The organism is Kosakonia sp. CCTCC M2018092, assembly GCF_003864115.1.
GTDB classification, from domain to species: Bacteria; Pseudomonadota; Gammaproteobacteria; order Enterobacterales; family Enterobacteriaceae; genus Kosakonia; species Kosakonia cowanii.
Genome location: NZ_CP034225.1, coordinates 2,859,243 through 3,320,615 on the forward strand (window position 1 = coordinate 2,859,243; position 461,373 = coordinate 3,320,615).

Consider the following 461,373-nt stretch of genomic DNA (forward strand, 5'->3'; position numbering starts at 1 on the left):
GCCTCTTCCAGGAGATGGAGAAACGCTTCCCGCCGAGCGAGAAGAGCCTGCTCAATGTCGTCGGCTCCAATACGCTGGCGATCTACACCACCCACCGCATTCTGGTCGAGGGGTTCAGCCTGGCGCTGATCAAACCGCTTAACGCTGGTGTCTGGCCGCCTGCGGTCGAGCTGGCGGTGCTGATTGCCTATCCGGCGGCGGTGCTGCTGATCTGTACGCTGGTCGGGCTGATGGTGCGCAAACTCTCCTCCGCGCTGTTTGGCGATCTCTTTTTTACCCCGCCAACAAAGCACCTTTCGGCGGCGACAGCACGCTGACAGGGCGATTTCTTGGCTAAACTCACCTAATCACACATAATCCTCGTATTGCGTATCAAGGATATGCCCCCATAACGGGGGTATATCCATAATGAGATCTTCATATCCCCATGCCTGAACAATACCGTTATTCCCTGCCGTCAAAAGCGGGTGACCAGCGCCAGTTTGGCGAGCTTACCGGCGCGGCCTGCGCCACCGAAGTGGCAGAAATCATTGAACGACACGCCGGTCCGGTTGTGCTTATCGCCCCGGATATGCAGAACGCGCTGCGTTTACATGATGAGATTAGCCAGTTTACCGACAACCTGGTGATGAACCTCGCGGACTGGGAAACGCTGCCCTACGACAGCTTTTCGCCGCACCAGGAGATTGTCTCCTCCCGTCTCTCCACCCTTTACCAGCTGCCTGCGATGCAGCGCGGCGTGCTGATTGTCTCAGTCAATACGCTGATGCAGCGCGTCTGCCCGCACAGCTATCTGCACGGTCACGCGCTGGTGATGAAAAAGGGGCAACGTCTGTCACGGGATCAGCTGCGTACGCAGCTTGATAGCGCCGGTTACCGCCATGTCGATCAGGTGATGGAGCACGGCGAATATGCCACTCGCGGCGCGCTGCTCGACCTCTTCCCGATGGGCAGCAGCCAGCCTTACCGCCTCGACTTTTTCGATGATGAGATCGACAGCCTGCGTCTGTTTGATGCCGATACCCAGCGCACGCTCGAAGAGGTGGAGGCGATTAACCTGCTTCCGGCCCATGAGTTTCCGACCGATAAGACCGCCATCGAGCTTTTCCGCAGCCAGTGGCGCGATAAGTTCGAGGTGAAGCGTGACGCGGAGCATATCTATCAGCAGGTGAGCAAAGGCACCCTGCCCGCCGGGATCGAATACTGGCAGCCGCTCTTTTTCAGCGAACCGCTGCCGCCGCTGTTCAGCTACTTCCCGGCGAATACGCTGCTGGTGAATACCGGCGATCTGGAAGCCAGCGCCGAGCGTTTCCAGCAAGATGCGCAGGCACGCTATGAGAACCGCGGCGTTGATCCGATGCGCCCGCTGCTGCCGCCCGAGGCGCTGTGGCTGCGGGTTGATGCGCTGTTCAGCGAACTGAAAAAATGGCCGCGCATTCAACTCAAAACCGAGCAGGTGGCGGATAAAGCGGGCCAGATTAACCTCGGTTACCAGAGCCTGCCGGATCTCTCAGTACAGGCGCAGCAGAAATCGCCGCTGGATAACCTGCGCAAATTCCTTGAGTCCTTCAGCGGCCCGGTGGTCTTTTCCGTCGAGAGCGAGGGGCGTCGCGAAGCGCTGCTCGAACTGCTGGCGCGCATCAAAGTTGCGCCAAAGCGCGCTCTGCGTCTGGATGATGCCAGCGCGCCGGGCGCGTGGCTGATGATCGGTGCCGCCGAGCGCGGGTTTATTGATACGCTGCGTAACCGGGCGCTGATTTGCGAAGGCGATCTGCTGGGCGAGCGCGTTGCGCGCCGCCGCCAGGATACGCGCCGCACCATCAACCCGGATACGCTGATCCGCAACCTGGCGGAGCTGCATGACGGCCAGCCGGTGGTGCACTTTGAGCACGGCGTTGGTCGCTATGCCGGGATGACGACGCTGGAAGCGGGCGGCATCACCGCAGAGTACCTGATGCTGACCTATGCCAACGACGCCAAACTCTATGTCCCGGTCTCGTCGCTCCATCTCATCAGCCGCTATGCCGGTGGCGCGGAGGATAACGCCCCGCTGCATAAACTGGGCAGCGATGCCTGGACGCGCGCGCGGCAAAAAGCGGCGGAGAAGGTGCGCGACGTGGCGGCGGAACTGCTGGATATTTACGCCCAGCGCGCGGCGAAGTCGGGCTTCGCGTTTAAACACGATCGCGAACAATACCAGCTCTTTTGCGACGGTTTCCCCTTCGAAACCACCCCGGATCAGGCCCAGGCCATTAATGCCGTGCTGAGCGATATGTGCCAGCCATTAGCGATGGATCGGCTGGTGTGCGGCGATGTTGGCTTCGGTAAAACCGAAGTGGCGATGCGCGCCGCCTTCCTTGCTATCGAGAACAATAAGCAGGTGGCAGTGCTGGTGCCGACCACCCTGCTCGCCCAGCAGCACTTCGATAATTTCCGCGACCGCTTTGCCAACTGGCCGGTGCGCATCGAGATGCTGTCGCGTTTTCGCAGCGCCAAAGAGCAGGCGCAGATCCTTGAGCAGGCCGCCGAAGGGAAGATCGATATTCTGATCGGCACGCATAAACTGCTGCAAAGCGATGTGAAAATGAAGGATTTGGGGCTGCTGATCGTCGATGAGGAGCACCGTTTCGGCGTGCGGCATAAAGAGCGCATTAAAGCGATGCGCGCCGATGTTGATATCCTGACGCTCACCGCAACGCCGATCCCGCGCACGCTGAATATGGCGATGAGCGGCATGCGCGATCTGTCGATTATTGCGACACCTCCCGCGCGCCGTCTGGCGGTGAAAACCTTTGTTCGCGAATATGACAACCTGGTGGTGCGCGAGGCGATCCTGCGTGAGGTGCTGCGCGGCGGCCAGGTTTACTACCTCTATAACGATGTAGAGAACATCCAGAAAGCGGCCGACCGGCTGGCGGAGCTGGTGCCGGAAGCGCGTATCGCCATTGGTCACGGCCAGATGCGCGAGCGCGAGCTGGAGCGGGTGATGAATGATTTCCACCATCAACGGTTTAACGTGCTGGTTTGCACCACCATTATCGAAACCGGGATCGATATTCCGACCGCCAATACCATCATCATTGAGCGCGCCGACCACTTTGGCCTTGCACAGTTGCACCAGCTGCGCGGTCGCGTTGGACGTTCGCATCACCAGGCCTATGCCTGGCTGCTGACGCCACATCCGAAGGCGATGACTACCGATGCGCAAAAACGTCTCGAAGCGATTGCGTCGCTGGAGGATCTGGGCGCTGGCTTTGCGCTGGCGACTCACGATCTGGAGATCCGTGGCGCGGGCGAACTGCTCGGTGAGGATCAGAGCGGGCAGATGGAGACCATCGGTTTCTCGCTCTATATGGAGCTGCTGGAGAATGCCGTCGATGCCCTGAAAGAGGGTCGCGAGCCGTCGCTGGAGGATCTGACCAGCCAGCAAACGGAGGTGGAGCTGCGCATGCCTGCCCTGCTGCCGGATGATTTCATTCCTGATGTGAATACGCGCCTGTCGTTCTATAAGCGCATCGCCAGCGCGAAAGATGAAAATGCGCTGGAGGAGATCAAGGTGGAGCTGATTGACCGCTTTGGCCTGTTGCCTGACGCGGCGCGTAATCTGCTTGATATCGCCATGTTGCGCCAGCAGGCGCAGAAACTGGGGATCCGCAAACTGGAGGGGAATGATAAAGGCGGCTTGATTGAGTTTAACGAGAAGAACCACGTTAACCCGGCGTGGTTGATTGGCTTGTTGCAGAAGCAGCCGCAGCATTTCCGCCTCGATGGCCCGACGCGGCTGAAGTTTTTCCAGGAGTTGAGCGAGCGTAAAACCCGCATGGAGTGGGTGCGCAACTTTATGCAGCAGCTGGCGGAGAACGCCGTCGCCTGACGGCGGGTTAGCGCCTCTGCGCGCTTTTTGCCGGATGGCGGCGCTGCCTTATCCGGCCTACGGGGTCGTGCCCTTTTGTAGGTCTGATAAGTATGGTTTTGTAGGCCTGATAAGCGTAGCGCCATCAGGCATGTTTTTGGGAGCAAGAGTCGAACACCCCGCCCGCTTTTTGCCGGATGGCGGCGTTGCCTTATCCGGCCTACGGGGTCGTGCCCTTTTGTAGGCCTGATAAGCGTAGCGCCATCAGGCATGTTTCCGCGAGCCAGCGTTAAACATCCTGCCCGCTTTTTGCCGGATGGCGGCGTACCGCCTTATCCGGCCTACGAACACGATGTTTCCCCCCTCATCCGCGTCTTTTTTTGTAATATTTACAAATGCTTTGCAATAACCAGGGTTTCCCGACGAACCCGATGAGCATAATCCTATTGAGTAGTCTTATAGAAATAACCTTATGATTTACATGGATTATGATCATGTGCAAAATGTCGCGCTTCGCTCACTGGATGACGCTGTTCGCCGTCGCCGCTACGCTTATCTTTACCCTTCCCGCCCGGGCGAATACCTGGCCGCTGCCGCCTGCGGGCAGTAAGCTGGTGGGCGAAAACCGTTTCCATATCGTTGAGAACGATGGCGGTTCGCTGGAAGCAATCGCCAAAAAGTATGACGTTGGCTTCCTCGCGCTGTTACAGGCTAACCCCGGTATCGACCCCTTCGTGCCGCGCGCAGGCAGCGTTGTCACCATCCCGCTGCAAACGCTGCTGCCTGATGTCCCGCGCAGAGGGATTGTGATTAACCTTGCCGAGCTACGTCTCTACTACTATCCCCCCGGAAAAAACGAGGTCACCATCTACCCGATTGGCATTGGTCAACTGGGCGGCGATACGCTAACGCCGACGATGGTCACCACCGTTTCTGATAAACGGGCTAACCCGACCTGGACGCCGACCGCCAATATCCGTGCCCGCTACAAAGCCCGCGGGATTGATCTGCCGTCGGTGATGCCAGCCGGGCCGGATAACCCGATGGGCCATCATGCGATTCGCCTCGCCGCTTTTGGCGGCGTTTACCTGCTGCACGGCACCAATGCTGATTTTGGCATCGGGATGCGCGTCAGCTCCGGCTGTATTCGCCTGCGGGATAGCGATATTGCTGCGCTGTTTGCTGCAATCAGCCCCGGCACGCCGGTGAATATCATCAATACGCCGATCAAAGCCTCCGTCGAGCCAGATGGCACGCGGCTGGTGGAGGTGCATCAGCCGCTCTCCGAATCGATCGATGACGATCCGAAAACACTGCCGATCCCGCTCAATGCGGCGATGAAGACGTTTCAGGCTGAAAGCGATGCGGCGGTGATGGCGCAGGCCATTGAGCTGCGTTCGGGTATGCCGGTGGACGTGACCCAGCATGCGCAAGAGAGTATGCAGGCGATGTAACGCCCGCGCATAAACAAAAGGCCCTGCACAGTGTGCAGGGCCTTTTTTATTGCAGTGGCGCAGCTCGAGGGTGGTGAACTTATTTGTAAAGCACTGCGGTACCGTGCAGGCGATCGGAGCCGGTCACGGAGGTGATGCGGTAAGAGGACGCGCCCAGCTGTTCGGCTTTCTCAGCCACTTTTTTCTCAACGGATGCGAGGTTAGTGCTGCCGGTCACGCCAATGGCGGTCAGCTCCTGCTGCCCGGCTGGTGCAGACTGCACCTCAACGGCGGCAAAGCTGGCAAATGAGAGAGTACTTAAAACAGCGGCGGTAAACAGCGTGTTGATGGTTTTCATAATGATTGTCCTGATGCAGGTGAACGGAGGTCGTTAGCATTAAGTTAACGATCGATAGGGAAATCATAAGTGTGATCTATATCACCCGTCAATATTTTTTTATAACGCTCATTAACTAATTTAAATAGTTCTTAATTTTCATAAGCATATGATTTATTAATATGTGCGGTTTTGCGGCTGGTCATTCACCAGGATTATTTTTATAATGGGTATTCAACAAACCAACAAAGAAGCGGCGATATGACCAGTGAAGTCAGCAGTTGTACGAAAAAAAGCCGTGGCCGACCGAAAGTGTTCGACAGGGAAGCGGCGCTCGATAAAGCCATGACGCTATTCTGGCAGCATGGCTATGAAGCCACATCACTCTCCGATCTGGTAGAAGCAACCGGGGCGAAAGCGCCGACGCTCTACGCAGAGTTCACCAATAAAGAGGGACTGTTTCGCGCGGTCCTCGATCGCTATATCGCCCGTTTTGCCAGGCAGCATGAAGCATTGCTGGAGTGCCAGGAGAAGCCGGTGGAACAAGCGTTGCTGGACTATTTCTCTGCCATCGCCCGATGTTTTACCAGCACCGATACGCCCGCGGGCTGCTTTATGATTAACACCTCCGCGACGCTTGCCGCCTCGTCGCAGGAGATTGCGAAAACGATTAAAACGCGTCATGCCCGCCAGGAGGAGACATTGCAGCACTTCCTCGCGCAGCGGCAGGCGAAAGGCGAGATCCCGGCAGGTGTTGATATCACCTCCCTTGCGCAGTTTCTTGGCTGCATCTTGCAGGGCATGTCCATCAGCGCCCGCGAAGGCGCAAGCCTTGAAAAGTTACTGCAAATTACCCGCACCACCCTGCGCCTGTGGCCAGATTTGATCAAAGCGTAATAAAAAAATGAGACGGATTTCCGTCTCATTTCCTCTCTGTGATAGTGATTACACAATTCAACAATAGGTAAAATCTATCAGCCATTTCCCTGCCTTTGCTATGCTTAATTGTGATTATTGCGTCGCTAATCATTGTCGGCGGCAATATAAAACAATAAGTATCTTATTACAGACGTAACTATTTCCCTTGCTCTCACTCTACGCGTAGTACCGATCGTTTTTTTATGAGGATAAAGGGTCTTTTACTGACTAATCACATGCAGAAGGAAATGGAAATGATTTTGCTATTACCATTCATCAAAGTGTTAATAGTAATTACATTGTTATTTGGTCTGTGGGTCTTGCTGGGTGGCTCCGTACTGTTTGCATTTGTCTCTGTCCTCATTACCGGATTGCTGGTTGTTCGCCAACAAGACTTTATTTAATAACGAAAAAGCCTCGCATCGCGCGAGGCTTTTTTATGGCAAAAAAAGGCTCCTCAGCCTGAGCGATGAGGAGCCAATATGCAGAGTACTGCTTTTTTATGCTTTGTTATTCAGGATCAGCTGACCGTTGTTATCCAGCGGGATCTGCGTGCCAGGATCTTTATCCATGCGGATTTTCCCCTGCTGGTCGCCGATTTTATAGGTCACGTCATAACCGAGCATTTTTTCCGATTTGTCATAGACGGTGCTGCAACGCTGCTGAGTGGTCGTGTAGGTGTCCCTCTCCTGCATCCCGCCCTGAATCTGGTTGCCGGCATAGCCGCCGCCTAACGCGCCGACTACGGTCGCCACATCGCGTCCGCGCCCGCCGCCAAACTGATGGCCAAGCACACCGCCCGCTACCGCACCCAATACGGAACCGGTAATACGGTTCTCATCCTGCACCGGACGACGATGCGTTACCGTGACATTGCGACACGCCTCGCGCGGCGTTTTCACCGTCTCTTTGATCGGCGTGGCTGAAACCACCTGCGCATATTGCGGCCCGCGATCGAAAACATTGAGGCTGGCGACTGCGGCAACGCCCAGTGCAGCGGCCACGCCAATACCGATACCCGCTAACATTGATTTATTCACAGGATTCTCTCCCTGGTTGGCTATTGGTAACAATTTTGCAATGGTGCAAGAGGGCAGCCAATCAGAAATCGCGCAAAAATAGGGGTTCGGCAGGTGAAAGCGGAGTTATTCAGAGTTGTCCGAGCGCTAAAGGCACATCAGGCAGAGGGATATGCTGCTCCCGCGCCAAATGGCGGAGAGCAGCAGAAGGATCAGTGGAGCTTAAGGCGCGGGCGGATTACGCGGTTGATACTGCCCACCACCATCATTAGCCCGGTTTTAAAGTAACCGTGCAGCGCCACCTGGTGCATACGGTAGAGCGAGATATAGACGAAGCGCGCAATACGCCCCTCTACCATCATCGAGCCGCGCATCAGGTTACCCATCAGGCTACCGACCGTGGAGAAGTTAGAAAGCGACACCAGCGAGCCGTGATCTTTATAGACGTAATTCTTCAGGGGCTTGCCTTTGATCTGCGCGAGGATGTTATGCAGCGCAAGGTTTGCCATCTGGTGCGCAGCCTGGGCGCGCGGCGGCACAAAACCACCCTCCGGACGCGCGCAGGAGGCGCAGTCGCCAATCGCGTAGATATCCGGGTCGCGCGTGGTTTGCAGCGTCTGCTCCACCACCAGCTGGTTGATGCGGTTAGTCTCCAGGCCGCCAATCTCTTTCATAAAGTCCGGCGCTTTGATGCCTGCGGCCCACACCATCAGATCGGCCTGAATATACTCACCCTCTTTGGTGTGCAGCCCGCCCTCATCGGCGCTGGTGACCATTGTCTGCGTGAGAACACGCACGCCCATTTTGGTCAGCTCATTGTGCGCAGCGCCCGAAATACGCGGCGGCAGCGCAGGCAGAATACGCTCGCCGGCTTCCACCAGCGTTACGTTCAGCGCCTCGTTAGTCAGCCCTTTATAACCGTAGCTGTGCAGCTGTTTAACCGCGTTATGCAGTTCAGCTGACAGCTCGACGCCCGTTGCCCCGCCGCCGACAATAGCGATATTCACTTTGCCATTTGCGCCAAGGTTAGCGGAATATTTCAGGAACAGGTTGAGCATCTCCTGATGGAAACGACGCGCCTGGTGCGGGTTGTCGAGGAAGATGCAGTGCTCTTTCACGCCCGGGGTGTTGAAGTCGTTAGAGGTGCTGCCCAGCGCCATTACCAGCGTGTCATACGCCAGCTTGCGCTCCGGCACCAGCAGATCGCCCTTCTCGTCACGCAGTTCAGCCAGCGTCAGGGTTTTGCTTTCGCGGTTGATGTCGATAACGGAACCAAGCTGGAACTGGAAATGGTGATTACGCGCGTGCGCCAGATAGCTCAGGGCATCGACGCCTTCATCGAGGGAGCCGGTCGCCACTTCATGCAGCAGGGGTTTCCATAAATGGCTGTGATTGCGATCCACCAGGGTGATTTTCGCTTTTTTACCGCGCCCCAGCTTCTTTCCTAACTGCGTTGCCAGCTCAAGCCCGCCAGCACCACCGCCTACAATCACGATTTTTTTCAATGGTGTAGTCAAAGTGACCCCCTAAAATATTAACCAATTGTTAACTAAAAGTTATAAAAATAGCCCTTAATTAACAACGGTTTACGCGCTGGCAACCATGCATTGACCACGAGAATATCACGAACGGTTCAATGGTCATACCAAAATTGATGTACATCAAGTTTTGCTGCCGCAAAGATGAGCAAGTGTAGACGTAGCGGCGCAAATTACGCGCTAAAAAGGCGGAAAAAGGGTGCTGCGGCAGGGGGAAACCTGCCGCTAAGAGAGGGATTAACCGAGGGTTTTGAAGGCTTTAATGCGCTGCAGATGCGGTGAGATGTTTTTGAATTTATGGGACTGCTCTTCGTCCCAGACAATCTCGTAATAGTGGTGCAGCTCATTTGAAGTGCGCTGGCTGTCGAGCGCTTCATCCTGACGCGAGAGGATCACCAGGCAGCGGTCGCGGTTCTTTTCACGAAAGTTGGCGACGCACTTGGTGGCAATATCCCGGTACTCTTCCGGCCGGTCGATCTTTCCTTCCATATTTTCATAAGGAAAGAGATTGGGGTTGAAGATCACCTGGCGGATATCGCAGAGAAAACCGATGCGCTCCGCCCAGTAACCGCCCAGACCGACACCGCAAATCAGCGGGCGTTCATCGACGTTGAGCTGCAGCATTTTATCCACCTCTTTGAGCAGATGCTGCATATCATGTTTCGGATGCCGCGTGCTGTAGCTAATCAGCCGGACATCGGGGTCGATAAACTGCAGTTGCAGCACCTTTTCGTGGTTGCCGGGGCTGTTCGAGTCAAAACCGTGTAAATAGATAATCATGGTATCCTCACCACTTCGACGGTTTGTCCGCAGGGTTAATGCGCAGCTTTATGCGCCTGCCAGCGTTCGTGCAGCTGTTCCAGCTCGTTATGAGCCGTCTTCCAGCGCGCTGAACTCATCAACTCCTGACGAGAAAATGAACCTTTATGATACAAATGTGTAACACGCTCTGCATTGATCGGTGACAGGTTATCCAGTACCTCAACGGCACCTTTACGATTATTACAGACCAGGATCATATCGCAACCGGCATCCAGCGATGCCTGCCCGCGTTCAGCGTAGCTGCCCATGATCGCCGCCCCCTCCATCGAGAGATCGTCGGAAAAAATTACGCCGTCGTAACTCAGCTCACCGCGCAGCACGGTTTTCAGCCACCAGGGTGAACCGCTGGCCGGGCGCGGATCGGCATCGGTATAGATCACATGCGCTGGCATAATGGCGTCCAGTTTATTCTGCTCAATCAGCGACTTAAAAATGGACATATCTTTTGCGCGGATCTCCGCCAGCGGGCGCGGATCGAACGGCGTCTCTTTGTGCGAGTCTGCGGTTACCGCGCCGTGGCCCGGGAAGTGTTTGCCGGTGCTTTTCATGCCTGCGCTGTGCATGCCATCAATCACGCGGGTGGCGAGCGTTAACGCTTTCTGCACATCCGCATGGTAAGAGCGCTCACCGATTGCCGCGCTGATGTGCCCAACGTCCAGCACCGGCGCAAAGCTGATATCGATATCCATGGCGATCATTTCGCTCGCCATTAGCCAGCCCGCCTCCTGCGCCAGCCGACCGCCCTCTTCCATACCAAGCAGCGCAGCGAAAGATTGCGCCGCCGGCAGGCGGGTGAAACCGTCGCGAAAACGCTGCACGCGCCCGCCCTCCTGATCGACCGCTACCACCAGCCGGTGGCGGGAAGCGGCACGGATTTGGCGCACCAGCTCGCGCAGCTGCTCGGGATCGTGGTAATTCCGGGTAAAGAGGATCAAGCCGCCAACCAGCGGATGCGCCAGAATCTCGCGCTCCTCCGCATCCAGTTCGTACCCTTCAACATCCAACATCACTGGACCCACACTTACCTCTCTTATCCTTCAGACTGAAGCTGACGCCATATTTCATTCGCCAGCATAATAAATTGTTGATCGCCGGTCTGCTGCCAGCGGCGTTCATACCAGCCGACCATCAGCATCAACACCCATGGCCGCCAGCGCTTAACTTGCCGCCAGAGCCGAGGCGGATCGATATTTGCCTGACTGGCATAGTGCGCGGCAATTTCAGCGCGCTGCGCCTCGTTTTCGCACCAGATACCGGCCAGCTCAAGCGCCACATCGCCATCGCCAGCATATTCCCAGTCGATAAGCCGTAGCCCCTTCTCACCGTGCACAATATTCCCGGCGTGAACATCCATATGCAGCGGCGCAAGGCGCAGCGGCAGTGGTTCACGCTGACGCCGCAGCCGTTTTAGCTGCCGCAGCCAGAAGGGCGTGCGCCGTGCGGGCGCGCTGCATTGCCAGTCGCGCTCCAGCAGCGGCAGCAGCGTAATGCGCCAGCCGAAGCATTTTTGCCGGTGCAGATCATACAGCAATGTCGCCAGCGCGTCGGCCTGCGGCAGCGCGGTGTCGATCGTGCCGGGAATAAAGTCGATTGCCATCCAGCCCGCCGCGAAAAAAAGGGGCTGCGGCGCAATAGTGGCAGGAAGATGGCGCAACAGACGATACTGGCGCAGAAAGAACGCTGGCGCGGCCTGATGCTGCTGGCGAAGCACCAGCGTCTGCTGCCCGTCGCTTATCAGACAGCTCCCGCCGCTCAGCCCAACTTGCTGGCTGGCGACGGGAGCGTAGTGCGGAAAGTAGCGTGACAGGATGGCGTCACGCGTCAGATTACTGCTGTTGAACGGCACCTTTACCTGACCAGATAATCTCGCCGGTCTGCACCAGCATTAACTGCATTTGCAGCGAAGGCGCATTGGCATTGCCGGTTGCGTTGGAATAGAGCACATACTGTGCGCCGACGTTGCGCGCAATGCCCATCGCTTTGCTGCGCGTGCCGAGGCTGTCCTGCGGCGACAGGCCGAGCTGCTGCTTGGCGACCGCCAGCTGCTGGGCGGTGATCAGGGTAAATTTACCGTTATTTGCCAGCGCATTGCGCACCACTTCTGTTGCTTCACCGGTGTTAATCGAGCCGTTAGTGCGGTTGTTTACGCTATCCACCAGCAGAACGCTGCCGGCATTTGCGCCGCTGGCCTGCAACATTTTGCCCACCATCGGCTGTACCGCGCCGTTCCAGTCGTAATGACGCTCGCGCGGCGTTGGCTGCCCGTTCTGATCCGGATGTTCAATCGGGCCTGGTTGCTGCGGCAGCGTTGGCACGGAAGGCACGCCCGGAATCGGCTGCTGCGGCTGCTGAGGTTGCGCGGGTTGCGTCGCGCCGCCGCCTGCCTGCTCAACCGGAGCCGGTTGCTGGTCGGTGATACAGCCTGCAAGCAGCATGGCAAGGGTAGTCAGTAACGCGTAGCGTCCAATGGTCTTAATCAAGTGTCACCTCTTAGAGATAGAGATAGAGTCTGACGCTGTGCGCGCCGAGATAGTTAGCGCTGCCGTAGAGAGTCATGTTGGCATTACCGGGAACCGTTACGCTGCGCGGCGCTTCCAGCGGGTGCATCTCCAGACCTCTGGCGTCATACCAGTAAAAGCGATAGTGCAGCGTGACGGGCTGCTGGCGTTCGTTATAGATCTTTGATGAGGCGGAAGGCTGAAGCGCCTCCCGGCTCATGGTCGGCGGCTGCGCGATGATGCCTGCGGCGAGGATGGAGGACTCCATCACCAGCGTTTGATCGCTGGCGACCGGGATTGCGGGCCGGGAGCCGCAGCCGACAAGCGCTAACGCCGTCAGCAGTAACGCAACACGCGCGACGCTCATCTTAAAGACCTTTATGAGCCAGCATCGGCCCCAGCATGCGCCCGCCCAGCAGGTGCATATGAATATGGTAAACCTCCTGCCCACCGTGACGATTACAGTTCATGATCAGGCGATAGCCATCTTCGGCGATCCCTTCATCACGGGCGATTTTCGCGGCAACGGTCATCATGCGCCCCAGCGCCTGCTCGTGGGCCTGAGTCACATCGTTGACGGTTGGGATAAGCAGGTTCGGCACGATCAGCACATGTGTCGGTGCTTGCGGAGAGATATCGCGAAAGGCGGTAACCAGTTCGTCCTGGTAAACGATGTCCGCCGGAATTTCGCGACGAATGATTTTGCTGAAAATGGTCTCTTCGGCCATGACGTTTTCCTTTTCTGAGTGCGGGCCGGGCCCGCCGTCGTCGTCAATTATGTGCCCTAGAGTATGATCGAGATTCTCTTGTTCTTTCAACTATAACGCTGTTTTTCTTTCCCCTTTTACGCCTGGCCTGATTGTGGCTGTCGCAGACGCCGCCCGACGCAGATGAAATCGCATTTCATAATCGATAATTACATCTGTTTACACCGCTTAAGTGAATGCGTATATTTCGCATTTGCATTTCCATGCGCGCCTCGCGCTGACGCATTTACTTCCCGCAGCCAGCAACGTATTGGCTGCGGGTTCTGCTCACACACCATTAAGGGTTCATCATGTCTTTCCCGCAGAATGGCCGCTTCGGCGCACGCGCCTGTACGGCCGCCCCTTCCCTGCTGGCTGTTGCCATTGCTTTTGCGCTCTCCCCGGCCACCGCGTTTGCCGCCAGCAGTGAAGAGACGGTGGTAGTTGAAGGAACCAGTGCTGCCGACACCCGTGCCCTGACCGAACAGGATTACAATACGCAGACCACTGCGGCAGGCACCAAAATGACGCTGGTACAGCGCGATATTCCTCAATCCATCAGCATTACTACCCAACAGCGGATGAAGGATCAGCAGCTGGAAACGCTCGGCGACGTATTGAAGAACACCACGGGTGTGTTCGAGAGCGCGGCAGACTCCGATCGCAGCACCTACTATTCGCGCGGATTCCTGATTGATAACTATATGGTCGATGGCATCCCGACAATTTTTGAAACCCGCTGGAACCTGGGCGATGCCCTTTCCGATACCGCGATGTATGAGCGCATCGAAGTGGTACGCGGCGCAACCGGGCTGATGACCGGGGCGGGCAACCCCTCCGCCTCGGTAAATATGGTGCGCAAGCACGCCGACAGCCGCGAATTTACCTCAAACGTTTCGGCCGAATATGGCAGCTGGAATAAACAGCGTTATGTGGCGGACGTCTCCACGCCGCTGACGGAAGATGGCAGGATCCGTGGCCGTGCGGTGGCCGGCTACCAGCATAATGACAGCTGGCTTGACCGCTACAGCCAGGAGAAGAAGTTCTTCTATGGCGTACTGGATGTCGATCTGACTGCGTCGACCGCTTTCTCCGTTGGCTATGACTACCAGGAGACCGACGTTGATAGCCCAACGTGGGGCGGCTTGCCGCGCTGGTATACCGACGGCACAAAAACCCACCCGAGCCGCAGTGACAGCACCGCGCCGGATTGGGCCTACAACAATAAAGTCTCTAAACGCACCTTCGCCACCCTGAAACAGGGTCTCGGCAGCGACTGGCTGCTGACGGTGAACGGCACCCATACCGAGACGCAGCTCGACAGTAAAGCGCTCTATGTCGACGGCACGGTCGATAAATCCACCGGATTGATGGTTAGCCCTTATGGTGCGTCTTATCCCTATGTCGGCGGCACCGGATATAACACCGGCATGCGCAAAGTCGATGCGCTGGATACCTTTGCTAATGGCTCGTATGAGCTGTTTGGCCGCCAGCATGAGCTGATGGTCGGCGGCAATCTGAGCAAGCAAAATAACCGCTACTTTAGCTCGTGGGAGAATATCCTTGATACCTCGCTCGGCAACTACAGCAACTTCAACGGCAACTACCCGGAAACTCAATGGGCACCGCTGAGCCTGGCGCAGGAAGATACGATCCGTCAGCAGTCAGCCTACCTCGCGACGCGTATCTCCCTTGCGGATCCGCTGCACCTGATTGCGGGCGCGCGTTATACCAAATATAAGCTTGAGACGCTGACGCAGGATCTGGAGAAGAACAACCTCTCACCCTATGCGGGCCTGATCTTTGACATCAACGATACCTGGTCAACCTATGCCAGCTACACCTCCATCTTTAAACCGCAGGAGTATCGCGACGCGCAGGGGAAATATCTCTCGCCGGTCACCGGGAAAAACTACGAGCTGGGCGTGAAATCTGACTGGATGAACAGCCGTTTAACCGCTTCCCTTGCCGTGTTCCGTATCGAGCAGGATAACCTGGGTCAGACAACCGGCGGCGTGGTGCCGGGCACCAGCGGCGAAAGCGCGTATGAAGCGGTTGATGGCGCAGTGAGTAAAGGCGTTGAACTTGAAATTAACGGCGCGCTGACGGACAACTGGCAGATGACTTTCGGCGCCACGCGTTATGTCGCCGATGATAAAGATGGCAACGCGGTGAATCCGAACCTGCCGCGTACGTCGATCAAAACCTTCACCAGCTATCGCCTGCCGATGTTGCAGGAGTTAACCGTCGGCGGCGGCGTTAACTGGCAGAACAGCACCTGGGCGAATGTCAGCACCGCCAACGGCAACTTCCGCTCTGAACAGGGCAGCTATGCACTGGTCGATCTGTTTGCCCGTTATCAGGTCACTAAGCAGCTGTCGGTGCAGGCGAATATCGATAACCTGTTCGATAAGAAATATGACACCAACGTCGACAGCCGCTCCTATGTATTCGGCGAGCCGCGTAACTTCTCGGTAAGCGCCAATTACCGCTTCTGATAGCGCATCAATGAACGGAAGGAGCCTGCGGGCTCCTTTTTTTATGGACCACCTGTAGGCCGGATAAGCGTTAGCGCCATCCGGCATTGCGGTTTTGCCGGATGGCGGCGTTGCCTTATCCGGCCTACAAAGGCAAATGCAGACAATAAAAAAGGGAGCCATCAGGCTCCCTCAGTCTCCCCAGACTATGGCTTAGCTGTTGCGGATGTACTCATCCATCTCGGTTTTCAGGTTATCGGATTTAGTACCGAAAATCGCCTGAACGCCGGAACCGGCAACAACCACACCCGCAGCGCCCAGTTTCTTCAGGCCAGCCTGATCCACTTTCGCTACGTCAGCCACGCTGACACGCAGACGCGTGATACACGCATCGAGGTTGGTGATGTTCTCTTTGCCGCCAAACGCGGAAACCAGAGCCGGAGCCATTTCGCTGGTCGCGCCAGCTTTGCTCTCTTCGGTAGTCTCTTCACGACCCGGGGTCTTCAGATCCAGCGCTTTAATCAGCACACGGAAGACGGTGTAGTAAACCACCGCGTAGCAGATACCGATGATCGGGAACAGCCACAGTTTGCTGCTGTTGCCGCTCAGTACGATGAAGTCGATCAGACCGTGGGAGAACGACGTACCGTCACGCATACCCAGCAGGATACAGATCGGGAAGGCCAGGCCTGCCAGAATCGCATGGATAACGTACAGAATCGGCGCCACGAACATAAAGGAGAACTCGATCGGCTCGGTGATACCGGTCAGGAACGAGGTCAGCGCGGCGGAGATCATGATACCGCCCACTTTGGCGCGGTTTTCCGGTTTCGCAGAGTGCCAGATAGCAATCGCGGCAGCTGGCAGACCGTACATTTTGAACAGGAAGCCACCGGAGAGTTTACCTGCGGTCGGGTCACCTGCCATATAACGCGGGATATCACCGTGGAATACCTGCCCTGCGGCGTTGGTGAATTCACCAATCTGCATCTGGAAAGGTACGTTCCAGATGTGGTGCAGACCAAACGGCACCAGGCAGCGCTCGATGAAGCCATAGATACCGAACGCGACAACCGGGTTCTGGTAAGCAGCCCACTGAGAGAAGGTCTGGATAGCAGTACCGATCGGCGGCCAAATAAAGGAGAGGATCACGCCGGTGAAGATTGCTGCCAGACCAGAGATGATCGGCACAAAGCGTTTACCCGCGAAGAAGCCCAGATACTCAGGCAGCTTGATACGGTAGAAGCGGTTAAACATATACGCTGCGATCGCACCAGAGATGATACCGCCGAGCACACCGGTGTCTGCCAGGTGTTTCGCCGCGATCTCTTCAGCAGGTAAATGCAGAACCAGCGGCGCAACTACCGCCATGGTTTTAACCATAATGCCGTAGGCGACAACGGCGGCAAGCGCTGAAACGCCGTCGTTATTGGTGAAGCCAAGGGCCACACCGATCGCGAAGATCAGCGGCATGTTGGCGAAAACGGAACCGCCCGCTTCGGCCATAACATGGGAAACCACTTCTGGCAGCCAGCTGAAGTTTGCAGAACCGACGCCCAGCAGGATACCTGCGATAGGCAGTACAGATACTGGCAGCATCAGCGATTTACCGACCTTCTGCAGGTTAGCAAATGCATTCTTAAACATAATTGAGAGTGCTCCTGAGTATTAGTGCTTTTTTCTACGCTTTCGCGCATTGGCACGGGGGGAGAACCGCGCCGTGGGAAGGGCATCTAAGCGCCCTTTATTTATTACACAGAGTAAAATAAATCGTTTCAGGTTTGTTTGACCGCTATCACGTTTCAGCCAGCGCTAATAAGAAAAGTCACATTGGCTTACATTTACCGCTCTGTTTAGGTCAAATTGTAACCGTCACCGCCCATTTTATGGCGGTGAACTTTACTCTTATCGGGTATTAATTACGAGTACTAAAATAAGCTGCTTTTTATGCTATGTGCAGACGCGACGGGGCGATATGGAACAGGCGGGCAAAGTTTTGCGTCGTCTGTTGGGCAAGCTCTTCAATGGAGACGCCCTTCAGCACCGCCATATACTCTGCAACATCGCGCGTCATGGCAGGCTGGTTCTCTTTCCCGCGGTGCGGCACCGGTGCCAGATAAGGCGAATCGGTCTCCACTAGCAGGCGATCTAGCGGCACATAGCGCGCGGCGTCGCGTAACTGCTCGGCGTTACGGAAAGTGACGATGCCGGAAAAAGAGATATAAAAGCCCATATCCAGCAGCTTACCGGCCGTTTCACGATCTTCGGTAAAGCAGTGTAGTACGCCGCCGCAATCCTGCACCTTCTCTTCTTGTAAAATCGCCAGCGTATCGGCGCGCGCGTCACGCGTATGCACAATCACCGGTTTATTCAGCTCGCGTCCAATGCGGATATGGTTGCGGAAGGACTCCTGCTGACGCGGCTTGGTTTCCGGGGTATAGAAGTAGTCGAGGCCGGTTTCACCCATAGCCACTACACCCTCTTCTGCCGCCAGCTGGCGCAGGGTCTCCACCTCGTACTCTTCATCCTGGTTGAGCGGATGTACGCCGCAGGAGAAGACCACATTCTCACGCTCGCCGACTAATTCACGCATTGACCGGTAGCCGGGCAGCGTCGTGGCGACCGCGAGGCAGAACTTCACATCGCGCGCGGCGGCTTTCGCCAGCACATCGTCCACATCTGTATGCAGCGTTTCATAGTTAAGGCCATCAAGATGGCAGTGCGAGTCGACTAAAAACATAATGTCTCTCTTATAGATGGGATACAGGAAGCGTCACGCCGGAGTGCAGGTAACGCTCCACATTTAACAGTAAATCGGTCAGCAGCAGTTCACGGTTGACGCCAACTACGCTCAGCAGTTGCTCACGGCAGGTAAACAGCGCATGCAAAAGCGCATGCAGCGTGTCGCTGCGCCACTGGCGGGCGAAACCCTGCACCAGCGCCGGAGCATCAACGTTGGTGACGAGTGTTGCGCCTTGCTGCAGCTTCAGCGCGTCGAGGATCAGTGAAGCGAGCCACTGCAGGCGCTCCGGGGCATTGTCATGATTAAGCGCAGTCAGCACTGCCAGCCAGTCACCGCCAGTCAGCGCGGTGTTTGCCGCCTCACACAACGCCTGGCGCTGCTTCCACTTATCATCCTGCAACAATACCTGGGCAGCACCCGGCGAACCGGCCGACAGGCGCAGCGCGGTAAGAATCGCTTCTTGTGACATTGTCACTTCACGCGAAAGCCACGTCGCGGCGTAATGCTCTTCGGGCGGCGCTAAGTGATGCATACGACAGCGGCTACGCAGAGTGGGCAGCAGCCGCACGGGTTCGCGGCAGGCGAGGAAAAACCATGTCTGCGTCGGCGGCTCTTCCAGCGTTTTGAGCAACGCGTTGGCGGCGGCATCGCTGAGCTGTGCGGCATCCGGCAGACAGACGACTTTTGCGCCGCCGAGCCGGGCGTGCTCGTACAGCTTTTCATTCACTTCACGCACCGCATCAATACCCAGCGTCGACTTCCCTTTCTCCGGCGCAAGCACGTAATAATCGGGGTGGGTACCCGCCTGCATTAATTCGCAGCCGCGGCAGTGGCCGCAGCTTTTATTTCCTTGCGGCGTCTGGCAGAGCAGCAGGCGGTTGATGGCGTAGATCAGCGCATCGTCGCCCATCCCATCCAGGGCGTAGATCAGTAACGCGTGGTGCCCGCGCCCGCTCTGATAACTGGCGACCAGTTGTTCAAAGTCCGGCCGTAGCCACGGATACCATTTCATGCGCCCTGCTCCTCCACCCATGCGCTGACGGTGCGGCGAATATCGGCTACAACCTCTTCCAGCGACTGGGTGGCATCAATGGTACGAATACTCGGATCCTGTTCCGCCAGTTCCAGATAGCGGGCACGTGTGCGGTTAAAGAAATCGAGTGACTCCTGCTCAATGCGGTCAAGCTCGCCGCGCGCACGGGCGCGCTTAAGGCCCACTTCCGGCGTTACATCAAGATAGAGGGTTAAATCGGGGCGGAAATCGCCGAGCACCGCGTCGCGCAGCGTGGTGAGCAGAGTTTGGTCAATACCGCGTCCGCCGCCCTGGTAGGCTTGGGTGGAGAGATCGTGGCGATCGCCAATGACCCAGCTTCCGCGCGCCAGCGCAGGTTTGATAACCGTCGCCACCAGCTGAACCCGGGCGGCGTAAAACATCAGCACTTCGGCTTTATCGGTGATCACTTCATCCCCGACGGATCGGATATCCAGCACCAGGCTGCGCAGTTTTTCCGCCAGCAGCGTGCCGCCCGGCTCGCGGGTAAACACCATGTCGCGAACGCCGAGCGTCTTCAGCGTGTCGACAATGACATCCCGCGCGGTGGTTTTGCCCGCGCCTTCCAGCCCTTCAATGACGATGTATTTACTGCCCATTTTTTTCCTTAAGTACTTTCAGGTACTCCTGCACCGATCGGTTATGACTGGCGAGATTGGTGTTAAACGTATGACCGCCTTTGCCGTCGGCAACAAAATAGAGATATGGCGTTTTTGCCGGATGCGCCGCGGCTTTCAGAGAGGCTTCACCCGGCGTGGCAATCGGCCCCGGCGGCAGGCCGTTAATCACATAAGTGTTGTAATCCGTCGGTGCCTCCAGATCGGCGCGCGACAGCTTACCACTATATCGCGCCCCCATCCCGTAGATTACCGTCGGATCGGTCTGCAGACGCATCCCGATGCGCAGCCGGTTAATAAACACCGAGGCTACCCGGTCGCGCTCACCGGCGACGGCGGTCTCTTTCTCAATAATCGAGGCCATGGTCACCAGCTGATTTTCATCTTTATAAGGCAGCCCCTCGGCGCGCCCTTCCCAGGCACGGGCAACGGCCTGCACCATTTTTTGATGCGCACGTTTCAACAGCGCAACATCGGTCGTATTGGCGGTGTACATCCACGTGTCAGGCCAGAACCACCCTTCGACCCACTCCGGGTGCGCCATTTTTATCGCTTGCGCTACGGTGGCGTAGTCATCATCTTTCAGCGTGTGTTTGATGTATGGCGCGTCGCGCAGCTGTTTCAGGTAATCGCTTAACCGCATCCCCTCAACGAAACGCAGCGGGAATTGCGCCTCTTTGCCGCTCTCCAGCAGTTGCATCATTTCACGCACGGTCATATTGGGCGTGAAGCGGTAGGTCCCGGCTTTGAAGTGTGAAAGATCGGGCTCGAGGCGCAGTAACCACTGGAACACGCGCGGGCGATTGATCACCTTTTCGCGGTAGAGCAGCTCGCCGAGCGTTGTGCGCCCGGTGCCTGCCGGCAAGGTGAAGATGGTTTCATCTTTGATCAAAATTTTGCTGTCCGCCAGTTGCCGCACCTTCCAGGCACCAGCGCCTGCGGCAATAACCAGTACTGCGAGCAGAATGAGTACAACGCCAAAGAGTTTTTTCATAATGGATTTATGCGCTCACAAAGAGGGGCTAAAAAATGGTACAGATCGCGCGCCTGCCACTGCCTGTCCGCCCACTGGCGAACCGGCACAACCGGCATCAGCGCGTTACAAATAATGGCTTCGTCTGCCACTGCCAGCGCATCCAGCCCGGCGTTCACTTCGACAACGTTAAACGCAGAAGATGCCAGCTGGCGCAGGCAGTATTGCCGCATAATGCCATTCACGCCCGCCTGATCGATCCTGGGGGTGAACACCGTTTTACCCTGCCGCCAGAAGATATTTCCCGCACTGCACTCGGTGATCCAGCCGCCGCTGTCGAGCACCAGTGCGTCATCGGCGTCGGTTTGTTCAAGCCCGAGACGAATAAGCACCTGCTCCAGCCGGTTAAGGTGTTTGATACCGGCAAGCGCAGGATTGCGCCCCAGACGGATCTCACTGAGCGTAAGGGAGACCCCCTCCTGCTGCCAGCGCGCATAGTGCGCGGGCCTCGGTGCAAAGGAGACAATGCGCGTCGGCGCAGAACAGTTGGCCGGGCTGTAGCCACGCCCGCCCACGCCGCGCGTGATCACCGCTTTGATGACGCCTTGATCGTGTTCTTTCGCCAGCATGGCCATCTCCTGCTCAAGTGCAGACCATTCAGCAAAAGGGATCGCTAAGCGCTCGCACCCCTGACGCAGGCGCTGCTGGTGAGCGGCGGCAAACTGGATCTGCCCGTCGATAATGCGTGCTGTGGTAAAACAGCCATCGCCAAACTGCGTCGCCCGGTCATTGGCCGCAAGCGAGGCCTGCTCTGTGCCATTAATCAAGAACATAGCGACTCCTTGTATGCATAGTCAGACAGTTTGGCAGGATGAAAAGCCGAGGACAAGGGGGATAAATCAGAATAGAAAAGGCCCGCAAGCGGGCCTTTATACGGCAGGTTGATCACACTTTTTTGAAGATCAGCGAGCCGTTGGTACCACCGAAGCCGAAGGAGTTACACAGGGTGTACTCCAGACCGCTGACCTGACGCGCCTCGTGCGGCACGAAATCAAGGTCGCAACCCTCATCCGGGTTATCGAGGTTGATGGTTGGCGGTACAGCCTGGTCGCGCAGTGCAAGGATGGAGTAGATAGATTCTACTGCACCCGCCGCACCGAGCAGGTGGCCGGTCATGGATTTGGTCGAGCTGACCATCACGCTGTAAGCTGCGTCGCCGAATACGGACTTCACTGCCTGCGCTTCGGCTTTATCGCCCGCAGGTGTTGAAGTGCCGTGTGCGTTTACGTAGCCAATCTGAGACGGCTCAATGCCCGCATCGCGGAGCGCATGAATCATCGCTTTCGCCGCACCCGCGCCGTTTTCCGGCGGAGAAGTCATGTGGTAAGCATCGCTGCTCATGCCAAAACCGATGATTTCAGCATAAATTTTCGCACCGCGCTTCTTCGCGTGTTCGTACTCTTCCAGCATGATGATGCCTGCGCCATCGCCGAGGACAAAACCATCACGGTCTTTATCCCACGGGCGGCTTGCGGCCTGTGGATTGTCGTTACGCGTGGAGAGCGCGCGCGCTGCGCCAAAACCACCGACGCCAAGCGGCGTACTCGCTTTTTCCGCACCACCTGCCAGCATCGCATCGGCATCGCCATAGGCAATGATACGCGCCGCGTGACCAATGTTGTGCACGCCTGAGGTACAGGCAGTCGCAATTGAAATGCTGGGGCCTTGCAGACCAAACATAATGGTCAAATGGCCAGCCACCATATTCACAATGGTCGATGGAACGAAGAACGGGCTGATTTTACGCGGCCCACCCTTGACGAGGGAGCTGTGGTTTTCTTCGATCAGGCCGAGACCACCAATGCCAGAACCAATCGCCGCGCCAATACGCGAGGCGTTTTCTTCTGTTACTTCCAGGCCGGAATCCTGCATGGCCTGAATACCAGCGACAATTCCATATTGAATGAAGTCGTCCATTTTGCGCTGTTCTTTGCGCGAAATGTACTCTTCACAATTAAAATCCTTTACTAAGCCAGCAAATTTGGTTGCATAGGCGCTAGTATCGAAATGGTCGATCAGGCTGATGCCACTCTGACCGGCAAGGAGAGCTTTCCAGGTAGACTCTACGGTATTGCCGACAGGAGACAACATGCCAAGTCCGGTCACAACTACACGACGCTTAGACACGTTTGTCCTCCAGGGAGGGATAAAAAAAGAGATTCGTGAGATTGCTTAGATAAAACTCAGGCGGTCGAATGACCGCCTGGAGATGTTCACTTACGCCTGGTGGCCGTTGATGTAATCAATGGCAGCCTGAACGGTAGTGATCTTCTCAGCTTCTTCGTCCGGAATCTCAGTATCAAACTCTTCTTCCAGAGCCATTACCAGCTCAACGGTGTCAAGAGAATCAGCGCCCAGGTCCTCAACGAAGGAAGCATTGTTGGTAACTTCTTCCTGCTTAACGCCCAGCTGCTCGCCGATAATTTTCTTAACGCGTTCTTCGATAGTGCTCATACTCTTAAATTTCCTATCAAAACTCGCTTTCGCGATGGTTTTCGTAGTGTATAAAATGTTGAAAAATTTGCAACTAAATCCCGGCAGTTCGTACCACGATTTTACGCTATTTTGAGGCCTTTCACCCCAATAACGCAAATAAATTTCATCGTGGTCAAACCATATACATTCCGCCGTTGACGTGCAGGGTTTCACCAGTGATGTAACCCGCCTCGTCAGAGGCTAAAAATGCAACCGCGCTGGCGATTTCCTGCGCACCGCCGAGACGGCCTGCAGGCACTTGCGCCAGAATACCCGCACGCTGATCGTCAGATAGCGCACGCGTCATGTCCGTTTCAATAAAACCCGGAGCAACAACGTTTACTGTAATACCGCGGGACGCAACTTCACGCGCCAGCGATTTACTAAAACCGATAAGACCCGCTTTCGCCGCAGCGTAGTTGGCCTGACCGGCATTTCCCATGGTACCAACCACAGAACCGATAGTGATAATACGCCCATGACGCTTTTTCATCATAGCTCGCATTACCGCTTTTGACAGACGGAAAACAGATGAAAGATTGGTCTCGATAATATCGTTCCACTCATCATCTTTCATACGCATCAGCAGATTGTCACGGGTGATCCCGGCGTTATTCACCAGAATATCGACCTCGCCAAACTCAGCGCGAATGTTTTCCAGCACAGATTCAATAGATGCAGGGTCGGTCACATTTAACTGCAGACCTTTACCGTTCGCACCCAGATAATCGCTGATTGCCTGCGCGCCACTTTCGCTGGTCGCAGTACCAATCACCTTCGCGCCGCGGGCAACGAGGGTTTCGGCGATTGCGCGGCCAATACCGCGGCTTGCACCGGTAACCAGCGCGATTTTTCCTTCAAAACTCATGGTCTTCCTCTTTTATTGCGCAAGTGCCTCTGACATGGCCGCCGGCTCGTTCAACGCCGAGGCTGTCAGGGTGTCAACAATACGTTTAGTCAGGCCGGTGAGGACTTTACCCGGGCCCACTTCATACAGGTGCTCAATACCCTGCGACGCCATAAACTCAACGCTTTTGGTCCACTGAACCGGGCTGTAGAGCTGGCGCACTAGCGCATCGCGAATCGCTTCCGGTGTCGTTTCACACGCTACGTCGACGTTATTCACGACCGGGATCTGCGGCGCATTAAAAGTAATATTGCCGAGCTCAGCAGCCAGTTTCTCCGCCGCAGGTTTCATCAACGCGCAGTGGGAAGGCACACTTACCGGCAGCGGCAGCGCACGTTTTGCACCAGCGGCTTTACAGGCAGCTCCCGCGCGCTCAACGGCTTCTTTATGACCCGCAATCACCACCTGACCCGGTGAGTTATAGTTTACCGGCGAGACGACCTGCCCTTCGGCAGCGGCTTCACACGCCTCTGCAATTGCGGCGTCATCAAGACCGATAATTGCGGACATCGCACCGGTACCCGCCGGAACGGCATCCTGCATAAACTTACCGCGCAGTTCAACCAGACGAACCGCATCAGCAAACGCGATCACGCCCGCGCAAACCAGTGCAGAGTATTCGCCAAGGCTGTGACCCGCCATCAGCGCAGGTGCTTTACCGCCCTGCTGCTGCCATACGCGCCACAGCGCGACGGAGGCCGTCAACAGCGCAGGCTGCGTCTGCCAGGTTTTATTCAGCTCTTCCGCCGGGCCTTGTTGAACCAGCGCCCAGAGATCGTAGCCCAGCACCGCTGAAGCTTCCTGGAAAGTCTCTTCGATAACCGGCCAGGTGGCTGCCGTGTCGGCCAGCATGCCGACAGTCTGGGAGCCCTGTCCCGGAAACACAAATGCGAATTGCGTCATTTTTTTGTCCTTATACTCAGAAACGTACCAGCGCAGAGCCCCAGGTGAACCCGCCGCCAAAGGCTTCAAGCAGGATCAGCTGGCCAGCTTTGATGCGCCCGTCACGCACCGCTTCATCCAGTGCGCAAGGCACGGAGGCGGCAGACGTATTGCCATGACGATCGAGTGTAACCACTACATTGTCCATCGACATGCCGAGTTTTTTCGCCGTCGCGCTGATAATACGCAGGTTCGCCTGATGCGGCACCAGCCAGTCCAGCTCGCTGCGCTCAAGGTTGTTGGCAGCCAACGTTTCGTCAACAATATGCGCCAGTTCGGTGACGGCAACTTTAAAGACTTCGTTACCCGCCATCGTTAAATAGGTCGGATTTTCCGGGTTTACGCGATCGAGGTTCGGCAGCGTCAGCAGTTCGCCATAGCTTCCGTCAGCGTGCATATGCGTGGAGATAATGCCCGGCTCTTCTGAAGCGCCCAGCACGGCAGCGCCTGCGGCGTCACCGAAGAGGATAATCGTACCGCGATCTTCCGGATCGAGCGTGCGCGCCAGCGCATCGGAGCCGATCACCAGCGCATGTTTTACCGCGCCGGATTTGATGTACTGATCGGCAATGCTCAGGGCATAGGTAAAGCCAGCGCAGGCCGCGGCAACGTCAAACGCCGGGCAGCCTTTAATCCCCAGCATATTCTGGATCTGGCAGGCAGCGCTTGGGAAAGCGTGGGTCGCTGAAGTGGTTGCGACAATGATTAAGCCAATCTGATCGTTATCGATGCCGGCCATCTCGAGCGCGCGTTTAGCGGCCTCAAAGCCCATAGTCGATACAGTCTCGTTTGCCGCAGCAATACGACGCTCACGGATACCCGTACGCGTGACAATCCACTCGTCGGAGGTATCGACCATTTTTTCTAAATCGGCGTTTGTTCGAACCTGTTCTGGCAGATAGCTGCCGGTACCAATAATCTTTGTATACATGTGCGCTCAGTCACTCTTGGATAATATACATACGTTCTTGCTTTCGTCGCCCAGTGCAGACGAAGCCGACGCGATGTACACAGATTCCAGGCGAGCGGCAATCCGCTGTGGGACTTGCCGCTGCACCGCCTGCACTGCCTGCTCAATCGCGACGCAAAACGCGCGCTGATTGGCTGCGCCGTGACTTTTAATCACTGTGCCGCGCAATCCTAACAGACAGGCACCATTATACTGGTCGGGGTTGAGGTGGCTGAATCGACTTATCAGACTTTTTTGTAACCAACGTTTGAGTAAGATGAGCCACCACGCCCTTTTTTTCCCTTCGCCCTGCGATTTCAGCAGCGAAAGAAACATTCTGACAACCCCTTCCATGGTTTTTAGCGTGACGTTTCCCGTGAAACCGTCACACACCAGCACATCCGTCTTGCCGGTTAATAATTCGTTCGCTTCCAGGTAACCAATGTAGTTGATGGATGGCGCTTCGCGTAACAACGCGGCAGCTTCGCGGATATTGTCATGGCCTTTGCTCTCCTCTTCACCAATATTGAGCAGAGCGACCCGCGGGTTGGCGATCTCCAGGATCTCCTCCGCCATCACGGCACCCATTACGGCGAATTGTGCCAGCATCGTGCTGTCGCAATCGACATTCGCACCCAGATCGAGCACCACAGTTCTGCCCTTTTGCTGATGCGGCAATACCGTCACCAGCGCCGGACGCTCAATACCGTCGAGGGGTTTAAGCAGCAGTTTCGCCAGCCCCATCAACGCCCCGGTATTACCTGCGCTGACGCAGGCCTGGGCGCGCCCCTCTTTCACCAGCTCCAGCGCGATACGCATTGACGTACCACGACTATTACGGATCGCCTGCGCCGCGCGCGCATCACTGGCAACAACTGACTGTGCAGGAACAACAAGCAGGCGAGAGCGCTGCTCGAAATCAGCTTTGGCAAGTAATGGCGTGATTGCGTCGGGATCGCCGACTAACAGGAGAGTGAGTTGCGAATTAGAATTCAGTGCCTGCAAAGCTGCAGGCACTGTCACGGAGGGGCCAAAATCGCCCCCCATGACATCTAACGCCAGGGTTAGACGTGTCAAGGTATCGTCAGAGCCTGGTTCGGTTTATCCCCGCCTGAGCGGGGAAAGCCTCACTAAGCTTCATCACGCTTGCGCGTGATTACTTAGTGATAACCTTGCGACCGCGGTAGAAACCGTCAGCGGTCATGTGGTGACGCAGGTGGGTTTCACCAGAAGTTTTGTCTACAGACAGGCTGGTGACTGCGGTCAGCGCGTCATGGGAACGACGCATGCCACGTTTGGAACGGGTTGGTTTATTCTGTTGTACGGCCATGGACCTTACTCCTCAATTACTTACGCTTTAAGCTGGCTAATACGGCAAATGGATTGGGTTTTTGCGCTTCATCAGGCAATTCCCCAAAGACCATGTCCGCCTCGGACACTTCACAGTGTTCAGAATCATGCACCGGAACTACAGGCAAGGCGAGAATGATTTCATCCTCAACCAACGCCCGCAGATCGATTTCGCCGAATTCGTTAACCTCAATCGGCTCATACGCTTCCGGCAGTGCTTCAGCCTGTTCGTCTGAACGCACAGGACTAAAACAATACGTTGTGTAGACGTGATGGGTGAACGGTTTCCCGCAGCGCTGGCACTCGAGAGCTACCGTAACCTTCGCATCGCCGGTTAACACCGCCAGACGCTGATTATCGATAGCAAACGACATGGAGCACTCCACATCAGTTTCTACGCTGACAACAGAATCGGCGACGCGCTCGACCTGATCGAGAGTGTAGACACCCTCATAATCAAGGCGTTTTTGAGCGGTACGAACCGGATCAAGAGTCAGGGGTAATTTTACCTTTTGCATAGGGCGCGCATATTAACTTTGTAACGTCATAGAGTCAAAGAAAAAGGCAGCCTGCGGTTGCCTTTTGCCAATTATTCGCACACATTGCGGCCTACAGTTTAATTTGCCTCTCATCGTTAAGCCATATTTGGTGGAAAAAATATGTCTCCTCTTATTCTTGCTTCAACTTCACCCTATCGTCGCGCGCTGCTGGAAAAACTCGGCCTCCCCTTTGAGTGTGCAGCGCCGCAAACCGATGAAACACCGCATCCCGGTGAAACACCCCGCCACCTCGTGCTGCGCCTTGCTCAGCAAAAAGCGCAGTCGCTGGCGGAAAAATATCCGCATCACCTGATAATTGGCTCCGATCAGGTGTGCGTATTAAATGGCGAAATTAACGGCAAACCGCATACGGAAGAGAATGCACGCCAGCAATTGCTGAAAGCGAGCGGAAATATTGTCACCTTCTATACGGGACTTGCGCTCTATAATTCGGCGACCGGACATCTGCAAACGGAGTGCGAACCCTTCGACGTCCATTTCCGTCATTTAAATGAGCAGGAGATTGAAGACTACGTGCGCAAAGAGCGCCCGCTTAATTGTGCCGGCAGTTTTAAAAGCGAAGGGCTGGGCATCGCCCTGTTCGAACGGCTTGAGGGGCGCGATCCGAATACGCTGGTCGGGCTACCGCTGATTGCACTGTGCCAGATGCTGCGCCGTGAGGAGCGCAACCCGTTGTTAAGCTAATGCTTAGGCGATCACAGATTGTTTAGTACACGACCTGTAGAGTCACTCTCAATATTAAAACGGCGTTTTAATTTGAGGGCAAGTGATGAAGATGTCGTGCAAAGGGGCGCTGGCCGCCGCGTTATTGATTTCCGCTACGGCCAGCGCCCAAGAGACGTGGCAAACCGAGGGCGTCGTCGAAGGTAATCTCCCGGCGAGCTGGCCCGCGCTGAAAGCACAAATGCTCTACCCCGACTCATGGCTCTCCGGCCACTACTCTGATTTTAATCAATGGCAAACAGAGGGCCGTCAACGCTTTCGCGCCGCCCTGCTCACCCCCGATGCCAGCAAAATCTTCGCGCCGGAAACAATAAGCAAAGAGGATCGCGGCAGCTACACCGCCGAAAAGCTGGCGCTGAACATTACTGACGACAACCGCATTTCAGCCCTGCTGCTGATGCCGAAAACGCCCGGCCCGCATCCGGCGGTGGTGCTTCTGCACGATCACGGTTCGAAGTTTGATATTGGCAAAGAGAAATTAATCCGACCGTGGAATGACGCCAAAAAGCTCGCCAGCGCACAGGCATGGGCGGATAAGTTCTTCAGCGGAAAATTTATTGGCGACGAGCTGGCGCAGCGCGGTTATGCGGTTATCGCTATCGACAGTCCCGGCTGGGGCGAGCGCGGGCCGATGGTCTATGAACAACAGCAGGCGCTGGCCAGCAACTACTTCAATCTGGGCCGTTCTCTTGCGGGCGAAGTGGCATATGAAGATATGCGCACCGTCGATTTTATCGCCGCGCATGCAGGGGTCGATAGCAAACGCGTCGGCGTGCTGGGCTTCTCCATGGGCGGGTTCCGCGCCTGGCAACTGGCTGCCCTGAGTGACAAGGTGGCCGCAACGGCGGTGATTTCGTGGTTCGGCACTTACAACGGCCTGATGCAGCCCGGGAATAATGTGCTTCGCGGGCAGTCAGCCTTTTATATGCTGCACCCCGGTATGCCGGCGCTGATGGATATTCCCGATATCGCCAGTCTCGCGGCACCAAAGCCGATGCTAATCTTCAGCGGCGGCAAAGATAAGCTCTTCCCGCCGCAAGCAGTCGAAGAGGCCTTTGAGAAAGTGCACCGCGTCTGGGCGTCGCAGAATGCCGATGAGAAACTGGTGACTAAAAGCTGGCCCGAGCTGGGCCATGTCTTTTATCAACAGCAGCAGGATGAGGTCTTTCCGTGGCTGGACAGGTGGCTTAAGCCGTAAGCGATCCCCTCCGCAACGGAGGGGAGAGAGCCTATTTTGCGTTACGTAGCGTCGTCAGGCAGTGCTTAAGGGCGTTGTCGAGGGGCGCTTCGATGCGCAGCGTCTCGCCAGTTGCCGGGTGGGTAAACTTCAGCGCCGCCGCATGCAGGAAGAGGCGTGATAAGCCCGTTGAGGCAAGCTGCTTATCAAACTCGCGGTCGCCGTAGCGATCGTCAAAGGCAATCGGATGCCCGGCATGCTGGGTATGGACGCGGATCTGATGCGTACGCCCCGTCACCGGGCTGCAACGTACCAGCGTGGCGAAAGCGTAGCGCTCTTCCACTTTGAAGCGCGTTTCCGACGGTTTGCCTTCGCTGTTCACCCGCACGATGCGCTCGCCGCTCTGCAGAATATTTTTCAGGAGCGGTGCCTGCACGGTTTTTACGTGGGATTGCCACTGCCCACGCACCAGCGCCAGGTAATCTTTCTGCATCTCTTTACCGCGCAGCTGCTCATGGAGCGAACGCAGCGCCGAGCGTTTTTTCGCCACCAGCAGCACACCAGAGGTGTCGCGATCGAGGCGATGGACCAGTTCGAGGAAGCGCGCTTCCGGGCGCAACGCACGCAGCCCTTCGATGACGCCGAAACTGAGGCCGCTGCCGCCGTGTACCGCGGTGCCAGAGGGTTTATTCAGCACCAGAATATGATCATCTTCGTAGAGAATGACGTCATTAAGCTGGGCGACCTTTTGCAGGTGCGGCGAAACCGCCTCTTCTTCTTTTTCGGCTACGCGTACCGGCGGGATACGAATTTCATCGCCATCTTCCAGTTTATATTCTGGTTTTACGCGCTTTTTATTCACACGTACTTCGCCTTTACGCAAAATACGGTAGATCATGCTCTTCGGTACGCCCTTCAACTGCGTACGCAAAAAGTTATCAATGCGTTGCCCCGCTTCGTCTGCGGTGATAGCAACAAATTTTACGGCTAATGTCTCAGTTTTCATGGGAGGCGATTCTAAATAGCCACGCTGAATAGCGCCACTCATTTTTATATGCTTATATTGACTATTACATTCGGTAAACAGCGTTTCATACAGTTGATTCGGTGGTTATTAAACCAATCTCCGGGCAAAGGTGAAGAAACTGTGAGTAACCGGGTGATAAATGGTAAAAGTCAGCTTGCTATAACAGGGTTCGCAAGGAATAATGTTGCCGTTTTCCGTGTTGAATTTTGCTAAAACAAGTAAATGAGCGGAATGACCAGTTTTGCCTGTCCGATCATACACGCAGCAATGGCGTAAGACGTATTGATCTTTCAGGCAGTTAGCGGGCTGCGGGTTGCAGTCCTTACCGGTAGATGGAATCTTCTCTGGAGAGTTTTTCCCAGGCTGTTCCCCTGATAATTGCGCTGTATTTTCCACAGGAAATGCAGGCAACCGACACACTGCGCCTCTTAAGCGAGCGACAACCGTGAGGTTGGCGACGCGTAATAGACTCGAGGCCATCGGTTCTCCCCGGAAAGGCAAAATCTTGCCCGCAGCTTAGTCGTCAATGTAAGAATAATGAGTAAGTTACGATGAAAAGAATGTTAATCAACGCAACTCAGCAAGAAGAGTTGCGTGTCGCACTTGTTGATGGGCAACGTCTGTACGACCTGGATATCGAAAGCCCCGGGCATGAACAGAAAAAAGCCAATATCTACAAAGGTAAAATCACCCGCATTGAACCGAGCCTTGAAGCTGCCTTCGTTGACTACGGCGCTGAACGTCACGGTTTCCTCCCCCTCAAAGAGATCGCTCGCGAATACTTCCCCGCCAACTACAACGCGCATGGCCGTCCGAACATCAAAGATGTCCTGCGTGAAGGCCAGGAAGTTATCGTCCAGATCGACAAAGAAGAGCGCGGCAACAAAGGCGCGGCGCTGACCACCTTTATCAGCCTCGCCGGTAGCTACCTCGTTCTGATGCCGAACAACCCGCGCGCGGGCGGCATCTCTCGCCGTATCGAAGGCGACGACCGTACCGAGCTGAAAGAGGCGCTGTCGAGCCTCGAACTGCCGGACGGCATGGGTCTTATCGTACGTACCGCAGGCGTTGGCAAATCTGCCGAAGCGTTGCAGTGGGATCTCAGCTTCCGCCTGAAACACTGGGAAGCGATCCAGAAAGCCGCAGAGAGCCGCCCGGCTCCGTTCCTGATTCACCAGGAGAGCAACGTTATCGTTCGCGCTTTCCGCGACTATCTGCGCCAGGACATTGGCGAAATCCTGATTGATAACCCGAAAGTGCTGGAGCTGGCTCGCCAGCATATCGCCGCGCTGGGTCGTCCGGATTTCAGCAGCAAAATTAAGCTCTACACCGGTGAAATCCCGCTGTTCAGCCACTATCAGATTGAGTCGCAAATCGAATCCGCCTTCCAGCGTGAAGTGCGTCTGCCATCCGGCGGCTCGATTGTTATCGACAGCACCGAAGCGCTGACCGCCATCGACATCAACTCCGCTCGCGCAACCCGCGGCGGCGACATTGAAGAGACGGCGTTCAACACTAACCTCGAAGCGGCAGATGAGATTGCCCGTCAGCTGCGTCTGCGCGACCTCGGCGGCCTGATCGTTATCGACTTTATCGACATGACCCCGGTACGCCACCAGCGCGCGGTTGAAAACCGTCTGCGTGAAGCAGTTCGCCAGGATCGTGCGCGTATCCAGATTAGCCATATCTCCCGCTTCGGCCTGCTGGAGATGTCCCGCCAGCGTCTGAGCCCGTCGCTGGGTGAGTCGAGCCACCACGTCTGCCCGCGCTGTAGCGGTACGGGTACCATTCGTGACAACGAATCCCTGTCGCTCTCCATTCTGCGTCTGATTGAAGAAGAAGCGCTGAAAGAGAACACCCAGGAAGTGCATGCGATTGTGCCGGTGCCGGTTGCCTCTTACCTGCTGAACGAAAAACGTGCCGCTGTAAGCGCTATCGAAGCCCGTCAGGGCGGCGTGCGCTGCGTCATCGTGCCGAACGATCAGATGGAAACGCCGCACTACTCGGTGCTGCGCGTACGTAAAGGCGAAGAGACGCCAACCCTCAGCTACCTGCTGCCGAAGCTGCATGAAGAGGAGATGGCGCTGCCGTCTGAAGAGGAGTATGCCGAGCGTAAACTGCCTGAGCAGCCTGCCCTCGCCACCTTTGTGATGCCAGACGTGCCGCCTGCGCCGCAAGCCCAGGAGCCAGCACCCGTTGCGCAGACTCAGCCTGCCGCCGCATCTGGCACGGCACCGGGTCTGTTTGGCCGTATCGTCTCTGCCCTGAAAAACCTGTTTGCTGGCGAAGAAGCGCCAGCACCGGTTGAAGTGAAGGAAGAGAAGAAAGAGGCAAAACCTGAGCGTTCGCAGGAGCGTCGTAAACCGCGTCAAAGCAACCGTCGCGACCGTAACGATCGCCGTGATTCACGTGATTCCCGTAGCGAAGGCAACGAGGGGCGTGAAGGACGTGACAACCGCGACAATCGTGACAACCGCGAAGGTCGTGAGAGCCGCGAAGGTCGCGAAGATAACCGCCGCAACCGTCGCGAAAAACCGCAGCAGAACGCGGAAAATCGCGAGCCGCGCCAGAACACCGTTACAGACGAGTCGGATAAAGCGAAAACCCGCGACGAGCAGCAGCCGTCACGCCGTGAACGCAACCGTCGCCGCGGCGATGACAAGCGTCAGGCGCAGCAGGAAGTTAAAGAGCTGAACCGTGAAGAGCCGATCCGCGAAGAGCTGCCAGCTCAGGAAACGGAACAGGAAGAGCGTGTTCAGGTAATGCCGCGCCGCAAACAGCGCCAGCTGAGCCAGAAAGTGCGCATCGATGATAACCGTGCTGAAACCGTTATTGACGAAACCGTTGCAGAGACCGCGCCAGAGGAGCAGCACACTCAGGTCGCGAAAGTCGATCTGCCGGCTGTGGTTGAAAACGCCCCGGTGCTGGAGCAGGAAGAGAACGGTGAAGCCCGTGAAAACACCATGCCGCGCCGCTCACGCCGCTCCCCGCGTCACCTGCGCGTCAGCGGCCAACGCCGCCGTCGCTACCGTGACGAGCGCTACCCGGTACAGTCCGCCATGCCGCTGACCATCGCCTGCGCCTCGCCGGAGATGGCTTCCGGTAAAGTGTGGGTTCGCTATCCGGTGCCGCGTGCGCAGGAAGAGCAGCAGGAGATCCAGCACAACAGCGCGCTGGAAACCGAGCAGCAGCATGCACCAGAGCAGGAAGTGGCACCAGCCGTAGCGGAAGCGCAACTGGTCACTACCAGCCAGGCTGACGTTGTTGAGCCGCAGGCTCCGGTTGAAGCCGCACCTGTCAGCGAGCAGCCAGAAGTGGTTGAACCGCAGGCAGCGGTTGCAGAGCCAGCTCCGGTCGAGGTTGAAACGACGCATCCGGAAGCGATCTCTGCCCCGGTAGACGAACAGCCGCAGCTGATTGCTGAGGAAGATCGCGCTGTCGCAGAGCAGGTTGCTGAAAACGCAGAGCCGGTGAAAGAAGAGGCTGCGCCTGCACCGGTTGTTGAAGAAGTTGCTCCGGCGCAAGTTGAAGCACCGGCTCCCGCTAAAGTTGAAGCTCCAGTGCAAGCTGAAGCTCCTGCTGTGGTGAAAGCGGAAGCCCCTGCGCCGGTGAAAGCCGACGCACCGGCGGTCGTTCACAGCCATGCAACCGCGCCGATGACCAAAGCGCCTGCCCCTGCATATGTGCAGGAAGCACCGCGCCACAGCGACTGGGTTCGCCCGGCGTTCAACTTCGACGGTAAAGGTTCTGCGGGCGGTCACAGCGCCACGCATACCGCCACCGCGCCGGCGACCAAACCGCCAGCGGTTGAGTAAGTAAAACGCTGCAACAAGCCGACCTCCGGGTCGGCTTTTTTTATGCCCGCATTTCCGGCTGGCGCATCCCGCTCAGCCCCGGCATCACTTCCCGCATCAGCTGCAAAAATTTACGCAGCCGCGCTGGATAGTAACGCGCCCATGGATAGACAAGATGGACCGGCAACGGTGCGGCCTGCCATTGCGGTAACAGCGTCACCAGCTTGCCGCTGCGGATATCCTCTTCTACCGCCCAGCTGGAGATTAACGTCACCCCCAGCCCGGCGAGTGCCGTATTACGCGCGGCGTAAAGGCTGTCGGTAAACAAGCGTGGCGAGATGGCCACCTGCACCGCCTGGTCATCATCCTGCGCATAGAGCGCGATTTGATGCTGATAGAAGGTACTCAGCGCCACCCACGGTAAGTTGCTCAGCTGCTGCGGCGTCTCAATGGCAGGAAAGCGTTCCAGCAGCGCAGGTGACGCCACCAGGCTGCGCGGCACTTCGGCCAGCAGCACCGATACGGTAGCCGGATCGACTTCTGCCCCGACGCGAATGGCGCAATCGATATTGGCGCTAAGAAAATCAACGGTTTTATCATTCAGCATCCACTCCACTGTCAGCTGTGGATGACGCTCAAGAAATTGTGTTAGCGGCACCAGCAGTTGCTGCTGACCAAAAGCATGCGGGGCGCGCACCCGCAGCATGCCGACCGGTTCGTCGTCGGACTGGCTGAGATCGTCCTCCAGCGCCACCCAGGCATCCGCCACCCGCTTTGCATGCTGATAACAGCGCTCGCCGTCATCAGTGAGCTTCATAGCATGGGTGGTGCGCAGCAGCAGTTTGACGCCAAGCAGCGTCTCCAGCGATTGCAAACGACGGCTGACGGTTGCCTGTGTGGTCTCCAGCTGGCGGGCCGCCGCTGATAGCGAGCCTGCTTCCACAATGCGGATAAAGGTCCGCATTAAGTCCACCCGATCTATACGCTCTTGTCGCCTCATAATCTTTATGCCTATACGTTTCACGTATAACCGTTTTACCACTGCGCTGACTACCGCGCCACCGTGCCATGGGTAAAAATGCGCTCACACCGTAGCCTGACTACGCATTCACAGCTTTATCTCTTCGGGGACACTATATGAACCATCAATCGCTCTCTGCCCGTATGGCAAACGGCATCTTTTTTGCGCTGGCGCTTGGCGCAGGATTCAGCGTCGCGGCCATCTACTACTCGCAGCCGCTGCTCCCGCTGATGGGCAGCGATCTGCATCTGACCATCAATGGCATGGGGCTGGTACCGACGCTCACCCAGGCCGGTTACGCGCTCGGCATTCTCTTTCTGCTGCCGCTGGGCGACCGTCACGATCGTCGTCGCCTGATTATGGTGAAAAGCGCAGCGCTGGCGGTGTTACTGCTGGCCTGTAGCCTGACCAGCCACCTGCCCTCGCTGCTTATTGTCAGCCTGTTAATTGGTATGGCGGCGACCATGGCGCAGGATATTGTACCGGCCGCGGCGATCCTCGCCCCGGCGGGGAAACAGGGGAAAATGGTCGGCACGGTGATGACCGGTCTGCTGCTCGGTATTTTGCTCTCGCGGACGGTCAGCGGCTTTGTCGGTGCGGCGTTTGGCTGGCGTGTGATGTATCAGCTCGCGGCGGTCAGCATCGCCCTGATTGGCGTCTTGATGTGGTCAGTATTACCGCGTTTCGCTACCCACTCCACGCTGAGCTACCCGGCACTGATGCGCTCAATGGCGCACCTGTGGCAGCGCTACCCGACGTTGCGCCGCGCGGCGATGGCGCAGGGCTTTTTGTCCATCGCCTTTAGCGCCTTCTGGTCGACGCTGGCGCTGATGCTGCTCGAGCACTATCAGCTGGGCAGCGCCGTTGCCGGGACCTTCGGTATTGCCGGTGCCGCAGGGGCGTTAGCCGCGCCGCTGGCGGGAGGCCTTGCGGATAAAGTGGGTGCAGAGCGCGTAACGCAGCTTGGTGCCGGTCTGGTAACGATCTCCTTCGCCCTGATGTTCCTGCTGCCTGCCCTGCCGCCCCATGGTCAGCTGGCGCTGATTGCCCTCTCGGCGGTCGGGTTTGATCTTGGCCTGCAATCAAGCCTCGTCGCGCATCAAAATCTGGTTTATAGCCTTGAGCCGCAGGCGCGGGGACGTCTCAATGCGCTGCTCTTTACGGGGGTGTTTATCGGTATGGCGCTGGGTTCCGCGCTGGGGAGCAAGCTTTACGCTATCGCTTCATGGCAGGGCGTGGTGGTACTGGCGAGCGTGGCGGGGCTTATCGCACTGCTGATCCGTCTCTTCGACGCCCGTAAGCTTGAGCAGGCGAAGCAAAACGCATAGATAAAAAAAGGCCCGCTCTGGAGAGACAGAGCGGGCATAGCAGACATACTCCAGTTTCAGGATATGCCCAAAGTAAAAAGGTTATTAACGATTCATCTGGAACAGTGACATACCCTGCATATCGGTGAAGGCTTTATAAGAAGCCTGCAACGCCGCTTGCTGCATGGTGTAAGAGGAGATCACCGAGCTCCAGTCAGCATCGATCAGGTCGCTCTTCTGCTGCTTTAACGACAGTGCACGATCGTCGCCAAGCGCATCAAGTGTATCCAGTTCGTTAAGCTGAGTACCGAGTTCAGCACGCACGCTCAGCACGTTGTTCAGGGAGTTGCCCAGACCACGGCTGGTTTTATCCACCGCGGCCTGCGCCGTGGCTTTCGCCGTATCGTCGCCTGCTACCGGTGTCTTCAGCGCTGCAATTGCCGTGTCGAGCATTTTGAACAGATCCGTTTCCGGCGCAGGCGCAACGCCCGTAGCCGGATCGACAGGCTCTTTGGTCGCATTACTGGTGACGGCGTTGAATACCTGGTCACCGGTATGGGCGATCACCATGGTACGCGCCGCATCAACCTGCTGGGTAATGGCGTCGGTACCGCCGCTGTAGTTGCCTGTGGCATCGTACGGCTTGTTTTCAGTGCGGTAACCACCAAAAATGTAGCGGCCGTTACCGTCGGTGCTGTTCGCGAGGTTCAATAATTGATCGCGAAAGCCCTGCAACTCGGCGGCTACTGAAGCGCGGTCATCATCACTCAACGAGCCATTGCCCGCTTTCACAATGCTGCTCTGTGCGCCTATGACGGCAGTAGTGACCTGCTGCAACACGCTCTCTTCGAGAGAAACTTTCTGTTTAGCGAAGGTGCGCGCCGTATCGTACTGCGTGTTTTGCGCCTGCGCCTGGGAGATCACCACCGCCTGCGAGGCGGCGATCGGATCATCAGACGGGCGGTTAACGCGCTGACCGGTTGTCATCTGCTCGCCATATCCTAACCATTTGCCCTGAGCATTGGTTACGCCGCGCAGATTTTGTTCGTACATCATTTGCGTGCTAATACGCATGACTCACCTCTTACTTAACGAATGGCCAGCAGGGCATCAAACAACGAGCTTGCGGTTTTCAGCACCTGGGCGTTAGCCAGGTAGTACTGCTGAAAACGCTGCAGGTTGCCGTACTCTTCATCGAGGTTTACCCCGGAGATAGATTGCTGCTGGTTACTCAACTGGGTCACGACGTTAGTCTGTGTCGCGCTGCTGGTTTTCAGCGTCGAGGTTTTGTTCCCGACATCGCTCACCAGCGTGGCATACGAATCGTTAAAGGTTTTGTTCCCGCCGACCACTTTCGCGCTCTGCAGCTTTAACAAATCCTGACCGTTGCGGTTGTCGCTCGCGCCGTTGCCGGCCGCGCCCGCCATGGCGATTTTCGACTCATCGGTCACCGCCACGCTCATATTCACAATCGCGTTGCTCACCGGACGGATGGTGAAGCTGTCATCTTTTTTCGCGCCGGTAGAGCCGTTATTGATGGAGACTTTCAGGCCATCAAAATTGAGCGTGCCGTCGGTTGTATCCGGCGTTACCGCGATGGTGGTGTTATTGGACAGACGCGTGACGTTCCACTGGGTGCCGTCAAAAGCGACTTTATAGTCGGTCGCCTGTACCGCAGAGCTGTTGCTTACGGTTGCGGTCAGCGTGGCGTCGCCGCTGTTTTTGCTGTTCGACGTGGCAGAAGGCCCGCCAATATTGAAGAACTTCTCACCCGCATCGCCATCTGCGTCAAACCCTTTAACATGCTGCTGGTTAAAGGAGTCTGCGAAAGAGAGCGCCAGCTGGCCCAGCGTATTACGCGCCTGGTCCAGATCCTGCGTGCGGAATGAGAGCAGGCCGCCGAGTGAACCGGTGGTCACCTGCTTTTCCGGGATCTCGACATTGCCAGCGATCTTATCGACATACGCCAGCGTGGTACGTGCCGGATCGGCGCTGGAAGGCACCGCTGCAAGCTGACGCGCCTCTTTACCCTGCACCAGAGTAATGCCGTTACCCATGCTGACGTTATAGCTGCCGTCCTGGGTGCTGACTTCCACTCCCACGACTTTGTTCAGTTCGCTGACCAGCTGGTCGCGCTGATCGAGCAGGTCGTTTGGCGATGAGCCTGCGCCTACCGCAGTCAGTTTAGAGATCTGCTGGTTGAGGTTGGCGATCTGCTTCGAGTAGTTGTTGATCTGATCAACGCTGGTGGCGATAGATAAGTTGACCTGTTTATCCTGGTCACGCAGATACTGATCGGCCACTTTAAACTGGTTTACCAGACCGTCGGCTTTGCCGAGCAGTGCCTGGCGCGACGACGGATCGGAGGCGTTACTCACCAGTGTCTGCATGCTGGAGAAGAAGCTCTGCAGGCTGCTCGACAGGGAGTTGGTGGTATCCGACAGCACATCGTCAATTTTTGACATCTGCTCGTAACGCGTGGTCAACCCGCTGTTCTGGTTTTGCGCCGCGCGCAGCTGGTTGGTAATAAAGGCGTCATACTCACGCTGAACGCCAGTCACGGTGACACCATTGCCCACGTAGCCGCTACCGGTCAGCGTGCTGTTCGAACTGGTCAACACCGTCGTCTGACGGGTATAGCCCGCGACGTTATAACTCGCAATGTTATTACTGGCGGTATTGAGCGCGGCCTGGGCTGCGCTAAGCCCGCTCATTGCGCTGTTAATCAAACTGGACATGGAGGTTCCTTATACACTTTCAGACATGAGTCCTGTTGAAGATTATCGGCAACCCTGAGTGAAACTTGAGGCGTTTTAGAACAGATTTTGTGTATCTGTGCTGTAAGCCTTGCTCACTTTTTCACCCATCGATTTAAGCTGCTGGATCATTGACGTCAGCTTACGGGCATAGTGCGGATCGGTGGCGTAACCGGCGCTCTGCAACGCCTGCGCGCCCTGCTCCGCCGTTGCCGCGGTGGTTACCGCCGCGTAACGTTTGTTGCGCGTCAACATGCCGACATAGTCGGAGAGCGCTTCAAGATAAGAGCTATAGACACGGAATTTGGCTTTCACCTTCACTGCCTCACCGTTTTCATACTCGGTGGTGGTGATTTCAGTGGTCGGCCCTTTCCAGCTTGAGGTCGCTTTCACGCCGAAGATGTTGTAGCTCGGCTCGCCGTTCTCACGCGGGATCTGCCGCTGGCCCCAGCCCGATTCCAGCGCAGCCTGCGCGAGGATCAGGTGGTGCGGCACGCCGCTCTGCTGGCTCGCCAGCCGCGCCGGAAGCGAAAGCTGGGCGAGGAAGTCTTTGCTGTCGCCGGAGAGTGCCTGCCCGCTACCCGCTTCGGAAACTTCATCGGCGTCCGGCACTTTGGGTATCGCTTTGCGCACCAGCTGCGTCAGCGCCTGGTTTTGATAGGTGTTGACGGTCTCCAGCGGGAACTTCATCGGCACCTGCTGCATCTGGTCAGCCGGATCGACCGGCGCTTGATCGCCGGTCATCTGTTTCACCATCATATCGGCAAGACCAAGACCTTTACCGGCGGTCATCTGCTGGGCGATCTGCTGGTCATACATGCTGGTATACAGCCGCGTTGAATCACTGCTGAAAATCCCGTCTTTCGGTAACGCTTCGCGCATGCTTTTCAGCATCATCTGCACGAACATCCCCTCTACCTGGCGCGCCACCGGGCGCAGGTTGGCAGCCGGATCCTGTCCGGCTTTTGACTTCAGTTCATTCAGTGATTGCGCGTCCCATGCCGCGCTGGTCAACATTCGGCTGTCGGTCAACATTAGATGATCTCCAGTTTCGCACGCAGGCAACCGGCGCTCTGCATTGCCTGCAGAATCGACATCAGCTCCATTGGCGAGGCACCAAGGGCGTTAAGGGCACGCACAACGCTATTGAGGTTGGCGCTGGAGCGCACGCTTTGCAGCGAGCCGCCGCTCTGGCGCAGGTCAATCTGCGTTTGCGGTGTTACCACGGTCTGGCCGCCGCCAAATGGCGTATTCGGCTGGCTAACATTGTTCTGCTGGTTAACGGTGACCGAGAGGTTACCCTGCGCAATAGCACAGCTATCCAGCGACACTTCGCGGTTCATGACCACCGAGCCGGTACGCGAGTTAACAATCACTTTCGCATCCTGCTGCGTGGTGCCGACTTCCATATTCTGGATATCCGCCAGGGCACGAACCTGAGAGCTACCGCCGGAGGAGACGCGCACCTGAACGGTACGGCCATCCAGCGCGGTGGCGCTGCCATAACCGCGTGCGCGGTTGATGGTGTCAGCAATCTGCTGCGCCATGGTGAAGTCTTCCTGGTTCAGTTGCAGGTTGATGCTGTTAGTCGCCCCGAACTGGTTCGGCAACTCACGCTCAATCACCGCGCCGCCGGTAATGCGACCGCCGTTAAGCTGGTTAACCTGCACGCTGCTGCCGCCGGCTGATGCCCCCGCGCCGCCAACAAGGATGTTGCCCTGCGCCAGCGCATAGACCTGGCTGTCGACGCCCTTCAGCGGGGTCATCAGCAGCGTACCGCCGCGCAGGCTTTTGGCGTTACCCATTGAGGAGACCACCACGTCGATGGTCTGACCCTGGCGACCAAAGGCCGGGAGCTGCGCCGTGACCATGACTGCCGCCACGTTTTTCAGCTGCATGTTGGTGCCCTGCGGGACGGTAATGCCCATCTGCGACAGCATGTTGTTCAGCGTCTGGGTGGTAAACGGCGTCTGGGTGGTCTGGTCGCCCGTACCATCCAGGCCAACCACCAGCCCGTAGCCAATTAAGGAGTTTTCACGTACGCCCTGTACACTGGTGAGATCCCGGATACGGTCAGCCTGGGCGAAGGTCGCCATCAGCACTAACACCATACCAGTCAAATATTTAAACATTGGTCACCCCGGTTACATCGGCGATAAGTTAAGGAAGAAACGCTGCAGCCAGCCCATATTCTGCGCTTCGTTGATGTAGCCGTTGCCGACGTACTCGATGCGCGCGTCCGCCACCTGGGTGGAAGGAACGCTGTTGCTGCCGCTGATGGTGCGTGGGTTCACGACACCGGAGAAGCGGATGAACTCAGTGCCCTGGTTGATGGCGATCTGTTTTTCACCCACAACATGTAAATTGCCATTGATCAGCACCTGATCGACGGTCACGGTCAACGTGCCGCTAAAGGTGTTACTGGCGTTGGCGCCGCCTTTACCCCCGAAGGAGTTGCTGCCCGAGGCACCCAGATCGGCACGTGCATTGCCAAACAGACCTTCGAGATAACGCGGTGTGGTGTCTACGCCAAAACTGGCTTTACCATCACGACTGGCGTTGGCCGACGAGCTCTTACTGGCGCTCACGTTTTCCTGCAGTACGATAGTCAGCGTATCGCCAATGTTGCGCGGACGACGATCTTCAAACAGCGGCTGATAGCCGTAGTTAATCGGCTGCGCGGTCTGATAAATCGAGCCATTGACGACCGGAATGGGACCGGGCATCGGTTGAGCTGTCGTTGCCCCCTGCACCAGCGGTGTAGAAGGAACCCAGGCACACCCGGTCAGGGTTATTGCCACTAAAGCCATTATCGGGTAGCTGCGGACGGCGTATTTTTGCATTGCATTCATCTTCGAGATCAGGGTTCCGGTGCGGCGGTTACCGCACCGGATAACGCCTTAGAGTTGCGTCAGTTTTTGCAGCATCTGATCGGTGGTCGATACTGCTTTACTGTTAATTTCGTAAGCGCGCTGAACCTGGATCATGTTCACCAGCTCTTCCGCGACGTTTACGTTTGAAGTTTCCACAAATCCCTGGTAGAGCAAACCTGCACCGTTCAGGCCAGGCGTGGTGCCGTTTGGCGCGCCGGAAGACTGGGTTTCGGTGTAGAGGTTTTCACCAATGCTCTCAAGCCCGGTGTCGTTCATAAAGGTGGTGAGGTTTAACTGACCAACCTGCACCGGTGCTGCCGCGCCCTGCTGCGTCACGCTGACCACACCATCGCGACCGATGGTGATGCCCAGGCTGTTCGCCGGAATGGTGATAGCCGGTTGCACCTGGAAGCCGCCAGCCGTTACCAGCTGACCGTTCTGATCCACCTGGAAAGAGCCGTCGCGGGTGTAAGCAGAGGTGCCGTCCGGCAGCAGAACTTCGAAGAAGCCCTGGCCTTTAATGGCGACATCTTTGCTGTTGTTGGTCTGAGACAGGTTGCCCTGGCTGTGCAGACGCTCGGTGGCGACCGGACGCACACCGGTACCGATCTGCAGACCGGAAGGCAGCGTTGTCTGTTCAGATGATTGCGCGCCTGGCTGGCGGATCGTCTGGTACATCAAATCTTCAAATACCGCACGCTGACGCTTAAAACCATTGGTGCTGACGTTCGCCAGGTTGTTGGCGATGACATCCATATTGGTTTGTTGGGCGTCGAGGCCGGTTTTCGCGATCCATAATGAACTGATCATATGTAGTCCTGTTTATTAGCTCATTGACAGCAATTGGTTGGCACGCTGCTCGTTTTCATCGACGCTGCTGATGATCTTCATCTGCATTTCGAAACGGCGCGCGCTGGCGATCATATCGGTCATCGACTCGACTGGTTTCACGTTACTGCCTTCCAGTACGCCAGACTGCACGCGGATGGAGGGGTCAGGCTGCAACGTTGCGCCACGGGTCGCCTGTGCGCTCTGGCTCAGACGGAAAAGACCGTCATCACCGCGCACTACTTCACGCGGCTCTGCTTTTACCAGCTTCAGCTTGCCGACAGGCGCGATGGTATTCGCCGCGTCGCCGGGGTTGAGCGCTGAAATCGTACCGTCAGCGGCGATAGTGACCTGCGCCCCTTCCGGTACAGCGATCGGACCGCCTTCGCCAATCACTGGATGGCCCTGAATCGTCAACTGACCGGTCGGGCTCACCTGGATATTGCCGTTACGGGTGTAACCTTCCGAGCCGTCCGCCGTTTGCACTGCCAGCCAACCATCCTGCTGCAACGCCACATCAAGCGGGCGTGAGGTGTAGTCCAGTTGACCCGGCGTCATATCGGCGCCAGGCGTGGAGGCCACCACCAGCGTGCGGGTAGGAAGGGAAAGCCCTTCTACCGGCACCGCGCGCAGCGCGTTGAGCTGGGCACGAAAGCCCGGTGTGGAAGCATTCGCGAGGTTGCTGGCGGTGACAGCCTGCTGATTCAGCGTCTGGCTGGCTGCGCCCATCGCGGTATATATTGCGTGATCCATTAAGCCGTCCCGTCAGTCGATTAACGCAGGTTAACCAGCGTGTTAAGGATCTGATCCTGGGTTTTGATGGTCTGCGCGTTCGACTGATAGTTACGCTGCGCGACGATCATGTTGACCAGTTCTTTACTCAGATCCACGTTTGAGGCTTCCAGCGCGCCGTTGGTCAGCTTGCCGAAGTTACCGGTGCCGGCGGTGCCGAGCAGCGCAACACCAGAGGAGTTGGTAGCAGACCAAACGTTGTCACCCTGAGACTGCAGGCCTTCGTTGTTGGCGAAGTTCGCCAGCACGATCTGACCCAGCAGCTGTGACTGTTCGTTGGAGTAGCTACCGACCACGGTGCCGTCATCGTTAATGGCGTAGCTAACCAGTGAACCCGGCGCGTAACCGTTCTGGTTGATAGCCACCACACCGCTGGTGCCGGTGTTCTGCTGCATTGAGTTCAGGAAGCTCAGGCTGAAAGTGCCCGGCGCAGAACCGTTCAGGCTGGCCAGATTGATATCGATCTGCGGCTGAGTGTTCGCCGTAGCGTTCATGGTCCAGGTGCGCGGGTTGGTCGCAGGCAGCACTTCGGCATAGTTGTTGACCGCAGAGAGCGTACCGTTGCTGGTAAAGGTCATCTGCGCGGCTTTCTGGTAAGAAGAGCCCGCTACGCTGGAGTCCTGGGTGTAGACATCCCATTTGTTGGCGCTGTTTTTAACGTAGTAAACGTCAACGGCATGGGAGTTACCCAGGCTGTCATAGGTGGTGACAGTGCCTTTTTTGTTGTAAGAGTCTGAGTTCGTCGGATCGAACGGCGTAACCGTCGGGGTGGAGTCCGTTGAGTTCAGGTTCATCTGCATCGCCGCTGTGGTGGTAGCTTTCGCCGCCATCAGGGTGTTCGGGATGGTGATGGCAGACGGGTTCGCGCCGCTCTGTACCGCAGGCGGGGTGCCGGCTACCGGGAAACCGGTCACCTTCATACCCTGCATGTTAACCAGGTTGCGGTTTTCGTCGAGTTTGAACTGACCGTTACGGCTGTAGTAAACAGAACCGTTGCTGTCGGCTACACGGAAGAAACCGTTGCCGCTCAGCGCGACGTCGAGGCCACGACCAGTGTTGGTGGTGGTGCCGTCAGCGAAGTCCTGGGTAATACCAGCCACTTTAACGCCGAGACCCACTTTAGAACCGGCAAACATATCGGCGAAGGACGCAGATCCGGATTTAAAGCCATAGGTGGCGGAGTTGGCAATGTTGTTACCAATGACATCGAGGTTGGTGGCCGCAGCATTCAGGCCGCTGACCGCTTGTGAAAAGGCCATGACTTACTCCTGATAAGTATGAAGGCTTTAAATAATCTGTCGTACTTCGTCGAGTGTGGTACTTCCGTAAGTACCTAAATCCAGTGTGCTTCCCTTGTCGCCGCGGGTCACACCCTGTACCAGCGCAAACTGCAGCGGCTGTGCCACCAGCTGCGTTGCGCCGGAGCTGGCCGCGATAGACACCGTATATGAGTTATCCGGTGCTACGCTGCCATCTGTCATTTTGCCGTCCCAACTGAAGGTGTGGACGCCAGCTTTCAGACCGCCGAGTTCAATAGTTCGCACCGGCGTACCGCTCTTATCGCTCACGATGGCGGTCACTTTGTCGGCAGTCTGCGTCAGTTCTACGCCAAACGGCGTGGATGTTCCTTTGCCCACCAGCACGGTCTGTCCCGGGATCATTACGCCGTGACCAATCAGGGTGCTCGCCTGCAGCGACTGATTGTTATCAAGCTGTCCGGAGATAGAGCCGAGGGTGGTATTCAGTTTCTCAATCCCGCTTACGGTGCTGATCTGCGCCAGCTGCGTGGTCAGTTCGTTGTTCTGCAGCGGGTTGGTTGGATCCTGGTTCTTTAACTGCGCAACCAGCAGCGTCAAAAAGCTGCCCTGAAGGTCGGATGCACTGTTAGTGCCGGTAGCTGTGGTACCGGACGTTTTACTGGTCGTCGAGACGCCGTTGTTAATCGGGTCGTTAATATTCACGCTGATAGACATACGGGGCCCCTTTACTGACCGAGAGTGAGCGTTTTGAGCATCATGCTCTTCACGGTGTTCAGCACTTCAACGTTCGCCTGGTAGCTGCGCGACGCGGACATGCTGTTGACCATTTCGCCCACGACATCGACGTTAGGCATTTTTACGTAGCCGCTTGCATCAGCCAGCGGGTTACCGGGTTCATACACCAGCTTGTCCGGTGCCTGGCTTTCAATCACATCCGCCACTTTTACGCCGCCCGTGGCCTGGCCCGGTGCTGCATCGACCTGAAAGACAACCTGTTTAGCGCGATACGGCTGACCATCGGGTCCGGTTACGCTGTCGGCGTTCGCCAGGTTACTGGCGGCAACGTTCATACGTTTGGACTGTGCGGTCAGCGCGGAGCCTGCGACATCAAAGATATTCAGTAATGCCATTTAATTAGTTCCCCTGTTGCAGAACACTCATCATGCTTTTGATCTGCCCGCCCAGTACGGTCAACCCGGTCTGGTATTTGACGCTGTTGTCGGCGAACTGGGTACGTTCACGATCCATATCGACGGTGTTGCCATCCAGCGATGGTTGATCGGGAATGCGATAAAGCAGATCGGTAGACGGGCCGGTCATCGCCTGCGCCGGAATGTGGCGCGAAGAGGTGAGAGCCAGCGAGACACCGCTGCCTTCAGCCCGACCGCGCTCCATCACTTTTTTTAATTCACTGGAAAAATCCATATCGCGCGCCTGAAACCCTGGGGTGTCGGCGTTAGCAATATTTGCTGCCAGAATCTCCTGGCGCTGGGCGCTCAGGTTTAGCGCTTCCTGTTGAAAGCGCAGTGCGGCATCAAGTTTATCGAGCATGGCTCCCTCACTGATGACAATTATTTAGCCAACAGCTTAAATCGCCCCTTGCAAACTTATCGTTGGAATAAGGGCAAAATGCGTCGCTATTTTTTGCGTTGATAGATTTGCAAAGCGGTTAAAATCTCCTCATCTGGTTCAACAGGCATGTTTTGCGATGAAGACGTTGAAAGGCGGTGTAGCCGCAATCTTATTGTTATTAAGCCCCTTTTCTCAGGCAGCGGATCTGCAGGCGCAACTGACGTCGCTTTTCGCCCAGCGTCTGGCTGGCTTTAGCGATGAGGTGGTGGTAAACATTCGCACCCCGCAAAGCCAGTTACCGGCGTGCGACCAGCCCACCCTGAGCGTGGTAGGTGGCGCGAAGCTGTGGGGCAATATGAATGTGATGGCGAACTGCGCGGGCACGAAACGCTTTGTGCAGGTCGAAGTCCAGGCGACGGGCAATTATGTTGTGGCGGTGCAGCCTGTTGCGCGCGGTGCGACATTGCAGGCCGGGAGCGTGGCGTTACAGCGCGGCCGCCTCGATCAGCTGCCGCCGAGAACCATGCTCGATATTAATATGGCGCAGGACGCGGTAAGTCTGCGCGATCTGGCACCAGGCCAGGCAATTCAGCTCTCAATGGTGCGTCAGGCATGGCGGATTAAAGCCGGCCAGCGCGTCCAGGTTGTGGCGTCCGGAGATGGCTTTAGTGTGAACAGCGAAGGTCAGGCGATGAACAATGCGGCAGTGGCGCAAAATGCGCGGGTTCGCATGGCTTCAGGGCAGATAGTGAGTGGTACGGTTAACTCTGATGGGAATATTCTTATTAACCTATAAATTACTTAAAGAACTAATGCTATCTGCCGATAAGTTAGTAAGACTGAAGAAATCTGGCCCGAAACGCCGCGAACCTCAATGAGGAAACACTATGAGCATCGATCGTACCTCTTCCCTGAAGCCGGTTAACACCGTTCAACAGCGTGAGACTAACGAAACCCAGACGCAGAAAACGCGCCAGGAAACTGCCGCGACGGCAAACAGCACCAACGTCACGCTCAGCGGTTCGCAAACCAAGCTGATGCAGGCGGGCGCTAACGACATCAATATGGAACGCGTGGAGAAACTGAAAACCGCGATTCGTAATGGTGAACTCAAAATGGACACCGGCAAAATTGCTGATGCCCTGATTAACGAAGCGAAGAGTTACTTACAGAGTAAATAACCGTATGAATCGACTGTCAGATATTCTTGATCAAATGACAGTTATCCTGAGCGCTCTGAAAGACGTGATGGATACTGAGCAAAAACAGCTTTCCGTTGGCCATCTCAATGGCAGCGCGCTACAGCGCATTACGGAGGAGAAAAGCTCCTTGCTCGCGACGCTGGACTACCTTGAGCAGCAGCGTCGTGCCGAACAGAAAACGCAACAAAACGCCAGTGGCGATGTTGCTAATCGCTGGCAGATCATCACGCAGAAAACGCAGCATTTACGCGACCTCAACCAGCACAACGGCTGGTTGCTGGAGGGGCAGATCGCGCGTAACCAGCAGGCGCTGGAAGTCCTGAAACCGCATCAGGAACCGAGCCTCTACGGTGCGAATGGCTATGCCTCATCCGCCAACCGCGGCGGCAAGAAGATTGCGATTTAGTTCGACGATAGCGTGACTATGCCGTCGTGAATATGCCAGGGGTCTCCCCCTGGCTTTTTGCGTTGCTTTTTTTATACCGTGCGGCGGGCGAACTCTTTCACTTTAAACCCGAGCAGCGCAAGGGTAACAAAGTAAGCAACAATACCTGCCCCCACCACCAGCATCAGGCGCAGCAAGCGGTACGGCATTGTTCCTGTCGCCCAGTCCGGCATCACATACAGCATCCCCACCAGCGCAGCAGCCATCACCACCACGGCGATCACCAGACGCAGCAGAAAACGGCTCCAGCCCGGCTGCGGGGTAAAGATCTTCTGCTTGCGCAGCTGCCAGTAGAGCAGGCTGGCATTGAGACAGGCCGCCAGACCAATCGACAGCGACAGCCCGGCGTGCTTCAGCGGGCCGATAAACGCCAGGTTCATCACCTGGGTCATCAGCAGCGTCACAATGGCGATTTTGACCGGCGTTTTAATGTCCTGGCGTGAATAGAAGCCCGGTGCCAGCACCTTCACCACGATCAAGCCCATCAATCCAACCGAGTAGGCGATCAGCGCCCGCTGGGTCATAGCCGCATCAAAAGCGGTAAATTTGCCGTACTGGAACAGCGAAACGGTCAACGGCTTGGCGAGAATACCAAGTGCTACGGCACTGGGCAGCGCCAGCAGGAAACAGAGACGCAGGCCCCAGTCCATCAGGCGGCAATACTCCTCCTGATTGCCGCTGGAGAAGCTTTTCGACAGCGATGGCAGCAGGATCGTCCCGAGCGCCACACCCAGCACGCCGGAGGGGAACTCCATTAAGCGGTCGGCGTAATACATCCACGACACGGAGCCGGAGACGAGGAACGAGGCGAAAATGGTGTTGATGATAAGTGAGATTTGGCTGACGGAGACCCCGAGGATCGCCGGCCCCATCTGCTTCACCACCCGCATCGCCCCCGCATCGCTCAGGTTGATGCGCGGCAGCACCAGCATGCCAATCTTCTTTAGATGCGGCAGTTGATAGACCAGTTGCAGCACGCCGCCGACGGTAACCGCCCAGGCCAGCGCCAGCACCGGCGGATGGAGGTAAGGCGCGGCAAACAGCGCAAAGCCAATCATGCTGACATTGAGAAAGGTGGGCGCAAACGCCGGTACCGAGAAGCGGTTCCAGGTGTTGAGGATCGCCCCCGCCAGCGACGCCAGCGAGATCAGCAGAATGTAAGGAAAGGTGATGCGCAGCAGTTGCGAGGTGAGGTTAAATTTATCCGCCGTATCGGCAAACCCTGGCGCAGTAACGAGGATCACCCACGGGGCCGCGAGCATCCCGGCAACGGTGACTATCGCCAGCGCAATCGTCAGCAAGCCGGAAACATAGGCGACAAAGACGCGGGTGGCATCTTCGCCCTGCTTGCTTTTGTACTCGGCGAGGATCGGCACAAAGGCCTGGGAAAACGCGCCCTCGGCAAAGATACGCCGTAACAGATTGGGCAGTTTAAACGCAACGAAGAAGGCGTCCGTCGCCATCCCTGCGCCAAACACCCGTGCCACAATGGCATCGCGCGCAAAGCCCAGCACGCGGGAAAACATTGTCATGGAGCTGACTGCCGCCAGCGATTTGAGTAGGTTCATTCTGGTTTCCATAAGACACAACGCCTGCAATGCAGGCGTTGGGATACAGCGAAGCGCTTAGTCTACAGGGAAAAAAGCGAATTACTATCGCCTGCGTTGCCCCGTCTTATTCACTCATCGCCTCGCGCCAGAGCTTCTCCACCACGCGCTGCGCAAGGATCGCCTGCTCGCCCGCCGTTTCCGGAACCGTCTGATTTTGCACACACTCGATAAAGTGGCGCGCGCAACCGGCAAAACCGCGCTGCTCCAGCACGCTCTGCCAGCCGGGAATCGGCCGCGCGATAACCCCCTGCCCGCGCTCTTCGCGCCACTCGCGCATATCGGTAATATCTACCAGCCCGCCGTCGGTCACCGCCTGCACCCACTCGCGCTGGCTGCCCGCCCGCCGGTGCATACTGGTGGTGATTTGCAGCGTGTCGGCGCTGAAGTGGTGCTCGGCATAGAGCATTGCGCCGTCGTCGGTGGTTTGCAGCGTGCCGCTCTGGATCTGCACGCGGCCGCCCGCCAGCCATAGCGCGGTGTCGACCACATGCAGGTAGTCATCAAGCAGCGTAAAGCGCAGGTCGTGCGGCCCGACGCTATCGGCGCGGTGTTTATCCATACGCAGCGAAGCCGCCTGCGGCATCTGCTGTTTTAACTCGCGGTAGAGCGGCGAGAAGCGGCGGTTAAAGCCGACCATCAGCGTCAATTTTTTACGCGCCGCCAGCTCGACTAAGCGCTCGGCATCTTTCAGGTTTTCCGCCAGCGGCTTATCGACGCAGACGTGCACGCCAAGGTTGAGCAGCTCGCTCACCACCGCATAGTGCGAGGCGGTTGAGGTGTGAACGAAGACCGCATCGCACTGCGCCGCCAGCGACGCCAGTGAATCCGCATAAGGGATACGCCAGGTTTCACATACCCGCAGGGCTTTGTCCCGCGTCGGCGACCAGGCCGCCGCCAGCGTCCAGTCCGTTGCCGCGCCGAGCACCGGCAACCAGGCTTTCTGCGCGATACCGCCCAGCCCTACTACACCAATCCGTAATGTCGTCACGCTTAATCCCCTAAATGTGCCAGCAACGAATCGAGACGCTGCTTCAGTTCCGCGACTTCAGTCTCCAGCGCCTCAACGCGCGCCTCGAGGCTCTGCTCAGTCGGCGCGACGGCTTCGACCACATTGATCAGCGTCTGCATATCACCACTGAAGAGATGCATGTAGCGGCTTTCGCGCTTGCCCGGCTCGCGCGGCAGACGCACGACATAAGGCCCATCTTCGCGGCTGGCCAGCTGCTCAAGGGCGTTTTCCACCTCGGCTATATCGGCAAAACGATGCATCCGCTCCGCACGTCCACGCAGTTCGCCCGGCGTTTGCGGCCCGCGCAGCAACAGCGTGGCGATAAGCGCCACCTCCGCCGGGCTTAACTTCAGATCGCCAAATTCAGAGTTGCAGAAGCGCTGCTCATATTTGGTCACCCGGTTGCCAAAACCGCTGACGGTGCGCAGGTAGTGGCGCTTTACCAGCTCATCAAGCACATCCTGAACCTCGTGCTCGCTCAGGTTCATCACCGGCTCGCGGTTGGTTTTCTGATTACAGGCCGTCACTACGCCGTTGATGGAGAGCGGATACTGCTCCGGCGTAGTGACCTGCTTCTCCAGCAGGCAGCCGATAACCCGCGCCTCGATGGCGGTGAGTTGATACTTCATCTCTGCTCCTTAGCGTCCCGGAGTCCACTCCTGGGCGGTTAATGCGGTGAGGACGTGGTCGCGCCACTGCCCATCGATCAATAAATAGGATTTGGCATAGCCCTCTTTTTCGAACCCGAGCCTCGCCAGTAAATCGCCGCTGCGTTTATTGTGCGGCATATAGTTGGCCATTATGCGGTGCATATGTTGCGTGCGCTGCATATAGCGAATGGCGGATGTCAGGGCTTCAAACATCAACCCTTGCCCCTGCCACTTCTGGCCGATGGAGTAACCGAGATAACAGGCGTGAAACGAGCCACGCACCACGTTGGAGAAATTGGCGACGCCGACGATCTCTTTCTCTTCAGGATCGAGCAGGGCGAAGTAAAAAGCAGAGCCCTGTTTATGGAACTCATTGATCATCCCCAGACGTGCCTGCCAGCCGGAAGGGTAACAGTGGCTCTCATCGCGAACGGGCTCCCAGGGTTTTAAAAACTGGCGATTTTCCGCGTAATAATCCGCAAGCCGCCACGCATCGCGCTCGTGAACCAGGCGCACCACTAATCTGTCTGTTACCAAGCGTACTTTCGGCACATTACTGCGATAGCCAAACATGTTTACCACTCCTTCGTTTCGCGGCTTTTTTTACCCCTTCTCTTTACTATACCTTTGCTCTGCGACTCTGTGAAAACAGCAACATGGCATTTTCTGCGCCGCGCCCCCTTTTCGATGAAAAGTCTCAATCAAACGCCCGCCTTGATAAAAAAATATTGTCGCTGTGAATGTGTGAAAACGGTTGCCGAAGCCGCAGAATAGAGGCGTCACCTTTTCTGATTTCCCGGAGGGGAAATGGCGCGCATCTCGCAGGCAAGGAGCCTGGGTAAATATTTCCTGCTGGTCGATAATTTTTTGGTGGTGCTCGGTTTTTTTGTTGTCTTCCCCCTGATTTCCATTCGTTTTGTTGATCAACTTGGCTGGGCCGCGCTGATGGTCGGGATCGCGCTCGGCCTGCGTCAGTTTATTCAGCAGGGGTTAGGCATGTTTGGCGGCGCGATCGCCGACCGCTTTGGCGCAAAACCGCTGATTGTCACCGGCATGCTGATGCGCGCGGCAGGGTTCGCGGCGATGGGGATGGCGCATGAACCGTGGGTGCTGTGGCTCTCCTGTATTCTTTCCGGGCTTGGCGGCACGCTGTTCGACCCACCGCGTTCGGCGCTGGTGGTCAAACTGGTACGCCCGCGCCAGCGCGGTCGCTTCTTCTCGCTGCTGATGATGCAGGATAGCGCCGGGGCGGTTATCGGCGCGCTGCTCGGCAGTTGGCTGCTGCAATATGATTTCCGTCTGGTGTGCGCCGCCGGGGCGCTGATGTTTATCCTCTGCGCGGGCTTTAACGCCTGGCTGCTGCCAGCGTGGAAGCTGTCGACGGTGAAAACGCCGGTGCGCGAAGGCTTAGCCCGCGTGCTGCGTGACAAGAAGTTCGTCACTTATGTGTTAACCCTCAGCGGCTACTACATGCTGGCGGTGCAGGTGATGCTGATGTTGCCGATTATGGTCAACGACGTTGCCGGATCGCCGACGTCGGTCAAATGGATGTATGCCATTGAGGCCTGCCTGTCGCTGACGCTGCTCTACCCGATTGCCCGCTGGAGCGAAAAGCGCTTTCGCCTTGAGCAGCGCCTGATGTTCGGCCTGGTGGTAATGTCCTTCAGCCTCTTTCCGATGGGTATGGTCGGCTCCCTGCAACAGCTTTTTACACTTATCTGCACCTTCTATATCGGCTCCATTATCGCCGAACCAGCGCGGGAAACCCTGAGCGCTCAGCTGGCCGATGCGCGGGCGCGCGGCAGCTATATGGGCTTTAGCCGCTTAGGTCTGGCCTTTGGCGGCGCGCTTGGCTACGCCGGCGGCGGCTGGCTGTTTGACGCCGGGAAAGCCTTTCGCCAGCCGGAGTTACCGTGGATGATGCTCGGCGTGATTGGGTTAATCACCTCCCTTGCGCTGCTGTGGCAGTTTGCCCCCCGCCGCGTGCAGCCGCCGATGCTCGAACCCGGCGCCTGATTTGCGCCGCGTCGGCCTCTCTTCCATACTGATTAGTGATGGATAAACCAGTATGGAGGAGAAACGTGAAACTCTACATTTACGATCACTGCCCTTTCTGTGTAAAAGCCCGCATGATTTTCGGCCTTAAGAATCTCCCGGTTGAACTCCATGTCCTGCAAAGCGATGACGAAGCGACGCCGACCCGCATGATTGGTCAAAAGATGGCGCCGATCCTGCAAAAAGATGACAGTCGCTACCTGCCCGAAAGCCTCGATATTGTTCACTACGTTGATAAGCTCGACGGTCAACCGCTGCTGACCGGCTCGCGCAATCCGAAGATCGAGGAGTGGCTGCGTAAGGTGAATGGCTACGTCAATAAGCTGCTGATCCCACGCTTCGCGCAGGCCCCCTTTGACGAATTTTCTACCCCGCAGGCACGCGCCTACTTCACCGCCAAAAAAGAGGCGGCGATTGGCGATTTCGCCGATCACCTCTCCCACTCTGCCGGGCTGGTGAAGAATATCAGCGACGATCTGCGCGCGCTGGAGAAGCACATCGTGCAGCCGAATGCCGTCAACGGCGAGCTGTCGGAAGATGATATTCATCTCTTCCCGCTGCTGCGAAACCTGACGATCGTCAGCGGTATTACCTGGCCGACCCGCGTCGCCGATTACCGCGACAACATGGCGAAACAGACTCAGGTTAACCTCCTCTCTTCCATGGCTATCTAAGCCGTTCATGGCGGAAGCGACCGGCTTCCGCCCCTTCTTTAAGTATTTTCTGCTGGCCTTTGCGCCGGGCGTCGCGCATGCTACACCTCGATCGAGGCATCAGGACCACGTTGAGGAATTCATGAAGAAGATGATTTTGGCCGCAGCACTCATGCTGAGCGGCGTGCTGGTGGGGTGCAATCAACTGACCCAATACACAATCAGCGAGCAGGAGATTAACCAGGCCCTGGAGAAACGGAATAACTTCGCCAAAGATATTGGCGTGCCGGGCGTGGCTGATGCGCATATTGTTCTCAACAATCTTGCCAGCGCGATTGGCCGCGAAGAGCCGAATAAAATCACCTTAACCGGCGATGCTAATCTGGATATGACCTCGCTGTTCGGCAATCAAAAAGCGGTGATCAAGCTGAAGCTGAAAGCGCTGCCGACCTTTGATAAAGATCAGGGTGCAATCTATCTGCATGAGATGGAAGTGGTGGACGCGACGGTCACACCGGAAAAGATGCAGAGCGTGCTGCAAACCTTGATGCCCTACCTGAACCAGTCTCTGCGCAACTACTTTAACCAGCGCCCGGCCTATGTGCTGAAAGAAGACAGCACCAAAGGCGAAGCGCTGGCGAAGAAATATGCCAAAGGCATTGAGGTGAAACCGGGCGAGATTGTCATCCCCCTTACCGACTGAATCACTGGGCGCCTGGCGCCCTTTTTTTCAGGAAAAGGATGCAAACGAAAACGTTTCCCCTTATGCTTGGTCTCCGGCAAAAACAGCCCTTTCTCACTTAGCCGGAGCCCTCCAATGACACAACCCCAGGTTTTGAAAATCCGCCGTCCTGACGACTGGCATCTCCATCTGCGCGACGGCGATATGCTGAAAACCGTGGTGCCGTGGACCAGCGAAACCTACGCCCGCGCCATTGTGATGCCGAACCTGGCTCCGCCTGTGACCACCGTTGAGGCCGCTATCGCCTATCGCCAGCGCATCCTTGACGCAGTGCCTGCCGGTCAGCACTTCGAACCGCTGATGACCTGCTACCTGACCGACAGCCTCGATCCTGATGAGATCGAACGCGGCTTTGCGGAAAAGGTGTTTACGGCGGCGAAGCTCTACCCGGCAAATGCCACCACTAACTCCAGCCACGGCGTCACCAGCATTGATGCCATCATGCCGGTGCTTGAGCGGATGGCGAAGCTCGGCATGCCGCTGCTGGTGCATGGGGAAGTGACTCACGCGGAGATCGATATTTTCGATCGCGAAGCGCGCTTCATTGAGACGGTGATGGAGCCACTACGCAAGCGTCTGCCGGAGCTGAAAGTGGTATTCGAACACATCACCACCAAAGATGCCGCTGACTATGTGCGCGACGGCAATGAGCGGCTGGCCGCCACCATCACCCCACAACATTTGCTGTTTAACCGCAACCATATGCTGGTGGGCGGCGTGCGTCCGCATCTCTACTGCTTACCGATCCTTAAGCGTAATATCCATCAGCAGGCGCTGCGTGAACTGGTCGCCAGCGGGTTCGATCGCGTCTTCCTCGGCACCGACTCAGCTCCGCATGCCCGCCATCGCAAAGAGGCGAGCTGCGGCTGTGCAGGCTGTTTCAATGCGCCAACGGCGCTGGCCAGCTACGCCACGGTATTTGAAGAGATGAACGCGCTGCAGCACTTCGAAGCTTTCTGCTCCCTCAACGGGCCGCGCTTCTATGGCCTGCCGGTGAATGAAGAGTTTATTGAACTGGTGCGGGAAGAGTGCGTGGTGCCGGAGTCGATTGCGCTGGCGGACGATACGCTGGTGCCTTTCCTCGCCGGTGAAACCGTGCGCTGGCAAGTAAAACGCTAAATATTCTTATGCCCCCTGTTGTAATGTGTTTCGATTAACTGTATAAACATACAGTATCTTACACAGGGGGCTGTTATGCGCATTGAAGTGACGATTGCCAGAACCACATCTTTACCCGCGGGCGCTATCGATGCGCTGGCAGGTGAGTTATCCCGCCGTCTGAATGACCACTATCCCGATCGCGAAAATAAAATTTCTGTCCGTTATGCGGCAGCAAATAATCTCTCCGTCCTTGGCGGCGCGAAAGAAGATAAAGACCGCGTTACCGAAATCCTGCAAGAGACCTGGGAAAGCGCTGACGATTGGTTTATCACCGATTAATTTCCCTCTGAAGTTGAAGTTATTGCCGGGTCGCCCCGGCTTTTTTTGCTTCATTTTCAAGCAAAACCGTAACATCTGTTTTTCTCAGTGAAATGAGTCGCTTATCTTTTCGCCACTCCCTTAAGAAAAATCTATGACTACAAAAAAGATGTTGCAGAGTGTTTATTTTCCCGATCATGAGGTCGGGTTGTTGATATACTGAAAAGGCTTCAAATTAAAACACGCATTGAACCTCGAACGTCGTTGTCTAATTAAAACACGCCAAACAGGGGGTTATGATGGTAAAGAATAATGAAGTCATCCAGACCCATCCACTGGTCGGATGGGACATCAGCACCGTAGATAGCTATGACGCACTGATGCTTCGGTTGCACTACCAGACCCCGAACAGAGCCGCTCAGGAAGGGACTGAAATCGGTCAGACGTTATGGTTAACAACCGATGTTGCCCGCCAGTTTATTTCGATTCTGGAAGCTGGCATTGCCAAGATTGAATCAGGCGATTACGAAAAAGACGAGTATAAAAGACATTAACACCATCTGCGCATACTCAACATCAGGCACCCTCGCGGTGCCTTTCTTTTTTCTGCCCTTGTATAAGCCCCCCAGGTTATTTACCCTCCTGAACACGCATTTGCCTGGAGAGAACCATGACATACGACCTGATTATTATCGGCAGCGGATCCGTTGGCGCAGCCGCGGGCTACTACGCCACGCGCGCCGGGCTTAAGGTGCTGATGACCGATGCGCATATGCCGCCGCACAATGAAGGCAGCCATCACGGCAATACGCGCCTGATCCGCCACGCCTACGGCGAAGGCGAGAAATATGTTCCGCTGGTGCTGCGCGCCCAGCAGTTATGGGATGAACTGAACACGCTCACTGGCGAAACGGTGTTTGAGCGCACTGGCGTCGTCAATTTTGGCCCGGCTGATTCTTCCTTCCTCGCCAACGTCGCCGACAGCGCCGCGCAGTGGAAGCTGGCGCTGGAAAAGCTTGATGCCGCTTCGTTAATGGCGCGCTGGCCGGAAATCCGCGTTCCTGATGATTACATCGCGCTCTATGAAGCTGACTCCGGCGTGCTGCACAGCGAACTGGCGATTAAAAGCTGGATCCAGCTGGCTGAGCAGGCAGGCTGTGCGCAGCTCTTCAACTGCCCGGTCAGCGCCCTGCACCATCATCAGGATGGCGTCACCATCGATACCCCGGAAGGGAGTTTCTCCGGCAAAAAAGCGCTGGTGAGCGCTGGCACCTGGGCGAAGACGCTGCTGCCAAACCTGCCGATCCAGCCAGTGCGCAAAGTGTTTGCCTGGTTCCAGGCCGATGGCCGTTACAGTGTGAAAAATAATTTCCCGGCGTTTACCGGCGAGATGCCAAACGGCGAGCACTACTACGGCTTCCCGGCGGTTGAGAATGAGTTAAAGATTGGTCGCCACAACGGCGGACAGGTGATTAACGCGGCCGACGAGCGCACGCCGTTTGGCGCAGAAGCCGGCGACGGCTCGGAGTGCTTCTCCTTTTTACGCCAGCATCTGCCGGGTATTGGCGGCTGCCTGTATGGCGCTTCCTGCACCTATGACAACTCGCCTGATGAAGACTTTATTATCGATACCCTGCCAGACGCGCCGAACACGCTGGTGGTAACCGGCCTGAGCGGTCACGGCTTCAAATTTGCCCCGGTGCTCGGTGAAATTGCCAGCGCCTTCGCCCAGCAAAAAACGCTGGAGTTCGATTTACGGCCCTTCTCCCTTGCCCGCTTTACGCGTTGAGTTTATGTCGGCCCTATTTTAGGGCCGTTGCTCTTTGTACCGAATAAAGTAATCACCTGCGTGAAAATGTGGCGGCATATATTCTCAGCCGTTGGCTTTTTATTAATTCTGCTTGTGGTTATCCGCGCTAAAATGCTTACAAAAGCTGACACTTAGCGATTTTTTCGTCTTTTACAGACAATATTTTTGAATACTTCAGGAGTATGACAACAGGCTTAACCTACTGCTAATCCTGCCTTAAACGTTTCAACTTTCTAATAGCCTGAATGTAAACCGGCAAACTTATTCAAAATTTATGTTATAGAAAAAATAACAATCCAATTCGTTATTTTTGAGTTGCAATATTTTCTCACTGACGCCATTTTAAATTAACTTTTGTTTAACAGTGATGACCCGTTATGCAATTTCGCAACTCTCCGGCGCGCTACGGTTTTATTTCCGTGACGCTTCACTGGCTGGTCGCCATCGTGGTGTATGGCATGTTCGCCTTAGGGTTATGGATGGTCACCCTCAGCTATTACGATGGCTGGTATCATCAGGCTCCCGAGATCCATAAAAGTATCGGTATTCTGCTGATGTTTGGCCTGGTGATCCGCCTGCTGTGGCGCTTTATCTCCCCGCCGCCACCGCCGTTGAAAAGCTACTCCACCGCCACGCGCATCGCCGCGGTTGTGGCCCATATCGTTCTCTACCTGCTGCTGTTTGGCATCGTCTTTAGCGGCTATCTGATCTCCACCGCCGATGGCAAACCAATCAACGTTTTCGGCCTGTTTGAGATCCCTGCCACGCTTGCTGATGCCGGCTCGCAGGCGGATCTCGCCGGAACCATCCACCTGTGGCTGGCCTGGAGCGTAGTGGTTCTCTCCGTGCTGCACGGCCTTGCTGCCTTTAAACACCATTTCATTGATAAAGACGCCACTCTCAAGCGGATGCTGGGAAAATCGTCACCTGACTCTGGAGCATAAGTATGAAGAAGATCCTGCCGGGACTCGCTCTCGCCTCGCTGCTGTTCACCACCGGTTCTGCCGTAGCGGCAGACTACAAGATCGATAAAGAGGGCCAGCACGCCTTCGTTAACTTCCGTATCCAGCACCTCGGTTACAGCTGGTTATACGGTACGTTTAAGGACTTCGACGGTAGCTTTACCTTTGATGAGGCCAACCCGGCGGCCGACAAGGTGAATGTCACCATCAATACCAACAGTGTTGATACCAACCACGCCGAGCGTGATAAACACCTGCGCAGCGCAGAGTTCCTCAACGTGGCGAAGTTCCCGAAAGCGACCTTCACCTCAACGTCGGTGAAAAAGGATGGTGATGAGCTGGATATTACCGGCAACCTGACCCTGAACGGCGTCACCAAACCGGTTGAGCTGGAAGCGAAGCTGCTGGGCCAGGGCAATGACCCGTGGGGCGGCGTGCGCGCAGGCTTTGAAGCCTCTGGCAAGATCAAGCTGAAAGACTTTAACATCACTACCGATCTCGGTCCGGCATCGCAGGATGTTGAGCTGATTATTTCGGTTGAAGGTGTGCGTCAGAAGTAAGCAGGCGTAAAAAAGGAGAGGGGTTCCCCTCTCCTTCTGCGTTATTCCGGGTCCGGAATGCCCAGTTTGGTGTTCAGGCGACCACGCGATTTATTGAAAATCTTATTGCCATTCTCGCGTCCGGCGCGGCGTTTACGCTGCTCCTCTTCCGGCAGCGCGCGCTCCTCTTTGCATAACTCGCTGCAGCAGCCGTCGAACTTCTCAGCACAACTCGGGCACTGAATAAACAGCAGGTGGCAGCCATCGTTCAGGCAGTTGGTGTGGGCATCGCACGGCGTGCCGCACTGGTGGCAGTGCGCAATCACATCATCAGAGATGCGCTCGCCCATACGCTCGTCAAAGACAAAGTTTTTACCGATAAAGCGCACCGGCAGACCCTGCTCACGGGCGCGGCGGGCGTACTCAATAATACCGCCTTCGATATGCCACACTTTGTTGAAGCCGTTATGCTTCATCCAGGCACTCGCTTTTTCGCAGCGAATCCCGCCGGTGCAGTACATCACAATCTTTTTGTCTTTATGATCCTGCATCATCTCAACCGCTTTCGGCAGTTGCTCGCGGAAGGTGTCGGCGGGAATTTCCATCGCGCCATCGAAGTGGCCCACTTCATATTCGTAGTGGTTGCGCATATCGATAAACACCGCGTCCGGATCGTCGAGCATGGCGTTCACTTCCGCCGCTTTCAGGTAATCCCCAACGTTGCTGGCATCAAAAGTCTCATCCTCAATGCCATCCGCCACGATGCGGTCACGCACCTTCATGCGCAGCACCCAGAAGGATTTACCGTCATCATCAATGGCGATATTCAGACGCAGCCCATCCAGCGCCGGATCGAAGGTGTAGAGCGCTTGGCGAAACGCCTCGAACTTACTTTGTGGCACGCTGATCTGCGCGTTGATCCCTTCATGGGCGAGGTAGATGCGCCCAAAGACGCTCAGCTGCGACAGGGTCTGGTAGAGCGCATCGCGCGTCGCCTGCGGGTTAACAATGGTGAAGTATTTGTAAAACGAGACGGTGACGCGCGGCTCGGTTTCGGCGAGCATGCGGGCTTTCAGTTCATCATTGGAGATGCGGTTGTGTAACACTGGCATGGTGTACGTATCCTGCAGAGTGGAGAGTGAAAAACGGGCGGCATCATAAAGCAAATAGTGTTAATTTACATCCCCACATTTTGCGCTACATTTCAACCCATTCATTTCACACTGTAATGCGCGTTGCGCTTATGGAACGCGGCTCTACCCCCTGGTTTTTGCGAATTACAAAAAAAGTGCGAGAATACAGGCCATTGTAGCTATACACAGGACAGTCATGACGCATTTACCCAAATTTTCGGCATCGCTGCTGCACCCCCGCTACTGGGCAACCTGGTTCGGAATCGGCGTGCTGTGGTTGGTGGTTCAACTTCCCTATCCGCTTCTTTACCGCTTAGGCTGCGCGCTCGGCCACCTTGCACAGCGCGTAATGAAACGCCGCGCGCACATTGCGCACCGCAACCTGACGCTCTGCTTCCCGCAGATGAGCGAGGAGGAGCGGCAGAAAATGGTGGCGAAGAATTTTGAATCCGTCGGCATGGGGCTAATTGAAACCGGCATGGCCTGGTTCTGGTCCGATCGCCGCATGCGCCGCTGGATGGATGTCTCCCATTTCGAACATGTGCGTAACGTACAGGCGCAGGGCCGCGGCATTCTGCTCATTGGCGTGCACTTCCTGACGCTGGAGATTGGCGCGCGGATGTTTGGTCTGAATGAGCCGGGCATCGGCGTCTACCGCCCGAACGACAACCCGGTTATCGATCTGCTGCAAACCTGGGGGCGCATGCGCTCCAATAAGAGCATGATTGACCGTAAAGATCTGAAAGGGATGATCCGCGCACTGAAAGCGGGTCAAGTGGTGTGGTACGCGCCAGATCACGACTATGGCCCGCGCGCCAGCGTCTTTGTCCCCTTCTTCGCCGTCGAGCAGGCCGCGTCCACTTCCGGAACCTGGATGCTGGCGCGCATGTCGCAAGCCTGCGTGGTGCCGTTTGTGCCGCGCCGCAAACCCGGCGGTAAAGGGTATGAGCTGATTATGCTTGAGCCGGAGTGCTCACCGCCGCTGGACGATGCCGAAACCACCGCCGCGTGGATGAACAAAGTGGTGGAGCGCTGCATTATGATGGCGCCCGAGCAATATATGTGGCTGCATCGCCGCTTCAAAACCCGCCCGCAGGGCGTGCCTTCCCGCTATTAAGCGCCCCGCTCCGCCTGTAAACCACGGGCGGAGCCGCCTCTGTTACGGCTTCTCTTCACCCTTTTCGTTCTCGTTACGGTAACCGCCGCCCAGCGCTTTAATCAGTGTGATATCGGTGCTGAGCTGCTGCGCCTGCATATCGAGCAGCAGAAGCTGTTGCGCCAGCGCTAAGCGGCGCGCCTCCTGCGCCCTGAAGCGGCTCAGCAGACCGCGCTGGTAATGGGCCGCCGCGCTGTTGGTTGCGGTCATCGCCGCGCGCACCTTCTCCTGCTGCATCGCCACCATCTGGTTGAGATCGTTAAGCTGGCTGGAGGTGATCGCCACATCGCGTACCGCGTCCAGCACCGCCTGGTTATACTGTTTGATCAGGATGTTGCTGGCGGTACGTACTGATTTCAGGTGCGCATTTAACCGCCCGCCGTCAAACAGCGGCAAGGTGAGCGCAGGCAGGATATTGAGCTGCTGGAAGGAGTAGCGGAAGAGATCGCCGACATCAAAGGCGTTGTAGCCCCAGAAAGCTTTGATATCAAAGTGCGGGTAAAACGCCGCCTTCGCTGAGTCCACCTGGCTCATGGTGGCAGTGACATACCCGCGCAGCGCCTGCAGATCGGGGCGGCGCGCCAGCAGTTCGAAGGAGAGTGTTGCAGGCAGCGTTTGTTGAAGTTGCGGCAGCGCCACCGCATGAATCTCAGGCATGCTCTGCGCGTCCGCGCCAATCAGCGCCCGCAGGGTCTCGCGATAGCGGGTTAACGCGCCGTTTGCTTCCACCAGTTGCTGCTGCGCCGCCAGCCGTTCAGCCTGCGCACCGGCGAGATCAACACTATCTTCCAGCCCGCGCGCCGCGCGCTGCTGGTGCGCCTGCTCGGAGAAGCGGGCAATCTCTTGCTGCTCATTAAGCAATGCAATGCGCGCAAAGGTCGCCTGCATCGCAAAGTAGAGCTGAGCGACGCTGCTGGCGATATCCAGCTCTATCGCCGCAGTCTCAGCCAGCCTCGCATTCTGCTCACCAATCGCGGCCGCCACGCGCGCACGATCCGATCCCCAGAGATCGATATTGAGCGACGCGCCAACGCCCACCGTGTTCAGCGTGTACCACGGCCCCTGCTTATCGACGGGCAGTGAGTAGGCGTAGGGCCAGGTCGCTTTCGCATCCCTGTCTGATACGCGCATGTAGTTTTGCGCCGCAACGGCACCTGCCTGCACGCCCATTGCCGACTGCGCCAGCGCCACCGTTGACTGCGACTGGCCGACGCGCAGCCGCGCGGCCTGCATAGTGGGTGAGTTTTGCAACGCGCGGTTAACCAGCATCGTTAGCTGGCGATCGTGATAGTTTTCCCACCAACGCGCTGCGGGCCAGCCGCTGTTTGCCAGGTGGATCGCCTGCGCCAGCTGCGCCTTCTGCGGGTTGACGATGGTCACCTGCCCCGGATCGTCCTGCACCAGCGCGCAGCCGGATAACAGCAGCAGGCCAAATGCGGCCAGCGTGCCGCAGCGAAAACGCGAAGAGATCATTTTTGCGCGCATACCTTACTCTGCCTGTCGCGAACTGAGTGAAAAGGGAGATGGCCACGCAGGCAGGCTGGAGAGCGCCTGCATCAGCGGCGGACCATAGGGGTTTGCTGCATCGGCGCTAACTGACTTCAGCTCCGGCTTCGGTTGCGCCTGGTCGATCGCCGTAGCGTAGGCCGCAACATACTCCGCGCAGCGGGGCAAAAAGGGATCGTCCGCTGCGGCATAGAGCCGATAGCCTTCGCTCAGGCGCACCAGCTCCTGCGCGCTGGCAAAGGTCTCGCCGCGCGGCCAGGCTTTCGCTTCTGCATGGGGATGCGCCCAGGTGTTGAGCGGCTCGGCGGAAACGCGATTGAGCAGCGCATCGCTCTCGGTCAGGCTGGCAAACAGCGCCGGGGTAGTGGACTCGCGATCTTTCGCCCGCAGCAGGTCAGCAATACGCCGGTAGAGGCGCGCGAGGCTGGCTTTGAGCTGCGGCGCTTCGCTGTCCGGCCATAAATAGAGGTGGATCAGCGACGAGACCAGCACGCCGAGCAGAATACCGATCACCCGGTCGCGCAACTCGGTCAGGTTGGTGAGCGGGCCAAACCAGCTTAAAAAGGCCAGCGCAAAGGTAAAACCAAGCTGGATCCCGGCGTAGGCAATGCGCTCTGAACCACCCGCCAGCCAGGCGGCCAGCGCCATTACCGGCAGCGCCATCCCCAGCAGGCCGACCAGCGACTCCGTCCACGGTTGAATAAAGAGAATCAGCAGCAGCGCCAGCAGGGTTGCCAGCAGCGCGCCGCCAATGCGCAGCGCGATCTTCTGCATCGTCGCGCCAAGCCCCGGCTGCGCCACAATCACGCAGCTCAGCATAATGGTGTGAATGCCCTGCCAGTCCGTCGCGGTATAGAAGACGTAGCAAAGCAGCGTGGCCAGCACGGTTTTTAAAGTGAAGTGCAGATAGGCCGGGTTACGCCACGCATCCGGCGGCATTAAGGCGATTTTATCTCCCTCGCCGGGCGGCAAGGCAACGGTTTCTCCGCGCTGAAGCGAGGCCAGCAGCGCGGCAATCTCGCGCACAATCACATCATGCTGACTATCAACGGAAATGGAGACCTCCTGCACAGGCGGCAGTTTGCCCTCCTCCACCTGCTGCGCCAGCGCAAGCAGCGCATCAGCAAGCTGACGCCTCGCCGCATCGGACGCACCGGGTTGCAACAGCGCAACCAGTTGATAGCTGCGCAGGGTAAACGCCATCACGCTCTGCCACTTCTGCTGATTATCAGCCATTTCTGCGCTGGAGAGCCGCGCCAGCTTAAACAGCGTGTGCAGCTGCGCAACCTGGCGGGCAATGGCGCTAAAGGTGGGTCGGGCATTTTCGAGGGAGGCGGCATCGGTTTGTGTCAGGCAGGTCGCCGTCTGGCGCAGCATCGCGGCGAGCGCGCTTTTGAACTGCCAGCCAGGAAACGCCTGCGCAAAACAGGCATTGACCAGCAGCGTCACCACAATGGCGCTATTGATCGCCACCCACAGCCACAGCAGCAGGCGCACGAGGATCTCGCTCTGCCCGGTCATGGAGGGAAAAGTTTGCGCATAGATCACCGCCAGCGCCACGACAAAAAAGGCCAGCCCCAGCTTGCCCATAATGCGCATCAGATAGACGGCAAGCGAGAAGAGCAGCACCGAGGCAACAAGGCGCACCAGCGGATAGTCATAGGTCCATTTGATAATCAGCAGCACGCCGCCCAGCACCAGCGTTACCACCAGCATAAAGGCGACGCTGACCAGCGAGATCATCACTACGTTGGGCTGGCTGACATAAAAAACGACGATCAGGGCTATCGCCAGAAAGGGGATCTGCAGGCTCATAAACAGCGCAATGAGGATCGCGCAGCTGATTGTCATACGCAGGGTGTAGTTGCCTCGCCCCGGAGTGGCACGTAGCTCTTTTTGCAGATAACCCCAGGCGCGCTCCATCGCGATACTCACTGCGGTTTGAGGGTAACGCTTGCGGAAGCGCCCATGCGGAACAGCGCCGGATCGGGGTGCTCAACGGCGATTTTCACCGGGAAGCGCTGCGAAACATGCACCCAGTTAATGCTCTTCGGCACAATCGGTAAGCCACCAATCACCGTTCCGCCTTCCGGCAGCACGCCAAACCCGACCGACTCGACACGGCCGCTAAAGCGCTGGCTGTGGTCGGTCATCACGGTGATCTCCGCCGGTGTGCCGGCGCGAATGCCTTGCAGATCGGTCTCGCGGAAATTGGCCACCACATACCAGCGGTCGTCATCCATCAGCGTGAAGACCGGTTTTAACGCCGAGGCGTACTGGCCGACCGTGGTTTTCAGTGCCACCACCACACCGTTAAAGGGCGCGCGCACCTCGGTAAACTCCAGATGTAGCTCCGCCAGCGCAATCTGCGCCAGCGCCCCTTCCCGCTGGGCCACCATCGCATCGACACCGAGCACGGCTGAAGCTGCCTGGCTGGCCTGAAGCTGAATTGCGGCCAGCTCTGAGCGGGCGGCTTTCTCCGCCGTACGTGCCTGATCCAGCTCCTCCTGCGAAGCGAACCCTTGCGGCACCAGCGGCTCCAGGCGGCTGCGCGTTGAGCGGGTCTGATCGACCAGCGCCTGCGAGCGCGCCACCGCGGCGGCAACAGACTGCGCGTTATACTCCTGCGCTTTGATGGTGCGCCCGGTCAGGGTAATTTGCGCGTCGAGCGCCGCCAGCCGCGATTTTGCATCCGCCAGCATCGCTTGATAGGGGCGCGGATCGATGCGGAACAGCAAATCGCCTTTTTTCACGCGCTGGTTGTCGCGCACAGGCATCTCGACAATGCGCCCCGTCACTTCCGGCACGACATCGATCGTATCGGTGTAGACATAGGCATCGTTGGTTTGCGGAGAAGTCTGCAGGTGCCAGATCACCGCAATCAGCGCCACGATCGCGCCAATCACAATGAGCAGCAGCGGCCACTTTTTCCGTAACAGCGTTGGGCTGGAATCAGTCATAGGCCTTCATATCTAAAAAAGTAAAAACCAGAAGAGCGCGGCAAAGAGAAACAGCAGAGCCAGATAGCTTATAACCAGCGGCGAGAAACGCGCCTGCCAGCCTTTACGCACAATCAGCAGATGACACGGGATGAGCAGCAGCGCCGCGGCGAGGAAACAGAAGAACCAGGCGGGGAATGACGCGCCCAGCACAGGAATCGCGGGCGGCAAGCCGCAGCCGGAGAGTAAACAGCAGAGTAGTAGCGCGGCTCCGCGCAGAGGTATTGCGATCCCTTTCACAGCCTTGCTCCTGCGCGCGAAATCATCGTCACTGACACCTTTTCTCCATCCCTTAGATAAATAATGCGCTATCGACGCCTGCGGCACACCCTACTCAGATTAGGGACAACCTTTGCAAAGGGTGATTATAAACCGCTGCGCCAGAAAATATAACGCTGGCGTTACATTTCCGTTTTTTTGCATAACCCTCAGGCAAATCTCAAAAGCAAAAAGTCCATTAACGCAGAATCTTCTGCCTGACGGCGGAATAGACCCTGCACGCTTAGCAATAACCAAACCACTCTTTTAAGCTGCCAACAATCAGCGACCGTAGCGCCGCGTCATCCTCGTTTTCGCGCCAGAATAACATCAGCGAGTGCAGGTTATTAAATTCATCATTATTGACATCAAGGGCGACAGCCCGCTTCGCCAACAGCTCCGGCCGCGCAATATGATCCGGTACGCAGGCGATGCCAAGCCCCTTTTTTGCCAGCATTGCGCTCAAGGTGTAATCCGTCACCAGCATCGCCTCTGCCGACGCGTGCAGTGGATAGCGATGGTCATTATTTTCATCCGGAAAAGCGGGATAGATAAGCGTTTCGCCATCCAGCTGAAAGGCGTCGATATGGCTCTGCTGTGCCAGCCAGTGCTGTGGATGGGCAATAAGCATGGTTTGCAGATCGCCCACCACGCAGCCTTGCAGCCCGCAAGGCATGACCGGCAAATGCAGCCCAAGCACGTAGTCGACGCGCTTAGCACGCAGGCTCGCCTCGGTGTCATATAGATCGGTATGGATAACGTGGAGCAGCATCTGCGGATAAGCCGCCTTCACAGTGAGCAAAATATCGGCCACCACTTCTGACGGGATCAATTCATTAAAGGCCAGCCTGACGATTTCCGGTTCGCGGCGTGTTTGTAATGATAAGGAGAAGGCCTCCAGCCGCTGCCAGCTATTTACCATTGATTTTGCTTTTGGCAGCAGCCGCTTGCCGTTGCTGTTAATTTTAACCACCGATCCATTACCGCGCGTGTGAAATAAGGTGTAGCCGAGAATATCTTCCAGCTCTTTTATCCAGCGGCTTATCGTTGATTTCGAGCGATTCATCCGTTGCCCCGCCTGCAAAAAACTTCCTGTTTCTGCGGCGGCGACAAAGGCGCAGAGTGCTTTATTTTCAATAACCAGATCGCTTTTTTTCATGCTGTTTGCGTCCTTACCTCTTCTCATTATTGTGATGAGCCTGACGTCAGCGCGTCTACTGCTCATCCCGCAGGTTCAGGTTTAAGCACTTTCTTATTACAACACATTGATGTGGGTCACTTTTAACCGGCTCTTGTAGAGGGTTAATAAGGCGCTATTAACATGCCAATAAAGATAATTACAAAATGAAAAGCAAATAACTAAATAGCGTCAAATGGCGTTGTTAATTGTCAATAAACCGCATCCTGTAAGCTTTAACTGATAAGTAAACAAATAACACTTTAAGAAAGCGCTTATGATTTATCTTCAAATAAATGTCACCTGTTGCATAATCAGAACTTTTTACCAGCAGGAAAGTTTTATTATTGCCACAAGAGCCTATTACTGCGGTTATTTTGCGTGTAGCGCATTTGTATCGTTATTCGCTTCTGCTTATTATCGCGGCGAACGTTATTATTCCCGCCATTTAAATGGAGAACGCGATATGGGTTTATTTAAACCTACGGGTACACTACAGAAAATTATCAAAGTGAGTCTGTTATCAGCATTAATTAGCACCTCACTTAACGCTACAGCGGCAAAGGATGTGCCTAACGATCCCAATGACCGACCAACCCCTGCCGATATCATTATTATGAATGCCGATATCCGCACCTCCGATGCCGCCAAACCGCGCGCGCAGGCGCTGGCGATTAAAGATGGCAAATTTATCGCGGTGGGCAGCCCGCACTATATCAAGCTGCTGCAAAGCGATAAGACGAAAATGATCGACGCTAAGGGTAAAACGGTGATCCCGGGGCTGATTGATGCCCACACGCACCTGATTGCCGGGATCGATCTCATTAATGGGGTCGACCTGTTTGGCATCAGCAGCAAACAGACGTGGCTGAAGATGATCAAGGAAAAAGTGGATGCGCAGCCGAAAGGCAGCTGGATCTTCGGCGGCCGCTGGGACGCCACCTTAACCGCAGAGAAGACGCTACCCACGGCAGCCGAGCTCGACAAAGTCGCACCTGATAACCCGGTCGCGCTGGTGGACGTCGATTACCACACCATGTGGCTGAACAGCAAAGCGCTGGCAGAGCTTGAGATCACCGATAAGACACCCGATCCGGTCGGCGGGACGATCCAGCGGGATAAAAACGGTAAAGCGACCGGTATCCTGCTGGAGAACGCCCTTGATCTCTACAACCGCTCACCAAAAGTGATTGCCGCGCAGGGGGATAAAAGCGAGGGCTTGCGCAAAGTGATGGCGCACTTCAATAGCCTCGGCGTCACCAGTGCTCACGATATGTGGACCAACTCGGGCGACATCTACACCGATATGCTGAAAAAAGGCGGCTTCCCGATGCGCATCTGGTATGGCTACATGGTCGATACCAGCGAGAAAAACAGCGGTGAAGAGGCGTGGAAAGCGCAAGCCGATAAGCAAAAAGAGATGAATGCTTTTGCCGCCGACAAAGAGCAAGCGATCGGTAAAGGGCCGCAGTTCCGCTACGGCTACCATAAATATTTTATGGACGGCACCCTGATGAACCACACCGCCGCCCTGCATGAGCACTACTCCGATCGCCACGATCACTACTTCGGCACCCCGCTCTATACCCAGGAGAAGATGAACGAGATGGTGCAGCGCTCACATCAGTATGGCTTCCCGGTTGCCGTTCATGCCATCGGCGATAATGCTGTGACGATGGCGCTGGAAGCGTTTCGCAACAGCCCGCAGGGCAAGGATAAAATCAACCGTATCGAACATATTGAACTGACGAAGTACGCCAATATCGAGAAGTTTGCGCAGAACGGCATTGTGCCGTCGATGCAGCCCGATCATGCCATTGCGCCTAACTTCCTTGAGACGCGTCTGGGGAATGAGCGCCTGAAGCGCAGTTACGCCTGGCAATCGCTGCTGACGGCGGGTGGAAACCTGGTGTTCGGTAGCGACTGGCCGACGGCAAAAGAGAGCCCGATGACGCAGTTGGGTGATGCCGTGCTACGCCTGAAAGATGGCAAAGTGTGGTATGGCGAAAACGCCCTTACCTTTGACGAAGCGCTGTATGCCTACACCATGGCACCGGCCAAAATCAGCGGCTGGGATAAAGAGATTGGCTCGATTACCGTCGGTAAGTGGGCGGATTTCGCCATTGTTGACGGCAAAATCAAGGATCCAGTGCCGCAGGATATTCGTGACTGGAAAATTGCCGAAACCTGGTTCGCCGGGGAGAAGGTCTACGATAGCGCGCAGAAAAAATCATAACCCCCCTTTTCCCACGCGGAGCAGGCTCCGCGTGGGAAGCTAAATACAACAGGCCAGATTAAGAGTTTTCAAGTCGGGGCAAGAAGTTGCCTGGCAACATCACCGCCGCTCTGCTTGTTTTTAGCCCGTGGCCTGAAAAAAATAGTGGGTGAGCACTCCCCTACCGGAACCCCCTCTTCCAGGATGGAAAGTCATGCATATTCTTCTGCTTTGCAGCGCCTTTAATGGCCTGTCACAACGTTTTTTTGTCGAACTGACCGATGCCGGTCATCAGGTCACCGTTGAGGTCTTTACCGGTGATGAGGCGCTTGAACAGCGGCTTCCGGCGAACCCGCCTGACATTATTATCGCGCCGTTTCTGAAACGGGCCATACCTGACCGCGTCTGGCAACGTTACCGATGCTTCATTCTGCACCCGGGTATTGTCGGCGACCGCGGCCCCAGCTCCCTTGACTGGGCGATCCTCGAAGGGTGGCACGAATGGGGGGTGACCCTGCTGGAAGCCAACGCGGTGATGGATGCAGGCGACATCTGGGCGACCCGTACTTTCCCCCTTCCACCGATGGCGAAAAGCCGGATTTACCGCCATCTGGTTACTGATGCTGCCGTCGTCTGTTTGTGGGAGTTGATCGCGAAGTTGCAGCAGGGTCAGCAGCATGGCGATCCCCTTGATTATGACCGCGCCACGACGCGCGGCCGTGAGAGAGCAGCACTGCCGATGAGCGCGCGCACTCTTGACTGGCAGTGCGATCCCACCGACCTGCTGCTGCGTAAAATCCGCGCCAGCGACAGCCTGCCCGGTGCGCCGACGCAGTTAGCAGGCGTGACGGTGCGGGTTTTCAACGCCTGGCAGGCTGAGGAAAATGTCGCCAGCCGACGTGGGCACGTCGGGGAGATTTTCGCCCGCGACGGCGATGCGCTCTGTGTGGCAACCCTCGATGGCGCGCTGTGGATCGGTCACCTGCGCCGCAGTGACAAGCACGCCTGTGCGCAGGTCAAACTTCCCGCCGCCGTCGCGCTACGGGACGAACTCGCGGCGCGCGCTTCACTGCCGGTACTCGATGCGCAGCACCCCAACAAGCCCTGGCTCGAGACGCGCGGGCGCGTCGCCATTCTTCATTTCCCGCTGCTCAACGGCGCGTTTACCGTCAATGATTCGCAGATCCTCACCACGCTCTTTACGCGCGCAGCCGGAGATTGCAGCGTGGATGCTATCGTGCTGGCCGGGGGAGATGATTTCTGGTCAAACGGCATTGAGCTTAATTCCATTCATGTGGCGGATAACCCTGCTGAAGAGGGGTGGGCATCGATCAACGCCATCGATGACTTTGCCGATGCGATCCTCACCTGCCGCGACAAGCTGGTAATAAGCGCAGTCAATGCCAATGCCGGCGCAGGCGGCGCGATGCTGATGCTGGCGGCCGATCGCGTCTTTATGCGCGCAGGTGTGGTGATTAATCCGCATTACAAAACCATGGGGCTGCACGGGTCGGAGTTCTGGACCTTAACGCTACCGTGGCGCGCGGATGCTGAAGCGGCGGTGGCGCTGAGTGAAAATTGTCTGCCGATTAGCGCCAGGCAGGCGGCGGCGCTCGGCCTCGTCGACTCGGTGCTCGAGGTCTCGCGCGAAGCGTTTCTTGAAACCGTTGTCAGCCATGCCAGCGCGCTTATTGCGCCTGCCGCCCTGCCCGATTCGCTCAAGGCAAAAGCGCGTGCTCAGGAAGCGATGCGCCGTGGGCGTCCCCTGGATGCGTATCGCCGGGAGGAGCTTAGCAGGATGAGAGGCAACTTCTTTGCGGACGATCTTCACTTCTCTGCTCGCCGTACGGCGTTTGTGATGAAGCAGCCGCCTTGTCAGACACCAGAACATTTGCAGCGGTACAACGCCGCCGTGGCAGCGAGCCTCGGGCAAGATAAAAGTAGGGAGGAAGTTTGACGCTGGCATCACCAGCGACTATAGATTTCTGCATGTCTACTATCGTTATCAAGGAGCGTTTTACATGGCTGATTCTGAACTGAACTATTACACAACTCTGGCCGAAGCCATTGACGCGGCGCGCGAAGCCTTTATCGCTAACAACCCCGACGTCGATGAAGATGACCTCAATGTGCAACAGTTCAATGTCCAGAAGTACGTGCTGCAGGATGGCGATATCGTCTGGCAGGCAGAATTTTTTGCCGACGAAGAGCAGCCGGGCGAGTGCCTGCCGATGTACAGCGGCGAAGCAGCACAAAGCGTCTTTGATGGCGACTTTGACGAGATCGAGATCCGTCAGGAGTGGCTGGAAGAGAACACCCTGCACGAGTGGGATGAGGGCGAATTCCAGCTCGAGCCGCCGCTGGACACCGAAGAGGGTCAGGCTGCGGCAGACGAGTGGGATGAGCGTTAATCACTCATAGGGGCCGTGCTGGGCGTCTATCGGCAGCAGCAGGGTGTCAAACACCAGCGAGAGCGGCAGATCCAGCACGGTCAGGAAGCGCCATGAGGAGTCACGTACATCCCACTGCACGCCGGGGTAGTACTGATTCCCGTGGCCCTGGCCTGGGATCGTCCGGCTGACAATGCTGCCGCAGCCGCTTAATACGCACACCATGACCATCACCAGCATCACTCTCACCGCGTTCCCCTTCTGATTATGCAGATAAAAAAATACCGGCTAATGCCGGTATTTTCTTAATGATGGCTTATTTCGCCTTCAGCGCCAGTGGATTAAGCGACAACGTTTCGTAATGCTTCACCCAGGACAAATAGCGCTCTGGTGATTCCCAGACGCGATAGTGCAGGCGTGAGAGCGTTACCGGGTCGCTTAACAGCACCAGACGACGATCGCGATTGAGCTTCTCTGGCGTTTCATTCAGCGCCTGCTCAACGTGACGGTCGCGGGCAATCTCCAGCACGTTACTGGCACGGTGACGAGCCGTGGCCATCGCCGTCGCCAGCGCGTTGAAGGAGGGGTTAAATACGGCATGCATAAACCCATCTTCCAGCGAGCGTGAGCGGTTCAGCTCCAGATAGCGATCGGTATCGACCAGCACCTGCGGCGGAGAGTACTCTTCCGGGATCAGGAACAGCTTCCAGCGTTTGGTGCGCAGACCGACCGTTGAGCGGCTCGAGATCACCGACACGAACGGCGAGAGGATCAGCGAGAAGACGATCGGTGCCAGCCAGAACAGGAAGCGCAGATCCAGCCACGCCATCCCCACTGCCCACACCAGGCCCAGCAGCAGCTGCGAGCCGTGACGCATAAAGGCTTCACCCCACGGCGTGGAGTCATCATCACGCTGCGGCGAGTTCCATACCACTTCCCAGCCGAGGAACGCGCTGACCACGAACACTGTGTGGAACAGCATACGTACCGGTGCCAGCAGCACGGAGAAGAGCACCTCCAGCAGCAGCGACAGCGTGACGCGGAAGAAACCACCGTACTCTTTCGGCCCTTTGCACCAGACAAGGATGATACTCAGCAACTTCGGCAGGAAGAGCAGCACCATGGTCGAGGCAAACAGCGCGATAGCCAGTTCCGGACGCCACTGCGGCCAGACCGGGAAGAGCTGGCGCGGTTGCAGGAAGTACTGCGGTTCCGTCAGCGCATGCACCACCTGCAGCGCCGTTGAGAGCGCGAGGAACATAAACCACAGCGGTGCCGAGAGATAGGACATTACGCCGGTGAGGAACACCGCGCGGTGAACCGGGTGCATCCCTTTGACCAGGAACAGACGGAAGTTCATCAGGTTCCCGTGACACCAGCGGCGGTCGCGTTTCAGCTCATCAAGCAGGTTCGGCGGCAGCTCTTCATAAGAACCAGGCAGATCGTAGGCAATCCACACACCCCAACCGGCGCGGCGCATCAGCGCAGCTTCCACAAAGTCATGGGAGAGGATGGAGCCTGCAAACGAGCCTTCGCCCGGCAGCGGTGCCAGCGCACAGTGCTCGATAAACGGCTGCACGCGGATAATCGCGTTGTGGCCCCAGTAGTGGGATTCCCCCAACTGCCAGAAGTGCAGACCGGCGGTAAAGAGCGGGCCGTAGACGCGGGTAGCAAACTGCTGGCAGCGCGCATAGAGCGTGTCCATACCGGACGCGCGCGGCGAAGACTGGATAATACCGGCGTTCGGGTTGGCTTCCATCAGGCGCACCAGCCCGGTCAGGCAGTCACCGGTCATCACCGAGTCCGCATCCAGCACCACCATGTAGCTGTACTGGCTGCCCCAGCGACGGCAGAAATCATCGATGTTGCCGCTCTTACGTTTCACGCGACGGCGACGACGGCGGTAGAAGATCTGCCCTTCGCCCTGCACTTCAGCAATCAGCTCCATCCAGGCTTTTTGCTCCGCGACGCAGATATCCGGATTGTAGCTATCGCTCAGGATATAGACGTCGAAGTGCTTCTGCTGCCCGGTGGCTTTCACCGACTCCCAGGTGGCGCGCAGACCCGCGAAGACGCGATCGACGTCTTCGTTACAGATAGGCATGATCAGCGCAGTGCGATGTTCCGGGTTCAGCGGTTCATCGCCCACCGTCGAGGCGGAAATACTGTATTTATCGCGCCCAATCAGCAGTTGCAGGAAGCCCATCAACGCCGTCCAGAAGCCGGCGGAGACCCAGCAGAAGAGGACGGCGAAGAGGATCAGGATCCCGGTCTGCAGCACATAAGGCAGGAGCTGCATAAAGGAGACCCACAGATCCTGCCCTGCCATATCGGCAGGGTTGATCAGCGCCCAGCCCTGATAAGGCAGGATGGTTTTCATGTACCAGGTCGCAACGACAGTCTGCGCAATCGTCAGCACAAGCAGGATATAGCGACGGATAGAGCCAACGGTACGCCACTTCTCCTCGCGAACCTGCTCCTCTTTGGTCAGACGCGACATGTAGCGCGGCAGAACCTCACGACCGCGCAGGCGATCCCAGAAGCGACCAAGGGGGTTGGTGCGCCAGGGATCCGGGAACATCGAGGAGCGTTTGGCTTTCGGCATCGCCTGCAGCTGCGCGCGTCCCTCGTCGTCCTTCGCCAGTTGACCTTGCGCCAGCGAATCCGGCCAGCTGTTTTCCAGCCGCGCGGTCACCGAACCCAGCGGCGTGTCATCTTCACGCTTCCAGTCCGTGTGCTCCGCGTCCAGCGCTTCATGCACGCCGCGAATCGAATCCGTCGGCAGCGCTGCTTTCTGCTCCGCAGGGAGCGGCAGCGCGTCGATATACTCAGTTATCTTATTCATTGGCAGGTAGCTGATAGCTCCAGGTTTCACTCAGGGGCTGATCGGCGTTGACCAGCGCCGCGCGCATATCCGTGGTTTTCTTCGGATCTTTGACCTTCACGCGCAGCGTCAAACGCCAACCTTGGGTCACTGGATTATAGCGAACGGCGTTTTCAACGATCTCACCGTTATCGCCAATGCTCGCCTGCGCCGTTACCGGCGTATCCTGCGGCAGTTTTTTCATATCCTGGCCGGTAAAGTCGATCACGAACGCGATGGTACCGTCCGGCTGGCGGATAAGGTTGGACTGCTTCACATCACCCGTTGAACGACGAGTCTGCTTAACCCAGGCATTATCCGGCGCATGCAGTTTATCTTCGTCACGGCTAAAGGTGATGGTGTACTTGAAGTTCATCTCTTTGCCCGGCTCCGGCAGCTGATCCGGTGTCCAGTAGGCAACGATGTTGTCGTTGGTTTCGTCATTGGTCGGAATTTCCACCAGCTCGACTTTCCCTTTGCCCCAGTCGCCTTTCGGCGTGACCCACGCGCTCGGGCGCTGGTCGTAGCGGTCATCGATATCTTCGAAACGGGAGAACTCACGGCCACGCTGCAGCAGACCGAAGCCCTGCGGGTTTTCCATCGCGTAGCTGCTGACGGCCAGGTGTTTCGGGTTGTTCAGCGGACGCCAGATCCACTCGCCGTTGCCGGCCAGCATCGACAGACCGTTGGAGTCATGCAGCTCAGGACGGTAGTTGATCGCCGGAGAGGGCTGAGACGGCCCGAACAGGAACATACTGGTCAGCGGCGCAACGCCCAGTTTGCCCACTTTGTCACGCAGGTAAACTTTGGACTGGACATCAACTACGCTGTCGCGGCCCGGAATAATGACAAAACGGTAGGCGCCGGTAGCACGCGGGGAGTCGAGCAGCGCATAGATGGTCAGACGCTTGTCGGTCGGCTTCGGACGCTCGATCCAGAACTCCTTAAAGCGCGGGAACTCTTCGCCGGAAGGCAGCGCCGTATCGATCGCCAGCCCGCGCGCGGAGAGACCATAAACCTGGCCCGCGCCAATCACGCGGAAGTAGCTCGCGCCCAGCATGCTGACGATTTCGTCGTTTTTATCTTTGCTATTGATGGGGTAAAGCACTTTGAAACCGGCAAAGCCGAGATCCTTAACGGTATCTTTATCGTGCTGAATGTTGCCGAAGTTGAAGTAGTCCGGGCTGTACTTAATCTGATGCACGGCGGTCGCGGTCACTTCATTGATCGTTACCGGCGTGTCGAAGTACATCCCCTGATGATAGAACTCAAGCTTGAACGGTGTGTTGGTCTTGTTCCAGTAAGCTTTATCATGGTTGAACTGGATTTGTTGATAGTCCGCATACTTCATGTCGCGGAACAGTGAGGGCAGATTGCTTTTGGGTGCTTCATAGCTCTTGCCAGCCAGGGATTGCGCCTGTTTTGCGACATCGTCGATAGAAAAGGCCCAGCCTGATGACGTATAAAGTGACAACAGTACTGCTGCCCCTACCCAATGCATTTTCATCATTCGTAATTTAGGTTTCATAATAACTAAGCACTTCCCCCTTTGTGTGCTTAAATCGATCCGATCCATTTTAATGGAAACTCTGGCAATCCGACAACCGAATCCCTGCTTTGTTCTCAGGTACCGTTCATTGATTAAACAAATGCATCCGGCCACCCATTTCCTTTTGCAGTCTTATCCTGGAGACAGGTTATCTGACATAGTGTAGGGTTGGTTTGGAATGTAATCATTATTTGTCTTATGGATAAGGCGAAAAGTCTGAGAATGCACGGAGATATATGTCTAAATCCCCCGTACAACGTGAATATTTCCTTGATTCCATCCGCGCGTGGTTAATGCTGCTTGGGATCCCGTTCCACATTTCCCTCATTTACTCGAGCCATATGTGGCATGTCAACAGCACCTACCCTTCATGGTGGCTGACGCTGTTTAACGACTTCATTCACGCCTTTCGCATGCAGGTCTTTTTCGTCATTTCGGGTTACTTCTCCTATATGCTCTACCTGCGCTACCCACTTAAACGCTGGTGGAAAGTGCGCGTTGAACGCGTAGGTATTCCCATGTTGACGGCTATTCCACTGCTGACGTTGCCGCAATTTATTATGTTGCAACATGTAAAGGAGAACACCGCTAACTGGCACACCCTGTCGACTTATGACAAATTCAACACGCTGTCATGGGAATTGATCTCCCATTTATGGTTCCTGCTGGTGCTCGTTATATTAACGACGATCAGCTTGTGGTTATTCCGCGCCATCAAAAACAACGCCGATCGCCTGCTTAACGACATTTCTCTCGGCAAGCTTTCTGTCTGGTTTCTGCTATTGGGCATCGCCTGGGCGGCATTTCGTCGCGGTGTGTTCCTCTTCTATCCGGAAATATTGCGCGACGCGCTGTTTAATTTCACCGTTATGCAGACGCTGTTTTATATCCCCTTCTTCCTGCTTGGCGCGCTGACCTTTATCAGCCCGCGCCTGAAGAACCTTTTTGTCACGCCATCGCCCTGGTGCATGGTGGGGTCAGCGCTGGCGTTTGTCGCCTATCTGCTCAATCAGCGCTACGGCAGCGGTGAAGGGTGGATGTATGAAACAGAAGCGGTAATTACCATGCTGATGGGCTTCTGGATGGTGAATGTGGTCTTCTCACTTGGCCACCGTCTGCTCAATTTCCAGTCCGCGCGCGTCAGCTACTTTGTTAACGCCTCGCTCTTTATCTACCTGGTGCATCACCCGCTGACGCTGCTTTTCGGCGCATGGATTACGCCGCATATTCAGTCGAACGTGGTGGGCTTTTTCACCGGGCTGGTGTTTGTGGTTGGCATTGCCATTGTGCTGTATGAGATCCACCTGCGCATTCCGCTGCTGCGCTTCCTCTTCTCCGGCAAGCCGCAGGAGAAGACGTCGAAATCACCGGTGCAGGCCGGGTAAAACCCTCGGCTGCTCTGCTCTCAGAGCAGCCACTCTACCGGCAGCCAGTAGACCAGGCGCACCAGAATGCGCTGCCACAAACGGGTTTGCGGCTCCTTTTTCAGCACAATCTCCTCGCCATCCTGCTGTTCAATCCAGTTGATACGACCAAAGCGGTCAAGGCGTAGTTGCCAGGTGATATCTTTCTGGCTGCGCAGAAAACGGTGATGGATCTGCTTTGCCAGCGTTTCGCTGTCGATAACAAAGCCCATCTCGGTATTCAGCACCGCCGATCGCGGGTCGAAGTTAAACGAGCCGATAAAGACCTTTTCACCGTCAATACTGAAGGTTTTCGCATGCAGGCTGGAGCCGGAGTTACCGGTTAAACCACGGTCATGCACCGGGTGAATGGGCGCTTCCCCGCGCGTCGGTTTCAGCTCATAAAGCTCAATGCCATGGCGCAGCAGCTTTTTGCGCCAGCGCGCATAGCCTGCGTGCACCACCGTGACATCGTTCGCGGCAAGGGAGTTGGTCAGAATGGCAATCTTCACCCCTTTGCGCGCCAGCTGTAGCAGCAGCGCAACGCCCGCGCGCCCCGGCACAAAATAGGCCGAGATGATATCAATCTGCCGGTCCGGTTTACCCATCACATTCAGCAGTCGCTGCGGCAATAATGTGTGCTCGCGCGCTTTGCCCTCCCCTTTTCGCGGGTCATCGCTCAGCAGACGCGTTTTTGCCCACATCAGCGGCAGCGTGCCGTTTTCAAGGTGCGCGGCGAAATGCGTAGAAGCAAGTCTCTCCTGGTAGCGCACCGCGGTGATATCTTCCCGCCAGCTCTCCGGCAGGCGAATGCGCTCGGCAATCTCTTCCGGCGACAGGGAGAGCACGCTGCTCAGCGATGAGACCGAGGCCGAGTTCCAGTAGCGCACAAAATCCCGCTCCACCTCTTTCACCACCGGGCCGATCGCCATCACATCGAGATCGGTAAACAGCGGCTCTTCGCCAATGCCAAAATAGGCATCGCCAACATTGCGCCCGCCAACCAGCGTCACTACGCCATCAACGGTGAAACTTTTATTGTGCATCCGCCGGTTAAGGCGCGCGAAATCCGTTAAATAGCCGAGCGCACGCAGGGAGCGAAAGGAGAAAGGGTTAAACAGCCGCACCTCGATATTGGGGTGGTTATCGAGCTGGCGCAGTACGCCATCCATGCCGAGGGTGTTGTTATCATCCAGCAGCAGACGCACCTGCACGCCGCGATCGGCGGCGGCAAGCAGTGCCAGCATCAACAAGCGGCCGGAGGTATCATCTTCCCAGATGTAGTACTGCACATCGAGCGTACGCTCCGCCAGCTCCGCTAACCGGTAGCGGGCGACAAAGGCGTCCATACTGTCGTCAAGAATGTGCAGACCGCAAAGGCCGGGGTGCGCCTCACAAACGGGTGCAACGGCGCGCACAAGCCGGGAATCAGCGTGCAGGGTCGGCACCGTGTTGGGTGAGTAGGCGTTGATAGAGTCGCAGAGTTTCATCGTCATAGCAGACAAAGTATATCTGCCGTAACAGAGAATAGCGGGTTAGATAATCCGAAACGGTGTTGATGGCGATCTCCGCCGCGGCCGCTTTCGGGTAACCGTACACGCCGGTGCTGATAGCAGGAAATGCAATAGAGGCGTAGCCGTTGGCATCCGCCAGTTTCAGGCTGTTGCGATAAGCATCTTCCAGCAGATGGGCTTCGTTATCATTTCCGCCGCGCCAGACTGGCCCGACTGCGTGGATCACTGCTTTCGCCTTAAGATTGCCAGCGGCGGTGATCACCGCATGGCCCGGCGGACACTCGCCCTGCTGCTGGCGAACCTGTTTGCACGCCTCAAGCAGCGCCGGACCGGCTGCGCGATGGATCGCGCCATCAACCCCGCCGCCGCCAAGTAAAGAGGCGTTGGCGGCGTTGACAATAACATCCACTTCAAGGGTTGTAATATCCCCCTGAATAACCTGCATACGTGATTCCATTATGGCTCCCTTGTCGGTGCGATACCGAGAACATGCACTAAGTGTATCCTGGCGCAACGGAAATGGTGGCGCCGCAAGCCAGCCGGCAGGAAATATTGTCAGGAAGAGAGAGAAAGCAAATGTCGAGTTACGCTTTTTTCGCTGCCGCCGCGCGGGTTGTTGTCCCCCGGGAAGCGAGCCACAGGCCGCTGTTTTTCATGGCATAGCCAAACAGCAATCCTACCGCCAGCGAAGGCACTACTGCTCTCCAGTCGCCCTGCCCGGCAAAGGTGGCACAGGCGCCAATAAAGGTGCCGGGAACAAAGGAGAGCAGCAGGTTTTTGGCCTGCAGACACATCAGAAAAGCAACGATGCCGGTCATCATGTAGCCCACAATCTCAAGATGGGGAGCCAGTGCGCTACCGTACATAATCACCAGCGCCCATACCACGCCGCTCATCACTGTGCAGGCAGAGATCATAAGCCCCTTCAGCCCACCCTGCGGACAGGCAAAATAGGCCGTACAGCCGAGAAAACCGGCCCAGCTTAAAAGTCCTGAAGCGACGGCAACCCAGCCCCAAAGTCCGGAGAGAATACCTGTCGTCAATGCGAGTGCGAAGAGTCTGTTCATGGCGCGCATCATAGCAGAAGCGCGCCGCTGCAAAGTGACATTCACCACATAAATTTAAACAACGAACTCATCGTTGCAAATTATTTGTGATCAATATCACTCTTCGTTCTCTGACCCTTCCTGAAGTTCTTCCCACATAGCGGCAATCGCATCGCGGGAGAGTTCGGCCAGCGTGCGCCAGAACGGCGTCGTAGCGTGTGCTTCCACTTTGCCAAAGAAGGTGCCGCACCACGGCAGCAGGAACTCTGCGAAGAGGGTTTCCAGCGCTTCGCTCTCATCTTCCGCGGAGTGATCCTCCAGCCATGAAGCTGCCAGCAGCAACGTACCAATATGATCGGCCGGTGCGGCGCTCAGCGGCATACCACGGCTGGATAAAAACTCGCGCACTTCCGCTTCGCTCGCCCCTTCAACCCATGCACTGCGCAGCGGCGAAACGCGACACTCATCGCCGACAAACAGCGCGTTGTAATCGGCGGCCAGCGTCTGGGCATCGCAGCTTTTTTGCAGACGCTCCAGCAGCGCATCCTGCTCAAGCGGCCAGCTCTCTGCCAGCTTTCCTTCGCGGATCATCGTGTAGAGCGGCACCAGCAGCGGATCCTGCGGCTGGCGGTAAAAGAGCGAGCCCAACACGCGGCAGAGAATAGAAAATTCGTTCATTCAGTTGTTCCAGTCAGTATTAAAGTTCAGCAAATTCATCAATCGGCGCCATGCCGCGTGATTCAAGGAAACTCAGCATGCGGCGCGGTGATACGTTCAGTATGCGATCTTCCGGGAAGCCGACCTCATCCAGCACTTTGCGGCACTCCGCAAAGTCGCCCAGCGTAAAGGCGGTGTGCGAGTCGGATCCGAGCGCCACCCAGCCGCCCGCGTCGCGCACGGCAGCGGCAATAGCGCGGCAGTTCGCTTCACTGCCCTTGCGCGAGTGGATAAAGGAGGAGTTGTTAATCTCCAGCGCGACATCATATTTCGCCGCGGCGGCGGCCACCGCCGGGATATCAATCTCAAATTTCGGGTTACCAGGATGGCTAATGATATGCACATTACCGCTAGCAATGGTGGCGATCATCGCCTCGGTATGGCTCGCTTTATCCTGCGGCGGGAACACCGGCTCATGAAAACCCGCCACGATCAGATCGAGCGAGTCGAGCATCGGCCCGGTGCAGTCGATTTCGCCCGCGCGGTTTTTAATATTGGCTTCAATACCGCGCAGAATGCCGATGCCGTCGACCAGCCGCGGCCAGATACGCATATTGATAAAGTGCCAGTGGTGAGGGGCATCGGCCATGTCCGGGCCATGATCGGTAATAGCGAAGAGCTTAATGCCTTTGCGTTTCGCCTCGGCAATATAGTCATGCAGCGTACTGTAAGCATGGGTGCTGGCGACGGTGTGCATATGCAGGTCAACGGGGTACATGGCTCACTCCTGTAGTCAATTGCGCAAGAATAGCAGCTATTGTTATGCAGTTTAATGAAAACCCGGCGCGACCGGGCTTATCTCAATACCCGCGCGACCGGTCAACGAGACCCCTTACCGCCTCACCCTGCTCAAGCTGGCGAATAGTGTGGCAGATATAGTCAATCGCTTCCTGCGGGCGGGTCACTGCGGCGATGTGCGGCGTAATGGCGACACGCGGGTGCGCCCACAGTGGGTTATTCACAGGAAGTGGCTCTTCACGGAAGACATCCAGCATCGCCCCCTTCATCTTGCCACTCTCAAGCGCCTGCAACAGATCGGCCTCTTCCACATGCACACCGCGCGCGAGGTTGAGCAGATAACTCCCCTCTTCCAACTGCGCGAGCAAGGAGTGATTGATGATGCCTGCGGTCTCCGGCGTGTTGGGCAGCAGGTTGATTAACACCCGCGTGCCATGCAGAAATTCCCCCAACTCTTGCACACCGGCAAAACTGGTGACGCCCGGCAGATCTTTTCGGCTGCGGCTCCAGCAGCGCAGCGGGAATCCCCACGGACGGAGCGCTTCGGCGACTTTTGCACCCAGCACGCCTGCGCCAAGAATGCCAACGGTGAAATCCTCATGCGCATACTCCTCAAGCGGTTGCCACTTCGCCTCACCTTTTAGCGCCTGGTAATCATCGAAACGGCGGAACCAGTGCAGCACCTGGCTTACGGCATACTCCTGCATCTGCTGCGCCATGCCGGTGTCTTCAAGACGAAACAGCGGCACCGAGGCGTCGAGCATCTGCGGATGCGCCTTCAGTTGCCCGAGGATTGCATCGACACCTGCGCCGAGGGCAAACACCGCCTTCAGTTTCCGTCCTTCAAGCATCTCCACGGGCGGATGCCAGACCAGCGCGTAATCGGCGGGAGCGTTATCGCCCGGCGTCCAGACGCGGATGTTGGCTTCCGGCAGCGCTTCGTGCAGGGCATTCACCCAAAAGGCGTTATCAAATGAGGGGTGATAAAAGAGGATATCCATCGGCACTCCGGTCTTGTTGTGGGTGAGGCATTTTTATGCGGCTGATAAGCATAACAAATATCCTCTCCAGCGCGTGGCTTAAGTGCCAAGGCGAGAAAAAAAGCGTTTTCAGAACGTTTAAGAAGCAGGTTGTTTGAAGTTTGTCTAAACGCACTAATTTATTGCAAAAGAAGATTGACGCGGTTACGGGTTTTCCCTACATTAGCGCCCGTCCCGACGACATCGGGACAACAATGTGGTGAGGTGTCCGAGTGGCTGAAGGAGCACGCCTGGAAAGTGTGTATACGGCAACGTATCGGGGGTTCGAATCCCCCCCTCACCGCCATTATTTAAGATGAGAGCCTGTACGAAAGTACGGGCTTTTTTCTTTTATATTCCCCGAACAAGGGGGGATGAGAACCTCCGACCGGGGTTCGACAACGGGTGACAGCCCGTTGGACAGACCACGAGCGTAGCGAGTGGGCTGCCCGAAGGGCGAGCGAAGCGAGTCAATCCCCCCCTCACCGCCATTATTCAAGATGAGAGCCTGTACGAAAGTACGGGCTTTTTTCTTTTATATTCCCCGAACAAGGGGGGATGAGAATCCCCGACCGGGGTTCGACAACGGGCGACAGCCCGTTGGACAGACCGCGAGCGCAGCGAGTGGGCTGCCCGAAGGGCGAGCGAAGCGAGTCAATCCCCCCCGGTGCACGCGTCGGCAAGGAGCCAGTGCCTGATGGCGGCTACGCCTTATCAGGCCTACGCGCAGATCTCCCCCCTTGCATCACCAAACATTTCACAATGCCAACTTTCGTGCCGTGTCCAAATGCCTGATGGCGGCTACGCCTTATCAGGCCTACGTAATTCTGCCTTCCCAACCATCAAACCAGCTCCGTTCCGTAGGCCGGATAAGCGTGAGCGCCATCCGGCATTTTTATCCCTGCAAATCCCGGCATTTCCACCATCAATCCACGCCGTTGCTCACACCTTAAGCGAACAATCATCACGGCTGAAAATCTGCTTGACCGCTTCAGCGCAACTCCCTATAGTAGCGCCCCGTTGCCCTCCTGTATGGCGGGTGACAATACAATGTGGTGAGGTGTCCGAGTGGCTGAAGGAGCACGCCTGGAAAGTGTGTATACGGCAACGTATCGGGGGTTCGAATCCCCCCCTCACCGCCATTATTCAAGATGAGAGCCTGTACGAAAGTACGGGCTTTTTTCTTTTATATTCCCCGAACAAGGGGGGATGAGAATCCCCGACCGGGGTTCGACAACGGGCGACAGCCCGTTGGACAGACCGCGAACGCAGTGAGTGGGCTGCCCGAAGGGCGAGCGAAGCGAGTCAATCCCCCCGGTGCACGCGTCGGCAGCGGAGCCAGTGCCTGATGGCGGCTGCGCCTTATCAGGCGTACGCGCCTGGGCCAACACCGTGCCACCTCCAAATGCCTGATGGCGGCTGCGCCTTATCAGGCCTACGCGCCTGGGCCAACACCGTGCCACTTCCAAATGCCTGATGGCGGCTACGCCTTATCAGGCCTACGCGCCTGGGCCAACACCGTGCCACTTCCAAATGCCTGATGGCGGCTTCGCCTTATCAGGCCTACACGCTGCGCCTTATGAGTCGTACGTGGTTACGCCTTCCCTGCCCCACAAAAAATAAAACCCGGTTTCCCGGGTTTTAACGCTAACTGTATCTTGCGCACCGCTTAATCGTAGGCTTTCAACGTGCGCTGGCAGAGGGCGGAGCGTACGCAGTCGTCTTTATTAAAGCGCACCACACCAATCATCTCGTCCTCTTCAAAACGTGCCAGTGCATCGCTCAGCCCCGATTTAACTCCGGAGGGCAGATCGCACTGGGTGATATCGCCGTTGACAATCACGGTCACGTTTTCCCCGAGGCGCGTCAAAAACATCTTCATTTGCGCAGCGGTGACGTTCTGGGCCTCGTCAAGAATGACCACCGCATTTTCAAACGTACGTCCGCGCATATAGGCGAACGGCGCGATCTCTACCTTGCCAATTTCCGGGCGCAGGCAGTATTGCATAAAGGACGCACCAAGACGTTTCAACAGCACGTCATAGACGGGCCGGAAATAGGGTGCGAACTTCTCCGAGATATCGCCGGGTAAGAAGCCGAGATCTTCATCAGCTTGCAGGACCGGCCGGGTCACGATAATCCGCTCCACATCCTTATGGATCAGAGCCTCTGCAGCTTTCGCCGCGCTAATCCACGTTTTCCCACAACCCGCTTCGCCAGTGGCGAAAATCAACTGCTTAGTCTCAATCGCATGTAAATAATGCGCCTGAGCCTCATTGCGGGCAGCAATCGGAGAGTTATCACGGCAATCCCGCGCCATGCCAATTGCTTCTACACCACTCATCTGCACAAGCGAGGTGACCGACTCTTCTTCACGCTGTTTATGGCTACGTGAATCACGTCTCAGCACGCGTTTCGCTTCACGACGAGCTTTGATCACTGCTTTCTGTCTTCCCATGGATAGCACCTTGAGTTGTTGGTTTACATCACACGCATCGAAATCGACGCGATTATGCGCACGAACGTCTGAGGGTTGGCTTCCTTGTAAGCCATGGCTTGCCTTTGAAAATGACATGGCGCAACGAACAGCAAAACCGTCTGCCACATCGTCAGAAGGAGTTAAAAAACAGGAGGAGGAGAAATCAGGGGTGAAAAAGTCGTTGCCGGAGGTGTGCTCCCCGGGCCGGGTTTTGCGAGGTCGTTTTGTCTGTCCACTACAGCACTTTACCATCCGCGATCTCCAGAAGACTTCATCACCGCAGGGATAACCGAATGAACTGCTCATCTAAAGCGTAGCATCAATGCAACAATGTTTTTACCAAACATTAACAGCTACGCACTCTGCGTCGTTCCACAGAGTCTCTTCGATGAATATTACAGAAATATAACAGATACTTTCTAATACATTAAAATTATGCGTGGATGGCAGAAAAAGTATGTCAAATTGCTACAGATAACAGAATATCCTGCCCGGACGGGCAGGATAGGATCTTCACGCTTCGAGAAGAGACTGGGCAAGATAGCCCTGCGTTGACTTCACGCCGGGTAAGGCGAAGAAGAAACCGCCGCCGATGGGCCGGATATATTCCTCCAGCGCTTCGCCATTGAGCCTTTTTTGCACGGTCAGGAAGCCTTTCTCCAGATCGTGCTGGTAACAGACAAACAGCAGGCCCATATCCAGCTGGCCAGAGTTGGTGACGCCGAGGGAGTAGCTGTAGCCCCGGCGCATCATCAGGTTCGCCTGCGTCTCTTTCGTCCGCGGGTTCGCCAGGCGGATATGGCTGTCGAGGGCGATAACCTTGCCCTCGGGATCGCTGGCGTAATCGGGCACATCGTGCTCATGCTGCATGCCGAGCGGCGCACCGCTCTGTTTATCGCGCCCGAAAATGGTCTGCTGCTCTTTCAGCGGCGTGCGATCCCAGAACTCAACGTGGAACTGGATAATGCGCACCGCCTGATAGCTGCCGCCTACCGCCCATGCTGGCTCGCCCTGATCATTGGTTACCCAGACGATCTCATCCATCAGCGGCGCATTGCTGCTGTCGGGGTTCGCGGTGCCATCTTTAAAGCCGAGCAGGTTTACCGGCGTCTCTTTCCCGCGGCTGCGCGCGGCGTGGTCGGAGATAAACCCTTCCCGTTTCCAGCGCACGCTGAGCAGATCCGGCGTGTGCTTGATCACATCGCGCAGCGCGTGGATCACCGTGTCCTGGGTGTTAGCGCAGATTTGCAGCAGCAGATCGCCATGACAGAGCGCGGCATCAAGCGAGTCGTTAGGAAAACGCATCATCTTTTGCAACTTCTTCGGTTTCTGCGCCGAGAGACCAAAGCGATTATCAAACAGCGCAGATCCGACAGAGACCGTCATCGTCAGGTTATCCGGGGCGATAAACGGCCCGAGAATGCCGGAATCCATCGGCGGCAGACGCGGGTTTGGTGTCTCCGGTGCCGGGCCGCCCGCCGTCAGGAAGGCAATGCGATCGGTGAGCAGGCGAAACAGGCGGATAAGATCGGCTTTATCCGCTGCAAGCACATCAAATGCCACCAGCATCATCGAGGCCTGCTGCGGCGTTAAGATGCCGGCCTGGTGATCGCCGTAAAACGGCTGCTTCTCCATACGGGAATCGGGCGACAATGTGCCCGGCGCACTTTGCGGTTTTGCCGCATGGGCGACCGGACAACCGCCGGCGAGAGCAAGCGCGCCCCCCAGCGCGCCCATCCCTTTTAACAACCGACGCCGCGAAGGTTCGCTGACGTCGTTTTCATCATGCTGCTTCATTATTAATCCAGTCCAAGTACGCCGCGCAGCTGCGCCAGATCTTCCGCCAGGGTAGTGATTGGCCCCTTCAGCGCATTACGATCGGCATCGGTCAGCTTATCATAGGTCTCAAAGCCCGTTTTGGTGCGGTACTTCGCTAAAATGGTATTCACTTTCTTGAAGTTGGCGTCCACTTTCGCAAGCAAAGCACTGTTCTCTTTTTGCAGCTGCGGACGCAGCAGGTCGACAATCTTCTGCGCGCCTTCGATATTGGCCTGGAAATCCCACAGATCGGTATGGCTGTAGCGATCCTCTTCCCCGCTGATTTTGCTCGCTGCCACCTCTTCAATCAGCCCGGCTGCGCCGCCCACCACTTTTGACGGCGGGAATGCCAGCTCGTTGATGCGGGTTTGCAGTTCAAGCACATCGTGATTGAGCTTATCGGCATAGCTCTCCATGCCTTTGACGCTGTTGTCGCCAAAAAGCGCCTTCTCAAGGCGGTGGAAACCGGTGAATTTCGGGTCGGCGGCCTTCTGCTCGTAATCATCTTCACGAGCATCGATGCTGCCATCAAGATCAGAGAAGAGCTCAGCAATCGGCTCAATGCGCTCGTAGTGCTGGCGCGTCGGGGCGTAGAGCGCTTTCGCTTTTTCGATATCGCCCGCTTTCACCGCATCAGTAAAGGCTTTGGTACCGGAAACCAGCTGCGTGGTTTCGCCAACGACATAGGCTTTATAGGCGGTGATCGCCTCGCCAAGGCTCAGCAGTGCATCGCCTTTCGCTGCGTCAGCCGTCGCTTCACCTTTGACCACTAATTTCCCTTTCGGGTTGGTTAACAGGCCGCAGGTCATCTCATACTCGCCCGGCTGGAGGTTGGCAGTAAGCTTCTGGCTGAAGCCCGGCGCGATGTTTTCGCGCTCTTCAACCACCATCACGCCTTTAAGGATCTCCCACTCCAGCGCTTTCTGGCTGTGGTTGAGGATCACAAACTGCGTTTTACCGGCATTGACCGTCAGGTTCATCGGTTCGCACTGCTTATCCGTCACCGTCACTTTTACCTGCGGCACATCAGCGGCCTGGGTCCCAAACGCGCACGCCATCAGCGCGGCGACCCCGATTTGTACTGCGCTACGTCGAAAAAGAATTGCCATGACCCTTCCCTTTAATAAGTGTGTTGTAACTAAGAATCGTTATAGAGGCTTACGGCGCAGCGCGGGAGGGCTGCGCACCGGCACGCGGCGGCATGACAAACAGCACCAGCGCCGGGATTAAATAGAGGAAGTAAACTGCCACTTCGCTGACGCTCGGCGTCTCCTGGTAACCAAAAATGCCCTCCAGCAGCGTGCCGGTCAGCGAATGGGTGGTCAGTACGTTACTTAAATCAAAGGCCACATCCTGGAAATGGTTCCACAAGCCCGCTTCATGGAAAGCGCGGATTGCACCGGCGGCAAGACCCGCGGCGACAAAAAGAATAAACAGGCTGGTCCATTTGAAAAACGCGCCGAGATTGAGACGAACGCCGCCCCAGTAGAGCAGAAAACCGAGCACCACGGCGGTGGCAAGACCCAGCACGGCGCCAAGCGGCGGCCAGATGCCGACATCTTGTTGAAACGCCGCCAGCAGGAAGAAGACAGACTCCAGCCCTTCACGGGCGACGGCGAAAAAGACCATCAGGATCAGCGCCCAGCCGTGGTTATTACTGCGTGCCAGCGCGGTATCGACGGCCTGCTCCAGCTGCACTTTGACGTTGCGCGACACGCGGCGCATCCAGAACACCATCCATGTGAGGATCACTACCGCAATCGCCGCGACAATACCCTCAAATAGCTCCTGCTCTCTTTGCGGGAACTCGCCGGTGGTTTCATTAATGGCGATGCCAAGCCCCAGACAGAGCGCAGCGGCGAGAAACACGCCGACCCACATTACGCTAATCCAGCGTCCACGTTGGGTGCGTTTCAGATAACTGGCAATCAGGCTTACAATCAGCGCCGCTTCCAGGCCTTCACGCAACATAATAAGGAATGGGACAAACATAGAACCGCCTTTGTGTTATGCACCGTCAATGGTTGCAAAGAAAGGTAAATTGCATTGATAGTGATTATCATTACGCCAAGAAGAAACTCAAGCGAAAAATATGTTGAGAATGATAACCGGATGTAACCAGCTAGCAGGCTAACGACTCCCCCCATAACCTTATGCAGAAACCGTTGAAAAGCAGCAAAAAGTTAGCTAACGAAGCATTATCTTTCTGTTTACCGCCCCGCACGCCTGTGGCTAAATAAACGCCCGTTTCGTTTACCTGGCTACGCCCAAACTATGCTCAATTTTTTACATTTTCTGCTGGCGCTGGTGGTGATCCTCGCGCTGGCCTGGCTGGTGAGTTTTGACCGCAAGCGCATTCCGTTTCGTTTCATCCTGCAACTGATTGTGATCGAACTGGCGCTGGCCTGGTTCTTTTTGCATGCCCAGAGCGGGTTAACGCTGATTAAATATGTCTCCGGCTTCTTTGAGGTGCTGCTGAAATTTGCCGCAGAAGGGACCGGTTTTGTCTTTGGCGGCATGAGCGAAAAAGGACTGGCGTTTATCTTCCTCGGCGTCCTCTGCCCTATCGTCTTTATCTCCGCGTTGATTGGCATTTTGCAGCACTGGCGTATTCTGCCGATCTTTATTCGCCTGATTGGAACACTGCTCTCAAAGCTTAACGGCATGGGCAAGCTGGAGTCCTTCAACGCCGTCAGTTCGCTGATCCTCGGCCAGTCGGAGAACTTTATTGCTTATAAAGGCATTCTGGCGGATCTCTCTTCACGCCGGATGTTCACCATGGCGGCGACGGCGATGTCGACGGTATCGCTGTCGATTGTCGGTGCCTATATGACGATGCTCGACGCGAAATATGTGGTCGCGGCGCTGCTGCTCAATATGTTCAGCACCTTTATCATCCTGTCGGTGATCAACCCGTCGCGCGGGCAGGAGGAAGCGGAGATCAAGCTGGAAAAGCTGCATGAATCGCAAAGCTTCTTCGAAATGCTCGGTGAATACATTCTTGCCGGTTTCAAAGTGGCGATGATTATTCTGGCGATGCTGATTGGCTTTATTGCGCTGATCAGCGCCGTTAACGCCCTCTTCTCGGCGCTGTTTGGTATCAGCTTCCAGCAGCTGCTCGGCTACGTCTTCTACCCGCTGGCGTGGCTGATTGGCATCCCGCTAAGCGATGCGCTGCCGGCTGGCAGCATTATGGCAACCAAGCTGGTGGCGAATGAGTTTGTGGCGATGATTGAACTGCAAAAAGTTGCCGCGCAGATGAGCCCGCGCGGGCTGGGCATTCTCTCGGTCTTCCTGGTCTCCTTCGCCAACTTTGCCTCTATCGGCATCGTCGCGGGTGCGATCAAGGGGCTGAACGAGCAGCAGGGTAATGCGGTTTCGCGTTTCGGCCTGCGGCTGGTGTATGGCGCGACGCTGGTGAGCCTGCTCTCCGCGGCGTTTGCCGGGGTGGTGCTGTAAAGGTGTGATTCCCCTCTCCCGTTCGGGAGAGGGACTCTGTCAGAACTGTACGCAGACCGCCTGATCGACCCGCATCACCGACTCCTGGGCAAAACGCGATTTATAGACTCCGCGCAGCTCATCAATTTTTTTATCGCTTTGCGCATCCTTAGCGTGGATCAGCATCAGCGCTTTGCTCGGCTCCCGCGCCACTTTGCCATCGTTACCAAGCCACTGGCCGCGCGCATCAAACACCGTTAACCCTTCGCGAAAACGCGGCGTCACATCGCCATCGACAAACTGCTGCCACTCCTCGGCGGTAATCGCTTTACCTGCCGGGCGATTGAGGCCGAAATAGAGCGTCGTTTGCTCCATTCGATCTGCCGGTGCGCACTGCTGCGGCATTGCTTGCGGCTTTTGCGCCGGTGCATTACAGCCCGCCAGCAGACCTGCCACCATCAATGCCATCGCCACTTTTATTGTTTTCATTCCCCTGCCCTCACGGTTAATTGTCGGGAGATATCAGCGTAATCCTCATGATTTAGCAACAAAAAAACCCGCCGCAGCGGGTTTTATTAACAAGGGTACTTACTTCGCCTGCGCGCGAACCGGCGGCGCAGAGTGGTAATGGGCATCCGCCTCGGCGAAGCGCTGCTGCATAGCGGCAGACGGCGCTTTGCCGATCAGGCTGAAGACCACAATCCCGAGGCTGCCGAAGATGAAGCCAGGGATGATTTCATACAGGCCCAGCCAGCCGAAGTGTTTCCAGACGATAACGGTGACCGCACCGATAATCATCCCCGCCAGCGCGCCGTTACGCGTCATGCGTGACCACATCACCGAGAGCAGCACCACCGGGCCAAACGCCGCACCGAAACCGGCCCACGCGTAGCTTACCAGGCCAAGCACGCGGTTTTCCGGGTTTGCCGCCAGCGCAATCGCCACCAGCGCGACCACCAGCACCATCGCACGGCCAACCCACACCAGCTCTTTCTGGCTGGCACCTTTACGCAGGAACGCTTTGTAGAAATCTTCCGTAATCGCGCTGGAGCAGACCAGCAGCTGGCAGCTCAGGGTCGACATCACCGCTGCGAGGATCGCAGAGAGCAGGATACCGGCAATCCACGGGTTAAACAGCACCTGCGCTAGCTCAATAAAGACGCGCTCGGCGTTCTGGTTTACCGCGCCCGCCAGCGACGGGTTGGTATCAAAGTAGGCGATGCCGAAGAAACCGACCGCCACTGCGCCCGCAAGGCAGAGGATCATCCAGGTCATACTGATGCGACGCGCATGCACGATGGTGTGGTGGGAATCGGCCGCCATAAAGCGCGCCAGAATATGCGGCTGACCGAAGTAGCCCAGCCCCCAGCCCATCAGCGAGACGATGGCGACAAAGTTGAGGCCTTTGAGCATATCGACGTTTTCAATGCTCTTCTGCTTGATCACTTCCAGCGAATCACCAAAACCGCCGACGGAGATAATCACAATCACCGGGGTGAGGATCAGGGCAAAAATCATCAGGCTGGCCTGCACGGTGTCAGTCCAGCTAATCGCAAGGAAGCCGCCAATAAAGGTATAGAGAATGGTTGCCGCCGCACCGGCCCACAGCGCCGTTTCGTAGCTCATGCCGAAGGTGCTTTCGAACAGACGCGCACCCGCCACAATGCCGGAAGCACAGTAGATGGTGAAGAAGACCAGAATTACCACCGCCGAGATAATGCGCAACAGACGGCTGTTATCTTCAAACCGCCCGGTGAAGTAATCCGGCAGCGTCAGGGCGTTATTGTTCGCTTCGGTGTGAACGCGCAGACGCCCCGCCACCAGTTTCCAGTTGACCCAGGCACCGACGGTCAGGCCAATGGCAATCCAGCTTTCAGAGATGCCGGAGATAAAGATCGCTCCCGGCAGCCCCATCAGCAGCCAGCCGCTCATATCAGAGGCACCGGCCGATAACGCCGTCACCAATGGCCCGAGGCTGCGGCCACCGAGAATATAGTCATCAAAGTTTTTTGTTGATCGCCAGGCAATAAAACCGATCAGGATCATGCCAAAGATATAAATAAGAAAGGTCACCATCATCGGTGTGCTTATTGCCATCAAAATAGTCTCCAGGATCTTCGTCGACAAAGTCACTTTGCCGCTTTTATCCATCGCCGGAACGTAGCGACGGTGCGTATGTATTATTAGAAGCGCCCGTATCCTGCCGGAAGCCTCCGTTATTCACAATTGATTTAACACACCATTTACATCGAAGATATCCCACAGGGAATAGGATTTTGTTATAGGTTGCACTCCATCACATTTTTAAAGGTTGCACCTTTGAAAAGTGTTAGCAACCGCATAAATCCTGGCTTTGCAGCAGATTTCACCGTTCCTGTTACCCCTTTCGTTAATTAACAATTCATTCATTTCTCACCTTGCCAGCCAGCTCACAATTAACAAGGTTGCACAAAGTTGCAACATGGTGGATATTTCAGCCTATTGTGCAAAACACCATATAAACAGGAGCAACGCATGGGCACCACCACCATGGGGGTCAAGCTTGACGACGCCACGCGCGAAAGGATTAAAGCTGCCGCAGCGACTATTGACCGCACGCCGCACTGGTTAATTAAACAAGCTATTTTTAATTTCCTTGAAAAGCTGGAGAGCAGCGAAGGATTACCTGAACTGGCGGGCGCCCAGGCGCACAGCGTGCAGGAAGATGAGGCCAGCGCGGTGATTGACGAAAGCCCGCAGCCGTTCCTCGACTTTGCCGAGCAGATCCTGCCGCAGTCGGTCTCCCGCGCGGCAATCACCAGCGCCTGGCGCTGGGCGGAAACCGATGCCGTGCCGATGCTGCTTGAGCAGGCGCGCCTGTCGCAGCCGGTAGCCGAGAGTGCCCATAAGCTGGCGTACCAGCTGGCAGAAAAGCTGCGTAATCAAAAAACCGCGACCGGCCGCGCAGGCATGGTGCAGAGCCTGTTGCAGGAGTTTTCCCTCTCCTCGCAGGAGGGCGTGGCGCTGATGTGCCTCGCCGAAGCGCTGCTGCGTATTCCTGATAAAGCGACGCGCGATGCGCTGATCCGCGACAAAATCAGTAACGGTAACTGGCAATCCCATATTGGCCGCAGCGCCTCGCTGTTTGTGAATGCCGCCACCTGGGGTCTGCTGTTTACCGGCCGCCTGGTCTCTACCCATAACGAAGCCAATCTCTCCAGCTCGCTGAATCGCATTATCGGTAAGAGCGGCGAGCCGCTGATCCGCAAAGGGGTCGATATGGCGATGCGGCTGATGGGCGAGCAGTTTGTCACCGGCGAGACCATCGCTGAAGCGCTGGCCAACGCCCGTAAGCTGGAAGAGAAAGGGTTCCGTTACTCCTACGATATGCTCGGCGAAGCGGCGCTGACCGCCGCCGATGCGCAGGCCTATATGGTCTCTTACCAGCAGGCGATCCACGCCATCGGTAAAGCCTCAAACGGGCGCGGCATCTATGAAGGACCGGGCATCTCCATCAAGCTCTCCGCCCTGCATCCGCGCTACAGCCGCGCGCAGTATGACCGCGTGATGGACGAGCTCTATCCGCGCCTGAAATCCTTAACCCTGCTGGCGCGTCAGTACGATATCGGAATCAACATCGATGCCGAAGAGGCCGACCGGCTGGAGATCTCCCTCGACCTGCTGGAAAAACTCTGCTTCGAGCCAGAGCTGGCGGGCTGGAACGGCATTGGCTTTGTGATTCAGGCTTATCAGAAGCGCTGCCCGTTTGTCATTGATTACCTGATTGAGCTGGCGACCCGCAGCCGTCGCCGCCTGATGATCCGCCTGGTGAAAGGCGCCTACTGGGACAGCGAAATTAAGCGTGCGCAGATGGAAGGTCTCGAGGGCTATCCGGTCTATACCCGCAAGGTCTACACCGATGTTTCCTATCTTGCCTGCGCGAAAAAACTGCTGGCGGTGCCGAACCTGATCTATCCGCAGTTCGCTACCCACAACGCCCACACGCTGGCGGCGATCTACCAGCTGGCCGGGCAGAACTACTATCCGGGCCAGTATGAGTTCCAGTGTCTGCACGGCATGGGTGAACCGCTCTATGAGCAGGTAGTCGGCAAAGTCGCCGATGGCAAGCTTAACCGTCCGTGCCGTATTTACGCCCCGGTCGGCACCCATGAAACCCTGCTGGCGTACCTGGTGCGCCGTCTGCTGGAAAACGGCGCTAACACCTCGTTCGTTAACCGCATTGCGGATAACACCCTGCCGCTCGATGCGCTGGTCGCCGATCCGGTTACGGAAGTGGAAAAACTCGCCGCCCAGGAGGGCCAGGTGGGGCTGCCGCATCCGAAAATTGCCCTGCCGCGCGCGCTCTATGGCGAAGGCCGCATTAACTCGGCCGGTCTCGATCTGGCGAACGAACACCGTCTGGCTTCCCTCTCCTCTGCCCTGCTCAACAGCGCGGCGCAGAAGTGGTATGCCCATCCGATGCTCGAAGAGGCGGTAATGGAGGGTGAAGCAATTGCGGTGCTCAACCCGGCAGAGCCGAAAGATGTTGTCGGTTATGTGGTGGAAGCGAGTGAAGCGCAGGTGAACCAGGCGCTGGAGAACGCGGTGAACCATGCGCCGATCTGGTTTGCTACGCCTCCGCAGGAGCGCGGTGCCATCCTGCAGCGCGCCGCAGTGCTGATGGAAGACAACCTGCAAACGCTGATTGGTATTCTGGTGCGTGAAGCGGGCAAAACCTTCAGCAACGCCATTGCGGAAGTACGTGAAGCGGTCGATTTCCTGCACTACTACGCCGGCCAGGTCAGCAGCGATTTCGATAATGAGACCCATCGCCCGCTTGGGCCGGTGGTCTGTATCAGCCCGTGGAACTTCCCGCTGGCAATCTTTACCGGGCAGATTGCCGCCGCGCTGGCGGCCGGTAACAGCGTGCTGGCAAAACCGGCGGAGCAAACCCCGCTGATTGCCGCCCAGGGCGTGAAGATCCTGCTCGAAGCGGGCGTACCGGCGGGCGTGCTGCAACTGCTGCCAGGCCGCGGTGAAACGGTTGGCGCACAGCTGACCGGCGATGCCCGCGTGCGCGGCGTGATGTTTACCGGCTCGACCGATGTCGCCACGCTCTTGCAACGTAACATCGCCACCCGCCTCGATGCCCAGGGTCGTCCGACGCCGCTTATCGCCGAAACTGGCGGTATGAATGCAATGATTGTCGACTCTTCGGCGCTGACGGAACAGGTAGTGATTGATGTGGTCGCTTCCGCGTTTGACAGTGCGGGCCAGCGCTGCTCGGCGCTGCGCGTGCTCTGTCTGCAGGAGGATATCGCCGACCATACGCTGACCATGCTGCGCGGCGCGATGGCCGAGTGCCGGATGGGTAATCCGGGACGTCTCTCCACCGATATTGGGCCGGTGATTGATGCCGAAGCTAAAGCCAATATTGAAAAACATATTCAGGCGATGCAGGCGAAAGGCCGCACCGTCTACCAGGCGGTACGTGAAAATAGCGAAGATGCCCGCGAATGGCGTACCGGCACCTTTGTGCCGCCAACGCTGATTGAACTGGAAAGCTTCGACGAGCTGAAAAAAGAGATCTTCGGTCCGGTGCTGCACGTGGTGCGTTATTCACGTAACCAGCTCGATCAACTGCTGGAGCAGATTAACGCCTCCGGCTACGGTCTGACGCTGGGTGTCCACACGCGTATTGATGAAACCATCGCGCAGGTCACCGGCAATGCTCACGTGGGTAACCTCTACGTGAACCGCAATATGGTCGGCGCCGTGGTGGGCGTGCAGCCGTTTGGCGGCGAAGGGTTGTCGGGCACCGGGCCAAAAGCCGGTGGGCCGCTCTATCTCTATCGCCTGCTGAGCAGCCGCCCGGAGAATGCGGTGCTGAAAACGCTTAACCGTCACGATGCCGAGCGCCCGCTGGATGCGCAGGTGAAAACCGTGCTGATCCAGCCGCTGGCGGCGCTGACCGCCTGGGCCGCCACGCAGCGCCCGGAATTACACAAGGTGTGCGAGCAGTTCAGCGAACTGGCGCAGGCCGGTACGCAGCGCCTGCTGCCTGGCCCAACCGGAGAGCGTAACAGCTGGACGCTGGCACCGCGCGATCGCGTATTGTGCGTGGCCGATAACGAGCAGGATGCGCTGGTGCAGCTTGCCGCCGTTCTGGCATCTGGAAGCCAGGCGCTGTGGCAGGACGACACGCTGCATCGCGATCTGGTGAAACAGTTACCGCAAACCGTCAGCCAGCGGATTAAATTCGCCAAAGCGGAGAGCCTGATGGCGCAGCCGTTCGACGCGGTGATCTTCCACGGCGACTCCGATCAGCTGGTGCATCTGTGCGAAAACGTTGCAGCACGCGATGGCGCGATCGTCTCCGTTCAGGGCTTTGCGCGGGGTGAAACCAATATCCTGCTCGAACGCCTGTGGCTGGAGCGCTCGCTCAGCGTTAACACCGCAGCAGCCGGTGGTAATGCCAGCCTGATGACGATTGGTTAAGTCGGTGAAATGCCCGATGGCGCTGCGCTTATCGGGCCTACGGTGTAGATTTGAACCGCATTTGTAGGCCGGATAAGGCCTCAGCCGCCATCCGGCAATGCGCCGATGGCGCTGCGCTTATCGGGCCTACGGTGTGGAGTTTGAACCGTATTTGTAGGCCGGATAAGGCGTTAGCCGCCATCCGGCAGCGTGTCGGGAGTGAAAGAATCGTTGTAATAAAAAAGCGCCTTACGGCGCTTTTTTTCGTAGTGTTAAACCGACGTCGCCGCCGGGGTGCACAGCGAGCAATGTCTCTTTTGAGTACCCGCTTTCGCTCATCAGGCAGGCGCAGGCGGCATCAAAAATCGCCAGCACCAGCACGATGGAGGTGGTAGCCAGCATATTGAGCGGATCGATCTCGCGCTGCACGCCGGTGGAGATCACTAGCCTTGATGCCAGCGCAATCGCCGAAGAGGGGTTTTCCGTCACGCAGAGGATAGGCGTATCTTTTATCGCTAACCCAGGCAGCAACCGCGTTAACTCCTCCGAGTTGCCGCCGCGCGAGAGCATAATCACCAGATCGTCTGGCCCGACAAAACCGAGATCGCCGTGCGCGGCATCGGTGGCGTTCAGGTAGATAGCCGGGCGCTCGACGCAGGCCAGCATATGGGCGATTTTACGCGCCGCAATGCCGGAGGTGCCGACGCCGGTAACGACAATCTTTCCTTTGCAGCCGCGCAGTTCAGCCATCAGTGCCGCCCAGGTCGCGGGATCAAGATGGCGGCTCAGCGCGGCCATCTCTTCGCTGTAGATACGCCAGGCATTGCACGCTTGTTGCCAGCTTTCGCTCATGCCTCCTCCTGCATCAACGCGCGGTACTTCATATGATCCGCGTACATCTCATGGAAGACGGTGTATTTACGATCGTAGTAAAGCTTGATGCGATTAGTCTGCGGCGTCACGGTTTTACCAATGCGGCTCATCGCCGACATCGCTTCCGGGAAGCTGTCGAACACACCGGCCGCAATGGTGCCCATCATCGCCCCGCCAAGCAGCATCGCCTCGCTCTCCTCCGGCAGCAGCATCGCGCAGCCGGTAGCATTAGCGTGCTCCTGCACAAAGATCGGGTTTTTGGTGCCGCCGCCGCTCGCCATTACCGTATCAATGCTGTAACCGCTTTGATTCATGGTTTCGATAATATGACGCGTGCCGAGGGCAATAGCCTGAATGGTCGCCAGATAGTGCAGCGCCATATCTTCCGGCGTGCGCGACAGCTTCAGCCCGCTAATCACGCCCGTGAGCGTCGGGTTAGCGCGCGGGGAGCGGTTGCCATGGAAGTACGGCAGGATATGAATATCGCGGGTCAGAAAGGCGATATTCTCCGGCTCGCCCGCCATTTTGCGCAGCAACGCATTGAGCACTTCATAAATGGTCTGCCCCTGGGTTTTAGCCTGCGCGAGCAGCGTTTCGTAACAGGGGTGAGACTGAATGACGTGATCGATCAGCGCCCCGGTTGCCGACTGTCCGCCCTCGTTCAGCCAGTAGCCCGGCAGCACCGCCGAGTAGTAAGGCCCCCAGACACCGCCGATAAAGCGTGCCTGCGGCGAAATCGCCATATGGCCGGTGGAGGTGCCGCCAATCAGCGCAACGCGGCGGTCAAAATCGGCCATCTCACCCGACGGCCCGCTGGCACCAAGCGTGCCCAGCGTCCCGGCGTGAGCGTCGATAATCGATACGCTGACCGCCGTGCCCGGCATCAGCCCCATCTCGCTGGCCGCGCGCTGCGACAGCCCGCGGCCAAGCGGTTCGCCCATCGTTTTCACGTAGCGACCAATCTTCTCTGCATCATGTTCGAGCAGATCTTCGAGGCCAATCTGGCGGAAATAGCTGGTATCCCACTTGTCTTCATGGCCCATATAGGTCCATTTACACACCGTTGAGCAGAGCGAACGGGTGTCGTCACCGGTGGCACGCCAGGTGAGAAAATCGGGCAGATCGAAGAAGAAGCCAGCGTTCGCCCAGGTGTTCGGCATATGCTGTTTCAGCCACAGCAGTTTTGGCGTCTGCATCTCCGGCGAGATAATGCCGCCGACATAATCCAACGCCCGGTGATGGGTAGCGTTGATGCGATCCGCCTGCGCAATGGCACGGTGATCCATCCACACGATGATGTTCTGTTCGCTGCGCCCGGAGGGGCTGATAGTCAGCGGGTTGCCCTGTTTATCCAGCACCACCAGCGAGCAGGTGGCGTCGAAGCCCAGCCCTTTGACCTGAATCGGGTTGATATCGGCCTGATTGATGGCATCGCGCACGGCGTTACAGACCGCCTGCCAGATGTTGTCGGAGGATTGCTCGACGAAATCGGCCTGCGGGCGATAGATCTCAATGCTCCTGCTGGCCTGGCTGACCATCCGGCCCGTCAGGTCAAAAATGCCCGCGCGGGCGCTGCCGGTCCCTACATCCACACCAATAAAGTAGCTCGCCATTTTTTTTCTCCCGAAATCAGGCTTTACGATTCTGTAATGCGATAAAGAGGATCAGCACCGCGCCCCAGAGCGCCATCGTCAGATAGCTGCTGATACCTAATAAATTAAAGCCACTTTCCAGCATCTGCAGCACCACCAGCGCCAGCACCAGCCCGAGCACGCGGCCAAAGCCGCCGTCCGGGTTAATGCCGCCGAGCACCGAGGCCAGAATGGTTACCAGAAGATAGGATTCGCCATACCCCGCTTTCGCGGAGTTAAATTTCGCCATCATCAGAATGGCGGCAACCCAACCGAGCAGCGCGGAGATAACATACACCGCAATCTGCACGCGCACGGTGTTAACACCGCTGTAGCGCGTTGCCTGTTCGTTGGAGCCCACCAGGTAGAGGCTGCGCCCGAGCGTAGTGTGCTCCAGCAGCACCCACAGCAGTAACGCCACCACTAAAAAGAGCAGCAGTGCCACCGGAATACCAACAATCGTGGCATTCCCGAGGTACTGGATCGCCGCCGGGAAGCCGGAGATCACCGTGCCGTTAGAGAGCAGAATATTGAGCCCGGAGATAAGCGTCATGGTGCCGAGGGTAGCGAGGATCGGCGAGACGCCTACCCAGGCGACCAGGGTGCCATTCAGCACGCCAATCGCCACCGCCGTCAGCAGCCCGGCAAACAGGGCTAACGCCAGAAAGAGTGGATTATCCGGGTGCATCACAATTACCGCCGCCATCACCAGCGAACAGGCGTTAGCCCCGGCGATAATGGAGAGGTTGATGCCGCCGGTGAGCATGGTTATCCCCATGCCGAGCGCCAGCATGCCGAGGATCGGCAGCTGCGATCCGATGGACTGGAAGTTAGCGACGCTGAAAAAGCGCCCGCCGAGCAGGAAAAAGAAGATCAGCGCGACGACGACAATAATCACGCACTGCAAGCGGATGATGGCATCACCGGGCAGGATTCGGACGATGGATTTCATCTTATAGCTCCCTTGCGAGTTTGCGTTTTTCATGCCACGCGGTGGCGCTGATACTGACCAGAATGATCGCGCCGCTAAAGACCGTGTGCCAGTAAGAGGAGACGCCAAGCAGTGTTAAGCCGTTTTGCAGGAAGGCGAGCAGGATCACACCGAGCAGCGTACCGATTAAGGTGCCGCGCCCGCCGGACATGCTGGTTCCGCCCAGCACCACTGCCGCCAGCACCGTCAGCTCATAACCAAACAGCGAGTTGGGTGCCACCGACTGGGTGATCTGCGCCTGTACCACCGCCGCAACACCCGCCAGGATGCCCATATAGCCATAAACATAGAAGTGCAGCTTCAGCAGGTTCAGCCCAAGACGCGACGCCGCATCGCGGTTGCCGCCCATGGCGTAGATTTGCCGCCCCAGACGGGTGTAGTTCATCAGCACGGCGGTAAAAATAATCGTCGCGCCAAGGCAGATCAGCGGCAGGGTCAGGCCGTAGTCATAGCCGTCCGCACCGGTAAAGGTGAACCAGCTAATGCCGTTCATAAACCAGTCCGGGAAGCCATACAGCCAGGTGCCTTTGGTGGCGTAGACCAGCAGACCGTAAAAGAGGTTCAGGGTGGCAATGGTAATGATGATGGCCGGTACGCGCAGCCAGTAGACCAGAAAGCCGTTGATCAAGCCGAGCAGTAACCCAACAGCCATCGCTAACGCCAGCGCAACCACAAAGTTGCCGCCGTGGGCAATCACCCAACTGGCCATCGCGTATTGCGCAATCGCCGTCATCGCCGGGAAGGAGATGTCGATCCCGCCGGAGATCAGCACCACAAACAGCCCACAGGCCAGAATGCCGAGGATCGCATAACTGGTGGCGACATCCGTTAAATTGCCGAGGGTGAAAAACTCATCGGTGCGGATCGTCAGACCGACCGCCAGCGCAACCACCAGCACGCCAAGCCAGAACTCATGTTGCCCAATCAAGCGGGCGAGCGAGTTACGCATTGACCACCTCCGCGATCTCCTCTTCGCTACAGCGGTGCGGATTGAACTCCGCCACCAGTTCACCCCGGCGCATCACCAACACGCGGTGGCTGTTGTAATAGGCTTCCGGGATTTCATCACAAATCATCAATACTGCCATTCCCTGCTCTGCCAACTGGCGGGCAATCTGATAGATGCCCTCTTTGTTGGCGATATCGACGCCAACGGTCGGCGAATCGAGGATCAAAATCCGCGGCTGCGTGGCGACCCATTTTGCGATAGCAATACGCTGGGCATTGCCGCCGGAGAGGGTTTTCACCGGCAGTTGCGGGTCGGAGACTTTGATATTCAGGTTACTGATAAGATCCTTTACCAGCTGTCCAGCTTTGGCGTGATCGAGCAAGCCGCTGCGGGTATGGAGTTTGTCGAAAACCGTGACAATGGTGTTGTCATAGATCGACTGCTCCATAATCAGCCCCTGGGTTAAACGATCTTCCGAAACATAGCCGATACCGTGGCGAATGGCGTCATGGTTATTACGCATTTTTACCGGCTTATCATTAATGCGGATTTCGCCATCTTCAGGCTTCGTCATGCCAAACAAGCTCATGCAAAGTTCGGTGCGCCCGGAGCCCAGCAGCCCGACAATCGAGACAATCTCGCCGCTGCGCAACGACAGATTGATATCGCGGTATTTTCCTTTACGGCTTAAGTGGCGCAGCTCCAGCATCGGCGGCTGGTCAACCGGAGGTTTTTCCGGCAGCGGGCTGTAGTGGAAACGCTGCCCGGTCATCAGATAGGCCAGTTCGTGGCTATCGAGCTCGCTGGCGGGCCAGGTGCCGACCAGCTTGCCGTCGCGCATCACGCTGATGCGATCCGCTACTTCCATCACCTCATCGAGGCGGTGGCTGACAAACACGACGCAGATACCGGCGGCTTTTAGTTCATTAACCACGCGCAGCAGCCCATTCACTTCCTGACGGGTTAACGATGCGGTCGGCTCATCCATGATCACCAGCCGGGCTTCGGCGGCAATCGCGCGGCAGATCGCCACCAGCTGGCGGTCGGCGATGGAGAGTTTTTCGACCTTTTTATCCGGATCGAGGCGCACGCCGATGCGTGCCATCGCGGCCAGTGCCTGCTTGCGCATCGCGCCGCGGCGCACCCAGATGTCGCCGCCGGGCAGATAGCGATGCAGGGCGATATTTTCCGCCACGCTGAAATTGGGAAACAGGGAGAGATCCTGGTAGATCACCTGAATGCCGTAATGGGCGGAGAGCTGCGGCGTCAGTTGATGAAAGAGCTTGCCATCAAGCTCAATGATGCCGCCTTTTTCCGGGTGATAGACACCGGAAATCACTTTGATGATGGTGCTTTTCCCGCAGCCGTTTTGCCCTGCCAGGCAGTGAACTTCGCCTTTTTTGAGGGTTAAATTCACCTTATCCAGCGCCAGCACGCCCGGGAATTGCTTGCTGATATTCTCAAGAGTGATAAATGCGGTGGGGTCGGTCATCGACAATACCTCTGCCAGCGCCCGTGAAGGACGCGAGGATGAAATCTGCGGCGGAAGAGCCGGCCTGAAAGGCCGGCGTTCCGGTTCCCTGGTGTGGCCAGTAAGGCTCAGAAACCGAGTGTTTTAGCGTTTTCTTTTGTCACTTCGAGGATCTTATTAAAGCGGATCACTTTCTTATTCATATCAACATCGGCTTTGCCCAGCCCCTCGATAGAGAGATCGGACGTCACTTCTTTTCCTTGCAGCAACTGGTCGGCGACGGTCACCAGTGCGTAACCGGCATCACGCGGGTCCCACAGCAGTGCTTTTTTGATGTCGCCGCGCATCAGATAAGGCGCAGCCTGCGCCGGCATCGCGATGCCAACAACCGCCAGTTTATCCTTCGCGCGTTTCTTCTGAACGGCCTGCCCTGCGCCAATCGGCCCAAGCGATCCGAAACCAATTACCCCTTTCAGGTCCGGGTAGGTTTTCATCAGGTCAAGGGTGGTGGCATAGGATTTATCAATGCTCTCTGCCACCGGCAAACGCGAGGTGACTTCAAACATATCCGGGTACTTCTCTTTCTGGTATTTGATGGCGTAATCAGCCCAGGCGTTGTGCAGCGGCACGGTCAGCGAGCCGACGTAAATGGCGTAACCGCCCTTACCGCCCATATCTTTTGCCAGCTCATCGACGTTAGCCTGCGCATACTTTTCGCTGTCGATGGTTTCAATATCCCACTGGCCGATCTGCTGGTCCGGGGATTCGTGGGTCAGCACCACAATGCCTTTGTCGCGCGCTTTTTTCAGCACCGGCTCCAGCACCTTCGCGTCGTTTGGCACCACGATAATAGCGTTAACGTTTTTCGCGATCAGATCTTCGATCACTTTCACCTGCTGCGCCGGATCGGGTGTGGATGGCCCGGTCTGGTAAGCGTTGACATCCAGTTTTTTTGCCGCTTCGTTGACGCCGGTCTCCATGCGGTTAAACCACGGGATCCCGGTCACTTTCGCAACAACGGCAATCTCATACTTCTGGGCGGCAAAAGCCTGCCCCGAGAGCATGCTGGCAGAAATCATCGCTGCGCTAATCAGGGCGAGTTTGAATTTCATGGTTGTACCTTTCTTAAGGGAAAGTCGCGGTGAGAGATTAACAACGAAGGGAAGAGGCAAAACAGCGAAAATGCCATAAATGTGATGCATGCCCAAAATTGTTATTTTTAAGATAATTTTTGGTTAAATTAAAGTTAAAAGAAGAAATGTCTGCCCCTGATTGCGCGTATATTTTGTTAAATAAAGCACCTATTGAAACTTATTATTAACATTTAATTAACTAAAATCTCTTTAAGAGGTTTTTATGCGCCCGATTCTGCGGTGTCTTGCCCGCAGAAAAATATCAATTTTGTGAGCTGAAACGAATAGAGCAATCCATTCATCAGGATGGCTGATGGCAAAGTGACATTTTTTAAAGGCTGTGTTAATAAATTTGCTGAATGAATTTGATAAGGAAGGGAAGACAATGAAACGATGCTTGTTGATGCTGAGCGCGCTGCTGCTCAGCCAACCGCTCTATGCTGATGAGTGTGATAACGCCTCAACGCAGGGGGAACTCAATAGTTGCACCGCTGCGCAATATCAGACCGCGGACAAAAAGCTTAACCAGACTTATCAGGAGGCGCTGAAGCGTTCGTCGCCGCAGCAGGCTGAACTACTGAAAAAAGCGCAGAAAAGCTGGATAGCCGTACGCGACAACGACTGCGCGTTTGTCAGTTCCGGCTCGGAGGGCGGCAGTGTTCAACCGATGGTGCAAAACCAGTGCCTGGCGGATAAAACCAGTGAACGCGAAGCGTGGCTCGCCTCGCTGTTGCAGTGCGAAGAGGGCGATATGAGCTGCCCGCTTCCGCCCGCTCATTAACGCACGCGGATGCCTTCAATAATCATGCGCTGAACGTTGTCGACGGTGCGCTGAAAAAAGGCTTCGTCCTGCAGGGTCGCGCCGGTGACCGCTTCCACCTGGGTGGCGAAATCGGCATAGTGCTGCGTGGCCGCCCAGATCATAAAGATCAGATGGTGCGGATCGACGGCAGTGAGTTTGCCGCTGGCGATCCAGCCGGCAATGATTGCTGACTTCTCCTCCACCAGCGTTTTCAAATCACCAGTCAGCTCCGCTTTCAGCAGCGGCGCGCCCTGCAACATTTCATGGCAGAAAAGGCGGGAGGCCTGCGGATGATCGCGCGAGATCTCCAGCTTCAGGCGAATGTACTCTTTGATCGCCGCAAGCGGCTGTAAATCGGAACGAAACGCTCTGAGCGGTGCCAGCCAGACATCCAGCAGTTGACGCAGCACGGCGACGTAGAGCGCCTCTTTTGACGGGAAATAGTAGAGGAGATTGGTTTTAGAGACACCAGCCTGATCGGCCACCTGCTCTACGCGCGCGCCGTGAAAGCCGAGACGGGAGAAAACCTCCAGCGCCGCGCTGAGAATAGCCTGCCTTTTTTTGCTGACTGCCCGCGTACGTTTACCCATTTCCATTGCCATACCTACTCCATCACCCTAACCTGGCTGCAGCATAGCAAAGGTCGCCGTCTGGCTCGACCCTCTGAGCAGCTTTATCCGGTGGAAGATTGAAGATGGCGTGGGCGAGCGGAGGCGAAAAAAAACCGCCGGGTCTCCCCGGCGGCGGGCATTTCCGATAACCTCCAGGGTTACCGACAGGTCGCGCTAGCTGTTGCCGTTATTGCTCCGGCTACCGTGACTGTTTTTGCCCCCTTTTTTACCTGCTTCTGAGGCGCGCTGAGGATCGTTTTTAAAGTTCCCCCCGCTCTGCTGGCCGCCTTTGCGACCTGCTGCTGATGCTCTTTCACGGTCTTCAGCGAAGTTACCTGAACCACCACGATGATTTGCCATCTCTCACCTCCAGTCGGTGTTAGTGAAATATCAGACATCTTTCTGCATTCAGTAAAAGAGGACTCTTTCACCTCACGACGTTAAAGCTAACCCTTTAACTGCGCCGCGTGAGAATAAGCTTAGTGGAGCGCGGCCCATCGGCGAATGTTCATTAACATTTTGCAACAGCTTCGGGGCCGAGCGGCAGAAGTGACTTAAGCGAAACCAATAAATAATTCTTATGTATAGGGAAATTAGCAGGGTTAAAAATGTGTCAAAACGTAACCATAAAATCCTGTGGGGAAATAGTCTTAATTATCAGCAATGACGCGTGTCGGTTTGCACTCTCGCTATCACGTCATACCCTTAATAGGGGACGCAGCTTATCGCTGCGCAGTGAACGTTTCATGAGGAACAGCCAATAGCGGCACTGGCGCAGTCAGGAACATACAATTTCCTAATCCTGAACTACGCTTGCTCATCATGGGATGATGATTGTTCCCATCGGCTACGCAGCGAAAGAGCTGTCTGATATTTCGCATCTTGCGGCAGCACGCCTTATGGCGCGACAACGATTGCCGGCATGGCAGTCAAACTGAACGGCTAACTTTAACAGGAGGCGCTTATGCCAACTCAGGAAGCAAAAGCTCATCGCGTGGGTGAATGGGCCAGTCTGCGTAATACATCGCCAGAAATCGCCGAGGCGATCTTCGAACTGGCTGATTACGACGAGGTTCTCGCCGAGAAGATTTGGGAAGAAGGCAGCGATGAAGTGTTGATGCGCGCCTTTGAAAAGACTGACAAAGACTCCCTCTTCTGGGGTGAACAGACCATAGAGCGCCAGAACGTCTAGCGCTTCGGCTCCCCCATTTTTGGGGGAGCGTATCTGCTTTTACTGTGCAACTTTGCGCATCACTTCACTGAATTTTGCCATCGGACAGAATCCGTTACTGTCGGTCGGGCAGCCCGTTAATTCCAGCGTGTAACGTTGCACCGGCGAATCAAATCCCATTTTTGCTACGTTACGCATCTGCTCGGCGGTGAAGTAGAGATACTCAATCTTCATCAGATCGCGGTTGCTCTTCCCGTCATGCCAGCGCTGGAACACCACTTTGCCGCTGATGGGCGTCTGCTCGAACTGTCCGGGCAGTTGCCACGGTTTGGCATCCAGCGCCGCCAGCAGCGAGGCGATATTGGAGTCATGACCAACCAGCAACGTCACTTTCGGCGCAGCGGCGGGCTTCTCCACCAGCTGTTGATCGAGGTAATTGAGCAGCGGTTTTGCCACATTGCGCGCCACCTCTGGCGTGGTAAAAAGAATGGACTGATAGCTGTTTTTCAGCTTCTCCAGCAGTTGCCACTGCTTGTCGCTTTTAATTCCGCCAAAGGCGACTTCATCCTGCGGGAAGCCTTCGTAATATTGCAGGGTAAATGCATCCACCAGCGCATTTGCCGTTTTTAGCGGCCCGCTCACGGAGGGCTCCAGTCGGTAATCGGCGCGGAAGGTATCCTTTCCATCACTGAGGGTGCAGGGTTTGTCGCTTTTCGCTTTGCAAGCCGGCGAAGCCGGATAATCGACAATCTGCTCCAGCAGCTTATAGCTCTCAGTCAGATCGACACGCTGGCGGCTAGCCTCCATTGCTTCGACCGCTTTCTGGCGAAAATCGTCGCTATCTTCGGTGATAACCGGGTTAAACAGCGGGTCCATTTCACCCATTTTGCGCTGATGGAAGATCGGCACATCGCAGGCAATAAAGACGTTACTGACAAAGAATTGTGCGGTGTCGTGGGTGCGCGGCAGGCTGTTTGCCCAGGCGAAAAACTGTTTCTTTGTCGGGCACTGTTCGGTAGAGAGCACTTTTTCGTGGGTCATCCACTTACGCATCTGGTGGGCAAAAAAGATCTCCACCAGCGCACCGCGATCCGTTAACTCCCCGCCTGCCACTTTCCAGGTTGGCCACGGTTTGGCGGTGGCCTGCGCCAGCGCACTGCCGTTATTTGCCAGCGGTGCGCGAATACCGTGACGGCTGACAATCACCACCTGTTGCAGGCTGTAGCCCTCCGGTGTCGTTTGTTGCGCCATCGCGCTGGGTAATGCCACGGCCGCGGCGATGGCGGCTGACCAGAATAAACGTTTCATCCCTTGTCCTTGTATCTCAACACGATGAGGCAAGTGTGACACAACCGCACAGCGGGTGGATGCAGGCAACCGCGCTTTAATCACATCAGCCGTCCTGGATCACAAAAAAAGGAGCCGCGAACGGCTCCTTGTAACGGCGCAGATCTCAGTAAGGGCTTTGGGTATGGCGCACAATGATCTCGCTGACATCGACGCTGTCCGGCTGATCAATGGACCACGCAATGGCATCCGCAATCGCCTCCGCGGGTAACGCGATACGGCGAAAGCCCTCCATCGACGCTTTCGCGCTGGGATCGGTAATATGATCGGCCAGTTCAGAAGCGACCACCCCCGGGCTGACTACCGTGACGCGGATGCAGTCGCTCTCCTGGCGCAGCCCGTCGGAAATGGCGCGAACGGCAAACTTGCTGGCGCAATAAACGGCAGAGAGCGGAAAGACCGCATGCGCGCCAATAGAAGCCACGTTGATGATCTGCCCTGCCCGCTGCTGCTGCATGGTCGGCAGCACCGCCGCGATGCCGTTCAGCACACCGTGAACGTTGACGTCGATAGTCTGACGCCACTCCTCCATTTTCAACGCCGCCAGCGGTGAGAGCGGCATTACGCCAGCGTTATTGATCAGGACATCGATGCGGCCATATTGCTGGAGCGCAAATTGCGCCATCTGTGCCAGATCTTCCGCCTGGGTTACGTCAATGGCTAAACAGTCGATACTACCCAGTTCATCACGCAGAGCCTGCAAACGCTCAATGCGGCGCGCGCCAATAACCAGCTGATGACCCGCCTGCACCAGGCGACGTGCGGTGGCTTCACCGATCCCACTGCTTGCGCCAGTGAGCAAAATAATTTTGCGATTACTCATCTCTCTTCTCCTGTATTAAGTGACGCAAGCAGGTTAACCAGCGCGCGACTCGCAAAACAGGCGCATTCTTATCCCATGATTGCCTGTTTCTCTTCACGTTGTTCACTTGTTGCGCGTGAATCGGCACAATGCTTGCTCAAATATCAATACTTGTGAGGAACAATGATGGAGGAGATGGTGGCGCTGCTGCGGGCGCTTGCACCGCACGAAGGCTGTACACGCTCGGCGCTGGAGAGCGTCTGCTTTATGCGCTCAGACCGCCCGCTGGCGCGCACGCCGGTGGTTTATAAACCCTCCATTGTGATCGTCTGCCAGGGGCAGAAGCGCGGTTATCTGGCGAATCGCGTTTATCACTACGATAAACAGCACTACCTGGTGTTATCGGTGCCGCTCCCCTTCTCGACGGAAACGGACGCCAGCCCTGAGAAGCCGCTGCTGGCGTTAACGGTGGATCTTGATATGACGGTGCTCTCTGAATTGATGCTGTCGCTGGATCTTCCGCCCGGTCGCGCAGAGGCGGCGCCGGAAGGCATTATGTCAACGCCGCTCGAAGCGGATCTTGCCGATACGGCAGTGCGATTACTGAAAGCGCTCTCGTCAAAGCAGGAGGCGCAGGTGCTGGGGCCGCAGTTAGTGCGGGAGTTGTATTACCGTGTACTGATGGGCGAACGTGGCGATGCGCTGCGTGCGGCGCTGGTTAATCAGGGGCAGTTTGCAGCGATTGCTAAAGCGTTGCAGCGTATCCATACACACTTTACCGAGCCGCTGCATATTCCGACGCTGGCAAAGGATGCAGGCCTTAGCGTGCCCGCGTTTCATAAACATTTTAAATCCGTCACCAGCACCTCACCGCTGCAGTACATCAAGTCTGTGCGGCTTAATCAGGCGCGCTTGTTAATGATTCGCGATAACGCAACCGCTGCGGGTGCGGCTTTTCACGTCGGTTATGAGAGCCCTTCACAGTTTAACCGCGAGTTTCGCCGCCTGTTTGGCCGCAGCCCGCGGGAAGAGGCCAATGAAATGCGCGCCTCCTTCGCGCTCTTTCCTCCCGTTTAATTTACTTACTCTGCGCCTTGCCAGATATGGACACAGTTGCGGCCGCGCTCTTTGGCAATATAGAGCGCTTCATCAGCCCGCTGGATAAAGCGCTCGTAATCGGGGTGTCCATCGAACATGGCAGCTCCAATAGAGAGGGAAATCGGTACCCGCTCACCCTCAGGCGTTTTAATGATGGTCTTTTCGACACGAGAACGGATACGTTCGGCAATTCGATGGGTATCAAACTCGGTCGCTTCAGTTAACAGGATGACAAATTCATCGCCGCCATAACGAAATACATAATCACTGCTGCGCACGTTGTCATAAAACGCACTGGAGACTTTACGCAGGATCTCATCTCCCATCGGATGTCCCCAGCTATCATTTATTTGTTTAAATTTATCGACATCAATGATTAATACTGACAGCGGTGTAGAGGCTCTTTGCGCATGGGAAATTTCGCGCTTGAAAATGGTTGGCATAAATCGACGGTTAAGTAGCTTCGTTAAAACATCCATACCTACTTCGTGACGGGAAACCTCTTCAAAGAGCTCCCGCAATAATGTGATTATTTGCACCACATTTTTTCTTACGGAAATAAGAAAGCTGACGCGCAGCGCGCGGTTGCTTAATGAGCGGGGTGTCGCCCGGGTAGAGCGAAATATTTCATCAAGCTCTTGCAGAAGGCGGGAAATATGGCCAACCTCCGCAATCCCACTAAAATAGTGGCGTCCTTTGTGGTTAAACCATAAACCGAAATCGGACTGGCTGACGGAAAGCGTATTACCTAAGTCGGCATCCATAATAATTTTATAAATCAGATCTATCTCCCAGCTGAGTAGCGCCGCGGTTTGCCGCTCTTTCTCCTCTTCTGCATTCTCCATCAGCGAGAAGATACGGTAATTTTCATCCTCTTTTGCTGAGTTATGCTCGCTGAAAGAGAAGGCTCGTGACATCACTTCCATTGCCAGATCGATGCTGTTAATCGCATGGTGATAGACCTGCAATTTCTCTTCTGCGGTAAACTCACTTTCAATAATCACCGGATAGAAGAGCTTCTTAAGCACGCGAAAGCCCATCTCGACCAGCTCAACGGAGATTCCTATACGCGCATGCACTTCGGCAACCGTATGCTGCTGCTGAATCAGGTGCTCGATATCATCCGGTGTGCAGGCTAATACCTCTTTTATCCAGCGCTCCAGCGCGGATTTAAGATGTATTTCAACCTGGGCATTAGAGAGAAATTCACGGGCATGGGGATCGGTTAGTACGATGCGGTAGAAGGTTTCACTGAGATCGTGGGCGTGGGTGTAAGCCACCTCAGCGGTGAGACGGCGAATATGCTGATCGGTCTTTTCTAATAGCGTGAGCCATTCGCCCTTCATCGATTTAAGATAAGTTTCCATCATTCAGACCCTTACGGTAGTTAACACATCTTACGTTCAGGATGTTGCAAACAAACGTCCATCGACGCAGATCGACAGGGCCAGAATTACCGTGGCACCGCCCATATATTCCCTCTGTTAGCGTCCGGGCGGTCCTCGCTCACGATTTACAAATCACATGGTAAAACAGCGTGTTAGAGTTCATTTTAACCATGTAAGAAGGCAATAGTAGAAACGTACCGAAATAGAGTATAGCCCGTTCAATTGCTATCACAACCTGGAATAATAACCTGGGCTGAGCGTTAAGATCTTATTTAAGACTATTTAATTACGGCTTCTCGCAGCAGCAATTTACAATCAGAAACACTCTCCCAGGCATTATTCTATATGGTAATTAATCATATGAAGATCTATACAATAAGCGACGATGTATATTTTCAGAACGGAATGATTTCATTGGCTAATGCAAGAGGCTGGACAATAGAAGCGCAACAATTCAACCCGCAATTACTCACCGAACTTACTCTGGACGACGTTGTTATTCTCCACCTCGATAAAAAGAACATGGCTTATGCTAAAGCTATTTCCCCGCTCAATAAAGTGTGCAAGCTGCTCGTTATTTCTGGCACAACGCGAAATATTTTGATCGACGAAGCCGATATAGTGCTTAAAGCCCAGGACTCGCTAAATGAGATTAGCCACGCGATTAAAAAACTCGCCAAACTCAGGAAAGAGGCCACGCATAAAGAAAACGTCCTCAGCGATATTGAAAGGATCGTGTTGAATGAATCGCTAAAGGGGAAAAATATTCACCTTATTGCCAAGCTGCTCTCTATTTCACCAAAACGGGTCTATGCCTATCGAAATAAAGCATGCAAAAAGATGGGCGGAAAAAAGATCAGCGATCTTCTGCTGATCAAAGATAATTTGCTGGAGCATGCTCACCTTTCATCCCCTACTCTCTCTCCTTAAACTGGCAATGTCCGTCTGCAGTGTGTAACCACTACAGACGGACATGCACTACCAGAGCTGCGACTGCTTGTTGATCTCGTCCCAGCGAAAACACATATCACACGCCATCAGAAAATCGTTGTGCCACAGCCTGTAAATATGCAGGAAGATAAACGCGAGGCACGGCAACAAACACAGCAGAAAATAGGCTTCGAAGAGGATAGCCAGGCCCGAGAAATCGAGTAATAAGCTGGTCAGGGCGATCCAGAACACTTCAATCAACAGTAAGCCCAGAATCCGCAGCCAGAAAGGTGTACCCGTATTGATGAACCGCGGTAACGGGCTGGCGAAATAGAAGTCAATTTCGCGCATAAAGAGGCGTCCGAGAAAGATATAGCGCCTCGATAGCCGTACAAAAAGCAGATTCATCGCCAGCACAATCCCGCAGAGCACCAGCATCGCGACCATGAGCGGCGCAAAGAACAGCCCCTGTTCGAGGGAGAATTCAGGCTGCTTTTTAAGCGGCACAATGGTTAACAGGCTTACGCCCAGGCTAATCATCAGGTAGCGGGCAACATAACGGTGAAGATGCTTAAATCGCAGCGTTTCATTCACCTCTTGCCCGATCAGCTTGATATAAGTGCTGCGGATAAAACGAAACACAACATAGAGAAAGAGCGGCGATAGCGCAGCCAGCAGAGGCAACACCTGCTCTGGCGTAAAAAACAAAAGCGCCGCCTGCGTGATAAGCCAAAAGAGCGCTCCGCTCAGCAGGCTGGCGATCGCCGGTCGCGACAGCGCCCTTTCCAGTCGCCCCGCTTTTTTGCCAATGAAGAAGGAGAGATCGATATTTTTAATCACGCATTTATACGTCCAGTAGGCTTGTAGTTCCCAGATAAAATGAAACATCACCAGCCCAAGGATCGCACTGATCATCAGCGTATCCTGTGATGTCAGGTTAAACGCCGCGTTTTTCCAGTATAGCCCCAGCAGCAGATAGAGAATGATGCAGAGCAGCGGCAGGATTTTTTTGTCCTGGTGGCGAATAAAAGTCAGGTAATCAGGTATCACGAGGGTGTCCTCACGCTGATAAAAGCGTTTTACAGTGCCGGGACATCGCGGGCGTAAAACCGATAAAGTCAGTGAGCATCTGTGCGAGGTAAGCTTTATTGCTGATCTCAACAAACTGCACGCCCGGCTTATGAATAAGCCACCCCTCGATTGCGTGACGCCATTTAACGGTGTGAGTCAAATGGAGCGCGAGATTTTCTTTGATCTGCTCAGGATCATACTCTGCCTTGCCGGAAACATTCATTACCACCGCATGGCGCGGTGGCGTAACTTCTACCCCGGCGAGATAGTCCCGCATCAAGGCAACGCCTTCTGTCATCAAACGCGTATGCCACGCGCCGCTAACACCGAGTTTGACCGGTTCGAATCCGTTCTCCAGCAACAGACGAGAAAAATCACGTAGCGGTGCGCTAGCCCCGCCAATGACCTGCTGCTTAGGGCTGTTATCACAGCTGATATCAACAATTAGCCCGGCATGGTCGATCAGTTCGCGCAGGCGCAGAATATCAATACCTTTCACCGCCGCCATCTCGCCTTTATGCAGACGGCTGATGTCATGCATAACCTTCGCGCGAAAGTGGATCACTTCAAACAGACTCTCCAGGGAGAGCGCACCTGCGGCATAGAGGGCGCTATATTCACCGACGCTATGCCCGCAGGAACCCACTATCGTACAGGGATCCATTTTTGGCTGGCATAGGCTATAAAGCGAGACATTAATGGCCGTCACCGCCAGCTGCTGCACCGTAGTCTGAATCAGCCGGTTCATCGGGCCTTTCAGGCACAGACGGCGAATATCAATCCCCGATACATCGCTGGCGCAATCCCAAATATGTCTGGTTACCGAAGTGAGATCCCATAAGTCAGCCCCCATGCCGATTGCCGGATTTCCCTGCCCGGCGAACAGTAATACGAGCGGTTTTTCTGTTTTATATTCACTCATCTTTCATGTCCTTATAAGAGATAGTTAAGCCCCAGATAAAATCCGACGGTTTTGCCAAAAAAAGCGAATTCCGTATCCTGCTTACCGAGCCCGGCCCAGCCGCCCGCATAGAGATTAAGGCTATCGTCAAAGGCCGCTACAGGCGTCGAAACGTGTATACCAAGCAGAGAGCTGTTATCACGCATATTCATCGTGATATAGGGCTGGAGCGTTATGTCCTTCTCGCTACGAAAACTGCCATAAGCGCTCAAATAGTGTTTTCCCTGCAGCTCTCCTCTGTTGGCGGCATTCCCTATTTCCGCTCCCATCAGATATTTGTATGCATCAAAGATTTGGTCTAATAACGCCGACTGCGATGCTCTGTTCAGATAACGTGAAAACTCCACCTGCTGTTGCCATTCATTCTCTGAATAGCCTTCACTCTGGAAGTAGTATTCAAGCCCCAGCACAGCGAAGTCGCGGGTGGTGTATTGCGCGCCTAAAGCCACTTCAACTCCCGCCTTGCGCTCTGCACGATAAAGCGAAGAGGGAAATTGATAATCAACGACCTCTGCGGCACGTTCAGGCGAAAAATGGCGCCATTGCTGAGCGTTGTGCAACGCCACCTCACCGTTAAAAGTAAGCGCTGGTGTATAACTGAAGCTGTCCGAGAGCGCGAGAGAATGCTTGTCGCCCAGCAGCAGGCTAATAGCAGGCGTGTGGTTCGCCAGGCGATAGTCGGTATAACTTAAGAGATACCGCGCCTGAGCGTTGCCGCGCCGGTTTGCTGACCAATGGCTGGATGTTTCATACCGCTGGTTAATGGTTGCCAACTGCGGCGCAACCGTAAATGCCAGGCTGTAATCGCGATGGTTATCAACTAACCGCGCCCCCCATGACGATTCGCTATAGTTTGACCGCATGGCGGGATCGTAAATACGGGTGCTTTTAAAGCCTGCGTAATAGTTGCTCATCAGGGCTGCGGGCGATTTGAGAAAAAAGAGCCCCGGCGTTGCCGTTAACTTCCCGGCCTCCAGGCGAAGCCGGTCTGAGAGAGTGTAATTGAGTTGTAACCTGTTGAGCAGCACACGCGATCGCTGCTGATCCTCTTCAAACGAGCCGGGCAGATGCCATGCATAATAAGCAAGGCCATAGAGGGAAAAATCAATATCCAGACGGTTTTCAATGACCGCACACTTGCTGCTGAATTTTATCCCGGCATCCTGAAAAACATTTGTCGGTGTATAAGCTCTTTCTCCAGCGGTGCTCCACGGCGAAGCGGTTCGCTTTATATAAGAGGTTTGCAGCATCAGCGCGGTTTCGCTATTTGCGGCCACCTCATCGCCTGAGAGACAGGACGCCTGCGAGAAAGAGGTAAGTAATGACAAAGGAATAAGCAGAGTATTAATGAGCGTTTTCACCTGACACCCCGCTGGATAGCTTCCCTGGTAAAGTTAAATTCAGGCAAAGACTCAAGTCTGACGTCGCTATATTCCATAACGGTAAATCCTTTGTGGTGGCGTGCATCATGCACAATGATTTTCATCGGCCGCGCTTCTCCGAGCACGGTCTGGTAATCCAGATAACTCACCTCCTTAAGTAATTTCTCATCCTGGGAATAAAAGGAGGCAGTATAAGGACGGAAGCTCTCTTTCTCGACCAGATAGATAATTTTGGGATAGGTTGCCGCGGCGGTTTTACGTTCAAGGGAGAGTCGATAACAGAGACGCTTTCCACAGGCCGTTTCGCCAGTGAGTTGAGCGTTATAGGCGTAATCGAAATTGGTAACAATGACATCGCTATTCGCGATCTGCCCGACTAAGCGCTGCTCAGGCGAAACAGGCATTGGACGACGTAACTCCGGGGAGTAAAACCATAAGTCATACCAATCCGAGAGCATAATTTTGCCTTTATCTCTGGCAGGATAGATAAAACGCACAAGGGATCTTGCAGCCGCAGGCTGGCCATTTTCGGGTTTCATAAAGCGCATCGACACATCGAAAACCTGTGTATTGACCGCCTCACCAGCCTTTTCTTTATATTCACGCACCGTGACGGTATAGCGAAACGGTTGATTAGGGGAGCGTATTTCGTCAGCCCGGCGGATAATATCCTGCGCCGGCGTCGCATTGCAGACCACAGGGATTATCGCCAGCGCGATAAAACATAGAGAGAAAATATTCATAAGCTGTCCTGTTTTATGAAAATTTAAAAGCATCGGCCAGGTTCAGTTTCGCTGCGCGTAATGAAGGGCGCAGGGAAGCGAAAGTCGCGGTAATAACCGGTAAGAAAAAGGTAAACCAGACCGTATTCACATCCGTGGTTTTAATAAATGCGGTATACCCCTGCGACTGTCCCGGTGAGGGCGGCATCGCAATACCTTTCACATTAATAAGCCAGGCAAGGGCAAATCCTATCGCCAGGCTTCCTGCTGCGCCAATAATGCCAATAAATATCCCTTCAAGAATGAATAGCCGCGTAACATGCCATGGCCTTAGCCCGATAGCGCGTAAAGTGGTAATTTCCCGGGTACGCTCAACGATATTCATGGTAAGCGAGTTACCGATCATAAAAATAACGACTACTGCAACAAGAAGTTTAATAAAGAAGTAAATCCCGGACAGAAGATCTTCGACCTGCTGATAAAAGGGCGAGACGCTATTCCACTCTTTTACGATCAACGGTAAATGATGTTGGGCAATAAAATGCCGAAGTTTAACCGCAAAGCCTGAGACGTTTTCTGTATTGAGCAGAATCAAAACCTTACTGACGCCCTCAGTTCCCATCAGGCGCTGCGCTGTCGTTAACGGCATCTTTATTGCCGTATCATCGTAATCTTTGATGCCAGAGGTAAAAAGACCTCGTACTTTTAAAGAGATAGCCCCCTGGCCTCCCTGGGTATTCACCACCATGATATCCAGCCAGTCGCCATACGCGGCGTTAAGGGTTTTGGCCAGACCGCTTCCAGCGGTCACTTCGTCCGTTTTTACACGTGATAAATCGCTACCACTGATCAACTTATCGAATGAGCCAAGCTTTAATGCGGCTAAAGGTTCGACGCCAAGGCCGGAGAAGTAACTGGTGGTTTCGTTTTCATATTGTGAGGCCACGCCAGTAAACTCAAGTTGGCCTGAAATCGTCGAAATATCAGCCGATAACTCTGGCTGGGCAAGAATGGTTTGCTTTAACGCAGCATAATTTTTAATTAAGCTCTGGCTCCTCTTTGCACTCTCAAAATAGGCTGGATTATAAATTTGCACATGACCAATATTGGTACGAATGGTTTGCTCTTTCAAAATCCAGAAGGAGTACTGAATAAAACCGCCATAAAGAAAAATGGCGACACCGCCAAGCATTATTGCGGCCAGTGTTGATAAGGTGCGCCGCCGATGGCGAAAAATATTTACTAAAGCAAACTGCGCATCTTTGAAGCGGAAGAGTAAACAAAAAACAATAAAAAGTAGGATAGCGCTCATCGCCAGATTAATAAATGACATGGTGTATTCCTTTACTTCTCTTTTAATAGTGGCATAACGACCTGCGTCAATTCCTGCAGATCCCACTCTGGCGCGGTGCCAGGCGCTAAGAGAGTATATTTCTCCACGCGCGTTCCCAACTTCCTTAAATCGTTTAACAGAATCGCGGCATCGTGCGTTCGCCCGCAATCTATGAGCGCGCGGTAGCGCATATAACGAATGGAGATGAGCATATTCTCATCAAATAAGTCTGTTGCATTCTCCAGGCGTTCGGTGTCATGCAGAGCGATGATGCACCGGCCGTTTTTTTCAGGTAAGTAAGCATCAATACGCGCACGTAAATAGTGCAATCGCAGATTATCGTCGTTTGACTCCACCGCTTCATCGAGAAAGAAAAAACCGGTTTTTGCATACTCTGCGGCGTGGATAAAGTCATTTATCGCAGCATAGTGTTTTGCCTGTTGTAGTACGCCGTAGGCGTAAAAGATCAGCGAGGCGACATGGTGTTCACGACGATATTCATTCCATAATGCGGAGGTGGTTTCGATCAGCGCATTTTGTTGTGCTGGAAAACCCTGCGCTATTATTTTCTCAGCTTCAGACGCTGGCGCGGCAAATGCCCCATTGACCACCAGCGATAAAACAATGATTACACTCCTAAGTCGATACCGTTTACCGGGCCGAATCATAAGTTAATTCTCCATCCGTGATTTCAATAACCCGCTTTGCCCGATCCTTGAGCTGGGTGGAATGCGTGGAAACAATAAAGGTGGTTTGTGTTTGCTGATTAATGTTTAACAACAAATCCATGATCGCCTCGCCGGTGGCTAAATCCAGATTGCCCGTCGGTTCATCGGCGACAACAACGCCAGGCTGATGCGCAAGCGCGCGGGCAATCGCCACACGTTGCTGCTGACCACCGGATAATTGACCGGGTTTTCGACGTGCAAGCTGTGCGAGGCCGACGCTGTCGAGCGCATGTAGTGCACGCGCTTTCGCCTCTTTTCTATCGCAATAGCCGTTGAGAACCAGCGGATAAAAAATATTATCCAGCACGTTCAGTACCGGGATCAGATTGAAGAACTGGAAGATAAAGCCGAGATGTTGACCACGAATCGCGGCCATCTCCTTTTCAGGAAGGCCGTTGAGCAGATGATTTAAAAAAATAACCTGTCCTGCGCTCGGTTGATCAATTCCCGAGAGGATATTAAGCAGCGTACTTTTGCCACTTCCGGAAGGGCCGCACAGCGCGATAAATTCCCCTTTCGCAATCTCAAGGCTCACGCTTTTCAATGCCTTAACCTGACTTTCACCTGTGCCAAATTGTTTTGAGATATCACTGAGAACAATGGCAGGCAGAGCTTTTACGCTGTTTTTCATGCGCCTTCCTTTTCCATTTCGAGCCAGCTGTCGAACCAGGCGCTACCACCGAAACTGTCCTTTACGATAGTGCGTATTTTTGTCCCGCGAGGCGCGTTTTGTCGCAGGAACTGCCAGCTCAGAGCGGGGGTTAAACAGCCGCTGGTACCAAAAGTCGCGCTAAGATCAATGACGTTTACCCCCTGTTCAGGCGTCCTGGGATTCGTCATCGGTCCGGCCTGCGCAAACAGATCGATATCGCTCGCATTCTCGTAGAGTTCACGCTGAGTTTGTGCGCCATCCTGCCAGCTATGGTAATTTCCGCAGCGAATGTTGATGCCCCCTGCGCGACGGCTAAAAATAAAGCAGCCGGCACGCTCAACGCAGAGGTGAATGCCGCTTTTTTTCTGCGCCCTTTTATTTCCGCCCTCACCCGTTAATGTTGCCTCGGAGAAGACCAGCAGCGGTATCGCACGCCAGGCCGCGCAGACCACCACAAAATCAAACATATTCCAGCGAAGATAATCCTGCGCCCAGCGCATCGCGGCGATCAGCGATAATTTCTCGCCGCGCATTTTGCAACTGACATCTTTGATGGCGAATTTCTTCAGGAGATTTTTCGGCAAGGTGTCGATGGTGGAGGTGTGCAATGCGCTGCTTAAATTTTCAAAAATTGCACTCTCGCCCCACGCATCAACGTAGATAAACGCGGTACGTGATTTTAATAACAGCATCCGCTCTTTTGCGCCCAGGCTCTGTAATGCACTTTCCGCTGCCTGCTCAAGCGCTTCGATATAGTGGATATAGTCCGGTTTACGCACCATTTCTCGTGCATAGACCGCTTTGCTGGTACCGAAGCGTTTAAAACCCCAGCCACGCTTAGCCGTTGCTTTCAAAGACTGGTTGTAGAGATGGGATTCCCAGACGTTCAACCACCCGGGGGAGTAAATATAAAAATCATCTTCCGGCTCGGTCATCGTAAAGGCATTGAGAAACATTGCATCGCTCATAGCCTTGCCTCCCCTTTCGCGAAGAGAGAGAGGACAACGCCGATAATGGAGCCATCCACGCCGAGACCGGTTTTTAACAGATGTGATTTTTGATGGGGCAGCACTGGCTGATTAATTAATAGCTGATGAGATATTTCATCACTTATTTCATCATTCGCCACTGCCGGAATTAACTCTCCCGCTCGTAAAGCCTCTGCACCGATAATGAGATCGATAAGACCGGAGCCAGTAGCGGTATACCCCAGCATCCCTTTGTAGGCCAGGACCGGTATCGTCTGCTCGCCCACCAGCATTGAAATCGCTTTCGCCTCCGATTTATCGCTGGTCGAAGATCCATTGCCGTGCGGAATAATGGCGCAGAGTTGATCCGCTGTCACCGCTGCTTCACTCAATACACTGCGCATCACTTTTAATAGATTAGAACTGAGCCAGCCAGCATCGTGGCTACGCCCGGCACTGGTCTGGATGTAATTTGATTTTAACCGGACAGAGTTCTTTCGCTTCTGACCGCCACGGTATCCATGGCGCTCCAGTATCATCACCGAAAAACCTTCTGCAAATAAGACCGCCTGACTGTTTTTACCAAACGGTTGCACTACTCTGCTTGCCAGCATCGACTGGTTTTCCAGGAACCAGATATCCTGGGTATTAATTTTCGAACAATTAATAACGCAAACCAGATCAAGGCCACCGCTCTCAATTGCATGACAACCCAAATGAAGGGCCGTCAACGCGGAATTACTGGTGCAGTTCATCGCGGCGGGCAGAATTTGCAGGCGGTATTTTTCTGCCAGTTTGAAAGCCAGATAATCCTGGGACATATTTCTGACATGCAGATTTTTTATCGATGCGGAAAGCGCAACGTCTTCAGTATCGTTTTTGTCGTAAAAGGATTTGTAATCCATCGCATCGACTCGCGTCCCGAGGCCAGTCACATAGACTCGGACAGAATCCCCTGCCAACGCGGCAGGGGGTAAGGCTGCCTGCGCCAGTGCCTCTTCGATTAAGCGGTAGATCAGGTCAAGATCAGACTCCTTCATTGCATTAAGCCTGGCCACGCTGACATTACGTTTAAATCCGCATTTGATTGCCTCCTCTTCACTGGCAAACCACGGCGTGGTGTTAACGCGGATGCCCTGTCGCAGATTATTCATCAACTGAGCAGGATGATGAGCATAAGGTAATGAAAGGCTGTAGCCGGAAATCAAAGCTGCATTTTCCACGGCGCTATCCTTTTATAACCATCGCGTAGTAGTTGCCGCCCTCTGTTGCGCCGACCAGCAGCGCATGGCGAACAGCAAGCCTCAGCGGCTGGCGCACAAAATTCATTCGATCATCGAAGAAGGACTCGGTGCCAGGAATCGCCGGTACGGTTTGCGTTTTGATGCACTCGGTAAGCACCAGCAGGTTCAACAGACCGGCCGACGACGCGACAAAACCGAAGTAAGCGTTGTAGTTAACAACCGGCACCTGCGGGTGCGACTGATGGAAAACCGCATAAAGGGCGTCGATCTCAACCTGCGAATGCGCAGGCCCGCCATGGCTGCTGCCGCACACCAGATCGATCTCTTGAGCCCCTATCCCTGCATCGGCAAGGGCACGTTGAATAGCCAGCACCATGGCAGCAGATTTTTCGCCTGATTGGGCAGGATCAAACCAGCTGTTATCACAAGATTTGCCGTAGCCAATGATTTCGGCCAGTACTTCAACACCGCGCTCGCGAGCAGCCTGCGGATCCTCAAGCAATAGCATGCAGGCACCTTCGCCGGGTACATACCCTTTTGCCTTCGCGCTATAAATTTGATAATCGGCCGCGTCGGCGATCATGGCGATTTTCTGCGTAACGGCATCCATATAGAGCGCCATTGAGGGAAAAAACTCATCCGCGCCGCCGACAATGACCTGTGGTTGCAGATTCTGCCGCACGAGTTCATAACCATAGGTCAGTGCGCCAAGCGCGGCATTTTCACCGGTTGCCAGCGTCGTGGTGTAGCCTTTGATCCCTTCGGAGATGCCACAAAAAGTGGCAATTGCGTTCATTAGCGAACCGGGAAATTCCGAAGTACGAACTTTGCGCGGATCGGGTTTCAGGCTTTGCAAATATTTATAGGTTGTCTCCTGCGGTCCGCGTGACATCCCCATCACCATGCCGAGGTTTTCGCCGTCGCGCTTAATTTTGCGTTTACCGCTGTTCAACGCCTCAGAGAGTGCTACCAGCGCGAAGGTTCCGCCACGAGTGGCTTTACGAGAATCAAAGCGGCGCAGATATTTGCGGGGTTCCAGATTGCTCACCTGGAATGTTTTAAAATGTGCCTCCTCTTCCGGCAGCCTTCCCGCACCCACGGCGTGCTCACTGCCAAAGAGGTTCCTCAACTGGTCGGTTTTCTCCAGAACCGCTAATAGCTCACGCGCCTCTGCCAATGTGTCCTGTGGGAATATCACGTCGCCCAGGGTTCCGGTGGCGCTGCCCTGCCAAATGTTATGCAGAATGTCGCTTACCGTGTGGCCAATAGCGGTAACGGCGCCAGCGCCGGTTATCGCAACACGTTTGGGGGGATAGTTAGTTACAGGGACTGTTCCCGGTCGGGTACTGATAACCATGCAGCAGTTATTACCGCCAAACGCATAGTTGTTTTTCAAAAAAAGATTAACCTGTTTCTCTCTGAACTCATTTGCAACGTAATCAAGATCGCAATTCGGACGCGGGAGAGAGAAGTTGAGCGTAGGCAAAACGATATTGTCAGGTAGCGTGACCAGACAGGCGATTAACTCAACGATGCCGGCTGCGCCGATGTTATGTCCAAAATAGGATTTTGTTGAGCTGACAAGCAAATCCTTGCGATTAGTGAAGACCTTGTTCATCGCCATGGTCTCGATCCGGTCGTTGGCTTCCGTTCCGGTACCGTGCGCGTTGACGTAATCAATCTGGTCAGGAGTAACGCCTGCGTTCTCCATCGCTTTGAGCATAACCTGCACCGCCCCATTAGCTCGCGGGTCAGGTCCGGTCTCATGGTAGGCATCGCAGGAGGTGGCATAAGAGAGGATTTCGCCATAGATAGTAGCCCCGCGCGCTATGGCATGTTCGTACTCTTCCAGCACTAACGCCCCTGCACCTTCGCCAATTGACATGCCCGGTTGGCCAGAGAAAGGTGTGCAGACATCGGGATGCATAACGTTAAGGGCATAGAAACCGGCGAAGGTCGGCAAATAGATCGGTTCCGTTCCCACGGCGAGCATGGTTTTGCTCTTCCCGTTTTGCAGATAATCGTACGCTATACCGATGGCATTAGGGCTGGCGGTGCAGGCGGTTGCCACCAGTTCCACCCCGCCTTTTAGACCAAGCAGCGTTGATACACTTGAGCAGCATGAGGCGAACCCGCCAGCATAAACGGCCTTACGCAGGGAAAAGTCTTCAATGCGCTGTTCAAATAGCGGCAGGAAGGCTTCCGTCCCCGCAGAGGAGACACCTACAATTAGTCCCGTCTCTTCAAGAGCAGATGAGTTTGTGATGAGGCCCGCCTGATTTAATGCATCTTTGCCCACTTTATAGGCCCAGAGTGCAGCGTTATCTAATGACTGTACAATTTCGTCTGCCAGTTCAGGGCATTGGATGTCGTGCAACACTTCAGCTGCCCGGGCATTTTCGAACCAGGTTTCAAAACGTTGGCTATCCGTCACGCCACATTTCTTATTAAGAAGTGCGCATTTGAAATCCTGAAGGTTTTCTGCCAGAGACGAGAGGATGCCCATCCCGGTAATAACGACTCTTTTTCTATTAATCTTCATCATGCTTCCCTGCAGCGGCAGTGAGAACAGACTGCCTGGTTCGATGCGGGTAACAACGCCAGCTCGCGCGTTTACTGATGGCTGACGTTGCGGACGATTAAGCGTGTCGTGCCTTCGTGGCATCGACATAGCTATGCTCTGTCGGGCGGACCAACAAACTTAAGTTATAAAGAAAGGGAAGATTCTGTGTTTTCGCCGGGATCTTCGCTGCAGCGGTTTCGATAGTGAAACCTGAAATATCTGACCAGGCGTAATCATGATCGAGCAGCGCAAGGGCAATTGAAGTGCCCAGCGCGGGAGAACAGGCAGACTTAACGATGACGCCGACCTGCTGTTCATCGACCAACACTTTGTCGTTGGAGGAGATCACGGCGCTCTCAGTCAGCGGACAGATACCAACGATTTTACGTTTTGCAGGCTCCAGGGAATGTTCGGCAGCAGCCTCTTTGCCGATAAACCCCTCCTTGTCGTATTGCACTGCCCACTGCATCTGCAACTCAACCGGATGACGGCTGAACTCACTATAGATATTTTCATCCCAACACATATTCTCAATGCGTACAGTGCGCTGATAATCAAGACCACCGGTTTTTAAATGATACCTTTCACCTCTATCAACAAGTGTTGACCATGCATCAACGAGTGTAGGTTGCGGGCCAATTAACAGGTAACCAAATTCACCATGCTTGCCGCAGCGAAAAATGATTAGCTCACCGTCCTGATTAATATATTCATGGTAGGGTAAGCCGATAATATCGAAGCCATAAACTTCAGCCAGCAACTCCCAGGAATAAGGGCCTTCAACCATCAGTGCCCCCCATGCTTCCTCTGTCATTGACTTGATAGCAGGCCTTTCGGAGATCTCGAGATATTCAGCATGTTGCAAAAGGTTATTAAGAGAGTTGGTTATGTCGGAGGCCGAGAGATTTTCTGACAAGATGTAGTAACCGTCAGGGGTACATAAAATATAGATATCACCTTTAATAGTGCCATCCTCATTAAGCACCAGGGAATAAAGCCCTTGTTCATCGCGAATAATGGAGACATCAGCCGAGGCCAGATGGTTAACTAAAGCCCATGCATCATCACCCATCACGCTTACTATCGACATGTGAGAGTAATCAACCAGCAGGGCATTCTCTCTTACCGCTTTATACTCGATAGCAGGTTCGTGATAAGCAGCAGGAATCAGATGATTATTAAAAATGCCCATTTTAGCCTTGCCGGCCAGATGTAAGTCATGCAGCGATTTCATAGCAGTCCTTATAAAATAGTTAACCGAATTTAAGCCTGACGTTTCGTTATCACAAAAGAAGCAAGGCTGTTAATGCTACGCATATAAGACGGATTGTCGCTTTCACTCACCTGAATATCAAAAACCTTGTCCAGCATTACAATAATCTCGGTCGCATCGACCGAATCTAATTTCAAGCCGTTGCCAAATAAGGGTGTATCATCGTCAATTTGCGATGGTTCACGAGGAATATTTAAACGCTGGATGATCTCTGTTTTGATGGTGAAGAGAACCTCTTTACGCTCTTCAATTTTACTCTGCATTACTGTCATGCTTTTCATCCCTGTAATTTAGTTTCTCGAAAATTGATAATGGTGCCATCGCTAATCCTTTTCTTACCAACATTTGCCGTAACGGAGTAGTGTTTAAAACCGGCAGGATCAGTGAACGCAGGCTTGCTTATCACTTCGATGGTATCTCCTGGATAAGCAATATCCTTGAATTTTAAGTTCTGAGATGCCAGAACGCCATGGACTTGAGCGCGACGCTCGCGGATAATTTCGGTTAATTCTGGCCGGTGAATAAAGCTATAAATATCACGCAAACTGGTTAATGACATACCGAAACGCTCTGCAAAGATGTCGCAAACATCGCTGATAAAAGAGAAATACTCACTCGCCTGGCCGAATATTTCCGCAACAATGACACCCGGCATAATAGGGTTTTCGGGGAAATGTCCAACAAGATAAGGATCGTTATAGGTAACATGCTTGATTACCCGAATATAACCATTATCACCATATTTATAATCCTCTATGCGATCGACCATCATAAGAGGCTGGCGCCAGGCACCCATCTCAAGAAATAATTTTGGAGGAATAGTATATTTTGACATAAATCACCGCATGACCAGCCCGCCATCAATCACGATGGTTTGCCCCACGATATAACTGGATGCTGAAGAAGATAACCAAACAATGGTATTAGCGACTTCGTTACAGTTTCCTAGTCGCTTGAGTGGTATAGAGTTTGTTACGTCTCGAACGACGGTTCTTGAGACTTTTTTTACCATCTTTGAAGCAATCATACCCGGTGCCACGGCGTTTACACGGATTCCACGTGGGGCAAGTTCAGCAGCAAGTGACCGGGTAAAACTGAGTAAGGCCCCCTTAGAAGCGCTGTAATTTGCTTGCCCTACACTGGGAATAATTCCAGCTATAGACGCAACATTAATAATCGTCGCGCCTTCTGCGCTTCGTAAGAGTTTCAACATCTCTTTTATAAGATGAAAGGCGCTTAACATATTGGTTTCAATGACAGTATTGAAATCGTCAAAACTCATTGAGGAAAAAAGATTATCTTTGACGACACCCGCATTGTTGACGAGAACGTCGAGTTGCGTGATAGCGGAACTAAGAGTGATAAACAGCTCACTTACGCTCTCAGGAATAGTAAGATCGCACTGCAAAATAGTTAAACGGTGGCCGTTTTGATGACGTTCACTTAATATACGAAGGGGATCAGCGCTACTTTTAAATATTGCATAAACGCTACAGCCCTGATCCAGGTATTTCTCACATATTGCTAATCCGATGTCTCCGCTTGCACCAGAGACAAGCACATTCTTAGTATCCAAATCCTTATATGTATACATTTTATTCCTTTGTCTTTCATCAGGAAATAATCGTTACTGCAACAGCATGTGTTCGACAGTGGGATATACTGAGAGAGATATGTCCGATATCTCGCTCCTTGATTATCTGTGCTATCCGGCCGGAAAGGGAAAAATAGGGGCATCCGAAGCAATCATGCTGGACCTCCATATCCTGAAAGGTTATCCCTTCGCGGAAACCCAAACCTAAAGCCTTAACGAGAGACTCTTTAGCAGCCCAAAAACCTGAAACTCTCTCATAATCCATCTCCTCGGCAATAAATTTTTTTCTTTCAGAAAGAGAAAAGACACGATGAAGAAAACCATCCCCTCCATTGTTTATTGCCCGCGTAATCTTACTAACTTCAACAATGTCCGTACCAATGTAAAAGCTTTTTTTTTCCATAGTAATTAAAGCTGATAACTGATGTTAAATTTTGCCGTAAAATCATCAACGATCATTTTTGACGGTGAGAGCAATGGAAGCGACAGGGATAGCTCATATCCCAAAGACTGAACGTTTCCTTTTACTCCTCCAGTAGCCCCCATAAGTTTGTCGCCCCCATAAATTTGCCGCGTAGAGTGGCTCCCACCTACTTGCCCATAATCAACTCCGAAGAAAGTAGTTAATCCCTTGAAGGCAGTTGTAAAGTTAAGAGTATTTTGTATGTAGAAGCCATTTATCGCATCAACACCAGAACTGTTTTCAAACCCTCTGACATTCCAGCGATTACCAATATTAAACTGATCCTGAATCGTTAGTGTCGCAGGACTGTATTGCGCACCGATGGACATCTCATACCAGGCAGGCAGAGATGACAACTTCAAAGCTTTTAAATAGTTCATATTTAAATTATAGATATGACTGGCACGGTCCACGTCGCCAGATAACATATCTGGTGTTTCTTTGCCATCAAGCCATTTAACAAATCGCTGCCAACTTATTGTTGAGTCTAATGAGGCACCGTCAAACCCCTGAATATAATTGAACGCCAGCTTAATGTTGCTCATATCGCGTTTCTGCATGGCCAGTTTGATGCCGCCAAACTCATAATCGGCTTTTCTTTTAAAAACTTCGAAGCTTGTGGAAATCTTCTTTGACATATCTCGAAAAAGCAAGCGCGAAGTTTTAAAGCTGTAATACTTATTCCTGCCAATATAATCATAACTCCAGTCAGCAATGGGTATATTTTGATCCGAGACGCTTGCGCTATAGGTAAATTCGTAGTCCCAAAATCCGTATGGGAAGGAGTACCAGGCGGTTATATTTTTGTACCCTCCAGTTATACTACTCGCTCCCGAAAGATAACCTACGTCACTTATACCGGCAAGATTAAAGAGATAAAATGCGCCACTAGATAAATTTTGCCCTGTATTTTTATCCCCCCAGTTACTATAGTTCGCTTTGGCGCTCCAACTCTTTGTACGGTGAGTATTTATAATGATATCGCTATAACCGCTTCGACTTCCGGGCGCGACATTTATCTTAACATCAACTGCTGGCGTCCTTTGTAAGTTTTCAAGGCCTTGCTCTATATCCCTTAGATTAAGAATATCACCCTGTTTAAAAGGGAGAATATGAGCATTAACGTCACTGCTTTCAATTAAAATATGTTCTATCCGGCCAGGAGTAACCGTTATGGCAAGCGCACCTGTAGTTAAATCTTGATTAGGAATATCAACACGCGTGGTGACAAAGCCGGCATTAATAAAATAGTCTTGAATAATATTAACAAAACTTCGAATCCCATTGACACCAAGACATTCGCCAGTAAATTTATTTTTAATACCTTTAATATTCAGATCATTTATAAAATCGTTATTAAGAGTAATCCTGGTTATGCGATAACATACTTTATCCTTAGGGATCTGGATATTATCAATGATCAACTCTCTTTTTTCAGAGAAAACATCTTTCTTCTCAATTTTATTTTCACGCAAAAGATTGGAGTCGTTGCGCTGCTGCTCCCTCGCAAACTTATCCAAATTGTCTGCTGCAGTCACATGAAAACAAAAGAAAAAAATTAGAAAATGTATTTTATAGAGTTGCACTATTACTGTCGCTCTCATTCAATTTAAAGCAGCAGCGGCGCTGCTGCTTTAATAATTTTTTTAAATCATAAACCAACGATAGTGCCTGAGCCGGTCAACTGTGAGGTAGTAAGTACAAGTCCCCTTTCACCACCTAAAACAGCATTAGACCCAGAGTTGTGTATTAATTTCGAAGTAATTACTGCGTTGCCTTCAGTAAAAATATTTTTGTAATTATAGATCGTGCGAGCAGCATTGACATCGAGATAATCCCAGGCAACGACATTACCATAGTTAGTTAAATCAACTGCGGCTTTGATAAACGCGGAGCTACCAACCATATTGCCTTTGCTGCTATTGACGACACTGCCATCTGATTCAACATAAAGCACGGTTCCTGCTGCAATATTTTTTTCGTTGGTAAGGGTGCCACTTGTATCAACTTCCAATGTATTATCAGAAGAAATCGTATTGTAATTATGCAACGCGCCTGCAACACGAACTAAAGCATTCTGCTTACTGCTAATCCATCCATAATTGTTAAAACTACTCCCAACAATTAGTGAAAGATATCGATCGGACGAAATTATCCCTGTTGCATCATTGTTTTCGATGGTACCAGAACTGTAGTTGGACAGTGAATCAACATCGATACTAAGATCGCCGGCACTGTGAAGCGTGGCATAATTATTAATCAAGCGCTTTGCATTAATTTTTGCATCACCGCCACTGGCTATCAAGGCACGATAGTTATCAATTGTTTCTGCGACATTCAAGTTTAACGGACCATGCTCAGCAATAATACGGCTATGAGTGTTATTAATAGACTGAGCGTTGATTGTTACGCCATTAGTGCCAATTAACCCACCAATTTGGCCCGGTATTCCGAAGTAATTACCATACCACGATCCGAAATCTTCACCATAGGTGTTATTAACATTGGTCTTAGCATCAATATTGAGAATATTATTTGCAACCATTAACCCATGATAGTTATCAACGTCTGCTTCGGTTTTGATTGAGATATCTTTACCAAGAATCATTCCACCAACGTTTTTGACATTTTTAGCTTTAATGTCAACGTTACCAAATTGTGAACTTACTAAACCGATGTGGTTGTTAAAATACCCAGACAAATCTATTTTAATCCCACGATCTCCCATAATTTGACCGACATAAAGACTATTGTCCATTGTAGAACCAATAATCGAGACGGTGTCTTTCGATAGCAGCCTTCCACTTGAGTTGTCGATATTGCCAATGGCAGAAAGCGACACGGCTTTATCAGAGGCTATTTTCCCATTACGATTGTTAATCGTACTACTACTTTCCAGTGAGATTGTCCCTGATGAACTTATTCCACCAGTCGAATTATTAATCGTGCCTGCTTTTAATTTGATTCCGTTGTCACCTGCAATTAACCCTAAGGAATCGTTACTAGTAGCATCAGCAGTGATATTGTCTTTGTTGATAAAATACTTAGCCGTTTCAATCTGAATGCCACCTGCTTGAGACCTGATAAGACCTTTAGTGTTATCAATATTTCCGGAACTAATTATATCAATCTTACCAGCAGATTGAATTTCGCCTCCAACATTGGTTATCTCAGAAGTTTCGAATGCAAGGGCGCCGCCCCTAATCTGCCCAGTCCGGTTATCTAACTTACCTGTTTTCAGCGCGACAACAGTTGCTTCCAGACCTGCAGAACTGCCCTTACCACTGTTGATTAGCGTTTTGCCATTTGTATTGATGCCTAACACACCGCCAGAAGCAATTTTACCGTTTTTATTATCTAACTCGCCACTATCTATATAAATATCGGACTCTGAGGAAATAATACCGGCACTGGTATTATTTAACGAATTATTTGTCGTATTAATAAATACCTGGCCTTTAGCGGAGATATTTCCACCGGTGTTTTCCAGCACACCATTAGTTTTGATGTTAGTGCCGCTAACCGATTGGACCTCACCGCCAGTGTTAATAAACTTACCATTTACGTCAATATGGATATCATCAGCACCACCTGCAATAGTGCCTGTATTTCTTACACCTACTCCGCTTTCAGTACTGATTAGATTGATGCGATTAGCGTACATGCCACCCAGATCTGAAACGTCCACAGCGTATGTGTTTCTGACACCGCTTGCCGTTACATGTCCTAAGACCTCTGCATCTTTATTAATATAATTATTACCGGCGATGACGGTGAGTTCATCGGTGACAATTTGTCCTTGAACTGCAACAGAGCGAGCAAGAATCTCTGTAGGCGAAGAACCCATTAGTCCTTTGAGAGTGATAATACCGCCACTAACTGAATAACCTCTCAACAAGCCGTTCTGAATATCCGGTTTACCGGTTGTGATAGTGGCTTTACTGGTGTTGATAAAGCCGCTTCCCATGCTCGTGGAGATACCATTAGGGTTAGCGATAACTAAATGAGCCTTGTCTCCTGCAACTTCCATCAGGCCTTCAAGCATACTGGTCTTATTAGAAGTGACTTCATTAAGGATGACTTTGGCGCTACCAGAGGTAAGATTGTTATTACCCGCGATGGCTCCCCCAATTACGGTATTTGTACCAGAGGAGCTATTATTGAAAATTACGCCGTTCTTACCAACATTGAAATCATCATAAATGTTATGAGAGAGACCATTATCATTGGGATTGGCAATATTGATTACGGGTACGCCATTTGAATTGACTATAGTACCATTTTTGATATTAAGATCGGCTGCTTGAGCAAAAACTGGTAGAGCGAGTAGAATAGAAGTCGCTACTGGATTGAATCTCATCAAAACCCGTGTTTTTCTTTCACCTTTCATTGATTTCCTACCTGTAATTTATGCAACTTATTAAGATGAGTTTAGTCGCTTACTAAATCGACTTTTTAACTACTTCATGCAGGCATCTAAACTCGTTTTGCAGATTAAAAGTATCCTAATACTGGAGCTCCGATATTTATCTTAACGCTAATTTCAGCATGCAAAATCGAACTAGCCATACAAAAAAATAATACACGTTCCTGACTAAGTTTAAGTAACGACCGACGTGTATTTATCTTACACCCTTCTAAACCCTGAAGAGCTAATAGGAATTTTTTAATTATTGCTAAAGAACGCATTAAAACAAGTGAATTATCCTTAAAAAACAGACTGGTATTTACTAGAGTAATTTAAGGTGAATTTCCATTTTATCATTAAATTCAAAGCATTATGCAAAACAAACATAGCACTCATGAATTTAAGAAGCTTTCACATAATTAATATGGATTTTTCACTAGTAAAAAAACCCTATATTAAAAAATTCACATGAGTAGCAACAATGAGTTCTTACCTTTCCTCTGGCTATATAACCCCATAGAGATTGCACTGTTAGCATAAGAATTCTTCCACATAGCCACATGCTTAACATTTATATTATTTTATGAAATCAACACCGGAAGTTGAGTTCTTATAAGGCAATGGCATATATATTCCTTAAATAATAAATATATCATTTAAATAATGCCTATGCTGTTCTTAAAAAGGGATAAGAGATCTTATCGATGTGACATCTATACGTTACAAACATGTTATGAACGCAGCAGAAAACCGCATTCCCTCATGTAAAAAGAGATCAATAATTTAACACATATTATTTATTGGTTAGTTAACAATTTATTACTACCCAATCATTTTGCGGCAAGGTTATTATTTTTGTCGGAAGCAGTGGCTTTACGTGAGATTGCGATTGATTCGAGTGTTCACATGTTCGCTATCGAGCGTAAATGTACAGTATTGACTTGTTATTAGCACACTTATGCAAGTTATATCCTTCAGCTTCTTTTAATCGGATTACATAGTAGTGAATTCCGACTAAAAAAAAGCCTTGTTAATACAAGGAACCTTCAAGGTTAAAACCATTAAGAGTAAGGTGCATTTATGAAACGTAAAATTTTAGCGCTTGCATTGTTGTCTTCTTTTAGCATGGGTGCAGTTCAGGCAGCTGATACTACAGCACAGGCTGTGGCGACATGGTCCGCAACAGCAAAGAAAGATACTACCAGTAAATTAGTTGTAACGCCTCTGGGAAGCCTTTCATTCCAATACGCTGAGGGCGTTAAAGGGTTCAATACTCAAAAAGGTCTTTTTGACGTTGCAATTGAAGGAGATTCAAGCGCAACGGCATTCAAACTAACCTCACGATTAGTAAGTAACACGCTAACGCAGCTTGATGGATCAGGGTCAACGCTGAATGTTGGAGTTAATTACTTCGGTAATGCGGTCGATAAAACGTCTGATACAGTTCTTGTTGACACCGTTACAGGTAAAAGTGGTGGTCTGAGCAATATTGCTTCTAATTATAATAAAGCAGGTCGCTTTGCTGGTCAGGATGCATTTACATTCTCAATTGCAAATGCAACTACTGACGGCACAACGCCTGCAACTGATTTGAGCGTATTGCCAGAAGGTATCTGGAGTGGCGATGTTAGCGTCCAGTTTGATGCAACCTGGACTAGCTAATTCCATTAATTGAGGAGCGAGGGACCGCTCCTTTTTTTTTAGGAGAATGAATTATGAAACAAATTTTTTTTGCATGTAACCTTTCTTTAACTGTAATGATGCCGGCTTATGCGTTAGACATTGGTGATATATCTTCTTTTATGTATAGCGACAGCACTGTTATCAGTAAAGAGATAAAAAACTCCACCGATACAGGACGCCTTATTAATATCAGAGTTGAAAGAATAACCAACCCTCTAGAAGGAGGTAGCATCATTCCTATGGAGAGTAGAAACGAACTTCTTTTGACACCAGGAAGTTTATTACTTCCCGCTAAAAGCAATGAGACTATCCGTTTTTTCTATAAAGGACCGGCTGACGATAAAGAACGTTATTACCGAATTCTTTGGTCTGATCAATCGTTGAGCGAAGGTAAAAGGAGCAACGCAAAGCGTCATGCTGTTGCCACAGCGTCAGCGCTTATTAGTTCTATATTGGTTGTCGCGCCTCGTAAAGCAAAATACGAATATAAATATTCAGCAGGAAAAATCACCAATCCAGGAAATGCGACATTACGTATTATCGCCTATGGCCCATGCTTGAAACCAACTGATGGGGAGTCTTGCAAAGAAAATTACTATCTTATGCCCGGAAAGTCGCGAACATTCACGCGAGTAAATGTTGCAGATAAAAGTGGCCGCGTAGCATTTTGGCAAGAGAATCATTTCGTTTCAGTCAAATAGTTTTGGGAGATGTTGTCTGTGCGCATTGTCGAGAATAAAACCCTTCAAGCTTGCGTTACTTATACAGCCATTTTCTTTGCTGGCATGAATGAAGTTAATTCTTCTCCTCTTCAGAGTTTACATGTCGCCGGCATCATGGTTCCTGATGCCTTTAGAAAAGCATTACAAGATGGTATGAGTATCCCATTATACATCCATCTAAATGGGGTTTCTGGTACACAGGATGATCAGCGTATCGGTACAGCTTCCATTTGGCTCGATGATAATATGGTAAAAGTACGTTTAATCGAGCTTGAAGATCAGAGTGGCAATGCGTCTTTAAATGATCTCACACGGTCAAAAATTAATAGTCTCAAAGATATTCCATTTAATGAAGAGTCTAAAATACCCCTTACCGCTAATGCCTGGTTGTATCTAAACTTTCAGCAACTTACGTTGCAAATGATTGTCACTCAGCAAGCACTTAAAACCCTTTTTCGCCCTAAACTCGAGGATATCGGTGATTCAAGTGCAGCAAATCTTAGTAGTACACTTAGTTATAACTTTGGCATTTATAACAATAAGATGAAGGGGGGAGACAGTAGTACTTCAAATTATCTTTCATTCGATTCTGTTACAGCGTTAAAAGAGCACCATTTAATGATGAATGGCACTGTATACGGCCTGGGATCGAATTCCCAACAGGCTCAACTCTATCGTGCCATGTACGAACGTGATTTTTCAGGCTATAGACTTGCTGGTGGCATGTTAGACTCCTGGAACTTACAGTCTCTTGGATCGGTCACTGCGCTTCCTTCTGGAAAAATTTATGGTTTTTCCTGGGGCAATCATGCGCAGTCAACGGTCTTCAATGATTCGCATTCCGTTATCCCCGTCATTGTTTTCTTGCCCTCTGCTGGCGAAGTTCATCTTTCCCGGGAGGATAAACTTCTCAGCGTACAGAACTTCAGTATGGGCAGTCATGAAGTTGACACCAGCGGCCTCCCCTATGGAATTTACGATATCAAAGTCGATGTAATCGTTAATGGTCAACATATAAGCCAAACTATTCAACGTGTTAACAAAATTTTTGCGCGAGGTAAATCTGCGGGAATGCCATTCCGCTGGCAATTTTGGGGAGGCAATATACATATGGAGCGATGGGAGACCGGCGCAAGGGATGTCCAGAAAGCTAAAAATAGTCTTCTGCTAGGCTTGTCCACTTCCGGTGGGCTTAATGCGTTAGCCTGGATGGCTTCAGCATACAACTATGACTCAGTGACTGTCGGAGAACTTCAGCTCTCATGGCCCATTACCGAAACGTTACAGATCAGCATGCAAAATATGTTAGCTACAGATGGGTCCTGGAGTTCCATTAGTAGTCTAAATGCAACTATGCCCGGAAAGTTTAGTTCTATATGGTTAAGCCAGGAAAAAACATCAATAGGAAATACCCTTCGGCGCAGCGATGCTACTAATATCGCAATTGGCGCATCATTAAATCTCAGCGCGCTTTGGGCTCCGCTAGGTTCCTTAAGTGCAAGTTATAACAGAGATCGCCAACATAATAGCCATTATTATACTGCTGATTATACGCAGACCCTTTACAACGGACAGTTTGGTTCATTAGGACTACGCGCAGGCATGCAACGCTACCAGCATAGCAATAGCCGGCAAGCAGTCCGCATGCAAAAATATGTTGCTTTTGATTTTCTGCTCCCGCTCGGAAGCGCTTTTCGAGCCGGCATAACACAACAGAATGGCTATGCTATGGCAAACATCTCAGCTCAGAAGCAGTTCGACGAGGGTGATGCTATACAAGCTATTGGTGCCGATATCTCCCGCGGTATTTCTGGAAAAAATAGTAATAATAAGAATTTAAGTGCCACTGCATGGACGAAATATGAGAATCGTTTTTCAACAGGTACATTAAGTGTCAATAGCGGCCTTGATGGATACTTAAGCACAAACTTTACGGCTAATGGGAGCATCGGCTGGCAAGGAAGTGAGATAGGTATGAGCGGCAGCACTGAGGGTAACGCTGGTGTGATATTACGTACTGACATTGAACATGATGGCCAACTCACTGCAAGGGTTAATGGTCGTCTTTTCCCATTGCTGGGTAAACGTAACTACCTTCCTTTGGATCCTTACTCACGTTATGAAATTGAGATTCTTAATAGTAAAAAATCTATCGATAGCTATAACATTGCCAATGGTAGGAAAGGTCAATTTACACTCTATCCAGGCAATGTTGTAACAATGGTGCCTGAAATCAAACAGATGGTAACCGTTTCGGGCCGGATACATGCAGAGGACGGAACGCTGCTTGCTAATGCCCACATTAATAACCACATAGGGAGAACACGCACGGATAGTAATGGCGAGTTCGTGATGGATATTGATAAGAAATTCCCTACTGTTGATTTCAACTACGACGATAATAAACTTTGCGAAGCAGATCTTGATATTAGTAATGCTCGAGGTGCAGTTTGGGTAGGCGATATTATTTGCCAGGGGTTGAAAACGTTCGCCAGTACAATGGTTGATGGAGAGGCTAATGAAGGTTAATTCATATTGGTTCTTAACTTTTTTATTAGTCTTCTTAAAAGTTAATATTGCAGGAGCCATTACCAAAACAGTCTTTTCCGACGCGCCTACTCGTGAATATGTTTTCGTAGAAAATAATAACAACGATAATTTTTTTGTTACTCCTGCTGGTGTGCTGGATCCACGAATGACGGGCTCCAACCGCTGGACGGGACTAAAATACAATGGTTCCGGAACTATTTATCAGCAGAGTCTTGGTTATATTGACAATGGCTATAATACGCTTTTATTGAGTAACCGTCGTTTCGATATGTGGCTGGAAAACGCGCCGACATCACATTTAATTACTGGGTTACGCTGCATTAACTGGTACAAAGGCTGCGATATGGCGACAAGCTTGATTTTGCCAGAAGCTACAGATGCGGCAGGATTTTATGGCGTGTCTGTACCATCAGGAGGAGCTAAATGGATGCATGGGATGATGAGCGATCAATTTTATCATTATCTGAATAATGCTTCCGTGGGAAGTAACTTCACCATGACCATTAACACATGTACTACAGTGGAAAGTTATAGCGCTAAATCTGGTCAACGCTGCCGCTATATGGGCTCTGGTAACTGGTACGTTCGCAAAGTGTCTTATACAAAAGGCGCTCATCTGAAGTTTGAGAATACTAACGGTATTTCAGAAGTCTTCATTAACAGCGATGGTGTTCCGACACTTGGCGAAGGCAACTCTGGCTGTTACCCACTGGTTATTGGAAAACTTTCCGGTCTGGCCTGCAAAATGCTCACTTATTCCTTACGTGACAATGGAATGAGCAACTCCACAATAAAAATCTTTCCCTCAATAAATAAACCTGCACTCGAATCTGCAATTAACACCGCGGATATGCAATTTAGTCTGGATAGCAACACATGGAAGACCGTGAGTAAAACAAGTCATTACTTCACATTTAACGAAATGAAAGGAAAAAAGAGTGTTTATATTTTCTTTTCCCATAATTTTTTCAAGCAGATGATTAAACTGGGCATCAGCGACAGTAACACTAACGATCTTTTTAATTTCAGAATGCATAACGCTCTTGCACCTGAATCAGGCTGGTATGAATTTTCCACTTCCAGTCAGCTTATCATTAAGCCGAGAGAGTTTAGTGTGAGCATAATTTCTACTGATTATGTCCAACACCCCTCTCGCTCCGGAAGAATTGGGAGAAACAGCCCTTCACTTGATTTTGATTATATCGTCACGACAAACGGTAAAACTTCCGCTGATGAAGTACTAATTAGCGTGACAGGCCCAACACAAAAGATCCATGGGCGTTCCTGGTGTATATTCAAGTCATTCAAAAACCTGACTCAGGTTCCTTTTCCCGCATCATTAACGTATAAAACCAGAAATGGGGTTAATAAAACATACGATGTCGGCTGCGATGGGCTATGGCGCGATATGACTGATGCGTTTTGGTTATCAACACCATGGTTCAGCTCAAATGGGGCAATGGGATTGATGAATAAATCAAATGTTCGCTTCTCCATTCCCATGAACGATGAGCGCTCTCTATATACATTAAATGATTCCACATGGTTCGGGGATGTTAGCGCATCGGGAGAAATTAGAATTAAGGCGACCTGGCGCAATGTTAATTAAAAAAGTGATAAACTATTTCTGCTTTATTTTCTTGCTAGCACCATTTTTTGCAAATGCGATTTATGTTGGCAATCAAACCTTTTCGATTGATGCCGAAAGTAGTATGTTTGCTAAATTGGTAGTAAATAATAATAAATCCCCGCGACTTTATCGTATAACTATCAGGGCAATTGACAGCCCAGGTATATCTGAAGTTTATTCTCAACCTGCTGATGGGGAGCTATTGTTTGCACCACGACAAATGATGCTGCAATCCGGGGAGAGTGATTTCTTCAAGTTTTATTAGCATGGTCCTGCAGATGATAAAGAACGTTACTACCGCGTTGCATTCGAAGAGATCCCACCTCAAAACAGAACATCAAAGAGCGCTAATGACAGCATCATAAGTATGGTGCCGGTGATAGTAATGGACACAATTCTTGTCGTGAGACCTCGTAAGATAAATTTCAAATGGTCTCTGGATCATTCTAAAGGAGAGGTAGCTAACAGAGGAAACACCTGGTTTAAGTTGCTATTAAAACCTGGATGTGGAGCCAGTGAGGATGCCAGTACAACATGGTATCTCCGGCCCGGAGAGAAACTCAACAGTGGTCATGTTAAAAAGGCAGGTGAAATTTTCATACTTTATAACGAGGCATTTATAAAAGTACATGATAAATGCTCCTAACTCATCACTGAAGTTTATATTTTTAATGTTTATTATCCGTTCAGCCATCCACGCATAAAAAAATAGATACTGGATTTAACGAGAAATTCATTTCAGCATTCATCACGTTAAGCTTTCATATAAGAAAATTGATGATTTGAGATCTTAAAGCCACCGAATCAATATTCATTTAAGTCATAAAAAAACATGGAAATTGCTCTCCCATCATGTTGAAATTACCAGATGGAGTAATGACTGTCTTAAATATGGAATGTTGATAAGGAACTCAGCTCTGGCTGCGTTGATAGGCATATGCACTGGATTATAAACGAATATATTGAATTCAGGCCCGTTTTAAAGAAATTAACCTCCCTTAAAAACCCTGAAGTGAGTGTGATCTTAACCACACCAGCAAGTCGGTGTCTTCTGTTATTACTTGAAGCCTCTCCCGATATTGTCTTACAGCAAGATTTTTTCAAGAAAGTATGGGAAGAGGAAGGTATGTTGGTTCCCGCCAATACCCTCTATCAGAATATTTCTATTGTCCGCCGCGGACTGCGCGCAGTGGGCGATACGGATCAAAAACTTATCGCCACCATCCCTCGTAAAGGCTTTCAAATTGATGATGGCGTCAGAATCATTAAACAGGATGATATTGTCAGGACAGATAACAAGATTGAACTTCCCACTATTGACGTCCCGGGCCTTGATCTGCACGAAAAGAGTGTAGTTCCAGCGGATGAAGATGCTTCGCCGGAGCCTGGGTTACCTCCGGCTTCACAACCATTAGCTGGCGAAGATGACAATAGAATTAAGAATTTACTTTTACCTCTTCTGCTGGTTCTTATCTCTTTTGTCACTGGTTTCATTGTCACGAGCTTCATTTGGTACAAGCATGCTGAACCCGCCTTCTTTAACACATATACGCTTACAGAAACGGACAGCGGCTGTCATCTTCACACCAGGAATGACATTCATGATAACAATAATCCCTATTCAAAATACAAAACCTTAATTCTGAATACGGGATTGAGTTGCAAAAGCTATCCCTGGATCTATTTCCCCCTTTCCGTAACCTCACCCACTTTGACCGCGCTAGCTTGTAAAAAAAAATATACAACGGAATCTTCGCCAGGATGTATCTCTCTCCATATTACTGGAATAAACCGAGATGACTAAAAAGAGGGTTAGCTTATTAATAATTTTCCTGTTTGCAGGTTTCGGATTCGGCTATCTGTACCTCATGGTAACGACACACTCCCGCGCTGCGGAAACCTGCACGGCGGTTGTTGTTGTTTTTAACAAGAATGCGCAAGCTAATTTGACACTCGACTTTATGTACAACAGACGAACCCACAGCGGTATCGTCTCTGTCAGTGGGCGTTACCGTCATCCCAACTATATGGAGGACACGATAAGGAGGGATGTTGCTTATACGTGGGTTGAGAACAAAAACACTTTTCACCTTTTATCAACCAATATTAATAAGGTCGATAACGTTGAAAGTTTACCTGAGGATGTTATCGCTACTGTCCTGCCGGCCTTTTATGTCTACCCTCATAGGCGGGTAAATTATGCAATTCAACCGCAAGGAAGTAGCAGTTTTCTATTCAGTGTCGGTAAACGACCTTTGTTTGTCTGTACCAGGTGATTGGCGATAAAGCCGTAAGCTGGCTCTTTAATATTTTTTAAGTGGCGTATAGCGGGACTTTCTTGCGAAGCAAAAAAACAAGGGGTTACCTTTCGGTAACCCCTTATCAGATATGGCGGAAGCGCAGAGATTCGAACTCTGGAACCCTTTCGGGTCGCCGGTTTTCAAGACCGGTGCCTTCAACCGCTCGGCCACACTTCCGGTGTGAGGCGCACTATAAACATCCTCGCCCTTCATGTAAAGCGTGATAATGTTCGTTTGCGCGAAAAACGTTCAAACACACGTTAATCGCTCTAAACATCGACATAGTGCTCAATAAAGAAGCGGCTACGATATAGATCTAGTGCTTTTTGATGTACATATCCTGAGTAAGGTAGTAACCCAGCGGATCGGGATTGAAACCACCCACCCATGGTTTCACCAGATGTGTGCGTACATAGTGGTAAACCGGTATTGCCGGTACATCACGCGCCAGAATGTCTTCTGCTTGCTGATAATATTTTCCTCGCTCAGCAACATCTTTCGCTTTCGCTGCATTATCCAGCGCCTCATCATAGGCCGAATTGCTGTACTTACTTGTATTCTCACTACTTCCGGTACGGAAGTTATTCAGGAAGGTCGCTGCATCATCGTAATCTGCGATCCATGCATAGCGCACAGCGTCAAAATTGCCGGTATGCATCGTATCCAGCATTGTTTTCCACTCCTGATTCTGCAGCTTTGCCTCTACGCCAAGATTTTTTTTCCACATTGAACTCGCAGCAATGGCAATCCGTTGATGCGTCTCCATCGTGTTGTAGAGAAGGTTAAAACTTAGAGGGTGCGCTTCATTGAAACCCGCCTCGTTTAACAATTTCTTCGCCTCTGCAAGGCGTTTTTCACGCGGCCATGTGGAATAATCTGGCGGAGATAACTTCACTCCGCCGATTTCTGGCTGGCTGATGACCCATGCTGGCCTTTGACCCTGCGCCATCACTTTGTCAGCAATAATATCTTTATCTAACCCCATATTAAGCGCGCGGCGCAGGCGTGGATCGTTGAAGGGGGGTTTAGTGGTATTGAACTCGTAATAATAGGTCGCCAGTTGAGGCTCAACGCTAACCTGCTCGCCAAATGTTTTACGTAGCTGGGCAAACTGATTCACAGGAATTGTGTAGGTAATATCAATTTCCCCGGCCTTAAAGCGGTTTACATCTGCAGTTTCCGCGCTAATAGGTAGATAGGTGACTTTATTGATCACTGTCGCCTTATTGTTCCAGTAGCGCGTGTTACGTTCCGCCACGATGCGCTCGTTGACCACCCAATCAGTCACTTTATACGCTCCGCTGGTGACGATATGTTCCGGTTTTGTCCATTTATCACCGAAGCGGTTAACCAGCACTGGATCGATCGGAACCATTGAGGGGTGAGCCAACATAGATAAAAAAGAGGCTGTCGGTTGAGTCAGGGTAACCTCAAGAGTCGAGTCATCCACTGCTTTTACACCCAGCGAATCAACTGGTTTTTTACCCTGTGCGATATCTTCTGCATTGAGGATATGCATATTGCCCGGATAGCTGGCGTAAGGAGAGGCCGTTTTCGGATCAACAAGACGCTGCCAACTCCAGACCACATCTTTAGCTGTAATTGCCGTACCATCCGACCAGGTGATCCCCGGGCGTAAATGAAACGTCCAGACAGTATTATTTTTGTTTTCCCATTTTTCGGCTAAAAGCGGCTCGATAGAACCATCCTTTTTGACTGCCAGCAACCCATCGAACATATCGCGAATAATATTGAACTCGATGTCACTCTCAACTTTATGCGGGTCCAGCGATGCCGGCTCGCTGCCGTTGTTACGCACTAATTCCTGTTTTGCCGCCAGTTCAACCCCCGCGGGTACGCTTGCCGCGTAAACCTGTGTCGTTGCGCACATCATCCCGACTGCAAATAAAACGTGAGTAATGTTGTTTAGTGTTTGTGGTTTCATATCCATTCGCCTTTGAAATTTGTTATATACCGACGCAATTACACTCTTAACGTGCTAAAGATTAGACGGCAAAACATTTCGAGCGATATAAGAGATAAATATGGCTCTGCATCACATTTGTTCCCAGAATCTTCTAATCATATTTTTTATCGATAAAACAGGCATCAGCAGCCGCTGCGATGAGTAAAGATGGGTAAAACGTCTTTTACAGCAAGCAAGACTTTCCTAGACTCGACTTCTAATTACATCTGTCATAAGAGAGTGGCTTATGGATCGTCTAATTACTTCTTCGCGTGACCGCACCTCCCTGCTGAGCACGCACAAAGTTCTTCGTAATACCTATTTTCTGCTCAGTCTGACCCTGGCTTTTTCTGCGATCACAGCAACTGCAAGTACCGTACTGATGCTCCCTTCGCCGGGTCTTATCCTGACGCTGGTGGGGATGTATGGTTTGATGTTCTTAACCTACAAACTGGCGAATAAGCCGAGCGGTATTATTGCTGCGTTTGCTTTTACCGGCTTCCTTGGGTATATCCTCGGCCCAATGCTGAACACGTATTTGTCTGCCGGCATGGGTGACGTCATTGCGCTGGCGCTCGGCGGTACCGCGCTGGTCTTTTTCTGCTGTTCAGCCTATGTGCTGACAACCCGCAAGGATATGTCCTTCCTTGGCGGTATGCTGATGGCGGGTATCGTGGTTGTGCTGATCGGTATGGTTGCGAATATTTTCCTTCAGCTCCCTGCCCTGCACCTGGCAATTAGCGCAGTGTTTATCCTGATCTCAACTGGCGCGATTTTGTATGAAACCAGCAATATTATTCATGGTGGCGAAACGAACTATATTCGTGCAACCGTGAGCCTCTATGTATCGCTGTACAACATTTTTGTCAGCCTGCTTAGCATCCTGGGTTTCGCCAGCAGAGACTAACGACGATGCCTTCTCAATCAGGCCCCGCTTATGCGGGGCCTTGTTTTTTGTTACACTCCCGCCGTCATAAACAGCCGTTGTGGAAACTATGTTGATCTTTGAAGGTAAAGAAATAGAAACAGATAGCGAAGGCTATCTGAAAGAGACATCGCTGTGGAGCGAAGCGCTGGCAGAGGCGATCGCCGAGAAAGAGAGCATTTCTCTCTCCCCAGAGCACTGGGAAGTGGTACGTTTCGTGCGCGACTTTTATCTGGAGTTCAATACTTCGCCTGCGATTCGCATGTTAGTAAAGGCAATGGCCAATAAATATGGCGAAGAGAAAGGCAACAGCCGCTATCTCTATCGTCTCTTTCCAAAAGGGCCGGCAAAACAGGCCACGAAAATTGCGGGCCTGCCTAAACCGGTTAAGTGCATCTAGTAGCGGATCCCAAAATCACTCCACTCTCTGTCGGGTTGATGAGGCTCGGTCAAAACCTTATCGACCCGCGCGCTACGCGGCCCACCCGCTTTTAACCACTCGATCAGTTTGTTGACATTCTCAGCCTCACCGCAGGCAACCACCTCAACACTGCCGTCATCCAGATTTCGCGCATATCCAACTAATCCCAGACGCTGCGCTTCGTGTTGCGTGGTATAGCGAAATCCAACGCCCTGTACGCTGCCATATACCCAGGTGATTTTGCAAACTTGAGCCATATCTTATCTCCATCAATGCGGGCGCGTTGCATTTACCCGGCGAACCCGTGACAATAGCGCCCATTTTCTTCAGCCGACAGAATAGCCAAATATGAGTGTACGTTTAGTGTTAGCCAAAGGACGCGAGAAGTCATTGTTGCGTCGTCATCCCTGGGTGTTTTCCGGCGCCGTGGCGCGAATGGAAGGTAAAGCCAGCCTCGGAGAAACCGTGGATATTGTCGATCATCAGGGTAAATGGCTGGCCCGCGGAGCGCTCTCTCCCGCTTCACAAATCCGCGCACGCGTCTGGACATTTGATAAAGACGAAAGCGTGGATATCGACTTCTTTACCCGCCGCTTACAGCAAGCGCAGCAGTGGCGTAACTGGCTCGCCGGACGCGATGGTCTGGACAGCTACCGGCTAATTGCAGGCGAGTCTGACGGCTTACCTGGCGTAACAATCGACCGTTTCGGCAATTTTCTGGTGCTGCAACTGCTGAGCGCCGGTGCGGAATATCAGCGTCCGGCACTCCTCTCTGCACTACAAACGCTCTATCCGGAATGCGCTATTTACGATCGCAGTGATGTCGCGGTGCGAAAAAAAGAGGGGCTGGAGTTAACACAAGGTCCGGTACTGGGCGAGCTTCCCCCTCCGCTGCTGCCAATCGAAGAGAACGGCATGAAGCTGTTTGTTGATATTCAGGGCGGGCACAAGACAGGTTATTACCTCGATCAACGCGACAGCCGCCTGGCGACCCGTCGCTATGTGGCTGACAAACGTGTGCTTAACTGCTTCTCTTACACCGGCGGCTTTGCCGTCTCCGCACTGATGGGCGGCTGTCGCGAGGTCGTTAGCGTCGATACCTCACAGGAAGCGCTGGACGTTGCGAAGCAGAACGTCACTCTGAATAAGCTCGATCTGAGTAAAGCGGAATTTGTACGCGATGATGTATTTAAACTGCTGCGTAAATATCGCGATCAGGGCGAAACCTTCGATGTGATTGTGATGGATCCGCCGAAATTCGTTGAAAACAAAAGCCAGCTAATGGGTGCGTGCCGCGGCTACAAAGATATCAACATGCTGGCTATTCAGTTGCTCAATCCCGGCGGCGTGCTGCTGACCTTCTCCTGCTCAGGTTTGATGACCACCGATTTATTTCAGAAAATCATCGCTGATGCCGCCTTAGATGCCGGGCGTGATATACAATTTATAGACCAGTTCCGCCAGGCCGCCGATCACCCGGTGATCGCAACCTACCCGGAAGGGCTTTATCTGAAAGGGTTTGCCTGTCGCGTCATGTAAGTTGAAATCTGGAGCCGCGCCCCCATATTTGGGGTTATCTAAGGTTCCCGGGAGGTGACAATGATAGCCAGCAAATTCGGTATCGGTCAGCAGGTTCGCCACTCACTGCTGGGGTATCTTGGCGTAGTGGTCGATATCGACCCAGAGTACTCGCTAGATGAGCCGTCAGCTGACGAGCTGGCGGTCAATGACGAGTTACGCATACTGCCCTGGTACCACGTAGTGATGGAAGATGACGACGGTCAACCCGTCCACACTTATCTGGCCGAAGCGCAGCTCACCAGCGAAATAACGGATGAACATCCTGAACAGCCTTCAATGGATGAACTGGCGCGCACCATCAGGCGTCAGTTGCAGGCACCAAGACTGCGAAACTGATCGTACCCCGCAACCGGCGGGGTATTTTTTATTTAGCCAAACCCAGCCGCGGAATTTCAATCGCCGGGCAGCGATCCATCACTACGTTTAACCCCGCTTCCTGTGCCAGCACAGCAGCCTGCTCGTTAATCACGCCCAGCTGCATCCATAACGTTTTCGCCCCCACGGCGATCGCCTCTTTCGCAACGTCCCATGCGGCTTCAGAGTTGCGGAATACATCCACCATATCAATTTTTTCTGGCACTTCTGCCAGCGTGGCATACCCCTGCTGCCCCAACAGCGTCGTGCCCGCTACTTTTGGCGAAACAGGTATCACGTGATAGCCCTGATCTAACAGGTACTTCATGACGCGGTAACTCGGACGATCGGGTTTGTCGCTCGCGCCAACCAGAGCGATGGTATGCGTAGCGCGTAAAATCTCGGTAATATCGGTCTCTTTCATCATTTCCTCCGCTTGATTTTACAAAGTGTAAATCAATCGGGGTAACTCAACCATTTTCTGTTTTTTTTATTCGCTTCTCTTGCAGCATCAAGTGCTTCCAGTAATCTGTAGCAAACATCACTGACGGAAATAGATCATGGAATCAACCACTCGTACGCTACCCGTACGCAAGAACATCGCCCTTGTCGCGCACGATCACTGCAAGCAGTTATTAATGAAATGGGTTGAGCGGCACCAGCCCGTGCTGGCAGCACATCAACTGTATGCAACCGGCACTACCGGCAATCTGATTCAACGTGCAACCGGGCTGGAAGTGAATGCGATGTTAAGCGGCCCGATGGGTGGCGATCAGCAGGTCGGCGCACTCATCTCTGAAGGTAAAATCGACGTACTTATTTTCTTCTGGGATCCACTAAACGCGGTACCTCACGATCCTGACGTAAAAGCCCTGCTTCGCCTGGCAACGGTATGGAATATTCCTGTGGCAACCAACCTCTCAACCGCCGATTTTATTATCGAATCCCCGCAATTTAACCACAGCGTTGATATTTTGATTCCAGACTATCAGCGCTATCTGGCTGAGCGGTTGAAGTAACGTCAGGCGGCAAAGCCGCCTGCGTTCAGGGCTTCCTGGCAACGGGTACATCCAGCGATTTGAGTATTTCAACAAAGCGTGATGGTTCATCCTTGTTGAAGAGTAACCATACGCGTTTACGTGCTCGCGTCAGTGCAACATAGAGCAAACGACGCTCTTCCGCGTCAGGAAATTCCTCTTCCTCAGGCAAAAGCGCCTGTTCCATAATTGATTCCCGCGCTGGCGCAGGAAACCCGTCCGGCCCCTCTTTTAACCCAACAATAATGACATAGTCAGCCTGCTGCCCTTTGCTGGCATGGACAGTCATAAAATCCAGTTGCAGTTTCGGCCATCGCGTAACCGCTTTGTCGAGGCTTTTCGGCCTGGCGTGATGATAGCGAGCCAGCAGCAGGATCCGCTCATCCGGCTTCGCGAAGCCGCTTAGCTTATCGAGCAGCGCATCAAGTTGATCCTCTGCCAGCAGCGTCACGGATTTTTTATCACCTGCCAGCAAGCTGTTAAGCGGCTTGGCGAGCTGCGCGGGGTTTTGCTGAATAAAACGGTTCGCCACTTCACCGATGCGGGAATTAAAACGATACGTTGTATCAAGGGCACAGAGATCGCCTTCACCAAAATAGTGATGAAAAGCGGTGGTAAGCGAAAGTTGCGCGCCGCTGAAGCGGTATATGGCCTGCCAGTCATCGCCGACTGCAAAAAGCGTTGTTTGCGTATTCTGTTTGCGTAACGCCGCCAGCAGAGCAGCCCGCTGGGGTGAAATATCCTGGAACTCATCCACCAGAATATGCTTCCACGGGCTGATAAAGCGTCCTTTTTCCAGCACGTTGATGGCCTGATGAATAAGACCCGAAAAGTCGACGGCGTTCTCTGCCTTAAGCGCGCTCTTCCATGCTTTTAGCAATGGAGCCATTAATTTGATGCGTTTGGCAAAGAGATCGCGTATCTCTTCCGGCGCGCTGGCGATCATTTCCGCCTGAGCGCCACCATGCATGCGCATCAAACTTATCCAGCGGTCCAAACGTGGTGCAACTCGCCGCTGTAACGCCTCGTCATCCCAGTAATTCCCTTCAGGAATATGCCAGCCCAGCTCCTCTTCCAGCCACTGCCGCCACCCTTTAGCCTGCGCTTTTTTCTCGCTGCACTGCTGCACCCAGGTTTGGGTTAACAGCGCCAATCGTGCGTTAGTGTCATTTTCCAGCTCGCTCAGTGCAGGCACTTTCTTGCTGCCTTGCTGAATGATATAGAGAGCCAGCGCATGAAAAGTTCGCGCGGTGATCTCATCGCTATGCAACCGCTCGCGGATGCGCTCATCCATCTCCTGCGCTGCTTTACGGCCGAAGGCGAGCAGAAGAATTTGATCGGCAGATGCCTCGCCGCGTGCCAGTAGCCAACCGGCGCGCGCCACCAGCACCGAGGTTTTGCCGCTGCCAGCCCCAGCCAATACCAGAAGGGAGTGCTCGCCATTGACCACGGCTCTTGCTTGCGCCGGATTCAGAGGCGAGCTTTCAACCTGTTCAAAAAAGCTCGCATACTGCTTTAACATCGTTTCGGTAAAGGCGTGATTATGTTCCGCCCGACGTCCTTCAACATCCAGCAACCATGCCTGGCACTGTTGCCAGAGCGTGCGGCAATTATCAAATTCTGACAGACGGCTGGTGGGTATCGGAAGCGCAGAAAAAGCCTCCTGCAACTGATGCTGTACGCCGGTCAACTGGCTACGCGTCAACCATCTGGACGGATCGATACGTTCAGAGATAAGCGCCAGCTGGCCCGACAGGAGTTCTGCCGCCACCTCGCTCATCTCCGAGCTCCAGCTGCGCCAACGTTCATTCAGAAGGTGGTAAAAACGCTGCGTGTCACTCCACTCGGTGCCATGCAAGCGCACCACTTTGTTATCAGCCAGCTGAAATTCCATCTCTCCCCAAACCAGGCCCCGCTTACACTCAATCGCCAATAATTGGTTGAAGGGAATGAGGTATTCATGGCGGTCACCCGCTACTTTTATACCTGCATGCAGGATGGTCGCGCGATCGTACGGGTGCTGCGCCAGGCGTTTTCCCAGGGAAGTCGCTTTCAGTTCCATCTCTTGGTGATCTCAGCTTGTGACAATTATTGCCAGTTTACCTGTCAGAGAATTGGTGCTCCAGTCCAAAAAATCGTTACAATTGCCGCAATGATCAGTACCCGGAACTCAAATGAGGTTTTATGCGTACCATTTTGAATATCCTGAATTTTGTCCTCGGTGGTTTTGCCACGACACTGGGCTGGCTGGTGGCAACTGTTGTTAGCGTGCTGTTAATCGTGACCCTTCCGCTCACGCGTTCATGCTGGGAGATCACCAAGCTCTCCCTGATTCCGTGGGGAAATGAGGCGGTTCATGTCGATGAACTCTCTCCAGACGGTAAGAATGGTCTGCTGAACGCTGGGGGAACCTTACTGAATGTTGTCTGGTTTATCCTGTTCGGCTGGTGGCTTTGCGTGATGCATATCATTGCCGGCGTGGCTCAATGCCTGACAATTATTGGTATCCCGGTTGGCGTGGCGAATTTTAAAATCGCCGCTATCGCATTGTGGCCGGTGGGGCGTCGTGTTGTTTCCGTTGAAACGGCACGGGCTGCACGTGAAGCCAACGCGCGTCGTCGTTTTCAGTAATCGGATCCCCTCTTATGTTGAGCCCCTTGCTTCGCCGTTATACATGGAACAGCGCCTGGCTGTATAACGTCAGGATCTTTATCGCCCTTTGCGGCACCGCTGCGTTACCGTGGCACCTTGGCGAAGTTAAACTGACTATTCCATTAACTCTTGGCGTGGTTGCTGCGGCGCTGGCCGACCTCGATGACCGCCTTACCGGGCGGTTAAAAAACCTGGTCATCACGCTGGTCTCCTTTTTTATCGCTTCGGCATCGGTGGAGTTGCTATTCCCCTGGCCATGGCTATTCGCGCTTGGCCTGGTAAGCTCAACTATCGGCTTTATCTTGCTGGGTGGGTTAGGTCAACGATATGCCACTATTGCCTTTGGTGCGCTGCTGATTGCTGTCTACACCATGCTGGGCGTCTCGCTTTTCGAACACTGGTACCAGCAACCCTTGCTATTGCTGGCTGGCGCCGTGTGGTTCAACGTACTGACGATGGTCGGGCATCTGGTTTTCCCCGTTCGCGCGCTGCAGGACAATCTGGCGCGGTGCTATGAGCAGCTTGCGCACTATCTGGAGTTGAAATCACGCCTTTTCGATCCTGATATTGAGGAACCCAGTCAGGCACCTTTATATGAATTAGCCTTATCAAATAGCCAACTGGTCACTACGCTTAATCAGACCAAGGGCACAATGCTCACCCGTTTACGAGGCGATCGTGGGCAGCGAAGCACGCGCCAGGCGCTGCATTACTACTTTGCGGCACAAGATATCCATGAACGCGCGAGCTCATCGCACATTCAGTATCAAACCCTGCGCGAGCATTTTCGCTATAGCGACATTATGTTCCGCTTTCAACGCCTCCTTTCGATGCAATCTCAGGCCTGCGCACAGCTCTCCCGCGCTATTTTGCTGCGTGAACCCTATCAGCATGATAGCCGTTTTGAACGGGTATTCCTTCACCTTGACGCCGCGCTGGCGCGGATAAAAAGCAGCGGGGAAACGACTCCCGAACATGTCAAAGCGCTCGGGTTTTTACTGGATAATCTACGTGCTATTGACGCACAACTGGCAGCGATTGAATCAGGACAGCCTCATCCTCAGGCGCATGGCGAGACGGAAAATCAGCTCGCCGACGACAGTCTGAACGGCTTACACGACGTCTGGTTACGCCTGCGCCAAAACCTGACACCCGAATCTGCCCTGTTTCGCCATGCGGTGCGGATGTCGGTCGTGCTCTGTATCGGCTACGCCTTTATCCATCTCACCGGTTTACAACATGGCTACTGGATCCTGTTAACCAGCCTGTTCGTTTGCCAGCCGAACTATAATGCGACGCGCCATCGTCTGAGCTTACGCGTCATCGGCACGCTGGTCGGCGTGGCGATAGGTTTGCCGGTGCTCTATTTTGTTCCTTCGCAAGAGGGGCAGTTGCTGCTGATTGTTATTACCGGCGTGCTCTTTTTCTCATTCCGCACGGTGCAATATGCCCATGCCACAATGTTCATCACGCTGCTGGTATTACTCTGTTTCAACCTGCTTGGCGAGGGATTCGAAGTGGCTATCCCGCGCATCATTGATACGTTAATTGGCTGCGCTATTGCCTGGGCGGCAGTAAGTTTTATCTGGCCGGACTGGCGCTTCAGAAACCTTGCGAGCGTCACGGAGAAGGCATTTAACGCCAACTGCCGTTATCTTGACGCGATCCTCGAGCAGTATCATCAGGGGCGCGATAACCGGCTTGCCTATCGCATCGCCAGGCGTAACGCTTACAACCGCGATGCTGAACTGGCTTCGGTCGTGTCGAATATGTCTTCAGAACCTGGCACCTCACCTGAGCTGCGTGAAGTGGCGTTCAGATTGCTTTGCCTTAATCAGACCTTTATAAGCTACATTTCTGCGCTGGGAGCTCATCGCGAGCAATTAACCCAACCTGAAGCGTTGCGTCTACTGGATGATGCGGTGTGTTATGTAGATGATGCCCTCCACCATTCGCCTGCCGATCAGGGGCGGGTGCAGGATGCGCTTGCTGATTTATCGCAGCGCATCAAGCAACTGGATCCGCGCCCTGACAGCAAAGAGCCGCTGGTATTACAACAGGTTGGCCTGTTGATAGCGTTATTGCCGGAGGTTTCTCGTTTAAAAAACCAAATAGTTTAGAGAGGGTTTGCTCCTTTATTCATCACATCATTAGACCACTCAAGCAGCGCCTGCCGTCGACTCGCCGGAAGCGCTGCTTCATGAATGCCGACAATGGCCCCTTCCAGTGCAAATAACACTTTTACACTGAGTTGTTTGTTCATTTTCCGAAGTCGGAGCCAGCAAACTTTTGCACCAAGTAGCCGCAGGATTTGCGCATCTTTGATGCCGGCCTGCTGCAGTTGAAACTCGAGTTGACTGGAGATATTGGGTAGATCGCGCAGACGAAAAAGTTTTTCGCGCTGCGCTTTCTCCCGTTTTGCCGCATCAAGCGCAAGCGTAGAAAGCTTCAGCAGCAAGCCGCGGTCACCCCATACACTGTCGCTAACATAAAAATAATTTAACGATATCTGACGCCCCCGCTTGTTGAGACTTAAAAGTGGTGCACGCCGGACTACATCATACTGTGCGCTTTCATCACAGGCGCGTAAGTAAAGTTCCCCCTCGGCTATCATCGCAAAAACGATGTTATCTACTGCAAGGCTATAACCACCAAAGTGGGCGCGATGGCTAATTTGACCGAGTGAAGTGAGATATTCGCGCGATTGATATATCCGTTGATAAGATAAGTCTTCCATGATTTTTCCTTTATAAATCACCTGGTAATGCGTTTTTCCGTAAGCGGATCCAGTAATCAGGAACATAGGCAACTGTGCGCGCGACGGCAAGCAAATTTTGTATTGAGCCGCATTCACAAAACAAAAATGCGAGATGCTTTCAGAAATTGAGGTTGATCTTTAAACACTGTACGGGTACTGTATGTTTATACAGTAACTCAGAGGGCTGGATTGCTTATGCACACTTCAGGCTATGCAAATCGTTCTAAAACATCCGCTTCCGCGATTAATACATTGAACCAGAGCGAATCGACTACTCTCGCTACCGGGCTGATTAGCGAAGTGGTTTACCATGAAGACCAGCCCATGATGACTCAGTTATTACTGCTGCCATTGCTGCAGCAGCTTGGTCAGCAGTCACGCTGGCAGCTGTGGTTAACACCGCAACAGAAATTAAGCCGTGAATGGGTTCAATCTGCGGGCTTGCCGTTGACTAAAGTGATGCAGATTAATCAACTCTCTCCCGGGGTCACGCTGGACTCCATGATCCGCGCGTTACGTACCGGTAATTTCAGCGTTGTCATCGGCTGGCATACTGAGGAGTTGACGGAAGATGAGCATCGCCGCCTGGCATCGGCAGCCGAAGAGGGCAATGCGATTGGCTTTGTTATGCGTCCAATTCGTCGCAATCCCCTCGCTGCCAGACAGCTTTCCGGGATAAAAATTCACTCAAATTTGTATCATTGAGTAAATTTAGGAGTTTTCCTGGGATTATTTTTCGCATCGGCCAGCATCCCCTATTTATTAGCTAAATAGAGCCGCAAAGCTTGTGCGGCGTGGTTTGCCACTCATCAATGATGAACGATATTTGAGCACAAATGTTAAATTTTGTGTACACAAAGCCTTTTTTTTCATATGCCTGACGGACTTCACACTTGTAAGTTTCCAACTACGTTGTAGACTTTACATCGCCAGGGGTGCTCGGCATAAGCCAAAGATATCGGTAAAGATATCTGCAGAGTTGTCAGTGAGCAATGCCCCCGGTGAAGGATTTAACCGTGACTTCTCGACGAGATTTCCATGGCGATTTTTGGATGATAACGAGGCGCAAAAAATGAAAAAGACAGCTATCGCGATTGCAGTGGCACTGGCTGGCTTCGCTACCGTAGCGCAGGCCGCTCCGAAAGATAACACCTGGTACACCGGTGCTAAACTGGGCTGGTCTCAGTTCCACGATGTTGGTAACAACCAGATCCCTAACAATGGCCCGACTCACGAGAGCCAGTTAGGCGCTGGTGCGTTCGGTGGTTATCAGGTTAACCCGTACGTTGGCTTTGAAATGGGCTATGACTGGCTGGGTCGTATGCCGTACAAAGGCAGCGATGTAAACGGCGCATTCAAAGCTCAGGGCGTTCAGCTGACCGCTAAACTGGGTTACCCGATTGCTGATGACGTTGATCTGTACACCCGTCTGGGTGGTATGGTTTGGCGCGCAGACGCTAAAAACAACCAGGGCTTCAAAGATCACGATACCGGCGTTTCTCCGGTCTTCGCTGGTGGTGTTGAGTGGGCAGTTACCCGTGATATCGCTACCCGTCTGGAATACCAATGGACCAACAACATTGGTGACGCGAACACCGTTGGTGGTCGTCCGGACAACGGTCTGCTGAGCCTGGGTGTTTCTTACCGTTTCGGTCAGCAGGAAGATTCCGCACCGGTAGTTGCTCCGACTCCGGCTCCGGCTCCGGAAGTACAGACCAAGCACTTCACTCTGAAGTCTGACGTTCTGTTCACTTTCAACAAAGCAACCCTGAAACCGGAAGGTCAGCAGGCACTGGATCAGCTGTACAGCCAGCTGAGCAACCTGGATCCGAAAGACGGTTCCGTAGTGGTTCTGGGCTTCACCGACCGCATCGGTTCTGACTCTTACAACCAGGGTCTGTCTGAGAAACGTGCTCAGTCCGTTGTTGATTACCTGGTTTCTAAAGGTATCCCGGCTAACAAAATCTCCGCACGTGGCATGGGTGAATCCAACCCGGTTACCGGCAACACCTGTGACAACGTGAAAGCACGCGCTGCTCTGATCGATTGCCTGGGTCCGGATCGTCGCGTTGAGATCGAAGTTAAAGGTATCAAAGACGTTGTAACTCAGCCGCAGGCTTAAGTTCTCCGTCAGAAAAAACCCCGCCATTGCGCGGGGTTTTTTATTATGTAGCGTCTGGATATGGGAAGAGTCAGGAAGCCCGGTGACTACTCTTTTCCGAGCAGCGCCTGCAGGTCGTGCTTTATGGTCGACATTTTCGACGCATACTTCTCTTTATGCTCTGCATCCTCAATCAACTGGACAATCGTTTCGGAAAGCGTCTTCCCGCGGCGCTGTGCCAGCCCCGCCAGTCGTTGCCAGACAACAAACTCCAGGTCGATTGATTTTTTACGCGTATGCTGATGCTCAGCATTGAAATGCCGTTTACGACGCGCACGAATAGTCTGCTTCATTCGGTTGATCAACGCCGGATTAATATGCTGCTCTATCCAGGCGTTAACGCGCACGGGCTCATTTTCGAGGGTCAATAAATTATCGACGGCCTCTTTAGCCGCGCTGGCTTCCACATAGCGGGTGATTAACTCCCCTTCACGGTGCTTTTTAACCAGATACTTCCATTTCCAGCCGCTTTCGAGATTTTCCAGTTGTTGATATTTCATTTCTCTCTCAACGTAACCGCGTAACTGAGTCCAGAATATCAGTTTTTTAAGACTCTGCTCAGAAGAAATCACCAGGAAGAGTCGATCTGCCGGGTCAGGCTGGCTGAAAGTTGTAATCATTGTGTGATGCGCCAGCGTTTACGGTATAATCCCGCCTTTTACAGCTAACTAAAAAAACGACTTTGACCACTACAAAACTTGAATGGAACGACCTGGTTCCTGATACAGATAGTTATCAGGACGTGTTTGAATCGTCCGCATTAGCGAGCGAAACGGACTTCTCACTGGCCGATACTCAGCCCCGATTGCACTATGCGCTTGAGCAGTTGCTCTACCCGCGCGCAACCTCGCGCTTTTTACTGACAAAAGCGCCAGAAGAAGCCGAATATCTCACGCTTATTGGTGAAACGCTCACCTCGCTACTGCCTGCCACGCACACCCCTTTAGGCGGGCAGTACGATATTACTGGCTCCACTGTGCGTTTCGAACCCACCACAGATTCCGCGAGTAATTTCGTCGGTAAGCAACCTGTTGTGGTTGCCGACTGGGTTGAAGCCGAGCAGCTTTTCGGCTGTCTGCGTCAGTTTAATCAAGAGATCACCCTCCAGCCAGGCCTGGTTCATCAGGCAAACGGCGGCGTATTGCTGATTTCGTTGCGTGCTCTTTTAGCCCAGCCACTCCTCTGGATGCGCCTGAAAACCATGGTTACGCAGCGCCGTTTCGACTGGGTGTCATTTGACGAGTCGCGCCCGCTTCCGGTGTCGGTGCCGTCCATGCAGCTGGATCTGAAAGTTGTGCTGGTCGGCGAGCGCGACTCGCTGGCAGAGTTCCAGGAGATGGAGCCGGAACTCGCTGCCCAGGCGATTTACAGCGAATACGAAGAGACCTTGCAGGTTACAGATAGCGACACGCTGCGCGTATGGCGTCAGTGGGTGGAACAAACGGCCAGCGCCGCACAGTTACCGACGCCAGCGGCGGATGCCTGGGCCACGTTAATTCGTGAAGCCGTGCGTTATACCGGCGATCAAGAAACATTACCGCTCTGCCCTTTGTGGCTCTCGCGCCAACTGCGCGAAGTTGCGGCATTAACGGCTGACGACACCTTTGACAACGATGCCCTGACCTCGATGCTTGCTCAGCGTGAGTGGCGAGAGGGTTTCCTTGCCGAGCGGATGCAGGATGAGATCCTGCTCGAGCAGATCCTTATCGAAACCGAAGGTGAGCGTATCGGTCAGGTTAACGCCCTTTCAGTAATTGAATTCCCGGGCCATCCGCGCGCGTTTGGTGAACCCTCGCGTATCAGCTGCGTTGTGCATATCGGTGACGGTGAATTCAATGATATTGAGCGCAAAGCAGAACTCGGCGGGAACATCCATGCGAAAGGCATGATGATCATGCAGGCGTTTCTGATCTCAGAGCTGGATCTTGAGCAACAAATACCCTTCTCTGCCTCACTCACCTTTGAACAGTCTTACAGTGAAGTGGATGGCGACAGCGCTTCAATGGCTGAGCTCTGCGCACTTATCAGTGCGCTGGCAGAGGTGCCAGTTAATCAACGTCTTGCTATCACCGGCTCTGTCGATCAGTTCGGCCGTTGCCAGCCCGTTGGCGGTTTAAATGAAAAGATTGAAGGCTTTTTCGCCATCTGCCAGCAGCGTGAACTGACCGGCGAGCAAGGGGTCATCATCCCTTCAGCGAATGTTCGGCATTTATGTTTACGCCAGGAACTGCTGGATGCCATTGAGGCGAAGCAATTTTCCATCTGGGCAGTGGATGATGTGACAGATGCGCTACCCTTATTAATGGGTCTGGCATGGGACGCTGAAGGGCAAACTAACCTCAAGCAAATCATTCTCGAACGTATCGCGCAGGCAACCCAACAAGAGGCTCGCCATCGCTTTCCCTGGCCGTTACGCTGGCTAAACTAGTTCACTGTTAACTGATCGGACTTGTTCAGCGTACACGTGTTAGCTATCCTGCGTGCGAAATTACAAATAAGGCTTATTAAGAACATGGTAGATAAACGCGAATCCTATACAAAAGAAGATCTTCTTGCCTCTGGTCGCGGCGAACTATTTGGCGAAAAAGGCCCGCAATTACCGGCTCCGAATATGCTGATGATGGACCGTGTGGTCAAAATGTCTGAGACCGGCGGTAACTTCGATAAAGGCTACGTAGAAGCTGAACTGGATATCAATCCGGACCTGTGGTTCTTCGGTTGCCACTTTATCGGCGATCCGGTTATGCCGGGCTGCCTCGGTCTTGATGCCATGTGGCAGCTGGTTGGTTTCTACCTGGGCTGGCTGGGCGGTGAAGGCAAAGGCCGTGCGCTTGGCGTAGGTGAAGTGAAATTTACCGGTCAGGTTCTGCCAACAGCGAAAAAAGTCACCTACCGCATCCATTTCAAACGCATCGTTAACCGTCGTTTGATCATGGGTCTGGCTGATGGTGAAGTGCTGGTTGACGATCGTCTTATCTACACAGCATCCGATCTGAAGGTCGGTCTGTTCCAGGACACTTCTGCTTTCTGATAGCAGCGTTACCCTGCCAAAACGCGAAACCTCCGCATTGCGGAGGTTTCTTTTTCTAAAGAGACAGAATCAGGCAGTCACTGCCCTGTCCTCCATGGCCTGTCGCCAGCCTCCAAGCCACTCGGACCTTTGATTCAGGGTTTGGTACGGACACATCTCTTTAGAGCGTCCCGTAATACCAGCCTGATAACCACGTTGATGTGCCCGTTCCAGGCGATCGCGTTTTTGTCTCTTCATGCCTCGTTTCCCTCATTCTTTTATCTGGTGGAAAAGAAAACAGTGGTCACTTAATGTGCAACCACAGGTCACAAATACCCTGAATGGACCGCGTCGTCAATGCGCAAAATTCACGCCAGTGTCATAAATGTGACCTGGACAAAAGTTCATTTGTACAACAAACGCACATTTCTTTGACTAAGTTTCTGAGCTCAAAAACAAAAAAAGCCGCAACAGGTGAAGTCCCGTTGCGGCTCGTTTGATCATTAAATCTACTTATGGCAGACGATTCAGCTCCGCTGCGATACTGGCGGCTTCCTGCTGCCAGCCCTGAGCCAGCGTTTTCACCATCGCATCGTAACCATCTTCTTGCTGCTTCAGCTCGATATGGAAAGGTCGCTTAATCAAACTGCCCTGATGCTTAAGCAGCCATTCGCCGCTGACAATAACGCGCCCGTCATAGCGACCATGAAAACCGGTTACCGTCACATTCAGCGTGTCCTGCTCGCTGCCCAGCGGCTGCGATGCCACAACCCAGCCGGGTAAGACGTTGCCCAGATTCGCCACCAGCGTATTACGTAACTGCTGATCGAGCGGGCTGGCCCAGAGATTATTATTGGCAATAACGTATTGCACATCGCTGGTTTGATACACCACACCATTCCCAGCCAGGTAATCCGGCACAGAGACCTGCTCAACCCAGAGCTGGCGGTTGCCCTGGGTTTGCCCGGTCATCGACTGCGTCGTGGTTACCGACGGCGAAGGTAGCTGGTAGTAACTTTTGTTATCACCGCCGCTGCTGCAGGCGGCTAATAACAGGACAAGCATCGCCAGTGCGCTCTTTCTCATTGTTTCGCCCTCTTCGGCTGCGGATCGTCTTTCCCTTTCGCTTCGAATACCAGCGCATTGCTCTTATCGTTCAGCGTTTTCAGCACCGGCTGAAGCTCCCGCAACACCTGATCCAGACGCTGCATATCCGCCACCATCTTGTTGTAGGCGGCCGAGCCCGGCTGGAAGCCCTGCATGCTGCGATTCAGCTCGCGCAGCGTGGACTGCATATCCGCCGGAAGCTGCTGCATCGACTGGCTGGCAGTCAATTTATTCAGGTTATCCAGCGTCGTTTGCAGACGTTTAAGAGTTTGCTGGCTCTCCGTCAGCGTGTTTGTTGCCTGCTGAATCATCGGATTGAGCGGCAGGTTGTTAATCTTATCCAGCGTATCCATCAGGCGCTGCTGGATCTGCGCCAGGCCGCCACTCATCGTTGGGATGATGGGATAGCCCTCAAACTCAGTAAACTCTTTCATCGGCGGTGCATTGTTGTAGAAGTCGAGATCGACATACAACGCGCCGGTGACGATATTACCGGTCTTCAGCGATGCGCGCAGGCCACGATTAAGCAGCTCTTTCATATGCGCAGTCATATCCGCATCCTGACCCAGCTGATTCGCCAGCCGCTCAGGCTCAATGCGGATCAGCACCGGAATGCGGTAATCATCGTTCAGTGCCTGGCGCATGCCCGGGTTAAAGAACGGCACTTTGCTCACGGTTCCGAGACGGATACCGCGGAACTCCACCGGCGCACCCGGCTGCAGGCCGCGAATCGAGTCCTTAAAGAACATCAGGTAGTCGACATGGTCGGTATAGAGCGAATCCTGAATACTGCGCTGATCGTCATAGAGTTTGAAGGCGCTCTTCTCCGCCACCGGCTGTCCTAAGTCCAGCCCATCCGGGATATCAAAACTAACGCCGCCGCCAAACAGCGTCGCCAGCGATCCCATTTCGACACGCATACCGGCAGAGGTGAGATCGACGGCGATACCGCTATCTTTCCAGAAACGGACATTGCTGGTCACCAGCCGATCGTTCGGCGCATTGATAAAGAGCTGGTAGGTCATGGTCCGTTTCTGCGTATCAAAGTTACTGGTTTCAACCGAACCTACACGATAGCCACGGAACAGCACCGGATCGCCGGGGGAGAGTTGTCCCGCCTTGTTGCTGTCGAGGATCACGCGGATGCCTTTAGCATCCGGCGGCGCCAGCGGAGGGGCATCCAGCAGGGTATATTGATCGGGCACGCTGCCTTTAGTACCCGGCTGAAGTTCAATATAGGCACCCGAGAGCAGCGTTCCGAGGCCGCTAACTCCTTCCCGACCGACCTGCGGTTTTACCACCCAGAATACCGAGTCGTTATGCAGCAGTTTTTCCATGCCGGAGTTGAGCCGTGCTTTGATCTCCACATGGGTTAAATCATCGGTCAGCGTTGTACTCTCTACGACGCCGACATCCACGCTGCGACTCTTAATCGTCGTTTTTCCGCCGACAATGCCCTCAGCATTAGTGGTGATCAGCGTCACTTCCGGACCCTGATGGCTGTAGTGATAAAAGAGGATCCAGGCGCCAATCAGCGCGGTCACGATCGGGAAAATCCAGACCGGTGACCAGTTCCTTACTTTTTGCACCTGGGCTTCGCCCTGTTTATTCTCCATGCTCTGACAACTCCTCATGGTGCGTTTGTGGCTCCCGATCCCAACTGAGACGCGGGTCGAAAGTCATCGCCGCAAACATCGTGATAATAACGACCAGCGCAAACATTAGCGCACCCATTGCAGGATAGATATTCATCAGCCCGCCAATGCGAACTAACGCAGATAGCACCGCAATAACAAAGACATCGATCATTGACCAGCGGCCAACAAACTCGACCACTTCATAAATAAAATGCATCCGTTCGCTGTCACGTCTGCCATAACCCTTCGCATCAATACAGAGCCAGGCAATACCGATCATTTTCAGCGTCGGCACCATAATGCTGGCAATAAAAATCACCAGCGCCACGGGATAGGAGCCTTCGCTCCATAACAACACCACCCCCGCCAGTATGGTCGATGGCGTCGGATCGCCCAGCAGATCCGTTATCATGATCGGCAAAATATTAGCCGGCAGATAGAGCATGATCGCCGTGACAAGCAGCGCCAGCGTCCACTGAATGCTGTGGCGTCGCCGGGCATAACCACGCGTATGGCAGCGCGGACAAACTGGATTATCCATCGGGACTATTGCCGTACAGCAGGGACACGAGCGCAGCCCCTGACGGATGCCGGTGATGCCCACGCGCAGAGGTTGCTCAAGTACAGGCGCAGGCGCGATGTCATCCCACAGCCAGTGGCGATCGACGCACTGAAACGCGCGCAGTTGCAGCAGGCAGAAGAGGCACCAGGGAATGAAGCTGCTGCCGATGCCGATATCGCCATAGGCCATCAGTTTAACGAAGCTCACCAGCACGCCGGCAAGAAAAATCTCCGCCATGCCCCAGCTTTTCAGTTGAAACAGCACCCGCGCCAGCGCGATTTTAAGGCGAAAATCCATCCGTACCCGGTTTACCAGCAGCAGGATAGTAATAAGGCAGAAGGCAGGCACCAGTTGGACGAAAAGCAGAAAGAGCGTGCCGAGGCTGGCGTAATCTTCTGAGAACATGACGCTTGGGATCTCAAGCAGCGTCACCTCGCTACTAATGCCCGCCACCTGCATATTGACGAAGGGGAAAAGATTGGAGAGCAGTAGCATAAACAGAGCGACGAGGGCGTACGCCGTCGGGCGCTGCCGCGGCTCCTGCCATTCGGTCGTCAGAGTTGTGCCGCAGCGCGGGCACGCCGCCCGGTGTCCATGTTGCAGCGTCGGTAACGCCACCAGCATGTCACATTGCGAGCAGAGAATGTGGCGCGTGCCATGGTGGTGGTGTTCACACATACCGCTTTCCTCTATGCGCCGTTTTTCAGCGCCTCCAGATACTCCCAGCGTTCAAACGCCGCTTCCAGTGCCTGCTCGGCTGATGCCATATCAGCAAGGACTTTTTGCGTATGGTCGTGCGGCTGGCTGAAGAAACTCGCATCGGCCACCTGCGCCTGCAAGGTTTCCAGCTCGGCTTCCAGCTGTTCCAGCTTTTGCGGCAGCTGTTCCAGCTCACGCTGCAGGTTATAGCTTAATTTGTTGGCGCTGCGTTTAACAGTTTCTGCTTTGGCGGCAGGCGCCTCGGCACTTTTCTGCACCGCAGCGTGTTTAAACGCCTGCGAGGCAGCCTGCTGGCCGCGCGCATCATGATAGCCGCCAACATACTGACCAATGCGTCCTTCGCCTTCGAAGATCCAGCATTCGGTCACGGTGTTATCAACAAACTGACGGTCATGGCTCACCAGCAGAACCGTGCCCTGGTAGCTATCAATCAGCTCCTCCAGCAGTTCGAGGGTTTCCACGTCCAGGTCGTTGGTCGGTTCATCGAGAATCAGCAAGTTGCTGGGTTTCAGGAACAAACGCGCCAGCAACAGGCGGTTACGCTCCCCGCCTGACAGCGCGCGCACCGGCGTCATTGCCCGCTTCGGATGGAACAGGAAGTCCTGCAGGTAGCCAAGGATATGGCGCGGCTTGCCGTTGACCATCACTTCCTGTTTGCCTTCCGCCAGGTTGTCCATCACGGTTCTGTCGGGATCCAGCTCAGCACGATGCTGGTCGAAGTAGGCCACTTCAAGCTTGGTACCAATGTGAACGCGGCCGCTATCGGCTTGCAGCTGTTCAAGCATCAGCTTCAGCAGGGTCGTTTTACCGCAGCCGTTGGGGCCAATCAGCGCAATTTTGTCGCCGCGCTGCACCTGGGTAGAGAAGTCGCGCACCAGCGCTTTACCATCGATGCCGTAATTAACATGCTCCAGTTCGAAGACGATCTTGCCGGAGCGGGATGCCTCTTCGACCTGCATTTTTGCGCTGCCCATCACCTCACGGCGTTCGCTGCGCTCGCGGCGCATCGCTTTCAGTGCGCGCACGCGCCCTTCGTTACGGGTACGACGCGCCTTAATGCCCTGGCGGATCCACACCTCTTCCTGCGCCAGCTTGCGATCGAATTCGGCGTTTTGCAGATCCTCTACGCGCAGCGCTTCCTCTTTCTCCAGCAGATACTGGTCGTAATTGCCCGGATAGGAGACCAGCTTGCCGCGATCGAGATCGACAATGCGCGTCGCCATATTGCGGATAAACGAACGGTCATGGGAAATAAAGATAATGGTGCCGCCAAACGATTTCAGGAACCCTTCCAGCCAGTCGATGGTTTCAATATCGAGGTGGTTGGTTGGCTCATCCAGCAACAGCACGCGCGGCCCGCTGACCAGCGCGCGCCCCAGCGCCGCTTTACGCAGCCAGCCGCCGGAGAGCGCCGAGAGCGACATATCAGCCGTCAGGCCGAGCTGCGCCAGCACTTCATTAATACGGTTCTCCAGCTGCCACAGACCGTGGTGATCCAGCATCTCCTGCACGCGCGCCAGCTCGGCGAGGTTTCTGTCGCTCGGATCGGTCATCACCAGGTGAGAGACCTCGTGGTAACGCTTGAGATACTCTGCCTGCTCTTCGATACCTTCGGCAACGAAATCGTAGACGCTGCCGCTGACATTGCGCGGCGGATCCTGCTGCAAACGTGCAACAACTAAATCCTGTTCATACACAATGCGACCATCATCGAGATTCACTTCCCGGTTGAGGATCTTCATCAGCGTCGATTTGCCTGCGCCGTTACGGCCAACCAGACAGACGCGCTCATTCTCTTCGATATGCAGTTCCGCATTATCGAGAAGCGGTGCGTCGCTGAATGAGAGCCACGCGCCGTGCATACTAATTAATGACATCTATTTATCCTCTCAGGCTGCGGTAATCAGCCAGCAGTTGTGGATTTGACGGTTGCGGGCAAAATCCTGCGACTGCGTTTTTTGGGTAATTTCTTGTGCTTTAAGCCCCAGCTTCGCCAGCCCGTCGAGATCCATACGGAAACCGCGTTTGTTATTGGAGAACATAATGGTGCCCCCTTTGCGCATCAGACGCTTCAGGTCTTCCATCAGGCGCATATGGTCGCGTTGCACATCAAAAGACTCTTCCATGCGCTTGGAGTTGGAGAAGGTGGGCGGATCGATAAAGATGAGATCGAACTGCTCATCGGTCTCCTGCAGCCAGCCGAGGCAATCGGCCTGGATCAGGCGATGCGCGCGACCGCTTAAGCCATTAAGGCGCAGGTTACGCTCAGCCCACTCGAGATAGGTGCGGGACATATCCACAGTGGTGGTGGAGCGTGCGCCGCCGAGGCCCGCATGAACGCTGGCGCTGCCGGTGTAGGCGAAGAGGTTAAGGAAATCTTTGCCTTTGCTCATCTGGCCCAGCATGCGGCGGGCAATACGGTGATCGAGGAACAGGCCGGTATCCAGATAATCCGTCAGGTTGACCCACAGGCGCGCGTTATATTCGCTCACCTCAATAAAGTCGCCCTTCTCATTCATCTTCTGATATTGATTATTGCCCTTCTGACGCTCACGGGTTTTCAGCACCAGCTTGTTAGGCGCAATACCGAGCACGTGAATGGTGGCGGCAATAATATCGAACAGGCGTTGACGCGCTTTTTGTGCATCAATGGTTTTCGGCGCGGCGTACTCCTGCACCACCACCCAGTCAGCATAGCGGTCAACGGCAACGTTGTAGTCCGGCAGATCGGCATCATACAGGCGATAACACTCAATCCCCTCCTGACGCGCCCACTTCTCCAGCTTCTTAACATTTTTACGCAGGCGGTTAGCGTAATCTTCCGCCATCGCTGGCAATTTCGCTTCGCCAGTTTTTTCCGCCAGATGGTAGTTTTTCTGCACGCAGTCGAGCGGGCCATTTTTGGCTTTGAACTGACGATCGGCGCGCAGCTGCAGGCAGTTGAGCAGATCGACCGAGGCGCTAAACAGCGACAGGTTCCAGCCGCCAAACTGCGCCTTCAGCAGACGGCCCAGCAGGCTGTGCAGGGCAATCAGCGCCGGTTCGCTCTCGAGGCGCTCGCCGTAAGGCGGGTTACTGATAACGGTGCCATACGGGCCTTGCGGCATCGGGTTGCTGAGCTGCGCGACATCTTTGGCTTCAAAGGTGATCAGCTCGCCAATCCCCGCACGACGGGCGTTTTTACGGGCATTCTCAATGACGCGGGCATCGCTGTCGGAGCCATAAAAACGGGATTCATACGCCGCCAGCCCCTGGCGTGCGCGGTTTTGCGCCTCGGCTTTCACTTCACCCCAGATGGCATCGTCATGCTGCGCCCAGCCGCTAAAACCCCAGTGACCGCGGTGCAGGCCAGGCGCGCGATCGGTTGCCGCCATGGCAGCTTCAATCAGCAGCGTGCCGGAGCCGCACATCGGATCGAGCAGCGGCGTGCCCGGCTGCCAGCCGGAGCGCATCACAATGGCTGCGGCCAGGTTCTCTTTGATAGGCGCGATGCCGGTACGATCGCGGTAGCCGCGCAGGTGCAGGCCTTCGCCGCTCAGATCGAGAGAGATATGTGCCGTTTCCTGGTTCAGCCAGACGTTAATGCGCAGATCCGGCATTTCACGCTCGACGTTCGGGCGCGGCAGGTTCTTGCGCGTAAAGCTGTCGACAATCGCATCTTTCACTTTCAGCGCGCCGTACTGGCTGTTGCGGATCTCGTCGTTCAGCCCGCTGAAGTGCACGGCAAAGGTTGCGCCCGGGTTGAAAATCTCTGTCCAGTTGATCGCCTGCACGCCGAGATAGAGATCAAGGTCGCTGTAAACCTTGCACTCTCCCAGCGGCATCATAATGCGCGAGGCCAGGCGGCTCCACATCAGGCTTTGGTACAGGAGCCGCGTGTCGCCTTCAAAATGGACACCACCCTGAACGACGCGGCACTCCACGGCGCCGAGTTTTTCAAGTTCAGTTTTTAACAGCTCTTCCAGCCCACGGGCCGTACTGGCAAACAGAGAAATCATAATGTCACTTACACTCTACGAAAATTGTTGCGCATTATAGCTAATCTCGCCCTCATGTCATAAAGTTGAGGGCTTATTTTCGTCTAACAGGGAGGAAGACGTGCCTACCCTTTCACGTCTTTATATCCATCCGGTGAAATCCATGCGCGGTATTGGCCTGACGCATGCCCTCGCCGATGCCAGCGGCCTCGCGTTTGACCGGGTTTTTATGGTCACGCAACCTGATGGCACCTTTATTACTGCGCGTCAGTTTCCGCAGATGGTGCGTTTTCTGCCCTCGCCTTTAACGGATGGTCTGCATCTGACCGCGCCCGACGGCAGTAGCGCGGTGATCCGCTTTGCCGATTTTGCCCCTGACGCCGCGCCAACTGAGGTGTGGGGCAATCATTTCACGGCGCTGATTGCCCCTGCGGCCATCAACCAGTGGCTGAGCGGCTTTTTCGACCGCGAGGTGCAGCTGCGCTGGATGGGCACAAATCCGACCCGTCGTGTAAAGCGCCACGAAGAGGTTCCCCTCTCCTTTGCCGATGGCTTTCCCTATCTGTTAACCAATGAAGCCTCGCTGCGCGATCTGCAAAAACGGTGCCCTGCCAGCGTGCAGATGGAGCAGTTTCGCCCCAATCTGGTGGTGACCGGCGCGCAGGCGTGGGAGGAGGATAGCTGGAAAGTGGTGCGTATTGGCGACGTGGTGTTTGACGTGGTTAAACCGTGCAGCCGCTGCATCTTTACCACCGTCAGCCCTGAGCGCGGCCAGAAGCACCCTGCGGGTGAGCCGCTCGCCACGCTGCAAAAATTCCGCACGGCGCAGGATAATGGCGACGTCGATTTCGGTCAGAATTTAATTGCCCGCAACAGCGGCGTGATTCGTACCGGCGATGAGGTTGCGGTGCTGGCTACTGGCCCGGCCAAAGTTTACGGTGCGGGTGCCGTCGTTGAATCGCTTGAGCCGGACGTGCAGCCCGCAGGCACGGTGGATATTGAGTGGCAGGGTCAGACCTTTCGCGGTAACAATCAGCAGGTGCTGCTGGAGCAGCTGGAAAACCAGGGGATCCGCGTGCCCTACTCGTGTCGCGCAGGCATCTGCGGCTGTTGCCGGATACGTTTAGTCGAAGGGGAAGTGAGCGCGCTGAAACAGTCAGCGCTGGGTGAGGATGGCACTATCCTCAGTTGCAGCTGCGTACCGAAAACATCGCTGCGGCTGGAGTCTTAAACCGCCTGTTCGAAAGCGAGGCTCGCGGCATTAAGCTGCGGCTTCAGGCGATCGTTCATGATTTTTATCGCATCGCCCAGCTGCATCGTGCGCCCGGCAATCACCACGCCGGGCTGCGCCAGCAGGCAGAGCGTCGCATTCTCTCCCGGCTCAACCACCAGCAAATTCACGCACTCCTGCGTATCGCTTAACCAGACGCAGGCTCCGTCGCCAGTGGCGGGCGTCCACGGGGAGTTGTGGCTCATAAAGTGCCAGCTTTTCGGCATTTGCGGTTTAAGAAAGCGGATTGCCACCAGCGCATTGAGCACCAGCTCGGCGCGTTGCTCATTAGATAATTCTAAATCGCGGCATTTTTCATCGAAGGAGAAATAAAGCGCAGCGTCATCAACACAAAAACCAGACGGGGAAAAGGCATCAGGCGTCAGCATTTTACGGGCAAATCGGGAGCGAAATAACATGCCATTGGCTAAATCGAGCATCATACGATCGTGCTCTTCATCAAAATACCAGCGCCAATTATCGTCAGGTTTAATTCGCATTGTTTCCCCCTTTCCCCCTAAACATCCTGTTGTTTTTTCATCCGTTGTGCCGCCTCGCTTATTAACTTAATAATTGAAGACTGAAATGTTTAAATTAGCAACAGTGACGGAATATAAAACAACCAGGGCCGGAAATAAAGCCCTGGTTGCGCAGGAGGGGAAAAAGATCAGAGGTGAGTGACGATCTCTTTTACCAGCGGTGGGCCTTTAAAAATAAAACCAGAATAAATTTGCACCAGCGAAGCGCCCGCTTCCATCTTCTCGCGCGCGGCGATCACCGAGTCGATTCCACCGACGCCAATAATCGGTAAACGCCCGGATAATTCTTGTGACAGACGTCGGATAATTTGCGTACTTTTTAATTGCAGAGGGCGTCCACTTAAACCACCGGTTTCATCACAGTGCTTCATTCCCTGAACCAATGCCCGGTCGAGGGTGGTATTGGTGGCAATAACGCCATCAATATTGTGGCGAACTAAACTGTCAGCGACCTGGATTAGCTCTTCTTCAGAAAGATCGGGCGCAATTTTCACCGCCACCGGAACATATTTATGGTGGCGAGCTTGCAGATCATTCTGTTTAATTTTAATGGCACTGAGTAAATCATCCAGCGCTTCGCCATATTGCAGCGTGCGCAAACCTGGAGTGTTTGGTGAAGAGATATTGATGGCGATATAACCGGCATAGGGGTAAATTTTCTCCATGCAGATCAAGTAGTCATCTTTTCCCTGTTCCACCGGCGTATCTTTATTTTTGCCAATATTAATGCCGAGCACGCCGTCAAAATGCGCCTTTTTAACATTCTCGACCAGGTTGTCGACGCCAAGATTGTTAAAGCCCATGCGGTTAATCAACCCTTCAGCCTCCACCAGGCGGAAGATCCTCGGCTTATCATTTCCCGGCTGCGGGCGGGGCGTCACGGTGCCAATCTCAATTGAGCCAAACCCCATCGCGCCCAGCGCATCGATGCACTCACCGTTTTTATCCAGACCAGCGGCAAGACCGAGCGGGTTTTTAAAGGTCAGTCCCATGCACTGCACCGGTTTTGCCGGTACACGCTGGCGGACAAGCGCTTCCAGCGGCGTGCCGGTAATACGGCGCAGCTGCTGGAACGTTAATTCATGAGCGCGTTCTGGATCGAACTGGAAAAGGGCTTTACGAACGAAGGGGTAGTACATGAACTCTCCTGGATTCCCGGTGTGCAAACCGGGGGCGTATTATCAGGGAAAGCGCAGCGAAAGGGAATTGACCTGTGGCAAAAAAAGCCCATTCCGCGCAATCGTTTTCCTCTCATGCCCTCTCTTTATGCAAATTTCAGCAACTTTTCCCCGAATAAATCATTTAGGGGAATAAACCGCCTCTGTCACACTGCCTGAAATTGTTATCAATGTTATCTAAAAGCAAACATTTGGTTATAAGGAGTAAGCATGCGCGTTGTCACTCTGGCCGGCAGTCCCCGCTTTCCCTCGCGCTCCAGCGCACTTCTGGAGTATGCCCGCGATCGCCTTACCGCGCGGGGCGTTGAGGTAAATCACTGGCATCTCCATAACTTTGATCCTGAAGACCTGCTCTATGCCCGCTTCGACAGCCCGGCGCTGCAAACCTTTATTGAGCAACTTAGCATTGCCGACGGGCTGATTGTCGCCACACCGGTCTATAAAGCAGCCTATTCCGGCGCCTTAAAAACCCTGCTCGACCTGCTTCCTGAGCGCGCGCTGGCAGACAAAGTGGTCTTGCCGCTGGCAACGGGCGGCACGGTAGCGCATCTGCTGGCGGTGGATTACGCCCTGAAACCGGTGCTAAGCGCCCTCAAAGCACAGGAGATCCTCCACGGTGTTTTCGCCGATGACAGCCAGGTGCTCGATTATCAGCATAAACCGAGCCTGACGCCCAATCTGCAAGGCCGGCTGGATAGCGCGCTGGAGACCTTCTGGCAGGCGCTGCACCGCCGCGATATTAAAGCCCCGGATTTCCACGCCCCGCAAGGAGTTGCTCATGTTTAACCGCCTCTCGTTTTCCGCCACCGGGCTGCTGCTTGGCGGGCTGCTCACCCTCTCCGCCTGGGCGCAGGCCGCCGAGCCCGCGCCGGAGGCTTTACGTATTGGTTATCAAAAAGGGAGCGTCAGCATGGTGCTGGCGAAAAGCCACGGCCTGCTGGAGAAGCGCTATCCGCATACCAAAATTTCCTGGATTGAGTTCCCGGCCGGGCCGCAAATGCTTGAAGCGCTGAATGTCGGCAGTATCGATCTTGGCAGCACCGGCGATATCCCGCCGATTTTCGCCCAGGCTGCGGGCGCAGATCTGGTCTATGTCGGCGTTGAGCCGCCAAAACCGAAAGCGGAAGTGATCCTCGTGGCTGAAGATAGCCCGATCAAAAGCGTGGCGGATTTGAAGGGCCATAAAGTCGCGTTCCAGAAGGGTTCCAGCTCCCATAACTTGCTGTTGCGGGCGCTACAACAGGCCGGACTCAAATTCAGCGATATCCAGCCGGTGTTCCTCAGCCCGGCAGATGCCCGCGCCGCGTTCCAGCAACACAATGTCGACGCGTGGGCTATCTGGGATCCCTACTACTCTGCCGCCCTGTTACAAGGCGGTGTGCGGGTGCTGAAAGATGGCACCACCCTCAAGCAGACCGGTTCATTTTACTTAGCCGCGCGCCCGTATGCCGAGAAGAACGGTGCCTTTATCCAGGGCGTACTCGATACCTTCAGCGCAGCGGATGCATTAACGATTAGCCAGCGCGACGAGAGTGTCGCTCTGTTTGCCAAAACCATGGGGCTGCCGCAGCCGGTGATCGCCACCTATTTCGATCATCGCCCGCCGACCAAAATCACCCCGGTGAACGAGGCCACGGCCGCACTGCAGCAGCAGACCGCCGATCTTTTCTATGAAAACCATCTGGTACCGAAAAAAGTCGATATCCGTAGCCGTATCTGGCAGCCGACCCAAGAAGGAGCAAAATCATGAGTCTGAATCTGTTCTGGTTTTTACCGACCCACGGTGATGGTCACTACCTTGGCACCGACCACGGCGCGCGGCCGGTTGATTATGGCTATTTGCAGCAGATCGCCCAGGCAACTGACAGGCTCGGCTTTAGCGGCGTGCTGATCCCGACCGGGCGATCTTGTGAAGATGCGTGGCTGGTCGCCGCCTCGTTGATTCCGGTTACCCAACGTCTGAAGTTTCTGGTTGCCCTGCGCCCGAGTGTTATCTCACCGACGGTCGCCGCGCGCCAGGCAGCGACGCTCGACAGGCTCTCCAATGGACGGGCGCTGTTTAACCTGGTGACCGGCAGCGATCCGCAGGAGCTGGCGGCCGACGGTGTGTTTCTCGATCACAGCGAACGGTATGAAGTGTCGTCGGAATTTACCCATATCTGGCGTCGCTTGCTGGAGGGCGACACCGTCGATTTCACCGGTAAGCATTTAAAGGTACGCGGCGCGAAGCTGCTCTTCCCACCGGTACAGCAGCCGCGCCCACCCCTCTACTTCGGAGGATCGTCCGATGTGGCGCAGGATCTGGCGGCAGAGCAGGTCGATCTCTATCTCACCTGGGGCGAGCCGCCGGAGCAGGTAAAAGAGAAGATTGAGCAGGTTCGCGCCAAAGCCGCTGCCCATGGGCGAAAAGTGCGCTTCGGTATCCGTCTGCATGTGATTGTGCGCGAAACCAATGCCGAAGCGTGGCAGGCAGCGGACCGGCTTATCTCACACCTTGATGATGCAACGATTGAAAAAGCGCAGGCAGCCTTTGCCCGTCAGGACTCGATTGGTCAGCAGCGTATGGCCGCCTTACATAACGGCCGTCGCGACAAACTCGAAATCAGCCCCAACTTGTGGGCCGGTGTCGGTCTGGTGCGCGGCGGCGCGGGCACGGCGTTAGTGGGCGATGGCCCGACGGTTGCGGCGCGCATCAACGAATATGCCGCCCTCGGTATCGATAGCTTTATTCTCTCCGGCTATCCGCATCTCGAAGAAGCTTACCGCGTCGGCGAACTGCTCTTCCCGCATCTGGATGTCGCCATCCCGGAGATCCCGCAGCCGCAGCCGTTACAGCCGCAGGGTGAAACGGTGGCCAACGAATTTATTCCGCGTAACGTGGCACAAAGCTGAGGTTGTGATGGCGAAAGAGAATAAGTGGTTATTGCGCCTGGCTCCCTGGCTGCTGCCGGCGCTGATTGTCGCGGTCTGGCAGCTTGCCTCAACCTTCGGCTGGCTCTCAAGCCGTATCTTTCCCTCGCCGGAAGGGGTGGTGGAAGCGTTCTGGACGCTGAGCGCCAGCGGTGAGTTGTGGCAGCATCTGGCGATCAGCGCCTGGCGCGCGGCAATTGGTTTCTCCATCGGCGGCAGCATTGGCCTGACGCTTGGGCTGATTAGCGGCCTCTCACGCTGGGGAGAGCGCCTGCTGGATACTTCGATTCAGATGCTGCGTAACGTGCCGCATCTGGCGCTGATCCCGCTGGTGATCTTATGGTTCGGTATTGATGAGACGGCGAAGATTTTTCTCGTCGCGCTCGGGACGCTGTTTCCGATCTATATCAACACCTGGCACGGGATCCGTAATATCGACCGCGGACTGGTGGAGATGGCGCGCAGCTATGGCCTCTCCGGCTTTGCGCTCTTCGCCCATGTGATCCTGCCCGGCGCCCTGCCGTCGATTATGGTTGGCGTGCGCTTTGCGCTCGGCCTGATGTGGCTGACGCTGATTGTCGCCGAAACCATCTCAGCGAATGCCGGTATCGGTTATCTGGCGATGAACGCGCGCGAGTTTCTGCAAACCGATGTGGTGGTGGTGGCCATCATTCTCTACGCCCTGCTCGGCAAATTGGCCGATATCAGCGCACTGGCGCTGGAGCGCCTGTGGCTGCGCTGGCACCCCGCATACCATACGAAGGAGGCGACAGCATGAATACTGCCCGACTGAATCAAGGCATCCCGCTGCTGTTAAATGGCGTCACCAAACGTTATGGCGCCAACACGGTGTTAAATGGGCTCGATCTGCATATTGCCGCCGGGCAGTTTATCGCGGTGGTGGGCCGCAGCGGCGGTGGTAAAAGCACGCTGCTGCGGCTGTTAGCCGGGCTGGAGACGCCAAACAGCGGTGAACTGCTGGCAGGCACGACGCCGCTTGCCAGCATTCAACACGATACGCGCATGATGTTTCAGGACTCACGGCTGCTGCCGTGGAAATCGGTAATCGATAATGTCGGTCTCGGGCTGAAAGGCCGCTGGCGCGAGGCAGCGGAAACCGCATTACGCTCGGTGGGGCTGGAGCAGCGCGCGGCAGAGTGGCCGGCGGCGCTCTCCGGCGGGCAAAAGCAGCGGGTTGCGCTGGCGCGCGCGCTGGTACATAAACCGGGATTGCTGCTGCTTGATGAACCGTTAGGCGCGCTGGATGCCCTCACCCGGCTGGAGATGCAGGCGTTGATCACGCAGTTGTGGCAGGAGCAGGGATTTACGGTGGTGTTGGTGACGCACGATGTCAGTGAAGCGGTAGCGATGGCAGACCGCGTGTTGCTGATTGAGGAGGGGAAAATTGGCCTCGATGTGAGTGTCGATTTGCCGCGCCCACGCCGCCTCGGCTCGGTCAGGCTGGCCGAACTGGAAGAGCAGGTGTTGAACCGCGTGATGCAGCGCGGCGAGTCCGAAAACAGCGTTGTGCCCCGAACCCGCCACGCGTGATGTTATGTGTCTTAAGTTAACGCACACCAGACCGTAGGCCCGATAAGTACAGCACCATCGGGCATCACTGCCGGATGGCGGCTAACGCCTTATCCGGCCTACAATTAAACCCATGCTCTCTTTCCGTAGGCCCGATAAGCGTAGCGCCATCGGGCATCACTGCCGGATGGCGGCTGACGCCTTATCCGGCCTACAATTAAATCCATGCTCTCTTTCCGTAGGCCCGATAAGCGCAGCGCCATCGGGCATTACTGCCGGATGGCGGCTAACGCCTTATCCGGCCGACAAAGCGCAAGCCGGATAAGGTAGGTCGTACGATTACGCCAGCGCTTTGCTGACTTTCTCATAGAGATCGCCGGAGAGATTCGGCAGCGCTTTCAGCTGTTCCAGCGCTTTACGCATCAACGCCTGACGACCTTCATCGTAACGCTTGAAGCGGATCAGCGGCTCAATCAGACGCGACGCGACCTGCGGGTTGCGGCTGTTAAGCTCCGTCAGCATTTCGGCCAGGAAGCGATATCCGCTGCCATCTTCAGCATGGAACGCCGCCGGGTTGCTGCTGGCAAATGCGCCAATCAACGAGCGGATACGGTTCGGGTTACTGAGGGTGAAAGAGCGGTGTTGCAGCAAGCCGCGCACCGTCTCCAGCACATTCGCCGCCGGGCTGGTGGCCTGCAGAATAAACCACTTATCCATCACCAGACCGTCCTGATGCCACTTGTCATCATACTCCTGCATCAGCAGATCGCGGCCAGGCAGCTGGGCGGCAACCGCCGCCGCGAGCGCAGCCAGCGCATCGGTCATATTATCCGCCTCGTGATACTGCTGGCTGACCAGTTTATCTGCCAGCTGCGCATCGCCAAAGGCGAGATAACGCAGGCAGGTGTTGCGCAGGGAGCGCTTACCAATATCCTCATGTTCCACGCGGTAGCTGTCGAGTTTGTTGGCGTTGTAGACCGCGAGGAATTCATCAGCCAGTTCAGTGGCCAGCGTGCGGGTCAGCGCTTCACGAACGGTAGCGATAGCCACCGGATCGATGATGTCGAACAACTCGGCAATCTCATTGACCGACGGCAGGGTCAGGATCTCAGCGGCAAGCGCCGGATCGATCTGCGCATCGAGCAGGATCGCGCGGAACGCATCGGCAACATGCAGCGGCAGCGAGAGCGCCAGCCCCTGCTGATGACGCGCAACGTTCAGCTTGATATGCGTCGCCAGCAGGCTTTGTGCCGCATCCCAGCGCGAGAAGTCGTTTTTCGCATGGCGCATCAGGAATGTCAGTTGCTGATCGCTCCATTTATACTCCAGCTTCACTGGTGCCGAGAAGTCACGCAGCAGCGACGGAACAGGCTGGAAGTAGACGTTATCAAACACAAAGGTCTGCTCCGTCTGCGTCACGTTCAGCACGTTGTGTACCGGGTGCCCCTCTTTCTGCAGCGGGATCACCTTCCCTTCGTTATCGTAAAGTTCGATATCAAACGGAATATGCAGCGGCAGCTTCTCCTGCTGCTCCGCCGTTGGCGGCGTGCGCTGGCTGATGGTCAGCGTGTACTGCTCGGTATTCGGGTTGTAATCATCCTGCACCGAGACAATCGGCGTGCCGGCCTGGCTGTACCAACGGCGGAAATGGGAGAGATCGATATTGGACGCATCTTCCATCGCCTGCACAAAATCATCACAGGTCGCCGCGCTGCCGTCATGGCGCTCAAAATAGAGCTGCATCCCTTTCTGGAAGTTCTCTTCACCCAGCAGGGTGTGCAGCATACGGATCACTTCCGCCCCTTTTTCGTACACCGTCAGGGTGTAGAAGTTATTCATCTCAATAACTTTTTCAGGGCGAATCGGGTGCGCCATCGGGCTGGCATCTTCGGCGAACTGCATGCCGCGCATGGTGCGCACATTATTAATGCGGTTAACGGCGCGGGAGCCGAGATCGGAGCTGAACTCCTGATCGCGGAACACTGTCAGCCCCTCTTTCAGGCTCAGCTGGAACCAGTCGCGGCAGGTAACACGGTTACCGGTCCAGTTATGGAAATATTCATGCCCAATCACGCGCTCAATATCGAGATAGTCTTTATCGGTCGCGGTATCGGTACGAGCGAGAACATATTTGGAGTTGAAGATGTTCAACCCTTTGTTCTCCATCGCGCCCATATTGAAGAAGTCGACGGCGACGATCATATAGATGTCGAGATCGTACTCCAGGCCGAAACGCTGCTCGTCCCACTTCATTGAGTTTTTCAGCGAGGTCATCGCCCACGGCGCGCGATCGAGATTCCCGCGATCGACATAAAGCTCCAGCGCCACTTCACGACCGGAACGGGTAGTAAAGGTATCGCGCAACACGTCAAAATCACCGGCCACCAGCGCAAAGAGGTAGCAGGGTTTCGGGAACGGATCCTGCCACTGCACCCAGTGGCGGCCATTTTCCAGCTCGCCCTGATCGACACGGTTGCCGTTAGAGAGCAGGAACGGGTAGCGGGTTTTATCGGCAATCAGTTTGGTAGTAAAGCGCGCCAGCACATCCGGGCGATCGAGATACCAGGTGATATGACGGAACCCTTCCGCTTCACACTGGGTACAGAGCGCTTCACCGGATTGATAGAGCCCTTCGAGCGCGGTGTTCGCCGCCGGGCTGATCTCGTTAACGATGCGTAAGGTAAAACGATCCGGCAGACCGTCGATCACCAGCTGACCGCCCTCTTCTTTATAGTTCGTCCAGGGTTGGTCATTAATATGCAGGGAGATCAGGGTCAGATCGCCGCCATCCAGGCGCAGCGGCGCAGCAGATGCGCTTTGGCGTGACACGTTGCTCAGCGCGGTGACGACGGTTTTCGCGGCGTCAAGGTCGAAGGTCAAGTCAATATCACTAATCAGGTAGTCCGGCGCACGGTAGTCGTGGCGGTATTTGGCTTGTGGCTGTTGTGTCATAAAAAACCTTTAGCATCTTCTGTTGGTTACGGTTCCAGTCTATTCCGGTTGCTACAAACGCGCCACGCAGAATGTTTATCTTTTCAGAGGGAAAAGCTCTGTCTGCTACATTTTTATAACAGTGGGCACGAAAAGCCATCGACCCTTTTCCGACGATATGGTGTGATGGGGTTCACTAAATGAGTAAACAAGGTATACTCCAGCGACTTACTTGCTTTGTTTAATCTACTAAACGCTCCTGTAAGAGGATGCTACTGCGCGCCATGACTCAACTCGCTTTTTCTGGTCTGCAAACGCTGCTGGATACCGATGCCTACAAACTGCACATGCAGCAAGCGGTGTTCCATCACTACTATGATGTGCATGTCTCGGCGGAATTTCGCTGTCGCGGCGACGACCTGCTGGGCATTTATGCCGACGCGATCCGCGAGCAGGTTGATGCGATGCGCCATCTGCGCTTGCAGGAGGACGAATTCCTCTGGCTCTCCGGCCTGCCCTTCTTCAAACCCGACTACCTAGCCTGGCTGCGTAACTTCCGTTACGATCCGCAGCAGGTCACCATCAGCAACGATAATGGCAAGCTCTCGATTCGCCTCTCCGGCCCGTGGCGCGAGGTGATTATGTGGGAAGTGCCGCTGCTGGCGCTGATCAGCGAAGTGGTGCACCGCTGCCGCTCGCCTGAAGCGGGCGTCCAGCAGGCCCTGCTGCATCTGGAGAATAAACTGGAAGATTTCGCTGCGCGCACCGCGTCGCTGGATATGTCCGGTTTCCGGCTGATGGACTTCGGCACCCGCCGCCGCTTCTCTGCCGATGTTCAGCAGGCGATTGTTGAGCGGCTTAAACAGGAGCCGTGGTTCGTTGGCACCAGTAATTACGATCTCGCCCGTCGCCTGTCGCTGACGCCGATGGGTACGCAGGCCCATGAGTGGTTCCAGGCGCATCAGCAAATTAGCCCCGATCTGGCGACCAGCCAGCGTGCCGCGCTGGCTGCCTGGCTTGCTGAGTACCCGGATAAACTGGGCATCGCCCTGACGGATTGCATCACCATGGATGCTTTCCTGCGCGATTTCGGCCCGGAGTTCGCGACCCGCTATCAGGGGCTGCGCCATGATTCTGGCGATCCCGTTGAGTGGGGCGAGAAAGCGATTGCTCATTATGAAAAGCTCGGAATCGACCCGCTGTCGAAAACGCTGGTCTTCTCCGATAACCTCGATCTCAATAAAGCGCTGGATCTCTACCGCCATTTCGCCTCGCGTATCCAGCTTGGCTTCGGCATCGGCACGCGACTTACCTGCGATATTCCGGGCGTTAAGCCGCTCAATATCGTCATTAAGCTGGTGGAGTGTAACGGTAAACCGGTGGCGAAATTATCCGATAGCCCTGGAAAAACGATTTGCCACGACAAAGCGTTTGTCCGCGCGCTGCGCGAGGCCTTCGACTTGCCTCAGGTGCGAAAGGCGAGTTAATCATCAGGGAGCCAGCCGGCTCCCTTTTTTCATGACAAATTATTAATGCTGCCTGCGAATTCTGCTTGTCTGATGGCGCTCGCCAGGTAACATAGGTGATCCCGCCCATTTCGGGTGGACAAGTGTTTATTTTTTCCGACTATTAATAGAGAGAATATTATGAGCGTTGTGCCTGTAGCCGACGTATTCCATGGTCGCGTTGCCGTTGACAGTGAAGTGACGGTTCGCGGATGGGTGCGCACCCGCCGAGATTCTAAAGCTGGTATCTCCTTCCTCGCCGTTTATGACGGCTCCTGCTTTAATCCTGTACAGGCCGTTATTAATAATTCTCTGCCCAATTACAATGATGACGTTTTGCATCTGACCACCGGTTGCTCGGTTGTGGTTACCGGCAAAGTTGTGGCCTCGCCGGGCGAAGGTCAGAGCCTGGAGATCCAGGCAACATCCGTCGAAGTGACCGGCTGGGTTGAAGATCCGGATACCTACCCGATGGCGGCAAAACGTCACAGCATCGAATATCTGCGTGAAGTCGCACACCTGCGCCCGCGCACCAACCTGATCGGTGCCGTCGCGCGCGTTCGTCATACGCTGGCGCAGGCGCTGCACCGCTTCTTTGACGAGCAGGGCTTCTTCTGGGTCTCTTCTCCGCTGATCACCGCCTCCGATACCGAAGGCGCTGGCGAAATGTTCCGCGTCTCGACGCTGGATATGGAAAATCTGCCGCGTAACGCTGAAGGCAAAGTTGATTACGATAAAGACTTCTTCGGTAAAGAGGCGTTCCTGACGGTTTCCGGTCAGTTGAACGCAGAGACTTATGCCTGCGCGCTCTCAAAGGTTTATACCTTTGGCCCGACTTTCCGCGCGGAAAACTCCAACACCAGCCGCCACCTGGCGGAGTTCTGGATGCTGGAGCCGGAGATCGCCTTTGCTAACCTCGACGATAACGCCCGTCTGGCTGAAGCGATGCTGAAGTATGCCTTTAAAGCAGTGCTGGAAGAGCGTCTGGACGATCTGCAATTCTTCGCTGAACGCGTTGATAAAGATGCTATCGGTCGTCTTGAGCGCTTTATCGCGGCTGACTTCGCGCAGGTCGATTACACCGATGCGGTAGCCATCCTTGAGAAGTGCGGTGAGAAGTTCGAAAACCCGGTTTACTGGGGTGTCGATCTCGCTTCTGAACACGAACGCTATCTGGCTGAGAAGCACTTCAAAGCGCCTGTCGTTGTTAAAAACTACCCGAAAGAGATTAAAGCGTTCTATATGCGCCTTAATGATGACGGTAAAACCGTGGCAGCGATGGACGTGCTGGCACCAGGCATTGGCGAAATCATCGGTGGCTCGCAGCGTGAAGAGCGTCTCGACGTGCTGGACGCGCGTATGGCTGAAATGGGCCTCAATAAAGAGGACTACTGGTGGTATCGCGATCTGCGCCGCTACGGCACCGTACCGCACGCCGGTTTTGGTCTCGGCTTTGAACGTCTGATCGCCTACGTCACTGGTGTGCAGAACGTCCGCGACGTGATCCCGTTCCCGCGTACGCCGCGCAACGCAACCTTCTGATTGCGTCAATGTCAAACAAGGCCAGCATAATAGCTGGCCTTTTTATTATCTGCTGTCAACTTTTGTTAACGCCATCACACTTTATCCCGCCAGATAGATCGCCCTTTATACGTTTCTTTGCGTTTTTTTACGCCTGAATTGCTTCGCAACAAAAATCACGACCGTGAATATTTCAAAGTGTTTCATTAGGATGATTAGCACATTTGGTTAAAATTAGCACAGCTATCTGGACGTCTAAACTCAAATATAAGAAAAAGCCTTATCTGCCGCTTTTGTGCATAAGGTATGCCTTTATCTCAATTAAACATAAGTAATTCATATAAATAGGAAAGGTAGCGCTGATTTTTTAAGCGGCAGATGCGGAAGTTAGAGATGGTTCACAAAGTTCCGTCAAATACACAAATTATTACACAATATTTCTTCTTGTTACCTCTTTAAGACATTTGTAGCACTTTCACGCTAGCGAAACGTTTACTTGTTTGGAAAGATGCCTCTCAGACACAGAAAGACACCAAACTCTCATCTGTAGTTCCGTAAATTTTTTTTGACGGATTTACACGGCGGCAGTGGCAGGTGTCCAAAAAAAACCAATGAGGGTAATAAATAATGATGAAGCGCAATATCCTGGCAGTGGTTATCCCTGCCCTGCTCGTAGCGGGCGCAGCTAACGCTGCTGAGATCTATAACAAAGATGGCAACAAAGTTGATCTGTACGGTAAAGCTGTAGGCCGTCATGTTTTCACCACTACTGGTGATAACAGCTCCAACGGCGATGCCAGCTACGCTCAGCTTGGTTTCAAAGGCGAAACGCAAATCAATAGCGACCTCACTGGCTACGGTCAATGGGAATACCGTGTCAGCGCAGCTCGTGCTGAAGGTGAGCAGCAGAATGGCAACACTCGTCTGGCATTTGCTGGCCTGAAAGTTGCTAATGCAGGCTCCCTGGATTACGGCCGTAACTACGGCGTTGTGTATGACGTTGAGTCTTACACCGATATGGCCCCATACTTCTCGGGCGAAACCTGGGGTGGCGCATACACCGATAACTTCCTGACCAGCCGTGCTGGTAGCGTCCTGACTTACCGTAATTCCGATTTCTTTGGTCTGGTCGATGGCCTCGCTCTGGCTGTTCAGTATCAGGCTAAAAACGAAGATAACCACAGCCTCATCGCACAGAACGGCGACGGCGTAGGTTACTCTTTAGCCTATGACTTTGCAGAAGGTTTCGGCGTTTCTGCTTCTTATGCAAATTCAGACCGCACTACCGCTCAGGAAGCTGATGGTAACGGTAAAAATGCAGAAGTTTGGGCTGTTGGCGCGAAATACGACGCTAACAATATCTACCTGGCAACTGTTTATTCAGAAACCCGTAACCTGAGCATCGTACAGAGCAGCCTCGTCGGGACTGAGTTCGCTAACAAAACCACCAACTTCGAAGCTATCGCTCAATACCAGTTCGATTTCGGTCTGCGTCCGAGCCTGTCCTATGTACAGAGCAAAGGCAAGGGTCTGAACGGCGGGGAAAGCAGTGCGGATCTGGCTAAATACATCGAAGCTGGCGTAACGTACTACTTCAACAAGAACATGAACGTGTTCCTGGATTACCGTTTCAACCTGCTTGATACCAACGAATACTCCAGCAGCTACGTGGGTACCGACGATCAGGCAGCTGTAGGTCTGACCTACCAGTTCTAATCAGTCACCCTCGACTGTTATAGGCATTTAAAACAGGGCTCCGGCCCTGTTTTTTTATGCCTGCGGCAAAAAGCGCGACGACTTTTGAAAAGCGTCGCGCTTTTTATTGCAAACGGTTGGCAATTCCCCTGCCAGCCGTTAACCTGATAACGGAATTCCCTTCTGTCATCAAAATGGAACCTCGTCATGTTTGAGAATATTACCGCTGCCCCTGCCGACCCTATTCTGGGCCTGGCCGATCTGTTTCGCGCCGATGAACGCCCGCACAAAATTAACTTAGGCATCGGTGTCTATAAAGATGAAACCGGTAAGACGCCGGTGCTGACCAGCGTGAAGAAAGCAGAGCTCTATCTGCTGGAAAACGAAGCCACCAAAAACTACCTCGGCATCGACGGCATTCCAGAATTTGGCCGCTGCACCCAGGAGTTACTCTTCGGCAAAGGCAGCGCCATTATCAATGACAAACGCGCACGGACGGCACAAACCCCAGGCGGCACCGGTGGTCTGCGCGTTGCCGCAGATTTCCTCGCCAAAAACACCAGCGTAAAACGCGTCTGGGTCAGCAACCCGAGCTGGCCGAACCACAAAGGCGTGTTTAACTCTGCCGGCCTGGAAGTGTGCGAATACGCTTACTACGATGCACAGAACCATACCCTCGATTTTGAAGGCCTGCTGGCCAGCCTTGAGCAGGCGCAGGCGGGTGACGTGGTGCTGTTCCACGGCTGCTGCCACAACCCGACCGGTATCGATCCGACGCTGGAGCAGTGGGAGACGCTGGCGAAGCGCTCTGTAGAGAAAGGTTGGCTGCCGCTATTCGATTTCGCCTATCAGGGCTTCGCTCGCGGTCTGGAAGAGGATGCTGAGGGGCTGCGTGCCTTCGCTGCGCTGCATAAAGAGCTGCTGGTCGCCAGTTCCTACTCGAAAAACTTCGGCCTCTACAACGAGCGTGTAGGTGCCTGTACGCTGGTCTGCGCCGATGCAGATACCGCCGACCGCGCATTCAGCCAGATGAAATCGGTGATCCGCGCAAACTACTCCAACCCGCCAGCCCACGGCGCGTCGGTAGTTGCCACCATCCTCAGCAATACCGCTCTGCGCGCGATCTGGGAGCAGGAGCTGACCGATATGCGCCAGCGCATCCAGCGTATGCGTCTGCTGTTTGTGAATACGTTGCAGGAGAAAGGCGCGAACCGCGACTTTAGCTTTATCACTCGCCAGAATGGCATGTTCTCATTCAGCGGCCTGACTAAAGAGCAGGTGTTGCGCTTGCGTGAAGAGTTCGGCATCTATGCCGTGGCTTCCGGGCGCATCAACGTGGCCGGCATGACGCCGGACAATATGGCCCCGCTGTGCGAGGCGATTGTCGCCGTCCTGTAAGCCAGACGCAGGAAAGTAAAAAGGGTCGCTTACGCGACCCTTTTTTGTTTACCACACCGGTTGTTCATCCTGCAGGAACGGGTTGTGCAACCGCTCATTCCCCAATGTCGAGAGTGGCCCGTGACCCGGAATAAAGGTCACGTCATCACCAAGCGGCAACAGCTTATGCTTGATGGAGTGAATCAGTTGCGCGTGATCCCCTTTCGGGAAATCGCTGCGTCCTACGCCGCCTTTAAAGACCACGTCGCCCGAGATCAGCAAACGTGACTGCGCGTCAAAAAAGACGATATGCCCCGGTGTATGTCCCGGACAGTGCAGCACCTGCAGGCTGATATTGCCTACGGCTACGCTGTCGCCTTCATTCAACCAACGATCGGGCGTCAGCGGCTGGCAATCTTCGAGGCCAAACATGCGGCTCTGCGCCGGTAATCCCTGTAGCCAGAACTCATCTTCTTTTTCCGGGCCAATAATTGGCACACCATAATGCTGCGCCAGTTCCGCCGCCGCACCAACATGATCGAGATGACCATGCGTGAGCAGGATTTGCGTCACCGTCACACCACACGCATCCACTTCCTGAATAATGCGCTCTGCGTCTCCGCCGGGATCGACCACGGCCGCGACTTGCGTCTGTTCACACCAGATTAACGAACAATTCTGGGAGAACGCGGTAACCGGAATAATACGATAGTTCATACTGCTCCTGTAGCTCAGACTGAGTTTTACCAGTGCCTTACCGGCCCGGTGTCAATATGCACAAAATTGCTTTTGGGGTAGTATCCTACACCACCCGCGCGCAGAGATAACGCAGCTTTGCGAATATTACTCAGGGAAATCCCTTCAATATGGAAATCCATCGCCTGGCCTTTGGTGTGATAGCTTTTTTTCGCTACACCGCGGCTATGAGCGCGCAGCTCATTGTTAGTATCAACAGAGCGATAACCGGAGATCAGTTGGACAGGTTTATTAGTGCCTAACAGGCCTTGCAGGCGGAACAGGTGATCAAATAGCTGAGGATCCATGCGCGTAATTTTATTTGCGCGGTAATCACGGAAGAAATGGTTGAGTTTTGCTAATTCATCCTGAATATAGCCTCTACCATCAAAGAACTCAGCTTTAATAGACTCCCCGGTATTAAGATTATTAAGTCTTAAAATACGCGGGCGCGGCGTGGAGAGCGTCGCAAAAGCGGGGGTGGGCAGCAGAGCAACACCGAGTGTGGCTCCACCCAACGCCAGCAATTTGCGGCGATTAGCGTCAAATTTATCCATGATAATCAGATCTACAGAAAAAGTGCATTGAACGATTTTTATGCACTGCTTTAGCGCACGAGAGGCACCTTACCGGGCATCAAACGCCGCGTCAAGGCGGCCTCTCCCCAGCAATCCCGGGCTCTGTAGCCTGAACTACCCGGGAATTGCCTGTCACTATGACAACGGAAAATCGCAAACTGCTTCATTTACCTGATTAATTTTTCAGCTTTCGCCAGAACAAGCGCACCGGTGCGCGCCGTCAGATCATAATTGTAAATATCTGTGCGGTATTGCGTGCGTCCATCAGCCCCAACAAACGCGGTCAAATAGTAAAGATTGACCGGAATATCGTGGCGAATATTCACGTAACGCGTATCGCCCTGCTTTAACGCATCCGAAATACGCGTATCGCTCCAGCCCGCATCCTGCAACAGCATATTGGCAAGCTCAGAGGATTTATTCACCCTCACGCAGCCGGAGCTGAGCGCACGGGCCTGTTTCTGGAACAGAGCGTGGTTCGGCGTGTCATGCAGGTAAATCGCGTCAGAACTCGGCATATTGAACTTATAACGCCCAAGCGAGTTGGTTACGCCAGGCGCCTGCTGGAAACGGAAAGGCAAGTTGGATGGCGTAATCGTCGCCCAGTCGACCATTGTGGGATCGATCGGCTCTTTGCTGTTCCAGCCGCGCAGCACGGTGTAACCATGGCGCTCAAGGTAGGTGGGATCGTTCCACAGCTTCGGCAGGATATCTTTGCGCGCCAGCGTCGGCGGCACGTTCCACGGCGGGTTAACCACAACGTTGTTAAGCGCGCTGCTCATCATCGGCGTTTTGCGGTCCGGGCGACCGACGATCACTCTCGACGACAGCACTTCATTGCCATTGAGGTAGTAGACCAGCGAATACTCCGGAATGTTGACCATAATACCGGTCGAGAGCGTCGAGGGCAGCAGGCGCAGACGCTGGATATTGAGCGCCAGCAGACCGGCGCGCTGCGCAGGCGTGACGTTCAGCCAGTCGCGCGTGCTTTTACCGATCACGCCATCAGCATGTAAACCCTGCCAGGCCTGAAAACGTTTTACCGCCTCAACCAGCGTGCGGTCATAGGCCTCGCGCGCGGCGGGCTTTTTCTTAGGTGCAGGCTCTGCCGACGGGCTGACCGCAGCATTGCCATCCGGCAGCGCAATCTCCGCGCCGCTCTCCAGCATGCCGTTGCGCTGCAGGATCTCACGCAGCGCCGGAACGTCATTGCTCCACTGCCCCGGGCGCAGCGATGCTGTGCCGGTCATCTCAGGCCACGGGCGTGAATCCGCCACCAGCGTCAGCAAGGATTGATGCATCGCCGCATATTGCGGGTGATGCGGGGCCAGCGTGGAAATAAAAGCTGGCAGCGAGCCGTTATCCAGCGCGGATTGCCACTGGTTGATGACTGAAATAGCAGGCGTCGCGAGTGCATAAGGTTTATCGCTGTAGAGCCAGCGCTGGCCTTTCGCCTGAATACCGGCCACGAATTGCAGGTAACCCATCATCGCGTCGGAGAGGACAACATCCCGCGCCATGCCGGTCACATCCGGATTGGTCAGCAGTTCGACCCAGGTAGTGAACTGCGGTTGAAAGCCGCCAATGGCCACTTCCGCCAGCTGCTGCTGGAAAGCCTGAACCGCCTCGCGGTTCTCCCACATCGGCTTCTGGCCGCGCGCGGCATAGAGTGCCGCAAGCTGATCCATATACGCAGGCGTCCAGTTTGCCGGCAGCTGAGATTGCAGCTGTGCCCGCACGTCGGCAACCGAGACACCATTCGGATAGGGTTTCACACCGATCATCATCGCCGTCGCCGGAGATTGCTCCAGCGGCTGCGGCAATACGGTCGGCTGATCTCCCGGCGTCGCCGAGGTGTCAACCGGTACAACTTCAGGTTCATCGGCCTGCGCATTAAACAGCGGAGCGAATGCGAATGCCAGGCACAAACTCAACGCCGACATTCGACGACCATACGACTTCAAAAGCAACATCCCTGCCCCCTGTTCTCACCTTGCATGTGACTGAATGTCACCTTTTTCTCAGTATATAAAGACAAAAAAACATTTGTCTGACCTACTGTAAAGAAGTTTAAAGATTAAACGCCGACTGGCAATCTTTTTCAGAAAACAAAAAGAGCGGCACTGAGGCCGCTCTTTATTATTGTGCTGTAATTACGAGACCTCCGCCGTCCCGGGGAGCGTTTCCGGCAGCTGCGGGGCAAAGCCACGCAGGCCAACAACATGCACATGCTCCTGATTCTGCACCACTTTACGCACCAGCTTGTAGGTGGTGCCTTTCTCCGGGCTGATATTCTCCGGCGCCGCGATAATCAGCTGCATCTCCAGACGCTCGCACAACTCGAACAGCGTGGCGATAGAGCGGGCATCAAGACGCGCAGCTTCATCAAGGAACAGCAGGCGACAAGGCGAGATATCTTTACCGCGCAGGCGACGGGCTTCATCTTCCCAGCTCTGCACCACCATCACCAGAATCGACATCCCGGTACCGATCGCTTCCCCGGTCGATAGCGCACCCGACTCGGCGCGCAGCCAGCCGTCGGAGCCACGGTTAACTTCCACTTCCATCTCCAGATAGTTGCGGTAGTCGAGCAGCTCTTCGCCAATGGTCTGTGGCGTACGCTGACCCATATCGATTTGCGGGTTGAGGCGCTGATAGAGCTTCGCCAGCGCTTCCGAGAAGGTCAGGCGGCTGCTGTTAAACAGATCCTGATGCTGCTCGTGCTGCTCTGACAGCACATTCAGCAGCGTGGCGTGGGTTTCCCGCACGTTCACGTTTAAGCGCACGCTGTTGACCTGGCCGAACGAGACGCTCTGCAAGCCCTGGTTGAGCATGCGGATACGGTTCTGCTCGCGCTGAATGGTTTTGCGAATAATATTCGCCACGCTGCGGGAGCTGATCGCCAGCTTCTGCTCGCGGGAGGTGAGCTCTTCCGTCAGGCGGCTCAGCTCAATCTCCATCTGCTCAATCGCTTCGACCGGATCGTCGGTGCGAATAATATCCTGACGGATACGCTCGCGCAGATGCTGGTAGACCGCGACAAAGAACTGGATCTTGCGCTCCGGGCGTTTCGGATCTTCCGACATGCGCAGCACATCGCGCAGGTGTTCATTATCTGATACCGCCAGGCGCAGCGCACCAAGGGCCTTATCCGACATAGAGCGCAGCTCGTCCGCAGAGAGGTAGGCCAGCTCGCGGCGGTGGAGACGACGCTCAACGCCGTTATCTTTCACCATGCGCATCACCGCGCACCAGCCCGCTTTCGCACTCACCACCTGCTCACGCATTTCGTGATAATCGCGCTCCAGACGGCGTAACTTGCGCGTCAGGTTATCCATCTCGGCTTCGCAGAAGGTGAGCGCTTTTTCCAGCTGATTGCGGCGCGAGCGATTACCGGAGAGCTGGGCATGCAGTTCGTCACGACGCTGACGCGCCCGCTCCTCTGCCCCGCTGTCGGCGCGCACGCCGATATCCTGTAACTCTTTTTGCAGGTCGTTAAGCAGCTCTTTTTTGGTGTCAAACGAACTCTTCAGCGAAGCGAGTACCTGGTTGTACTGGCCGTACTGCGCGGCATGGCTGCGCATCGCTTCGCGCGCGCGGGTACGCTCCGCTTCAGCCTGCTCGAGGCGCTGGCGCAGCTTCTCGTTGAGATCGTTATTGCCGTTAAACATCTCGGCGGAATCGGAGTAGCTGAAGTGCGCCCGGCGCTGAACCACTTCCGCCAGCGCGAAGGCCTGCTGGCGCGCATCACGCTGCACCTGCTGCGAGGCGGCGTAATCAGCTTTAAGTTGTTCAAACTGCTCGGGATCGCTCTGCAACACAGAAACCATCGGCTCAAGCTTCGCCAGCTGATTGCCGAACTGCTGAATAAAGCGCGCGGCTTCCTGCGCTTCATCCAGCCGCTCCTGGATCTCATCGACGCGATCGGCGAGGGTATCATCCGCCAGCAGGCTCAGGCGCGGCAGCAAGCGGTTAAGCTGGGCCACGCCCTCTTTCGCCTGCTCAAACTGAACGCGATTCTGCTGGTTATCATTTTCATGATTACTGATCGCCCGCTCAAGCTCGCCGCGGCGGCTGTTGAGGCTGCGGATTTCCGCTTCCGGATCGTCGTCAAACGCCACGCCAATATGGCTGCCGATAAAGCGGCTAAAGGCCTGGTGCAGGCGCTGGGTTTTCTGTACGTCAAACGACAGGGTGGCGAAACGTTCCGCCAGCGTTTCCCGCTCGGCGTGCAGGCTTTCAATCCGGCTTTCACGCGCGGCGCGGCCAAAGATCGGCAGCGTCGGGAAGCGGGAGTAACGCCACTGGCGGTCGGCGATTTTCACCACTACCGCTTTTTCCAGCTCATCCACGCTGAAGACGCTGTCATCGAAGGATTGCGGATCCCCTTCGATCAAGTAGAGATCTTCCGGGCAATCCTCCAGCCCTTCGAGCATCCCCGCGACCAGCGAGAGATCCGGCACCACGATAGCGTGGCGTGACGGGCCATACAGCGCCGAGTAGTAAGGGGCATCTTCAAGGCTGACGTCATCATAGATTTCAGAGAGCAGGACGCCGCCAAAGCGTTCGGCCAGCGCATTGAGGCGCTGATCTTCCGCACCGCCCGGCTGGCTTAAACGCTCGATCTCATCATCGACCGCGCGCTTACGTGCGCCAATCTCATCGCGCTCAACGATAGCTTCGCGCTCGCGCTCCAGCAGCTGTTGCAGATACTCGGTAACGTCCTGGCTCGATTCAAACTGCTCGCCGCTCTGTTCACACAGTTGCGACAGGCTGTTCTGTGCCGCCAGCCAGATCGGCGCGCGTTTAGTAAGGGTCTGAATGCGCGACTGTAACTGCTCCAGCTCCTGGCGCAGCGCCATACGCTGCTCACCGGCGGCAGAAACGTTGTCTGAAAGCGCGGCAATCTGCGCTTCCAGCTGTTGATGCAACGCTTCCAGCTCATCGGCATCAATCTGTTTGCCCTGGCGTTTGCAGAACTCCGCCAACAGGCGCTCGGCGTCCTGCTGCTCGCGCAGGCGCTGCTCCAGCTCCGTCAGGCGCATGCGCAGCGGCTGAACCTGCTCCGCCAGATGGCGCTGGTTAACCGCATCGCGCAGTAATTCACGCGCCACGCTCCAGGCTTCATTGCGCGCCAGCGGGCCATTAATGGCGGCTACGAGTTGATAGGCCTGCTCAAACTGGCTGTGCGCCGTTTGCGCGACGCTGATTTTTTGATCCAGCGACAGCAGTTTCTCGGTTGCTTCCTGCTCTTTCGCCTGGAAGGTCTCGAGCCACTCATCGGCGCTCTCAATGGTCAGATCCGGTAGATGGCAGAGCGTTTTCGCCCGCTCCAGCGCCTGCAAAGCCTGGTTGTACTGGATCGCACGGGTTTGCTGAACGTCCAGCGCCTGCTGGTAATCCGCAAGCTGGTTTTTCAGCTCATCCACTTCCAGCTCGGCCGCTTCGGCGCGGGCTTCGTTATCTTCCTGGCGCTCGGCGGCTTCCGCCACCACTTCCTGCTGCTCTTCGAGGCGGATCTGCAACTCTTCTAGATCGGCTTCGTAGCGCTCAATTTTTTCCTGCTGACGCAGCGCGGTCTGCACGAGGTTTAAGTGATCGCTGGCGGCCTGATAATCAGCCTCCAGATCCCCTTCCGCACCGCTATGTTCCGCCAGCTCGCGCGCCATATCGACATGCTTATACTGCTCGGCGGCCAGCTGTTTGCGCGAGGTAAAGAGATCGCGGCGATACTCCAGCGCTTTATCCAGATGCACCCGGCGTTCGTTGGCATGGCGCATATAGTCCGCCGCCACATAGTCGGTGGCTTCGCTGATCAGGTGTTTAAACAGATCGCGGTCGGACTGGGTAACGCGGATCGCCTCCAGCGTCATGCGGTTTTCGCGCAGCGCCGCTTCCATATCCTGGAACGCTTTACGCACGCCGCTGTTTTCCGGCAGCAGGTAGTCGCGCAGGGAGCGCGTAATGGCGCTGGAGATCCCGCCGTAGAGCGAGGCTTCAATCAGGCGGTAGAACTTGCTGCGATCGGAGGCTGAACGCAGGCGACGCGCCACAATCCCCAGATCGAACATCAGCGAGTGGTAATCGGTGATGGAGTTGAACTGCTTAAACTGCACCCCTTCCATCGCGTCGAGTTTATCTTTCACTTCCTGCAGCGTCAGGACACGCGCCTGGCGCTCATTGAGGGTTTCCGTCAGCAGCTGCGTTGGCAGCACCGAAGTTGGCAAGCCCTGAATGGCAAAAGGTTTAATATCCACTTTGCGATCGCGACCGGCGACCTGCTGCAAACGCACGCCAACCAGCACGCGCTGGTTGCGGGAGTTGATCACATCCAGCACCGAATAACAGACGCCGGCTTTCAGTTTGCCGTGCAGACCCTTATCGCGTGAGCCTGAAGTTGCGCCCGCTTCGGTGGTGTTACGGAAGTGCAGCAGCGTCAGATCCGGGATCAGCGCCGTGACAAACGCCGCCATGGTGGTCGATTTCCCGGCTCCGTTACCGCCTGAAAGGGTGGTGACCAGCTCGTCGAGATCAAAGGTGCGGGCAAAAAAGCCGTTCCAGTTAATCAGCGTAAGCGAACGAAATTTACCGCGATCAATCATTACTCATCCTCCGAGCTGTCCGGCTGGTTCTCTTCAGGCTCATCATTGAGCTGCAGGTGATTTTCCACAGGCATCGCTTCACCGTCACGGATCATGCGCAGCTGCGCTTCACGCGCATCGTCACCCGAACGCACATCGGCCCCGAAGCGGAACACCGATTCGGTGATGCGGAACTTGCTGCTGTCATTGCCCATAAACCAGATCATGCCGAGACGGCGTAGACGGTTGAGGGAAGAGCGCACCTTTTCCTGCAGCTTCTGACGGTCGAGATCGGAGCCGGTTGAGCGGTTGTTCACCAGCTTCAACAGCTTGTTTTCATCCGCCAGCGACAGCAGCTCGTCATAGAGCTCCTGCTGGGTAAAAATCCCCTCGTTAGCCAGACGCTCCGGGCTGAGATAGAGGTAGCACAGAATTTTGCCGACCATCATATCCAGCTCAGAGAGCACCGAGCGCGGGATCAGGGTGGTGGAGCGCGGGCGCAGATAGAAGAAACCTTCCGGTGCGCGAATCAGCTCCACGTTATAACGGGCGTAAAACTCCTCGAGATACTCCTGGAAATCCATCAAAAAGGCGTGATTATCCAGCTCGTCGAGGCCAATATGCCGCCCTGAGCGCAGTGCGCTATCCAGCGCCGGAAACAGCGGGTTTGCCAACGCTTGTGCCAGTTTAACCGGCATCACTTGTTCAATATTTGTCGATGACATGCGCCTGTACCTTGGCTCCGTAATCATTAATCGGCTGCCATTTCGGTGGCAGGCCGGTGAAATCTGCTTGCGCTACGCCGAGGCGTACCGCCTGATCAACTACGATGCGCGCGATGTCAAAATGACGCGCACGCGGGTATTGCGCCAGATACTCACGGGCCACAAGGCCGAGATCGAGCGGCACACCTTTGGTTTTATAGATAGCCAGCTGCTGTTCGATCAGCGCCGCGAGCTGTTCGCGAATCTCGTTAAACTCCTCGAACTCCATCTCGCTCGGCAACTCACCGGTCACCTCTTCGTCGCGCAGCGCCATCTCTTCATCGCGCATATCCAGCAAACGATCGGCGCTGGCGTGGGTTAATGCCCACGGCGCGTCGAAATAGCTCTGCACCGACTGGCGCAAACGCTGGGCAAAAACGCGGTTTTTATCCATATCAATCGCGGTACGGATAAATTTATGCACGTGGCGGTCATAACCGATCCACAGGTCGATAGACTGCTGCCCCCAGCTGACAATACGGTCGAGCTTGCTTTGCAGGTTAAAGACCAGCTGATCGAGGAACTCGAGATCGTCGCGCCCCATCGTCGCTTCCTGGATACTCAACAAGTTGGTTTGCAACTTATCACCGGCCGCTTCGAGCGTATCCTGCAGTTCGCGCAGCGTTCCGGAGGTTTCAGAGAGCAGTAGCTCACAGCTGGATATAGCGGCGCGCCAGTCCTTGTTCAGCAACTGGGCGATATCATCTTTCACCTGCTGCTGCTGCTCATCCATGATGCGCTGCGTGAGATCGATGCTGTCGAAAATCTCTGCAACAGAGTATTTCAGCGGCGCAAAGACGTTACGGTGCCAGTGAAACTCATCCCCGCCCTCTTCTGCCGCATCGGCGGCGCGCTTCAACTCAGCCGCCACAATAGAGAGCTGCATTGAGAGACGCAGCGTGGAGAACTCGCGCTGGCGAATATAGTAATCGGTAATACCGATGCCCAGCGGCGTCAGGCGGTAGATGGCGTTGCCCTCTGCCTGCTCGCTGGTAAAGCGGTTCAACAAACGCTGGCGCACCATATCGTTAATCGCGTTGTTCGCACGCTGGTTAACGGTTTCGCTGGTTTGCTCAAACGCTTCACTCACATGACGAAAGGCATCCACCAGCTCGCCTTCACTCATTTCGCCATCAAGACGCTCGCCGTTAAGGGTGGCGACAGCCAGCAAAAAGGAGAGCCTGTCGACCGGCAGCGAGATGGAGAAATCATTTTTTCTGGCCCAGGCAACCAGTTCGGGGACTGTCTGGGAAAATTCACTCATCGTTTGTCCTTCCATCGATTTGCGGCTTACGGGCTGTCACATGGATATAACGGCCGAGGCTAATATAGGGTTCCTGCCGGCAGTAGCGGGTTTCCAGCTCCAGCAGCATCTCGAAACTACGCTGCTGCTGAGTTTTGTCGCGCAGATAGTCATGGAAAACACGCACACCGGTTTTGCCGGTTATCTGCCAGCCAATCTGCTCAAGCCAGCGGTAAACCTCGGCAGGCGCACGCGGGTGATCCGGGGAGAGCGTACGCTTCTTCCGCTTCGGCATTCCCACCTGCACATAGTCAAAGTTCCCTGCCACCATGTTATGCATCAGCAGGCCGTCAGCATTGTAAAACATCAGCGACAGCGCACCGCCCGGCCTTAATACCGACCACAATTTTTGCAGCACGGCGACGGGATCGGCGACCCATTCAAGAACCGCATGGAACAATATCAGATCAACCGGCGATGCCAAATGCTGAGCAATATCCTGAACCGGGCAGTGTACAAAATGCATGTTACCGCTGACGCCTTTCTCTTCCGCCGCGGCCTGCGCGCGTTTAAGCATCTCCAGGGACACATCGCAGAGGGTCACATGGTGACCAAGCTGCGCCATACGGATCGCCGTTTGCCCCTCACCGCCGCCCGCGTCAAGCACGTGCAACGGGCCGTCATTCATTTCTGCCAGTAATATATCAAGATCCTGCCACAGGATCGCCTGACGCAGCAGACCTTTTGTCGTGCCGTAAATGTTGCGCGAGAATTTCTCGGCGATATCGTCGAAATTGCGATCCTGCATGGCCGCCCTACGCTCCTGGCAAAAGCGCTATTTTGTCACAGCCGTGCCGATAATGAACCTATCTGGTGTAAGATCCGCGGAAATCGCCTGCTGTATGCTCAAAAAGGAGACGGATACAGTGCTTTTCATACTAAAAAAAATCACTGGCGGCCTGCTGCTGCCATTGCCACTTTTACTTTTGGTTATCGGGGCAGGAATTGCGCTGGTCTGGTTTAGTCGCTGGCAGAAAACCGGCAAGGTTTTTATCAGCGTCGGCTGGCTGATACTGCTGCTTTTAAGCATCCAGCCGGTGGCGGATCGCCTGCTGAAACCAATTGAGGAGAGCTACCCCACCTGGCATGGTAGCCAGCGGGTGCAGTACATCGTTGTGCTGGGGGGTGGCTATACGTGGAATGACGCCTGGGCACCGAGTTCGAACCTGATTAGTAACAGCTTGCCGCGGCTTAATGAAGGGATCCGCTTATGGCGGGCTAATCCCGGAGCCAAAATGATCTTTACCGGCGCGGCGGCCAAAACCAACCCGGTAAGCACCGCAGAAGCGGGGGCCAGAGTCGCCGAGAGCCTCGGCGTACCGCGCAGCGATATCATCACCCTCGATCAGCCTAAGGATACGGAAGAGGAAGCGGCTGCGGTGAAACAGGCGATTGGTGATGCGCCTTTCCTGCTGGTGACCTCCGCGTCGCATCTGCCGCGGGCGATGATCTTCTTCCAGCACGTCGGTTTAAAACCGCTGCCCGCTCCCGCAAACCAGCTGGCCATCGACTCACCGCTTAACCCATGGGAGCGTGCGATCCCTTCCCCGGTGTGGCTGATGCACAGCGACCGGGTGGGATATGAGACGCTGGGACGCATCTGGCAGTGGCTAAAAGGCAGTTCAGGCCAGCCAGGGGAGCAGTGATTTCGAGGCCAGATCGACATTGGCGCGATTAAACCGACCGGTATTTACCAGCTGCGCCACTTCGTCCCACAGCAGATAGAGCCAGCGCCGCCAGATAAACGACTCGGCAACCGGTGCGCGCTGTAAATAGTGCCACAGCAACCCTTCCGCCTGCGGACCATCCACCAGGCGGAAGAGTTCATACTCTCGCGGTGCCCACAGCATAATGCCGGGGCCAACCATCGCCAGCAGCTGATCGCTGCGGGCATCTTTCAGCATGCTGCGCAGGTTAAAACTGCCGTGCACCAGCACGCAATTATCGTTAAATCCTTCAAACAGCGCGGGCAAACATTCGCGGGTGCGAAACAGCAGGCGCTTGTCCTGCATCGTCAGGCCGGTGTTTTGATATTGATTGAGGGTGGTCCAGAGCACTTCGACGCGCTGCCGATACCAGGAGGGCCAGATATTTTCCTGAGTACTGTCGACGGTACCTACGCAACCGTGACTATCCTGACGATGCCAGGAGAGCAGCCCCTCGACAATTTGATCTTTGAGCTGCTCCCAGCGCTCCGGGGTGCGCGCTGGTGCTTCAACCGGGACGCCGCGCAGGCGTTCAATCAGCAACACATCAGGCCCGGGGTGTTCTTCGTGGGTCATCACGCCATACACCACCGGCATGCGCACCGTGCCGCTGCGGGCGAGCATCGAGATTTTCCATGCCAGCTGCTGAGCCAGCCCCGGGGTGGTAAAGCTTCTTGCCATCAGCGGCATCGGGTTTCCCCGGCTGTCATATAGAGACCAGAGCGCCGAATCAGGTTTTTCACTGACGCACTCCATGCGGCTTAATTTCTCTCCCAGCAGATGACTGAGTTCGGCGCGAAGTTGTTCCATAGCAATGCCCCTACAAAAACGACTGCTTTTATAATGAGCGCCATAGCGGAAGATGTCACCCCAATGAGATCAAATCAGGGTGATTATTTGACGAGATACAGCAAATCCCCTCCGGACGGAGGGGATGAGTAGATTAACGCATCGCCTGACGGACGCGTTCAAGATCCTCTGGTGTATCAACACCAGTGCCGGGCACCACGCTTGCCACATCGACGTGAATTTTTTCGCCGTACCACAACACGCGCAACTGCTCGAGCATCTCGATCTGCTCCAGCGGGCTGGTCTGCCAGCTGACATAGCGGCGAATAAAGCCGGCGCGATAGCCATAGATGCCGATATGACGCAGGAAGCTGTCGCCGATGGTCTCACGCGAGGCGGCAAAACGGTCGCGATCCCACGGAATGGTAGCACGCGAGAAGTAGAGCGCGTAGCCCTGCGCATCCATCACCACTTTCACCGCATTGGGGTTGAAGGCCTCTTCCGCGCTCTCAATCGGCACAGCCAGCGTCGCCATCCCGACGTCGCGGCGTGCGGCCAGATTATCAGCGACCTGGCGAATGATCGCCGGCGGGATCATCGGCTCATCGCCCTGCACGTTAACAATCACTGTCTCATCACTGAAACCGCATTTTTCTACGACTTCGGCAAGACGTTCGGTGCCGGACTGATGATCGGCGCGGGTCATGCACACTTCGCCGCCCACCGCCTGTACCGCCGCCATCACCTCTTCGTTATCGGTCGCTACGATAATGCGCTCTGCGCCAGATTCACGGGCACGCTCCAGCACGTGCACCACCATCGGTTTACCGTTGATGTCGACCAGCGGCTTACCCGGCAGGCGCGTTGAGGCGTACCGCGCGGGAATAATCACCACAAAGCTCATGGACGGCTCTCTTCTGGGGTTAAAGCACGGGCTTCGTTTTCCAGCAGCACCGGAATGCCTTCGCGTACCGGGAATGCCAGGCTGTCGACTTTGCAGATCAGCTCCTGCTTATCCTGGGTGTAATTGAGTTTGCCGTTGCAGACCGGGCAGGCAACTATTTCGAGTAAACGGTGATCCATCTTTCCTCCTGAGAAACCGATGATGAGCAGATTGAACTTATCATAGGCAATTATGACGCCGCGTCTATCTCCAGACCGGCACGCGATGATGAAAACAGGCCATCGGGCAGATGGGAAAATGTGATGCGCTGTGCACCTTGCCAGCGCGCGAAGTCGGTAATCGCACGCTGTAACCCCTTCTCCAGCTGAAGCGACGGGGAAATGCTCTCCTCCAGAAACAGCGCAATCACTTCAAGCACGCCGGTTTTGCGGTGCATTTTCGCATCCATCCGCCCGACCAGCTGCCCCCGGTGCAGCAAAGGCAGGACAAAGTAGCCATATTGCCGCTTCGGTGCCGGGGTATAACACTCCAGCCGGTAGCTGAAGCCAAATAGTTGTTCTGCACGCTTGCGATCCCAGACCACCGGATCGAACGGCGAGAGCACCGCGCTGTGGGTAGCGGTGAGTTTATCCGCCTGCGCCTGTTCCAGCAGCGGCAGCAGAGAGGCGTGGAGCCACGCCGGGCCAAGCCCCTCGACATTAACCGGTAAAATGGTTTGCGCCTCTTGCATCTGCGCCAATGCCTGAGCAAGCGCCGGGCGACGCAGGCGATAGTAATCTGCCAACCACTGCGCACGAAACAGGCCAAGGCTGCGGGCGCTCTTTTCCAGCATGATAGCTTCGGCCTGCTCCTGAGAGAGCAGATCGCGCACATCGTCCCACTGCGGCATCACGCGCTGCGTCAGATCGTAGACGCGCTGGAAATTACGCCGCTCGATGACCATCACTTTACCGGCGGTGAATAGCCCCTCCAGATGACGCTTATGGGGTTTCCACTCCCACCAGCCGCTGGTGCCTTTGCGCGGATGTTCAAAATCAGCGGAGCGCACCGGACCATGCTCCTCAATGTGCGCGATAAGCTGTTCAATCTCAGCCGCATGCTCCTGCATCCACGCCTGGCGGTACTTCCACCCCATTTTGTCGGGTGCCAGCATGCGGTGACGGACGAGGGCAAAATCCTCGCGCGGCAGAAAGCAGGCTTCATGCGCCCAGTACTCCATCAGCTCGCCGTTGCGCAGGGCATCATCCAGCCAGCGCGGCTCAAACGCGCCGAGGCGGCTGAACAGCACCAGATAAGGGCTTCGGGCGACGATATTAATAGTATCGATCTGCAGCAGCGACATGCGCCGGATGGTCGAGAGGATATCCTCCGGTTTTGCACGTCGGGAAGGTTTTCGCAGCAGGCCCTGCGCGGCGAGATGAAGATGGCGAGCAGCGGTAAGCGAAAGTTGCGGCACAGACATAGGCGTTCCTGTTAATCAAACAGGGCGCAGCCGAGGCGGCTATCCTCAGCGCACCAGTGTGAGCAGATCCAGCAATAATTTTTCGGCCGCGTCGCCCGCAAGCTCGGCATCAACCGGCAGATACCACCAGTCAGGCTGGGCAAAAGGACGACACTTAACGGCATCCTTTTCCGTCATTACCAGCGTTTCTCCAGGCTGAAGCAGCGCGTCGGCATCCTTCTGTGCCAGCGCCTGGTGATCCGCCAGCGCCACGCTGCGCTTAAGCGTCGCCCCACACTCGGCAAGGGTGGAGAAAAAGCGCGGAGGATGGCCAATCCCGGCCATTGCAACAATCTGGTCAAGCTCGCTTACCGCACGGCGTTCGCCCGTCAGCAGATTGACCGCCAGGCCCGGGCGCAGACGCATGGCGATTTCGCCTGCCTGCGGCGTGCCGCCGTTGGCGATCACCGCATCGACGCTTTTCAGGCGCGACGCACGTTCACGCATCGGCCCCGCCGGTAGCCACCAGCCATTGCCGAAGCGCCGCACGCCGTCAACCACCACAATCTCTTTATCACGCGCCAGCCGGTAGTGCTGTAAACCATCGTCGGTAACGATCAACTGCAGCGGATGTTGCGACAATAAAGCGTTGACCGCTTCGCATCTGTTCGGCGAAACCGCCACCGGCGCGCCGGTACGCTGATAGATCAGCACCGGCTCATCCCCCGCCTGCTCTGTTGACGTTTCAGGCGTGAGCAGCAGCGGATAGCGATCGGCTTTACCGCCGTAGCCGCGCGAGACCACCCCAACGCGGACACTGCGCTGCTGTAGCTGCTCGACCAGCCAGATAACCACCGGCGTTTTACCGTTGCCGCCCGCCGTCAGGTTACCAACTACGACCACCGGCACCGGCGCGCGCCAGGCTTTTTTTAATCCAATGCGATAAGCAAAACGGATTGCGCCGCTCACCAGGCCATAGAGCCAGGAGAGCGGCAGCAGCCAAAGCCACAGCGGGGATTCACCGGACCAGATGCGCGCGATCATTCGCCAAACTGCATCTTATGAAGTTGCGCATACGCACCGCGCTGCGCCAGCAGCTCGGTGTGGCTACCGCGCTCGACGATGCGGCCATCTTCCACCACCACAATTTCGTCGGCCTGTTCGATGGTCGACAAACGGTGCGCGATAACCATCGAGGTGCGGTTTTTCTGCAGCTCGTTTAGCGCCGCCTGAATAGCGCGCTCGGACTCGGTATCGAGTGCAGATGTCGCCTCATCAAGGATCAGGATCGGGCTGTCGCGCAGCAGCGCGCGCGCGATGGCGATGCGCTGACGCTGACCGCCGGAGAGCAGGACACCATTTTCACCAATGATGGTATCGAGACCGTTATCCATCTTATTGATAAAATCGAGGGCATAGGCCATCTCGGCGGCACGCTCAATCTCTTCACGGCTGTACTCTTCCGTACGCGCATAGGCGATGTTGTTCGCCACGGTGTCGTTGAAGAGGTGGACGTTTTGCGAAACCAGCGCGACCTGGTTGCGCAGTGACGAGAGCGTGTACTCGCGCAGGTCGTGACCATCGAGCAGGATTTCACCCTCATCAATATCGTAGAAGCGCGTAATCAGGCTGGCCATAGTGGTTTTACCTGAGCCAGAGCGCCCTACCAGCGCGACGGTTTTACCGGCCGGAATGGTGAGATTAATATTACGCAGCGCCGGGGTTTCACGCCCGGGGTAGGTAAAGGTCACATTGCGGAACTCAAGATCGCCACGCGCGCGTTCAATATTACGGCTGCCTTCATCTTTCTCTTGCTCGCTATCGAGGATCGCAAACAGCGTCTGGCAGGCCGCCATTCCGCGCTGGAACTGCGCGTTGACGTTGGTCAGCGATTTCAGCGGGCGCATCAGCGCAATCATTGACGAGAAGACCACGGTGATAGTACCGGCGGTCAGCGTCGCCATGACGCTCGGGAAGCTCGCGGCGTAGAGCACAAAGGCCAGCGCCAGAGAAGCGATAAGCTGAATGATCGGGTCGGAGATGGAGGAGGCCGAAACCATTTTCATCCCCTGCAGGCGCATTCTGTTGCTGACTTTGTCAAAGCGGCTAGCCTCTACTTCCTGGCCGCCGAACATCAGCACCTCTTTGTGCCCTTTCAGCATCTGCTCTGCGCTGGTCGTCACCTGCCCCATAGTGTTTTGCATATTCTTACTGATATTGCGAAAACGTTTGGAGACGACGCGAATGGCGATCGACACGATCGGTGCCAGCACGATCAGAATCAGCGACAGCTGCCAGCTGTACCAGAACATCATGATAAACAGGCCGATGATTGAGGCACCTTCGCGCACCACGGTGATCAACGCGCCGGAGGAAGAGGACGCCACCTGCTCTGAGTCGTAAGTGATGCGTGAGAGCAAGGTGCCGGTGGACTGTTTGTCGAAGAAGGAGACCGGCATGCCCATCATATGGCTGAACAGGCGACGGCGAATGGTCATCACCACTTTGCCGGAAACCCAGGAGATGCAGTAACTCGAAATGTAGCTGGTGATACCGCGCAGGATCATCAGGCCAATTACCACCAGCGGCATCCATAGCAGCACTGAGCGATCCGTTTTACCAAAACCATCGTCCAGTAACGGTTTGAGGAGCGATAACATGAAGGTATCGCTGGCTGCGTTGAGGATTAACGCTATCCCCGACACGATCAGCCCCGCTTTAAAAGGCGCAATAGTCGGCCATAGACGGCGGAATGTCTGCCATGTAGAGAGATCTTTGTCGTTATGCATTCAAAAAACCAGCACTTGTTGAAATAGCCGCATATTCTACCCGTTATCTTGGGGGACGCCAAACCACTGATGATACCAACGTGGTAAAAGTTGATCGCGTAAGCTGTGGATTTCCCAGCCCCGAGGCGAAAATGAGACGGTAATCTGCCCCTGGTGAGGCGTGTCGTACCACTGATAGCCCTGCTGCTGGTAGCGTTTTTTTACCTTTGCCGAAGGCAAGCGCCAGGCGTTATAACGCGAGGCTGACGCCAGTGCCGCCGCGCCACCGACACGCTGTACAAAAGGCAATATCGAAGAGCTCTGGCTTCCGTGGTGAGGCACCTGCATCAGTGTAGCCTGCAAATGCGCCCAGTAATGGCTGAGCATCGCCATCTCCCCCTGCCCTTCGATATCTCCGGTGAGCAGCACGCTATAGCGACCATCCTCGACCTTCACCACGCAGGAGCGGTTATTGCCCTGCGTACGCGTCTCTTTTAGGGGCCAGTGCGCGGTAAAGGTTAACCCCTGCCATTGCCAACGCTCGCCGCGAAAACAGGGCGCATGCCCTGCCCAGCCAAGAGGGCTTCTGATCCACAACTGCGGCCAGACCTTCAGCAACGAATCCAGACCACCGCGATGATCGAGATGATCGTGACTGAGAATAATTCCCTCCGGCTGCAGCCCATGCCAGCGCAGCCAGGGCGCGATCAACTGTGCGCCACTGTCGCCGCCCGGCCATGCGGTGCCGGTGTCATACAAAAGCGCTTTTCCCCGACGCTCTATCACTATTGCCAGGCCCTGCCCGACATCCAGCATATGCACTGACCAGTTATCAGGACGCGCGCTGCGCCAGACGGGATAAGCGAGCAGCGTCAGGCAAGCCAGAGAGATAGCAGGCAGCGTGCGCCACAGGCGAAAACGTAGCGCAACCAGTAACAGCCACGGCGTCCAGGCGAGCCATTGCCAACGCGTATCAATATTGACCCAGCCGGACGGCAGCCCGCGTAAAAATGTAAACAGCGCCTCAAGGCTCATATCCGCCAGCGCCCAGCAGAGCGACTGCAAAACCGTGGAGCCGGCCAGATGCAGCAGCATCCCGGCCAGAATAAGCGGCACTGTCACAAACGTCACCAGCGGGACGGCTATTAGATTCGCCACCAGCGCGCTCAGGCTCATACCATGAAAGATAGCCAGCTGCATTGGCAGCAAAAGAAACAGCATCCCGACCTGCAGATGCAGCAGGTTAAGCGCACCCCGCCCGAGCCACGTGCGCACCTTAACCGGCACTGGAAACCACTGAAACCAGAACAGCAAGGCTGCGACGGCAAAAGCGGAGAGCCAGAGGCTATCAGAGAGCACCGCAAGCGGATCGATAAACAGAATCGCGGCCACGCAGCATATCCACACCTGCCAGGGCGACCACTGCCTGCCGGAAAGACGTAGCAGCGCCCAGACGCAAAGCGATATTGCCGTGCGCAGCGCTGGCGGTTGTAACCCCGTAAGCCAGGCGTAGCAGACCGCGCAAACTAACCCGGTTAAGAGTGGAAAGCGCCAGTTAATCCAGTCCGCAGGTAAGAGAAGCTGTGCCGCTCTGGCACACAGCCAGCCAAGCATAGCGGCCAGCGCGATGTGTAAGCCGGAAATCGCCATCAAATGCGCGGTTCCCGTCTGGCGGAAGGTCTCCTTTATCTCCGGGCTAAGCGCTGCGCGCTCCCCCATACCGAGCGCAAGAATAACGGCTTTCCACTGCCGTTCAGCCAGTACTTCGCCCAGCGAGTGAAGGTAGTCTGCACGCCAGCTGCAGCGTGCTTGCAGTAAGCTGGCATCGATAAAGCGACCGGTGAGCGGTTGATGCGAAGCCAGCGCATAGCGCTGTGCATCAAAGCCCCCTTCATTCAATTGCCCGTGAACGGCCCGCGCGCGGATGGTCATTGCCCAGCGTTGTCCCGCACAGGCCGGAACGGGTAAATATTGCCCGTAAAGCGTAATGCCCGGCGCGGCAAAGAGCCGCTTGCCATCAAGCCGCAGGATTTTACCCTGATGACGGGTCGCGTTATCAGTGTGGGTAATTTCAAATTCGATCTGGCGATGCGCTGCTGGCAGATGCTGAGCTGGCCAGATTGCCTGCATTGCGGCAAGGATCCCCCACGCAAAAACAAGCAGCGTGATGCCCGCGTAGCGCAACGCCAGGCTGCGTTGGCAGCCCAGCAGAGATCCTGCAATGATGACGCACCAGAGTGTTCTCATACCCGGCAGCGCAGGCAACCATGCAAGCGGCAAAATCCCGAGCGTAATACAGGCAGCCAGCGCGGTCAGTCTCATCTCCACCTCCGTGTTATGGGCGCAGTATGAGACGCAGCGACAGGGATGTCAGGCGCGTTTTCCGCGGTTTGCGGCGTGTGTCGGGGGTTGTTTACAGCGTTACGCTACAGCGACAGATTTTTGCGAGGCGGGTCGAAAAGTCAGCAATGCTGAAAACGAAAAAAGCACCCAAAGGGTGCTCTTTCGACGAGTAAACGTTAGCGTTGGCTAAGGCTTATTCATAAATATTGGCGCGGTCACGTAATTCTTTACCCGGCTTAAAGTGCGGAACGTATTTACCTTCCAGATCCACTTTGTCGCCTGTTTTTGGGTTACGCCCGGTGCGTGGTGCACGATAGTGCAGGGAGAAACTGCCGAAACCGCGGATCTCAATGCGCTCACCCTGGGCAAGAGTAGAGGCCATATGCTCCAGCATCTCTTTCACTGCATCTTCAACAGCTTTAGCAGGAATATGCGATTGCTGGCTTGCAAGTCTTTCGATCAATTCTGACTTGGTCATGATTCCTCCGGTCTCCTTCAACGCAAGGTTAGCTTAGTAGCTTGAACAAGGGCGGCCGTAGCCGCCCTTTGTCATTGATTACAGGACGAATCTTGTAATCTGTCAAGTTGCTCATCATCAATTGCGCTATAACGACCGACTTACGTCGCGCTACAGCGCAAATGAGACAGCGTGCTTGAATTACTCGCCTTTAGCTGCTTTGAAAGCTTCAGCCATAGCGTTAGAGAAGTTGCCTTCTTCCTGTTTGTTGTTAACAGAAGCGATTGCATCTTTCTCGTCAGCTTCGTCTTTCGCACGAACAGACAGGCTAACTACGCGGTTTTTACGGTCAACGCCGGTGAATTTAGCTTCAACATCGTCGCCAACATTCAGAACCAGAGTTGCGTCTTCAACGCGGTCACGGGAAGCTTCAGAAGCGCGCAGGTAACCTTCAACGCCGTCAGCCAGTTCTACGGTTGCGCCTTTAGCGTCAACTGCAGTGACTTTACCGTTTACGATTGCGCCTTTCTTGTTCAGTGCAACGTAGTTGTTGAACGGATCTTCTGCGAGCTGTTTAACGCCCAGGGAGATACGCTCACGCTCTGCGTCAACCTGCAGAACAACGGCTGCGATTTCGTCGCCTTTTTTGTATTCACGAACTGCTTCTTCGCCTGCAACGTTCCAGGAGATGTCAGACAGGTGAACCAGGCCGTCGATACCGCCGTCCAGGCCGATGAAGATACCAAAGTCAGTGATAGACTTGATTTTACCTTCAACGCGGTCGCCCTTGTTATGGGTTTCAGCGAACTGCTGCCACGGGTTGGATTTGCACTGCTTCAGGCCCAGGGAGATACGACGACGTTCTTCGTCGATATCCAGAACCATAACTTCCACTACGTCGCCAACGTTAACAACTTTGGACGGGTGGATGTTTTTGTTGGTCCAATCCATTTCGGAAACGTGAACCAGGCCTTCAACGCCTTCTTCGATTTCAACGAAGCAGCCGTAGTCGGTCAGGTTGGTCACGCGGCCAGTCAGCTTGGTGCCTTCCGGGTAGCGTTTAGCGATAGCAACCCACGGATCTTCGCCCAGCTGTTTCAGGCCCAGGGATACACGGGTACGCTCGCGATCGAACTTCAGCACTTTAACAGTGATTTCGTCGCCAACGTTTACGATTTCGCTCGGATGCTTAACGCGTTTCCATGCCATATCAGTGATATGCAGCAGGCCGTCAACGCCACCCAGATCAACGAATGCACCGTAGTCAGTGAGGTTCTTAACGATACCTTTAACTTCCATGCCTTCCTGCAGGTTTTCCAGCAGCTGATCGCGCTCTGCGCTGTTTTCGGATTCGATAACCGCACGACGGGAAACAACAACGTTGTTACGCTTCTGGTCAAGCTTGATTACTTTGAATTCAAGCTCTTTGCCTTCCAGGTGCAGAGTGTCACGGACCGGACGAACGTCTACCAGGGAACCCGGCAGGAACGCGCGAATACCGTTGAGCTCAACAGTGAAGCCGCCCTTGACTTTGCCGTTGATAACACCGGTAACAGTTTCAGCGTCTTCGTAAGCTTTTTCCAGCGTGATCCAAGCTTCGTGACGTTTCGCTTTCTCACGGGACAGCAGGGTTTCACCGAAGCCGTCTTCTACTGCATCCAGAGCAACGTCAACTTCGTCACCAACCTGGATTTCCAGCTCGCCCTGGGCGTTTTTGAACTGCTCAGCCGGAATGGCGGACTCAGATTTCAGACCGGCGTCAACCAGTACGATATCTTTGTCGATAGCAACAACAACACCGCGGACAATGGAACCTGGGCGGGTTTCGATTTCTTTCAGGGACTCTTCAAAGAGTTGAGCAAAAGATTCAGTCATATTGATAATCTTCAGGATTCTTCAATTTAACGTCCACCTGGCTTCATGCCGGATGGGGTTGTTTCACATGCCTGCTCACACTCCGTTGCAGCAGGGGGTACTACGAATTCGGTCGCATACGTTATGCGAGAGCCAACTTTTGGCGGGCGTATTGTAGCGCTTTTTCAATCACTTGCTCAATGCTTAAGCGGGTAGAATCCAGCACTAAAGCATCGGCAGCGGGAACCAGCGGTGCAACAGGACGATTACGATCGCGGTCGTCTCGTTCCTTTATCTCAGCCAAAAGGCGTTCAAAGTTAACACTAAAGCCCTTCTCCTGCAACTGTAGCATGCGGCGATGCGCACGCTCGTCCGCCGAGGCGTCGAGGAAAATTTTTACCGGCGCATCGGGGAAAACCACCGTGCCCATATCGCGCCCATCGGCAATAAGGCCTGGCGCTTCACGGAAGGCGCGCTGGCGACGCAACAGCGCCTCACGCACGCGCGGGAACGCAGCAATCTGCGACGCGGCATTAGCCACTTCCTGAGTACGAATTTCGCCGCTGACATCTTCGCCTTCGAGGATCACTTCCAGATGACCGTCGGTTGAGACAAAACGCACATCCAGGTGCACGGCGAGCGGCACCAGTACATCTTCCGAAGAGACATCCACGTGATGATGCAGTGCGGCCAGCGCCAGCACACGATAAATTGCGCCTGAATCTAACAGATGCCATTGCAACGCTTCCGCCATTGCCTTGCAAAGGGTGCCTTTTCCCGCACCGCTTGGCCCATCAATGGTGATTACCGGGGCAATTGCCGTCATCTTTTTCTCCTTAATCAAGGCATATCGTTATATAACGCCGCGCATTATACGCGCCAACGCGCACGAAAGTTACTGCTGCGTGCGAATAACGGAAGAGTATGAGGCTGAGTGTAGATTAATTGCGCGGGAGTACGGGCTGATTTGCACCAGCCCGGAATAAAACTTACTTCTTGCTATCTGCGGCGATACGGTCGCGGATATGCTTCGCACGCTCAGCTGACGGCGGGTGAGAGTCAAACATCGATTTCTCAGAACCGGCATCAAGCTTCGCCAGCTTGTCAAAGCTGGTGACCAGACCCTGACGGCTGATGTTGCGTTTTTTCAGCAGATCGTAGGAGAAATCATCCGCTGCGGACTCCTGGCTACGGGAGAAGGCAGAGTTGATCAGGTTCTCACCCAGATCGCCCAGCTGAGACTGGGAGAGCTGTGCACCTGCCGCGCTGCTGGCGGAGATCGCATCACGCGCGGCCAGTGTGGCGTACGCGGTTTGCATCGCTTTACGGCTATGACCCAGCGCAACGTGGCCCATTTCATGGCCCAGAACCGCTTCAACTTCGTTGTTGGTCATCATGTCCATCAGACCGCTATAGACACGAATACAGCCGTTCGCCATCGCCCACGCGTTCACTTCTTTGGTCATATAGACTTTGTAAGTGACCGGCGTGCCATCGATGTTGTTGCCCAGCGCTTTAGCAATCTTGTTCAGACGCTTCGCGTAGGTGCTCGATGCAGGCGCGATGGTGTTTTGCTTGTCCATCTCAGCACATGACTGCTCAGAAAGCGTTTTCACATCCGCGTCGCTCAGCGTCGCCGCTTTATAAGCAGACATACCGGATTTGGTCAGCGCATCCGTATCAATACCACCCATGTTCTTACAACCAGAGACCAGCGTTGCTGCTACGAGGCAGCTAAAAATCATTGTTTTTTTCATTGACAGTCCATGTATTAACTAACTGAATTGAGGGAAAGAGTCCCGCGCAAATGGTAGCACAGCGCAGCGGCTTTTCACCCTCTCAACAATGGCGGGTAACTGGCCCCGCAGAGGATGCGGGGCGGTAAGAACATCAGGCAAGCGTACTGATACGCGCCAACTGCTCGAAGTAATCCGGGAAGGTTTTCGCCGTGCATTTCGGATCGAGAATGGTGACCGGCGTATCCGACAGCGCCACCAGCGAGAAACACATCGCCATGCGGTGATCGTTATAGGTGCCAATCTCTGCAGCCTGCAGCGCGGCCGGCGGCGTCACGCGAATAAAGTCTTCGCCCTCCTCCACCGTGGCGCCCACTTTACGCAGCTCCGTCGCCATGGCGAAGAGGCGATCGGTCTCCTTCACGCGCCAGTTGTAGATGTTACGCAGCGTAGTAGTACCCTTCGCGAAGAGCGCCGTGGTGGCAATGGTCATCGCCGCATCGGGGATATGGTTCATATCCATATCAATGGCGTTCAGCTCGCCGCGCGAACAGGCAATATAATCTTCGCCCCAGACCACGGTCGCGCCCATTTTTTCCAGCACGTCGGCGAAACGAATATCGCCCTGCACACTATTACGGCCAATACCGGTCACCTTGACCGTCCCGCCCTTAATGGCCGCCGCCGCAAGGAAGTAAGAGGCCGAAGAGGCATCGCCTTCGACCAGGTAGTGTCCCGGTGACTGGTAGTGCTGCCCGCCACGCACGACAAAACGCTGGTACTGCTGGTTATCAACGTCAACGCCAAAGGTTTTCATCAGATGCAGGGTGATATCGATATAGGGTTTCGACACCAGATCGCCTTTGATGGTGATCACCGTATCCTGCGGTGCCAGCGGCGCGGTCATCAGCAGTGCGGTTAAGAACTGGCTGGAGACGCTGCCATCAACGCTCACTTCGCCGCCGTTAAACCCGCCGCGCAGGCGCAGAGGCGGATAGTGCTCCTGCTCAAGGTAATCAATTTTCGCCCCGCCCTGACGCAGCGCGTCAACGAGATGGCCAATCGGGCGCTCTTTCATGCGCGGCTCGCCGGTCAACACTACATCGCCGTCGCCCAGGCAGAGCGCGGCGGCCAGCGGACGCATTGCCGTGCCGGCATTACCGAGGAATAACTCAACTTTTTCTGCCGCCTTCAGCGGGCCGCCCACGCCGGTCACTTCACAGCGGGTGCGATCGGCTGACAGCGTATAGTGAACCCCCAGCGTAGTCAGGGCATTGAGCATATGGCGAACATCGTCGCTGTCCAGCAGGTTGGTCAGCACGGTAGTGCCACGGGCAAATGCGGCAAGCAGCAAGGCGCGGTTTGAAACACTCTTTGAACCAGGCAGATTGATGGTGCCATCCACGCGCGCGATGGGTTGTAACGTCAGGGATTCCATGAAACTTCACTCTCTACGGACAAAATAAAACCCCGCAGCCGGGCTGCGGGGATCGTCATTACTGCATTAACCGTGACGGCGTTCGAACTCAACCATAAAGTCCGTCAGCGCCTGCACGCCCGCCAGCGGCATGGCGTTATAGATGGAAGCACGCATGCCGCCCACCACACGGTGGCCTTTCAGCGCGTGCAGGCCGGCTGCAAAGGACTCTTCGAGGAAGAGTTTATCGAGGGCGCTGTCAGCCAGCTGGAAAGGGACGTTCATGCGCGAGCGGTTGGCCTTCGCCACATCGTTACGATAGAAATCACTGCCATCGATCACGCCATACAGCAGATCGGCTTTTTGCTGGTTGATGCGGTCCATTGCCGCCACGCCGCCCTGCTGCTTCAGCCATTTGAACACCAGGCCGGAGAGGTACCAGGCAAAGGTCGGCGGGGTGTTGAACATTGAATCGTTATCGTTAAGCACGCTGTAATCAAGAATCGACGGGCAGGACTGGTGCGCCTTACCGAGCAGATCTTCCCGCACAATCACCAGCGTTAATCCCGCCGGGCCAATATTTTTCTGCGCACCAGCGTAGATCACGCCAAAGCGGCTGACATCAAGCGGAGCAGAAAGAATAGTAGAGGAGAAATCCGCGGCCACTACTACATCGCCAAAGTCCGGCGTTTCGTCAATGGCAATGCCGTCGATCGTTTCGTTCGGGCAGTAGTGCAGGTAGGCTGCGTTGTCGCTCAGCTGCCAGTCGCGCATCGGTTTAACCGCGCGCAGGCCGTCGAGAGTGGTTTTGGCATCAATGACGTTTGGCGTGCAGTACTTCTTCGCCTCTTTGACCGCGCTGGCCGCCCAGTAACCGGCATCGACATAATCCGCGGTGGTTTTATCACCCAGCAGATTGAGCGGAACGCCAGCGAACTGGCCGCGCCCGCCGCCGTGACAAAACAGCACTTTATAGTTGGAGGGAATATTGAGCAGATCGCGAAAATCCTTTTCTGCCTCTTCCGCCACCTGGATAAACTCTTTGCCACGGTGGCTGATTTCCATCACCGACGTGCCGAGACCTTGCCAGTCGCACAACTCCTGCTGAGCCTGCTTAAGCACATCCGCCGGTAATACGGCCGGGCCAGAACTAAAATTGAAAACCTGCGTCATTTCCCCTTACCACCCTATAAAGCAAAACGTTTTTCCTGTGACATCGGTTTTATCATTCACCGCCACAGGCCGCAACGAGTAATCAGAGGCAGGGGAAAGTTGTGCGTCCCATCACATAGCAGAATGTTTTGTCAGTCGAAAGCAGATCCGATAAAAACCCTGTTATGTGACGCGAATCGCCCTGCTGGCCTTCGACCATTCCGGATTTGCGCAGCGCGGGCAGGCTTTTTTTTCACCCGCCTGCAACGCAGAAATTTTACTGCAACGGACGCAAACATAATCGCCCGCCTCCGGGACAGTGATAAATCGCTCGCTGCCCCCCTCTGGCAGAATGCAGAGCCCGGGTTTGACCTCTTCATCAATGTAGTAATAGACGCTGAGCTGACCGTTGGTCTCCATAATCGCCAGCCGCACCTGCCCGAGCTGTTCGACGCCGTTGTTGCGCAGCTCCATAAAGAACTCGAACTCCGTCATGTTCTCCTTATGCAGCCTCTCCCACTCCAGCTCGCCCTCTTTGATCACGACGATCGGCTTACCCTCCAGCAGATCCTCAAGCTTTTCGCTGTGCGACATTAGCCACATCACCAGACGGTAGAGCAGCGCGAGAGTAATAAAGACCACCAGCACCGGCAGCATGGGGACATCATCATAAAACGCGACGTCGCCCGCCGCCGAACCGAGAGTCAAAATAATCAACACTTCAAACAGCGACATCTGCCGTACGCCGCGTCGGCCAGTGATTTTAAGGAACAGAAAAACCAGCACAAAGGTGTAGAGACTGCGCAGCGCTACTTCGCCCAGAAATTCGAGGGGAACTTTGTCGAGCGCCATGCGATGCAGGTCAAACGCTTTCATTTTTATTGCCTTAACAGTGAGTTACTCCTGATAAGCATAGCCAGAACTTTTATTTTCGCCGCACCACGAAGGACGATAGCGCCTGCCACGTAAAACCCGTATCATTGCGCGCTTTACGTACGAAAAAAGTGACCGCCATGACCCAAACATTTATCCCCGGTAAAGACGCCGCGCTGGAAGACTCCATCGCCCGCTTTCAGCAGAAACTGACCGATCTCGGTTTCAATATTGAAGAGGCCTCCTGGCTAAACCCTGTGCCAAACGTCTGGTCGGTGCATATCCGCGATAAAGAGTGCGCGCTCTGCTTTACCAATGGTAAAGGCGCCACGAAGAAAGCGGCGCTGGCCTCCGCGCTCGGCGAATATTTCGAACGTCTCTCCACCAACTACTTCTTTGCTGACTTCTGGCTTGGCGACGCCATTGCCCAGGGGCCGTTTGTCCACTATCCGAATGAGAAGTGGTTCCCGCTGCCGGAAGATGACTCGCTGCCGGAAGGTATCCTCGATGCGCGTCTTCGCGCCTACTACGATCCGGAAAACGAACTGGCCGCCGGTATGCTGATTGATCTGCAATCCGGTAATGAAGAGCGTGGGATCTGCGCCCTGCCGTTTACCCGCCAGTCGGATGAGCAGACGGTCTATATCCCGATGAATATCGTCGGCAACCTTTATGTCTCCAACGGCATGTCAGCGGGCAACACCCGTAACGAAGCGCGCGTGCAGGGGCTGTCTGAAGTTTTTGAACGTCACATTAAAAACCGCATTATCGCCGAGAGCATCAGCCTGCCGGAGATCCCGCAGGAGGTGCTGGCGCGCTATCCGGGCGTGGTCGAAGCGATTGCCAAACTGGAAGCGGAAGGTTTCCCAATCTTTGCCTACGACGGCTCGCTGGGCGGCAACTATCCGGTGATCTGCGTGGTGCTGTTCAACCCGGCGAATGGTACCTGCTTCGCCTCGTTTGGCGCGCACCCGGACTTCGGCGTGGCGCTGGAGCGTACGGTTACGGAACTGCTGCAGGGCCGCGGTCTGAAAGATCTGGATGTCTTTACCCCGCCGACCTTCGATGATGAAGAAGTGGCAGAACACGCCAACCTTGAAACGCACTTTATCGACTCCAGTGGTCTCATCTCCTGGGATCTGTTTAAACAGGATGCCGATTATCCGTTTGTCGACTGGAGCTTTGCCGGCACCACGGAAGAGGAGTTCGCGACGCTGATGAGTATCTTCCAGAAGGAAGATAAAGAGGTTTACATCGCGGATTATGAGCACCTGGGCGTCTACGCCTGCCGTATTCTGGTGCCGGGCATGTCTGATATCTATCCGGCGGAAGATCTGTGGCTGGCGAATAACACCATGGGTACGCACCTGCGCGAAACTATCCTCTCCCTGCCTGGCAGCGAGTGGGATAAAGAGGCCTATCTCGATCTTATCGCCCAACTGGATGATGAAGGTCACGATGACTTTACGCGCGTGCGCGAGCTGCTGGGTCTGGCAACGGGCAAAGATAACGGCTGGTATACCCTGCGCATCGGCGAGCTGAAAGCAATGCTGGCGCTGGCGGGCGGCGATCTTGATCAGGCACTGGCCTGGACCGAGTGGACGATTGAGTTTAACGCCTCAATCTTCAGCCCTGAACGCGCCAACTACTACCGCTGCCTGCAAACGCTGCTCCTGCTGGCGCAGGAAGAGGAGCGCCAACCGCTGCAATACCTTAACGCCTTTGTGCGCATGTATGGCGCGCAGGCCGTGGAAGCCGCCAGCGCCGCCCTCAGCGGTGAAGCGCCGTTTTACGATCTGCAGCCTGCCGACGGCACGCTGCAAGCGTTCCCGGCTCATCAGTCGCTGTTAGCCGCTTACGAAAAATTACAACGTGCGAAAGTCGCTTACTGGTCTAAGTAACGATAAATAACACTACAACTGGTAGGCTTATTCGCAAGTCTACGCTATATTACGGGGCAATTTTATTGCCCCTTTTTTATTATATTTTGCTGATGAATCTTAAATGTAATATTTAAGTTAACCACGGGTGAATATAATTATATTTTCAGCGTTAACATTGTTACTTCTAATAGCAATTACTCCATATTAATTAACCAGTAACGGAGGAGTGCACAAAAAAATTCAACGCTTCTTATAAATTTTAAAATTTATTTTTACTTTGATAATCAACACGTTACTCCGCTTTAGCAGAAAAACCATACGCTTTGCGGTCCTATAAGCCAGGCGAGATATGATCCATATCAATTTGTCTTCTATAATGCTTTGTTAGTATCTCGTCGCCGACTTAATAAAGAGAGAGTTAGTGTGAAAGCTGACAACCCTTTTGATCTTATACTTCCAGCAGAGATGGCCAAAGTGGCCGAAGAAGCTGGTGTCTATAAAGCGACTAAACATCCGCTTAAGACCTTCTACCTGGCGATCACCGCCGGTGTGTTTATCTCCATTGCGTTCGTTTTCTATATAACGGCTACCACCGGTACAGCAACGATGCCTTACGGCATTGCTAAACTTATCGGCGGCATCTGTTTCTCACTTGGGTTGATTCTCTGCATTATCTGCGGCGCTGACCTCTTTACCTCCACGGTGCTGATTGTTGTGGCGAAAGCCAGCGGGCGCATCACCTGGGGGCAACTGGCTCGAAACTGGATCAACGTTTACGTTGGCAACCTGGTAGGTGCGCTGCTCTTCGTCTTATTAATGTGGCTCTCCGGCGAATATATGGTCGCCAACGGTGGCTGGGGCTTAAACGTATTGCAGACCGCCGACCACAAGGTGCACCACACCTTCGTCGAAGCGGTGGCGTTAGGTATCCTCGCGAACCTGATGGTCTGCATGGCGGTATGGATGAGTTACTCCGGCCGCAGCCTGATGGATAAAGCAATGATTATGGTGCTGCCGGTCGCGATGTTTGTCGCCAGCGGTTTTGAGCACAGTATCGCGAACATGTTTATGATCCCGATGGGCATCGTGATTCGCAACTTTGCAAGCCCGGAGTTCTGGACCGCCGTTGGTTCCAGCCCGGAAAGTTTTTCTCACCTGACAGCCATGAACTTTATTACCGATAACCTGATCCCGGTAACAATCGGGAACATCATCGGTGGAGGCTTACTGGTCGGGTTGACATACTGGGTCATTTACCTGCGTGGCAACGATCACCACTAAAGATCGTTTCAGGCAGTAAATAAAAAATCCACTTAAGAAGGTAGGTGTTACATGTCCGAACTTAACGAAAAATTAGCCGCAGCCTGGGAAGGTTTTACTCAAGGTGAATGGCAAAACGCTGTAAACGTACGTGATTTTATCCAGAAAAACTACACTCCGTACGAAGGTGACGAGTCCTTCCTGGCGGGCGCCACTGACGCGACCACCAAGCTGTGGGACAAAGTCATGGAAGGCGTGAAACTGGAAAACCGCACGCATGCGCCAGTTGATTTCGACACCTCCGTTGCTTCCACTATCACCTCTCACGATGCGGGCTACATCAACAAGCAGCTTGAGAAGATCGTTGGTCTGCAGACCGAAGCACCGCTGAAACGCGCGATCATCCCGTTTGGCGGCATCAAAATGGTTGAAGGTTCCTGCAAAGCGTACAACCGCGAACTGGATCCGCAGCTGAAAAAAATCTTCACCGAATACCGTAAAACCCACAACCAGGGCGTATTCGATGTTTACACCAAAGATATCCTGAACTGCCGTAAATCTGGCGTGCTGACCGGTCTGCCGGACGCCTACGGCCGTGGCCGTATCATCGGTGACTACCGTCGCGTTGCGCTGTACGGTATCGACTTCCTGATGAAAGACAAATATGCCCAGTTCCAGTCTCTGCAGTCTGACCTGGAAAACGGCGTAAACCTGGAAGCGACTATCCGTCTGCGCGAAGAGATTGCTGAACAGCACCGCGCGCTGGGTCAGATCAAAGAGATGGCAGCAAAATATGGCTGCGATATCTCCGGTCCGGCAACCACCGCTCAGGAAGCAATTCAGTGGACCTACTTCGGCTACCTGGCCGCGGTTAAGTCTCAGAACGGTGCTGCAATGTCGTTCGGTCGCGTCTCCACCTTCCTGGACGTTTACATTGAACGTGACCTGAAAGCAGGCAAAATCACCGAGCAGGATGCACAGGAAATGATTGACCACCTGGTCATGAAACTGCGTATGGTCCGCTTCCTGCGTACTCCTGAGTATGATGAGCTCTTCTCTGGCGACCCGATTTGGGCAACTGAATCTATCGGTGGTATGGGCGTTGACGGCCGTACGCTGGTTTCCAAAAACAGCTTCCGCTTCCTGAACACCCTCTACACCATGGGGCCGTCTCCGGAGCCGAACATCACCGTTCTGTGGTCTGAAAAACTGCCGCTGAACTTCAAAAAATTCGCTGCTAAAGTCTCCATCGACACCTCTTCTCTGCAGTATGAGAACGATGACCTGATGCGCCCAGACTTCAACAACGATGACTACGCGATTGCCTGCTGCGTAAGCCCGATGGTTGTCGGCAAACAGATGCAGTTCTTCGGTGCCCGTGCAAACCTGGCGAAAACCATGCTGTACGCTATCAACGGCGGCGTGGATGAAAAACTGAAAATGCAGGTAGGTCCGAAATCTGAACCTATCAAAGGCGACCTGCTGAAGTTCGACGAAGTGATGGAACGTATGGATCACTTTATGGACTGGCTGGCTAAACAGTATGTCACCGCGCTGAACGTTATCCACTACATGCACGACAAGTACAGCTACGAAGCCTCTCTGATGGCGCTGCACGATCGTGACGTGGTACGCACCATGGCTTGTGGTATCGCTGGCCTGTCGGTTGCAGCTGACTCCCTGTCTGCTATCAAATATGCGAAAGTTAAACCGATTCGTGACGAAGACGGTCTGGCTATCGACTTCGAAATCGAAGGCGAATACCCGCAGTTTGGTAACAACGACGCACGCGTCGATGACATGGCGGTTGACCTGGTAGAACGTTTCATGAAGAAAATTCAGAAACTGACCACCTACCGCAACGCGATCCCGACTCAGTCGGTTCTGACCATCACTTCTAACGTTGTGTATGGTAAGAAAACCGGTAACACCCCGGATGGTCGTCGCGCTGGTGCACCGTTTGGACCGGGTGCTAACCCGATGCACGGCCGTGACCAGAAAGGTGCTGTTGCCTCTCTGACCTCCGTTGCAAAACTGCCGTTTGCCTACGCGAAAGATGGTATCTCTTACACCTTCTCTATCGTGCCGAACGCGCTGGGTAAAGATGATGAAGTGCGTAAAACTAACCTCGCAGGCCTGATGGATGGTTACTTCCACCATGAAGCCTCAATCGAAGGTGGTCAGCACCTCAACGTCAACGTCATGAACCGCGAAATGCTGCTCGACGCGATGGAAAACCCGGAGAAATATCCGCAGCTGACCATCCGCGTTTCCGGTTACGCTGTGCGCTTTAACTCCCTGACTAAAGAGCAGCAGCAGGACGTGATTACCCGTACTTTCACCCAGACCATGTAATGGTATTGGCTGAAAGAAGCTTGTAAAAAGCGTACACTAAAGGCTCCACGTCTGTGGGGCCTTTTTCACAACCATAGCCTGCTTCGTCAGCCATCTGTTTACCGGATGCCTGCCAAAACAGACTTAGTGCAGAAGGAATGAAACTGCACAGACACAGGCCCCGGATGGGCCACATCTGGAGAAAACACCGCAATGTCAGCTATTGGTCGCATACACTCCTTCGAATCCTGCGGTACGGTCGACGGCCCGGGCATCCGCTTTATTACCTTCTTTCAGGGCTGCCTGATGCGCTGCCTCTACTGCCATAACCGTGATACCTGGGATACCCATGGCGGTAAAGAGATCACCGTTGAAGAGCTGATGAAAGACGTGGTGGCCTATCGCCACTTTATGAATGCTTCCGGCGGCGGCGTGACCGCCTCGGGCGGCGAAGCGATTTTGCAGGCGGAGTTCGTCCGTGACTGGTTCCGCGCCTGTAAAAAAGAGGGTATTCACACCTGCCTTGATACCAACGGCTTTGTTCGCCGCTACGATCCGGTGATCGATGAGTTGCTGGAGGTCACCGATCTGGTGATGCTCGATCTGAAACAGATGAATGATGAGATCCACCAGAATCTGGTCGGCGTCTCCAACCATCGTACGCTGGAGTTCGCCCAGTATCTGGCGAAGAAAGGGATCAAGGTCTGGATCCGCTACGTTGTCGTGCCGGGCTGGTCAGATGATGACGACTCCGCGCACCGTCTCGGCGAGTTTACCCGCGACATGGGCAACGTCGAGAAAATCGAACTGCTGCCCTACCATGAGCTTGGCAAACACAAATGGGTGGCGATGGGCGAAGAGTACAAGCTGGATGGCATTCACCCGCCGAAAAAAGAGACCATGGAGCGCGTGAAAGGGATCCTCGAGCAGTACGGCCATAAAGTGATGTATTGAGCCGCGAAACGAATAAAAAAAGCCACAACGTTATGTTGTGGCTTTTTTGTTGTCTGCCGGATGCGCCGGAGAACCGTCAGGCGTGTGCCACCGGCGTCGGGTGGTGGCCCGCTTTGCGCATCAGCATCACCAGGTAGACCAGCGATACGCCAGCAATCATTACAAACAGCAGGCTGTCAGAGTAGCTCTGCATCAGCATAGAAGTGAGCGTTGGTCCGAGCAGGCTGCCGATGGTATAGCTCAACAGCAGCGCCTGATTCATTGCAACCAGCTGATGGTGTTCAACTTTTTCACAGGCCCAGGCCATTGCCACCGGGTAGAGAGTAAAGCCTGCCGTGCCCAGCACAAACAGCGCCGGTGCCATTGCTGCGTTACTCAGCATGCCGAAGCAGCCGATGATCACCACAAAGACCTGCACGCGGAGCACCAGCAAGCGACCAAAGCGGTCGGCGATGCGACCAATCGGCCACTGACCGATGATCCCCGCACTGACCATCAGCGCCATCCAGAAACCAATGCCGGAGTCGCTGACGCCCTGATGCGACAGATAGAGCGGCATCAGGCCATAGAGCGAGCCGAGGATAATCCCGGAGATAATGCAGCCATTAACGCCAAGGCGCGCCTGACGCAGACGCAGCATCGGCCAGATCGAAGAGGCCACCTGCTCTTCGCTGTGCTGATTAACGATACGCGTAAAGAGCAGCGGCAGCATTGCCGCCAGCACCATACCGGTAACCCACGGCAGCACGCTCATCAGTTCGGTTGGCAGTTTGCTGACCATCAGTTGGCCAAGCACGGTGCCGATATAGTAAACCATCATATAGGCCGCCAGCAGGCGACCACGGTTGTGAGAGGTGCCGCTGGACATCAGCGCGCTCTCCACCACCACCCAAATCATGGCGCAGCCGACGCCGGCGATAAAACGCCAAATCATCCAGCTCCAGAAACCCACCATCAGCCCTAACCCGACGCAGCCTGCGGCGAAAATCAGCGACGCGATGTAGTAGCTGCGGTTAAAGCCCATCTGGCGGATCAGTCGACCGGTCAGTAATGTGCCCAGCAGGTTGCCGGTGAAATAGGAGGAGCCAACCATGCCGACCTGCCAGGTAGGCAGATTTTCATGGGCGAGCCAAAGGGGCACGAGCGTGTTCAGCGTCGCGATAGCCAGGGTCAACAGCATCAGGCCACAGAGCAATAAAAGCACTGGCCGGGTATAGGTGGTCATGGGTTAAAACCGTGAGGAAGTTCAGATTGCGTGCGCATCATGCCACCGGCAAAAACATTGTCAATCCACTGTTTTTCGCCAGCGAGCGCTTTTTATCGACGACGATTTGTAAAACTTATCCTCTTTGCCACTTAGCGCGCACCGCCGCGTTATATCTCATTGATAAAGAATCATTAATCAATAACAAGCGCCAATATTTCAGTTGAAAAAATTCATGAAGATTAATGGTTGAGACGCACGAATAAAGACAATAAAAAAAGCGCCCGCAGGCGCTTTTAAAATGTGCTGTATCGGCAAGATTAACCGATGTACTCCAGCCCGTTCATATAAGGGCGCAGTACTTCCGGCACCTCAATGCGGCCATCGGCCTGCTGGTAGTTTTCCAGCACCGCAACCAGCGTACGACCCACTGCCAGACCAGAGCCGTTCAGGGTATGCACCAGACGGGTTTTCTTGTCGGACTTGCTGCGGCAGCGTGCCTGCATGCGGCGCGCCTGGAAATCCCAGACGTTGGAGCAGGAGGAGATTTCGCGGTAGGTGCCCTGCGCCGGAACCCACACTTCGAGATCGTAGGTTTTGCAGGCACCAAAGCCCATATCGCCGGTGCAGAGCAGCACTTTCCGGTAAGGCAGACCGAGCAGCTGCAACACTTTCTCTGCATGCCCGGTAATCTCTTCCAGCGCCGCCATGGAATCTTCCGGGCGAACCACCTGAACCAGTTCGACTTTATCGAACTGGTGCATACGGATCAGACCGCGCGTGTCACGACCGTAAGACCCTGCTTCAGAACGGAAGCACGGCGTATGCGCGGTCATTTTGATCGGCAGACTCTCTTCATCGATAATTTCATCGCGCACGAGGTTGGTCAGCGGCACTTCCGCGGTCGGGATCAGCGCGTAGTTGCTGCTGTCGGACTCCTCTTCCAGCGGACGGGTATGGAACAGGTCGCCGGCGAACTTCGGCAGCTGGCCGGTCCCGTACAGGGTGTCGTGGTTGACCAGGTACGGCACGTAGTTTTCCGCGTAGCCGTGCTGCTCAGTGTGCAGATCGAGCATGAATTGCGCCAGCGCACGGTGCATACGGGCGATCTGCCCTTTCATCACCACGAAACGGGAGCCGGTCAGCTTCACCGCAGCGGCGAAATCCAGGCCGCTGTGCATTTCGCCGAGGGTGACGTGATCGCGGATCTCGAAATCAAACTGGCGCGGCGTGCCCCAGCGGCTGACTTCAACGTTATCATTCTCGTCACGGCCAACCGGTACGCTGTCATCAGGCAGGTTCGGAATGGTCAGCGCAATATCGCGGATCTCAGCCAGCAGCGTTTCCAGCTCGGCTTTCGCCGCGTCCAGCTCTTCACCCAGCTTGTTCACTTCCAGGCGTAATGGCTCGATATCTTCCCCGCGTGCTTTCGCCTGGCCGATGGATTTCGATCGTGAGTTACGCTCTGCCTGCAGATTTTCAGTATTGACCTGCAGGACTTTACGACGCTCTTCGAGCGCGCGTAATTTCTCTACGTCCAGCTTAAAGCCCCGGCGTGCCAGTTTTTCAGCGACTGCGTCTGGCTCGGTACGCAGCAGATTGGGATCGAGCATGCTTTTCCTGTGCTTATCGAATTGAAATAAAAGGAACCCGACCGCAGAGTGCGATCGAGGGTATGAGCCGTAACCTTACCGCAACGCCCGCACTAGCGGTAGCGTTTTATAGGGCTTTTATGATCCTGTTCAGCGAGCCAGGCGAGCTTTTCGCCAATCTTGCCTTCAAGACCTCTGTTCGTCGGCTGATAGTAGCGCGTTTCTGCCATTTCCTGCGGGAAATACTCCTCCCCGGCGGCAAAGGCATTGGGCTCATCGTGGGCATAGCGATACTCCTGCCCATAACCCATCTCCTTCATCAGCTTGGTCGGCGCGTTACGCAGATGCGGCGGCACATCATAATCGGGACGCTGTCGCGCATCGGCCATCGCAGCCTTGAAAGCTTTATAGACGGCGTTACTTTTCGGCGCGCAGGCCAGGTAGACAATCGCCTGCGCAATGGCGCGTTCGCCTTCGGCAGGACCGACGCGGGTAAAGCAGTCCCACGCGGAGATAGCAACCTGCATAGCGCGCGGATCGGCATTGCCGACATCTTCGGAGGCGATTGCCAGGCAGCGGCGTGCAACATAGAGCGGATCGCCGCCGGCAGAGATAATGCGCGCATACCAGTAGAGCGCGGCATCTGGCGCGCTTCCGCGTACCGATTTATGCAGCGCGGAGATGAGATCGTAAAAACGGTCGCCTTTATTATCAAAGCGCGCGCTGCGCTCACCGGCAATCTCCGTAAGCAGCTCAGGGTTGAGCACACGCTTGCCGCTCTTATCAAGCTCGGCCATGTCCGCCATCATCTCAAGGGTGTTGAGCGCCCGGCGCGCATCGCCGCCTACCAGCTCGGCAATCGCCAGCCGGGTTTCGTCCGGCAAAACGATATCCTGGCCGCCGTAGCCGCGGGCTTTATCTTCCATCGCCTGCGTCAATACCTGTTCAATATCCTCTGTGGTGAGGGATTTGAGCAGGTAAACGCGCGCACGGGAGAGCAGTGCGGAGTTGAGTTCAAATGAAGGGTTTTCGGTGGTCGCACCGATAAAGGTGATGGTGCCGTCTTCAATATGCGGCAGAAAAGCATCCTGCTGGCTCTTATTGAAACGGTGGACTTCATCGACAAACAGAATGGTGCGGCGTCCGGCATTGCGATTCTGGCGGGCGCGCTCTATGGCTTCACGGATCTCTTTAACGCCGGAGGTGACCGCTGAGATGCGCTCGACATCGGCATCGGCATAGCGCGCAATCACCTCCGCCAGCGTGGTTTTGCCGGTGCCCGGCGGTCCCCAGAGGATCATTGAGTGCAGATGACCCGCTTCGATGGCGCGCGGCAGGGGTTTGCCCGCAGCCAGCAGGTGCTGCTGACCAATGTACTGCGCTAAATTTTCTGGCCGCATACGCGCGGCCAGAGGTTGAAACGTGTTCTCGGAAAAATCGAGCGACATGTTACTCATGCACGCCTCTTACTTGCGTTGATCGTCAACCGTTACGCCCTGCGGCGGGGTAAAGGTGAATTTCGATGCATCGACAGCGCCGTTCTGCTGCGCTTTCAGCTGGTAGCTGCTGCGCTGGTCATCCTGTTCGATGGCGCTGAACTGATGGATGGTGCCGTCGCGGCCAACATTAATGGTGAACTGTTTCAGGTTACCGTTGCTGCTTTTTGGCGTCAGTTCAAAATCATCGCCCTTCTGCGCAATGTTGTACTGCTGCCAGTCGCTGCTCTGGTTACGGGCAATCAGCATAAACGGCGTGTTGCTGGTAGCATCTTTCAGCCATGTTGCCGTCGCCTGTTCAACAAACGGGTTGTAGAACCACAGCGTTTTGCCGTCGGAAACCAGTACGCTCTCGTCCGGCTGGGTCATATGCCAGTTAAACAGGTTCGGGCGTTTAACCCACAAATCACCCTGGCCTTCCTGTACCGCAGCGCCGCTGCCGTCGGTCACTTTCTGGGTAAAGCTGGCGTGGAAGCTGCTGACTTTATCGAGGCGGCTTTTCAGATCGCTTGCCGCGTCAGCCCAGACATTGCTGACCACTAAGGAGCCCATCAGCGCACAAACCATGGCGATTTTTTTCATTGTCATTCCTCTGATACGTCACTCCCGACGTGGGAGAATCCTTCTGTCACTCTAGAAAGCGAAACGCCAGAGTGACAGAAGAAAAAACTGAATTTGCAGTATTTACCTAACTTTGCATCACTCAAACGGCGGTGGAGCCAGCACTTCACGGTTACCGTTGTGCCCCTGCTCGCTGACGATCCCCTGCGCTTCCATCTGTTCGATAATGCGCGCCGCACGGTTGTAGCCGATACGGAACTGGCGCTGCACGCCGGAAATCGAGGCTTTGCGTTTTTCGGTGACAAAGTTAACGGCCTGGTCGAACAACGGATCCAGCTCTTCGCCGCCGTCAAAACCACCGCCGCCGCCTTCGCTTTCGCTGTCGGAGGTGATGCCGTCAACGTATTGCGGACGCCCGCGCGCTTTCCAGTCCTGCACCACGGCGTGAACTTCCTGATCGCGAACAAACGCACCGTGGACACGCACCGGGGCAGAGGTTGAGTTCGGACCGGAGTAAAGCATATCCCCCATGCCGAGCAGCGATTCTGCACCGCCCTGATCGAGGATGGTACGGGAGTCGATCTTGCTCGATACGGTAAAGGCGATACGCGTCGGGATGTTGGCTTTAATCAGGCCGGTGATCACATCCACTGAGGGTCGCTGAGTAGCCAGCACCAGGTGAATACCGGCCGCACGCGCTTTCTGCGCCAGGCGGGCAATCAGCTCTTCGACCTTTTTACCAACAGTCATCATCAGATCGGCAAACTCATCGACCATCACCACGATGTACGGCAGTTTCTCCAGCACCGGATGTTCGGTTGCCATGCTGTCGCCCGGCTTCCAGTAGGGATCCGGGATCGGGCGTCCCATCCGCGCGGCTTCGGCGATCTTCTCGTTGTAGCCGGCGAGGTTACGCACGCCCAGCGCAGACATCAGCTTATAGCGACGCTCCATCTCATTGACACTCCAGCGCAGCGCATTCGCCGCGTCTTTCATGTCGGTGACCACTTCGGTCAACAGATGCGGAATACCTTCATAGACCGACAGCTCGAGCATTTTCGGGTCGATCATGATGAAACGCACATCTTCCGGCGTCGCTTTGTAGAGCATGCTGAGGATCATGGCGTTCACGCCGACCGACTTACCGGAGCCGGTGGTACCGGCGACCAGCAGGTGCGGCATCTTCGCGAGATCGGCAATCACCGGATCGCCGGCGATATCTTTACCCAGCACCACGGTGAGCGGCGACGGGCTTTCGCGGAACTTCACGCAGTCCAGCACTTCACGCAGGTAAACGGTCTGGCGCTTCTTGTTCGGCAACTCGAGGCCAACGTAAGGTTTACCCGGGATCACTTCCACCACGCGCACCGCAACAGTCGAGAGCGAACGCGCCAGGTCGCGTGACAGGTTGGAGATTCGCGCCGCTTTCACGCCAGGCGCGAGGTTTAGCTCAAAGCGGGTGATCACCGGGCCCGGTGAGTAGTTCACCACGTCCGCTTTAATACGGAAGTCCGCCAGGCGAGCCTCAACCAGACGCGCCATCTGCTCAAGCGCAAAGGTATCCACCGGCTCCACTTCCGCTGGCGGCTGCGTTAACAGATCGAGCGACGGCAGCGGCGTGGTCGGTTTCTGCACCGGACGGCTGTCGCCGTTACGCATCAACAGCGGATGGATCAGGCTCTCCTGCGGCTGAGGAGCAGATTGCTGCTGCGGCTGCTGGGCAGGCTGACCATAGGCAGGCGGCTGCACCGGCTGCGCGGCGGGCTGCTGATAGTGCTGCTGCGGCTGCTGGGCAGGTTGACCATAAGCAGGCGGTTGAACCGGCTGTGCGGCAGGCTGCTGATAGTGCTGCTGCGGCTGCTGGGCGGGCTGACCATAGGCAGGCGGTTGAACCGGCTGTGCGGCAGGCTGCTGATAGTACTGCTGCGGCTGCTGGGCAGGCTGACCATAAGCTGGCGGCTGCACCGGCTGCGCGGCAGGTTGCTGATAGTGCGGCTGCGGCTGCTGGGCAGACTGCTGGTATTGAGGTTGTGCAGCGGCTTGTGGCGGAGGCGTGAACAGCGGCGCGGTCGCGCGCGTATTCATCGGCGAGACGTCGGCATCTTCCGGCGTAAAGGCCTGCTGCTCACCGCCGTAGCGCTGCTGCTGAGATGCGGCGAACTGGCGAGCCAGCTCCGCCTCTTCAGCTTCGGCTTCATTAAACTCAGGCTGAGGAGCGTCAAACTGCGGCGTTTCATGCTGATACTCTTCACCGTAGCGATCGTGCTGCGTGGCGGCGAACTGACGCGCCAGCTCGTTTTGCTGGAACATATCGGCATCATCATCAGAGAGATGTTGATCTGGCTGACGCACCTCATCTTCACGCGCGCGCTCTTCAGCCATGCGCTGCGAAGGCAGTTTAATGCCATAAGAGGCAAGCTCACGACGCGTCGGCACCCGTACACGGTTAGGACGCGGCAGCTGCGGGCCAATGCCCTCTTTTACCTGCGGGCGCGGCGCGCCACCGGCGAGACCAAACACCGGCGCGCTGGCTGCCGCTGCGGCAGCGGCAGTTGAAGCAGCCTGAGCGGCAGCGGGCAGAGCGCTTTCAGCCGCAGGCGCAATGGCCGGATCCACAGCAGGTGGAACAGGCATCGACGGCGCGGCTGGCCGGGCTACCGGCTCTGGCTCGGCAGGCTCAGGAATCGGCTGATACCAGGCGGCCAGCTGCTCACGCTCACGCGCACGCTTCTCTTCCACTTCTTCAAAGTAGTAGAGCGGCGGACGGGTATGTTTCGTCTCTTCCACAGCAGGTTCAGGTTCAATAACCGGATCCGGCGCGGGGGCGATTTGCGGTTCAGGCTGCCACTGCCGGGAATCAGGCTGCGGTTGCCAGTAGACCTCTTCCTGCTGCGGCTGCGGGGTTACCGGCGCATCTGGCGTCCACGGCTCTTCCGCGATCGGCTGCTGCCACTCTGGAACGGCCTGCGGCTGGTAAGCAGCCGTTTCGTCATAATGCGCTGGCTGCTGATAAGCGGTCGGCGAATTACCCTGCATCGGTACTTGATAAGCAGGTTGTTGATCGGGATGCAGCGGCGGTTGATAAGCGGCCTGCGGATCGCCATGCATTGGCGCCTGATAAGCGGCCTGCTGTTCGGGGTGCACAGGCGGCTGATAAGCAGCCTGTTGATTAGGATAACCTGGTGCCTGCTGCGCATGCTGCCATTCAGCGGGCTGCGGCGTTTGCATAACCGGCTCCGTCGGCGCAGCGAAGCTTTGCGCGGCAACGGTTGTCGCGACGGCAGCCGCCGCAACGGGTTCCGTCACGCTGCGACCATTGAGCAGCGGATCGTACTCCTGCTCAACTTCCGTCGCGCGATGTCCCGAGAAGAGCACGTCGTCTGGCTGCGCAGGCACACCGCGCGCGCTGTAGGCGATCTCCTCTTCATCATCCATCCGCTTGCCGGAGAAGAGGGCTTCGTCGGTTTTGCGCCCCATCGGGTTGGCGAACTTCTCAGCAATGCGTTTACGGCGCGCCAGCGCCCCGCGCAGAATGCGGGCGCGGCGTGATTCGCGAGGCGCGTCGCTTGCCTCGTCCTCGTCATACTCATCCTCTTCTTCATACTCTTCATCATCAACCCATGTGTCATCGCGACGGGTACGGTTGGTGGCGAAGGTAAGAATATTGAGAATAACGCTGCCAATTTTTTCGGCGATGGTGACCCATGACCAGCCGGTAAAGAGGGTCAGCCCGGCGGCCCAGATACAGAGCAGTGCAAGCGTTCCGCCGCTGCTGCGCAGTAACGGCTGCAGCGTAGTGCTGAGCAGGCTGCCGATCACGCCGCCCGAGGCGAAATACCAGATATCATCCGCGTTGATCGCCGCCAGCCCGCAGGAGGTGAGGATCAGCGCCAGCGCGCCAATCAGGCGTAGCGAGACGGCGAAGTAGTCGATGTAATCTTCAGTGGCGCGATGACGCCAGGCAAACCAACAGCCGCCGATAATAATGATCGGAATGGTGTAGGCCATAATGCCGAAGATGAAAAACAGGGTATCCGCCAGCCATGCGCCGGGCACGCCGCCAAGATTGTGGATCGGCTCATGCCATGCGGTCTGCGACCAGCTTGGATCGGATGGGTTAAAGCTGAGAAGCGCCGCCATCAGCCAGATGGCAGAAAGGGAAACGAGGATCAGCAACGCTTCGAGGAGTCGGCGTCCGCTGCTTAGCTTGTTAAAAGTGACTTCTTTGTCTTCGGTGTATTCCTGGCTCAAGACAGGCTCTCCAGGTCCTTGATGCTAAAACGGACAACAGCGCCGGGTCTCCCCGGCACTGTTGCTGTATGGATTAACAGGAGTGTAATCAAAAAACAGCGATTGTGCACCTGTTCCGTATTAGCGCGTCTTAATAACCAGACGATTACTCTGTTTGACCTCTTCCATCACCACATAGGTGCGGGTGTCATTTACGCCTGGCAGGCGTAACAGCGTTTCGCCCAGCAGTTTGCGGTAGGCCGACATATCCGGTACGCGCGTTTTCAACAAGTAGTCGAAATCACCAGAAACCAGATGACACTCCTGAATTTCTTCAAGTTTTTGCACTGCAGCGTTGAATTGTTCAAACACATCCGGTGCGCCACGATTCAGAGTAATCTCAACGAAGACCAGCAGTGATGCATCCAGATAATGCGGGTTAAGCAGCGCCGTATAGCCCTGAATAAACCCCTGCCTTTCCAGCCTGCGCACGCGCTCAAGGCACGGCGTTGGCGAAAGCCCTACTCGTTTAGAAAGCTCGACGTTGGAAATACGCCCATCTTTTTGCAGTTCATTTAAAATATTGCGGTCAATGCGGTCGAGATCTTTGCCAGGGCGCTTCTTGCTATCTACCATTATTATTGTCTCTCTGTATTCCTTCCCTACTCCTGTCTTGACCCTGTGCACTTCACTGTTCAGGATCTTTGCCCGTCGTATTGTGCCGCGCGCCAGCATGCTGACCGTTGCATAATCCCAGGGGCTGTGTTGAGAAGACCGGTGCCTGCGGCAGCTATCGATATCACGGATGGCGTCTGTCCACGCCATGCGTAGATTTCGCTAGCCCGGTAAAATGGCATTTACATGCGTAAACGTGCGTTACGCGCGAAATACTGCTTTTTTTCTTCCTTTGATGTTTTCGCAAAAGCGCAGGGGATTGTCAAAGCAAAACATCTTTTTTTAGTACAACATGCCAGATATTCATCAAGGTCGATTCCTTATCCTCATTTATTCATCTTATAACTGCCTTTTTCTCAGTAGAAGTTGTTATGTTTTCGGCCTAAATCATTGCCCCGCCATCGGTCCTTTCTATCACACACATCGTTAACAAAATCGCTACGCCCTTTTTTTACGCCCGCAAATTCCCTACAATCCAGCCCAATGTCTGCCAAACAATAATGAGGATCTCATGGGGACGGCCAAACACAGTAAGCTGCTTATCCTTGGTTCAGGCCCTGCCGGTTATACCGCAGCGGTCTATGCTGCGCGTGCAAACCTGCAGCCGGTGCTGATCACCGGTATGGAAAAAGGCGGTCAGCTCACCACCACCACTGAAGTGGAAAACTGGCCGGGCGACCCGCACGATCTGACCGGCCCGGGTCTGATGGAGCGCATGCATGAACATGCGACCAAATTTGATACTGAAATCATTTTTGACCATATCAATAGCGTCGATTTACAGAACCGCCCGTTCCGCCTGATTGGCGATAGCGCCGAGTACACTTGTGATGCGCTGATCATCGCCACCGGCGCCTCCGCGCGCTATTTAGGCCTCGCCTCCGAAGAAGCCTATAAAGGCCGTGGTGTCTCTGCCTGCGCCACCTGTGACGGTTTCTTCTACCGCAACCAGAAAGTCGCGGTTATCGGCGGCGGCAACACCGCAGTTGAAGAAGCGCTCTACCTGGCGAATATCGCCTCTGAAGTGCACCTGATCCACCGCCGCGATACCTTCCGCGCGGAGAAGATCCTGATCAAGCGTCTGATGGATAAAGTTGAGAGCGGCAATATCGTGCTGCATACGCACCGTACGCTGGAAGAGGTGACGGGCGATCAGATGGGCGTTAGCGGTCTGCGCCTGCGCGATACGCAAAACGCGGATAATATCGAGTCGCTGGACGTTGCCGGTCTGTTTGTCGCTATCGGCCACAGCCCGAACACCGCGATCTTTGACGGTCAGCTTGAGCTGGAAAACGGCTACATCAAAGTCCAGTCCGGTATTCATGGCAACGCAACGCAAACCAGCATTCCCGGCGTGTTTGCCGCAGGTGACGTGATGGATCATATCTATCGTCAGGCGATCACCTCCGCGGGGACTGGCTGTATGGCCGCGCTGGATGCTGAACGCTACCTCGACGGGCTGGCTGTTCAGAAATAATCTTTACAAGTCAGTAACAAAGGTAAATAAGGCGACATTAAGTCGCCTTTATTTTTGCACCGTTGTAACATTGCGCAGGCTAAAAATCCGATAACTTCACCTGCAAAGCGCGCAATGAATAAAACCCGTCAGCAAGAACTCACTCGCTGGTTAAAACAGCAAAGCATTATCTCTCGTCGTTGGTTGACGCTCTCCCGCCTGCTTGGCGTGGTAAGCGGCGTCCTGATCGTCGCGCAAGCCTGGCTACTCGCCAGCATTCTCAACCATATGATTATCGAGCACATTCCGCGCGAGGCACTGCTGCTGCCCTTTGCGCTATTGGTGCTGGTCTTTATTCTGCGCAGTTGGGTGGTCTGGCTACGCGAACGCGTAGGATTTCATGCCGGGGCGCAGATCCGCTTTGCGATCCGCCGCCGCGTGCTGGACCGTCTGCAACAGGCCGGACCGGCATGGATCCAAGGTAAACCCGCTGGCAGCTGGGCGACGCTGATCCTTGAGCAAATCGACGATATGCATGATTTTTACGCCCGCTATTTGCCGCAAATGGCGCTGGCGGCAAGCGTCCCGCTGCTGATTGTGATTACCCTTTTCCCGATTAACTGGGCTGCGGCGCTGATCCTGCTTGGCACCGCGCCGCTGATCCCGCTGTTTATGGCAATGGTCGGGATGGGCGCAGCCGATGCCAACCGCCGTAACTTTAAAGCGCTGGCGCGCCTGAGTGGCCACTTCCTTGACCGCCTGCGCGGCATGGAGACGCTGCGTATTTTTGGCCGTGGCGAAGCGGAAACGGAAAGCATCCGCCGTGCGTCGCAGGATTTTCGCAGCCGCACCATGGAAGTGCTGCGCCTGGCGTTTCTCTCCTCAGGGGTACTGGAGTTTTTCGCGTCGCTCTCCATTGCGCTGGTCGCCGTTTACTTTGGCTTCTCCTATCTGGGCGAACTCAACTTCGGCCATTACGGTACCGGCGTAACGCTGTTTGCCGGTTTCCTCGCGCTGGTGCTGGCACCGGAGTTTTTCCAGCCGCTGCGCGATCTGGGTACCTTTTATCATGCGAAAGCGCAGGCAGTGGGAGCGGCGGATAGCCTAAAAACTTTTATGGAAGCGCCGCTCGCCCATCCGCAACGCGGCGATATCACGCTCAACGCGGGTGAACCTATTACCCTGACGGCAGAAGAATTGATCGTTAAATCGCCTGAAGGCGCGGTGCTGGCCGGGCCGCTTACCTTTACCCTCTCCTCAAAAGCACGGGTTGTGGTGGTCGGGCGCAGCGGATCGGGAAAAAGCTCGCTGATTAACGCGCTGTTAGGGTTCCTGCCTTATGAAGGCTCGCTGCGCGTTAACGGTATTGAACTGAGCGCCATCGATCCCGACAGCTGGCGCAACGCGATAAGCTGGGTCGGGCAAAACCCGCAGTTGCCTGCCGCCACGCTGCGCGAGAATGTGCTGTTATCACGCCCGGATGCCAGCGAGGCGGCCTTGCACACTGCGCTGGATAAGGCATGGGTAAGCGAATTTCTACCGCTGTTACCGGAAGGGCTGGAAACGCAGCCTGGCGATCAGGCCGTGCGTCTCTCCGTCGGCCAGGCGCAGCGCGTTGCCGTTGCCCGCGCCCTGCTCTCCTCCTGCCAGTTGCTTTTGCTGGATGAACCTTCCGCCAGCCTTGATGCCCACAGCGAGCAGCGGGTGATGCAGGCGCTGACCACCGCTTCGCACCAGCAAACTACGCTGATGGTGACCCACCAGCTGGAAAATCTTGCAGAGTGGGACGCCGTTTGGGTGATGCAGGAGGGACGCATTATTGAACAGGGCAGCTATGCCGAACTTGCCGCCGCCGGAGGCGTGTTTGCCGCGCTGCTGGCACACCGTCAGGAGGAGATTTAAATGCGCGCCTTGCTGCCTTATCTCGCATTATATAAACGCCACAAATGGATGCTGACGCTGGGTGTGGTGCTGGCGGTCGTTACGCTGCTGGCCAGTATTGGGCTGTTGACGCTTTCCGGCTGGTTCCTGTCGGCCTCGGCGGTGGTGGGCGTCGCCGGGCTGTATAGTTTCAACTATATGTTGCCCGCCGCCGGTGTGCGCGGGGCGGCGATCACCCGTACCGCCGGGCGCTATTTCGAGCGGCTGGTCAGCCACGATGCCACGTTCCGCGTTTTGGAACATCTGCGCGTCACTACCTTCAGCAAGCTGTTACCCCTCTCCCCCGCCGGACTGGCGCGTTTTCGTCAGGGCGATGTGCTGAACCGCGTGGTTGCCGATGTCGATACGCTTGATCACCTCTACCTGCGCGTCATTTCGCCGCTGGTGGGCGCGCTGGTGGTGATTATTGTGGTGCTGGTCGGCCTGAGCGTGCTCGATCTCTCGCTGGCTCTGATGCTAAGCGGCATTATGCTGGCGACACTGCTTATTCTTCCGCCCCTCTTTTATCGCGCCGGCAAAGCGACGGGGGAAAACCTCACCGCGCTGCGCGGGCAATATCGCCAGCAATTGACCAGCTGGTTACAGGGTCAGGCAGAGCTCACCATTTTTAGTGCCAGCCAGCGTTATCGCGAGCAGCTGGAAAATACCGAATTAGGCTGGCACGAGGCGCAGCGCCGTCAGTCCGATCTGAGCGCCGTGTCGCAGGCAGTGATGCTGACCATTAGCGGCGCGGCGGTAATTATCATGCTGTGGTTCGCCTCCGGTGATGTCGGCGGTAATACCGAACCTGGCGCCCTGATCGCGCTGTTTGTCTTCTGTGCGCTGGCGGCGTTCGAAGCGCTCGCCCCGGTTACCGGCGCTTTCCAGCACCTTGGGCAAGTTATCGCGTCTGCCACACGGGTGACACAGCTTACCGACTGTCAGCCGGAAGTCACGTTTCCTGCAACGCGCACCGCTGTGCCGCAGCAGGTTAGCGTGGCGCTTACCGATGTGTCGTTTAGCTATCCGGGACAGCCGCAGCGGGCGCTGGAGAGTCTCAGCGTGTCGATTGCCGCAGGCGAGCATGTTGCCATTTTAGGCCGCACGGGCTGTGGTAAATCGACGTTGCTGCAACTGCTGACGCGCGCCTGGGATCCGCAGCAGGGCGAGATTCGTCTACAGGATCGGCCATTAAGCTCATATGCCGAGGCCGATCTGCGCTCGCTTATCAGTATGGTGCCGCAGCGCGTTCATCTGTTTAGCGCCACGCTGCGCGATAACTTACTGCTGGCTTCGCCGCAGGCAAGCGATGAGGTGCTGAGCGCGACGCTGGAACGCGTGGGTCTGGAGAAACTGCTGGATGAGAATGGCCTTAATGCCTGGCTCGGTGAAGGCGGACGTCAGCTCTCCGGCGGTGAACTGCGCCGCCTGGCGATTGCGCGCGCGCTGCTGCATGATGCCCCACTGGTGCTGCTGGATGAACCGACTGAAGGACTCGATGCCTCAACCGAGAGCCAAATCCTTGATCTTCTTAATGAAGTGATGAAAGGCAAGACCCTGTTAATGGTCACCCATCGTCTGCGCGGGTTGGCAAATTACGATCGGATAATTGTAATGGACAACGCGCAAATAATTGAGCAAGGTAATCACGCAGCGTTAATGGCGAAACAGGGGCGGTACTACCAGTTTAAGCAGCGTCTGTAGCGGTTTGACTCATTTTCGCTCTCGCGTCGCCAATACTGAAGCGAGGGCGAAAGATGACGATATTAACAGAAGTCACTTGTCGCATTGTGGAGCGTTGCGGTCATGCGCCTGGTTCAGCTTTCTCGTCACTCTATTGCATTCCCTTCGCCGGAAGCGGCGCTGCGTGAACCCAACGGCCTGCTGGCGCTCGGTGGCGACCTAAGTCCGGCGCGTTTGCTGATGGCCTACCAGCGCGGGATTTTTCCGTGGTTCTCACCCGGCGACCCTATCCTCTGGTGGTCGCCCGATCCGCGCGCCGTATTATGGCCGGAAAACTTTCACGTCAGCCGCAGCATGAAGCGCTTTCATAAAACCTCACCTTATCGCGTGACCCTGAACCACGCTTTCGGCCAGGTCATTGACGGTTGTTCAGACGATCGCGACGAAGGCACCTGGATTACGCCCGATATCGTCATGGCCTACCATCGTTTACATGAACTGGGCCACGCGCATTCGATAGAAGTATGGGAAGACGACGAGCTGGTTGGTGGGATGTATGGCGTTGCGCAGGGATCGCTGTTCTGTGGTGAGTCGATGTTCAGCCGACGCGTAAATGCCTCAAAAACGGCCTTGCTGGCCTTTAGCGAAGAGTTTGCGAGACTTGGCGGTAAGCTGATTGATTGCCAGGTGCTTAATAGCCACACCGCCTCCCTTGGCGCGGTGGAGATCCCGCGCCGCGACTATCTGCACTATCTCGCGGAATTACGTCAGGTAGCGCTGCCTTCGCACTTTTGGGTGCCCCGTCGGCTCTTTCCGGCTCGTTGAAGAATGTTTTCGGCACATTTGTATTCAGAGTGTTATAATGGTCGCTCGTAGCAGCTTTTGCCTGTTGCCCCGCCCCATCCGGGAGTCGTTCGTATCAGGGATGCCCTTCGTTTACTTCTATCGCTCCCCTTTACGGTTGCGCTTTACTGGCGCTCTGGCTGCGGCGTGCGGGGAATCGGCAAAAGCTGTTTTGCTGCGTTTTATCAGCACAAATCTTTACTTAACACACGAACTTCGGCATTATCTTGCCGATTCAAAAAATTATGGTAGTGATACCCCCGAGGATTAGATGGCCAAAGAAGACAATATTGAGATGCAGGGTACCGTTCTTGAAACGTTACCTAATACGATGTTCCGCGTAGAACTGGAAAACGGTCACGTGGTCACTGCGCATATCTCTGGTAAGATGCGTAAAAACTACATCCGTATCCTGACGGGCGATAAAGTGACTGTGGAACTGACCCCGTACGACCTGAGCAAAGGCCGCATTGTCTTCCGTAGCCGCTAAGATCTTCCGCTAGCGCAACTGCGCACCTAATTGAAAGGCCGGGTAATCCCGGCCTTTTCTGTTTCTGCTTCAAGTGCTGTTTCAAAAACCGCTTTTAACGATCAGGAATAGTTGCAGCCGCCCCGCTCGCGACAGGCGATCCACTCTGCTGTCCCTATGTCCGGCCCGTTCGCCGGATCGCGACAAACCTTGCGCCATTTACTCAACGCGTTGCAGATATTCGCCTCTACTGAAAGCGGAGCAAGCACTAAGAAACTCAATAGAACGGCTGTAACAATACGCTTCATCTTATCTTCTCCTTTTTGACCAACCACTGATTCCTTTTCATGGCAATAACCCTTCTCTGAGCTATTGCGCTTAAAGACAACGTACAAAAAAACAGCAATCCAGGCAATATTTTTATTAATATCAATGATTTGAACCAGGAAGATTAACAATACATACCGCAGTTCGCTCTGCAAATGGAGTTAATCACGCGGTTTAATGCCATGAAGGGAAATTGTCTTACATTGACGAAGAGAAAACTGCGCGCCGCTTTTTCACACGCTTATCGGACAGGCATAAAAAAACCGGGCACAGGGCCCGGTTTAATAAGGTTAACGCAGAGATTAATGTGCTGCTTCCGGTTTGTGCTTCTGCGCACTGTGGAAACCATACTCCAGCTCATTCTTCTCTTTATTCAGCGTGACGGTCACCTGGCCGCCATCAACCAGTGAGCCGAACAGCAGCTCATTGGCGAGCGGTTTTTTCAGGTTGTCCTGAATCACGCGGGCCATCGGTCGGGCACCCATCGCACGGTCGTAGCCTTTCTCTGCGAGCCAGTCGCGCGCTTCCTGGCTGACTTCCAGCGAGACGCCCTTCTGATCCAGCTGCACCTGAAGCTCGACGATAAATTTGTCGACCACCTGGTGAATCACCTCGGTAGACAAATGATCGAACCAGATGATGTTGTCCAGACGGTTGCGGAACTCCGGCGTAAAGATCTTTTTGATCTCTTCCATCGCATCGGTGCTGTTATCCTGGTGGATAAGGCCGATAGATTTACGCTCGGTTTCACGCACCCCTGCGTTAGTGGTCATCACCAGCACGACGTTGCGGAAATCGGCCTTGCGCCCGTTGTTATCGGTCAGCGTCCCGTTATCCATCACCTGCAGCAGGATGTTAAAGACGTCAGGATGCGCTTTTTCGATCTCATCGAGCAGCAGAACCGCATGCGGATGTTTGATCACCGCGTCGGTCAGCAGGCCACCCTGATCAAAACCGACATAGCCCGGAGGCGCACCAATCAAACGGCTCACGGTGTGGCGCTCCATATACTCGGACATATCAAAGCGCAGCAGCTCAATGCCCAGCGCTTTCGACAGCTGCACCGTCACCTCGGTTTTACCGACGCCGGTTGGGCCAGCAAACAGGAAGGAGCCGACCGGTTTATGGTCCTGGCCCAGCCCTGCGCGGCTCATTTTGATCGCTTCGGTTAAGGCCTCAATGGCTTTATCCTGACCAAACACCAGCATTTTCAGGCGGTCGCCGAGGCTTTTCAGCGTATCGCGATCGCTCTGGGAGACGCTCTTCTCAGGAATACGCGCGATACGGGCAACCACGGATTCTATATCCGCCACGTTAACCGTTTTCTTGCGTTTGCTGACCGGCATCAGCCGCGCCCGCGCGCCAGCCTCATCGATGACGTCAATCGCTTTATCCGGCAGATGGCGGTCATTAATATACTTCACCGCCAGCTCAACCGCGGCGCGTACCGCTTTCGCCGTGTAACGCACATCGTGGTGCGCTTCATATTTCGGCTTCAGGCCATTGATAATCTGCACCGTCTCCTCAACGGAAGGTTCAGTGATATCAATTTTCTGGAAGCGGCGCGCAAGGGCGCGATCTTTTTCAAAGATGTTGCTGAACTCCTGATAGGTCGTGGAGCCCATCACGCGGATCTTACCGCTGGAGAGCAGCGGTTTAATCAGGTTCGCAGCGTCAACCTGCCCGCCGGACGCAGCGCCTGCGCCGATGATGGTGTGGATCTCATCGATAAACAGAATGCTATTGCTGTCCTGCTCAAGCTGTTTCAGCAGCGCCTTAAAGCGTTTTTCGAAATCGCCGCGGTATTTAGTACCCGCAAGTAGTGAGCCGATATCCAGCGAGTAGATGGTGCAGTCGGCCATGATTTCCGGCACGTCGCCCTGCACAATTCGCCAGGCCAGCCCTTCGGCAATCGCGGTTTTACCGACGCCCGATTCCCCCACCAGCAGCGGGTTATTTTTACGGCGGCGGCACAGCACCTGGACGGCGCGTTCAAGCTCTTTGCCACGTCCAATCAGCGGATCGATTCCGCCCACGCGAGCAAGCTGATTAAGATTGGTGGTGAAGTTTTCCATACGTTCCTCCCCGCCTGCTTGCTCTTCGCTGCTCGCCTGGCTGCTACTGCTGCTGCCCGCGTCAGAGGATGGACCCGGCTCGTCTTTGCGCGTGCCGTGAGAGATAAAGTTCACCACGTCAAGGCGGCTGACTTCATGTTTGCGCAGCAGGTAAGCCGCTTGCGACTCCTGCTCGCTAAAGATGGCAACCAGCACATTCGCACCGGAGACTTCGCTGCGTCCGGAAGACTGAACGTGAAACACCGCGCGCTGCAGAACGCGCTGGAAGCTGAGCGTCGGTTGCGTGTCACGCTCCTCTTCGCTCATCGGCAGGACGGGTGTGGTTTGTTCGATGAAGGCCTCGAGTTCCTGCCGCAGCGCCACCAGATCCACGGAACACGCTTCCAGCGCATCACGGGCAGATGGGTTACTGAGCAGAGCCAGTAACAAGTGCTCGACGGTCATAAACTCATGTCGGTGCTCGCGCGCTCTGGCGAAAGCCATGTTTAAACTGAGTTCCAGTTCTTGATTGAGCATAGGCACCTCCCCCAAGTTTTATTGCCTGACGTCAGGCTTTTTCCAGCGTACACAGCAACGGATGCTCGTTCTCCCTTGCATACTTGTTCACCATGGCAACTTTCGTCTCCGCGACCTCGGCGGTGAAAACACCGCAGATAGCCTTACCGTGATAGTGAACCGTTAGCATCAGTTGCGTTGCACGTTCAACATCATAAGAAAAGAACTTTTGTAGCACGTCAATAACAAATTCCATTGGCGTGTAGTCATCGTTCATGATCATTACTTTGTACATCGATGGCGGTTTGAGCGCGTCGCGCAGTTTATCTTCCGCCAATTGCTCAAAATCCAGCCAGCTATTGCTCTTGCCCATCGTTAGCGCTTCATCTTAGGTTACAGGTTCCGGCGCACGTCTAATCGGCCGATTACATGAGTTTAGATGCATTTTCAATCAGCATCAGATGTCAGGCAACTATAATGGATCGCCCTACGTTTGAATAACAACATAAAGTGGATGGTTATGTGAAGACGTCCTGCTAGTGCACATTATATGGCTCGATTATAGGTTTTTTTGGCGATCCTTGCCATTTCACCTGTGTAAAAAGATTTCAATGTATCTTATTTTTCTATTTTTTAATTTTCAAAGATCTTGCTAAATAAAAAAACGAACCGCTGAGGGTTCGTCTTTTTATTTATTTCTGGGCTATTTATCCAGCTCCAGTAATGACTTCGCAACATCAGCATAGAAAGCGTTAACATAAGCCTGCGGGACGACATCAAATCCCATAAAGTCGAGATGATCCCAATCGTGCATTACCGGGTAATAGCTCCACTGCCCTTTTTTCGGCTGACCATCATAGGGCTTCGCATCGGCTCCAAAGGGGTAATAGCTGGAAACCGAATTCACCAGCCCATCATTCGTCGTCCAGGTGGCATTAATTAACGACGTTTGCGGATCGGTAATGGTTTTGCCCATATAGGTTGCGGACGGCACCAGCAGCGGATTGGTATAGACGCCGGGGATCTGGAAAGAGGTAAACGGCACGCCAACGGTCGTTTTACCGGTATGTGAGAAATAATAGACGTTGGGCTTAGTCTGCAGGTACTGCTTATTCGCACTGACACCAACTACCGAGAGATCGTAAGAGGCAATATCCTTCGAATCCCAGATACTGCTGCTGAAAACATCGCGAATATATTCAGCCAGGCTCTCGTCCGGATCACGACGCAGGCCAAACTGATCGAGTTTGAAATCATAAACAAATGAAGAGAGCGACGATACGCCAGCAATAGTTGCCGCTTTGCGGACCATATCTTCAATCAGGCCAACGATCAGGTTCTTATCTTGTGCAAACGAGCTGCCGTTATTTGGCGTGGCGACGGTCGTGACGCTGAAAACATAATCTTTCCCGCCTTCAAAAAGCGGGGAGATTTCGGTTTCCGGGTGTGATTCGTGGTAAGCGCGCTCCTCTTCACTGCCATCCTGCAACATATCCACCAACTGGCGGCTGGTTAGCCCGCCCATACTGTGCCCAACAAGGTGGATCTTATGGTGCTCATCCCAGTGCGGATAGATGCCCGGGTAGGTTTTGCCGTAGCGGGCATGATTCGCTTTCAGTGAATGGGCGGCACCATAATCAACGGTGCCGCCTTTAATATAGTAATAGAGCTCGACCGCGCGATCCCAGTTGCTGGAAACCGGGCCGACAACGGCGGCGTAAGAGTCAACCCCATTGCTATTTAAATAGGCAATGGTGTCATCAAACCCGCCCCAATATTTGAAACCCAGCATCTCATCCGGGCCCCAGCCGATAACACCATGAACAAAAATAAGGGGATAATGGTTTCCTTTTTGGGCCATAATTTGTGGGGCCACATCGTTCGTTTCCGCCACGACGTAAGAGGAATTGATAAGTGAAGCTGATACCAATAGCGCTAAAGATAATTTCTTTAAAGTTTTCAATGTAACTTCATCCTTTTTATTTACACCAACGTTGCAACGCTAATAGTACCTGTGGCAGTGCTTTTCTTTTCACCCCTTAAAGTGGATTAATATACAAGAATGCTCTCGGATAATTTTTGAATTATCGCATTGAGGAAAAAGAGTGATTAATTTATTTGAATTAGGATAATTCACATGAATTAATTACTGATTAAATTATATTTTAAACCGCTGGTAATTAATTTTTCCATTGCGCAACATATGACTGTGGAATAGCCATATTCGAGACCTGCATCACATTTTTTCACCATAGCGTTAACTGCTTCAAAAAATTGATGCGCTGTCTCCCAGAATGCTTGCCAAATACTTGACGCGTTATACGAATTATCTAAATTGTAGAGTCGTGAGTTGGCGAGGTTTTGAACAACCCGTCGCTCCGCCACCGGTTCATTCCATCTTACTTAAATAAGTTTTACGAAGGATGTCGAAGCATGGAAATGGGTACTGTAAAGTGGTTCAACAATGCCAAAGGGTTTGGCTTCATCTGCCCGGAAGGCGGTGGTGAAGATATCTTCGCCCATTACTCCACCATCCAGATGGATGGTTACAGAACGTTAAAAGCCGGGCAGACGGTCCGGTTTGATGTACACCAGGGCCCTAAAGGCAATCATGCCAGTCTTATCGTGCCAGTAGAACTGGAAGCGATAGCCTGACGCCTGAGACCTCGTTGTGTACAAAGTGCAGTGAAATGCCAGCCCGGTGGGCTGGCATTTTTATTACTCGCGTGCCAGCGCATCCACCGGATCGAGCCGGGCGGCATTGCGGGCAGGAAGCCAGCCAAACAGCACGCCGGTAAAGGTGGAGCACAAAAACGCCGTTAACAGCGCGACCGGCGAGAAGCCAATCTCCCAGCCGGGGAGGAAGAGTTGCAGAGTGAAGGCGATCAGCATCGACAGCATCACACCCAGCGCACCGCCCACCAGGCAGACAAACACCGCCTCAATCAGAAACTGCGAAAGCACGTCGCCCGCACGTGCGCCCACCGCCATCCTGATGCCAATCTCCCGGGTACGCTCGGTGACCGACACCAGCATGATATTCATCACGCCAATTCCGCCCACCAGCAGCGAGATCACCGCCACCAAGGTTAAAAAGAGTTGCAGCGTACGTGTGGTTTTCTCCGCCGTTTTCAGCACCCCGTCCATATTCCAGACAAAGAAATCCTTTTTACCGTGGCGAAGATTGAGCAGTTGCGTCAGCTGCTGTTCGGCTTGTTCACTGCTGTAGCCCTCATTTACGCGCACGGTAATGGAGTTGAGCCATGACTGGCCCATAATTCGCCCGGCGATGGTGCTGTAAGGCAGCCAGACGCGCAGGATCTTGCTACTGCCGAACATCGACTGCTTCTCCTCCGCCACACCAATCACCGTCGCCGGCATATTACCAACCAGAATCACTTCGCCCACCACGCTGGCCTTATCCGGGAAGAGCTGCCGCCGGGTATTGCTGTCGAGCACCACCACCTGCGCGCGCCTGCCCTGCTGCTCGGCGTTAAATGCGGTGCCTTCGCTAAAGGTCATACCGTAGACGTTAAAATATTGCCCGCTCACGCCATTCGCGCTGGCTGCTACGTCGATATTGCCGTAACGCAGACGCAGGTTTTGCGATACCGATGGCGTGGCTGAGCGCACCCACGGCTGCTTTTGAATGGCAAGCAGATCGTCATACTTCAGCGCCTGCTGGTTTTGCGGCTCATCATCACCAAAATCTTTGCCGGGGTAGACATCAATGGTGTTGGTGCCGATAGAGCGGATATCCGCCAGCACCAGCTGTTTGGCCGCATCGCCCACTACCACAATCGACACCACCGAGGCGATACCGATAATAATGCCGAGCATGGTGAGCAAGGTGCGCATCTTGTTGGCCGCCATCGCCCGCCAGGCCATGGTCAGCGCCTCCTGGAAACGGCTGGTGAACTGCCGCCAGCCGCCGACGGAGGTGACAACGCTTTCATGCTTTGCCGCAGAGGTGGCGGAAATTTTTGCTGGCGGATTGGCAATGATTTCACCATCGCGGATCTCAATGATCCGCTCGGCCTGCGCGGCAACCTGCGGATCGTGGGTGACAATAATCACCGTGTGGCCGCGATCGCGCAGTTGATGGAGGATCGCCATCACCTCTTCGCCGGAGTGGCTGTCCAGCGCGCCGGTCGGCTCATCGGCGAGGATCACCTGCCCGCCGTTCATCAACGCACGCGCAATACTGACGCGCTGCTGCTGGCCGCCGGAGAGCTGCGAGGGTTGATACTCGCTGCGATCGCCAAGCCCGAGGCGCGTCAGCAACTCTTTAGCACGCGCCAGCCGCGCTTTGCGCTCCGTCCCGGCATAGACCGCCGGTACTTCAACATTCTGCGCAGCAGTCAGATGGGAGAGCAGATGGTAGCGCTGGAAGATAAAACCAAAGTGCTCGCGGCGCAGCTGCGCCAGCGCGTCGCCGCTAAGTGTCGAGACATCCGTTCCCGCCACGCGATAGGTGCCGCGGGTCGGTTTATCAAGACAGCCGAGAATATTCATCAGCGTCGATTTCCCGGAGCCGGAAGCACCCACAATCGCCACCATCTCGCCAGCGTTTATGGTGAGGGTAATGCCTTTCAGCACTTCCACCATGCCGTCGCCGGAGGGGTAGCTGCGACGAATATCCTTTAGTTCAAGCAGGGCGGTCATTGCGCCGCGCCCTCTTTCCGCTCGCCGATCACCACTTCATCGCCCGCGTCCAGCCCTTTGACCACCACCACATCGGTATCATTACGTGCGCCGAGGATCACTTCCCGCTCGCGCGTTTCGCCATTGCGCAGCACTTTGACCTTATAGCGGTTATCACCAACCGGCTCGCCGAGCGCCGCCAGCGGAATGGTCAGCACGTTTTTCTGCCCGGTGAGCTGGATCTGCACCTGGGCAGTCATCTCCAGGCGCAGCACGCCCTGCGGGTTGGGCACTTCAAAACGCGCATAGTAGAAGATGGCGTCGTTGACCTTCTCCGGCGTCGGCAGAATATCTTTCAGTACCCCTTCATAGCGGGTGCCCGGATCGCCCAGCACGGTGAACCACGCTTTTTGCCCCGGTTTGAGATGAATAACATCCGCTTCGGAGACCTGTGCTTTCACCAGCATGGTGCTCATGTCCGCGACCGTCAGAATGTTCGGTGCCTGCTGCATAGCAATCACCGTCTGCCCTTCCAGAGTGGTGATTTGCGTCACTTCGCCGTCCATCGGCGCGAGAATACGGGTGTAATCGAGATTGGTTTTTGCCGTATCGAGCGTCGCCTGGTTACGTTTGATCTGCGCATCGATAGTGCCAATCTGCGCCTGCTTTACGGCGACATCCGTGGCCGAGGTGTCAAGATCCTGGCGCGACACCAGGTGGCTCTGCACCAGTTGCTGCTGACGACCGTAAGTCACCTGCGCCAGCTTTAGCTCGGCCTGCGCCTGGCGGCGCTGCGCCCGCAGCTCCATCAGCGTCGCTTCCACTTCCTTAATCTGGTTTTCCGCCTGCGCCGGGTCAATGATGCCCAGCAGCTGATCTTTCTTCACCTTATCGCCGATATTGACCGTCAGGCGTTGTAACTCACCGTTGACCTGCGCGCCGACGTCAACTTTGCGAAGCGCGTCGAGCTTGCCGGTCGCCAGCACCATTTGCTGCAGCTCGCCCGGCTTAACAATCAGCGTCTGATACTGCACCACCGGCGCATTTAGCTTGCTCCAGAGCCAGAAAGCCGCCAGCACAATGATGACGATCAGCACAAACAACCCTGTCCTGCGTTTTCCCTTCAGTTTCATAAAATTTCCAGATAATCGGACATGCGATGGAAAGTGCAATTTTAACTAAACCGCGGCTCAACGAAACCTCATCTTCGCATTTTCTCCCTTATCCATTGAAGAGGCGTTGAGTCAGCACCTGATGAAATTGACATCTCTTAATGAAATGTGAGTTGCACCATGTCCGTTATCGCTACTGTTTTTGAACCTCAACGGCCGCTACCGAAAACGGCCTGGCAGCTATTCGCTTCTCTTCTTTCCGGCGATCTGGTGCCGGGACCCGCCTGGGAGAAAGGCTCCCACCGGCGTAAATTCCTGCTGCGCTCGCTGGCGATGCCTTTTGCTACCGCACACTTTTTGTCACGTCTCGTTGACCAGCCGCACCTTGCCCGCAAGCTGCATATGCAGCCGGGTCTGCCGTGCCGGTTACACCGCCCCTGGCTCTCCGTCAATCTGACGCGTCAGCAGACCAGCGAGGCGATCTGCTGGCATTACGACAGCTTTAACCGCCTGCTGCCCGAAGGGATGGTGAACAGCTATCTCACGACGTCGGGCTGCACGCTGGCCCGGCTGACGGGGAAAGATGAGCAGAGTTACACCATCCGCCTCTGGTCAGATGCCGCGCTGGATAAAGAGGGCGAAGCGACGCTCACCTTTTATGACGCGCTGGAGACCCCGCTGGCGCGCCTCACCTTCACCGTCTGCCCGTTTAACGGCTTGACCACGCTCTATATTGGCGGGCTGCAAGGGCCAAAATCCCATGTGCCGCACGAAGCGATCCAGGGCGCGACCAAAGCCTGTCACGGTCTGTTCCCGAAGCGGCTGCTGGTTGAGGCGGCAATGATGCTGGCGCAGTTCCTCGAAGTGGAAGCGATCCGCGCGGTAAGCAATGAAACGCACATTTACCAGAGCCTGCGCTATCGCAAGAAAAAACTGCGCCAGCTGCATGCAGATTACAACAGCTTCTGGGCGTCGCTGGGTGGCGTTGTCGATGGACAGAGAGACTTTGTGCTGCCACTGATGATGCCGCGTAAACCGATTGAGGAGATCGCCAGCAAAAAACGCGCAGAGTATCGCCGCCGTTATGAGCTGCTCGACAGCCTGCAAAGCCAGACTGCCGAGCGCTGCCAGCGTTAATCGGCTCTCCCGCGCGCCAGCCACAGCACGCGGGAGAACATTTTACGCAGCAGCGGCGGGATCGCCTCCACGCCGCGCCTGCCCGCTTCCATCGCCACCTCAATGGCCAGATCCGGTTTTGAGGCACGGTGGATCGCTTTGGTGATCACCCGGTGCGCGTTCATCGGCACGTTTGCTGGCAGTTGTGCCACGCGGTGATAGACATCATCAAACCCTTCGCGATACATAAAATGCTCCATGTCGCGCGCCGGCAGCTCGGTTAAATGAACGCGCACCTGATCGGGATGGTTATCGAGTACGCCGCGCACGGTGGCGGCATATTTTTTCCCCGCTTCATCGCCATCCACCAGCACATGCCACTCAATGCCCATCCGGCGGGCGAATTTAATCAGCGGCTTCAGCCCGGACTGCGCAAACTCAATCACCTTTATCCCTTCAGCATCAAAGTGGTGCCCGCACTGGCGGGCGAGATCGTTAATCACCCAGGTTTCCGTCTCCCCCTCGACCAGCAGCCAGCAGCGGGCAAACAGCGATGAGGGGCGGTTGACGCGAATATGAAACGCGATGCGCCGCCCATCCTCTGCGCTCAGGCCGCCCGGCCCGAGACGCCACGCCGCAACGCGTGATGACTCACGCACCAGCCGGCAGACATGCTCGACGGGCGTCAGCGACAGCAGTTCGCCGGAGTTCGTGGTGGTAATACGCTGCAACGGCAACAGGTTTAGCAACTGCCAGGCGACGGAGAGCATAATCGGATGCAGCCGCGTTTCGGGATCTTCCACCAGCAACAGCGGACGCGCATCGCGGTCGAGGCGCACAGAGCCTTTGGCCTGCAATAGCGTGGAAAAAAAGCCCAGCAGGATCACCCGGTACATACGCCCGCCGGGCTTATCAATCATGCGGTTGATGGTGTCGAGATAGCGCCAGCTGCGCTGCTCATCATGGGAGCGGCGGCGCATCAGGCGCGGCAGCGACGTACCGCTGCCCTGCTCGGCAAAGTAGTGCTCCAGCAGTTGCACCATCGCCGACAAGCCGTGGCGGATCTGCGCATCGGTCAGGTTTTGCGGGCGTGAGACCAGCTCGCGGGAGAGAAAATCGAGCTGGCGCGCGGTGCTCTCCAGCAGCGGGGTTTCCGGCGTGCCACCGCTGCGCAGCCGCCGCATAAAACGCGCATCGCGCAGGCGTAGCACCGGCGAGAGGCGAATCAGCTGGCGCGCCATCTCATCACTGTCACGCAGCGGCAGCAGTTCGCCTTTAGTGTCGAGAAAACCGCGCAGCGTCCTTACTTCGCCCCCGACGGAAAGCTCCCCTTCATGGCGGTAAAAGAGACGGTGATAACCATCGTCACTGGGCACCCAGCACTCCGCCAGCGGGCGATAGCGCCGCGTTTTATGCCGCCCCGGCTCCGATTCGCGAAAGGTGAGAATAATGTGCAGGTGGTGCTCGCGGCCGTTGATGTCGCCCGGCGGGAACCAGAAGTCATCGCGCACAAAGTGGTAGAGATCGTTTTGCGGCGACAGCAGCAGGGTGAGCGCATCCAGCAGGCTTGATTTGCCCCACGCGTTCTCACCAATCAACACGTTGTTCTGTTCAAGCTGCAATGAGAGGCGATTAATACCCCGAAATCCCACAACCTCAACTCGCTCCAGAATCATCTCTCATCCTCCTGGTGTGTTGCCCTCTCCCTGCGCCAACAGCATAACGGCAGGCGGGAAGCGCCATTGAAATCTGCATTTGCATAAAATCACTCACTTTTCGCAGCTTTACTCACTTTCAGCCTTTCTGTAGTGTGTTGCAGTGCATATAAATTTACGTAAGGATTTGGGCTGTTCATGTTTTCAGGATTGTTAATTATTCTTCTGCCGCTGGTCGCGGGCTACCTCATTCCGCTGCGTCATGCTGCTGCACTCAAACTGATCAATAAACTGCTCAGCTGGATTGTCTACGTGATCCTCTTTTTTATGGGTATCAGCCTCGCCTTCCTTGATAACCTTAGCGCTAACCTGCTGTCGATATTGCATTATTCCGCAGTCAGCGTGGTGATTATTTTACTCTGCAACGCCTGTGCGCTGCTGTGGCTGGAGCGATCCCTGCCCTGGAACCATCACCATCAGCAGGAAGTGCTGCCGTCGCGGCTGGCGATGGCGCTCGAGTCATTGCGCCTGTGCGGCGTGGTGCTGCTCGGTTTTGTGATTGGCCTGAGCGGGCTTGCGTTTTTGCAGCACGCGACAGAAGCCAGCGAATACACGCTGATCTTCCTGCTGCTGCTGGTCGGTATTCAGCTGCGTAACAGCGGCATGACCCTGAAACAGATTGTGCTCAACCGCCGCGGAATGATCATCGCAGTTGTGGTTACCGCCAGTTCGCTGCTGGGTGGCGTGATCAACGCGCTACTTCTCGATTTGCCGCTGAGAACCGGGCTGGCGATGGCCTCCGGCTTTGGCTGGTACTCTCTTTCCGGGATCCTGCTCACTGAATCCTTTGGTCCGGTGATTGGCAGCGCGGCGTTCTTTAACGATCTGGCGCGCGAGTTGATCGCCATTATGCTAATTCCTGGCTTAATTGGCCGCAGTTGCTCCACGGCGCTGGGGTTATGCGGCGCGACGTCGATGGATTTCACCCTGCCGGTGTTGCAGCGCTCTGGCGGGCTGGAGATGGTGCCCGCCGCCATTGTCCACGGATTCGTGCTCAGCCTGTTGGTGCCGCTATTAATGGCCCTCTTCTCCGCCTGATCGCCTTCGGCGGTGGGTTTCTGCCGCCAAACTTGCGCTAAATCAATCTCTGCGTAAATAGCCGCTAAAAGACCTTTCACGCCTTCGTCTGCCCTATTAATCTTAAACATGTATTTTAAATATAACTTTAAAGAAGGTGTGACCATGTTTTGTGTGCAATGTGAACAAACCATCCGTACCCCGGCAGGAAATGGCTGTTCTTACGCGCAGGGGATGTGCGGGAAAACCGCCGAAACCTCCGATCTCCAGGATCTACTGATTGCCGCCTTACAGGGGCTTTCTGCCTGGGCCTGCAAAGCGCGCGACTACGATCTGATTGACCATGAGATTGATAACTTCGCGCCGCGCGCCTTCTTCTCCACCCTGACTAACGTCAACTTCGATTCGGTGCGCATTATCGGTTATGCCCGGGAAGCGATTGCCAAACGTGAAGCACTGAAAGCCCTCTGTCTGGCGATCGATCCGCAGGCGCAGGTAGACAACCCGATGGCAGATTTACAGTTGGTGAGCGACGATCTCGGCGCGTTGCAGCGCCAGGCTGAGGAATTTACCCCGAACAAAGATAAAGCGGCGATTGGCGAAAACATTCTTGGCCTGCGCCTGCTCTGCCTGTATGGCCTGAAAGGCGCGGCGGCCTATATGGAGCACGCCCACGTGCTCGGCCAGTATGATAATGATCTTTACGCGCGCTACCACAACATCATGGCGTGGCTCGGCACCTGGCCCGCGGATATGAACGCCTTGCTGGAGTGCGCAATGGAGATCGGCAAGATGAACTTCAGCGTGATGAGCATTCTCGACGCCGGTGAAACCAGCCTCTACGGCCACCCGACGCCAACGCAGGTCAACGTCAAAGCGGTGGCGGGCAAATGCATTCTTATTTCCGGTCACGATCTGAAAGATCTCTATAACCTGCTGCAACAGACCGAAGGCACCGGCGTTAACGTCTATACCCATGGCGAAATGCTGCCGGCGCACGGTTACCCGGAGTTGCGTAAATTTAAACATCTGGTCGGTAACTACGGCAGCGGCTGGCAGAACCAGCAGGTAGAGTTCGCCCGCTTCCCCGGCCCGATTGTGATGACCTCCAACTGCATTATCGACCCGACCGTCGGTTCCTATGACGATCGTATCTGGACACGCAGCATCGTCGGCTGGCCGGGCGTTAACCACCTTGAAGGCGACGACTTTGCCCCGGTGATCCGCCAGGCGCAGCAGATGTCCGGCTTCCCGTTTAGCGAAATCGAGCATCTGATCACCGTTGGTTTTGGTCGCCAGACGCTGCTCGGCGCGGTCGATACCTTGATCGATCTGGTGAGCCGGGAAAAACTGCGCCACCTCTTCCTGGTCGGCGGCTGCGACGGCGCGCGCGGGGAGCGCAGCTACTTCACCGATTTTGCCACCCAGGTGCCGGACGACTGCCTGATCCTGACGCTGGCCTGCGGTAAATACCGCTTTAACAAACTCGACTTTGGCAATATTGAAGGCCTGCCGCGTCTGGTCGATGCCGGGCAGTGTAACGATGCCTACTCGGCGATTATTCTGGCGGTGACGCTGGCCGACAAGCTCGGCTGCGGCGTTAACGATCTGCCGCTCTCGCTGGTGCTCTCGTGGTTTGAACAGAAAGCGATTGTCATTTTGCTGACCCTGCTCTCGCTGGGTGTGAAAAATATCGTTACCGGACCCACCGCGCCAGGCTTCCTGACGCCGGATCTGCTGGCGGTGCTGAACGAGAAGTTTGGCCTGCGGCAGGTGACCACCGTCGAGCAGGATATGCAGCAGTTACTGAGCGCATAAGGAGCGAAAAATGAGCATGCCAACCCCTCAATGCCCGTGGCGGATGCAGGTGCACCATATCCACCAGGAGACGCCGGATGTCTGGACGCTTTCGCTGCTGTGCCATGATTACTACCCCTACCGCGCCGGGCAGTATGCGCTGGTGAGCATTGGCAACAGCGCCAACACGCTGCGTGCCTATACGCTCTCCTCAACGCCGGGCGTCAGTGAATACATTACGCTGACCATTCGCCGTATTGATGAGGGCACAGGCTCGCAGTGGCTGACGCGTGAGGTTAAGCGCGGCGGTTATCTCTGGCTCTCCGACGCGCAGGGGGAATTTACCTGCGATAACGAACCGAACGATAAGCTGTTGCTGCTGGCGGCAGGCTGCGGCGTGACGCCGATTATGTCGATGCGCCGCTGGCTGGCGAAGCACCGTCCGCAGGCGGATGTGCAGGTGATTTTCAGCGTGCGCTCGCCGCAGGATGTGATCTTTGCCGATGAGTGGCAAAACTATCCGGTGACGCTGGTGGCGGAGCATAACGCCACCGACGGTTTTGTGGCGGGGCGCTTAAGCCGCGAGCTGCTGAGCGCGGTGCCGGATCTGAGTGCGCGTACGGTGATGACCTGCGGCCCGGCACCCTATATGGCATGGGTTGAGCAGGAGGTGAAAGCCCTCGGCGTTACGCGCTTCTTTAAAGAGCAGTTCTTTACCCCGGTTGCCGAAGCCGCCACCAGCGGGCTGAAGTTCAGCAAGCTGTCGCCGATGAAAACCTTCTATGCGCCGGTAGGCAGCACGCTGCTGGAGGCGCTGGAGAGCAACAAAATGCCGGTCAACGCCGCCTGTCGCGCAGGCGTTTGCGGCTGTTGCAAAACGCAGGTGATTTCCGGGGAGTACTCAGTCAGCAGCACCATGACGCTGACCGAGAAGGAGATTGCCGAGGGGTTTGTGCTCGCCTGCTCCTGCCACCCGCAGGGGGATTTGGTTTTAGCGTAAGGTGCAAGTCAACGTGCCGGATGGCGCTGCGCTTATCCGGCCTACAACAAAGGTGACATGCCCTGGTAGGCCGGATAAGGCGTTAGCCGCCATCCGGCAATGCACAAAATGCGCTGAACCTGTAGGCCGGATAAGGCGACAGCCGCCATCCGGCAATGCAGAACATGCGCTGAACCTGTAGGCCGGATAAGGCGACAGCCGCCATCCGGCATTTTTACATCGCCATTACTTCCACGCGGGCGCCACGGAATATCGCCCTGCTCCCATAAACGCCACCGCCAGCGCGCCAAGGAAGAAGTAAACAATACTCTCAATCGCCCACGCCCCGGTCACATCAAGCGAACCGGTTTCGCCAATGCCCACCATCAGCCAGGCGACAACCATGGTAAACGCCAGCACCAGCGCCGCCGGGCGGGTAAAAATACCGAGAATAATCAGCACCGGGCAGAGCACTTCCCCCACCAGCACGCCGTAAGCGATAAACCCCGGCAGCCCTTTGGCCGCCAGCATCCCGGCAATGCCATCAACCCCGCCAATCAGCTTATGCACGCCGTGAAACAGCATCAGCCCGCCGACTGCCAGACGCAGCAGCAAGCGCCCTAAATCCTCATGCGAAAACATCTTATTAACTGAATTTAACAATGATTTAACCATCTGAAATTATTCCTGTTTTCGTTGAATGACACCAACCTATGCCTCTTCACTGTCAAAATAAACCCCTGTTTCACTTATGGATATAATATTCCCGCCTCGTTACCTGTTGATTGTCTAAGCTTGTAATCGTGATCACAAAAAGGAGCCTCAATATGAAACAGACAGTGGCCGCATATATCGCCAAAACCCTCGAACAGGCGGGCGTAAAACGGATTTGGGGCGTCACCGGCGACTCCCTTAACGGGCTGAGCGACAGCCTGAACCGCATGGGCACCATCGACTGGATGCCCACCCGCCATGAAGAGGTCGCCGCCTTTGCCGCAGGTGCAGAAGCGCAGGTCTCGGGCGAACTGGCCGTGTGCGCAGGCTCCTGCGGGCCGGGCAACCTGCACCTGATCAACGGCCTGTTTGACTGCCACCGCAACCGCGTACCGGTGCTGGCCATCGCCGCACATATTCCATCGAGCGAAATCGGCAGCGGCTATTTTCAGGAGACGCATCCGCAGGAGCTTTTCCGTGAATGCAGCCACTACTGCGAGCTGGTCTCCAACCCGGAGCAGATCCCGCAAGTGCTGGCGATTGCCATGCGCAAAGCGATCCTCAACCGTGGCGTCTCCGTCGTGGTGCTGCCCGGCGATGTTGCCCTGCAGGCGGCACCGGAAAGCGCCAGCAGCCACTGGTATCGCGCCCCGCAGCCGGTGGTGGTTCCCGCCGAGGAGGAGCTGCAAAAGCTGGCGCAACTGCTGCGTTACTCCAGCAATGTGGCGCTGATGTGCGGCAGCGGCTGTGCCGGTGCGCATAAAGAGCTGCTGGCCTTCGCCGGTAAGCTCAACGCGCCGATTGTTCACGCCCTGCGCGGTAAAGAGCACGTTGAGTATGACAACCCCTTTGATGTCGGCATGACCGGGCTGATTGGCTTCTCGTCCGGCTTTCACGCCATGATGAATGCCGACACGCTGGTGCTGCTCGGCACCCAGTTCCCCTACCGCGCCTTCTACCCGAGCGATGCGAAGATCATCCAGATTGATATCAACCCGGCGAGCCTCGGTGCGCACAGTAAAGTGGATATGGCGCTGGTCGGCGATATCAAAGCGACGCTGACGGCGCTGGTGCCGCTGCTGGAGCAGAAATCGGATCGCGCCTTCCTCGATAAAGCGCTGGAGAACTACCGCGATGCCCGCAAAGGGCTGGACGATCTGGCGAAGCCGAGCGATAAGGCGATCCACCCGCAATATCTGGCCCAGCGCATCAGTGATTTCGCCGATGATGACGCCATTTTCACCTGCGATGTCGGCACACCGACCGTCTGGGCCGCGCGCTACCTGAAGATGAACGGCAAGCGCCGGTTGGTTGGCTCCTTTAACCACGGCTCGATGGCTAACGCCATGCCGCAGGCGATTGGCGCTCAGGCCACCTTCCCGCAGCGCCAGGTGGTGGCGATGTGCGGTGATGGCGGTTTTAGCATGTTGATGGGCGATTTCCTCTCGGTGGCGCAGATGAAGCTGCCGCTGAAGATCGTCGTCTTTAACAACAGCGTGCTCGGCTTTGTGGCAATGGAGATGAAAGCGGGCGGCTATCTGACCGATGGCACCGAATTGCAGGCCACAAACTTTGCCCGCATCGCCGAAGCGTGCGGCATCACCGGCATTCGCGTAGAGAAATCCTCCGACGTTGACGAAGCGTTGCAGCGTGCCTTCGCCATTGATGGCCCGGTGCTGATTGACGTCACCGTCGCCAAAGAGGAGCTGGCCATGCCACCGCAAATCAAACTTGAGCAGGCGAAAGGCTTCAGCCTCTATATGCTGCGCGCGATCATTAACGGGCGCGGCGATGAGGTGGTTGAACTGGCGAAAACCAACTGGCTCAGGTAAAACAGAGGGCATTACCCATCGCAAGATAAGGAAATGCCGTGATTGATTTACGCAGTGACACCGTGACCCGACCTGGACGCGCCATGCTGGAGGCAATGATGGCCGCCCCGGTCGGGGATGATGTGTATGGCGATGACCCGACGGTTAATGAACTTCAGGCCTACGCCGCTGAACTGAGCGGCAAAGAGGCCGCCCTCTTTTTACCCACCGGCACACAAGCTAACCTGGTCGCCCTGCTCAGCCACTGCGAACGCGGCGAAGAGTACATCGTCGGCCAGGGCGCGCATAACTATCTCTACGAAGCGGGCGGTGCGGCGGTGCTCGGCAGTATTCAGCCCCAGCCGATTGATGCTGCCGCCGACGGCACGCTGCCGCTGGATAAAGTCGCGGCAAAAATCAAAGCGGATGATATCCACTTTGCCCGCACTAAACTGCTGAGCCTTGAAAACACCCACAACGGCAAAGTGCTGCCGCGCGACTACCTGCAACAGGCCTGGGCGTTCACCCGCGAGCGCAGGCTGGCGCTGCACGTTGACGGCGCGCGCATCTTTAACGCGCTGGTGGAGTATGGCTGCAATTTAAAAGCGATCGCGCAATATTGCGACTCTTTCACCATCTGCCTCTCCAAAGGTCTCGGCACGCCGGTTGGCTCGCTGCTGGTCGGTGATAAAGCCTATATTGCCCGCGCTAACCGCTGGCGCAAGATGACCGGCGGCGGCATGCGCCAGGCGGGCTTTCTTGCCGCAGCCGGGCTCTATGCGCTTAAAAACAACGTTGAGCGGCTGAAAGAGGATCATGAGAACGCCGCCTGGCTGGCGACACAACTGCGCGAACTCGGCGCCGACGTGATGCGTCACGATACCAATATGGTATTTGTTCGCGTGGGGGATAACGCCCAGGCGCTGGGCGCGTTTATGCGCGAGCGCGGGGTGACGATCACCGCGGGCAGCGTGGTGCGGCTGGTGACGCATCTGGATGTCAGCCGCCAGCAGCTTGGCGAGGTGGTTCGCCACTGGCAGGCCTTTTTGCAGCGCTAAGGAGCAAATGTGGCGCAGCGAATCGCGGTGCTTGGTGCCAGCGGCTATATCGGGCAGCGGCTGGTACAAGCCCTCAGCGAGCAGGATCATCAGGTGAAAGCCGTAGCGCGGCGCTTAGGGCGGCTGCGAAAGCTGGCGCTGGCGAATGTCTCGCTGCATGAGATTGACCTCTTCTGGCCGCAGGCGCTGCCCGCACTGCTGGAGGATGTCGATACCCTCTACTATCTGGTGCACAGCATGGGCGAGAGCGGCGACTTTGTTGCCCACGAGCGGCAGATCGCCCTGAATGTGCGCGACGCGCTACAGGGCTCCGGCGTGAAACAGGTGATCTACCTCAGCTCCCTGCAAGCCCACGAAGGCAGCGACTCCGATCATCTGCTGGCGCGCCAGCACACCGGCGATCTGCTGCGCGCCGCGGGCGTGCCCGTCACCGAGCTGCGCGCCGGGATCATTGTTGGTGCCGGTTCGGCGGCGTTTGAAGTGATGCGCGACATGGTCTTTAACCTGCCGGTGCTGACCCCGCCGCGCTGGGTGCGCTCGCGCACCACCCCCATCGCGCTGGAGAATCTGCTGCACTACCTGCTTGAGCTACTCAACCATCCGGCCAATACGCACCGGGTGTTTGAAGCCGCAGGGCCGGAGGTGCTCACCTATCAGCAGCAGTTTATCCGCTTTATGGCGGTGAGCGGCGTCAAGCGCCCGCTGATCCCGCTGCCGCTGCCTACACGGCTTATCTCGGTGTGGTTTTTACACCTCATCACCTCCGTGCCGCCCTCTATTGCCAAAGCGTTAATCCAGGGGCTGAAACATGACCTGCTGGCGGATGACCGCACCCTGCGCGCGTTAATTCCGCAAACGCTGATCCCCTTTGATGAATCGGTACGCCGGACGCTCAAGGAGGAGGAGAAGCTGGTGAACTCCAGCGACTGGGGCTACGATCCGCAGGCTTTCTCCCGCTGGCGTCCGCAATATGGCTACTACCCGAAGCAGGCCGGTTTCAGCGTTACCACCCAGGCCAGCGCGCAGGCGTTATGGCAGGTGATCAACGGTATCGGCGGCAAAGAGCGCTACTTTTTTGGCAATCCTCTGTGGCAAACCCGCGCCGCGCTCGACAGGCTTATCGGCCATAAGCTGGCGCACGGGCGGCCGCAACGCCCCTATTTGCAGGTTGGCGATGCGGTAGACAGCTGGAAGGTGATTATCGTTGAGCCGCAGCAGCAGCTTGCCCTGCTGTTTGGCATGAAAGCGCCGGGGCTTGGGCGGTTAGTTTTTACCGTGACGGATAAGGGTAATTGCCGGGTGCTGGATGTGCGCGCCTGGTGGCATCCGCACGGTATGCCGGGGCTCTTTTACTGGCTGCTGATGTTTCCGGCGCATCTGTTTATTTTTCGCGGTATGGCGCAACGTATCGCCAGGCTTGCGGAAAAATGCAGTGAAAAAGTCTGAGCCTGTCGCCTTTCTTTTAACAATCCCATTGCATCACGACGTGATTCACGAAAGAATGCGCGCGATAAACGCTTAACACAGTGGATTGCTATGAAGGTTCTGGTCACGGGCGCAACCAGCGGTTTAGGCCGAAACGCGGTCGAATATCTGCGGCAAAAAGGCATTGCAGTCCGGGCGACGGGCCGCAACGAAGCGATGGGCAAGCTGCTCTGCAAGATGGGCGCTGAGTTTGTACCGGCGGATTTAACCCAGCTGGTCTCTTCGCAGGCGAAAGTGATGCTCGCGGGTATCGACACTTTGTGGCACTGCTCGAGTTTTACCTCACCATGGGGTACTCAGGAAGCGTTTGATCTCGCCAACGTGCGCGCCACACGCCGTCTCGGCGAATGGGCGGTTGCCTGGGGCGTGCGTAACTTTATCCATATCTCCTCGCCGTCGCTCTATTTCGATTATCACCACCACCGCGATATTGACGAAGCGTTCCGCCCGCGGCGCTTCGCCAACGAGTTTGCCCGCAGTAAAGCCGCCGGGGAGCAGGTTATCGATCTGCTGGCGCAGGCGAACCCGCAAACCCGCTTTACCATTTTGCGCCCGCAGAGCCTGTTTGGCCCGCACGATAAAGTCTTTATCCCGCGCCTGGCGCAGATGATGCAGCACTACCGCAGCGTGCTACTGCCGCGCGGCGGCGATGCGCTGGTCGATATGACCTACTACGAAAACGCGGTGCATGCGATGTGGCTGGCGAGCCAGACCGAGTGCGACGCCCTTCCCTCCGGGCGCGCCTTTAATATCACCAACGGCGAACCGCGCTCGCTGCGCACCATTGTGCAGACGTTGATTGATGAGCTGGGCATCGACTGCCGTATTCGCTCCGTGCCTTACACCATGCTGGATATGGTGGCGCGCAGTATGGAGCGCTTCGGCGACAAGCGCGCGAAAGAGCCCGCCTTTACCCATTACGGCGTCTCGAAGCTCAATTTTGATTTCACGCTGGATATCAAACGCGCGCAGCAGGAGCTGGGCTACACGCCGATTGTCACGCTCGATGAGGGCATCAGACGCACGGCGTTCTGGCTAAAAGATCACGGCAAGCTGCACCGCTAAACGACTCAAAACGGCCCGGACCTGATCTCGGAAACCCGCTGGCCGTTTTTATTGATGTAAAACCACTCGCCGCCTCCAAGGGCCATATGTTCGCCCTCGCGCTGCGGTTTGCAGCCGTTACAGACCAGCGCTTTACCCTCCTGAAACTGCCAGGCGTAATCAAACTGCGGCGCAATATGGTTGCGGAACGAATCGTCCCAGTAGCCCACTTTGCCATTCTGCCGGGCGCGCACCAGCCCTTCGACAAACCAGTCCGGCCCGTTGTCGAAATGCACTACCGGCAGGTAGCGATCCGGCGCGCGGACATAGTAATCGGCATCCGGCAGCCCGGCCTGGCGAGTGTAATCATATAAGCCAACCCACGACATGCCATCCACATCCTGGCTCTTTTCGAACAGCTCCGGCAGAAACACCAGCTTGCCCTCCTGCAGAGTGGCGCAGTTGGCGAGGGTCTCGACGTTGTCCGTTTTTTTATCCCAGTATGAACAACTAAAGGGCGGTGTCGGCGCACTGTGAGCGGCAAAAGCCGCCATCAGCAGCGCGCCGGTAAGGATGCGTAAACCCATCTCCATTGACCTCGTCATAAGCCGGTCGGCAGAGATCACTCTGCCTGACCATATTTTTCCAGTAAAGCCTCGGCGATCGCTAAGCTTTCGGCGTCAGCTACGCCATCCCACTTCGCCGGGCGAAAATGCATTTGAAATGCCATGATGACCCGCTTTTGTTGCAGCGGTGTCATATACGATTTGACGTCATAACCATAACGCGCCAGCAGATCGAGCAGTGCCGCATTGCTGACCCGCGTGTACTCCGCGCGGCCATTGAGGTAAAAGGCCACGCGCGCCGGATCGGGCCAGGCACCAATCCCCTGCGCGGCTAACACCTGCCAGGGAAACTGCGGGCCGGGATCCTCTTTGCGCTGCGGGGCGATGTCCGCATGCGCCACCACATTCTGCGGCGGGATGTTGTAACGCGCGACGATATCTTTTACCAGCGGAATCAACGCATTGATTTGTGCCTGCGCAAAAGGAACGAAGGTTTTACCGCCCGACGCCTTCTCCCAGCCGCGGTTTTCCAGCTCAATGCCGATGGAGGTGTCGTTAATGCGCGTCGATCCGCGCCAGAAGCTGGCCCCCGCATGCCACGCAAGTTTCTGCTCCGGTACCAGCTGCCAGATGCGCGGTTTACCCTTATCGCGCGGCGGATTGGCCGGGATTAAGTAGTGCGAACTGACATCTTTACCGAGCAGTGTAGTCAACGAGACATCAAAATCATCTGCCGTATAATGGATCACCAGCACCTTGATGCGGGGATAAGCCGCTTGCGCCTGATAACGGGTCACCAGTTGATAGCCAGGTTTCTCAATAACGCCTTTGTTGTCATCTTTTTTATCGCTGGCACAGCCTGCCAGTATCAGCGCCAGTAGCACTATTCCCCACGTTTTCATGCTTCTCCTTTTAACCATCAATGCGTTACCAGACACATTATGAGAGCAATACACTATTCTTGAAAGGTTGCGACTTCTGAACAGAAATAAGGAAATCATTATGCGCTATTCAGTTTTGACTCTTGTTATGCCGTGCGCGCTGCTGTTAAGCGCTTGTACCACCGTTGAGCCCGCTTTCAAAGATACCGGCGCACGCGTCAATACCTGCGTTGAAGGCGGCCCCGACAGTGTGGCACAGCAATTCTATGACTACCGCATTGAACATCCGGGCGCGAACTGGTCCTCGCTGCGCCCTTATCTGAGTGACGATCTGAGCAAAATGCTCACTGCCGCCAGCCGCGACGCGCGCAATAACGTGCTGCTGAAAGGCGACCCCTTCTCCAGCCGTAACCTGGCACCGGAGAAAGCCGATGTCGCCAGCGCTTCAACCATCCCCAACAGCGACGCGCGCAATATCCCGCTGCGCGTGACGTTGACCAAAGGCGATCAGCGCTGGCAGGACGAGGTGCTGATGATCCGCGAAGGCCAGTGCTGGGCGGTTGATGATGTGCGCTACCTCGGCGGCACGGTGCATGCCCCTGCGGGCACGCTGCGCCAGTCGGTTGAACATCGGTAAGTATTGACTAAACCCATCGATAACCCCCGTAAAATGTCTGGCATTCTGTGAGGAATGCCGACATTTATGCCTGGTTCCCACGTCGACCAGTGATATGTGCTAACTTTATGTAGAAACCTGGTTTATATTTAAGTTTTAACGCACAAATATTGCATAACTATTCTGTCAACGTTACTATTTGCGGCCTCAATTGCTATCAGACTGCTTCGATGAGTATTAAATTAAACAGCATCAATTGCTTCTACGGCGCACACCAGGCGCTGTTCGATATCACACTGGAGTGCCCGCAGGGTGAAACGCTGGTGCTGCTCGGCCCAAGCGGCGCGGGGAAAAGTTCGCTGCTGCGCGTGCTGAACCTGCTCGAAATGCCGCGCTCTGGCCAGCTGACCATCGCAGGCAATCATTTCGATTTCGCCAAAACCCCTTCTGATAAAGCGATTCGCGAATTACGCCAGAATGTGGGCATGGTGTTCCAGCAATATAATCTTTGGCCGCACCTCACCGTGCAGCAGAACCTGATTGAAGCGCCGTGCCGCGTGCTCGGATTACGCAAAGATGAGGCGCTGGCGCGCGCCGAGAAGCTGCTCGAGCGTTTACGCCTGAAGCCTTACAGCGATCGCTATCCGCTGCACCTTTCCGGCGGCCAGCAGCAGCGCGTGGCGATTGCCCGCGCGCTGATGATGGAGCCGCAGGTGCTGCTGTTCGATGAGCCGACCGCCGCGCTCGATCCAGAGATCACCGCACAGATCGTCAGCATCATCCGCGAGCTGTCGCAAACCGGTATTACGCAAGTTATCGTGACCCACGAAGTGGAAGTGGCGCGCAAGACGGCCAGTCGCGTGGTGTATATGGAAAATGGTCACATTGTTGAGCAAGGGGATGCGGGCTGCTTTGCCGCGCCGCAGACCGACGCGTTTAAATACTACCTATCTCACTGAAGACTCGGGAATAATGACAATGAAAAAATTACTGATCGCCGCACTTGTTGCCAGCATCAGCCTTAGCGCTACAGCAGCCCAGACCATCCGTTTCGCCACCGAAGCGAGCTACCCTCCGTTTGAATCGACCGACGCCAATAACAAAATCGTCGGTTTCGATGTCGATCTGGCGAATGCCCTGTGTAAAGAGATCGACGCCACCTGTACCTTTACCAACCAGGCTTTTGACAGCCTGATCCCAAGCCTGAAATTCCGCCGTTTCGACGCGGTAATGGCCGGGATGGATATCACGCCGGAGCGTGAAAAACAGGTGCTGTTCACCACCCCGTATTACGACAACTCTGCGCTCTTCGTCGGGCAAAAGGGCAAATTCACCGGCATCGACCAGCTGAAAGGCAAGCGTGTCGGCGTGCAGAATGGCACCACCCACCAGAAATTCATCACCGATAAGCACCCGGAAATCACCACTGTGCCTTACGACAGCTACCAGAACGCGCGTCTGGATCTGCAAAATGGCCGTATTGATGCCGTGTTCGGCGACACTGCGGTAGTGACCGAGTGGCTGAAATCTGACGCTAAACTGGCGGCGGTCGGCGATAAAGTGACCGACAAAGATTACTTCGGCACCGGCCTCGGTATCGCGGTACGCCAGGGTAACACCGAGCTGCAGCAGAAATTTAACGCCGCGCTGGAAAAAGTGAAGAAAGATGGGACTTACCAGACCATCTACAGCAAATGGTTCCAGAAGTAATACTGAATGAATGAAATGTTTCCATTAGCAAGCGCCGCCGGGATGACCGTCGGCCTTGCCGTCTGCGCGCTGATCATCGGCCTGGTGCTGGCGATGATCTTTGCCGTCTGGGAGTCGGTCAAATGGCGACCGATTGCCTGGATCGGCACCGCGCTGGTGACGATTTTACGCGGCCTGCCGGAGATTCTGGTGGTGCTGTTTATCTATTTCGGCTCCTCACAGCTGCTGTTACTGCTGTCGGACGGCTTTACCCTCAACCTCGGCGTTGTGCAGATCCCGGTGCAGATGCAGATTGAGAATTTCGACGTCAGCCCGTTCCTCTGCGGCGTGATCGCCCTCTCCCTGCTCTACGCCGCTTATGCCTCGCAAACCCTGCGCGGTGCGTTAAAAGCGGTGCCTGAGGGTCAGCGCGAGTCGGGCCAGGCGCTGGGTTTATCAAAAGGGGCGATCTTCTTTCGCCTGGTGATGCCGCAGATGTGGCGTCACGCGCTGCCGGGGCTCGGTAATCAGTGGCTGGTGCTGCTGAAAGATACCGCGCTGGTGTCGCTGATAAGCGTTAACGATCTGATGCTGCAAACCAAAAGTATTGCCACCCGCACCCAGGAGCCTTTTACCTGGTATATCGTGGCGGCGGCGATCTATCTGGTGATCACCCTGCTCAGCCAGTGGGTGCTGAAACGCATCGATCTGCGCGCAACGCGCTTTGAACGGAGGCCGGGATAATGCTTGAGTTTATGCCCGAGCTGTTCAAGGGGCTGCACACCAGCCTGACGCTGACGGTAGCCTCGCTGATTGTCGCGCTGGTGCTTTCACTGCTCTTCACTATTGTGCTGACGCTGAAAACGCCGGTGCTGACGCAGGTTGTCCGCGCCTATATCACGCTGTTTACCGGCACGCCGCTGCTGGTGCAGATCTTCCTGATTTACTACGGGCCGGGGCAGTTCCCCTCTTTGCAGAACTATCCGGCGATCTGGCGTCTGCTCTCTGAGCCGTGGCTCTGCGCGCTCATTGCACTGTCGCTTAACAGCGCGGCTTACACCACGCAGCTCTTCTATGGTGCTATCCGCGCCATTCCGGATGGGCAGTGGCAATCCTGCGGCGCGCTGGGGATGAGTAAGAAAGATACGCTGGCGATCCTGCTGCCCTACGCGTTTAAACGCGCGCTCTCCTCCTACTCCAACGAAGTGGTGCTGGTATTTAAAAGTACCTCGCTGGCCTACACCATTACATTGATGGAAGTGATGGGTCACGGGCAGCTGCTGTATGGACGCACCTACGATGTGACGGTGTTTGGCGCAGCCGGTTTAATCTATCTGGTGGTAAACGGCCTGCTGACGCTGATGATGCGCCTGATTGAGCGCAAAGCGCTGGCCTTTGAGCGGCGCAACTAAACTGCATAGGTAATCTGTAGAGGCGAGCTAATGACCCCATTACTCGCCTTTATTTTTATCATCAATAAAATAATTAAGCATTATAGTTGCATATAAATTCATACACTGGCATTGTTAATCCCATGCCTCCGGGTAACAACAATAAGATAGACAGACAGGAGTTTACTGATGAAAAAAATGATACTGGCCGCTCTTCTCGCTACCGTTTCCGCAGGGAGCTTTGCGGCTGATAAGATCAGCTTCGGCGTGTCGGCGACCTATCCCCCGTTTGAATCCCTGGATGCGGGCAATAAGATTGTCGGCTTCGATATCGATCTGGCGAATGCGCTCTGTAAGCAGATGCAGGCCAACTGCACCTTTACCAACCACGCCTTTGACAGCCTGATCCCGGCGCTGAAATTTAAGAAGTATGACGCGGTGATCTCCGGCATGGACATTACTCCGGAGCGTAGCAAACAGGTGGCGTTTACTGACCCCTACTACGCCAACTCCGCGCTGGTGATTGCCAAAAAAGATGCCTTTAAATCCTTTGACGATCTCAAGGGCAAACGCATCGGTATGGAAAACGGCACCACCCATCAGAAATATTTGCAGGATAAGCACCCGGAAGTGACCACCGTGGCGTATGACAGCTACCAGAACGCGATTATCGACCTGAAAAATGGCCGTATCGACGGCGTGTTTGGTGATACCGCGGTAGTGAATGAGTGGCTGAAAACTAACCCGCAGCTGGGTGTGGCAACGCCGAAAGTGACCGATCCGCAATATTTCGGCACCGGTCTTGGCATCGCTGTGCGCCCGGATAACAAAGCGCTGCTGGAGAAGCTGAACGCTGCGCTGAAAGCGATTAAAGCTGACGGCACCTACCAGAAAATCAGCGATCAGTGGTTCCCGCAGTAAGCCGTTCTTTGTAGGCCGGATAAGGCGCAAGCCGCCATCCGGCAATTACATTCCACACCAATACCCGATGGCGCGCTTTTGTAGGCCGGATAAGGCGTAGCCGCCATCCGGCAATTACATCCCACACCAATACCCGATGGCGCGCTTTTGTAGGCCGGATAAGGCGTAGCCGCCATCCGGCAATGAACCCTGCACAAATGCCTGATGGCGCTTCGCTTATCAGGCCTACGGACGGTCTGATTCTCTCGTCAACCGCCATCCGGCAATGAACTCCGCACAAATGCCTGATGGCGCTTCGCTTATCAGGCCTACGGACGGTCTGATTCTTTCGTCAACCGCCATCCGGCAATGAGACCCGCACAAATGCCCGATGGCGCTTCGCTTATCGGGCCTACGGGTTTTACGTTTAACGCCGTGCGCCCGAGGTGGCGACCGGTGTTTCGACGCGCTCCATCGCAATCGGGATACTTTTATACGCCGGGATGCCGCTTTTAGTGTCGTGGCTGTCCAGCGGCACCAGAATATTGGCTTCCGGATAATAGGCTCCCACCGAACCGGGTGCCATATCGATCACCACAACCGTCAGGTTATCCATCCGCCGCGAGGTGGGGTTCCCCTCGGGATCGAGCGCCACCACATTCACCTGATCGCCGACGCGCAACTCGCGTCGCTCCGCCTCATCGGCATTAATAAACAGCACGTCCCGTCGCCCGGTCACGCCGCGATAGCGGTCATTCAGCCCGTAAAGCGTGGTGTTGTACTGATCGTGGCTGCGCAGAGTGGTGAGCACCAGATCGTGGCACTTGAGCGAGCGCGGATCCTCATTAATCCCCTGCATCACTTTAAACTCGGCAAAGCCCGACGGCGTATTCCACTCCCGCTCGGAGGCGGCATTACGCAGGCGGAAGCCGCCCGGTTGTTTGACCCGTTCATTAAAATTAGCAAACGCCGGGAAGACCGCTTCGATGGCGTCGCGAATATTGCTGTAGTCGTTAACCATCCGGTCCCAGTTCACCACCGTCTGCGGCAGCGTCGCTTTGGCAAGGGCCGCCACCAGCGCCGGCTCCGACTTCAGGTGCGGTGAAGCAGGGTTTAACGATCCGCGCGAAGCGTGCACCATCGACATTGAATCCTCTACCGTCACGCTCTGCGCCCCGGATGCCTGCTCATCGGTTTCGGTGCGCCCAATCACCGGGAAGAGATAGTTATGTTTGCCGAGCAGCAGATGGGAGCGGTTCAGTTTGGTCGCCATATGCACCACCAGATCGAGCTTGCGCATCGCCGGGAAGGTGACCTGCGGATCGGAGATCGCTTCAGCCAGATTACCGCCCAGGCAGAGCAGCGCATTCACTTTGCCGTCGCGCATCGCCTGAATGGCAGCCACCGCGCCGTGCCCATGCTCACGCGGCGGTTTAAAACCAAACACCCGTTCAAGGCTATCGAGAAACCCGGCAGAGGGAATTTCAGTGATGCCAACCGTGCGGTCGCCCTGCACATTGGAGTGGCCGCGCAGCGGGCAGATACCCGCTCCTTTCTTACCAATATTGCCGCGCAGCAGCAGCAAGTTAGCAATCTGCTGCACGTTTTGCGTGCCGTACTGGTGCTGGGTGATGCCCATGCCGTAGCAGATAATGGTGCGCTCAGACTCGGCGTAAAGCCGGGCGATATTCTGGATCTCCTCGCGCTCCATACCGGAGACTTTCAGGATATGGTCCCAGTCGGTGGCGTCGAGATCGGCTTTCAGCTCCGCAAAACCCTGCGTGTGCTGGCGAATAAACACCTCGTCGATTACGCCCGGCTCTCCGTTCGCCAGCGCCTGCTCGTGCATCGACAGCAGGATCTTCATCACCCCTTTCAGCATTGCCGCATCACCGCCGACGCGCACTTTGTAGTAGGTCGAGGCGAGTTTGGTTGAGCTAAGGGCCAGCATCTCTATCGGGCTTTGCGGTGAGGTAAAACGCTCAAGGCCGCGCTCGCGCAGCGGGTTAATGGCGACGATGGTCGCGCCGCGTTTTGAGACTTCCCGCAGCGTACCGAGCATACGCGGATGGTTAGTGCCGGGGTTATGACCGATGCAGAGCACCAGATCGCAGTGGTCAAAATCCTCCAGTTCGACGGTGCCTTTACCAACGCCAATCGACTCCGGCAGCCCGACGCTGGTTGGCTCATGACACATATTTGAGCAGTCGGGGAAGTTATTGGTGCCATATTCACGGGCAAAGAGTTGCCACAGAAACGCCGCTTCGTTAGAGGCGCGCCCGGAGGTGTAAAACTCCACGCTATTTGGATCGTCATAGCTTTGCAGCAGCGCGCCAATTTCCTGAAACGCGGTCTCCCACTCAATCGCCTGATAGGTGTCGCTCTCAGCGTCATATTTCATCGGGTGGGTTAAGCGCCCCTCGCCTTCCAGTTCAAAGGCGTTGCGCTGCCACAGTTCGCTGACGGTGTGTGCCGCGAAAAATTCCGGCGTCGCGCGTTTGCTGGTCGCCTCCCAAGAGACGGCTTTAGCGCCGTTTTCACAAAATTCGAATGAGGAGGTGTGCTGCGGATCCGGCCAGGCACAGCCGGGGCAGTCAAAGCCCTGCGGCTGGTTTACTTTAAATAGCGCAATCACATCCTGCTTAACGGACATCTGTCCACGCAGCGCATCGGCCACCGCTTTTAACGCGCCCCAGCCACCTGCCGAGCCGCCGTATGGCGCGATCCCTACCGTTGATTGTTTCTGCTCTTTCATATTGCCCCACACTGTTCGCGTCGCTTTTTGCTTAAGCCTGGTACAAAAAACGCGCCTGTGGGGCAAAAAAGTCAGTATTTCGTCGCGCCAAATGGCTTTTAAGCGGAAGAATTAACGCCTGATCAGCAGGGTAAGCACTTCGTAATGGGCAGTATGGGGAAACATATCAAACAGTTGCACGCGCGCGACGCGGTAATCCGCCAGCGCGGCGAAATCCTTCGCCATCGTCTGCGCATTACAGCTGGAGTAGATAATCCACGGCGGCGCCATGCGGCTCAGGTAGTCACACAGCTCTGCGCCAATGCCGCGCCGCGGCGGGTTGACCAGCACCAGATCCGGCACCGACTCCTGCGCGGTGGCGAAACGGGTTGAATCGAGCGCCTGGAAGTGAAGATTGTGCAGCCCCAGCGCCTCGGCGGATTGCGTCGCACAGGCGATCGCTTCCGGCGCGATCTCAATCCCGGTCAGCTTCATCTCCGGCGTTGCGCAGTGCAGGCCAAAGCCGCCGACGCCGCAGAAGAGATCCCACATATGGTTGACCGGAAGTTGGCGCACCCAGTCCCGCGCCGTGGCGTAGAGCTGGCTGGCGACCGCCGGGTTGGTCTGGAAAAAACTCTGCGGGCGAATAGCGAGCGGCACACCGTTGAAGTTCTCCGCCAGCGCCTGCTGGTCGGTAAGAAAGATCTCCCTCTCCCCTTCCATGATCGCCATATGCACCGGCTGGATATTTACCGAGATCACCTTCAGTTGCGGCAATTGCGCCTGTAGCGTTGGCAGCGCGGCGCGCAGCTGCTCAACTTTCGCCTCTGAGCGCAGCACAAAGCGCAGCATCATGCCGCCGTCGAGCTGGCTCTCGGTCAATAAAAGGTATTTCAGTTCGCCGCGTTTGCGCGCTACGTTATAGGGCGTTAACCCGGCGCGGGCGATAAAGGGTTTCAGGGCGGCAAATACCGGGGCGAAGGTCGCCGGGTAGAGCGGGCAGGCAGTGAGATCTTCCGGCGTCCCGTCGCGGTGCAGCATGCCGAGCAGCGGTTTTTCAACGCTGCCGCTGACCACCATCTTCGCTTTATTACGAAAGCCCTGCTCCGGGCCGCTCACCGGCTCGCACCAGGACTCCACCGCAAAGGGGGCGAGCAGTGCGCGCAGATGATCCATCTTGGCGGAGAGTTGCAACGGGAGCGGCTGGTCGATCCACTCACAGGAGCGGCAGCGACCGGCGTCGAAGAGAGCGCACTGCATAGATAAAGCCTTTCAATTTGCGGGGGCGGGATTGTACCACCGTTATTGCAGACGGAAAAAGCGTCGGCTCGGCGTCGGCACAAAGAGCAGGAACAGCACCAGCAGATCGGGGAGCTTTTGCATCACCAGCGAGTGGAAGATCTCACGGCGCGAACTGCCGGCGATGCTGAAGAGTTCCGGGTAACCATAGCCCAGTGACGCGGCCCACAGGTAGGCGGTCGAGGTGAGTTGCGTTATCAGATAGAGCCAGCGCGCCCAGCGCCGCCCTTTTATCACCGAGAAGGCGCAGAGGATCTCGACAAACACCAGCATCAGGCTGCCCAGGAAAATCAGCGTCAGGCTCCAGGTCTGGGCGCTGCGGTGCACGAAGTCGAGCAGCCCGCGCCAGCCGAGCAGGTTCATGATCATCAGCACGTCGACACAGCGAATGGTAATGATGGCGATAGCCGCCACCTGAACCAGCGCCGGTATATTAGGCGTCGCGTGGTGCGTGGTTTTGTTGAAGAACCCCAATTCCATGATTTCCCTGTGAAAAATGCCGCGCAAGCGCGGCATCAACGACACAATTTCCAGATTCTAATGAGTTCAGCCCTGTCTTGCACGCTGGATATCACGCTGGCGCTGTTTTTCCGCTCTCGCCATCAGGAACCAGGCGATAAGACCGACAATCCCCACCACGCCGAGAATAATCGATGCCAGCGCGTTGATCTCCGGGTTGACCCCCATTCTCACGCTGGAGAAGACCAGCATCGGCAGCGTAGTGGCACCAGGACCGGAGACAAAACTGGCGATCACCAGGTCATCCAGTGACAGGGTAAAGGCCAGCAGCCAACCGGAGACAATCGCCGGCATGATCATCGGCAGCGTGATAACAAAGAAGACCTTCAGCGGCGTAGCGCCAAGATCCATCGCCGCCTCTTCAATCGAGCGATCCAGCTCGCGCAACCGCGAGGAGATCACCACCGCCACATAAGCGGTACAGAAAGTCACGTGCGCCAGCCAGATGGTGAGCATGCCGCGATCCGCTGGCCAGCCGATGGCGTGCGCCAGCGCGACAAACAGCAGCAGCAGCGACAGGCCGGTGATCACATCCGGCATTACCAGCGGCGCGGTGATCATAAAGGCGAAGCCGTTCGCGCCGCGAAAGCGCCCAAAGCGCACCATCACGACTGCCGCAATGGTGCCTAAAATCACCGCCATCGTCGCCGCGCAGGCGGCAATCGTCAGGCTTAAGCCCACCGCGCTCATCATCGCGTCATCGTGGAACAACTCGCTATACCAGCGCGTTGACCACCCTGCCCACACCGTCACCAGTTTTGAGCTGTTAAAAGAGTAGACCACCAGCATCAACATGGGGGCATAAAGGAAGGTGAAACCTATCACCAGGATCAGGATGCGCCAGGGCGAGCGCACTACCGGTAAATTGCTCATGCCTTCTCCCCCGTCTGTTTCTGCTGATGCTTGTGGAACCACATGATCGGCACAATCAACAGCAGCAGCATGATCACCGCCACCGCCGAGGCCACCGGCCAGTCGCGGTTATTAAAGAACTCCTGCCACAGCACGCGGCCAATCATAATGCTATCCGGCCCGCCGAGCAGTTCCGGGATCACGAACTCACCGACCGCCGGAATAAACACCAGCATCGAACCGGCGATAATTCCCCCTTTGGTCAGCGGCACAATCACGCTGAAGAAGGTTTTCAGCGGACGCGCGCCAAGATCGAGGGACGCTTCCACCAGCGAGTAGTCAATACGCGTCAGCGCGGTGTAGATCGGCAGCACCATAAAGGGCAGATAGGCATAGACAATGCCGATGTAGACCGCGAGATTGGTGTGCAGAATGGTCAGCGGCTGATCGATAACCCCCAGCCAGAGCAGAAAGTTGTTCAGCACGCCGTTGTTTTTCAGGATCCCCATCCAGGCGTAAACGCGGATCAGAAACGAGGTCCACGACGGCAAAATCACCAGCAGCAGCAGAATATTGCGCGTCGACGGCTTACTGTGCGCCACCGCCCACGCCAGCGGATAGCCGAGCAGCAAGCAGCAGATCGTCGAGATGCCCGCTACCTGCAGCGACTGCAAATAGGCTTCGATATAGAGCGGATCGTCGGTCAGTTGCAGGAAGTTGCCGAGATTAAGCGTAATCGTCAGCTGCCCATCGGCCCACTCCAGCAGATCGGTATAGGGTGGGATTTGACGCGCCATCTCCGCGAGGCTGATTTTGAAGACGATCAAAAACGGCAGCAGAAACAGCAGCGTCAGCCAGATATAGGGCAGCGCAATCACCAGCTTGCGCCCGTGGCGCATTTGCAGGCGCGCCAGCCACAGCTTTACACCGCCCGGTTTTGTTACGCGGGCCGGTGGCTCGAGTGTACTCATCGCCGCTCCTTAAACCGTCAGAACCACACAACTGTCGGCATCCCAGCAGAGACGCACTTCATCGCCCCATGTTGGCGCGCCTTTGCGGTAGCGATGCGCGTTTTGCAGCTGGGCGCTGATCATCTGCCCACTCTGCAACCGCACGTGATAAATAGAGAGATCGCCAAGGTAGGCGATATGCACCACTTCGCCGACGGCAAAGTTGTAGCCATCGGCTGGCGGATCGTCGCACAGCATGATCTTCTCCGGGCGCAGCGCCACGTAGACCGGCACGTTATCCACCACCGACGCATCCGGGTCGACTTTCAGCGGATGCACCAGCCCCGGTGACTCAATCACCAGGCCATCCTCCTGACGATCCTTCAGCAACCCTTCGAAGACATTGACCGAGCCGATAAACTCGGCGCTGTAGCGCGTGGTCGGATGCTCGTAAATCTCTTCCGGCTCGCCAATCTGCACAAATTTGCCGCGGTTCATGATGGCGATACGCCCGGCCATGGTCATCGCCTCTTCCTGATCGTGGGTCACCATCACGCAGGTAACGCCGACGCGCTCAAGAATATCGACCACTTCCAGCTGCATGCGGTCGCGCAGCTTTTTATCCAGCGCGCCCATCGGTTCATCAAGCAGCAGCAGTTTTGGCCGCTTGGCGAGGCTGCGCGCCAGCGCCACGCGCTGACGCTGGCCGCCAGAGAGCTGGTGCGGCTTGCGTTTGGCAAACTCGCTCATATGTACCAGGTGCAGCATTTCGGCGACGCGGCTGGCGATCTCCGCTTTCGGCAGCTTGTCCTGCTTGAGGCCAAAAGCGATATTCTGCTCAACGGTCATGTGCGGGAAGAGCGCGTAGGACTGGAACATCATATTGATCGGGCGCAGGTAGGGCGGCACGTGGGCGAGGTCGACGCCGTCGAGCATAATCTGCCCGTGGGTCGGCTGTTCAAAGCCTGCCAGCATGCGCAGCAGCGTCGATTTACCGCAGCCCGATGCGCCGAGCAGGGCAAAGATTTCGCCTTTATAGATAGTCAGGCTGACATCATCCACGGCGTGCTGGCCGTCGAAGGATTTGGTCAGGTTACGGATCTCCAGCAGCGGCGTCAGAACCTTGCGGCTCTTCGCCTGCGGGCGGGGAATAGCGTCATTCACTACGGTGCTCTCCGGCATAAGCATCACCCTGCTTCAACAGGTTGTCATACAGATGACGGGACAGCAGGTGCGCCCGCTGTCCCGTTTTGGGGCGGCTGCACCGGCGCGGTGCAGCGCTTTCACCAGTCAGGTGATTGATTTATTTGCCGCTTTTGACTTTCGTCCATGCGCGGGTGCGTACGCGATCAATTTTCGGCTCCTGCACTTTCAGCGTGAAGAGTTTGGCGAAGACATCCGGCGGCGGGAAGATTGCCGGGTTGTTACGCACCTCTTCGCTGATCAGCGGCACAGAGGCTTTGTTACCGTTCGCGTAGTAGACGTGGTCGCTGATGTGCGCCATCACGTCCGGGCGCATCAGGTAGTTAAGGAACTGGTAGGCTTCATCGGTGTTTTTGGCATCTTTCGGCATGGCGAAGACGTCAAAGAAGGCCAGCGCCCCTTCCTTCGGAATGATGTAGTTGATGTTAACGCCGTTTTTCGCCTCTTTCGCGCGGTTAGCCGCCTGCCAGACGTCGCCCGCCCAGCCGATAGCCACGCAGATATCGCCGTTAGCGAGATCGTTAATGTATTGCGAAGAGTGGAAGTAACGGATGTTCGGACGCAGCTTCAGCAGCAGATCTGTCGCCGGGCCGGTGTAATCATCGGCTTTGGTGCTGTTGGGATCTTTGCCGAGGTAGTTCAGCACGGTGGCGAAAATCTCTTCCGGCGCATCGAGGAAGGAGACGCCGCAGCTCTTCAGCTTCTCAAGGTTTTCCGGCTTCAGCACCACATCCCAGCTATCGATCGGCACATCTTTGCCAAGCACCGCTTTGACTTTATCAACGTTGTAGCCAATGCCGGTGGTCGCCCACAGGTAGGGGAAAGCGTATTTGTTATCCGGGTCGTGCTTCGCGACCATTTTCAACACTTCCGGATCGAGGTTTTTCCAGTTCGGCAGCTTGCTCTTATCAAGCGGCTGGAAAACGCCCGCCGAGAGCTGGCGCTCCAGGAAACTGGCGGACGGAACGACGAGATCGAACCCGGTGCTGCCGGCCATTAATTTGCCTTCCAGCACTTCGTTGGAGTCGAACACGTCGTAAACCACTTTAATACCAGTCTCTTTCTCAAAATTTGCGACGGTGTCCGGCGCAATATAGTCAGACCAGTTGTACACATGCAGCGTCTTTTGCCCGGCGGCGAGTGTGCTGGCAGAGAGAGCCATTAACGCACCCGCAACAAGACCCGATACCCATTTTTTTCTTGAGGCACTCATATCTCATTCCTTCTGGAAAGCTCGTTAAGCTACGAACTAAATCTACGCTTTCTGGGATATGCAAGATTCATGCATAGTTTGTCACTCTGCTCTGCGCCGGAGAACAAAATCGCTCCGGCAGACGCCGCATGCTTTTTAAAGCAGCGCAAGAATAACTGTAGCCAGGGTTTGAGGCTATAGGGCAGATAAAAAACCGCCTTTTATCAATTTTTTATGCAATAAGTCTCTATGGGATAAGCCAGAAGGCGAGGAATGATGGTGAATCATTCTTTAAAGAAAGGTTAAAAGCAGAATAAAAAATGTGGCTACGCAGCCGCCGTGGTAGCGGCTACGTTAATCGATGCGGGAATCAGTGGAGAAAATTGTTCGGCTCGTCGTCGCCAGCCAGCAGATCTTCCTCGCCCGGCGTGAAAAGCAGCTGGTGCGCATTGGCTTCCATAATCACCATCGAGACCTGCTCTTCACTCTGGCGCATAAACCATGCGAACTGCTCAAAGGCGATACCGGGGCCGATGCTGAGGGTCTGACACACCACCAGCTTCGGCAGATTATCATCCTGCATATCGAGGAAGGCTTTGACGGTCAGCGAGCTGGCGTTGATCGCCGAGAGATCCGCCGCCAGCGCCAGCAGCGCGGAGGGTTTTACTTCCGCCATGGCGGTAAAGAGCAGAACATCATTGACCAGGTCGACTTTCGCATCGAACACGCCGTCAAAATTCTGCATATGCGGCAGGTGCAGCGCCTGGCAGGTGTCGCACTCAAAAAAGTTAATGCTGAGTTGATCAAGCCATTGGCGAAGCGTGTCCAGACCGGGGACGACCAGTGAATCCATAGAAAACGTGCTCTGTTGGGGAAAAAATTGCCCATAGCTTACGCAAAAAGCCGTGGGCACACCATGCTCAGGCAGGAAAATCCTCTTAGCCGCCGGTTTTCAGGCAGAAGCCGGGCATCGCCTGGCGCTCGATCCAGTGGATCATTCGCCCGGCAATATCCAGCCCGGTGGCTTTTTCGATCCCTTCCAGCCCCGGCGAGGCGTTGACTTCCATTACCAGCGGGCCGCGGTTGGCGCGCAAAATATCGACCCCGGCGACATCCAGCCCGAGCGTCTGCGCCGCGGCCAGGGCGATCTCCCGCTCGCGCGGCGTGATCTCGACCACGGTCGCCTGCCCGCCACGGTGCAAATTGGAGCGGAAATCCCCCGCTTTCGCCCGCCGCTCAATCGCTGCCACCACTTCGTTGCCGATCACCAGACAGCGGATGTCGCACCCTTTCGCTTCCGCAATAAACTCCTGCACCAGAATATGGGCGTTGAGGCCGCGAAAGGCGTCAATAACGCTCTCTGCCGCCTGGCGGGTCTCTGCCAGCACCACGCCAATCCCCTGCGTGCCCTCCACCAGCTTCACTACCAGCGGCGCGCCGCCGACCATATCAATCAGATCGCTGGTGTCATCGGGCGAATGGGCAATGCCGGTAATCGGCAAGTCGATTCCCTGGCGCGCCAGCAGTTGCAGGGAGCGCAGCTTGTCGCGGGCGCGGGTGATGGCGACTGATTCGTTGAGCGGATAGCTGCCGAGGATCTCAAACTGGCGCAGCGCGGCGGTGCCATAAAAGGTGATGGCCGAGCCGATGCGCGGGATAACCGCATCATAATGGGGAAGCTGGCGGCCTTTATAGTGAATCGAGGAGGCGGCCGGGGTGATGTTCATATAACAGGAGAGCGGATCGAGGATCTCAATCTGGTGCCCGCGCTGCACAGCGGCTTCACGCAGGCGTTTACAGGAGTAAAGCGTTCCATCCCGGGATAATACGGCTATTTTCACCCTGCACCTCGCGCAGAAGACCAGTTAAAAGCCTGCGTATCATACACGCAGCACGGGGCAGGATGAACGGGTATTAGCGCGTTGCCCAGCCCTGTTTATGCAAATAGTCGAGAATAAACGGACGGCTCTCTTTAATGATGGTGCGACGGATATGATCGCTCCAGTTATCGCGCCGCTTATTGCTGTCGCGCGTCATATAGTAGTGCTCCAGCTCCGCGTCGTACTCCGCCAGTTTCTCTTTATCGAGCGGCTGATAGTGGTTTTCATGCACCAGCATTGAAGCCGGCATACGCGGTTTGATGTCCGGGTTATCGGCAGGCCAGCCGAGGCAGAGACCAAACAGCGGCAGCACCTGCTTCGGGATATGCAGCAGTTCGCCGACCGCTTCGATATTGTTACGGATACCGCCGATATAGACGCCGCCCAGCCCCAGCGACTCCGCGGCGGTAAAGGCGTTTTGCCCCATGATGGCGGTATCGACCACGCCGAGCAGCAGTTGCTCCGCGAGGCCCGGTTTTGCTTCCGGGCAGATCTCAAAGTTACGGTGAAAATCGGCGCAGAAGATCCAGAATTCGGCCGCCTGCGCGATATGCGGCTGTCCGCCCGCTAACGTCACCAGTTGCTCGCGCATGGCCGGATCGGTGATGCGGATAATGGAACTGCACTGCAAAAAGCTGGAGGTCGATGCCGCCTGTGCGCTGGCGATAATCGCCTCGCGCTGTGCGTCCGTAATCGGCTCATCGGTAAAGTGGCGAATGGAACGATGGGCGCACAGCAATTCAATAGTAGGTGTCATGTTGAATAATCCCCCAGTTAAACAAGTCGTTCAGTATAGGCTAAGCCGCTGCGCTCGTTGTAAGCGGAAGTTGCGAACAACCTGTCAGACGCGCCGCCGTGCGCGCGCAATCCGGTAAACGAAATCGCAGCCAAGGCCGCCGAGAGCGCACCAGAACATGGCGCTGAAGAGCCAGGCAACCTCCTGCCAGAAGGTGCGTACCGGGGTAAATAAAATATGAATCAAAATATAACAAAGGGGTGCGGCGAGCAGCGCGCCCACCAGCGGCACGATGGCGCGGCGGCGGCGGGAAACCAGCCCACCGAGGATGCCTGGCAGGGTAAAGAGCAGCAAACCGGTCGCCGGATCGCCAGGCGCAGGCAGTTTGCCCTGCATATTCATCACCAGAGTGAGACAAATTGCGATAAAAAGAAGACCACAGCAGATAACGCCGAACCAACTACGCCTGTTCTTCAAACACGCCTCCTGACTTTTTCTCTATCGACGTTTACACCGTTTTAAAGAATGTCGGACGGATAAAGCGTTGCGGCAATTATTGCCTGAATGGCACCCGTGCAAACAGAAGATTGTCACTAGCCGTTGTTATCTAATGAGATTAAACTAACGGCCAGTTTATGTTTTGTGCGGGGTGTCTGGTGTTGCACGGCTTTAATTTATCCGCCAGCGCATAGGCAAAACACTAGCTCAAATCACCATTTCTATCAACAGCTTACAAGTAAACAAGAAGTTAGACTCCGTGAATATAAACGTCGCAGATTTGTTAAATGGGAATTACATACTGTTATTGTTTGTGGTTCTGGCGCTTGGGCTTTGCCTTGGAAAATTACGACTGGGATCTATCCAACTGGGTAATTCCATTGGTGTTTTAGTCGTTTCCCTATTATTAGGCCAGCAACATTTCAGCATTAACACCGATGCCCTGAACCTCGGCTTTATGCTGTTTATTTTCTGCGTTGGCGTTGAAGCCGGGCCTAACTTTTTCTCAATTTTTTTCCGCGACGGTAAGAATTACCTGATGCTGGCGCTGGTATTAGTCGGCAGCGCGCTGTTAATTGCGCTCGGTCTCGGCAAACTCTTTGGCTGGGACATTGGCTTAACCGCCGGGATGCTCGCCGGCTCGATGACCTCGACGCCGGTTCTGGTTGGCGCGGGCGATACGCTGCGCCACTCGGGCATGGAGAGCAGCCAGCTTGCCAGCGCGCTGGACAACCTCAGCCTCGGCTACGCCTTAACGTATCTGATTGGTCTGGTGAGCCTGATCTTTGGCGCCCGCTACTTGCCGAAGTTACAGCACCAGGATTTACAGACCAGCGCCCAGCAGATTGCCCGCGAGCGCGGGCTGGATACCGATGCTCACCGCAAAGTCTACCTGCCGGTGATCCGCGCCTATCGCGTCGGGCCGGAGCTGGTGGCCTGGGCGGATGGCAAAAATCTGCGCGAGCTGGGGATCTATCGCCAGACCGGCTGCTATATCGAGCGTATTCGCCGCAACGGTATTCTCGCTAACCCGGACGGGGACGCGGTGTTGCAGATGGGCGATGAGATCTCGCTGGTCGGCTACCCGGACGCCCATGCGCGCCTTGATCCGAGCTTCCGTAACGGGAAAGAGGTGTTCGACCGCGACCTGCTGGATATGCGCATCGTCACCGAAGAGGTGGTGGTGAAAAACCACAATGTGGTCGGCCGCCGCCTGGCGCAGTTGAAGCTGACCGATCACGGCTGCTTCCTTAACCGCGTGATCCGCAGCCAGATTGAAATGCCGATCGACGACAATATCGTGCTCAACAAAGGAGACGTGTTACAGGTGAGCGGCGATGCGCGGCGCGTGAAAACCATCGCGGACCGCATCGGCTTTATCTCCATTCACAGCCAGGTGACCGACCTGCTCGCCTTCTGCGCCTTCTTTATCGTCGGCCTGATGATCGGCATGATCACCTTCCAGTTCAGCTCCTTCAGCTTTGGCGTCGGTAACGCCGCCGGTCTGCTCTTCGCTGGCATCATGCTCGGCTTCCTGCGCGCAAACCACCCGACGTTTGGTTACATTCCGCAGGGCGCGCTGATGATGGTGAAAGAGTTCGGCCTGATGGTGTTTATGGCCGGGGTCGGCTTAAGCGCCGGGAGCGGCATCGGCAACGGCCTTGGTGTTGTGGGCGGACAGATGCTGATCGCCGGATTACTTGTCAGCCTGGTGCCGGTGTTGATCTGTTTCCTGTTTGGTGCCTACGTGCTGAAAATGAACCGCGCCCTGCTCTTCGGCGCAATGATGGGCGCACGCACCTGCGCACCGGCAATGGAGATCATCAGCGATACCGCGCGCAGCAATATCCCCGCGCTGGGCTATGCTGGCACCTACGCCATCGCCAACGTGCTGCTTACCCTCGCCGGGACATTGATCATCATTATCTGGCCAGGGCTCGGATAACTCCGAAGCTAAGAAATATTTCGCTTATACGCAGAACTTTTTTGTGGGGTGTCAGTCATAACTAGTGCCACTGCTTTTCTTTGATGTCCCCCGATTGTGGAGCCCATCAACCCCGCCGCTTAGGTTCAAGGTTGATGGGTTTTTTGTTGGGTGGAATTCACCCTCTTCCTGAAAAATCCCTTACGCACTTCACGCGCATCAGCATGCCAGCAAGGCCGCTTTCAGACCCCTCTATTTGTCTCTTGCAGGGATATCATCGACATACGTGGTCGCCGATGTTTTAGGTTTTGCTAACCGCACCCTAATCCTTTCGACATAACGATCGACGCAAAAATGTAATGCAACAGAGCACAGTATCGAGATACCGATAAGGATAAATGACCATAACCAGCTGCCGCGATGGGATGTGATAACAAAAGCGACAATAGGCCAGTGGGTCAGATAGATAGGATAGCTCAGCTCACCGATAAATCTGTCCAGCTTACTTTTCCGTGATGCATGAAATACCGGAATGATGCACAAGGTAAAAAAGGCATAACAGAGAATGGTCACATAGGGGTTATTAAAATATTGCCATCCAATAATGATACACAGAATAGCAACAGTAAGACCCCCAATGGACCATGGTAAAACGTTTAACGATTTGGCGTACTCAGAAGTACGGAAGTTACGCCAGCCGAAATAAGCAAGCATCCCTGAAAGAAACAGCCAGAAAAAACTCATCGCACTTCGGTGATCGAATGGGTGATGAAAGAAAAGAAATTTCTTTATAGCAATAAAGGCAGCCGTCGACATCACCAGTAGCGTAATAATGACTTTCGGTTTCCTCGCAAATAATGGAGCAACAATATAAAAACAAATTTCAACCCCAATGGACCACATCTGCTGCATATGCGTCGCATTGATGAGAGGTGGAATGGTATCGTTCATTTCATTTGTGCTTAAGAAAACCAGCGCGCCCGAGCTATCAAAACCAAACCAACCCAAGGTTTGATAAAAGAACATCGAAAGCGCTGTGAACCACACATAAGCAGCTGTAAACGTTGATTTATAGATCTCAGGACCCATTGGGTTGACGAGCAACAGCACAAGACAGAACACAACAATATAACTTGGCCAGAGGCGAAGAAACCTTGCGCTATAGAATCCCCATATATTGTTCTGGTATTTTTCGTTCAATACCAGGGCCATATAAAAACCGGAGATAACGAAAAACGCCATAACCGCAAGGTGCCCTTCGATACCAGGAAACCGGATACCGTTGTGCGAAATAACTACCGAAATGGCAAGGTAAAAACGTATCAATCCCATTTTTTATTAGCTATAGCATTATGAAAGTGGTTAAGATTTTGCCAGCATACAACATTTAACGATGAGAAACACCTCAATCCTGCCGCCCGACCTCAGTCCAGCGCCTTAACCGTGGTGCATCCTCTTTCTCAATAAAAGAGGATCACCATTGTTCCTATGCGTTAAGGAAGTACTGATTTGAGAGCTGTTATTCATAGTATGTCGCCTGGATAATAAAGGGTCTCGCAAACAGAGGATTAATATTTAAATGGCTTGCTAATGGCGTCTCTTCTTTATGTTTCTGGCTCAATAAAAGTTATCCAGAAGAGGATTTTTTGATCTCCAGGCCTGGCATAGCTAAACCAACAGTAAGACTTAGCGTTTGCCAATATAAATTAAGTACCAAACCTTATTCTAAATAACCTTGTATCTTAACGATAATCAGCACGCAACTGCCAATCGGCGGTTCGGCAGCTGAGATATACAAAAAGAGAACATTCAGAATGTTAATCTAAACCACATCGCCCACAGCATATAAACCCCAGCGATCAGGAAGAACCCTCGATAGACGTTAACAATCGCTGACTGGTTGCGCAGGTAAAACTTGAGCGGGTTACGGTGCAGATTGGCTGCATTATGGGTGGTGTGAAACTGCGTCATTTTCTCTGCTCCTTTGCCCGCGAGCGCGATAAAAAAGCTCAGGGCCATAATCGCCATCAGCACCATATAGCTTTTTAGCAGGATCGTCATGGCTGTGACCGTCATCGCGCTGGCGTGGTGTTTAACCAGCACAACCCCCTGTTTGCTCAGCACCATCGCGCCGATATTCAGCGCCAGATGCACCACTATGAATATCCCGAAGTATTTCGCATTGGTTTTAAAGGTGTTTTTGAGGGTAACCTTGAATACCCACGCAAAAAGCGCTGCCGTCGACGCTAACCACATGATTGTGTTGATAATCATCCCTTCCCTGCCTGCATCACGTTGCTTAAGTCATAAAAAAGGGCCGTAGCGGCCCGGAAAGCGGGTATCCTGCCATCAATCGCGCAGCGTGTTAAAAACTTTTTCGTCTACCCCTCTGTCACGGCATAACAACATTCCCTCGTGTGAGGTTCGGCTGAGACTGAAGCGTTGACCATCAAAGTAGAGCCCGAAGCCTTTTGTGCCGCAGGTTGATGGGTCTTTAACTCGCCAGATCTTCTGCTCATCCGCCGTAAGCGGATTGCCGAGAATGATAAACAGCGCCTTAATGCCGTCTCGCGGATAGGCGAAATGTTTAGGTTGCGTTCCCGCGCCGTACAGGAAGTAGCATGGCGAATGGAGGTCAAGCCCGTAACGCTTTATCGCCCCATCGGGTGAGGTGACGCTTAACTGGCACTTTTCACCCTCGTTCTGCAACGCCAGGGCGTGCGCTTTATAGGTGAAACTGTCGGTGGTAGTGGATTGCGCATAACTCACATTGCTGGCCAGCAACAATGCTGCTGCGGTCTGCATGATAAATTTCACTTTTATTGCTCCCTCAATAAGCTATTACCCCAATGTATCATTAACGTAACCGTATGCATTTTCTTAATTATATTGAGTAACCTCATGGCTGTTATTCACCTCCTGCCACCGTAACCACGCAAAAAATGCTAGTGTTACTTCACCTTACTTTTTTTGATGTGAATCTATGACTGAAAACGCCTCCCGAAAAGCCCTGCGCCATCGCTTATGGGCGCTGTTCACCTTCTTCTTTCTCCCCGGATTATTAATGGCCTCATGGGCGTCACGCACGCCGGCGATCCGCGATGTGCTCTCGGTCTCGACGGCTGAAATGGGCGCGGTGCTGTCTGGTCTCTCGGTCGGGTCGATGAGCGGCATTCTCTCATCGGCATGGCTGGTGAAGCGCTTCGGGGCGCGCAAGGTGATCCGCGCCAGCATGTCCTTCTCGGTGCTCGGGATGGTGATTTTAAGCATTGCCCTGTGGTTTGCCTCGCCGCTGCTCTTTGCCGTCGGTCTGGCCTGCTTTGGCGGCAGCCTGGGCGCGGGCGAAGTGGCAATGAATATCGAAGGCGCGGTGGTTGAGCAGGAGATGAACAAAACCGTGCTGCCAATGATGCACGGCTTTTACAGCCTTGGCACGCTGGTTGGCGCAGGCGTCGGGATGTCGTTAACTGCCTTGGGCATCAGCGCGGACCTGCACATTCTGCTGGCGGCGCTGGTGGCAATTGTGCCGATTATTCTGGCGATCTCCGCCGTGCCGGAGGGGACCGGGCAAAACAGCGCCGAAGAGCACGCGAACCGTCAAAAAGGGATGCCCTTCTGGCGCGATACGCAGCTGCTGTTAATTGGCGTGGTGGTGCTGGCGATGGCGTTCGCTGAGGGCTCGGCTAACGACTGGCTGCCGCTGCTGATGGTGGATGGTCACGGCTTCAGCCCTACTTCCGGCTCGCTGATCTACACAGGCTTTACTCTGGGCATGACCACCGGGCGCTTCTGCGGCGGCTGGTTTATTGACCGCTACAGCCGTGTCGCGGTGGTGCGCGCCAGCGCGATAATAGGCGCGCTGGGCATCGGCCTGATTATTTTTGTCGACAGCGCATGGGTCGCGGGCTTCTCGGTCATTTTGTGGGGATTAGGCGCATCGCTCGGCTTCCCGCTGACCATCTCGGCGGCCAGCGATACCGGGCCGGATGCCGCAACGCGCGTCAGCGTGGTGGCAACAACGGGTTACCTCGCCTTCCTCGTTGGCCCGCCGCTGCTCGGCTTCCTCGGCGAGCACTACGGATTGCGCAGCGCGATGCTGGTGGTGCTTGGCCTGGTACTGATTGCCGCGCTGGTGGCGCGCGCGGTGGCAAAACCGGAACCGCAAGCCCAGGCGGAACTCGGTTAATAATGCGGCGGCGGCCTGCGGGCTGCCGCCTTAACCTTCCAGCGAATTCCCCATGCGCTTATCGCGCAGAAACACCATCATCAGCCCCAGCCAGATAATACCGTTCAGCAGATTGAACAGGCTGAACAGCCCGTTACCGCCGAGCAGCCAGGCATGTTTACTCACCTCAATGCCGACGGTGAAGATAAACATCTGCAACATGCCCATCGCCGCTGACACCGTGCCCTTACTCATCTCGCTGGCGAACAGCGTCAGGCGCACCAGCCCGGCGTTGGCAAGGCCAATCCCGAAGGCGTAAACGCTCAACCCGGCCGTCATCCACAAATAGGCGTGGGAAGAGGCAAATGTGGCAACCGCTGCCAGCAGCAGGCCAGCCACAATCGGCCAGCCGCCAAGGATGATCAGCGCGCGCACGGTGCGCCGCGAGGTCAGCCGCGCCAGCACCAGGTTGCCAACAATCAGCGCGCCGAAAATCGGCACCTGCAACAGGCCATACTCATAGCTGCTGAGCTGCTCGCCGCTGATGATGATAATTGGCGACTGGGCAATCCACGCCAGCAGCGGCAGGCTGACAAAGCCGATCGCCAGCGCGCCCGCGACAAAGCGCACGTTTTTCAGCACCTCGGCGTAATCACGCCACAGCGATTTAAACGACAGCTTCTCGCCGAGCCGGGTGGCGGTCTCCGGCATCGCTCGCTGAAGCCCGAAGAAAGAGAAGGCCGCCAGCAGCGCAAAGAGGACGAACATTCCTTCCCACGGCGCGGCATGCACCCAGGCTGCGCCCACCAGCGGGCCAAGCAACGGCGCAATCAGCGCGACGTTCGCCATCAGGGCGGTGATCTTGATACAGACCGCCTCCTCAAACGACTCCTGAATCGCCGCGTACCCCACGGCACCAATAAAGCAGAGGCTGATGCCCTGTAAAAAACGCAGCAGCGTGAACTGTTCAATGTTCTGCGCCAGCAGCGTGGCAAGGCAGGTGACAATAAACCACACCACGCCGGTAAGCATCACCGGGCGACGGCCGATGCGGTCGGAGAGCGGCCCTAACAGCCACTGTAAGAACATTCCGCCTGCCAGGTAGGCGGTCATCGAGGTCGGGACCCACTCAATGCCCGCGTTATATTGCTCGACCACCGTTAACATACCGGGCTGAATCATATCGTTGCCGATATAGGTGGAGAATTCGTAAAGCACCAGACAGAGGGGGAATAACAGCGCCCGTCGTCCCAGACGTTGGCCGGAAAGGGTATGGTTTTGCATGCAATCTCTTCCTTTGAAAAATCGCGCAGAGTGTAATCAAAGCCACCGCGCGACGGTAGTGAATTCTCCCGTAAAAACAGATAAAGCACTTATTCACTCGTTTAAGGTTTGCTTAAGTGACAGGGCGTACTCTGAGACCAGGAATCGTCTAACTCTCTGCGGAGTAAGACAAAACCCCTTTACCCTGTGCCGCACCGCTTTTATGGTGAGCGCTTTGATCAATCCGGACTGTCATCAAAGAGTAATCTGTCTATGTTAGAGAGCCTGAATCACACCCTGTTCTACTGGATTAACGCCACGCCCGACTCGCCCGCCTGGCTCCTGACCGTCGCCCACGTTGTTGCCAAAGATCTGATCAATATCGTGCCGCTGCTGGCAGTTGGTCTCTGGCTATGGGGGCCGCGCAGCCAGGTCAGCGCCCAGCGTCAGCTGGTGATCAAAGTGGCACTGGCGATCGTCGTCAGCCTCTCGCTCTCATGGATTTTAGGCCATACCTTTCCCCACGACAGGCCTTTTGTCGATCATGTGGGTTATAACTTCCTGCCGCACGCGGCGGATGACTCCTTCCCGAGCGATCACGGTACGGTGATCTTCACCTTTGCCGTCGCGTTTCTTGCCTGGCACCGTTTCTGGTCCGGCGCAGCCTTGATGGTGACGGCGTTTGCCATCGCCTGGTCGCGCGTTTATCTTGGCGTCCACTGGCCGCTGGATATGCTCGGCGGCTTGCTTGTCGGCATCTGCGGCTGCCTGAGCGCACAAATTTTGTGGCAGGCCTTCGGCGAGAAGATTTATCACGCCGCGCAGCAGATCTATCGCCTCTGTTTTGCCTTCCCGATCCGCCGTGGCTGGGTGCGTGACTAAGCGCCAGGGCGCAGGTAAGATAAAGGCCCCGCTTATGCGGGGCTTTCTTTTATTCGGGTGAATTATGGAAACAAGACGTGACGAGCGGATCAACCAGCTGCTGGCGGCGCTCAAGCGCAGCGATAAGCTGCATCTGAAAGAGGCAGCCAGCCTGCTTGGCGTTTCTGAAATGACCATTCGTCGCGATCTCAGTGCCAACAGCGCCCCGGTGGTGCTGCTCGGCGGCTATATAGTGCTCGAACCGCGCTCCGCCAGCCACTATCTGTTAAGCGATCAGAAAAACCGCCTCGTCGAGGAGAAACGCCGTGCGGCAAAACTCGCCGCCGCCCTGCTGCAACCGCACCAGATGGCATTTTTTGACTGCGGCACCACCACGCCGTGGATTATTGATGCACTGCCTCAGGATCTGCCCTTCACCGCCGTCTGCTACTCGCTGAACACCTTTCTGGCACTCCAGGAGAAACCGTTATGCCGCGCCATTCTCAGCGGCGGCGAATTTCACGCCAGCAACGCCATTTTTAAGCCGCTGAACTTTAACGAAACCCTGAGCAACCTGCGCCCGGACATCGCCTTCTACTCGGCGGCGGGCGTGCACACGGAACAGGGCGCAACCTGCTTTAACCTTGAAGAGCTGCCGGTAAAACACTGGGCGATGAACAGCGCGCAACGTCACGTGCTGGTGGTCGATCACAGCAAATTTGGCAAAGTGCGCCCGGCCTGCATGGGCGCGTTAAACCGTTTCGATGTGATTGTCAGCGACCGCCGACCCGATGATGGTCTGGTCAGCGCAGCGAAAAAAGAGCAGATCACCCTTCTCTACTGACCGCGCCCGCCGGGCACGGTCACCTGCGGCTATGAGAACCAGCTGCCAAACCACTGGTGGAACTTCAGCAGGACAAAATCCCACATCCGGCCAACGAAGCCCGCTTCATTCACCGCTTCCATCACCACCAGCGGGCGCTGCTCAATGGTTTTATCATTGAGCTGGAAGTTGATGGTGCCCACCACCTGGCCCTTCTTCAGCGGCGCTTCAAGCTCCGGCTGGTTGAGGGTAAAGCTCGCTTTCAGGTTTTTAAACTGCCCTTTGGGAATGGTGATCGATCCCGCCTCGCCTGCGCCAAGCTTCACTTCGCTGCTGTCGCCAAACCAGACGCGCTGGCTGACAAAGGTGGCGTCAGGTTTCACCGGCGTTACCGTTTCAAAAAAGCGGAAACCCCAGGTGAGCAGTTTCTCTGACTCGTTAAAGCGGATGCGGTCGGTTTTCGCCCCCAGCACCACGGAGATCAGGCGCATGTCGCCCTGCGTTGCTGAGGCAACGAGGTTGTAGCCAGCCCCTTCGGTGGTGCCGGTTTTCATGCCGTCCACGTTCATGCTGGTGCTCCACAGCAGCCGGTTGCGGTTGGGCTGGCGGATTTTATTGAAGGTGAACTCTTTCTCTTTATGGATCGCGTACTCGTCCGGCACGTCGTGGATCAGCGCTTTGCCGAGCAGCGCCATATCGCGCGCGGTGCTGAACTGCCCCGGCGCATCAAGCCCGTGCACGGTTTTAAACGTGGTATTGGTCAGCCCGAGCTTTTGCGCATAGCTGTTCATCAGGCTGACGAAGGAGTCCTGGCTACCCGCAACATAATCGGCGATAGCGATGCTGGCATCATTGCCGGACTGAATAATGACCCCTTTATTCAGGTCCTCTACCGATACATGGTCGCCCGGCTTCAGGAACATCAGCGACGAGCCACGCAGCGCCGGGTTGCCCGTCGCCCATGCATCTTTGCCAACGGTGACGGTATCGGTAAGGTGAATTTTTCCCGCTTTCAACGCCTGGCCGACCACATAGCTGGTCATCAGTTTGGTCAGGCTGGCAGGATCGAGTTTTTCATCGGCGTTGCCCTCGGCCAGCACTTTGCCGCTGGCGTAATCCATCAGGATCCACGCACGGGCATCGACCGGCGGCGCAGCAGGCGTTTGTTCTACTGCATATAACGAAGGGGAGAAGAGAAACAACAACGCGGAGCCTGCTGCCAGGCTGCGAAGGGATAGAGAGAACTGCGTCATATAAGCCACCCGAGTATCCTTTCAATAAAACGTCACATCACCGTGCCGTAACAAACGGTGAGTAATAACGCACAAACGAAACGAAAAAAACCGCTACTGGGTAAAGTTTTTAAAGTTTACGCAATAACAGCCTGTTGCGCGCCTGTTGTGCATTATTTTTCTAAGTCGTTGCCAGAACGTTAAGTTTCGCCCACGATAGATTCACTGAAACATACTTTTGCACGGGGGTAAAAATGATCACGCTGTGGGGACGGAATAATTCGACGAATGTCAAAAAAGTGCGCTGGCTGCTGGATGAACTGGAGTTGCCGTATGAGCAAATTCTGGCGGGCCGGGAGTTTGGCATTAATCACGATCCTGAATATCTGGCGATGAACCCTAACGGGCTGGTGCCGCTGTTACGCGACGACGAAACCGGTGCCGTGCTGTGGGAATCGAACACCATTGTTCGCTATCTGGTCGCGCAGTATGGTCAGAGCCGCCTGTGGCTGGAGTCGCCTGCCGAGCGGGCGCAGGGTGACAAGTGGATGGACTGGGCGCTGAGTATGCTGGCTCCCAAACATAGCCCGCTGTTGATGAATCTGGTGCGAACAGCACCAGAAAAGCGCGATCAGGCGGTGATTGCGTCGTCAAAAGAGGCACTCGATGGCGCGTTACAGCTGCTTGATAATGAACTGGCAAATACGCCGTGGCTTTCGGGCGAAGCGTTTGGCTGTGGCGATATCGCCGTCGCACCGTTTATCTATAACCTGTTTAATATTCCTGGCCTGAGCTGGGCCACGCACCCGCATTTGCAGCGCTGGTACGCGCAGCTCTGCGAGCGCCCGGCGTTTCGCCATAACGTGATGATCCCGGTAACGTGATGGCTTGATTGCCGGATGGCGGCTCCGCCTTATCCGGCCTACGCGTGCACCATGCTTTTGTAGGCCGGATAAGCATTAGCGCCATCCGGCAAGACAAACCGCACCTGCCTGTACCGGATAACTGCGCGCCATCCGGCACTCACCCGGCGCGATTACGATGCCGGACTCACCTTCCACAACTCGCCGTTGCTCTCGTCGGTTAAGACGTACAAATACCCATCCGGGCCGACGCGCACATCGCGAATACGGGTATTGCGATTGCGTAGGCCGGATAAGGCGCAGCCGCCATCCGGCAATAACACGCCGCGATTACGATGCCGGACTCACCTTCCACAACTCGCCGTTGCTCTCATCGGTTAAGACGTACAAATACCCATCCGGGCCGACGCGCACGTCGCGAATACGGTGATTGCGATCGCGTAGGCCGGATAAGGCGCAGCCGCCATCCGGCAAAACAAACCGCGATTACGATGCCGGACTCACCTTCCACAACTCGCCGTTGCTCTCATCGGTTAAGACGTACAAATACCCATCCGGGCCAACGCGCACATCGCGGATACGGTGATTGCGATCGCGTAGGCCGGATAAGGCGCAGCCGCCATCCGGCAATAACACGCCGCGATTACGATGCCGGACTCACCTTCCACAACTCGCCGTTGCTCTCATCGGTTAAGACGTACAAATACCCATCCGGCCCGACGCGCACGTCGCGGATACGGTGATTACGATCGCCAAGAATGCGGCCATCTTCGCTCACCTTGTTGCCATCGACGCTCATTACAATGACATTCTTATCCTTCAGCGCGCCAATAAAGAGCTTGTTCTGCCACTGCTTAAAGGCGTCCGCATTATAAAAAGCCATGCCGCTGACCGCCGGGGACTCCTTCCAGTAGAAAATTGGCTGCTCGGTTCCCTCGACAATGCCGCCCTTCGCTTCCGGGATCTTCATCCCGCTGTAGTTGATCCCCCAGGTGGCAATCGGCCAGCCGTAATTTTTACCTTTTTCAGGCACGTTGATCTCATCCCCGCCGCGCGGGCCATGCTCATTCAGCCACAGCGCCTGGCTCCACGGGTTGATCGCCATACCCTGCGGGTTGCGGATGCCGTAAGACCAGATCTCCGGCCGCGCACCCTGTTTGCCTGCAAACGGGTTATCCTCCGGCACCTTACCCTGATCCGTCAGCCGCACCAGCTTGCCCTGCAACTTATCCAGATCCTGCGCCGTCGGGCGCTGATTGTTTTCCCCCAGCGCTATCCACAGATAGCCTTTGCCATCAAACACCATGCGACCGCCAAAATGGTTACCGGTCGAGAGTTTTGGCTGCTGGCGGAAAACGGTCTGGAAGTGCTCCAGCTGTTTACCATCGTCACTCAGGCGACCAAAGCCGACGGCGGTACCCGCTTTGCCATCCTGCCCCGCTTCGGCATAGCTCAGCCATACGCGCCTTGATGAGGCGAAATCGGGTGCCAGCGCCACATCAAGCAATCCCCCCTGACCCTGCGCCCACACTTTTGGCACACCGCTTATCGGATCGGAAAGCCCCTTACCCGCCTGCCAGTGGCGCAACTCGCCGCCGCGCAGGGTGATCAGCATTCCGCCGTCATCGGGTAGAAAGGCCAGCGCCCAGGGGTGATCGAGTTTTGTTTGCAGGACATCGACGTTGACCGCAGCCGGAGCAGCGAGCACAGATGTTGAGAGAAACAGTAATGACAGAGGAAGATGGCGCATACGGCACTCCTTTATTAAGCGGTAAGCCTGGATAAAGGTTAGCCATCGATTTCTCGGCTGGGTTTGCTTTTACAAAAGCTTAAGCATAAAGGGGAGCGGGCTCCCCTTATGGTCAGGGTGTGGAAGCGCTTCAGGCTTCAGGCTTCAGCAAGCGGAGAGTGCTCATTCAGGTATTGAATGCTGTAATCGAGGATATTGAGCGAACGCTCCAGCTTATCGACGTTTACCGAGATAAAGTTGGCGCAATCTCTTCGCCCGCTCATCAGTGAAACGGCGGCGGAAGAGAGCGCCTCTTCGGCACTGTACATGGCGCTGCGCGTATCGCGATCCTGTATCTCTTGCAATCTTTCGCTTTTATCGCGGATCTCCAGCGCCAGGGCAAAAAACATCTCACGCAGACGATCGTTTTCGTTGACCGACATATACCCTTTCGCTTTGCGCATCTGGATATAGGCCGCAAGGTCTGTTCTGGCAGTCATCAACTTCATTAATAAACGACGAGCGAGTTCATCAGCGGTCATACTTTTACCTCCCTTGTCAGCCATTGGGCAGATCAATAGTATGGCCGCTTTTTGACCAAAAGCATGGGTTTGGTCAATAATATTCTCCTTTTGACGATCTTTTACACAGGCCGCGCCAGCTCTGGGCTGGGCTGCCGTTTCGCTTGTTAAAAAAGCGCTTCGCGACGTCAGGAGATAAGGAGAATGAAAGCAGTCTCTTACCCGGTAAAAAACACCGTAAATGTCATTCGTGACTATCAATCGGCCTATCCCGATCCGCTGACTATCCGCGAGGGGGAAAGAGCACAAATTAGCCACTGCGATCTGCAATGGCGCGGCTGGATTTGGGTGACGTTAGATTCGGGAAAAGCGGGCTGGGCACCGCAGCAGCTCTTTACGCCAGTCAGCGCCCATGAAGGGATCTGCCAGCAGGCCTACTGCGCACACGAACTGACCGTGCAAAGCGGCGAGCAACTTACGGTGCATCAGAGCCTTAACGGCTGGTATCTGGCAGAAAAAGCGGACGGCGACCTCGGCTGGGTGCCGCAGGAGCACGTCGCGCTTGTGTAAGGCTGGTGGTTTACCAGCGCGTAGCCTGCATATCGATAACAAAGCGGTATTTCACATCGCCTTTCAGCATGCGGGCGAAAGCGCTTTCGATCGCTTCACCGCCAATCATCTCCACATCTGCCGTAATGCCGTGCTGGCCGCAGAAATTGAGCATCTCCTGCGTCTCGCGGATGCTGCCGATTGACGAGCCGCTGATGCTCAGGCGGCGAAAGACCATCGGCGTGATATTGGGTGAGGCATGGGGCTGATCGGGAATACCTACCAGCACCAGGCGACCGTTGGTTTTCAGCGTCGCCAGGTAGGGGTCGAGATCGTGCGGTGCCGCGACGCAGTCGATAATAAAGTCCAGCGAAGTTTGGCAGGCGGCCATTTGCGCCGCATCGCGCGAAACAACTACGCGTTTTGCACCAAGACGACGGGCATCTTCGCCCTTCTCCGGCGAGGTGGTAAACAGCGTTACCTCGGCGCCCATCGCGCTCGCCAGCTTAACCGCCATATGCCCTAACCCGCCAAGGCCGACAACGCCCACCGCATCACCCGCTTTAACATTGAAGTGGCGCAGCGGTGACCAGACGGTAACGCCTGCGCAGAGCAGCGGCGCAACGCCCGCCAGCGGCAGGTTTTGCGGCACCGAGACAACAAAATCCTGATCGACAATCACGCTCTCGGCGTAACCGCCCCAGGTGCTGTCGCCGGTGTATTTATCAATCCCGTTATAGGTGGCGGTAAAGCCCGCTTCGCAATACTGCTCTTCATGCTGTTTGCAGAAGTGGCATTCGCGGCAGGAGTCGACCATTACCCCGACGCCAACAATATCGCCAACCTGGAAGGCCGACACGCCCGCGCCGGTGGCGCTGACGCGGCCAACAATTTCATGTCCCGGTACCAGCGGATAGCGGCTTACCGCCCACTCGTTGCGCGCCATATGCAGATCCGAGTGGCAGACGCCGCAGTAAAGAATGTCGATTTTCACATCCTGGTTTTGCAGCGGGCGAAGCGTAATGTCGCCGGATGTCAGCGGTTTTGCGGCATCGACCGCGACCAGTGCATTGATTTTCATAAGGCCTCCAGGTTGGGCTGGCGTTAATAACGTGAAGGCGGCAGACTATAGTCCGCAAGGTTCACAATTGATAGTAGTTACCATTTGGTGACCACAGATGAGGGCTTCTTATGCCAGCCTGGGTTGACGGCAAACTCTTTTTCTACGCGGATTCGCCGCCGCGCCGCCTGATGGATCTCTTCTCCGTCAAATGGAGCACGATGGTGCTGCACGCGCTCTACCACTGGCCTGATGAGCGCGCCCGCACCGGCGAGTTGCAGCGCAGCTTGCAGGGGATCTCCAAAAAAATGCTCTTCCAGACGCTAAAAGAGCTGGAGCAGCGCGGCCTGATCGCCCGCCACGTTTATGACGTTGTCCCGCCGAAAGTCGATTACCGCCTCACGCCGCTGGGCAAAACCTTCGCCGGGCCGATTGAGCAGATGTACCAGTGGGGGCTGGAGAACCAGGCCGCGCTGGATGAGATGGAAGCTAATTACCGGGAAGCACAGGGCTAAAGCGCACAGGAGCGTGTAATGGAGATTGTTTTAGTACGTCATGGCGAGCCTGAATTCAGCGCTCAGCAGGGTTCCGCACGGGTAAAAGCCACGGACATGCCCGGCTGGATTGCAGGCTATGATGCGTCCGGCATCATCCCCGAACCCAATTGCCACGCCCTTCTGGCGGATAAACGGAGCGCTTTTGTGATCAGCAGCCCGCTGCCGCGCGCCCGCGCATCGCTACAGGCGATGAACCTCACCCCCGATCTGATTGCCGACGATCTGCGCGAAGCACCCTTGCCGGTATTCAACCTCCCCTTTCTTCGCCTCTCACCGCAGACGTGGCTGGTGCTGTTTCGCCTCTGCTGGCTCAGCGGCGCGCTGGCCGGGCCGGAATCCAAAAAGCAGACGATGCAGCGGGCAGAGAAAATGGCGCTTACGCTGATCGCTCAGGCGCAGCAGCATAAACGCGTGATCGGCATGGGGCACGGCGTAATCAACCGGCTGATTGCGCGTGAACTGGAAAAGGCGGGCTGGGTAAAAAGCGAGCACACCGGAAACGGCTACTGGTCATCGGTAACGTTCACTGCCGCCGGGCGCGATCACCCGGCGGCATAATCAGAGCGGCTATTTCTCCGCTTGTGAAAGCTGGAGTAACGCCGCCTGTAGCGAGGCGGTGAACATCGCCCCGTGCGTCAGGCCGGGGAATAAGCGGTAGGTGGCGGAGACGCCATGCTGATTAAGCTGCGCAAGTGTGCTGCGCACGCGCGGCAGCACGCCAGACTCGCTGTTCTCATCCTGCGCGCGGCGATCCCCATCTCCTTCCATCAGATAAAGGTGCTTACCCGCTGCCTGCTGCGGCGAGACCGCTTCCATCGTTTTCAGCAACTGAAAATCATTGCGCGCCAGCGAAGGCACGGCGGAAAAAGTGGTGGTGAAAAAGGAGGAAGTGAGCCAGCTCTCCAGCACGAAAAGCCCACCGTAGGAGTGCCCCCACAGCCCGCGCTGCGCCGGGTTAATGGCAATCCCCTTTTCGACGGCTGGCGCGATGGTCTCCTCCAGCAACTGGCGAAACGCTGCACTGCCACCGCCCACTCTGCCGCGCAGTTGCTGCATGGCGGTGCCCGGCGGCGTGTAATCATACGCCCGGCTATCGAGATCGAATGGCAGATCGGTTTGATACCCGACCGCCACCAGCACCGGCGGGTTGGCAGCGAAGAGTTTTTGTAAAAACGCCTCGGAAAGCTTATCCATCGCCGCGTTGCCATCCAGCATATAGAGCACCGGAAAACCGCCGGGCGGCGCGCTTTTTTTGGGTACGCCTGTCCAGACTTTGTAGTGGCGTTTGCCATCCCGGGAATCGAACTGCTTTTGCGTGAAGTGATAGTAAGCAGAGCCGCGATCGGCGATGTTCGGCCCGAGCGGCGCCATATCCGGCCTTGCATAACTTGTTTGCCATGCAAGCAGCAGAAACAGCGCCGCCAGGCGCACGGCGTGAAAACGATAAAGCATAAACCCCTTCTCCCTGTACATCAGCCGCGCGGGCTGAAGATAACATCAGGAGGAAGACGTTAATGGGAATCATTATTGATTGCAACAGAGAAGCGGCAGCGGGTGCCGCTGCTCTGCCCCTTTACGACTTAGAGATAGACTCAGCCAGCTCCTGCGCGAGCCGCCACTGCTCCTCAATCGGCGTCACCGTGCGCTTGCGTTCATCCACCGGCAACTGCGGCTCGGTCCAGAGAAAGGGAAAGAAGGCGTAAACCTGCTCGCCGCCGAGGTCACGCATCTCTTCCCGCCAGTTGGCCCAGCGCACCGTCTGGTAGAAGAGCGCCAGATCGCCGCACAGCGCCCACTCGACAAACGCAGAGTAGCCCACTTCCAGCCCTTCCCAGGCCAGCGCATCCGGCGCGAAGTAGTAGACGTTGCCGATATCCTCTCCAAGCCCGCCGCCGTTGAGGGCAAAAAAGCCGCCCGACGCATCATCTGCAATTAGCAAGGCACCGAAAGATCCCGCGTCTGTCGCCGTTTGCGTCCAGCTCATCGGGTCGCGCGCCAGCCGCGCGCTGCCGGAGCCGAGAATACGCAGCCAGCCATCATCAATCAGCAACCCGCCGGTTTCATACACCAGCGCCCCCAGCGGGGAGCGGGTGGTAACCTGTAATTGCAGCAGCGCCTGTTCAGCGTTGCCCTCCTCTTTCGCCAGCACCTCGTAAGGGTTGCTGGCCGCGTTAAGCCACTCCTGCACCACCGCCCAGCCGGGATCGTGCACATCGATAAGTTCAGTTAAGGTCTTCATCCGCTCTCCTGCTGGCGAGGTAAAAGTCTTTGCCATCATACCGGAAAGCGGCCTGGCCATAAGGCTGCGAAGCCGCTTTGCACCCTACCAAAATCTGCCCTGCCGGGGCGCATTTTGAACAGAAGCTCTACGTTTAGTGCAGCAGTGACAGGGCGGAGAAGATGAGTAACAGCGCGCCGCCCACCACATTCACCCCTTTTTTGAGCCGTGCCGGATTGGCTTTTTTCGCCGAGAAGACCAGCACGTTGCTCAGGGCAATCAGCCATGCGCCCATCACCAGCACATGCACCGTTGCCAGCAGCAGATAGTGGCTGACGTCGCCGCGGCTACCGGCAAATTGCGACACTACGGTGAGATAAAAAACGATCGCTTTCGGGTTGAGCACGTTCGCCAGCCACGCCTCTTTCAGCGTCACCGTCGGTCCGTCCGCGCGTAGCGTCATCTCACTCGTCGTTAACCCGCTGCGGATCAACTGTACGCCAAGCCACATCAGATACGCCGCCCCCGCATACTTCAGGACGTTAAACAGCGCGGGAGAGGAGACGAGCATCGCCGTCACGCCAAGGCCAATCAGCAGCGCGTGGGTGTAGATGCCGAGCGCGGTGCCCGCCAGTGTGCGCAGCAACCCGCCCCGCCCGCCGGCCAGCGCGCTGTTCATCGCCAGCGTAAAACTCGCGCCCGGAGAGAGCGCGACGGGTAGAAGCACGGGGATAAACCCCATGATGTTGATTTCCATTACATCCCGTTTCGTTAAGCCAGAGATGACTCCCGCGCGGCGCAGTCGGGGATCTCATCAACGGCGCCGTAAATCGTAAGGCCCCGCTCGAGCCCGATGCGCACATCGTTATCGGCCCCCGCCGAGTCGCCGGGCAGGCGTAAAATGGCATCACAGTGTTGAATCAGGCGGTGGGCGACGGGGTACAAAAAGACCTGGCTAATCTCATCGCCAATCTTCTTCGACCCGGCCGATTCCGCCAGCGGCATCGCCAGCCACTCGCCAATCACCGGCGTATGGCCCTTTTCGAACACCTCTGCGGCAACCCGCGTCATGGCATCGAGATTCTGTTTGATTAACGCATCATCACCGTTGGTGCCGCTGCGTACGGGTCCGGCAATTAAAATAAGCATGGCGTGCATAGTTTCCCCTGTAAACTGCGTAAAATTAGGATCGTCAGGCTGACAACCGGCACGCTAACATGCATAATCGTGCAAGATCAAGATCAATCGTGTAAGGGGAAAACGTGTTATCCAGTCAACGTAAGCAGAAGATACTTGAGATGCTGGCGCGTGATAAGCAGGTCTTGTCCCGCGACTTAAGCCAGCACTTTGCTATCTCTGAAGACTCTATTCGCCGGGATTTAAGGGAGTTAGCGGCAGATGGCCTGCTGCAACGGGTGCACGGCGGCGCGCTGGCGGTGTCGGCGGCGATTGCGCCATTTGAAGTACGCAAAAGCGTGAACATTCATGCAAAACGCGTCATTGCGCAGAAAGCTGTCAATCTTATTCAGCCGGGCAATATCGTCATCATCGACGGCGGCACCACCTCGGAAGAGATGATCACCCTGCTGCCGCCGGATCTGGCCTTTACCGTAGTCACCCACAGCCCGACCATCGCCGCCGGATTGATTAACCTGCCAAATGTGGACGTGATCGTTATCGGCGGGCAGTTATATAAACACTCGATGGTCACCGTGGGCGCATCGATGATTGAGTCCATTCGCCGCATCAATGCTGACCTCTTTTTTATGGGCGTCACCGGCGTGCATGAGCAGGCAGGCTTTACCACCGGCAACTATGAAGAGGCCTGCGTGAAGCGCGCACTTTCGGAGCGCGCGGCGGAAACCGTGGTGCTGGCGTCGCCGGAGAAGATCAACTCCGCCTCGGCCTTTGGCATTGGCGATCTGACGCTCGCCAGCACGCTGCTGGTCGATGAGCCGCTCAATGAGAAGATGAGCGCGCTGTTCAAACAATTGCAAATCAGCGTGCTGTAGCGGAGGCGCTTTCGATGGTTGATGCCGACGGCTTTATCGCCTGTTTACCCGACACCCCGCTGCAACCGGCGTTTCGCCCGGTGGTCGATGAGGTGATCGAGCTGCTCCACGCAAGGCTCGGCGCGCAGGTGCACAGCATTTACATCTACGGCAGCGTGGCGAAAGGTACAGCTGTGGCGGGTGTATCGGATCTCGACGTCTGCCTGATTACCCAATGCGCGCTGAACGCGGCGGAACGCGATAGCCTTCGGGCGATTGCGGAGCATATGCAGACGCAGCATCCGGTTATCAGCAAAGTCGATTTTGATTGCGGCACGCTGGCAGAGGCGCTGGCCGACGAAAACCGGTTCAGCTGGGGTTACTGGCTTAAGCACCACTGCCGCTGCGTGGCGGGCGAGGATCTCGCGAGCCGTTTTTCACCTTTTACCCCCTCGCGCGAGATTGCCGTCGCGGTAAACGGCGATTTTACTCCCGTCCTGCAAGGCTACCTTCAGCAACTGGCCGAGGCGAGCGATGCACGGCTGCTTCAGCGGGCGGCGGCGCGTAAACTGCTGCGCGCAACCAATCTGTTACGTAGCGATGAGGATAACGACTGGCCCGAGACGCTGGAGGAGTATGCCAGCCGGGTTGTGCGACGCTTTCCACAGCAGCAACAGGCCATCGGTTGGCTGCTGCAACAGTGCCATACGCCAGAAGATGATACGGCACACTTCACCGCCCGGCTTAACGCGCTGATGCGCTGGCTGGAGGAGAGTCGCCGCTAGCGGCTCGCTTCATACTCTATTGCTTCGCGGATAATCAGCAGCGCTCCGCGCAGGGTGTCGACAGCGACCGATGCGAGGGCTACGCGCAGCGCCTGCGGCGTCGATTGCGCGGTGCAGAAGGGCTCAGCGGTTGAGAGGGAGATATTGCTATCCATCAACTGCTTGACTACCCGATCGGCGCGCGACTCTTCAGAGAGCGGCAGCCAGGCAAAATAAGAGTCGGGGTGGGTCACGCATGGCAGACCGGCCAGTGTTTCTTGCAGAATTCGCTGGCGCAGCCGGGCATCTTCCCGCTTGCGCTTTTCGAGCTCGGCCACCGTCCCCTCCTCTATCCAGTGACTGACCAGCGAAGTCATGAGCGACGGCGCGTTCCACGTCGTAGCGCGGATGGCTCGTTCCAGCGCAGGCCGCAGCGCAGGCGGGGAGATCACCACTCCGACCCGCAGGCCGGTCGCTACATTTTTTGAAAATCCGCTGACATAAACCGTTCTTTCCGGCGCAAAACAGGCGAGCGGCGGCGGTGCGCGGCGAACCAGCCAGGCGTAGGCGGCATCTTCAATGATTAGCAGATCGTGAGCGCGCGCAATATCGGCCAGCGTTTTGCGCGACGGGCTGTTCATCACCCAGCCCAGCGGGTTATGCATTGTCGGCATGGTATACACCGCGCGAATACGCCGCTGCTGGCAGAGCTGGCGCAATGCGGCCAGATCCGGGCCATCCTGCGCTGCCGGAATGGCCACCAGCTCCAGATGATAAAGCGCGGCCAGCGCCTTAAAACCGGGATAGGTCAGCGCGTCCACCGCCACCACATCGCCTGGTTTCAGCAGCCCCATGACCGTAATGGTCAAGCCGTGCTGCGCGCCATTCACCAGCAGCAGATTTTCAGCCGCCGGGCGAAACGCGCCCTGCGTGAAGTGCGTGGCGAAGACCTCTCGTTCGGTGATGCGCCCGCCATGAGGCTGATAACGCAGATGCGCCTCAATATTGCCCTCCACTGCCGTGCGTTTGAGGGCCTCGCGCAGCAACTCGCCCTGCCCGCTCACCGCCGGGTAATTGAAGTTGAGATCCAGCACGTCGCTGGCGACGGCAAGCTGATCGATGCCGTGACCGGGAGGAAGGGCAATCTCTCTGACAAAGGTGCCGCGGCCGGTTTCACCACTGACCAGCCCCATCGCCTCCAGCTCACGATAGACGCGGGTGGCGGTCGCCAGCGAAATATGCTCCTGCCCGGCGAGGCAGCGGTGCGTCGGTAAACGCGTGCCGGGCGGCAGTTCGCCGGTACGGATCTGCACAGCGAAGCGATCAACCAGCTGTTTGTAGCGCGCTTTCATCAAATGTATCCATGACAATAATTTGATTGTCGTAAGTAGCTCAACCTACCATTCAGCCCATCAATGCTCAAGCTCCCACTAATCAGTGATAACGAGGTCAAGATGGCGAATTCCGCGCTAAACAAACCGGCGCATCCCGCGCTGGCAGGCTGGCTCAACGGCCTGCTGGGGGTAGTGATTTTCAGCGGCTCGTTACCCGCGACGCGCATCGCCGTGCTGGAGATGTCGCCCTTTTTCCTCACCTTTCTGCGCGCCTCGCTCGCCGGGTTGCTGGCGATCGTTCTTGTTTGCGCCTTGCGCGAACCGCGCCCGCAGCGCGCGCAGCTTTTCTCGCTGCTGATCGTCTCCGGCGGCGTGGTGATTGGTTTTCCGCTTCTGACCGCGCTGGCGCTACAGCACGTCACGTCCGCCCACTCGATTGTCTTTCTCGGCCTTCTGCCGCTCTGCACGGCGATTTTTGCGCTGCTGCGCGGCGGCGAGCGGCCAAAGCGCGCCTTCTGGCTCTTCTCACTGCTTGGCAGCCTGCTGGTGGTGGCCTTCGCACTGACGCAGAGCCACGCCGTTTCGCTGACCGGCGATCTGCTGATGCTGGCGGCAGTGATAGTGTGCGGGCTGGGCTATGCCGAAGGAGCAGCCTTAACCCGCACGCTCGGCGGCTGGCAGGTGATCTGCTGGGCGCTGATCCTGTCGCTTCCGGTGATGCTGCCCGCCGCCTGGCTGACGCAACCCGCAACGCTTGTTGATATCAGCGCGCAAGCCTGGGGCGCACTGGGCTACGTCTCGCTCTTCAGCATGCTGATTGGTTTTATCTTCTGGTACAACGGCCTGGCCCGCGGCGGGATTGCCGCCGTCGGCCAGCTACAGCTGTTGCAGCCCTTTTTCGGCCTTGCCCTCTCCGCCCTGCTGCTCAACGAGCGTGTCAGCCCGCTGATGTTACTGGTGACGCTGGGCGTGATCCTCTGCGTGATTAGCTCGAGAAAGTGCGCCCGCTAATTCAGGCAGGTTATGCCGCGCGTCGATGATGGGTATAACGGTAGGGAAAGAGGTGTACACCAGGAGAAGTAAATGATTTCCAAAGAGAATGCCGAGCATTATCACTGGGGCGAGGGGTGCGACGGCTGGTACCTGGTGAAGCGGCCAGAGATGATGATCATCCATGAGAAAATGCCCGCCGGAACGCAGGAGCAGCGCCATTATCACTCCGTCTCGCGGCAATTTTTCTTTGTGCTCAGCGGCGTGCTGACGATGGAGCTGGAAGGCGAAAAGCAGCACATTGCCGCCCAGCAAGGGATTGAGATCCCGCCATTAGCGAAACATCAGGCGCGCAATGATTCCGATGCGGCGGTTGAGTTTATCGTCTTCTCTCACCCGACGCCGCGCGGTGATCGCACCGATGTCGCGGAGCAGTAAAATGAACCAAAGCGCGGAAGCGATACGTATTCTTACGGCAAATATCCACGTGCCGTATGGCATTTTCAGCATTATTGATTGCAGCGGTTACTTTCCGCCGCTGGCCTTTCTGAACGACTTCTTGTTACGGGGCAACGATCCCTGCGACCAGGATTGCCGCATGGGCACCTGGCGCCCCTTTGCGCTGACTCCTGAGGAGTATGCCACCGTTAAAAAGTGGTGGCTGGAGACCAATGAAAACGCGGTGGTTACACATCTTGGCTGTGCATGCTGGGATGAGTGGGTGCAGGAGATTCTTGATCCTGACTAAAGCCATACTGCACACACGCAGCCAGCAATCTATAAAGAAGCAAAATAACTTACCGCACGCGATGCCGCTGTGCTGATAATCCGCTATAAATCCCGCCCGGAACTCTGTACAATCCCTCGCCTAAGATCCTATAACTGATTACTTTTTGAACTATGAGCAATGTGAACCTGCAGCCGAAAATCGGCTTTGTCTCTCTTGGCTGCCCAAAAAATCTCGTCGACTCCGAACGCATCCTTACGGAGCTGCGTACCGAAGGTTACGATGTTGTCCCGAGTTACGATGATGCCGATATGGTGATCGTCAATACCTGCGGTTTTATCGACAGCGCCGTGCAGGAGTCGCTGGAAGCGATCGGCGAAGCGCTGAATGAAAACGGTAAAGTGATTGTCACCGGCTGTCTGGGCGCGAAAGAGGATCAGATCCGCGAAGTGCACCCGAAGGTGCTGGAGATCACCGGCCCGCACAGCTATGAGCAGGTTCTCGCCCATGTTCATCACTATGTGCCGAAACCGCAGCACAACCCCTTCTTAAGCCTGGTGCCGGAACAGGGCGTGAAACTGACGCCGCGCCACTATGCTTACCTGAAAATTTCCGAAGGCTGTAACCACCGCTGCACCTTCTGCATCATTCCGTCGATGCGTGGCGATCTGGTAAGCCGCCCGATTGGCGACGTGCTCTCCGAGGCGAAACGCCTGGTCGATGCCGGCGTTAAAGAGCTGCTGGTGATTTCGCAGGATACTTCCGCTTACGGCGTTGATGTGAAGCACCGCATGGGCTTTCACAACGGCGAGCCGGTGAAAACCAGCATGGTTGGCCTTTGCGAACAGCTGGCGAAACTCGGTGTCTGGACGCGTCTGCACTACGTTTACCCCTACCCGCACGTGGATGACGTGATCCCGCTGATGGCGGAAGGCAAAATTCTGCCCTACCTCGACATCCCGTTGCAGCACGCCAGCCCGCGCATTCTGAAGCTGATGAAGCGCCCTGGCGCGGTCGACCGCCAGCTGGCACGCATCAAGCGCTGGCGCGAGATCTGCCCGGAGCTGACGCTGCGCTCCACCTTTATCGTCGGCTTCCCCGGCGAGACCGAAGAAGATTTCCAGATGCTGCTCGACTTCCTGACCGAAGCGCGCCTCGATCGCGTCGGCTGCTTCAAATACAGCCCGGTTGAGGGTGCCACCGCCAATGAGCTGGCGGATCAGGTGCCGGAAGAGGTGAAAGAGGAGCGCTGGAACCGCTTTATGCAGCTGCAACAGCGCATCTCCGCCGAGCGTTTGCAGGAGAAGATTGGTCGCGAAATCCTGGTGATGATCGATGAAGTGGATGAAGAAGGCGCGATTGGCCGCAGTATGGCCGATGCCCCGGAAATCGACGGCGCGGTCTACCTGAACGGTGACACTAACGTCAAACCAGGCGATATAGTTCGCGTGAAAGTCGAGAACGCCGACGAGTATGACCTGTGGGGCACACGCGTTTAAGCGATAAAAAAACCCGGCACCCGCCGGGTTTTTTGTGCTTAAGAATGACCCACTATTTATATCGAACAGGCGATGCGCTCACGTAGCCACTGATGAGCGAGATCGCGGTGAACACGTTCGGGCCAGAGCATAACCATCTCAAATCCCGGAACCTCAACAGGTGACTCAATGACCTGCAGCGCATCGTTTTCACACACAAGCCGCCACGGCACCATTGCAACCAGATCGGTACTCTTCAGGACCGCAATAAGCAGCAGGAAATTTGGCACAGAGAGTGATACACGGCGCGTCATCCCGCTTTCGGCAAGGGCGATATCTGTCACACCATGAAATCCCGCCCCCTCCGGTGAAACAATGGCATGCTCAAGCTGACAGAACTGCTCGAGCGAAAGTGGGCTATGAAAATGAGGATGCCCTGCGCGTCCAGCAAGCACATAACGTTCTGTGAACAACGTGCGGCGATGTAAATTTACTGGTGCTTCATCACTTGTCATAAAAGCAAGATCGATCTCTCCTTGTTCCGCTTTCCTTGCTACTTGTGAAGGAGGACTTTGTACAACTGCCATGCGTGTAGCTGGTGCAGCACTGCGTAACATTGCCAGGGCGGGCTCCAGGATAGTCATTGCACCATAATCAAAGGCAGCGACATGCCAGTGCTGATTTGCCAGCGCTGGGTTGAAGGTGCCTGAAGGAGCAATCACTTTTTGGATAGCGGCTAATGCATGCTGCAGAGGTTCACGAAGCTCGTCGGCGCGCGCCGTGGGCCGCATACCACGCGGGCCTGGCAGGAGCAAAGGATCGTCAAATATTTCCCTCAGTCTGGCGAGTTGCACGCTGACTGTAGGCTGCGACAGGTTTAAGCGTTCAGCGGCGCGCGTAACACTATGTTCTGACAAAAGCGCATCAAGCGTAACCAACAGATTTAAATCAATATTTCTTAAGGTATTAATCATTTCAATACCGGGTATTTTAGAAATTCATTTTAACTATACCAGATGCGGGGCTAGTGTGTCGGGACTTACTTAAAAGGACTATTTATATGAATATTCTTCTTGTCCATGCCCAGCCTGAAAAGACGTCATTAACACATCATCTTGTCAATATTGCCCAGGAGTTATTAACGGCTCAGGGGCATACCGTTATTCAATCGGATCTTTATGCTATGGGGTGGAAAGCAGTATTTGACGGCGAAGACTTTCCTGATCGAATCAATACTGAACGCCTGTCCTTTATTGAAGAGTCGAAGCACGCCTTTACACACGGCCAACAGACAGCAGATGTCGAACAAGAACAACGCAAGGTCCAGGCCGCCGATGCGGTTATCTTTCTTTTTCCGCTCTGGTGGTTCAGCATGCCCGCAATTATGAAAGGCTGGATAGAGCGGGTGTGGGCGTATGGCCTGGCATATGGGTATAAGGATAAAGGCAATGCGCATCGTTATGGAGAAGGTGCTTTTACAGGTAAGCGTGCGCTACTGGCCGTTTCGGTTGGTGGTCCAGAACGTGATTATTCTCAAAGGGGCATTAATGGCCCGCTGGAGCAATTACTCTTTCCCATCACGCATGGAACCCTTTTTTACACGGGAATGGAGGTATTACCCACGTTTGCTGTTTATAGTAGCGGGCGAATCGGCACTGAGGCCTTATTTGAGGCGGAAGCCAACTGGCGCAGCCGGCTGGCAGGGCTGTTTAACGACATTCCGATTCCCTTCCGCGCGCAAAATGCGGGAGATTACCCGGATCGTCATGTGCTGTCCGATCACCTTGCCCCGGGACAGAAAGGGCTTGCAGTGCATATTGCCGATACTTAATAACGTTCTGAAACTGACATAAGCAGTATCAGAACGGTAAAGCTATTTGTTACTAAAAGATGGCTCCCGCTTCCTGAATCAGTCCGCTTTGTGGCAAGAGCGGAACTTGCTTACATCATGCTATGTTAGTTTGCTGGGAGCAGGTCAAAGATGTTCACCGCGCCTATGCTTCAGCAACACCTTCCAGAACTTTTCAAGGAATAGAGAAATGGCTCGTAAGTATGTTTATGGTGATAAACCAATCCGCACAACAACCGCTGAGATAGTGGAAAACGAGTTTGCTGGAAAGGCTACGGCTGCTCAGGTCGATGCAATTTTAAAGAAAAGATTCCCACATTACAAAGACAATACTTATTTGAATCTGATAGTTAACGCAGTTAACTGCAATCGTGGTCACTGGAGTTTTAACAAGACTGCCAGACGAACAGATGATGCCACCCATCGCCACCATGAATATGATCGACTTTTCAAGCGCGGAAACGTTTTCGAGGTCTATGATTCCGCACTTCATGGTGTGTTTGAAATCTATGAAACTTCAGACGGCAAATGGCTAACACGTCCGGTTAAAAGTGAGTTTGAAGAGGCCATAGAAACAGCGTCTCAACTTACCTCAGAACAACGTAGAGAGAAGCTGGCTACAGCCAACACCACGCCAGAAAGGGTCATTATAAAGAGCTATATCTTCAAGCGTAATCCCCTCGTTGTAGCAGAGGTATTAGCCTTAGCTGGAGGTAAGTGTCAAAGCTGCCTACGTGACGCACCATTCAAGCGAGAAGATGGTAGACCATATCTTGAAGTGCATCATGTGGAGTGGCTTGCTAACGGTGGAGAGGACTCTGTTGAAAATGCTATTGCACTCTGTCCGAACTGTCACCGCGAAGCACACTACGGCACGCTTGTGTTGAAGCCGACTAACATTAAGTAGTCTTCTTATAGCCCTCAACGTCTGCTCCTCACTCAAAGCAGCCCCCCAGCGCAGTCAGTTAGCTCTCCCCAAGCCTGAAGCTTTCAATTATTTTCAGAGAATCTGGCTACCATCCAGTCGATAAATATCCTCACCCGAGCATTCAACTGCCTGGCGGGGGGATAAATGATTGAGACCGGAAACTGCCTGTGTGTTAGCTCTTCAAGAACAGGAACAAGCTCGCCTGATTCAATAAAGCGCCTGGCTACGGAGGCATGAGTTTGTCCGATGCCCATGCCGTGTACCAGCATGCTAATCAACGCTGCACTGTCATTGGCGGAGATATCAAAAGCGCCTAACTGCTTATCCTCTCCCCTGGTGCGGAAACGCAGAGGCCAGGCTTCACCTGTCGCGGCACTAAAGTATCCGACGATGTTGTGTCCATTCTCAAGGTCAGAAAGGTTTTTCGGCACCCCACACTGTTCAAGGTAGCCAGGGCTTGCACAGGTGATTAAGCGATCTTTATAAAGTGTCCGTGCAATCAAGGAAGAGTCCGCCAGCTCCCCTGCGCGAATGGCACAATCAACGCCCTCTTCAATGAGATTAACCGGACGATCGCCGATCCCAAGCGCCAGCTGAATATGAGGATAGCGTTCACGAAACTCTTCCAGCACTGGCATAAGAACAAAATTAGCCAGCGAGGAGTGAAGGTCGATTCGCAGCCTCCCTTTCGCAGCCGCACCAATGTCCCGCATTGCGCCTTCGGTCTCATCAAGTTGGGTGACGAGCTTGCTGATCCGTCTGTAATACTCCGCGCCCTCAGTCGTTAACGCGATAGAGCGGGTGGTGCGCTGGATGAGTTTCGTTCCCAGATGCGCTTCTAACGCTTTGAGATTTTTACTGACAGTGGAGCGCGGCAAACTCAGGTGTGCTGCGGCCTTTGTGAAAGAGCGCGTCTCAACGATGCGCTGAAATGTGCGTATAGCTAACAGGTGATCCATTGTCATACTCCAGACTATCTCGTCTGATTGTACACACAGATGAAAACTGAAGTCATAAATTAGGGGATTATCCCGTTTGCCACTCCAGCTATCCTGCGGTCATCAAATGCACTGAAGGAGAGCAAACATGACTGAAGTTAAAGCAAAACGGCAGGCATTACTTGAGGCCCGATATGGTACAGAGCAACAAAAACCAGACAACCTAATCTGGACTCCGCAGGTTGAAGCCCTTCTGAGCCATAAATCGGTCAGGACCTTTCTGCCACATCCGCTTCCGGAAGGCGCAATAGAGACAATGGTTGCTGCGGCGCAGTCGGCATCGAACTCCTCTGCTCTCAACCAGTGGAGCCTGGTGGCCATCACGGACACGCAGCTAAAACAGCGGATTTCCGACACGGTAGCCCGTTCGGTTCCTGTGGATCGTATTCCGTGGATTGAGGAAGCTCCCGCATTGCTACTCTGGGTGGCGGATCTGTCACGCGCTGCCGGATTAACAGAGGATGCGGGGAAAGCGCCGGTTGTATTCGACTACCTTGACTCTTTCCTGATGGCTTCGATTGATGCCGCACTTGCCGCGCAGAATGCGGCAATAGCAGCCGAATCTATCGGCCTGGGGATAGTCTATCTCGGCGTTATGCGTAATATCGCAAAAGAGGTCGCGGAAATAATAAACCTGCCTGAGTACAGCTTTGTCACCTTTGGTATGGCGGTAGGATTGCCGGATGAGAGCAGGACCAGCAGCATTCGGCCGCGACCCGCTCAGCCAATGGTGCTGTATTACAATCAATACGAACAGGATCGGTATCGCGACTATCTTGCACGGTATGAAACCGCTTATCAGGCATTCCGTTGCCGCCAGAAGATGAGCGACAAAACCTGGGCTGGCTCCGTAGTTGAGTCCGCAACCAGCATGGATTATTTAGGCGGCAGAGACAAATTACGCGAAACGATAATACAACGCGGTTTCAGATTGAAATAACGGAAGGTATCAACCTTCCGCCAGTTTTCAGGGCTCATCTGCTGAGCCCTCAGGGCTGGTTTAAGACCCCGCTTTTTCTCACCCCTTAATTTTCGGGTCCAGCGCGTCGCGCAGCCCATCTCCCAGCAAATTAAACGCCAGCACCGTGACAAAAATCGCCAGCGACGGGAAGAGCGCTACATGTGGAGCGATGACCATATCCGCGCGGGCTTCATTAAGCATCGCGCCCCACTCTGGCGTCGGTGGCTGTGCGCCGAGGCCAAGGAACGAGAGGCTGGCCGCTGAGATAATCGAGGTGCCAATGCGCATGGTGAAATAGACCACGATGGAGGAGACCGTACCCGGCAGAATATGGTGGAAGAGGATCACCGCGTCGCTGGCACCGATGCTGCGCGCCGACTCGATAAAGGTTTGCTGTTTCAGCACCAGCGTATTACCGCGCACCAGCCGGGCAAATGCCGGCACGGAAAAGACCGCCACGGCGATAATCACATTCGCCATGCCGCTGCCCATTACCGCCACCACGGCAATCGCCAGCAAAATACCGGGAAAGGCGAACAGCACATCGCAGATGCGCATAATGATGCGATCCCACCACCCTTCGTAGTAGCCCGCCAGCAGCCCCAGCACCGTGCCGATCGCCGCGCCAATCAGCACCGCGAAAACACCCGCCGCCAGCGAGATCTGCGCACCCACCAGAACGCGGCTAAAGATATCGCGCCCGAGCGAGTCGACGCCGAACCAGTGCACCAGCGATGGTCCCTCGTTCAGCCGGTCATAATCGAAGTAGTTCTCTGCATCAAACGGGGCGATCCACGGCGCAATCACCGCCAGCAGGATCAGCAGCAGGACAAACAGCCCGGCGGTCATGGCCACGGGCTGACGGCAGAAGCGCCGCCAGAACTCATGCCATGGAGTGCGCACATGACCCGGTTTTACCGTGGGCATGGCATTTAAAATCGCCTGTCGACGCCAGTTTAACAATCGCATCCTTACTTATACCTGATAGCGGGATTTAGGGCGGCGTAGAGAACATCCACCACTAAGTTGATAAGAATAAACTCCAGCGAGAAGAGCAGCACTTCCGCCTGAATCACCGGGTAGTCGCGCATCTCCACCGAGTCGACCAGCAAACGCCCGAGCCCCGGCCAGTTGAAGACCTTCTCTACCACAATCGATCCGCCGAGCAGGAAGCCAAACTGCAGCCCCATCATCGTCACCACCGGGATCATAGCATTGCGCAGGCCGTGCTTGAGGATCACCCACTTTTCGCTGACGCCCTTTGCCCGCGCGGTGCGCATATAGTCCTCATTGAGCACCTCGACGAACGAGGCGCGGGTGAAGCGCGCCATCACCGCTGCCACCGCCGCGCCAAGGGTCAGCGACGGCAGAATATAGTGTTGCCAGCTCTCGGCACCGACGGTTGGCAGCCAGCCCAGCTCAACGGAGAAGACCTGCATCAGCAGCATCCCGAGCGCAAAGGCCGGGAACGAAAGCCCCATCACCGCCACCGCCATCCCCAGATGATCGGGCCAGCGGTTACGCCACACGGCGGCGGCGATGCCCGCGCCCAGCCCAAACAGCATCGCCCACAGCATGCTGGTTAGGGTGAGCAGGAAGGTCGGCATAAAGCGGCTGGCAATCTCTTCCACCACCGGGCGGCGCGACGCCATCGACACGCCGAAATCCCCCTGCAACACGCTGGTGACGTAGTGCCAGAACTGCAACCACAGCGGCTGATCCAGCCCGAGCTGTCGACGCACCAGCTCAATTACCTCGGCATCCGCTTCCGGCCCGGCAATCAGGCGCGCCGGATCGCCCGGCAGCAGGTGGACAAACAGAAACACCAGCACGGCCACAATCAGCAGCGTCGGAATCAGGCCCAGCAAGCGTTTAATAATATAATTCAGCATCTCATCTTCCCTCACTCCGCCCCCAGTTCAGCAAGGCGGCGTGAGTTATCTATTGCAAATCGGCGTTATCAAAACTAAAGCCGGTATCCGGCATGATGTAAAAACCGGTCAGCTTTTTGTTATGAGCGGAAACCAGCTTCTCAACCACCAGCGGCACCCACGGCGACTCTTTCCAGAGGATATCCTGCGCCTCTTTATAGAGCCGCGCTTTTTCATCTGTGCTGGTGGTTTTCAATGCGTCGGCCAGATCCTTATCCACCTGCGGGTTGCTGTAGAAGGCGGTGTTGAACTGCGTCGGCGGCCAGTTCCATGAGGCAAACAGCGGCGAGAGCGCCCAGTCCGCTTCGCCGGTCGAGGAGGTCCAGCCGGTATAGAACATACGCACCCCGCTCTGCTTCTGCCCTTTCGCTTCCACTTCCGCCGCCCGCTGCCCGGCATCCATCGCCGTCACCTGCACTTTGATCCCCACCTGCGCCAGCTGCTGTTGCGTGAACTGCAACACCTTCTGCGCGGTGCTGTGATTATGGGAAGACCAGAGCGTAGTAGTGAAGCCCTGCGGATAACCCGCCTCTTTCAGCAGCTCGCGCGCTTTAGCCGGATCGTACGGCCAGGGTTGATAGCTCTGTGAATAAGCAATGGTCGGCGGCAACACGCCGGTCGCCGGGGTGGCGAAACCGGCAAACGCCACTTTCACCAACGCCTGGCGGTTAATGGCGTAGTTGATCGCCTCGCGCACTTTCGGGTTGTCGAACGGCTTTTGCGTCACGTTCATGCTGATATAGCGCTGCATAATCGACGGGCTGGCAACCAGCTCCAGCTTACTGTTTCGTTTCAGCACCGCCGCCTGCTCATAAGGGATGGGGAAGGCGAACTGCGCCTCGCCGGTCTGCAACATCGCCGCGCGGGTGTTGTTATCCACCACCGGACGCCAGGTGATGGAGTCCAGCTTCGGCAGGCCCTGCTGCCAGTAACCGGCAAACTTTTTCACCTTCACAAAATCGGTCTGGTTCCACGCTTCCAGCGTATAGGGGCCAGTGCCGACCGGGTGGAAACCGATCTCTTTGCCATATTTTTTCAGCGCCGCCGGTGAAATCATCGCCGATGCCGGATGGGCCAGAATATTGATAAACGCCGAGAAGGGCTGCTTGAGGGTGATCTTCACCGTGCTCTCATCGACGGCCTCGGTGCTGGCGATATTTTTATAGAGGTTGTAGCGCTTAAGGCTGTTAGCCGGGTTGCTGGCGCGATCGAGGTTCGCTTTCACCGCTTCGGCGTTAAAATCGGTCCCATCCTGGAACTTCACCCCTTTGCGCAGCTTGATGGTGTAGACCAGCCCGTCGTCGGAGACGGTGTAACTCTCTGCCAGTACATTGACCAGCTTCATCTCTTTATCGAGGCCAAATAGCCCCTGATAGAAGGATTTTGCCACCGCCTGCGAGAGCGTATCGTTGGCGTCATAGGGATCAAGGGTGGTGAAGTTGGAACCGACCGCTACCACCACATCTTTCGCGGCAAACGCCGGGAGGGCGCTCAGCGCGACAACCACGCCTGCAACGGCCCGCCAGTGTCGGGAAATGATCTCTGTCATGCTGCTCTCCTGAAAAACCCTGTCTGTCATCAATTAAAAACGCGACTGCGTGCTGCCGGGCGTCGTTCTGGCGACGAAGTGCCCTGGCCCCACGTTTTGCAGCTGTACGCGCTGCATTGTTTCCCCGCGTTTACGAATATTGCTCGGCATATCATCGGATAAGAGCACCCGCTGCGGCGGCTGGTGGGCAGGATCGGCCACCGGCACCGCCGACATCAGCTTGCGGGTATAGGGGTGCTGCGGGTTTTCAAACACCGCGCGGCGCGGGCCGATCTCAACAATCTGCCCGAGATACATCACCGCCACACGGTGGCTGATCCGCTCCACGACCGCCATATCATGGGAGATAAAGAGAAACGCGATCCCCAACTCACGCTGCAAATCGAGCAGCAAATTGATGATCTGCGCGCGAATCGAGACATCCAGCGCCGAGACGGACTCATCAGCAACCACCACGCGCGGGTTCAGCGCCAGCGCGCGGGCGATGCAAATACGCTGGCGCTGGCCGCCGGAAAACTCGTGCGGATAGCGCCAGGCGTGCTCCGGCTTAAGCCCGACGCGCTCGAGCAGCCACTCCACGCGCTGGTGTGCTTCCGCTTCGCCGAGAAGATTGTGCACGCGCAGCGGTTCAATAATTGAATCGCCCACCGTCTGGCGCGGATCGAGAGAAGCGTACGGATCCTGAAAAATAAACTGAATATCGCGGCGCACCAGCTTCATCTTGTGATCCGGCAGGGTGTCGATACGCTCGCCGTTAAAGGTAATCGAGCCGCCCTGGCTCTCTACCAGCCGCAGTAGCGCGCGTCCGGTGGTCGATTTTCCGCTGCCTGATTCGCCGACAATCGCCAGCGTTTCGCCAGGCCAGAGATCGAAGCTGATGCCCTCTACCGCATGCACCTCTTTGGTGATGCGGTTAAGCAAGCCGCCGCGCAGGGGGAAGCGCGCCACCAGGTCGCGAACCTGCAAAATCGGCTCGCCGGGCACCACGGTATCCTGCTCCGTTTCCGGCTCCTGCACCTGCGGGTTTTTCGCCGAGATAAGCGGGAAGCGGCGCGGCAGATCGCTGCCGTTCATCGCGCCAAGCTTCGGCACCGCCGCCAGCAGGGCTTTGGTATAGGGGTGCTGCGGGTCGCGGAAGACGCACTCGACGCTGCCGGTCTCCACCGCTTCGCCCTGGTTCATCACCAGCACGCGATCGGCGATATCCGCTACCACGCCCATATCGTGGGTAATAAAGATCACCCCCATCGACATCTCTTTTTGCAGCACGGCAATGAGCTGCAAAATCTGCGCCTGGATCGTGACATCCAGCGCGGTGGTTGGCTCATCGGCAATCAGCACCGCCGGGCGACAGGAGAGCGCCATGGCGATCATCACCCGCTGGCGCATGCCGCCGGAGAGCTGATGGGGAAAACTGGAGAGAATGGATTGCGCTTCGGGAATGCGTACCAGGTCGAGCATACGCCGCGCTTCGCGCATCGCCTGCTCACGGCCCAGTTTCTGATGGAGGCGAATCGACTCGGCAATCTGCTCACCGACCGGGAAAACCGGGTTGAGCGAGGTCATCGGCTCCTGGAAAATCATCGCGATATCCGCCCCGCGCACGCTGCGCATCTGCGAGGAGGAGAGCGTGTTGATATCGACCTTCTGGCGGTTGCGCCGCGTCAGGCAGATATGATCGCAGTTCACTTCGCCGCCCGCTTGTTCAATCAGCTTGAGCAGCGAGAGCGCGGTAACCGACTTCCCGGAGCCAGATTCGCCGACAATCGCCAGCGTTTCGCCCCGTTTCAGATTAAAAGAGAGGTTACGTACCACCGGGGTAAGCTGCTTCTCATGGCTAAATGCGATATTCAGATTGCTGACGTCAAGAACCACGTCTGCCTCTGGTTCAAAGCCTTGCGACACCCCACTCTCCTTTTCTACGATAGCTGCCTTTGTGAAAGACGATTTCTGAATATAGGAAGTCGTTACAACGATGTAAAGCAATGTGATAACAATGAGGTAGACGCAAGTCATATTGACCCCTCCCCTTTTCTGCCATAATGGCCGCTTCTCGCGTTGACTGGATAGAAATTATGGAATCTGCAAATGGCCTGATCTCGCTGGAGACGGCGCTGTCGAAAATGCTGTCACGCATTTCACCGCTCACTGAGCACGAAACCCTGCCGCTGCTCGCCTGTTTTGGCCGCGTAGTCGCGCAAGATGTTATCTCCCCGCTGAATGTCCCCGGTTTTGATAACTCGGCGATGGACGGCTACGCCGTGCGCCTGGCGGATCTCAACGGCGGCAACGCGCTGCCGGTAGCAGGCAAAGCCTTTGCCGGGCAGCCCTTTAGCGGCGAGTGGCCGCAAGGCACCTGCATACGCATTATGACCGGCGCACCGATCCCGGCGGGCTGCGAAGCGGTGGTGATGCAGGAGCAGACGGAGCAGAGCGACGACGGCATCCGTTTTACCGCTGAGGTGCGCGCCAACCAGAACATTCGCCGCGCGGGCGAAGATATCACCAAAGGCGCCAGTGTCTTTACGGCGGGCACAAAACTGACCGCCGCCGAGCTGCCGGTGCTGGCCTCTCTCGGCATTGCCGACGTGAGCGTGGTACGCAAGGTGCGCGTGGCGCTCTTCTCCACCGGTGATGAACTGCAACTGCCGGGCCAGCCGCTGGCTGACGGGCAGATTTACGACACTAACCGCCTGTCGGTGCACCTGATGCTGGAACAGCTTGGTTATGAGGTGATTAACCTCGGGATTGTGCCGGACGATCCGCAGAAACTGCGCGACACCTTTATTGCCGCCGACAGCCAGGCGGACGTGGTGATCAGCACCGGCGGCGTGTCGGTGGGCGAAGCGGACTACACCAAAACCATTCTTGATGAGCTGGGTGAAATCGCCTTCTGGAAGCTGGCGATCAAACCGGGCAAGCCCTTTGCGTTCGGCAAGCTAACAAAGAGCTGGTTCTGCGGCCTGCCGGGCAACCCGGTCTCTGCCACATTAACCTTCTACCAACTGGTGCTACCGCTGCTGGCGAAACTGAGCGGCAATAGCGCGGATGTGACGCCACTGCGTTTTCGCGCGCGCGTTATCGGCGGGCTGAAAAAGTCGCCGGGGCGTCTCGATTTCCAGCGCGGGGTTGTCAGCCGCGGTGAAGATGGCACGCTTGAAGTGCGCACTACTGGTCATCAGGGCTCGCATATTTTCAGCTCCTTCAGCCAGGGCAACTGCTTTGTGGTGCTGGAGCGGGAGCGCGGCAACGTGGCGGCGGGCGAATGGGTAGATGTGGAGATGTTTAACCATCTCTTCGGAGGCTGACGATGGCAGAAGAGCTCAGCGACAGCGAGATGATGCGCTACAACCGGCAGATTACTCTGCGCGGGTTCGATTTTGACGGCCAGGAGCGGTTAAAAGCCGCGCGCGTGCTGGTGGTCGGGCTCGGCGGGCTTGGCTGCGCGGCAGCGCAATATCTGGCGGCGGCGGGCGCAGGCATGATGACGCTGCTCGATTTCGACACGGTGGCGCTGTCAAACCTGCAACGCCAGACGCTGCACGGCGATGCGGATATCGGTAGCGCTAAAGTGGACTCTGCCCGCGAATCGCTGCTGCGTATCAACCCGCATGTCGACTATGTCACCGTTAATGCCTTGCTTGATGAAACGGCGCTGTTTGCGCAGATTGCCGCGCACGATCTGGTGCTGGACTGTACCGATAATGTAGCGATCCGCAACCAGCTCAACGTTGGCTGTTTTCAGCATAAAGTGCCGCTGGTCTCCGGCGCGGCTATTCGCATGGAGGGGCAGATCAGCGTCTTTACCTGGGCGGACGGCGCGCCCTGCTACCGATGCCTGAGCCGCCTGTTTGGCGAGAATGCGCTGACCTGCGTGGAAGCAGGCGTGATGGCACCGCTGGTCGGCGTTATCGGATCGATGCAGGCGATGGAAGCGATTAAGGTGTTGACCCATTACGGCACGCCCGCCGCGGGCAAGATCGTGATGTACGATGCGATGCAGTGCCAGTTCCGCGAGATGAAGCTTATGCGTAACCCGCAGTGTGAAGTATGCGGCGATGGCGCATCGCCCGCGGTTTAATTGCCGGATGGCGGCGTAAACGCCTTATCCGGCCTACGGGGTTGCGGACGTATTTTTGCCGGATGACGGAGTAACGCCTTATCCGGTCCACGGGTTTGCGGGCGTCTTTTGCCGGATGGCCGCGTAAACACCTTATCCGGCCTACGGGGTTGCGGACGGCTTTTTGCCGGATGGCGGCGGTTTTGTAGGCCGGGTAAGCGCAGCGCCACCCGGCAATTTCCCTTTCGGGCACAAGGCGTAAACCGCGAACCTCATCACAACAACTTTCATTCGAAAGTTATTTAATCTCCACATGAAATATGTGGAGATGGTCGATGATTTTCAATATTCAGCGCTACTCAACCCATGACGGCCCCGGCATCCGCACGGTGGTGTTTCTGAAAGGGTGCCCGCTGCGCTGCCGCTGGTGCCAGAACCCGGAAAGCCGCGCCCGCTCGCGCGAACTGCTGTTTGACCCTCGCCTGTGCCTTACCGGCTGTGATTTGTGCCAGCGCGCCGCGCCTGCGGTGATTGAGCGCGCGCAAAATCATCTCTTAATCCAGCGTGAAAAAATCACCGATGCAGCGCTGGATGCCCTCACCGGCTGCTGCCCGACCGAAGCGCTGAGTGTCTGTGGCGAGAAGAAATCGGTGGCGGAGATGATGGCGACGGTGCTGCGCGACAAACCCTTTTACGATCGCAGCGGCGGCGGCGTGACTCTCTCCGGCGGCGAGCCTTTTATGCACCCTGAACTTTCAGAAGCACTGCTGCGCGAGAGCCATCAGCACGGCATCCACACAGCCGTTGAGACCTGCCTGCACGTGCCGTGGCGTTATATCGAACCCTCACTGCCGTGGGTGGATCTCTTTCTCGCCGATCTGAAACATGTCGATGAAAATGCCTTTCGCGTCTGGACAAACGGCTCTGCCGCGCGCGTGCTCGATAATCTGCAACGCCTCGCCCGCGCCGGGAAAAAAATGATTATTCGCGTACCGCTGATCCCCGGCTTTAACGCCGATAAAGCCACCATTGAAGCGATTACCAACTTTGCCGCCGACCAGCTGCGTGTCGGCGAAATCCACTTTCTGCCCTATCACACGCTGGGCATGCAGAAGTTTGAGCTGCTCGGCGAAACCTGTACCGCCCCTGAAAAGCCGCTCGACGCCCCTGAACTACTGGCATTCGCCGCGGCATTTGCCCGCCAGAAAGGGCTGGCGACGACACTGCGAGGATAAGATTATGACCCTGATGCAACTCAACACGCTGCCTGAGCGCATCCGCGCGCATAAACAGGCACTGATCTCGATTGTAAAACCGCCGATCTGCACCGAACGCGCGCTGCACTACACCCAGGTATATCAGCAACATATGGATAAACCGCTGCCGGTGCGCCGCGCGCTGGCGTTAGCCCATCACCTGGCGCAGCGCACTATCTGGATCAAACATGACGAGCTGATTATCGGCAACCAGGCAAGCGAAGTGCGCGCCGCGCCGATCTTCCCGGAGTACACCGTCTCGTGGATTGAGAAAGAGATTGATGAGCTGGCGGATCGCCCCGGCGCGGGCTTTGCGGTCAGCGAAGCGAATAAGCGCGTGCTGCATGAAGTGTGCCCGTGGTGGCGCGGCCAGACGGTGCAGGATCGCTGCTACGGCATGTTTACCGACGAGCAGAAAGCTTTGCTGGCGAGCGGCATTATCAAAGCCGAAGGCAATATGACCTCCGGCGATGCGCACCTGGCGGTGAACTTCCCGCTGCTGCTGACAAAAGGGTTGGATGGCCTGCGCGAGCAGGTGCGCGAGCGCCGCACGCGGATTGATTTGACGCAGCTTGCGGATCTGCACGGCGAGCAGTTCCTGAAAGCGATTGATATCGTGCTTGAGGCCGTCAGCCTGCATATTGTGCGTTTTGCTGACCTTGCGCGCACGATGGCGGCTGACGAGCCGCGCGAAAGCCGCCGCGACGAACTGCTGGCTATCGCCGAGAACTGTGAGCTTATCGCCCACCAGCCGCCGCGCACCTTCTGGCAGGCACTGCAACTCTGCTACTTTATCCAGCTACTGTTGCAGATTGAATCCAACGGTCATTCGGTGTCGTTTGGCCGAATGGATCAGTACCTCTACCCCTTCTGGCGTCGCGATGTCGAGCTGCAACAGACCCTGCACCGCGAGCAGGGTATTGAGCTGTTGCAGAGCTGCTGGCTGAAGCTGCTGGAGGTGAACAAAATCCGCTCCGGCAGCCACTCGAAAGCCTCGGCGGGCAGCCCGCTCTACCAGAATGTCACCATCGGCGGGCAGGCGTGGCACAACGGCCAGATCCATGACGCGGTAAACCCGCTCTCTTACGCCATCCTCGAATCCTGCGGACGGTTGCGCTCCACTCAGCCCAACCTCAGCGTGCGCTATCACGCCGGGATGAGTGACGATTTTCTCGATGCCTGCGTGCAGGTGATCCGCTGCGGGTTTGGCATGCCAGCGTTTAATAACGATGAGATTGTCATTCCGGCCTTTATCGCGCTGGGCGTGGAGCCTGCCGATGCTTACGACTATGCGGCGATTGGCTGTATTGAGACCGCCGTTGGCGGCAAATGGGGCTACCGCTGCACCGGCATGAGCTTTATTAATTTCGCCCGCGTGATGCTGGCGGCGCTGGAGGGCGGGCGTGACGCCACCAGCGGCGAGGTTTTCCTGGCGCAAAACGAGGCGCTGTCGGCAGGCAACTTCCGCCATTTTGATGACGTGACAGTGGCATGGGACCGGCAGATCCGCTACTACACGCGCAAATCGATTGAGATTGAGTATGTTGTCGACACCATGCTGGAGGAGAACGTGCCGGATATTCTCTGCTCGGCGCTGGTCGACGACTGCATTGAGCGGGCGAAGAGCATCAAACAGGGCGGTGCGAAGTATGACTGGGTCTCCGGCCTGCAGGTGGGCATCGCCAATCTTGGTAACAGCCTCGCGGCGGTGAAAAAGCTGGTATTTGAGCAAGGCCTTATCGGTCAACAGCAGCTGGCAGCAGCGCTGGCGGCGGATTTCGACGGCCTGAGCCACGAACAGCTGCGCCAGCGGCTTATCAACAGCGCGCCGAAGTATGGCAATGATGATGAGAGCGTCGACGCCCTGCTGGTGCGCGCGTATCAGACCTATATCGACGAGTTGAAGCAGTATCGCAACCCGCGTTACGGACGTGGGCCGATTGGCGGCAAATATTACGCTGGTACGTCGTCGATCTCCGCCAACGTGCCGTTTGGCGCGGCAACCATGGCCACGCCGGACGGGCGCAAAGCCCATACGCCGCTGGCAGAGGGGGCAAGCCCGGCCTCCGGTACCGACCATCTTGGGCCGACGGCGGTGATCAACTCCGTCGGCAAACTGCCGGTTGGCGCGATCCTCGGCGGCGTGCTGCTTAACCAGAAACTTAACCCCTCGACGCTGGAAAATGACGGCGACCGGCAGAAGCTGATGGCGCTGCTGCGCACCTTTTTTGAGGTGCATAAGGGTTGGCATATTCAGTACAACATTGTCTCGCGCGAGACGCTGCTGGCCGCGAAGCAGCACCCTGATCAGTATCGTGATTTGGTGGTGCGCGTTGCCGGTTACTCAGCGTTTTTCACCGCCCTGTCGCCGGATGCGCAGGACGATATTATTGCCCGCACCGAACATACGTTGTGATTTTAATTGCCTGATGGCGCTGCGCTTATCAGGCCTAAGAGCAAGCCGGGTAAGGCGCAGCCGCCGCCCGGCGTTTCGGTTAAACTTTCGAATGAAATAAAATTTGTGTAACTCATCACATTCTCTCTAGAATGTTGCTCCTCGTTATGACATTCAGGAGCGCTATATATGACCGTCAAAGTTATCGTCACTGATATGGACGGAACTTTCCTTGATGACGCCAAAAAGTACGATCGCACGCGGTTTATGGCGCAATTCGAGCAACTCCAGCAGCGCAATATCGAATTCGTGGTCGCCAGCGGCAACCAGTACTACCAGCTCATCTCCTTCTTCCCGGAGCTTAAAGATCGCATCTCCTTCGTCGCCGAAAACGGCGCGCTGGTCTACGAACATGGGCAGCAGCTGTTCCACGGTGAACTGACCCGCCACGAATCCCAGGTGGTGATGGGCGAGCTGTTAAAAGGCGGCGGTATGAACTTTGTCGCCTGCGGGCTTGAGAGCGCCTATATCAACGAAGCCGCGCCGCAAGAGTTTGTCGATCTGATGGCAGAACACTACCACCGCTTAAAGCCGGTGCGCGACTTCACGCAGATTGACGATACGCTGTTCAAATTTTCCCTCAATCTGCCGGACAGCGAGATCCCGGCGCTGGTTGATGAGCTGCACACCTCCCTCGACGGGATTATGAAACCGGTGACCAGCGGCTTCGGCTTTGTCGATCTGATTATCCCCGGCCTGCATAAAGCGAACGGTATTTCGCGTCTGCTCAAGCGCTGGAACCTCTCCCCGCAAGCGTGTGTAACGCTGGGCGATAGCGGAAACGACGCTGAGATGCTGCGCATGACTAACTCCTCTTTCGCCATGGGCAACGCCACCGACGCGATTAAAGCCATTGCGCGTCACCAGACCGATGACAACAACCACCACGGCGTGCTGAATGTGATTCAGGCCGTGCTGGATAACGCTGCCCCGTTCGACCGCTGATCCCCCTGCCGACGCCCCGCCGTCGGCACTCTCCCTCTGCTTTTTCCCGCTTTGTGCAATTCATCAAGTTTTTAAACTTGCATTAACTTATTTTTAACTTAGATTGTCATTTGTAATCTTAATTGCTTTCGAATGAAAGACAGAGGTGCTTATGACGTTTACCCATGAAACCCTTCCTGCCGACCACAAAACCGCTATCCGCGAGATGAAACAGGCGCTGCGGGCGCAGATTGGCGATGTACAACAGCTATTCGATCAACTCAGCGCGCGGATTAGCGAGCGCGTGGAGGAGATTAAGGCGATAAAAGCGCGCGGCGAATCCGTCTGGCCGCAGCTGAACTATGCCGATATCGCCGCCGGGCGCGTGACCGAAGCGCAGCGCGCGTTGATCAAACGTCGCGGCTGCGTGGTGATCAAAGGCCATTTCCCGCGCGAGCAGGCGCTGGGCTGGGATCGCGCGATGCTCGACTACCTGGCGGAAAACCGTTTTGATGAGGTCTATAAAGGCCCGGGCGACAGCTTTTTCGGCACGCTGGACGCTTCGCGCCCGGAGATCTACCCCATCTACTGGTCGCAGGCGCAGATGCAGGCGCGCCAGAGCGATGAGATGGCGGCCGCGCAATCTTTCCTCAACCGGCTGTGGCGGTTTGAGAGCGAGGGCCGCACGTGGTTCAACCCGGATATCAGCGTCATCTACCCGGATCGCATTCGCCGCCGCCCGCCGGGCACTACCTCGAAAGGACTGGGGGCGCATACGGATTCCGGCGCGCTGGAGCGCTGGCTGCTGCCCGCCTATCAGCGCGTCTTTGCCAGCGTCTTTAACGGCAAGCTGGATCAGTACGATCCGTGGGATGCGGCGCACCGCACCGAAGTAGAGGAGTACACGGTTGAAAACACCACTAAATGTTCGGTGTTTCGCACCTTCCAGGGCTGGACGGCGCTGTCGGATATGATCGCTGGTCAGGGGTTGCTGCACGTGGTGCCGATCCCCGAGGCGATGGCCTACATTCTGCTGCGCCCGCTGCTGGATGACGTGCCGGACGATGAGCTGTGCGGCGTGGCACCCGGCCGCGTGCTGCCGGTTTCAGAGAAGTGGCACCCGCTGCTGATGGAAGCGCTGAGCAGCATTCCTCCGCTGGAAGCGGGTGATTCCGTCTGGTGGCACTGCGATGTGATCCACTCGGTCGCCCCGGTGGAAAACCAGCAGGGCTGGGGCAATGTGATGTATATCCCCGCCGCCCCGCTGTGCGAGAAGAACCTGGCTTATGCCCGTAAGGTGAAGATTGCGCTGGAGCAAGGCGCTTCGCCCGGCGATTTCCCGCGCGAGGATTATGAGCGCGACTGGTCAGGCCGCTTCACGCTCAGCGATCTGAATGCGCACGGTAAGCGCGCGTTGGGGATGGAGAGTTAAGCATCATACAGCCCGTCGCCAGCCACGGCGGTGCGTCGCTGTCCCGGACGTATCCGCCGCACCGACTCGCGCACCGCGAGCGTGCCGTTTAACAGCAGCGAGCCGGTCGGTGCCTGCGGGCGGATGAGGCGCTGCTGCAATAGCTGCACCGCTTCCGCGCCAAGTTCATCCCGCGGAACATGCACTGCGGTAAGCGGCACATCCTGAATTGCCGCAAGGTTAAAGGCGTCGATGCTCATCACCGACACATCCTGCGGCACGCGCAAACCGCGCTGGAGCAGCGCCTGCACCGTCCCCTGCGCCATAAAATCGCCGCTGACCAGAAACGCAGTCGGCGGCGTTTTGTTCGCCGGATCGTCCAGCCACTCCGCTACCAGTAGCGCCGCCTCTTTGGCGCTAAAGCTGGGTACGGTGATGAGATCCCGTTTGCTGTTAAAACGCAGGTTCTGCTGCTGCCACGCCGCTTTAATGCCTGCCAGACGCAGATCCATGGTGTAACGGCGCAGGCACATCACATTCACCACATCGCGATGACCCATATCAAAGAGATAGCGGGCTGCAAACTCGCCGATGGTGCGGTGATCCGGCGCAATGGAAGGCAGGCGCATACGCGCGTCGCGGCAGTTGATCAGCACGCAGGGTTTGCCGATATCCGCCGCCAGCTCGTGAATATGGGTATCGTCAATGCCGAGCAGGATCGCCGCCTGGGTTTCAGGTGCATTCATACGCGCCAGAAATTCATTAGCGTCGCTGTCCAGCTCCTCCAGCGCGCAGTAGCGCAGCCGCACGTCGTGTGGCTCCAGTGCTTTATTGATGCTCTGAATCACACGGTAGTAGAAGATATCGGAGCGCTCATCAAAGGCGCGCTGCGGCGCGAAGACAATCAGGTTATTGAGCAGCAGCCGTCCGGCGGCAATCCCCTCCATCACCCCCAGTTCACGGGCGCAGGCCAGCACCGCCGCGCGCGCTTTTTCGCTGGTGTTGGCTTTTCCCGCCAGCACCCGCGAAACGGTGCTGGTCGACAGATTTGTGCGCCGGGCAATTTCGCTGATTTTGAGCTTTTTATCCATTCTGTGATCTTGCTCCGTTTGTAAAATGGGAAAATTTTCATAGAGCGGAAAGCCTGATATTTATGGCTTTAATGGCAGTGTGCCGTAATATTTGGTCGATTTATGAGAATCCTTGCACAAAATCGACTTTAGCCGCGCTTTTTTCTCCCCTACGGTAAATGTGTCATACAACTTCCATACTAGTTGTGTGTGTTCTTAAGACAAAAACCAAGAAAAAAATCATCACGCGCGCCTGGCGGTATAACAACTTTTCCCCCGGCCGCGATAACGCAACGTCCCTACAAAACGATGAGCGGAGAACACCATGAGCCAGGGGATTAACAACGACGTGGCGGCCACCAGCAGTCGCCGGATCTTCAAAAAATTACGCTGGTGGATGCTGGTACTCTTTCTGTTTGGCGTGACGGTGAACTACATCACCCGTAACTCACTGGGCATCCTCGCACCGGAACTAAAAACCAGCCTCGGTATTACCACCGAACAATATTCATGGATCGTCGGCGCATTTCAGCTGGCGTATACCCTGTTCCAGCCGCTCTGTGGCTGGTTAATCGATGTGATTGGCCTGAAAGTGGGCTTTATGGTCTGCGCGATCATCTGGGCGCTGGCCTGTATGTTCCACGCTGGCGCAGGCAGCTGGATCCATCTGGCGATCCTGCGCTTTACCATGGGCGCGTCGGAAGCCGCGGCAACGCCCGCTAACGCCAAAACCATCGGCGAGTGGTTCCCGAAATCGGAGCGTCCGGTCGCTGCGGGCTGGGCGGGCGTCGGCTTCTCCATCGGCGCGATGCTGGCACCGCCAATTATCTACTTCGCCCACGCCTCGTTTGGCTGGCAGGGGGCGTTTATGTTTACCGGCGTGCTGGCGCTGCTGTGGGTGATTTTGTGGTGGGCGTTTTATCACAACCCGGACAAGCACCCGAACCTCAGCCGCGAAGAGCTGGCCTTTATTCAGCAGGATAATGAGCCGCCGGCGGTGAAACTGCCCTTCCTTACCGCGCTGAAAAACGTATCGAAAAACAAACGCTTTTACGGCATTGCTATTCCGGCCTTTATGGCGGAACCAGCGTGGGCGGTGCTGAGCTTCTGGGTGCCGCTCTATCTGGCGAAAGAGCACGGCATGGATCTGAAACAGATTGCGATGTTCGCCTGGCTCCCCTTCCTCGCCGCCGATCTCGGCAGCGTCGCCAGCGGCTATCTCACCAAACTCTATACCCGCTGGTTCGGCTGCTCGCGCGTCAATTCGGTGGTTGCCAGTTCCCTGACCGGCGCGTTCCTGATGATCTCGCTGGCCATTGTGGCGATCACCCGCGATCCCTATATCACCATTGTGCTGATCTCGATTGGCGGCTTCGGCCACCAGATCATCTCCTGCATGTTGAGCGCGCTGGTGGTTGAGTCATTCGACAAAGGCCAGATGGCAACCGTCAACGGCATGCGCGGCTCGGCGGCGTGGATCGCCAGCTTCCTCTTCTCACTGCTGATTGGCGTTACTGCCGACAAGATTGGCTTCAACCCGCTGTTTATTGCCATGGGTTTCTTTGACCTGATTGGCGCTATTTTCCTGGTGGCATTTATTGCTGAACGTCGCGCAAAACGCGCCTGATTGTGGAAGTCTGCTATGAAAACGCTGAAGAACTGGACGTTACAAAAACAGAGCGCTCATCACGTTGAGCTATTGGTTGATGGGCAACATACGCTCTGCCTCTATGTGCTGGAAGCGAACCTGTTTCGCGTGCTGATTAAACGCAAGGGCGAGCTGGCGCTGGCGCGCACCTGGAGCATCGCGCCAGAGGAGGATGTGCCGTGGGAGGGGCGCAGCCGTGAGGATCTGAGTGGTTTTAGCCTGCCCGCGTGGAAGCTTGAACAGCAGCAGGAGACGCTGACCGTTGAGAGCGAGCAACTGCGCGTGACGGTGCACCAGCCGTTATGGCTCGAGTGGCACTACCGTAATGAAGCGGGCGAGTGGCAGTGGCTGGCAGGCGATCGCCCCACCAGCGCTTATCAGATCAATGCTCACGGCGACGGTGTGGCGCACTACCTCAGCCGTAAAAAGGAGGAGCGTTTTTACGGCCTCGGCGAGAAAGCGGGTAACCTGCAACGCACCGGCCAGCGCTATGAGATGCGCAACCTGGATGCGATGGGCTACAACGCGGCAAGCACCGACCCGCTCTATAAACATGTCCCCTTCACCCTCACCCGCCGGGATGATGTCAGCTACGGGCTGTTTTACGACAACCTCAGCAGCTGCTGGCTCGATCTCGGGAATGAGATCGATAACTACCACACCGCCTATCGCCGCTGGCAGGCGGAAGCGGGCGATATCGATTACTACATCTTTACCGGCGCGCGCGCGCTGGATGTCACCAAAGCCTTTGTACGCCTGACGGGAAAAACCCTCTTCGGGCCGAAGTGGAGCCTCGGCTACAGCGGCTCGACCATGCACTACACCGATGCGCCGGATGCGCAAAACCAGCTGATGAACTTTATTCGCCTGTGTGAAGAGCATGCGATCCCCTGCGACTCGTTCCAGCTCTCATCGGGTTACACCTCGATCAACGGCAAACGCTACGTCTTTAACTGGAATTACGACAAAGTGCCGCAGCCGAAGGTGATGAGCCAGGCGTTTCACGATGCCGGGCTGAAGCTGGCGGCCAATATCAAACCCTGCCTGTTGCAGGATCACCCGCGCTATCACGAAGTGGCGGAAAAAGGGCTGTTTATTCGCGATTCGGAAAACCCCGGGCCGGAGCGCTCCAGCTTCTGGGATGACGAGGGTTCGCATCTCGATTTCACCAACCCGCAGACCATTGCCTGGTGGCAGGAGGGCGTGACTACGCAACTGCTGGAGATGGGGATCGACTCCACCTGGAACGACAATAATGAGTTTGAAGTGTGGGATGGCGAAGCGCGCTGCGCGGGCTTCGGTCAGGAGATCGCCATCAAGCATATCCGCCCGGTGATGCCGCTCCTGATGATGCGCGCCTCGATGGAAGCGCAGCAGCGTTTCGCGCCGGACAAACGCCCTTATCTCATCTCCCGCTCCGGCTGCGCCGGGATGCAGCGCTATGTGCAGACCTGGAGCGGTGATAACCGCACCAACTGGCAGACGCTGCGCTACAACACTCGCATGGGGCTGGGGATGAGTTTGTCCGGGCTTTATAACGTCGGGCACGATGTCGGCGGCTTCTCCGGCGATAAACCCGATGCCGAGCTGTTTGTGCGCTGGGTGCAGAACGGCGTGATGCATCCGCGTTTTACCATCCACTCGTGGAATGATGACCAGACGGTAAACGAACCGTGGATGTACCCGGCAGTGACGCCTGCGATCCGCAGCGCCATTGAGCTGCGCTACCGCCTGCTGCCCTACCTTTACACCCTGCTGTGGCAGGCACATGCCGATGATGAGCCGATGCTACGCCCGACCTTCCTCGATCATGAACACGATGCGCAGACTTTTGAGGAGTGCGATGACTTCCTGCTGGGCCGCGATCTGCTGGTCGCCAGCGTGGTTGAGCCGGGCCAGCGCGAGCGCTCTCTCTGGCTGCCCGCCAATGAGAGTGGATGGTACGATTTTTATACCGGGGCGTGGTACGCGCCAGGCCAGTGGGTGACGCTGGATGCGCCGCTGGAGACGTTGCCGCTGCTGGTTCGCGCCGGTGCCGGTTTGCCGCTGAGCGACCGCATTCGTCATGTGGAGGCGAAAAGCGATACCTTCCGCGAACTGCAACTCTTCCCGCTGAAAGGCACCGGGCGTTCCAGCGGCCTGCTGTTTGAGGATGATGGCGAGTCGTGGGGTTATAAAGAGGGCAATGCGCTGTGGTTAAGCTGGGAGATGGTGTGCGACAGCGAAACCATTAACCTTGAGGTTACCGCGCGCGGCGATTACCGCCCGGCGTGGCAGACGTTGAATGTTACCTTGCCCGCCGGGGAAAAGCGCCGGTTAGTGATTAACGGCGAGCCCGCAACGGCGTGGTCATTCAGGTAAAAAAATGCCGGATGGTGGCTTACGCCTTATCCGGCCTACAAAAGCAGTATCGATCCCGTAGGCCGGATAAGCGTTTACGCGCCATCCGGCACCGGCTCCTTTGCCGGATGGCGGCTTCGCCTTATCCGGCCTACAAAAGCAGAGCGATCCCGTAAGCCGGATAAGCGTTTACGCGCCATCCGGCAATGTGTTCCTTTATTTACCTAAGTATTTCGCGTTGCAGGAAGGCGGCAAACCTGAGTATCCCCGGGAGCTTACTGAAGTAAGTGACCGGGGTACGACGGTGCAGCCAACGCACCTGCGGCGTGAAAGACGACGGTAAAGACGGTAAATTTATTCGATGCCCTTGGTACGCAAATAATCTTCATAGTTACCGGTGAAATCGACCACGCGCTGCGGCGTAATCTCAATCACGCGGGTTGCCAGTGAGCTGACGAATTCACGGTCGTGCGAGACGAAAATCAGCGTGCCCTGGTACATCTCCAGCGCCATGTTCAACGATTCGATGGATTCCATATCCAGGTGGTTGGTCGGTTCGTCCATCACCAGAATATTCGGTTTTTCCATCATCAGCTTGCCGAACAGCATACGGCCCTTCTCGCCCCCGGAAAGCACCTTCGCAGGTTTCTTGATATCGTCCTGGCTGAACAGCAGACGGCCCAGGATGCTGCGCACCGCCTGCTCGTCATCGCCCTCTTGTTTCCACTGGCTCATCCAGTCGAACACCGTCAGATCGTTATCGAAATCCGCCGCGTGATCCTGCGCGTAGTAGCCGATGCGGGCGTTTTCCGACCACTTCACCGTGCCGCTCTCTGGCGTAAGCTCGCCGACCAGCGTTTTCAGCAGCGTGGTTTTACCGACGCCGTTAGTACCGAGGATGGCGACTTTCTCACCCACTTCCATCAGCATATTGAAGTTTTTAAACAGCGGGCCGTTATCAAAACCTTTAGTGACCTGCTCCACTTCCAGCGCATTACGGAACAGTTTCTTATCCTGCTCGAAGCGGATGAACGGGTTCTGACGGCTGGAGGCTTTCACCTCGTCGAGCTTGATCTTATCGATCTGGCGGGCGCGGGAAGTTGCCTGACGCGATTTAGAGGCGTTGGCACTAAAGCGGCTGACGAAGGATTGCAGCTCGGCAATCTGCGCTTTCTTCTTGGCGTTATCCGACAGCAGACGCTCGCGCACCTGGGTGGCGGCAGTCATGTATTCGTCGTAGTTGCCCGGGTAGACGCGCAGCTCGCCGTAGTCGAGATCCGCCATATGGGTGCAGACCATGTTCAGGAAGTGACGGTCGTGCGAAATGATGATCATGGTGCTGTCACGTTCGTTCAGCACCTGCTCCAGCCAGCGAATGGTGTCGATGTCCAGGTTGTTGGTTGGTTCATCGAGCAGCAGAATATCGGGGTTAGCGAACAGGGCCTGGGCCAGCAGCACACGCAGTTTCCAGCCGGGGGCGACTTCGCTCATCGGGCCGTAATGCTGTTCAACCGGAATACCGACGCCGAGCAGCAGTTCGCCCGCGCGCGCTTCCGCCGAGTAGCCATCCATTTCGCCATACAGCACTTCGAGATCGGCCACTTTATAGCCATCTTCTTCGCTCATCTCGGCGAGGCCGTAAATGCGGTCGCGCTCCTGCTTCACTTCCCACAGCTCGGCGTGACCCATGATCACCGTGTCGAGCACGCTGAAGGCTTCAAAGGCGAACTGATCCTGACGCAGCTTACCGATGCGCTCGTTCGGATCGAGAGAGACGTTACCCAGCGACGGCTCTAAATCGCCGCCGAGGATCTTCATAAAGGTGGATTTACCGCTCCCGTTCGCGCCGATCAGGCCGTAACGGTTGCCGCCGCCAAATTTGACGGAAATATTTTCGAACAGCGGCTTACTGCCGAACTGCATGGTGACGTTGCTGGTGACTAACACGGCGATATCCTGAAATATGTGACAAACGCCATAGTATGCCACAATTCCGAATTAGATTCTTGCCCCCTGTCCGGCCGCTACACTGCAAACAACGGGAAAAAAGTGTGATTTCGTCAACATCTGAATTCCCTGGACGGGGGAATGCACATATAATGCGCTTCCTGCATTCTCAACCCAACGGCCAGTGTGGCAATAATCTCGCACAACATGAATATGAAATTAAGAACTCTCTTCGCGGCGGCCTTTGCTGTCGTGGGATTTTGCAATAGCGCGTCTGCTGTGACTTATCCGCTGCCGACTGATGGCAGCCGTCTGATCGGTCAGAACCAGGTCGTAACCATTCCTGAAGGCAATAACCAGCCGCTGGAATACTTTGCGGCTGAATACCAGATGGGTCTCTCCAACATGCTGGAAGCTAACCCGGGCATTGACGCCTATCTGCCGAAAGGCGGCACGGTAATGAACGTTCCGCAGCAGCTAATCCTGCCGGATACCGTTCATGAAGGGATTGTGATTAACAGTGCGGAGATGCGCCTCTACTACTATCCGAAAGGCACCAACACGGTGATCGTGCTGCCAATCGGTATCGGCCAGTTGGGTAAAGATACCCCGATTGCCTGGACCACCAAAGTCGAGCGTAAAAAAGCCGGTCCGACCTGGACACCAACGGCAAAAATGCACGCCGAATATCAGGCAATGGGTCAACCGCTGCCGCCGGTTGTTCCGGCAGGCCCGGATAACCCGATGGGTCTCTACGCGCTCTATATTGGCCGCCTGTATGCGATCCACGGTACTAACGCCAATTTCGGTATCGGCCTGCGCGTGAGCCACGGCTGTGTGCGTCTGCGTAACGACGACATCAAATTCCTGTTCGAGAACGTGCCGGTCGGCACCCGCGTGCAGTTTATTGATGAGCCGGTAAAAGCGACCACCGAACCGGATGGCAGCCGCTATATCGAAGTTCACAACCCGCTCTCCACCACCGAAGCGCAGTTTACCGGCGGCGAAATCGTGCCGATCGCGCTGACCAAAGCGGTGCAGGCGGTGACCAGCCAGGCGGACGTTGATTCAAGCGTGGTTGACCAGGCGATCCAGAACCGTTCCGGTATGCCGGTACGTCTGAACTGATTTGCGGTCGGTTTGCATGCCGGATGGCGCTGCGCTTATCCGGCCTACAACTGATTTAAAAAGCGGAGCTTCGGCTCCGCTTTTTTTATGTTGATTGCCGGATGGCACAAGCAATGAGTGTTGATGTATCGCGTAGGCCGGATAAGGCGTAGCCGCCATCCGGCAATAATAAAAACAGCGCTTTTATCCGTGGTTAACCACAATCACCCCGCCGTGATCGTAGCGGTAATGGCAATGGGCATACTCCAGCGGCGTGCCATCCTCCAGGTAGATAACCTGTTCCACCTCCAGCACCGGATCGGTCTCATCACAGTTGAGGTACTGCTTATCTTCCTCGCACGGCTTCAGCGCGCGGACAATGCGGTACGACCCCATGATTTTTAGCGCCAGATCGTCCTGCACATAGCGAAACACCGAGCTTTCCAGATGGCTGCGATTGAGCCCCGGCACCAGGTTTACCGGCATCAGTGTGAACTCCAGCGACACCGGCTCGCCCTCCAGCAGACGCAGGCGCACAAAGTCATACACCGGCTCATCCGGCCCCACCAGCAGCGAAGCCTGCTCTTTTTCGCTGGCAAAACGCAGATCGAAGCGCACGATCTTGCTCGTCACTTCGCCAACGTTCTCCCAGGTTTTGGTGGCACCAAAATAGTCGCTGCCAGGCAGATCCCAGCGCGACAGCTGAAGGAAATTTTTGCGGATAAAGGTGCCCTGCCCCTGGCGGGTATAGACCAGCCCCTCAACAATCAGCTGACGCATCGCCTGCTGGATGGTCATGCGGCTGGTATTAAACTCCGCCGCCAGCGCGAACTGGTCCGGCAGCGGCGCGCTGGCAGGATACTGCTGGCTGAGGATGCGCCGCTTAATTTCCCGCGCGATGGTGATATATTTTGCCGCCATGACCCGTCCCGGTAATTTAGTCTATCCCATTGTTTCTTAAGGCCACTCTCTCGGCAATTTTGAGGAAAGGCAGGTAGAAGAATACACCAAAGATGATGATTATCAACTGAACCACTACCGCCCGCCAGTCGCCCGCCGTCGCCAGCCAGGCGCTTAAAATTGGCGGTGTCGTCCACGGGATCATCACCACGCAGCGCGCCATCCAGCCCATCGTGGTGCAGAACCAGGCAAACCAGATACCCAGCGCCGGCAGCAGCACAAAGGGGATCATCAGCGGCAGGTTAAAGACAATCGGCAGGCCGAAAATCACCGGTTCGTTGATGTTGAACAGCCCCGGCGAAATGGCCAGCCGCGCCACCTGCTTTGCCGACTGCTGCCTGGCAAAGATAAAGATGGCGATCAGCAACGACAAAGTGCTGCCGGTGCCGCCAATCATGCCGAAGGTCGGCACAAAAATGCTGTTGATGATATGCGGGATCGGCTGGCCGTTGGCGAAGGCGAGCATATTCTCGTTAGTGTTAATCAGTAGCAGCGGTTCGAGGATCACACCGTTGACCACCGTCTGGTGAATACCGAGCGTAAAGAGGAAGTTGCCGAAGCTGTAGATAAATAGCGTGCCCGGCAGGCTGGTATTAATTTGGCGCAGCGGCTGCTGAATCAGGGTGGTGATGAGATGGATCAAATCCGTATGCAGCAGGTTCGCCAGCAGTGCCGCCACCATCGCGAAGATCGACAAGGTGATGATGGTCGGGATCAGCGCCGAGAAGGATTGCCCCACCGCCGATGGCACATTATCGCCGAGGGAAATGGAGAAGCGCTTCACGCTGGCGACGCGGATAAACAGCTCCGTTGAGAGCAGGCCGATAATCACCCCGGCAAAAATGCCGGTGGTACCGATATTGGCAAACGACAGCATCTGCGCGACGCTCACCGTGGTTTTACTCCCCACCGGCACCACATCGAGCTGCATCGGCATCATGATGATAAAACTGGCAATCGCAATAACCACCGCTGAGACCGGGTTCTCGAAGTTCTTATTGCGCGCCAGCGACCAGGCGGTCATTGGCGCAATCAGCAGGGCCGCGATATTCAACGTGCCGTTAATGACGGCTTCGCCCCACACCTTAAAGCGTGCCAGCGTCTCGCCCTCCAGCACCCAGGGGAAAATGACGTTATTGATCAGCACCGCCAGCCCGGCGAGGATGAAAATCGGCATCACCGCCGCGAACGCGTCGCGCAGGGATCGCAGATGCACCTGATTTGCCAGGCGGGCGGAGAACTCCACGAACTTATCGACGAATAACTGCATTTTCGGCGTGATTTTTGTCTCAGACATTGCGCTGCCCTCTTATCACTGCGTTACATGTCACGCCCGTTGCTACGGATCACCCGTTGCAGCCAGCGGTAGCTCTTTTTCGGTACGCGTCGCATATCCTTCAGGTCGTGGTTATCGCGGTTAACGTAGACCACGCCGTAGCGTTTACGCATATCGCCCTGGGAGCTGAGAATATCGATAAGCCCCCAGCCGAGATAGCCAATCACCTGCGCACCATCTTCAAACATCGCATCCTGCATCGCCTGCAGGTGATCGCGGTGATAAGCAATGCGGTACTCATCATCTATCGGATTGACGCCGTCCCACTCCTCAATCACGCCGATGCCGTTCTCAATCGGGAATACCGGCAGCCGCCAGTCGTTGTAGTAGCGGGTAATGATGGCGCGAAAACCGAGCGGATCGATCTGCCAGCCCCACTCTGTCGCTTCAAGATAAGGATTGGGTTTGTCGCCTTCGTGCAGGTAGTAGTTGACCGGCGTATCCGTGCCGATGGCGTCGCTGTCCAGCGTTTTGCTGGCGTAGTAGCTAAAGGCCATAAAGTCGTTTTTGACGCGCGCGATCTGCGCCAAATCCTCATCACGGTAGATATCACCAAAGCCCTCTTTTTCCACTACTGCCATTACCGCCGGGCTGTAACCCTGCCCGGCGTAGACGCGCAGCAGGTTCTGATTGAGGAATTCGTCATACTGCATGGCACAGAAGATATCGCGCGGTTTGCAGGTAGCCGGGTAGATCAACTGGTGCGCGAGCATGCCGCCCATCAGTTTGCCGGGCTGGGTATCGTGCAGATAGTGCGTCAGCAGCACGTGCGCCATCATCACGTGGTGCTGGATCTGGTAAAGCTCGCGCAGGGTTTTCTCGCCCTTCAGGTAGCCGCCAACCTGAAACGCGCCGGGCATATGGTAGATATTCTGCTCGTTAAAGGTGAGCCAGTACTTCACCTTGCTGCCGAAGGAGTCGATCATCTTCTGGCCGTAACGAACAAAGGCGTCAAGCACGTGGCGATCGACAAAACCGTTGTACTTTTCTGCCAGCGCCAGCGGCATATCGAAGTGATAAAGGCAGACCATCGGCTCAATGCCGCGCGCCAGCAGACCGTCAATAAAGCGCGCGTAAAAATCGATGCCTTCCTGATTAAATTCGCCGTCACCCTCAGGGCAGACGCGGCTCCAGGCGATCTGAAAGCGGTAGCAGTTCATGCCCAGATCCTGCATCAGGTCGAAATCTTCCTCGTAACGGTGATAGGAGTCGGTGGCGACTTTCCAGTCGGAGGCAAATTCGCTGGCTTCGCGGATATCGTAGACCGACATCCCTTTTCCGCCCTCATTCCACGCCCCTTCGGTCTGCATGCTGGAGACAGAGTTGCCCCATAAAAAACCGGTCGGTAATGTTCTGCTCATTGCGTTTTCTCCATGACTAGTCATTTCGTATATATGACTAGTCATATAGCGAATGGCGAAAAAACAGGCAAAGAGAGAAGCGCGGTTTTGTGACGCTTTTCGAAAGAATTGTGCGAAACGGGGAAGATGAAGCAGGAACAGGCAACAGACCGGATAGCGCGAACGCTACACCGGCCTGTAATTTATGCTTAAGGGGAAATTACTGCTGATTCAATTGATTACGGCGATACTCGCCCTGGCGCTCCAGCATCCAGCCGGGGTATTCACGCGGCAGCGCGCTGACGGCATCAAGCTGTTTAAGCTCTTCGTCGCTCAACTGCACGCTCGTTGCGGCGAGGTTATCATCCAGTTGTTCCGGGCGTTTCGCGCCGATAATCACGCTGGTCACCGCCTGCTGGTGCAGCAGCCAGGCCAGCGCGATTTGCGCCACGCTAACGCCTTTGCTATCAGCGATAGTGCGCATCACATCCACGCAGTCGAAGGCGCGATCTTTATTCACCGGCGGGAAGTCAAACTCCACCCGGCGACCGCCCGCTTCGGCTTTGCCGTCGCGGCCATATTTGCCGCTCAGCAGACCGCCCGCCAGCGGGCTCCAGACCATCAGCCCGACATTTTCGCTCTGCATCATCGGCACCAGCTCACGCTCCAGATCGCGTCCGGCAATGGTGTAATAGGCCTGTAGCGAAGCAAAACGCGCGAGGCCCAGGCGCTCAGAGATGCCCAGCGCTTTGGCAATCTGCCACGCCGCCCAGTTGGAGACGCCGATATAGCGCACATGCCCGTGCTGCACCAGCGTATCGAGGGCGTACAGCGTCTCCTCCATTGGCGTCGCCGGATCAAACCCGTGCAACTGGTAGAGATCGATATGATCGAGTTGCAGGCGCTTGAGGCTCGCTTTCACGCTCTGAATAATGTGAAAGCGCGAACTGCCGCGCGAGTTGACGCCCGCGGTGCCGGTTTCGCCGAAGACTTTGGTGGCAACCACCACATTTTCGCGCGGCACCTTCAGGTTTTTTAACGCCTGGCCGGTGATCGCTTCCGAGCGTCCGCCGGAGTAAACATCAGCGGTGTCAATAAAGTTGATCCCGGCATCAAGGGCGCGGCCGACCAGCTCTTCAGCCTGTGCCTGCTGTAGCTGGCCGATTTTGCCCCACATATCCTCCTGACCGCCGAAGGTCATGGTGCCGAGGCAGAGTTCAGAAACAAACAGTCCGGTATTGCCCAGTTTTTTGTAGCGCATGGTAGCGTCTCCTCATCGGTTGTTTGACGCAATCAGTTATACGCTCCGTGCCTGCGCGGCGAATGTGGGGATCCTGCCTGTTTCTTGCCCAATCCTCTGATTATCCGCGCGGCGCGTCGCCAAAGACTTTGTAATCAGGCAGTTGCACATTCTGGTACGGCTCCCAGCCGCCGCCGAGGGCTTTGTAGAGCGCGACGAGATCGAGGCTACTCTGCACCCGCGCCTGCTCGCGCTGCTGGCTCGCCTGCGCCAGCTGGCGCTGGGCGTCGAGCACATCGAGGAAGCTGGCAATCCCTTTGCGGTAACTATCGCTGGCAAGCGAAAAGGCGTTCTGCAACGCTTCCAGCGTCTTATCGAGGCTCGCTTCACGCTGCTGATCGGCGCGGTAGCTGACCAGCGCATTCTCTACATCGTTCAGCGCGCTGAGCACCGTCTGGCGATAGTTGAGCACCGCGGCACCCTGCTGCGCGCGCGCCAGTTTGACGCTCGACACCAGCCGTCCGCCCTGGAAAATAGGGATCGAGACCTGCGGGCCAAAGCTGTAGAAGTGGCTGCTCCAGTCCGTCAGCCAGTTGGTTTCGCTATTGCGCAGACCAAACTGGCCGCTGAGCGTCAGGCTCGGGAAGAGCTGCGCGACGGAGACGCCGATTTGCGCGGTCGCCGCATGCAGCGTCGCTTCCGCTTCGCGCACGTCCGGGCGACGGCGCGCCAAGGTGGAGGGAATGCCGGTAGGCACCACGTCCGGCAAGGCCGGGAGCGGCTGCGTGCCGCGCAGTTCGCTATCCAGCGCGCCCGGCGTTTTGCCGAGCAGCACCGCCAGCGCATTCATCGCCTGGCGCTCCTGCGCCTGGTACTGCGGCAGCTGCGCTTCAAGGTTCGCCGCCTGGGCGCGGGCATTCTCCACATCCAGCTGCGGCGATAGCCCGCCCTGCTGGCGGTTTTGCGTCAGGGTCAAGGTCTCCTGCGCACTCTGAATCTGGGTATTCAGTGAAGCAATGATGCTCTGCGCGCCGCGCAGTTGCAGCCAGGCGCGCGCCACTTCCGCTTCCAGCGATACCAGCGCATCGTTGCGCTGCTCAATCGCCTGCTGCTGCTGGGCGGTGGTGGCCTCGACCTGACGGCGCACTTTGCCCCACAAATCCAGCTCCCACTGGGCATCAAAGCTGCCCTGGTAGAGATTGACCGGCTGGGTTAAGGCGCCCAGCGCGCCGCTGACCGCCGGATCGGCATTCTCCAGCTGGCCGTAGACATCATGGGATTTCAGCTCCCCTTCCAGCCCCAGCTGCTGACGCGTCGCCTGTAGCGAGCCGTTCACCGCTGGCAGAAACGCACCGCCCGCCTGATTGATCTGCTCGCGGGCACCGGCAATGCGCAGCACCGTCTGTTGCAGAGATAGATTCCCGGCAATCGCCCGTTCAATCAGGCTGTTAAGCTGCGGCGAGTTAAAGGTCGTCCACCAGCGCGGGTTAACCGCCTGCGGCGTCGCCCGGGATTTTACCGACGCATCACCCGGATCGTTCCAGCGCGCCGGGGTTTGCGGCTGCGCGGGCTGGTAATCCGGCCCGACCGCGCACCCGGCAAGGCACAGTGACAAAAAGGTAACGGGAAAATGACGCCATGCCATATTAATGTGCTCCTGCGCTGCCTTCGCTCTTGATCGGCGAAAGCAATAGACAAAATGGGATCAACAAAACCGCCACCACACTCAGGATGGTAAAGACATCGATGTAGGCCAGAATGCGCGACTGGGCGACCATCGCTTTGTACATCTGTCCGGTGGCATTAGAGAAGGGATCGCCCGCCAGGCTGGTAAAGTTGCGCACCGACTCCGCCATTGACCGCAGCGCCAGCTGGAACTGCTCATTAAAGGGCGACGTGTGTTCGGAGAGGTGCGACATATGCGCCTGCGAACGCTCGGTGATCGCCGCCGTTGAGAGCGAAATACCGATCGATCCCGCCACGTTACGGAACATGGTAAACAGCGCCGCCGCATCAGCATTGAGTTGCCGCGGTATAGTGATAAAGGCGATGGTGGTGAGCGGCACAAACAGGAAGCCCAGCCCGATCGACTGCGCGCTGCGGAACAGCACCAGCGTTTCAAAATCGACATCCGGCGTCAGCGAGCGCGTCCACCAGAAGGAGGCCGCCAGGCAGAAGAAGCCGAAGGCGATGATCCAGCGCGTCTGCACCACCGGCATCAGCTTCAGCACCAGCGGAATGGTTAACACAATCAATATGGCCCCGGGCGAGAGCACCAGCCCTGACCAGGTAGCGGTGTAACCGAGATCCTGCTGCGCCAGCTGCGGGATCACCACCGAGCTGCCATAGAGGATCATCGCCATCCCGGCCATCAGCAGGCTGGAGACGGTAAAGTTTTTATCGGCCATACAGCGCAGATCGACCACCGGCTTTTTGGCGTACATCAGCCAGTAGATCGCGCCGACAATCCCTACCGCCGTCAGCACCGCAAAGATGCGTGTGAAGTCGGAGTTAAACCAATCCTCATCTTCCCCGCGATCGAGCATTACCTGCAGGCAGCCAAGACCGAGGGCGATCAGGCCAATGCCCGGCCAGTCGATGGAGAGTTTCTGTTTTGATTTACGCTCCCACGGCGGATCTTCCAGCAACTGGTAGATCGCCAGCACCGTAACGATGCCCACCGGGATATTGATAAAGAAGACCCAGCGCCAGGAGTAGTTATCGGTGATCCAGCCGCCGAGCGTCGGGCCGAGCACCGGGGCGACGATAATGGCGATGGAGGAGAGACCAAAGGCTTTGCCGCGATCTTCCGGTTTGAAGTAGTCCAGCAGCACCGATTGCTGCGTCGGTTGCAGGCCGCCGCCGAAGAAGCCCTGCAAAATACGAAACAGAATGATCTCCCACAGCTCGGTGGCGATACCGCACAAAAACGAGCAGATGGTAAACATCACAATGCAGATAAGGAAAAACTGTTTGCGGCCAAAGGTACGGCTAAGAAATGCCGAGATGGGCAGCACAATCCCGTTCGCCACCAGGTAGCTGGTCAGCACCCAGGTGGATTCGTCATAACTGGCGGAGAGCGACCCGGCGACGTGCGGTAGCGCCACGTTGACGATGGTGGTGTCGAGGATCTCCATAAACACCGCGAGGGTGACGACCCACGCCACCGCCCACGGGTTACTGGCCGGACGCCAGTTTTCATGACTGTGGTCGGTCATTCCAGCGTAACCTTCGGTTCAACTGAGAGGCCGAGCGGCAGCGGTTTGTTCGGGTCCAGCCCCTTATCGATAACGATCTTCACCGGCACGCGCTGAACAATCTTCACAAAGTTACCGGTGGCGTTTTCCGACGGGAAGGCGGCGAACTTCGAGCCACTCCCCTGCTGGATACTGTCGACATGCCCTTCCAGCTCCAGATCCGGCCAGGCATCGACGGTGACCGTCACTTTATTACCCGGACGCATGCGCTCCAGCTGCGACTCCTTAAAGTTCGCCGTCACCCAAACTTCCTGGGAGACCAGCGAAAAGAGCGCGCTCCCGGCCTGCACCAGCGTGCCGGTTTGCACGTTACGCTTGGTGACATAGCCATCGAACGGCGCGCGGACGTTGGTCCACGAAAGGTTGAGGTTAGCGGTTTCCAGCTGCGCTTTCGCCTGCGCGACCTGCTGCTCGCGCGCCTCGACGTTGGTCTCCTGCTGGCGGATCTGCAACTGCACCTGCTCGGCCACTTCCAGCTGCGCCTGCGCGCTGGCGAGCTGCGCCTGGGCACTGCGCAACTGCGCATTAGCGGTATCAATGTTTTGTTGGGTGGTCGCGCGGGGATCGACACCGCGTTGACGTTTGTAAGCGGCTTCGGCGTTAGCCAGATCGGCCTTCGCTTTCAGTACCTGCGCGCGGGCTTCATCCCGCTGCGCCGGGTACTGCACTTTAGAGAGCGCGAGCTGCGCCTGCGCCTGGTGAAGCTGCGCGGTTGCCAGCCCAAGCTGGGCCTGCGCCTGATCGCGCTGGGCGGTGGCATCGCGCGGGTCGATCACCACCAGCAGATCGCCCTTTTTCACCCGCTGGTTATCTTTTACCCGCAGATCGGTGACGTAGCCCGCCACTTTCGGCGCAATGGTTACCGCATCGCCGTCGGTGAAGGCGTCATCGGTGGTCTCCTGGTTGCGGGTTAATAACCACCACACCAGTGCCACAACAACCATCACCACGACGACAATGCCGAGAATAATCAGCGGCTTCTTTCCGGGGCGTTTGCGGGGTTTGTCGTCTTGCTGCTCTTTTTCGTCGTCCTGAACGTCGTCAGGTTGGGTTCTCTTTTCTGCCATAATCTCGCAACGTTCCTGTCAGGTAACGGCGCCGAGGGTGCGCCGTTTACTAAACTTAGGCGGTTGCTATACATTTGCCAGGATAAACTGACAAATCAGCACTATATGACTAAGAGTAATCCGTATCCCACCAGCGCAGCCCACACCAGCAGGGGCATCGAGTAGAGATGGAAGCGCCACCAGATGCGACGATTGTTTGCCATACGCAGAGCAATAAGGTTCGCCAGCGATCCCGGCAGCAGGCCAAAGCCACCGACGTTAACCGCCCAGGCAAGCAATGTATCGGGCGGAACATAGTTGAGCAGCAAAATGGTCGCTGGCACATTACTGATAAACTGCGACAGGCCAATCGCGGTCAGCCATAAGCCAGGCGGCGAAAGCTGGCCGGTGCTGGCAAGCGTCGCGTGCAGCGCTGGCAGCTGCGTCAGCAGATGGACATCAATAAACATGGCGATAAAGACCAGCAGCAGCGTCCAGTCAACGCTGAACACCACCCGGCGCGCCAGGAAGAGAAAACCGACGGCGATAATCGCCAGGCCCCACAACTCCTGCTTCAGCTCAAGCGCGGTGATAAAGACCAGGTAAAAGCCGAGGCAGCTCCAGACCAGCTTCGGTTTCCACTCGCTTGAGCTCTGCCCGCTATGGTAAGTCAGCGCTTTAGCAGAGAAACAGAACCAGCAGAGCACCAGCAGCGTGACCATCATGGCCAGCGCCAGCGGTGCCATCTGCCAGATAAAGGCAGGGAAAGAGAGCCCCGAACGGCCCCAAATCAGGATGTTCTGCGGGTTACCGATGGGCGTTAAAAGGGATCCGGCGTTAACCGCCAGCGCTTCGAAGATGATCAACCGGTTAACCGGGATTTCGCACAGCTTCTTTAGCGTGATGGTTAGCGGCACGACAATAAACAGCGCAACATCGTTAGTCAGAAAGGTAGAGAGCACCGCCGCCGCCAGCACGAGGAACAGAGCCAGCTGACGCTCGTGCTGAAAACGGCGCACCATGCGTCGGCCAATTACATCAAAATAGCCGCTCAGCTCCACCCCTTTGGTCAGCAGCATTAAACCGCTGAGGGTAATAATGGTGTGCCAGTCGATGGCACCGGGCCACTTCTTTGGCGCAAAGGGCACAAAGAAGCATAAGGCGACGCCGATTAACAGTAACAGGTGGAGAAAGCGGTCACGCGCCAGGGCGCGAATAAAAGGGAGGTTCATTCAGATGGCGTCTCGTGTTGCTGCGTGAAACGACGGAAACATTCAAGGGTCTCTTCGCTGACGTGGTGCTCCATCCCTTCCGCATCGCGCCGGGCGATATCCGGGCTGACGCCTAACACCAGCAGGAAACTCTCAACGATTTGATGACGTTCGCGGCTCTCCTGCGCCAGCCTCTCCCCTTCGGCGGTGAGAAAGACGCCGCGCCACGGGATCTGCTCGATAAGACCGACCGAGGCGAGCCTTTTTAACATTTTCGCCACCGTGGGCTGCGACACGCCGAGGCGCGCGGCCATATCCACCTGGCGGGCTTCCCCCACTTCGCGGATCAGATCGGAGATGAGTTCAACATAGTCATCAATCAGCTCGCGGCGGTGCGCTTCGCGGACCTGGCGGAAGCCTTCGACATGCTCTTCGACATTAACCAGCGTCACTTTTTTTATTGTTTGCTTACCTGCGCGACGGTTCATAGTGCTTCCCCTGACGGTGAGACGCTGTGCAGCATCATATAAGAGAGGCGCATTGTAAACCATCCGTGAATCAGTACAAAAAATTAACGTATTAGCCGTAGCTATGTAATATAGCCTGTGCTATATCTGTATGTAATGCGTTCACCTTTCATGGATCGAAGGGGTCCTAATCATCAGGAGGTGACAATGAATGAGTTCAAGAGGTGTATGCGCGTGTTTAGCCACTCTCCCTTTAAAGTCCGTTTAATGCTGCTCAATATGTTGTGCGATATCGTCAACGGTAAGCCGCAGCAGAACGAAGATAAACCTACCCACTGATGCGGCGTCGCGGTACGCCGCTTCATATTTCTGTCATCTTATCGCTTCATACTGACCTGTTTTCCCCAAAATCCGCGTATTTTTGCTGGATTTGCAATCACTCTCGCAAAACAATCTCTTAGCTGCTGTTGACCTGGAACCCGCCGCGCTTTATCTTTGCGCAGCCCTGCACTCAATGCGCACCGCAGACGCGGATCCCCTCCCCCTCTCAGCGCGCTGTCCGGCAGGTTTTGACCCTTACGCCAGGGTGAGCACATGGCGTTTCACGAAATCATCTATGAGCGTAATCCTTAAAGAGTCCGTTGCCCTGCGCGGTCAGTCGATCAATCCGTGGATTGGTTTCTATTTCCTGCAGTCACTATTAATTAACTTTGCCCTTGGCTACGAATTCAGCGTGCTCTATGCGGTGGTCTCCACCTGCGCGCTCTGCGTGCTCTGGCGTCATGCGCCGCGCGCGCAAAAAATCTTTCTGACCATCACCATGCTGGTCGCCGCCAGCTATTTTCCGTTTGGTCAGGCTTATGGCGCGCCCAACTTCAACACCCTGCTGGCGCTGCGTTCGACCAATATCGAAGAGTCGTCAGAAATTCTGACCATCTTCCCGTGGTATCACTACGTTATCAGCGTTGGCATCCTCGCGCTGGGCGTGATTGCGCTGCGCCGCCGGGTGTTGGTGCCCTCGACGCCGTGGCTGAAGTGGGACACGCTGGGCGTGCTGTTTTGCGTCGCCTCCTACTTTATCGGCCCGGTGCAGAACCATTTTCGCGGCTTTGAGTTCCGCCTGATCGACACCGGCGTGCCGGTGCTGCGCTTTGTGCGTGATGTCGCCTACAACTACCACGAAGTGAAGGTGGAAGAGGAGAACATGGCGCAGCTCTCCGGGATGAAAGATACCTGGACGGTCACCGCGGTAAAACCGAAGTATCACGTCTATGTAGTAGTGATTGGCGAGAGCGCGCGCCGTGATGCGCTGGGCGCTTTTGGCGGGCACTGGAACAATACGCCGTTTGCCAGCCAGGTGAATGGCGATCTCTTTACCGACTATATTGCCGCCAGCGGATCGACCCAGAAGTCCCTCGGTCTGACCTTAAACCGCGTAGTAAACGACAAGCCGCAGTATCAGGATAACTTTGTCACGCTGGCGAGCCGCGCCGGTTTCCAGACATGGTGGTTCTCAAACCAGGGGCAGATTGGCGAATATGACACCGCCATCGCCAGCATCGCGAAGCGCGCCGATGAAGTGCAGTTCCTGAAACGGGGCGACTTTGAAGCGGATAAAAACACCCGCGATGAGGATCTGTTAAAGCTCACTAACCAGGTGCTGAGCGTGCGGCGTAATCAACCGCAGCTGATTGTGCTGCATCTGATGGGGTCGCATCCGCAGGCATGCGATCGCACCGGCGGCAAGTACAACGAGTTTGTGCAGTCGAAAGAGACCTCCTGCTACCTCTACTCCATCACCCAGACGGACGATCTGCTGGGCAAGATCTACTCCCAGCTGCGCAACAGCGGCGAGAGTTTCTCGATGGTCTACTTCTCCGATCATGGTCTGGCGTTCAAAGAGCGCGGCAAAGAGGTGCAGTATCTCGCGCATGACGACCATTTTCAGCAGAACTTTCAGGTGCCGTTTATGGTGGTCTCAAGCGATGCGACCAAACACCGTCTGATTAAAGCGCGCCGCTCCGCCAACGACTTTTTGAGCTTCTTCTCACAGTGGACCGGCATTACCGCCACGCAGATCAAAAATTCGTACCCGTTTATCTCGGGGAAAAAAGCGGGGCCAGTCTACGTTACCAACTTTAAGTTACAGAAAGTGGACTATAACCATCTCGGCACGGATCTTTTCGACACGCGCAGCAGCCGTTAACGGTCTATGCTTTTTGCAGGCAAAAAAAAATCCGCCCCTTGAGGCGGATTTTTATTATCGCGAAAGCGATTAGAAGCGGTAACCAACACCGGCAATCCAGGTGCCAACGTCAACGCTACGGATACGGCTCTGCTCGTAGGAGAAGTCCAGAGCAACGTTTTCCATCGGGTTGAACTGCAGACCAGCACCGTAGGAGAAGCCGTAGTCGCTGGTGTCAGAAACTTTAGCAACGTCAGCAGTCTGCTGGAATTTACCGTAACCAACACCCACTACGCCGTAGATGCTCGCCCAGTCATTGATGCGGAAAGCCGGACCAGCAGTGATGCCGTAGTACTGAGCTTTGTTATAAACGCCTTCACCGGTAGTACGATCTTTTTCGGTGTAGGTGAAGGAACCGATAACGCCCAGCGGGTTGTTATCCTGCTCGTAACGGTATTTCAGGTTGAAACCGTTGGTTTTGTTAGCAATACCCTGAGCGTCGCTCTGAGCATAACCGCCGGAAACAGTAGAAGTTGATGCTACTGCGGAACCTGCAGAAACCGCCAGAAGAGCGGCCAGTGCTGAAAGACATGCAATTTTTTTCATAATCCACCTCAAATGTGCTTCAAGAAATCCTGGGTACTACGCATTTAAATATATCAAAAATTATAAGGAAACTCTTTGAGAGAAATAGAGTCTAAAGCGTTCTTTCATGTAACAGAAAGTTTCCGCTTCTTAACAACTCATTCATTAAAAAGCACTTTTCTCAAGAGTCGGACTATTATGGTACCTGTTCCTGAATTCGTTCATCCAGATTATTCTTAAATAAACAGGCCAATAATCGACCGCCTGACGGCCATTATACGGATTTTTTCAGCCTTTTTTACAACCAACCATCAACCGTCTGAATACTATTTCAAGTAGACTATCGGCTCTGCTTCACCAGACACTTAACGGAGAAAGGATGCCTGTTTTGCCGCGTAAACTGCCGGTGTGGGTACCGGTTATCATACTGCTTATCGCTATGACCTCGATTCAGGGAGGGGCGTCGCTGGCGAAATCGCTCTTTCCTTTAGTTGGCGCGCCCGGCGTCACCGCGCTGCGTCTTGCCCTCGGCACGCTTATCCTGGTTATTGTCTTTAAACCCTGGCGTCTGCGTTTCACCCGCGAACAGCGGCTGCCGCTGCTCTTTTATGGCCTGTCGCTCGGCGCGATGAACTACATGTTCTATCTGGCGATCCAGACCGTGCCGCTTGGCGTGGCCGTGGCGCTGGAGTTCACCGGTCCGCTGGCTGTTGCCCTCTTTGCCTCCCGCCGCGCGGTCGATTTTATCTGGGTGATCCTCGCAGTGCTGGGTCTGTGGTATCTGCTGCCGCTGGGCCAGGATGTTACGCACGTTGATTTAACCGGCGCGGCATTTGCGCTCGGTGCGGGGGCTTGCTGGGCTATCTATATTATTAGCGGGCAACGCGCGGGCGAGGATCATGGCCCGGCGACGGTTGCGCTGGGCTCGCTGATTGCCGCCATCGTCTTTGTTCCCCTTGGCGCGTTTCAGGCGGGCGAGGTGTTGTGGCACTGGTCTATTTTACCGCTCGGTATTGCGGTGGCGATTCTGTCGACTGCATTGCCCTACTCCCTTGAGATGATCGCCCTCACCCGCCTACCCACGCGCACCTTCGGCACGCTGATGAGTATGGAACCAGCGCTGGCTGCCGTTTCGGGCATGATCTTCCTCGGCGAGACGCTTGCGCTCCAGCAGGTGCTGGCCTTAATGGCGATTGTGATTGCCTCGATGGGGTCGACATTAACCCTGCGCCGCGAGACCACAATAAAAGAAGTGGATATTGGTAAATAATAATTATTCAGCATGAGATTTCGCTCATGCTGAATATTCATTCAGGCCTTTGACATTATTTTTTACGCTTTAAGTAAATTCTTTATTAATTAGAATTATTCTTAGTTATCTGCTGTCTCTTTATTAGAATTATCTTACATTTCATTCGATTAGTTGCGCGTTTTCGAAATCGTGACCTATATTTAAATCACGCTATCGAACTGATAGGCATAGCCAAAACCGACGACGGTTAATCTGGTGCTATACTTAGTTCCGGTAATTACCTGGGACACAAACATCAAGAGGATATGGATTATGAGTACCGCTAAACTGGTAAAAACGAAAGCGTCTAATCTGCTTTATACCCGTAACGATGTATCGGACAGCGACAAACAAGCGACCATTGAGCTGCTGAATCGCCAGGTGATCCACTTCACTGACCTGTCTCTGATCACCAAGCAGGCCCACTGGAACATGCGCGGCGCGAACTTTATCGGCGTGCACGAAATGCTGGATCAGTTCCGTACTTCGCTGGTAACGCACCTCGATACCATGGCAGAGCGCGCGGTTCAGCTGGGCGGTGTTGCACTGGGTACCACTCAGGTGATCAACAGCAAAACGGCACTGAAAAGCTACCCGCTGGACATTCACAGCGTGCAGGATCACCTGAAAGAGCTGGCCGATCGTTACGCGGTGGTCGCGAACGACCTGCGTAAAGCCATCACCGAAGCGAAAGATGAGGATACCGCAGATATCTTTACCGCCGCTTCCCGCGATCTGGATCAGTACCTGTGGTTTATCGAAGCTAACATCGAATAAGCCAGATCTTTTCGCTATCGCTCTGACCCCTGCGCCTCCGGTGCGGGGGTTTGCACTTTTATGGTGCACCACTCCTCCCCCCTTCCCGCCAGAAAGTTACCGCTTCGTAATTATCTCATCACAAAATTGTTAATAAGTGATTGTTTCTCGCCCACGTTGTGCGCTAAATAGCAGCACTGCCGACAATCGCGCGCGAGCGCACCAAAAGAGTGACTCAAAATGGTGCATTGCGGTGTCATTGCTACACTTATTGTGCAACCGGTTAAAGCTTCGCCTTTACAAAACAATAGGTTGTAAACCTGGCATGATTTTTTCATACTGCGTTCATTCTCGCAGGGGCTCGCTCCCCCGATACAAAAGGAAACACTATGAAGTCTGTATTGAAATTCTCCCTTGCCGCACTCGCTCTCGCCTTTGCTGTTTCTTCTCAGGCTGCTGATAAAAAACTGGTTGTGGCTACCGATACTGCATTCGTTCCTTTCGAATTCAAAAAAGGCAATGAGTACGTTGGTTTCGACATCGACCTGTGGGCTGCCGTGGCGAAAGAGCTGAAGCTGGATTATGAACTGAAGCCGATGGACTTCAGCGGCATTATCCCTGCCCTGCAAACTAAAAACGTTGATGTCGCACTGGCGGGCATCACCATTACTGAAGAGCGTAAAAAAGCGATCGAGTTCTCCGACGGCTACTACAAAAGCGGCCTGCTGGTGATGGTGAAAGCCGACAACAACGACGTGAAAAGCGCGAAAGATCTCAACGGTAAAGTGATCGCAGTTAAGAGCGGCACCGGCTCCGTGGATTACGCGAAAGCGAACATCAAAACCAAAGATCTGCGCCAGTTCCCGAACATCGATAACGCCTACATGGAACTGGGTACCGGCCGCGCTGATGCGGTTCTGCACGACACGCCAAACATCCTCTACTTCATCAAAACCGCCGGCAACGGTCGTTTTAAAGCGGTAGGCGACTCTCTGGAAGCGCAGCAGTACGGCATCGCCTTCCCGAAAGGCAGCGACGATCTGCGTGAGAAAGTGAACGGCGCGCTGAAAACCCTGCGCGAGAACGGTACGTACAACGAAATCTACAAAAAATGGTTCGGTTCTGAGCCTAAATAATTATTAAAAAGTAACAGGTTAAACGTCGGGGGCGGCTTTCGTCCCCGCGCTATTTGTCTCTTCTACGGTATACAGGAATTAATCACATGCAGTTTGACTGGAGCGCCATCTGGCCCGCCATTCCGCTTCTACTGGACGGGGCCAAAATGACCTTGTGGATCTCGATCCTCGGTCTGGCTGGCGGTATCGTTATCGGCCTGATGGCTGGTTTAGCCCGTACCTACGGCGGGTGGATCTCAAACCACGTCGCCCTCGTGTTTATCGAAATTGTCCGCGGCACACCGATCGTCGTGCAGGTGATGTACATCTACTTCGCCCTGCCGATGGCGCTGCCGGATCTGCGCATCGACACCTTCACCGCTGCGGTAGTGACGATCATGATCAACTCCGGCGCCTATATTGCCGAGATAACCCGTGGTTCGGTGCTGTCGATCCATAAAGGCTTTAGCGAAGCGGGCATGGCGCTTGGTCTGTCGCGCCGCGAAACCATTCGCCACGTCATTATGCCGCTGGCGCTGCGCCGTATGCTGCCGCCGCTTGGCAACCAGCTGATCATCAGTATCAAAGATACCTCGCTGTTTATTGTTATCGGCGCGGCTGAACTGACCCGCCAGGGCCAGGAGATCATCGCCGGGAACTTCCGCGCGCTGGAGATCTGGACCGCCGTTGGGGTTATCTATCTCATCATTACCCAGGCACTCAACATCGTGCTTCGCCGTCTTGAAAAAAGGATGAAAATCCTGTGATTGAATTTAAAAACGTTTCCAAGCACTTCGGTAAAACCCAGGTGCTGCATGATATCGACCTCAACATTACCCAGGGCGAAGTGGTGGTGATTATCGGGCCGTCCGGCTCCGGTAAATCGACCCTGCTGCGCTGCATCAACAAGCTGGAGGAGATCACCAAAGGCGATCTGATTGTTGATGGTCTGAAGGTCAACGACCCGAAAGTGGATGAGCGCCTGATCCGCCAGGAAGCGGGCATGGTGTTCCAGCAGTTTTACCTCTTCCCGCACCTGACGGCGCTGGAGAACGTGATGTTTGGCCCGCTGCGCGTGCGCGGTACCAACAAAGCGGAAGCGGAAAAGCAGGCGAAAGCACTGCTGGCGAAAGTAGGTCTCGCCGAGCGCGCCCACCACTATCCGTCAGAGCTCTCCGGCGGTCAGCAGCAGCGTGTGGCGATTGCCCGCGCGCTGGCGGTCAAACCGAAGATGATGCTGTTTGATGAGCCGACCTCGGCGCTCGATCCGGAATTGCGTCACGAAGTGCTGAAAGTGATGCAGGATCTGGCCGAAGAGGGGATGACAATGGTGATCGTGACCCACGAAATCGGCTTTGCCGAAAAAGTGGCTTCGCGTCTGATTTTCATTGATAAAGGCCGCATTGCCGAAGATGGCAACCCGCAGCAGCTGATTGAGAATCCGCCCAGCCAGCGCCTGCAAGAGTTCCTGCAGCACGTCTCCTGACAGCCAGCCCCTCCAGCCGGAGGGGTTTTTCTTTTGCGGATTGTGCGCAATTTTATCCCGCCCTCCCCCGGCACCTATACTTATCCCTTTGCGGGATTTTCTCACCGGAGGAGCTATGCCGTGGATTTTGTTACTGATTAGCCTGCTGTGCGCGCCGCTTCAGGCCGCGACCATACCCGGCGTTACCGCCGCAACCACCACTCCCACCTCAGCGCAAACCAGCGAACCCGATGTTGAACAGAAAAAAGCCGCTTATGGCGCGCTGGCGGATGTGCTGGAGAATGACGAATCACGCAAAGAGCTGATTGACCAGTTGCGTAAAGTCGCCACCACGCCGCCGCAGGAGCCGGTGCCGGTCATCTCGCCGCCCGCCATTGAAGAGCAGAAAACGGTGCTGGAGAACGTCACCGAAGTGGCGGATTACTATGGCGAGGCGCTGGCGACCCGCTTTGCCCAGCTGTGGCGCAATATCACCGGCTCGCCGCATAAAGCCTTTAACCCGCAAACTTTCACCAATGCCGCCAGCCACTTCATGCTGCTCGCGGTGCTGGTCTTCGCCTTCTGGTGGACAGTGCGATTCTGCGTCTCGCCGGTTTACCGCAGAATGGGTGCCTGAGGACGGCGTAAAAACCGCGACAGCAGCAACTGGCTACAGCTGCCGTCGATGATCGTCGGGGCTTTTATTATCGACATCATGCTGCTGGCGCTAACATTGTTTGTCGGCCAGGTGCTGCGCGCCAACCTTACCGGCGGTAACAGCACCATCGCCTTTCAGCAGAGCCTGTTTCTTAACGCCTTCGCGCTGATTGAGTTTTTCAAAGCGATCCTGCGGCTTATCTTCTGCCCGCGCATTCCCGACCTGCGCCCGTTTCATATTCGTGATGAGACGGCGCGCTACTGGCATCTGCGTTTAAGCGCGCTCAGCAGCCTGATTGGCTATGGGCTGCTGGTAGCGGTGCCGATTATCTCCAATCAGGTGAACATTCAGTTCGGCGCGCTCGCCAATGTGGTGATCATGCTCTGCATCACCCTCTGGGCGCTCTACCTGATTTTCCATAACAAGCGCGAGATCCAGCACAACCTGATCCTGCTGGCAGACCGCTCGCTGGCCTTCTTCAGCCTCTTTATCCGCGCCTTTGCGCTGGTGTGGCACTGGCTCGCCAGCGCCTACTTCATCGTGCTCTTCTTCTTCTCGCTGTTCGATCCGGGCAACAGCCTGAAGTTTATGATGGGCGCGTCGTTGAGCAGCCTGGCGATCCTCAGCGTCTCTGCGTTTATCTCTGGCGTGCTGTCGCGCTGGCTGGATAAAACCATCACCCTCTCGCCGCAGGTGCAGCGCAACTACCCGGAGCTGCAAAAGCGGCTCAACGGCTGGTTATCCGCCTCGATGAAGACCGCCCGTTTCCTGGTGGTCTGCACCACCATTCTGCTGCTGTTAAGCGCGTGGGGGCTGTTCGATTTCTGGCACTGGCTCACTTATGGTGCCGGGGAGAAAGCGGTCGATATTCTGATTCGTATCGCGCTGATCCTCTTTTTCTCTGCCGTCGGCTGGACATTGCTGGCAACGATTATTGAGAACCGGCTGACATCGGATATTCATGGTCGCCCGCTGCCCAGCGCACGCACACGTACCCTGCTGACGCTGTTTCGCAACGCGCTGGCGGTGGTGATCAGCACCATTACGGTGATGATTGTGCTCTCAGAGATTGGGGTGAATATTGCGCCGCTGCTGGCGGGTGCCGGGGCGCTGGGTCTGGCGATCTCGTTCGGTTCGCAGACCCTGGTGAAAGATATTATCACCGGCATATTTATTCAGTTTGAAAATGGGATGAACACCGGCGATCTGGTGACCATCGGCCCGCTCACCGGCACGGTGGAGCGCATGACCATTCGTTCCGTCGGCGTGCGCCAGGATACCGGCGCGTATCATATTATCCCGTGGTCATCGATCACCACCTTCGCCAACTTTGTGCGCGGGATTGGCTCAGTGGTGGCGAACTATGATGTCGATCGTCATGAAGATACAGACAAAGCCAATCAGGCGCTGAAGGATGCGGTGGCGGAACTGATGGAGCAGGAGGAGATCCGCGGTTTGATTATCGGCGAGCCGAACTTTGCCGGGCTGGTCGGGCTGACCAACACCGCCTTTACGCTGCGTGTCACCTTCACTACCCTGCCGCTAAAGCAGTGGACGGTGCGTTTCGCCCTCGACACGATGGTGAAAAAGCATTTCGACCTCGCCCACGTGCGCCCGCCGGTGCAGACCTACCAGATGGTGTCAGCCCCGGAAGCGATCGGGCAAGCGCAACCGGCGGCGAACGCTGGTACGCCGCCTGTACAACCTACCCTTTAAACCGGCTCTGTGCCCAGCGTTTACGCTGGGCCTCGTCGAGGAAGCTCCAGGCGATAAAGCGGCTCTGCTTCTGCCCCTGTGCCATCTCTTTTTTCACCACTTTTACCGCGCCGACCTGCGTCAGTGCGCGGTAGAGTTCCGGCAGGTTGTCGCCGCGCGACACCAGCGAGGTGAACCACAACACCTGGCGGGCAAACTGCTTGCTCTCGGCAATCATCGTTTTGATAAAGGCCACTTCGCCGCCTTCACACCACAGCTCCTGCTGCTGGCCGCCGAAGTTGGCCGCGTCCGTCACAGACTGGCCGAGGTTGCGCCGCTTGCGCTCGCTGTTTGCCTGCGCGCTCTGCGCCGAGTCATGGAAAGGTGGGTTACAGATCACGGCATCGTAAGATTCATTTTTATGAATGATGCCGGTGAGGATCGCCGCCGTATCTTTCTGGCGACGCAGGCGCACCGCGCGGGTCAGGCCGGGGTTGGCAGCAATGATTGCCTGCGCGCTGGCAAAGGCTTCGGCGTTGACTTCACTGCCGGTAAAACGCCAGCCATATTGATGGGCGCCAATCAGCGGATAGATGCAGTTCGCACCGGTGCCGATATCGAGCACGCTGGCCTGCGCCGGAATAGTGCCGTTATCGCTCTCTGCCAGCAGATCGGCGAGATGGTGCAGATAGTCTGCGCGGCCCGGTACCGGCGGGCAGAGAAAGCCGTCCGGGATATCCCACTCGCGCACGCCGTAGAAATGCGCCAGCAGCGCCTTGTTCAGGGCTTTCACCGCCTGCGGATCGGCAAAATTAACGGTCTCTTCCCCGTTCGGATTGCGCGTGATAAAGGCACGTAGCGACGGGTTGACGGCGCACAGGGCGTCGAGGTCGTAGCGGCTGTGGTGGCGGTTACGCGGGTGCAGACCCGGCTTCTGGGCATTCATGGCATTCTCCTGTTAACAGCGGCGTAAGATACCCGTTGACGCCAGCCGGGTAAATAAGGGAGCCTGAAGAAACTTTTTGCCATCAGGAGACGCTATGTATTTTTATGAGCCCGCGAAAGGTCATGGCCTGTCGCACGACCCGCTGAATGCCATTGTCGGCCCGCGCCCTATCGGCTGGATCGCCTCGCTGGACGGGCAAGGCCGCCGCAACCTGGCGCCCTATAGCTTCTTCAACTGCTTTAACTACCGCCCGCCAATTATTGGTTTTGCCAGCAGCGGCTGGAAAGATAGCGTGCAGAATATCGTTGAGAGCAAAGAGTTTGTCTGGAATTTAACCACCCGCGATCTGGCGGTGCAGATGAATGAGACCTCCGCATCGCTGGCGCACGGCGAAGATGAGTTTGCCCGCGCCGGGCTGACCCCGGCAGAGAGTCGCCTGGTGCGCGCTCCGCGCGTGGCGGAAAGCCCGGTTAACTTTGAGTGCCGTTTGTCGCAGTGCATTCAACTCACCGCCGCCGACGGCAGCCCGATTGAGAGCTGGCTGGTGCTGGGGGAAGTGGTGGCGGTGCATATCGATGAGTCGCTGCTCGAAGAGGGGATTTACCAGACGGCGAAGGCACAGCCGGTGCTGCGCGCCGGAGGACCGTCCGCTTATTACGGTATTAGCGAGGATCAGCGTTTCGATCTGGTTCGCCCGGATAATCGTTAATCAACGCCGCCAGGCTATTATCGACGGCATGCTTGCCGGATGGCCTATTTCTGAAACGGCGTAGGCCGGATAAGCGGGACGCGCCATCCGGCAATGGGGTTTGCATATGGCTTTGGTGGTATTGTTCCGTTCACCAGGCGTTCGGGAGTTTCATTAACCCCGCATGCGGTGAACGGGATAAGGGAAGCGGCCGCGCTCCCCTTATCAATCCCCGCGGCCCCGCAAGGAAATCGGTGCTTCGCACTGCGCTCACCTCCCGCGTGCCTGACTGCGGCCGGCTCGACTCGACATCCTGTCTCGGTTCGCCTCTGTCCGCCATCCATGGCGTCCAGACCTTGTCATTCACGCTTCGGTTCGCCGATTTCAGCGGGGACACCACCCCCTCGCTGTGAGATCTGACGTAAAAACAATATCGATGTGGCTGTAGGCTCGTTTTGGTAGGCCGGATAAGGCGCAGCCGCCATCCGGCAAGGGTACCGCGGTGATAATGCCGGATGGCGCGTAAACGCTTATCCGGCCTACGCCGTTCCAGCGGCTTCATTCCCTTACGCCTTATCCGGCCTACAAAATTGCCCTCCCGCTATAGCGTCTATACTTAATAGCTATACAGGAGGAAATTATGGCTTCAGGTTGGGCAAACGACGATGCAGTACAGCAGCAGATCGACAGCACCATTGAGGATGCGGTCGCCCGTGCGCGCCGGGACATTCCGGGGGGTGAGAGCCTTACAGAGTGCGAAGAGTGCGGTGAGACCATTCCGGAAGCGCGGCGAAAAGCGATTCCCGGCGTGCGGCTGTGCGTGAAATGCCAGCAGGAGAAAGATTTACATAACTCGACATATTCAGGATATAATCGCAGAGGATCGAAGGATAGCCAGCTACGCTGACTTTTCCTGACGCTTCCTGGCGGGATAAGCACTTACCTTTACCTTCACACTTTTACGCTTCGCTTGTCGCAAAATGTGCCGCTTATCTCCGCATGGCGAGGTAGTGCGCCCATTTCGTGCTTTTTTATCTTTTTAACCTTTATGTTTCAAAAGCTTAACTATTATTCAATTTTTTAGAACAAGGCTTTCAATTCTCTTCGATTTTCTCGCTGATAAAAAACTGTGATACTTATCACATCGACGGAACATCGTCCCAAATTCAGTATAACCTGCGAGAGAAACCCTATGAACGCCATTAAATATGCTGTTGCTGCTGTCGCATTATCTACACTCTCTTTCGGTGCTTTTGCGGCTCAATCTGTTAACCCTGCTCAAGCAGGCGAACTGAATAAAATCGGTGTGGTCTCCGCCCACGGCGCAACCACGCTGGACGGCCTTGAAGCACGCCTGGCAGAGAAAGCTAAAGCGGCAGGCGCTTCTGGCTACAGCATTCTGTCTACCACCGGCAATAACAAGCTGAGTGGCACAGCGGTTATCTATAAGTAACCTGACCCGCGTTTTACCCCGGCATTTTAACCCTCTGCCGGATGCACCACCCTCATTGACCCTTATTGCCCTTTGCATGGCCCGTCCAGGATTGTGACGGGCTTTTTTTTATCCAAATGTCGCCACGACCCGCGCCAGCCCCTCTTCCAGCGTTCCCACTTCACCGCTCGCCAGCAGGCAGCAGGCCAGCTGCACTTTTAATGACTCCGGTATTGCTTCGCGTCCGCTCAGGCAGTGCTCGATCCAGCGCGCGGTGCTGTCAGCATCTTTCGCCGCACCGCCTGAAGCAGGTTCCAGCGCCGCGTCACTGCGGGCAAAGAGCACGCGCTCGCCCGCTGGATCGATCAGATTCATCTGCGGGCAGCGCTGCGGGTTGGCGTACACCTCCCCTTCGGTGCCCTGCATCAACAGGCCGCGCCCGCCGATATCGGCAAAAAATTTGCCCACGCGGGTAAGGTACTCCGGGTGCGACACGCTGGAGAGACGCAGCGCCGCGTCCTCGGCAAACGGGGTCGCCAGCTTCGCCAGCGTGTGCGCGCTGTTACGCACGCCCATGCGCCAGCGTAGCCCCAGCTGATCCTCCAGCGGCGGGCAGAGGGCGCTTACCGGAATATAGACCGGCTGATGCCCCTCCAGCTTTGCCTGCGCCTGCCCGGCAAGCGTGGTGGCTTCAATGCCCAGCAGGGCGAAAATGGTTTCGCTGACGACGCGGGTCGGATCTTCGCTGACGCCGTGCACCACCACCGGAAAGCCCAGTTTGCTGAGCAGAATCGCCAGCAGCGGCGTCAGGTTCGCCTGCTTGCGCGCGCCGTTATAGCTCGGGATAACAATCGGCATCGGTTTCGCCACCGGTGGTGTCAGCTTCATAGTCCGATCCTGCATCGCCGCGTAGAAGCCGCGCATTTCGGCCTCGCCCTCCCCTTTAATGCGCAGCGCAATGAGGATCGCGCCCATCTCCAGTTCCGGTACCTCGCCGTTGAGCATCCTCGCGTAGAGGCTGCGGGCGGTGTCAATATCAAGGTCGCGGGCGTGATTTTTGCCCCGGCCAACCTCTTTAATGATGGTGCGGTAATCCATGGACTCTCCTTGCGTGCTTACATCGTTAACGGCGCTTGCGGCGCTTCTGTTCTGGTTTCTTCACTATAACGTCAGGCATCGGCGGTTGGGAAATTGGAAATATTGGCAGTGCATCAAGCAGGCGTTTCCCATAACTCTTGGTCAACAGCCGCTTATCGTAGATCACCACTTCACCGCGGCATTCGTGGCTGCGGATCAGGCGTCCGACCTGCTGAATCAGGTTAAACGAGGCGCTCGGCAGGCTCTGCACTTCGAAGGGATAACGCTTAAGGCTTTTCAGCCACTCCCCTTCGGTGATGACTACCGGGCTGTCGATGGGCGGGAAGGCAATCTTATGGATATGCACCTGGGTGAGGTAATCCCCCTTCAGATCCAGCCCCTCGGCAAAGGATTGCAGGCCAACCAGCACGCTGCGCTCGCCGCCATCGATGCGTTTTCGGTGCGCCTCCACCAGCCGGTAACGGGGCTGATCGCCCTGCACCAGCAGCAACAGACGCAGGTCGGGCACATACGTAAGGAATAGCTGCATCGCGCGCTGGCTGGCGAAAAGCACCAGCATTCCGCGGTGCGCTTTGCTCTCCACCTGCTCACGAAACCAGGTCGCCATCTCGGCGATGTGCTGCTCTTCGTTCTCCATCAGCGGCTCGTAGCGCATCTGCGGAATAATAATCTTGCCCTGCTCGACATGGTTGAACGGCGAGTCGAGGCTGACGAAGCGGTCGCCCGCTTTCTCTTTCAGCCCGCTCATCTCCTGCAAACGGTTGAAGCTGTTGAGCGAGCGCAGGGTCGCCGAGGTGACGACAATATGCGGCACGCTGCGCCAGAGCAGCTTTTCCAGTTGGTCGCTGACGCGAATGCCGACGCAGTGAAATTGCAGGTGCAGTTGCCCGTCTCGCACGTCGCGCGTGACCCATTTGGAGACCGGCGCGCCGGAGGCCTGTGCCATCGACGCCAGCCGCCAGAGTTTGCTCTGGCTCTCGAACATCCCCAGCGCGCGGTTCATCTGCAAAATCACCCGGTGCAGACGCACAACGTCATGGCTGCCGGTTTTCTCGCTCAGATCGTTGAGAAACAGCTCCGCCAGCCCGCGCAGCATCTCGGTCAGTTTCGCCAGCCGCTGGCAGATCTCCATCACTTCATCCGGCAGTTCGCCCATCGTAAAACGGTGCTCTGCCTCCTGCCCGGCGGGGAGATAGAGATTGAGAATGGCGTTGAGGGAGGAGATCAGCTCAAACAACTCCTCGCAGTGGGCGTTGAGTCGCTCGGGGATTGCCAGCGGCGGCAGAGTTTTCGGGCGAAACTGCTCAAGGCAGGTCGCCACCAGTTTGGTAAAAAGGTCGAGCTGTAGCTGATACCAGCCAGCGGTGATCTCCGCCGACATCTCCAGCGCATCGCGGGCAACATCCGGCAGATGGTGGCCCTCATCGAGCACCAGCAGCAGGTTTTTCGGCTCCGGCAGCACCGCTTCGCTCTCCATCGCCGCCATCACCAGCGCGTGGTTGGCAACGACCACTTCCGCTTCCTGGATCTCCCGACGCGCCACAAAGAAGGGGCACTCGCGGTAGTAGTGGCAGTTGCGGTTCAGGCAGCCCGCTTTATCGGTGCTCAGGCGTCGCCAGAGATCGTCGCTGATGGCTTTATCGGTGTGATCGCGCAGGCCATCCCACTTGTAGCTGTCGAGATCGGCTTTCAGCGATGCGCAGCGCGTCTGCTCCTCTTTGTTGCCGGGCGTCAGTTCGTCATCAAGAAAGGCCAGCAGGTCCTGCTGATTGGGATCGCTGCTGGCGAGCGCGGCAAGATTGCGCGGGCAGACATAGCGCCCGCGGCCAAAGGCGGCGGTAAAGCGCAAATCGGGGATAATTTTGCGCAGCAGCGGCAGATCTTTACTGAAGATCTGATCCTGTAGCGCGACGTTGGCGGTGCTGACCACCAGCGTTTTCTGCTCTTCACGGGCAATGGCAATACCCGGAATAAGGTATGAGAGGGTTTTCCCGACCCCGGTCGGCGCTTCAATCGCCAGATGGCGGCCCTCATCGCCCGCCAGCGTTTTTGCCACGTCAGCAATCATCTGACGCTGCGGCGCGCGGGGGATAAAGTCCGGGATCTGTTGTTGCAACGCCTTATACCAGGCGGCAATTTGCGCTTTTAACGCGGCGGTAAGGGCCATTCGATAACCTGAAGTACTGTATAAACGGCCACTATTGTGGCACTTTTTCGCCCGCAGGGGCGAACGCTTTTTGCCGTTATGGAAGCCTGCTCGTAAATCGCGCGTCAGGCAGACGATACTTTTCGCAAAGCCGATCACAAATTGGCAGATCCATTTATGAAACCGCTTCCCGACGCGTTGAACATTTATATGGTCAATGCTAGCTTTTTATCTGCATTACGCTTGTTACCGAATATCGGGCAAAACCTAAATGCAGACTGAGGGGATTAATCCGTCCCTGGCTGTATTTACGTTTTGCCCGTTTTTGTTTGCAGGAGTTGGCGATGCTGGTCAAACAAATATTAAATAATAACGTTGTCAGCGCCCTCGATGAGCACGGCTTTGAGGTAATTCTGACCGGCCGCGGCCTCGGGTTTAATACCCAGAGCGGCGACCGCGTCAATATGGACGCCATCGAGAAGATATTCCACCTGAAAGACTCCCAGCTCTCGGCCCGTTTTAAAGATCTGGTGAGCGAAGTGCCGATGGAAATTGTCCAGCTAACGGCGGATATTGTCGCCCTCGCACGCGAAACGCTGCCGCATAAATTAAGCGACGGGCTGTATGTCACCCTTGCCGATCACCTCCATTTTGCCCTCCAGCGCAGTGAAAAAGGCGAGAGTTTAGCCAACCCGCTGGAGTGGGAAGTGCGCCACTTTTACACCGCCGAGTACGCCATTGGCCGCCAGGCGCTGGGGATGGTGGTAGCTCGCACCGGCACGCTGCTACCGGACAGCGAAGCGTGCAGTATCGCCCTGCATATTGTGAACGCCGGGCTGAACGATACGATGGGAAAAACCACGCAGATCACCCGGCTTATTTATCAGCTGCAAAATATCGTCAGATACTTTTTTACCCTGCCGCCCGATGAGCACACCCTCAATTACCAGCGCTTTATTACCCACTTAAAATTTTTCGCGCAGCGGGTGATTGCCGGGGAGGTATTAAACAACGATGACGAGGAGTTATTTGCCATGGTTGAGCGCCGCTACCAGACAACGCTGAAGTGCGTTAACGCCATCAGCGAGTTTGTCGGCAAACATTATCACCACACCATGAGCAACTCCGAGAAGCTTTATCTAACCGTGCATATCGAAAACGTAGTGCAGCGGTCGGCGTAATTCACCGGGCAGGCAGATATGCCTGCTACGTGAAAAAATGAATTCCATCCAGGCTTGTTACTGTTAAATCAGGCAAACCCCAGAGGAAACAAGGTATCGGCCACGGCCGATGTTTGTTGATGACGCCGAAAATCGGCGTCTGTCTGGAGGAATGAGCATGAACTACCCACAAACCGCGCAGAAGATCATTGCGCACATCGGCGGCAAGGAGAATATCCTGTCGCTGTTTCACTGCATCACCCGCCTGCGTTTTCTCCTTCACGACCATGACAAGGTCGATCGCGCGGCGCTGGAAGCGCTGGATGGCGTGATCGGCGTGAATATCTCTGGCGATCAGTACCAGCTGATTATTGGTAATGAGGTCGCCCCGCTCTGCGAAGCGCTGCTGGCGCAACTCCCCGGCGTCTCGTCCAGCGCCAGCAGCAGCAAACGGCGTAATCCGGTGTCGGTGGTGCTGGAGGGGTTATCGAGCATCTTCTCACCGATCATTCCGGCGATTGCCGGAGCCGGGATCCTGAAAGGGGTGCTGGCACTGATGGTCGCCATGCAGTGGCTTCAGACCAGCAACCAGACCTACCAGATCCTGCTCGCCATCAGCGATGGCGTCTTCTACTTTATGCCGCTGGCGCTGGCCTTCAGCGCCGGGAATAAGTTTGGTGCCAACCCCTACGTCGCCGTGGCGCTCGCTGCCACCCTCTTCCACCCGGCGATCCAGACGCTGTTTAAATCCGGCGCGCCGGTGAGTTTTCTCGGCCTGCCGGTGCCGACGGTCAACTACGCCTCGACGGTGATCCCGATTCTGCTGGCGGTATGGCTGCTAAGCCGGGTGGAGAAGCTGATTGACCGCGTCATGCCCGGCGTGCTGAAAACGATGTTTGTCCCACTGTTGAGCCTGGTGATTGTCGCGCCGATTACGCTGATGGTTATCGGGCCGCTCGGTATTTTCGCCGGAAATACCCTCTCCGGCGGCATTATCTGGCTGGTGGAAAACATGGGTATCGTCGCGGGCGTAGTAGTCGGCGGCACGCTGTCGATGATCATCATTACCGGCATGCACTATGTGCTGGTGCCAATCATGATCAACAACATCAGCACCATGGGTTTCGACCCGTTCAAAATCCTCTTTTATGTCGCCAACCTCGGCCAGGCGGGCGCGGCTTTCGGCGTATTTATTCGCGCACGCGATAAGAAGCTGAAGTCGCTGGCGCTCTCCACCAGCTTCAGCGCAATGATGGGCATTACCGAACCGGCGATGTACGGCGTCAATATCCGCTATAAACGCCCCTTTGCCGCCGCGCTGCTGGGCGGCGCGATTGGCGGCGGCTTTGCGATGGCGATGGGGGTGAAAACCTACGCCTTTGCCCTCAGCGGCTTGCCTGGCCTGCCAGCGCTGGTCGGCCCGACCTTTCTCTGGGCGGTGGTCAGTATCGCGCTCTCCTTTGTCTCCGCTGCCGTGCTGACGGTGATCCTCGGTTTCGAAGAGAAGGTGGTAGCAGGTGTCAGCCCGGTGAAGATCGCACGCGAAGAGGAGCGGCTCTTCGCCCCGGTTAGCGGCACGCTGAAAGCCCTCAATACCCTGAGTGACCCGGTCTTTGCCGATGAGATTTTCGGTAAAGGCCTGGCTATCGACCCGAGCAACGGCGAGCTACGTTCCCCGGTCAACGGCAAGGTGGAATCGCTGTTTGAAACCCACCACGCACTGGCGCTGGAGAGCGATACCGGTGCCGAAATCCTCATCCACATCGGTATCGACACGGTGAAACTCGGCGGTAAGCACTTCACCAGCCATATCGAGGCCGGGCAGAACGTAGAGGTGGGCGATCTGCTGGTCAGCTTCGATCTCGCTGCGCTGCGGGCAGCGGGGATCGATCCGAGCGTGATCGTGGTGGTCACCAACAGCGAACAGTACGGCGATATCAGCCCGGTAAAAACAGATGGCGATGTCGCCAGCCGGGACGCATTTCTCACATTGACCGCAAGCGCGGCCTAAGGAGCACACCAGTGGCTTATTCGAAATCATTTCCGGAAGGGTTTTTATGGGGCGGCGCAACGGCGGCCAACCAGCTTGAAGGGGCATGGAACGTCGATGGCAAAGGGCTCTCCGTCTCTGATGTCTACACCTTCGATATCAACACGCCGCGCGAGCGCTGGCTCGATCAGTGGCTCGGCATGACCCACGCGCAGGTGCGCGAAGCGCAGGATCCGGAGAGCAAAAAGTACTACCCGAAGCGCAAAGGCAACGACTTCTACCACCACTTTAAAGAGGATATCGCGCTGTTTGCCGGTATGGGCTTTAAGTGTTTTCGCATGTCGATTGCCTGGACGCGCATCTTTCCGCGCGGGGATGAGACCACGCCCAACGAAGCGGGCCTGGCGTTTTATGACGAGGTGTTCGACACGCTGCGCGCGCACGGCATCGAGCCGATTGTCTCCCTCTCCCACTATGAAATGCCGCTGGCGCTGGTCACCGATTACGGCGGCTGGCCGAACCGCCAGCTGGTCGATTTCTATGTCCGCTTCGCCACAACTGTCTTTACGCGTTATCGCAAAAAGGTGAAGTACTGGATGACCTTTAACGAGATCAACTGCGTGAAGCACCACCCCTATGTCAGCGTCGGGGTGATTGAGGAGGACAACCCGCATCTTGAGCAGGATAAGTACCAGGGCGCGCACCACCAGTTTGTTGCCAGCGCGCTCGCCACCAAAGCGTGCCACGCCATTATTCCCGGCTCGCAGATGGGCTGCATGATCAGCTACCAGATGCTCTACCCGCACACCTGTCACCCGGATGATTTGCAGGCCTGCGAAGAGATGCAGCGCGTGTCGCTCTTCTTCAGCGACGTGCAGGCGCGCGGCTACTACCCCGCCTACACAGATCGCATGCTGGCGGAAAAAGGGGTGACGCTGCAAAAAGTGGTTGGCGATGATGAGATCCTGCGCCAGCACCCGGTCGATTTCGTCTCGTTCAGTTACTACATGTCGAGCACCGTCAGCGCCAACCCGGCATTGCATGACGGCGCAGAAGGCAACCTGATCACCGGCGGCATTCGTAACCCGCACCTCACCACCAGCGAATGGGGCTGGCAGATCGATCCGAAAGGGCTGCGGCTGGCGCTCAATCAGCTCTATGACCGCTACCAGAAGCCGCTGTTTATTGCCGAAAACGGCCTCGGCGCAGTAGATACCGTTAATCCGGATGGCTCCATCGACGACGATTACCGTATCGACTACCTGCGTCAGCACGTGGTGCAGATGCAGGAGGCGATTGCCGACGGCGTCGATCTCTTCGGTTACACCTGGTGGGGGCCGATTGATGTGGTCAGCGCCGGGACGGCGCAAATCTCCAAGCGGTACGGCTTTATCTATGTCGATCAGGACGATATGGGCAACGGCAGCCAGGCGCGCTCGCTGAAGAAAAGCTACCACTGGTACAAAAAACTGATCGCCTCGAATGGCGAAGACTTAGCGGATTAAGGAGCGGATATGTCTGTTTTTCCGAACGACTTTTTATGGGGCGGTGCGATTGCCGCTAATCAGGCGGAAGGCGCATGGGACGAAGATGGCAAAGGGCCCTCTATCGCCGACGTGGTGCGCGGCGGTATCGCTTCCGGTAAACATGATGCGGTGATCGACCCGAACCTCTATTACGCCAGCCACCAGGCGGTCGACTTTTACCATCACTACAAAGAGGATGTGGCGCTCTTCGCCGAGATGGGCTTCAAATGCTTTCGCACCTCGATTGCCTGGTCACGCATCTTCCCGCGCGGGGATGAGACCACGCCCAACGAGGCGGGGCTGCAATTTTACGACAACCTGTTTGATGAGTTGCTGAAGTACGGCATTGAGCCGGTGATCACACTCTCGCATTACGAAACGCCGCTGGCGCTCTATCAGGAGTATGGCGGCTGGAAAAACCGCCAGCTTATCGACTTCTTCACCCGCTACTGCGAGACGGTGTTCCGCCGTTATCAGGGCAAGGTCAAATACTGGATGACCTTTAATGAGCTGAACAACATGAACCGCATGCCGTTCGCCACCGGCGCGGTGGATGTTGACGCCAGCCCGCAGGAGATTTGGCAGGCGAATCACCACCAGTTCGTTGCCAATGCGCTGGCGAACAAGCTCTGCCACGAGATCATGCCCAATGCCCTTATCGGCTGTATGTTGTCGCTGAGCACCGTTTACCCGGCAAGCTGCAACCCGGAGGATATCTTCTCGACCATGCAGCTGCGCCGCCGCTCGCTGCTCTTCTCCGATGTGATGATGCTGGGCGAATACCCGGCGTACGCTAAACGGCTGCTAAACGATCTGGGGGTGAAGCTGGAGACGGCAGAGGGCGATATGCAGCTGCTTAAATCGTATCCTTCTGATTACCTTGGCTTTAGCTACTACCGCAGCGTGCTACACCAGGCGGGCGGGCAGTTCCGCGTCGATACCGGCGGCACTGCCGGGCTGGACAACCCATTCCTGGAGAAGACCGAGTGGGGCTGGCCTATCGATCCCCTCGGTTTTCGTATTGTCTGTAATGAGCTGGCGGACCGCTACCGCAAGCCGCTGTTTATTGTCGAAAATGGCTATGGCGGTGTTGATGAAGTAGATGCCAGCGGTGAGATTAATGACCAGGCGCGCATCGATTATGGCCGCCGCCATATTCAGGCAATGGCCGAGGCGATTGCGGATGGCTGCGAGATTATGGGTTACACCTGGTGGGGACCGATTGATATTGTCAGCGCCGGCACCGGCGAGATGAAAAAGCGCTACGGCTTTATCTATGTCGATAAAGACAACGAGGGCAACGGCACGCTCAAACGCAGCAAAAAGCGCAGCTTTGAGTGGTATCAGCAGGTTATCGCCAGTAATGGAGAGGTGTTGTAGGCCGGATAAGCGTTTACGCGCCATCCGGCATTATCACCGCGACACCCTTGCCGGATGGCGGCTTTGCCTTATCCGGCCTACGGTAACGGAGCCGCTGAAACCGTGTAGGCCGGATAAGCGGTACGCGCCATCCGGCGTTATCACCGCGGCATAATTGCCGGATGGCGGCTTCGCCTTATCCGGCCTACCAAAACGAGCCTACAGCCACATCAATATTGTTTTTACGTCAGATCTCACAGCGCGGGGGTTGTGTCCCCGCTGAAATCGGCGAACCGGAGCGTGAATGACAAGGTCTGGACGCCATGGATGGCGGACAGAGGCGAACCGAGACAGGGACAAAATTGCCGGGAGCAATTTTGAACAGCGCTTGCGCTGGCCCCGGAGGGGCGAGCCCCAGGGATGGGGCGAGTAAGTCGAGTCGAGCCGGCCGCAGTCAGGCATGCGGGAGGTGAGCGCAGTGCGCAGCACCAATTTCCTCGCGGGGCCGCGGGGATTGATAAGGGGAGCGCGGCCGCTTCCCTTATCCCGTTCACCGCACCGGTGATAAAAATATCCCGCCGGACACCTGGTGAACGGAACCATTCCACCGTGGTAACCCCATTGCCGGATGGCGCTGACGCTTATCCGGCCTACGCCGTTTCAGCGAGATCGTTCCAGCGGCACCATAAAAAAACCGCCATCAGGCATTAAGCCGGATGGCGGTTTTGAGTGCCGGGTAAACCTACCCGGCCTGAACGGAAACAGCTTTACGCGGAAGCGGGTTTGCGCGGACGACGACGGCGTGCGCCGTTGTTTGCCGGTTTCGCTGCACCGCCATCAAGACGGCGATTACCCACGGGCTTCGCGGCTCCGCCTTCCGATTTCGCGGCTCCAGCGTCGTTACTGCGACGCGGATGACGCGCTTTCTGCGTCTCGCCTTCGCTACGGCGCGGCGCGGACTGGCTGCGACCGCCGCCACCGCCCTGCCCGCGTCCACCGCCGCCCTGACGGCCGCCGTTCTGACCACGGCCATTCTGGATCGGCTCCGCTTTGATTGACGGATCTGGCTCATAGCCTGCAACCGCAACACGCGGGATCTCTTTTTTCAGCAGGCGCTCAATGTCGCGCAGCAGTTTATGCTCATCGACACAGACCAGCGACAGCGCTTCGCCGGTGGCGGCAGCACGGCCGGTACGGCCGATACGGTGTACGTAATCTTCCGGCACGTTCGGCAACTCATAGTTGACGACATGCGGCAGCTCTTCGATATCGAGGCCGCGCGCGGCGATATCCGTCGCCACCAGCACGCGAATCGAACCGGATTTAAAGTCTGCCAGCGCGCGGGTACGTGCGCCCTGGCTCTTGTTACCGTGGATCGCCGCACTGGTGATGCCATCTTTATTCAACTGCTCGGCCAGGTGATTGGCACCATGCTTGGTACGGGTAAAGACCAGCACCTGCTGCCAGTTACCTTCGCCAATCATCTGCGACAGCAGTTCCCGTTTGCGTTTCTTATCCACAAAGTGAACGTGCTGCGTCACCTGCTCGGAAGCGGTGTTACGGCGCGCAACTTCGATCTCCAGCGGGTTATGCAGCAGTTTTTCCGCCAGCTGTTTGATCTCATCCGAGAAGGTCGCGGAGAAGAGCAGGTTCTGACGCTTCGCCGGCAGCTTCGACAGCACGCGGCGAATATCGTGGATAAAGCCCATATCCAGCATACGGTCAGCTTCATCCAGCACGAGAATTTCCACGCTGTCGAGCTTCAGGGCGTTTTGATGTTCGAGATCGAGCAGACGACCCGGCGTAGCCACGAGGATGTCAACGCCGCCGCGCAGTTTCATCATCTGCGGGTTGATGCTGACGCCGCCGAAGACGACCATCGAACGAATATTGAGATACTGGCTATACTCCTGCACGTTCTCACCGACCTGCGCCGCGAGTTCGCGGGTTGGGGTCAGGATCAGGGCACGTACCGGACGGCGGCCTTTCGCATGAGGCTGGCTCTGCACCAGGCGTTGCAACAGCGGCAGCGTAAAACCGGCGGTTTTACCGGTACCGGTCTGGGCACTGGCCATCAGATCGCGGCCTTGCAGCACCGCAGGGATCGCCTGCTGTTGAATAGGGGTCGGCTCGAGGTAACCCTGCTCCGCAACTGCGCGCAGGATATCCGGATTCAGGCCAAGGGCATCAAATGACATAACAACTCCGCACCGCCCCGACCTGTCACAGGTGTAGTTTTCGAGGAGATAATAGGTAGACTGATGACAAAAACCACAATGTCATGAAGGTGCGGATTGTATCAGCTTTTGTGATCCGGCGCATAAAATATCCCACGTCAATGACTCAGCAAGATATCTTCCCGCTTCATTCTCTGAAAAAGGGATAAATTTAGCCCCCCTCACATTTCCTGCGCAAAAATTGGACAACATTTTTCCGGCGTCGTAGAGTTAATCAATCGATTGATTAACTTTATAACTCCCATGAATAGCACACCGACCACCACTAAAGGCGAACAGGCCAAAAATCAGTTGATTGCCGCTGCTCTGGCGCAGTTTGGCGAGTATGGACTGCATGCCACCACGCGGGATATCGCCGCGCAGGCCGGGCAGAACATCGCCGCCATCCCTTACTACTTCGGCTCGAAGGAGGATCTCTATCTCGCCTGCGCGCAGTGGATTGCCGACTTTATCAGCCACCATTTTCAACCCCACGTCCAGGCTGCCGAAGCGCTGTTTGCCGAGCCTGAACCCGATCGCCCGGCGATCCGCGCGCTGATCCATCGCGCCAGTAAAGAGATGCTCACGCTGCTCACCCATGATGAAACCCTTAACCTGAGCAAATTTATCTCCCGCGAGCAGCTCTCCCCCACCCGCGCGTATCAGATTGTGCATGAGCAGGTGATCGACCCGATGCACCAGCATTTGACGCGCCTGCTGGCCGCCTACACCGGCCAGGATGCCGACAGCACGCAGATGGTGCTGCATGCCCACGCCTTAATCGGCGAGATCCTCGCCTTCCGCCTGGTGCGGGAAACCATTTTGCTGCGTGCAGGCTGGACGCAGTTCGACGAAGAGAAAACGGAAATGATCTTTCAAGTCATCACCTGCCATATCGATTTTATTTTGCAGGGATTAACGCACAGGAGTCCGGAGTGATGAAAAAGCGTAGCGTTGTGGTGTTACTCAGCGTGGTGCTGCTGGCGATGCTGGCTGGCGGTTGGTACTGGTATCAAAGCAGGCAGGACGACAGCCTGACGCTGTATGGCAATGTCGATATCCGCACCGTTAATTTAAGTTTTCGCGTCGGCGGGCGGCTGGCGGCGTTGCAGGTGGATGAGGGCGACAGCGTACAGGCCGGGCAGAAGCTCGGCGAAATCGACCGCGCGCCTTATGAAAACGCGCTGTTGCAGGCGAAAGCCAACGTCTCGACTGCCGAAGCCAAATATGCGTTAGCCACCGAAGGCTACCGCGCCGAGGAGATCGCCCAGGCCGCCTCCGCCGTTAGCCAGGCAAAGGCGGCGTACGATTACGCGCAGAACTTCTACCAGCGCCAGCAGGGGCTGTGGAAAACGAAGGTGATCTCGGCAAACGATCTGGAGAACGCCCGTTCGGCGCGCGATCAGGCGCAGGCAACGCTCAAATCGGCGCAGGATAAGTTGCGCCAGTTCCGCGCCGGTAACCGCCCGCAGGAGATCGCCCAGGCGAAAGCGGGTCTCGAACAGGCGCAGGCCGCGCTGGCTCAGGCAGAACTTGATTTGCAGGACACCACGCTGGTCGCGCCGAGCAACGGCACGGTGCTGACCCGCGCCGTCGAGCCGGGCAGCATGCTTAACGCTGGCAGCAGCGTATTAACACTGTCGCTGACCCGCCCGGTGTGGGTGCGCGCCTATGTCGATGAGCGCAATCTGCACCAGACGCGACCGGGAGCTGAAATCCTGCTCTACACCGATGGCCGTCCGGATAAGCCCTATCACGGCAAAATCGGTTTTGTCTCGCCGACCGCCGAATTTACCCCAAAAACCGTTGAGACCCCGGATCTGCGTACCGACCTGGTTTATCGCCTGCGCATTATCGTCACCGATGCCGATGATAACCTGCGCCAGGGGATGCCGGTGACGCTGCGCTTCGACGGCGAGGCGCGTCATGAATGAGCGGACTATTCAGATCGACGGGCTGGTAAAACAGTTCCCCGGCATGGAGAAACCTGCTGTAGCGCGCCTCGATTGTGAAATCCAGGCCGGTTACGTCACCGGGCTGGTCGGCCCGGATGGCGCGGGCAAAACCACGCTGATGCGCATTCTGGCCGGGTTAATGAAACAGAACGAAGGCGGCGTGCGCGTGCTGGGCCTCGACCCCATCGAGAACGACAGCGAGCTGCACGCCGTGCTCGGCTATATGCCGCAGAAATTTGGCCTCTATGAAGATCTGACGGTGATGGAGAACCTGATCCTCTATGCCGATCTGCGCAGCGTCACCGGCGAGAAGCGCCAACAGATGTTTACCCGCCTGCTGGAGTTTACCTCTCTCGCCCCTTTCACTGAGCGGCTGGCGGGCAAACTCTCTGGCGGTATGAAGCAGAAGCTGGGGCTGGCCTGTACGCTGATCGGCGATCCGCAGGTGCTGCTGCTTGATGAGCCAGGCGTCGGCGTCGACCCCATTTCGCGGCGTGAGCTGTGGCAGATGGTGCATGAACTGGCGGGCGACGGGATGCTGATCCTCTGGAGCACCTCCTATCTTGATGAAGCGGAGCAGTGCCGCGATGTGCTGCTGATGAACGAGGGCGAGCTGCTCTACCACGGCGAGCCGAAAGCGTTAACCCAGAGCATGGCCGGGCGCAGCTTTCTGCTCACCAGCCGCGATGAGAATAACCGCCGCCTGCTGCGGCGCATTCTCAAGCTGCCGCAGGTGAGCGACGGCGTGATCCAGGGGCGCTCGGTACGCATGATCCTGAAAAAAGGGGCCAATGTGCAGGCGATTCACGCCGCGCCAGAGATGCCGCCGCTGGAGATTGAGGAGACCGCTCCGCGCTTTGAAGATGCCTTTATCGATCTGCTGGGCGGCGCGGGCGCGGCCGAGTCGCCGCTTGGCAAGATCCTGCACTCGGTGAACGGCGACGCCGAAGAGACGGTGATCGAAGCGAGATCTCTCACCAAAAAGTTTGGCGATTTCGCCGCTACTAACGAGGTCAATTTTGCCGTCAAACGCGGTGAGATCTTTGGCCTGCTCGGCCCGAACGGCGCGGGCAAATCCACCACCTTTAAGATGATGTGCGGTCTGCTGGTGCCAACCGCCGGCCAGGCGCTGGTGCTGAATATGGATCTTAAAGTTAGCTCCGGCAAAGCGCGCCAGCGCCTCGGCTATATGGCGCAGAAGTTCTCCCTCTACGGCAACCTGACCGTAGAGCAGAACCTGCGCTTCTTCTCCGGCGTGTATGGCCTGCGCGGTAGCGCGCAGCGGGAGAAGATGGCGCGGATGAGCGAAGCGTTTGGCCTGCAAACCATTGCCCGCCACGCCACTGATGCTCTGCCGCTCGGCTATAAGCAGCGTCTGGCGCTGGCCTGTTCGCTGATGCACGAGCCGGACATTCTTTTCCTTGATGAACCGACCTCCGGCGTCGATCCCCTCACCCGCCGCGAGTTCTGGCTGCATATCAACAGCATGGTAGAGAAAGGGGTGACGGTGATGGTCACCACCCACTTTATGGATGAGGCGGAGTATTGCGACCGCATCGGGCTGGTCTACCGCGGCAAACTGATTGCCAGCGGCACGCCGGACGAACTGAAAGCGCAGACCGCCGATGACAACCACCCGGATCCCACCATGGAGCATGCGTTTATCACGCTGATCCAGAACTGGGATAAGGAGCATAGCAATGCGCGTTAACGCCCTCTCCTGGCGGCGCGTACGGGCGCTGTGCGTCAAAGAGACGCGGCAGATCGTGCGTGACCCGAGCAGCTGGCTGATTGCGGTGGTGATCCCGCTGCTGCTGCTGTTTATTTTTGGCTACGGCATCAACCTCGACTCCAGCAAGCTGCGCGTCGGCGTGCTGCTTGAGCAGCGCAGCGATGAGGCGCTCGATTTTACCCATGCGCTCACCGGCTCGCCCTATATTGATGCCACCATCAGCAGCGATCGCCAGCAGTTGATCGAGATGATGCAGGCCGGGCGCATCCGCGGCCTGGTGGTGATTCCGGTCAACTTCGATGCGCAGATGGCAAGACCTGGCGAGGAGGCACCGATTCAGGTGATCACCGACGGCAGCGAACCGAACACCGCCAACTTTGTGCAGGGCTATCTACAAGGGATCTGGCAACTCTGGCAGGCGCAGCGCGCGGAAGATCGCGGCGAGACGTTCACGCCGTTAATCGATGTGCAGACGCGCTACTGGTTCAACCCGGCGGCCATCAGCCAGCACTTTATTATTCCCGGCGCGGTGACCATTATCATGACGGTGATTGGCGCGATCCTCACCTCGCTGGTGGTGGCGCGCGAGTGGGAGCGCGGCACCATGGAGGCGCTGCTCTCTACCGAGATCACCCGTGCCGAGCTGCTGCTCTGTAAGCTTATCCCCTACTACTTTCTCGGCATGCTGGCGATGCTGCTCTGTATGCTGGTGTCGGTCTTTATTCTCGGCGTCCCCTATCGCGGCTCGCTGCTGATCCTCTTCCTGCTCAGCAGCCTGTTTTTGCTCAGCACTCTCGGTATGGGGCTTTTAATCTCGACCACCACGCGCAATCAGTTTAACGCCGCGCAGGTGGCGCTGAACGCCGCGTTTCTGCCGTCGATTATGCTCTCTGGCTTTATCTTTCAGATCGACAGCATGCCGGCGATTATTCGTGCGGTGACCTATATCATCCCGGCGCGTTACTTCGTCAGCACGCTGCAAAGCCTCTTTCTCGCGGGCAATATTCCCATAGTATTGACCATTAACATGCTGTTTTTGGTGGCCTCCGCCGTGATGTTTATCGGCCTGACGTGGCTGAAAACCAAACGCAGGCTGGATTAAGGAGAAGCCATGTTTCACCGTTTATGGACACTGATCCGCAAAGAGTTGCAGTCCCTGCTGCGCGAGCCGCAAACCCGCGCCATTTTGATTCTGCCGGTCATTTTTCAGGTGCTGCTCTTCCCGTTTGCCGCCACCCTTGAGGTGACCAACGCCACTATCGCTATCTATAACGAAGATAACGGCAAGCGCGCGGTGGAGCTGACCCAGCGCTTCGCCCGTGCCAAAGCCTTTACCAACGTGCTGTTGCTGCACAGTCCGCAGGAGATCCGCCCGACGCTGGATACGCAAAAAGCGCTGCTGCTGGTGCGCTTCCCGGCGGATTTTTCCCGCGATCTCGACAGCGGCACACCCGCGCATATGCAGTTGATCCTCGACGGGCGTAACTCCAACAGCGCGCAGATCGCCGCCAACTATCTTCAGCAGGTGGTGAAAGATTATCAGCAGGAGCTGCTGGCCGGGCAGCCGAAGCCGAACAACAGCGAGCTGGTGGTGCGCAACTGGTACAATCCAAATCTCGATTACAAATGGTTTATCGTGCCGTCGCTGGTGGCGATGATCACCACCATCGGCGTGATGATTGTCACCTCGCTGTCGGTAGCGCGCGAGCGGGAACAGGGGACCTTCGATCAGCTCTTGGTGTCGCCGCTCGCCACCTGGCAGATCTTTATCGGCAAAGCGGTGCCAGCGCTGATTGTCGCCGCATTTCAGGCGACTATCGTGCTGCTGTTCGGCATTCTGGCTTACCAGATCCCGTTTGCCGGATCGCTGCTGCTCTTCTACTTCACGATGCTGGTTTACGGCCTGTCGCTGGTCGGGTTTGGGCTGTTGATCTCGTCGTTTTGCGAAACGCAGCAGCAGGCGTTTATCGGGGTGTTTGTCTGGATGATGCCGGCGATCCTGCTCTCGGGTTACGTTTCGCCGGTGGAGAATATGCCGGTGTGGTTGCAGGACTTAACCTGGATTAACCCGATCCGGCACTTTACCGATATCACCAAGCAGATCTATTTGAAGGATGCCAGTCTGGAGATTATCTGGGGAAGCCTGTGGCCGCTGATCGCGATTGCCCTGTCAACGGGCACCGCGGCCTACGCCATGTTTCGTCGTCACACGGCCTAACCGTTTCTCTTTGGTTAACAGTGAAACCACCGCCGGGCCGCCAAGGATGGCCAGCCCGGCAAGCGCCAGCAGATAGTTGTTTTGCAGCACCCGCGAGAGCAGCCAGATAGCGATAAGGGATGCGCCAAAATACCAGGTGGTGGTCAGCTCCTCCAGCACATCGCCGATGCCGCGCCAGCCCGCGTCATGATGTCGCTGGAAAAAGAGCATCAGCAGCACGGTGACGCCATAAAGCACGCACAGCCCCAGCCCCACGTGCACCAGCCTGCCGCTCATCCAGCCCATCACCAGTATCGCCACAATCATCAAATGCAACATAATCTGCCAGCAACTCAGGCCTGTTGCGACACGAACACGTTGTTGCCACTTCATGGCATCTCTCCGCAAGGATTTTACTCTTACAGAAGAGTACCCCGATCTACAGAAAATTCTGTAACCCCGGCTTTTTTTGTGACAGGGACTACAATTTATTTCTATACAGGAGAGTGATGCTGGCAGGAGATTTATGACCCAACACGCGCGACCATTTTCATTAAAAGTATTGACGATTAACACACACAAAGGCTTCACCACCTTCAACCGGCGCTTTATTTTGCCCGAGTTGCGCGATGCCGTGCGCCTGGTAAGCGCGGATATCGTCTGCCTGCAAGAGGTGATGGGCGCCCACGAAGTGCACCCGCTGCGCGTTGAGAACTGGCCCGACACCACCCACTACGAATTTATCGCCGACACCATGTGGAGCGACTTCGCTTACGGGCGCAATGCGGTCTATCCTGAAGGGCACCACGGCAATGCGGTGCTCTCCCGCTATCCGATTGAACGCTACGAAAATCTCGACGTCTCAGTAGATGGCAGCGAAAAACGCGGCCTGCTCTACTGCCGGATTGTGCCGCCCGATTATGGCGGCGCGGTGCACGTCCTTAGCGTTCATCTTGGGCTGAAAGAGGCGCACCGCCAGGCGCAGCTCAAAATGCTGGCGGAGTGGGTTAACTCCCTGCCGGAAGGCGAGCCGGTGCTGGTGGCGGGGGATTTCAACGACTGGCGGCAAAAAGCCAACCAGCCGCTCAAAGCGCAGGCCGGGCTTGAGGAGATCTTCACCCGCGCGCACGGTCGCCCGGCGCGCACCTTCCCGGTCAGCCTGCCTTTACTGCGCCTCGACAGAATTTATGTCAAAAACGCCAGCGCCACTGCGCCAACCGCGCTGCCGCTGCGCAACTGGCGTCATCTGTCCGATCATGCCCCTCTGAGTGCGGAGATCCATTTATGAAATGTAGCTGGCGGGACGGTAACCGCATCCAGTTGCTGGAAAATGGTGATAACTACTATCCGGCGCTCTACGATGCGATTGATAACGCGCAACAGAAAATTATTCTCGAAACCTTTATCTGGTTTGAAGACAAAGTGGGCAAAGAGCTGCACAGCGTGTTGCTGCGCGCCGCCCAGCGCGGCGTCAGTATTGAGGTGCTGCTCGACGGCTACGGCTCTCCCGACTTAAGCGAATCCTTTGTCAGCACCCTCACCTCGGCGGGCGTCATTTTCCGTTATTACGATCCGCGCCCGCCGCTGCTCGGCATGCGTACCAACGTCTTTCGTCGCATGCACCGCAAAATTGTGGTGATCGACAACACCGTCGCCTTTGTCGGCGGGATTAACTACTCGGCTGAGCATCTCTCTGATTACGGCCCCGAGGCGAAACAGGATTACGCCGTGCGCGTCGAGGGGCCGATTGTCGAAGATATTCTGCAATTTGAGCTGGAAAACCTGCCCGATAATGCCCCGGCGAAACGCTGGTGGCAGCGCCGTCGCCATCGCCCGGAAGAGAACCGTAAGCCGGGCGAAGCGCAGGCGCTGTTTGTCTGGCGCGATAATGACGATCACCGCGACGATATTGAACGCCACTATCTGAAGATGCTGGCTAACGCCCGCCGGGAAGTGATTATCGCCAACGCCTACTTCTTCCCCGGTTACCGGCTTTTGCACGCGATGCGTAACGCTGCCCGTCGCGGCGTCACCGTGAAGCTGATTGTGCAGGGCGAGCCGGATATGCCGATTGTCAAAGTGGGCGCGGAGCTGCTCTATAACTACCTGCTGAAAGGCGGCGTGAAGGTGTATGAGTATCGCCGCCGTCCGCTGCACGGCAAAGTGGCGCTGATGGACGATCACTGGGCGACCGTTGGCTCCAGTAACCTTGACCCGTTAAGCCTGTCGCTTAACCTGGAAGCGAACCTGATTATTCACGATCGCGAGTTCAACCAGACGCTGCGCGATAACCTGCAAAAGATTATTGAGCAGGATTGTAAGCAGGTGGATGAGTCGATGGCGCCGAAGCGCACCTGGTGGAATCTCGGGAAAAGCGTGGTGGTGTTCCACTTCTTACGCCACTTCCCGGCGCTGGTCGGCTGGTTACCGGCGCATACCCCTAAACTGGCTGAAGTGGGGCCGCCGGTGCAGCCGGAGATGGAAACCCAGGACAGAAACGAAGCACAGCACTCGGGAGCAAAACCCTGATGTCAACATCACATCCGCGCTGGCGGTTGGCTAAAAAAATTCTCACGGTGATCTTTTTTATCGCCGTTATTGTTCTGCTGGTGCTCTACGCGCAGAAGGTGAACTGGGAAGATGTCTGGAAGGTCATTCGTGATTACAACCGCACCGCCCTGCTGAGCGCGGTGGCGCTGGTGATCCTCAGCTACGTGCTGTATGGCTTTTACGACCTGCTTGGCCGCGCCTACTGCGGCCATAAGCTCGCGAAGCGCCAGGTGATGCTGGTGTCGTTTATCTGCTACGCCTTTAACCTGACGCTCAGCACCTGGGTTGGCGGGATTGGCATGCGCTATCGCCTCTACTCGCGGCTTGGGCTGCCGGGCAGCACCATTACGCGTATCTTTTCACTCAGTATCACCACCAACTGGCTGGGCTATATTCTGCTCGGCGGGCTAATCTTTACCTTTGGCGTGGTGGAGATCCCGGCGCACTGGTATATCGACGCCTCGACGCTGCGCATTGTCGGCGTGGTGCTGCTGCTGATTATCGCCGTCTACCTGTGGGGCTGCGCGTTTGCGAAACGCCGTCACGTCACCATTAAGGGCCACAAGCTGGTGCTTCCGTCGTGGAAGTTTGCCGTCGCGCAGATGGTGATCTCCAGCGCTAACTGGATTGCGATGGGGGCGATTATCTGGATCCTGCTCGGTATGCGCGCCGACTTCTTCTTTGTGCTTGGGGTGCTGCTGGTGAGCAGTATCGCCGGGGTGATTGTGCATATCCCGGCGGGCATCGGCGTGCTGGAAGCGGTGTTTATCGCCCTGCTCGCCAGCGAGCATGTGTCGCAGGGGATTATTATCGCCGCCCTGCTCGCCTACCGGGTGCTCTACTACTTCCTGCCGCTGCTGCTGGCGCTGATTGGTTATCTGCTGCTGGAGGGCCGCGCCAAGAAGCTGCGAGCGAAAAACGAGAAGGCGATGGCGCAGCAGTGATAGCCTTGCCATAGAGCCGCTGAAACGGCGTAGGCCGGATAAGCGTGTAACGCGCCATCCGGCAATGGGTTTCATGTGGCGTTTTGTGGAATGGTTCCGTTCACCATGCGTTGGGGAGTTTCATTAATCTCTTACGCGGTGAACGGGACAAAGGGAGCGGCCGCGCTCCCCTTGTCAATCCCCGCGGCCCCGCGAGGAAATCGGTGCTGCGCACTGCGCTCACCTCCCGCGTGCCTGACTACGGCCGGCTCGACTCGACATCCTGTCTCGGTTCGCCTCTGTCCGCCATCCATGGCGTCCAGACCTTGTCATTCCCGCTTCGGTTCGCCGATTTCAGCGGGGACACAACCCCTCGCTGTTATATTGCAGATATAAAGCCGCACCAGTGTCGCTGAAGGCGCGTTTTGGTAGGCCGGATAAGGCGAAGCCGCCATCCGGCAATTTTGCCGCGGTGAGAATGCCGGATGGCGCTGGCGCTTATCCGGCCTACACGGTTTCAGCGGCTTCGTTACCGTAGGCCGGATAAGGCGTAGCCGCCATCCGGCAATTGTGCCGCGCAGAGAATGCCGGATGGCGCTGGCGCTTATCCGGCCTACGCGGTTTCAGCGGCTTCGTTACCGTAGGCCGGATAAGGCGTAGCCGCCATCCGGCAATTGTGCCGCGCAGAGAATGCCGGATGGCGCTGGCGCTTATCCGGCCTACGCGGTTTCAGCGGCCATGCTCTAGCGCGACGCGCTGGACGATCCTGATGAAACCAGAAACATCAGCGTTTGGAGTATGTCGAGAAAAGCGTTCGCCGCCCCCAGCCAGATGCTGAGCGCACCGCGGGTCGCGCAGTGTTGCACCGTGACAAACTGCTGGCGGTAAAGCCCGCGCGCGCTGTCGAGCATCTGCGGGCTTTTGCGCGCGCTAACAACGCTAAACAGCACCACCAGAAAGAGGCTGGCGCACCACTGCGCCGTGTCGCCCGCCAGCGCAATATTGACCACTACGGCAAGCGCACCGCCTGATACGGCCAGCAGCCAGTAAAAACGCCCGTTGCGCAGCCGCTCACCATAAAGATGTGCAATCAACGCGCCGAGGGCGAACATCCCGCAGGTCACGCCGTAGAGCACCATACAGAGTTGCAGCGAAAAGAGGCTCGCGGCCAGCAGGCCGCCGATGACGCTCAGCAGCACCAGCCCGCCGATGGCGTGCAGCGTCGTCATGCGCTCAAACAGCATGGTGAGCGCGAAAAGGGTGATAAACCAGAGGATCACCAGCAGCACGATGATCGCGCTGTGTTCAGTGAACTGCGGTAGCGCCAGCAGATCGAGCACCAGCCAGCAGAGTGCCGCGCTGAACACCATCCCCGCCGCCAGCCACCAACAGGCCTTCACCAGTAACTCAACGGGCGTAACCTGTACCGGGGCTATCCAGCCAAATACTCTCACCGCTCCTCCGTGAAAAAGGCAAAAAAATCCCGGCCGTAGCCGGGATGGGATACAGCGTAACTTAACGGCGGTTGCCGAAGATACGCAGCAGCATCAGGAACAGGTTGATAAAGTCGAGGTAGAGCGTTAACGCGCCCAGAATCGAGTATCTGCGCAGCTCGGCGCTGTTGCTGACATCAATCTGCTCACCGATCCCTTTCAGCTTCTGCGTGTCATACGCTGTGAGGCCGACGAAGACAATCACACCGATATAGGTGATGACCCACATCAGCGCTTCGCTCTTCAGCCAGAAGTTAACCAGCGAGGCGAGCACAATCCCAATCAGCCCCATAAACAGCATATTGCCGAAGCCGCTGAGATCGCGCTTGGTGGTGTAACCGTAGAGGCTCATCACGCCAAACATCCCGGCGGTGACCACAAAGGTGGCGGCAATCGACTGCGAGGTATAGACCAGCAGAATGCTGGAGAGCGTCAGGCCGGTAAGCGCCGAATAGAGCATAAACAGGCCGGTCGCCAGCGCGGGGCTCAGTTTATGGATCATGCCGGAGATGACAAACACCAGCGCCAGTTGGGCGATAATCAGCCCGAAGAAGGTGATCTGGCTGGAGAAGACGAAGCTCATGATCGCTTCGCTGCGCGCGGCGTACCATGCGACAAAGGCGGTTAACAGCAGACCGCAGGTCATCCAGCCATAGACCTGCGCCATATAAGTTTGCAGCCCGCTGCGGCTGCCCTGCACGATAGAATCAGAACGGGGGAAACGATCCATAATCACTCCTGATTGATGGGTTAACAATGCAGTAAGGTTAACACATCAATCGGCACCCTGCGTGCTACCAGCGTTTCGCTGCCTGCTGATCGCTGTCGCGCGCTTCCACCCAGCGTTCGCCTTCCGGCGTCGCTTCGCGCTTCCAGAACGGCGCGCGGGTTTTCAGGTAGTCCATAATAAACTGCCCGGCCTCGAAAGCGCTGCTGCGGTGCGCGCTCCCCACGCCGACAAAGACAATCTCATCCCCCGGCCAGAGTTCGCCGATGCGGTGATAAACGCTTACCCGCCCGAGCGGCCAGCGGCTGCGCGCCTCGTCGACGATCGCGGCCAGCGATTTTTCCGTCATCCCCGGATAGTGCTCAAGGGTTAAGGCGCTGACGCTATCGCCCAGATTGTGGTTGCGCACTTTGCCGGTAAAAGTTACTACCGCACCATCTTCATCGCGCGCGGCCAGCCAGCTGTACTCTTCGCCGACGTTAAACGCCGCGCGGTCGACACAAATTCGCGTTTCGCTCATCTCAGCCTCCGGTCACCGGCGGGAAAAAGGCCACTTCATCGCCGCTTGCCAGCGGATGATCGAAGCTGACCAGCGTCTGATTCACCGCCGCCAGCAGTTTGCCCTCTTCCAGCGCCAGCGCCCAGCGATCGTTCTGCGCAGCAAGGTGCTGGCGCAGCGCTTCAACGGAGGGGAAAAGCGTCTCAACGTTGAGCGACTCACAGCCCACCAGCTCGCGCACCTGCGCGAAAAACAGTACTTTAAGCATCGCTCTCTACCCTGAAATCACCCGATTTGCCGCCGCTTTTCGCCAGCAGGCGCAGCGGGCCAATCACCATATCTTTCTGCACCGCTTTGCACATATCGTAAATCGTCAGCGCGGCGACCGAGGCGGCGGTTAACGCCTCCATCTCGACGCCGGTTTTACCGCTCAGACGGCAGACGGATTCGATGCGCACGCGGTTATGCTCCGGCTGCGCCTGGAGCAGCACTTCTACTTTGCTCAATAACAGCGGATGGCAGAGCGGGATCAGCTCCCAGGTGCGTTTTGCCGCCTGGATACCGGCGATGCGCGCGGTGGCGAAGACATCGCCTTTGTGGTGGCTGCCGTCGACAATCATTGCCAGCGTCTCTGGCAGCATGGTGACAAAGGCTTCGGCGCGCGCTTCGCGCACGGTTTCCGTTTTGGCGGAGACATCCACCATATGCGCTTCGCCGTCGGCGTTAATGTGGGTCAGTTGCGACATAACTTACTTCTTCAAATGGGAGTAAAAATTACACGGGCGCGTACGCGCATCGAGCTGCGGTTCAATAACATTTTCCCACGCGGTGCGGCACGCTTTGGTCGAGCCGGGCATGGCGAAAATGAGCGTCTGGTTGGCGACGCCCGCCAGCGCGCGGGATTGCAGCGTCGAGGTGCCGATCTCTTCAAAGGACAACATGCGAAACAGCTCGCCGAAGCCCTCAATTTCGCGGTCAAACAGCGGCAGCAGCGCTTCGGGCGTCTGGTCACCTTCGGTGAAGCCGGTTCCGCCATTGATTAGCACCGCCTGCACCTCATCGCTTGCGATCCACGCCGATACCTGGGCGCGAATGGCGTAGCGGTTCTCTTTAACGATCGCTTTATCAACCACTTGATGTCCGGCATCGTGCACGGCGTCGCGCAGATAGTGACCGGAAGTGTCATCCTCTTCGCTACGACGGCTGGAGACCGTCAAAATAGCAAGCCTGACCGGGATAAACTCAGCGCTGACCTGGCTCATCTCTCTCTCCTTGCGGCGTTACCCGCCGATATATGAAAGGTTTTGCGTAATGCCCGTATTGCCCTGATGCAGGAAGTGGGTCTGCTTTTTCTGGCTGAGCGCCGTGGCGATACGATCCTCAAGCCTGCCCTGCTCCTCGTCCGCCTGCAGCAGATCGCGCAGATCGACGCCGCCATCGCCAAACAGGCAGAGGTGCAGTTTGCCGGTGGAGGAGACGCGCAGGCGGTTGCAGCTGGCGCAGAAATCTTTTTCGTAGGGCATGATAAGCCCGATTTCGCCTTCGTAATCCGGGTGGCAGAAGACCTGCGCCGGGCCGTCGCTGCGCTGGCGCAGCTGGTGGATCCAGCCGCGTTTAAGCAGCTCGTCGCGCAGCACCATGCCGGAGAGGTGATGTTTGCGGAACAGATCGCTCCCCTCGCCCGTCTCCATCAGTTCAATAAAGCGTAGCTGGATCGGCCGGGTCTGGATCCAGTCAAGGAAGGTATCGAGCTGATGATGGTTCACATCGCGCATCAGCACGGTATTGACCTTCACCTTCGAGAAACCGGCGCTAAAGGCGGCATCAATGCCCGCCATCACCTGGCGAAACTTATCCTGCCCGGTAATGGCGTGAAACTGGCGAGCGTCGAGGCTGTCGACGCTGACGTTGATTGCCGTCAGACCGGCGTCGCGCCACTGGGCAACGTCGCGGGCCATGCGGTAGCCATTGGTGGTGACGGCAATCTGGCGAATGGCGGCGTTTTCCCGCACCGCAGCGATGATGTCGGTGAAATCGCGGCGCAGAGAGGGCTCACCGCCCGTCAGGCGCACTTTTTCCGTGCCCATTGCGCTAAAGGCGCGGGTCACGCGGCGAATTTCATCGAGGCTGAGAAAGCCGTTGTTATTGACGCCGCCGGGCTTGTAGCCATCCGGCAGGCAGTAGGTGCAACGAAAATTGCACACGTCGGTAATCGACAAACGCAAGTAATAGAACTTGCGCGCGAACGCGTCAGTCAGTTGTGAGGCCATGTACACCTTTCCAGATTCGGGAGATGCAGTCATTTCTTCCTGCACCCTGGCAGCGAGAGCGATTGCTCTGCTACGGCCAAAGCACCATATCTTGCGGCAAGATCCATAAGACACAGGTGCAGAGGCTTGAGTGTATCCTCTTCGTCTTTCGGGCTGCATCGGTGTTGGCTGCCTTCGCGCACCCCGGTCACATAGCGATCTATGCTCCCGGGGATTTGCTCAGTTGCCGCCTTGATGCAACCCGAAATACTTTGAGGAGTGTCCTCTCCGTCTTTCGGGCTGCATCGGTGTTAATCACTTCAACGCCACCCAAAATCCATTGAGGAGGGTTATGTTAGGCACGCTAACATGCTCTGGCGATAGTAGCGCGATCGCCCGGCTTTCGCCATTGTGAATATCGTTATATAAACCACTACATAGCGACATAATCGTGCACAATGGCTACAGAGTACGTGAAAATCGCTTTTTTGCTTTGATATGTGTCATTTTACGCGGTGCGCGGCATCGTCTTTTGGTGGTATTTACGCTAACGTAGCGCGATAAAAAATCATAAGGAACAATTATGCGTAATCGCACCCTCGCCGACCTGGATCGCGTTGTCGCACTCGGCGGCGGGCATGGTCTTGGGCGGGTGATGTCTTCGCTTGCCTCACTGGGATCGCGCCTCACCGGCATTGTCACCACCACCGACAACGGCGGCTCTACCGGGCGTATTCGCCGCTCCGAAGGCGGCATCGCCTGGGGCGATATGCGCAACTGCCTCAATCAGTTGATTACCGAACCAAGCGTCGCCTCGGCGATGTTTGAGTACCGTTTTAGCGGCAATGGCGAACTTTCCGGCCATAACCTCGGAAACCTGATGTTAAAGGCGCTGGATCACCTCAGCGTGCGCCCGCTGGAAGCAATCAACTTAATTCGCAATTTACTGAAGGTGGACGCCTTTTTAATCCCGATGTCCGAGCAGCCGGTCGATCTGATGGCAACGGACAGCGAAGGCAACGTGGTGTATGGCGAGGTCAATATCGACCAACTGCATGCGCCGGTGCAGGAGCTGATGCTGTCGCCGAAAGTCCACGCCACCCGCGAAGCGGTGCAGGCGATTGCTGAAGCGGATCTGATCCTGATTGGCCCCGGCAGTTTTTACACCAGCCTGCTGCCACTGCTTTTGCTTGATGAGTTAGCCCAGGCACTGCGCCGCACGCCCGCGCCAGTGGTCTATATCGGCAACCTCGGCAAAGAGCTCAGCCCCGCCGCCGCCCGTCTGACGCTGGCGGATAAGCTCTCGATCATGGAGCAGTACATCGGCAAGCGCATTATCGATGCCGCCGTGGTGGGGCCAAAAGTGGACGCCAGCACGGTAACTGACCGGCTGATTATTCAGGAAGAGCTGGAGGCGAGCGATATCCCCTATCGCCACGACCGTGTTCTGCTGCGCAACGCGCTGGAGAAAGCGGTGCAGCAGCTTGGCTGACGCACCGGCGGGGCAGAATCAGCCCCGCCGGAACCTTTGCTTAATTTCTTAAGGTTGTCTTAAAAAACCCCTGTCAGCATAGCGCTATTCACATTATGGAATTTGGCTATGCGCACGCTTTCGCTCTACCGGCCCTCTTTAAGCCGCCTCTCTCTGCTTACCCTTGCGGCGCTCTATATCGCGCTGGTGCTTAACATTGTCTTTTACCGCCAGGCGTTTCATCTGCTTCCGGTCGACTCGCTGCATAATGCGCTGGTGTTCCTCACCATGCCGCTGGTGGCCTTTAGCGTAATCAACATTGTGCTGACGCTGGCGTCGTTTCTGCGCCTCGACCGGCTGCTGCTGAGCCTGTTTATCCTCGTCTGCGCCGCCGCACAGTACTTTATCTCCACCTTCGGCGTGATTATTGACCGCTCGATGATCACCAATATTCTCGATACCACCGCGGCGGAGAGCTTCGCCCTGATGTCGGGCAAAATGGTGATGACGCTGGTGCTGACCGCCCTGCTGCCGGTGATTATCGCCTGGTGGATCAAGATCAAACCGACTCGCCCGCTGCTGCGCGGCATTACGCTGCGCCTGCTCAGCATGGCAATCTCCGCACTGATTATCGTTGCCGTGGCGGTGCCGTTTTATAAGGATTACGCCTCGCTGTTTCGCAACAACAAAGAGCTGGTGAAATCCCTCGGTCCGTCGAATGCCATTGCCGCGTCGCTCTCCTGGTATGTTCATAACCGCATGGATAACCTGCCGCTGGTGCGCATCGGTGAAGATGCTCACCAACTGCCGCAGATGAAGAGCGGCCCACGTAAAAACCTCACCATTCTGGTGCTGGGCGAAACCTCGCGTGGGGATGACTTTTCGCTTGGCGGATACGATCGCGAGACCAACCCGCTGCTGAAGCAGGATAATGTTATCTACTTCCCCAACACCACCTCGTGCGGCACCGCCACGGCGGTCTCCGTGCCCTGCATGTTCTCCGGCATGGGCCGCGCCCACTATGACGATCAGCTGGCGCATCACCAGGAGGGGCTGCTTGATGTAGTGCAGCGCGCCGGGATTCAGGTGCTGTGGAATGAGAATGATGGCGGCTGCAAAGGGGCGTGTGACCGCGTGCCGCACCAGGATATGACGCAGCTCAATCTGGCGGATTACTGCATCAAGGGCGAGTGCCAGGATGAGATCCTGTTTCGCGATCTGGCGCGTTATATCGATCAACTGCCGGGCGACGGGCTGATTGTGCTGCACACCATTGGCAGCCACGGCCCAACCTACTACAACCGCTACCCGGCACAGATGCGGAAATTCACCCCCACCTGCGATACCAATGAGATCCAGACCTGTTCCCGCGAGCAACTGGTGAACACCTATGACAACACCATCGTCTATGTCGACTATATTGTTGATAAAGCGATTAAATTACTGCAATCAAAACAGGACAGGTTTACCACCAGCCTGGTTTACCTCTCCGATCATGGCGAATCACTGGGTGAAAATGGCGTTTACCTGCACGGGCTGCCCTACTCCATCGCGCCCGCCACGCAGAAACATGTGCCGCTGCTGATCTGGCTGTCGCCGGATTACCAGACCCGTTACGGCATTAACAGCCAGTGTGTCGCGAAAAATGCGCGGGAGAAGGCCTACTCGCAGGACAACCTCTTCCCGACCATGTTGGGTATACTGGGCGTCAGCACCACGGTCTACCATCCTGAAGACGATATCCTTACGCCGTGCCGGGAGCAGGTGAAATGAAAATTCTGGTGATTGAAGATGATGCGCTGCTGCAACAGGGGTTAATTCTCGCGATGCAGAGTGAAGGCTACGCCTGCGATGGCGTCTCGACCGCCCATGAAGCGGCGCTCTGCCTGGCGGGTGGCCACTACAGCCTGATAGTGCTCGATCTCGGCCTGCCTGATGAAGATGGCCTGCATCTGCTCAACCGGCTGCGCAAAGAGAAATATACCCTGCCGGTGCTGATCCTCACCGCCCGCGATACCCTTGACGATCGCGTCGCGGGGCTTGATACCGGCGCAGATGATTACCTGGTGAAACCCTTTGCCCTCGACGAGCTTAACGCCCGCATTCGCGCGCTGCTGCGCCGTCACAACAATCAGGGCGATAACGAGATTGTGCATGGCAACCTGACCTTGAATGTCACTCGCCGCCAGGCGTGGCTGGAGGGGCAGTTGCTGGAGCTGACGCCAAAAGAGTACGCGCTCTTATCGCGCCTGATGCTGAAAGCCGAAAGCCCGGTGCACCGCGAGATCCTCTACAACGATATCTACAACTGGGATAACGAGCCGTCGACCAACACGCTGGAGGTGCATATTCACAATCTGCGCGACAAGATTGGCAAGTCGCGCATCCGCACCGTGCGCGGCTTCGGCTATATGCTGGTGTCGCCGCAAGAGCGGTCTGAGTGATGGCGATGTTCGACTTTAGTCACTGGAGCCTGCGCCGCCGGCTGCTGCTGACCATCGGCGGCATTCTGCTCTTCTGCCAGCTGGTCAGCGTCTTCTGGCTCTGGCATGAGAGCGAAGAGCAGATCCAGCTGCTGGTGCAGACGGCGATCCACAACCACAACAACCGCAAACATATTGAGCATGAAGTGCGTGAAGCAGTGGCGAGCCTGCTGGTGCCCAGCCTGCTGATTATCGGCCTGGCGCTGCTGCTCTGCATGCAGGCGGTAAAAGCAATCACCCGCCCGCTCTCCGAACTTCAGCAGGAGCTGAATAAGCGCACGCCAAACAATTTGCAGCCTATCACCCTCGATCAGAGCGTCAGCGAAGTGGAGGCCGTCACCTCGGCGATTAACGATCTGGTCTCGCGCCTGACCTTAACTCTCGATCGCGAGCGGCTCTTTACCGCCGATGTCGCCCATGAGCTGCGAACACCGCTCGCCGGGCTGCGTCTGCACCTTGAACTGATGGCAAAGAGCAGCGGTATACAGGTCGAACCGCTGGTGCAGCGCCTCGATCAGATGACAGAAAATATTGCCCAGTTGCTGCTTTTGGCGCGCGTGGGGCAATCTTTCTCCGCCGGTTCCTATCAGCAAGTGACGTTATTAAGTGATGTGGTGCAGCCGATGGAAGAGGAGTTGCGCACCATGCTGGCGGCACGCGATCAGCGCCTGGTAATGCCGGTTGACGGTGAAAATATGGCGGTAGCGGGCGATGCGACGCTGCTGCGGCTGCTGGTGCGTAATCTGGTAGAGAATGCCCATCGCTACAGCCCGGTCGGCAGCACGATCGCTGTACGGCTGGAGCAGGCGGAAACGCCGGTGCTGGCGGTGGAGGATGAGGGGCAAGGGATTGATGAGAGCCGCAGCGGCGAGCTGAGCAAAGCATTTGTCAGAATGGACAGCCGTTACGGCGGCGCCGGTCTTGGCTTAAGTATCGTTACGCGTATCGCGCAACTGCATGACGCGCAGTTTTTCCTGCACAATCGGCTGACACAAAGTGGGGTGCGGGCGTGGGTCAAATTCAGCGCGCCCGACCGGGGGACGATCAGTAGCTCAGCAGCCAAAAATGGGTAAAACCGAGCACCACTGCCAGCGCGCAGGCGACGGCGAAACACTCACGAACGGTAATTTGTTGCATCACACTCTCCTCCACAAAAACTGAGGAGAGTGTGACAGGGCTATGTTAAGTCAACATTAAGAGGCGACAATAAACAGCTCGCGCAGTTGATGAAGCTGATCGCGCACCTTCGCCGCCTCTTCAAACTCCAGATTCTGCGCATGCTGCATCATCTGCCCTTCCAGCTCATGAATTTTCTGTTGCAGCGCTTTCGGCGTCAGGCCCAGATCGGATGCATCTGCTTCCACCGGCGAGCGGGACTTGCCGCGCCCTTTGGCTTTGGTTTTCGCCAGCCCCTGGCCCAGCGCCAGAATATCCACCACTTTCTTGTTGAGCCCCTGCGGCGTAATGCCGTGCTCTTCGTTGTAGCTCTGCTGTTTCTCGCGGCGGCGTTCCGTTTCGCCAATCGCTTTCGCCATTGACGGCGTGATCTTATCGCCGTAGAGGATCGCTTTGCCGTTGACGTTACGCGCCGCACGACCAATGGTCTGGATAAGCGATCGTTCGGAGCGCAGGAAGCCCTCTTTATCCGCATCGAGAATGGCAACCAGCGACACTTCCGGCATATCCAGCCCCTCACGCAGCAAGTTGATGCCGACCAGCACATCGAACTCGCCAAGACGCAGGTCGCGGATAATCTCCATACGCTCGACGGTGTCGATATCGGAGTGCAGGTAGCGCACCTTCGCGCCGTGCTCGACCAGATATTCGGTCAAATCTTCCGCCATGCGTTTGGTCAGCGTAGTTACCAGCACGCGCTCGTTGATCTCGACGCGCTTGCGGATCTCGGACAGCAGATCGTCGACCTGGGTCGCCACCGGGCGCACTTCGATAATCGGATCCAGCAGGCCGGTTGGGCGCACTACCTGATCGATCACCTCTTCGCCCGACTTCTCCAGCTCATAGTTGCCCGGCGTCGCGGAGACGTAGATCGTCTGCGGAGCCAGCGCTTCGAACTCTTCAAACTTCATCGGGCGGTTATCGAGCGCCGACGGCAGGCGGAAACCATACTCCACCAGCGTCTCTTTACGCGCCCGGTCGCCGCGATACATGCCGCCGATTTGCGGAATGGTCACGTGGGATTCATCGACCACCAGCAGCCCATCGGCAGGCAGATAGTCAAACAACGTCGGCGGCGCTTCGCCCGGCCCACGCCCGGAGAGGTAGCGCGAGTAGTTCTCGATGCCGGAGCAGTAGCCCAGCTCGTTCATCATCTCCAGATCGAACTGCGTGCGCTGGGTAATACGCTGCTCTTCCAGCAGTTTATTGTTCTCCAGCAGAAACTTCCGCCGCTCCGCCAGCTCGACTTTGATCTCTTCCATCGCCTGCACGATGCGCTCGCGCGGCGTCACGTAGTGGGTTTTTGGGTAGATGGTAAAACGCTGGATCACCGATTCGATATGGCCGGTCAGCGGATCAAAAAGCGACAGGCGCTCAACCTCTTCGTCAAACAGCTCAACGCGCAGCGCCAGGTCGTCCGACTCCGCCGGGAAGATATCAATCACTTCGCCGCGCACGCGGAAGGTGCCGCGCTGGAACGCCTGGTCATTACGGGTGTACTGCAGCTCCGCCAGCCGGCGCAGGATCGCGCGCTGATCGATGATCATGCCATTGGTGAGGTGCAGCATCATCTTCAGGTAGAGGTCAGGATCGCCCAGACCGTAGATGGCGGAGACCGACGCCACCACCACCACATCTCGCCGCTCCAGCAGCGCTTTGGTGGCGGAGAGACGCATCTGCTCGATATGTTCGTTAACCGACGCATCCTTCTCGATAAAGGTGTCCGAGCTGGGGACGTAGGCTTCCGGCTGATAGTAGTCGTAGTAGGAGACGAAATATTCCACCGCGTTATCCGGGAAGAACTCTTTCATCTCGCCATAGAGCTGCGCAGCCAGCGTCTTGTTGGGTGCCAGCACCATGGTTGGGCGCTGCAGATCGGCAATCACATTGGCCACGGTGAACGTCTTCCCTGAACCGGTTACCCCGAGCAACGTCTGGTGCGCGAGCCCGTCTTCCAGCCCTTCCTTGAGGCGACGGATTGCTTCAGGCTGATCGCCGGAAGGGCGAAAAGCGGAATTCAGTTTGAACGGTTTACTCATGAATGGCACCTGATGAGGAGTGGGGCAGGTAAGACAGTTTACTCACCATGCGCATTTTTGCCAACCGAAGATACTGGATGAAAAAACAGTAGCAGGCAAGCCGATCTCATCTACCGCAGTGCAAAACATCGCATTGTGGCTGCGATTGGACGATCGGTAAGCGATTAAACCTCGTGTTAAAGGTTATCCCCAGAATTTTTGCCCTTTTAACATTTGTCAAGGTGATGTTTGACGCTTTTATGGCAGTCGGTGACACTTTTCTTACACCCATTGCTTTTATTTAAACGTTTGATTAAAAAAGAAAATATCAAAAAGGCGGGTTTCACACCAATTCATGCGCAAGCCGCGCCGCCTCTCGCTTGCCACACGTTTTCTAACTCTAATGCACAAGGTTATCCACAGGAATAGTGGATAACTGCCGCCAGCCCGTGCACCCCGCCCCTCGCCAAACTCCCTCTCTGCGGCAAAAAGGGTCCGGGAAAAATTTTTTATCGACTCTTTTCGACAATTATCGGCTAACGATGCGCAGGATCCGCCTGGGATCCTTCTCACAATTTCACTCGCCGTTGCACCACCAGCCGCTGCGGTAAGCACTGGCAAAGTGCAGAATTTTTACCTGGGTTTGCGCGCCATCACGTTTTTTTCGCATGCTTTCTCAGCCCTCTCCGAAAAAAATGCCCTTTTCACGTTCTGGCAAGCCTTTTGCAGTTGACCGTAGTAAAAAGCAGTCATACCTGATGGGAACAAGGAGCGGATCATGTTGAGCTTACATGCGGTGAATCACTATTACGGCGACCAACATACGTTATGGGATATCGATCTGGAGTTAGCCCCCGGCCTCTGCACCTCGCTGGTCGGGCTGCCGGGTATGGGAAAAACCACGCTGGTGAACTGCATCACCGGCTACCTGCCGGTGGAGAGCGGCAGCATGATTTGGCAGGATGCGGGCGCGCCGCCGCGCGATCTGCTGACACTGCAGGCCGAGCACCGCAGCGCGGTCGGCATCGGTTATGTGCCGCAGGACAGGCGCATCTTTTCGCAGCTGACGGTGGAGGAGAATCTGCATGTGGCGATGCGCGCCGCCGGTGACGCAGGCCAGAGCCTGAGCCGCGAGATCTTTGATCTCTTCCCGGAGCTGTATGGGTTGCGCCAGCAGCGCGGCGCGACGCTGTCGGAGGATAACCAGCAGCAGCTGTCGATGGCGCGGGCGCTGGTCACGCGCCCACGGTTGTTGATCCTCGATGAACCAACGCGCGGCCTCGGCCAGGCGTTTATCCATAAGCTGGGGAATTTGATCGTGCGGCTCAATCAGGAGTTTGGCATGTCGATCTTGCTGGCGGAGCAGCAGCTGTCGCTGATCCGCCGGGTGGCGGACCGTTTCTGCCTGCTGCACCGCGGGCGGCGCGTGGCCGGGGGCGATATCAGGCAGTTAGATGATCCGCTGCTGGCGCACTGGATGTCGCCGGAGTCAGTACGCTGAGATCGAGATAGTGGCCGGTTGCGGCGGTTTCCGGCGCATCCGCCAGCCACGGGATCTCGCCGATCAACGGCGCGGGCAGCACGCGTTGCAGCGTCGCCATATACTCCTGATGGCGTTTACCCGGCTTGACCACATCATTGGCGATCCACCCTGCCAGCCTCAAGCCTGCCTGCTGCACTGCCTGGGCAGTTAACATCGCATGGTTGATGCAGCCAAGCTTGACGCCAACCACCAGAATCACCGGCAGGCGCTCCGAGGTGGCCCAGTCGGCAAAGGTCAGCGTCGGCGAAAGCGGCGTAAACCAGCCCCCTGCCCCTTCCACCAGCAGCCAGTCGGCCTGCTGCTCCAGCTGGCGTAAACCGGCCGACATCACTTCCGCCTCTATCGGCTGATTCAGGTCGGCGCTAACAATGTGCGGCGAGGTCGGCTCGGCAAAGGTATACGGGTTAACTGTCTTATAGGTGAGCAGCAAACTGCTGTGGCGCTGCAACGCCAGCGCATCGCTGTTGCGCAGCCCATCGGGGGTCATCTCGCTGCCGGAGGCGACCGGTTTATAGCCCGCACTGCGCAGCCCGCGCAGGTTCGCCGCCTGCAACAATGCGCAGCTCGCCACGGTTTTACCCACTTCGGTATCGGTTCCGGTCACAAAATAGCGTTCAGTCACGGGTTATCACTCCCCAAAAAAGTTGATAGGTCAGCGGGAATTTCCCCTGCTGTTGCGGCCAGGCTTCCTGTAAGCGCTGCAATTTGCCGCGCGTCAGCCCCTGCTGGCGTCCGGCATGCAGATGGGTGGCACCAATCCCCTTGAGCGATCGCAGGGCGCTGGCAGCATCGGCAAACCACAGGGTGACGGTGTCAATACCGCAGCGCAGCGGCCAGTCACGCAGCGCCTGCTCAATCTCCGTTGCGGGCAGGAAGCGGTTGGCGTGGGGAAGGCTGTCCAGCGCGCGCCAGGCCTGGTTCAGCTCCGGTAACGAGCCATCCGCCAGCGTGGTAAAAGCAATATGCCCACCCGGTTCGGTGACGCGGCGCAGTTCGCCAACGGCCTGGCGCAGATCGTCGCACCACTGCACCGCGAGGTTGCTCCAGGCCAGCGAAAAGGTCGCATCCGCCAGCGGCAGCGCTTCGATATCGCCGGTGACATAACGCGCGGCGCTCTGCTGCTGGCGGGCTTCTGCCAGCATAGCGGGCGAGAGATCGAGTGCCGTGACATCGCAGCCTTGCGCGCGCCAGTAGCGGCTCATCGCCCCTGGCCCGCAGCCGGCGTCAATCACCCGCGCAGGACTAATGTCGCCCAGTTGCGCCAGCAAACAGTCGGCGCTGAGCCGCTGTAACTCATCATGTCGCGCGTAGATTTGCGCCGCGCGACCAAAGGCGGCGGCTACCGCCTGTTTATTCACCGCCATGCAGCGCCTCCAGCAACCTGTCGATATCCTCCGGCTGATGCGCAGCGGTTAAGGTGAGGCGCAAACGCGCCGTGCCCGGCGGCACTGTTGGCGGGCGGATGGCAGTTGCAAATAGCCCCTGCTGGCGCAGGCGCTGGGCGAGATGCAGCGCGCGGCTGTTGTCGCCAACAATCAGTGGCTGAATGGCGCTGTGCGAATCCGTCACCGCCAGATCCAGCCCGCGCACGCCGTCACGAAAACGGCTAATCAGCGCTGCCAGCTGCGCACGGCGCGCGTCGCCTTCAGCAGAACGGATCACATCGAGCGCGGCGCTGAGCGCCACCGCCTGCGCGGGGGGCATCGCAGTGCTGTAGATGAGATGGCGGGCGAACTGCACCAGGTAATCGGCAACCGCTTCGCTGCAAAGTACCGCCGCGCCGCTGACGCCAAAACCTTTGCCGAAGGTGACCACCAGAATGTCGGGTTTCACCTCCTGCAAATGGCAACTGCCGCGCCCCTGCTCGCCGAGCACGCCGATACCGTGGGCATCATCCACCATCAGCCATGCATTTGCGTGATGCGTGGCCTTAGCAATCGCCGCCAGCGGCGCGCTGTCGCCATCCATGCTGAAGATCCCTTCGGTGACCACCAGCTGCTGCCCGCTGAGCGGTTTGCTCAACAGGCTCGCCAGCTGGGCGACATCGTTATGGGCAAAACGGCGCAATTGCGCCGGGCTGAGGGCAGCCGCTTCAAGCAGCGAGGCGTGGCTCAGCTTGTCAGCGACGATGCGATCCTCTTTGCCGGTGAGCGCCGCAATGGTGGCCTGATTGGCGGCAAAACCGGAGATAAAAAGCAGCGCGCGGTCATAACCGAGCCACTGCGCCAGCTCGCGCTCAAGTTGATGATGCGCAGCCGTATGGCCAACAACATGGCCCGAACCGCCGCTGCCGACGCCATACTGCGCAGCGCCCTGCTGCCAGGCGGCAATCACCTGCGGATGCTGGCTTAAACCGAGGTAGTCATTACTGGCGAAGTTGCAAAAACGCTTGCCCTCGAGGGTTAGCCAGCGTCCGGCACCCTGCTCTACGGTGATACGACGGCGCAGGGCATCTGCCGCGCGCCGTTCGCTGAGCGCGGCTTCGATTCGCTGCTGCCAGCTCATAGGGTCGCCGCGTTGTAGTACTGTTCCGTGTCGGCGTGAAGCAGTTGCTGCTCAATCTCCTGCTGCTGTTCGTTATCGCCATTCAGCACCTGGGTCTGCTGCGGGTTCAGCCCCAGTTTCTGGAACAGAAGCAGATCTTTATCCTCTTCCGGGTTTGGCGTGGTCAGCAGTTTGCAGCCGTAGAAGATGGAGTTGGCCCCCGCCATAAAGCACATCGCCTGGGTCTGTTCGTTCATCTGCTCGCGCCCGGCCGACAGGCGAACGTAGGAGGTGGGCATCATGATGCGCGCCACGGCGATAGTGCGAATAAAATCAAAGGCGTCGACATCATCGTTATCCGCCAGCGGCGTGCCTTTCACCTTCACCAGCATGTTGATCGGTACGCTTTCTGGCGGCGTCGGCAGATTGGCGAGTTGCATCAGCAGCCCGGCGCGATCGGTGACGGTTTCGCCCAGCCCGACAATGCCGCCGGAGCAAACTTTGATCCCGGCATCGCGCACTTTATCCAGCGTGTCGAGACGCTCCTGGTAGGTGCGGGTGGTGATGATGTTGCCGTAGAACTCCGGCGAGGTGTCGAGGTTGTGGTTGTAGTAATCAAGCCCGGCGTGGGCCAGACGCTGCGCCTGGCTCTCATTAAGGGTGCCAAGGGTCATGCAGGCTTCCAGCCCCATCGCTTTCACCCCTTCCACCATCTGCTCCAGGTAGGGCATATCGCGATCGTTCGGGTTTTTCCACGCCGCGCCCATGCAGAAGCGCGTTGAACCGGCGAGCTTCGCTTTGCGCGCCGACTCCAGCACCTGCTCCACCTCCATCAGCCGCTCCGACTCGAGGCCCGTTTTGTAGCGCGCGCTTTGCGGGCAATATTTGCAATCTTCCGGGCAGGCACCGGTTTTGATCGACAGCAGCGTGCTGACCTGCACCTGGCGCGGGTCAAAATGCTGGCGGTGAATTTGCTGCGCCTCAAAAAGCAGATCCAGCAGTGGTTTTTCAAATAAAGCAGTAACTTGCGACAGTGTCCAGCGTGTGTGGTGAGCCATCTGGCCTCTCCAAAAGTGTGATTAAATCGTTATTCGGTGTAGACTCGTAAACCTAAAACTTTTTAATTTGGTTTACAAGTCGATTATGACCCAGGACGATTTAGCTTTTGATCGCAGCCATATCTGGCATCCCTACACCTCCATGACTGCCCCACTTCCCGTCTATCCGGTCGCCTCCGCGCAGGGCTGCGAGCTGCATCTCGCCAGCGGCGAACGGCTAATTGACGGTATGTCATCCTGGTGGGCGGCGATCCACGGTTACGGGCATCCGGCGCTGAACGCGGCGATGAAAACGCAGATTGATGCCGTCTCTCACGTGATGTTTGGCGGCATTACCCATGCGCCCGCCGTGGCGCTGTGCCGCAAGCTGGTGGCAATGACGCCCGAGTCGCTGGAGTGCGTATTTCTCGCCGACTCCGGTTCGGTGGCGGTGGAAGTGGCGATGAAGATGGCGCTGCAATACTGGCAGGCGAAGGGCGAGTCGCGGCAGCGCTTCCTCACCTTCCGTAACGGCTACCACGGCGACACCTTTGGTGCGATGTCGGTGTGCGATCCCGACAACTCAATGCACAGTTTGTGGAAGGGTTATCTGCCGGAAAACCTCTTCGCACCTGCGCCGCAGAGCCGTTTTGATGGTGAGTGGGATGAGCACGATATGGTGGCGTTTGCCCGCACGCTGGCGGCCCATCGCCATGAGATCGCCGCGGTTATTCTGGAGCCGATTGTGCAGGGCGCGGGCGGCATGCGCATTTATCATCCCGAGTGGCTGAAGCGCATCCGTAAGATGTGCGATCGCGAAGGGATCCTGCTAATCGCCGATGAGATTGCCACCGGCTTTGGCCGCACCGGTAAGCTCTTCGCCTGTGAACATGCGGGTATCACGCCGGATATTCTCTGCCTTGGCAAAGCGCTGACCGGCGGGACTATGACCCTATCCGCCACGCTGACTACCCGCGCAGTGGCAGAGACCATCAGCAACGGCGAGGCGGGCTGCTTTATGCACGGCCCAACCTTTATGGGCAACCCGCTGGCCTGCGCGGCGGCAAACGCCAGCCTGGAGATTTTGCAGCGCGGCGAGTGGCAGGCGCAGGTCGCCGCCATCCAAGCGCAGCTGAAGGCGGAGCTGGCTCCCGCCGCAGAGGCCGCAAGCGTCGCGGATGTGCGCGTGCTCGGGGCGATTGGCGTGGTGGAAACGCGCTCGCCGGTGAATATGGCGGCGTTACAGCGCTTCTTTGTTGAGCAGGGCGTCTGGATCCGCCCGTTTGGTCGCCTGATCTATCTGATGCCGCCCTATATCATCACCCCGGAGCAGCTGTCGCGCCTGACCCGGGCGGTGAACGCCGCCGTGCTGCGCGCGGATCTCTTCGCCGACGAGGCGTAAAAGATGCACTACACTTTTGGGTTACTGACCTGAAAAATGGAGGATATATGGCAATTCTGATGGTTCTGACCTCGCATGACACTCTCGGCGATACCGGTAAGAAAACCGGTTTCTGGCTCGAAGAGTTTGCCGCACCCTGGTATATCTTTCAGGATGCAGGCGTAGAGGTGGCGCTCGCCTCTCCGGCGGGGGGACAGCCGCCGCTCGACCCGACCAGCGACGCGCCGGATGCGCAGACGCAGGACACCGAGCGTTTCCGTAAAGATGAAAAAGCGCAGCAGGCACTGGCAAATACCCTGCCGTTGAGCAGCATCAACATCAGTGATTATGACGCGGTCTTTTTCCCGGGCGGCCACGGCCCGCTGTGGGACCTGGCGGAGCACCCGATCTCCATCGATCTGATTGAAAAATATTGGGCGGATGGGAAGCCGGTCGCAGCGGTCTGCCACGCGCCGGGCGTACTGCGCCATGCGAAAAAACCGGACGGCACGCCGCTGGTGCAGGGTAAACGCGTTACCGGTTTTACCAACAGCGAAGAAGAGGCAGTTGGCCTGACGAAAGTGGTGCCGTTCCTGGTTGAAGATTCACTGAAACAGGCAGGCGGGCAGTTCGAGCGCACCGATGACTGGGGCGTCTATGTGATGACCGACGGCCATCTGGTCACCGGCCAGAACCCAGCCTCCTCTGCGGCAACCGCCGAAGAGTTGCTGAAACTGCTGCACCGCTAAGCAAGGAGGCCATATGAAGCTACTCAGCCATAATTTTCGTGACGGCGAGAAGTTACCGCTGCGTCACGTGTTTAACGGCATGGGCTATGAGGGCGATAATATTTCGCCCCATCTGACATGGGATGAGGTGCCTGCGGGCACCAAAAGCTTTGTCGTCACCTGCTATGATCCTGACGCGCCCACCGGCTCCGGCTGGTGGCACTGGATTGTGGCGAACCTGCCGGCAGAGACTCGCGTACTACCGCAGGGTGCCGGTTCCGGCAGTGCTGCATTGCCCGAAGGAAGCGTGCAGACGCGCACCGACTTCGGCAGCGCCGGGTATGGCGGTGCGGCACCACCGAAGGGCGAAACCCACCGCTATATCTTCACCGTTCACGCGCTGGACGTTGAGAAACTGGATGTCGACGAGAACGCCAGCGGGGCAATGGTCGGCTTCAATGTCCATTTTCACACCCTCGGCAGCGCCTCTCTCACCGCCCTTTTCAGCTAAAAGCCAGGGATTTACAGCCGATTTAACAAATCGGCTTCCCGTTTCGCTCAACTTAGTATAAAAAAGCAGGCATTACGCTATCCCCTTTAACTTGCATAGTCTGGAGCACCCCTTGAACACATCATCGGTTTCCCGTCTGGCGCTGGCGCTCGCTTTTGGCGTGACACTGACCGCCTGTAGCTCGACGCCGCCCTCTGAGCGTCCCTCTGAACAAACTGCGCCGGGCACCTCCTCGCGCCCGATTCTCAGTGAAGCTGAAGCGAAAAACTTCACCGCCGATCGCTACTTCACCCCGCTGGCCGCCAACAGCGCCGCGTGGAAACCTTACGCGATCCGCGTGCCGGAAAAAGCAGATTTCGTGGTTGGGCCTGCCGGTACGGCGGGTGTGACTCACACCACCATTCAGGCTGCGGTTGACGCTGCCATCAATAAACACGCCAGCGACCGCCAGTACATTGCGGTGATGCCGGGTGAATATGAAGGCACCGTCTATGTGCCTGCGGCATCGGGCAGCGTGACCATTTACGGTACCGGTGAGAAAGCGGCGGATGTGAAGATCGGTCAGGCGATCGATTCTGAAATGGATCCGACCAGCTGGCGTCGCCTGGTCAATCCATCGGGCAAATATATGCCGGGCAAACCAGCATGGTATATGTTTGATGCCTGCCAGCGCAGCCGCGCGGCGACCGTCGGCGTGATGTGCTCCGCCGTGGTCTGGTCGCAGAACAACGGTCTGCAACTGCAGAACCTGACCATTCAGAATACGCTTGGCGACAGCGTCGATGCCGGCAACCACCAGGCGGTGGCGCTGCGCAGCGATGGCGATAAAGTGCAGATCAACAACGTCAATATTCTCGGTCGCCAGAACACCTTCTTTGTGACCAACAGCGGTGTGGATAACACCCTGCGCAGCGATCGCCAGACCCGCACGCTGGTGACCAACAGCTACCTCGAAGGCGATGTGGATATCGTCTCCGGGCGCGGCGCGGTGGTGTTTGATAACACCGACTTCCGCGTGGTCAACTCGCGTACTCAGCAGGCAGGCTATGTCTTCGCACCGTCTACCCTGTCGAACCTCTATTACGGTTTCCTCGCCGTCAACAGCCGCTTTACCGCCGCCGGAAACGGTGTCGCGCAGCTGGGCCGCTCGCTGGATATCGACAGCAGCACCAACGGCCAGGCCGTGATCCGCGATAGCGTGATTAACGAAGGCTTTAACGTGGCGAAACCGTGGGGCGATGCCGCCGTATCAGGCCGCGCCTATGCGGGCAACACCGGCACTGCGGATGATAAAGGCAACATCCAGCGCGATTTGAACGATGCGAAGTTCAACCGCTTCTGGGAGTTCAACAACCGCGGCCTCGGCAGCAAAGTGGTTGCTGAGCCGAAGAAGTAATTCAGCGCTCAAAACAAAAAACCTCGCCGCGGCGAGGTTTTTTTATGCCCGGAGATTAGCTTCCGGTTGTTACATGGCGTTAATCACGACCCACATCGGGCCCTGGCCCACGGCGTAACGCGCTTTTTCAGTCAGCAGGCCCTGCGCGCCGCCGATCTCATACAGCGCGATGTGATGGGATTTCTGCCCGGCGGCAATCAGGTATTTGCCGCTGTTATCGATATTGAAGCCGCGCGGCTGGGTTTCGGTCGGCTGGAAGCCTTCAACGGCGATAACGCTCCCATCTTCCGACACGCTGAAGATAGTCAGGGTGCTGGAGGTGCGGTCGCAGGCATAGAGATGACGGCCATCCGGCGTGATATGGATATCCGCCGCCCAGCGGGTATCGGTAAAGTCCGGCGGCATCATATCCACAGTCTGCACGCACTCGGTTTTACCGTGCGGATCGCTAAGTTGCCAGACATCGACGCTGCTGTTGAGTTCGTTAACGCAGTAGGCGAAACGCTTATTCGGGTGGAAGGCCATATGGCGCGGGCCTGCGCCCTCGACGGTGGTCACTTCCGACGGCTCCTGCGCGGTCAGCGCGCCCGTTTCACCGAGGGTAAAGAGACAGATGCGATCCTGCTTCAGGGCAGGGACAAACAGCGTACGGTTGTCCGGCGAAATATTGGCCGAGTGACATCCTTCCAGCCCCTCTTCAAGATGGACGATCTCGCCCGGAATGCCATCGTTGAGGCGTACCACGCTGACGCTGCCCGCATTGTAGGAGGCGCTAAACAGGAAACGACCGCTGTGATCGGTGGAGATATGGGTCGGGCTGCCGGAGAGCGGCGCTTCTGCGGCGTAGCTCAGGGCGCCATCTTCCGGGGAGATACGGTACGCAAGAACGCGAAATTCAGGGCGAACGCCAACGTAGAGGTAACGTTTATCCGGGCTGACAACCATCGGCTGCACCTGGCCTGGCACATCGACAACCTGCACCAGCGTCAGGCTGCCTTCGGAATTCAAACGCCAGACGTGGATCTGCTGACTTTCGGGGCTGGCGGTATAAACGGTCTGTTTCATGAACACTCCTTTCCTCTAATTCTTCTCTGCGTTAAGTAACCAGGATAGCCGTTTTTGCGGCGCGATGCTGAATTTCGCCCTCAGATTTTGCGCATGCGGCGACGGGGTGTACCATCCCCGGACACGAAATTTCACCCTCAACTACGGGAAACGATATGACCTCGCGCGTAATAGCACTTGATTTAGACGGTACGCTTTTAACCCCGAAGAAGACGCTTCTGCCTTCTTCCCTTGAAGCGTTAGCACGCGCAAAAGCCGCCGGGCATCTGCCCATTATCGTGACCGGTCGGCACCATGTCGCTATCCACCCTTTTTATCAGGCACTGGCGCTGGATACACCTGCAATTTGTTGTAATGGCACCTATTTGTATGATTATCATGCAAAAAAGGTGCTCGCCGCCGATCCGCTACCGGTCAACCAGGCGCAACAACTGATCGCCCTGCTGGAAGAGTACCAGGTGCATGGCCTGATGTATGTCGATAACGCCATGCTGTATGAAAAGCCGACCGGCCATGTGCTGCGCACCACTGCCTGGGCCGAAGCATTGCCGCCCGAGCAGCGCCCGGTGTTCCAGCAGGTTGACTCCCTGCACGCCGCGGCCGCAGAGGTGGAAGCAATCTGGAAATTTGCTCTCACCGATGAAGATACCGGCAAGCTGAAGAACTTTGCTCACCATGTTGAGCAGACGTTAGGGCTGGAGTGCGAATGGTCATGGCACGATCAGGTGGATATCGCCCGCGCCGGTAACAGCAAAGGCAAACGGCTGGCCGAATGGGTCGCCGCGCAGGGCTTATCAATGCAGGATGTGGTGGCCTTTGGCGATAACTATAACGATATCAGCATGCTACAGGCCGCAGGCACCGGTGTGGCGATGGGCAACGCCGACGATGCGGTGAAAGCCCATGCCAATGTGGTGATTGGCGACAACACCGTCGATAGCATCGCCCAATTTATCTATCAAGAACTGCTTTAATCAGGCGGTAATCGACACGCTTTTGATTTGCGCATAGAGCCACTGGCCGGGTTTGATACTGAGTTCATCCCGCGCCCAGGGGCTGATGCGCGCCCACAGGGTTCTTCCACCGACATCCAGCTGCACTTCCACCTGCCCGTCGACATCGAAACACTGCACGATTTTGGCGCGCAGAATATTACGGATGCTGGTGTTCATCGGCGGCTGAAGCACCAGTGACACATCGGTGGCCTGAATACGGATGCGCAGCGCGCTTTTCAGCGGCCGGTCGATCTTATTGACCCAGATATGCTGATCGCCCAGCGCCAGCGCGGTCATCGCATAGTGCGGATGGTGTTCCAGCACCAGCACTCTCAGCACGCTGCTCTGCTGCTCCGGCGGCAGCCACGGGTTCATTACGCTGCTGCCCCACACATCTTCGAGGCTGCCAAAGGCTTTCACTTCGCCCGCTTCCAGCACCATCACTTTATCTGCCAGATGCAGGATCTCATCCAGCGAGTGGCTGACATAGAGCATCGGGATATTGATCTCCTGCGCCAGCCGTTGCAGGTAAGGCAGCAGTTCGCGCTTGCGCGGGATATCCAGCGACGCCAGCGGTTCATCCAGCAGCATCAATTCCGGCGCGGTCAATAACGCCCGGCCAATCGCCACGCGCTGCTTTTCACCGCCGGAGAGGCCACCGGGCAGCCGGTCGAGCAGCGGCTCGATGCCGAGCAGCGTCACCAGTTTGTCAAACTGAGCGGCCATCGATTTCGCCATGCCGTAGCGCAGATTGCCGCGCACGCTGTAGTGCGGAAAGAGGCGCGCATCCTGAAAGACATAGCCGACGCGGCGCTTTTCGGGCGGCAGGCACACCTTGCGTTCGGTATCGAACAGCACGCGGTCGTTAAGCACGATGCGGCCTTCTTGCGGCTGCGTCAGGCCGCCAATGGCGTTAATAAGTGAAGTTTTTCCCGCGCCCGAGACGCCAAAAATCGCGGTGATGCCGCTGGCGGGCAGCGTTTCGGCGATATGTAAGCGATGGGTGCCCAGCGTCTGGGTGAAATTAAGCTCCAGCATCGGTTATCTCCCCGTCCGTTCGCGGCTCACGCGCGCCAGCCATTCTGAAATCAGCAGTGAGATCAGCGCCAGAATAATCGAAATAATGCACAGGCGCGCGGCGGCGCTTTCGCCCCCCGGCGTCTGAATTAAGGTGTACATGGCAGAGGGAATGGTGCGGGTTTCGCCCGGAATATTGGAGACGAAGGTAATGGTGGCACCAAACTCGCCGAGAGAGCGGGCAAAGGCCAGCACCGTGCCGACAATAATCCCCGGCAGAGTGAGGGGTAAGGTAATGGTGAAAAAGACGCGCCAGCGACCGGCACCCAGTGTGCGGGCAGCCTGTTCGAGTTTGGTATCGACACTCTCCAGCGCGAGGCGAATGGCGCGCACCATCAGCGGAAATGACATCACCGCAGCGGCTAAAACCGCGCCGCGCCAGCTAAAGGCGAAGGTGATGCCAAACCAGTCATAGAGCCATTGACCGACGATGCCACGGCGGCCCATAGCGATCAGCAGCAGATAACCGACCACCACCGGCGGCAGCACCAGCGGCAGATGCAGCACGCTGTCGAGCAGCGCTTTGCCCGGAAAGGTGCGGCGCACCAGCAGCCAGGCAAAGAAGATCCCAAAGGGCAAACTGAGTAATACCGCCAGGGAAGAGACTTTAAGGCTCAGCAGAACAGCCTGCCATTCAGGATCGGTCAATATCATTCGTGCGTTGTAAATCCGTAACGTTTAAAGATTTCAGAAGCCTGCGGGCCTTTCAGATAGTCATAAAACGCGCTTACGGTTGCGTTTTTATGTCCATCAACAATCGCCAGCGGGTATTCCACTTTTTTATGCGACGCTTCCGGGAAGGTGCCCACCACTTTTACCCCTTTGCTGGCCACCGCGTCAGAGCCGTAGACAATGCCTAACGGCGCTTCGCTGCGCTCCACCAGCGCCAGCGCGCCGCGAACATCCTCCGCAGGTGCCAGTTTCGGCGAGAGGGTTTCCCAGGCGCCCAGTTTTTGCAACGCCTCTTTGGCGTAGATACCGGCCGGAACATGCTCCGGATCGCCCACCGCCAGACGGCCGCCTTTCAGCAGGCTATTCCAGTCGGTTTTCGCATCAATCTTGATCTCGCCCTGCGCGCTGCTTTTCGGCGCAACCACCACCAGGCTATTGCCGAGCAGGGTTTCACGGCTCGCGCTATCCACCGCTTTTTTCTCGACCGCGTAATCCATCCACTTCTGATCGGCCGAGATAAAGAGATCCGCCGGCGCGCCCGCTTCAATCTGGCGGGCAAGCGTGGAAGAGGAGGCGAACGAGGAGACCACCTTAACCTGCTTCTCTTTGGTGTACGCGGCGGCAATATCCTGCATCGCATTGGTCAGCGAGGCGGCGGCAAAGACGGTAATTTTACCCTCTTGCGCCACGGCCTGCCCTGCTACGACAAGTGTTAATGTTGCGCCAACCAGCAGACGTCGCCCTGTGTGTGCCATTTTTTACTCCTCTCATTTTCGTTATATAAAAAAAAACATAACGATAGTATCAGAGAATGGCAGCGGGCCGGAAATACCCATCAATAATTAAAACCTACCTAACTATATCGGCAGAAAGGGAAAAGATCTTGAATGGCGGAAAGCGAAACGCCCACAAAGTGGGCGTTTAGGAAGGGATTAGCGCGATGGGGTGGTGGTATCGCGGCGCTTTTCGCGGTGTCCAACGGCGGAAAAGACGTTGAACACTTCACCCAGGCCATAAATCAAACCGAGGATAATCGCCATAACCACCGGCACCATAATCACGGCAAAAACCAGGCTTTTCAACAGCTCTAACATGGTCGTCTCCAGAAAGTGGGAATGCGGCATTCTAGCCTGAACATTGTGTAAAACACTCGCCTTTTGTGCGATTGCCTGGCACTAGGCGCGTCGGCGCTTTTCCTTCACAATAGCCCTTTTGCGAGGGAAGTGCGTCATGCAGGCTGAAATTCTCCTTACTCTTAAACTCCAGCAGCGCCTCTTCGCCGACCCGCGGCGCATCGCTCTGCTTAAGCAGATTGAGCAAACCGGCTCCATCAGCCAGGGCGCGAAAAATGCCGGGATCAGCTACAAAAGCGCGTGGGACGCCATCAATGAGATGAACCAGCTCAGCGAGCAGACGCTGGTTGAACGCGCCACCGGCGGTAAAGGCGGCGGCGGCGCGGTGGTCACCCGCTACGGGCAGCGTCTGATTCAGCTCTACGATCTGCTGGGGCAGATCCAGCAAAAAGCTTTTGATGTGCTGAGCGATGAAGACGCCCTGCCGCTCGACAGCCTGCTGGCGGCCATCTCGCGCTTCTCCCTGCAAACCAGCGCCCGCAATCAGTGGTTTGGCACCATTACCGCTCGCGACCACCAGCAGGTGCAGCAGCATGTCGAGGTGTTGCTGGCGGATGGGCAAACCCGCCTTAAGGCGGCGGTCACGGCGCAAAGCGCTGAACGCTTAGGGCTTGAGGCGGGCAAAGAGGTACTGGTGCTGCTAAAAGCACCGTGGGTCAATGTGACCAGCGATGCGCAGCGTGCGGCGCAGGCGGATAACCAGATAACCGGCGCGATTGCCCATATTGAGCACGGCGAGGCGCAGAGTGAAGTGCTGATCGCCCTGCCCGATGGCCAGACGCTTTGCGCCACGGTGCCGAATGCGCAGGTGGAGGATATGCAGGAACAGCAGCAGGTGACGGCATATTTTAATGCCGATCGGGTGATTCTCGCCACGTTGTGCTGAGGGCATTGACAAGCCGGGCCATTGCACGTATCCCTGAGTTTCTGTGCTGCAAAACCTGGGATACATCATGTCGTCATTGCAAATTTCGCAAGGTACGTTTCGTCTTAGCGATACCCGCACGCTGCATCTTGAAGATCTCCGCCTGCAGGCCGGAGAGAGCTGGGCCTTTGTCGGTGCCAACGGCAGCGGCAAATCAGCGCTGGCCCGCGCGCTGGCGGGTGAGCTGACGCTGCTTAACGGCGAGCGCCAGTGCCACTTCACCCGCCTTACCCGTCTCTCCTTTGAACAACTGCAAAAGCTGGTCAGCGAAGAGTGGCAGCGTAATAACACCGATATGCTCTCGCCGGGCGAAGAGGATACCGGGCGCACCACCGCCGATATTATCCAGGATGAGGTTAAAGACCCGTCGCGCTGCGCGGCGCTGGCGGCGCAGTTTGGCATTACCCATCTGCTTGAGCGGCGCTTTAAATATCTCTCGACCGGCGAAACCCGCAAAACCCTGCTCTGCCAGGCGCTGATGGCGCAGCCGGAGCTACTTATTCTTGATGAGCCCTTTGACGGGCTGGATGTCGACTCCCGCCAGCAGCTCGCCCAGTTGCTCGCGCGTCTGAATGCCGATGGCTACACGCTGGTGCTGGTACTCAACCGCTTCGATGAGATCCCGGCCTTTGTTCAGCATGCGGGCGTGCTGGTGGATTGCACGTTAACGGAGACCGGTGAGAAAGAGGCTCTGCTTCAGCAGGCGCTGATTGCGCAACTGGCACACAGCGAACAGCTGAGCGGCATGGCGCTGCCGGAGCCGGACGCTGCGCCCGCCCGCGCAACGCTCGATCCCACCGCTCCGCTGATTGTGCTTAACGACGGCGTGGTCTCCTATGATGACCGCCCAATCATTAATCACCTCTGCTGGCAGGTGAATCCAGGCGAGCACTGGCAGATCACCGGCCCGAACGGCGCGGGGAAATCGACGCTGCTGAGCCTGATTACCGGCGATCATCCGCAGGGTTACAGCAACGATTTAACCCTCTTTGGCCGCCGTCGCGGCAGCGGCGAGACCATCTGGGATATCAAAAAACATATTGGCTATGTCAGCAGCAGCCTGCACCTCGATTACCGCGTCAGCACCACGGTGCGCAATGTGATCCTCTCCGGCTATTTCGACTCGATTGGGATTTATCAGGCGGTCTCCGATAAGCAGCACAAGCTGGCGCAGCAGTGGCTCGATATTCTGGGCTTTGATGCCCGTACTGCCGATGCGCCGTTTCACAGCCTCTCCTGGGGGCAGCAGCGGCTGGCGCTGATTGTCCGCGCGCTGGTTAAACACCCAACGCTGCTGATCCTTGATGAGCCGTTGCAGGGGCTGGATCCGCTTAACCGACAGCTGGTGCGCCGCTTTATTGATGTGCTGATCGGCGAAGGCGAAACCCAGTTGCTGTTTGTCTCCCACCACGCCACCGACGCGCCCGCCTGCATTACCCACCAGCTGGCGTTTATTGCCGACGGCGAGGGCTACCGCTACGCCTTAACACCACAATAATTGGGGGGCTGCTTCGCCTCCTGGCTGTGTGCTGTAATAACGCCCGCGCGTTTTCGCGTAAAAAAAATAATGATCGCTTACTGGCTTGCTGATGACGCCCCCGTTATCGGCGGCCAGTTTTTGTTATGGCAAGAAAAAAGCCCGCCGACGGACGACGGGTCAATATAAACGGGACCTTTATGACTCAATATCTCTCCCTTCCCCGCGCCCTTACGCTGGTCGCGGCGCTCTGCTTTGGTTTCAGCACGCTGAGTTTTGCCGAAGAGGCAGCACCGGACGCTGCTTCCGCGAACGAAGCAAAAATTAACCAGGCCGTAGAAAACATGCAGCGCGTTAGCGTGCCGGGCCCGCATAAAGTCACGCTGGGTAACCAGGCGGTGCTCAATCTTCCGGAAGGTTTTACCTATATTCCCCCACGCCAGGCAGCGGAATTTATGCGCGAACTGGGCAACCACGTCGATGAGAGCGCCTTTTACGGGCTGGTGTTCAATGATGCTATCTCCGGGTTCGTCTCTATCGAGTATGACAATGCGGGTTACATCAAAGATGACGATGCCAAAGACTGGGACGCGGCCGAACTGCTGAGCAACCTGCAGGAAGGGACCAAGGAAGGCAACAAGATGCGCAGCGAGAAAGGCATTCCGCCTATCGAAGTGGTCGGCTGGGTAGAGAAACCGAGCTATGACGCCGCGACGCACCGCCTGATCTGGTCTGCTGCCATTCGCGATATCGGCAGTAACGTTCCGCTGAAAGAGCAAGGCGTGAACTACAACACCTACCTGCTTGGCCGTGAAGGTTATCTCTCGCTGAACCTGGTGACCGATCGCGGCACCGTGGAGCAGGAGAAGCCGCTGGCGAAAAACCTGCTCAACGCCGTGACCTTTAACGACGGCAAAAAATATAGCGACTTCAACGCCTCAACCGATAAGATCGCCGAATATGGACTGGCAGCGCTGATTGGCGGCCTGGCGGCGAAAAAACTCGGTCTGCTGGCAATTATCGGCGTCACCCTGCTGAAGTTCTGGAAACTGGCGCTGATTGCGCTGGCGGGCGCGGGCATGGGCATCAAGAAGCTGCTGTTCCGTAAAAAAGACGACAAATCTAAAATTGTCGAATAAGCATGAAGCTGCTGTTTCTGCTGTTTAAAGGCGCAACCCTCGGCAAGCTGCTGCTTTCCGGGGGGACAATGCTGCTGTCGGTGGCGACCTATGCGCTGGCCTTCGGCTGGCCCTACGCCACCGGCTTCGTGGTGCTGCTTTTTTGTCATGAGCTTGGACACTACCTCGCGGCGCGCCAGCGTAACTTGCCGGTGGGTCTGCCGATGTTTATCCCTTTTGTCGGTGCCTGGGTGGCGCTGAAAGAGGAGTTTCCGGATGCAGAGACAGAGGCGTGGGTCGGTATCGCCGGTCCCCTGCTCGGCTCGCTTGCCGCGCTGGGCTGCTACTATCTGGCGGAGTACTTCGACAGTTCGATGCTGATGGCGGTGGCTTACGCCGGTTTTTTCCTCAATCTCTTTAACCTCATCCCGGTGCCACCCCTTGATGGCGGGCGCATTACCATCGCCATTTCGCGCAAGATTTGGTATCTCGGCATCCCGCTGCTGCTCGGTTTCTTTTATCTGCACCCCAGCCCGCTGCTGCTGATTGTCTGCCTGCTGGCGGCTTCGCAAATCTGGGCACGGCGCAAAGAAACGCCCAATTTAACCGCACTCAACCCTGGCAAACGTCTGGAATATACCCTTTTGTACTTTGGGCTGATTGCCTGGCTCTCCCTGATGACCTATAACCTCCACGGGGCGCTGGCCAGCTTTCGCTGACTTTCCCTGCGTCGCTGCAGCGCAGTGACGTCATTTTCAGACTAATCACACTCGTCGGCGCAGCCCGGTAAATACGCGGCTGTCCCGGCGTTGATGCGGCATTGCGGGCGGTTGAAAAATCAGTGTAAACGATTCCACTATTTTATCCCATGTCACACTTTTTACCGCTCTGTTATGCTAAGGTTAATTCATATCAAATGCTTGATGGAGTCAAATATGCGAGTTCTGGTTACTGGTGGTAGCGGTTACATAGGAAGCCACACCTGCGTGCAACTGCTGCAAAACGGCCATGACGTTATCATCCTCGACAACCTCTGCAACAGTAAGCGCAGCGTGCTTAACCAGATTGAGCGCTTTGGCGGTAAACGGGCGCTCTTCGTTGAGGGCGACATTCGCGATGAGGCGCTGCTGGCCGAGATCCTGCACGACCACGCCATCGAAGCGGTGATCCACTTTGCCGGGCTGAAAGCCGTCGGCGAATCCGTTGCCAAACCGCTGGAGTATTATGACAACAACGTCAACGGCACGCTGCGCCTGATTAACGCCATGCGCGCCGCCAACGTGAAGAACTTTATCTTTAGCTCCTCGGCAACCGTCTATGGCGACCAGCCGAAAATCCCTTATGCCGAAAGCTTCCCGACCGGCACCCCGCAAAGCCCGTACGGCAAAAGTAAACTGATGGTTGAGCAGATCCTCACCGACCTGCAAAAAGCGCAGCCGGAGTGGAGCATCGCCCTGCTGCGCTACTTCAACCCGGTGGGCGCGCATCCGTCAGGCGATATGGGTGAAGATCCGCAGGGTATTCCGAACAACTTAATGCCCTATATCGCGCAAGTGGCGGTGGGCCGCCGCGAATCGCTGGCGGTGTTCGGCAATGACTACCCGACAGAAGATGGCACCGGCGTGCGCGACTATATCCACGTGATGGATCTGGCCGACGGTCACGTTGCCGCCATGCAGCAGCTGGCAGGCAAACCGGGCGTCCATATTTATAACCTCGGCGCTGGCGTCGGCAGCAGCGTGCTTGATGTGATTAACGCCTTCAGCAAAGCCTGCGGCAAACAGATTGCCTGGCACTTCGCGCCGCGCCGCGACGGCGATCTCCCGGCCTACTGGGCGGACGCCACCAAAGCCGACAAAGAGCTGAACTGGCGCGTAACACGCACCCTTGATGAAATGGCAGAAGATACCTGGCGCTGGCAGTCACGCCATCCGCAGGGCTATCCCGATTAACAGGAGTGGTAATGTCGCAATTTAACCCGGTCGATCACCCGCATCGCCGCTACAATCCGCTGACGGATCAGTGGATTCTGGTCTCTCCGCACCGTGCGAAACGCCCCTGGCAAGGGGCGCAGGAGACGCCGTCTAAACAGACGCTGCCTGCCCACGATCCGGACTGTTTCCTCTGTCCGGGCAATACCCGTGTCACCGGGGATAAAAACCCCGACTACACCAGCACCTATGTCTTTACCAACGACTTTGCGGCGCTGATGACCGACACGCCGGATGCGCCAGAGAGTAACGACCCGCTGATGCGCAGCCAGAGCGCGCGCGGCACCAGCCGGGTTATCTGCTTCTCGCCGGATCACAGCAAAACGCTGCCGGAGCTGAGCGTGGCGGCACTGGAAGAGGTGGTAAAAACCTGGCAGCAGCAGACCGCTGAGCTGGGTAAAACCTACCCGTGGATCCAGGTGTTTGAGAACAAAGGCGCGGCGATGGGCTGCTCCAACCCGCATCCGCACGGCCAGGTGTGGGCCAACAGCTTCCTGCCCAATGAAGCCGAGCGCGAAGATCGCCTGCAGAAAGCCTACTTTGCCGAACACCACTCGCCGATGCTGCTCGATTATGTGCAGCGCGAGCTGAAAGATGGCAGCCGCACGGTGGTAGAGACCGAGCACTGGCTGGCGGTAGTGCCCTACTGGGCCGCCTGGCCGTTTGAAACGCTGCTGCTGCCAAAAGCCGCCGTTCAGCGCATTACCGGGTTAACCGACGCGCAGCGCAGCGATCTTGCGCTGGCCCTGAAAAAACTGACCAGCCGCTACGATAACCTGTTCCAGTGCTCCTTCCCCTACTCAATGGGGTGGCACGGCGCGCCATTTAATGGCGAGGATAACGCCCACTGGCAGCTGCATGCGCACTTCTACCCGCCGCTGCTGCGCTCCGCCACTGTGCGTAAATTTATGGTTGGCTACGAGATGCTCGGCGAAACCCAGCGCGATCTCACGGCAGAACAAGCGGCCGAACGCCTGCGCGCGGTCAGTGATATCCATTTTCGCGAATCCGGAGAATAACAATGAGCCTGAAAGAGAGAACAGACGCGCTGTTTGCTGAGACATTCGGCTACCCTGCCACCCACACCATCCAGGCCCCGGGCCGCGTCAACCTGATTGGCGAACATACCGATTACAACGACGGCTTTGTGCTGCCCTGCGCCATCGATTACCAGACGGTGATCAGCTGCAAAGCGCGCGACGATCGCACCGTGCGCGTGGTCGCGGCCGACTACGACAACCAGCGCGATGAGTTTTCGCTGGACGCGCCGATTGTGGCGCATGACAGCCAGCAGTGGTCCAACTATGTGCGCGGCGTGGTGAAACATCTGCAACAGCGCGATGGCAGCTTTGGCGGCGCGGATCTGGTGATCAGCGGCAATGTGCCGCAGGGCGCGGGCTTAAGCTCATCGGCCTCGCTGGAAGTGGCGGTTGGTACCGTTTTCCAGCAGCTTTACCATCTGCCGCTGGACGGGGCGCAGATCGCGCTCAACGGCCAGGAAGCGGAAAACCAGTTTGTTGGCTGTAACTGCGGCATTATGGATCAGCTGATCTCTGCGCTTGGCAAGAAAGGCAGCGCGCTACTGATCGACTGCCGCTCGCTCGGCACCAAAGCGGTTTCCATGCCAGAAGGCGTGGCGATTGTCATTATTAACAGCAACTTCAAACGTACGCTGGTGGGCAGCGAATACAACACCCGCCGCCAGCAGTGCGAAACCGGCGCGCGCTTCTTCCAGCAAAAAGCGCTGCGTGATGTCAGCCTCGATCAGTTCAACACTGTGGCGAATGAGCTGGATCCGCTGGTCGCGAAACGTGTGCGCCATGTGCTGACCGAAAACGCCCGCACCGTGGAAGCGGCCGCCGCGCTGGAGAAAGGCGACCTGCAACGTATGGGCGAGCTGATGGCGGAATCCCACGCCTCTATGCGCGACGATTTCGAAATCACCGTGCCGCAAATCGATACGCTGGTAGAGATTGTGAAAGCGACCATCGGTGATAAAGGCGGCGTGCGCATGACCGGCGGCGGCTTTGGCGGCTGCGTCGTTGCGCTGGTGCCGGAAGCGCTGGTACCGGAAGTGAAACAGGCGGTCGAAAGCCAGTATGAAGCGAAAACCGGCATCAAAGAGACCTTCTACGTGTGTAAACCTTCTCAGGGGGCAGGACAGTGCTAAATGAAACGCCTGCGGTAGCACCCGATGGGCTGCCGGTACGACTGATCACCCTGCGCAACGGCGCGGGAATGGTGGTGAGCTTAATGGACTGGGGCGCGACGCTGCTCTCTGCGCGCGTGCCGATGAAAGATGGCAGCGTGCGCGAAGCTCTGCTCGGCTGCGCGACGCCGGAACACTACTGGGAGCAGACCGCCTATCTCGGTGCCTCTATTGGCCGGTATGCGAACCGCATTGCCAAGAGCCGCTTTACCCTTGATGGCGAGACCTGGTCCCTGACCCCAAGCCAGGGCGAAAACCAGCTGCACGGCGGCCCGGAAGGGTTCGATAAACGCCGCTGGCGCATTGAGCGCCAGAACGACAGCGAAGTGCTCTTCTCCCTCACCTCGCCGGATGGCGATCAGGGCTATCCGGGCACGGTCAACGCCACGGCGCACTTCCGTCTTGGTGATGATCATCGCATTACGATTGAGTACCGCGCGACCACCGACAAGCCCTGCCCGGTCAACCTGACCAACCACGCCTATTTCAACCTTGATGGCGCGCAGGGCGATGTCCGCAACCATACGCTGCAACTGCTGGCCGATGCCTATCTGCCGGTGGATGAGATGGGCATTCCGACCGGCGATCTGAAAAAGGTGGCGCTGACCAGTTTTGATTTCCGTACGCCAAAAACCGTGGCGGAAGAGTTCCTCAGCGATGAGGATCAGCGCGTGGTGAAGGGGTACGATCACGCCTTTTTACTGCAGGCGCAGGGGGATGTGACTACGCCTGCGGCGCACCTGTGGTCAACGGATAAGCAGCTGCAAATGTCGGTTTATACCAGCGCGCCTGCGCTGCAATTCTACTCGGGCAACTATCTCGAAGGGACGCCTGCGCGCGGCGGGAAAACCTACAGCGCATGGCAGGGCCTGGCGCTGGAGAGCGAGTTTTTACCCGACAGCCCGAACCGTCCGGACTTCCCGCAGCCGGACTGTACGCTGCAACCTGGCGACGAATATGTCAGCCGGACGGAGTATCACTTTATTCCGCTCTGATAGACAGCCCTCCTGCAGGAGGGCTTTTTTTTGCCCTTTTTGCTGAAATATGCGCCACTTATCCTCAAAACAATAACCCTCGATTCACAAGCAGCTTACACTCTGCGCCTATTTTCGCTATGGTTAAGGGTAATCGTTGCCGGGCAGTGCGCTTCGGCAATACAATGAGAATCGTTATCATTAAATCAGGCTCACAGGAGTAAGTGTATGGCTGTTACTAAGCTGGTTCTGGTTCGTCATGGCGAAAGCCAGTGGAACAACGAAAACCGCTTCACCGGTTGGTACGATGTTGATCTGTCAGAGAAAGGCGTTGGCGAAGCGAAAGCGGCAGGCAAACTGCTGAAAGCTGAAGGCTACGCGTTTGATTTTGCTTATACCTCTGTGCTGAAACGTGCCATCCACACGCTGTGGAACGTTCTGGACGAACTGGATCAGGCATGGCTGCCGGTTGAGAAGAGCTGGAAACTGAACGAACGTCACTACGGTGCGCTGCAGGGTCTGAACAAAGCAGAAACCGCTGAGAAATATGGCGACGATCAGGTTAAACAGTGGCGTCGCGGCTTCGCCGTTACCCCGCCGGCGCTGACCAAAGACGATGAGCGTTTCCCGGGCCACGATCCGCGTTACGCGAAACTGACCGAACAAGAGCTGCCGCTGACCGAAAGCCTGGCGCTGACTATCGATCGCGTCATTCCTTACTGGAATGAAACCATTCTGCCGCGTCTGAAAAGCGGTGAGCGCGTGATCATTGCCGCACACGGTAACTCCCTGCGCGCGCTGGTGAAATACCTCGACAACATGAGCGAAGAAGCGATCCTCGAACTGAACATCCCGACCGGCGTACCGCTGGTGTATGAGTTCGACGAAAACTTCAAACCGATTAAGCACTACTATCTGGGTAACGCGGATGAGATCGCCGCGAAAGCTGCTGCGGTAGCAAACCAGGGTAAAGCGAAGTAATAAAAAAAGCCGGACACGTTGATGCCCGGTTTTTAATTCTCAGGCCCGGTATGCTTTGCGCTGCCGGGCTTTTTGCTGCGTAAAATTGCCGGATGGCGCGTAAACGCTTATCCGGCCTACGCGGTTTCAGCGGCTTCGTTACCGTAGGCCGGATAAGGCGTAGCCGCCATCCGGCATACAAAATAGAGAGCCCGTTAACCGCGGCGCGCTTTGACCGCTTGCGCTAACTGACGCAGCACTGTGTCGGTATCTTCCCAGCCGATACAGGCATCGGTCACGCTTTTGCCGTAAACCAGCGCATCGCCGCTTTCAAGGCTCTGGTTGCCTTCTACCAGATGGCTCTCAATCATCACGCCCATAATCGCTTTATCACCGCCCGCGATCTGCTGGCAAACATCGGCGCTAACTTCCATCTGCTTTTTGAACTGCTTGCTGGAGTTCGCATGGCTGAAGTCGATCATTATCTGCGCCGGCAATCCCGCTTTTTCCAGCCCCGCTTTCACTTCGGCGACATGCTTCGCGCTGTAGTTCGGCTCTTTGCCGCCGCGCAGAATAATGTGGCAATCGCCGTTGCCCGCCGTATTAACGATGGCCGAGTGGCCCCATTTGGTCACGGAGAGGAAGCAGTGCGGCGCGCCAGCGGCATTGATAGCGTCAATCGCTACTTTAATGGTCCCGTCGGTGCCGTTTTTAAAACCAACCGGGCACGAGAGGCCGGAGGCAAGCTCACGGTGTACCTGAGATTCAGTGGTGCGCGCGCCAATCGCGCCCCAGCTCATCAAATCCGCCATATATTGCGGGGTGATCATATCGAGGAACTCACCCGCCGCCGGAAGCCCGCTGTCGTTGATTTCCAGCAGCAGTTTGCGCGCAATACGCAGGCCGTCGTTAATGCGGAAGCTGTTATCCATATGCGGATCGTTAATCAGCCCCTTCCAGCCAACGGTGGTGCGCGGTTTTTCGAAATAGACGCGCATAACAATTTCCAGCTCGTCTTTCAGCTCGTCACGCAGTGCCAGCAGGCGCGAAGCATACTCTTTTGCCGCCACGGGATCGTGAATGGAACAGGGACCTATCACCACCAAAAGGCGGTCGTCGTTGCCGCGCAGGATTTGATGGATCGCCCGACGCGCCCGGGAGACCGTTCTGGCAGCGGTTTCGGTAGCGGGGAATTTTTCAAGCAGGGCGACAGGAGGGAGTAACTCGTTGATCTCTTTGATGCGTAAATCGTCGTTCTGATAAGTCATGATCTTTCCAGTGTGAACATGTTTTTTAGAAGAAAAGCAATCTGACCAATCTATCTCGCTCGCGCCGTAGTGTAAACGCGATTTTACACTTCGCCCGGATAATTCCTGGAATCGACGGAAAGTGGTGGGAAAAGTAGCAAGTCGCCACATCCCGACTACACTTTTTAACTGTAAATACCTTTGTTTTACATTTTTTCGTTATTCCATGCTGCTACTTATGGCACGTATGGCATCTTTCACCACTGAGCGTGCGATGGGTTCGCGCATATTCTGCCGGCGTCCCGCGCGGCATTAGACGACCAGCACAGGAGCATCATGATGAAAATGAATAAATTAGCGACTCTTTTACTGACCACCACACTGACTCTGGCAGGCGGCGCGGCATATGCAGCTGACGCATCCTCTTCTAGCTCCAGCAACGGCGATGCCAACGCAGCAGCGAAGGCAGGCCAGGTTGCACCTGACGCGAAAGAAAACGTTGCGCCAGGCAATGTTGATAACAGCAACATCAACACCGGCAACACCAATACCAACTCCACCTCTACGCAGATGAACCACAAATCTGGTCATATGAGCAAAGAGGAAGTGCACAAAAACACCATGTGTAAAGATGGTCGTTGCCCGGACGTGAACAAAAAAGTTGAAACCGGCAGCGGTGACAACAGCAAAGTGAACACCAAAACTGATGGCACCACCCAGTAAGGCGTGATGCTAGAAGTGAAGAAGGAGAGCTGAGGCTCTCCTTTTTTTATTCCTTAAAACTCAAAATCTGCAATGATGTAGGCGTTTTCTCAACGGTCAAAAGGATAGATCCCATCATGGCGCACGATCACTCGCATGGCTCATCGGATGCCAATGCTCGCCGTCTGCTACTGGCCTTTACGGTCACCGCTGTTTTTATGGTTATTGAAGTGGTGGGCGGGATTATTTCTGGCTCGCTGGCGCTGCTGGCCGACGCCGGACATATGCTCACGGATGCCGCCGCCCTGCTCTTCGCCCTGCTGGCGGTGTGGTTTGCCCGCCAGCCGCCGAGCGCAAAACGTACCTTCGGCTGGCTACGTCTGACAACGCTTGCCGCCTTTATCAATGCCCTGGCGCTGGTGCTGATAACGATATGGATTGTCTGGGAAGCGATCCTGCGTTTTAGCCACCCACAGCCGGTTGCCGGAATGACGATGATGGCGATTGCCATCGCTGGCCTTGTGGCAAATCTGCTCTCCTTCTGGCTGCTGCATCGCGGCAGTGAAGAGAAGAACCTGAACGTGCGCGCCGCCGCGCTGCATGTGCTGGGCGATCTGCTCGGCTCCGTTGGCGCGATTATCGCGGCAGTGGTGATCATGGTGACCCACTGGACGCCCATCGATCCGATTCTGTCGGTGCTGGTTTCTGCGCTGGTGCTGAAGAGCGCGTGGCGCTTGATGAAGGAGAGCGTCAATGAACTGCTGGAGGGGGTTCCCGCTTCGCTGGATATCGGTGCGTTGCAGCGCCATTTGCGCCGCGCGATTCCGGAAATCCGCGATGTGCACCATGTGCACGTCTGGCAGGTAGGTGAAAAACCGCTGATGACCCTGCATGTGCAGGTGATCCCGCCGCGCGATCACGATAAGTTGCTCGGCGAGATTCACCACTTCCTGGCGCACCATTATGAGATTGCTCATGCAACGGTGCAGATGGAGTATCAGCCCTGTAGCGGCTCAGACTGCCGTCTGGGCGACGTTACGGCCGATCCCCACCACGGACATCATCATTAATGTGAAAGCGCGCGAGAACCACGCTCGCGCGCGCTGTTAATCCACATCCGGCTGCCGTTCAGGGCAATAAAGGTGAGGATCATATACTCCAGCGACATTGCCCACACGCCCTGGCGTGCAAATATCACCACGCTTATCACGTTGATAATCACCCACAGCAGCCAGTTTTCGACATATTTACGCGTCATCAGGATCATCGCCACGATAGAGAGTACCATCATGCAGGAATCCCAGAAGGGGAAAGCATCAGGCTGCAGCGTTGGCATTGCCACGTTCAGCCCGACCGCCTGCATGATATTGACGGCGATACGCGTCAGGAAGGCAAAGACCGGGTTGATAAACAGTGTCATCAGGCCAATCGCCACCACGCAGGCGGCAAGCCAGCCGAGGGCTTTGCTGCGCGGCAACCAGCGTATTTGTAGCTCGGCCTCATTTTGCGAGGTCTGGCGCGACCAGGCATACCAGCCATAGATATTGGCGGCGAAGAAGAAGAGTTGCAGCAGCAGGCTGGCGTAAAGCTGGATCTGAAAGAAGATGATGGCGAAGAGCGTGACGTTAATCAGGCCAAAAGCGTAGTTGCTGATTTTCTCAAGGCTGGCGAGCCAGATACAGAGTAAACCCGCCAGCGTGCCTGCGGCTTCAATCCATGAAAGGTCATATCCCCCGGCACCGATCGGAATGTGCACGAGGATGTTTTGCGTACTAAAAAAGTCCATTCTTTCCCCAGAGCGTAGTGTTACGCATTGATGTCTATGAAAACGTTAAGGTCGAAGTGTAGCCGCAAAATCGAGCATGCGGTTAAGCGGCAGCAGCGCGCGTTCACGCAGGCTGGCCTCCACCTCTATCTCATGCGCCGTTCCGCCCTGCTCCAGCCCGTCGGCAATGGCTTTCAGACCGTTCATTGCCATCCACGGGCAGTGAGCGCAGCTGCGGCACGTCGCCCCTTCACCCGCCGTTGGCGCCTCGATCAGCGCTTTATGCGGCACGGCCTGCTGCATTTTATAGAAGATCCCGCGGTCGGTGGCGACAATCAGCTGCGAGTGGGGCAGCGTTTTTGCGGCCTGGATCAACTGGCTGGTCGAACCGACTGCATCGGCTAACTCTACCACCGCTTGTGGCGATTCAGGATGCACCAGTATTGCGGCGTCGGGATAGAGCGCTTTCATGCGCCGCAGCGCCTGGGTTTTGAACTCATCATGGACAATGCACGCCCCCTGCCAGCAAAGTACGTCCGCGCCCGTTTGCTTCTGGACATAGTTTCCGAGATGACGATCCGGTGCCCAGATAATTTTTTCGCCGAGGCTATCGAGGTGCTCAATCAACTCTACGGCAATGCTTGAAGTGACTACCCAGTCGGCGCGGGCTTTTACCGCCGCCGAGGTGTTGGCGTAGACCACCACCGTGCGATCCGGGTGCGCATCGCAGAAAGCGTTGAACGGCTCAATGGGGCAGCCCAGATCGAGCGAGCATTCGGCCTCAAGCGTCGGCATAAGAATCGTTTTTTCCGGGCTGAGGATTTTCGCCGTTTCCCCCATAAAACGCACGCCCGCGACCAGCAGCGTTGAGGCGGAATGACGCGCGCCAAAGCGCGCCATCTCCAGCGAATCGGAGATGCAGCCGCCGGTCTCTTCCGCCAGCTGCTGGATTTCCGGGTCGGTGTAGTAGTGGGCGACCATCACCGCATTACGCTCTTTCAGCAAGCGTTTGATTTTATCGCGGTAAAACGCTTTTTCCGCCTGATTTAGCGGCGCGGGTTTGGCAGGAAAAGGATAGATTGCGGCTTCAGGATCAAACATTACGCTCATGGTGCTCACTCGTTTTGCGTGCTTAACATGATAACCCTAACAGCGGCCTGATATGGCTTCCTGAGCGGCCGATGTTTTATATACTAAACAAGATACCCGATCGCAGAGATATTGTCGCGGTGAATTTATTCGTGGTGGGAAGTGGGTGGTGTGGATTATTGCCTGCTGGCGCTGCGCTTAGCAGGCCTGGGAAAACCGGGTGCGGAGAAATGTTGTAGGCCGGATAAGGCGTAGCCGCCATCAGGCAGTGGGTTCAGGTTCAAAACAGAACGCCTGCTGGCGCTGCGCTTAGCAGGCCTGGGAAAACCGGGTGCGGAGAGATGTTGTAGGCCGGATAAGGCATAGCCGCCATCCGGCAAGAAGAGCGCACGGAATTTTCAAATCGCAGATAGCAAAAAAGCGCCGCAAGCGCCATTTTTACATTGGTGGGTCGTGCAGGATGACTCGCTTCGCTCGCCCTTCGGGCCGTCGCCGCAAGCGGCTCCGTTGTCTCACTACGTTCGACCCGAACCTGCCGCAGGTTCGAATCTTTGAAACCGGCAGATAGCAAAAAAGCGCCTTTAGGGCGCTTTTTTACATTGGTGGGTCGTGCAGGATTCGAACCTGCGACCAATTGATTAAAAGTCAACTGCTCTACCAACTGAGCTAACGACCCTTTGCAGGGATTCTTCGAAGTGGTGGGTCGTGCAGGATGACTCGGCTTTTGCCTCGCCCTACTGGGCCGTTGCTGACGCAACGTTATCCTTCACGTCTGACACCTTCACCAATTATCAAAATTGGTGGGTCGTGCAGGATTCGAACCTGCGACCAATTGATTAAAAGTCAACTGCTCTACCAACTGAGCTAACGACCCATACAGGGTAGCGACTTCGAAGATAAATCTTTGGAACCACGGAATGCGTGGCAATTGTGCAGGATGAGTCGGCTTTCACCGGCGGGCGGTTGCTGACGCAACGCTATCCTTCACATTTAACATCGCGATCGCGATATTAAATTGGTGGGTCGTGCAGGATTCGAACCTGCGACCAATTGATTAAAAGTCAACTGCTCTACCAACTGAGCTAACGACCCGGTGGTGGGTGATGACGGGATCGAACCGCCGACCCCCTCCTTGTAAGGGAGGTGCTCTCCCAGCTGAGCTAATCACCCGATACTGCGCTGGATACTGCTAAATGGTGGTTCGTGCAGGATGACTCGGCTTTCGCCTCGCCCTACGGGCCGTTGCTGTCGCAACGTTATCCTTCACGTTAAAACGCTTCACCAGACTTAACAGTGGTGGGTCGTGCAGGATTCGAACCTGCGACCAATTGATTAAAAGTCAACTGCTCTACCAACTGAGCTAACGACCCACTTTTGGGCTGCTTCCGGGTTAAGAGATATCCCGTGGCAACGGCGGCATATATTACTGATTTAAGAACTCAGCGCAACAACAATTTCGACGCGCACTGTTTAACTGCTTATGATTCATGCGACAAGACCAGAAAAACCGCGTTTTCTGGTCATGCGCTATGCATTACATCGAAGCAAGGCGTTTTTGCGCCTGTTTCGCACCATCGGTACCAGGGTATTTGCTGACCACCTGCTGGTAAACCGCTTTGGCTTTTGCAGTATCGCCCTTGTCTTGCATAATCACGCCGACTTTAAACATCGCGTCTGGCGCTTTCGGCGACTTCGGGAAGTTCTTCACTACCGATGCGAAGTAGTAAGCCGCATCGTCTTTCTTACCCTTGTTGTAATTCAACTGACCGAGCCAGTAGTTAGCGTTCGGTACATAGGTTGAATCAGGGTACTTTTTGACGAAGTTCTGAAACGCAGCCAGCGCATCATCCTGGCGGGATTTATCCTGCACCAGGGCGATAGCCGCGTTGTAATCGGTATTGGCATCGCCGCTTTGTACCGGTGCGCCTGAAGCCGCCGCACCGTTGTTTGCACCCGCATCCGCTGCGGGAGCCTGCGCTGCCGCACCGCTCTGATCGCCGGAAGCCTGCTGCGTCTGCCCTGCTGCTGCACCGCTGCTCAGATTGCCGATCTGCTGCAGAATTTGCTGCTGGCGTTCAACAACCTGATTGAGCTGATACTGGCTTTCCTGGATCTGCCCGCGCAGGGAGTCAATATCGGCCTGATTATCAGAGAGCTGCTGCTGAAGTTGGGTTAAAAGCTGGCTGTGAGCATTGGAAATACGCTCAAGTTGAGTGACACGGTCTTCGACCGAGCCTGAGCCGACACTACTGATTGGCGCCTGAGCATTAGCGGCCCAGGGGGCCGCTATGCCAACCAGTAACGACAGACTCAACAGATGATGTCTGAAGTTACTGCTCATGCAATTCTCTTAGTAAACCAGTACGGCGCGACGGTTTTTAGCGTAAGCCGCTTCGTCGTGACCCAGTACTGCAGGTTTTTCTTTACCGTAAGAAACGATGGAGATCTGGTCAGCAGAAACGCCTTTACCCTGCAGGTACATTTTAACGGCGTTAGCACGACGTTCGCCCAGGGAGATGTTGTACTCCGGGGTACCGCGTTCGTCAGCATGACCTTCTACGGTCACTTTGTAGGACGGGTTGCTACGCAGGAAGTTAGCGTGAGCATCCAGCATCGCTGCAAAGTCAGAACGGATGTCGTACTTGTCCAGATCGAAGTAAACGATGTTGTTCTGCTGCAGCTGCTGCATCTGCAGACGCGCCTGCTCTTCAGAGGACATGTTACCGCTACCGTTCATGCCAGTGCCGGCACCCATCATGCCTTCGCCGCTCTGGTCGCTGGTGTTGTTCTTGTGAGAAGAACATGCAGCGATTGCCATAACAGGCAGAGCCAGCATCAGGCCTTTCAGCACTTTGTTCAGTTGCATTTCTTTGATTCCTTTAATATTTATTTATTATCACAGATACGGAGACCAGGCAGGGAATTTAACCTGTCCATCAGTCGCCGGAATACGCGCTTTGAAACGCCCATCTGTAGAAACCAGGTTCAGCACGGAGCCCATCCCCTGAGAAGAGCTGTAGATGACCATAGTGCCGTTAGGTGCCAGACTTGGCGTTTCATCCAGGAACGTTGACGACAAAACTTGCACGCCACCCGCTTCCAGATCTTGTTTAGCAATGTGCTGCTGACCACCGTCAGAGCTAACCATCACCATAAATTTACCGTCGCTGCTGACATCCGCATCCTGGTTCTGAGAACCCTGCCAGGAGATACGCTGCGCTGCGCCGCCGTTGATATTGATTTTGTAAACCTGCGGACGACCGGCCTGGTCAGAGGTAAAGGCCAGGTTCTGGCTGTCCGGGAACCAGGTTGGTTCGGTGTTGTTGCTGCGACCGTCGGTAACCTGACGGATCTGGCCGGAACCGATGTCCATCACGTAGATGTTCAGGCTGCCGGTTTTTGACAGGGCAAACGCCAGCTTGGTGCCATCCGGCGAGAAGGCCGGTGCGCCGTTGTGGCGCGGGAACGAAGCTACCTGACGAATGCTGGCGTTAGCCAGAGTCTGGATAACCAGCGCGGAACGACCGCTCTCAAAGGTCACGTATGCGACTTTTGAACCGTCCGGCGACCAGGCCGGGGACATCAGCGGCTGCGGCGATTTGTGGACGAGGAACTGGTTATAGCCGTCGTAATCAGAGACGCGCAGTTCGTACGGGAACTGAGTGTTCGCAGTCTGCACAACATAGGCGATACGGGTACGGAATGCGCCTTTAATACCGGTCAGCTTTTCGAATACTTCGTCGCTGGCGGCATGGGCAGCATAACGCAGCCACTGCTTGTTCACTTTGAAGGAGTTTTGCGCCAGCACGGTACCCGGCGCGCCGCCGGTGTCGACCAGCTGGTAAGCGACGTTGTAGCTGCCATCAGGATTCGGCGTCACCTGACCTACGATGACCGCATCAATACCGAGCGCGGACCATGCAGCGGGCTGCACTTCCTGCGCGGTGCCCGGCTGCTGCGGTAAACGGGAGCGATCCAGCGGGTTGAATTTACCGCTGTTGCGCAGATCCGCCGCAACGATACCGCCAGCGTCCTCAGGCGCAGCGCCTGGGCCTGCCCACTGGAACGGCACAACGCCAATTGGGCGTGCCGAGTCTACCCCCTGGGTGATCTCGATACGTACTTCTGCATGCAGCACCGCTGCCCACAGCATCAAAAAACCAAATGCAACACGTAATGCCTGCTTCATCATATCTCCCTTATCCGGGCAAAAAACCCGCGATAATTTAGCAGAATTTTAACAAACCAATAAGACAAAACTACCCGCGTTGGAACCGCCTTCGCATACTTTCCTCACGGGATCGCGAGGAAAGTGTACCTCAAGGTTTGAAGTCCAGCGGCGCATTTTTGAACACTTCATACACAGCCTGACTTGGTGGCTTCGGCATTTTCGCCTGTCGTGCCGCGGCCAGCGCGGCCTGACAGAGCGCCGGATCGCCCCCTTCAGACTGAATATCTAACAGCGTCCCATCAGGAGCCAGTTTGATACGTAACGTACAGGTCTTCCCGGTGTAGGAAGATGCATCATAGAAGCGGCTCTCAATCGCCGTTTTAATCTGCCCTGCGTAGTTACTGATATCGGCTCCGGATGCACCGTTGTTCTTAGTGTTACCCGAACCCGCCGGCGCTGCATTGTTGCCTTTCGCTCCGCCGCCCGTTTTCGGTGCATTCTTACCGGAGCTGAGATCGCCAAACAGATCGTCGACGCCTTCCGCGGCGGCGGCTTTCTCTGCTGCGGCTTTTTTGGCAGCCGCTTTCTTATCGGCGGCGGCCTTCTCGGCAGCAGCTTTCTTCTCAGCGGCGGCTTTTTCCGCAGCCGCTTTCTTCTCGGCTGCCGCTTTTTCCGCTGCAGCGGCTTTCTTCTCCGCTGCGGCTTTCTCTGCGGCAGCGGCCTTCTCAGCGGCAGCTTTTTCAGCGGCGGCGGCCTTTTCGGCTGCGGCTTTTTCAGCAGCAGCCTGTTTAGCCGCTTCCGCCTGCGCTTTCTTCTTCGCATCGGCTGCCGCTTTCGCAGCTTCTGCTTCCGCTTTCTTCTGTGCGTCGGCGGCGGCTTTCGCGGCCTCCGCTTCGGCTTTCTTCTGTGCATCGGCGGCGGCTTTGGCTGCATCCGCCTGCGCTTTCTTCTGCGCGTCCGCTGCGGCTTTCTTCGCCGCCTCTTCCGCCGCTTTTGCCTGCGCATCCGCTTTGGCTTTCGCGTCAGCGGCGGCTTTCGCTGCCGCTTCTTCAGCCTGTTTCTGCTGCTGTTGCGCCTGCTTAGCCGCTTCTTCCGCTTGTTTCTGCTGTTCAGCTTGTTCGCGCGCCGCTTCCTGCGCTTGCAGACGCTCTTTCTCTACCTGCTTCAGACGCTCCTGCTCGGCGGCCTGCTTTTCACGCATCTCCTCCGCCTGCTGCTGCGCCTGTTTTTCACGCTGCTCTTCCGCGCGTTTAGCGCTCGATTGCTGGTGCTGTTGGCGGTTGTAGTTCTCCACTACCGCGCCGGGATCGACCATTACGGCGTCGATCGACGAGCCGCCACCGCCGCCCGCTGACGCTTCAATATGCTCATCGAACGAACTCCAGATCAGCAGCGCCACCAGAATTACGTGCAGCACGGCTGAAATGAGTATCGCTCGCTTAAGCTTGTCGTTTTGTACGGTTGCCTTTGACACTCTCGGTTCCCAAAAACTGTCCGCCTGTTAAGCCGGTGATCAGATAGGCTGCGTCATCAAGCCAACCGATTTCACACCCGCGCTATGTAACAGGTTCAGCGCTTTAATGATTTCGTCGTACGGCACGTCCTTCGCCCCGCCGATTAAGAACACGGTTTTCGGATTGGATTGCAGGCGACGCTGCGCCTCCGCAATAACCTGCTCCGGCGGCAGCTGATCCATACGATCTTTCTCTACCACCACGCTGTATTGCCCGACACCGGAAACTTCAATAATGACCGGAGGATCGTCATTGGTGCTGACGGTCTGAGAATCCGTTGCATCCGGCAGATCGACCTCGACGCTCTGAGTGATGATGGGCGCCGTTGCCATAAAGATCAGCAGCAGCACCAGCAGCACATCGAGCAGCGGCACAATATTGATTTCGGACTTCAGGGCACGCTTGCTCCGCCCACGGGATCTGGCCATGGCTTACTCCTTATTGCTGTCGCTGCTGGCAAACGCCTGGCGATGCAGAATAGCCGTGAACTCTTCCATAAAGTTGTCGTAATTCTGTTCCAGTTTATTGACGCGCTGGTTCAGACGGTTGTAGGCCATTACCGCCGGAATTGCCGCGAACAGGCCGATAGCGGTCGCAATCAGCGCTTCGGCGATACCCGGTGCAACCATTTGCAGCGTCGCCTGTTTCACCGCGCCCAGCGCGATAAAGGCGTGCATGATCCCCCAGACGGTACCAAAAAGACCAATATAAGGGCTGATGGAACCAACGGTACCGAGGAAAGGAATGTGGTTTTCGAGGCTTTCCAGCTCGCGATTCATCGAGATACGCATTGCCCTGGAGGCTCCTTCTACAATCGCTTCCGGCGCGTGGCTGTTGGCGCGATGCAGACGGGCAAACTCTTTAAAACCGCTATAGAAAATCTGTTCAGAGCCGCTCAGATTATCGCGACGGCCCTGGCTTTCCTGATAGAGACGAGAGAGTTCAATGCCGGACCAGAACTTATCTTCGAACGCTTCCGCTTCACGCCCTGCGGCGTTGAGGATGCGGGTTCTCTGGATAATGATTGCCCAGGATGCGATTGAAAAACCAATCAAAATCAACATGATAAGTTTGACCAGAAGGCTCGCCTTCAGGAACAAATCAAGGATGTTCATGTCAGTCACTGCTTAAACTCCGCGACAATAGACTTGGGAAGCGCACGAGGCTTCATTAAGAGTGGATCAACACAGACAACCAGCACTTCAGCTTCGTTCAGCACTTTGTTCTCTGCGTTGACGATCCGCTGCGAGAACACCATAGACGTTCCACGCATTGATGTAATTTCCGTTTGGACGTCGAGCATGTCGTCGAGTCGGGCGGGTGCAAAATACTCCAGCGTAATTTTGCGCACCACGAACGCGACCTGCTCTGCCAGCAGAGCCTGTTGGCTAAAGTGATGGTGGCGCAGCATCTCGGTGCGGGCTCTTTCATAAAAAGCAACGTAGCTGGCGTGGTAAACCACACCACCGGCATCAGTATCTTCGTAATAGACACGAACCGGCCATCGAAACAGCGTTGTATTCACTTTACATCCCGGTAATGCAAAAAAGGTTAGAGCTTTTAAACTTCGCTACTATACGCGCGGGCAAGGTGCTTTGGAATGGGTTGTGGTAAACGGAGAGTAAAAATTTATGGGCTTTTGCAAGCCCATCGGGATAGCGGATATTTCTTATTCAAAAGAAGAAGAAAAGCAGACCTGCAAGCAGCACAACATCGGCAATCAGCGGGCAAAACAGCCCTTGCCAGTGCAGCGCGCGAGGACGAAAACCGACGCCGTGGATCACACCGGCGCAAACGGCCCACATCAACAGCAGACCATGCCAGATCTCAAGCTCGCTGGTTTTCGCCGCAAAGCGCGACGGGTCCCAGAAAATGCACCCTGCCAGCAGCAGCGCCATTAGTAAGGAAAGGGCCCGTAACGGGCCCTTGTCCATTACCGCATAGAGCTTTGCGATAACCTTATCCATCAATGTTCTTCTTGACCGGCTTTGGTTGCTTCAACATGTTCCAGCGCCAGCGCGGTGATCACACCAAAAGCACAGGCAAGAAGCGTTCCTAAAATCCAGGCGAAATACCACATATTCAGCTCCTTACTTAGTACATAGAGTGGGTGTTGCTTTCGATCTGCTCTTTGGTAATACGACCGAACATTTTCCAGTAACACCAGGTGGTGTAGAGCAGAATGATCGGTACGAATACCGCTGCAACCCAGGTCATCAGGTTCAGCGTGCGCTGCGTCGAGGTCGCGTCCCACATTGTCAGGCTTGCGTTCAGCATGGTGCTGGACGGCATGACAAACGGGAACATCGCGATGCCTGCGGTCAGAATGATGCACGCCAGCGTCAGGGACGAGAAGACAAAGGCGAAGGCTGATTTATCCAGACGCGCGGTCAGGATAGTCAACAGCGGCAGCGCCACGCCCAGAGCCGGGATCGCCCACAATACCGGAGTATTGTTGAAGTTGGTCAGCCAGGCACCCGCCTGTACCGCAACTTCTTTAGTCAGCGGATTTGAGGCTGCATGATGATTCATCGCAGAGGTGATCACATACCCGTCAATGCCGTACACCACCCAGACACCCGCCAGCGCGAAGCAGACCAGCGTCACCAGGGCTGCAATCTGTACCGTAGCGCGTGCCCGCAGGTGTAGTTCGCCAACGGTACGCATTTGCAGATAGGTTGCGCCCTGGGTCAGGATCATCGCCACGCTCACTACACCGGCCAGCAGACCAAACGGGTTCAGCAGCTGGAAGAAGTTACCGGTATAGAAGAGGCGCATGTCGCCATCCAGGTGGAACGGTACGCCCTGCAACAGGTTACCGAAGGCCACGCCAATCACCAGCGGCGGCACGAAGCTACCGATGAAGATGCCCCAGTCCCACATGCCGCGCCAGCGCACATCTTCAATCTTCGAGCGGTAATCAAAGCCAACCGGACGGAAGAAGAGTGAGGCCAGCACGAGGATCATCGCTACATAGAAGCCGGAGAAGGCTGCCGCGTAGACCATCGGCCAGGCGGCGAACAGCGCGCCACCGGCAGTGATAAGCCAGACCTGGTTGCCGTCCCAGTGCGGCGCGATGGAGTTTATCATCACGCGGCGCTCGGTGTCGCTACGCCCCAACACGCGGGTCAGCATGCCGACGCCCATGTCGAAGCCATCGGTGACGGCGAAACCGATCAGCAGAATGCCCACCAGCAGCCACCAGATAAAACGTAATACTTCATAATCGATCATTTCACGACTCCTGTCTTAGCGTGCCGGCTGAGTAGTCACGGTGGACTGCTCGTAGTGATAGCGACCTGTCTTCAGGCTGCTCGGCCCAAGGCGAGCAAATTTGAACATCAGGAACACTTCGGCCACCATAAACAGCGTATAAAGGCCGCAAATCAGAATCATTGAGAACAGCAGATCGCCGACGGTCAATGAGGAGTTGGCAACGGCAGTCGGCAGCACTTCACCAATCGCCCACGGTTGACGACCGTATTCCGCCACAAACCAGCCTGCTTCAATCGCAATCCACGGCAGCGGAATGCCATACAGCGCGGCGCGCAGCAGCCATTTCTTCTCACCGATACGGTTACGGATCACTGTCCAGAAGGAGATGCCGATAATCAGCAGCATCAGCACGCCACTGGCTACCATCAGACGGAAGGCGAAGTAGAGCGGCGCAACGCGTGGAATAGAGTCCTGGGTCGCTTTCTGGATCTGCGCTTCCGTCGCGTCGGTGACGTTCGGGGTATAGCGTTTCAGCAGCAGGCCGTAACCGAGATCTTTCTTCACGTTATTGAACTGCTCACGTACTGCCGGATCCGCAGAGCCGGAGCGCAGCTGTTCAAGCAGCTGGTACGCTTTCATGCCGTTACGGATACGCTCTTCGTGCTGCACCATCAGGTCTTTCAGGCCAATAACCGGCGTGTCGACGGAGCGGGTAGCGATAATGCCGAGCGCAAACGGGATCTGGATAGCGAATTTGTTCTCTTGTTTATCCTGATCCGGAATACCAAACAGGGTAAACGCTGCAGGAGCCGGTTGGGTTTCCCACTCCGCTTCGATTGCCGCCAGTTTGGTTTTCTGCACGTCACCCATTTCGTAACCGGACTCATCGCCCAGCACGATAACGGAGAGGATTGCCGCCATACCGAAGCTGGCTGCGATAGCAAAGGAGCGTTTCGCAAAAGCAACGTCACGACCGCGCAGCAGGTAGTAGGAGCTGATACCGAGAATAAAGATAGCGCCGCAGGTGTAGCCGGAAGCCACGGTGTGCACAAATTTGACCTGCGCAACCGGGTTAAGCACCAGTTCAGAGAAGCTCACCATCTCCATACGCATGGTTTCGAAGTTGAAATCAGAGGCGATGGGGTTCTGCATCCAGCCGTTGGCGACGAGGATCCAGAGTGCGGACAAGTTGGAGCCCAGAGCAACGAGCCAGGTTACCGCCATGTGCTGAACTTTGCCCAGACGATCCCAACCGAAGAAGAACAGACCCACGAATGTGGATTCGAGGAAGAAGGCCATCAGACCTTCAATGGCCAGCGGCGCACCGAAAATATCCCCAACGTAGTGAGAATAGTAAGACCAGTTAGTCCCGAACTGGAACTCCATGGTCAGACCGGTCGCCACGCCCAGCGCGAAGTTGATCCCAAACAACTTGCCCCAGAACTTGGTCATATCTTTGTAGATCTGTTTGCCGGAGAGGACGTAGACCGTTTCCATAATTGCCAGCAGGAACGCCATACCAAGCGTCAGCGGCACAAACAGAAAGTGGTACATCGCGGTCAAGGCAAACTGTAAGCGTGACAGTTCGACTATATCTAACATCATGACTCCTTGCTCATCGCATGAAGACTCCGAGAGTAAACCCCCGTTAGCGAAGGTTCACACGCATGCCCCAATACAAATTTGCTGCACTGTTTTATTCACTCTCCCAAATGTCGGGACAATGAATAAAAAAAGTTACAACCAGGTTAATAAAAAATTCGAATTGATCTCGCGAATATATTACTCCGCAAAACCCTAACAATAAAAAGCATTTATTGATTATGTTTTACGTTTTACGACGGCGATCAATTAATCCCCAATTTTGCACTTCGCGGTCAATTTGATCGGCGACAATTTAACGAGTTTTGACCGCTTTTCCAAGCTTTTAAATATTGATTTAAATCATTTACCATTGACGTTGTTAATTTTGTATTTAAGGTGTCCGGCGGGTAAAAACAGTGTTAATAACATGTTTAATGTAACGCAATTTATGGTTATCAATTGACGAATAAAGCGAAGAAAGGCAGGTTACTTTACGCGGTAAGTTAAAAACGTGAAAAGTGGGTAACTCTTAAGTGAAACAGCTCACCTATTTCCAGATTGATTTTACAAATATTTCACTTATCCAGTTAATATAATTAACACCGCTTCGTTATTATAAAAATAAGCATCTTTAAAAGGCGATACTTAGCGCTATTATTCATAACTTTTATAACCTGCTTTCAGGTCGCCGGATAATGCTGCAAGTCCCCTCCCCTGCCTGCCTCCCTCTTTTTACCACGCATAGATTCGGGCAATAAAAAAGGCCGCTCCAGGAGCGGCCAACCATGTCGAATTGCGCTGCTCCCCTGCAAGGGGGAGCGATGGTTTTTTATTTAATTACGGTTTTCAGAGCGTCGCCGATATCGGCCAGGCTGCGCACGGTTTTCACGCCAGCAGCTTCCAGTGCCGCGAACTTCTCGTCCGCCGTACCCTTACCGCCTGCGATAATGGCGCCTGCGTGGCCCATACGCTTGCCTTTCGGCGCGGTAACACCGGCAATGTAGCCAACAACCGGTTTGGTGACGTGCTCTTTGATGTAGGCTGCGGCTTCTTCTTCCGCGCTACCACCGATCTCACCGATCATCACGATCGCTTCGGTCTGCGGATCTTCCTGGAACAGTTTCAGGATGTCGATAAAGTTAGAGCCCGGGATCGGGTCGCCGCCGATGCCCACACAGGTGGACTGACCAAAACCGTAATCCGTGGTCTGTTTAACCGCTTCATAGGTCAGGGTACCGGAGCGGGAAACGATGCCGACTTTACCCGGCTGATGGATATGGCCCGGCATAATGCCGATTTTGCACTCGCCTGGGGTGATCACGCCCGGGCAGTTCGGCCCGATCATGCGCACGCCAGCTTCATCCAGCTTCACTTTCACCGTCAGCATATCCAGCGTCGGGATACCTTCAGTGATGGTGATAATCAGTTTGATACCTGCGTCGATCGCTTCCAGGATGGAGTCTTTGCAGAACGGAGCCGGAACGTAGATAACCGTTGCGGTCGCGCCGGTCGCTTCTACCGCTTCACGCACGGTATTGAAGACTGGCAGGCCGAGGTGCGTGGTGCCGCCTTTGCCTGGCGTTACGCCACCAACCATCTGCGTACCGTAGGCAATCGCCTGTTCGGAGTGGAATGTACCCTGGCTTCCGGTGAAGCCCTGGCAGATAACTTTGGTGTTCTTATCGATCAAAACAGACATTATTTCCCCTCCACTGCGGCAACAACCTGCTGTGCTGCATCCGTCAGACTTTTCGCTGCGATAATATTCAGGCCGCTGTCAGCCAGGCGCTTGGCACCCAGTTCAGCGTTGTTACCTTCCAGGCGTACGACTACCGGCACGTTCACGCCAACTTCTTCTACTGCACCGATGATGCCGTCTGCGATCAGGTCGCAGCGCACGATGCCGCCGAAGATGTTAACCAGAACGGCTTTCACGTTCTCATCGGAGAGAATGATTTTGAAAGCTTCGGTTACGCGCTCTTTGGTTGCGCCGCCGCCAACGTCAAGGAAGTTAGCCGGTTCGCCGCCGTGCAGTTTAACGATGTCCATGGTGCCCATCGCCAGACCTGCGCCGTTAACCATGCAGCCGATGTTGCCGTCGAGAGCTACGTAGTTCAGCTCCCACTGCGCAGCCTGTGCTTCGCGCGGGTCTTCCTGAGACTGGTCGCGCATTTCGCGCAGATCCGGCTGGCGGAAGAGTGCGTTACCGTCAGCGCCCAATTTGCCGTCGAGGCAGATCAGGTCGCCCTGCTTAGTGATCACCAGCGGGTTGATTTCGATCAGCGCCAGGTCGCGCTCAAGGAAAATGGTCGCCAGACCCATAAAGATTTTGGTGAACTGCTGAACCTGCTTACCTTCCAGACCCAGTTTGAACGCCAGGTCACGACCCTGATACGGCATCGGGCCGGTCAGCGGATCGATGGTGGTTTTGTGGATCAGGTGCGGGGTCTCTTCCGCCACTTTCTCAATCTCAACACCGCCTTCGGTGGAGGCCATGAACACCACGCGACGCGAGCTACGGTCAACTACCGCGCCCAGGTAGAGCTCTTTGTCGATATCGGTCGCCGCTTCAACCAGAATCTGGTTAACCGGCTGGCCGTTAGCGTCTGTTTGGTAGGTTACCAGGCGTTTACCCAGCCAGTGCTCCGCGAATGCGCGGATCTCTTCTTTGCTGTTCACCACTTTTACGCCGCCCGCTTTACCGCGGCCGCCTGCGTGAACCTGGCATTTTACGACCCACGGGCCTGCGCCAATTTTCGATGCCGCTTCTTCGGCTTCACGCGGGGTAGTACAGGCGTATCCAACCGGAGTCGGCAGACCTGACCGGGCAAAAAGCTGTTTCGCCTGATACTCATGTAAGTTCATCTGTTCTATCCATCCTTCAGGTAATCATTATCAGGGTGTCTGCGGGTCGGGGTACCCTGTTTGCCGGATCCGCCCACAGTCAGGTGATGACTTCAGGCCCGGCATCCGCCGGGCCCTGGCCGACTACACGTCCAGCAGCAGACGGGTCGGATCTTCCAGCAGCTCTTTGATGGCGACCAGATAGCCCACAGACTCACGGCCGTCGATCAGACGGTGATCGTAAGAGAGCGCCAGGTACATCATCGGCAGGATCTCAACCTTGCCATCAACCGCCATCGGGCGATCTTTGATGGCGTGCATGCCGAGGATCGCGCTCTGCGGCGGGTTGATGATCGGGGTGGACATCAGCGAACCAAAGACGCCGCCGTTGGTAATGGTGAAGTTACCGCCGGTCAGATCTTCCACGGTCAGCTTGCCGTCGCGCCCTTTCAGCGCCAGCTCTTTAATTTTCTTCTCGATATCTGCCATGCCGAGGGTGTCGACATCGCGCAGCACCGGGGTCACCAGGCCACGCGGCGTGGAAACAGCCATACTGACATCGAAATAGTTGTGGTAAACCACATCATCGCCATCGATAGAAGCGTTCACTTCCGGGTAGCGTTTCAGCGCTTCAACCACCGCTTTCACGTAGAAGGACATAAAGCCCAGACGGATGCCGTGACGCTTCTCGAACGCGTCGCCGTACTGCTTACGCAGATCCATAATCGGCTTCATGTTGACTTCGTTGAAGGTCGTCAGCATGGCGGTGGAGTTTTTCGCTTCCAGCAGACGCTCGGCTACGCGTTTGCGCAGGCGGGTCATCGGAACGCGTTTTTCCGTGCGGCCAGCCGGGGCCGGAGCCGGGGTGCTGGCAGCAGCCGGAGCTGCCGCTGGCGCAGCGCTCTGCGCCGGGCCTTTCGCCAGATGCTTCTCAACATCTTCACGGGTCAGACGACCACCAACACCGGTACCTTTGATGTCGCTGGCTTCCAGGTTGTGCTCGGCCAGCAGGCGACGGATCGCCGGGCTCAGGGCATCATTGTTCTGCTCTTCCAGCGAGGCCTGCTGGCGCTGCGCCGGTGTAGACTCTTTCTCTTCAGATTTAGCACTGCTCTCTTTGCCTGCGCTGTTGCCCTCTTTCAGACGGCCCAGAATCTGGCGGGAGGTAACGGTTGTGCCTTCCTCTTCCAGCACGGCATCAAGGATGCCGTCCGCTGACGCCGGCACTTCCAGTACCACTTTGTCAGTTTCGATTTCTACCAGCACTTCATCACGTTTAACGCTATCGCCTGGTTTTTTGTGCCAGGTTGCAACGGTCGCGTCAGCAACGGACTCAGGCAGATCGGGAACAAGAATATCTACGCTACTCATTATTTATCCTTTAATTAATTGACGTTCAGCGCGTCATTTACCAGATCTTGTTGCTGTTTCTGGTGAACGGAGAGGTATCCCACCGCCGGAGAGGCGGAGGCCGGGCGACCTGCGTAACGCAGACCAGCCCCAAATGGAATCACATCACGGAAGTGATGCTGGCTGCAGTACCATGCGCCCTGGTTCAGCGGCTCTTCCTGGCACCAGACAAAATCATGCACATGCGCGTACGGCTTCAGCGCTTCCTGCACCGCCTGGTGCGGGAACGGATAGAGCTGCTCGATGCGGACAATCGCGACATCTTTCTGGTCGTTCTTACGACGCTGTTCCAGCAAATCGTAATAAACCTTACCCGAACAGAGGATAACGCGTTTCACGCCCTGCGGATCGAGATCGTCCACTTCGCCAATCGCCGGCATAAAGGTGCCGTTTGCCAGCTCATCAAGCGTTGAAACAGCCTGCGGATGACGCAGCAGCGATTTCGGTGACATCACAATCAGCGGACGACGCATACCGCGCAGCGCCTGACGACGCAGCATGTGGTAAACCTGCGCCGGGGTCGACGGCACGCAAACCTGCATATTCTGCTCGGCGCAGAGTTGCAGATAACGCTCCAGACGCGCGGAGGAGTGCTCCGGGCCTTGCCCTTCATAGCCGTGCGGCAGCAGCATGACCAGGCCACACATACGGCCCCACTTCTGCTCGCCGGAGCTGATGAACTGGTCGATAACCACCTGCGCACCGTTGGCGAAGTCGCCGAACTGCGCTTCCCAGATGGTGAGCGTGCGCGGCTCAGCGGTGGCGTAGCCATACTCAAACGCCAGTACCGCTTCTTCCGACAGCACGGAGTCCCAGACGCGGAACGCGCCCTGGCTGTTATGCACGTGCGCCAGCGGGGTGTAAGTCGAACCGTTAGTCTGGTTATGCACCACCGCATGACGATGGAAGAAGGTGCCGCGCCCGGAGTCTTCACCGGAGAGACGCACCGGAATGCCCTCATCTACCAGCGTGGCGTAAGCCAGCGTCTCCGCGCCGCCCCAGTCGAACAGCTTCTCGCCGTTCGCCATCAGCTGACGGTCAGCGTAGATTTTCGCTACGCGGGACTGCATCTCAATCGCGTCCGGTACGGTGCTGATGCGCTTCGCCAGCTCTTGCAGGCGCTTCATCTCCACCTTGTTCGGGTAGCTCTCATCCCACTCGTGGTTGAGGTACGGCGACCAGGTAAAGGAGTGCATATTCATTGGACGCCATTCAGCGACAACGCACTCACCGGCGTCGAGCGCATCGCGGTAGACGTTAGCCATTTCGGTGGCGTCTTCAGCGGCGATGGTGGTTTCCTGCTCCAGACGGCTGGCGTAAATCTGGCGCGGCGTCGGGTGCTTTTTGATCTTCTGGTACATCAGCGGCTGGGTTGCGCTCGGCTCATCGGCTTCGTTATGGCCGTGACGGCGGTAGCACACCAGGTCGATAAAGACATCGCGTTTGAAGGTATTACGGAAATCGAGCGCCAGGCGTGTCACAAAGGCTACGGCTTCCGGATCGTCCGCGTTAACGTGGAAAATCGGTGCCTGCACCATTTTACCGATATCGGTACAGTACGGCGTTGAGCGCGCATCCAGCGGGTTCGAGGTAGTGAAGCCCACCTGGTTGTTAATAACAATACGCACGGTGCCGCCCACTTCGTAGCCGCGGGCTTTGGACATGTTGAGGGTTTCCTGCACCACGCCCTGGCCTGCGACCGCCGCGTCACCGTGAATGGTGATCGGCAACACTTTGTTGCTGCTCGGCTCGTCGAGGCGATCGAGACGCGCGCGCACGGAGCCGATAACTACCGGGCTTACGATCTCGAGGTGCGACGGGTTAAACGCCAGCGCCAGGTGAACCAGGCCGCCTTCGGTTTCAACGTCGGACGAGAAGCCCATATGGTATTTCACGTCGCCGGTGCCGAGATGCTCTTTATGTTTACCGGCAAATTCGTCGAACAGGTCCTGCGGTTTTTTGCCCAGCACGTTAACCAGCACGTTCAGACGACCGCGGTGCGCCATGCCCAGCACCACTTCACGAGTGCCGCTTTTACCGGCGTGGCGGATCATCTCTTTCAGCATCGGTACCAGCGCGTCGCCACCCTCAAGGGAGAAGCGTTTTGCACCCGGGAATTTCGCGCCCAGATAGCGCTCCAGCCCTTCGGCGGCGGTCAGTTCGCTTAAGAAGCGCTTTTTCTCTTCTGCCGAGAAGCTGGATTTACCGGTGGCCGACTCGATGCGCTGCTGGATCCAGCGTTTCTCTTCGGTGCTGGTGATGTGCATGTACTCCGCGCCGATGGAGCCACAATAGGTCTCTTTCAGCGCGTGGAGCAGCTCGCCCAGCGGCATGGTGTCTTTGCCGATAGCAAATGACCCGACATTGAAGCTGTTCTGGAAATCGGCTTCGGTCAGGTCATGGAATGCGGGATCGAGATCGGCGACCCTCTCCTGCTGCCATAATCCCAGCGGATCGAGATTCGCATGCTGGTGACCACGGAAGCGGTAGGCGTTAATGAGCTGCAGGACTTTGACCTGCTTAACGTTGGTATCGGGGTCGGAAATCGAGGGGGAGTAACGTGAAGCGTCCTTCGCCAGCTGGCGGAAGTAATCACGCGTTTTGGAGTGGAACTGATCCGGTTTGACTCCGGTACCTGGTAACTGCTGGAACATAGATCGCCAGTTCGCATCTACCGAGTCAGGATCGGTTAAGAAGTCTTCATAGAGCTGTTCTATCCAGCTCTGGTTAGACCCAGAGAGGTAAGAAGAGTCCAGCCAGGCTTTCATTGCGCCGTTCTGCATCGTGATCCCTTAAGCATTGTTATGCTTACTTCGCCGTGGATAACTTCGACGTACACGTACGCGCACGTCCCAGGGTTCACCTGCGGGTTCTTTGACCCGCGAAGGAACCTTTAAAAACAGCCTAATCTTCGTTGTTCGGGCTGCGACGGCGTTGGCTGCCTTCACTCATTCCGGTCACATAACTCCCCGGGATGGGCTCAGTTGCTGCCTTGTCTCGCGCCAAACATCTCGATTATGTTTCAGTGGCGGTTTTTAGAGGTTTCTGCTGCTTTACTCGCCCGGTGTGCTTGCGCTTACCGGGCTACTCAATACTGTAGGCCGGATAAGCGCAAGCGCCATCCGGCTTTACTTTTTTATGCACTGCGTTGCAACAACATTGACTTAATGTGGCCAATGGCGCGCGTCGGGTTAAGCCCTTTCGGACATACACTGACGCAGTTCATGATGCTGTGGCAGCGGAATACGCTGAAAGCATCGCTCAGGCCATCGAGGCGTTTGTCTGTTTCCGTATCGCGGCTGTCGATCAGGAAGCGGTACGCCGCCAGCAGGCCTGCCGGGCCGATGAATTTCTCCGGGTTCCACCAGAACGAGGGGCAAGAGGTCGAGCAGCAGGCACAGAGAATACACTCATACAGACCGTCGAGTTTCTCACGCTGTTCAGGCCCCTGCAGGTGCTCACGCGCCGGTGGATTTTGCCCATTATTCAACAGGTAAGGCTTAATTTTTTCATATTGGGCATAGAACTGCCCCATGTCCACCACCAAATCGCGAATTACCGGCAGACCTGGCAGCGGGCGGATGACAATCTTCTTCTTGCCGTTGCCAAGCGCGGAAATCGGGGTGATACAGGCCAGCCCGTTTTTGCCGTTCATGTTCAGGCCATCGGAACCGCACACCCCTTCACGGCAGGAGCGGCGGAACGACAGCGTGGAGTCGGTCTCTTTCAGCTGCATTAACGCATCAAGCAGCATCATGTCGCGACCCTCTTCCGATTCGAGGGTGTAATCCTGCATACGCGGCGCGTCGTCGACGTCCGGGTTATAGCGATAAATCGAGAATTCGAGTTTCATCAATCCTGTCTCCGCATTAATAAGTACGAATCTTCGGCGGGAACGCCGGACGCAGTTTCGGTTCCATATTGACGCTGCGACGCGTCATAGATTCCGTCTCTGGCAGGTACAGGGAGTGACACAACCAGTTCTCATCGTCACGATCCGGATAGTCGAAGCGGCTATGCGCGCCACGGCTTTCGGTACGGAAGTTGGCAGAAACCGCCGTTGCATAGGCCGTTTCCATCAGGTTATCCAGTTCCAGACACTCAACGCGCTGGGTGTTGAACTCGCTGGAGGTGTCGTCCAGACGGGCGTTTTTCAGACGCTCGCGGATCACTTTCAGCTGTTCCAGACCCTTCGCCATCGCATCGCCTTCACGGAAGACCGAGAAGTTGTGCTGCATACACTCTTGCAGCGCTTTACGAATGGTGACCGGATCTTCGCCATCGCGGTTGTTGTTCCAGCGGTTAAGGCGCTCAAGGGAGGCGTCGATATCGGAATCGCTGGCATCACGCAGCGCGCCCTGCTCGGCGATAGACTCCTGCAGATGCAGACCCGCCGCGCGGCCGAATACCACCAGGTCAAGCAGCGAGTTGCCGCCCAGACGGTTGGCGCCGTGTACCGATACGCAGGCGATTTCGCCGACCGCGAACAGACCCGGAATAACCACGTCTTCGCCCTGGGCGTTAACGGTCAGCGCCTGGCCGGTCACTTTGGTCGGAATACCGCCCATCATGTAGTGGCAAGTCGGGATAACCGGGATCGGCTCTTTCACCGGATCGACGTGGGCAAAGGTGCGCGACAGTTCAAGGATCCCCGGCAGGCGCGATTCCAGCACCTCTTTACCGAGGTGATCGAGTTTCAGCTTGGCGTGCGGGCCCCATGGGCCATCGCAACCACGGCCTTCGCGAATTTCGATCATGATCGAGCGCGCAACCACGTCGCGGCCCGCCAGATCTTTCGCGTTCGGCGCATAACGCTCCATAAAGCGCTCGCCATGTTTATTCAGCAGGTAACCGCCTTCACCGCGGCACCCTTCGGTGACCAGTACACCTGCGCCGGCGATGCCGGTCGGGTGGAACTGCCACATCTCCATATCCTGCACCGGAACACCGGCACGCAGCGCCATCCCGACACCGTCACCGGTGTTGATGTGTGCGTTGGTGGTGGACTGGTAAATACGCCCCGCCCCACCGGTTGCCAGCACGGTTGCACGCGCTTTGAAGTAGACCACTTCACCGGTTTCGATACAGAGCGCCGTACAGCCGACCACCGCGCCATCCTGGTTTTTCACCAGATCGAGCGCATACCATTCGGAAAAGATGGTGGTGTGGTTTTTCAGGTTCTGCTGATAAAGGGTGTGCAGCAGCGCGTGACCGGTACGGTCAGCTGCGGCCGCAGTACGTGCCGCCTGCTCGCCGCCGAAATCTTTCGACTGGCCGCCAAACGGACGCTGATAGATACGGCCATCTTCCAGACGGGAAAACGGCAGGCCCATATGTTCCAGCTCAAGAATCGCTTCCGGGCCGGTTTTACACATATATTCAATGGCGTCCTGGTCACCGATATAGTCGGAACCTTTTACCGTGTCATACATGTGCCATTCCCAGTTATCTTCATGGGTATTGCCCAGCGCAACGGTGATACCGCCCTGCGCAGAGACAGTGTGGGAACGGGTTGGAAAGACTTTAGAGAGCAGCGCACAGGTTTGCCCGCTCTGGGAAATTTGCAGCGCCGCGCGCATACCTGCGCCACCTGCGCCAATTACAACAGCATCAAATTCTCTGACTGGCAGTTTCATTACACACCCCACACCACAACGAATCCATAAATGACGTACGCAAGCAGCGCAACAACAATCACCAGCTGCAGCAGCAGGCGCGTTGCAACGTGTTTAACGTAGTCGGTCAATACCTGCCACATACCGATCCACGCATGGATCAGGATGGAAAAGAGCGCCAGCAGGGTAAAGACTTTCGTGAAGGCGGAGGAGAAGAAGCCCGTCCAGACACCCCAGGTCACTTCGCTGTGCAGCGCGAAAAAGCCGACCATGTAGATGATGTATAACGTCAGGACAATAGCGGTAGCACGGACGAGAATAAAATCATGTACGCCGTTGCGTCCTAATGCGGAGGCGTTGCTTACCATACGAGGACTCCTGCGAGAATTGAAAGCACGACAGTGATCACAAAAGAAATATTAGCGGAACGTTTTCCTGCGGCGAAGTTCTCTTCCAGCCAGCCAAAATCCATAAACATGTGGCGAATGCCGCCGACAGCGTGATACGCCAGCGCGGTAAGGATGCCCCAGAAGATGAATTTGACGAAGAAACTGCTCATGATGGCAGAAGCGGCCTGGAAGCCCTCTTCAGATGACAGCGATAAGCCCAGTAACCACAACAGAATGCCGAGCGCCACAAACGTGATGACACCGGAAACGCGGTGGAGAATGGAAGCTATAGCCGTAACAGGAAACTGGATCGTTGTTAAATCCAGATTGACAGGTCTTTGTTTTTTCACATTTTTTATCATGAATAACGCCCACATGCTATTCTTATAGTTTCCTTCCTCCGGTCTGCGTGCGGGTCAGACAGCGTCCTTTCTATAACTGCTCGTCATGCAAAAAATGTGCTTCCAGATGCTAAACGACAGGTTACAACGCTGGGTGGCTCGGGATGGCAGGGTATTCCGGAGACCTGGCGGCAGTATAGGTCGTTCACAAAATCATTACAATTAACCTACATATAGTTTGTCGGGTTTTATGCAGAACAGTGACCGAGGTCACGATAACAACATTATTTTAAAATTTAATCATCTGATTTGACAAAAGTTAAACATTCTTGTTACAAACTACGCCAGAAAGAACTTATAATGCTTAAAAGTTATGGGGTCTTGCTTTCACCTGAGAATAAGTTATGTAACAGTGTGATGGTATTGACCGATTTAATTAGGACAGTTATTAGTGATATACAGGTTTGATAAATTCGGACTGCTAAGACGCTGATTTGCTGTTTTTTCACTGTATTTTCAATGTGTATCTGCACGCGCCTATCGCTCTGTACCCTGGTATCTCCTCTTCGCAGAGCAGCGAGCTATATAACAATTCGTTAACATTGACGGTCAAGTGAAGGCAAACCCGGTGGCTGGCGGTCTTAAGCAATAAGGCGCTAAGGAGACCGTAAATGGCTGATAAGAAAGCAACCATCACCTACAATGGTGACGATGCTATTGAACTGGATGTGCTACAAGGCACGCTCGGTCAGGATGTTATTGATATCCGTAGTCTCGGTTCAAAAGGGGTTTTCACTTTTGACCCAGGTTTTACCTCAACCGCATCATGCGAATCGAAAATCACCTTTATCGACGGCGATGAAGGGATTCTGCTGCACCGTGGCTTCCCCATCGATCAACTGGCGACTGAGTCCAACTATCTGGAAGTGTGCTACATCCTGCTGTACGGCGAAAAACCGACTCAGGCACAGTTTGAAGAGTTCACGCTGACAGTGACCCGTCATACGATGATCCATGAGCAGATTACCCGTCTGTTCCACGGTTTCCGTCGCGACTCGCACCCGATGGCGGTGCTGTGCGGTGTGACCGGCGCGCTGGCGGCGTTCTACCACGACTCGCTGGATGTGAACAATCCGCGCCACCGTGAAATCGCTGCGTTCCGTCTGCTTTCCAAAATGCCGACCGTGGCCGCGATGTGCTACAAATACTCCATCGGTCAGCCGTTTGTTTATCCGCGCAACGACCTCTCCTATGCGGGCAACTTCCTGCACATGATGTTCTCCACGCCGTGCGAACCGTACGAAGTGAACCCGGTTCTGGAACGCGCCATGGATCGTATTCTGATCCTGCACGCTGACCATGAGCAGAATGCGTCCACCTCTACCGTGCGTACCGCAGGCTCTTCGGGCGCGAACCCGTTTGCCTGTATCGCGGCCGGTATCGCCTCCCTGTGGGGACCGGCGCACGGCGGCGCGAACGAAGCCGCACTGAAGATGCTGGAAGAGATCAGCACTGTTAAACACATTCCGGAATTCCTGCGTCGCGCCAAAGATAAGAACGATTCGTTCCGTCTGATGGGCTTCGGTCACCGTGTCTATAAGAACTATGACCCGCGCGCTACCGTGATGCGTGAAACCTGCCATGAAGTGCTGCGTGAACTGGGCACCAAAGACGATCTGCTGGAAGTGGCGATGGAGCTGGAGCACATTGCGCTCAACGACCCGTACTTCATCGAACGCAAACTCTACCCGAACGTCGATTTCTACTCTGGCATTATTCTGAAAGCGATGGGGATCCCGTCATCCATGTTTACGGTGATCTTCGCGATGGCGCGTACCGTAGGCTGGATTGCGCACTGGAACGAGATGCACGATGACGGCATTAAGATTGCCCGTCCGCGTCAGCTCTATACCGGTTACGAAAAACGTGAGTTTTCGTCAGATCTGAAAAAAGATTAATCCCCGCTAATGCCCGGTGGCGCTGTGCTTACCGGGCCTGCAACTGCACTACCCCGTAATATTGCCCGATGGCGCTTTGCTTATCGGGCCTACGATCATATTTCCATGCACCGGAACAATTGCCCGATGGCGCTACGCTTATCGGGCCTACGATTACATTTCCATGCACCGGAACAATTGCCCGATGACGCTACGCTTATCGGGCCTACGATCACATTTCCATGTACCGGAACAATTGCCCGATGGCGCTACGCTTATCGGGCCTACGATCACATTTCCATGAACCGGAACAATTGCCCGATGGCGCTACGCTTATCGGGCCTACGATGGGTGAAATGGCTCGGTTCCGTAGGCCGGATAAGGCGGAGCCGCCATCCGGCACGTTCTCGTTTACCACTGACTCATTTACCGCTGACACCCCGGGCACCAATAAAAGGGTCGTGAGGAGAGCGTCGTCTTCTCAATGATCCCGCCACAACGCTCGCATTTCTTCCCGGCCCGATGAAACACCTTAAAGCGAAACAGCGCCCCGTGATGCTTTTTCTCATCAACACGCCCACGGGTTTGATACGAGAGACGCGGGATCGCCAGCAATGCATCTGCCAGCAGATCCAGCTCGCTCTCGCTAAGCTGCTCCGCTTTGCGCTGCCCGGTCAGCCCGCTGTGCCAGAGAATTTCGACGCGCAAATAGTTACCGAGTCCGGCGAGAAACGCCTGGTCGAGCAGCAGCCCGGCAAACTGCCGACGCCGAAAGCGCGGCGAGAGCAAACGCGCTTTCACCTCCTCCACCGTCAGGCGCATATCCAGCACATCCGGCCCTACGCGCAGCAAAAAGGGGTGCTGCGCCAGTTGCTCCGGCGTCAGCAATGCAATCTCCGAGGCGCTGTAGAGCAAAATCGCTTTATCCGCCGCCTGCAAGCGCACGCGCAGCACGCGGTTGGTTTCGGGTATCTCACCCGCCTTTACCACGCGCCAGACGCCGTAAAGCTGGTTGTGGCTATAAAGCGTCAACCCGCCGGAAAAGTGCGTTAACAGCGCTTTGCCGCGTGTCTCAATGGCGTCGATCTGCTGCCCCACCAGCCCGGCGGCATAATCAGTAAGATGAGGCTGGGCAAACCAGACCTCGGTCAGCGGTTTGCCCTTAATCGCGGCTTCCAGCGTATCTGCCGCGCGGCGGATCTCCGGTCCTTCCGGCATGAAAACTCCTTATCAGCGTGATGAAACGGTAATGCCTTCGGCAATAAACGCGGCGCGTAAACGGCGGGCAAAAGCCAGCGCATGCGCGCCATCGCCATGCAGGCAGACCGTTTGCGCGTTAACGGGCGCATAGTCACCCTCAACGCTTTTGACGCGCCCGCGCTGCACCATCTCCAGCGTTTGTGCCAGCGCCAGCTGCTCATCTTCAATTAACGCGCCCGGCTCACCGCGCGGCACAAGCTGGCCGCTGCGCTGATAGCCGCGGTCGGCGAACACCTCTTCCCGCGTCGCTAACCCCAGCCGCTCGCCTGCGCGGAACAGCTCGCTGCCCGCCAGCCCGACCAGGATTAGACCGGGATTGAGATCCCGTACCGCATGGGCGATAGCATCGGCAAGCGCCGCGTCCTGCGCCGCCTGGTTGTAGAGCATGCCGTGGGGTTTTACATGCGAAAGCCTCGCACCGCGGGACTTCGCCAGCGCCGCCAGCGCGCCACACTGGTAGAGCACCTCGCTATAGACCACGTCCGGCGCGGTGGACATTCTCTTGCGGCCAAAATTCTCGCGATCGAGAAATGACGGGTGCGCGCCGATAGCGACGTTATTCGCCAGCGCCAAATCAATGCAGGTGAGCATGGTCGCGGCATCACCAGCGTGAAAGCCGCAGGCGATATTCACCGAGCTCACCACCTGCATCAGCTCGCGGTCGTTGTCGGCAAAGCCTTCGCCGATATCGGCGTTTAAATCAATCCGCATCGTGCAGCCGCCACGCCAGTTGATCGAGGAACAGCCGCTGTTCGCGCCGTGCCTGCAACGCCTCGTCGAGCGAGCACTGCACAAAGTGCACGGGCTGACCGAGGCGAATTTGCGCCAGACGGTAGAGATCGGCTTCGATAATGCAGGCAATACGCGGATAACCGCCGGTGGTCTGGCAATCATTCATCAACACGATCGGCTGACCATTTGCGGGCACCTGGATAACGCCGGGCAGCAGCCCGTGGGAGAGCAGATCACGCTCGGTTGTGCGCACCAGCGGCTGGCCCTGCAGGCGGTAGCCCATGCGGTTGCTCTGGGGATTGATATGCCACGGCAGGCGCCAGAATGCCTCCTGGGAGGCGGCATCAAACTCGTGATACTCCGGCCCCGGCAGGGCGCGGATACGGTTGGTCCATAACAGCTGTTTCACACCCTGCTGCGCGCTGAAGTCCCGCGCAGGTGTACCGAGCGGCAACGTGTCGCCATCGCGCAGCAAGCGCCCTTCCAGCCCGCCAATAGCGGTTTTCAGATCGGTACTGCCCGATCCCATCACTTCCGGCAGATCGAAACCGCCTGCAACCGCGAGATAACTGCGCACGCCAAAGCGGGGACGATTCAGCACCAGCCGCTGCCCGGCCTTCGCCGCAAAGCGCCAGCCGGTCCAGACGTCCGTGCCATCAAGCGTCGCATCGCAGCCTGCGCCGGTGAGAGCAAACCAGCAGTCGCGGGCGAACTCCACTTCACACTGGCCGAGCGTAATCTCAAGAGCGGCAGCCTCCGGCGCGTTGCCGACCAGCGCATTGGCAATCTCCAGCGCCGGGCCATCGAGCGCGCCGCTGTAGCTGACGCCGGACTGGCGCAGGCCGATACGTTTACCGCCCTGCAACGAGGTATACATCCCCGCGCGAAGAATTTTTAACATACGCCCTCCTTGCGCGGGATAAAGCGCAGCGTATCGCCAGGCCGCAGCAGCGACGGCTCCGCTAAGCGCGAGTTAAATAGCGTCAGATCGGTGCGCCCAATCAGGTTCCAGCCGCCGGGGCTCTCCAGCGGGTAAATCCCCGTTTGCGCGCCGCCAATGCCGACCGACCCGGCAGGCACACTGACGCGCGGCTCCGCCCGACGTGGCGTGGTGAGCGCCTCCGGCATGCCGCCGAGATAGGGGAAGCCGGGCTGAAAGCCGATAAACCACACCCGGTATTCGATAGAGGCGTGCAGCTCGACAACCTGCTTCTCACTCATGCCGCAGTGGTCGGCGACATGCGCCAGATCCGGCCCGGCCTCGCCGCCGTAGACCACCGGGATCTCAATCGCCCGCGACTCCGGCTCCAGCGCCTCGCTCTCTTCCCACCAGCGCTGCAGATGCTCAATCGCATCCAGCGCCAGCGTGGTGGGATCGCGCAGCACAACGGTAACGTTATTCATCCCCGGGATCGCTTCCACTACCTCCGGGAATGTCGCCAGCCGCTGCGTCAGCCGCCAGATACGCTTTTGCGTCGCCAGCTGCACCGGCGGCTCCAGCTCCAGCACGACGGCGGTTTCGCCTAACAGATAACAACGCGCTCGCTGCACTTGCCTGCTCCTTACGCCGGGTTAGGGATATCGATAAAGGTCACATCCAGATCGGTGTTGGCAGTCAGCCACTCGCCGAGGGCGCGAATGCCGCCGCGCTCGGTGGCGTGGTGCCCGGCAGCGAAGAAGTGCAAACCCTGCTCGCGCGCGGAGTGAATAGTCTGCTCCGATACTTCGCCAGTGATAAAAGCATCGACACCGAAGGCCGCGGCTTTATCAATAAAGCCCTGACCGCCGCCGGTACACCACGCCACGCGCTTGATGGTGGCAGGCCCGGTATCGCCGCACCACAGCGGTTTACGCCCCAGACGCGCTTCGATCCACGATGCCAGTTCGAGACCGGGAACCGGCATAGACAGCTCGCCCCACGGCACCAGCGGTTCAATCTCCCCCTGTACCGTGATGCCAAGTAGTGCGGCAAGCTGCACGTTATTCCCCAGCTCCGGGTGCGCGTCGAGCGGCAGATGCCAGCCGTAAAGGTTGATATCGTTCGCCAGCAGGGTTTTCAGGCGGTTGCGCTTCATGCCGCGAATGATCGGCGCTTCGTTTTTCCAGAAGTAACCGTGATGCACCATCACCGCATCAGCTTCAAGCCGCACAGCCTCATCCAGCAGTGCCTGGCTTGCGGTCACGCCGGTGACGATTTTGCGTACTTCTTCGCGCCCCTCAACCTGCAGGCCATTCGGGCCGTAATCGCTGAACGCCGCACTGTTGAGTTTTTCGTTAATCAATTTTTCCAGTTCGCTATTTTTCATGCTCACTCTTACCCTTTTCGCGCGGCTTCATAGGCCGCCAGCGTGGCGCTTCGCGCCTGTTTATGATCGACAATCGGGCGCGGATAATCGAGCTTAACGCCCTGCTTATCTGCCCAGACCCAGGGTTGATGAATAGCCTTCGGCGGCACGGTTTTCAGCTCCGGCAGCCAGCGGCGAATAAACTCGCCATCCGCATCGAAACGCTCGCCCTGAGTAGTCGGGTTGAAGATACGGAAGTAGGGCGCGGCATCAGTGCCGGTTGAGGCCGCCCACTGCCAGCCGCCGTTATTCGCCGCGTAATCGCCATCCACCAGTTGAGCCATAAAATAGCGCTCTCCCACCCGCCAGTCGATAAGCAGGTCTTTGATCAGGAAGCTGGCGGTAATCATACGCAGACGGTTATGCATCCAGCCGGTCTCATTCATCTGACGCATCGCTGCATCAACAATCGGATAGCCGGTGATCCCCTTTTTCCACGCCTCCAGATGCTGCGGGTTATCCTGCCACTGCACCTTTTCCGTCCACGTGATAAACGGGCGATGCTTACACAGCGCCGGATGGTAGGTGATGAGGTGGCGATAAAATTCGCGCCAGATAAGCTCGCTCAGCCATACCGCGCCCGGCCCACCTTCCAGCACACCCGGCTGCTCAGCGAGCAAGCGGTGCAGACACTGGCGCGGCGAGAGCGCGCCGATGGCGAGGCTCGCCGAGAGACGACTAGTGCCCTCAATAGCGGGGAAATCGCGCTGCTGCTCATACTCTGCCACCTGGTGCTGGCAGAAGTGGCGTAGTCGGGCGATGGCCTGCTTCTCATCCGGCGGGAAGAGTTTTTCGTCAAAGGGCTGTTGTGGGTAGTTGAGCGACAGCGGCTCAACCTTCAGTGCTCCGCCTTCGCGCGGCTGCGGCGCGGCGACGCACTCCGGCAGATCCTCTTTTAAACGGCGCAAGAAGGCGTTTTTAAAGGGGGTGAAGACTTTAAACATCTCGCGATTGCCGGTCATTACGCTGCCGGGAGCCAGCATCACGCTGTCATCAAACCCCTGGCAGGCGACGTTGGGCAGTGCTTTCTCCACCGCCGCATCGCGCTGGCGCTCATTAAGCTCGTATTGGTAGTTATAAAAAAGGTGGCTGACCTGCTCCTGCTCGCAAACCTCGGCAACCGTCTGCACGCTGGCGGCAAAGTCATCCACTTCGCGGTAGATAAGCTCAATGCCGAGCCCGGCGAGCGCCTGCTGCAGCGCATTGAGATGGGACTCAATCAGTGCAGCCTGACGCGGTGCCATCAAGTGCTGCTGCCACTGTTTCGGCGTGGCGATAAAGAGGGCTTTAACTGTTGCGTTCGCGCTGCGGCAGGCTGCCGCCAGCGCAAGATTATCGTGCACGCGCAAATCCGTGCGAAACCAGACCAGATGGGTGGTCATAATGCTCCTAATGTCCGTAACGTAAGCGCAGCGCTTCCGGCCAGGGGTCAAAATAGCGCTGTCCGGAGAGATAAGCGTCCGGGAACTCAGCCATATAGTGTTTCAGTAAGGTGACGGGTGCCAGCAGCGGCTGAATGCCCTGCCGGTAGCTGTCGATCAGCTTCGACAGCTCTTCACGCTGGCGGGCATTGAGCTGCTTGCGGAAGTAGCCCTGCACATGCATCAGCACGTTGGTGTGGTTACGGCGAGTGGCCTGGTGTGAGAGCAGATCCATCAGGCGCTGGCGATACTCCACAAACCACTCCTCGAGAGAGGCCCACTCATGGATGGCGGCGACAAAACGCCCCAGCTCGCGGTACTTCGGCTGCGAGTGGGCCAGCAGCAACAGCTTGTAACGGCTGTGGTAGGCGATCAGTTCGCCACGCGTCAGGCCACGCTCGCGCACGCTGTTCAGTTCATGCAGGGCGTAAATACGCTCAACAAAGTTCTCGCGGATATGGGGATCGTGCAGGCGACCATCCTCTTCCACCGGCAGCCACGGATGGGTCTCCATCAGAATGTCGGTAAAGATGCCGCGCCCGGCTTTGCGGTTGTTTTTGCCATCCGCGTCGTATACGCGCACCCGCTCCATGCCGCAGGAGGGGGATTTGGCGCAGACGATATAGCCGCACAAATGGTCGAGACGGCTGACGCGCTCGCGGGAGAAGTGCGCCATCTGCTCGGTTAAATCTCCTTCCCGTTTGTCGCTAAAGCGCAGCGATACACCGCTCTCCTCTTTGACCAACCGCAGCGCCGGACGTGGCACCGGCAGGCCAATGGCCATCTCCGGGCAGACTGGCTCAAAACGCATCCACGGTGATAGCTCTTCAACTGCGAAGGCAAGCCGCTTATGGCCGCCGTCAAAACGGACTTGTTCCCCTAATAAACAGGCACTGATGCCGACAGGGATTTTCTCACTCATAGCGACTCCTTGATTAGACATAGTCATTGTAGTCAAAGGCCGCAGGTAAAAAAAAGCCACCGCAATTGCGGTGGCGCGATCGGGTTGCTGTGTGTAGCCCGATTAATAAAAGTCGCAGGTTACTTTTTCTGCTTGATCCATCCATACCGGTTTTTCGCTGGTCTTCGCCCAGACGCGGTGCAGATAGCTATAAAACCGTGCGCGATCCTTCCAGAACAACATCACCGGCAGTGCCAGCAGACCCGCCGCAACGGCGAAAGCACGACGCATCAGCACAATGTGCGCTGGAAACATTTTGTATGTGTTCATAAATCTCTCCCCTTTGTCAGGCCGGTATCGGGCACCGGAAAAAAGTTACCGCAGCGGTAAGTGAGTAACGAAAAAACGCTGCGAGACTGAAATCTGCTCAAAATAATACCGGTTTGTTTGTAATTTTACTACTCATCCGACCACTATTTTTAGTTGATGCGCATTTATTTACACGCAATCCGTAAATAAGTTACAAAACGGTTAAATTGATAATAACCATCGGTTAAATAATGGTTTTGAATGTTGCATTTGCGAAGCGTAGCCGCTGGAACAGCCGGAACCGTGTAGGCCGGATAAGCGGTACGCGCCATCCGGCAATCGGTGCGGCACATTGCCTCGGTGGAAGAGGTTCTGTAGGCCGGATAAGGCGTAGCCGCCATCCGGCAATGGGCCTGGCATATGGCATTTTGTGGAACAGTTCCGTTCACCAGGCGTTCAGGAGTTTCATTAAACCCTTATGCGGTGAACGGGACAAGGGAAGCGGCCGCGCTCCCCTTGTCAATCCCCGCGGCCCCGCGAGGAAATCGGTGCTGCGCACTGCGCTCACCTCCCGCGTGCCTGACTGCGGCCGGCTCGACTCGACATCCTGTCTCGGTTCGCCTCTGTCCGCCATCCATGGCGTCCAGACCTTGTCATTCTCGCTTCGGTTCGCCGATTCCAGCGGGGACACAACACCCTCGCTGTCATATTGCAGAGAAAAGCCGCACCGGTGTTGCTGTATGCTCGTTTTGGTAGGCCGGATAAGGCGAAGCCGCCATCCGGCAATCGGTGCGGCGGTGATAATGCCGGATGGCGCTGGCGCTTATCCGGCCTACGCCGTTTCAGCGGCATCGTTCATGTAGGCCGGATAAGGCGTAGCCGCCATCCGGCAATCGGTGCGGCGGTGATAATGCCGGATGGCGCTGACGCTTATCCGGCCTACGCCGTTTCAGCGGCCTCGTTCATGTAGGCCGGATAAGGCATAGCCGCCATCCGGCAATCGGTGCGGCGGAGAAAATGCCTGATGGCGCTGGCGCTTATCCGGCCTACAACGGTAAAAACCGCTTATTTGTTCATCATTTTTATACTTTTTTTACACCCTGCCCGGGGATTTTTGCGAAATCTTTGCGCCTGAAAAATTAGCCTCTCTGCACATCCTTAAATCACCCCGGAGGTGAACTGTGAGTGCAGGCGTGCTAATCGGCATCGTGCTGGTTTTCCTGTTATTGGGCTACCTGATTTACGCCCTGATAAACGCGGAGGCATTTTAATGACCGCTCAAGCGTTTCTTCTGGTTGCCGGCTTTTTGCTGGTGTTGTTCCTGCTGGCGCGCCCGCTTGGTTCGCTGCTGGCGAAGCTGATTGCCGGGCAGCCGTTGCCGGGCGTTGGCGTGGTGGAAAACCTGCTCTGGCGCGGGCTGGGCATCGACACCCGTGAAATGAGCTGGCGGCACTACCTGCTGGCGATCCTGGGGCTTAACCTGCTTGGCCTCGCCCTGCTGTTTGCCCTGCTGATGCTGCAAAGCATCCTGCCGCTGAACCCGCAGAACCTGCCAGGCCTCTCCTGGCACCTGGCGCTCAACACCGCCGTCAGCTTTGTCAGCAATACCAACTGGCAATCCTATGCCGGTGAAAGCACGCTGAGTTACTTTAGCCAAATGGTTGGCCTGACGGTGCAGAACTTCCTCTCTGCCGCCACCGGCATCGCGGTAGTATTTGCGCTGATCCGCGCCTTCGCCCGCCGCAGCATGGAGACGCTGGGCAATGCGTGGGTCGATCTGACGCGCATTACGCTCTGGGTGCTGCTGCCGCTGGCGCTGCTGATCGCCCTCTTTTTCATCCAGCAAGGGACACTGCAAAACCTGCTCCCCTACCAGCCCTATACCTCCCTTGAAGGGGTTCAGCACCTGATGCCGATGGGCCCGGTCGCCTCGCAGGAAGCGATTAAAATGCTGGGCACCAACGGCGGCGGTTTCTTTAACGCCAACTCCTCCCATCCGTTTGAAAACCCGACGGCGCTGACCAACTTTGTGCAGATGCTGGCGATCTTCCTCATCCCTGCCGCGCTCTGTTTCGCCTTTGGTGAAGCGGTGAGCGACCGCCGTCAGGGGCAGATGCTGCTGTGGGCGATGTCGATAATCTTTATCGTTTGCGTGGCGATTGTGATGCGGGCCGAGTGGCTAGGTAACCCGCACTTCCTGACGCTCGGCGGCGACAGCACCATCAACATGGAAGGTAAAGAGAGCCGCTTCGGCATTCTCGCCAGTAGCCTCTACGCCGTAGTGACTACCGCCGCTTCCTGCGGTGCAGTCAACGCCATGCATGACTCCTTTACCGCGCTCGGCGGCATGATCCCGATGTGGTTAATGCAGATTGGCGAAGTGGTGTTTGGCGGCGTCGGCTCCGGTCTCTACGGCATGCTGCTGTTTGTCCTGCTGGCGGTGTTTATCGCCGGGCTGATGATTGGCCGCACGCCGGAGTTCCTCGGTAAAAAAATTGATGTCCGTGAGATGAAGATGACCGCGCTGGCGATCCTCGTCACCCCGGCGCTGGTGCTGATTGGCACGGCGCTGGCGATGATGACCGATGCCGGGCGCAGCGGCATGTTCAACCCCGGTATTCATGGCTTCAGTGAAGTGCTGTACGCCGTCTCCTCCGCCGCCAATAACAACGGCAGCGCCTTTGGTGGCCTGAGCGCCAACACGCCTTTCTGGAACTGTCTGCTCGCCTTCTGCATGTTTGTCGGCCGCTTCGGCGTGATCGTGCCGGTGCTGGCAATTGCGGGCTCGCTGGTGAGTAAAAAGATCCAGCCCACCAGCTCCGGCACCCTGCCGACCCACGGCCCGCTGTTTATCGGCCTGCTGATCGGCACCGTGCTGCTGGTTGGCGCATTGACCTTTATTCCTGCCCTGGCCCTCGGCCCGGTGGCGGAATACCTTCAGTTTTGAGTCTGGCGGAGACCACAATTATGAGTCGCAAACAACTGGCCCTGTTTGACGCGAACCTTGTTCGCCAGGCGTTGATGGGTTCCTTAACCAAATTAAGCCCGCAGGTGCAGTGGCGTAATCCGGTGATGTTTATCGTCTGGATCGGCAGCCTGCTCACTACGCTGCTGGCAATCGCCATGGCAACTGGTCACCTGGTCGGTGACGCGTGGTTTACCGGCGCGATCAGCCTCTGGCTGTGGGTGACGGTGCTGTTTGCCAACTTCGCCGAAGCGCTGGCGGAGGGGCGCAGTAAAGCGCAGGCCAACAGCCTGAAAGGGGTGAAAAAGACGGTCTTTGCCCGCAAACTGCGCGCGCCGCAGCACGATGCGCCGATGGATCATGTTCCGGCAGATGAGCTACGCAAAGGGGATATCGTGCTGGTTGAAGCGGGGGATATTATTCCCTGCGACGGCGAGGTGATCGAAGGCGGCGCGTCGGTGGATGAGAGCGCCATCACCGGTGAATCCGCACCAGTGATCCGCGAGTCCGGCGGCGATTTCGCCTCCGTCACCGGCGGCACGCGCATTCTGTCTGACTGGCTGGTGATCCAGTGCAGTGTTAACCCAGGCGAGACCTTTCTCGATCGCATGATTGCCATGGTTGAGGGCGCCCAGCGCCGCAAAACGCCTAACGAGATCGCGCTGACCATTCTGCTGGTGGCGCTGACCATTGTCTTCCTGCTGGCGACCGCCACGCTGTGGCCCTTCTCCGTTTACGGCGGCACGGCGGTCAGCGTCACGGTGCTGGTTGCGCTGCTGGTCTGCCTGATCCCGACCACCATTGGCGGCCTGCTGTCGGCGATTGGCGTAGCCGGGATGAGCCGCATGCTGGGTGCGAATGTGATCGCCACCAGCGGTCGCGCCGTCGAAGCGGCGGGCGATGTCGATGTGCTGTTGCTGGATAAAACCGGCACCATCACTCTCGGCAACCGCCAGGCGTCGGACTTTCTGCCCGCGCGCGGCGTTGATGAGAAGACGCTGGCCGATGCCGCCCAGCTCTCTTCGTTAGCCGATGAAACCCCGGAAGGTCGCAGCATTGTGATCCTCGCCAAGCAGCGCTTTAACCTGCGCGAGCGGGATATGCAGAGCCTGCAAGCCACCTTCGTCCCCTTTACCGCGCAAACGCGCATGAGCGGCATTAACGTGCAGGATCGCATGATCCGTAAAGGCTCCGTGGATGCGATTCGTCGCCATATCGAGGCCAATGGCGGCACCTTCCCGACGGATGTTGAATCTATCGTGGAAAATGTGGCTCGCCAGGGCGCGACGCCGCTGGTGGTAGCGGAAGGGGCCAACGTGCTGGGCGTGATTGCACTGAAAGATATCGTCAAAGGCGGCATTAAAGAGCGCTTCGCCCAGTTGCGTAAGATGGGCATCAAAACGGTGATGATCACCGGCGATAACCGCTTAACTGCCGCAGCGATTGCTGCCGAAGCGGGCGTGGATGACTTCCTTGCCGAAGCGACGCCGGAAGCGAAGCTGGCGCTGATTCGTCAATATCAGGCCGAAGGTCGGCTGGTGGCGATGACCGGTGACGGCACCAACGATGCGCCAGCGCTGGCGCAGGCGGATGTTGCGGTGGCGATGAACTCCGGTACGCAGGCGGCGAAAGAGGCGGGGAACATGGTCGATCTCGACTCGAACCCGACCAAGCTGATTGAGGTAGTGCATATTGGCAAACAGATGCTGATGACGCGCGGATCGCTCACCACCTTCAGTATCGCCAATGACGTGGCGAAGTATTTTGCCATCATCCCTGCGGCATTTGCGGCCACCTATCCGCAGCTCAACGCGCTGAATGTGATGCACCTGCACTCCCCCTCTTCGGCGATTTTAAGTGCGGTGATCTTTAACGCGCTGGTGATTGTGTTCCTCATCCCGCTGGCGCTGAAAGGCGTGAGCTACAAGCCGCTGACCGCCTCGGCGATGCTGCGCCGTAACTTGTGGATTTACGGGCTGGGCGGTCTGCTGGTGCCGTTTATCGGTATCAAAGCAATCGATCTGCTGCTCACGCTGTTCGGTCTGGTTTAAGGAGTGAAAAAGATGGCTTTATTACGTCCCGCCTTTCTGCTTTTAATACTGCTGACGTTTATTACCGGCGGGCTTTACCCGCTGCTGACCACCGCCCTTGGGCAGTGGTGGTTTCACGACCAGGCGAACGGCTCGCTGATCGAGCAAGGCGACACGGTGCGCGGCTCCCGTCTGCTGGGCCAGGATTTTACCGCGCCGGGTTATTTTCACGGTCGCCCTTCCGCGACTGCCGATGCGCCCTATAATCCGATGGCCTCGGGCGGCAGCAATCTGGCGGGCAGCAACCCGGAGCTGGATAAGCAGGTGGCCGAACGCGTGGCGCAGCTGCGCGCGGCAAACCCGCACTCACCCAAAGCGATTCCGGTGGAGCTGTTAACCACTTCCGCCAGCGGGCTGGATGGTCAGATCTCACCGCAGGCGGCCAGCTGGCAAATCCCGCGCGTGGCGCAAGCTCGCGGCTTGTCGGTGCAGACGGTCAATGATTTGGTTAATAAATACACCGAAACACCGCTGGTTAATTTCCTCGGTCAGCCGGTAGTGAATGTGGTTGAACTTAATCTGGCGCTGGATGCGCTGAAGGACAAATAACGCATGAGTGATGAGCCGTTGCGCCCCGATCCCGACCGCCTGCTGGAGCATGCCGCTACGGCACACCGGGGCAAGCTGAAGATCTTTTTCGGTGCCTGCGCCGGGGTGGGTAAAACCTTTGCCATGTTGCAGGAAGCGCAGCGGCTACGGGCGCAGGGGCTGGATGTGCTGCCGGGCGTGGTAGAGACGCACGGGCGCAAAGAGACCGCCGCGCTGATGGCGGGCCTGCCCCTGCAACCCGTGCGGCGCATCGCCCATCGCGGGCGCGTGGTGCATGAGTTTGATCTGGACGCCGCCCTCGCGCGGCGTCCGGCGCTGATCCTGATGGATGAGCTGGCGCACAGTAACGCTCCTGGCTCGCGTCACCCAAAACGCTGGCAGGATGTGGAGGAGCTACTGGAAGCTGGCATCGACGTTTTTACCACCGTCAATGTGCAGCACCTGGAGAGCCTCAATGATGTAGTCAGCGGCGTCACCGGCATTCAGGTGCGCGAAACGGTGCCCGATCCCTTCTTTGATAGCGCCGATGAGATTGTGCTGGTCGACCTGCCGCCGGACGATCTGCGCCAGCGGCTGCATGAAGGCAAAGTCTATATTGGCGGCCAGGCAGAGCGCGCCATTGAGCACTTCTTTCGCAAAGGTAATCTGATCGCGCTGCGCGAGCTGGCGCTGCGGCGCACCGCCGATCGGGTGGATGATCAGATGCGCGCCTGGCGCGATCGTCTCGGTGAAGAGAAAGTGTGGCATACGCGCGACGCCATTCTGCTCTGCGTCGGTCACGGCGCGGGTAACGAGAAATTGATCCGCACCGCAGCGAGGCTGGCAGCCAAACTCGGCAGCGCCTGGCATGCAGTCTATGTAGAAACCCCGACCCTGCACAAATTACCGGAGTCACAGCGGCGGGCGATCTTAAGCGCCCTGCGGCTGGCCCAGGAGCTGGGCGCAGAGACCGCAACCCTCGCCGACCCGGCGGAAGATCGCGCGATACTGCGCTACGCCCGGGAACATAACCTCGGCAAAATTCTGATTGGCCGCCGCGATAACCGCCGCTGGTGGCACCGCGAATCCTTTGCCGACCGCCTGGCGCGCCGCGCGCCAGATCTCGATCTGGTGATTATCGCCCTGCAAGAGAGCACCCAGCCGCTGCCGACGCGCAGCGGAGATTCCCGCCCCTTTTTCGACCGCTGGCGCGTGCAGCTTACCGGCTGCGCGGTCGCGCTGGCGCTTTGCGCGGCGATTACCTTCATCGCTTTGCAGTGGCTGACGGCCTTTGAGCCTACCAACCTGGTGATGATCTACCTGCTGGGCGTGGTGCTGGTGGCGCTGTTCTATGGCCGCTGGCCATCGGCCTTCGCCACGGTGATTAACGTCATCAGCTTCGATCTCTTTTTTATCTCGCCGCGCGGCACGCTGGCGGTGTCCGATGTGCAGTATCTCCTCACCTTCGGCGTGATGCTGACCGTCGGGCTGGTGATTGGTAACCTCACCGCCGGGGTGCGTTATCAGGCAAGGGTGGCGCGTTACCGTGAGCGGCGCACGCGTCATCTCTATGAGATGTCGAAAGCGCTGGCGGCGGGACGCAATAATCAGGATATCGCCGCTACCAGCGAGACCTTTATTCACTCCACCTTCGAGGCGCGCAGCAAACTGCTGCTTCCGAATAGCGAAGGCAAACTGGCGGCAGTGACGGAAAACCAGGGTATGACGCCGTGGGATGATGCCATCGCCCGCTGGAGTTTTGATAAGGGACAGCCTGCGGGCGCAGGCACCGATACGCTGCCCGGCATGCCCTATCAAATCTTGCCGCTGAAAAATGACGATACGGTCTATGGCCTGCTGATTGTCGAGCCAGCGAATCTGCGCCAGTTGATGATCCCGGAGCAGCAGCGTCTGCTGGAGACCTTCACCCTGCTGGTGGCGAACGCCCTTGAGCGCCAGGCGCTGGCGACGCGCGAAGAGCAGGCGCGGCTTGCCAGCGAGCGCGAGAGTCTGCGCAACTCGCTGCTGGCCGCCCTCTCCCACGATCTGCGCACTCCTCTGACGGTGCTGTTTGGTCAGGCGGAGATCCTGACGCTGGATCTCGCCAGCGAAGGATCGAAACATGCTCCGCAGGCCAACGAGATCCGCCAGCATGTGCTTAACACCACCCGGCTGGTTAATAATCTGCTGGATATGGCGCGCATCCAGTCTGGCGGCTTTAATTTAAAACGTGAGTGGCTGACACTGGAGGAAGTCGTCGGCAGTGCGCTGCGTACCCTTGAGCCAGTGATGGGCGGGCGGCACATTGCGCTGTCGCTGCCCGATCCGCTGATGCTGGTGCATGTTGATGGCCCGCTGTTTGAGCGCGTGTTGATCAATCTGCTGGAAAACGCGGTGAAATATGCCGGATCCGGCGCGCAGATTGGTATTGAATCACACAGCACACCGAGCGAGTGGACGCTGGAGGTGTGGGATAACGGGCCGGGGATCCCGCCAGGCCAGGAGCACGCCATTTTTGAAAAATTTGCGCGCGGCACCAAAGAGTCGGCCATTCCCGGCGTTGGCCTGGGGCTGGCGATTTGCCAGGCGATTGTCGAGGTGCATGGCGGCACCATCGACGCGCAAAACCGCCCGCAGGGAGGCGCGCGCTTTTATGTTACACTCGCGCGGGAAACGCCCCCGCAACTGGATGAATTACCCGAGGATCTGTGATTAACGTTCTGATTATCGAAGATGAACAGGCCATCCGCCGCTTTCTGCGCACCGCGCTGGAAGCTGAGGGGCTGCGCGTGCACGAAGCAGAGACGCTGCAGCGCGGGTTAATTGAAGCGGCAACGCGTAAGCCGGATCTGGCGATCCTCGATCTCGGTTTGCCGGACGGTGACGGACTCGATTTTATCCGCGATGTGCGCCAGTGGAGCCAGATGCCGATTATCGTTCTGTCGGCACGTATCGAAGAGAGCGACAAGATCGCCGCGCTGGATGCTGGTGCGGATGATTACCTCAGTAAACCTTTCGGCATTGGCGAATTACAGGCACGGCTGCGGGTTGCACTCCGCCGCCATGCCGCCAGCACGCCGGGCGAACCGGTGATTACCTTTGGCGATATCCGCGTTGATCTCGCCAGCCGCCGCATCCAGCGCGGCGACGAGGAGATCCACCTGACGCCGATTGAGTTTCGCCTGCTGGCGGTGCTGCTCAATAACCACGGCAAAGTGCTGACCCAGCGGCAATTGTTAAGCCAGGTGTGGGGGCCAAATGCCGTTGAGCATAGCCATTATCTGCGAATTTATATGGGACATTTGCGCCAGAAGCTGGAGAGCGATCCGGCGCGCCCGCGTCACCTGTTGACCGAGACCGGGATTGGGTACCGGTTTATGTTGTGAGGCGTGATCTGCACGGCTGATTGCCGGATGGCGCTACGCTTATCCGGCCTACGGGTACGTGTTCTGCGCGGTTCGACTGCCGGATGGCGCTGCGTTTATCCGGCCTACGGGTACGTGTTCTGCGCGGTTTGACTGCCGGATGGCGCTGCGCTTATCCGGCCTACGGGTTACGTGTTCCGCGCCGTTTGATTGCCGGATGGCGCTGCGCTTATCCGGCCTACGGGTTACGTGTTCCGCGCCGTTTGACTGCCGGATGGCGCTGCGCTTATCCGGCCTACGGGTTATGTGTTCCGCGCCGTTTGATTGCCGGATGGCGCTACGCTTATCCGGCCTACGGGTACGTGTTCTGCGCGGTTTGACTGCCGGATGGCGCTGCGCTTATCCGGCCTACGGGTACACATGCTTCATGCCGTTGTAGGTCGGATAAGGCGTCAGCCGCCATCCGACACAAAAAAGGCTCCCGAGGGAGCCTTTTTTTATTGTGCCGCGATTTACGCGTTTTTCAGCACTTCGCTGACAATTTCCACCGCTTCTTTCTCAATCAGCTTACGGTGTTCGTCGCCGAGGAAGCTTTCGCAGTAGATTTTGTAGGCGTCTTCGGTGCCGGACGGACGCGCGGCAAACCAGCCGTTGTCGGTCATCACTTTCAGGCCGCCAATCGACGCGCCGTTGCCCGGTGCTGCGGTCAGGCGAGCGGTGATCGCATCCCCCGCCAGCGTGCTGGCACTTACCATTTCTGGCGAGAGCTTGGAGAGCGCCGCTTTCTGCGCGGAAGAGGCCGCAGCCTGCAGACGGTTGTAGCTTGGCGCACCAAAGCGGGCAGCCAGTTCGTCATAGTGCTGCTGCGGGTTTTTACCGGTCACCGCAGTGATCTCCGCCGCCAGCAGGCACATGATGATGCCATCTTTATCCGTAGACCACGGCGTACCGTCGAAGCGCAGGAACGATGCGCCCGCGCTCTCTTCGCCGCCGAAGCCGAAGCTGCCGTCGTGCAGACCATCAACAAACCACTTAAAGCCCACCGGCACTTCCACCAGCTTACGGCCAAGGTCGTTAACCACGCGGTCAATCATCGCCGAGGAGACCAGCGTCTTACCGACTGCGACATCTTTGCCCCACTGCGGACGATGCTGGAACAGATAGTTGATCGCTACCGCCAGGTAGTGGTTCGGGTTCATCAGACCAGCCGGGGTTACGATGCCGTGGCGGTCGTAATCCGGGTCGTTGGCGAAGGCGAGGTCAAACTTATCGCGCAGCGCCAGCAGACCGGCCATTGCACACTCGGAGGAGCAGTCCATGCGGATCGCGCCATCTTTATCGAGGTGCATAAAGCGGAAAGTCTGGTCGACTTCATCATTAACGATGGTGAGGTCGAGCTTGTAGTGCTCGGCGATACGTTTCCAGTACTCAATACCGGAGCCGCCCAGCGGATCGACGCCCAGTTTCAGGCCCGCTTTCTGGATCGCCGCCATATCGACGATCTCCGCCAGCCCTTCAATAAACGGCTGTACCAGATCTTTTTCAGTGACGTGACCGGAAGCCATCGCCGCATCCAGCGAAATGCGTTTCACGCCTTTAAGATCGTCGGCCAGCAGCGCATTAGCGCGATCTTCCACCACTTTGGTGACGTTGGTGTCGGCCGGGCCGCCATTCGGCGGGTTGTATTTGATGCCGCCATCTTCCGGCGGGTTGTGGGACGGCGTAATCACGATGCCATCCGCCTGCGCGCCGCCGTTTTTGTTGTGCACAAGAATGGCGTTAGAGATGGCAGGTGTCGGCGTAAAGCCGTTATTTTCCTGCACGATGATATCGACGCCGTTGGCAGCCAACACTTCCAGCACGGAGATAAACGCCGGCTCAGAGAGGGCATGCGTGTCTTTACCGACATAGCACGGCCCGGTGATGCCGTTTTTCGCACGCTCTTCGGCAATCGCCTGCGCAATGGCAAGGATGTGCGGCTCGTTAAAGCTGTGACGCCATGCGCTACCACGGTGACCTGAGGTACCAAATTTCACCGCATGGTCAGCATTGCCAACTTCCGGTTTCAACACATAGTACTGCGCAGTCAGCTGCGCGACGTTAATCAAATCGCCCTGTTGCGCAGGTTGGCCCGCGCGCGGATGGTTTGCCATTGCTTCGTCCTTTTAATGCAAGGATTAAATTGTGCCGCAAACTTTCTCAATCAGCTCCGCCGGGAACTGCATTGATTGCATGATGTGTTCAATCATGCTGCATTTACGGCCCGTATTCGTGTTGGTGATGACCCAGTAAGGGGTGTTCGGCACTTGCTTCGGCTTGGTCTGGTTGCCGTTCTGCAGCAGGGTGCGCTCATCAGCGGCAAAGTATACGCGCGTGCGACCGTGCAGAGATTCAGTGGATTCCGTAAACCCTTTGTCATCGAGTGAATAGAGTGTAGACAGGATTAGCAGAAAGCGATTAACCGCTTTTTTCTGCTCGGCATATTCGTCGGAGAGCAGAAGCTCGCGAACAGCGCGGACCTTATCCCGGGTGGTGTTGGCCGGTTTCACCTCTTCGACGACGCTTGCAGCGCGTGTCTCTTTCACCGGCGCGGCGGGCGCTGCAGAGGGAGACGATGATGCGGCGGAGAACTTCAGCATACGCCGTAAAATCTCGGATGCGCTCTCGCCAATGTGCTTGGTATGGCTGGCAATGTAACTGTAGAGCTCATCATCAACTTCAATCGTTTTCATCTTAATCCAGTGCTATATAAAATCTGAATACAAGTATTGGGATTATAAAGTGAAATCCCAACAGCGGATAGGTACACCCCAGGATGGCGGCAAAACTCAGAGTAATGCTTAGCCTTGCAGCCGGGCGGCAGAATGTTCACCATAATAACCTAACCCGTTGGAGTGAAAAAAAGAACTTTGCCATGAAATTGAACACGCGCGCGCAAACTGCACAACATCCGCACAACAATTCCCCGATTGTGCTGGTTCACGGCCTTTTCGGCAGCCTTGATAACCTCGGCGTGCTCGCCCGTGACCTGGTGCAGGATCACGATGTGCTGCAGGTGGATATGCGTAATCACGGCGTGTCGCCCCGCTCACCGGAGATGAACTACCCGGCGATGGCGCAGGATCTGCTTGATACGCTTGATGCCCATCAGATTGAAAAAGCGACCTTTATCGGCCACTCCATGGGCGGCAAAGCGGTGATGGCGCTAACTTCACTGGCACCCGATCGCATCGATAGCCTGGTGGCGATTGATATGGCGCCCGTGGATTATAAATTGCGCCGTCACGATGAGATCTTTGCCGCTATCAACGCCGTCAGCGAGGCGAACGTTTCGTCACGCCAGCAGGCGGCGGCGCTGATGCGCGAGCAGCTTAATGAAGAGGGCGTGGTTCAGTTTTTACTGAAATCCTTCGTTGACGGTGAGTGGCGCTTCAACGTGCCGGTGCTGTGGGATCAATATGCCAATATTGTGGGCTGGGAGACCATTCCGGCGTGGGATAAGCCTGCCCTCTTCGTCTGCGGCGGCAACTCCTCTTATGTCACCGATGCCTACCGCGATGCGCTGCTGGCGCAGTTCCCCCAGGCGCGGGCGTATGTCATTGCCGGTGCCGGGCACTGGGTACATGCAGAAAAACCTGATGCGGTGCTGCGGGCCATCCGCCGTTATCTGGCAGAGTAAGGCCAACTGATTAAAAAGGCGGCGACCGGTCGTTTCAACGCGCCCGGTCGTTGGCGTGCCGATGTTGGTGATGTATGATGGCGCGCTATTCAGCCCGGGCAGCGGCCCGATTGCGTGTTTTCCCGTAGTATTCATATCATGGCTAAAGAACAAACGGACCGTACGACACTAGATCTCTTCGCGAATGAGCGTCGCCCGGGACGGCCGAAGACCAACCCGCTCTCGCGTGATGAACAGTTGCGCATTAATAAACGCAACCAGCTTAAACGCGATAAGGTTCGTGGGCTTAAGCGCGTCGAACTGAAACTCAATGCGGAAGCGGTGGAAGCCTTAAATGAGCTGGCCGAAGCGCGCGAGATAAGCCGCAGCGAACTTATCGAAGAGATGCTGCTGGCGCAGCTTAAAGCCCTGCGCGGATAGCGATTCTTCTGAATCCTCATCAAATTCCCCTTTTCGTGTGGCATACAGTGCAGTCCGCGGCAATAGCAGTTTCCGCGTTCTTCTCTGTTCTGCTATGATTGCCCTTATCTGTGGGCTTAGCGCTCCCCCTATACTCATTAAGATTCAAGAGGTTATTTTACTCATGGCAATTACAGGCATTTTCTTCGGCAGCGACACCGGCAACACCGAAAACATCGCCAAAATGATCCAAAGCCAGCTTGGTAAAGACGTCGCCGATGTTCATGACATTGCCAAGAGCAGTAAGGAAGATATCGAAGGGTATGACATCCTGTTGCTCGGCATTCCGACCTGGTATTACGGTGAAGCGCAGTGCGACTGGGATGACTTCTTCCCGACGCTGGAAGAGATTGATTTTAATGGTAAGTTAGTGGCGCTGTTCGGCTGCGGCGACCAGGAAGATTACGCTGAGTACTTCTGTGATGCGCTGGGCACTATTCGCGATATTATTGAACCGCGCGGCGCGACGATTGTGGGTCACTGGCCGACTGCCGGTTATCATTTCGAAGCTTCAAAAGGCCTGGCTGATGACGATCACTTTGTCGGTCTGGCGATTGACGAAGACCGCCAGCCAGAACTGACCGCCGAGCGCGTGCAGAAGTGGGTGAAGCAGGTTTCTGAAGAGCTGCATCTGGATGAAATCCTGAATGCCTGATTTTTATGGCGCAATCTGCTGGTTGCGCCGTATCAATAGGTAAAAGCAATCGAAATAATTGCTACATTTTTTTAACTTTCCTACTCATCCCTGTACAATAAGCGCTGCTTAACGCAGTACGCCCGACCGGGAGTTGTCGGCGATACCACGTTTTAAAAGCTTACTTTACTTGAGGGCTTGCAGTTTTCATTTATACATGGCAGTTCTATAATGATACGCATTCGCCCGGGTGCATTCCTTATAACTTCCGAGAAGGAAGTGAATCGTATAGCAACAGGACAGATTCCGCATGACTGACAACAATACCGCATTAAAGAAGGCCGGCCTGAAAGTCACGCTTCCACGTTTAAAAATTCTGGAAGTGCTTCAGGAGCCGGATAACCATCATGTCAGTGCGGAAGATCTTTATAAGCGTCTGATCGACATGGGTGAAGAGATTGGTCTGGCAACGGTGTACCGTGTGCTGAACCAGTTTGATGACGCCGGGATTGTCACCCGTCACAACTTCGAAGGCGGCAAGTCCGTTTTCGAACTGACGCAGCAGCATCACCACGATCACCTTATCTGCCTCGACTGCGGTAAAGTCATCGAATTTAGTGATGATTCCATCGAATTGCGCCAGCGCGAAATTGCCGCTAAACACGGCATCCGCCTGACGAACCACAGTCTCTACCTTTACGGCCACTGCGCCGAAGGTGACTGCCGCGAAGATGAACACGCGCACGACGCAAAATAAGTTCTTCTGAACGTTAAAAGCCAACCGTCAGGTTGGCTTTTTTTATGCCTGTCGGCTGAGCGGCGCGTTAAAAGGTTACGCCGCTCAGAGAGGAAAGCGATCAGGCTTTCAGACTATCGACGCGGCTGACGCGCCTGCCATCAGGGCTTGCGCTGCGTATCTGAATTTCTCCTTTAACCTGTGGCCGGGATTTCACTTCGTAGTGCTGCCATGTTTTGCCGCGATCGAGGGAGTACTCAACCACCAGCCCCGGGAAGCGAGTGTTGACCTCAAGCACACCGTCGACAATTCGCGCCCCCGGCACCGGCAGGCGATAGTTAATGCCGGCTTTATCCAGCTTCGCCAACTCGCGATGTCCTAGCAGATTGGCAAAACGCTCCCAGTCAGTCGTTAAGGCCTTCTGATCGACCCACTGCGTCTCGCCGCCTTTGTATTCACGCCCCGCCTGGTAATCCAGCTCCCAGCTTGCGCGGTGCCATGCCCGCTCAGCGACGGCGACCAGACGCGGATAGATCATATACTCCATCTGCTCATCCGTGCGCACCACTTCGCTCCACAGCTCGGCGGAAAGCCCGTAGGCACCAGGCCACGGCTTGTCTGATTTGGCGCTGAACGCGTTACCATCACGGTCGACCGAGGTTTCAGCATTTTGCGGCATGTTGTCCGGTGCAAAACTGAAGATCTTGCGCTCATCGCTGAAACGCGTCCCCCAGTAGTAGCCGCTTTCATCCGGGTGAACTTCACTCGGGAAGTCGAGATAGACGTAGTCCGGGTTGGAGACGACCACGCGGAAGCCTTTATTCGCCCAGTCATTGACGGAATCGAAACCGCCCCAGTAAAGCGCATCCCAGAAGTTGACATTCACCTGTCTGGTGGCAAAAACAGAGGCGTCTTTGGCATCTTTAAGCCCATCCTGCCACGCCTGCATCACATCAATGCCGTGCGCCTTCACCAGCTTGCTCACCTCTGCGCCAAAGTAGCTGGAGAGGTGCTCAACGTCGCTCACTTTCCCGGCTTTGATCATCGCCTGGCAGGCCTCGGATTTCGCCCACGGCTTATCCTGCTTGCTCTGATCGATGATGCCTTTACCCGGCTGCGGATCTTTCATATCCGTATAGCCAGCCCCCAGGTAGATATTTTTCGCCTCATCGCCGCCGAAGTGCCAGGTGTGCAGCGGCAGACCCGCTTCTCTGTGCATCTGCTGGATTTCGCCCATCACCTTATCGACAAAGTTGCGCGAGGAGTCCAGGCATGGATTGAGATAACCGGTGCGATCGTAGAACTGTACGCCAGCGGTAACAGAGGTATCCGTCGGGTCGAGCAGGCGGTAACGGCTCGCCTCGCTCTCTTTACCCTCTTTTATCAGGCGATCGTAACGCGCCTCCATTGAGATGACCGCTGCGCGTGCATGGGCGGGCATATCAATCTCCGGGATCACCTCAATGTGCCGCGCTTTGGCATATTTGAGGATCTCGATATAGTCGGCGCGGGCAAAGTAACCGCTACCGTTGTTATCACGCTCCGGCCCGGATCCCAGCTGCGGCAACAGGCACTGCTTCTCGCTCAGATCGTGGCAGCGCTGGCTGCCAATATCGGTCAGCTCTGGCAGCCCAGGGATTTCAATGCGCCACCCTTCGTCGTCCGTCAGATGGAAGTGGAATTTATTCAGCTTGTAAGCTGCCATCTGCTCCAGCAGGCGCAGCACCGCCGCTTTGCTGTGGAAATTACGCCCGACATCCAGATGAATACCGCGATAGTCGAAGCGCGGGGCATCTTTCGCCGTCAGAACGGGGATGGTCATCGCCCCCTGCGCGGGGAGAAGCGAAAGCAGGGATTGCAGGCCATAGAACACGCCGCTCTGATCAAAACCGGTCACCACCGCCTCTTTATCACTGATACGCAGCTGATAGGCACCGTTGATCGCCTCCTCACCCTTGAACGCTCTACGCACAATTTCGGTACGTAGCGGATAACTCCCCTCTTCCACGCCGAGCATGGCGAAGCGCGCTTTAATGGCGTTTTGCGCATCAGGCATCAGCGCTGAAAGGTCAAATTTCACCCCCTGGCTGAGATCGATATCCCGACCGTAAATTTTTACCTCGCGCGGCGTCGGCACAATCTGCCCGCGCAGTGAGGCAAGGTTCATCGCTTTGATATCGCTGTTTTGCGCAAAGCGCGCTTCAGCGGTCATCAGGATATTTTTATCGTCCGGCGTCCGCTGCCACTGCTCGCCAAGCGGTGTGACGAACTGGGCAAGATCTTCCGTATTAGTATTGGCGATGGTTTTTGGCGTAGCTTCCTCACCTGTGACATACCAGCGCGGCAGCACATCGGTAATAAAGAGTTGCCAGTACTCATTAATGATTGGGATCTCAACGGACTGATTCGCCGGAAAACCAGTAAATTGCTCGGTTGGCTCAAGCTTATGCAGATCGCCCATGATATGGGTCACTTTGAACTGCGGGTTCGCGACTTGCAGAACGGGGCGAATACTGTGGAAGTAGATCGCCCACTCGTTATCGGTCACCGCCTCGCCTTTGTTGGTGAGCGTGATCACCGCTTTGTTGCAGGAGGCCCAGTCTGCTCCGAGCTTCGCACAATCAACGCCATGCTGTGCGGCAAAGTTATCTTTTACGGCGTAGTTCAGATTGAACTGGCTGATGGCGTCAACCGTGCTCTGGCTTGCCAGTGCCGCGCCGCTGCCGAGCAGCGCTGTGATTGCGCCCGCCAGCAGGCTTAAACGTGCTGTATGCATTCTCTGTTCCTTAAGGTTGCCAATGCCCGGCAACAAATTAATTAGAAAAGGGTAAACGGCGCGATGACCATCAATTTCACGTCGCGCTCATCCTGGAAAATGTTGCCGTAGCCGCCGGCATAGCTCGGGATAGCGGAATGGTTGTCATACTGGGTAAAGTGCAGTTTAAACATCGTCCCTTTGGCGCGCCCCTCTTGCAGGGTATAGATGGCATCCAGGCTATATGCGGACTCTTTCAGACGATAATCGGCGCAGTACCACGCATCCGGCACGGCCATTTCGGCCGGTTTTGCGCCCCAGGCATAGGCGTAAGAGGCCCCAATTTGTAAGCCCGGCAGGTTGTAACTCTCCAGATCGTACATCGCCCCCAGGAAGAGCGCTTTTTCGCCATTGGCATTGAAGTCGGAGCGGTTATCCCACCAGATATCGAGACGACCATTGGAAGAGGCATAGGTTGGCGTCATGCGCTGCAAAAAGTAGCCCTGCTGGCCTTCTGCTTTTACCCATGTTCCTTCGAGGCGCAGCGCGAGTGGCCCGACCGTGTAACCGAAGGTCAGCGCCTGCAGCCAGGCGGTGCCATCGTAAAGATCGTTGATGCCGCGATCGCTGACTTTGTCGCGGGCACCATAAAACTGATAGCTGGTGCTGAGCGGCTGGTTTGCCACATCAAGCTGGTAGCTGGCTTTTGCAAAGTACTGATCGACATAGCCCTGCGCCTGGCCAAACGCAGCTTCCAGCACGAGGTTATTTTTGAAGTCATATTTTGCGCCGAGCGAATGGAGATAATCGACCCGGTGCTCTCTGTCGTTTTGCCAGAACTTATCCATCTCGATATGCCATGGCGCTTTATATCCATTGGCCCACATATACGAAACGCTCAGCGCGCCAGCATCGCCATAGTCGTTATTAATGCCCGCTTCCGCGCCCTGGTAGGTGCCCGGCATAAAACTCCAGTGCGGCGCTAATAGCGTCTGCCCGGTGGGCTGAATATAACCGGCGCGCGCCCAGAGATCGCCATACTTGAATTTTGTGGCGGCTTTATAGAGGCTGATGCCGCTCTTATCACCGGACCAGCGCTCTTTATAGGCTTTATTGCTGGCGGAGAAAGCAATTTCATTGGGGTGAGCGCTATCAGCGTTTTCCGCCATTTCAATCGCCGTAAAGGCAGCGATATCTACACCAAACATATCTGCCGCATAGCCTGATTGAAAATCCAGATTGGCATTCCACGTGGCGTGAGAGAGGTTCGTTTTATATTTATTATCGAGAATATCTTTACGGTCGCGCTCACGCTGCCAGTAATAGATCCCGCCGGTGAGCGTTGAGTCATCAATAAAACCGCTTGCCTTCGCCTGCGCGGGAAGCGCCAGGCCTGACATGGCGGTAACTGCGGCAATAGCCAGCGATAGCGAACTCCGTTTACCTGCAAACGCGCACATACATTGATTCCTTTTAAATGTAAAAATCCCCGCCGCGGCGGCGATAAAAATTAACAACAGGAAGTCTGTTATAGATATTCCCTAAGTAAACAACAGCACAAAGCCTATTTTTCGCGTTGTGAATTATCAATGTGTTTTTAAGCAAAAATAACGGAGTATGACGAAGTGCACAGAATTAAATGAGGATTAAATATCGTTTCATAAACCACGCAAATAAATAACCAGTCTGTATTCAGTCGATATTTAATTCTTTATCAGCGAGAGGGTTTTATCACTATTCTGATTACTGCTTCCGCAACATTTGAGAAATAAAAAAAGCAGAACACCAACAGAGGGAAGATATTAATTTTCGGCACGAATATGTATTAATTGTAATGCGCAGGTTAATAATAAAAAACGCCGCAAGAAGCGGCGTTTTTTATTAGTGGTCACTGATTGATGTAATCAGTCGCCGATTTTTGCCCAGGTATCACGCAGGCCTACCGTGCGGTTAAACACGAGTTTGTCCGCGGTGGCATAGCGGCTATCGAGGCAGAAGTAGCCTTCGCGCTCAAACTGATACGCTTTGCCCGCCTGCGCCTCTTTCAGCGATGGCTCGGCAAAACCCTGCTTAATGACCAGCGATTCCGGGTTGATGGTGGCGAGGAAATCCTCGGCTGCACCCGGGTTCGGCACGCTGAACAGACGATCGTAGAGACGAATTTCAACCGGCAGCGCATGCTGCGCGCTGACCCAGTGGATCACGCCTTTAACCTTGCGGCCATCGGCAGGATCTTTACTCAGCGTCTCGGCGTCGTAAGAGCAGAAAATGGTGGTGATGTTGCCTTCGGCGTCTTTCTCAACGCGTTCCGCTTTGATCACATACGCATTGCGCAGACGCACCTCTTTGCCGAGCACCAGACGCTTGTACTGCTTGTTAGCTTCTTCGCGGAAATCAGCTCGATCGATCCAGATCTCACCGCTGAACGGCACTTCACGGGTGCCCATCTCCGGCTTGTTCGGATGGTTCGGCATGGTGACGATTTCGCTGCTGCCCTGCGGGTAGTTTTCGATAACCAGTTTCACCGGGTCGATAACCGCCATCGCGCGCGGCGCGTTTTCGTTGAGATCTTCACGAATGCAGGATTCCAGCGACGCCATTTCAATGGTGTTGTCCTGCTTGGTCACACCAATGCGCTTGCAGAATTCACGGATAGAAGCAGCGGTATAGCCACGACGGCGCAGGCCAGAGATGGTCGGCATACGCGGATCGTCCCACCCCTCGACGTGCTTGTCGGTCACCAGCAGGTTGAGCTTACGCTTGGACATCACGGTGTATTCGAGATTCAGGCGCGAGAATTCGTACTGGCGCGGATGAACCGGAATGGTGATGTTATCCAGCACCCAGTCATACAGACGACGGTTGTCCTGGAACTCCAGCGTACAGAGGGAGTGGGTGATCCCTTCCAGCGCATCGCTGATGCAGTGGGTAAAGTCATACATCGGGTAGATGCACCACTTGTTGCCGGTCTGATGGTGTTCAGCAAATTTAATACGGTAGATAACCGGGTCGCGCATCACGATAAACGGCGAAGCCATATCGATTTTCGCACGCAGACAGGCCTTACCCTCTTCAAAACCACCCGCACGCATCTTTTCAAACAGCGCCAGGTTCTCTTCTACGCTGCGATCGCGGTACGGGCTATTTTTACCCGGCTGCGTCAGCGTGCCGCGGTATTCGCGGATTTCGTCGCCCGTCAACTCGTCAACATAGGCCAGGCCTTTGTTGATCAGTTCAACCGCGTAGCTATACAGCTTATCGAAGTAGTCTGAGGAGTAGCAGATGTCGCCAGACCAGTGAAAGCCCAACCACTGCACGTCGTTTTTGATTGACTCAACGTACTCGATATCTTCTTTTGCCGGGTTGGTATCATCGAAACGCAGGTTGCACTGGCCGTTGTAATCCTGTGCGATACCGAAGTTCAGGCAGATGGATTTCGCGTGGCCGATGTGCAGGTAGCCGTTCGGCTCCGGCGGAAAACGGGTATGGACGGTGGTGTGTTTACCACTGGCCAGATCTTCATCAATGATCTGGCGGATAAAGTTACTCGGGCGGGCTTCAGCCTCACTCATCACAGGTTCCTCAAGGCGTAAACAACGTATAACGGCATATGATCTAATAAGAGGGCGCAGGAAACAACCTTTACTTATACAAATCACTGATGCTCAGGGGAAAGGTATTCAGGCTCGTCGCCATGGCGACAGTGCTCTGTTGTGACCGCTTTTGTCAGTATTACCGGGCTATTTATTATCTCGCTTCCCCCTCCACGAGTCAGGTATCCAGGCGCTTCGATACACCATGACCATTCAAACTGCTCTGTACCGTGGATCCAGAACACAATTGGCGACCATCTGGCGCGTTTTTCAACCTTGATATGCCCCTCGGCATCGGCATGAAACGGCTCCGGTGGATCCTGAATAGTGGGCGGAAAACGTATAGTCTGCAGCCACAACGTCGCATTCGTAAGGGGTTTGCCGTCGCGATTACGCACATCCACTTCATAATGCGGGCGAATAGTTGCGTAACGTGGAATGCAGCCGCTAAGCGCCGTCGTCATCACCAGCGCGTATAAAATCCTTTTCATTATTCACCTCTGTAAAATAGCGGCGCCAGTATGGCACTGATTAAACGACGGGTAAAAAAAAGCGGCGGAGGAGATCCCCCGCCGCTTAAGGCTAATGTGCCGACTCAGGAGCAATCAGCCTTTAATTTCGTACAACGGTGTCTGACCCGCAACGACATGGCCTTGCGCCTTAATGACAAGGCCGCTGAAATCATCAATATTGCTGACGACAACCGGGCTAATCATTGAGCGGGCATTGGCATTGAGGTACGCCAGATCCATTTCGAGGATCGGTTGACCGGCAACCACTTCCGCGCCCTCTTCAACCAGACGGGTAAAGCCCTGACCGCCCAGCGCAACCGTATCAATGCCCATATGGACAACGATCTCGGCACCTTTTTCGGTCTCCAGGCAGAAGGCATGGTTGGTATTGAAGATTTTCACAATCGTACCGGCCGCCGGAGAAACTACGGTTTTATCCGTCGGTTTTACCGCCACACCATCGCCAACCGCTTTGCTGGCAAAGGCTTCGTCCGGCACCTGCTCCAGCGCCACCACCTCACCGGTAACCGGCGATAAAAGTTCGGCAATCACAACTGAATTCGGCACCGCCTGCGGTTTTGCCGCGGCGGCTGGTGTTGCCTGAGTCGGCGCTGCATTGCTGCTTGCTGCGGCCGGGACATCCCCTGCCGTTTTCATGGCGTTGGCAATTTTCTCAGCCACAAAGCCGACAATAATCTGCACGCTGGTTTTATTGAGACGAATCACGCCGGTTGCGCCCAGGCGTTTCGCCATCGTTTCGTTGACCAGGGAAGAGTCATTCACGTTAAGACGCAGACGGGTGATGCAGGCATCAATAACGGTCAGGTTCGCCGAGCCGCCAACGGCAGCAATGTACTGACGCGCCAGGCCGCTGACATCCTGCTCACTATTCGTGCTGATATTGACATCCTGACCATCGGTTTCATCCCCGGCAACGGCCAGTTCACGACCCGGGGTCAGCATGTTGAATCGCTTGATGGTGAAGCGGAATACCACGTAGTAGATAACAAAGAACACCAGACCCTGCGGGATCAGCATCCACCACTGAGTCGCCAGCGGGTTACGCGAAGAGAG

The 461,373-nt window shown here is 55.9% G+C and carries 407 protein-coding genes, 8 tRNA genes, 2 other RNA genes, 7 pseudogenes and 1 riboswitch (2 of these 425 running past the window's edge); of the genes and pseudogenes, 171 read left to right on the forward strand and 253 right to left on the reverse strand.

The genetic code is table 11. The features are described from left to right. The 3 genes from EH164_RS13675 to EH164_RS13685 all read left to right on the forward strand — a co-directional run. Positions 1-317, forward strand: partial view of an acyltransferase family protein gene (locus EH164_RS13675; RefSeq protein WP_124968639.1) — the 3' portion only. 757 nt of this gene lie to the left of the window's left edge; the window shows 317 of its 1,074 coding nt (coding positions 758-1,074); the start codon falls outside the window, past its left edge; its stop codon occupies positions 315-317. A gap of 110 nt (positions 318-427) precedes the next feature. Beyond that, entirely contained in the window at positions 428-3,874 is a 3,447-nt protein-coding gene (gene mfd / locus EH164_RS13680; protein WP_124968641.1) for a transcription-repair coupling factor, read from the forward strand. A gap of 473 nt (positions 3,875-4,347) precedes the next feature. Further along, positions 4,348-5,307, forward strand: coding sequence for a L,D-transpeptidase family protein (locus tag EH164_RS13685; protein WP_124968643.1), 960 nt, complete (start codon positions 4,348-4,350; stop codon positions 5,305-5,307). Positions 5,308-5,386: 79 nt separating this feature from the next. Here the strand turns inward: EH164_RS13685 and EH164_RS13690 are convergent, their stop codons facing one another. Further along, the gene (locus tag EH164_RS13690; RefSeq protein WP_042715368.1) at positions 5,387-5,644 is read right to left on the reverse strand and encodes a YdgH/BhsA/McbA-like domain containing protein; all 258 of its coding nucleotides are present in this window, start codon (positions 5,642-5,644) and stop codon (positions 5,387-5,389) included. Positions 5,645-5,884: 240 nt separating this feature from the next. On the opposite strand from EH164_RS13690, the gene EH164_RS13695 reads away from it, so the two are divergent. Beyond that, a complete protein-coding gene (locus EH164_RS13695) occupies positions 5,885-6,520 on the forward strand; it encodes a TetR/AcrR family transcriptional regulator (protein WP_124968645.1) in 636 nt (211 codons plus the stop codon). A gap of 521 nt (positions 6,521-7,041) precedes the next feature. Here EH164_RS13695 and EH164_RS13700 read toward each other — a convergent pair. From EH164_RS13700 to hinT, 8 genes are all read right to left on the reverse strand, one after another. Further along, positions 7,042-7,581, reverse strand: coding sequence for a glycine zipper 2TM domain-containing protein (locus EH164_RS13700; RefSeq protein ID WP_023481678.1), 540 nt, complete (start codon positions 7,579-7,581; stop codon positions 7,042-7,044). Positions 7,582-7,772: 191 nt separating this feature from the next. Further along, positions 7,773-9,077 carry an NAD(P)/FAD-dependent oxidoreductase gene (locus tag EH164_RS13705; protein WP_124968647.1) on the reverse strand — a complete coding sequence of 435 codons (1,305 nt, stop codon included), beginning with the start codon at positions 9,075-9,077 and terminating at the stop codon, positions 7,773-7,775. A 258-nt stretch (positions 9,078-9,335) separates the two neighbouring features. Beyond that, a complete protein-coding gene (gene ycfP, locus EH164_RS13710; protein ID WP_023481572.1) occupies positions 9,336-9,878 on the reverse strand; it encodes an alpha/beta hydrolase YcfP in 543 nt (180 codons plus the stop codon). A 35-nt stretch (positions 9,879-9,913) separates the two neighbouring features. After that, positions 9,914-10,939 carry a beta-N-acetylhexosaminidase gene (nagZ, locus tag EH164_RS13715; RefSeq protein ID WP_124968649.1) on the reverse strand — a complete coding sequence of 342 codons (1,026 nt, stop codon included), beginning with the start codon at positions 10,937-10,939 and terminating at the stop codon, positions 9,914-9,916. Positions 10,940-10,950: 11 nt separating this feature from the next. Further along, positions 10,951-11,766 (reverse strand): thiamine kinase, encoded by an 816-nt coding sequence (thiK, locus tag EH164_RS13720; RefSeq protein WP_124968651.1) that lies wholly within the window; start codon positions 11,764-11,766, stop codon positions 10,951-10,953. Beyond that, a complete protein-coding gene (gene lpoB, locus EH164_RS13725) occupies positions 11,747-12,400 on the reverse strand; it encodes a penicillin-binding protein activator LpoB (RefSeq protein ID WP_124968653.1) in 654 nt (217 codons plus the stop codon). The genes thiK and lpoB overlap by 20 nt, the downstream gene beginning before the upstream one ends. 10 nt (positions 12,401-12,410) lie before the next feature. Continuing rightward, a complete protein-coding gene (locus EH164_RS13730; RefSeq protein ID WP_124968655.1) occupies positions 12,411-12,785 on the reverse strand; it encodes a YcfL family protein in 375 nt (124 codons plus the stop codon). A 1-nt stretch (position 12,786) separates the two neighbouring features. Beyond that, the gene (gene hinT, locus EH164_RS13735; RefSeq protein WP_124968657.1) at positions 12,787-13,146 is read right to left on the reverse strand and encodes a purine nucleoside phosphoramidase; all 360 of its coding nucleotides are present in this window, start codon (positions 13,144-13,146) and stop codon (positions 12,787-12,789) included. Positions 13,147-13,475: 329 nt separating this feature from the next. Here hinT and fhuE point away from each other — a divergent pair, with 329 nt between their 5' ends. Then, positions 13,476-15,662 carry a ferric-rhodotorulic acid/ferric-coprogen receptor FhuE gene (gene fhuE / locus EH164_RS13740; protein WP_124968659.1) on the forward strand — a complete coding sequence of 729 codons (2,187 nt, stop codon included), beginning with the start codon at positions 13,476-13,478 and terminating at the stop codon, positions 15,660-15,662. Between the two features lie 192 nt (positions 15,663-15,854). Here the strand turns inward: fhuE and ptsG are convergent, their stop codons facing one another. The 14 genes from ptsG to yceD all read right to left on the reverse strand — a co-directional run bounded on the left by ptsG (position 15,855) and on the right by yceD (position 28,226). After that, complete coding sequence (gene ptsG, locus EH164_RS13745) at positions 15,855-17,288, reverse strand: PTS glucose transporter subunit IIBC (RefSeq protein ID WP_124968661.1); 1,434 nt, start codon at positions 17,286-17,288, stop codon at positions 15,855-15,857. Positions 17,289-17,586: 298 nt separating this feature from the next. Continuing rightward, entirely contained in the window at positions 17,587-18,381 is a 795-nt protein-coding gene (locus EH164_RS13750; protein WP_124968663.1) for a metal-dependent hydrolase, read from the reverse strand. A gap of 10 nt (positions 18,382-18,391) precedes the next feature. Continuing rightward, on the reverse strand, positions 18,392-19,396 hold the full coding sequence (gene holB, locus EH164_RS13755; protein ID WP_124968665.1) for a DNA polymerase III subunit delta': 1,005 nt from the start codon (positions 19,394-19,396) through the stop codon (positions 18,392-18,394). Further along, positions 19,393-20,034, reverse strand: coding sequence for a dTMP kinase (gene tmk, locus EH164_RS13760; protein ID WP_124968667.1), 642 nt, complete (start codon positions 20,032-20,034; stop codon positions 19,393-19,395). The genes holB and tmk overlap by 4 nt, the downstream gene beginning before the upstream one ends. Then, complete coding sequence (gene yceG, locus EH164_RS13765; protein ID WP_023481822.1) at positions 20,024-21,046, reverse strand: cell division protein YceG; 1,023 nt, start codon at positions 21,044-21,046, stop codon at positions 20,024-20,026. Before yceG ends, tmk begins: the two co-directional genes overlap by 11 nt. Further along, the gene (gene pabC / locus EH164_RS13770) at positions 21,043-21,858 is read right to left on the reverse strand and encodes an aminodeoxychorismate lyase (protein WP_124968669.1); all 816 of its coding nucleotides are present in this window, start codon (positions 21,856-21,858) and stop codon (positions 21,043-21,045) included. Before pabC ends, yceG begins: the two co-directional genes overlap by 4 nt. A gap of 112 nt (positions 21,859-21,970) precedes the next feature. Further along, positions 21,971-23,212, reverse strand: a complete 1,242-nt coding sequence (fabF, locus tag EH164_RS13775) for a beta-ketoacyl-ACP synthase II (RefSeq protein WP_023481495.1) — start codon at positions 23,210-23,212, stop codon at positions 21,971-21,973. Positions 23,213-23,302: 90 nt separating this feature from the next. Continuing rightward, a complete protein-coding gene (acpP, locus tag EH164_RS13780) occupies positions 23,303-23,539 on the reverse strand; it encodes an acyl carrier protein (RefSeq protein ID WP_000103754.1) in 237 nt (78 codons plus the stop codon). Between the two features lie 154 nt (positions 23,540-23,693). Further along, positions 23,694-24,428, reverse strand: a complete 735-nt coding sequence (fabG, locus tag EH164_RS13785) for a 3-oxoacyl-ACP reductase FabG (protein WP_023481790.1) — start codon at positions 24,426-24,428, stop codon at positions 23,694-23,696. 12 nt (positions 24,429-24,440) lie between these two features. Then, positions 24,441-25,370, reverse strand: a complete 930-nt coding sequence (fabD, locus tag EH164_RS13790; RefSeq protein WP_124968671.1) for an ACP S-malonyltransferase — start codon at positions 25,368-25,370, stop codon at positions 24,441-24,443. Positions 25,371-25,386: 16 nt separating this feature from the next. Continuing rightward, positions 25,387-26,340 (reverse strand): beta-ketoacyl-ACP synthase III, encoded by a 954-nt coding sequence (locus EH164_RS13795; RefSeq protein ID WP_023481420.1) that lies wholly within the window; start codon positions 26,338-26,340, stop codon positions 25,387-25,389. Between the two features lie 6 nt (positions 26,341-26,346). After that, positions 26,347-27,435 (reverse strand): phosphate acyltransferase PlsX, encoded by a 1,089-nt coding sequence (plsX, locus tag EH164_RS13800; protein WP_080263017.1) that lies wholly within the window; start codon positions 27,433-27,435, stop codon positions 26,347-26,349. Positions 27,436-27,514: 79 nt separating this feature from the next. Next, complete coding sequence (gene rpmF, locus EH164_RS13805) at positions 27,515-27,688, reverse strand: 50S ribosomal protein L32 (RefSeq protein WP_006819481.1); 174 nt, start codon at positions 27,686-27,688, stop codon at positions 27,515-27,517. Between the two features lie 16 nt (positions 27,689-27,704). Beyond that, positions 27,705-28,226: a 23S rRNA accumulation protein YceD gene (yceD, locus tag EH164_RS13810; RefSeq protein WP_023481686.1), complete on the reverse strand. Its 522-nt coding sequence runs from the start codon at positions 28,224-28,226 to the stop codon at positions 27,705-27,707. A 141-nt stretch (positions 28,227-28,367) separates the two neighbouring features. Between yceD and EH164_RS13815 the strand changes: the two genes are divergently transcribed. Both EH164_RS13815 and EH164_RS13820 read left to right on the forward strand, forming a co-directional pair. Further along, positions 28,368-28,952, forward strand: a complete 585-nt coding sequence (locus EH164_RS13815) for a nucleoside triphosphate pyrophosphatase (RefSeq protein WP_124968673.1) — start codon at positions 28,368-28,370, stop codon at positions 28,950-28,952. An 85-nt stretch (positions 28,953-29,037) separates the two neighbouring features. Then, positions 29,038-30,189: a dienelactone hydrolase family protein gene (locus EH164_RS13820; RefSeq protein WP_241174964.1), complete on the forward strand. Its 1,152-nt coding sequence runs from the start codon at positions 29,038-29,040 to the stop codon at positions 30,187-30,189. Positions 30,190-30,220: 31 nt separating this feature from the next. Here EH164_RS13820 and rluC read toward each other — a convergent pair whose 3' ends face one another. After that, positions 30,221-31,174 (reverse strand): 23S rRNA pseudouridine(955/2504/2580) synthase RluC, encoded by a 954-nt coding sequence (gene rluC / locus EH164_RS13825; protein ID WP_023481636.1) that lies wholly within the window; start codon positions 31,172-31,174, stop codon positions 30,221-30,223. Between the two features lie 108 nt (positions 31,175-31,282). Next, positions 31,283-31,675: a DUF2655 domain-containing protein gene (locus tag EH164_RS13830; protein WP_023481669.1), complete on the reverse strand. Its 393-nt coding sequence runs from the start codon at positions 31,673-31,675 to the stop codon at positions 31,283-31,285. A 71-nt stretch (positions 31,676-31,746) separates the two neighbouring features. Here EH164_RS13830 and rne point away from each other — a divergent pair, with 71 nt between their 5' ends. Next, a complete protein-coding gene (gene rne, locus EH164_RS13835) occupies positions 31,747-35,010 on the forward strand; it encodes a ribonuclease E (RefSeq protein WP_124968675.1) in 3,264 nt (1,087 codons plus the stop codon). A gap of 40 nt (positions 35,011-35,050) precedes the next feature. Here the strand turns inward: rne and EH164_RS13840 are convergent, their stop codons facing one another. Next, positions 35,051-35,989: a LysR family transcriptional regulator gene (locus EH164_RS13840; RefSeq protein WP_124968677.1), complete on the reverse strand. Its 939-nt coding sequence runs from the start codon at positions 35,987-35,989 to the stop codon at positions 35,051-35,053. A gap of 137 nt (positions 35,990-36,126) precedes the next feature. Here EH164_RS13840 and EH164_RS13845 point away from each other — a divergent pair, with 137 nt between their 5' ends. Beyond that, positions 36,127-37,338, forward strand: coding sequence for an MFS transporter (locus EH164_RS13845; protein ID WP_124968679.1), 1,212 nt, complete (start codon positions 36,127-36,129; stop codon positions 37,336-37,338). An 84-nt stretch (positions 37,339-37,422) separates the two neighbouring features. Here EH164_RS13845 and flgL read toward each other — a convergent pair whose 3' ends face one another. The 11 genes from flgL to flgB all read right to left on the reverse strand — a co-directional run bounded on the left by flgL (position 37,423) and on the right by flgB (position 47,376). Next, entirely contained in the window at positions 37,423-38,391 is a 969-nt protein-coding gene (gene flgL / locus EH164_RS13850; RefSeq protein ID WP_124968681.1) for a flagellar hook-associated protein FlgL, read from the reverse strand. Between the two features lie 14 nt (positions 38,392-38,405). Beyond that, complete coding sequence (flgK, locus tag EH164_RS13855; RefSeq protein ID WP_124968683.1) at positions 38,406-40,055, reverse strand: flagellar hook-associated protein FlgK; 1,650 nt, start codon at positions 40,053-40,055, stop codon at positions 38,406-38,408. A 75-nt stretch (positions 40,056-40,130) separates the two neighbouring features. Beyond that, the gene (flgJ, locus tag EH164_RS13860; protein ID WP_124968685.1) at positions 40,131-41,108 is read right to left on the reverse strand and encodes a flagellar assembly peptidoglycan hydrolase FlgJ; all 978 of its coding nucleotides are present in this window, start codon (positions 41,106-41,108) and stop codon (positions 40,131-40,133) included. Continuing rightward, positions 41,108-42,205: a flagellar basal body P-ring protein FlgI gene (locus EH164_RS13865; RefSeq protein ID WP_023481768.1), complete on the reverse strand. Its 1,098-nt coding sequence runs from the start codon at positions 42,203-42,205 to the stop codon at positions 41,108-41,110. The genes flgJ and EH164_RS13865 overlap by 1 nt, the downstream gene beginning before the upstream one ends. A 12-nt stretch (positions 42,206-42,217) precedes the next feature. Then, positions 42,218-42,916, reverse strand: coding sequence for a flagellar basal body L-ring protein FlgH (locus tag EH164_RS13870; RefSeq protein WP_124968687.1), 699 nt, complete (start codon positions 42,914-42,916; stop codon positions 42,218-42,220). Between the two features lie 57 nt (positions 42,917-42,973). After that, positions 42,974-43,756 (reverse strand): flagellar basal-body rod protein FlgG, encoded by a 783-nt coding sequence (gene flgG, locus EH164_RS13875; protein ID WP_023481502.1) that lies wholly within the window; start codon positions 43,754-43,756, stop codon positions 42,974-42,976. Positions 43,757-43,771: 15 nt separating this feature from the next. Further along, the gene (locus EH164_RS13880) at positions 43,772-44,527 is read right to left on the reverse strand and encodes a flagellar basal body rod protein FlgF (protein ID WP_023481416.1); all 756 of its coding nucleotides are present in this window, start codon (positions 44,525-44,527) and stop codon (positions 43,772-43,774) included. Between the two features lie 20 nt (positions 44,528-44,547). Next, positions 44,548-45,825 carry a flagellar hook protein FlgE gene (gene flgE, locus EH164_RS13885; protein WP_124968689.1) on the reverse strand — a complete coding sequence of 426 codons (1,278 nt, stop codon included), beginning with the start codon at positions 45,823-45,825 and terminating at the stop codon, positions 44,548-44,550. 27 nt (positions 45,826-45,852) lie between these two features. Beyond that, a complete protein-coding gene (gene flgD, locus EH164_RS13890; RefSeq protein WP_023481389.1) occupies positions 45,853-46,539 on the reverse strand; it encodes a flagellar hook assembly protein FlgD in 687 nt (228 codons plus the stop codon). 11 nt (positions 46,540-46,550) lie between these two features. Continuing rightward, a complete protein-coding gene (gene flgC / locus EH164_RS13895; protein WP_023481372.1) occupies positions 46,551-46,955 on the reverse strand; it encodes a flagellar basal body rod protein FlgC in 405 nt (134 codons plus the stop codon). Positions 46,956-46,959: 4 nt separating this feature from the next. After that, on the reverse strand, positions 46,960-47,376 hold the full coding sequence (flgB, locus tag EH164_RS13900) for a flagellar basal body rod protein FlgB (protein ID WP_023481616.1): 417 nt from the start codon (positions 47,374-47,376) through the stop codon (positions 46,960-46,962). A 157-nt stretch (positions 47,377-47,533) separates the two neighbouring features. On the opposite strand from flgB, the gene flgA reads away from it, so the two are divergent. From flgA to flgN, 3 genes are all read left to right on the forward strand, one after another. After that, the gene (gene flgA, locus EH164_RS13905; protein WP_023481632.1) at positions 47,534-48,193 is read left to right on the forward strand and encodes a flagellar basal body P-ring formation chaperone FlgA; all 660 of its coding nucleotides are present in this window, start codon (positions 47,534-47,536) and stop codon (positions 48,191-48,193) included. Between the two features lie 91 nt (positions 48,194-48,284). Continuing rightward, positions 48,285-48,578: a flagellar biosynthesis anti-sigma factor FlgM gene (gene flgM, locus EH164_RS13910; protein ID WP_023481467.1), complete on the forward strand. Its 294-nt coding sequence runs from the start codon at positions 48,285-48,287 to the stop codon at positions 48,576-48,578. 4 nt (positions 48,579-48,582) lie between these two features. After that, a complete protein-coding gene (gene flgN / locus EH164_RS13915; protein WP_023481860.1) occupies positions 48,583-49,005 on the forward strand; it encodes a flagella biosynthesis chaperone FlgN in 423 nt (140 codons plus the stop codon). A gap of 71 nt (positions 49,006-49,076) precedes the next feature. On the opposite strand, the gene murJ is transcribed toward flgN, so the two are convergent. From murJ to rimJ, 4 genes are all read right to left on the reverse strand, one after another. Beyond that, on the reverse strand, positions 49,077-50,612 hold the full coding sequence (murJ, locus tag EH164_RS13920; RefSeq protein WP_124968691.1) for a murein biosynthesis integral membrane protein MurJ: 1,536 nt from the start codon (positions 50,610-50,612) through the stop codon (positions 49,077-49,079). A 106-nt stretch (positions 50,613-50,718) separates the two neighbouring features. Beyond that, complete coding sequence (locus tag EH164_RS13925; protein WP_124968693.1) at positions 50,719-51,642, reverse strand: Gfo/Idh/MocA family protein; 924 nt, start codon at positions 51,640-51,642, stop codon at positions 50,719-50,721. A 2-nt stretch (positions 51,643-51,644) separates the two neighbouring features. Next, on the reverse strand, positions 51,645-52,292 hold the full coding sequence (locus EH164_RS13930; RefSeq protein WP_124968695.1) for a YceH family protein: 648 nt from the start codon (positions 52,290-52,292) through the stop codon (positions 51,645-51,647). A gap of 9 nt (positions 52,293-52,301) precedes the next feature. Continuing rightward, positions 52,302-52,886, reverse strand: coding sequence for a ribosomal protein S5-alanine N-acetyltransferase (gene rimJ / locus EH164_RS13935; RefSeq protein ID WP_076769679.1), 585 nt, complete (start codon positions 52,884-52,886; stop codon positions 52,302-52,304). 234 nt (positions 52,887-53,120) lie between these two features. Between rimJ and mdtH the strand changes: the two genes are divergently transcribed. The 9 genes from mdtH to EH164_RS13980 all read left to right on the forward strand — a co-directional run bounded on the left by mdtH (position 53,121) and on the right by EH164_RS13980 (position 60,514). Beyond that, a complete protein-coding gene (gene mdtH / locus EH164_RS13940) occupies positions 53,121-54,329 on the forward strand; it encodes a multidrug efflux MFS transporter MdtH (protein WP_124968697.1) in 1,209 nt (402 codons plus the stop codon). A 65-nt stretch (positions 54,330-54,394) separates the two neighbouring features. Then, positions 54,395-55,042 (forward strand): glutaredoxin 2, encoded by a 648-nt coding sequence (gene grxB / locus EH164_RS13945; protein ID WP_023481875.1) that lies wholly within the window; start codon positions 54,395-54,397, stop codon positions 55,040-55,042. Positions 55,043-55,163: 121 nt separating this feature from the next. Next, positions 55,164-55,724 (forward strand): lipoprotein, encoded by a 561-nt coding sequence (locus EH164_RS13950; protein WP_023481707.1) that lies wholly within the window; start codon positions 55,164-55,166, stop codon positions 55,722-55,724. Between the two features lie 114 nt (positions 55,725-55,838). Next, a complete protein-coding gene (pyrC, locus tag EH164_RS13955; protein WP_124968699.1) occupies positions 55,839-56,882 on the forward strand; it encodes a dihydroorotase in 1,044 nt (347 codons plus the stop codon). Between the two features lie 75 nt (positions 56,883-56,957). After that, complete coding sequence (gene dinI / locus EH164_RS13960) at positions 56,958-57,203, forward strand: DNA damage-inducible protein I (RefSeq protein WP_124968701.1); 246 nt, start codon at positions 56,958-56,960, stop codon at positions 57,201-57,203. A gap of 278 nt (positions 57,204-57,481) precedes the next feature. Further along, positions 57,482-57,736 (forward strand): biofilm formation regulator BssS, encoded by a 255-nt coding sequence (gene bssS / locus EH164_RS13965; protein ID WP_023481711.1) that lies wholly within the window; start codon positions 57,482-57,484, stop codon positions 57,734-57,736. Positions 57,737-57,852: 116 nt separating this feature from the next. Further along, complete coding sequence (gene solA, locus EH164_RS13970; RefSeq protein ID WP_124968703.1) at positions 57,853-58,971, forward strand: N-methyl-L-tryptophan oxidase; 1,119 nt, start codon at positions 57,853-57,855, stop codon at positions 58,969-58,971. A 398-nt stretch (positions 58,972-59,369) separates the two neighbouring features. After that, on the forward strand, positions 59,370-59,936 hold the full coding sequence (locus tag EH164_RS13975; RefSeq protein WP_054803145.1) for a cytochrome b: 567 nt from the start codon (positions 59,370-59,372) through the stop codon (positions 59,934-59,936). 2 nt (positions 59,937-59,938) lie between these two features. Continuing rightward, entirely contained in the window at positions 59,939-60,514 is a 576-nt protein-coding gene (locus EH164_RS13980; protein ID WP_023481320.1) for a YceI family protein, read from the forward strand. Positions 60,515-60,555: 41 nt separating this feature from the next. On the opposite strand, the gene EH164_RS13985 is transcribed toward EH164_RS13980, so the two are convergent. Beyond that, a complete protein-coding gene (locus EH164_RS13985; protein ID WP_124968705.1) occupies positions 60,556-61,605 on the reverse strand; it encodes a rhodanese-related sulfurtransferase in 1,050 nt (349 codons plus the stop codon). 217 nt (positions 61,606-61,822) lie between these two features. Here EH164_RS13985 and EH164_RS13990 point away from each other — a divergent pair, with 217 nt between their 5' ends. Next, positions 61,823-62,743, forward strand: a complete 921-nt coding sequence (locus EH164_RS13990; protein WP_124968707.1) for a Kdo(2)-lipid IV(A) acyltransferase — start codon at positions 61,823-61,825, stop codon at positions 62,741-62,743. 42 nt (positions 62,744-62,785) lie between these two features. On the opposite strand, the gene EH164_RS13995 is transcribed toward EH164_RS13990, so the two are convergent. From EH164_RS13995 to EH164_RS14015, 5 genes are all read right to left on the reverse strand, one after another. Further along, positions 62,786-64,267 (reverse strand): MdtP family multidrug efflux transporter outer membrane subunit, encoded by a 1,482-nt coding sequence (locus EH164_RS13995; protein ID WP_124968709.1) that lies wholly within the window; start codon positions 64,265-64,267, stop codon positions 62,786-62,788. Between the two features lie 3 nt (positions 64,268-64,270). Continuing rightward, positions 64,271-66,211: an FUSC family protein gene (locus EH164_RS14000; RefSeq protein ID WP_124968711.1), complete on the reverse strand. Its 1,941-nt coding sequence runs from the start codon at positions 66,209-66,211 to the stop codon at positions 64,271-64,273. A gap of 8 nt (positions 66,212-66,219) precedes the next feature. Continuing rightward, on the reverse strand, positions 66,220-67,248 hold the full coding sequence (mdtN, locus tag EH164_RS14005; RefSeq protein WP_023481844.1) for a multidrug transporter subunit MdtN: 1,029 nt from the start codon (positions 67,246-67,248) through the stop codon (positions 66,220-66,222). Positions 67,249-67,260: 12 nt separating this feature from the next. Then, positions 67,261-67,527: a YtcA family lipoprotein gene (locus tag EH164_RS14010; protein ID WP_124968713.1), complete on the reverse strand. Its 267-nt coding sequence runs from the start codon at positions 67,525-67,527 to the stop codon at positions 67,261-67,263. A 262-nt stretch (positions 67,528-67,789) separates the two neighbouring features. Beyond that, on the reverse strand, positions 67,790-68,704 hold the full coding sequence (locus EH164_RS14015; RefSeq protein WP_124968715.1) for a LysR family transcriptional regulator: 915 nt from the start codon (positions 68,702-68,704) through the stop codon (positions 67,790-67,792). 529 nt (positions 68,705-69,233) lie between these two features. Here EH164_RS14015 and EH164_RS14020 point away from each other — a divergent pair. The 3 genes from EH164_RS14020 (at position 69,234) to EH164_RS14030 (ending at position 73,348) form a co-directional block, all read left to right on the forward strand. Then, positions 69,234-70,958 carry an amidohydrolase gene (locus EH164_RS14020; RefSeq protein WP_241174965.1) on the forward strand — a complete coding sequence of 575 codons (1,725 nt, stop codon included), beginning with the start codon at positions 69,234-69,236 and terminating at the stop codon, positions 70,956-70,958. A 193-nt stretch (positions 70,959-71,151) separates the two neighbouring features. After that, positions 71,152-72,894 (forward strand): enoyl-CoA hydratase-related protein, encoded by a 1,743-nt coding sequence (locus EH164_RS14025; RefSeq protein ID WP_124968717.1) that lies wholly within the window; start codon positions 71,152-71,154, stop codon positions 72,892-72,894. Between the two features lie 79 nt (positions 72,895-72,973). After that, complete coding sequence (locus EH164_RS14030) at positions 72,974-73,348, forward strand: MysB family protein (protein WP_094193033.1); 375 nt, start codon at positions 72,974-72,976, stop codon at positions 73,346-73,348. Here EH164_RS14030 and EH164_RS14035 read toward each other — a convergent pair whose 3' ends face one another. The 3 genes from EH164_RS14035 to mdoG all read right to left on the reverse strand — a co-directional run bounded on the left by EH164_RS14035 (position 73,349) and on the right by mdoG (position 77,700). Beyond that, positions 73,349-73,567, reverse strand: a complete 219-nt coding sequence (locus EH164_RS14035) for a YceK/YidQ family lipoprotein (protein WP_370277280.1) — start codon at positions 73,565-73,567, stop codon at positions 73,349-73,351. Positions 73,568-73,643: 76 nt separating this feature from the next. After that, entirely contained in the window at positions 73,644-76,172 is a 2,529-nt protein-coding gene (mdoH, locus tag EH164_RS14040; protein ID WP_124968721.1) for a glucans biosynthesis glucosyltransferase MdoH, read from the reverse strand. Further along, entirely contained in the window at positions 76,165-77,700 is a 1,536-nt protein-coding gene (gene mdoG, locus EH164_RS14045) for a glucans biosynthesis protein MdoG (RefSeq protein WP_124968723.1), read from the reverse strand. The genes mdoH and mdoG overlap by 8 nt, the downstream gene beginning before the upstream one ends. Before the next feature lie 275 nt (positions 77,701-77,975). Between mdoG and mdoC the strand changes: the two genes are divergently transcribed. Further along, positions 77,976-79,124: a glucans biosynthesis protein MdoC gene (gene mdoC, locus EH164_RS14050; protein ID WP_124968725.1), complete on the forward strand. Its 1,149-nt coding sequence runs from the start codon at positions 77,976-77,978 to the stop codon at positions 79,122-79,124. Positions 79,125-79,144: 20 nt separating this feature from the next. Here the strand turns inward: mdoC and EH164_RS14055 are convergent, their stop codons facing one another. The 6 genes from EH164_RS14055 to ghrA form a co-directional block, all read right to left on the reverse strand. Continuing rightward, on the reverse strand, positions 79,145-80,638 hold the full coding sequence (locus tag EH164_RS14055) for a phospholipase D family protein (RefSeq protein WP_370276836.1): 1,494 nt from the start codon (positions 80,636-80,638) through the stop codon (positions 79,145-79,147). Beyond that, positions 80,571-81,113: an O-acetyl-ADP-ribose deacetylase gene (ymdB, locus tag EH164_RS14060; RefSeq protein ID WP_124968727.1), complete on the reverse strand. Its 543-nt coding sequence runs from the start codon at positions 81,111-81,113 to the stop codon at positions 80,571-80,573. Before ymdB ends, EH164_RS14055 begins: the two co-directional genes overlap by 68 nt. A gap of 127 nt (positions 81,114-81,240) precedes the next feature. After that, positions 81,241-81,735, reverse strand: a complete 495-nt coding sequence (locus tag EH164_RS14065; protein WP_124968729.1) for a DUF1097 domain-containing protein — start codon at positions 81,733-81,735, stop codon at positions 81,241-81,243. 84 nt (positions 81,736-81,819) lie between these two features. Beyond that, complete coding sequence (locus EH164_RS14070) at positions 81,820-82,380, reverse strand: molecular chaperone (RefSeq protein ID WP_124968731.1); 561 nt, start codon at positions 82,378-82,380, stop codon at positions 81,820-81,822. Positions 82,381-82,399: 19 nt separating this feature from the next. Beyond that, positions 82,400-83,137 (reverse strand): phosphatase, encoded by a 738-nt coding sequence (locus EH164_RS14075; RefSeq protein WP_124968733.1) that lies wholly within the window; start codon positions 83,135-83,137, stop codon positions 82,400-82,402. Between the two features lie 82 nt (positions 83,138-83,219). Then, entirely contained in the window at positions 83,220-84,158 is a 939-nt protein-coding gene (ghrA, locus tag EH164_RS14080) for a glyoxylate/hydroxypyruvate reductase GhrA (protein WP_124968735.1), read from the reverse strand. Between the two features lie 237 nt (positions 84,159-84,395). On the opposite strand from ghrA, the gene EH164_RS14085 reads away from it, so the two are divergent. The 3 genes from EH164_RS14085 to EH164_RS14095 all read left to right on the forward strand — a co-directional run bounded on the left by EH164_RS14085 (position 84,396) and on the right by EH164_RS14095 (position 85,318). After that, positions 84,396-84,483: transfer RNA gene (locus tag EH164_RS14085), tRNA-Ser, on the forward strand. Positions 84,484-84,529: 46 nt separating this feature from the next. Then, positions 84,530-84,667, forward strand: a non-coding RNA gene (locus EH164_RS14090) — RtT sRNA. A gap of 563 nt (positions 84,668-85,230) precedes the next feature. Further along, a tRNA-Ser gene (locus tag EH164_RS14095) sits at positions 85,231-85,318 on the forward strand. 527 nt (positions 85,319-85,845) lie between these two features. Here EH164_RS14095 and phoH read toward each other — a convergent pair. The 4 genes from phoH to efeU all read right to left on the reverse strand — a co-directional run bounded on the left by phoH (position 85,846) and on the right by efeU (position 90,465). Continuing rightward, positions 85,846-86,634, reverse strand: a complete 789-nt coding sequence (gene phoH / locus EH164_RS14100) for a phosphate starvation-inducible protein PhoH (protein ID WP_023481530.1) — start codon at positions 86,632-86,634, stop codon at positions 85,846-85,848. 534 nt (positions 86,635-87,168) lie between these two features. Beyond that, complete coding sequence (gene efeB, locus EH164_RS14105; protein WP_124968737.1) at positions 87,169-88,452, reverse strand: iron uptake transporter deferrochelatase/peroxidase subunit; 1,284 nt, start codon at positions 88,450-88,452, stop codon at positions 87,169-87,171. Between the two features lie 2 nt (positions 88,453-88,454). Continuing rightward, positions 88,455-89,582, reverse strand: coding sequence for an iron uptake system protein EfeO (gene efeO, locus EH164_RS14110; protein WP_124968739.1), 1,128 nt, complete (start codon positions 89,580-89,582; stop codon positions 88,455-88,457). A 49-nt stretch (positions 89,583-89,631) separates the two neighbouring features. Then, positions 89,632-90,465, reverse strand: coding sequence for an iron uptake transporter permease EfeU (gene efeU / locus EH164_RS14115; protein ID WP_023481492.1), 834 nt, complete (start codon positions 90,463-90,465; stop codon positions 89,632-89,634). Between the two features lie 282 nt (positions 90,466-90,747). Between efeU and EH164_RS14120 the strand changes: the two genes are divergently transcribed. Next, positions 90,748-91,932: a NupC/NupG family nucleoside CNT transporter gene (locus EH164_RS14120; protein WP_042713519.1), complete on the forward strand. Its 1,185-nt coding sequence runs from the start codon at positions 90,748-90,750 to the stop codon at positions 91,930-91,932. A 39-nt stretch (positions 91,933-91,971) separates the two neighbouring features. Here EH164_RS14120 and EH164_RS14125 read toward each other — a convergent pair whose 3' ends face one another. Then, entirely contained in the window at positions 91,972-92,400 is a 429-nt protein-coding gene (locus EH164_RS14125; protein WP_206430677.1) for a DUF3574 domain-containing protein, read from the reverse strand. Between the two features lie 99 nt (positions 92,401-92,499). Continuing rightward, positions 92,500-94,008, reverse strand: coding sequence for a sodium/proline symporter PutP (gene putP / locus EH164_RS14130; protein WP_023481708.1), 1,509 nt, complete (start codon positions 94,006-94,008; stop codon positions 92,500-92,502). A 417-nt stretch (positions 94,009-94,425) separates the two neighbouring features. Here putP and putA point away from each other — a divergent pair, with 417 nt between their 5' ends. Continuing rightward, the gene (gene putA / locus EH164_RS14135) at positions 94,426-98,388 is read left to right on the forward strand and encodes a trifunctional transcriptional regulator/proline dehydrogenase/L-glutamate gamma-semialdehyde dehydrogenase (protein WP_124968741.1); all 3,963 of its coding nucleotides are present in this window, start codon (positions 94,426-94,428) and stop codon (positions 98,386-98,388) included. Positions 98,389-98,616: 228 nt separating this feature from the next. On the opposite strand, the gene EH164_RS14140 is transcribed toward putA, so the two are convergent. From EH164_RS14140 to EH164_RS14165, 6 genes are all read right to left on the reverse strand, one after another. Further along, a complete protein-coding gene (locus EH164_RS14140; RefSeq protein ID WP_370277282.1) occupies positions 98,617-99,165 on the reverse strand; it encodes an SIS domain-containing protein in 549 nt (182 codons plus the stop codon). 50 nt (positions 99,166-99,215) lie between these two features. Continuing rightward, positions 99,216-100,853, reverse strand: a complete 1,638-nt coding sequence (locus EH164_RS14145) for an FGGY-family carbohydrate kinase (protein WP_124968745.1) — start codon at positions 100,851-100,853, stop codon at positions 99,216-99,218. 16 nt (positions 100,854-100,869) lie between these two features. After that, positions 100,870-101,823, reverse strand: coding sequence for an ABC transporter permease (locus EH164_RS14150; protein ID WP_124968747.1), 954 nt, complete (start codon positions 101,821-101,823; stop codon positions 100,870-100,872). Position 101,824: 1 nt separating this feature from the next. Beyond that, positions 101,825-102,811 carry an ABC transporter permease gene (locus tag EH164_RS14155; protein ID WP_124968749.1) on the reverse strand — a complete coding sequence of 329 codons (987 nt, stop codon included), beginning with the start codon at positions 102,809-102,811 and terminating at the stop codon, positions 101,825-101,827. Continuing rightward, the gene (locus EH164_RS14160) at positions 102,804-104,303 is read right to left on the reverse strand and encodes a sugar ABC transporter ATP-binding protein (protein ID WP_124968751.1); all 1,500 of its coding nucleotides are present in this window, start codon (positions 104,301-104,303) and stop codon (positions 102,804-102,806) included. The genes EH164_RS14155 and EH164_RS14160 overlap by 8 nt, the downstream gene beginning before the upstream one ends. Before the next feature lie 107 nt (positions 104,304-104,410). Then, complete coding sequence (locus tag EH164_RS14165; RefSeq protein WP_023481662.1) at positions 104,411-105,394, reverse strand: autoinducer 2 ABC transporter substrate-binding protein; 984 nt, start codon at positions 105,392-105,394, stop codon at positions 104,411-104,413. A gap of 406 nt (positions 105,395-105,800) precedes the next feature. Here EH164_RS14165 and EH164_RS14170 point away from each other — a divergent pair, with 406 nt between their 5' ends. Then, a complete protein-coding gene (locus tag EH164_RS14170; protein ID WP_124968753.1) occupies positions 105,801-106,196 on the forward strand; it encodes a lysozyme inhibitor LprI family protein in 396 nt (131 codons plus the stop codon). On the opposite strand, the gene rutR is transcribed toward EH164_RS14170, so the two are convergent. Then, the gene (rutR, locus tag EH164_RS14175; RefSeq protein ID WP_124968755.1) at positions 106,193-106,819 is read right to left on the reverse strand and encodes an HTH-type transcriptional regulator RutR; all 627 of its coding nucleotides are present in this window, start codon (positions 106,817-106,819) and stop codon (positions 106,193-106,195) included. The two genes, EH164_RS14170 and rutR, sit on opposite strands and share 4 nt — an antisense overlap. A 183-nt stretch (positions 106,820-107,002) precedes the next feature. Then, positions 107,003-107,188 carry a general stress protein gene (locus tag EH164_RS14180; RefSeq protein WP_023481335.1) on the reverse strand — a complete coding sequence of 62 codons (186 nt, stop codon included), beginning with the start codon at positions 107,186-107,188 and terminating at the stop codon, positions 107,003-107,005. Positions 107,189-107,634: 446 nt separating this feature from the next. Here EH164_RS14180 and EH164_RS22780 point away from each other — a divergent pair. Beyond that, positions 107,635-107,750 (forward strand): annotated as a pseudogene (locus EH164_RS22780) (NAD(P)H:quinone oxidoreductase); the annotation flags it as partial. Positions 107,751-107,792: 42 nt separating this feature from the next. Next, complete coding sequence (locus EH164_RS14190; protein WP_023481800.1) at positions 107,793-108,020, forward strand: YccJ family protein; 228 nt, start codon at positions 107,793-107,795, stop codon at positions 108,018-108,020. Positions 108,021-108,059: 39 nt separating this feature from the next. Here EH164_RS14190 and agp read toward each other — a convergent pair whose 3' ends face one another. Both agp and EH164_RS14200 read right to left on the reverse strand, forming a co-directional pair. Further along, positions 108,060-109,307 (reverse strand): bifunctional glucose-1-phosphatase/inositol phosphatase, encoded by a 1,248-nt coding sequence (gene agp, locus EH164_RS14195; protein WP_124968757.1) that lies wholly within the window; start codon positions 109,305-109,307, stop codon positions 108,060-108,062. 145 nt (positions 109,308-109,452) lie between these two features. Then, positions 109,453-110,169: an SDR family oxidoreductase gene (locus EH164_RS14200; protein ID WP_124968759.1), complete on the reverse strand. Its 717-nt coding sequence runs from the start codon at positions 110,167-110,169 to the stop codon at positions 109,453-109,455. A gap of 162 nt (positions 110,170-110,331) precedes the next feature. Here EH164_RS14200 and EH164_RS14205 point away from each other — a divergent pair, with 162 nt between their 5' ends. After that, positions 110,332-111,225, forward strand: a complete 894-nt coding sequence (locus EH164_RS14205; protein WP_124968761.1) for an AraC family transcriptional regulator — start codon at positions 110,332-110,334, stop codon at positions 111,223-111,225. A 5-nt stretch (positions 111,226-111,230) separates the two neighbouring features. Here EH164_RS14205 and EH164_RS14210 read toward each other — a convergent pair whose 3' ends face one another. Next, positions 111,231-112,613, reverse strand: coding sequence for a diguanylate cyclase (locus tag EH164_RS14210; RefSeq protein WP_124971474.1), 1,383 nt, complete (start codon positions 112,611-112,613; stop codon positions 111,231-111,233). A gap of 381 nt (positions 112,614-112,994) precedes the next feature. Here EH164_RS14210 and EH164_RS14215 point away from each other — a divergent pair, with 381 nt between their 5' ends. Next, the gene (locus EH164_RS14215) at positions 112,995-113,564 is read left to right on the forward strand and encodes a LuxR C-terminal-related transcriptional regulator (RefSeq protein WP_080263019.1); all 570 of its coding nucleotides are present in this window, start codon (positions 112,995-112,997) and stop codon (positions 113,562-113,564) included. A 48-nt stretch (positions 113,565-113,612) separates the two neighbouring features. On the opposite strand, the gene EH164_RS14220 is transcribed toward EH164_RS14215, so the two are convergent. The 17 genes from EH164_RS14220 to EH164_RS14300 all read right to left on the reverse strand — a co-directional run bounded on the left by EH164_RS14220 (position 113,613) and on the right by EH164_RS14300 (position 132,908). Beyond that, positions 113,613-114,614 carry a hypothetical protein gene (locus EH164_RS14220; protein ID WP_124968763.1) on the reverse strand — a complete coding sequence of 334 codons (1,002 nt, stop codon included), beginning with the start codon at positions 114,612-114,614 and terminating at the stop codon, positions 113,613-113,615. A gap of 10 nt (positions 114,615-114,624) precedes the next feature. Beyond that, on the reverse strand, positions 114,625-115,557 hold the full coding sequence (locus tag EH164_RS14225; RefSeq protein ID WP_124968765.1) for an ACP S-malonyltransferase: 933 nt from the start codon (positions 115,555-115,557) through the stop codon (positions 114,625-114,627). 11 nt (positions 115,558-115,568) lie between these two features. Further along, positions 115,569-116,957, reverse strand: a complete 1,389-nt coding sequence (locus tag EH164_RS14230) for a hypothetical protein (RefSeq protein ID WP_124968767.1) — start codon at positions 116,955-116,957, stop codon at positions 115,569-115,571. Then, the gene (locus EH164_RS14235) at positions 116,954-117,721 is read right to left on the reverse strand and encodes an outer membrane lipoprotein-sorting protein (protein WP_124968769.1); all 768 of its coding nucleotides are present in this window, start codon (positions 117,719-117,721) and stop codon (positions 116,954-116,956) included. The genes EH164_RS14230 and EH164_RS14235 overlap by 4 nt, the downstream gene beginning before the upstream one ends. A 13-nt stretch (positions 117,722-117,734) precedes the next feature. Further along, complete coding sequence (locus EH164_RS14240; RefSeq protein WP_124968771.1) at positions 117,735-119,033, reverse strand: ABC transporter permease; 1,299 nt, start codon at positions 119,031-119,033, stop codon at positions 117,735-117,737. 11 nt (positions 119,034-119,044) lie between these two features. After that, complete coding sequence (locus tag EH164_RS14245) at positions 119,045-119,701, reverse strand: hypothetical protein (RefSeq protein WP_124968773.1); 657 nt, start codon at positions 119,699-119,701, stop codon at positions 119,045-119,047. After that, positions 119,685-120,392 carry an ABC transporter ATP-binding protein gene (locus tag EH164_RS14250; RefSeq protein ID WP_124968775.1) on the reverse strand — a complete coding sequence of 236 codons (708 nt, stop codon included), beginning with the start codon at positions 120,390-120,392 and terminating at the stop codon, positions 119,685-119,687. Before EH164_RS14250 ends, EH164_RS14245 begins: the two co-directional genes overlap by 17 nt. Beyond that, entirely contained in the window at positions 120,389-121,381 is a 993-nt protein-coding gene (locus tag EH164_RS14255; RefSeq protein WP_124968776.1) for an ATP-binding protein, read from the reverse strand. The genes EH164_RS14250 and EH164_RS14255 overlap by 4 nt, the downstream gene beginning before the upstream one ends. Next, positions 121,378-122,604, reverse strand: coding sequence for a beta-ketoacyl synthase N-terminal-like domain-containing protein (locus EH164_RS14260; protein ID WP_124968778.1), 1,227 nt, complete (start codon positions 122,602-122,604; stop codon positions 121,378-121,380). The genes EH164_RS14255 and EH164_RS14260 overlap by 4 nt, the downstream gene beginning before the upstream one ends. A 4-nt stretch (positions 122,605-122,608) precedes the next feature. Continuing rightward, on the reverse strand, positions 122,609-125,167 hold the full coding sequence (locus EH164_RS14265; RefSeq protein WP_124971477.1) for a beta-ketoacyl-[acyl-carrier-protein] synthase family protein: 2,559 nt from the start codon (positions 125,165-125,167) through the stop codon (positions 122,609-122,611). A gap of 97 nt (positions 125,168-125,264) precedes the next feature. Beyond that, entirely contained in the window at positions 125,265-126,422 is a 1,158-nt protein-coding gene (locus tag EH164_RS14270; RefSeq protein ID WP_124968780.1) for an aminomethyltransferase family protein, read from the reverse strand. A gap of 29 nt (positions 126,423-126,451) precedes the next feature. After that, positions 126,452-126,733: an acyl carrier protein gene (locus tag EH164_RS14275; RefSeq protein ID WP_124968782.1), complete on the reverse strand. Its 282-nt coding sequence runs from the start codon at positions 126,731-126,733 to the stop codon at positions 126,452-126,454. A 5-nt stretch (positions 126,734-126,738) separates the two neighbouring features. Continuing rightward, positions 126,739-127,296, reverse strand: coding sequence for a 3-hydroxyacyl-ACP dehydratase FabZ family protein (locus EH164_RS14280; RefSeq protein WP_124968783.1), 558 nt, complete (start codon positions 127,294-127,296; stop codon positions 126,739-126,741). Positions 127,297-127,299: 3 nt separating this feature from the next. Next, positions 127,300-128,055, reverse strand: coding sequence for an SDR family NAD(P)-dependent oxidoreductase (locus EH164_RS14285; RefSeq protein ID WP_124968785.1), 756 nt, complete (start codon positions 128,053-128,055; stop codon positions 127,300-127,302). A 19-nt stretch (positions 128,056-128,074) separates the two neighbouring features. Further along, positions 128,075-128,458 (reverse strand): holo-ACP synthase, encoded by a 384-nt coding sequence (gene acpS / locus EH164_RS14290; RefSeq protein ID WP_124968787.1) that lies wholly within the window; start codon positions 128,456-128,458, stop codon positions 128,075-128,077. Between the two features lie 5 nt (positions 128,459-128,463). Next, the gene (locus EH164_RS14295) at positions 128,464-130,038 is read right to left on the reverse strand and encodes a ShlB/FhaC/HecB family hemolysin secretion/activation protein (RefSeq protein WP_164483618.1); all 1,575 of its coding nucleotides are present in this window, start codon (positions 130,036-130,038) and stop codon (positions 128,464-128,466) included. 131 nt (positions 130,039-130,169) lie between these two features. Next, positions 130,170-132,908: a filamentous hemagglutinin N-terminal domain-containing protein gene (locus tag EH164_RS14300; protein ID WP_124968791.1), complete on the reverse strand. Its 2,739-nt coding sequence runs from the start codon at positions 132,906-132,908 to the stop codon at positions 130,170-130,172. Positions 132,909-134,006: 1,098 nt separating this feature from the next. Here EH164_RS14300 and EH164_RS14305 point away from each other — a divergent pair. The 7 genes and pseudogenes from EH164_RS14305 to EH164_RS14335 all read left to right on the forward strand — a co-directional run bounded on the left by EH164_RS14305 (position 134,007) and on the right by EH164_RS14335 (position 141,787). Further along, positions 134,007-134,588 carry a common pilus major fimbrillin subunit EcpA gene (locus EH164_RS14305; protein ID WP_023481615.1) on the forward strand — a complete coding sequence of 194 codons (582 nt, stop codon included), beginning with the start codon at positions 134,007-134,009 and terminating at the stop codon, positions 134,586-134,588. Between the two features lie 53 nt (positions 134,589-134,641). After that, positions 134,642-135,310 (forward strand): hypothetical protein, encoded by a 669-nt coding sequence (locus EH164_RS14310; protein WP_124968792.1) that lies wholly within the window; start codon positions 134,642-134,644, stop codon positions 135,308-135,310. Positions 135,311-135,328: 18 nt separating this feature from the next. After that, positions 135,329-137,860, forward strand: a complete 2,532-nt coding sequence (locus EH164_RS14315) for a CS1-pili formation C-terminal domain-containing protein (protein ID WP_370276837.1) — start codon at positions 135,329-135,331, stop codon at positions 137,858-137,860. Next, on the forward strand, positions 137,850-139,490 hold the full coding sequence (locus tag EH164_RS14320; protein WP_124968796.1) for a hypothetical protein: 1,641 nt from the start codon (positions 137,850-137,852) through the stop codon (positions 139,488-139,490). Before EH164_RS14315 ends, EH164_RS14320 begins: the two co-directional genes overlap by 11 nt. Beyond that, positions 139,435-140,157 (forward strand): annotated as a pseudogene (locus tag EH164_RS22940) (fimbria/pilus periplasmic chaperone). Before EH164_RS14320 ends, EH164_RS22940 begins: the two are co-directional and overlap by 56 nt. 291 nt (positions 140,158-140,448) lie before the next feature. Further along, positions 140,449-141,315: a transcriptional regulator gene (locus EH164_RS14330; protein WP_124968798.1), complete on the forward strand. Its 867-nt coding sequence runs from the start codon at positions 140,449-140,451 to the stop codon at positions 141,313-141,315. Next, positions 141,308-141,787, forward strand: coding sequence for a hypothetical protein (locus tag EH164_RS14335; RefSeq protein WP_124968800.1), 480 nt, complete (start codon positions 141,308-141,310; stop codon positions 141,785-141,787). The genes EH164_RS14330 and EH164_RS14335 overlap by 8 nt, the downstream gene beginning before the upstream one ends. Before the next feature lie 113 nt (positions 141,788-141,900). Here the strand turns inward: EH164_RS14335 and EH164_RS14340 are convergent. Both EH164_RS14340 and EH164_RS14345 read right to left on the reverse strand, forming a co-directional pair. Then, a tRNA-Ser gene (locus EH164_RS14340) sits at positions 141,901-141,988 on the reverse strand. Positions 141,989-142,127: 139 nt separating this feature from the next. Continuing rightward, positions 142,128-143,756, reverse strand: coding sequence for an ABC transporter substrate-binding protein (locus EH164_RS14345; protein WP_124968803.1), 1,629 nt, complete (start codon positions 143,754-143,756; stop codon positions 142,128-142,130). 268 nt (positions 143,757-144,024) lie between these two features. Between EH164_RS14345 and yccA the strand changes: the two genes are divergently transcribed. Beyond that, positions 144,025-144,684, forward strand: coding sequence for an FtsH protease modulator YccA (yccA, locus tag EH164_RS14350; RefSeq protein WP_124968805.1), 660 nt, complete (start codon positions 144,025-144,027; stop codon positions 144,682-144,684). Positions 144,685-144,772: 88 nt separating this feature from the next. Beyond that, positions 144,773-145,102, forward strand: a complete 330-nt coding sequence (gene tusE, locus EH164_RS14355) for a sulfurtransferase TusE (RefSeq protein ID WP_124968807.1) — start codon at positions 144,773-144,775, stop codon at positions 145,100-145,102. Here the strand turns inward: tusE and yccX are convergent. Continuing rightward, positions 145,099-145,380, reverse strand: a complete 282-nt coding sequence (gene yccX / locus EH164_RS14360; protein ID WP_124968809.1) for an acylphosphatase — start codon at positions 145,378-145,380, stop codon at positions 145,099-145,101. The genes tusE and yccX overlap by 4 nt on opposite strands. 91 nt (positions 145,381-145,471) lie before the next feature. Here yccX and rlmI point away from each other — a divergent pair, with 91 nt between their 5' ends. Together rlmI and hspQ are read left to right on the forward strand one after the other, a co-directional pair. Continuing rightward, positions 145,472-146,662, forward strand: coding sequence for a 23S rRNA (cytosine(1962)-C(5))-methyltransferase RlmI (rlmI, locus tag EH164_RS14365; protein WP_124968811.1), 1,191 nt, complete (start codon positions 145,472-145,474; stop codon positions 146,660-146,662). A 60-nt stretch (positions 146,663-146,722) separates the two neighbouring features. After that, on the forward strand, positions 146,723-147,040 hold the full coding sequence (hspQ, locus tag EH164_RS14370; protein WP_023481608.1) for a heat shock protein HspQ: 318 nt from the start codon (positions 146,723-146,725) through the stop codon (positions 147,038-147,040). A 28-nt stretch (positions 147,041-147,068) separates the two neighbouring features. On the opposite strand, the gene EH164_RS14375 is transcribed toward hspQ, so the two are convergent. After that, a complete protein-coding gene (locus tag EH164_RS14375; protein ID WP_124971480.1) occupies positions 147,069-147,482 on the reverse strand; it encodes a CoA-binding protein in 414 nt (137 codons plus the stop codon). A 136-nt stretch (positions 147,483-147,618) separates the two neighbouring features. Between EH164_RS14375 and mgsA the strand changes: the two genes are divergently transcribed. Beyond that, entirely contained in the window at positions 147,619-148,077 is a 459-nt protein-coding gene (gene mgsA / locus EH164_RS14380) for a methylglyoxal synthase (RefSeq protein ID WP_023481788.1), read from the forward strand. A 25-nt stretch (positions 148,078-148,102) separates the two neighbouring features. Here mgsA and helD read toward each other — a convergent pair whose 3' ends face one another. Beyond that, the gene (gene helD / locus EH164_RS14385) at positions 148,103-150,157 is read right to left on the reverse strand and encodes a DNA helicase IV (protein ID WP_124968813.1); all 2,055 of its coding nucleotides are present in this window, start codon (positions 150,155-150,157) and stop codon (positions 148,103-148,105) included. 122 nt (positions 150,158-150,279) lie between these two features. Here helD and EH164_RS14390 point away from each other — a divergent pair, with 122 nt between their 5' ends. Then, complete coding sequence (locus EH164_RS14390) at positions 150,280-150,726, forward strand: YccF domain-containing protein (RefSeq protein WP_124968815.1); 447 nt, start codon at positions 150,280-150,282, stop codon at positions 150,724-150,726. A 14-nt stretch (positions 150,727-150,740) separates the two neighbouring features. Further along, positions 150,741-152,867 (forward strand): YccS family putative transporter, encoded by a 2,127-nt coding sequence (yccS, locus tag EH164_RS14395; RefSeq protein ID WP_124968817.1) that lies wholly within the window; start codon positions 150,741-150,743, stop codon positions 152,865-152,867. Here the strand turns inward: yccS and EH164_RS14400 are convergent. Continuing rightward, entirely contained in the window at positions 152,864-153,484 is a 621-nt protein-coding gene (locus EH164_RS14400; RefSeq protein WP_023481698.1) for a TfoX/Sxy family DNA transformation protein, read from the reverse strand. The genes yccS and EH164_RS14400 overlap by 4 nt on opposite strands. A gap of 216 nt (positions 153,485-153,700) precedes the next feature. Here EH164_RS14400 and sulA point away from each other — a divergent pair, with 216 nt between their 5' ends. Continuing rightward, positions 153,701-154,210, forward strand: coding sequence for an SOS-induced cell division inhibitor SulA (sulA, locus tag EH164_RS14405; protein WP_023481514.1), 510 nt, complete (start codon positions 153,701-153,703; stop codon positions 154,208-154,210). A 367-nt stretch (positions 154,211-154,577) separates the two neighbouring features. Then, positions 154,578-155,627: a porin OmpA gene (ompA, locus tag EH164_RS14415; protein WP_023481315.1), complete on the forward strand. Its 1,050-nt coding sequence runs from the start codon at positions 154,578-154,580 to the stop codon at positions 155,625-155,627. 86 nt (positions 155,628-155,713) lie between these two features. Here the strand turns inward: ompA and matP are convergent, their stop codons facing one another. Next, positions 155,714-156,166, reverse strand: a complete 453-nt coding sequence (gene matP, locus EH164_RS14420; protein ID WP_023481810.1) for a macrodomain Ter protein MatP — start codon at positions 156,164-156,166, stop codon at positions 155,714-155,716. 182 nt (positions 156,167-156,348) lie between these two features. Here matP and EH164_RS14425 point away from each other — a divergent pair, with 182 nt between their 5' ends. Both EH164_RS14425 and fabA read left to right on the forward strand, forming a co-directional pair. Next, complete coding sequence (locus tag EH164_RS14425; RefSeq protein WP_124968819.1) at positions 156,349-158,094, forward strand: Lon protease family protein; 1,746 nt, start codon at positions 156,349-156,351, stop codon at positions 158,092-158,094. 84 nt (positions 158,095-158,178) lie between these two features. Beyond that, complete coding sequence (fabA, locus tag EH164_RS14430) at positions 158,179-158,697, forward strand: bifunctional 3-hydroxydecanoyl-ACP dehydratase/trans-2-decenoyl-ACP isomerase (RefSeq protein ID WP_023481591.1); 519 nt, start codon at positions 158,179-158,181, stop codon at positions 158,695-158,697. A 69-nt stretch (positions 158,698-158,766) separates the two neighbouring features. Here the strand turns inward: fabA and rmf are convergent, their stop codons facing one another. The 6 genes from rmf to rlmKL all read right to left on the reverse strand — a co-directional run bounded on the left by rmf (position 158,767) and on the right by rlmKL (position 166,700). Beyond that, complete coding sequence (rmf, locus tag EH164_RS14435; protein WP_023481470.1) at positions 158,767-158,934, reverse strand: ribosome modulation factor; 168 nt, start codon at positions 158,932-158,934, stop codon at positions 158,767-158,769. 255 nt (positions 158,935-159,189) lie between these two features. Next, on the reverse strand, positions 159,190-159,762 hold the full coding sequence (gene pqiC / locus EH164_RS14445) for a membrane integrity-associated transporter subunit PqiC (RefSeq protein WP_124968821.1): 573 nt from the start codon (positions 159,760-159,762) through the stop codon (positions 159,190-159,192). After that, a complete protein-coding gene (gene pqiB, locus EH164_RS14450) occupies positions 159,759-161,399 on the reverse strand; it encodes an intermembrane transport protein PqiB (protein WP_124968823.1) in 1,641 nt (546 codons plus the stop codon). The genes pqiC and pqiB overlap by 4 nt, the downstream gene beginning before the upstream one ends. Further along, complete coding sequence (pqiA, locus tag EH164_RS14455) at positions 161,389-162,660, reverse strand: membrane integrity-associated transporter subunit PqiA (protein ID WP_023481363.1); 1,272 nt, start codon at positions 162,658-162,660, stop codon at positions 161,389-161,391. Before pqiA ends, pqiB begins: the two co-directional genes overlap by 11 nt. Before the next feature lie 11 nt (positions 162,661-162,671). Next, positions 162,672-164,579, reverse strand: a complete 1,908-nt coding sequence (locus tag EH164_RS14460; RefSeq protein WP_124968825.1) for an ABC transporter ATP-binding protein — start codon at positions 164,577-164,579, stop codon at positions 162,672-162,674. Between the two features lie 12 nt (positions 164,580-164,591). After that, entirely contained in the window at positions 164,592-166,700 is a 2,109-nt protein-coding gene (gene rlmKL, locus EH164_RS14465) for a bifunctional 23S rRNA (guanine(2069)-N(7))-methyltransferase RlmK/23S rRNA (guanine(2445)-N(2))-methyltransferase RlmL (RefSeq protein WP_124968827.1), read from the reverse strand. 100 nt (positions 166,701-166,800) lie between these two features. Between rlmKL and EH164_RS14470 the strand changes: the two genes are divergently transcribed. Then, positions 166,801-167,910: a YcbX family protein gene (locus EH164_RS14470; protein ID WP_124968829.1), complete on the forward strand. Its 1,110-nt coding sequence runs from the start codon at positions 166,801-166,803 to the stop codon at positions 167,908-167,910. Here EH164_RS14470 and zapC read toward each other — a convergent pair. Both zapC and pyrD read right to left on the reverse strand, forming a co-directional pair. Beyond that, the gene (zapC, locus tag EH164_RS14475; protein WP_124968831.1) at positions 167,907-168,449 is read right to left on the reverse strand and encodes a cell division protein ZapC; all 543 of its coding nucleotides are present in this window, start codon (positions 168,447-168,449) and stop codon (positions 167,907-167,909) included. The two genes, EH164_RS14470 and zapC, sit on opposite strands and share 4 nt — an antisense overlap. Before the next feature lie 167 nt (positions 168,450-168,616). Further along, complete coding sequence (gene pyrD, locus EH164_RS14480; RefSeq protein WP_023481354.1) at positions 168,617-169,627, reverse strand: quinone-dependent dihydroorotate dehydrogenase; 1,011 nt, start codon at positions 169,625-169,627, stop codon at positions 168,617-168,619. 249 nt (positions 169,628-169,876) lie between these two features. Here pyrD and ssuE point away from each other — a divergent pair, with 249 nt between their 5' ends. Genes ssuE through ssuB form a run of 5 tightly spaced genes read left to right on the forward strand, consistent with a single transcriptional unit; the run spans position 169,877 to position 174,127 of the window. Then, positions 169,877-170,452 carry an NADPH-dependent FMN reductase gene (gene ssuE, locus EH164_RS14485; protein ID WP_124968833.1) on the forward strand — a complete coding sequence of 192 codons (576 nt, stop codon included), beginning with the start codon at positions 169,877-169,879 and terminating at the stop codon, positions 170,450-170,452. Continuing rightward, positions 170,445-171,416 carry a sulfonate ABC transporter substrate-binding protein gene (locus EH164_RS14490; RefSeq protein WP_023481445.1) on the forward strand — a complete coding sequence of 324 codons (972 nt, stop codon included), beginning with the start codon at positions 170,445-170,447 and terminating at the stop codon, positions 171,414-171,416. Before ssuE ends, EH164_RS14490 begins: the two co-directional genes overlap by 8 nt. Continuing rightward, entirely contained in the window at positions 171,413-172,558 is a 1,146-nt protein-coding gene (ssuD, locus tag EH164_RS14495; RefSeq protein ID WP_124968835.1) for an FMNH2-dependent alkanesulfonate monooxygenase, read from the forward strand. Before EH164_RS14490 ends, ssuD begins: the two co-directional genes overlap by 4 nt. 7 nt (positions 172,559-172,565) lie before the next feature. Next, positions 172,566-173,354, forward strand: a complete 789-nt coding sequence (gene ssuC / locus EH164_RS14500; RefSeq protein WP_042716665.1) for an aliphatic sulfonate ABC transporter permease SsuC — start codon at positions 172,566-172,568, stop codon at positions 173,352-173,354. Further along, complete coding sequence (gene ssuB, locus EH164_RS14505; RefSeq protein WP_124968837.1) at positions 173,351-174,127, forward strand: aliphatic sulfonates ABC transporter ATP-binding protein; 777 nt, start codon at positions 173,351-173,353, stop codon at positions 174,125-174,127. Before ssuC ends, ssuB begins: the two co-directional genes overlap by 4 nt. A gap of 318 nt (positions 174,128-174,445) precedes the next feature. Here ssuB and pepN read toward each other — a convergent pair whose 3' ends face one another. Then, on the reverse strand, positions 174,446-177,058 hold the full coding sequence (gene pepN, locus EH164_RS14515; protein WP_124968841.1) for an aminopeptidase N: 2,613 nt from the start codon (positions 177,056-177,058) through the stop codon (positions 174,446-174,448). 263 nt (positions 177,059-177,321) lie between these two features. On the opposite strand from pepN, the gene pncB reads away from it, so the two are divergent. The 4 genes from pncB to EH164_RS14540 all read left to right on the forward strand — a co-directional run bounded on the left by pncB (position 177,322) and on the right by EH164_RS14540 (position 183,156). Continuing rightward, entirely contained in the window at positions 177,322-178,524 is a 1,203-nt protein-coding gene (pncB, locus tag EH164_RS14525) for a nicotinate phosphoribosyltransferase (protein WP_124968846.1), read from the forward strand. A 159-nt stretch (positions 178,525-178,683) separates the two neighbouring features. Beyond that, positions 178,684-180,084: an asparagine--tRNA ligase gene (gene asnS / locus EH164_RS14530; RefSeq protein ID WP_023481622.1), complete on the forward strand. Its 1,401-nt coding sequence runs from the start codon at positions 178,684-178,686 to the stop codon at positions 180,082-180,084. Between the two features lie 606 nt (positions 180,085-180,690). Next, the gene (locus EH164_RS14535) at positions 180,691-181,779 is read left to right on the forward strand and encodes a porin (protein ID WP_124968848.1); all 1,089 of its coding nucleotides are present in this window, start codon (positions 180,691-180,693) and stop codon (positions 181,777-181,779) included. A 186-nt stretch (positions 181,780-181,965) separates the two neighbouring features. Continuing rightward, entirely contained in the window at positions 181,966-183,156 is a 1,191-nt protein-coding gene (locus EH164_RS14540) for an amino acid aminotransferase (protein WP_054803099.1), read from the forward strand. Positions 183,157-183,204: 48 nt separating this feature from the next. On the opposite strand, the gene EH164_RS14545 is transcribed toward EH164_RS14540, so the two are convergent. The 7 genes from EH164_RS14545 to cmoM all read right to left on the reverse strand — a co-directional run bounded on the left by EH164_RS14545 (position 183,205) and on the right by cmoM (position 193,844). Further along, complete coding sequence (locus EH164_RS14545; protein ID WP_023481588.1) at positions 183,205-183,852, reverse strand: MBL fold metallo-hydrolase; 648 nt, start codon at positions 183,850-183,852, stop codon at positions 183,205-183,207. A gap of 26 nt (positions 183,853-183,878) precedes the next feature. Beyond that, positions 183,879-184,427 (reverse strand): YcbK family protein, encoded by a 549-nt coding sequence (locus EH164_RS14550; RefSeq protein ID WP_124968849.1) that lies wholly within the window; start codon positions 184,425-184,427, stop codon positions 183,879-183,881. Between the two features lie 188 nt (positions 184,428-184,615). Continuing rightward, positions 184,616-186,421 (reverse strand): L,D-transpeptidase, encoded by a 1,806-nt coding sequence (gene ldtD, locus EH164_RS14555; protein WP_124968851.1) that lies wholly within the window; start codon positions 186,419-186,421, stop codon positions 184,616-184,618. A 180-nt stretch (positions 186,422-186,601) separates the two neighbouring features. Continuing rightward, positions 186,602-191,050 carry a chromosome partition protein MukB gene (mukB, locus tag EH164_RS14560; protein WP_124968853.1) on the reverse strand — a complete coding sequence of 1,483 codons (4,449 nt, stop codon included), beginning with the start codon at positions 191,048-191,050 and terminating at the stop codon, positions 186,602-186,604. Further along, entirely contained in the window at positions 191,050-191,754 is a 705-nt protein-coding gene (gene mukE, locus EH164_RS14565; protein ID WP_023481680.1) for a chromosome partition protein MukE, read from the reverse strand. Before mukE ends, mukB begins: the two co-directional genes overlap by 1 nt. After that, positions 191,735-193,057 (reverse strand): chromosome partition protein MukF, encoded by a 1,323-nt coding sequence (gene mukF / locus EH164_RS14570; RefSeq protein WP_023481712.1) that lies wholly within the window; start codon positions 193,055-193,057, stop codon positions 191,735-191,737. Before mukF ends, mukE begins: the two co-directional genes overlap by 20 nt. Beyond that, the gene (cmoM, locus tag EH164_RS14575) at positions 193,050-193,844 is read right to left on the reverse strand and encodes a tRNA uridine 5-oxyacetic acid(34) methyltransferase CmoM (RefSeq protein ID WP_124968855.1); all 795 of its coding nucleotides are present in this window, start codon (positions 193,842-193,844) and stop codon (positions 193,050-193,052) included. Before cmoM ends, mukF begins: the two co-directional genes overlap by 8 nt. A 118-nt stretch (positions 193,845-193,962) precedes the next feature. Here cmoM and elyC point away from each other — a divergent pair, with 118 nt between their 5' ends. Next, complete coding sequence (gene elyC / locus EH164_RS14580; protein WP_124968857.1) at positions 193,963-194,742, forward strand: envelope biogenesis factor ElyC; 780 nt, start codon at positions 193,963-193,965, stop codon at positions 194,740-194,742. Here elyC and EH164_RS14585 read toward each other — a convergent pair. From EH164_RS14585 to EH164_RS14650, 14 genes are all read right to left on the reverse strand, one after another. Then, entirely contained in the window at positions 194,719-195,612 is an 894-nt protein-coding gene (locus EH164_RS14585) for a YcbJ family phosphotransferase (protein WP_124968859.1), read from the reverse strand. The two genes, elyC and EH164_RS14585, sit on opposite strands and share 24 nt — an antisense overlap. A 133-nt stretch (positions 195,613-195,745) precedes the next feature. Next, on the reverse strand, positions 195,746-196,495 hold the full coding sequence (gene kdsB / locus EH164_RS14590; RefSeq protein WP_124968861.1) for a 3-deoxy-manno-octulosonate cytidylyltransferase: 750 nt from the start codon (positions 196,493-196,495) through the stop codon (positions 195,746-195,748). Then, a complete protein-coding gene (locus EH164_RS14595) occupies positions 196,492-196,674 on the reverse strand; it encodes a Trm112 family protein (protein ID WP_124968863.1) in 183 nt (60 codons plus the stop codon). Before EH164_RS14595 ends, kdsB begins: the two co-directional genes overlap by 4 nt. A gap of 50 nt (positions 196,675-196,724) precedes the next feature. Beyond that, positions 196,725-197,957: a winged helix-turn-helix domain-containing protein gene (locus EH164_RS14600; RefSeq protein ID WP_124968865.1), complete on the reverse strand. Its 1,233-nt coding sequence runs from the start codon at positions 197,955-197,957 to the stop codon at positions 196,725-196,727. 45 nt (positions 197,958-198,002) lie between these two features. After that, positions 198,003-198,980 (reverse strand): tetraacyldisaccharide 4'-kinase, encoded by a 978-nt coding sequence (lpxK, locus tag EH164_RS14605; RefSeq protein ID WP_124968867.1) that lies wholly within the window; start codon positions 198,978-198,980, stop codon positions 198,003-198,005. After that, positions 198,977-200,725: a lipid A ABC transporter ATP-binding protein/permease MsbA gene (gene msbA / locus EH164_RS14610; protein ID WP_124968869.1), complete on the reverse strand. Its 1,749-nt coding sequence runs from the start codon at positions 200,723-200,725 to the stop codon at positions 198,977-198,979. The genes lpxK and msbA overlap by 4 nt, the downstream gene beginning before the upstream one ends. A gap of 36 nt (positions 200,726-200,761) precedes the next feature. Then, entirely contained in the window at positions 200,762-203,026 is a 2,265-nt protein-coding gene (locus EH164_RS14615; RefSeq protein ID WP_124968871.1) for a ComEC family protein, read from the reverse strand. 214 nt (positions 203,027-203,240) lie between these two features. Beyond that, entirely contained in the window at positions 203,241-203,525 is a 285-nt protein-coding gene (ihfB, locus tag EH164_RS14620) for an integration host factor subunit beta (RefSeq protein ID WP_007374142.1), read from the reverse strand. A 180-nt stretch (positions 203,526-203,705) separates the two neighbouring features. Beyond that, positions 203,706-205,379: a 30S ribosomal protein S1 gene (gene rpsA / locus EH164_RS14625; protein WP_023481457.1), complete on the reverse strand. Its 1,674-nt coding sequence runs from the start codon at positions 205,377-205,379 to the stop codon at positions 203,706-203,708. A gap of 121 nt (positions 205,380-205,500) precedes the next feature. Further along, a complete protein-coding gene (gene cmk, locus EH164_RS14630; protein ID WP_023481374.1) occupies positions 205,501-206,184 on the reverse strand; it encodes a (d)CMP kinase in 684 nt (227 codons plus the stop codon). Between the two features lie 163 nt (positions 206,185-206,347). Next, positions 206,348-207,115 (reverse strand): M48 family metallopeptidase, encoded by a 768-nt coding sequence (locus EH164_RS14635; protein ID WP_023481474.1) that lies wholly within the window; start codon positions 207,113-207,115, stop codon positions 206,348-206,350. A gap of 133 nt (positions 207,116-207,248) precedes the next feature. Further along, complete coding sequence (aroA, locus tag EH164_RS14640) at positions 207,249-208,532, reverse strand: 3-phosphoshikimate 1-carboxyvinyltransferase (RefSeq protein WP_124968873.1); 1,284 nt, start codon at positions 208,530-208,532, stop codon at positions 207,249-207,251. A gap of 66 nt (positions 208,533-208,598) precedes the next feature. Further along, complete coding sequence (gene serC / locus EH164_RS14645; RefSeq protein WP_023481286.1) at positions 208,599-209,684, reverse strand: 3-phosphoserine/phosphohydroxythreonine transaminase; 1,086 nt, start codon at positions 209,682-209,684, stop codon at positions 208,599-208,601. Positions 209,685-209,846: 162 nt separating this feature from the next. Continuing rightward, positions 209,847-210,539: a DUF421 domain-containing protein gene (locus EH164_RS14650; protein WP_124968875.1), complete on the reverse strand. Its 693-nt coding sequence runs from the start codon at positions 210,537-210,539 to the stop codon at positions 209,847-209,849. A gap of 137 nt (positions 210,540-210,676) precedes the next feature. On the opposite strand from EH164_RS14650, the gene ycaO reads away from it, so the two are divergent. From ycaO to pflA, 4 genes are all read left to right on the forward strand, one after another. Next, complete coding sequence (ycaO, locus tag EH164_RS14655) at positions 210,677-212,437, forward strand: 30S ribosomal protein S12 methylthiotransferase accessory factor YcaO (RefSeq protein WP_023481644.1); 1,761 nt, start codon at positions 210,677-210,679, stop codon at positions 212,435-212,437. Positions 212,438-212,842: 405 nt separating this feature from the next. Then, positions 212,843-213,700, forward strand: a complete 858-nt coding sequence (focA, locus tag EH164_RS14660; RefSeq protein WP_124968877.1) for a formate transporter FocA — start codon at positions 212,843-212,845, stop codon at positions 213,698-213,700. A gap of 51 nt (positions 213,701-213,751) precedes the next feature. Further along, the gene (pflB, locus tag EH164_RS14665) at positions 213,752-216,034 is read left to right on the forward strand and encodes a formate C-acetyltransferase (RefSeq protein WP_023481517.1); all 2,283 of its coding nucleotides are present in this window, start codon (positions 213,752-213,754) and stop codon (positions 216,032-216,034) included. Between the two features lie 192 nt (positions 216,035-216,226). Next, complete coding sequence (gene pflA, locus EH164_RS14670; protein WP_023481584.1) at positions 216,227-216,967, forward strand: pyruvate formate lyase 1-activating protein; 741 nt, start codon at positions 216,227-216,229, stop codon at positions 216,965-216,967. A gap of 76 nt (positions 216,968-217,043) precedes the next feature. Here the strand turns inward: pflA and EH164_RS14675 are convergent, their stop codons facing one another. The 6 genes from EH164_RS14675 to lrp form a co-directional block, all read right to left on the reverse strand. After that, positions 217,044-218,192, reverse strand: coding sequence for an MFS transporter (locus EH164_RS14675; RefSeq protein WP_124968879.1), 1,149 nt, complete (start codon positions 218,190-218,192; stop codon positions 217,044-217,046). A 299-nt stretch (positions 218,193-218,491) separates the two neighbouring features. Then, entirely contained in the window at positions 218,492-219,784 is a 1,293-nt protein-coding gene (gene serS, locus EH164_RS14680; RefSeq protein ID WP_054803087.1) for a serine--tRNA ligase, read from the reverse strand. A 92-nt stretch (positions 219,785-219,876) separates the two neighbouring features. Further along, positions 219,877-221,220, reverse strand: coding sequence for a replication-associated recombination protein RarA (gene rarA, locus EH164_RS14685; protein WP_124968881.1), 1,344 nt, complete (start codon positions 221,218-221,220; stop codon positions 219,877-219,879). Positions 221,221-221,229: 9 nt separating this feature from the next. After that, on the reverse strand, positions 221,230-221,841 hold the full coding sequence (lolA, locus tag EH164_RS14690; RefSeq protein ID WP_076769636.1) for an outer membrane lipoprotein chaperone LolA: 612 nt from the start codon (positions 221,839-221,841) through the stop codon (positions 221,230-221,232). A gap of 117 nt (positions 221,842-221,958) precedes the next feature. After that, the gene (locus tag EH164_RS14695) at positions 221,959-226,071 is read right to left on the reverse strand and encodes a DNA translocase FtsK 4TM domain-containing protein (RefSeq protein ID WP_124968883.1); all 4,113 of its coding nucleotides are present in this window, start codon (positions 226,069-226,071) and stop codon (positions 221,959-221,961) included. 120 nt (positions 226,072-226,191) lie between these two features. Continuing rightward, positions 226,192-226,686, reverse strand: coding sequence for a leucine-responsive transcriptional regulator Lrp (gene lrp / locus EH164_RS14700; protein ID WP_000228469.1), 495 nt, complete (start codon positions 226,684-226,686; stop codon positions 226,192-226,194). Positions 226,687-227,236: 550 nt separating this feature from the next. Here lrp and trxB point away from each other — a divergent pair. The 6 genes and pseudogenes from trxB (at position 227,237) to infA (ending at position 233,117) form a co-directional block, all read left to right on the forward strand. Continuing rightward, positions 227,237-228,202 (forward strand): thioredoxin-disulfide reductase, encoded by a 966-nt coding sequence (gene trxB / locus EH164_RS14705; protein WP_023481757.1) that lies wholly within the window; start codon positions 227,237-227,239, stop codon positions 228,200-228,202. A gap of 114 nt (positions 228,203-228,316) precedes the next feature. Next, positions 228,317-230,083 carry a cysteine/glutathione ABC transporter permease/ATP-binding protein CydD gene (gene cydD, locus EH164_RS14710; protein ID WP_124968885.1) on the forward strand — a complete coding sequence of 589 codons (1,767 nt, stop codon included), beginning with the start codon at positions 228,317-228,319 and terminating at the stop codon, positions 230,081-230,083. Further along, on the forward strand, positions 230,084-231,805 hold the full coding sequence (cydC, locus tag EH164_RS14715; RefSeq protein WP_124968887.1) for a cysteine/glutathione ABC transporter ATP-binding protein/permease CydC: 1,722 nt from the start codon (positions 230,084-230,086) through the stop codon (positions 231,803-231,805). It abuts the gene before it with no gap. Between the two features lie 102 nt (positions 231,806-231,907). Then, entirely contained in the window at positions 231,908-232,609 is a 702-nt protein-coding gene (gene aat / locus EH164_RS14720; RefSeq protein WP_124968889.1) for a leucyl/phenylalanyl-tRNA--protein transferase, read from the forward strand. Between the two features lie 185 nt (positions 232,610-232,794). After that, positions 232,795-232,971: pseudogene (locus EH164_RS22790) on the forward strand (hypothetical protein); the annotation flags it as partial. Continuing rightward, positions 232,899-233,117, forward strand: a complete 219-nt coding sequence (gene infA / locus EH164_RS14725) for a translation initiation factor IF-1 (protein ID WP_001040187.1) — start codon at positions 232,899-232,901, stop codon at positions 233,115-233,117. The pseudogene EH164_RS22790 and the gene infA, both read left to right, overlap by 73 nt. A 101-nt stretch (positions 233,118-233,218) precedes the next feature. Here infA and EH164_RS14730 read toward each other — a convergent pair whose 3' ends face one another. The 4 genes from EH164_RS14730 to EH164_RS14745 all read right to left on the reverse strand — a co-directional run bounded on the left by EH164_RS14730 (position 233,219) and on the right by EH164_RS14745 (position 237,854). Further along, positions 233,219-233,578 carry a hypothetical protein gene (locus tag EH164_RS14730; RefSeq protein ID WP_124968891.1) on the reverse strand — a complete coding sequence of 120 codons (360 nt, stop codon included), beginning with the start codon at positions 233,576-233,578 and terminating at the stop codon, positions 233,219-233,221. Between the two features lie 147 nt (positions 233,579-233,725). Further along, positions 233,726-236,014, reverse strand: coding sequence for an ATP-dependent Clp protease ATP-binding subunit ClpA (gene clpA, locus EH164_RS14735; RefSeq protein ID WP_023481807.1), 2,289 nt, complete (start codon positions 236,012-236,014; stop codon positions 233,726-233,728). A gap of 31 nt (positions 236,015-236,045) precedes the next feature. Further along, complete coding sequence (gene clpS / locus EH164_RS14740) at positions 236,046-236,366, reverse strand: ATP-dependent Clp protease adapter ClpS (RefSeq protein ID WP_023481436.1); 321 nt, start codon at positions 236,364-236,366, stop codon at positions 236,046-236,048. 330 nt (positions 236,367-236,696) lie between these two features. Further along, positions 236,697-237,854, reverse strand: a complete 1,158-nt coding sequence (locus tag EH164_RS14745; RefSeq protein ID WP_124968893.1) for a triacylglycerol lipase — start codon at positions 237,852-237,854, stop codon at positions 236,697-236,699. Between the two features lie 572 nt (positions 237,855-238,426). Here EH164_RS14745 and cspD point away from each other — a divergent pair. Continuing rightward, a complete protein-coding gene (cspD, locus tag EH164_RS14750) occupies positions 238,427-238,648 on the forward strand; it encodes a cold shock-like protein CspD (protein ID WP_023481381.1) in 222 nt (73 codons plus the stop codon). A gap of 63 nt (positions 238,649-238,711) precedes the next feature. Here the strand turns inward: cspD and macB are convergent, their stop codons facing one another. Together macB and macA are read right to left on the reverse strand one after the other, a co-directional pair. After that, positions 238,712-240,658, reverse strand: coding sequence for a macrolide ABC transporter ATP-binding protein/permease MacB (gene macB / locus EH164_RS14755; protein WP_124968895.1), 1,947 nt, complete (start codon positions 240,656-240,658; stop codon positions 238,712-238,714). Then, positions 240,655-241,770: a macrolide transporter subunit MacA gene (macA, locus tag EH164_RS14760; RefSeq protein WP_054804028.1), complete on the reverse strand. Its 1,116-nt coding sequence runs from the start codon at positions 241,768-241,770 to the stop codon at positions 240,655-240,657. Before macA ends, macB begins: the two co-directional genes overlap by 4 nt. Before the next feature lie 159 nt (positions 241,771-241,929). Between macA and EH164_RS14765 the strand changes: the two genes are divergently transcribed. Next, positions 241,930-242,886: a VirK/YbjX family protein gene (locus EH164_RS14765; protein ID WP_023481607.1), complete on the forward strand. Its 957-nt coding sequence runs from the start codon at positions 241,930-241,932 to the stop codon at positions 242,884-242,886. Here the strand turns inward: EH164_RS14765 and EH164_RS14770 are convergent. Further along, complete coding sequence (locus tag EH164_RS14770) at positions 242,883-244,541, reverse strand: ATP-dependent endonuclease (protein WP_124968897.1); 1,659 nt, start codon at positions 244,539-244,541, stop codon at positions 242,883-242,885. The two genes, EH164_RS14765 and EH164_RS14770, sit on opposite strands and share 4 nt — an antisense overlap. Positions 244,542-244,718: 177 nt before the next feature. On the opposite strand from EH164_RS14770, the gene EH164_RS14775 reads away from it, so the two are divergent. The 3 genes from EH164_RS14775 to hcr all read left to right on the forward strand — a co-directional run bounded on the left by EH164_RS14775 (position 244,719) and on the right by hcr (position 248,394). After that, positions 244,719-245,618 (forward strand): lysine exporter LysO family protein, encoded by a 900-nt coding sequence (locus EH164_RS14775; RefSeq protein ID WP_124968899.1) that lies wholly within the window; start codon positions 244,719-244,721, stop codon positions 245,616-245,618. Between the two features lie 144 nt (positions 245,619-245,762). Continuing rightward, positions 245,763-247,415, forward strand: a complete 1,653-nt coding sequence (gene hcp, locus EH164_RS14780) for a hydroxylamine reductase (RefSeq protein WP_124968901.1) — start codon at positions 245,763-245,765, stop codon at positions 247,413-247,415. A 10-nt stretch (positions 247,416-247,425) separates the two neighbouring features. After that, positions 247,426-248,394, forward strand: a complete 969-nt coding sequence (hcr, locus tag EH164_RS14785; RefSeq protein ID WP_124968903.1) for an NADH oxidoreductase — start codon at positions 247,426-247,428, stop codon at positions 248,392-248,394. Positions 248,395-248,619: 225 nt separating this feature from the next. On the opposite strand, the gene EH164_RS14790 is transcribed toward hcr, so the two are convergent. After that, positions 248,620-249,048 (reverse strand): DoxX family protein, encoded by a 429-nt coding sequence (locus EH164_RS14790; protein ID WP_124968905.1) that lies wholly within the window; start codon positions 249,046-249,048, stop codon positions 248,620-248,622. Positions 249,049-249,200: 152 nt separating this feature from the next. Between EH164_RS14790 and poxB the strand changes: the two genes are divergently transcribed. The 4 genes from poxB (at position 249,201) to EH164_RS14810 (ending at position 254,506) form a co-directional block, all read left to right on the forward strand. Further along, a complete protein-coding gene (poxB, locus tag EH164_RS14795) occupies positions 249,201-250,919 on the forward strand; it encodes a ubiquinone-dependent pyruvate dehydrogenase (protein WP_124968907.1) in 1,719 nt (572 codons plus the stop codon). A 38-nt stretch (positions 250,920-250,957) separates the two neighbouring features. Then, positions 250,958-251,956, forward strand: coding sequence for a low-specificity L-threonine aldolase (ltaE, locus tag EH164_RS14800; RefSeq protein WP_124968909.1), 999 nt, complete (start codon positions 250,958-250,960; stop codon positions 251,954-251,956). Positions 251,957-251,965: 9 nt separating this feature from the next. Beyond that, positions 251,966-253,402 (forward strand): DUF2867 domain-containing protein, encoded by a 1,437-nt coding sequence (locus EH164_RS14805; RefSeq protein WP_124968911.1) that lies wholly within the window; start codon positions 251,966-251,968, stop codon positions 253,400-253,402. Positions 253,403-253,492: 90 nt separating this feature from the next. Beyond that, positions 253,493-254,506 (forward strand): NAD(P)-dependent oxidoreductase, encoded by a 1,014-nt coding sequence (locus tag EH164_RS14810; protein ID WP_023481285.1) that lies wholly within the window; start codon positions 253,493-253,495, stop codon positions 254,504-254,506. 5 nt (positions 254,507-254,511) lie between these two features. Here the strand turns inward: EH164_RS14810 and EH164_RS14815 are convergent, their stop codons facing one another. Continuing rightward, positions 254,512-255,072 carry a WG repeat-containing protein gene (locus EH164_RS14815; protein WP_023481543.1) on the reverse strand — a complete coding sequence of 187 codons (561 nt, stop codon included), beginning with the start codon at positions 255,070-255,072 and terminating at the stop codon, positions 254,512-254,514. Positions 255,073-255,107: 35 nt separating this feature from the next. Further along, complete coding sequence (locus tag EH164_RS14820; RefSeq protein WP_034813914.1) at positions 255,108-255,953, reverse strand: N-acetylmuramoyl-L-alanine amidase; 846 nt, start codon at positions 255,951-255,953, stop codon at positions 255,108-255,110. Between the two features lie 100 nt (positions 255,954-256,053). Between EH164_RS14820 and EH164_RS14825 the strand changes: the two genes are divergently transcribed. The 6 genes from EH164_RS14825 to artJ all read left to right on the forward strand — a co-directional run bounded on the left by EH164_RS14825 (position 256,054) and on the right by artJ (position 260,549). Then, positions 256,054-256,569, forward strand: a complete 516-nt coding sequence (locus EH164_RS14825) for a lipoprotein (protein ID WP_124968913.1) — start codon at positions 256,054-256,056, stop codon at positions 256,567-256,569. Between the two features lie 209 nt (positions 256,570-256,778). Beyond that, positions 256,779-257,507, forward strand: a complete 729-nt coding sequence (gene artP / locus EH164_RS14830; protein ID WP_023481454.1) for an arginine ABC transporter ATP-binding protein ArtP — start codon at positions 256,779-256,781, stop codon at positions 257,505-257,507. 19 nt (positions 257,508-257,526) lie between these two features. Next, on the forward strand, positions 257,527-258,258 hold the full coding sequence (gene artI / locus EH164_RS14835; RefSeq protein WP_023481785.1) for an arginine ABC transporter substrate-binding protein ArtI: 732 nt from the start codon (positions 257,527-257,529) through the stop codon (positions 258,256-258,258). Positions 258,259-258,264: 6 nt separating this feature from the next. Continuing rightward, positions 258,265-258,981: an arginine ABC transporter permease ArtQ gene (artQ, locus tag EH164_RS14840; protein WP_023481425.1), complete on the forward strand. Its 717-nt coding sequence runs from the start codon at positions 258,265-258,267 to the stop codon at positions 258,979-258,981. Then, positions 258,981-259,649: an arginine ABC transporter permease ArtM gene (gene artM, locus EH164_RS14845; RefSeq protein ID WP_124968915.1), complete on the forward strand. Its 669-nt coding sequence runs from the start codon at positions 258,981-258,983 to the stop codon at positions 259,647-259,649. The genes artQ and artM overlap by 1 nt, the downstream gene beginning before the upstream one ends. 168 nt (positions 259,650-259,817) lie before the next feature. Further along, positions 259,818-260,549, forward strand: a complete 732-nt coding sequence (gene artJ / locus EH164_RS14850; RefSeq protein ID WP_023481799.1) for an arginine ABC transporter substrate-binding protein ArtJ — start codon at positions 259,818-259,820, stop codon at positions 260,547-260,549. A 406-nt stretch (positions 260,550-260,955) separates the two neighbouring features. Here the strand turns inward: artJ and EH164_RS14855 are convergent, their stop codons facing one another. The 11 genes from EH164_RS14855 to ybjM all read right to left on the reverse strand — a co-directional run bounded on the left by EH164_RS14855 (position 260,956) and on the right by ybjM (position 272,370). Continuing rightward, the gene (locus EH164_RS14855) at positions 260,956-263,283 is read right to left on the reverse strand and encodes an FdhF/YdeP family oxidoreductase (RefSeq protein ID WP_124968917.1); all 2,328 of its coding nucleotides are present in this window, start codon (positions 263,281-263,283) and stop codon (positions 260,956-260,958) included. A 111-nt stretch (positions 263,284-263,394) separates the two neighbouring features. Continuing rightward, a complete protein-coding gene (gene rlmC / locus EH164_RS14860) occupies positions 263,395-264,522 on the reverse strand; it encodes a 23S rRNA (uracil(747)-C(5))-methyltransferase RlmC (RefSeq protein ID WP_124968919.1) in 1,128 nt (375 codons plus the stop codon). A gap of 42 nt (positions 264,523-264,564) precedes the next feature. Beyond that, complete coding sequence (locus EH164_RS14865; RefSeq protein WP_241174967.1) at positions 264,565-265,041, reverse strand: YbjO family protein; 477 nt, start codon at positions 265,039-265,041, stop codon at positions 264,565-264,567. A 66-nt stretch (positions 265,042-265,107) separates the two neighbouring features. After that, positions 265,108-265,953 (reverse strand): putrescine ABC transporter permease PotI, encoded by an 846-nt coding sequence (gene potI, locus EH164_RS14870; protein WP_023481845.1) that lies wholly within the window; start codon positions 265,951-265,953, stop codon positions 265,108-265,110. Then, positions 265,950-266,903, reverse strand: coding sequence for a putrescine ABC transporter permease PotH (potH, locus tag EH164_RS14875; RefSeq protein ID WP_023481728.1), 954 nt, complete (start codon positions 266,901-266,903; stop codon positions 265,950-265,952). The genes potI and potH overlap by 4 nt, the downstream gene beginning before the upstream one ends. A 9-nt stretch (positions 266,904-266,912) precedes the next feature. Then, the gene (gene potG, locus EH164_RS14880; protein ID WP_023481693.1) at positions 266,913-268,046 is read right to left on the reverse strand and encodes a putrescine ABC transporter ATP-binding subunit PotG; all 1,134 of its coding nucleotides are present in this window, start codon (positions 268,044-268,046) and stop codon (positions 266,913-266,915) included. A 139-nt stretch (positions 268,047-268,185) separates the two neighbouring features. Then, positions 268,186-269,298, reverse strand: a complete 1,113-nt coding sequence (potF, locus tag EH164_RS14885) for a spermidine/putrescine ABC transporter substrate-binding protein PotF (RefSeq protein ID WP_124968921.1) — start codon at positions 269,296-269,298, stop codon at positions 268,186-268,188. Between the two features lie 349 nt (positions 269,299-269,647). After that, positions 269,648-270,130, reverse strand: a complete 483-nt coding sequence (locus EH164_RS14890; protein ID WP_023481410.1) for a YbjN domain-containing protein — start codon at positions 270,128-270,130, stop codon at positions 269,648-269,650. Between the two features lie 85 nt (positions 270,131-270,215). Next, positions 270,216-271,118: a 30S ribosomal protein S6--L-glutamate ligase gene (rimK, locus tag EH164_RS14895; RefSeq protein ID WP_124968923.1), complete on the reverse strand. Its 903-nt coding sequence runs from the start codon at positions 271,116-271,118 to the stop codon at positions 270,216-270,218. 73 nt (positions 271,119-271,191) lie between these two features. After that, complete coding sequence (gene nfsA / locus EH164_RS14900) at positions 271,192-271,914, reverse strand: oxygen-insensitive NADPH nitroreductase (protein WP_124968925.1); 723 nt, start codon at positions 271,912-271,914, stop codon at positions 271,192-271,194. 84 nt (positions 271,915-271,998) lie between these two features. Then, positions 271,999-272,370 (reverse strand): inner membrane protein YbjM, encoded by a 372-nt coding sequence (ybjM, locus tag EH164_RS14905; RefSeq protein WP_042718565.1) that lies wholly within the window; start codon positions 272,368-272,370, stop codon positions 271,999-272,001. A gap of 280 nt (positions 272,371-272,650) precedes the next feature. Between ybjM and EH164_RS14910 the strand changes: the two genes are divergently transcribed. Further along, complete coding sequence (locus tag EH164_RS14910) at positions 272,651-274,336, forward strand: aspartate:alanine antiporter (protein ID WP_023481407.1); 1,686 nt, start codon at positions 272,651-272,653, stop codon at positions 274,334-274,336. A gap of 231 nt (positions 274,337-274,567) precedes the next feature. Here the strand turns inward: EH164_RS14910 and EH164_RS14915 are convergent, their stop codons facing one another. From EH164_RS14915 to EH164_RS14930, 3 genes are all read right to left on the reverse strand, one after another. Continuing rightward, positions 274,568-275,647, reverse strand: a complete 1,080-nt coding sequence (locus EH164_RS14915; RefSeq protein WP_124968927.1) for an acyltransferase — start codon at positions 275,645-275,647, stop codon at positions 274,568-274,570. Positions 275,648-276,124: 477 nt separating this feature from the next. Further along, positions 276,125-276,589: a hypothetical protein gene (locus tag EH164_RS14925; protein ID WP_124968928.1), complete on the reverse strand. Its 465-nt coding sequence runs from the start codon at positions 276,587-276,589 to the stop codon at positions 276,125-276,127. A gap of 75 nt (positions 276,590-276,664) precedes the next feature. Beyond that, on the reverse strand, positions 276,665-277,132 hold the full coding sequence (locus EH164_RS14930; RefSeq protein ID WP_124968930.1) for a hypothetical protein: 468 nt from the start codon (positions 277,130-277,132) through the stop codon (positions 276,665-276,667). A 166-nt stretch (positions 277,133-277,298) separates the two neighbouring features. Between EH164_RS14930 and EH164_RS14935 the strand changes: the two genes are divergently transcribed. Continuing rightward, positions 277,299-278,501 (forward strand): MFS transporter, encoded by a 1,203-nt coding sequence (locus EH164_RS14935; protein WP_124968932.1) that lies wholly within the window; start codon positions 277,299-277,301, stop codon positions 278,499-278,501. Between the two features lie 30 nt (positions 278,502-278,531). Here the strand turns inward: EH164_RS14935 and EH164_RS14940 are convergent, their stop codons facing one another. Continuing rightward, positions 278,532-279,764, reverse strand: a complete 1,233-nt coding sequence (locus tag EH164_RS14940; RefSeq protein ID WP_124968934.1) for an MFS transporter — start codon at positions 279,762-279,764, stop codon at positions 278,532-278,534. A gap of 252 nt (positions 279,765-280,016) precedes the next feature. On the opposite strand from EH164_RS14940, the gene ybjG reads away from it, so the two are divergent. After that, a complete protein-coding gene (ybjG, locus tag EH164_RS14945; RefSeq protein WP_124968937.1) occupies positions 280,017-280,625 on the forward strand; it encodes an undecaprenyl-diphosphate phosphatase in 609 nt (202 codons plus the stop codon). 64 nt (positions 280,626-280,689) lie between these two features. Further along, the gene (deoR, locus tag EH164_RS14950) at positions 280,690-281,448 is read left to right on the forward strand and encodes a DNA-binding transcriptional repressor DeoR (RefSeq protein WP_124968939.1); all 759 of its coding nucleotides are present in this window, start codon (positions 280,690-280,692) and stop codon (positions 281,446-281,448) included. Between the two features lie 29 nt (positions 281,449-281,477). Here the strand turns inward: deoR and dacC are convergent, their stop codons facing one another. Then, positions 281,478-282,680 (reverse strand): serine-type D-Ala-D-Ala carboxypeptidase, encoded by a 1,203-nt coding sequence (dacC, locus tag EH164_RS14955; protein WP_124971486.1) that lies wholly within the window; start codon positions 282,678-282,680, stop codon positions 281,478-281,480. 233 nt (positions 282,681-282,913) lie between these two features. Here dacC and EH164_RS14960 point away from each other — a divergent pair, with 233 nt between their 5' ends. Continuing rightward, positions 282,914-283,543, forward strand: a complete 630-nt coding sequence (locus EH164_RS14960) for a glutathione S-transferase family protein (RefSeq protein WP_124968941.1) — start codon at positions 282,914-282,916, stop codon at positions 283,541-283,543. Between the two features lie 152 nt (positions 283,544-283,695). Here the strand turns inward: EH164_RS14960 and EH164_RS14965 are convergent. The 5 genes and pseudogenes from EH164_RS14965 to EH164_RS14985 all read right to left on the reverse strand — a co-directional run. Next, positions 283,696-283,809: pseudogene (locus EH164_RS14965) on the reverse strand (PQQ-dependent sugar dehydrogenase); the annotation flags it as partial. A 43-nt stretch (positions 283,810-283,852) separates the two neighbouring features. Further along, positions 283,853-283,966: pseudogene (locus EH164_RS14970) on the reverse strand (PQQ-dependent sugar dehydrogenase); the annotation flags it as partial. 42 nt (positions 283,967-284,008) lie between these two features. Then, positions 284,009-284,116, reverse strand: a pseudogene (locus EH164_RS14975) (PQQ-dependent sugar dehydrogenase); the annotation flags it as partial. Positions 284,117-284,165: 49 nt separating this feature from the next. Further along, a complete protein-coding gene (locus tag EH164_RS14980; RefSeq protein WP_124968943.1) occupies positions 284,166-285,272 on the reverse strand; it encodes a PQQ-dependent sugar dehydrogenase in 1,107 nt (368 codons plus the stop codon). 137 nt (positions 285,273-285,409) lie between these two features. Continuing rightward, positions 285,410-285,793 carry a biofilm formation regulator BssR gene (locus EH164_RS14985; protein WP_023481846.1) on the reverse strand — a complete coding sequence of 128 codons (384 nt, stop codon included), beginning with the start codon at positions 285,791-285,793 and terminating at the stop codon, positions 285,410-285,412. A 183-nt stretch (positions 285,794-285,976) separates the two neighbouring features. On the opposite strand from EH164_RS14985, the gene EH164_RS14990 reads away from it, so the two are divergent. After that, a complete protein-coding gene (locus EH164_RS14990; protein ID WP_124968945.1) occupies positions 285,977-286,342 on the forward strand; it encodes an SH3 domain-containing protein in 366 nt (121 codons plus the stop codon). Positions 286,343-286,352: 10 nt separating this feature from the next. On the opposite strand, the gene EH164_RS14995 is transcribed toward EH164_RS14990, so the two are convergent. Continuing rightward, positions 286,353-287,402 (reverse strand): NAD(P)-dependent alcohol dehydrogenase, encoded by a 1,050-nt coding sequence (locus EH164_RS14995; RefSeq protein ID WP_124968947.1) that lies wholly within the window; start codon positions 287,400-287,402, stop codon positions 286,353-286,355. A 110-nt stretch (positions 287,403-287,512) separates the two neighbouring features. Here EH164_RS14995 and EH164_RS15000 point away from each other — a divergent pair, with 110 nt between their 5' ends. Further along, the gene (locus EH164_RS15000; RefSeq protein WP_124968949.1) at positions 287,513-287,896 is read left to right on the forward strand and encodes a helix-turn-helix domain-containing protein; all 384 of its coding nucleotides are present in this window, start codon (positions 287,513-287,515) and stop codon (positions 287,894-287,896) included. Between the two features lie 18 nt (positions 287,897-287,914). Next, positions 287,915-288,496: a histidine phosphatase family protein gene (locus EH164_RS15005; protein ID WP_124968951.1), complete on the forward strand. Its 582-nt coding sequence runs from the start codon at positions 287,915-287,917 to the stop codon at positions 288,494-288,496. Between the two features lie 9 nt (positions 288,497-288,505). Here EH164_RS15005 and EH164_RS15010 read toward each other — a convergent pair whose 3' ends face one another. The 4 genes from EH164_RS15010 to EH164_RS15025 form a co-directional block, all read right to left on the reverse strand. After that, complete coding sequence (locus EH164_RS15010) at positions 288,506-289,390, reverse strand: alpha/beta hydrolase (protein ID WP_124968953.1); 885 nt, start codon at positions 289,388-289,390, stop codon at positions 288,506-288,508. 121 nt (positions 289,391-289,511) lie between these two features. Then, complete coding sequence (locus EH164_RS15015) at positions 289,512-290,177, reverse strand: DUF2625 domain-containing protein (protein WP_124968955.1); 666 nt, start codon at positions 290,175-290,177, stop codon at positions 289,512-289,514. 133 nt (positions 290,178-290,310) lie between these two features. Further along, on the reverse strand, positions 290,311-290,913 hold the full coding sequence (locus tag EH164_RS15020; RefSeq protein WP_034813901.1) for a LysE family translocator: 603 nt from the start codon (positions 290,911-290,913) through the stop codon (positions 290,311-290,313). 14 nt (positions 290,914-290,927) lie between these two features. Then, positions 290,928-291,314, reverse strand: coding sequence for an NUDIX hydrolase (locus EH164_RS15025; RefSeq protein ID WP_124968957.1), 387 nt, complete (start codon positions 291,312-291,314; stop codon positions 290,928-290,930). Positions 291,315-291,418: 104 nt separating this feature from the next. Here EH164_RS15025 and EH164_RS15030 point away from each other — a divergent pair, with 104 nt between their 5' ends. Together EH164_RS15030 and EH164_RS15035 are read left to right on the forward strand one after the other, a co-directional pair. Next, on the forward strand, positions 291,419-292,168 hold the full coding sequence (locus EH164_RS15030; protein WP_124968959.1) for a DeoR/GlpR family DNA-binding transcription regulator: 750 nt from the start codon (positions 291,419-291,421) through the stop codon (positions 292,166-292,168). Positions 292,169-292,182: 14 nt separating this feature from the next. Next, a complete protein-coding gene (locus EH164_RS15035) occupies positions 292,183-292,932 on the forward strand; it encodes a nucleotidyltransferase domain-containing protein (protein WP_124968964.1) in 750 nt (249 codons plus the stop codon). Here the strand turns inward: EH164_RS15035 and EH164_RS15040 are convergent. Next, complete coding sequence (locus EH164_RS15040; protein ID WP_124968966.1) at positions 292,929-294,263, reverse strand: PLP-dependent aminotransferase family protein; 1,335 nt, start codon at positions 294,261-294,263, stop codon at positions 292,929-292,931. The two genes, EH164_RS15035 and EH164_RS15040, sit on opposite strands and share 4 nt — an antisense overlap. A 102-nt stretch (positions 294,264-294,365) precedes the next feature. On the opposite strand from EH164_RS15040, the gene EH164_RS15045 reads away from it, so the two are divergent. The 4 genes from EH164_RS15045 to rimO all read left to right on the forward strand — a co-directional run bounded on the left by EH164_RS15045 (position 294,366) and on the right by rimO (position 297,461). Beyond that, entirely contained in the window at positions 294,366-295,256 is an 891-nt protein-coding gene (locus tag EH164_RS15045; protein ID WP_124968968.1) for a DMT family transporter, read from the forward strand. A gap of 72 nt (positions 295,257-295,328) precedes the next feature. Further along, positions 295,329-295,673, forward strand: a complete 345-nt coding sequence (locus EH164_RS15050) for a cupin domain-containing protein (RefSeq protein ID WP_124968970.1) — start codon at positions 295,329-295,331, stop codon at positions 295,671-295,673. 1 nt (position 295,674) lies between these two features. Beyond that, a complete protein-coding gene (locus EH164_RS15055) occupies positions 295,675-295,983 on the forward strand; it encodes a hypothetical protein (RefSeq protein WP_124968972.1) in 309 nt (102 codons plus the stop codon). Positions 295,984-296,135: 152 nt separating this feature from the next. Then, positions 296,136-297,461, forward strand: a complete 1,326-nt coding sequence (gene rimO, locus EH164_RS15060; RefSeq protein WP_023481461.1) for a 30S ribosomal protein S12 methylthiotransferase RimO — start codon at positions 296,136-296,138, stop codon at positions 297,459-297,461. A 56-nt stretch (positions 297,462-297,517) separates the two neighbouring features. Here the strand turns inward: rimO and EH164_RS15065 are convergent, their stop codons facing one another. Next, complete coding sequence (locus EH164_RS15065; RefSeq protein WP_206430706.1) at positions 297,518-298,411, reverse strand: LysR family transcriptional regulator; 894 nt, start codon at positions 298,409-298,411, stop codon at positions 297,518-297,520. A gap of 89 nt (positions 298,412-298,500) precedes the next feature. On the opposite strand from EH164_RS15065, the gene EH164_RS15070 reads away from it, so the two are divergent. Both EH164_RS15070 and EH164_RS15075 read left to right on the forward strand, forming a co-directional pair. Continuing rightward, a complete protein-coding gene (locus EH164_RS15070; protein WP_124968976.1) occupies positions 298,501-299,271 on the forward strand; it encodes an NAD(P)H-dependent oxidoreductase in 771 nt (256 codons plus the stop codon). A 208-nt stretch (positions 299,272-299,479) separates the two neighbouring features. Further along, positions 299,480-300,196 carry an HNH endonuclease gene (locus EH164_RS15075; RefSeq protein WP_124968978.1) on the forward strand — a complete coding sequence of 239 codons (717 nt, stop codon included), beginning with the start codon at positions 299,480-299,482 and terminating at the stop codon, positions 300,194-300,196. Positions 300,197-300,279: 83 nt separating this feature from the next. Here the strand turns inward: EH164_RS15075 and EH164_RS15080 are convergent, their stop codons facing one another. Continuing rightward, on the reverse strand, positions 300,280-301,176 hold the full coding sequence (locus tag EH164_RS15080) for a LysR family transcriptional regulator (protein WP_124968980.1): 897 nt from the start codon (positions 301,174-301,176) through the stop codon (positions 300,280-300,282). Between the two features lie 127 nt (positions 301,177-301,303). Between EH164_RS15080 and EH164_RS15085 the strand changes: the two genes are divergently transcribed. Beyond that, entirely contained in the window at positions 301,304-302,155 is an 852-nt protein-coding gene (locus EH164_RS15085) for a nitroreductase family protein (protein ID WP_124968982.1), read from the forward strand. Positions 302,156-302,233: 78 nt separating this feature from the next. On the opposite strand, the gene gsiD is transcribed toward EH164_RS15085, so the two are convergent. Genes gsiD through gsiA form a run of 4 tightly spaced genes read right to left on the reverse strand, consistent with a single transcriptional unit; the run spans position 302,234 to position 307,561 of the window. Further along, positions 302,234-303,145 (reverse strand): glutathione ABC transporter permease GsiD, encoded by a 912-nt coding sequence (gene gsiD / locus EH164_RS15090; protein ID WP_034813897.1) that lies wholly within the window; start codon positions 303,143-303,145, stop codon positions 302,234-302,236. A gap of 2 nt (positions 303,146-303,147) precedes the next feature. Then, a complete protein-coding gene (gene gsiC / locus EH164_RS15095; protein WP_124968984.1) occupies positions 303,148-304,068 on the reverse strand; it encodes a glutathione ABC transporter permease GsiC in 921 nt (306 codons plus the stop codon). A gap of 49 nt (positions 304,069-304,117) precedes the next feature. Beyond that, positions 304,118-305,656 carry a glutathione ABC transporter substrate-binding protein GsiB gene (gsiB, locus tag EH164_RS15100; protein WP_023481808.1) on the reverse strand — a complete coding sequence of 513 codons (1,539 nt, stop codon included), beginning with the start codon at positions 305,654-305,656 and terminating at the stop codon, positions 304,118-304,120. Between the two features lie 33 nt (positions 305,657-305,689). After that, positions 305,690-307,561 carry a glutathione ABC transporter ATP-binding protein GsiA gene (gsiA, locus tag EH164_RS15105; RefSeq protein ID WP_192869573.1) on the reverse strand — a complete coding sequence of 624 codons (1,872 nt, stop codon included), beginning with the start codon at positions 307,559-307,561 and terminating at the stop codon, positions 305,690-305,692. Between the two features lie 170 nt (positions 307,562-307,731). Between gsiA and moeA the strand changes: the two genes are divergently transcribed. The 6 genes from moeA to EH164_RS15135 all read left to right on the forward strand — a co-directional run bounded on the left by moeA (position 307,732) and on the right by EH164_RS15135 (position 315,783). Continuing rightward, the gene (gene moeA / locus EH164_RS15110; RefSeq protein ID WP_124968986.1) at positions 307,732-308,964 is read left to right on the forward strand and encodes a molybdopterin molybdotransferase MoeA; all 1,233 of its coding nucleotides are present in this window, start codon (positions 307,732-307,734) and stop codon (positions 308,962-308,964) included. A gap of 2 nt (positions 308,965-308,966) precedes the next feature. Continuing rightward, positions 308,967-309,737, forward strand: a complete 771-nt coding sequence (gene moeB, locus EH164_RS15115; protein ID WP_124968988.1) for a molybdopterin-synthase adenylyltransferase MoeB — start codon at positions 308,967-308,969, stop codon at positions 309,735-309,737. Between the two features lie 314 nt (positions 309,738-310,051). Beyond that, positions 310,052-310,951: a glycyl-radical enzyme activating protein gene (locus EH164_RS15120; protein WP_124968990.1), complete on the forward strand. Its 900-nt coding sequence runs from the start codon at positions 310,052-310,054 to the stop codon at positions 310,949-310,951. A 4-nt stretch (positions 310,952-310,955) separates the two neighbouring features. Next, positions 310,956-313,388, forward strand: a complete 2,433-nt coding sequence (locus tag EH164_RS15125) for a formate C-acetyltransferase/glycerol dehydratase family glycyl radical enzyme (RefSeq protein ID WP_124968992.1) — start codon at positions 310,956-310,958, stop codon at positions 313,386-313,388. A 168-nt stretch (positions 313,389-313,556) separates the two neighbouring features. Beyond that, positions 313,557-314,372 (forward strand): Cof-type HAD-IIB family hydrolase, encoded by an 816-nt coding sequence (locus tag EH164_RS15130; protein WP_124968994.1) that lies wholly within the window; start codon positions 313,557-313,559, stop codon positions 314,370-314,372. A gap of 145 nt (positions 314,373-314,517) precedes the next feature. Further along, on the forward strand, positions 314,518-315,783 hold the full coding sequence (locus tag EH164_RS15135; RefSeq protein WP_124968996.1) for a DUF1479 domain-containing protein: 1,266 nt from the start codon (positions 314,518-314,520) through the stop codon (positions 315,781-315,783). Here EH164_RS15135 and EH164_RS15140 read toward each other — a convergent pair. Then, positions 315,780-316,853: a LacI family DNA-binding transcriptional regulator gene (locus EH164_RS15140; protein WP_124968998.1), complete on the reverse strand. Its 1,074-nt coding sequence runs from the start codon at positions 316,851-316,853 to the stop codon at positions 315,780-315,782. The two genes, EH164_RS15135 and EH164_RS15140, sit on opposite strands and share 4 nt — an antisense overlap. Positions 316,854-317,157: 304 nt before the next feature. Here EH164_RS15140 and EH164_RS15145 point away from each other — a divergent pair, with 304 nt between their 5' ends. After that, the gene (locus EH164_RS15145) at positions 317,158-318,459 is read left to right on the forward strand and encodes an MFS transporter (RefSeq protein WP_124969000.1); all 1,302 of its coding nucleotides are present in this window, start codon (positions 317,158-317,160) and stop codon (positions 318,457-318,459) included. A gap of 15 nt (positions 318,460-318,474) precedes the next feature. Further along, complete coding sequence (locus tag EH164_RS15150) at positions 318,475-320,841, forward strand: TIM-barrel domain-containing protein (RefSeq protein ID WP_124969002.1); 2,367 nt, start codon at positions 318,475-318,477, stop codon at positions 320,839-320,841. A 333-nt stretch (positions 320,842-321,174) separates the two neighbouring features. On the opposite strand, the gene EH164_RS15160 is transcribed toward EH164_RS15150, so the two are convergent. Continuing rightward, a complete protein-coding gene (locus EH164_RS15160) occupies positions 321,175-322,767 on the reverse strand; it encodes an ABC-F family ATPase (RefSeq protein ID WP_023481823.1) in 1,593 nt (530 codons plus the stop codon). A 207-nt stretch (positions 322,768-322,974) separates the two neighbouring features. Here EH164_RS15160 and ldtB point away from each other — a divergent pair, with 207 nt between their 5' ends. Continuing rightward, the gene (gene ldtB, locus EH164_RS15165; RefSeq protein WP_023481393.1) at positions 322,975-323,895 is read left to right on the forward strand and encodes a L,D-transpeptidase; all 921 of its coding nucleotides are present in this window, start codon (positions 322,975-322,977) and stop codon (positions 323,893-323,895) included. A 183-nt stretch (positions 323,896-324,078) separates the two neighbouring features. On the opposite strand, the gene EH164_RS15170 is transcribed toward ldtB, so the two are convergent. From EH164_RS15170 to mntR, 9 genes are all read right to left on the reverse strand, one after another. Continuing rightward, entirely contained in the window at positions 324,079-324,795 is a 717-nt protein-coding gene (locus EH164_RS15170; protein ID WP_054804087.1) for a GntR family transcriptional regulator, read from the reverse strand. Positions 324,796-324,811: 16 nt separating this feature from the next. Next, positions 324,812-326,131 (reverse strand): PTS sugar transporter subunit IIC, encoded by a 1,320-nt coding sequence (locus EH164_RS15175; RefSeq protein ID WP_124969006.1) that lies wholly within the window; start codon positions 326,129-326,131, stop codon positions 324,812-324,814. A 23-nt stretch (positions 326,132-326,154) separates the two neighbouring features. Continuing rightward, positions 326,155-327,531, reverse strand: coding sequence for a glycoside hydrolase family 1 protein (locus tag EH164_RS15180; RefSeq protein ID WP_124969008.1), 1,377 nt, complete (start codon positions 327,529-327,531; stop codon positions 326,155-326,157). A 199-nt stretch (positions 327,532-327,730) separates the two neighbouring features. Further along, positions 327,731-328,771: an aldo/keto reductase gene (locus tag EH164_RS15185; RefSeq protein ID WP_094420404.1), complete on the reverse strand. Its 1,041-nt coding sequence runs from the start codon at positions 328,769-328,771 to the stop codon at positions 327,731-327,733. 100 nt (positions 328,772-328,871) lie between these two features. Further along, positions 328,872-330,395: an efflux transporter outer membrane subunit gene (locus EH164_RS15190; RefSeq protein ID WP_124969010.1), complete on the reverse strand. Its 1,524-nt coding sequence runs from the start codon at positions 330,393-330,395 to the stop codon at positions 328,872-328,874. A 1-nt stretch (position 330,396) separates the two neighbouring features. Continuing rightward, positions 330,397-331,968, reverse strand: coding sequence for a DHA2 family efflux MFS transporter permease subunit (locus EH164_RS15195; RefSeq protein ID WP_124969012.1), 1,572 nt, complete (start codon positions 331,966-331,968; stop codon positions 330,397-330,399). Then, positions 331,965-333,074, reverse strand: coding sequence for an HlyD family secretion protein (locus tag EH164_RS15200; protein WP_076769595.1), 1,110 nt, complete (start codon positions 333,072-333,074; stop codon positions 331,965-331,967). The genes EH164_RS15195 and EH164_RS15200 overlap by 4 nt, the downstream gene beginning before the upstream one ends. A 101-nt stretch (positions 333,075-333,175) precedes the next feature. Further along, positions 333,176-334,285 (reverse strand): anion transporter, encoded by a 1,110-nt coding sequence (locus EH164_RS15205; RefSeq protein ID WP_124969014.1) that lies wholly within the window; start codon positions 334,283-334,285, stop codon positions 333,176-333,178. Then, positions 334,282-334,752, reverse strand: a complete 471-nt coding sequence (gene mntR, locus EH164_RS15210; protein ID WP_023481508.1) for a manganese-binding transcriptional regulator MntR — start codon at positions 334,750-334,752, stop codon at positions 334,282-334,284. The genes EH164_RS15205 and mntR overlap by 4 nt, the downstream gene beginning before the upstream one ends. Before the next feature lie 186 nt (positions 334,753-334,938). Here mntR and mntS point away from each other — a divergent pair, with 186 nt between their 5' ends. Together mntS and EH164_RS15220 are read left to right on the forward strand one after the other, a co-directional pair. Next, positions 334,939-335,070, forward strand: a complete 132-nt coding sequence (mntS, locus tag EH164_RS15215) for a manganase accumulation protein MntS (protein ID WP_023481863.1) — start codon at positions 334,939-334,941, stop codon at positions 335,068-335,070. A 277-nt stretch (positions 335,071-335,347) separates the two neighbouring features. Further along, positions 335,348-336,937: a phosphoethanolamine transferase gene (locus EH164_RS15220; protein WP_124969016.1), complete on the forward strand. Its 1,590-nt coding sequence runs from the start codon at positions 335,348-335,350 to the stop codon at positions 336,935-336,937. A gap of 69 nt (positions 336,938-337,006) precedes the next feature. Here the strand turns inward: EH164_RS15220 and ompX are convergent, their stop codons facing one another. Continuing rightward, on the reverse strand, positions 337,007-337,522 hold the full coding sequence (gene ompX / locus EH164_RS15225; protein WP_124969018.1) for an outer membrane protein OmpX: 516 nt from the start codon (positions 337,520-337,522) through the stop codon (positions 337,007-337,009). A 358-nt stretch (positions 337,523-337,880) separates the two neighbouring features. Between ompX and rhtA the strand changes: the two genes are divergently transcribed. The 6 genes and pseudogenes from rhtA to ybiO all read left to right on the forward strand — a co-directional run bounded on the left by rhtA (position 337,881) and on the right by ybiO (position 344,502). Then, complete coding sequence (rhtA, locus tag EH164_RS15230; protein ID WP_023481342.1) at positions 337,881-338,771, forward strand: threonine/homoserine exporter RhtA; 891 nt, start codon at positions 337,881-337,883, stop codon at positions 338,769-338,771. Between the two features lie 294 nt (positions 338,772-339,065). After that, the gene (gene dps, locus EH164_RS15235; RefSeq protein WP_023481476.1) at positions 339,066-339,569 is read left to right on the forward strand and encodes a DNA starvation/stationary phase protection protein Dps; all 504 of its coding nucleotides are present in this window, start codon (positions 339,066-339,068) and stop codon (positions 339,567-339,569) included. A 368-nt stretch (positions 339,570-339,937) separates the two neighbouring features. Then, positions 339,938-340,684, forward strand: coding sequence for a glutamine ABC transporter substrate-binding protein GlnH (glnH, locus tag EH164_RS15245; protein ID WP_094420411.1), 747 nt, complete (start codon positions 339,938-339,940; stop codon positions 340,682-340,684). A gap of 86 nt (positions 340,685-340,770) precedes the next feature. Continuing rightward, complete coding sequence (gene glnP / locus EH164_RS15250; RefSeq protein WP_023481646.1) at positions 340,771-341,430, forward strand: glutamine ABC transporter permease GlnP; 660 nt, start codon at positions 340,771-340,773, stop codon at positions 341,428-341,430. Next, positions 341,427-342,149 carry a glutamine ABC transporter ATP-binding protein GlnQ gene (gene glnQ, locus EH164_RS15255; RefSeq protein ID WP_023481528.1) on the forward strand — a complete coding sequence of 241 codons (723 nt, stop codon included), beginning with the start codon at positions 341,427-341,429 and terminating at the stop codon, positions 342,147-342,149. Before glnP ends, glnQ begins: the two co-directional genes overlap by 4 nt. Positions 342,150-342,264: 115 nt before the next feature. Next, positions 342,265-344,502: pseudogene (ybiO, locus tag EH164_RS15260) on the forward strand (mechanosensitive channel protein). On the opposite strand, the gene rlmF reads toward ybiO, so the two are convergent. After that, a complete protein-coding gene (rlmF, locus tag EH164_RS15265) occupies positions 344,492-345,427 on the reverse strand; it encodes a 23S rRNA (adenine(1618)-N(6))-methyltransferase RlmF (protein ID WP_094420413.1) in 936 nt (311 codons plus the stop codon). The pseudogene ybiO and the gene rlmF overlap by 11 nt on opposite strands. A gap of 94 nt (positions 345,428-345,521) precedes the next feature. Here rlmF and EH164_RS15270 point away from each other — a divergent pair, with 94 nt between their 5' ends. The 3 genes from EH164_RS15270 to ybiJ all read left to right on the forward strand — a co-directional run bounded on the left by EH164_RS15270 (position 345,522) and on the right by ybiJ (position 347,568). After that, a complete protein-coding gene (locus tag EH164_RS15270; RefSeq protein ID WP_124969020.1) occupies positions 345,522-346,136 on the forward strand; it encodes a flavin reductase family protein in 615 nt (204 codons plus the stop codon). 619 nt (positions 346,137-346,755) lie between these two features. After that, complete coding sequence (locus tag EH164_RS15275; RefSeq protein ID WP_042713286.1) at positions 346,756-347,022, forward strand: DksA/TraR family C4-type zinc finger protein; 267 nt, start codon at positions 346,756-346,758, stop codon at positions 347,020-347,022. Between the two features lie 285 nt (positions 347,023-347,307). Continuing rightward, a complete protein-coding gene (gene ybiJ / locus EH164_RS15280; RefSeq protein WP_054804628.1) occupies positions 347,308-347,568 on the forward strand; it encodes a DUF1471 family protein YbiJ in 261 nt (86 codons plus the stop codon). A gap of 108 nt (positions 347,569-347,676) precedes the next feature. Here the strand turns inward: ybiJ and ybiB are convergent, their stop codons facing one another. After that, positions 347,677-348,645 carry a DNA-binding protein YbiB gene (gene ybiB / locus EH164_RS15285; protein ID WP_124969021.1) on the reverse strand — a complete coding sequence of 323 codons (969 nt, stop codon included), beginning with the start codon at positions 348,643-348,645 and terminating at the stop codon, positions 347,677-347,679. Between the two features lie 25 nt (positions 348,646-348,670). Beyond that, entirely contained in the window at positions 348,671-350,812 is a 2,142-nt protein-coding gene (gene dinG, locus EH164_RS15290) for an ATP-dependent DNA helicase DinG (RefSeq protein ID WP_124969023.1), read from the reverse strand. A 323-nt stretch (positions 350,813-351,135) separates the two neighbouring features. Here dinG and licT point away from each other — a divergent pair, with 323 nt between their 5' ends. The 4 genes from licT (at position 351,136) to EH164_RS15310 (ending at position 356,847) form a co-directional block, all read left to right on the forward strand. After that, positions 351,136-351,972, forward strand: coding sequence for a BglG family transcription antiterminator LicT (gene licT, locus EH164_RS15295; RefSeq protein ID WP_124969025.1), 837 nt, complete (start codon positions 351,136-351,138; stop codon positions 351,970-351,972). A 157-nt stretch (positions 351,973-352,129) separates the two neighbouring features. Then, positions 352,130-353,962 (forward strand): beta-glucoside-specific PTS transporter subunit IIABC, encoded by a 1,833-nt coding sequence (locus tag EH164_RS15300; protein WP_124969027.1) that lies wholly within the window; start codon positions 352,130-352,132, stop codon positions 353,960-353,962. Between the two features lie 11 nt (positions 353,963-353,973). After that, positions 353,974-355,446, forward strand: a complete 1,473-nt coding sequence (locus tag EH164_RS15305; protein ID WP_094420419.1) for a glycoside hydrolase family 1 protein — start codon at positions 353,974-353,976, stop codon at positions 355,444-355,446. A gap of 9 nt (positions 355,447-355,455) precedes the next feature. Beyond that, positions 355,456-356,847: a glycoside hydrolase family 1 protein gene (locus tag EH164_RS15310; protein WP_124969029.1), complete on the forward strand. Its 1,392-nt coding sequence runs from the start codon at positions 355,456-355,458 to the stop codon at positions 356,845-356,847. A 746-nt stretch (positions 356,848-357,593) separates the two neighbouring features. Here the strand turns inward: EH164_RS15310 and rhlE are convergent. Next, the gene (rhlE, locus tag EH164_RS15315) at positions 357,594-359,024 is read right to left on the reverse strand and encodes an ATP-dependent RNA helicase RhlE (RefSeq protein ID WP_124969031.1); all 1,431 of its coding nucleotides are present in this window, start codon (positions 359,022-359,024) and stop codon (positions 357,594-357,596) included. Between the two features lie 282 nt (positions 359,025-359,306). On the opposite strand from rhlE, the gene cecR reads away from it, so the two are divergent. Genes cecR through EH164_RS15340 form a run of 5 tightly spaced genes read left to right on the forward strand, consistent with a single transcriptional unit; the run spans position 359,307 to position 364,947 of the window. Further along, positions 359,307-359,981 carry a transcriptional regulator CecR gene (gene cecR, locus EH164_RS15320; RefSeq protein WP_124969033.1) on the forward strand — a complete coding sequence of 225 codons (675 nt, stop codon included), beginning with the start codon at positions 359,307-359,309 and terminating at the stop codon, positions 359,979-359,981. Then, positions 359,981-360,976, forward strand: coding sequence for a secretion protein HlyD (hlyD, locus tag EH164_RS15325; protein WP_124969035.1), 996 nt, complete (start codon positions 359,981-359,983; stop codon positions 360,974-360,976). Before cecR ends, hlyD begins: the two co-directional genes overlap by 1 nt. Then, positions 360,969-362,708, forward strand: coding sequence for an ATP-binding cassette domain-containing protein (locus EH164_RS15330; RefSeq protein WP_124969037.1), 1,740 nt, complete (start codon positions 360,969-360,971; stop codon positions 362,706-362,708). The genes hlyD and EH164_RS15330 overlap by 8 nt, the downstream gene beginning before the upstream one ends. After that, positions 362,698-363,831, forward strand: coding sequence for an ABC transporter permease (locus EH164_RS15335; RefSeq protein WP_124969039.1), 1,134 nt, complete (start codon positions 362,698-362,700; stop codon positions 363,829-363,831). Before EH164_RS15330 ends, EH164_RS15335 begins: the two co-directional genes overlap by 11 nt. A 9-nt stretch (positions 363,832-363,840) precedes the next feature. Continuing rightward, a complete protein-coding gene (locus EH164_RS15340; RefSeq protein WP_124969041.1) occupies positions 363,841-364,947 on the forward strand; it encodes an ABC transporter permease in 1,107 nt (368 codons plus the stop codon). Here EH164_RS15340 and EH164_RS15345 read toward each other — a convergent pair. Next, entirely contained in the window at positions 364,900-365,319 is a 420-nt protein-coding gene (locus EH164_RS15345) for a YbhQ family protein (protein WP_094420426.1), read from the reverse strand. The two genes, EH164_RS15340 and EH164_RS15345, sit on opposite strands and share 48 nt — an antisense overlap. A gap of 133 nt (positions 365,320-365,452) precedes the next feature. Between EH164_RS15345 and EH164_RS15350 the strand changes: the two genes are divergently transcribed. The 3 genes from EH164_RS15350 to EH164_RS15360 are packed head-to-tail and all read left to right on the forward strand — an operon-like array spanning position 365,453 to position 368,420. Further along, positions 365,453-366,214: an endonuclease/exonuclease/phosphatase family protein gene (locus tag EH164_RS15350; RefSeq protein WP_124969043.1), complete on the forward strand. Its 762-nt coding sequence runs from the start codon at positions 365,453-365,455 to the stop codon at positions 366,212-366,214. Next, a complete protein-coding gene (clsB, locus tag EH164_RS15355; RefSeq protein WP_023479029.1) occupies positions 366,211-367,455 on the forward strand; it encodes a cardiolipin synthase ClsB in 1,245 nt (414 codons plus the stop codon). Before EH164_RS15350 ends, clsB begins: the two co-directional genes overlap by 4 nt. Beyond that, entirely contained in the window at positions 367,455-368,420 is a 966-nt protein-coding gene (locus EH164_RS15360) for a lysylphosphatidylglycerol synthase domain-containing protein (protein WP_023479030.1), read from the forward strand. The genes clsB and EH164_RS15360 overlap by 1 nt, the downstream gene beginning before the upstream one ends. Before the next feature lie 722 nt (positions 368,421-369,142). Here the strand turns inward: EH164_RS15360 and EH164_RS15365 are convergent. The 7 genes from EH164_RS15365 to moaA all read right to left on the reverse strand — a co-directional run bounded on the left by EH164_RS15365 (position 369,143) and on the right by moaA (position 373,388). Beyond that, complete coding sequence (locus EH164_RS15365) at positions 369,143-369,853, reverse strand: Bax inhibitor-1 family protein (RefSeq protein ID WP_124969045.1); 711 nt, start codon at positions 369,851-369,853, stop codon at positions 369,143-369,145. 61 nt (positions 369,854-369,914) lie between these two features. Further along, entirely contained in the window at positions 369,915-370,622 is a 708-nt protein-coding gene (locus EH164_RS15370) for a Bax inhibitor-1/YccA family protein (RefSeq protein ID WP_023479511.1), read from the reverse strand. A gap of 64 nt (positions 370,623-370,686) precedes the next feature. After that, a complete protein-coding gene (gene moaE, locus EH164_RS15375; protein WP_054803702.1) occupies positions 370,687-371,139 on the reverse strand; it encodes a molybdopterin synthase catalytic subunit MoaE in 453 nt (150 codons plus the stop codon). A gap of 1 nt (position 371,140) precedes the next feature. Continuing rightward, complete coding sequence (moaD, locus tag EH164_RS15380) at positions 371,141-371,386, reverse strand: molybdopterin synthase sulfur carrier subunit (RefSeq protein ID WP_124969047.1); 246 nt, start codon at positions 371,384-371,386, stop codon at positions 371,141-371,143. Continuing rightward, positions 371,379-371,864, reverse strand: coding sequence for a cyclic pyranopterin monophosphate synthase MoaC (moaC, locus tag EH164_RS15385; protein WP_124969049.1), 486 nt, complete (start codon positions 371,862-371,864; stop codon positions 371,379-371,381). The genes moaD and moaC overlap by 8 nt, the downstream gene beginning before the upstream one ends. A gap of 3 nt (positions 371,865-371,867) precedes the next feature. Next, positions 371,868-372,380: a molybdenum cofactor biosynthesis protein B gene (gene moaB / locus EH164_RS15390; RefSeq protein ID WP_124969051.1), complete on the reverse strand. Its 513-nt coding sequence runs from the start codon at positions 372,378-372,380 to the stop codon at positions 371,868-371,870. Positions 372,381-372,398: 18 nt separating this feature from the next. Continuing rightward, positions 372,399-373,388: a GTP 3',8-cyclase MoaA gene (gene moaA / locus EH164_RS15395; RefSeq protein WP_023479507.1), complete on the reverse strand. Its 990-nt coding sequence runs from the start codon at positions 373,386-373,388 to the stop codon at positions 372,399-372,401. Then, a riboswitch (molybdenum cofactor riboswitch) is annotated at positions 373,376-373,533 on the reverse strand. Its footprint overlaps the gene before it by 13 nt. A gap of 417 nt (positions 373,534-373,950) precedes the next feature. Between moaA and yvcK the strand changes: the two genes are divergently transcribed. From yvcK to pmrB, 4 genes are all read left to right on the forward strand, one after another. Further along, complete coding sequence (gene yvcK, locus EH164_RS15400; protein WP_023479505.1) at positions 373,951-374,859, forward strand: uridine diphosphate-N-acetylglucosamine-binding protein YvcK; 909 nt, start codon at positions 373,951-373,953, stop codon at positions 374,857-374,859. A 108-nt stretch (positions 374,860-374,967) separates the two neighbouring features. Further along, the gene (eptA, locus tag EH164_RS15405; protein WP_124969053.1) at positions 374,968-376,611 is read left to right on the forward strand and encodes a phosphoethanolamine transferase EptA; all 1,644 of its coding nucleotides are present in this window, start codon (positions 374,968-374,970) and stop codon (positions 376,609-376,611) included. After that, positions 376,608-377,282, forward strand: coding sequence for a two-component system response regulator PmrA (gene pmrA / locus EH164_RS15410; protein ID WP_124969055.1), 675 nt, complete (start codon positions 376,608-376,610; stop codon positions 377,280-377,282). The genes eptA and pmrA overlap by 4 nt, the downstream gene beginning before the upstream one ends. Then, positions 377,282-378,394: a two-component system sensor histidine kinase PmrB gene (gene pmrB / locus EH164_RS15415; protein ID WP_124969057.1), complete on the forward strand. Its 1,113-nt coding sequence runs from the start codon at positions 377,282-377,284 to the stop codon at positions 378,392-378,394. The genes pmrA and pmrB overlap by 1 nt, the downstream gene beginning before the upstream one ends. A 120-nt stretch (positions 378,395-378,514) precedes the next feature. On the opposite strand, the gene uvrB is transcribed toward pmrB, so the two are convergent. After that, positions 378,515-380,536, reverse strand: a complete 2,022-nt coding sequence (gene uvrB / locus EH164_RS15420; protein ID WP_094420432.1) for an excinuclease ABC subunit UvrB — start codon at positions 380,534-380,536, stop codon at positions 378,515-378,517. A gap of 757 nt (positions 380,537-381,293) precedes the next feature. On the opposite strand from uvrB, the gene EH164_RS15430 reads away from it, so the two are divergent. After that, a complete protein-coding gene (locus EH164_RS15430; protein WP_124969060.1) occupies positions 381,294-382,016 on the forward strand; it encodes an ABC transporter ATP-binding protein in 723 nt (240 codons plus the stop codon). Here EH164_RS15430 and bioD read toward each other — a convergent pair. The 4 genes from bioD to bioB are packed head-to-tail and all read right to left on the reverse strand — an operon-like array spanning position 381,958 to position 385,600. After that, positions 381,958-382,680 carry a dethiobiotin synthase gene (gene bioD, locus EH164_RS15435; RefSeq protein WP_124969062.1) on the reverse strand — a complete coding sequence of 241 codons (723 nt, stop codon included), beginning with the start codon at positions 382,678-382,680 and terminating at the stop codon, positions 381,958-381,960. The two genes, EH164_RS15430 and bioD, sit on opposite strands and share 59 nt — an antisense overlap. Further along, positions 382,673-383,422 carry a malonyl-ACP O-methyltransferase BioC gene (gene bioC / locus EH164_RS15440; RefSeq protein WP_124969064.1) on the reverse strand — a complete coding sequence of 250 codons (750 nt, stop codon included), beginning with the start codon at positions 383,420-383,422 and terminating at the stop codon, positions 382,673-382,675. The genes bioD and bioC overlap by 8 nt, the downstream gene beginning before the upstream one ends. Then, positions 383,409-384,563 (reverse strand): 8-amino-7-oxononanoate synthase, encoded by a 1,155-nt coding sequence (bioF, locus tag EH164_RS15445; protein WP_124969066.1) that lies wholly within the window; start codon positions 384,561-384,563, stop codon positions 383,409-383,411. Before bioF ends, bioC begins: the two co-directional genes overlap by 14 nt. After that, the gene (gene bioB, locus EH164_RS15450) at positions 384,560-385,600 is read right to left on the reverse strand and encodes a biotin synthase BioB (RefSeq protein WP_023479503.1); all 1,041 of its coding nucleotides are present in this window, start codon (positions 385,598-385,600) and stop codon (positions 384,560-384,562) included. The genes bioF and bioB overlap by 4 nt, the downstream gene beginning before the upstream one ends. A gap of 85 nt (positions 385,601-385,685) precedes the next feature. On the opposite strand from bioB, the gene bioA reads away from it, so the two are divergent. The 4 genes from bioA (at position 385,686) to EH164_RS15470 (ending at position 389,595) form a co-directional block, all read left to right on the forward strand. Then, positions 385,686-386,981 (forward strand): adenosylmethionine--8-amino-7-oxononanoate transaminase, encoded by a 1,296-nt coding sequence (gene bioA, locus EH164_RS15455; RefSeq protein ID WP_206430678.1) that lies wholly within the window; start codon positions 385,686-385,688, stop codon positions 386,979-386,981. A 47-nt stretch (positions 386,982-387,028) separates the two neighbouring features. After that, positions 387,029-387,709 carry a type 1 glutamine amidotransferase domain-containing protein gene (locus EH164_RS15460; RefSeq protein WP_124969070.1) on the forward strand — a complete coding sequence of 227 codons (681 nt, stop codon included), beginning with the start codon at positions 387,029-387,031 and terminating at the stop codon, positions 387,707-387,709. A 13-nt stretch (positions 387,710-387,722) separates the two neighbouring features. After that, positions 387,723-388,199, forward strand: coding sequence for a kinase inhibitor (locus EH164_RS15465; protein WP_124969072.1), 477 nt, complete (start codon positions 387,723-387,725; stop codon positions 388,197-388,199). 112 nt (positions 388,200-388,311) lie between these two features. Further along, on the forward strand, positions 388,312-389,595 hold the full coding sequence (locus EH164_RS15470) for a putative acyl-CoA thioester hydrolase (RefSeq protein ID WP_124969074.1): 1,284 nt from the start codon (positions 388,312-388,314) through the stop codon (positions 389,593-389,595). Between the two features lie 69 nt (positions 389,596-389,664). Here EH164_RS15470 and pgl read toward each other — a convergent pair whose 3' ends face one another. Continuing rightward, a complete protein-coding gene (gene pgl, locus EH164_RS15475) occupies positions 389,665-390,660 on the reverse strand; it encodes a 6-phosphogluconolactonase (RefSeq protein WP_124969076.1) in 996 nt (331 codons plus the stop codon). Between the two features lie 155 nt (positions 390,661-390,815). Between pgl and EH164_RS15480 the strand changes: the two genes are divergently transcribed. Further along, entirely contained in the window at positions 390,816-391,634 is an 819-nt protein-coding gene (locus tag EH164_RS15480; RefSeq protein ID WP_124969078.1) for a pyridoxal phosphatase, read from the forward strand. On the opposite strand, the gene modC is transcribed toward EH164_RS15480, so the two are convergent. The 4 genes from modC to EH164_RS15500 form a co-directional block, all read right to left on the reverse strand. Further along, positions 391,635-392,693: a molybdenum ABC transporter ATP-binding protein ModC gene (gene modC / locus EH164_RS15485; RefSeq protein WP_094420441.1), complete on the reverse strand. Its 1,059-nt coding sequence runs from the start codon at positions 392,691-392,693 to the stop codon at positions 391,635-391,637. A gap of 3 nt (positions 392,694-392,696) precedes the next feature. Then, entirely contained in the window at positions 392,697-393,386 is a 690-nt protein-coding gene (gene modB / locus EH164_RS15490; RefSeq protein WP_023479527.1) for a molybdate ABC transporter permease subunit, read from the reverse strand. After that, on the reverse strand, positions 393,383-394,159 hold the full coding sequence (gene modA, locus EH164_RS15495; RefSeq protein WP_124969080.1) for a molybdate ABC transporter substrate-binding protein: 777 nt from the start codon (positions 394,157-394,159) through the stop codon (positions 393,383-393,385). The genes modB and modA overlap by 4 nt, the downstream gene beginning before the upstream one ends. 177 nt (positions 394,160-394,336) lie before the next feature. Beyond that, positions 394,337-394,498, reverse strand: coding sequence for an AcrZ family multidrug efflux pump-associated protein (locus EH164_RS15500; RefSeq protein WP_023479529.1), 162 nt, complete (start codon positions 394,496-394,498; stop codon positions 394,337-394,339). Between the two features lie 136 nt (positions 394,499-394,634). Here EH164_RS15500 and modE point away from each other — a divergent pair, with 136 nt between their 5' ends. The 9 genes from modE to gpmA all read left to right on the forward strand — a co-directional run bounded on the left by modE (position 394,635) and on the right by gpmA (position 404,212). After that, positions 394,635-395,423, forward strand: a complete 789-nt coding sequence (modE, locus tag EH164_RS15505; protein ID WP_124969082.1) for a molybdenum-dependent transcriptional regulator — start codon at positions 394,635-394,637, stop codon at positions 395,421-395,423. A 67-nt stretch (positions 395,424-395,490) separates the two neighbouring features. Further along, complete coding sequence (gene modF / locus EH164_RS15510; RefSeq protein WP_124969084.1) at positions 395,491-396,960, forward strand: molybdate ABC transporter ATP-binding protein ModF; 1,470 nt, start codon at positions 395,491-395,493, stop codon at positions 396,958-396,960. Positions 396,961-397,139: 179 nt separating this feature from the next. Beyond that, positions 397,140-398,078 carry a DUF2167 domain-containing protein gene (locus EH164_RS15515; protein ID WP_124969086.1) on the forward strand — a complete coding sequence of 313 codons (939 nt, stop codon included), beginning with the start codon at positions 397,140-397,142 and terminating at the stop codon, positions 398,076-398,078. 2 nt (positions 398,079-398,080) lie between these two features. Continuing rightward, the gene (locus tag EH164_RS15520; protein WP_241174968.1) at positions 398,081-398,776 is read left to right on the forward strand and encodes a site-2 protease family protein; all 696 of its coding nucleotides are present in this window, start codon (positions 398,081-398,083) and stop codon (positions 398,774-398,776) included. 216 nt (positions 398,777-398,992) lie between these two features. After that, positions 398,993-400,009, forward strand: a complete 1,017-nt coding sequence (gene galE, locus EH164_RS15525; RefSeq protein ID WP_023479508.1) for a UDP-glucose 4-epimerase GalE — start codon at positions 398,993-398,995, stop codon at positions 400,007-400,009. An 11-nt stretch (positions 400,010-400,020) separates the two neighbouring features. Continuing rightward, positions 400,021-401,067: a galactose-1-phosphate uridylyltransferase gene (gene galT / locus EH164_RS15530; protein ID WP_094420446.1), complete on the forward strand. Its 1,047-nt coding sequence runs from the start codon at positions 400,021-400,023 to the stop codon at positions 401,065-401,067. Between the two features lie 2 nt (positions 401,068-401,069). Beyond that, positions 401,070-402,218 carry a galactokinase gene (gene galK, locus EH164_RS15535; protein WP_124969088.1) on the forward strand — a complete coding sequence of 383 codons (1,149 nt, stop codon included), beginning with the start codon at positions 401,070-401,072 and terminating at the stop codon, positions 402,216-402,218. Beyond that, a complete protein-coding gene (gene galM, locus EH164_RS15540; protein WP_124969090.1) occupies positions 402,212-403,252 on the forward strand; it encodes a galactose-1-epimerase in 1,041 nt (346 codons plus the stop codon). Before galK ends, galM begins: the two co-directional genes overlap by 7 nt. A gap of 207 nt (positions 403,253-403,459) precedes the next feature. Further along, positions 403,460-404,212, forward strand: coding sequence for a 2,3-diphosphoglycerate-dependent phosphoglycerate mutase (gene gpmA, locus EH164_RS15545; RefSeq protein WP_023479514.1), 753 nt, complete (start codon positions 403,460-403,462; stop codon positions 404,210-404,212). A 194-nt stretch (positions 404,213-404,406) separates the two neighbouring features. Here gpmA and aroG read toward each other — a convergent pair whose 3' ends face one another. Beyond that, positions 404,407-405,459 (reverse strand): 3-deoxy-7-phosphoheptulonate synthase AroG, encoded by a 1,053-nt coding sequence (aroG, locus tag EH164_RS15550; RefSeq protein WP_124969092.1) that lies wholly within the window; start codon positions 405,457-405,459, stop codon positions 404,407-404,409. Positions 405,460-405,777: 318 nt separating this feature from the next. On the opposite strand from aroG, the gene EH164_RS15555 reads away from it, so the two are divergent. Together EH164_RS15555 and zitB are read left to right on the forward strand one after the other, a co-directional pair. Further along, on the forward strand, positions 405,778-406,161 hold the full coding sequence (locus EH164_RS15555) for a YbgS-like family protein (protein WP_076769568.1): 384 nt from the start codon (positions 405,778-405,780) through the stop codon (positions 406,159-406,161). Between the two features lie 116 nt (positions 406,162-406,277). Then, positions 406,278-407,210: a CDF family zinc transporter ZitB gene (zitB, locus tag EH164_RS15560; protein WP_124969094.1), complete on the forward strand. Its 933-nt coding sequence runs from the start codon at positions 406,278-406,280 to the stop codon at positions 407,208-407,210. On the opposite strand, the gene pnuC is transcribed toward zitB, so the two are convergent. From pnuC to sdhC, 27 genes are all read right to left on the reverse strand, one after another. Continuing rightward, on the reverse strand, positions 407,207-407,926 hold the full coding sequence (pnuC, locus tag EH164_RS15565; protein WP_076769566.1) for a nicotinamide riboside transporter PnuC: 720 nt from the start codon (positions 407,924-407,926) through the stop codon (positions 407,207-407,209). The genes zitB and pnuC overlap by 4 nt on opposite strands. Before the next feature lie 45 nt (positions 407,927-407,971). Then, on the reverse strand, positions 407,972-409,015 hold the full coding sequence (gene nadA, locus EH164_RS15570; protein WP_124969096.1) for a quinolinate synthase NadA: 1,044 nt from the start codon (positions 409,013-409,015) through the stop codon (positions 407,972-407,974). 423 nt (positions 409,016-409,438) lie between these two features. Further along, a non-coding RNA gene (locus tag EH164_RS15575) (RtT sRNA) lies at positions 409,439-409,570 on the reverse strand. Positions 409,571-409,594: 24 nt separating this feature from the next. Beyond that, a tRNA-Lys gene (locus EH164_RS15580) sits at positions 409,595-409,670 on the reverse strand. Between the two features lie 122 nt (positions 409,671-409,792). Then, positions 409,793-409,868, reverse strand: a tRNA-Lys gene (locus tag EH164_RS15585). Positions 409,869-410,010: 142 nt separating this feature from the next. After that, positions 410,011-410,086: transfer RNA gene (locus EH164_RS15590), tRNA-Lys, on the reverse strand. 2 nt (positions 410,087-410,088) lie between these two features. Continuing rightward, a tRNA-Val gene (locus EH164_RS15595) sits at positions 410,089-410,164 on the reverse strand. 124 nt (positions 410,165-410,288) lie between these two features. Continuing rightward, positions 410,289-410,364, reverse strand: a tRNA-Lys gene (locus EH164_RS15600). A gap of 164 nt (positions 410,365-410,528) precedes the next feature. Next, a complete protein-coding gene (gene cpoB, locus EH164_RS15605) occupies positions 410,529-411,335 on the reverse strand; it encodes a cell division protein CpoB (RefSeq protein ID WP_094420453.1) in 807 nt (268 codons plus the stop codon). A 9-nt stretch (positions 411,336-411,344) separates the two neighbouring features. Continuing rightward, on the reverse strand, positions 411,345-411,860 hold the full coding sequence (gene pal, locus EH164_RS15610) for a peptidoglycan-associated lipoprotein Pal (RefSeq protein WP_007373922.1): 516 nt from the start codon (positions 411,858-411,860) through the stop codon (positions 411,345-411,347). A 30-nt stretch (positions 411,861-411,890) separates the two neighbouring features. Continuing rightward, on the reverse strand, positions 411,891-413,183 hold the full coding sequence (gene tolB, locus EH164_RS15615; RefSeq protein WP_023478234.1) for a Tol-Pal system beta propeller repeat protein TolB: 1,293 nt from the start codon (positions 413,181-413,183) through the stop codon (positions 411,891-411,893). 130 nt (positions 413,184-413,313) lie between these two features. Continuing rightward, entirely contained in the window at positions 413,314-414,639 is a 1,326-nt protein-coding gene (gene tolA, locus EH164_RS15620) for a cell envelope integrity protein TolA (RefSeq protein ID WP_034811770.1), read from the reverse strand. 39 nt (positions 414,640-414,678) lie between these two features. Continuing rightward, on the reverse strand, positions 414,679-415,107 hold the full coding sequence (tolR, locus tag EH164_RS15625) for a colicin uptake protein TolR (protein ID WP_023478226.1): 429 nt from the start codon (positions 415,105-415,107) through the stop codon (positions 414,679-414,681). 3 nt (positions 415,108-415,110) lie between these two features. Continuing rightward, positions 415,111-415,803: a Tol-Pal system protein TolQ gene (gene tolQ / locus EH164_RS15630; RefSeq protein WP_023478229.1), complete on the reverse strand. Its 693-nt coding sequence runs from the start codon at positions 415,801-415,803 to the stop codon at positions 415,111-415,113. Continuing rightward, positions 415,800-416,204 (reverse strand): tol-pal system-associated acyl-CoA thioesterase, encoded by a 405-nt coding sequence (gene ybgC / locus EH164_RS15635; RefSeq protein WP_034811764.1) that lies wholly within the window; start codon positions 416,202-416,204, stop codon positions 415,800-415,802. The genes tolQ and ybgC overlap by 4 nt, the downstream gene beginning before the upstream one ends. 148 nt (positions 416,205-416,352) lie before the next feature. After that, the gene (gene ybgE, locus EH164_RS15640; protein ID WP_042713645.1) at positions 416,353-416,646 is read right to left on the reverse strand and encodes a cyd operon protein YbgE; all 294 of its coding nucleotides are present in this window, start codon (positions 416,644-416,646) and stop codon (positions 416,353-416,355) included. After that, positions 416,646-416,759 (reverse strand): cytochrome bd-I oxidase subunit CydX, encoded by a 114-nt coding sequence (cydX, locus tag EH164_RS15645; RefSeq protein WP_071789428.1) that lies wholly within the window; start codon positions 416,757-416,759, stop codon positions 416,646-416,648. The genes ybgE and cydX overlap by 1 nt, the downstream gene beginning before the upstream one ends. A 14-nt stretch (positions 416,760-416,773) precedes the next feature. Next, positions 416,774-417,913: a cytochrome d ubiquinol oxidase subunit II gene (gene cydB, locus EH164_RS15650; protein WP_023478221.1), complete on the reverse strand. Its 1,140-nt coding sequence runs from the start codon at positions 417,911-417,913 to the stop codon at positions 416,774-416,776. 15 nt (positions 417,914-417,928) lie between these two features. Further along, positions 417,929-419,497, reverse strand: a complete 1,569-nt coding sequence (gene cydA, locus EH164_RS15655) for a cytochrome ubiquinol oxidase subunit I (RefSeq protein WP_023478219.1) — start codon at positions 419,495-419,497, stop codon at positions 417,929-417,931. Between the two features lie 811 nt (positions 419,498-420,308). Beyond that, positions 420,309-421,178: a succinate--CoA ligase subunit alpha gene (gene sucD / locus EH164_RS15660; protein WP_023478233.1), complete on the reverse strand. Its 870-nt coding sequence runs from the start codon at positions 421,176-421,178 to the stop codon at positions 420,309-420,311. Then, positions 421,178-422,344: an ADP-forming succinate--CoA ligase subunit beta gene (gene sucC / locus EH164_RS15665; RefSeq protein WP_034811760.1), complete on the reverse strand. Its 1,167-nt coding sequence runs from the start codon at positions 422,342-422,344 to the stop codon at positions 421,178-421,180. Before sucC ends, sucD begins: the two co-directional genes overlap by 1 nt. Positions 422,345-422,467: 123 nt before the next feature. Next, positions 422,468-423,694 carry a 2-oxoglutarate dehydrogenase complex dihydrolipoyllysine-residue succinyltransferase gene (gene odhB / locus EH164_RS15670; protein ID WP_023478231.1) on the reverse strand — a complete coding sequence of 409 codons (1,227 nt, stop codon included), beginning with the start codon at positions 423,692-423,694 and terminating at the stop codon, positions 422,468-422,470. A 14-nt stretch (positions 423,695-423,708) separates the two neighbouring features. Next, positions 423,709-426,516 (reverse strand): 2-oxoglutarate dehydrogenase E1 component, encoded by a 2,808-nt coding sequence (gene sucA, locus EH164_RS15675; RefSeq protein ID WP_023478236.1) that lies wholly within the window; start codon positions 426,514-426,516, stop codon positions 423,709-423,711. Positions 426,517-426,869: 353 nt separating this feature from the next. Continuing rightward, positions 426,870-427,586, reverse strand: a complete 717-nt coding sequence (locus EH164_RS15680) for a succinate dehydrogenase iron-sulfur subunit (RefSeq protein ID WP_023478213.1) — start codon at positions 427,584-427,586, stop codon at positions 426,870-426,872. Positions 427,587-427,602: 16 nt separating this feature from the next. After that, entirely contained in the window at positions 427,603-429,369 is a 1,767-nt protein-coding gene (sdhA, locus tag EH164_RS15685) for a succinate dehydrogenase flavoprotein subunit (protein WP_034811756.1), read from the reverse strand. Further along, a complete protein-coding gene (sdhD, locus tag EH164_RS15690) occupies positions 429,369-429,716 on the reverse strand; it encodes a succinate dehydrogenase membrane anchor subunit (protein ID WP_023478217.1) in 348 nt (115 codons plus the stop codon). Before sdhD ends, sdhA begins: the two co-directional genes overlap by 1 nt. Beyond that, positions 429,710-430,114, reverse strand: coding sequence for a succinate dehydrogenase cytochrome b556 subunit (sdhC, locus tag EH164_RS15695; RefSeq protein ID WP_034811753.1), 405 nt, complete (start codon positions 430,112-430,114; stop codon positions 429,710-429,712). The genes sdhD and sdhC overlap by 7 nt, the downstream gene beginning before the upstream one ends. Before the next feature lie 635 nt (positions 430,115-430,749). Between sdhC and EH164_RS15700 the strand changes: the two genes are divergently transcribed. Beyond that, positions 430,750-432,036: a citrate synthase gene (locus EH164_RS15700; RefSeq protein WP_042712794.1), complete on the forward strand. Its 1,287-nt coding sequence runs from the start codon at positions 430,750-430,752 to the stop codon at positions 432,034-432,036. Between the two features lie 405 nt (positions 432,037-432,441). Here EH164_RS15700 and nei read toward each other — a convergent pair whose 3' ends face one another. The 8 genes from nei to EH164_RS15740 form a co-directional block, all read right to left on the reverse strand. Then, positions 432,442-433,233 (reverse strand): endonuclease VIII, encoded by a 792-nt coding sequence (nei, locus tag EH164_RS15705; RefSeq protein ID WP_124969098.1) that lies wholly within the window; start codon positions 433,231-433,233, stop codon positions 432,442-432,444. A gap of 12 nt (positions 433,234-433,245) precedes the next feature. Next, complete coding sequence (pxpA, locus tag EH164_RS15710; RefSeq protein WP_124969100.1) at positions 433,246-433,986, reverse strand: 5-oxoprolinase subunit PxpA; 741 nt, start codon at positions 433,984-433,986, stop codon at positions 433,246-433,248. Further along, on the reverse strand, positions 433,976-434,908 hold the full coding sequence (gene pxpC / locus EH164_RS15715; protein ID WP_124969102.1) for a 5-oxoprolinase subunit PxpC: 933 nt from the start codon (positions 434,906-434,908) through the stop codon (positions 433,976-433,978). Before pxpC ends, pxpA begins: the two co-directional genes overlap by 11 nt. Continuing rightward, positions 434,902-435,558 (reverse strand): 5-oxoprolinase subunit PxpB, encoded by a 657-nt coding sequence (gene pxpB / locus EH164_RS15720; protein WP_124969104.1) that lies wholly within the window; start codon positions 435,556-435,558, stop codon positions 434,902-434,904. The genes pxpC and pxpB overlap by 7 nt, the downstream gene beginning before the upstream one ends. An 11-nt stretch (positions 435,559-435,569) precedes the next feature. Continuing rightward, positions 435,570-436,313 (reverse strand): type 2 GTP cyclohydrolase I, encoded by a 744-nt coding sequence (locus tag EH164_RS15725; protein WP_124969106.1) that lies wholly within the window; start codon positions 436,311-436,313, stop codon positions 435,570-435,572. Between the two features lie 8 nt (positions 436,314-436,321). Beyond that, entirely contained in the window at positions 436,322-437,734 is a 1,413-nt protein-coding gene (gene phrB / locus EH164_RS15730) for a deoxyribodipyrimidine photo-lyase (protein WP_124969108.1), read from the reverse strand. Between the two features lie 7 nt (positions 437,735-437,741). After that, positions 437,742-438,695 (reverse strand): 2-thiouracil desulfurase family protein, encoded by a 954-nt coding sequence (locus EH164_RS15735; protein ID WP_124969110.1) that lies wholly within the window; start codon positions 438,693-438,695, stop codon positions 437,742-437,744. Positions 438,696-438,797: 102 nt separating this feature from the next. Then, positions 438,798-439,004 carry a YbfA family protein gene (locus EH164_RS15740; RefSeq protein ID WP_023478218.1) on the reverse strand — a complete coding sequence of 69 codons (207 nt, stop codon included), beginning with the start codon at positions 439,002-439,004 and terminating at the stop codon, positions 438,798-438,800. A gap of 1,160 nt (positions 439,005-440,164) precedes the next feature. Between EH164_RS15740 and kdpF the strand changes: the two genes are divergently transcribed. Genes kdpF through kdpE form a run of 6 tightly spaced genes read left to right on the forward strand, consistent with a single transcriptional unit; the run spans position 440,165 to position 447,952 of the window. Continuing rightward, entirely contained in the window at positions 440,165-440,254 is a 90-nt protein-coding gene (gene kdpF / locus EH164_RS15745) for a K(+)-transporting ATPase subunit F (protein ID WP_042713160.1), read from the forward strand. Continuing rightward, positions 440,254-441,930 (forward strand): potassium-transporting ATPase subunit KdpA, encoded by a 1,677-nt coding sequence (kdpA, locus tag EH164_RS15750; RefSeq protein WP_124969112.1) that lies wholly within the window; start codon positions 440,254-440,256, stop codon positions 441,928-441,930. Before kdpF ends, kdpA begins: the two co-directional genes overlap by 1 nt. Positions 441,931-441,950: 20 nt before the next feature. Next, positions 441,951-443,999, forward strand: a complete 2,049-nt coding sequence (gene kdpB / locus EH164_RS15755; protein WP_124969114.1) for a potassium-transporting ATPase subunit KdpB — start codon at positions 441,951-441,953, stop codon at positions 443,997-443,999. 12 nt (positions 444,000-444,011) lie between these two features. Further along, positions 444,012-444,587: a potassium-transporting ATPase subunit KdpC gene (kdpC, locus tag EH164_RS15760; protein WP_094420467.1), complete on the forward strand. Its 576-nt coding sequence runs from the start codon at positions 444,012-444,014 to the stop codon at positions 444,585-444,587. A 3-nt stretch (positions 444,588-444,590) separates the two neighbouring features. Continuing rightward, complete coding sequence (gene kdpD / locus EH164_RS15765) at positions 444,591-447,278, forward strand: two-component system sensor histidine kinase KdpD (protein WP_124969116.1); 2,688 nt, start codon at positions 444,591-444,593, stop codon at positions 447,276-447,278. Then, positions 447,275-447,952 carry a two-component system response regulator KdpE gene (gene kdpE / locus EH164_RS15770; RefSeq protein ID WP_124969118.1) on the forward strand — a complete coding sequence of 226 codons (678 nt, stop codon included), beginning with the start codon at positions 447,275-447,277 and terminating at the stop codon, positions 447,950-447,952. Before kdpD ends, kdpE begins: the two co-directional genes overlap by 4 nt. A gap of 491 nt (positions 447,953-448,443) precedes the next feature. Here kdpE and pgm read toward each other — a convergent pair whose 3' ends face one another. Continuing rightward, a complete protein-coding gene (gene pgm / locus EH164_RS15785; RefSeq protein ID WP_124969124.1) occupies positions 448,444-450,084 on the reverse strand; it encodes a phosphoglucomutase (alpha-D-glucose-1,6-bisphosphate-dependent) in 1,641 nt (546 codons plus the stop codon). A gap of 24 nt (positions 450,085-450,108) precedes the next feature. Continuing rightward, entirely contained in the window at positions 450,109-450,663 is a 555-nt protein-coding gene (gene seqA / locus EH164_RS15790) for a replication initiation negative regulator SeqA (protein ID WP_076769558.1), read from the reverse strand. Positions 450,664-450,845: 182 nt separating this feature from the next. Here seqA and ybfF point away from each other — a divergent pair, with 182 nt between their 5' ends. From ybfF to fur, 4 genes are all read left to right on the forward strand, one after another. Beyond that, positions 450,846-451,610 carry an esterase gene (gene ybfF / locus EH164_RS15795; RefSeq protein WP_124969126.1) on the forward strand — a complete coding sequence of 255 codons (765 nt, stop codon included), beginning with the start codon at positions 450,846-450,848 and terminating at the stop codon, positions 451,608-451,610. A 138-nt stretch (positions 451,611-451,748) separates the two neighbouring features. Beyond that, complete coding sequence (ybfE, locus tag EH164_RS15800) at positions 451,749-452,030, forward strand: LexA regulated protein (protein ID WP_023479957.1); 282 nt, start codon at positions 451,749-451,751, stop codon at positions 452,028-452,030. A gap of 163 nt (positions 452,031-452,193) precedes the next feature. Continuing rightward, complete coding sequence (fldA, locus tag EH164_RS15805) at positions 452,194-452,724, forward strand: flavodoxin FldA (protein WP_023480004.1); 531 nt, start codon at positions 452,194-452,196, stop codon at positions 452,722-452,724. Between the two features lie 289 nt (positions 452,725-453,013). Next, positions 453,014-453,460 carry a ferric iron uptake transcriptional regulator gene (fur, locus tag EH164_RS15810; RefSeq protein ID WP_023479956.1) on the forward strand — a complete coding sequence of 149 codons (447 nt, stop codon included), beginning with the start codon at positions 453,014-453,016 and terminating at the stop codon, positions 453,458-453,460. 100 nt (positions 453,461-453,560) lie between these two features. Here the strand turns inward: fur and EH164_RS15815 are convergent, their stop codons facing one another. The 5 genes from EH164_RS15815 to nagE all read right to left on the reverse strand — a co-directional run. Continuing rightward, positions 453,561-456,215, reverse strand: coding sequence for a beta-N-acetylhexosaminidase (locus tag EH164_RS15815; RefSeq protein ID WP_124969128.1), 2,655 nt, complete (start codon positions 456,213-456,215; stop codon positions 453,561-453,563). Between the two features lie 41 nt (positions 456,216-456,256). Beyond that, positions 456,257-457,654, reverse strand: coding sequence for an OprD family outer membrane porin (locus EH164_RS15820; RefSeq protein ID WP_124969130.1), 1,398 nt, complete (start codon positions 457,652-457,654; stop codon positions 456,257-456,259). A gap of 444 nt (positions 457,655-458,098) precedes the next feature. Further along, a complete protein-coding gene (gene glnS, locus EH164_RS15825; protein ID WP_124969132.1) occupies positions 458,099-459,766 on the reverse strand; it encodes a glutamine--tRNA ligase in 1,668 nt (555 codons plus the stop codon). Between the two features lie 83 nt (positions 459,767-459,849). Next, positions 459,850-460,278: a membrane lipoprotein lipid attachment site-containing protein gene (locus EH164_RS15830; RefSeq protein ID WP_124969133.1), complete on the reverse strand. Its 429-nt coding sequence runs from the start codon at positions 460,276-460,278 to the stop codon at positions 459,850-459,852. Positions 460,279-460,392: 114 nt separating this feature from the next. Then, positions 460,393-461,373, reverse strand: the final stretch of a protein-coding gene (gene nagE / locus EH164_RS15835) for an N-acetylglucosamine-specific PTS transporter subunit IIBC (RefSeq protein ID WP_124969135.1). The gene runs 1,047 nt beyond the window's last position; the window shows 981 of its 2,028 coding nt (coding positions 1,048-2,028); the start codon falls outside the window, past its right edge — the gene reads right to left on this strand; it ends in the stop codon at positions 460,393-460,395.

Coding starts and splice junctions, on each gene's coding strand:
- mdoG (WP_124968723.1), bottom strand. CDS start 77,700: ATGATGAAAATGCATTGGGTAGGGGCAGCAGTACTGTTGTCACTTTAT.
- yccS (WP_124968817.1), top strand. CDS start 150,741: ATGTTGAGCCCCTTGCTTCGCCGTTATACATGGAACAGCGCCTGGCTG.
- ycaO (WP_023481644.1), top strand. CDS start 210,677: ATGACCCAAACATTTATCCCCGGTAAAGACGCCGCGCTGGAAGACTCC.
- efeB (WP_124968737.1), bottom strand. CDS start 88,452: ATGAAGCAGCATGATGAAAACGACGTCAGCGAACCTTCGCGGCGTCGG.
- EH164_RS15815 (WP_124969128.1), bottom strand. CDS start 456,215: ATGCATACAGCACGTTTAAGCCTGCTGGCGGGCGCAATCACAGCGCTG.
- EH164_RS14160 (WP_124968751.1), bottom strand. CDS start 104,303: ATGACCGACCCCACCGCATTTATCACTCTTGAGAATATCAGCAAGCAA.
- EH164_RS14075 (WP_124968733.1), bottom strand. CDS start 83,137: ATGTACCCCGTTGACCTGCATATGCACACCGTCGCCAGCACCCATGCT.
- EH164_RS13865 (WP_023481768.1), bottom strand. CDS start 42,205: ATGTTTAAATATTTGACTGGTATGGTGTTAGTGCTGATGGCGACCTTC.
- ihfB (WP_007374142.1), bottom strand. CDS start 203,525: ATGACCAAGTCAGAATTGATCGAAAGACTTGCAAGCCAGCAATCGCAT.
- trxB (WP_023481757.1), top strand. CDS start 227,237: ATGGGGACGGCCAAACACAGTAAGCTGCTTATCCTTGGTTCAGGCCCT.
- flgB (WP_023481616.1), bottom strand. CDS start 47,376: ATGCTCGATAAACTTGATGCCGCACTGCGCTTTCAACAGGAAGCGCTA.
- EH164_RS15555 (WP_076769568.1), top strand. CDS start 405,778: ATGAAAATGAATAAATTAGCGACTCTTTTACTGACCACCACACTGACT.
- EH164_RS14165 (WP_023481662.1), bottom strand. CDS start 105,394: ATGAAATTCAAACTCGCCCTGATTAGCGCAGCGATGATTTCTGCCAGC.
- mntS (WP_023481863.1), top strand. CDS start 334,939: ATGAATGAGTTCAAGAGGTGTATGCGCGTGTTTAGCCACTCTCCCTTT.
- EH164_RS14250 (WP_124968775.1), bottom strand. CDS start 120,392: ATGAAAAACAGCGTAAAAGCTCTGCCTGCCATTGTTCTCAGTGATATC.
- ycfP (WP_023481572.1), bottom strand. CDS start 9,878: ATGATTATCTATTTACACGGTTTTGACTCGAACAGCCCCGGCAACCAC.
- modB (WP_023479527.1), bottom strand. CDS start 393,386: ATGATATTGACCGATCCTGAATGGCAGGCTGTTCTGCTGAGCCTTAAA.
- ssuE (WP_124968833.1), top strand. CDS start 169,877: ATGCGCGTTGTCACTCTGGCCGGCAGTCCCCGCTTTCCCTCGCGCTCC.
- serC (WP_023481286.1), bottom strand. CDS start 209,684: ATGACGCAGGTTTTCAATTTTAGTTCTGGCCCGGCCGTATTACCGGCG.
- EH164_RS14765 (WP_023481607.1), top strand. CDS start 241,930: ATGTCCGTTATCGCTACTGTTTTTGAACCTCAACGGCCGCTACCGAAA.
- EH164_RS15010 (WP_124968953.1), bottom strand. CDS start 289,390: ATGCTTTATCGTTTTCACGCCGTGCGCCTGGCGGCGCTGTTTCTGCTG.
- EH164_RS13840 (WP_124968677.1), bottom strand. CDS start 35,989: ATGAGGCGACAAGAGCGTATAGATCGGGTGGACTTAATGCGGACCTTT.
- glnS (WP_124969132.1), bottom strand. CDS start 459,766: ATGAGTGAGGCTGAAGCCCGCCCGAGTAACTTTATCCGCCAGATCATT.
- EH164_RS14055 (WP_370276836.1), bottom strand. CDS start 80,638: ATGACGATGAAACTCTGCGACTCTATCAACGCCTACTCACCCAACACG.
- EH164_RS14940 (WP_124968934.1), bottom strand. CDS start 279,764: ATGCAAAACCATACCCTTTCCGGCCAACGTCTGGGACGACGGGCGCTG.
- pgm (WP_124969124.1), bottom strand. CDS start 450,084: ATGGCAAACCATCCGCGCGCGGGCCAACCTGCGCAACAGGGCGATTTG.
- pmrB (WP_124969057.1), top strand. CDS start 377,282: ATGGCGATGTTCGACTTTAGTCACTGGAGCCTGCGCCGCCGGCTGCTG.
- gpmA (WP_023479514.1), top strand. CDS start 403,460: ATGGCTGTTACTAAGCTGGTTCTGGTTCGTCATGGCGAAAGCCAGTGG.
- EH164_RS15700 (WP_042712794.1), top strand. CDS start 430,750: ATGGCTGATAAGAAAGCAACCATCACCTACAATGGTGACGATGCTATT.
- EH164_RS14305 (WP_023481615.1), top strand. CDS start 134,007: ATGAAACGTAAAATTTTAGCGCTTGCATTGTTGTCTTCTTTTAGCATG.
- EH164_RS15430 (WP_124969060.1), top strand. CDS start 381,294: ATGTTGAGCTTACATGCGGTGAATCACTATTACGGCGACCAACATACG.
- EH164_RS13695 (WP_124968645.1), top strand. CDS start 5,885: ATGACCAGTGAAGTCAGCAGTTGTACGAAAAAAAGCCGTGGCCGACCG.
- moaE (WP_054803702.1), bottom strand. CDS start 371,139: ATGAGCGAAACGCGAATTTGTGTCGACCGCGCGGCGTTTAACGTCGGC.
- galT (WP_094420446.1), top strand. CDS start 400,021: ATGTCGCAATTTAACCCGGTCGATCACCCGCATCGCCGCTACAATCCG.
- EH164_RS14345 (WP_124968803.1), bottom strand. CDS start 143,756: ATGAAACCACAAACACTAAACAACATTACTCACGTTTTATTTGCAGTC.
- EH164_RS14015 (WP_124968715.1), bottom strand. CDS start 68,704: ATGAAAAAAAGCGATCTGGTTATTGAAAATAAAGCACTCTGCGCCTTT.
- seqA (WP_076769558.1), bottom strand. CDS start 450,663: ATGAAAACGATTGAAGTTGATGATGAGCTCTACAGTTACATTGCCAGC.
- rlmF (WP_094420413.1), bottom strand. CDS start 345,427: ATGAATGCCCAGAAGCCGGGTCTGCACCCGCGTAACCGCCACCACAGC.
- EH164_RS15680 (WP_023478213.1), bottom strand. CDS start 427,586: ATGAAACTCGAATTCTCGATTTATCGCTATAACCCGGACGTCGACGAC.
- dps (WP_023481476.1), top strand. CDS start 339,066: ATGAGTACCGCTAAACTGGTAAAAACGAAAGCGTCTAATCTGCTTTAT.
- pqiC (WP_124968821.1), bottom strand. CDS start 159,762: ATGAGAAAGAGCGCACTGGCGATGCTTGTCCTGTTATTAGCCGCCTGC.
- EH164_RS15335 (WP_124969039.1), top strand. CDS start 362,698: ATGCGCGTTAACGCCCTCTCCTGGCGGCGCGTACGGGCGCTGTGCGTC.
- EH164_RS14990 (WP_124968945.1), top strand. CDS start 285,977: ATGAAAGCAGTCTCTTACCCGGTAAAAAACACCGTAAATGTCATTCGT.
- EH164_RS14300 (WP_124968791.1), bottom strand. CDS start 132,908: ATGAAAGGTGAAAGAAAAACACGGGTTTTGATGAGATTCAATCCAGTA.
- EH164_RS14180 (WP_023481335.1), bottom strand. CDS start 107,188: ATGGCAAATCATCGTGGTGGTTCAGGTAACTTCGCTGAAGACCGTGAA.
- EH164_RS14925 (WP_124968928.1), bottom strand. CDS start 276,589: ATGATTATCAACACAATCATGTGGTTAGCGTCGACGGCAGCGCTTTTT.
- moaA (WP_023479507.1), bottom strand. CDS start 373,388: ATGGCCTCACAACTGACTGACGCGTTCGCGCGCAAGTTCTATTACTTG.
- ghrA (WP_124968735.1), bottom strand. CDS start 84,158: ATGGATATCCTCTTTTATCACCCCTCATTTGATAACGCCTTTTGGGTG.
- EH164_RS14145 (WP_124968745.1), bottom strand. CDS start 100,853: ATGGCGAGCTACTTTATTGGTGTGGATGTAGGGACCGGCAGCGCCCGC.
- EH164_RS15340 (WP_124969041.1), top strand. CDS start 363,841: ATGTTTCACCGTTTATGGACACTGATCCGCAAAGAGTTGCAGTCCCTG.
- modE (WP_124969082.1), top strand. CDS start 394,635: ATGCAGGCTGAAATTCTCCTTACTCTTAAACTCCAGCAGCGCCTCTTC.
- ybgE (WP_042713645.1), bottom strand. CDS start 416,646: ATGGATAAGGTTATCGCAAAGCTCTATGCGGTAATGGACAAGGGCCCG.
- EH164_RS14035 (WP_370277280.1), bottom strand. CDS start 73,567: ATGCTGGTGATGGTCATGGTGTGCGTATTAAGCGGCTGCGGCAGCATT.
- EH164_RS14240 (WP_124968771.1), bottom strand. CDS start 119,033: ATGTCATTTATTAATCTGGCGATGAGCGCTATCCTACTTTTTATTGTT.
- clpS (WP_023481436.1), bottom strand. CDS start 236,366: ATGGGCAAGAGCAATAGCTGGCTGGATTTTGAGCAATTGGCGGAAGAT.
- fabG (WP_023481790.1), bottom strand. CDS start 24,428: ATGAGTTTTGAAGGAAAAATCGCGCTGGTTACCGGTGCAAGCCGCGGT.
- tolR (WP_023478226.1), bottom strand. CDS start 415,107: ATGGCCAGATCCCGTGGGCGGAGCAAGCGTGCCCTGAAGTCCGAAATC.
- EH164_RS15200 (WP_076769595.1), bottom strand. CDS start 333,074: ATGGCAGAAAAGAGAACCCAACCTGACGACGTTCAGGACGACGAAAAA.
- EH164_RS14270 (WP_124968780.1), bottom strand. CDS start 126,422: ATGAAATCGCTGCATGACTTACATCTGGCCGGCAAGGCTAAAATGGGC.
- EH164_RS14790 (WP_124968905.1), bottom strand. CDS start 249,048: ATGGTTAAATCATTGTTAAATTCAGTTAATAAGATGTTTTCGCATGAG.
- EH164_RS15085 (WP_124968982.1), top strand. CDS start 301,304: ATGACTGAAGTTAAAGCAAAACGGCAGGCATTACTTGAGGCCCGATAT.
- pal (WP_007373922.1), bottom strand. CDS start 411,860: ATGCAACTGAACAAAGTGCTGAAAGGCCTGATGCTGGCTCTGCCTGTT.
- EH164_RS14210 (WP_124971474.1), bottom strand. CDS start 112,613: ATGGAAACTTATCTTAAATCGATGAAGGGCGAATGGCTCACGCTATTA.
- rlmKL (WP_124968827.1), bottom strand. CDS start 166,700: ATGATTTCTCTGTTTGCCAGTACGGCCCGTGGGCTGGAAGAGCTGTTA.
- sulA (WP_023481514.1), top strand. CDS start 153,701: ATGCACACTTCAGGCTATGCAAATCGTTCTAAAACATCCGCTTCCGCG.
- sucA (WP_023478236.1), bottom strand. CDS start 426,516: ATGCAGAACGGCGCAATGAAAGCCTGGCTGGACTCTTCTTACCTCTCT.
- mukF (WP_023481712.1), bottom strand. CDS start 193,057: ATGAGTGAATTTTCCCAGACAGTCCCCGAACTGGTTGCCTGGGCCAGA.
- holB (WP_124968665.1), bottom strand. CDS start 19,396: ATGAAATGGTATCCGTGGCTACGGCCGGACTTTGAACAACTGGTCGCC.
- EH164_RS14335 (WP_124968800.1), top strand. CDS start 141,308: ATGACTAAAAAGAGGGTTAGCTTATTAATAATTTTCCTGTTTGCAGGT.
- EH164_RS15015 (WP_124968955.1), bottom strand. CDS start 290,177: ATGAAGACCTTAACTGAACTTATCGATGTGCACGATCCCGGCTGGGCG.
- EH164_RS14600 (WP_124968865.1), bottom strand. CDS start 197,957: ATGTCTGTGCCGCAACTTTCGCTTACCGCTGCTCGCCATCTTCATCTC.
- EH164_RS14275 (WP_124968782.1), bottom strand. CDS start 126,733: ATGACAGTAATGCAGAGTAAAATTGAAGAGCGTAAAGAGGTTCTCTTC.
- glnP (WP_023481646.1), top strand. CDS start 340,771: ATGCAGTTTGACTGGAGCGCCATCTGGCCCGCCATTCCGCTTCTACTG.
- EH164_RS14490 (WP_023481445.1), top strand. CDS start 170,445: ATGTTTAACCGCCTCTCGTTTTCCGCCACCGGGCTGCTGCTTGGCGGG.
- macA (WP_054804028.1), bottom strand. CDS start 241,770: ATGAAACTGAAGGGAAAACGCAGGACAGGGTTGTTTGTGCTGATCGTC.
- ybiJ (WP_054804628.1), top strand. CDS start 347,308: ATGAACGCCATTAAATATGCTGTTGCTGCTGTCGCATTATCTACACTC.
- galK (WP_124969088.1), top strand. CDS start 401,070: ATGAGCCTGAAAGAGAGAACAGACGCGCTGTTTGCTGAGACATTCGGC.
- EH164_RS14825 (WP_124968913.1), top strand. CDS start 256,054: ATGCGCTATTCAGTTTTGACTCTTGTTATGCCGTGCGCGCTGCTGTTA.
- galE (WP_023479508.1), top strand. CDS start 398,993: ATGCGAGTTCTGGTTACTGGTGGTAGCGGTTACATAGGAAGCCACACC.
- mntR (WP_023481508.1), bottom strand. CDS start 334,752: ATGAACCGTCGCGCAGGTAAGCAAACAATAAAAAAAGTGACGCTGGTT.
- EH164_RS13795 (WP_023481420.1), bottom strand. CDS start 26,340: ATGTATACAAAGATTATTGGTACCGGCAGCTATCTGCCAGAACAGGTT.
- artM (WP_124968915.1), top strand. CDS start 258,981: ATGCTTGAGTTTATGCCCGAGCTGTTCAAGGGGCTGCACACCAGCCTG.
- EH164_RS13870 (WP_124968687.1), bottom strand. CDS start 42,916: ATGCAAAAATACGCCGTCCGCAGCTACCCGATAATGGCTTTAGTGGCA.
- EH164_RS13690 (WP_042715368.1), bottom strand. CDS start 5,644: ATGAAAACCATCAACACGCTGTTTACCGCCGCTGTTTTAAGTACTCTC.
- EH164_RS15080 (WP_124968980.1), bottom strand. CDS start 301,176: ATGGATCACCTGTTAGCTATACGCACATTTCAGCGCATCGTTGAGACG.
- EH164_RS15125 (WP_124968992.1), top strand. CDS start 310,956: ATGACCCTGATGCAACTCAACACGCTGCCTGAGCGCATCCGCGCGCAT.
- EH164_RS14225 (WP_124968765.1), bottom strand. CDS start 115,557: ATGAGTGAATATAAAACAGAAAAACCGCTCGTATTACTGTTCGCCGGG.
- EH164_RS15190 (WP_124969010.1), bottom strand. CDS start 330,395: ATGGCATGGCGTCATTTTCCCGTTACCTTTTTGTCACTGTGCCTTGCC.
- cydA (WP_023478219.1), bottom strand. CDS start 419,497: ATGTTAGATATAGTCGAACTGTCACGCTTACAGTTTGCCTTGACCGCG.
- EH164_RS15045 (WP_124968968.1), top strand. CDS start 294,366: ATGGCGAATTCCGCGCTAAACAAACCGGCGCATCCCGCGCTGGCAGGC.
- yceG (WP_023481822.1), bottom strand. CDS start 21,046: ATGAAAAAACTCTTTGGCGTTGTACTCATTCTGCTCGCAGTACTGGTT.
- cmk (WP_023481374.1), bottom strand. CDS start 206,184: ATGACGGCAATTGCCCCGGTAATCACCATTGATGGGCCAAGCGGTGCG.
- EH164_RS14980 (WP_124968943.1), bottom strand. CDS start 285,272: ATGCGCCATCTTCCTCTGTCATTACTGTTTCTCTCAACATCTGTGCTC.
- kdsB (WP_124968861.1), bottom strand. CDS start 196,495: ATGAGCTTTGTGGTGATTATTCCCGCGCGGTACGCCTCAACGCGCCTG.
- EH164_RS15275 (WP_042713286.1), top strand. CDS start 346,756: ATGGCTTCAGGTTGGGCAAACGACGATGCAGTACAGCAGCAGATCGAC.
- yccX (WP_124968809.1), bottom strand. CDS start 145,380: ATGGCTCAAGTTTGCAAAATCACCTGGGTATATGGCAGCGTACAGGGC.
- macB (WP_124968895.1), bottom strand. CDS start 240,658: ATGACCGCCCTGCTTGAACTAAAGGATATTCGTCGCAGCTACCCCTCC.
- pncB (WP_124968846.1), top strand. CDS start 177,322: ATGACTCAACTCGCTTTTTCTGGTCTGCAAACGCTGCTGGATACCGAT.
- pflA (WP_023481584.1), top strand. CDS start 216,227: ATGTCAGCTATTGGTCGCATACACTCCTTCGAATCCTGCGGTACGGTC.
- EH164_RS15180 (WP_124969008.1), bottom strand. CDS start 327,531: ATGAGCAGAACATTACCGACCGGTTTTTTATGGGGCAACTCTGTCTCC.
- pabC (WP_124968669.1), bottom strand. CDS start 21,858: ATGTTCTTGATTAATGGCACAGAGCAGGCCTCGCTTGCGGCCAATGAC.
- rutR (WP_124968755.1), bottom strand. CDS start 106,819: ATGGCAATGGAAATGGGTAAACGTACGCGGGCAGTCAGCAAAAAAAGG.
- EH164_RS14815 (WP_023481543.1), bottom strand. CDS start 255,072: ATGGGTTTACGCATCCTTACCGGCGCGCTGCTGATGGCGGCTTTTGCC.
- flgK (WP_124968683.1), bottom strand. CDS start 40,055: ATGTCCAGTTTGATTAACAGCGCAATGAGCGGGCTTAGCGCAGCCCAG.
- mdoC (WP_124968725.1), top strand. CDS start 77,976: ATGTCTAAATCCCCCGTACAACGTGAATATTTCCTTGATTCCATCCGC.
- moaD (WP_124969047.1), bottom strand. CDS start 371,386: ATGCTTAAAGTACTGTTTTTCGCGCAGGTGCGCGAGCTGGTGGGCTGT.
- murJ (WP_124968691.1), bottom strand. CDS start 50,612: ATGAACCTACTCAAATCGCTGGCGGCAGTCAGCTCCATGACAATGTTT.
- dinI (WP_124968701.1), top strand. CDS start 56,958: ATGCGCATTGAAGTGACGATTGCCAGAACCACATCTTTACCCGCGGGC.
- EH164_RS15005 (WP_124968951.1), top strand. CDS start 287,915: ATGGAGATTGTTTTAGTACGTCATGGCGAGCCTGAATTCAGCGCTCAG.
- EH164_RS14070 (WP_124968731.1), bottom strand. CDS start 82,380: ATGAACGAATTTTCTATTCTCTGCCGCGTGTTGGGCTCGCTCTTTTAC.
- uvrB (WP_094420432.1), bottom strand. CDS start 380,536: ATGAGTAAACCGTTCAAACTGAATTCCGCTTTTCGCCCTTCCGGCGAT.
- mukE (WP_023481680.1), bottom strand. CDS start 191,754: ATGTCATCGACAAATATTGAACAAGTGATGCCGGTTAAACTGGCACAA.
- yvcK (WP_023479505.1), top strand. CDS start 373,951: ATGCGTAATCGCACCCTCGCCGACCTGGATCGCGTTGTCGCACTCGGC.
- helD (WP_124968813.1), bottom strand. CDS start 150,157: ATGGAACTGAAAGCGACTTCCCTGGGAAAACGCCTGGCGCAGCACCCG.
- EH164_RS14150 (WP_124968747.1), bottom strand. CDS start 101,823: ATGAAATCCATCGTCCGAATCCTGCCCGGTGATGCCATCATCCGCTTG.
- pepN (WP_124968841.1), bottom strand. CDS start 177,058: ATGACACAACAGCCACAAGCCAAATACCGCCACGACTACCGTGCGCCG.
- EH164_RS15055 (WP_124968972.1), top strand. CDS start 295,675: ATGAACCAAAGCGCGGAAGCGATACGTATTCTTACGGCAAATATCCAC.
- EH164_RS14120 (WP_042713519.1), top strand. CDS start 90,748: ATGCTCAATTTTTTACATTTTCTGCTGGCGCTGGTGGTGATCCTCGCG.
- tusE (WP_124968807.1), top strand. CDS start 144,773: ATGTTGATCTTTGAAGGTAAAGAAATAGAAACAGATAGCGAAGGCTAT.
- flgD (WP_023481389.1), bottom strand. CDS start 46,539: ATGTCTATCAGCGTGAATATTAACGACCCGATTAACAACGGCGTCTCG.
- EH164_RS15520 (WP_241174968.1), top strand. CDS start 398,081: ATGAAGCTGCTGTTTCTGCTGTTTAAAGGCGCAACCCTCGGCAAGCTG.
- ybfE (WP_023479957.1), top strand. CDS start 451,749: ATGGCTAAAGAACAAACGGACCGTACGACACTAGATCTCTTCGCGAAT.
- phrB (WP_124969108.1), bottom strand. CDS start 437,734: ATGACCACCCATCTGGTCTGGTTTCGCACGGATTTGCGCGTGCACGAT.
- EH164_RS15460 (WP_124969070.1), top strand. CDS start 387,029: ATGGCAATTCTGATGGTTCTGACCTCGCATGACACTCTCGGCGATACC.
- EH164_RS15220 (WP_124969016.1), top strand. CDS start 335,348: ATGAGCGTAATCCTTAAAGAGTCCGTTGCCCTGCGCGGTCAGTCGATC.
- modA (WP_124969080.1), bottom strand. CDS start 394,159: ATGGCACACACAGGGCGACGTCTGCTGGTTGGCGCAACATTAACACTT.
- hinT (WP_124968657.1), bottom strand. CDS start 13,146: ATGGCCGAAGAGACCATTTTCAGCAAAATCATTCGTCGCGAAATTCCG.
- EH164_RS14650 (WP_124968875.1), bottom strand. CDS start 210,539: ATGAAAGCGTTTGACCTGCATCGCATGGCGCTCGACAAAGTTCCCCTC.
- moeB (WP_124968988.1), top strand. CDS start 308,967: ATGGCAGAAGAGCTCAGCGACAGCGAGATGATGCGCTACAACCGGCAG.
- EH164_RS14995 (WP_124968947.1), bottom strand. CDS start 287,402: ATGAAAATCAATGCACTGGTCGCGGTCGATGCCGCAAAACCGCTGACA.
- EH164_RS14000 (WP_124968711.1), bottom strand. CDS start 66,211: ATGGAGCGCGCCTGGGGTTATCTGCAAAAAGAGCTACGTGCCACTCCG.
- EH164_RS15035 (WP_124968964.1), top strand. CDS start 292,183: ATGGTTGATGCCGACGGCTTTATCGCCTGTTTACCCGACACCCCGCTG.
- artJ (WP_023481799.1), top strand. CDS start 259,818: ATGAAAAAAATGATACTGGCCGCTCTTCTCGCTACCGTTTCCGCAGGG.
- EH164_RS14820 (WP_034813914.1), bottom strand. CDS start 255,953: ATGAAAACGTGGGGAATAGTGCTACTGGCGCTGATACTGGCAGGCTGT.
- cydB (WP_023478221.1), bottom strand. CDS start 417,913: ATGATCGATTATGAAGTATTACGTTTTATCTGGTGGCTGCTGGTGGGC.
- nadA (WP_124969096.1), bottom strand. CDS start 409,015: ATGAGCGTAATGTTTGATCCTGAAGCCGCAATCTATCCTTTTCCTGCC.
- EH164_RS13930 (WP_124968695.1), bottom strand. CDS start 52,292: ATGAAGTATCAACTCACCGCCATCGAGGCGCGGGTTATCGGCTGCCTG.
- EH164_RS13685 (WP_124968643.1), top strand. CDS start 4,348: ATGTGCAAAATGTCGCGCTTCGCTCACTGGATGACGCTGTTCGCCGTC.
- EH164_RS15310 (WP_124969029.1), top strand. CDS start 355,456: ATGTCTGTTTTTCCGAACGACTTTTTATGGGGCGGTGCGATTGCCGCT.
- matP (WP_023481810.1), bottom strand. CDS start 156,166: ATGAAATATCAACAACTGGAAAATCTCGAAAGCGGCTGGAAATGGAAG.
- tmk (WP_124968667.1), bottom strand. CDS start 20,034: ATGGGCAGTAAATACATCGTCATTGAAGGGCTGGAAGGCGCGGGCAAA.
- clsB (WP_023479029.1), top strand. CDS start 366,211: ATGAAATGTAGCTGGCGGGACGGTAACCGCATCCAGTTGCTGGAAAAT.
- solA (WP_124968703.1), top strand. CDS start 57,853: ATGACATACGACCTGATTATTATCGGCAGCGGATCCGTTGGCGCAGCC.
- EH164_RS15120 (WP_124968990.1), top strand. CDS start 310,052: ATGATTTTCAATATTCAGCGCTACTCAACCCATGACGGCCCCGGCATC.
- EH164_RS14595 (WP_124968863.1), bottom strand. CDS start 196,674: ATGGATCACCGTTTACTCGAAATAGTTGCCTGCCCGGTCTGCAACGGC.
- dacC (WP_124971486.1), bottom strand. CDS start 282,680: ATGACGCAGTTCTCTCTATCCCTTCGCAGCCTGGCAGCAGGCTCCGCG.
- EH164_RS15270 (WP_124969020.1), top strand. CDS start 345,522: ATGTATTTTTATGAGCCCGCGAAAGGTCATGGCCTGTCGCACGACCCG.
- ldtD (WP_124968851.1), bottom strand. CDS start 186,421: ATGTTGCTTTTGAAGTCGTATGGTCGTCGAATGTCGGCGTTGAGTTTG.
- EH164_RS13995 (WP_124968709.1), bottom strand. CDS start 64,267: ATGCGCGCAAAAATGATCTCTTCGCGTTTTCGCTGCGGCACGCTGGCC.
- EH164_RS14125 (WP_206430677.1), bottom strand. CDS start 92,400: ATGAAAACAATAAAAGTGGCGATGGCATTGATGGTGGCAGGTCTGCTG.
- yccA (WP_124968805.1), top strand. CDS start 144,025: ATGGATCGTCTAATTACTTCTTCGCGTGACCGCACCTCCCTGCTGAGC.
- flgE (WP_124968689.1), bottom strand. CDS start 45,825: ATGGCCTTTTCACAAGCGGTCAGCGGCCTGAATGCTGCGGCCACCAAC.
- gsiB (WP_023481808.1), bottom strand. CDS start 305,656: ATGACAGAGATCATTTCCCGACACTGGCGGGCCGTTGCAGGCGTGGTT.
- aroA (WP_124968873.1), bottom strand. CDS start 208,532: ATGGAATCCCTGACGTTACAACCCATCGCGCGCGTGGATGGCACCATC.
- EH164_RS14545 (WP_023481588.1), bottom strand. CDS start 183,852: ATGAACTATCGTATTATTCCGGTTACCGCGTTCTCCCAGAATTGTTCG.
- moeA (WP_124968986.1), top strand. CDS start 307,732: ATGGAATCTGCAAATGGCCTGATCTCGCTGGAGACGGCGCTGTCGAAA.
- EH164_RS15735 (WP_124969110.1), bottom strand. CDS start 438,695: ATGAGTGAGAAAATCCCTGTCGGCATCAGTGCCTGTTTATTAGGGGAA.
- zitB (WP_124969094.1), top strand. CDS start 406,278: ATGGCGCACGATCACTCGCATGGCTCATCGGATGCCAATGCTCGCCGT.
- bioF (WP_124969066.1), bottom strand. CDS start 384,563: ATGAGCTGGCAGCAGCGAATCGAAGCCGCGCTCAGCGAACGGCGCGCG.
- rmf (WP_023481470.1), bottom strand. CDS start 158,934: ATGAAGAGACAAAAACGCGATCGCCTGGAACGGGCACATCAACGTGGT.
- EH164_RS14330 (WP_124968798.1), top strand. CDS start 140,449: ATGCACTGGATTATAAACGAATATATTGAATTCAGGCCCGTTTTAAAG.
- EH164_RS15040 (WP_124968966.1), bottom strand. CDS start 294,263: ATGAAAGCGCGCTACAAACAGCTGGTTGATCGCTTCGCTGTGCAGATC.
- EH164_RS14775 (WP_124968899.1), top strand. CDS start 244,719: ATGTTTTCAGGATTGTTAATTATTCTTCTGCCGCTGGTCGCGGGCTAC.
- pxpA (WP_124969100.1), bottom strand. CDS start 433,986: ATGCGGATTGATTTAAACGCCGATATCGGCGAAGGCTTTGCCGACAAC.
- lpxK (WP_124968867.1), bottom strand. CDS start 198,980: ATGATCGCGCGCATCTGGTCCGGTGAATCCCCGCTGTGGCTTTGGCTG.
- bioB (WP_023479503.1), bottom strand. CDS start 385,600: ATGGCTCACCACACACGCTGGACACTGTCGCAAGTTACTGCTTTATTT.
- ptsG (WP_124968661.1), bottom strand. CDS start 17,288: ATGTTTAAGAATGCATTTGCTAACCTGCAGAAGGTCGGTAAATCGCTG.
- potH (WP_023481728.1), bottom strand. CDS start 266,903: ATGAGTACACTCGAGCCACCGGCCCGCGTAACAAAACCGGGCGGTGTA.
- rimO (WP_023481461.1), top strand. CDS start 296,136: ATGAGCAATGTGAACCTGCAGCCGAAAATCGGCTTTGTCTCTCTTGGC.
- ompA (WP_023481315.1), top strand. CDS start 154,578: ATGAAAAAGACAGCTATCGCGATTGCAGTGGCACTGGCTGGCTTCGCT.
- licT (WP_124969025.1), top strand. CDS start 351,136: ATGCTGGTCAAACAAATATTAAATAATAACGTTGTCAGCGCCCTCGAT.
- modC (WP_094420441.1), bottom strand. CDS start 392,693: ATGCTGGAGCTTAATTTCACCCAGACGCTGGGCACCCATCGCTTACAT.
- cydX (WP_071789428.1), bottom strand. CDS start 416,759: ATGTGGTATTTCGCCTGGATTTTAGGAACGCTTCTTGCCTGTGCTTTT.
- EH164_RS15500 (WP_023479529.1), bottom strand. CDS start 394,498: ATGTTAGAGCTGTTGAAAAGCCTGGTTTTTGCCGTGATTATGGTGCCG.
- EH164_RS13830 (WP_023481669.1), bottom strand. CDS start 31,675: ATGGCCTCGAGTCTATTACGCGTCGCCAACCTCACGGTTGTCGCTCGC.
- yceD (WP_023481686.1), bottom strand. CDS start 28,226: ATGCAAAAGGTAAAATTACCCCTGACTCTTGATCCGGTTCGTACCGCT.
- deoR (WP_124968939.1), top strand. CDS start 280,690: ATGGAAACAAGACGTGACGAGCGGATCAACCAGCTGCTGGCGGCGCTC.
- EH164_RS15480 (WP_124969078.1), top strand. CDS start 390,816: ATGACCTCGCGCGTAATAGCACTTGATTTAGACGGTACGCTTTTAACC.
- msbA (WP_124968869.1), bottom strand. CDS start 200,725: ATGCATAACGACAAAGATCTCTCTACATGGCAGACATTCCGCCGTCTA.
- fhuE (WP_124968659.1), top strand. CDS start 13,476: ATGTCTTTCCCGCAGAATGGCCGCTTCGGCGCACGCGCCTGTACGGCC.
- EH164_RS15350 (WP_124969043.1), top strand. CDS start 365,453: ATGACCCAACACGCGCGACCATTTTCATTAAAAGTATTGACGATTAAC.
- serS (WP_054803087.1), bottom strand. CDS start 219,784: ATGCTCGATCCCAATCTGCTGCGTACCGAGCCAGACGCAGTCGCTGAA.
- pgl (WP_124969076.1), bottom strand. CDS start 390,660: ATGAAACAGACCGTTTATACCGCCAGCCCCGAAAGTCAGCAGATCCAC.
- asnS (WP_023481622.1), top strand. CDS start 178,684: ATGAGCGTTGTGCCTGTAGCCGACGTATTCCATGGTCGCGTTGCCGTT.
- kdpB (WP_124969114.1), top strand. CDS start 441,951: ATGAGTCGCAAACAACTGGCCCTGTTTGACGCGAACCTTGTTCGCCAG.
- EH164_RS13985 (WP_124968705.1), bottom strand. CDS start 61,605: ATGCCAGTGTTACACAACCGCATCTCCAATGATGAACTGAAAGCCCGC.
- EH164_RS15070 (WP_124968976.1), top strand. CDS start 298,501: ATGAATATTCTTCTTGTCCATGCCCAGCCTGAAAAGACGTCATTAACA.
- bssS (WP_023481711.1), top strand. CDS start 57,482: ATGGTAAAGAATAATGAAGTCATCCAGACCCATCCACTGGTCGGATGG.
- rluC (WP_023481636.1), bottom strand. CDS start 31,174: ATGAAAACTGAGACATTAGCCGTAAAATTTGTTGCTATCACCGCAGAC.
- rpsA (WP_023481457.1), bottom strand. CDS start 205,379: ATGACTGAATCTTTTGCTCAACTCTTTGAAGAGTCCCTGAAAGAAATC.
- EH164_RS14635 (WP_023481474.1), bottom strand. CDS start 207,115: ATGAAAAAAACAATGATTTTTAGCTGCCTCGTAGCAGCAACGCTGGTC.
- flgC (WP_023481372.1), bottom strand. CDS start 46,955: ATGGCATTACTGAATATCTTTGATGTCGCAGGCTCCGCGCTGACCGCA.
- EH164_RS15130 (WP_124968994.1), top strand. CDS start 313,557: ATGACCGTCAAAGTTATCGTCACTGATATGGACGGAACTTTCCTTGAT.
- hcp (WP_124968901.1), top strand. CDS start 245,763: ATGTTTTGTGTGCAATGTGAACAAACCATCCGTACCCCGGCAGGAAAT.
- EH164_RS13990 (WP_124968707.1), top strand. CDS start 61,823: ATGACGCATTTACCCAAATTTTCGGCATCGCTGCTGCACCCCCGCTAC.
- EH164_RS14985 (WP_023481846.1), bottom strand. CDS start 285,793: ATGACCGCTGATGAACTCGCTCGTCGTTTATTAATGAAGTTGATGACT.
- mdtH (WP_124968697.1), top strand. CDS start 53,121: ATGGCGCGCATCTCGCAGGCAAGGAGCCTGGGTAAATATTTCCTGCTG.
- fldA (WP_023480004.1), top strand. CDS start 452,194: ATGGCAATTACAGGCATTTTCTTCGGCAGCGACACCGGCAACACCGAA.
- mdtN (WP_023481844.1), bottom strand. CDS start 67,248: ATGACTGATTCCAGCCCAACGCTGTTACGGAAAAAGTGGCCGCTGCTG.
- EH164_RS14745 (WP_124968893.1), bottom strand. CDS start 237,854: ATGGCCCAAAAAGGAAACCATTATCCCCTTATTTTTGTTCATGGTGTT.
- EH164_RS14215 (WP_080263019.1), top strand. CDS start 112,995: ATGAAGATCTATACAATAAGCGACGATGTATATTTTCAGAACGGAATG.
- modF (WP_124969084.1), top strand. CDS start 395,491: ATGTCGTCATTGCAAATTTCGCAAGGTACGTTTCGTCTTAGCGATACC.
- EH164_RS13980 (WP_023481320.1), top strand. CDS start 59,939: ATGAAGAAGATCCTGCCGGGACTCGCTCTCGCCTCGCTGCTGTTCACC.
- EH164_RS14585 (WP_124968859.1), bottom strand. CDS start 195,612: ATGGAACAACTTCGCGCCGAACTCAGTCATCTGCTGGGAGAGAAATTA.
- nfsA (WP_124968925.1), bottom strand. CDS start 271,914: ATGACACCTACTATTGAATTGCTGTGCGCCCATCGTTCCATTCGCCAC.
- ssuC (WP_042716665.1), top strand. CDS start 172,566: ATGGCGAAAGAGAATAAGTGGTTATTGCGCCTGGCTCCCTGGCTGCTG.
- EH164_RS14200 (WP_124968759.1), bottom strand. CDS start 110,169: ATGAGTAATCGCAAAATTATTTTGCTCACTGGCGCAAGCAGTGGGATC.
- flgJ (WP_124968685.1), bottom strand. CDS start 41,108: ATGTTGACCGACAGCCGAATGTTGACCAGCGCGGCATGGGACGCGCAA.
- EH164_RS14190 (WP_023481800.1), top strand. CDS start 107,793: ATGCCAACTCAGGAAGCAAAAGCTCATCGCGTGGGTGAATGGGCCAGT.
- pyrD (WP_023481354.1), bottom strand. CDS start 169,627: ATGTACTACCCCTTCGTTCGTAAAGCCCTTTTCCAGTTCGATCCAGAA.
- phoH (WP_023481530.1), bottom strand. CDS start 86,634: ATGGGAAGACAGAAAGCAGTGATCAAAGCTCGTCGTGAAGCGAAACGC.
- infA (WP_001040187.1), top strand. CDS start 232,899: ATGGCCAAAGAAGACAATATTGAGATGCAGGGTACCGTTCTTGAAACG.
- EH164_RS15300 (WP_124969027.1), top strand. CDS start 352,130: ATGAACTACCCACAAACCGCGCAGAAGATCATTGCGCACATCGGCGGC.
- artI (WP_023481785.1), top strand. CDS start 257,527: ATGAAAAAATTACTGATCGCCGCACTTGTTGCCAGCATCAGCCTTAGC.
- EH164_RS15150 (WP_124969002.1), top strand. CDS start 318,475: ATGAAAACGCTGAAGAACTGGACGTTACAAAAACAGAGCGCTCATCAC.
- lolA (WP_076769636.1), bottom strand. CDS start 221,841: ATGAAAAAAATCGCCATGGTTTGTGCGCTGATGGGCTCCTTAGTGGTC.
- putP (WP_023481708.1), bottom strand. CDS start 94,008: ATGGCAATAAGCACACCGATGATGGTGACCTTTCTTATTTATATCTTT.
- EH164_RS15185 (WP_094420404.1), bottom strand. CDS start 328,771: ATGCGCTACAAAAAACTGGGCAATACCGGACTGTTTGTTTCTGAACTC.
- EH164_RS14025 (WP_124968717.1), top strand. CDS start 71,152: ATGCATATTCTTCTGCTTTGCAGCGCCTTTAATGGCCTGTCACAACGT.
- potI (WP_023481845.1), bottom strand. CDS start 265,953: ATGAGCAATTTACCGGTAGTGCGCTCGCCCTGGCGCATCCTGATCCTG.
- EH164_RS15075 (WP_124968978.1), top strand. CDS start 299,480: ATGGCTCGTAAGTATGTTTATGGTGATAAACCAATCCGCACAACAACC.
- EH164_RS14065 (WP_124968729.1), bottom strand. CDS start 81,735: ATGATGCGCGCCATGAACAGACTCTTCGCACTCGCATTGACGACAGGT.
- sdhD (WP_023478217.1), bottom strand. CDS start 429,716: ATGGTAAGCAACGCCTCCGCATTAGGACGCAACGGCGTACATGATTTT.
- EH164_RS13950 (WP_023481707.1), top strand. CDS start 55,164: ATGAAGAAGATGATTTTGGCCGCAGCACTCATGCTGAGCGGCGTGCTG.
- EH164_RS13820 (WP_241174964.1), top strand. CDS start 29,038: ATGAAGATGTCGTGCAAAGGGGCGCTGGCCGCCGCGTTATTGATTTCC.
- cspD (WP_023481381.1), top strand. CDS start 238,427: ATGGAAATGGGTACTGTAAAGTGGTTCAACAATGCCAAAGGGTTTGGC.
- EH164_RS14535 (WP_124968848.1), top strand. CDS start 180,691: ATGATGAAGCGCAATATCCTGGCAGTGGTTATCCCTGCCCTGCTCGTA.
- EH164_RS15465 (WP_124969072.1), top strand. CDS start 387,723: ATGAAGCTACTCAGCCATAATTTTCGTGACGGCGAGAAGTTACCGCTG.
- EH164_RS14255 (WP_124968776.1), bottom strand. CDS start 121,381: ATGAGCGATGCAATGTTTCTCAATGCCTTTACGATGACCGAGCCGGAA.
- moaC (WP_124969049.1), bottom strand. CDS start 371,864: ATGTCGCAACTGACCCACATTAACGCCGACGGCGAAGCGCATATGGTG.
- EH164_RS15820 (WP_124969130.1), bottom strand. CDS start 457,654: ATGTGCGCGTTTGCAGGTAAACGGAGTTCGCTATCGCTGGCTATTGCC.
- EH164_RS14310 (WP_124968792.1), top strand. CDS start 134,642: ATGAAACAAATTTTTTTTGCATGTAACCTTTCTTTAACTGTAATGATG.
- EH164_RS15170 (WP_054804087.1), bottom strand. CDS start 324,795: ATGGCGGCAAAATATATCACCATCGCGCGGGAAATTAAGCGGCGCATC.
- cydD (WP_124968885.1), top strand. CDS start 228,317: ATGAATAAAACCCGTCAGCAAGAACTCACTCGCTGGTTAAAACAGCAA.
- poxB (WP_124968907.1), top strand. CDS start 249,201: ATGAAACAGACAGTGGCCGCATATATCGCCAAAACCCTCGAACAGGCG.
- lrp (WP_000228469.1), bottom strand. CDS start 226,686: ATGGTAGATAGCAAGAAGCGCCCTGGCAAAGATCTCGACCGCATTGAC.
- EH164_RS15370 (WP_023479511.1), bottom strand. CDS start 370,622: ATGGATCGTTTCCCCCGTTCTGATTCTATCGTGCAGGGCAGCCGCAGC.
- flgM (WP_023481467.1), top strand. CDS start 48,285: ATGAGCATCGATCGTACCTCTTCCCTGAAGCCGGTTAACACCGTTCAA.
- aat (WP_124968889.1), top strand. CDS start 231,908: ATGCGCCTGGTTCAGCTTTCTCGTCACTCTATTGCATTCCCTTCGCCG.
- EH164_RS14615 (WP_124968871.1), bottom strand. CDS start 203,026: ATGAGACTGACCGCGCTGGCTGCCTGTATTACGCTCGGGATTTTGCCG.
- nei (WP_124969098.1), bottom strand. CDS start 433,233: ATGCCGGAAGGACCGGAGATCCGCCGCGCGGCAGATACGCTGGAAGCC.
- odhB (WP_023478231.1), bottom strand. CDS start 423,694: ATGAGTAGCGTAGATATTCTTGTTCCCGATCTGCCTGAGTCCGTTGCT.
- EH164_RS15195 (WP_124969012.1), bottom strand. CDS start 331,968: ATGACCGACCACAGTCATGAAAACTGGCGTCCGGCCAGTAACCCGTGG.
- EH164_RS15360 (WP_023479030.1), top strand. CDS start 367,455: ATGTCAACATCACATCCGCGCTGGCGGTTGGCTAAAAAAATTCTCACG.
- rpmF (WP_006819481.1), bottom strand. CDS start 27,688: ATGGCCGTACAACAGAATAAACCAACCCGTTCCAAACGTGGCATGCGT.
- acpP (WP_000103754.1), bottom strand. CDS start 23,539: ATGAGCACTATCGAAGAACGCGTTAAGAAAATTATCGGCGAGCAGCTG.
- pflB (WP_023481517.1), top strand. CDS start 213,752: ATGTCCGAACTTAACGAAAAATTAGCCGCAGCCTGGGAAGGTTTTACT.
- EH164_RS14285 (WP_124968785.1), bottom strand. CDS start 128,055: ATGTATACATATAAGGATTTGGATACTAAGAATGTGCTTGTCTCTGGT.
- gsiD (WP_034813897.1), bottom strand. CDS start 303,145: ATGCGATTGTTAAACTGGCGTCGACAGGCGATTTTAAATGCCATGCCC.
- EH164_RS14245 (WP_124968773.1), bottom strand. CDS start 119,701: ATGATTCGGCCCGGTAAACGGTATCGACTTAGGAGTGTAATCATTGTT.
- rarA (WP_124968881.1), bottom strand. CDS start 221,220: ATGAGTAACATGTCGCTCGATTTTTCCGAGAACACGTTTCAACCTCTG.
- kdpA (WP_124969112.1), top strand. CDS start 440,254: ATGACCGCTCAAGCGTTTCTTCTGGTTGCCGGCTTTTTGCTGGTGTTG.
- mfd (WP_124968641.1), top strand. CDS start 428: ATGCCTGAACAATACCGTTATTCCCTGCCGTCAAAAGCGGGTGACCAG.
- EH164_RS15725 (WP_124969106.1), bottom strand. CDS start 436,313: ATGAAAAATAGCGAACTGGAAAAATTGATTAACGAAAAACTCAACAGT.
- EH164_RS14770 (WP_124968897.1), bottom strand. CDS start 244,541: ATGATTCTGGAGCGAGTTGAGGTTGTGGGATTTCGGGGTATTAATCGC.
- kdpC (WP_094420467.1), top strand. CDS start 444,012: ATGGCTTTATTACGTCCCGCCTTTCTGCTTTTAATACTGCTGACGTTT.
- EH164_RS14865 (WP_241174967.1), bottom strand. CDS start 265,041: ATGGAATTGGGGTTCTTCAACAAAACCACGCACCACGCGACGCCTAAT.
- EH164_RS15145 (WP_124969000.1), top strand. CDS start 317,158: ATGAGCCAGGGGATTAACAACGACGTGGCGGCCACCAGCAGTCGCCGG.
- hcr (WP_124968903.1), top strand. CDS start 247,426: ATGAGCATGCCAACCCCTCAATGCCCGTGGCGGATGCAGGTGCACCAT.
- EH164_RS15050 (WP_124968970.1), top strand. CDS start 295,329: ATGATTTCCAAAGAGAATGCCGAGCATTATCACTGGGGCGAGGGGTGC.
- ssuD (WP_124968835.1), top strand. CDS start 171,413: ATGAGTCTGAATCTGTTCTGGTTTTTACCGACCCACGGTGATGGTCAC.
- EH164_RS15025 (WP_124968957.1), bottom strand. CDS start 291,314: ATGCACGCCATGCTTATTTTAATTGCCGGACCCGTACGCAGCGGCACC.
- sucC (WP_034811760.1), bottom strand. CDS start 422,344: ATGAACTTACATGAGTATCAGGCGAAACAGCTTTTTGCCCGGTCAGGT.
- cecR (WP_124969033.1), top strand. CDS start 359,307: ATGAATAGCACACCGACCACCACTAAAGGCGAACAGGCCAAAAATCAG.
- pqiA (WP_023481363.1), bottom strand. CDS start 162,660: ATGTGTGAACACCACCACCATGGCACGCGCCACATTCTCTGCTCGCAA.
- fur (WP_023479956.1), top strand. CDS start 453,014: ATGACTGACAACAATACCGCATTAAAGAAGGCCGGCCTGAAAGTCACG.
- EH164_RS13730 (WP_124968655.1), bottom strand. CDS start 12,785: ATGAGCGTCGCGCGTGTTGCGTTACTGCTGACGGCGTTAGCGCTTGTC.
- EH164_RS14460 (WP_124968825.1), bottom strand. CDS start 164,579: ATGTCATTAATTAGTATGCACGGCGCGTGGCTCTCATTCAGCGACGCA.
- EH164_RS14265 (WP_124971477.1), bottom strand. CDS start 125,167: ATGAAGATTAATAGAAAAAGAGTCGTTATTACCGGGATGGGCATCCTC.
- EH164_RS14375 (WP_124971480.1), bottom strand. CDS start 147,482: ATGAAAGAGACCGATATTACCGAGATTTTACGCGCTACGCATACCATC.
- EH164_RS15000 (WP_124968949.1), top strand. CDS start 287,513: ATGCCAGCCTGGGTTGACGGCAAACTCTTTTTCTACGCGGATTCGCCG.
- eptA (WP_124969053.1), top strand. CDS start 374,968: ATGCGCACGCTTTCGCTCTACCGGCCCTCTTTAAGCCGCCTCTCTCTG.
- artP (WP_023481454.1), top strand. CDS start 256,779: ATGAGTATTAAATTAAACAGCATCAATTGCTTCTACGGCGCACACCAG.
- dinG (WP_124969023.1), bottom strand. CDS start 350,812: ATGGCCCTTACCGCCGCGTTAAAAGCGCAAATTGCCGCCTGGTATAAG.
- pqiB (WP_124968823.1), bottom strand. CDS start 161,399: ATGGAGAATAAACAGGGCGAAGCCCAGGTGCAAAAAGTAAGGAACTGG.
- ybfF (WP_124969126.1), top strand. CDS start 450,846: ATGAAATTGAACACGCGCGCGCAAACTGCACAACATCCGCACAACAAT.
- EH164_RS15205 (WP_124969014.1), bottom strand. CDS start 334,285: ATGAACCTCCCTTTTATTCGCGCCCTGGCGCGTGACCGCTTTCTCCAC.
- rimJ (WP_076769679.1), bottom strand. CDS start 52,886: ATGTTTGGCTATCGCAGTAATGTGCCGAAAGTACGCTTGGTAACAGAC.
- agp (WP_124968757.1), bottom strand. CDS start 109,307: ATGAAACGTTTATTCTGGTCAGCCGCCATCGCCGCGGCCGTGGCATTA.
- rhlE (WP_124969031.1), bottom strand. CDS start 359,024: ATGTCATTTGATGCCCTTGGCCTGAATCCGGATATCCTGCGCGCAGTT.
- EH164_RS14915 (WP_124968927.1), bottom strand. CDS start 275,647: ATGGGATTGATACGTTTTTACCTTGCCATTTCGGTAGTTATTTCGCAC.
- EH164_RS14280 (WP_124968783.1), bottom strand. CDS start 127,296: ATGTCAAAATATACTATTCCTCCAAAATTATTTCTTGAGATGGGTGCC.
- acpS (WP_124968787.1), bottom strand. CDS start 128,458: ATGGAAAAAAAAAGCTTTTACATTGGTACGGACATTGTTGAAGTTAGT.
- EH164_RS14155 (WP_124968749.1), bottom strand. CDS start 102,811: ATGCGTAACTCGCTCGCCCGCTTGATTGGGCAACATGAGTTCTGGCTT.
- EH164_RS14890 (WP_023481410.1), bottom strand. CDS start 270,130: ATGGATTCACTGGTCGTCCCCGGTCTGGACACGCTTCGCCAATGGCTT.
- cmoM (WP_124968855.1), bottom strand. CDS start 193,844: ATGCAGGATCGCAATTTCGACGATATCGCCGAGAAATTCTCGCGCAAC.
- rlmC (WP_124968919.1), bottom strand. CDS start 264,522: ATGCAGTGCGCTCTCTTCGACGCCGGTCGCTGCCGCTCCTGTGAGTGG.
- pyrC (WP_124968699.1), top strand. CDS start 55,839: ATGACACAACCCCAGGTTTTGAAAATCCGCCGTCCTGACGACTGGCAT.
- pmrA (WP_124969055.1), top strand. CDS start 376,608: ATGAAAATTCTGGTGATTGAAGATGATGCGCTGCTGCAACAGGGGTTA.
- EH164_RS13845 (WP_124968679.1), top strand. CDS start 36,127: ATGAACCATCAATCGCTCTCTGCCCGTATGGCAAACGGCATCTTTTTT.
- ompX (WP_124969018.1), bottom strand. CDS start 337,522: ATGAAAAAAATTGCATGTCTTTCAGCACTGGCCGCTCTTCTGGCGGTT.
- putA (WP_124968741.1), top strand. CDS start 94,426: ATGGGCACCACCACCATGGGGGTCAAGCTTGACGACGCCACGCGCGAA.
- EH164_RS15140 (WP_124968998.1), bottom strand. CDS start 316,853: ATGGATAAAAAGCTCAAAATCAGCGAAATTGCCCGGCGCACAAATCTG.
- EH164_RS15345 (WP_094420426.1), bottom strand. CDS start 365,319: ATGAAGTGGCAACAACGTGTTCGTGTCGCAACAGGCCTGAGTTGCTGG.
- flgG (WP_023481502.1), bottom strand. CDS start 43,756: ATGATCAGTTCATTATGGATCGCGAAAACCGGCCTCGACGCCCAACAA.
- ybjG (WP_124968937.1), top strand. CDS start 280,017: ATGTTAGAGAGCCTGAATCACACCCTGTTCTACTGGATTAACGCCACG.
- flgA (WP_023481632.1), top strand. CDS start 47,534: ATGAAGACGTTGAAAGGCGGTGTAGCCGCAATCTTATTGTTATTAAGC.
- zapC (WP_124968831.1), bottom strand. CDS start 168,449: ATGCGAATTAAACCTGACGATAATTGGCGCTGGTATTTTGATGAAGAG.
- EH164_RS14235 (WP_124968769.1), bottom strand. CDS start 117,721: ATGAATATTTTCTCTCTATGTTTTATCGCGCTGGCGATAATCCCTGTG.
- aroG (WP_124969092.1), bottom strand. CDS start 405,459: ATGACTTATCAGAACGACGATTTACGCATCAAAGAGATCAACGAGTTA.
- EH164_RS14320 (WP_124968796.1), top strand. CDS start 137,850: ATGAAGGTTAATTCATATTGGTTCTTAACTTTTTTATTAGTCTTCTTA.
- mdoH (WP_124968721.1), bottom strand. CDS start 76,172: ATGAATAAGATAACTGAGTATATCGACGCGCTGCCGCTCCCTGCGGAG.
- fabD (WP_124968671.1), bottom strand. CDS start 25,370: ATGACGCAATTCGCATTTGTGTTTCCGGGACAGGGCTCCCAGACTGTC.
- rlmI (WP_124968811.1), top strand. CDS start 145,472: ATGAGTGTACGTTTAGTGTTAGCCAAAGGACGCGAGAAGTCATTGTTG.
- EH164_RS14810 (WP_023481285.1), top strand. CDS start 253,493: ATGAAGGTTCTGGTCACGGGCGCAACCAGCGGTTTAGGCCGAAACGCG.
- bioC (WP_124969064.1), bottom strand. CDS start 383,422: ATGGCGGTGAATAAACAGGCGGTAGCCGCCGCCTTTGGTCGCGCGGCG.
- rne (WP_124968675.1), top strand. CDS start 31,747: ATGAAAAGAATGTTAATCAACGCAACTCAGCAAGAAGAGTTGCGTGTC.
- sdhA (WP_034811756.1), bottom strand. CDS start 429,369: ATGAAACTGCCAGTCAGAGAATTTGATGCTGTTGTAATTGGCGCAGGT.
- clpA (WP_023481807.1), bottom strand. CDS start 236,014: ATGCTCAATCAAGAACTGGAACTCAGTTTAAACATGGCTTTCGCCAGA.
- kdpD (WP_124969116.1), top strand. CDS start 444,591: ATGAGTGATGAGCCGTTGCGCCCCGATCCCGACCGCCTGCTGGAGCAT.
- EH164_RS13975 (WP_054803145.1), top strand. CDS start 59,370: ATGCAATTTCGCAACTCTCCGGCGCGCTACGGTTTTATTTCCGTGACG.
- cydC (WP_124968887.1), top strand. CDS start 230,084: ATGCGCGCCTTGCTGCCTTATCTCGCATTATATAAACGCCACAAATGG.
- EH164_RS14960 (WP_124968941.1), top strand. CDS start 282,914: ATGATCACGCTGTGGGGACGGAATAATTCGACGAATGTCAAAAAAGTG.
- tolB (WP_023478234.1), bottom strand. CDS start 413,183: ATGAAGCAGGCATTACGTGTTGCATTTGGTTTTTTGATGCTGTGGGCA.
- ssuB (WP_124968837.1), top strand. CDS start 173,351: ATGAATACTGCCCGACTGAATCAAGGCATCCCGCTGCTGTTAAATGGC.
- mgsA (WP_023481788.1), top strand. CDS start 147,619: ATGGAATCAACCACTCGTACGCTACCCGTACGCAAGAACATCGCCCTT.
- EH164_RS14675 (WP_124968879.1), bottom strand. CDS start 218,192: ATGACCACCTATACCCGGCCAGTGCTTTTATTGCTCTGTGGCCTGATG.
- EH164_RS15830 (WP_124969133.1), bottom strand. CDS start 460,278: ATGAAAAGGATTTTATACGCGCTGGTGATGACGACGGCGCTTAGCGGC.
- EH164_RS15515 (WP_124969086.1), top strand. CDS start 397,140: ATGACTCAATATCTCTCCCTTCCCCGCGCCCTTACGCTGGTCGCGGCG.
- EH164_RS14390 (WP_124968815.1), top strand. CDS start 150,280: ATGCGTACCATTTTGAATATCCTGAATTTTGTCCTCGGTGGTTTTGCC.
- EH164_RS15740 (WP_023478218.1), bottom strand. CDS start 439,004: ATGAACACATACAAAATGTTTCCAGCGCACATTGTGCTGATGCGTCGT.
- ldtB (WP_023481393.1), top strand. CDS start 322,975: ATGAATATGAAATTAAGAACTCTCTTCGCGGCGGCCTTTGCTGTCGTG.
- potF (WP_124968921.1), bottom strand. CDS start 269,298: ATGAGTGCCTCAAGAAAAAAATGGGTATCGGGTCTTGTTGCGGGTGCG.
- EH164_RS14855 (WP_124968917.1), bottom strand. CDS start 263,283: ATGAAAGAGCAGAAACAATCAACGGTAGGGATCGCGCCATACGGCGGC.
- EH164_RS14550 (WP_124968849.1), bottom strand. CDS start 184,427: ATGGATAAATTTGACGCTAATCGCCGCAAATTGCTGGCGTTGGGTGGA.
- EH164_RS13815 (WP_124968673.1), top strand. CDS start 28,368: ATGTCTCCTCTTATTCTTGCTTCAACTTCACCCTATCGTCGCGCGCTG.
- ymdB (WP_124968727.1), bottom strand. CDS start 81,113: ATGGAATCACGTATGCAGGTTATTCAGGGGGATATTACAACCCTTGAA.
- EH164_RS14400 (WP_023481698.1), bottom strand. CDS start 153,484: ATGGAAGACTTATCTTATCAACGGATATATCAATCGCGCGAATATCTC.
- glnH (WP_094420411.1), top strand. CDS start 339,938: ATGAAGTCTGTATTGAAATTCTCCCTTGCCGCACTCGCTCTCGCCTTT.
- EH164_RS14540 (WP_054803099.1), top strand. CDS start 181,966: ATGTTTGAGAATATTACCGCTGCCCCTGCCGACCCTATTCTGGGCCTG.
- hlyD (WP_124969035.1), top strand. CDS start 359,981: ATGAAAAAGCGTAGCGTTGTGGTGTTACTCAGCGTGGTGCTGCTGGCG.
- flgL (WP_124968681.1), bottom strand. CDS start 38,391: ATGCGTATTAGCACGCAAATGATGTACGAACAAAATCTGCGCGGCGTA.
- EH164_RS13880 (WP_023481416.1), bottom strand. CDS start 44,527: ATGGATCACGCAATATATACCGCGATGGGCGCAGCCAGCCAGACGCTG.
- EH164_RS13750 (WP_124968663.1), bottom strand. CDS start 18,381: ATGTTTTTAGTCGACTCGCACTGCCATCTTGATGGCCTTAACTATGAA.
- EH164_RS15330 (WP_124969037.1), top strand. CDS start 360,969: ATGAATGAGCGGACTATTCAGATCGACGGGCTGGTAAAACAGTTCCCC.
- gsiC (WP_124968984.1), bottom strand. CDS start 304,068: ATGCTGAATTATATTATTAAACGCTTGCTGGGCCTGATTCCGACGCTG.
- cpoB (WP_094420453.1), bottom strand. CDS start 411,335: ATGAGCAGTAACTTCAGACATCATCTGTTGAGTCTGTCGTTACTGGTT.
- sdhC (WP_034811753.1), bottom strand. CDS start 430,114: ATGTGGGCGTTATTCATGATAAAAAATGTGAAAAAACAAAGACCTGTC.
- sucD (WP_023478233.1), bottom strand. CDS start 421,178: ATGTCTGTTTTGATCGATAAGAACACCAAAGTTATCTGCCAGGGCTTC.
- artQ (WP_023481425.1), top strand. CDS start 258,265: ATGAATGAAATGTTTCCATTAGCAAGCGCCGCCGGGATGACCGTCGGC.
- fabA (WP_023481591.1), top strand. CDS start 158,179: ATGGTAGATAAACGCGAATCCTATACAAAAGAAGATCTTCTTGCCTCT.
- pxpC (WP_124969102.1), bottom strand. CDS start 434,908: ATGTTAAAAATTCTTCGCGCGGGGATGTATACCTCGTTGCAGGGCGGT.
- EH164_RS14935 (WP_124968932.1), top strand. CDS start 277,299: ATGACTGAAAACGCCTCCCGAAAAGCCCTGCGCCATCGCTTATGGGCG.
- EH164_RS14140 (WP_370277282.1), bottom strand. CDS start 99,165: ATGGCCGCGCTGAGCCGCCATCTTGATCCCGCGACCTGGGCGGCACTG.
- rhtA (WP_023481342.1), top strand. CDS start 337,881: ATGCCTGTTTTGCCGCGTAAACTGCCGGTGTGGGTACCGGTTATCATA.
- bioA (WP_206430678.1), top strand. CDS start 385,686: ATGACCCAGGACGATTTAGCTTTTGATCGCAGCCATATCTGGCATCCC.
- mukB (WP_124968853.1), bottom strand. CDS start 191,050: ATGATTGATCGCGGTAAATTTCGTTCGCTTACGCTGATTAACTGGAAC.
- EH164_RS15020 (WP_034813901.1), bottom strand. CDS start 290,913: ATGGAAATCAACATCATGGGGTTTATCCCCGTGCTTCTACCCGTCGCG.
- pnuC (WP_076769566.1), bottom strand. CDS start 407,926: ATGGACTTTTTTAGTACGCAAAACATCCTCGTGCACATTCCGATCGGT.
- efeO (WP_124968739.1), bottom strand. CDS start 89,582: ATGGCAATTCTTTTTCGACGTAGCGCAGTACAAATCGGGGTCGCCGCG.
- ybiB (WP_124969021.1), bottom strand. CDS start 348,645: ATGGATTACCGCACCATCATTAAAGAGGTTGGCCGGGGCAAAAATCAC.
- flgN (WP_023481860.1), top strand. CDS start 48,583: ATGAATCGACTGTCAGATATTCTTGATCAAATGACAGTTATCCTGAGC.
- efeU (WP_023481492.1), bottom strand. CDS start 90,465: ATGTTTGTCCCATTCCTTATTATGTTGCGTGAAGGCCTGGAAGCGGCG.
- EH164_RS14170 (WP_124968753.1), top strand. CDS start 105,801: ATGAAACGATGCTTGTTGATGCTGAGCGCGCTGCTGCTCAGCCAACCG.
- EH164_RS14205 (WP_124968761.1), top strand. CDS start 110,332: ATGATGGAGGAGATGGTGGCGCTGCTGCGGGCGCTTGCACCGCACGAA.
- hspQ (WP_023481608.1), top strand. CDS start 146,723: ATGATAGCCAGCAAATTCGGTATCGGTCAGCAGGTTCGCCACTCACTG.
- moaB (WP_124969051.1), bottom strand. CDS start 372,380: ATGAGCCAGGTCAGCGCTGAGTTTATCCCGGTCAGGCTTGCTATTTTG.
- EH164_RS15175 (WP_124969006.1), bottom strand. CDS start 326,131: ATGTCTGAGACAAAAATCACGCCGAAAATGCAGTTATTCGTCGATAAG.